This is a genomic window from Thioclava sp. IC9 (assembly GCF_002213225.1).
GTDB classification, from domain to species: Bacteria; Pseudomonadota; Alphaproteobacteria; order Rhodobacterales; family Rhodobacteraceae; genus Thioclava; species Thioclava nitratireducens.
Window position 1 is genome coordinate 1 of sequence record NZ_NBNX01000001.1, and the last position, 457,128, is coordinate 457,128.

420 protein-coding genes, 2 tRNA genes and 2 riboswitches (1 of these 424 only partly in view) are annotated in these 457,128 nt (G+C 63.9%); of the genes, 244 read left to right on the forward strand and 178 right to left on the reverse strand.

Annotation, left to right across the window (positions count from 1 at the left end):
- Together B6V76_RS00005 and B6V76_RS00010 are read right to left on the reverse strand one after the other, a co-directional pair.
- Positions 1–947: MFS transporter (locus B6V76_RS00005; protein WP_141104855.1), on the reverse strand; the 947-nt coding region annotated here is incomplete at its 3' end.
- Positions 948–1,278: 331 nt separating this feature from the next.
- Positions 1,279–1,707 (reverse strand): helix-turn-helix domain-containing protein, encoded by a 429-nt coding sequence (locus B6V76_RS00010; RefSeq protein WP_088724489.1) that lies wholly within the window; start codon positions 1,705–1,707, stop codon positions 1,279–1,281.
- 109 nt (positions 1,708–1,816) lie between these two features.
- On the opposite strand from B6V76_RS00010, the gene B6V76_RS00015 reads away from it, so the two are divergent.
- A complete protein-coding gene (locus B6V76_RS00015) occupies positions 1,817–4,030 on the forward strand; it encodes a heavy metal translocating P-type ATPase (protein ID WP_240497772.1) in 2,214 nt (737 codons plus the stop codon).
- An 8-nt stretch (positions 4,031–4,038) separates the two neighbouring features.
- Here the strand turns inward: B6V76_RS00015 and B6V76_RS00020 are convergent, their stop codons facing one another.
- Genes B6V76_RS00020 through B6V76_RS00055 form a run of 8 tightly spaced genes read right to left on the reverse strand, consistent with a single transcriptional unit; the run spans position 4,039 to position 10,835 of the window.
- Positions 4,039–4,701 carry an NnrU family protein gene (locus B6V76_RS00020; RefSeq protein WP_088726343.1) on the reverse strand — a complete coding sequence of 221 codons (663 nt, stop codon included), beginning with the start codon at positions 4,699–4,701 and terminating at the stop codon, positions 4,039–4,041.
- Positions 4,698–5,897, reverse strand: coding sequence for an NnrS family protein (locus tag B6V76_RS00025; protein WP_088726344.1), 1,200 nt, complete (start codon positions 5,895–5,897; stop codon positions 4,698–4,700). Before B6V76_RS00025 ends, B6V76_RS00020 begins: the two co-directional genes overlap by 4 nt.
- A 12-nt stretch (positions 5,898–5,909) precedes the next feature.
- Positions 5,910–6,134 (reverse strand): NnrT protein, encoded by a 225-nt coding sequence (locus B6V76_RS00030; protein ID WP_075777011.1) that lies wholly within the window; start codon positions 6,132–6,134, stop codon positions 5,910–5,912.
- On the reverse strand, positions 6,131–6,304 hold the full coding sequence (locus tag B6V76_RS00035; RefSeq protein WP_075777012.1) for a protein NnrT: 174 nt from the start codon (positions 6,302–6,304) through the stop codon (positions 6,131–6,133). The genes B6V76_RS00030 and B6V76_RS00035 overlap by 4 nt, the downstream gene beginning before the upstream one ends.
- A gap of 1 nt (position 6,305) precedes the next feature.
- The gene (locus B6V76_RS00040) at positions 6,306–8,210 is read right to left on the reverse strand and encodes a VWA domain-containing protein (RefSeq protein ID WP_088726345.1); all 1,905 of its coding nucleotides are present in this window, start codon (positions 8,208–8,210) and stop codon (positions 6,306–6,308) included.
- A 10-nt stretch (positions 8,211–8,220) separates the two neighbouring features.
- A complete protein-coding gene (locus B6V76_RS00045) occupies positions 8,221–9,018 on the reverse strand; it encodes a CbbQ/NirQ/NorQ/GpvN family protein (protein WP_075777014.1) in 798 nt (265 codons plus the stop codon).
- Positions 9,019–9,020: 2 nt separating this feature from the next.
- Positions 9,021–10,370 (reverse strand): cbb3-type cytochrome c oxidase subunit I, encoded by a 1,350-nt coding sequence (locus B6V76_RS00050; protein WP_075777015.1) that lies wholly within the window; start codon positions 10,368–10,370, stop codon positions 9,021–9,023.
- A gap of 12 nt (positions 10,371–10,382) precedes the next feature.
- Entirely contained in the window at positions 10,383–10,835 is a 453-nt protein-coding gene (locus tag B6V76_RS00055; RefSeq protein ID WP_075777016.1) for a cytochrome c, read from the reverse strand.
- 124 nt (positions 10,836–10,959) lie between these two features.
- Between B6V76_RS00055 and B6V76_RS00060 the strand changes: the two genes are divergently transcribed.
- Complete coding sequence (locus tag B6V76_RS00060) at positions 10,960–11,175, forward strand: DUF1858 domain-containing protein (protein ID WP_088718360.1); 216 nt, start codon at positions 10,960–10,962, stop codon at positions 11,173–11,175.
- 16 nt (positions 11,176–11,191) lie between these two features.
- On the opposite strand, the gene B6V76_RS00065 is transcribed toward B6V76_RS00060, so the two are convergent.
- The gene (locus tag B6V76_RS00065) at positions 11,192–11,899 is read right to left on the reverse strand and encodes a Crp/Fnr family transcriptional regulator (RefSeq protein ID WP_075777077.1); all 708 of its coding nucleotides are present in this window, start codon (positions 11,897–11,899) and stop codon (positions 11,192–11,194) included.
- 210 nt (positions 11,900–12,109) lie between these two features.
- Here B6V76_RS00065 and B6V76_RS00070 point away from each other — a divergent pair, with 210 nt between their 5' ends.
- The 3 genes from B6V76_RS00070 to B6V76_RS00080 are packed head-to-tail and all read left to right on the forward strand — an operon-like array spanning position 12,110 to position 14,587.
- On the forward strand, positions 12,110–12,538 hold the full coding sequence (locus tag B6V76_RS00070; protein WP_088726346.1) for a pseudoazurin: 429 nt from the start codon (positions 12,110–12,112) through the stop codon (positions 12,536–12,538).
- 59 nt (positions 12,539–12,597) lie between these two features.
- Positions 12,598–13,821 (forward strand): copper-containing nitrite reductase, encoded by a 1,224-nt coding sequence (gene nirK, locus B6V76_RS00075; RefSeq protein WP_088726347.1) that lies wholly within the window; start codon positions 12,598–12,600, stop codon positions 13,819–13,821.
- 16 nt (positions 13,822–13,837) lie between these two features.
- Entirely contained in the window at positions 13,838–14,587 is a 750-nt protein-coding gene (locus B6V76_RS00080; RefSeq protein ID WP_088726348.1) for an SUMF1/EgtB/PvdO family nonheme iron enzyme, read from the forward strand.
- A gap of 52 nt (positions 14,588–14,639) precedes the next feature.
- On the opposite strand, the gene B6V76_RS00085 is transcribed toward B6V76_RS00080, so the two are convergent.
- The 3 genes from B6V76_RS00085 to B6V76_RS00095 are packed head-to-tail and all read right to left on the reverse strand — an operon-like array spanning position 14,640 to position 19,021.
- The gene (locus B6V76_RS00085; protein ID WP_088726349.1) at positions 14,640–16,676 is read right to left on the reverse strand and encodes an NADH:flavin oxidoreductase; all 2,037 of its coding nucleotides are present in this window, start codon (positions 16,674–16,676) and stop codon (positions 14,640–14,642) included.
- Between the two features lie 40 nt (positions 16,677–16,716).
- Complete coding sequence (locus B6V76_RS00090; RefSeq protein ID WP_088718364.1) at positions 16,717–17,787, reverse strand: hybrid-cluster NAD(P)-dependent oxidoreductase; 1,071 nt, start codon at positions 17,785–17,787, stop codon at positions 16,717–16,719.
- 4 nt (positions 17,788–17,791) lie between these two features.
- Positions 17,792–19,021, reverse strand: a complete 1,230-nt coding sequence (locus tag B6V76_RS00095; RefSeq protein WP_088726350.1) for an aromatic ring-hydroxylating dioxygenase subunit alpha — start codon at positions 19,019–19,021, stop codon at positions 17,792–17,794.
- A gap of 120 nt (positions 19,022–19,141) precedes the next feature.
- On the opposite strand from B6V76_RS00095, the gene B6V76_RS00100 reads away from it, so the two are divergent.
- Complete coding sequence (locus B6V76_RS00100; RefSeq protein ID WP_240497773.1) at positions 19,142–20,098, forward strand: LysR family transcriptional regulator; 957 nt, start codon at positions 19,142–19,144, stop codon at positions 20,096–20,098.
- On the opposite strand, the gene B6V76_RS00105 is transcribed toward B6V76_RS00100, so the two are convergent.
- On the reverse strand, positions 20,070–20,309 hold the full coding sequence (locus B6V76_RS00105; protein WP_075777024.1) for a hypothetical protein: 240 nt from the start codon (positions 20,307–20,309) through the stop codon (positions 20,070–20,072). The genes B6V76_RS00100 and B6V76_RS00105 overlap by 29 nt on opposite strands.
- 194 nt (positions 20,310–20,503) lie before the next feature.
- On the opposite strand from B6V76_RS00105, the gene B6V76_RS00110 reads away from it, so the two are divergent.
- Complete coding sequence (locus B6V76_RS00110) at positions 20,504–20,962, forward strand: hypothetical protein (RefSeq protein ID WP_088726351.1); 459 nt, start codon at positions 20,504–20,506, stop codon at positions 20,960–20,962.
- A 161-nt stretch (positions 20,963–21,123) separates the two neighbouring features.
- Here the strand turns inward: B6V76_RS00110 and B6V76_RS00115 are convergent, their stop codons facing one another.
- From B6V76_RS00115 to B6V76_RS00130, 4 genes are all read right to left on the reverse strand, one after another.
- Complete coding sequence (locus tag B6V76_RS00115; RefSeq protein ID WP_088726352.1) at positions 21,124–22,518, reverse strand: MATE family efflux transporter; 1,395 nt, start codon at positions 22,516–22,518, stop codon at positions 21,124–21,126.
- Between the two features lie 278 nt (positions 22,519–22,796).
- Positions 22,797–23,642: a hypothetical protein gene (locus tag B6V76_RS00120; protein WP_088726353.1), complete on the reverse strand. Its 846-nt coding sequence runs from the start codon at positions 23,640–23,642 to the stop codon at positions 22,797–22,799.
- A gap of 36 nt (positions 23,643–23,678) precedes the next feature.
- Positions 23,679–24,623 (reverse strand): phosphoadenosine phosphosulfate reductase, encoded by a 945-nt coding sequence (locus B6V76_RS00125; protein ID WP_088726354.1) that lies wholly within the window; start codon positions 24,621–24,623, stop codon positions 23,679–23,681.
- Between the two features lie 171 nt (positions 24,624–24,794).
- Complete coding sequence (locus B6V76_RS00130; protein WP_075777028.1) at positions 24,795–25,715, reverse strand: LysR substrate-binding domain-containing protein; 921 nt, start codon at positions 25,713–25,715, stop codon at positions 24,795–24,797.
- A gap of 76 nt (positions 25,716–25,791) precedes the next feature.
- Here B6V76_RS00130 and pcaD point away from each other — a divergent pair, with 76 nt between their 5' ends.
- The 10 genes from pcaD to B6V76_RS00180 are packed head-to-tail and all read left to right on the forward strand — an operon-like array spanning position 25,792 to position 34,545.
- Positions 25,792–26,577 carry a 3-oxoadipate enol-lactonase gene (gene pcaD / locus B6V76_RS00135; RefSeq protein ID WP_088726355.1) on the forward strand — a complete coding sequence of 262 codons (786 nt, stop codon included), beginning with the start codon at positions 25,792–25,794 and terminating at the stop codon, positions 26,575–26,577.
- Entirely contained in the window at positions 26,570–26,944 is a 375-nt protein-coding gene (gene pcaC / locus B6V76_RS00140; protein ID WP_206184168.1) for a 4-carboxymuconolactone decarboxylase, read from the forward strand. The genes pcaD and pcaC overlap by 8 nt, the downstream gene beginning before the upstream one ends.
- Positions 26,941–27,663 carry a protocatechuate 3,4-dioxygenase subunit beta gene (gene pcaH, locus B6V76_RS00145; RefSeq protein WP_088726356.1) on the forward strand — a complete coding sequence of 241 codons (723 nt, stop codon included), beginning with the start codon at positions 26,941–26,943 and terminating at the stop codon, positions 27,661–27,663. Before pcaC ends, pcaH begins: the two co-directional genes overlap by 4 nt.
- A complete protein-coding gene (gene pcaG / locus B6V76_RS00150) occupies positions 27,663–28,262 on the forward strand; it encodes a protocatechuate 3,4-dioxygenase subunit alpha (RefSeq protein ID WP_088726357.1) in 600 nt (199 codons plus the stop codon). Before pcaH ends, pcaG begins: the two co-directional genes overlap by 1 nt.
- Before the next feature lie 3 nt (positions 28,263–28,265).
- Entirely contained in the window at positions 28,266–29,108 is an 843-nt protein-coding gene (locus tag B6V76_RS00155; RefSeq protein WP_088723270.1) for a 3-keto-5-aminohexanoate cleavage protein, read from the forward strand.
- Positions 29,105–30,424 carry a lyase family protein gene (locus B6V76_RS00160; protein WP_166504503.1) on the forward strand — a complete coding sequence of 440 codons (1,320 nt, stop codon included), beginning with the start codon at positions 29,105–29,107 and terminating at the stop codon, positions 30,422–30,424. Before B6V76_RS00155 ends, B6V76_RS00160 begins: the two co-directional genes overlap by 4 nt.
- Complete coding sequence (gene pobA, locus B6V76_RS00165; RefSeq protein ID WP_088718375.1) at positions 30,421–31,590, forward strand: 4-hydroxybenzoate 3-monooxygenase; 1,170 nt, start codon at positions 30,421–30,423, stop codon at positions 31,588–31,590. Before B6V76_RS00160 ends, pobA begins: the two co-directional genes overlap by 4 nt.
- A 47-nt stretch (positions 31,591–31,637) precedes the next feature.
- Positions 31,638–32,687: a TRAP transporter substrate-binding protein gene (locus tag B6V76_RS00170; RefSeq protein WP_075777035.1), complete on the forward strand. Its 1,050-nt coding sequence runs from the start codon at positions 31,638–31,640 to the stop codon at positions 32,685–32,687.
- Positions 32,688–32,707: 20 nt separating this feature from the next.
- Positions 32,708–33,190, forward strand: coding sequence for a TRAP transporter small permease subunit (locus B6V76_RS00175; protein WP_075777036.1), 483 nt, complete (start codon positions 32,708–32,710; stop codon positions 33,188–33,190).
- Entirely contained in the window at positions 33,190–34,545 is a 1,356-nt protein-coding gene (locus B6V76_RS00180; protein ID WP_240497774.1) for a TRAP transporter large permease subunit, read from the forward strand. The genes B6V76_RS00175 and B6V76_RS00180 overlap by 1 nt, the downstream gene beginning before the upstream one ends.
- Before the next feature lie 59 nt (positions 34,546–34,604).
- On the opposite strand, the gene B6V76_RS00185 is transcribed toward B6V76_RS00180, so the two are convergent.
- Positions 34,605–35,102, reverse strand: coding sequence for an isoprenylcysteine carboxylmethyltransferase family protein (locus B6V76_RS00185; protein WP_088726359.1), 498 nt, complete (start codon positions 35,100–35,102; stop codon positions 34,605–34,607).
- Positions 35,102–36,181, reverse strand: coding sequence for a type III polyketide synthase (locus tag B6V76_RS00190; protein WP_088718377.1), 1,080 nt, complete (start codon positions 36,179–36,181; stop codon positions 35,102–35,104). Before B6V76_RS00190 ends, B6V76_RS00185 begins: the two co-directional genes overlap by 1 nt.
- A 517-nt stretch (positions 36,182–36,698) precedes the next feature.
- Between B6V76_RS00190 and B6V76_RS00195 the strand changes: the two genes are divergently transcribed.
- The 9 genes from B6V76_RS00195 to B6V76_RS00235 all read left to right on the forward strand — a co-directional run bounded on the left by B6V76_RS00195 (position 36,699) and on the right by B6V76_RS00235 (position 47,655).
- Complete coding sequence (locus tag B6V76_RS00195) at positions 36,699–37,778, forward strand: LacI family DNA-binding transcriptional regulator (RefSeq protein ID WP_088726360.1); 1,080 nt, start codon at positions 36,699–36,701, stop codon at positions 37,776–37,778.
- 30 nt (positions 37,779–37,808) lie between these two features.
- The gene (locus tag B6V76_RS00200) at positions 37,809–39,170 is read left to right on the forward strand and encodes an extracellular solute-binding protein (protein ID WP_088723274.1); all 1,362 of its coding nucleotides are present in this window, start codon (positions 37,809–37,811) and stop codon (positions 39,168–39,170) included.
- Positions 39,171–39,251: 81 nt separating this feature from the next.
- Positions 39,252–40,487 carry a sugar ABC transporter permease gene (locus B6V76_RS00205; RefSeq protein ID WP_088726361.1) on the forward strand — a complete coding sequence of 412 codons (1,236 nt, stop codon included), beginning with the start codon at positions 39,252–39,254 and terminating at the stop codon, positions 40,485–40,487.
- Positions 40,484–41,698: a carbohydrate ABC transporter permease gene (locus tag B6V76_RS00210; RefSeq protein WP_088726362.1), complete on the forward strand. Its 1,215-nt coding sequence runs from the start codon at positions 40,484–40,486 to the stop codon at positions 41,696–41,698. The genes B6V76_RS00205 and B6V76_RS00210 overlap by 4 nt, the downstream gene beginning before the upstream one ends.
- A 3-nt stretch (positions 41,699–41,701) precedes the next feature.
- Positions 41,702–42,970, forward strand: a complete 1,269-nt coding sequence (locus tag B6V76_RS00215) for a hypothetical protein (RefSeq protein ID WP_233243052.1) — start codon at positions 41,702–41,704, stop codon at positions 42,968–42,970.
- Position 42,971: 1 nt separating this feature from the next.
- Entirely contained in the window at positions 42,972–44,015 is a 1,044-nt protein-coding gene (locus B6V76_RS00220; RefSeq protein WP_075777043.1) for an ABC transporter ATP-binding protein, read from the forward strand.
- 426 nt (positions 44,016–44,441) lie between these two features.
- The gene (locus B6V76_RS00225) at positions 44,442–45,437 is read left to right on the forward strand and encodes an ABC transporter substrate-binding protein (protein WP_088718383.1); all 996 of its coding nucleotides are present in this window, start codon (positions 44,442–44,444) and stop codon (positions 45,435–45,437) included.
- A 114-nt stretch (positions 45,438–45,551) separates the two neighbouring features.
- On the forward strand, positions 45,552–46,595 hold the full coding sequence (locus tag B6V76_RS00230; RefSeq protein WP_075777045.1) for an ABC transporter permease subunit: 1,044 nt from the start codon (positions 45,552–45,554) through the stop codon (positions 46,593–46,595).
- Between the two features lie 10 nt (positions 46,596–46,605).
- Positions 46,606–47,655: a betaine/proline/choline family ABC transporter ATP-binding protein gene (locus tag B6V76_RS00235; RefSeq protein ID WP_075777046.1), complete on the forward strand. Its 1,050-nt coding sequence runs from the start codon at positions 46,606–46,608 to the stop codon at positions 47,653–47,655.
- Positions 47,656–47,796: 141 nt separating this feature from the next.
- Here B6V76_RS00235 and B6V76_RS00240 read toward each other — a convergent pair whose 3' ends face one another.
- Positions 47,797–48,213: a universal stress protein gene (locus tag B6V76_RS00240; RefSeq protein WP_075777047.1), complete on the reverse strand. Its 417-nt coding sequence runs from the start codon at positions 48,211–48,213 to the stop codon at positions 47,797–47,799.
- A 595-nt stretch (positions 48,214–48,808) separates the two neighbouring features.
- Here B6V76_RS00240 and B6V76_RS00245 point away from each other — a divergent pair.
- The 14 genes from B6V76_RS00245 (at position 48,809) to B6V76_RS00310 (ending at position 65,927) form a co-directional block, all read left to right on the forward strand.
- On the forward strand, positions 48,809–49,468 hold the full coding sequence (locus B6V76_RS00245) for a response regulator transcription factor (protein WP_088723276.1): 660 nt from the start codon (positions 48,809–48,811) through the stop codon (positions 49,466–49,468).
- Between the two features lie 16 nt (positions 49,469–49,484).
- On the forward strand, positions 49,485–50,120 hold the full coding sequence (locus B6V76_RS00250) for a response regulator transcription factor (protein ID WP_088718385.1): 636 nt from the start codon (positions 49,485–49,487) through the stop codon (positions 50,118–50,120).
- 205 nt (positions 50,121–50,325) lie between these two features.
- Complete coding sequence (locus B6V76_RS00255; RefSeq protein ID WP_075777050.1) at positions 50,326–51,645, forward strand: nucleotide sugar dehydrogenase; 1,320 nt, start codon at positions 50,326–50,328, stop codon at positions 51,643–51,645.
- A gap of 6 nt (positions 51,646–51,651) precedes the next feature.
- Complete coding sequence (locus B6V76_RS00260) at positions 51,652–53,115, forward strand: glycosyltransferase (RefSeq protein ID WP_075777051.1); 1,464 nt, start codon at positions 51,652–51,654, stop codon at positions 53,113–53,115.
- Between the two features lie 19 nt (positions 53,116–53,134).
- Entirely contained in the window at positions 53,135–54,241 is a 1,107-nt protein-coding gene (locus tag B6V76_RS00265) for an HlyD family efflux transporter periplasmic adaptor subunit (RefSeq protein WP_088726363.1), read from the forward strand.
- Complete coding sequence (locus tag B6V76_RS00270) at positions 54,238–55,641, forward strand: sugar phosphate nucleotidyltransferase (protein WP_088726364.1); 1,404 nt, start codon at positions 54,238–54,240, stop codon at positions 55,639–55,641. Before B6V76_RS00265 ends, B6V76_RS00270 begins: the two co-directional genes overlap by 4 nt.
- Positions 55,628–57,010 (forward strand): right-handed parallel beta-helix repeat-containing protein, encoded by a 1,383-nt coding sequence (locus B6V76_RS00275; RefSeq protein ID WP_088726365.1) that lies wholly within the window; start codon positions 55,628–55,630, stop codon positions 57,008–57,010. The genes B6V76_RS00270 and B6V76_RS00275 overlap by 14 nt, the downstream gene beginning before the upstream one ends.
- Positions 57,010–58,431 carry an MBOAT family protein gene (locus B6V76_RS00280; RefSeq protein WP_088718388.1) on the forward strand — a complete coding sequence of 474 codons (1,422 nt, stop codon included), beginning with the start codon at positions 57,010–57,012 and terminating at the stop codon, positions 58,429–58,431. Before B6V76_RS00275 ends, B6V76_RS00280 begins: the two co-directional genes overlap by 1 nt.
- A gap of 12 nt (positions 58,432–58,443) precedes the next feature.
- On the forward strand, positions 58,444–59,511 hold the full coding sequence (locus B6V76_RS00285) for a hypothetical protein (RefSeq protein ID WP_075777056.1): 1,068 nt from the start codon (positions 58,444–58,446) through the stop codon (positions 59,509–59,511).
- Positions 59,504–60,226 carry a hypothetical protein gene (locus B6V76_RS00290; RefSeq protein ID WP_075777057.1) on the forward strand — a complete coding sequence of 241 codons (723 nt, stop codon included), beginning with the start codon at positions 59,504–59,506 and terminating at the stop codon, positions 60,224–60,226. The genes B6V76_RS00285 and B6V76_RS00290 overlap by 8 nt, the downstream gene beginning before the upstream one ends.
- On the forward strand, positions 60,223–61,542 hold the full coding sequence (locus B6V76_RS00295; protein WP_075777058.1) for a hypothetical protein: 1,320 nt from the start codon (positions 60,223–60,225) through the stop codon (positions 61,540–61,542). Before B6V76_RS00290 ends, B6V76_RS00295 begins: the two co-directional genes overlap by 4 nt.
- A complete protein-coding gene (locus B6V76_RS00300) occupies positions 61,539–62,156 on the forward strand; it encodes an alginate O-acetyltransferase AlgF (protein ID WP_075777059.1) in 618 nt (205 codons plus the stop codon). The genes B6V76_RS00295 and B6V76_RS00300 overlap by 4 nt, the downstream gene beginning before the upstream one ends.
- A 32-nt stretch (positions 62,157–62,188) precedes the next feature.
- The gene (locus tag B6V76_RS00305; protein WP_088726366.1) at positions 62,189–64,882 is read left to right on the forward strand and encodes an SEL1-like repeat protein; all 2,694 of its coding nucleotides are present in this window, start codon (positions 62,189–62,191) and stop codon (positions 64,880–64,882) included.
- A 22-nt stretch (positions 64,883–64,904) separates the two neighbouring features.
- Positions 64,905–65,927: an alginate lyase family protein gene (locus B6V76_RS00310; RefSeq protein ID WP_158275098.1), complete on the forward strand. Its 1,023-nt coding sequence runs from the start codon at positions 64,905–64,907 to the stop codon at positions 65,925–65,927.
- Between the two features lie 67 nt (positions 65,928–65,994).
- On the opposite strand, the gene B6V76_RS00315 is transcribed toward B6V76_RS00310, so the two are convergent.
- From B6V76_RS00315 to B6V76_RS00335, 5 genes are all read right to left on the reverse strand, one after another.
- Positions 65,995–68,040, reverse strand: a complete 2,046-nt coding sequence (locus B6V76_RS00315) for an ATP-dependent helicase (protein WP_088726368.1) — start codon at positions 68,038–68,040, stop codon at positions 65,995–65,997.
- 103 nt (positions 68,041–68,143) lie between these two features.
- Positions 68,144–69,643, reverse strand: coding sequence for a tripartite tricarboxylate transporter permease (locus B6V76_RS00320; RefSeq protein ID WP_088726369.1), 1,500 nt, complete (start codon positions 69,641–69,643; stop codon positions 68,144–68,146).
- A gap of 13 nt (positions 69,644–69,656) precedes the next feature.
- Positions 69,657–70,100, reverse strand: a complete 444-nt coding sequence (locus B6V76_RS00325; protein WP_088726370.1) for a tripartite tricarboxylate transporter TctB family protein — start codon at positions 70,098–70,100, stop codon at positions 69,657–69,659.
- A 3-nt stretch (positions 70,101–70,103) separates the two neighbouring features.
- Positions 70,104–71,084 (reverse strand): tripartite tricarboxylate transporter substrate binding protein, encoded by a 981-nt coding sequence (locus B6V76_RS00330; RefSeq protein ID WP_158275097.1) that lies wholly within the window; start codon positions 71,082–71,084, stop codon positions 70,104–70,106.
- Positions 71,085–71,199: 115 nt separating this feature from the next.
- A complete protein-coding gene (locus tag B6V76_RS00335) occupies positions 71,200–72,126 on the reverse strand; it encodes a LysR family transcriptional regulator (RefSeq protein ID WP_075777066.1) in 927 nt (308 codons plus the stop codon).
- Positions 72,127–72,260: 134 nt separating this feature from the next.
- Here B6V76_RS00335 and chvE point away from each other — a divergent pair, with 134 nt between their 5' ends.
- The 7 genes from chvE to B6V76_RS00370 all read left to right on the forward strand — a co-directional run bounded on the left by chvE (position 72,261) and on the right by B6V76_RS00370 (position 81,306).
- Positions 72,261–73,316, forward strand: a complete 1,056-nt coding sequence (chvE, locus tag B6V76_RS00340; protein WP_075777067.1) for a multiple monosaccharide ABC transporter substrate-binding protein — start codon at positions 72,261–72,263, stop codon at positions 73,314–73,316.
- Positions 73,317–73,395: 79 nt separating this feature from the next.
- Positions 73,396–74,916, forward strand: coding sequence for a multiple monosaccharide ABC transporter ATP-binding protein (gene mmsA / locus B6V76_RS00345; protein ID WP_088726371.1), 1,521 nt, complete (start codon positions 73,396–73,398; stop codon positions 74,914–74,916).
- A gap of 8 nt (positions 74,917–74,924) precedes the next feature.
- On the forward strand, positions 74,925–76,127 hold the full coding sequence (gene mmsB / locus B6V76_RS00350) for a multiple monosaccharide ABC transporter permease (RefSeq protein ID WP_075777069.1): 1,203 nt from the start codon (positions 74,925–74,927) through the stop codon (positions 76,125–76,127).
- Position 76,128: 1 nt separating this feature from the next.
- Entirely contained in the window at positions 76,129–77,115 is a 987-nt protein-coding gene (gene araD1 / locus B6V76_RS00355; protein ID WP_088726372.1) for an AraD1 family protein, read from the forward strand.
- Positions 77,116–77,123: 8 nt separating this feature from the next.
- Complete coding sequence (gene araD / locus B6V76_RS00360; RefSeq protein ID WP_088726373.1) at positions 77,124–78,866, forward strand: L-arabinonate dehydratase; 1,743 nt, start codon at positions 77,124–77,126, stop codon at positions 78,864–78,866.
- Entirely contained in the window at positions 78,866–79,777 is a 912-nt protein-coding gene (locus B6V76_RS00365; protein WP_088718400.1) for a Gfo/Idh/MocA family oxidoreductase, read from the forward strand. The genes araD and B6V76_RS00365 overlap by 1 nt, the downstream gene beginning before the upstream one ends.
- Positions 79,778–79,788: 11 nt before the next feature.
- A complete protein-coding gene (locus B6V76_RS00370; protein ID WP_088726374.1) occupies positions 79,789–81,306 on the forward strand; it encodes an aldehyde dehydrogenase (NADP(+)) in 1,518 nt (505 codons plus the stop codon).
- Positions 81,307–81,590: 284 nt separating this feature from the next.
- Here B6V76_RS00370 and B6V76_RS00375 read toward each other — a convergent pair.
- Positions 81,591–81,680 (reverse strand) — tRNA-Ser (locus B6V76_RS00375).
- Positions 81,681–82,024: 344 nt separating this feature from the next.
- Here B6V76_RS00375 and B6V76_RS00380 point away from each other — a divergent pair.
- Together B6V76_RS00380 and B6V76_RS19585 are read left to right on the forward strand one after the other, a co-directional pair.
- Positions 82,025–84,415, forward strand: coding sequence for a hypothetical protein (locus B6V76_RS00380; protein ID WP_088726375.1), 2,391 nt, complete (start codon positions 82,025–82,027; stop codon positions 84,413–84,415).
- A gap of 516 nt (positions 84,416–84,931) precedes the next feature.
- On the forward strand, positions 84,932–85,879 hold the full coding sequence (locus B6V76_RS19585) for a hypothetical protein (RefSeq protein WP_141104857.1): 948 nt from the start codon (positions 84,932–84,934) through the stop codon (positions 85,877–85,879).
- A 237-nt stretch (positions 85,880–86,116) separates the two neighbouring features.
- Here B6V76_RS19585 and B6V76_RS00385 read toward each other — a convergent pair whose 3' ends face one another.
- The 16 genes from B6V76_RS00385 to B6V76_RS00455 form a co-directional block, all read right to left on the reverse strand.
- Entirely contained in the window at positions 86,117–86,713 is a 597-nt protein-coding gene (locus B6V76_RS00385; protein ID WP_088726376.1) for an ANTAR domain-containing protein, read from the reverse strand.
- Complete coding sequence (locus B6V76_RS00390) at positions 86,710–87,846, reverse strand: transporter substrate-binding domain-containing protein (protein WP_088726377.1); 1,137 nt, start codon at positions 87,844–87,846, stop codon at positions 86,710–86,712. The genes B6V76_RS00385 and B6V76_RS00390 overlap by 4 nt, the downstream gene beginning before the upstream one ends.
- A gap of 6 nt (positions 87,847–87,852) precedes the next feature.
- Positions 87,853–89,202, reverse strand: coding sequence for an amidase (locus tag B6V76_RS00395; RefSeq protein ID WP_088726378.1), 1,350 nt, complete (start codon positions 89,200–89,202; stop codon positions 87,853–87,855).
- The gene (locus B6V76_RS19795; RefSeq protein WP_166504505.1) at positions 89,186–89,341 is read right to left on the reverse strand and encodes a hypothetical protein; all 156 of its coding nucleotides are present in this window, start codon (positions 89,339–89,341) and stop codon (positions 89,186–89,188) included. The genes B6V76_RS00395 and B6V76_RS19795 overlap by 17 nt, the downstream gene beginning before the upstream one ends.
- A 1-nt stretch (position 89,342) precedes the next feature.
- On the reverse strand, positions 89,343–90,041 hold the full coding sequence (locus B6V76_RS00400) for an ABC transporter ATP-binding protein (protein WP_088726379.1): 699 nt from the start codon (positions 90,039–90,041) through the stop codon (positions 89,343–89,345).
- Positions 90,034–91,851: an ATP-binding cassette domain-containing protein gene (locus tag B6V76_RS00405; RefSeq protein WP_088726380.1), complete on the reverse strand. Its 1,818-nt coding sequence runs from the start codon at positions 91,849–91,851 to the stop codon at positions 90,034–90,036. Before B6V76_RS00405 ends, B6V76_RS00400 begins: the two co-directional genes overlap by 8 nt.
- Positions 91,852–91,859: 8 nt before the next feature.
- Complete coding sequence (locus B6V76_RS00410) at positions 91,860–92,726, reverse strand: branched-chain amino acid ABC transporter permease (protein WP_088726381.1); 867 nt, start codon at positions 92,724–92,726, stop codon at positions 91,860–91,862.
- A 56-nt stretch (positions 92,727–92,782) separates the two neighbouring features.
- Positions 92,783–93,991, reverse strand: a complete 1,209-nt coding sequence (locus tag B6V76_RS00415; protein WP_088726382.1) for an ABC transporter substrate-binding protein — start codon at positions 93,989–93,991, stop codon at positions 92,783–92,785.
- 495 nt (positions 93,992–94,486) lie between these two features.
- On the reverse strand, positions 94,487–95,338 hold the full coding sequence (locus tag B6V76_RS00420; RefSeq protein ID WP_240497775.1) for an abortive infection family protein: 852 nt from the start codon (positions 95,336–95,338) through the stop codon (positions 94,487–94,489).
- Positions 95,339–95,372: 34 nt separating this feature from the next.
- On the reverse strand, positions 95,373–97,403 hold the full coding sequence (locus tag B6V76_RS00425; RefSeq protein WP_240497776.1) for an ATP-binding protein: 2,031 nt from the start codon (positions 97,401–97,403) through the stop codon (positions 95,373–95,375).
- Between the two features lie 1,545 nt (positions 97,404–98,948).
- The gene (locus tag B6V76_RS00430) at positions 98,949–99,575 is read right to left on the reverse strand and encodes a helix-turn-helix transcriptional regulator (protein ID WP_166504506.1); all 627 of its coding nucleotides are present in this window, start codon (positions 99,573–99,575) and stop codon (positions 98,949–98,951) included.
- A 120-nt stretch (positions 99,576–99,695) separates the two neighbouring features.
- Entirely contained in the window at positions 99,696–99,839 is a 144-nt protein-coding gene (locus tag B6V76_RS00435; protein WP_166504502.1) for a hypothetical protein, read from the reverse strand.
- Positions 99,840–100,062: 223 nt separating this feature from the next.
- Positions 100,063–100,428 (reverse strand): hypothetical protein, encoded by a 366-nt coding sequence (locus tag B6V76_RS00440; protein ID WP_141104859.1) that lies wholly within the window; start codon positions 100,426–100,428, stop codon positions 100,063–100,065.
- Positions 100,403–100,753, reverse strand: a complete 351-nt coding sequence (locus B6V76_RS00445; protein WP_088726386.1) for a hypothetical protein — start codon at positions 100,751–100,753, stop codon at positions 100,403–100,405. The genes B6V76_RS00440 and B6V76_RS00445 overlap by 26 nt, the downstream gene beginning before the upstream one ends.
- A 304-nt stretch (positions 100,754–101,057) precedes the next feature.
- Entirely contained in the window at positions 101,058–101,471 is a 414-nt protein-coding gene (locus B6V76_RS00450; RefSeq protein WP_088726387.1) for a hypothetical protein, read from the reverse strand.
- Between the two features lie 570 nt (positions 101,472–102,041).
- A complete protein-coding gene (locus tag B6V76_RS00455; protein ID WP_088726388.1) occupies positions 102,042–103,040 on the reverse strand; it encodes a tyrosine-type recombinase/integrase in 999 nt (332 codons plus the stop codon).
- Between the two features lie 664 nt (positions 103,041–103,704).
- Between B6V76_RS00455 and B6V76_RS00460 the strand changes: the two genes are divergently transcribed.
- The 4 genes from B6V76_RS00460 to B6V76_RS00475 are packed head-to-tail and all read left to right on the forward strand — an operon-like array spanning position 103,705 to position 112,636.
- A complete protein-coding gene (locus tag B6V76_RS00460; RefSeq protein ID WP_088726877.1) occupies positions 103,705–106,965 on the forward strand; it encodes an SNF2-related protein in 3,261 nt (1,086 codons plus the stop codon).
- Positions 106,962–107,633, forward strand: coding sequence for a DUF4391 domain-containing protein (locus B6V76_RS00465; protein ID WP_088726389.1), 672 nt, complete (start codon positions 106,962–106,964; stop codon positions 107,631–107,633). The genes B6V76_RS00460 and B6V76_RS00465 overlap by 4 nt, the downstream gene beginning before the upstream one ends.
- Positions 107,634–107,652: 19 nt before the next feature.
- Positions 107,653–109,548 (forward strand): site-specific DNA-methyltransferase, encoded by a 1,896-nt coding sequence (locus tag B6V76_RS00470; protein ID WP_206184169.1) that lies wholly within the window; start codon positions 107,653–107,655, stop codon positions 109,546–109,548.
- A 1-nt stretch (position 109,549) separates the two neighbouring features.
- A complete protein-coding gene (locus B6V76_RS00475) occupies positions 109,550–112,636 on the forward strand; it encodes a DEAD/DEAH box helicase family protein (protein WP_088726390.1) in 3,087 nt (1,028 codons plus the stop codon).
- 560 nt (positions 112,637–113,196) lie between these two features.
- On the opposite strand, the gene B6V76_RS00480 is transcribed toward B6V76_RS00475, so the two are convergent.
- The gene (locus tag B6V76_RS00480) at positions 113,197–114,195 is read right to left on the reverse strand and encodes a GntR family transcriptional regulator (protein WP_166504507.1); all 999 of its coding nucleotides are present in this window, start codon (positions 114,193–114,195) and stop codon (positions 113,197–113,199) included.
- Positions 114,196–114,492: 297 nt separating this feature from the next.
- On the opposite strand from B6V76_RS00480, the gene B6V76_RS00485 reads away from it, so the two are divergent.
- From B6V76_RS00485 to B6V76_RS00555, 15 genes are all read left to right on the forward strand, one after another.
- Complete coding sequence (locus B6V76_RS00485; protein ID WP_240497777.1) at positions 114,493–115,563, forward strand: ABC transporter ATP-binding protein; 1,071 nt, start codon at positions 114,493–114,495, stop codon at positions 115,561–115,563.
- Positions 115,563–116,495, forward strand: coding sequence for an ABC transporter permease (locus B6V76_RS00490; protein ID WP_176536030.1), 933 nt, complete (start codon positions 115,563–115,565; stop codon positions 116,493–116,495). The genes B6V76_RS00485 and B6V76_RS00490 overlap by 1 nt, the downstream gene beginning before the upstream one ends.
- Before the next feature lie 2 nt (positions 116,496–116,497).
- Positions 116,498–117,343, forward strand: coding sequence for an ABC transporter permease (locus B6V76_RS00495; RefSeq protein ID WP_075777462.1), 846 nt, complete (start codon positions 116,498–116,500; stop codon positions 117,341–117,343).
- Positions 117,340–118,068 (forward strand): SDR family NAD(P)-dependent oxidoreductase, encoded by a 729-nt coding sequence (locus B6V76_RS00500; RefSeq protein ID WP_088726392.1) that lies wholly within the window; start codon positions 117,340–117,342, stop codon positions 118,066–118,068. Before B6V76_RS00495 ends, B6V76_RS00500 begins: the two co-directional genes overlap by 4 nt.
- 8 nt (positions 118,069–118,076) lie before the next feature.
- On the forward strand, positions 118,077–118,829 hold the full coding sequence (locus B6V76_RS00505; RefSeq protein WP_088726393.1) for an SDR family NAD(P)-dependent oxidoreductase: 753 nt from the start codon (positions 118,077–118,079) through the stop codon (positions 118,827–118,829).
- A 32-nt stretch (positions 118,830–118,861) separates the two neighbouring features.
- Positions 118,862–120,079 carry an extracellular solute-binding protein gene (locus B6V76_RS00510; RefSeq protein WP_075777465.1) on the forward strand — a complete coding sequence of 406 codons (1,218 nt, stop codon included), beginning with the start codon at positions 118,862–118,864 and terminating at the stop codon, positions 120,077–120,079.
- Between the two features lie 74 nt (positions 120,080–120,153).
- A complete protein-coding gene (locus B6V76_RS00515; protein ID WP_088726394.1) occupies positions 120,154–121,221 on the forward strand; it encodes an ABC transporter ATP-binding protein in 1,068 nt (355 codons plus the stop codon).
- Positions 121,222–121,240: 19 nt separating this feature from the next.
- Positions 121,241–122,119: a polysaccharide deacetylase gene (locus B6V76_RS00520; protein WP_075777467.1), complete on the forward strand. Its 879-nt coding sequence runs from the start codon at positions 121,241–121,243 to the stop codon at positions 122,117–122,119.
- A 70-nt stretch (positions 122,120–122,189) separates the two neighbouring features.
- On the forward strand, positions 122,190–122,513 hold the full coding sequence (locus tag B6V76_RS00525; protein ID WP_075777468.1) for a hypothetical protein: 324 nt from the start codon (positions 122,190–122,192) through the stop codon (positions 122,511–122,513).
- Positions 122,510–123,499 (forward strand): GTP-binding protein, encoded by a 990-nt coding sequence (locus B6V76_RS00530; protein WP_088726395.1) that lies wholly within the window; start codon positions 122,510–122,512, stop codon positions 123,497–123,499. Before B6V76_RS00525 ends, B6V76_RS00530 begins: the two co-directional genes overlap by 4 nt.
- Before the next feature lie 92 nt (positions 123,500–123,591).
- On the forward strand, positions 123,592–124,719 hold the full coding sequence (locus tag B6V76_RS00535; RefSeq protein WP_240497778.1) for an extracellular solute-binding protein: 1,128 nt from the start codon (positions 123,592–123,594) through the stop codon (positions 124,717–124,719).
- Positions 124,720–124,729: 10 nt separating this feature from the next.
- Complete coding sequence (locus B6V76_RS00540) at positions 124,730–125,719, forward strand: asparaginase (protein WP_088726397.1); 990 nt, start codon at positions 124,730–124,732, stop codon at positions 125,717–125,719.
- A gap of 234 nt (positions 125,720–125,953) precedes the next feature.
- A complete protein-coding gene (locus tag B6V76_RS00545; protein ID WP_088726398.1) occupies positions 125,954–126,913 on the forward strand; it encodes a helix-turn-helix domain-containing protein in 960 nt (319 codons plus the stop codon).
- 139 nt (positions 126,914–127,052) lie between these two features.
- Complete coding sequence (locus tag B6V76_RS00550; RefSeq protein WP_088726399.1) at positions 127,053–129,080, forward strand: hydantoinase/oxoprolinase family protein; 2,028 nt, start codon at positions 127,053–127,055, stop codon at positions 129,078–129,080.
- A gap of 3 nt (positions 129,081–129,083) precedes the next feature.
- Positions 129,084–131,045 carry a hydantoinase B/oxoprolinase family protein gene (locus B6V76_RS00555; protein WP_088726400.1) on the forward strand — a complete coding sequence of 654 codons (1,962 nt, stop codon included), beginning with the start codon at positions 129,084–129,086 and terminating at the stop codon, positions 131,043–131,045.
- An 85-nt stretch (positions 131,046–131,130) separates the two neighbouring features.
- Here B6V76_RS00555 and B6V76_RS00560 read toward each other — a convergent pair whose 3' ends face one another.
- Positions 131,131–132,072, reverse strand: coding sequence for a LysR family transcriptional regulator (locus tag B6V76_RS00560; protein ID WP_240497779.1), 942 nt, complete (start codon positions 132,070–132,072; stop codon positions 131,131–131,133).
- Positions 132,073–132,474: 402 nt separating this feature from the next.
- Here B6V76_RS00560 and B6V76_RS00565 point away from each other — a divergent pair, with 402 nt between their 5' ends.
- The 8 genes from B6V76_RS00565 (at position 132,475) to B6V76_RS00600 (ending at position 140,823) form a co-directional block, all read left to right on the forward strand.
- Positions 132,475–133,203, forward strand: coding sequence for a LamB/YcsF family protein (locus B6V76_RS00565; protein WP_075777475.1), 729 nt, complete (start codon positions 132,475–132,477; stop codon positions 133,201–133,203).
- Between the two features lie 33 nt (positions 133,204–133,236).
- The gene (locus B6V76_RS00570; RefSeq protein ID WP_075777476.1) at positions 133,237–133,476 is read left to right on the forward strand and encodes an acetyl-CoA carboxylase; all 240 of its coding nucleotides are present in this window, start codon (positions 133,237–133,239) and stop codon (positions 133,474–133,476) included.
- 3 nt (positions 133,477–133,479) lie between these two features.
- A complete protein-coding gene (locus B6V76_RS00575; RefSeq protein ID WP_088726401.1) occupies positions 133,480–134,877 on the forward strand; it encodes an acetyl-CoA carboxylase biotin carboxylase subunit in 1,398 nt (465 codons plus the stop codon).
- Complete coding sequence (locus B6V76_RS00580) at positions 134,874–135,746, forward strand: allophanate hydrolase subunit 1 (protein ID WP_088726402.1); 873 nt, start codon at positions 134,874–134,876, stop codon at positions 135,744–135,746. Before B6V76_RS00575 ends, B6V76_RS00580 begins: the two co-directional genes overlap by 4 nt.
- Positions 135,736–136,710, forward strand: a complete 975-nt coding sequence (locus tag B6V76_RS00585) for a biotin-dependent carboxyltransferase family protein (protein WP_088726403.1) — start codon at positions 135,736–135,738, stop codon at positions 136,708–136,710. The genes B6V76_RS00580 and B6V76_RS00585 overlap by 11 nt, the downstream gene beginning before the upstream one ends.
- A gap of 105 nt (positions 136,711–136,815) precedes the next feature.
- On the forward strand, positions 136,816–137,136 hold the full coding sequence (locus tag B6V76_RS00590) for a cupin domain-containing protein (RefSeq protein WP_088726404.1): 321 nt from the start codon (positions 136,816–136,818) through the stop codon (positions 137,134–137,136).
- Between the two features lie 2,408 nt (positions 137,137–139,544).
- The gene (locus B6V76_RS00595; RefSeq protein WP_075775102.1) at positions 139,545–139,925 is read left to right on the forward strand and encodes a hypothetical protein; all 381 of its coding nucleotides are present in this window, start codon (positions 139,545–139,547) and stop codon (positions 139,923–139,925) included.
- Positions 139,918–140,823: a site-specific integrase gene (locus B6V76_RS00600; RefSeq protein ID WP_088726405.1), complete on the forward strand. Its 906-nt coding sequence runs from the start codon at positions 139,918–139,920 to the stop codon at positions 140,821–140,823. The genes B6V76_RS00595 and B6V76_RS00600 overlap by 8 nt, the downstream gene beginning before the upstream one ends.
- 297 nt (positions 140,824–141,120) lie before the next feature.
- Here B6V76_RS00600 and B6V76_RS00605 read toward each other — a convergent pair whose 3' ends face one another.
- Together B6V76_RS00605 and B6V76_RS00610 are read right to left on the reverse strand one after the other, a co-directional pair.
- Positions 141,121–143,226, reverse strand: a complete 2,106-nt coding sequence (locus B6V76_RS00605) for an ATP-binding cassette domain-containing protein (RefSeq protein WP_088718414.1) — start codon at positions 143,224–143,226, stop codon at positions 141,121–141,123.
- Between the two features lie 6 nt (positions 143,227–143,232).
- Positions 143,233–144,414: a substrate-binding domain-containing protein gene (locus B6V76_RS00610; protein ID WP_075775100.1), complete on the reverse strand. Its 1,182-nt coding sequence runs from the start codon at positions 144,412–144,414 to the stop codon at positions 143,233–143,235.
- A 496-nt stretch (positions 144,415–144,910) separates the two neighbouring features.
- Here B6V76_RS00610 and rpsD point away from each other — a divergent pair, with 496 nt between their 5' ends.
- The 3 genes from rpsD to B6V76_RS00625 all read left to right on the forward strand — a co-directional run bounded on the left by rpsD (position 144,911) and on the right by B6V76_RS00625 (position 147,940).
- Entirely contained in the window at positions 144,911–145,531 is a 621-nt protein-coding gene (gene rpsD / locus B6V76_RS00615; protein WP_088726406.1) for a 30S ribosomal protein S4, read from the forward strand.
- Positions 145,532–145,916: 385 nt separating this feature from the next.
- Positions 145,917–147,017 (forward strand): histidinol-phosphate transaminase, encoded by a 1,101-nt coding sequence (gene hisC, locus B6V76_RS00620; RefSeq protein ID WP_075775098.1) that lies wholly within the window; start codon positions 145,917–145,919, stop codon positions 147,015–147,017.
- Positions 147,014–147,940, forward strand: a complete 927-nt coding sequence (locus B6V76_RS00625; protein ID WP_088726407.1) for a prephenate/arogenate dehydrogenase family protein — start codon at positions 147,014–147,016, stop codon at positions 147,938–147,940. Before hisC ends, B6V76_RS00625 begins: the two co-directional genes overlap by 4 nt.
- Positions 147,941–147,986: 46 nt before the next feature.
- Here B6V76_RS00625 and B6V76_RS00630 read toward each other — a convergent pair whose 3' ends face one another.
- On the reverse strand, positions 147,987–149,042 hold the full coding sequence (locus tag B6V76_RS00630; protein ID WP_075775096.1) for a DUF2125 domain-containing protein: 1,056 nt from the start codon (positions 149,040–149,042) through the stop codon (positions 147,987–147,989).
- A gap of 47 nt (positions 149,043–149,089) precedes the next feature.
- Between B6V76_RS00630 and B6V76_RS00635 the strand changes: the two genes are divergently transcribed.
- Genes B6V76_RS00635 through B6V76_RS00645 form a run of 3 tightly spaced genes read left to right on the forward strand, consistent with a single transcriptional unit; the run spans position 149,090 to position 152,289 of the window.
- A complete protein-coding gene (locus B6V76_RS00635; protein ID WP_199224640.1) occupies positions 149,090–149,638 on the forward strand; it encodes a gamma-glutamylcyclotransferase in 549 nt (182 codons plus the stop codon).
- A 59-nt stretch (positions 149,639–149,697) separates the two neighbouring features.
- Positions 149,698–150,894 (forward strand): biopolymer transporter ExbB, encoded by a 1,197-nt coding sequence (locus B6V76_RS00640; protein ID WP_088719347.1) that lies wholly within the window; start codon positions 149,698–149,700, stop codon positions 150,892–150,894.
- A 3-nt stretch (positions 150,895–150,897) separates the two neighbouring features.
- The gene (locus tag B6V76_RS00645) at positions 150,898–152,289 is read left to right on the forward strand and encodes a peptidoglycan -binding protein (protein ID WP_088718418.1); all 1,392 of its coding nucleotides are present in this window, start codon (positions 150,898–150,900) and stop codon (positions 152,287–152,289) included.
- Positions 152,290–152,364: 75 nt separating this feature from the next.
- On the opposite strand, the gene B6V76_RS00650 is transcribed toward B6V76_RS00645, so the two are convergent.
- A complete protein-coding gene (locus B6V76_RS00650; protein ID WP_088726408.1) occupies positions 152,365–153,078 on the reverse strand; it encodes a hypothetical protein in 714 nt (237 codons plus the stop codon).
- Positions 153,079–153,125: 47 nt separating this feature from the next.
- The gene (locus B6V76_RS00655; RefSeq protein ID WP_088726409.1) at positions 153,126–155,579 is read right to left on the reverse strand and encodes a heavy metal translocating P-type ATPase; all 2,454 of its coding nucleotides are present in this window, start codon (positions 155,577–155,579) and stop codon (positions 153,126–153,128) included.
- A 186-nt stretch (positions 155,580–155,765) separates the two neighbouring features.
- On the opposite strand from B6V76_RS00655, the gene B6V76_RS00660 reads away from it, so the two are divergent.
- From B6V76_RS00660 to B6V76_RS00680, 5 genes are all read left to right on the forward strand, one after another.
- Positions 155,766–156,161 carry a MerR family transcriptional regulator gene (locus B6V76_RS00660; RefSeq protein ID WP_088726410.1) on the forward strand — a complete coding sequence of 132 codons (396 nt, stop codon included), beginning with the start codon at positions 155,766–155,768 and terminating at the stop codon, positions 156,159–156,161.
- A 51-nt stretch (positions 156,162–156,212) separates the two neighbouring features.
- The gene (locus B6V76_RS00665) at positions 156,213–156,554 is read left to right on the forward strand and encodes a hypothetical protein (protein ID WP_088726411.1); all 342 of its coding nucleotides are present in this window, start codon (positions 156,213–156,215) and stop codon (positions 156,552–156,554) included.
- 81 nt (positions 156,555–156,635) lie between these two features.
- Positions 156,636–157,067, forward strand: a complete 432-nt coding sequence (locus tag B6V76_RS00670; RefSeq protein ID WP_088723389.1) for a cytochrome c — start codon at positions 156,636–156,638, stop codon at positions 157,065–157,067.
- Between the two features lies 1 nt (position 157,068).
- Positions 157,069–158,439, forward strand: coding sequence for a multicopper oxidase family protein (locus B6V76_RS00675; protein ID WP_088726412.1), 1,371 nt, complete (start codon positions 157,069–157,071; stop codon positions 158,437–158,439).
- The gene (locus tag B6V76_RS00680; RefSeq protein ID WP_088726413.1) at positions 158,439–158,873 is read left to right on the forward strand and encodes a c-type cytochrome; all 435 of its coding nucleotides are present in this window, start codon (positions 158,439–158,441) and stop codon (positions 158,871–158,873) included. The genes B6V76_RS00675 and B6V76_RS00680 overlap by 1 nt, the downstream gene beginning before the upstream one ends.
- Positions 158,874–158,986: 113 nt before the next feature.
- Here B6V76_RS00680 and B6V76_RS00685 read toward each other — a convergent pair whose 3' ends face one another.
- The gene (locus B6V76_RS00685) at positions 158,987–160,363 is read right to left on the reverse strand and encodes a dipeptidase (RefSeq protein WP_088726414.1); all 1,377 of its coding nucleotides are present in this window, start codon (positions 160,361–160,363) and stop codon (positions 158,987–158,989) included.
- A gap of 222 nt (positions 160,364–160,585) precedes the next feature.
- Between B6V76_RS00685 and hemA the strand changes: the two genes are divergently transcribed.
- The 4 genes from hemA to B6V76_RS00705 all read left to right on the forward strand — a co-directional run bounded on the left by hemA (position 160,586) and on the right by B6V76_RS00705 (position 165,246).
- Complete coding sequence (gene hemA, locus B6V76_RS00690; RefSeq protein WP_075775087.1) at positions 160,586–161,815, forward strand: 5-aminolevulinate synthase; 1,230 nt, start codon at positions 160,586–160,588, stop codon at positions 161,813–161,815.
- A 108-nt stretch (positions 161,816–161,923) separates the two neighbouring features.
- Entirely contained in the window at positions 161,924–163,186 is a 1,263-nt protein-coding gene (locus tag B6V76_RS00695) for a helix-turn-helix domain-containing protein (protein ID WP_088726415.1), read from the forward strand.
- A gap of 84 nt (positions 163,187–163,270) precedes the next feature.
- Positions 163,271–164,392 (forward strand): flavodoxin-dependent (E)-4-hydroxy-3-methylbut-2-enyl-diphosphate synthase, encoded by a 1,122-nt coding sequence (ispG, locus tag B6V76_RS00700; protein WP_075775085.1) that lies wholly within the window; start codon positions 163,271–163,273, stop codon positions 164,390–164,392.
- Between the two features lie 155 nt (positions 164,393–164,547).
- Entirely contained in the window at positions 164,548–165,246 is a 699-nt protein-coding gene (locus B6V76_RS00705; RefSeq protein ID WP_088726416.1) for a DUF1236 domain-containing protein, read from the forward strand.
- Between the two features lie 259 nt (positions 165,247–165,505).
- Here the strand turns inward: B6V76_RS00705 and B6V76_RS00710 are convergent, their stop codons facing one another.
- Positions 165,506–166,276, reverse strand: a complete 771-nt coding sequence (locus B6V76_RS00710) for a DsbA family protein (RefSeq protein WP_088718428.1) — start codon at positions 166,274–166,276, stop codon at positions 165,506–165,508.
- 168 nt (positions 166,277–166,444) lie between these two features.
- Here B6V76_RS00710 and B6V76_RS00715 point away from each other — a divergent pair, with 168 nt between their 5' ends.
- The 3 genes from B6V76_RS00715 to B6V76_RS00725 all read left to right on the forward strand — a co-directional run bounded on the left by B6V76_RS00715 (position 166,445) and on the right by B6V76_RS00725 (position 171,785).
- Positions 166,445–167,584 (forward strand): aminotransferase class I/II-fold pyridoxal phosphate-dependent enzyme, encoded by a 1,140-nt coding sequence (locus B6V76_RS00715; RefSeq protein WP_088726417.1) that lies wholly within the window; start codon positions 166,445–166,447, stop codon positions 167,582–167,584.
- A gap of 251 nt (positions 167,585–167,835) precedes the next feature.
- Entirely contained in the window at positions 167,836–169,050 is a 1,215-nt protein-coding gene (locus B6V76_RS00720; protein WP_088726418.1) for an N-acetylmuramoyl-L-alanine amidase, read from the forward strand.
- 167 nt (positions 169,051–169,217) lie between these two features.
- On the forward strand, positions 169,218–171,785 hold the full coding sequence (locus B6V76_RS00725) for a PBP1A family penicillin-binding protein (protein ID WP_088726419.1): 2,568 nt from the start codon (positions 169,218–169,220) through the stop codon (positions 171,783–171,785).
- 163 nt (positions 171,786–171,948) lie between these two features.
- Here B6V76_RS00725 and B6V76_RS00730 read toward each other — a convergent pair whose 3' ends face one another.
- From B6V76_RS00730 to pyrC, 3 genes are all read right to left on the reverse strand, one after another.
- Positions 171,949–173,448: a replicative DNA helicase gene (locus B6V76_RS00730; protein ID WP_075775079.1), complete on the reverse strand. Its 1,500-nt coding sequence runs from the start codon at positions 173,446–173,448 to the stop codon at positions 171,949–171,951.
- A gap of 235 nt (positions 173,449–173,683) precedes the next feature.
- Positions 173,684–174,361, reverse strand: a complete 678-nt coding sequence (locus B6V76_RS00735; RefSeq protein ID WP_075775149.1) for an orotate phosphoribosyltransferase — start codon at positions 174,359–174,361, stop codon at positions 173,684–173,686.
- A 109-nt stretch (positions 174,362–174,470) separates the two neighbouring features.
- Positions 174,471–175,511, reverse strand: coding sequence for a dihydroorotase (gene pyrC, locus B6V76_RS00740; protein ID WP_088726420.1), 1,041 nt, complete (start codon positions 175,509–175,511; stop codon positions 174,471–174,473).
- A gap of 174 nt (positions 175,512–175,685) precedes the next feature.
- Here pyrC and B6V76_RS00745 point away from each other — a divergent pair, with 174 nt between their 5' ends.
- Positions 175,686–175,898: a DUF1127 domain-containing protein gene (locus B6V76_RS00745; RefSeq protein WP_075775077.1), complete on the forward strand. Its 213-nt coding sequence runs from the start codon at positions 175,686–175,688 to the stop codon at positions 175,896–175,898.
- Positions 175,899–175,993: 95 nt separating this feature from the next.
- Here B6V76_RS00745 and B6V76_RS00750 read toward each other — a convergent pair whose 3' ends face one another.
- The 5 genes from B6V76_RS00750 to infC all read right to left on the reverse strand — a co-directional run bounded on the left by B6V76_RS00750 (position 175,994) and on the right by infC (position 182,417).
- Positions 175,994–176,932: a phosphoadenosine phosphosulfate reductase gene (locus tag B6V76_RS00750; protein ID WP_240497662.1), complete on the reverse strand. Its 939-nt coding sequence runs from the start codon at positions 176,930–176,932 to the stop codon at positions 175,994–175,996.
- Between the two features lie 175 nt (positions 176,933–177,107).
- Complete coding sequence (locus B6V76_RS00755) at positions 177,108–178,151, reverse strand: glycosyltransferase family 2 protein (RefSeq protein ID WP_088726421.1); 1,044 nt, start codon at positions 178,149–178,151, stop codon at positions 177,108–177,110.
- Positions 178,152–178,195: 44 nt separating this feature from the next.
- On the reverse strand, positions 178,196–178,861 hold the full coding sequence (locus B6V76_RS00760) for an SDR family oxidoreductase (RefSeq protein WP_088726422.1): 666 nt from the start codon (positions 178,859–178,861) through the stop codon (positions 178,196–178,198).
- A 64-nt stretch (positions 178,862–178,925) separates the two neighbouring features.
- The gene (locus B6V76_RS00765) at positions 178,926–181,241 is read right to left on the reverse strand and encodes a glycosyltransferase family 2 protein (RefSeq protein WP_088726423.1); all 2,316 of its coding nucleotides are present in this window, start codon (positions 181,239–181,241) and stop codon (positions 178,926–178,928) included.
- A 633-nt stretch (positions 181,242–181,874) separates the two neighbouring features.
- Positions 181,875–182,417 carry a translation initiation factor IF-3 gene (gene infC, locus B6V76_RS00770; protein WP_075775147.1) on the reverse strand — a complete coding sequence of 181 codons (543 nt, stop codon included), beginning with the start codon at positions 182,415–182,417 and terminating at the stop codon, positions 181,875–181,877.
- Between the two features lie 234 nt (positions 182,418–182,651).
- Here infC and B6V76_RS00775 point away from each other — a divergent pair, with 234 nt between their 5' ends.
- The 4 genes from B6V76_RS00775 (at position 182,652) to B6V76_RS00790 (ending at position 187,248) form a co-directional block, all read left to right on the forward strand.
- The gene (locus tag B6V76_RS00775) at positions 182,652–183,668 is read left to right on the forward strand and encodes a hypothetical protein (RefSeq protein WP_088726424.1); all 1,017 of its coding nucleotides are present in this window, start codon (positions 182,652–182,654) and stop codon (positions 183,666–183,668) included.
- Between the two features lie 137 nt (positions 183,669–183,805).
- A complete protein-coding gene (locus tag B6V76_RS00780; protein ID WP_088726425.1) occupies positions 183,806–184,486 on the forward strand; it encodes an FAD-binding oxidoreductase in 681 nt (226 codons plus the stop codon).
- Between the two features lie 144 nt (positions 184,487–184,630).
- On the forward strand, positions 184,631–185,785 hold the full coding sequence (gene ctaA, locus B6V76_RS00785; protein WP_088726426.1) for a heme A synthase: 1,155 nt from the start codon (positions 184,631–184,633) through the stop codon (positions 185,783–185,785).
- Complete coding sequence (locus tag B6V76_RS00790) at positions 185,782–187,248, forward strand: carboxypeptidase M32 (protein ID WP_088726427.1); 1,467 nt, start codon at positions 185,782–185,784, stop codon at positions 187,246–187,248. The genes ctaA and B6V76_RS00790 overlap by 4 nt, the downstream gene beginning before the upstream one ends.
- Positions 187,249–187,332: 84 nt before the next feature.
- Here the strand turns inward: B6V76_RS00790 and B6V76_RS00795 are convergent, their stop codons facing one another.
- Entirely contained in the window at positions 187,333–189,186 is a 1,854-nt protein-coding gene (locus B6V76_RS00795) for an ABC-F family ATP-binding cassette domain-containing protein (RefSeq protein ID WP_088719350.1), read from the reverse strand.
- A 271-nt stretch (positions 189,187–189,457) separates the two neighbouring features.
- Between B6V76_RS00795 and ndk the strand changes: the two genes are divergently transcribed.
- Positions 189,458–189,880 (forward strand): nucleoside-diphosphate kinase, encoded by a 423-nt coding sequence (gene ndk / locus B6V76_RS00800; protein WP_075775069.1) that lies wholly within the window; start codon positions 189,458–189,460, stop codon positions 189,878–189,880.
- A 1-nt stretch (position 189,881) separates the two neighbouring features.
- Here the strand turns inward: ndk and B6V76_RS00805 are convergent, their stop codons facing one another.
- Together B6V76_RS00805 and B6V76_RS00810 are read right to left on the reverse strand one after the other, a co-directional pair.
- A complete protein-coding gene (locus B6V76_RS00805; protein ID WP_088718438.1) occupies positions 189,882–190,241 on the reverse strand; it encodes a TfoX/Sxy family DNA transformation protein in 360 nt (119 codons plus the stop codon).
- A 574-nt stretch (positions 190,242–190,815) separates the two neighbouring features.
- Positions 190,816–191,295: an Rrf2 family transcriptional regulator gene (locus B6V76_RS00810; protein WP_075775067.1), complete on the reverse strand. Its 480-nt coding sequence runs from the start codon at positions 191,293–191,295 to the stop codon at positions 190,816–190,818.
- A gap of 392 nt (positions 191,296–191,687) precedes the next feature.
- Here B6V76_RS00810 and speB point away from each other — a divergent pair, with 392 nt between their 5' ends.
- From speB to B6V76_RS00855, 9 genes are all read left to right on the forward strand, one after another.
- Positions 191,688–192,659, forward strand: coding sequence for an agmatinase (speB, locus tag B6V76_RS00815; protein ID WP_088726428.1), 972 nt, complete (start codon positions 191,688–191,690; stop codon positions 192,657–192,659).
- Complete coding sequence (locus B6V76_RS00820) at positions 192,656–193,081, forward strand: DUF1499 domain-containing protein (RefSeq protein WP_088726429.1); 426 nt, start codon at positions 192,656–192,658, stop codon at positions 193,079–193,081. Before speB ends, B6V76_RS00820 begins: the two co-directional genes overlap by 4 nt.
- 154 nt (positions 193,082–193,235) lie before the next feature.
- Positions 193,236–194,282, forward strand: coding sequence for a DUF475 domain-containing protein (locus B6V76_RS00825; protein ID WP_075775064.1), 1,047 nt, complete (start codon positions 193,236–193,238; stop codon positions 194,280–194,282).
- Positions 194,283–194,311: 29 nt separating this feature from the next.
- Positions 194,312–194,506, forward strand: a riboswitch (cobalamin riboswitch).
- 137 nt (positions 194,507–194,643) lie between these two features.
- Positions 194,644–196,458: a TonB-dependent receptor gene (locus B6V76_RS00830; RefSeq protein ID WP_088726430.1), complete on the forward strand. Its 1,815-nt coding sequence runs from the start codon at positions 194,644–194,646 to the stop codon at positions 196,456–196,458.
- Positions 196,459–196,561: 103 nt separating this feature from the next.
- The gene (locus B6V76_RS00835; RefSeq protein ID WP_157771587.1) at positions 196,562–197,311 is read left to right on the forward strand and encodes an ABC transporter substrate-binding protein; all 750 of its coding nucleotides are present in this window, start codon (positions 196,562–196,564) and stop codon (positions 197,309–197,311) included.
- On the forward strand, positions 197,308–198,291 hold the full coding sequence (locus B6V76_RS00840; protein WP_088726432.1) for an iron ABC transporter permease: 984 nt from the start codon (positions 197,308–197,310) through the stop codon (positions 198,289–198,291). Before B6V76_RS00835 ends, B6V76_RS00840 begins: the two co-directional genes overlap by 4 nt.
- On the forward strand, positions 198,291–199,037 hold the full coding sequence (locus B6V76_RS00845; RefSeq protein WP_088726433.1) for an ABC transporter ATP-binding protein: 747 nt from the start codon (positions 198,291–198,293) through the stop codon (positions 199,035–199,037). Before B6V76_RS00840 ends, B6V76_RS00845 begins: the two co-directional genes overlap by 1 nt.
- Positions 199,037–199,828 carry a cobalamin-binding protein gene (locus tag B6V76_RS00850; protein ID WP_206184170.1) on the forward strand — a complete coding sequence of 264 codons (792 nt, stop codon included), beginning with the start codon at positions 199,037–199,039 and terminating at the stop codon, positions 199,826–199,828. The genes B6V76_RS00845 and B6V76_RS00850 overlap by 1 nt, the downstream gene beginning before the upstream one ends.
- A gap of 81 nt (positions 199,829–199,909) precedes the next feature.
- The gene (locus tag B6V76_RS00855; protein WP_088726435.1) at positions 199,910–201,520 is read left to right on the forward strand and encodes an FMN-binding glutamate synthase family protein; all 1,611 of its coding nucleotides are present in this window, start codon (positions 199,910–199,912) and stop codon (positions 201,518–201,520) included.
- A gap of 260 nt (positions 201,521–201,780) precedes the next feature.
- Here the strand turns inward: B6V76_RS00855 and B6V76_RS00860 are convergent, their stop codons facing one another.
- The gene (locus B6V76_RS00860) at positions 201,781–202,659 is read right to left on the reverse strand and encodes a serine hydrolase domain-containing protein (RefSeq protein ID WP_240497780.1); all 879 of its coding nucleotides are present in this window, start codon (positions 202,657–202,659) and stop codon (positions 201,781–201,783) included.
- Between the two features lie 154 nt (positions 202,660–202,813).
- On the opposite strand from B6V76_RS00860, the gene B6V76_RS00865 reads away from it, so the two are divergent.
- The 4 genes from B6V76_RS00865 (at position 202,814) to B6V76_RS00885 (ending at position 205,625) form a co-directional block, all read left to right on the forward strand.
- Positions 202,814–203,329 (forward strand): YeeE/YedE thiosulfate transporter family protein, encoded by a 516-nt coding sequence (locus tag B6V76_RS00865; RefSeq protein WP_088718448.1) that lies wholly within the window; start codon positions 202,814–202,816, stop codon positions 203,327–203,329.
- Entirely contained in the window at positions 203,326–203,970 is a 645-nt protein-coding gene (locus B6V76_RS00870) for a DUF6691 family protein (protein ID WP_088726437.1), read from the forward strand. Before B6V76_RS00865 ends, B6V76_RS00870 begins: the two co-directional genes overlap by 4 nt.
- 41 nt (positions 203,971–204,011) lie before the next feature.
- Complete coding sequence (locus B6V76_RS19595) at positions 204,012–204,764, forward strand: protein tyrosine phosphatase family protein (protein ID WP_077701248.1); 753 nt, start codon at positions 204,012–204,014, stop codon at positions 204,762–204,764.
- 69 nt (positions 204,765–204,833) lie between these two features.
- Positions 204,834–205,625, forward strand: a complete 792-nt coding sequence (locus B6V76_RS00885; protein ID WP_141104860.1) for a hypothetical protein — start codon at positions 204,834–204,836, stop codon at positions 205,623–205,625.
- Between the two features lie 9 nt (positions 205,626–205,634).
- Here the strand turns inward: B6V76_RS00885 and B6V76_RS00890 are convergent, their stop codons facing one another.
- Both B6V76_RS00890 and B6V76_RS00895 read right to left on the reverse strand, forming a co-directional pair.
- Positions 205,635–206,219 (reverse strand): hypothetical protein, encoded by a 585-nt coding sequence (locus tag B6V76_RS00890; protein WP_075775055.1) that lies wholly within the window; start codon positions 206,217–206,219, stop codon positions 205,635–205,637.
- Between the two features lie 117 nt (positions 206,220–206,336).
- Positions 206,337–207,155 carry an alpha/beta hydrolase gene (locus tag B6V76_RS00895; RefSeq protein ID WP_075775054.1) on the reverse strand — a complete coding sequence of 273 codons (819 nt, stop codon included), beginning with the start codon at positions 207,153–207,155 and terminating at the stop codon, positions 206,337–206,339.
- Positions 207,156–207,482: 327 nt separating this feature from the next.
- On the opposite strand from B6V76_RS00895, the gene B6V76_RS00900 reads away from it, so the two are divergent.
- Positions 207,483–207,689 (forward strand): cold-shock protein, encoded by a 207-nt coding sequence (locus tag B6V76_RS00900; protein ID WP_075775053.1) that lies wholly within the window; start codon positions 207,483–207,485, stop codon positions 207,687–207,689.
- Positions 207,690–207,752: 63 nt separating this feature from the next.
- On the opposite strand, the gene B6V76_RS00905 is transcribed toward B6V76_RS00900, so the two are convergent.
- Positions 207,753–208,364, reverse strand: coding sequence for a thioredoxin family protein (locus B6V76_RS00905; RefSeq protein ID WP_088726438.1), 612 nt, complete (start codon positions 208,362–208,364; stop codon positions 207,753–207,755).
- Positions 208,365–208,659: 295 nt separating this feature from the next.
- Complete coding sequence (gene acnA / locus B6V76_RS00910; protein ID WP_075775052.1) at positions 208,660–211,410, reverse strand: aconitate hydratase AcnA; 2,751 nt, start codon at positions 211,408–211,410, stop codon at positions 208,660–208,662.
- A gap of 282 nt (positions 211,411–211,692) precedes the next feature.
- Here acnA and B6V76_RS00915 point away from each other — a divergent pair, with 282 nt between their 5' ends.
- The 6 genes from B6V76_RS00915 (at position 211,693) to B6V76_RS00940 (ending at position 215,722) form a co-directional block, all read left to right on the forward strand.
- On the forward strand, positions 211,693–212,559 hold the full coding sequence (locus B6V76_RS00915) for a DUF1223 domain-containing protein (RefSeq protein ID WP_240497781.1): 867 nt from the start codon (positions 211,693–211,695) through the stop codon (positions 212,557–212,559).
- 181 nt (positions 212,560–212,740) lie between these two features.
- Positions 212,741–213,094, forward strand: coding sequence for a 30S ribosomal protein S6 (gene rpsF / locus B6V76_RS00920; protein WP_075775050.1), 354 nt, complete (start codon positions 212,741–212,743; stop codon positions 213,092–213,094).
- A 22-nt stretch (positions 213,095–213,116) separates the two neighbouring features.
- Positions 213,117–213,341, forward strand: a complete 225-nt coding sequence (gene rpsR / locus B6V76_RS00925; RefSeq protein WP_038073027.1) for a 30S ribosomal protein S18 — start codon at positions 213,117–213,119, stop codon at positions 213,339–213,341.
- A 12-nt stretch (positions 213,342–213,353) separates the two neighbouring features.
- Positions 213,354–213,977, forward strand: coding sequence for a 50S ribosomal protein L9 (gene rplI / locus B6V76_RS00930; protein WP_075775049.1), 624 nt, complete (start codon positions 213,354–213,356; stop codon positions 213,975–213,977).
- 207 nt (positions 213,978–214,184) lie between these two features.
- The gene (locus B6V76_RS00935; protein ID WP_077701246.1) at positions 214,185–215,348 is read left to right on the forward strand and encodes a YihY/virulence factor BrkB family protein; all 1,164 of its coding nucleotides are present in this window, start codon (positions 214,185–214,187) and stop codon (positions 215,346–215,348) included.
- Between the two features lie 83 nt (positions 215,349–215,431).
- Positions 215,432–215,722, forward strand: a complete 291-nt coding sequence (locus tag B6V76_RS00940; protein WP_088723327.1) for a hypothetical protein — start codon at positions 215,432–215,434, stop codon at positions 215,720–215,722.
- 97 nt (positions 215,723–215,819) lie between these two features.
- Here B6V76_RS00940 and tig read toward each other — a convergent pair whose 3' ends face one another.
- From tig to B6V76_RS00955, 3 genes are all read right to left on the reverse strand, one after another.
- Positions 215,820–217,148: a trigger factor gene (tig, locus tag B6V76_RS00945; protein WP_075775047.1), complete on the reverse strand. Its 1,329-nt coding sequence runs from the start codon at positions 217,146–217,148 to the stop codon at positions 215,820–215,822.
- A 514-nt stretch (positions 217,149–217,662) separates the two neighbouring features.
- Positions 217,663–218,598: a hypothetical protein gene (locus B6V76_RS00950; RefSeq protein WP_141104861.1), complete on the reverse strand. Its 936-nt coding sequence runs from the start codon at positions 218,596–218,598 to the stop codon at positions 217,663–217,665.
- Positions 218,599–218,716: 118 nt separating this feature from the next.
- A tRNA-Leu gene (locus B6V76_RS00955) sits at positions 218,717–218,800 on the reverse strand.
- Positions 218,801–218,973: 173 nt separating this feature from the next.
- Between B6V76_RS00955 and B6V76_RS00960 the strand changes: the two genes are divergently transcribed.
- Positions 218,974–219,513, forward strand: coding sequence for a Hint domain-containing protein (locus B6V76_RS00960; protein ID WP_157771585.1), 540 nt, complete (start codon positions 218,974–218,976; stop codon positions 219,511–219,513).
- Positions 219,514–219,723: 210 nt separating this feature from the next.
- Complete coding sequence (locus B6V76_RS00965) at positions 219,724–220,455, forward strand: Crp/Fnr family transcriptional regulator (RefSeq protein WP_088718458.1); 732 nt, start codon at positions 219,724–219,726, stop codon at positions 220,453–220,455.
- A 6-nt stretch (positions 220,456–220,461) separates the two neighbouring features.
- On the opposite strand, the gene B6V76_RS00970 is transcribed toward B6V76_RS00965, so the two are convergent.
- Positions 220,462–221,217 (reverse strand): Crp/Fnr family transcriptional regulator, encoded by a 756-nt coding sequence (locus B6V76_RS00970; protein WP_166504509.1) that lies wholly within the window; start codon positions 221,215–221,217, stop codon positions 220,462–220,464.
- A 215-nt stretch (positions 221,218–221,432) separates the two neighbouring features.
- Here B6V76_RS00970 and B6V76_RS00975 point away from each other — a divergent pair, with 215 nt between their 5' ends.
- Positions 221,433–221,636, forward strand: a complete 204-nt coding sequence (locus B6V76_RS00975) for a hypothetical protein (RefSeq protein WP_088718460.1) — start codon at positions 221,433–221,435, stop codon at positions 221,634–221,636.
- A 75-nt stretch (positions 221,637–221,711) separates the two neighbouring features.
- Here B6V76_RS00975 and B6V76_RS00980 read toward each other — a convergent pair whose 3' ends face one another.
- A complete protein-coding gene (locus tag B6V76_RS00980; protein WP_088726441.1) occupies positions 221,712–223,289 on the reverse strand; it encodes an NAD(P)H-hydrate dehydratase in 1,578 nt (525 codons plus the stop codon).
- 187 nt (positions 223,290–223,476) lie between these two features.
- On the opposite strand from B6V76_RS00980, the gene B6V76_RS00985 reads away from it, so the two are divergent.
- The 13 genes from B6V76_RS00985 to cysE all read left to right on the forward strand — a co-directional run bounded on the left by B6V76_RS00985 (position 223,477) and on the right by cysE (position 237,876).
- On the forward strand, positions 223,477–223,815 hold the full coding sequence (locus B6V76_RS00985) for a P-II family nitrogen regulator (protein ID WP_075775041.1): 339 nt from the start codon (positions 223,477–223,479) through the stop codon (positions 223,813–223,815).
- A 71-nt stretch (positions 223,816–223,886) separates the two neighbouring features.
- A complete protein-coding gene (gene glnA / locus B6V76_RS00990) occupies positions 223,887–225,293 on the forward strand; it encodes a type I glutamate--ammonia ligase (protein ID WP_075775040.1) in 1,407 nt (468 codons plus the stop codon).
- Positions 225,294–225,574: 281 nt separating this feature from the next.
- On the forward strand, positions 225,575–226,006 hold the full coding sequence (locus B6V76_RS00995) for a glyoxalase superfamily protein (RefSeq protein ID WP_075775039.1): 432 nt from the start codon (positions 225,575–225,577) through the stop codon (positions 226,004–226,006).
- An 81-nt stretch (positions 226,007–226,087) separates the two neighbouring features.
- A complete protein-coding gene (locus B6V76_RS01000) occupies positions 226,088–226,642 on the forward strand; it encodes a sugar O-acetyltransferase (protein ID WP_088726442.1) in 555 nt (184 codons plus the stop codon).
- 91 nt (positions 226,643–226,733) lie between these two features.
- The gene (gene fabD / locus B6V76_RS01005) at positions 226,734–227,663 is read left to right on the forward strand and encodes an ACP S-malonyltransferase (protein WP_075775037.1); all 930 of its coding nucleotides are present in this window, start codon (positions 226,734–226,736) and stop codon (positions 227,661–227,663) included.
- Between the two features lie 222 nt (positions 227,664–227,885).
- Complete coding sequence (gene fabG / locus B6V76_RS01010; RefSeq protein ID WP_075775139.1) at positions 227,886–228,623, forward strand: 3-oxoacyl-[acyl-carrier-protein] reductase; 738 nt, start codon at positions 227,886–227,888, stop codon at positions 228,621–228,623.
- A gap of 215 nt (positions 228,624–228,838) precedes the next feature.
- On the forward strand, positions 228,839–229,072 hold the full coding sequence (locus B6V76_RS01015) for an acyl carrier protein (protein ID WP_075775036.1): 234 nt from the start codon (positions 228,839–228,841) through the stop codon (positions 229,070–229,072).
- Between the two features lie 102 nt (positions 229,073–229,174).
- Positions 229,175–229,723 (forward strand): RNA 2',3'-cyclic phosphodiesterase, encoded by a 549-nt coding sequence (gene thpR / locus B6V76_RS01020; protein WP_088726443.1) that lies wholly within the window; start codon positions 229,175–229,177, stop codon positions 229,721–229,723.
- A 231-nt stretch (positions 229,724–229,954) separates the two neighbouring features.
- Positions 229,955–231,313 carry a GGDEF domain-containing protein gene (locus B6V76_RS01025; RefSeq protein WP_166504510.1) on the forward strand — a complete coding sequence of 453 codons (1,359 nt, stop codon included), beginning with the start codon at positions 229,955–229,957 and terminating at the stop codon, positions 231,311–231,313.
- A gap of 89 nt (positions 231,314–231,402) precedes the next feature.
- Positions 231,403–232,665: a beta-ketoacyl-ACP synthase II gene (gene fabF, locus B6V76_RS01030; protein WP_075775033.1), complete on the forward strand. Its 1,263-nt coding sequence runs from the start codon at positions 231,403–231,405 to the stop codon at positions 232,663–232,665.
- Positions 232,665–233,831, forward strand: a complete 1,167-nt coding sequence (mltG, locus tag B6V76_RS01035) for an endolytic transglycosylase MltG (protein WP_075775032.1) — start codon at positions 232,665–232,667, stop codon at positions 233,829–233,831. Before fabF ends, mltG begins: the two co-directional genes overlap by 1 nt.
- Positions 233,832–234,030: 199 nt before the next feature.
- Positions 234,031–236,694 (forward strand): glycoside hydrolase TIM-barrel-like domain-containing protein, encoded by a 2,664-nt coding sequence (locus B6V76_RS01040; protein ID WP_166504511.1) that lies wholly within the window; start codon positions 234,031–234,033, stop codon positions 236,692–236,694.
- 375 nt (positions 236,695–237,069) lie between these two features.
- Positions 237,070–237,876 carry a serine O-acetyltransferase gene (cysE, locus tag B6V76_RS01045; protein WP_075775017.1) on the forward strand — a complete coding sequence of 269 codons (807 nt, stop codon included), beginning with the start codon at positions 237,070–237,072 and terminating at the stop codon, positions 237,874–237,876.
- Positions 237,877–238,059: 183 nt separating this feature from the next.
- On the opposite strand, the gene B6V76_RS01050 is transcribed toward cysE, so the two are convergent.
- The 4 genes from B6V76_RS01050 to B6V76_RS01065 form a co-directional block, all read right to left on the reverse strand.
- Complete coding sequence (locus tag B6V76_RS01050; RefSeq protein ID WP_075775016.1) at positions 238,060–239,433, reverse strand: pyruvate dehydrogenase complex dihydrolipoamide acetyltransferase; 1,374 nt, start codon at positions 239,431–239,433, stop codon at positions 238,060–238,062.
- Between the two features lie 12 nt (positions 239,434–239,445).
- Positions 239,446–240,840, reverse strand: a complete 1,395-nt coding sequence (locus tag B6V76_RS01055; protein ID WP_075775015.1) for a pyruvate dehydrogenase complex E1 component subunit beta — start codon at positions 240,838–240,840, stop codon at positions 239,446–239,448.
- A 14-nt stretch (positions 240,841–240,854) separates the two neighbouring features.
- Positions 240,855–241,880, reverse strand: a complete 1,026-nt coding sequence (pdhA, locus tag B6V76_RS01060) for a pyruvate dehydrogenase (acetyl-transferring) E1 component subunit alpha (RefSeq protein WP_075775014.1) — start codon at positions 241,878–241,880, stop codon at positions 240,855–240,857.
- 182 nt (positions 241,881–242,062) lie between these two features.
- Positions 242,063–242,359: a septum formation initiator family protein gene (locus B6V76_RS01065; protein WP_075775013.1), complete on the reverse strand. Its 297-nt coding sequence runs from the start codon at positions 242,357–242,359 to the stop codon at positions 242,063–242,065.
- Positions 242,360–242,719: 360 nt separating this feature from the next.
- Between B6V76_RS01065 and B6V76_RS19800 the strand changes: the two genes are divergently transcribed.
- Positions 242,720–242,875 carry a hypothetical protein gene (locus B6V76_RS19800; RefSeq protein ID WP_166504512.1) on the forward strand — a complete coding sequence of 52 codons (156 nt, stop codon included), beginning with the start codon at positions 242,720–242,722 and terminating at the stop codon, positions 242,873–242,875.
- 17 nt (positions 242,876–242,892) lie between these two features.
- Here B6V76_RS19800 and B6V76_RS01075 read toward each other — a convergent pair whose 3' ends face one another.
- From B6V76_RS01075 to B6V76_RS01120, 10 genes are all read right to left on the reverse strand, one after another.
- Positions 242,893–244,437 (reverse strand): hypothetical protein, encoded by a 1,545-nt coding sequence (locus B6V76_RS01075; RefSeq protein ID WP_166504513.1) that lies wholly within the window; start codon positions 244,435–244,437, stop codon positions 242,893–242,895.
- 62 nt (positions 244,438–244,499) lie between these two features.
- On the reverse strand, positions 244,500–245,615 hold the full coding sequence (locus B6V76_RS01080) for a chemotaxis response regulator protein-glutamate methylesterase (protein ID WP_088723394.1): 1,116 nt from the start codon (positions 245,613–245,615) through the stop codon (positions 244,500–244,502).
- Complete coding sequence (locus B6V76_RS01085) at positions 245,615–246,469, reverse strand: CheR family methyltransferase (RefSeq protein ID WP_088723354.1); 855 nt, start codon at positions 246,467–246,469, stop codon at positions 245,615–245,617. The genes B6V76_RS01080 and B6V76_RS01085 overlap by 1 nt, the downstream gene beginning before the upstream one ends.
- Before the next feature lie 2 nt (positions 246,470–246,471).
- Complete coding sequence (locus tag B6V76_RS01090; protein WP_088726448.1) at positions 246,472–246,954, reverse strand: chemotaxis protein CheW; 483 nt, start codon at positions 246,952–246,954, stop codon at positions 246,472–246,474.
- 34 nt (positions 246,955–246,988) lie between these two features.
- On the reverse strand, positions 246,989–248,650 hold the full coding sequence (locus tag B6V76_RS01095; protein ID WP_346426005.1) for a methyl-accepting chemotaxis protein: 1,662 nt from the start codon (positions 248,648–248,650) through the stop codon (positions 246,989–246,991).
- Positions 248,651–248,661: 11 nt separating this feature from the next.
- Entirely contained in the window at positions 248,662–249,198 is a 537-nt protein-coding gene (locus B6V76_RS01100; protein ID WP_075775006.1) for a chemotaxis protein CheW, read from the reverse strand.
- Positions 249,195–251,129: a chemotaxis protein CheA gene (locus B6V76_RS01105; protein ID WP_088726450.1), complete on the reverse strand. Its 1,935-nt coding sequence runs from the start codon at positions 251,127–251,129 to the stop codon at positions 249,195–249,197. Before B6V76_RS01105 ends, B6V76_RS01100 begins: the two co-directional genes overlap by 4 nt.
- Entirely contained in the window at positions 251,126–251,494 is a 369-nt protein-coding gene (locus B6V76_RS01110) for a response regulator (RefSeq protein WP_088718483.1), read from the reverse strand. The genes B6V76_RS01105 and B6V76_RS01110 overlap by 4 nt, the downstream gene beginning before the upstream one ends.
- A 645-nt stretch (positions 251,495–252,139) precedes the next feature.
- A complete protein-coding gene (locus B6V76_RS01115) occupies positions 252,140–253,033 on the reverse strand; it encodes a fructose bisphosphate aldolase (RefSeq protein ID WP_088718484.1) in 894 nt (297 codons plus the stop codon).
- A 235-nt stretch (positions 253,034–253,268) separates the two neighbouring features.
- On the reverse strand, positions 253,269–254,465 hold the full coding sequence (locus B6V76_RS01120; RefSeq protein WP_075775002.1) for a phosphoglycerate kinase: 1,197 nt from the start codon (positions 254,463–254,465) through the stop codon (positions 253,269–253,271).
- Positions 254,466–254,645: 180 nt separating this feature from the next.
- Here B6V76_RS01120 and B6V76_RS01125 point away from each other — a divergent pair, with 180 nt between their 5' ends.
- Positions 254,646–255,152, forward strand: coding sequence for a peptidylprolyl isomerase (locus B6V76_RS01125; protein ID WP_075775001.1), 507 nt, complete (start codon positions 254,646–254,648; stop codon positions 255,150–255,152).
- Positions 255,145–255,750: a peptidylprolyl isomerase gene (locus tag B6V76_RS01130; protein ID WP_088726451.1), complete on the forward strand. Its 606-nt coding sequence runs from the start codon at positions 255,145–255,147 to the stop codon at positions 255,748–255,750. The genes B6V76_RS01125 and B6V76_RS01130 overlap by 8 nt, the downstream gene beginning before the upstream one ends.
- A 176-nt stretch (positions 255,751–255,926) precedes the next feature.
- Here the strand turns inward: B6V76_RS01130 and B6V76_RS01135 are convergent, their stop codons facing one another.
- Positions 255,927–256,862, reverse strand: coding sequence for a nucleoside hydrolase (locus B6V76_RS01135; protein ID WP_088723359.1), 936 nt, complete (start codon positions 256,860–256,862; stop codon positions 255,927–255,929).
- Between the two features lie 195 nt (positions 256,863–257,057).
- On the opposite strand from B6V76_RS01135, the gene B6V76_RS01140 reads away from it, so the two are divergent.
- The gene (locus B6V76_RS01140) at positions 257,058–257,831 is read left to right on the forward strand and encodes a hypothetical protein (protein ID WP_088726452.1); all 774 of its coding nucleotides are present in this window, start codon (positions 257,058–257,060) and stop codon (positions 257,829–257,831) included.
- An 83-nt stretch (positions 257,832–257,914) separates the two neighbouring features.
- Here the strand turns inward: B6V76_RS01140 and B6V76_RS01145 are convergent, their stop codons facing one another.
- A complete protein-coding gene (locus B6V76_RS01145) occupies positions 257,915–258,916 on the reverse strand; it encodes a Fe(3+) ABC transporter substrate-binding protein (protein ID WP_240497782.1) in 1,002 nt (333 codons plus the stop codon).
- 234 nt (positions 258,917–259,150) lie between these two features.
- Here B6V76_RS01145 and B6V76_RS01150 point away from each other — a divergent pair, with 234 nt between their 5' ends.
- The 8 genes from B6V76_RS01150 (at position 259,151) to B6V76_RS01185 (ending at position 271,437) form a co-directional block, all read left to right on the forward strand.
- The gene (locus B6V76_RS01150; RefSeq protein ID WP_088726454.1) at positions 259,151–262,525 is read left to right on the forward strand and encodes a transglutaminase family protein; all 3,375 of its coding nucleotides are present in this window, start codon (positions 259,151–259,153) and stop codon (positions 262,523–262,525) included.
- A gap of 21 nt (positions 262,526–262,546) precedes the next feature.
- On the forward strand, positions 262,547–264,982 hold the full coding sequence (locus B6V76_RS01155) for a circularly permuted type 2 ATP-grasp protein (RefSeq protein ID WP_088726455.1): 2,436 nt from the start codon (positions 262,547–262,549) through the stop codon (positions 264,980–264,982).
- Between the two features lie 4 nt (positions 264,983–264,986).
- Positions 264,987–265,865: a transglutaminase family protein gene (locus B6V76_RS01160; protein ID WP_088724401.1), complete on the forward strand. Its 879-nt coding sequence runs from the start codon at positions 264,987–264,989 to the stop codon at positions 265,863–265,865.
- A 220-nt stretch (positions 265,866–266,085) separates the two neighbouring features.
- A complete protein-coding gene (locus B6V76_RS01165; protein ID WP_088726456.1) occupies positions 266,086–267,684 on the forward strand; it encodes an ABC transporter substrate-binding protein in 1,599 nt (532 codons plus the stop codon).
- Between the two features lie 160 nt (positions 267,685–267,844).
- Positions 267,845–268,852: an ABC transporter permease subunit gene (locus tag B6V76_RS01170; protein WP_075774992.1), complete on the forward strand. Its 1,008-nt coding sequence runs from the start codon at positions 267,845–267,847 to the stop codon at positions 268,850–268,852.
- Between the two features lie 5 nt (positions 268,853–268,857).
- A complete protein-coding gene (locus B6V76_RS01175; RefSeq protein ID WP_075774991.1) occupies positions 268,858–269,757 on the forward strand; it encodes an ABC transporter permease subunit in 900 nt (299 codons plus the stop codon).
- A gap of 4 nt (positions 269,758–269,761) precedes the next feature.
- On the forward strand, positions 269,762–270,595 hold the full coding sequence (locus B6V76_RS01180) for an ABC transporter ATP-binding protein (RefSeq protein ID WP_075774990.1): 834 nt from the start codon (positions 269,762–269,764) through the stop codon (positions 270,593–270,595).
- Positions 270,592–271,437, forward strand: coding sequence for a dipeptide ABC transporter ATP-binding protein (locus B6V76_RS01185; RefSeq protein ID WP_075774989.1), 846 nt, complete (start codon positions 270,592–270,594; stop codon positions 271,435–271,437). Before B6V76_RS01180 ends, B6V76_RS01185 begins: the two co-directional genes overlap by 4 nt.
- Before the next feature lie 368 nt (positions 271,438–271,805).
- On the opposite strand, the gene B6V76_RS01190 is transcribed toward B6V76_RS01185, so the two are convergent.
- The 5 genes from B6V76_RS01190 to B6V76_RS01210 form a co-directional block, all read right to left on the reverse strand.
- Positions 271,806–272,573, reverse strand: coding sequence for a crotonase/enoyl-CoA hydratase family protein (locus B6V76_RS01190; protein ID WP_088726457.1), 768 nt, complete (start codon positions 272,571–272,573; stop codon positions 271,806–271,808).
- Complete coding sequence (locus B6V76_RS01195; RefSeq protein WP_240497783.1) at positions 272,570–274,246, reverse strand: AMP-binding protein; 1,677 nt, start codon at positions 274,244–274,246, stop codon at positions 272,570–272,572. Before B6V76_RS01195 ends, B6V76_RS01190 begins: the two co-directional genes overlap by 4 nt.
- 97 nt (positions 274,247–274,343) lie before the next feature.
- A complete protein-coding gene (gene arsJ, locus B6V76_RS01200; RefSeq protein ID WP_088726459.1) occupies positions 274,344–275,612 on the reverse strand; it encodes an organoarsenical effux MFS transporter ArsJ in 1,269 nt (422 codons plus the stop codon).
- Positions 275,609–276,607, reverse strand: a complete 999-nt coding sequence (locus B6V76_RS01205; protein WP_088726460.1) for an ArsJ-associated glyceraldehyde-3-phosphate dehydrogenase — start codon at positions 276,605–276,607, stop codon at positions 275,609–275,611. The genes arsJ and B6V76_RS01205 overlap by 4 nt, the downstream gene beginning before the upstream one ends.
- A 10-nt stretch (positions 276,608–276,617) precedes the next feature.
- A complete protein-coding gene (locus tag B6V76_RS01210) occupies positions 276,618–277,457 on the reverse strand; it encodes a helix-turn-helix domain-containing protein (RefSeq protein ID WP_088726461.1) in 840 nt (279 codons plus the stop codon).
- 469 nt (positions 277,458–277,926) lie between these two features.
- On the opposite strand from B6V76_RS01210, the gene B6V76_RS01215 reads away from it, so the two are divergent.
- From B6V76_RS01215 to B6V76_RS01235, 5 genes are all read left to right on the forward strand, one after another.
- The gene (locus B6V76_RS01215) at positions 277,927–279,867 is read left to right on the forward strand and encodes a dynamin family protein (protein WP_166504514.1); all 1,941 of its coding nucleotides are present in this window, start codon (positions 277,927–277,929) and stop codon (positions 279,865–279,867) included.
- Positions 279,864–280,940 (forward strand): dynamin family protein, encoded by a 1,077-nt coding sequence (locus B6V76_RS01220; protein WP_088726462.1) that lies wholly within the window; start codon positions 279,864–279,866, stop codon positions 280,938–280,940. Before B6V76_RS01215 ends, B6V76_RS01220 begins: the two co-directional genes overlap by 4 nt.
- A complete protein-coding gene (locus tag B6V76_RS01225) occupies positions 280,937–283,078 on the forward strand; it encodes a dynamin family protein (protein ID WP_075774981.1) in 2,142 nt (713 codons plus the stop codon). Before B6V76_RS01220 ends, B6V76_RS01225 begins: the two co-directional genes overlap by 4 nt.
- Before the next feature lie 14 nt (positions 283,079–283,092).
- Positions 283,093–284,544, forward strand: a complete 1,452-nt coding sequence (locus B6V76_RS01230; RefSeq protein WP_075774980.1) for a GTPase — start codon at positions 283,093–283,095, stop codon at positions 284,542–284,544.
- A 184-nt stretch (positions 284,545–284,728) separates the two neighbouring features.
- A complete protein-coding gene (locus tag B6V76_RS01235; RefSeq protein ID WP_088726463.1) occupies positions 284,729–286,249 on the forward strand; it encodes a bifunctional UDP-sugar hydrolase/5'-nucleotidase in 1,521 nt (506 codons plus the stop codon).
- A 356-nt stretch (positions 286,250–286,605) separates the two neighbouring features.
- On the opposite strand, the gene B6V76_RS01240 is transcribed toward B6V76_RS01235, so the two are convergent.
- Positions 286,606–287,073 (reverse strand): Lrp/AsnC family transcriptional regulator, encoded by a 468-nt coding sequence (locus B6V76_RS01240; RefSeq protein ID WP_075774978.1) that lies wholly within the window; start codon positions 287,071–287,073, stop codon positions 286,606–286,608.
- Positions 287,074–287,187: 114 nt separating this feature from the next.
- On the opposite strand from B6V76_RS01240, the gene putA reads away from it, so the two are divergent.
- Positions 287,188–290,607, forward strand: coding sequence for a bifunctional proline dehydrogenase/L-glutamate gamma-semialdehyde dehydrogenase PutA (gene putA, locus B6V76_RS01245; protein WP_088726464.1), 3,420 nt, complete (start codon positions 287,188–287,190; stop codon positions 290,605–290,607).
- 14 nt (positions 290,608–290,621) lie between these two features.
- On the opposite strand, the gene modC is transcribed toward putA, so the two are convergent.
- The 7 genes from modC to B6V76_RS01280 form a co-directional block, all read right to left on the reverse strand.
- On the reverse strand, positions 290,622–291,698 hold the full coding sequence (gene modC, locus B6V76_RS01250) for a molybdenum ABC transporter ATP-binding protein (RefSeq protein WP_088726465.1): 1,077 nt from the start codon (positions 291,696–291,698) through the stop codon (positions 290,622–290,624).
- Positions 291,698–292,393 (reverse strand): molybdate ABC transporter permease subunit, encoded by a 696-nt coding sequence (gene modB / locus B6V76_RS01255; protein ID WP_088718504.1) that lies wholly within the window; start codon positions 292,391–292,393, stop codon positions 291,698–291,700. Before modB ends, modC begins: the two co-directional genes overlap by 1 nt.
- A complete protein-coding gene (gene modA, locus B6V76_RS01260; protein WP_088726466.1) occupies positions 292,390–293,139 on the reverse strand; it encodes a molybdate ABC transporter substrate-binding protein in 750 nt (249 codons plus the stop codon). Before modA ends, modB begins: the two co-directional genes overlap by 4 nt.
- Before the next feature lie 142 nt (positions 293,140–293,281).
- Positions 293,282–294,382 carry a c-type cytochrome gene (locus B6V76_RS01265; protein WP_088724387.1) on the reverse strand — a complete coding sequence of 367 codons (1,101 nt, stop codon included), beginning with the start codon at positions 294,380–294,382 and terminating at the stop codon, positions 293,282–293,284.
- A complete protein-coding gene (locus B6V76_RS01270; RefSeq protein WP_166504515.1) occupies positions 294,379–295,659 on the reverse strand; it encodes a c-type cytochrome in 1,281 nt (426 codons plus the stop codon). Before B6V76_RS01270 ends, B6V76_RS01265 begins: the two co-directional genes overlap by 4 nt.
- A 16-nt stretch (positions 295,660–295,675) precedes the next feature.
- Complete coding sequence (locus B6V76_RS01275; protein WP_088726468.1) at positions 295,676–296,329, reverse strand: cbb3-type cytochrome c oxidase subunit II; 654 nt, start codon at positions 296,327–296,329, stop codon at positions 295,676–295,678.
- Positions 296,326–297,900: a cbb3-type cytochrome c oxidase subunit I gene (locus B6V76_RS01280; RefSeq protein WP_240497784.1), complete on the reverse strand. Its 1,575-nt coding sequence runs from the start codon at positions 297,898–297,900 to the stop codon at positions 296,326–296,328. The genes B6V76_RS01275 and B6V76_RS01280 overlap by 4 nt, the downstream gene beginning before the upstream one ends.
- 633 nt (positions 297,901–298,533) lie before the next feature.
- Between B6V76_RS01280 and B6V76_RS01285 the strand changes: the two genes are divergently transcribed.
- Together B6V76_RS01285 and B6V76_RS01290 are read left to right on the forward strand one after the other, a co-directional pair.
- Entirely contained in the window at positions 298,534–298,863 is a 330-nt protein-coding gene (locus B6V76_RS01285; protein ID WP_240496886.1) for a DUF202 domain-containing protein, read from the forward strand.
- 59 nt (positions 298,864–298,922) lie between these two features.
- A complete protein-coding gene (locus tag B6V76_RS01290; protein WP_075774974.1) occupies positions 298,923–299,768 on the forward strand; it encodes a fumarylacetoacetate hydrolase family protein in 846 nt (281 codons plus the stop codon).
- A gap of 62 nt (positions 299,769–299,830) precedes the next feature.
- On the opposite strand, the gene kdsA is transcribed toward B6V76_RS01290, so the two are convergent.
- The 3 genes from kdsA to B6V76_RS01305 are packed head-to-tail and all read right to left on the reverse strand — an operon-like array spanning position 299,831 to position 303,142.
- The gene (kdsA, locus tag B6V76_RS01295) at positions 299,831–300,664 is read right to left on the reverse strand and encodes a 3-deoxy-8-phosphooctulonate synthase (RefSeq protein WP_088718509.1); all 834 of its coding nucleotides are present in this window, start codon (positions 300,662–300,664) and stop codon (positions 299,831–299,833) included.
- A 35-nt stretch (positions 300,665–300,699) separates the two neighbouring features.
- A complete protein-coding gene (locus B6V76_RS01300; protein WP_088726469.1) occupies positions 300,700–302,505 on the reverse strand; it encodes a capsule biosynthesis protein in 1,806 nt (601 codons plus the stop codon).
- Positions 302,489–303,142 (reverse strand): ATP-binding cassette domain-containing protein, encoded by a 654-nt coding sequence (locus B6V76_RS01305; protein ID WP_075774971.1) that lies wholly within the window; start codon positions 303,140–303,142, stop codon positions 302,489–302,491. The genes B6V76_RS01300 and B6V76_RS01305 overlap by 17 nt, the downstream gene beginning before the upstream one ends.
- A 155-nt stretch (positions 303,143–303,297) precedes the next feature.
- On the opposite strand from B6V76_RS01305, the gene B6V76_RS01310 reads away from it, so the two are divergent.
- Complete coding sequence (locus tag B6V76_RS01310) at positions 303,298–303,879, forward strand: uracil-DNA glycosylase family protein (RefSeq protein WP_088724384.1); 582 nt, start codon at positions 303,298–303,300, stop codon at positions 303,877–303,879.
- The gene (locus B6V76_RS01315) at positions 303,876–304,676 is read left to right on the forward strand and encodes an SseB family protein (RefSeq protein WP_075774969.1); all 801 of its coding nucleotides are present in this window, start codon (positions 303,876–303,878) and stop codon (positions 304,674–304,676) included. The genes B6V76_RS01310 and B6V76_RS01315 overlap by 4 nt, the downstream gene beginning before the upstream one ends.
- Positions 304,677–304,727: 51 nt before the next feature.
- Here the strand turns inward: B6V76_RS01315 and B6V76_RS01320 are convergent, their stop codons facing one another.
- The 5 genes from B6V76_RS01320 to B6V76_RS01340 all read right to left on the reverse strand — a co-directional run bounded on the left by B6V76_RS01320 (position 304,728) and on the right by B6V76_RS01340 (position 310,357).
- Positions 304,728–305,633 carry a formate/nitrite transporter family protein gene (locus B6V76_RS01320; RefSeq protein ID WP_141104863.1) on the reverse strand — a complete coding sequence of 302 codons (906 nt, stop codon included), beginning with the start codon at positions 305,631–305,633 and terminating at the stop codon, positions 304,728–304,730.
- 48 nt (positions 305,634–305,681) lie between these two features.
- Positions 305,682–306,659: a Gfo/Idh/MocA family oxidoreductase gene (locus B6V76_RS01325; protein WP_088726470.1), complete on the reverse strand. Its 978-nt coding sequence runs from the start codon at positions 306,657–306,659 to the stop codon at positions 305,682–305,684.
- Positions 306,660–306,787: 128 nt separating this feature from the next.
- A complete protein-coding gene (gene rpoH, locus B6V76_RS01330; protein WP_088726471.1) occupies positions 306,788–307,687 on the reverse strand; it encodes an RNA polymerase sigma factor RpoH in 900 nt (299 codons plus the stop codon).
- 178 nt (positions 307,688–307,865) lie between these two features.
- Entirely contained in the window at positions 307,866–309,308 is a 1,443-nt protein-coding gene (cls, locus tag B6V76_RS01335) for a cardiolipin synthase (RefSeq protein WP_075774966.1), read from the reverse strand.
- Positions 309,305–310,357 (reverse strand): RluA family pseudouridine synthase, encoded by a 1,053-nt coding sequence (locus tag B6V76_RS01340; RefSeq protein ID WP_075774965.1) that lies wholly within the window; start codon positions 310,355–310,357, stop codon positions 309,305–309,307. Before B6V76_RS01340 ends, cls begins: the two co-directional genes overlap by 4 nt.
- Here B6V76_RS01340 and B6V76_RS01345 point away from each other — a divergent pair.
- From B6V76_RS01345 to B6V76_RS01435, 19 genes are all read left to right on the forward strand, one after another.
- The gene (locus tag B6V76_RS01345) at positions 310,356–310,691 is read left to right on the forward strand and encodes a DUF6476 family protein (RefSeq protein ID WP_088723384.1); all 336 of its coding nucleotides are present in this window, start codon (positions 310,356–310,358) and stop codon (positions 310,689–310,691) included. The genes B6V76_RS01340 and B6V76_RS01345 overlap by 2 nt on opposite strands.
- Positions 310,681–311,178, forward strand: coding sequence for an rRNA maturation RNase YbeY (gene ybeY, locus B6V76_RS01350; RefSeq protein WP_088726472.1), 498 nt, complete (start codon positions 310,681–310,683; stop codon positions 311,176–311,178). The genes B6V76_RS01345 and ybeY overlap by 11 nt, the downstream gene beginning before the upstream one ends.
- Positions 311,179–311,366: 188 nt before the next feature.
- The gene (locus tag B6V76_RS01355) at positions 311,367–312,107 is read left to right on the forward strand and encodes a hemolysin family protein (protein ID WP_306461393.1); all 741 of its coding nucleotides are present in this window, start codon (positions 311,367–311,369) and stop codon (positions 312,105–312,107) included.
- An 18-nt stretch (positions 312,108–312,125) separates the two neighbouring features.
- Positions 312,126–313,691 (forward strand): apolipoprotein N-acyltransferase, encoded by a 1,566-nt coding sequence (gene lnt / locus B6V76_RS01360; protein ID WP_088726473.1) that lies wholly within the window; start codon positions 312,126–312,128, stop codon positions 313,689–313,691.
- Positions 313,692–313,701: 10 nt separating this feature from the next.
- Positions 313,702–313,751, forward strand: a riboswitch (SAM-SAH riboswitch).
- 7 nt (positions 313,752–313,758) lie between these two features.
- Entirely contained in the window at positions 313,759–314,925 is a 1,167-nt protein-coding gene (gene metK, locus B6V76_RS01365) for a methionine adenosyltransferase (protein ID WP_088726474.1), read from the forward strand.
- Between the two features lie 210 nt (positions 314,926–315,135).
- A complete protein-coding gene (locus B6V76_RS01370; RefSeq protein ID WP_088722852.1) occupies positions 315,136–315,582 on the forward strand; it encodes a DMT family transporter in 447 nt (148 codons plus the stop codon).
- 33 nt (positions 315,583–315,615) lie between these two features.
- Positions 315,616–316,362, forward strand: coding sequence for a tRNA (guanine(46)-N(7))-methyltransferase TrmB (locus B6V76_RS01375; RefSeq protein WP_088726475.1), 747 nt, complete (start codon positions 315,616–315,618; stop codon positions 316,360–316,362).
- A 59-nt stretch (positions 316,363–316,421) separates the two neighbouring features.
- Positions 316,422–317,768: a 3-phosphoshikimate 1-carboxyvinyltransferase gene (gene aroA / locus B6V76_RS01380; protein ID WP_088726476.1), complete on the forward strand. Its 1,347-nt coding sequence runs from the start codon at positions 316,422–316,424 to the stop codon at positions 317,766–317,768.
- Between the two features lie 48 nt (positions 317,769–317,816).
- The gene (locus tag B6V76_RS01385) at positions 317,817–318,425 is read left to right on the forward strand and encodes a d(CMP) kinase (RefSeq protein ID WP_075774956.1); all 609 of its coding nucleotides are present in this window, start codon (positions 317,817–317,819) and stop codon (positions 318,423–318,425) included.
- A gap of 9 nt (positions 318,426–318,434) precedes the next feature.
- Positions 318,435–319,001, forward strand: a complete 567-nt coding sequence (locus B6V76_RS01390) for a hypothetical protein (protein WP_088722849.1) — start codon at positions 318,435–318,437, stop codon at positions 318,999–319,001.
- Positions 319,002–319,097: 96 nt separating this feature from the next.
- Positions 319,098–319,697, forward strand: coding sequence for a glutathione peroxidase (locus B6V76_RS01395; RefSeq protein ID WP_088726477.1), 600 nt, complete (start codon positions 319,098–319,100; stop codon positions 319,695–319,697).
- Positions 319,698–319,894: 197 nt separating this feature from the next.
- Complete coding sequence (rpsA, locus tag B6V76_RS01400) at positions 319,895–321,574, forward strand: 30S ribosomal protein S1 (RefSeq protein WP_075774954.1); 1,680 nt, start codon at positions 319,895–319,897, stop codon at positions 321,572–321,574.
- A gap of 302 nt (positions 321,575–321,876) precedes the next feature.
- Positions 321,877–322,164: an integration host factor subunit beta gene (gene ihfB, locus B6V76_RS01405; RefSeq protein ID WP_075774953.1), complete on the forward strand. Its 288-nt coding sequence runs from the start codon at positions 321,877–321,879 to the stop codon at positions 322,162–322,164.
- A gap of 6 nt (positions 322,165–322,170) precedes the next feature.
- On the forward strand, positions 322,171–322,527 hold the full coding sequence (locus B6V76_RS01410) for a LapA family protein (protein WP_240497095.1): 357 nt from the start codon (positions 322,171–322,173) through the stop codon (positions 322,525–322,527).
- A 1-nt stretch (position 322,528) separates the two neighbouring features.
- Entirely contained in the window at positions 322,529–323,215 is a 687-nt protein-coding gene (locus B6V76_RS01415; protein WP_088722847.1) for a phosphoribosylanthranilate isomerase, read from the forward strand.
- Between the two features lie 105 nt (positions 323,216–323,320).
- On the forward strand, positions 323,321–324,553 hold the full coding sequence (gene trpB, locus B6V76_RS01420) for a tryptophan synthase subunit beta (RefSeq protein WP_088718523.1): 1,233 nt from the start codon (positions 323,321–323,323) through the stop codon (positions 324,551–324,553).
- A 138-nt stretch (positions 324,554–324,691) separates the two neighbouring features.
- Positions 324,692–325,201, forward strand: a complete 510-nt coding sequence (locus B6V76_RS01425) for a PepSY domain-containing protein (protein ID WP_075774950.1) — start codon at positions 324,692–324,694, stop codon at positions 325,199–325,201.
- A gap of 80 nt (positions 325,202–325,281) precedes the next feature.
- Complete coding sequence (locus tag B6V76_RS01430) at positions 325,282–325,785, forward strand: hypothetical protein (protein ID WP_088726478.1); 504 nt, start codon at positions 325,282–325,284, stop codon at positions 325,783–325,785.
- Between the two features lie 30 nt (positions 325,786–325,815).
- A complete protein-coding gene (locus B6V76_RS01435; RefSeq protein WP_141104864.1) occupies positions 325,816–326,373 on the forward strand; it encodes a hypothetical protein in 558 nt (185 codons plus the stop codon).
- 4 nt (positions 326,374–326,377) lie between these two features.
- Here B6V76_RS01435 and B6V76_RS01440 read toward each other — a convergent pair whose 3' ends face one another.
- Entirely contained in the window at positions 326,378–327,271 is an 894-nt protein-coding gene (locus B6V76_RS01440; protein ID WP_088726479.1) for a LysR family transcriptional regulator, read from the reverse strand.
- Positions 327,272–327,398: 127 nt separating this feature from the next.
- On the opposite strand from B6V76_RS01440, the gene B6V76_RS01445 reads away from it, so the two are divergent.
- Both B6V76_RS01445 and B6V76_RS01450 read left to right on the forward strand, forming a co-directional pair.
- Positions 327,399–327,803 (forward strand): DoxX family protein, encoded by a 405-nt coding sequence (locus tag B6V76_RS01445; protein ID WP_088726480.1) that lies wholly within the window; start codon positions 327,399–327,401, stop codon positions 327,801–327,803.
- Between the two features lie 12 nt (positions 327,804–327,815).
- A complete protein-coding gene (locus tag B6V76_RS01450; RefSeq protein ID WP_088726481.1) occupies positions 327,816–328,619 on the forward strand; it encodes a VOC family protein in 804 nt (267 codons plus the stop codon).
- A gap of 63 nt (positions 328,620–328,682) precedes the next feature.
- Here B6V76_RS01450 and B6V76_RS01455 read toward each other — a convergent pair whose 3' ends face one another.
- The 3 genes from B6V76_RS01455 to B6V76_RS01465 all read right to left on the reverse strand — a co-directional run bounded on the left by B6V76_RS01455 (position 328,683) and on the right by B6V76_RS01465 (position 330,546).
- Entirely contained in the window at positions 328,683–329,747 is a 1,065-nt protein-coding gene (locus B6V76_RS01455) for a 5-(carboxyamino)imidazole ribonucleotide synthase (RefSeq protein ID WP_088726482.1), read from the reverse strand.
- Positions 329,740–330,225 (reverse strand): 5-(carboxyamino)imidazole ribonucleotide mutase, encoded by a 486-nt coding sequence (gene purE, locus B6V76_RS01460; protein ID WP_088726483.1) that lies wholly within the window; start codon positions 330,223–330,225, stop codon positions 329,740–329,742. The genes B6V76_RS01455 and purE overlap by 8 nt, the downstream gene beginning before the upstream one ends.
- Before the next feature lie 102 nt (positions 330,226–330,327).
- Positions 330,328–330,546 (reverse strand): DUF465 domain-containing protein, encoded by a 219-nt coding sequence (locus tag B6V76_RS01465; protein ID WP_075774942.1) that lies wholly within the window; start codon positions 330,544–330,546, stop codon positions 330,328–330,330.
- A gap of 232 nt (positions 330,547–330,778) precedes the next feature.
- Here B6V76_RS01465 and B6V76_RS01470 point away from each other — a divergent pair, with 232 nt between their 5' ends.
- Together B6V76_RS01470 and B6V76_RS01475 are read left to right on the forward strand one after the other, a co-directional pair.
- Positions 330,779–331,189, forward strand: coding sequence for an Hsp20 family protein (locus tag B6V76_RS01470; RefSeq protein WP_088724368.1), 411 nt, complete (start codon positions 330,779–330,781; stop codon positions 331,187–331,189).
- 23 nt (positions 331,190–331,212) lie between these two features.
- Positions 331,213–331,440, forward strand: a complete 228-nt coding sequence (locus tag B6V76_RS01475) for a DUF1150 family protein (protein WP_075774940.1) — start codon at positions 331,213–331,215, stop codon at positions 331,438–331,440.
- Positions 331,441–331,473: 33 nt separating this feature from the next.
- Here the strand turns inward: B6V76_RS01475 and B6V76_RS01480 are convergent, their stop codons facing one another.
- From B6V76_RS01480 to B6V76_RS01510, 7 genes are all read right to left on the reverse strand, one after another.
- Positions 331,474–331,911: a paraquat-inducible protein A gene (locus B6V76_RS01480; protein WP_088726484.1), complete on the reverse strand. Its 438-nt coding sequence runs from the start codon at positions 331,909–331,911 to the stop codon at positions 331,474–331,476.
- 36 nt (positions 331,912–331,947) lie between these two features.
- A complete protein-coding gene (locus tag B6V76_RS01485) occupies positions 331,948–332,721 on the reverse strand; it encodes a DNA repair protein (RefSeq protein ID WP_233243040.1) in 774 nt (257 codons plus the stop codon).
- A gap of 125 nt (positions 332,722–332,846) precedes the next feature.
- Complete coding sequence (locus B6V76_RS01490) at positions 332,847–333,593, reverse strand: ATP-binding cassette domain-containing protein (protein WP_088726485.1); 747 nt, start codon at positions 333,591–333,593, stop codon at positions 332,847–332,849.
- Positions 333,590–334,381 carry an ABC transporter permease gene (locus B6V76_RS01495; RefSeq protein ID WP_075774936.1) on the reverse strand — a complete coding sequence of 264 codons (792 nt, stop codon included), beginning with the start codon at positions 334,379–334,381 and terminating at the stop codon, positions 333,590–333,592. The genes B6V76_RS01490 and B6V76_RS01495 overlap by 4 nt, the downstream gene beginning before the upstream one ends.
- A complete protein-coding gene (gene alr, locus B6V76_RS01500) occupies positions 334,378–335,427 on the reverse strand; it encodes an alanine racemase (protein WP_088726486.1) in 1,050 nt (349 codons plus the stop codon). Before alr ends, B6V76_RS01495 begins: the two co-directional genes overlap by 4 nt.
- A 69-nt stretch (positions 335,428–335,496) precedes the next feature.
- On the reverse strand, positions 335,497–336,225 hold the full coding sequence (locus tag B6V76_RS01505) for a hypothetical protein (RefSeq protein ID WP_141104865.1): 729 nt from the start codon (positions 336,223–336,225) through the stop codon (positions 335,497–335,499).
- A gap of 20 nt (positions 336,226–336,245) precedes the next feature.
- On the reverse strand, positions 336,246–337,001 hold the full coding sequence (locus tag B6V76_RS01510; protein ID WP_088718535.1) for an RNA methyltransferase: 756 nt from the start codon (positions 336,999–337,001) through the stop codon (positions 336,246–336,248).
- A gap of 100 nt (positions 337,002–337,101) precedes the next feature.
- On the opposite strand from B6V76_RS01510, the gene B6V76_RS01515 reads away from it, so the two are divergent.
- Complete coding sequence (locus tag B6V76_RS01515) at positions 337,102–337,719, forward strand: thiamine phosphate synthase (protein ID WP_088726488.1); 618 nt, start codon at positions 337,102–337,104, stop codon at positions 337,717–337,719.
- Positions 337,719–338,393 carry an AAA family ATPase gene (locus B6V76_RS01520; RefSeq protein ID WP_240496887.1) on the forward strand — a complete coding sequence of 225 codons (675 nt, stop codon included), beginning with the start codon at positions 337,719–337,721 and terminating at the stop codon, positions 338,391–338,393. Before B6V76_RS01515 ends, B6V76_RS01520 begins: the two co-directional genes overlap by 1 nt.
- Positions 338,394–338,403: 10 nt before the next feature.
- Here the strand turns inward: B6V76_RS01520 and B6V76_RS01525 are convergent, their stop codons facing one another.
- From B6V76_RS01525 to B6V76_RS01570, 12 genes are all read right to left on the reverse strand, one after another.
- Positions 338,404–339,777, reverse strand: coding sequence for a cytochrome P450 (locus B6V76_RS01525; protein ID WP_088726489.1), 1,374 nt, complete (start codon positions 339,775–339,777; stop codon positions 338,404–338,406).
- Positions 339,774–341,036 carry a hypothetical protein gene (locus B6V76_RS01530; RefSeq protein WP_088726490.1) on the reverse strand — a complete coding sequence of 421 codons (1,263 nt, stop codon included), beginning with the start codon at positions 341,034–341,036 and terminating at the stop codon, positions 339,774–339,776. The genes B6V76_RS01525 and B6V76_RS01530 overlap by 4 nt, the downstream gene beginning before the upstream one ends.
- Positions 341,037–341,092: 56 nt before the next feature.
- Positions 341,093–341,785, reverse strand: coding sequence for a M48 family metallopeptidase (locus B6V76_RS01535; protein ID WP_088726883.1), 693 nt, complete (start codon positions 341,783–341,785; stop codon positions 341,093–341,095).
- A gap of 34 nt (positions 341,786–341,819) precedes the next feature.
- Positions 341,820–342,452 carry a DedA family protein gene (locus B6V76_RS01540; RefSeq protein ID WP_166504516.1) on the reverse strand — a complete coding sequence of 211 codons (633 nt, stop codon included), beginning with the start codon at positions 342,450–342,452 and terminating at the stop codon, positions 341,820–341,822.
- On the reverse strand, positions 342,449–342,823 hold the full coding sequence (locus B6V76_RS19805) for a hypothetical protein (protein WP_166504517.1): 375 nt from the start codon (positions 342,821–342,823) through the stop codon (positions 342,449–342,451). Before B6V76_RS19805 ends, B6V76_RS01540 begins: the two co-directional genes overlap by 4 nt.
- Positions 342,820–344,001 (reverse strand): VWA domain-containing protein, encoded by a 1,182-nt coding sequence (locus tag B6V76_RS01545; RefSeq protein ID WP_075774927.1) that lies wholly within the window; start codon positions 343,999–344,001, stop codon positions 342,820–342,822. The genes B6V76_RS19805 and B6V76_RS01545 overlap by 4 nt, the downstream gene beginning before the upstream one ends.
- 13 nt (positions 344,002–344,014) lie before the next feature.
- Positions 344,015–344,182 (reverse strand): hypothetical protein, encoded by a 168-nt coding sequence (locus tag B6V76_RS19810; RefSeq protein ID WP_165756950.1) that lies wholly within the window; start codon positions 344,180–344,182, stop codon positions 344,015–344,017.
- 52 nt (positions 344,183–344,234) lie between these two features.
- A complete protein-coding gene (locus B6V76_RS01550; RefSeq protein WP_088726492.1) occupies positions 344,235–345,725 on the reverse strand; it encodes a DUF2927 domain-containing protein in 1,491 nt (496 codons plus the stop codon).
- A gap of 370 nt (positions 345,726–346,095) precedes the next feature.
- Positions 346,096–347,082, reverse strand: coding sequence for a methyltetrahydrofolate cobalamin methyltransferase (locus B6V76_RS01555; RefSeq protein WP_075774926.1), 987 nt, complete (start codon positions 347,080–347,082; stop codon positions 346,096–346,098).
- Positions 347,079–347,972 carry a 5,10-methylenetetrahydrofolate reductase gene (locus tag B6V76_RS01560; RefSeq protein ID WP_075774925.1) on the reverse strand — a complete coding sequence of 298 codons (894 nt, stop codon included), beginning with the start codon at positions 347,970–347,972 and terminating at the stop codon, positions 347,079–347,081. The genes B6V76_RS01555 and B6V76_RS01560 overlap by 4 nt, the downstream gene beginning before the upstream one ends.
- Positions 347,973–347,986: 14 nt before the next feature.
- Complete coding sequence (locus tag B6V76_RS01565) at positions 347,987–348,298, reverse strand: virulence factor (RefSeq protein WP_075774924.1); 312 nt, start codon at positions 348,296–348,298, stop codon at positions 347,987–347,989.
- A gap of 234 nt (positions 348,299–348,532) precedes the next feature.
- Complete coding sequence (locus B6V76_RS01570) at positions 348,533–349,447, reverse strand: LysR family transcriptional regulator (RefSeq protein WP_075774923.1); 915 nt, start codon at positions 349,445–349,447, stop codon at positions 348,533–348,535.
- A gap of 373 nt (positions 349,448–349,820) precedes the next feature.
- On the opposite strand from B6V76_RS01570, the gene B6V76_RS01575 reads away from it, so the two are divergent.
- From B6V76_RS01575 to B6V76_RS01595, 5 genes are all read left to right on the forward strand, one after another.
- Complete coding sequence (locus tag B6V76_RS01575) at positions 349,821–351,038, forward strand: ABC transporter substrate-binding protein (protein WP_075774922.1); 1,218 nt, start codon at positions 349,821–349,823, stop codon at positions 351,036–351,038.
- A gap of 72 nt (positions 351,039–351,110) precedes the next feature.
- Positions 351,111–351,884, forward strand: a complete 774-nt coding sequence (locus tag B6V76_RS01580) for an ABC transporter ATP-binding protein (RefSeq protein WP_075774921.1) — start codon at positions 351,111–351,113, stop codon at positions 351,882–351,884.
- 11 nt (positions 351,885–351,895) lie between these two features.
- Positions 351,896–352,603 (forward strand): ABC transporter ATP-binding protein, encoded by a 708-nt coding sequence (locus B6V76_RS01585; protein WP_206184180.1) that lies wholly within the window; start codon positions 351,896–351,898, stop codon positions 352,601–352,603.
- A 54-nt stretch (positions 352,604–352,657) separates the two neighbouring features.
- Positions 352,658–353,563: a branched-chain amino acid ABC transporter permease gene (locus B6V76_RS01590; RefSeq protein WP_075774919.1), complete on the forward strand. Its 906-nt coding sequence runs from the start codon at positions 352,658–352,660 to the stop codon at positions 353,561–353,563.
- A 94-nt stretch (positions 353,564–353,657) separates the two neighbouring features.
- A complete protein-coding gene (locus B6V76_RS01595; protein WP_088719361.1) occupies positions 353,658–354,578 on the forward strand; it encodes a branched-chain amino acid ABC transporter permease in 921 nt (306 codons plus the stop codon).
- Positions 354,579–354,723: 145 nt separating this feature from the next.
- Here the strand turns inward: B6V76_RS01595 and B6V76_RS19600 are convergent, their stop codons facing one another.
- Together B6V76_RS19600 and hpt are read right to left on the reverse strand one after the other, a co-directional pair.
- Positions 354,724–354,906, reverse strand: a complete 183-nt coding sequence (locus B6V76_RS19600) for a hypothetical protein (protein ID WP_098411081.1) — start codon at positions 354,904–354,906, stop codon at positions 354,724–354,726.
- Positions 354,903–355,451 carry a hypoxanthine phosphoribosyltransferase gene (gene hpt / locus B6V76_RS01600; RefSeq protein ID WP_088718542.1) on the reverse strand — a complete coding sequence of 183 codons (549 nt, stop codon included), beginning with the start codon at positions 355,449–355,451 and terminating at the stop codon, positions 354,903–354,905. The genes B6V76_RS19600 and hpt overlap by 4 nt, the downstream gene beginning before the upstream one ends.
- Positions 355,452–355,535: 84 nt before the next feature.
- Here hpt and B6V76_RS01605 point away from each other — a divergent pair, with 84 nt between their 5' ends.
- Positions 355,536–355,994: a type II toxin-antitoxin system RatA family toxin gene (locus B6V76_RS01605; protein WP_088718543.1), complete on the forward strand. Its 459-nt coding sequence runs from the start codon at positions 355,536–355,538 to the stop codon at positions 355,992–355,994.
- A gap of 81 nt (positions 355,995–356,075) precedes the next feature.
- On the opposite strand, the gene B6V76_RS01610 is transcribed toward B6V76_RS01605, so the two are convergent.
- The 4 genes from B6V76_RS01610 to B6V76_RS01625 form a co-directional block, all read right to left on the reverse strand.
- Positions 356,076–357,254, reverse strand: coding sequence for an ammonium transporter (locus B6V76_RS01610; RefSeq protein ID WP_088719362.1), 1,179 nt, complete (start codon positions 357,252–357,254; stop codon positions 356,076–356,078).
- A gap of 180 nt (positions 357,255–357,434) precedes the next feature.
- On the reverse strand, positions 357,435–357,908 hold the full coding sequence (locus B6V76_RS01615; protein ID WP_088718544.1) for a CinA family protein: 474 nt from the start codon (positions 357,906–357,908) through the stop codon (positions 357,435–357,437).
- On the reverse strand, positions 357,905–358,414 hold the full coding sequence (locus tag B6V76_RS01620) for a phosphatidylglycerophosphatase A (protein WP_088726493.1): 510 nt from the start codon (positions 358,412–358,414) through the stop codon (positions 357,905–357,907). Before B6V76_RS01620 ends, B6V76_RS01615 begins: the two co-directional genes overlap by 4 nt.
- 4 nt (positions 358,415–358,418) lie before the next feature.
- The gene (locus tag B6V76_RS01625) at positions 358,419–359,546 is read right to left on the reverse strand and encodes a bifunctional 2-C-methyl-D-erythritol 4-phosphate cytidylyltransferase/2-C-methyl-D-erythritol 2,4-cyclodiphosphate synthase (protein WP_088726494.1); all 1,128 of its coding nucleotides are present in this window, start codon (positions 359,544–359,546) and stop codon (positions 358,419–358,421) included.
- A 217-nt stretch (positions 359,547–359,763) separates the two neighbouring features.
- Between B6V76_RS01625 and dusB the strand changes: the two genes are divergently transcribed.
- The 5 genes from dusB to B6V76_RS01650 all read left to right on the forward strand — a co-directional run bounded on the left by dusB (position 359,764) and on the right by B6V76_RS01650 (position 366,934).
- Positions 359,764–360,744 (forward strand): tRNA dihydrouridine synthase DusB, encoded by a 981-nt coding sequence (dusB, locus tag B6V76_RS01630; protein ID WP_276206127.1) that lies wholly within the window; start codon positions 359,764–359,766, stop codon positions 360,742–360,744.
- Positions 360,741–361,808 (forward strand): ATP-binding protein, encoded by a 1,068-nt coding sequence (locus B6V76_RS01635; RefSeq protein ID WP_075774912.1) that lies wholly within the window; start codon positions 360,741–360,743, stop codon positions 361,806–361,808. Before dusB ends, B6V76_RS01635 begins: the two co-directional genes overlap by 4 nt.
- Before the next feature lie 3 nt (positions 361,809–361,811).
- Positions 361,812–363,182, forward strand: a complete 1,371-nt coding sequence (locus tag B6V76_RS01640) for a response regulator (RefSeq protein WP_075774911.1) — start codon at positions 361,812–361,814, stop codon at positions 363,180–363,182.
- 72 nt (positions 363,183–363,254) lie between these two features.
- Complete coding sequence (locus B6V76_RS01645) at positions 363,255–365,537, forward strand: PAS domain-containing sensor histidine kinase (RefSeq protein WP_088726885.1); 2,283 nt, start codon at positions 363,255–363,257, stop codon at positions 365,535–365,537.
- The gene (locus tag B6V76_RS01650; RefSeq protein WP_075774910.1) at positions 365,534–366,934 is read left to right on the forward strand and encodes a sigma-54 dependent transcriptional regulator; all 1,401 of its coding nucleotides are present in this window, start codon (positions 365,534–365,536) and stop codon (positions 366,932–366,934) included. The genes B6V76_RS01645 and B6V76_RS01650 overlap by 4 nt, the downstream gene beginning before the upstream one ends.
- 102 nt (positions 366,935–367,036) lie before the next feature.
- On the opposite strand, the gene B6V76_RS01655 is transcribed toward B6V76_RS01650, so the two are convergent.
- From B6V76_RS01655 to B6V76_RS01680, 6 genes are all read right to left on the reverse strand, one after another.
- Positions 367,037–368,365 carry a branched-chain amino acid ABC transporter permease gene (locus B6V76_RS01655; protein ID WP_088726495.1) on the reverse strand — a complete coding sequence of 443 codons (1,329 nt, stop codon included), beginning with the start codon at positions 368,363–368,365 and terminating at the stop codon, positions 367,037–367,039.
- Complete coding sequence (locus tag B6V76_RS01660) at positions 368,362–369,369, reverse strand: branched-chain amino acid ABC transporter permease (protein WP_075774908.1); 1,008 nt, start codon at positions 369,367–369,369, stop codon at positions 368,362–368,364. Before B6V76_RS01660 ends, B6V76_RS01655 begins: the two co-directional genes overlap by 4 nt.
- A gap of 3 nt (positions 369,370–369,372) precedes the next feature.
- Positions 369,373–370,077: an ABC transporter ATP-binding protein gene (locus tag B6V76_RS01665; protein WP_075774907.1), complete on the reverse strand. Its 705-nt coding sequence runs from the start codon at positions 370,075–370,077 to the stop codon at positions 369,373–369,375.
- The gene (locus tag B6V76_RS01670) at positions 370,074–370,934 is read right to left on the reverse strand and encodes an ABC transporter ATP-binding protein (protein ID WP_088726496.1); all 861 of its coding nucleotides are present in this window, start codon (positions 370,932–370,934) and stop codon (positions 370,074–370,076) included. The genes B6V76_RS01665 and B6V76_RS01670 overlap by 4 nt, the downstream gene beginning before the upstream one ends.
- A gap of 104 nt (positions 370,935–371,038) precedes the next feature.
- Entirely contained in the window at positions 371,039–372,223 is a 1,185-nt protein-coding gene (locus tag B6V76_RS01675; RefSeq protein ID WP_075774905.1) for an ABC transporter substrate-binding protein, read from the reverse strand.
- Between the two features lie 191 nt (positions 372,224–372,414).
- The gene (locus B6V76_RS01680) at positions 372,415–373,443 is read right to left on the reverse strand and encodes a GlxA family transcriptional regulator (RefSeq protein ID WP_088726497.1); all 1,029 of its coding nucleotides are present in this window, start codon (positions 373,441–373,443) and stop codon (positions 372,415–372,417) included.
- A gap of 220 nt (positions 373,444–373,663) precedes the next feature.
- Between B6V76_RS01680 and B6V76_RS01685 the strand changes: the two genes are divergently transcribed.
- Positions 373,664–375,034 (forward strand): 3-deoxy-7-phosphoheptulonate synthase class II, encoded by a 1,371-nt coding sequence (locus tag B6V76_RS01685; protein ID WP_075775120.1) that lies wholly within the window; start codon positions 373,664–373,666, stop codon positions 375,032–375,034.
- Positions 375,035–375,142: 108 nt separating this feature from the next.
- Here B6V76_RS01685 and B6V76_RS01690 read toward each other — a convergent pair whose 3' ends face one another.
- Positions 375,143–375,925, reverse strand: coding sequence for a PAS domain-containing protein (locus B6V76_RS01690; protein ID WP_088726498.1), 783 nt, complete (start codon positions 375,923–375,925; stop codon positions 375,143–375,145).
- Between the two features lie 175 nt (positions 375,926–376,100).
- On the opposite strand from B6V76_RS01690, the gene B6V76_RS01695 reads away from it, so the two are divergent.
- Genes B6V76_RS01695 through B6V76_RS01705 form a run of 3 tightly spaced genes read left to right on the forward strand, consistent with a single transcriptional unit; the run spans position 376,101 to position 378,204 of the window.
- Positions 376,101–377,036 carry a YicC/YloC family endoribonuclease gene (locus tag B6V76_RS01695; protein WP_240496888.1) on the forward strand — a complete coding sequence of 312 codons (936 nt, stop codon included), beginning with the start codon at positions 376,101–376,103 and terminating at the stop codon, positions 377,034–377,036.
- Positions 377,037–377,041: 5 nt separating this feature from the next.
- Complete coding sequence (gene gmk, locus B6V76_RS01700; RefSeq protein WP_075774902.1) at positions 377,042–377,686, forward strand: guanylate kinase; 645 nt, start codon at positions 377,042–377,044, stop codon at positions 377,684–377,686.
- A complete protein-coding gene (locus B6V76_RS01705) occupies positions 377,683–378,204 on the forward strand; it encodes a gamma carbonic anhydrase family protein (protein ID WP_075774901.1) in 522 nt (173 codons plus the stop codon). Before gmk ends, B6V76_RS01705 begins: the two co-directional genes overlap by 4 nt.
- Here the strand turns inward: B6V76_RS01705 and B6V76_RS01710 are convergent.
- Positions 378,201–378,503 carry a hypothetical protein gene (locus B6V76_RS01710; protein WP_088718550.1) on the reverse strand — a complete coding sequence of 101 codons (303 nt, stop codon included), beginning with the start codon at positions 378,501–378,503 and terminating at the stop codon, positions 378,201–378,203. The two genes, B6V76_RS01705 and B6V76_RS01710, sit on opposite strands and share 4 nt — an antisense overlap.
- 347 nt (positions 378,504–378,850) lie before the next feature.
- On the opposite strand from B6V76_RS01710, the gene B6V76_RS01715 reads away from it, so the two are divergent.
- From B6V76_RS01715 to B6V76_RS01765, 11 genes are all read left to right on the forward strand, one after another.
- Positions 378,851–379,909 (forward strand): ATP-binding protein, encoded by a 1,059-nt coding sequence (locus tag B6V76_RS01715; protein ID WP_088718551.1) that lies wholly within the window; start codon positions 378,851–378,853, stop codon positions 379,907–379,909.
- Positions 379,910–380,040: 131 nt separating this feature from the next.
- Entirely contained in the window at positions 380,041–381,186 is a 1,146-nt protein-coding gene (locus tag B6V76_RS01720; RefSeq protein WP_075775118.1) for a Ppx/GppA phosphatase family protein, read from the forward strand.
- Positions 381,186–381,920, forward strand: coding sequence for an RlmE family RNA methyltransferase (locus B6V76_RS01725; protein ID WP_088726886.1), 735 nt, complete (start codon positions 381,186–381,188; stop codon positions 381,918–381,920). Before B6V76_RS01720 ends, B6V76_RS01725 begins: the two co-directional genes overlap by 1 nt.
- Before the next feature lie 125 nt (positions 381,921–382,045).
- Entirely contained in the window at positions 382,046–383,017 is a 972-nt protein-coding gene (locus B6V76_RS01730; protein ID WP_075774898.1) for a GAF domain-containing protein, read from the forward strand.
- Between the two features lie 380 nt (positions 383,018–383,397).
- Entirely contained in the window at positions 383,398–383,859 is a 462-nt protein-coding gene (locus B6V76_RS01735; RefSeq protein WP_166504518.1) for a hypothetical protein, read from the forward strand.
- A 619-nt stretch (positions 383,860–384,478) separates the two neighbouring features.
- Positions 384,479–385,066 carry a hypothetical protein gene (locus tag B6V76_RS01740; protein WP_141104866.1) on the forward strand — a complete coding sequence of 196 codons (588 nt, stop codon included), beginning with the start codon at positions 384,479–384,481 and terminating at the stop codon, positions 385,064–385,066.
- 81 nt (positions 385,067–385,147) lie between these two features.
- The gene (locus tag B6V76_RS01745; RefSeq protein ID WP_088724350.1) at positions 385,148–385,759 is read left to right on the forward strand and encodes a hypothetical protein; all 612 of its coding nucleotides are present in this window, start codon (positions 385,148–385,150) and stop codon (positions 385,757–385,759) included.
- Positions 385,760–385,918: 159 nt separating this feature from the next.
- Positions 385,919–386,260 (forward strand): curli assembly protein CsgF, encoded by a 342-nt coding sequence (locus B6V76_RS01750; protein ID WP_088718555.1) that lies wholly within the window; start codon positions 385,919–385,921, stop codon positions 386,258–386,260.
- A 57-nt stretch (positions 386,261–386,317) separates the two neighbouring features.
- A complete protein-coding gene (locus tag B6V76_RS01755; RefSeq protein WP_088726501.1) occupies positions 386,318–387,214 on the forward strand; it encodes a CsgG/HfaB family protein in 897 nt (298 codons plus the stop codon).
- 351 nt (positions 387,215–387,565) lie between these two features.
- Positions 387,566–389,092 carry an aldehyde dehydrogenase gene (gene adh, locus B6V76_RS01760; protein ID WP_088718557.1) on the forward strand — a complete coding sequence of 509 codons (1,527 nt, stop codon included), beginning with the start codon at positions 387,566–387,568 and terminating at the stop codon, positions 389,090–389,092.
- A gap of 147 nt (positions 389,093–389,239) precedes the next feature.
- A complete protein-coding gene (locus B6V76_RS01765) occupies positions 389,240–391,432 on the forward strand; it encodes a methyl-accepting chemotaxis protein (RefSeq protein ID WP_088726502.1) in 2,193 nt (730 codons plus the stop codon).
- A gap of 242 nt (positions 391,433–391,674) precedes the next feature.
- Here B6V76_RS01765 and B6V76_RS01770 read toward each other — a convergent pair whose 3' ends face one another.
- Both B6V76_RS01770 and miaA read right to left on the reverse strand, forming a co-directional pair.
- The gene (locus tag B6V76_RS01770; protein WP_077701379.1) at positions 391,675–392,508 is read right to left on the reverse strand and encodes an AraC family transcriptional regulator; all 834 of its coding nucleotides are present in this window, start codon (positions 392,506–392,508) and stop codon (positions 391,675–391,677) included.
- Positions 392,509–392,688: 180 nt separating this feature from the next.
- The gene (miaA, locus tag B6V76_RS01775) at positions 392,689–393,573 is read right to left on the reverse strand and encodes a tRNA (adenosine(37)-N6)-dimethylallyltransferase MiaA (RefSeq protein WP_088726503.1); all 885 of its coding nucleotides are present in this window, start codon (positions 393,571–393,573) and stop codon (positions 392,689–392,691) included.
- Between the two features lie 118 nt (positions 393,574–393,691).
- Here miaA and pyrH point away from each other — a divergent pair, with 118 nt between their 5' ends.
- From pyrH to B6V76_RS01840, 14 genes are all read left to right on the forward strand, one after another.
- Complete coding sequence (pyrH, locus tag B6V76_RS01780; RefSeq protein ID WP_075774894.1) at positions 393,692–394,423, forward strand: UMP kinase; 732 nt, start codon at positions 393,692–393,694, stop codon at positions 394,421–394,423.
- 89 nt (positions 394,424–394,512) lie between these two features.
- Positions 394,513–395,076 carry a ribosome recycling factor gene (frr, locus tag B6V76_RS01785; RefSeq protein WP_075774893.1) on the forward strand — a complete coding sequence of 188 codons (564 nt, stop codon included), beginning with the start codon at positions 394,513–394,515 and terminating at the stop codon, positions 395,074–395,076.
- A gap of 53 nt (positions 395,077–395,129) precedes the next feature.
- On the forward strand, positions 395,130–395,888 hold the full coding sequence (uppS, locus tag B6V76_RS01790) for a polyprenyl diphosphate synthase (protein ID WP_088718561.1): 759 nt from the start codon (positions 395,130–395,132) through the stop codon (positions 395,886–395,888).
- On the forward strand, positions 395,885–396,682 hold the full coding sequence (locus tag B6V76_RS01795; protein ID WP_075774892.1) for a phosphatidate cytidylyltransferase: 798 nt from the start codon (positions 395,885–395,887) through the stop codon (positions 396,680–396,682). The genes uppS and B6V76_RS01795 overlap by 4 nt, the downstream gene beginning before the upstream one ends.
- A gap of 3 nt (positions 396,683–396,685) precedes the next feature.
- Positions 396,686–397,864, forward strand: coding sequence for a 1-deoxy-D-xylulose-5-phosphate reductoisomerase (gene dxr, locus B6V76_RS01800; RefSeq protein ID WP_240497785.1), 1,179 nt, complete (start codon positions 396,686–396,688; stop codon positions 397,862–397,864).
- Between the two features lie 3 nt (positions 397,865–397,867).
- The gene (gene rseP, locus B6V76_RS01805) at positions 397,868–399,208 is read left to right on the forward strand and encodes an RIP metalloprotease RseP (protein ID WP_233243035.1); all 1,341 of its coding nucleotides are present in this window, start codon (positions 397,868–397,870) and stop codon (positions 399,206–399,208) included.
- A 135-nt stretch (positions 399,209–399,343) separates the two neighbouring features.
- The gene (locus B6V76_RS19815) at positions 399,344–399,517 is read left to right on the forward strand and encodes a hypothetical protein (protein ID WP_166504519.1); all 174 of its coding nucleotides are present in this window, start codon (positions 399,344–399,346) and stop codon (positions 399,515–399,517) included.
- 287 nt (positions 399,518–399,804) lie between these two features.
- On the forward strand, positions 399,805–402,057 hold the full coding sequence (bamA, locus tag B6V76_RS01810) for an outer membrane protein assembly factor BamA (protein ID WP_088726504.1): 2,253 nt from the start codon (positions 399,805–399,807) through the stop codon (positions 402,055–402,057).
- A 9-nt stretch (positions 402,058–402,066) separates the two neighbouring features.
- Positions 402,067–402,945: an OmpH family outer membrane protein gene (locus B6V76_RS01815; RefSeq protein WP_088726505.1), complete on the forward strand. Its 879-nt coding sequence runs from the start codon at positions 402,067–402,069 to the stop codon at positions 402,943–402,945.
- A gap of 122 nt (positions 402,946–403,067) precedes the next feature.
- Positions 403,068–403,529 carry a 3-hydroxyacyl-ACP dehydratase FabZ gene (fabZ, locus tag B6V76_RS01820; RefSeq protein ID WP_075774887.1) on the forward strand — a complete coding sequence of 154 codons (462 nt, stop codon included), beginning with the start codon at positions 403,068–403,070 and terminating at the stop codon, positions 403,527–403,529.
- 4 nt (positions 403,530–403,533) lie between these two features.
- A complete protein-coding gene (gene lpxA, locus B6V76_RS01825) occupies positions 403,534–404,331 on the forward strand; it encodes an acyl-ACP--UDP-N-acetylglucosamine O-acyltransferase (protein ID WP_088726506.1) in 798 nt (265 codons plus the stop codon).
- Entirely contained in the window at positions 404,328–405,143 is an 816-nt protein-coding gene (gene lpxI / locus B6V76_RS01830) for a UDP-2,3-diacylglucosamine diphosphatase LpxI (protein ID WP_088726507.1), read from the forward strand. Before lpxA ends, lpxI begins: the two co-directional genes overlap by 4 nt.
- Complete coding sequence (lpxB, locus tag B6V76_RS01835) at positions 405,140–406,291, forward strand: lipid-A-disaccharide synthase (RefSeq protein WP_088726508.1); 1,152 nt, start codon at positions 405,140–405,142, stop codon at positions 406,289–406,291. The genes lpxI and lpxB overlap by 4 nt, the downstream gene beginning before the upstream one ends.
- Positions 406,291–406,554: a hypothetical protein gene (locus B6V76_RS01840; RefSeq protein ID WP_088726509.1), complete on the forward strand. Its 264-nt coding sequence runs from the start codon at positions 406,291–406,293 to the stop codon at positions 406,552–406,554. The genes lpxB and B6V76_RS01840 overlap by 1 nt, the downstream gene beginning before the upstream one ends.
- Positions 406,555–406,575: 21 nt before the next feature.
- Here the strand turns inward: B6V76_RS01840 and B6V76_RS01845 are convergent, their stop codons facing one another.
- The 4 genes from B6V76_RS01845 to B6V76_RS01860 form a co-directional block, all read right to left on the reverse strand.
- Complete coding sequence (locus B6V76_RS01845; protein WP_088726510.1) at positions 406,576–407,946, reverse strand: aspartate aminotransferase family protein; 1,371 nt, start codon at positions 407,944–407,946, stop codon at positions 406,576–406,578.
- A gap of 43 nt (positions 407,947–407,989) precedes the next feature.
- Positions 407,990–409,465, reverse strand: coding sequence for an NAD-dependent succinate-semialdehyde dehydrogenase (locus B6V76_RS01850; RefSeq protein WP_088726511.1), 1,476 nt, complete (start codon positions 409,463–409,465; stop codon positions 407,990–407,992).
- Positions 409,466–409,567: 102 nt separating this feature from the next.
- Positions 409,568–410,050 (reverse strand): Lrp/AsnC family transcriptional regulator, encoded by a 483-nt coding sequence (locus B6V76_RS01855; protein ID WP_075775114.1) that lies wholly within the window; start codon positions 410,048–410,050, stop codon positions 409,568–409,570.
- 67 nt (positions 410,051–410,117) lie between these two features.
- Positions 410,118–411,596, reverse strand: coding sequence for an MFS transporter (locus B6V76_RS01860; RefSeq protein WP_088726512.1), 1,479 nt, complete (start codon positions 411,594–411,596; stop codon positions 410,118–410,120).
- A gap of 501 nt (positions 411,597–412,097) precedes the next feature.
- Here B6V76_RS01860 and B6V76_RS01865 point away from each other — a divergent pair.
- Positions 412,098–413,969: an alpha/beta fold hydrolase gene (locus B6V76_RS01865; RefSeq protein WP_088726513.1), complete on the forward strand. Its 1,872-nt coding sequence runs from the start codon at positions 412,098–412,100 to the stop codon at positions 413,967–413,969.
- On the opposite strand, the gene B6V76_RS01870 is transcribed toward B6V76_RS01865, so the two are convergent.
- Together B6V76_RS01870 and B6V76_RS01875 are read right to left on the reverse strand one after the other, a co-directional pair.
- Positions 413,966–415,540: a cisplatin damage response ATP-dependent DNA ligase gene (locus B6V76_RS01870; protein WP_088726514.1), complete on the reverse strand. Its 1,575-nt coding sequence runs from the start codon at positions 415,538–415,540 to the stop codon at positions 413,966–413,968. The two genes, B6V76_RS01865 and B6V76_RS01870, sit on opposite strands and share 4 nt — an antisense overlap.
- Positions 415,537–416,538 (reverse strand): ligase-associated DNA damage response exonuclease, encoded by a 1,002-nt coding sequence (locus B6V76_RS01875; RefSeq protein ID WP_088726515.1) that lies wholly within the window; start codon positions 416,536–416,538, stop codon positions 415,537–415,539. Before B6V76_RS01875 ends, B6V76_RS01870 begins: the two co-directional genes overlap by 4 nt.
- Positions 416,539–416,709: 171 nt before the next feature.
- Between B6V76_RS01875 and B6V76_RS01880 the strand changes: the two genes are divergently transcribed.
- A complete protein-coding gene (locus tag B6V76_RS01880) occupies positions 416,710–417,081 on the forward strand; it encodes a phasin family protein (RefSeq protein WP_075774876.1) in 372 nt (123 codons plus the stop codon).
- 127 nt (positions 417,082–417,208) lie between these two features.
- Here the strand turns inward: B6V76_RS01880 and mnmA are convergent, their stop codons facing one another.
- Positions 417,209–418,345 carry a tRNA 2-thiouridine(34) synthase MnmA gene (mnmA, locus tag B6V76_RS01885; RefSeq protein WP_088726517.1) on the reverse strand — a complete coding sequence of 379 codons (1,137 nt, stop codon included), beginning with the start codon at positions 418,343–418,345 and terminating at the stop codon, positions 417,209–417,211.
- A 131-nt stretch (positions 418,346–418,476) separates the two neighbouring features.
- Between mnmA and B6V76_RS01890 the strand changes: the two genes are divergently transcribed.
- From B6V76_RS01890 to B6V76_RS20240, 5 genes are all read left to right on the forward strand, one after another.
- Entirely contained in the window at positions 418,477–418,755 is a 279-nt protein-coding gene (locus B6V76_RS01890) for a DUF1153 domain-containing protein (RefSeq protein WP_075774874.1), read from the forward strand.
- A gap of 94 nt (positions 418,756–418,849) precedes the next feature.
- Positions 418,850–419,563: a response regulator transcription factor gene (locus B6V76_RS01895; protein WP_075774873.1), complete on the forward strand. Its 714-nt coding sequence runs from the start codon at positions 418,850–418,852 to the stop codon at positions 419,561–419,563.
- Between the two features lie 88 nt (positions 419,564–419,651).
- Positions 419,652–421,775, forward strand: a complete 2,124-nt coding sequence (gene ligA, locus B6V76_RS01900; protein WP_075774872.1) for an NAD-dependent DNA ligase LigA — start codon at positions 419,652–419,654, stop codon at positions 421,773–421,775.
- The gene (recG, locus tag B6V76_RS01905) at positions 421,772–423,862 is read left to right on the forward strand and encodes an ATP-dependent DNA helicase RecG (RefSeq protein WP_088726887.1); all 2,091 of its coding nucleotides are present in this window, start codon (positions 421,772–421,774) and stop codon (positions 423,860–423,862) included. The genes ligA and recG overlap by 4 nt, the downstream gene beginning before the upstream one ends.
- A 112-nt stretch (positions 423,863–423,974) precedes the next feature.
- Entirely contained in the window at positions 423,975–424,097 is a 123-nt protein-coding gene (locus tag B6V76_RS20240; protein WP_255266459.1) for a hypothetical protein, read from the forward strand.
- 168 nt (positions 424,098–424,265) lie between these two features.
- On the opposite strand, the gene B6V76_RS01910 is transcribed toward B6V76_RS20240, so the two are convergent.
- Positions 424,266–424,694, reverse strand: a complete 429-nt coding sequence (locus B6V76_RS01910) for an iron-sulfur cluster assembly scaffold protein (RefSeq protein WP_075774871.1) — start codon at positions 424,692–424,694, stop codon at positions 424,266–424,268.
- A 61-nt stretch (positions 424,695–424,755) separates the two neighbouring features.
- On the opposite strand from B6V76_RS01910, the gene hisI reads away from it, so the two are divergent.
- Positions 424,756–425,118, forward strand: a complete 363-nt coding sequence (hisI, locus tag B6V76_RS01915) for a phosphoribosyl-AMP cyclohydrolase (protein ID WP_088718574.1) — start codon at positions 424,756–424,758, stop codon at positions 425,116–425,118.
- Between the two features lie 28 nt (positions 425,119–425,146).
- Here hisI and gluQRS read toward each other — a convergent pair whose 3' ends face one another.
- From gluQRS to B6V76_RS01960, 9 genes are all read right to left on the reverse strand, one after another.
- Positions 425,147–425,995, reverse strand: a complete 849-nt coding sequence (gluQRS, locus tag B6V76_RS01920) for a tRNA glutamyl-Q(34) synthetase GluQRS (RefSeq protein WP_088726518.1) — start codon at positions 425,993–425,995, stop codon at positions 425,147–425,149.
- A 21-nt stretch (positions 425,996–426,016) separates the two neighbouring features.
- Positions 426,017–426,211 (reverse strand): hypothetical protein, encoded by a 195-nt coding sequence (locus B6V76_RS01925; RefSeq protein WP_075774868.1) that lies wholly within the window; start codon positions 426,209–426,211, stop codon positions 426,017–426,019.
- Entirely contained in the window at positions 426,208–427,557 is a 1,350-nt protein-coding gene (gene trmFO, locus B6V76_RS01930) for a methylenetetrahydrofolate--tRNA-(uracil(54)-C(5))-methyltransferase (FADH(2)-oxidizing) TrmFO (RefSeq protein WP_088726519.1), read from the reverse strand. Before trmFO ends, B6V76_RS01925 begins: the two co-directional genes overlap by 4 nt.
- Before the next feature lie 97 nt (positions 427,558–427,654).
- The gene (locus B6V76_RS01935) at positions 427,655–429,265 is read right to left on the reverse strand and encodes a BCCT family transporter (RefSeq protein WP_088726520.1); all 1,611 of its coding nucleotides are present in this window, start codon (positions 429,263–429,265) and stop codon (positions 427,655–427,657) included.
- Between the two features lie 349 nt (positions 429,266–429,614).
- Positions 429,615–432,440 carry a DNA gyrase subunit A gene (gene gyrA / locus B6V76_RS01940; protein ID WP_088726521.1) on the reverse strand — a complete coding sequence of 942 codons (2,826 nt, stop codon included), beginning with the start codon at positions 432,438–432,440 and terminating at the stop codon, positions 429,615–429,617.
- A gap of 149 nt (positions 432,441–432,589) precedes the next feature.
- Positions 432,590–434,407 carry a translational GTPase TypA gene (gene typA, locus B6V76_RS01945; protein ID WP_075774865.1) on the reverse strand — a complete coding sequence of 606 codons (1,818 nt, stop codon included), beginning with the start codon at positions 434,405–434,407 and terminating at the stop codon, positions 432,590–432,592.
- 99 nt (positions 434,408–434,506) lie between these two features.
- A complete protein-coding gene (locus B6V76_RS01950) occupies positions 434,507–434,842 on the reverse strand; it encodes an SMR family transporter (protein WP_075774864.1) in 336 nt (111 codons plus the stop codon).
- Positions 434,843–434,860: 18 nt separating this feature from the next.
- Complete coding sequence (locus B6V76_RS01955) at positions 434,861–435,508, reverse strand: YitT family protein (protein WP_088726522.1); 648 nt, start codon at positions 435,506–435,508, stop codon at positions 434,861–434,863.
- Between the two features lie 118 nt (positions 435,509–435,626).
- On the reverse strand, positions 435,627–436,244 hold the full coding sequence (locus B6V76_RS01960; protein WP_088718578.1) for a YitT family protein: 618 nt from the start codon (positions 436,242–436,244) through the stop codon (positions 435,627–435,629).
- Between the two features lie 425 nt (positions 436,245–436,669).
- Here B6V76_RS01960 and B6V76_RS01965 point away from each other — a divergent pair, with 425 nt between their 5' ends.
- A complete protein-coding gene (locus B6V76_RS01965) occupies positions 436,670–436,891 on the forward strand; it encodes a hypothetical protein (RefSeq protein ID WP_088722802.1) in 222 nt (73 codons plus the stop codon).
- Between the two features lie 310 nt (positions 436,892–437,201).
- On the opposite strand, the gene B6V76_RS01970 is transcribed toward B6V76_RS01965, so the two are convergent.
- The 6 genes from B6V76_RS01970 to B6V76_RS01995 form a co-directional block, all read right to left on the reverse strand.
- Entirely contained in the window at positions 437,202–438,416 is a 1,215-nt protein-coding gene (locus tag B6V76_RS01970) for an NADP-dependent isocitrate dehydrogenase (protein WP_075774861.1), read from the reverse strand.
- 100 nt (positions 438,417–438,516) lie between these two features.
- Positions 438,517–440,721 (reverse strand): NADP-dependent isocitrate dehydrogenase, encoded by a 2,205-nt coding sequence (locus B6V76_RS01975; RefSeq protein WP_088726523.1) that lies wholly within the window; start codon positions 440,719–440,721, stop codon positions 438,517–438,519.
- A gap of 135 nt (positions 440,722–440,856) precedes the next feature.
- Positions 440,857–441,447: an HD domain-containing protein gene (locus B6V76_RS01980; RefSeq protein WP_088726524.1), complete on the reverse strand. Its 591-nt coding sequence runs from the start codon at positions 441,445–441,447 to the stop codon at positions 440,857–440,859.
- Complete coding sequence (locus B6V76_RS01985; RefSeq protein ID WP_088722800.1) at positions 441,444–441,881, reverse strand: hypothetical protein; 438 nt, start codon at positions 441,879–441,881, stop codon at positions 441,444–441,446. Before B6V76_RS01985 ends, B6V76_RS01980 begins: the two co-directional genes overlap by 4 nt.
- A complete protein-coding gene (locus B6V76_RS01990) occupies positions 441,878–442,141 on the reverse strand; it encodes a hypothetical protein (RefSeq protein ID WP_075774857.1) in 264 nt (87 codons plus the stop codon). The genes B6V76_RS01985 and B6V76_RS01990 overlap by 4 nt, the downstream gene beginning before the upstream one ends.
- Positions 442,141–442,818, reverse strand: a complete 678-nt coding sequence (locus tag B6V76_RS01995; protein WP_075774856.1) for an alpha/beta hydrolase — start codon at positions 442,816–442,818, stop codon at positions 442,141–442,143. Before B6V76_RS01995 ends, B6V76_RS01990 begins: the two co-directional genes overlap by 1 nt.
- 255 nt (positions 442,819–443,073) lie before the next feature.
- On the opposite strand from B6V76_RS01995, the gene B6V76_RS02000 reads away from it, so the two are divergent.
- From B6V76_RS02000 to B6V76_RS02050, 11 genes are all read left to right on the forward strand, one after another.
- Positions 443,074–443,532, forward strand: a complete 459-nt coding sequence (locus tag B6V76_RS02000; protein ID WP_075774855.1) for an Rrf2 family transcriptional regulator — start codon at positions 443,074–443,076, stop codon at positions 443,530–443,532.
- A gap of 144 nt (positions 443,533–443,676) precedes the next feature.
- Positions 443,677–444,720, forward strand: coding sequence for a cysteine desulfurase family protein (locus tag B6V76_RS02005; RefSeq protein WP_088718582.1), 1,044 nt, complete (start codon positions 443,677–443,679; stop codon positions 444,718–444,720).
- An 18-nt stretch (positions 444,721–444,738) separates the two neighbouring features.
- Positions 444,739–446,259: a Fe-S cluster assembly protein SufB gene (gene sufB / locus B6V76_RS02010; protein ID WP_088726525.1), complete on the forward strand. Its 1,521-nt coding sequence runs from the start codon at positions 444,739–444,741 to the stop codon at positions 446,257–446,259.
- Between the two features lie 99 nt (positions 446,260–446,358).
- Positions 446,359–446,892, forward strand: coding sequence for a hypothetical protein (locus tag B6V76_RS02015; protein ID WP_075774852.1), 534 nt, complete (start codon positions 446,359–446,361; stop codon positions 446,890–446,892).
- Between the two features lie 52 nt (positions 446,893–446,944).
- Complete coding sequence (locus B6V76_RS02020) at positions 446,945–447,259, forward strand: heavy metal-binding domain-containing protein (protein WP_088726526.1); 315 nt, start codon at positions 446,945–446,947, stop codon at positions 447,257–447,259.
- 9 nt (positions 447,260–447,268) lie between these two features.
- Complete coding sequence (gene sufC, locus B6V76_RS02025; protein WP_075774850.1) at positions 447,269–448,042, forward strand: Fe-S cluster assembly ATPase SufC; 774 nt, start codon at positions 447,269–447,271, stop codon at positions 448,040–448,042.
- Complete coding sequence (sufD, locus tag B6V76_RS02030) at positions 448,042–449,319, forward strand: Fe-S cluster assembly protein SufD (RefSeq protein ID WP_088726527.1); 1,278 nt, start codon at positions 448,042–448,044, stop codon at positions 449,317–449,319. The genes sufC and sufD overlap by 1 nt, the downstream gene beginning before the upstream one ends.
- Positions 449,320–449,328: 9 nt before the next feature.
- Positions 449,329–449,820, forward strand: a complete 492-nt coding sequence (locus B6V76_RS02035) for a Yip1 family protein (protein WP_075774848.1) — start codon at positions 449,329–449,331, stop codon at positions 449,818–449,820.
- On the forward strand, positions 449,820–450,413 hold the full coding sequence (locus tag B6V76_RS02040) for a YIP1 family protein (RefSeq protein ID WP_075774847.1): 594 nt from the start codon (positions 449,820–449,822) through the stop codon (positions 450,411–450,413). Before B6V76_RS02035 ends, B6V76_RS02040 begins: the two co-directional genes overlap by 1 nt.
- Positions 450,414–450,421: 8 nt before the next feature.
- Positions 450,422–451,642, forward strand: a complete 1,221-nt coding sequence (locus B6V76_RS02045; protein ID WP_075774846.1) for a cysteine desulfurase — start codon at positions 450,422–450,424, stop codon at positions 451,640–451,642.
- A gap of 86 nt (positions 451,643–451,728) precedes the next feature.
- Positions 451,729–452,766: a patatin-like phospholipase family protein gene (locus tag B6V76_RS02050; protein ID WP_088726528.1), complete on the forward strand. Its 1,038-nt coding sequence runs from the start codon at positions 451,729–451,731 to the stop codon at positions 452,764–452,766.
- Here the strand turns inward: B6V76_RS02050 and B6V76_RS02055 are convergent.
- The 5 genes from B6V76_RS02055 to B6V76_RS02075 form a co-directional block, all read right to left on the reverse strand.
- Complete coding sequence (locus tag B6V76_RS02055) at positions 452,748–453,449, reverse strand: DUF502 domain-containing protein (protein ID WP_075774844.1); 702 nt, start codon at positions 453,447–453,449, stop codon at positions 452,748–452,750. The genes B6V76_RS02050 and B6V76_RS02055 overlap by 19 nt on opposite strands.
- Positions 453,450–453,526: 77 nt before the next feature.
- A complete protein-coding gene (locus B6V76_RS02060) occupies positions 453,527–454,447 on the reverse strand; it encodes a pseudouridine-5'-phosphate glycosidase (RefSeq protein WP_088726529.1) in 921 nt (306 codons plus the stop codon).
- Positions 454,410–455,345: a PfkB family carbohydrate kinase gene (locus tag B6V76_RS02065; RefSeq protein WP_088726530.1), complete on the reverse strand. Its 936-nt coding sequence runs from the start codon at positions 455,343–455,345 to the stop codon at positions 454,410–454,412. The genes B6V76_RS02060 and B6V76_RS02065 overlap by 38 nt, the downstream gene beginning before the upstream one ends.
- A gap of 61 nt (positions 455,346–455,406) precedes the next feature.
- Entirely contained in the window at positions 455,407–455,901 is a 495-nt protein-coding gene (locus B6V76_RS02070; RefSeq protein WP_199224636.1) for a disulfide bond formation protein B, read from the reverse strand.
- Between the two features lie 8 nt (positions 455,902–455,909).
- Complete coding sequence (locus B6V76_RS02075) at positions 455,910–456,488, reverse strand: YqaA family protein (protein ID WP_075774840.1); 579 nt, start codon at positions 456,486–456,488, stop codon at positions 455,910–455,912.
- 135 nt (positions 456,489–456,623) lie between these two features.
- On the opposite strand from B6V76_RS02075, the gene B6V76_RS02080 reads away from it, so the two are divergent.
- Positions 456,624–457,128 carry the 5' portion of a neutral zinc metallopeptidase gene (locus tag B6V76_RS02080; protein ID WP_088726531.1) on the forward strand. Its footprint extends 359 nt past the window's final position, so 505 of the gene's 864 nt are visible here — the first part of the coding sequence; the start codon lies at positions 456,624–456,626; its stop codon lies off the right edge, out of view.

Sequence of the window (457,128 nt, forward strand, 5' to 3'; positions counted from 1 at the left end):
CCGGTGTTCTTCGAGGGCACGTCGAAGAAGTTCGACAGAACCAGCGCATAGGTGAAGAAGATCGCGTTGTAGAGAAATGCCTGCGAGCTCATCAGGATGAGGCCGAGCAGCGCCCGTTTGCGGTGCGTCGAGAACATCGCCTTGACGATCTTCATCAGAGAGAAGGATTTCTGCGGCCGGATCTTGATCTTGTCGTCGTCCGGAACCTCCGAAAGCTCCTCGCCGGTTTGCTCGCTCGTGCGCTTCTCGATGTCGCTCACGACCTCCTCGGCCTTGTCCAACCGGTCATGCGTGGCGAGCCAGCGCGGGCTCTCCGGCAGATGGCGGCGCATGTAGAGGATGATGCCGCCGAGAACCGCGCCGATACCGAAGCCCAGACGCCAGCCGATATCGATCGGGAGGTAGTCCGGGTTGAGCAGCACGATCGTCGACAGCGCGCCGAGGGCCGCGCCGAGCCAGTAGGAACCGTTCACGCCGAGCGCGACCTGGCCGCGCACCCTCGCCGGGATCATCTCGTCGATCGTGGAGTTGATCGCGGCATATTCGCCGCCGATGCCGAGGCCGGTGATGAACCGGAAGGCGACGAAGCTCCACAGGTTCCACGAAAAGGCGGTCAGCAGCGCACCGACGAGATAGACGGCGAGCGTGATGAAGAAGAACATCCTGCGCCCGAAACGGTCGGTGAGATAGCCGAACAGGAGCGCGCCAAGAACCGCGCCGGTGATGTAGAACGACGCGATCATCCCGATCTGCGAACTCGTGAAGCCTAGGCTTTCGGGTTCCTGAAGAACGCTGGAGACGGCCCCTTTCAGGGTGACTTCGAGGCCGTCGAGAATCCACGTGACGCCGAGCGCGACGATGATCGTCAGGTGAAATCGAGACCACGGCAAGCGGTCCATGCGGGCGGGAATGTCAGTTTGAACCGTTTTGCCGCTCTCGCCAGCCATGTCTGCCTCCTATTCCTATCGATCAAATCAGCTTCAAAACAACAAGATCTGATCCAGAATGTTCCTGCGAGCGTACGCGACCGGTGGCGCAAGCCGGGGCTCCGCTGCGGATATGGGAGGCTGCAGGGCGCCTCTCTCCTCGGGGGCGCGCATTGTGATACGTTTGAAATCGTTGACAAACCGTCGCGGGGCTGAGCGAGCGATCACGCCGCGCTCGTCGGGCTCAAGCTTTTTTCGTCTCGTCGCGGCGGGTCGTCACGCGCGCAGCGTTCGGGCTTTCCGGGCCAGCCTCTTCCCGAAGGCCCATAGATCGAACCGCGGCGCCGCGGCGTCAGCCGATCGTGTCGTGGTCGTCGGCGAGACATTCCGAATGGTCGCGCAGCACCTCGAGCACCCGGCACTCCGAGGTCGGCCCGCCCCGACATTCGCCGATCATCCGTTCCAGTTCGCGCTTGAGCGCCTCGAGCCGCGCGATCCGGGTCTCGACCTCGCGCAATTGCCGCCGCGCGATCGAATCTGCGGCCCCGCAATCGCGCGCAGGGTGGTCCGACAGGTCCAGCAATTCGCGGATCGCTTCGAGCGGGAAGCCCAGCTGGCGCGAGTGCCGGATGAAGGCGAGCCGGTCGAGATCGGAATCGCCGTAGCGCCGCTGGCCGCCCTCGGTCCGCCCGGGCTCGGGCATCAGGCCGATCTGCTCGTAATAGCGGATCGTCTGCACCTTGGTTCCGGTGCGGCGGGCCAATGTTCCGATCGTATGCATGCTGTACCTCCCTTCACGGTTGCGTGAGTGCGGATTTCCCCCTTGAACCTATAGTTGCTGTAGCTCCTATCTTCCCCTCTGTCGAGAAAACCACGCGAGAGGACAGCAGATGACCGAGACAGCAGACCTTCAGGAATGGCGCGTGACGGGCATGGATTGCGGCGCCTGCGCGGCGAAGGTGCGCGGCGCGGTCGAGGCTCTGCCCGGTGTCGACGGGGTCGAGGTGACGCTGATGAACGAGCGTCTGCGGCTACGGCTCGATACGGCGACCACCTCGCGCGAAAGCGTGGAGAAGGCGATCCGCCGCCTCGGCTACGGCGTCTCGGCCAAGGGGGCTGCGCCGGAAAAGCCCAAGGGCGGCTTCGTTCTTCCCGAGGGCGCCCTTCCGGCGGCGGGCGAGACGGATGAGACACCTGCGGTCGAGAGCGCGCCAACGCCGCCCGCCGATCCCGCGTGGTATGCGACCCCGAAGGGGCGCTACCTGATCGCGACCGGGCTTCTGCTGGCCGCGGCCTGGGTGGTGGAGCTGCTGGTCGGCGGCCCGATCGCGCATTGGGTCTTCGTGCTCGTCACCGTGATCGCCGTTGCCCCCGTGGCGCGGCGCGCCGCCCTGATGGCGCGGGCGCGGATGCCCTTCACCATCGAAATGCTGATGAGCATCGCCGCGATCGGCGCGCTCTTCGTCGGTGCTGCCGAGGAAGCCGCGCTCGTCGTCTTCCTGTTCGCGGTGGGCGAGATGCTCGAGGGGCTTGCGGCGTCGCGCGCCCGCGGCTCGATCCGGGCGCTGGCCGATCTTGTGCCGAAGACCGCGCGGCTGGTCACGGGTGAGCGCATCCGCGAAGTTCCGGCCGACAGCCTCGCCATCGGACAGATCGTGCAGGCCCGTCCGGGCGATCGCATCCCGGCGGATGGCACAATCGTCTCCGGCAGTTCGGGCGTCGATGAAAGCCCTGTGACCGGCGAGAGCGTGCCAGTCCTGAAAGAGCCCGGCGATGCTGTCTTCGCGGGCGCGATCAACACCGAAGGCGAGCTGCGCATCCGTGTCGAGAAAGCCGCCGAGGACAACACCATCTCGCGCATCCTGCACCTCGTCGAGGAGGCCGAGAGCGCGCGCGCCCCGGTGGAGCGGTTCATCGACCGGTTCAGCCGCGTCTACATGCCCGCGGTGGTGGGCGTGGCGCTTCTGGCCGCGATCGTGCCGCCGCTGGCTTTCGGCGCGCCCTGGGAGACGTGGATCTATCGCGGCCTCGCGCTCTTGTTGATCGGCTGCCCCTGCGCGCTGGTGATCTCGGTTCCCGCCGCGGTCGCCGCCGGGCTCTCGACCGGGGCGCGCCGCGGGCTGTTGATGAAGGGCGGCGCGGTAATGGAGACGGCGGCCAAAACCAGCCTCGTCGCCTTTGACAAGACCGGTACGCTGACCGAGGGCCGGCCGCAGATCACCGATCTTCTGCCGCTCGACGGGACCGAGGCTGAGCTTCTCGCCACCGCCGCGGCGGTCGAGACCGGCAGCAGTCACCCGCTCGCACAGGCGGTTCTCGCCCGGGCAGAGGCGCGCGGGATCGCGGTGCCGCAGGCCACCGCAGCCACAGCGATCCCGGGCCGTGGTGCGCGCGCCGAGATCGACGGCGCGGTCTGGAATGTCGGGGCGCCGCGGCTGGCGACCGAAACAGGCGTGCTCAGCGCCTCCGACAGCGCCACCGTCCACCGGCTGGAAAGCGCGGGCAAGACCGTCGTCGCCGTCTTCACGCCCGAGCGCCTTCTGGGCCTCATCGCGCTGCGCGACGAGCCGCGCGCCGATGCGGCCGAGGCGGTCTCCACCCTCAAGCGCATGGGGGTCTCCTCGGTCATGCTGACGGGCGACAATCCGGTGACGGCCCGCGCGATTGCCGACGGGTTGGGCATCGAAGCCCGTGCCGGGCTGCTGCCCGAGGACAAGGTGACGGCAGTGCGCGATCTGGCGCGGGATGCGCATGTGATGATGGTGGGCGATGGCATCAACGACGCCCCGGCGCTCGCCACCGCCCATATCGGCATCGCGATGGGATCGGGCACCCATGTCGCGCTCGAGACCGCGGACGGAGCGCTGCTGCGCGACCGGGTCACCGATGTCGTCGAGCAGATCCGTCTGGCGCGCGCGACGATGGCTAACATCCGTCAGAACGTCGCCATCGCGCTCGGGCTGAAGGGGGTGTTTCTGGTGACGACGCTCCTCGGTCTCACCGGTCTCTGGATCGCGGTGATGGCAGATACCGGGGCGACCGTGCTGGTCACGATGAACGCGCTGCGCCTGCTGCGGTTCAAGGCAGAGGCGAATGGCATCTGACGCTGGGCTTAAACTAAGGCCACGCCTGCGAAATATTCATGCAGGTGCAGCAGCGCCATATAGGCCACGAGGCCAAGCGCTGCACGCCCGAGATCGGCCAGCGTAAGCCCCGCGAAGGGGGGCGCCGCTTTCGTCCGGCGCAGCGTCTCCGCCCAGACCTCCGGACCCATCTCCCGGCGGCGTTTGCGGTCGATCAGGCGCATTCCGAGCAGGGCGAAGCCGCCGAGCGCACCGAACAGCAGGACATGCGCCAGATCGCCGTTCGGCAGCAGGTGCAGCCCGGCCCAGCTCGCGAGGCCCAGCAGCATCGGGTGGCGCGTGAGCCGCACGAGGCCGGGACGCTCGGGGGCGAAGCTTTTGCGGCGGCTGCCGCCGAAGGAGAACGGGTTGGCATGGCCAAGCGCGACGGCGAACCACATGCAGACCAGCGCCATCCCGATCTTTGTTGCCTCCATCGCCCAAAGGGTGGTGGGCCAAAGGTAAATCGGGTCCGGCCATGCGGCGGCGCGGATCAGGATCAGCAGCATTGCCGTCGACAGCAGCGAATAGCCCAGCCCGAAGCCTGCGTGTCCGAAGGCAGCCACCAGCCGCGCCCTCACCGTCGGGCGTGTCGGGATCGAATGGGTCGCGAGGAACGCCGCGAACACTCCGCCATAAGCCAGCCACATCATTGCTCCCTCCGTCTGGGTTGCCACAGCACCGGAGCATAGAGGATCGCGAAGCCGAGGAAAGCACCGCACCACGCCACGCCGGAGACCGAATAAAGCGCGCTCAGGGCGAGCCAGCCCGCGAGGAGCCGCGCGATCATCGCGACGAAGAGGGCTGCATAGACCGCGACGGTTCCGGTGCCGGCCTCCAGCGGGCGACCGGTATGGCCGAGCGAGGCACGGCTCATCACCGCCAGCGTCATCCCGCCAAGCGCGCCCGCCGTCCACAGGTGCATCGCGGTCGCGGGGGCGAGGGCGGCGGGAAACAGGATCGCGAACCCAAGCGCCAGCGCGCCGAGCGGCAGGCAGGCATAGGCCAGATGGAGAACGAAAAGGATCGGCGCGCGCAGCGTCAGCCCGCCTTTCCAGCGCCACAGCCGCGCGAGATGCAGCACGGCGGTCGCGAGCAGCAGCGCGGCGGTCAGCCGCGTCTCTGGCGAAATGACCCACGCGAGCAGTGCCGCGCCAGCGACCAGCATCGCGAGCTTGTCGAAGCGTTGCATCGGGGGGGCGGGTCGCGCCGGGTGGTTCTCCTTGACCAGCCAGTTGCGCGTGAAGGAGGGGATGATGCGCCCCCCGATCAGCGCGACCATCATCAGCACCGCGGCAAGACCCAGCCGCATCCCGATGCCGTCGGCGGCATAACCGCCACGCGCGGCTTCGATCAGGAACAGAAGGTCGGCGAGGGTGAAAACGCCGAGCAGCCCCAACACAGGAAGGTTGCGCCAGTTCTTCCCTGCCAGGATCTCACGCAGCACGACGCCGCCAAGCGCCAGCGGGAATGCGAGATCTATGCACGCGACCAGCGCGAAAGGCAGATGCGCCGAGGCCAGCAACCCCAGCCGCCCGAGCGCCCAGAGCGTGACGAGGCCAAGCAGCGGCCAGCCCACGACCGGCAGTCGTCCGGTCCAGTTCGGCACCGCCGTCAGCAGAAAGCCCGCGATCGCCGCGCCGAGATAGCCGAAGAGGAAGGCATGGGCGTGCCAACTGACCGGGTCGAGCCGCGTCGGCAACGCGATCAGCCCGGTGAGTGCCGGCACCCAGAGCGCCATCGCCAGAGCGGCCCAGACGGCGCCGAAGAAGAAGAACGGGCGAAAACCGCCCGACAGCAGCGCCGGGCCTTGCCAGCGGCGCATCTGCTCTGCGGAAGACATGGCCATGATCGGCTCCTTTCAGTTTTCGGCGGCGTCCATCAGCCGTCGGATGTGACATGCGAAGGCGTAGGTCGCAGGCACGGCAACTACCGCGCCCAGCCCCAGCGAGACGACCGGAGTCGCGACCGGCAGCCCGACCCACGACCCGATCAGCGAGGCGAAGAACACGTTGACCGCGAAGGCGCCCCAGCCGAACGGGTAGAGCAGCAGCGCGATCCGGGCAGGGGACCAGCGCGCACTCATCGCCGGGCGACCACCCGCGCCACCACCGCAAGCGCCGCGACGAGCGCGAGCGCCGCCAGCGCGAACCAGAACTCGGCGGTGGCCGATTGCGCCTGCGGGATAGGGCGATCGAAGCTTGCCGCCTGTGCGGTGAGTGGGGCGAGGGCGAGAAGAAGGGTCAGTTTACGCATGTCAGGTCTCCTGTGTGAGCGAGCGGTAAATGTCGGGCAGGGCGCGCAGCAGCCGTTCGGGCCGGGGCAGCAGGGTGAAGCCGCCGCGCCCGAAGATCCGTGCGAACCAGTCCTGCCCGTCCTCGTCGATGATGACGCCGTGCAGGCTCTGGCCCGCGCGGCGGGCCTCGCGCACGGCCATGTGGCTGTCCTCGATGCCGTGCTGGCCCTCGTAATGGTCGAGGTCGTTGGGCTTGCCGTCGGTCAGCACGATCAGCAGCTTGCGGCTCGCGCTTTCCTGCGCGAGCTGTGCCGAGACGTGACGGATCGCGGTCCCGAGGCGCGTGTAATGGCCCGGGCGCAGCGCCGCGATGTTGGCGTGGATCGGCGGGGCCATCTGGGCGTCGAAGCCTTTCACCCGCGTCAGGAACACCCGGTCGCGGCGGAGCGACGAGAAACCCCAGATCGCGAAACGGTCGCCCGCCGCGTCCAGCCCCTCGGCCAGCGCGGACATCGCCTCGCGCGCTATGTCGATCACGCAGCTTTCGCCGATCGCGGCTTCGGTGGAGCGCGAGGTGTCGATCAGGAAGGCCACGGCGAGGTCGCGCTCGACCTTGCGCAGGCTTTGCCAGATCCGGTCGCTGCCCCGCCCGGTCGCGGCGAGATCGGTGCGGCTCGCGATGACGGCGTCGAGGTCCAGCTCGGTCCCGTCGATCTGGCGCGGCCGCAGGATGCGGCGCGGTTGCAGCGCCTCGAACTGACGGCGCACGGCGCGGATATAGCGCGGATCGGCGCGGAAGGTTTGCGCGGCTTCGGGCCGCGCGGGCGCGTCGAGCACCCGGCAGTGGCCCTCCATGTAGGCGCGGCTGCGGTGGTTCCATTCGGGATAGACATGCTCGCCCGCCAGCGCCTCGTGCTCCGCCTCGGCGGGCGAGAGGTCGAGATGCAGCCGCAGCCGCGTCGCGGCCTTGCGATCATGCCGCGTCAGGGAGATCTGGTCCTGATCCTCGGCGGCCTTGGCGGCGTTCTCCTCGTCATCGTCGTCGACCGAGCGATTGACGTTGAGCGCCTCGACCCAGGACAGGATCGACTCGAAGCGGTGGATGATGAAGCTGTCGCGGCGGCGCGCCTGATCGAGATCGCGGCGCTCGCCATGCTTGCGCTGCGTGCTGGCCATCGCGGTCGGGGCAGAGGCGGGGGCATCGGCCTCTTCCGAGGCGGCGCTGCGGCCTGCGGTGTTGGGGGCAAATTGCAGCCAGATCGGCACCGGGGCAAGCGGCATGTAACCACGTGCGCCCTCCGCCGTCTCGGGCAGCGGGGCGGGGGTGCCATCGGCGGAAAGCTGGTCGCAGAGCGCGGCCTCCAGCGCGGCCTCGGCCGCCGGGCGCGACAATCTGCGGCGACGTGCGAGGGTGAGCGCCGCCATCTCGTGGTAGGGCGCGCGCAGCCCGATGCAGCGGCGATAGGCCAGATCGCAGGCTCGTGCATTGGCACGGATCTGCGCGCAATCCATCGCCGGGCCGTCGGTCTCGTCGGGCAGATCGGGCATCGCGTCGCGGCTGAGCGCAGCCAGTGCGGTCAGCCAGAAATAGGCCGCGCGGTTGAGATCAGATCGGGGGAAGACATCCATCACCGGCGGCAGGCGCAGCCGCGCGCCGTCGAAGCGGGCGACGCGCTCGGTCTCGCGCCCGGCGCCAAGGCGACGCCGGACGGGTTGGCGGTGACGGACCGGGGTGGCCGGGGCCTCGACGATTTCGACATCTGCACCGCCGCCAAGCGCGCGCAGCAGCAGCGCGAGCGAGGGGCGCAACGCAGCCAGCTCGACCGCGGCGTCGGGATGGCGATCGTCCCGACCGATATCCTTGGCCAGATCGTGCCAGATTTCGCCTACGGTTTCCTCTGGCTCCATCAGGTCCATCAGTTTCATGGCGTGCTCCTCAGCCGTAGATCGTGGCGATCAGGTCGCGCAGCGCCTGCTGCACGTCCGCCTCGTCGCTGAGCGCCTGGACCACGGCGGTCTCCAGCGCCTCCTCGATCGCGATGCCCGCGCCGATCAGCCGCGCGGCATAGACCAGAAGCCGGGTCGAGACGCCTTCCTCCAGATCCATGCCCGAGAGCTTGCGGATATGCCCAGCGAGGCGCACCAGCGGCACCACCTGCGCCACCGGCAGGCCGGTCTCGGCGGTGATCACGCGGGTTTCCGCATCGGGTTCGGGAAAGTCGAAGGCGATCGAGAGGAACCGCTGCCGGGTCGAGGGTTTGAGCCGCTTGAGTACGCTCTGATAGCCCGGGTTGTAGGAGGCCACGAGCATGAAGCCCTCCGGCGCGTCCAGCTCCTCGCCGGTGCGGTCGATGATCAGGCGACGCCGCGAGTCGGTGAGCGGGTGCAGCACCACGGTGACGTCCTTGCGCGCCTCCACCACCTCGTCGAGATAGCAGATCGCCCCTTCGCGTACCGCCCGGGTGAGCGGCCCGTCGACCCATTCGGTCTCGCCGCCCTTGAGCAGATAGCGCCCGATCAGGTCCGCCGCCGACAGGTCGTCATGGCAGGCGACGGTGTAGACCGGCTTGTTCAGCCGCGCCGCCATATGCTCCACGAAGCGGGTTTTGCCGCAGCCGGTCGGCCCCTTCAGAAGAAGGGGCAAACCGTTGTCATGCGCGCGCTCGAACAGGGCACATTCGCGGCCGGTGGGGTGGTAGTAGGGGATGCGGTCGTTGGTCATGTCGAGGGACATCATCATTCTCCTGCCACGGGGGTTGCGGGACCGGGGGCGATGACTTCACGCCGGCGCACCACGACGAGCGAGTAGATGAACAGAAGCGCCCCCAGCACGACCGCCGCTCCCGCGCCGAAGCGCATCAGGTAGAAGATCGACAGGCTGTCCTGCACATCCATGTAGTAGTCGCCCACGACCCGCTGCATGTGGGTCTGGATCGTGCCTGCGAAGGTCAGAACGAAGGTCATGAAGGCCATGCCGCCGGTCATCAGCCAGAACGCGCCCATGTTGAGGACCTGGTTGTAGGGATCGCGCCCGCGCAGCATCGGCATCGCGTAGGTGAAGACCGCGAGGTTGAGCGCGACATAAGCCCCGTAGAAGGCGAGGTGCCCGTGCGCCGCGGTGATCTGCGTGCCGTGGGAGTAGAAGTTCACCCCGTGCAGCGTGTGCAGGAAGCCCCAGACGCCCGCGCCGAAGAAGGCCACGGTGGACGAGCCCAGCGACCACAGGAGCGCTGCCTTGTTGGGGTGGTTCTTGCGGCCCTTCCAGACCATCACGAAGGCGAAGGACATCATCAGGAAGAACGGGATCACCTCGAAGGTCGAGAAGATCGAGCCCACCCATTGCCAGTAACCCGGCGTGCCGATCCAGTAGAAGTGGTGCCCGGTGCCGAGGATACCGGAGAACAGTGCCGTCGCGACGATGACATAAAGCCATTTCTCGACTACCTCGCGGTCCACGCCCGTCAGCTTGAGCATCAGGAAGCCGAGGATCGCGGCCATCACCAGTTCCCAGGTCGCCTCGACCCAGAGGTGCACGACCATCCACCAGTACATCTTGTCGAGCGACAGGTTGTCGGGGTTGATGAAGGCGAAGATCCACAGCAGCGACAGCAGCCAAAGGCCCATCAGCAGGACGTTGGTGATCGCGGTCTTGCGACCCGCCAGCACCGTCAGCGAGATGTTGATCAGGAAGATCACCGCGGCGACGAGGATGCCGAACTTCACCCAGAGGGGCTGTTCGAGGAACTCGCGCCCGCCATGGATACCGACGAGATAGGAGCCGACTGCGCCCAGCGTTCCGATCATCAGGATCGCGAGTTGCAGATAGGCGAGCTTGACCGAGAAGATCTCGCGCTCGCTTTCCTCGGGCACGAGGAAATAGGCCGCGCCGAAGAAGCCCAGCAGCAGCCAGACGATCAGCGCATTGGTGTGGATCATCCGGATCACGTTGAAGGGCAGGACTTCGGACAGCGTGTTGGGCGAAACGTAGATCCAGCCAGCCAGAAGTCCGCCCAGAACCTGTACGCCGAACAACAGCATCGCGCAGTAGAAATAGGCTTTCGCCACGGATTGGGATTGGTATTTCATCTGTTTGTCTCCTCAGCCCGCATCATTGGGCGGCCAGCCCTGCGTGTCGGTGTGATCGGCCCAGCGGAGGAATTCCGCGAGTGCGCGCATGTCCTCTTCGTTGATGTCGAAATGCGGCATCTGGCGGCGGCCCTCGATGCCGGAAGGCTGCGCCGCGATCCAGGCGTCGAGCGTCTCGTAGGCGCCCTGCGGATCGTCGGCGACGCCCCAGCGGGTCATCACGTTGCCGACCTCGGGCGCGAAATAGGCACCTTCGCCATGCAGGGTGTGGCAGTTGATGCAGGAATTGCGTTCCCAGACGGCCTTGCCGCGCGCGACCTGTTCGGTCAGCGGGGCGGAGGCGGTTGAGTTGTTCACGATGTAGAAGTGGCTCTGCGCGGTCAGTGCGATGAACACCAGCACGAAGAAAATGGATCCTCCGTAAAAGATGTTTCGCGCCCGCGACTTGGTCAGGATTTCAGCCATTGGGGCCTCCCTTGGGGTCAGTCGATGGCCCGAGGGATAGCGGCGTTCGCGACTGGGAAGTTTGCGCCAGCACAACGTTTGATGGGATTGCCGGGATTAGCGTGGTCGGTAGAGAGGTCCCGCCATGTCAAAACCCAGCTGGAAGAACCCGGATGTCACGCTTGACGCGCTGATGCGCGAATGGCCCGCGACGATAGAGGTGTTCATGCGTCACAAGATGCTCTGCGTCGGCTGTCTGGTGAACCCGTTCCACACGATCGACGATGCCTGCACCGAGTATCACCTCGATCTCGATGGGTTCATCGCCGAGCTGGGCGCGGCGATCGAGGCGGCTGCCTAGACGACTATCGGGGCAGCTACCGAGAGGGGGGCAGCTCCCCGCGGCAGATCAGCACCAGACGATGCGCATCGGTCACGGTGATCCGCTTGCGGCGGCTGGCGACCAGCCCCTGTTTTTCCCACGCGCTCATCAGCCGCGAGACCGTGTGCAGCGTCGTTCCGGTCATCTCCGAGAGATCCTGCCGGGTGATCGGGAAATCGATCTCGATTCCGGCCTCGACCTTGCGCCCGGTCTGATTGATCAGTCGTAGGAGCGAATTGGCGACCCGCTGCTCGACCTGTTGGGTGGCCATCTCGACGATGCGGTTGTTCATCTCGCCAAGACGCTGTCCGACGGTCTTGTAGGTCTCTGTCGCGAAGCCGTCATACTGCGCCACGAACTGATCCCAGAGCCGCATCGGCCAGCCCAGCACGATCGCCTCCGAAGCGGTGACCGAAGTGGCGGGGTAGGTGGTACGCCCGATCGCCTGCGCGATCCCGAACAGCTGCCCCGAGGGGATATGCAGCGCGATCACCTGCTCGCCCGTGGGGGTGATCCGCATCACCCGGATATAGCCGTCGAGCAGCATGTAGAACCGTTCGGCCGGGGCGCCTTCCTCGAAGACGGCCACGCCCTCGTCGAAGCGGCGTACGCTGGCGAGATCGAGAATCTCGCGAATTTGCCGTTTCTCCAGTCGGGAGAACGGGGGCATCGGCGTCAGCAGGCTCTCGTCGAGCCGCGGCATGGTCTTGCGGGGGGCAGGCGCGCTCATGCCTTCTCTAAACATACGGCCCCCGCCACGTCCAATACGAAAAGTCACGCGCGCGCGAGCGGCGGGTGAAAAAAATATCGCGATTTCGTGAAAAGCGCCGCGAAATTTGCGCCAGAGCAAAAAACGTCGGCGCGGAGATCGCTAAACCAAGGGCAATCCAAGGATGCAAGGAAAGGACAAGAGATGATCCGCACCCTGATTTCCGCCCTCGCGATGACCGCCCTTCTGGGCGGGGCGGCAAGCGCCGAGACCTATGAAGTCCACATGCTCAACAAGGACGAAAAGGGCGTGATGGTCTTCGAACCGGCCTTCGTGAAGGCCGCCCCCGGCGACACGATCCGCTTCGTTCCCACCGACAAGGGCCATAACGCCGAAACCATCGACGGCATGATCCCGGACGGGGCCGAGGGCTTCGCCGGCAAAGTCAACAAGGACGTCGAGGTCACGCTCGACACCGAAGGGCTCTACGCGGTGCGCTGCAAGCCGCACTACGCAATGGGCATGGTGATGCTGATCTCGGTGGGCGACGCCAAGGCACCCGAAGGGTTCCTCGATGGCCGTGTGCCGAAGAAAGCCAAGGAACGCTTCGAAGCGGAATTGGGCGCGCTGTGAGCGCCCGCGGCAGGAAACGCGCGACAACTTCCTGCTACTTTTAACCATCGGAGGCTAAAATGCCTAAATTTATCAATCCAGCTCTCGTGAAAACCAATCGGCGCAATGTGCCGCGCGGGTCGCTTCTGGCAGGTGCCGCGGCGATGACCGCAGGGGCCGGGATGGCCGGAACCCCGTCCAAGCGCATGGCGCCCCATGTCGCGCCGCGCCCTGCCGCGCCGAAATTCATCCTCGCCGAAGCCGAGGCGCAGGTCGCCGCTCCGAAGGTGGACCTGTCGGGCTATACCCGCGTCCGCCAGGAGCTGGTCGCGCCGCCTTTTGCTCCCGCACACGAACAGGTCGCGACCGGTGGCCCGAAAATCGTCGAGATCCGGATGGAGACCAAGGAGGTTCTGCTGACGGTGGACGAGGATACCGGCGCGAGCATCTGGGCGCTGACCTATAACGGCTCGGTTCCCGGCCCGCTAATCATCGTGCACCAGGACGACTATGTCGAACTGACCCTCGCCAACCCCGCCGACTCGCAGATGGAGCACAATATCGACTTCCACGCCTCCTCGGGCGCGCTGGGCGGCGGTGGCCTGACCCATGTCTATCCCGGCGAGGAAACGGTGCTGCGCTTCAAGGCGACGCGGCCGGGCGTGTTCACCTATCACTGCGCGCCGGGCGGGGCGATGATCCCCTACCACGTCACCCACGGCATGAACGGCACGCTGATGGTGCTGCCGCGTGACGGGCTCAAGGATGCCGAGGGCAACCCGCTGCGCTACGACACGATCGCCTATATCGGCGAGCAGGACTTCTATCTGCCGATGGACGAGAACGGCGATTACAAGACCTACGAGGTCGCCGGCGAGGACTTCTCCGACAGTGTCGAGGCGATGCGCACGCTCACGCCGACCCACTCCGTGTTCAACGGTTCGGTCGGGGCTCTGACGGGCGAGAACGCGTTCAAGGCCAAGGTCGGCGACACGGTTCTGATGATCCACAATCAGGCGAACCGCGACACCCGTCCGCACCTGATCGGCGGTCATGGCGACTATGTCTGGGAGAACGGCAAATTCGCCAATCCCCCGCAGAAGGATCAGGAGACCTGGTTCATCCGCGGCGGCAGCGCGGGGGCGGCGATGTACACCTTCCTGCAGCCGGGCGTCTATGCCTACGTCAACCACAACCTGATCGAGGCGGCCCTGCTGGGCGCGACGGCCCACTTCGTGGTGGACGGTGCCTGGGACAACGCCCTGATGGAGCAGGTGATGCCGCCCCACGTGGTGGAAACCTGATCGAAGGAGACCGGAGATGATCGCCAAGCTCAGTTCGCGCGCACCACGTCTTTCCCTTCGTCAGGTGCTTGCGGCGGGTGCGGCGATCCTCGCCCTCGGGGCCGCGTGGGGTTTCCTGCGCGGCCCCGATCTCGATTACGTGCCTCAGATGGCCGAGCGGGCGGTGACGCTGCCCGACGGCCACGCGCTCTACGTTCAGAAATACGAGGTGACCGTCGCGGAGTGGAACCGTTGCCACGCGGACGGCGCCTGCGAGCTTGCCTTGCGCGCGCCGCACGGCAGTGCGCCGGAGGCCACCCCGGCGACCGGGCTGAGCCATGTCGACGTCGAGCAGTATCTCGGCTGGATCAACCGCAAGGCGCGTCACGAATTTCGGCTGCCGACGATCGCCGAGTGGCAGTTCATGGCCAAGGACGTGCTGCCAGAGAAGGAAGACCCGATCTTCACCGATCCTGACCTGACCTGGGCCTCGACCTACCTGACGAGCGGTCTCGCGCCGCGCAAGCTGTCGCCGCGGGGCAGCTTCTCGACCAGCGCCGAGGGGATCGTCGATCTCGACGGGTCGGTCTGGGAATGGACGCAGGACTGCTATGGCGGGGAGGGCGGCGGCCCGGTCGATCCGAAGCGCTGCGCGGCCTTTTTCGCGGGCGGCGAGCATGTCGCAGCTATCCCGTTTCTGGTGCGAGATCCGGCGCGGGGCGGCTGTGCCGTCGGAAGCCCGCCCGCGCATCTGGGCCTGCGCCTCGTCAGCGAGACCCGGATTTGATGCGCAAGGGTCTGGGTTGTCGGCCCCGCGCCATCGAGCCGTCACGAGCGCATCAGACCGTCCGCACCAGCCGCAGCGCGTCGTAGATTGCGGCGTGAGTGTTGCGCGCCGCGACCGCGTCGCCGATCCGGAAAAGCTGATAGGTGCCGTCTGGGTTCCGCGCGACCCTCTGCGGTTCGCCCGCGATCAGAGCCTCGTAATCGACCTCGCCCTGATTGCTCGAGCCATCGCGCAGATCGAAATAGATATCGTCCAGCGGTCGGGTGCCGTGATTGACGACGACCTGATCGACATGCCGCTCGCGGGTGAAGTCGCCGTAATCGCTGCCGATGGTCGCGACCAGGCCGTTGCCGGCCTTCGCCACGCCCGTCAGCTTCCAGAGCACGGTGAAGGTCACGTCGCGGGCCTGCAATTCGCGCAAGGACGGGGTCAGGGACATCGCCATGACCTCGGAGGAGAAATTGCGGTCGCGCGTCATGACCTCGACCTTGGCACCGCTGGCGGCGAGGGTTTCGGCGGCCTGCAGGGCGGCGTAGTCGCCAGCGTCGTCATAGATCAGCACGTTGCTGCCGGGGCGGGCGTCACCCGACAGGATATCCCAAGACGAGAGGACAAGATCATCGCCTGCGGCCAGCACCTCGGTATGCGGCAGCCCGCCGGTCGCGATCACGACGACATCGGGCTGTTCTGCGCGGATGGTGTCCGCGTCGGCATAGCTGTTGAAGCGGAAACTCACGCCAAGACGCGCGCATTCCGCGAAACGCCACTGGATCAGCTGGATCATCTCGTGGCGGCGCTTGGATTGCGCCGTGAGGCGTACTTGTCCGCCGGGATCGTTGGCGGCCTCGTGCACGATGACCTCATGGCCGCGTTCGGCGGCCACGCGCGCGGCCTCCAGTCCGGCCGGACCGGCGCCGACGATGACCACCCGGCGCGACGCGTCGGCCTTGGTAATCTCATGCGGCATTTCCAGTTCGCGCCCGGTCGATGGGTTGTGCAGGCACAGCGCCATGCCGCCCTGATAGATCCGGTCGAGGCAGTAATTCGCGCCCACGCAGGGCCGGATACGCTCTTCCTCGCCGCGCATGATCTTGGCGACGATATGGGGGTCGGCCATGTGGGCGCGGGTCATGCCGACCATGTCGAGCTTGCCCTCCGCGATGGCGTGCCGCGCGGTGGCGACATCCTGAATCTTGGCGGCGTGGAAGGTCGGGAACTGGGTGGCGGCGCGGATCTCTCCGGCGAAGTCGAGATGCGGCGCGCTGCGCATGCCCTGCACCGGGATCACGTCGGTCAGACCCGCTTCGGTGTCGATATGGCCCTTCACCACGTTGAGGAAATCGACCATGCCGCTGTCTTTCAGCCGCCGCGAGATTTCCAACCCTTCTTCGCGGGTGATGCCGCCGGGCAGATCCTCGTCGCCGGTGTAGCGCACGCCGACGATGAACTCGTCGCCCACCCGCGCGCGGATCGCCTTGAGCGTGTCGAAGGTAAAGCGCAGCCGGTTCTCCAGGCTGCCGCCGTAAGGCCCGTCCAGTTCGTTCGTCAGAGGCGACCAGAACTGATCCATCAGGTGGCCATAGGCTTGCAGCTCGATCCCGTCGAGCCCTGCCGCTTTCATGCGTTCGGCGGCGTCGGCATAGTCCTCGATGATGCGCGAGATGTCCCAATCCTCGGCCTTCTTCGGAAAGGCCTTGTGCGAGGCTTCGCGTTCGTGGCTGGGCGAGACGACCGGAAGCCAGTCTGCCTTGTCCCAGCGGGTGCGGCGTCCGAGATGGGTCAGCTGGATCATCACGGCGCAGTCGTGCTCGTGGCAGGCATCCGTCAGCTCTTTCATCCAGCCGACGACCTCGTCTTTCCAGGCGAGGATGTTGTTGAAGACCGGCGGGCTGTCGCGGGCGACGGAGGCAGAGCCCGCCGTCATCGTGAGCGCCACGCCCGCGCGGGCCCGCTCGACGTGATAGGCACGGTAACGCTCCTTCGGCATCCCGTCCTCGGGATAGGCGGGCTCGTGGCTCGTGATCATCAGGCGGTTCTTCAGCGTCAGATGCTTGAGCTGATAGGGTTGCAGAAGCGGATCACTGGACATGGGCGGACTCCTTGAGGTCGGGTCTTGAGGGCAGGGGGCGTCAGGCGTCGATCGAGACATCCCCGATCGGGTTCGAGCAGCAGGCGAGGACGTAGCCGTCTTCGATCTCGTCATCGGTGATGCCGCCATTGTGGACCATGTGGACCTGACCGCCCTTGGTCTTGATCTTGCAGGTGCCGCAGACCCCGAAAGTGCAGCCGGACGGCAGCGGCACGCCCGCAGCTTTCGCGGCGGCGAGCAGGGTTTCGGTCTCCTTGATCTTCGCGGTCTTGCCGGATTTGGCGAAGGTGACCTCGACGGCGGCATCCTCGTCGGGGGTCACGTCGTCTTCGGGCTCGACGGGGCGGTCGGCGACCGGCGCGTTGAAGCTCTCCTGATGGTAGTGGTCCATGTCGAAACCCAACCCGGTCAGCGCCTCGCGCACCGCGCGCATGAAGGGCTCGGGGCCGCAGCAGAACACTTCGCGCTCGAGGTAATCGGGGGCTGCGAGGCCAAGGATGAGCTGGTTCAGCTGCCCCTTGATCCCGGTCCAGGGCGCGTAGGGATCCTGCTCTTCAACCACCCATGTCAGTGCGATGCCGGGCAGGCGCGAGGCCATATGCTCCAGCCGCTCGCGGAAGATGATCTCGGACGGACGACGCGCGCAGTTGATGAAGACGATGTCCGGGTCGCTGCCCGCATCATAGAGCTGCGTCGTCATCGACATCATCGGGGTGATGCCGGAGCCTGCCGAGATGAACAGGTATTTCGACGCCGGATGCACGACGTTCGAGAACATCCCCGCAGGCCCCAACGCCTTGATCCGCATGCCGGGGCGCAGATTGTCGAGCATCCAGCGCGTGCCGAGCGAGGTCGGCTGTGCCTTGACCGTGACTGTCAGGGAGGTGGGCCGCGACGGCGAGGAGGAGATCGTGAAGGTCCGGTGCAGCGGGCCGCCCGCCACCGGCAATTCCAGCGTCACGAACTGCCCGGCATTGAAGTGGAACAGCGCGCCCGAGGGCGGACGAAAGGTGAAGCTCGCCGTATTCGGGGCCTCGGGCAGGAAGTTGACGCATTCCAGCGGTTCGTCGTCGGTCCAGAACTGAAGGAGCGGTTGAGCATTTGCTGCCATGAGCCTACTCCGCTGCGAGGCTGCGCGGGGCAATCGCGCGGGTCATGGTGGCGGCATACCAGTCGACGAACTGGATCACGCCCGATTCCCATTCCGGGCTGTAGGGGCCCGGCGTATAGGCCGGCGAATTGATGCCGCGCTGGTTGTCCTCGACGATCTCGCGATCCTGATCGTTGGTGGCGATCCAGACTTCGGTCAGCCGTTGCAGATCGTAATCGACCCCCTCGACCGCATCGCGATCCACGATCCAGCATGTGGTGACCTCGGTCTGCGTGGGGCTGATCGGCATCACCCGGAAGGTCAGCGAAATGTCGGGCAGGAAATGGTTCCAGGTCGACGGGTAGTGGAATTTCAAAAGCGAGCCGGCATCGGGCAGGGCGACGCGGCCGAGGGGGCGGCGCACCGCCGCCCGGCCGTCCATTGTGTAGCTGACGGCGTTGTCCTGCAGCGGCATCCGCGCGAGGCGGTATTGGCCGTCGCTGCCCAGACGGAACTGCGCCGGGGCGCCGGATGCCTCACAGCGGTCGAAATGCCCCTGCAGCCGGCTCGAGATCGAGCCATCGGGGGAAACGCCCGCGACTTCCGGGTCGAGCGGGAAGGAGTTGCACAGCTCGGGGTGGTTGCTCGAGCAGTGATAACACTCGCGGTTGTTCTCCCAGACCAGCTTCCAGTTGCCTTCCTCGATGATTGAAGACGTGAAGGCGACCTTGCCCCGGTGCAGGTCGTGGACCTCCAGATAGGGGTGGGCCATCGCGGCGAAGGCCTCGAAATCGGGGGCGTCATCGGCAAGGCAGATATAGATCAGGCCGCAGAGGTCGCGGGTCTGAACCGGGCGCAGCCTGTGCGCTGCCGGGTCGAAATCCGGCCCCATGTCGCGCGCCCAGAGCAGGCTGCCATCGAGATCGTAGGTCCACTGGTGATAGGGGCAGACCAGCTTGGCCACGCGGCCCGTGGAGGCCTTGCACAGGATCGAGCCACGGTGACGACAGGTGTTGTGAAAGCCCCGGATCTCGCCGTCGCTGCCCTTGACCAGAACGACGTCATAGGCCCCGATCTTCAGGCGCGCATAGTCGCCGGTCTTGACCAGCTGGCAGGCGGGAATGGCGAAGAGCCACTGGCGATAGAAGATATGCTCGAGATCCGCCTCGAATATGCCCGGGTCGGTATAGAAGGCCCGGTCGAGCGAATATCCGGGTTTGCGATGTGCGAGCAGATCGGCAAGAGGAGGTGTCACGGGCGCGGCCTTTCCTATCCAAGCGTGATTTCACCTCATTTCAAATTTGCTTTTTTGTGCCTCTCAACGTCATAAATATTCATCCGGGGTGAGTTGAACTCACCCAAGACATATTTCGACATGGAATGGTTCGAAACCGACATCATGCAGCGCCCCTATGATCTTCCCTCGCTTAGCTCACTGAATTGTTTCGAGGCGGCTGCCCGAAAATTAAGCTTCAAGGCGGCGGCTTCAGAGCTGAACGTGACCCCGACGGCCGTCAGCCATCAGATTCGGGCGCTCGAGACGGAGCTTGGCCAGCAGCTTTTCCGCCGCCAGCATCGCGGCGTCGAACTGACCGAAGCCGGGGCCTATCTGTTCAACGCGGTGCAGCGCAGCTTCGAAGCCATTTCCGACGTGGTACGCGACATGCGCGGGCCCGTCGCGGAAGACGACGTGATGGTGCTGGCCTCGACCGCGGTGAGTTCGCTTTGGCTCACCCCGAGATTGACGGAATTCTGGCTGACCCACCCGGAAATTAACGTCTCGCAGATCGTGAGCGACGCGGTGGATTTGGAAGCGACCGTCGATCTGAGCCTGCATTACGGCGTGTTCCCCGAAGGGGACGAAAGCTGCACGCAGCTCTTTCAGGACCGTATCTGCGCGGTCGGCTCGGAGGCTTTTGCCGCGCGTTACGGCATCGCCTCCGCGCATGACCTGCACCGTGTCCCGCTGATCCACATCACCCGCGAGCGCCATCGCTGGACCGAATGGCCCGACTGGCTGTCCGAGCTTGGGTGCCCGCAGCCGACCGGCAAACGGATCACCGTCAACAATTACATGATCGGGTTGCAGATGGCGAAGGAAGGCATCGGCGCCTTGCTGGGCTGGGACGGCCTCGTGGGTCACCTGATCGAGGCCGGAGAGCTCGTCACGCTCGGGGCGGAAAGCGTCGTGTCACCGCAGTGCTTCTACATCAAGGTTCACCGGCGTGCCTCCGCAAAGGCGAAGAAATTCCGCGACTGGCTCGTCGCGCAGAGCGTCACGACGGACAGCGCCCGAGCGCGCATCACCGCGATGTCGGGCGATCAGGGTTGACGTCAATGACGCCGAAACTGCTGGAATCGCCTTGCTTGCCGGCCTCTCCGATATAGCCTTCGGCCCCGAGGCCGCGTCGGAGCAGTTCGCGAATGGCGGCAGCACGGCTCGGCATCCGCTGGGAAAAACGCCAGTCATCCAGTGCTTTGATTTCGTCGTCCGAAACCATGATCTGGAGTCTGGTCAGGCGCTTGCCGCGGTCGTTCGCCATGAAACCCTCCGGACCGACTAAACTTACTCAACTTAAATCAGCTTACCCAAGGTTAGTATCTTCGAGAAGTTTGTCAATTGAGGGCAGGGAGGTCGCGAACTGCTCGCAGTCAAAGTTGTCAAGTGGCCGAGGGTGTTAAGTTTATGTAATTGAAATGAATACCGAAAACGTCAGATTCATGCTAGACTTCACACATGGAACAGAAGAACGCAGAGACATATCAAGGCGATCTGGTTCGTTCTCGCCCTGTTGTGCTTTTTACGAGTGAAACAGTCCTCGCGCTCGACCTCGAGCAGGTGCTGGAGGAGGCCGGATTCCGCGTCGCGCATCGCGCCACGTGCGATGTGAGTGAGCTGAAGGCGTATGGCCCGGGCGGGATTCTGGCGGCGGTGATTGACGTCACGCTGCACGAAGCCGCCGCTGCCCAAGCGCTTCCCTGGCTGAAACGGCACGGGATTCCCGCGGTCATCGTCGGCAGCGGTGCGGAGGTCGTCAATTTCGAACGATCCAAGTTCCCGAACATCGTCGCGGAATTCGAAAAGCCGGTGATCGCCGACGAATTGGTCCGGCAGTTCCGGCGTTATCTCGAGACCGCGCCGCCCGACCTGAGGCCCGCGTCTTCCAGCGCCGTCTGGCACCGGTCCGACGGCTGATAACGCGATCTCGTCGCCGACTGGTGGGCCGAGAAGGCGAACCGGCCGATCGCATTTGGAAAGGTCGGGTCACATACAGACACGCGCCCCGGTTGGGGGCGCGCGTCCGTTCGCAGCCGCGTCATCCGGCCTCGGCCGACGCGATCTCGGGAGCGGCGATGTCAGGCCGCTTTCTCGGCAGACGGGGCCGCCGAGAGGGAGGCGATAGGACGGACCCGCCTGATCAGAAGCAGCGCGAGGCCAAGCAGAACTGCATCCGCAATCGGAAAGGCGAACCACAGGCCCTCGATACCGGCCAGCGCATTCATGAGGACCAGCAGGGCCGGCACCAACAACCAGGGCTTCACCAGTGTCAGCACCGCCGTCCGCAGCGGATGGCCCATCGCCTGAAAGTGCATGGCGAGAACGAGGATCGGCCCGGTAAAGACGTAGAGCGCCGTCATCGGTCGCAGGATCGCGGCGACTGCAGCCGTGACCTGCGGATCTTCCGAAAACATCGCACCAAGCGGTTCACCCGCGACGAGACACGTCAGCGCCACACCGGCACACCAGAGAGACACGACAGCAATTGCAAGGCGCAGGGCCGCACCGGCGCGCGCGATGCGGCCTGCGCCGACATTGTTTCCGGTAATGCTCTGCGTCGTCAGCGCGATCGCCATCTGCGGCAGGAAGGCCAGCCCGAGGATGCGCGTCACCACACCATAGGCCGCGACATAGCTCGCGTGATCCGCGGAGGTGGTGCCGATCAGAAGAAGAACGGTGCTGCTCACCAGCGCCATCCCGATGAAGGTCAGCGACAGCGGCAGGCCGAGCGCGAGAATCCGCCCCCATCCCGACAGCCAACTGGCCTGCACGAGCGCCCCGAGCGGCAGCAAATCCCGATCGCGCGCCCGCACGATCAGCACCAGCGCCAGCCCGAGTATCTGCGCGCTCACGGTGCCGAGGGCAGAGCCCGCGACGCCCAGCCCGAGGAGCACGATTGCGACATAGTTCGCCGCGATGTTCAGCAGGTTCACCAGCACCGAGAGCAGCGCGATCAGCCCCGCGCGTCCTTCGTTGCGAAGGGCATCGGCGTGCAGCCCCAAGGTGAGCTGGACCGGCGCGCCGAGGATCAGGATCAGCAGGTAGCTGCGCGTTTCCGCCGCGACCGCTTCGTTCCCGGCGGCGAGGGCGGAGACGACGGACGGGCCGAGAGTCAGCGCTGCGGCGATCAACCCCGCGCTGATCGCGAGCGCCAGGCCGTGCGCGCGGGCGAACACGGCGCCCGCCTTGCTTCGATCGCCGGCTCCGAGATGGCGGGCGAGCAGGCTCGACATGCCGCCGCCGCCCAGGGCGGTCAGCGCGGTGAGCAACATGACGACCGGAAAGCCCAGGCTGACGGCGGCCAAGGCTTCAGCGCCGATGAAACGACCGACGAAGATGCCGTCGATCACGTTCAACAGCCCCCCGGTGGACATGACAACCGCCATGGGGAGCGCATTCGAGAGGAACAATCGCCCAACGGGGCGGGTCAGGAAGCGGTTTTCAACAGTGTTCGAAGCGGGTCCAACAGACATCGCTCACTCCTCCGCAGAGGCATTTCGAATGGGGAGGGTGCCTGCATTGCCCACCTGCGAAATGCATCGAGGGTGAGATGTCATCTTGCTCCGGGCTTCACCGTGACGTTTGTCTGCAGGCGGCAGGTGCCCGGCACCTGTCCGTTCGATAGCCGCAAATCACCGCTCGGGCAATATGGCGCAGCTCGGCCGGATCCGTTTCTCGCAGCGCATGATGTCCCTCTGCCACGCCTTGGACGCGCGCGTTGCCGATGTCGACGCGGCGACGCGCCATTGCGTCAGGCGTCGACGGGCTTCACCTTCGGCGGGATCGGCGCTTCGGAGGGCGTGATGCCGTGTTTCAGCAGCGCCTTGTGCATGTAGCTTCCGCGGCGGGGGCGGTTGTTCTCGGCCTCTTCCAGACGCGGCTTCATCCGACGCGCCCACATATGCACTGCATAGGTGTCGTCGGTGAGGAAATCCGCCTCCACGTCGAAGCGCGACATGATCATCTTGTTCCGGTCCTTGAAGGAGATCGGATAGAAGGCCTGTTGCGAGAGCGCATGGTCCCACTCGCCGGTCTCGCGCAGGAAGTGGCTCAGCGCGGCCGGGCCGGTCAGTCCCCATTCCTGCTCGGAGAAATGCACCGGTTCGCCGCGATCGCGGGCTGCCCGCAATTCCTCTTGCTGCTCTTCCTTTAGCCATGGCCCGATCGCGTAAGGGTCGGCCACGAAATCCAGCAGCCCGCGCAGGGTCTGCGACTCCGCCGGCAGGCGCATCACCGCGTTGCAGATCAGGTGCGGTTTCTCGAGCCCGAATACGTAGTCATCCGTGAAATCGAAGGGTTTCACGCAAAGCACATCGGCATCGACCCAGATGTAATCGGTCTTCTCCATCAGGTGCAGCCGCCACAGATCGGCATGGATAGCCGGGCTTCCCGTGCGCTTGTGGCGGATGATCTCGTCGCCCGGAAATATGTCGCGCGCATCGCGCAGCGTCACGCCGGGCGGGGCGTTCGGGATCAGGTTGTAGCAATAGAGCAGGGTGTCATGGCCCGCATCGACGAAGGATTTCAGGCTCAGCTGTTCGAGCCAGGACAGGCGGTCACCGATCCACAGGGTTGCGATCGTCGGCAATTGGGACAAGGGTAGGCTCCTGTTCGGAAGGGTCTTTCGCGGCGCTCAGACGGCAGGCGGGGTGTAGCTGGGCCAGTCGAATTGCTTGGCGATCTCGTCCATCGCCTTGCGGTAATGCGGTCGCCGCGCGGGGTGGGAGGATCTCAGCACCGCATGGGCATAGTCATAGGTCAGGCGCGGCCGCTTCATCGCGAGAAGCTGTTTCAGCAGGGTTTTCTGATAGGCGGGCACGGTGCGGCGCGCACGCAGCAAAGCGTAGATCTCCGCCGGGGTCGCGTCGCCCGCGACCACCCGTTGCGTGATCGGTTTCAGAACGCCCATCGCGGTAAGCGATGACCCCAGTCGATGGCCGAAGCGTCGACAGCGGATCCGGGTCACGTTGGGCGCGCGGAACAAGGTCGCGTGCATCGAATCCTCGCGCACCGTCGGATCGTAGAGGAGCCACATCTGCGCCGCCTGTGCGGCCTCATCGGGCGCATAGCCGTAGCGATCGGTGAAATTGCGCCGCCAGACCGCGCGATAGCGCCCTTCCCAGCCGCCGGTCACGTCGCGGTCGAGCGTGGCTTGCGGCGAGAGTGCGAGCACCGTGGCGCCGGGAGCTGCCGAGGAAAACGCCGCTGCCGCGTAGCCCGCCATCGAGGTGCCGTAGAACACCACGCGGCGGAACCGCTCGAAAAATCCGGTCTCGCGCATCTCGTCGAAGAAATCATAGACCGCTTCGGCGCGGTACCATGTCCAGCCATGCGCCCCGATGCCAAGCGCCGACCAGCCCTGCGAGTTGATGAAATTCACGCCCCAGGGCAGGCGCTCTTCGACCTTCTGGCGCGCATCGTCGAGATTGTCGAAGGTCACGACCAGCGTGTCGTCGCCCTCGACGAATAGTGCCTTATGCTCGGCATCGAGGCGGCGGTAGAAACCATGATCCGCCCCGATCCGTTCGAGCTGCCCAGTCCAGGCGATCTGGCGGTCTTTCAAGGCGATATCAGGCATTGGTGTAACCTATCTCGGCGGTTTGGCGGGGCCCGAAATCGTGGCCATGTCGGGCGTCTCTCGGGGGCGAGAAATCATGAAAAATCGTTCACAATATGGCGGATAGCACAAATGGGGTCCAGCCTGCAGCACGCGGCTTGGCGTACTGGGGCAGGGCGGCTTGGCCAAGCCTCAGCCGGACGTGGCCGCGCGCAACCGGGCGGCCTCATGCATCATCGCGGTCAGCCGGGCGACCTCGGGGCGCTCGGTCATCTCGTGCTTCATCGTCAAGCCGACAGCGCCCGACATGAACTGCGCGCCCAGCGGCAGGCTCACCAGAAGCCCCGAGGCCAGTTCGCGAGCGACCACGCCGCGCGAGATGAACCACAGCATATCCGACCCTTCCAACAGCCCGAGTCCGGTCGCGAGCGACACGGTCTCGATCGGGCAGCGCGGCTCGGTGATGCCCTGCGCGCCCAGATAATCGTCGACGATGCGCCGGATGATCGCGCCGCGCGTAGGCAGGATCACGTCGCATTGGCGCAGCGCCTCGGGGGCGGGGCGGTGCGCGAATGGATGGCCCGCGCGCGCGGCCAGAATGACCTCTTCCTCGTAGAGAAAATCGAAACGCAGCCCCGGCATGTCGGCGGCGGCGGGCATCCGTCCGATCATCAGGTCGATCGCCCCCGAGCGCAGACGGTCGAGCAGATACAGGTTGGGCCCGGTGCTGATCGAGAGCCGCGTGCCCGGATGGGCGCGGCTGAACTCGAGAGCTACGCCCGGAAAGATCGAGCCCGCCACCGTCGGCAGCGCGCCCACATTGATCACGTCGCCGATCCCGTCGCCGCTGAGCGCAGCCGCGCCGGCCTCCAGTTCCTGCAACGCCTGAATCGCATGGCGGCGAAATGCCTCTCCCGCCGGCGTCACAGTCAACCGCCGCCCGCGTCGCTCCAGTAGCGCACCGCCCAGCATCGCCTCCATCTCGGAGAGGGTCTTCGACAAGGCAGGCTGTGAAATCCCCTGCTTACGCGCCGCAGCCGAGACCCCGCCTGCCTCGATCGTGTCGAGAAAGGCGCGGATGTGACGGAGCTTGAGACCTTTATGCATAGCCATGGGGTTATGGATTAACGTGCATTTTATATTTGGCTCAAGCGAAAACTTCAGAAAAGATTATGGCGGGAGGAAGAGGATGCACGCACTTAATTGCGACTGGGGGCATATCCATTACCGCGAAGACGGCGCGGCGCAGGGCGTCCCGGTTATATGTCTGAACTCGCTGGGCACCGATTTGCGGATGTGGGAAGGCCTTGTCGCCCCGCTCTCCGGCTATCGTCTTGTGCGCATGGACAAGCGCGGTCACGGGCTGAGCGCGACCTCTGACGCCGCCCCCACGATCACTGATCTGGCGCAGGATGCGCTGGCGGTCGTCGATCATCTGGGTATCGAGGCGGCAGTGTTCGTCGGCTGCTCCATCGGCGGCATGATCGCGCAGGAGATCGCGCGGATCGCCCCCGAGCGGGTGCGTGCGTTGGTGCTCAGCAACACGGCCGCCAAGATCGGCACCGAGGAAAGCTGGGCAGAGCGGATCGCCACGGTGGAAAGTCAAGGTCTGCCCGCGATGGCGGAAGGCGTGATCGAGCGCTGGTTCGGCCCCGCGTTCCGCGCCCATCCCGACTGCGCGCTCTGGGTGACGGAAGTCGCGCGCACGGATGCCAAGGGCTATGCGAATTGCTGCAAGGCGCTCGCCGGAGCTGATCTGCGCGACGCTCTGCCCGAGATTTCCGCCCCGACGCTGGTGATCGCGGGCAGCCATGACGGCGCGACCCCGCCCGAGCAGGTCATGGAAATGGCCGCCGCCATTCCCGGCGCGCGGGCCGAATTGATTGAAGGCGCGGGGCATATTCCCGCAATCGAGGCGCCCGATCACGTCGCGCGTCTCATCACTGAATTTCTGAAGGAGCACGAGCTTGTCTGAGCGATATGAAGCAGGGATGGAAACGCGCCGCCGTGTGTTGGGCGACGCCCATGTCGACCGCGCCGATGCGAGCAAGACCGAGTTCGACGCGCCTTTTCAGGAGTTCATCACCGAGGGCGCCTGGGGCTCGGTCTGGTCGCGGCCTGACCTGACGCCGCGCGAACGCTCCATCGTGACGATCGCGCTTCTGGCGGCGCAGGGCAATCACGAGGAAATCGCGATGCATACCCGCGCCACCGCCAATACCGGCGCCACGCCTTCGGATCTGCGAGAAGCGATGCTGCATGTCGCGGTCTATGCGGGCGTGCCCCGCGCCAATCACGCGATCAAGATCATCAAGGAAACGCTGAAGGAGATGGGCCAATGACCGGTCGTTTGATCCCCCGCGAGACCGGTATCCACCCGCCTCTCTTCACGCCGGCCTACAAGACCTCTGTGCTGCGCAGCCCGCAGCGCGCGCTGATCGCCTTCGACAGCTCGCCCAGCGAAGAGACCGGGCCGACCTTCGGCCATGTGAAGCTCGGCGCGCTCGATAACGACCTGCTGCTGAACTATGCCCGCCCCGGCACCAGCGCCATTGGCGAGCGGATCATCGTGCATGGCCGGCTTCTCGACGAGAACAACCGTCCGATCCCGAACGCGCTGATCGAGATCTGGCAAGCCAATGCGGGCGGGCGTTACCGCCACAAGAAAGACGGTTATCTGGCGGCGCTCGATCCCGATTTCGGCGGCTGCGGGCGCACGATCACGGGCGAGGACGGCTCCTACGCGTTCCGCACTGTGAAGCCCGGCGCCTATCCGTGGCCCAACGGTCCGAACGAATGGCGCCCGGCCCACATCCACTTCTCGATCTTTGGGCACAGCTTCGGCCAGCGTCTGATCTCGCAGATGTATTTCGAGGGCGATCCGCTGATCGCACGCTGCCCGATCGCGCAGACGATCCCCGACAAGGCCGCGCTCGACCGGCTCGTGGCGGCGCTCGACATGAGCGAGACGAAACCGATGGACGCGATCGCCTATCGCTTCGACATCGTGCTGCGCGGCCACCGCCAGACCCATTTCGAGAACCGTCCGGAGGGCATGTAATGGTGCAGAAATTCGACAAGCCGATCCTGACGCCCTCGCAGACGGCAGGGCCTTACGTCCATATCGGGCTCGCTCCCGAGGCGGGCGGCATCGAGGGGGCTCCTTTCGAGACGCTGGGCCGCGAGATCGCCGGGCCGGAGGCGAAGGGCGAGCGGATCAAGGTGACCTGCCGCGTCGTCGATGGCGGCGATCTGCCGCTGCGCGATTGTCTGGTGGAGACCTGGCAGGCCGATGCCGCCGGGATCTATCCCGGCCAGGAGGGGGCAGATCCGGCGGTCTCCGGCTTCGGTCGTATCCCCGCCGATTTCAGCACGGGCGAGATCATTTTCGAAACGATCAAGCCCGGCGCGATTGCGCTTTCGGGCGACCGCAAGACGCCGCCGCATATCTCGTTCTGGATCTTCGCGCGCGGCATCAATCACGGGCTGCACACCCGGATGTATTTCCCCGAGGACGATCTCTCGGGCGACCCGCTTCTCGCGCGGATCGAGCATCGCGACCGGATCGCCACGATGGTCGCCGAGGCGACCGGCCCGGGCGAATACCGCTTCGACATCCGCCTGCAAGGTGCGGGCGAAACCGTCTTCTTCGATATCTGAGCCATGACCCAGGACCCCTGCATCATATGTGTCGCGATCACCGGCTCCGTGCCGCAGCAATCCGACAATCCGGCGGTGCCGATCACGATCTCCGAGCAGATCGAGTCCACGCAGGCCGCGTTCGAGGCGGGAGCGACGATTGCGCATTGCCACGTCCGCAACGAGGACGGCTCGCCCAGTTCCGATCCCGACCGCTTCGCACGACTGATGGAGGGGTTGCATGAACATTGTCCCGGCATGATCGTGCAGCTTTCCACCGGTGGGCGCTCCGGCGCGGGCAAGACGCGCGGCGGGATGCTGCCCTTGCGGCCCGACATGGCCTCGCTCTCGGTCGGGTCGAACAACTTCCCGACGCGGGTCTATGAGAACCCTCCGGATCTGGTCGACTGGCTGGCCTCGGAGATGAAGACCTACGATGTGCGCCCCGAGATCGAGTGTTTCGATCTCAGCCACATCTTTCAGGCCGCGAAACTGGTCGGCGACGGGCGGCTGCCCGCGAATGTCCATGTGCAATTCGTGATGGGCGTGAAGAACGCGATGCCGGTCGACCGCGCGGCCTTCGATTTCATGCGCGAGACCCGTGCCCGCGTTCTGCCCGAGGCGACGTGGTGCGCGGCAGGCGTTGGGCCGGGGCAGGTGGTCGTCAACCAATGGTGCATCGAGACCGGCGGGCATTGCCGCACCGGTCTGGAGGACAACATTCGGCTGGATCGCGAAACGCTCGCACCTTCGAACGCGGCGCTTGTCCAGCGCACGGTCGATCTGTGTGAAAAAGCGGGCCGTCCGGTTGCCACATGGCAGCAGGCGCGCGAGATCCTCGCGCTGCCCATGAAGGGGGCCGCATGAGCCTCTCTCCCCTCGACAGCCCGCTCTGGTCCGGTCTCTACGGCGATGCGGAACTGGGTGCGATGCTCGACGATGCCGCATTGCTGGCGGCGATGGTGCGCGTCGAAGTGGCGCTGGCCGAGGCCTGCGCGGCCGAAGGCGTCGTGTCCGAGGCTGGGGCGTCCGAAATCGCCGAGAAGCTGACCGGTTACCAGCCCGATCCGGCGACACTGGCCGAGGGGGCCGCGCGCGACGGCGTGCCGGTTCCGGCGCTGCTGAGCGATCTGCGCGCCAAGCTGTCGGAAGAGGCCGGGCAGGCGATCCATTGGGGCGCGACCTCGCAGGACATCATCGACAGTGCGACGGCGCTTTTGATGACGCAGGCGCTCGCCGTGATCGCGGCGCGGCTGCGGCGCGTGATCCGCGTGACCGGTGAACTGGCCGGGCGCGAGGCCGAGACGGTGATGGCCGGGCGAACCCGCAGCCAGATCGGTTTGCCGGTGACTTTCGGCGCGCTGGTCGCGTCCTGGGGCCAGCCGCTGATCGACGCGGCGGCGCGCATGGCGGTGATGCAGGGCGCCGGGCGGGTCGCGCTACATGGCGCCGTCGGCACCGACGCGGCGCTGGGCGACAAGGCGCAGGCGGTACGTAACCGCATGGCGGAGGCGCTGGGGCTTCAGGCCGAGGATCAGCCGTGGCACAGCCGCCGCGACGCGATGGCCGGGCTGGGTGCGCAGGCGGTGTTGTTGACCGGGTCGCTGGGCAAGATCGGCACGGATGTCGTGACCCTCGCGCAATCGGGGATCAACGAGGTGCGGATCGCGGGGGGGGGCTCGTCCACCATGCCGCATAAATCGAATCCCGTGGCCGCCGAGGCGCTGGTGGCGCTTGCGCGTCACGCGGCGCATCTGCAGGGGAGCCTGTTTGAATCCGCGCTCCATGGTCAGTTCCGCGACGGCGCCGCCTGGGCGCTGGAATGGATGAGCCTGCGCCCGATCCTCGTGGCCTGTGGCGCGTCGCTGCGCCTTGCCGGAGAGATGCTGGAAGGGCTCGAGGCCGACGCCCCCCGGATGCGCGCCAATTTCGAGGCTGCGGGCTTCGGCCCCTATGCCGAGCGCGCGATCTTTACGCTCGCGAAGACGCTGCCGCGCAACGCGGCGAAGAAAGCGGTGCAAGAGGCGATGGCCGCACCCGATCCCGTGGCGGCGCTTCTGGCCGCCCATCCCGAACTCGACGGGAACATCCTGACCGATCCGCTTCTTGCGGCAGGGCAGGCCCCGGCGCAGGCGCGCGCTTTCGCGCAGCGCTGCAATGACCTTTGCGGAGGAAACGCATGAAGACTCAAGTCGCCATCATCGGCGGTGGCCCGGCCGGGCTGCTGCTTTCGCAATTGCTCGACCTGCACGGGATCGAGAGCGTCGTGCTGGAGCGCCGCTCGCGCGATTACGTGCTGTCGCGGATCCGGGCCGGGGTGCTCGAACAGGGCACCGTCGATCTGCTGCGCGCCGCCGAAGTGGGCGCGCGAATGGACCGTCAGGGCGAAATCCACGACGGTGTCGAGATCTCGTGGCACGACGAGCGGCTCAATATAGACATCAAGAGCCTGACGGGCCGAGGGGTAATGGTCTATGGCCAGACCGAGGTGACGCAGGACCTCTACACCGCCCGCGATGCGCGCGGCGGCACCGTGCTGCACGAGGCCGAGGTAACGGCAATCGAGGGGATCGAGGGCGACGGCGTCACAGTGCATTTCACCCATGAGGGCGAAGCGAAGACCCTGACCGCTGATTTCGTCGCGGGCTGCGACGGCTTCCACGGGCCGTCGCGCAAGGCGATCCCGGAAAGCCACCGTCAGGAATTCGAGCGTGCCTATCCGTTCGGCTGGCTTGGCCTTCTGTCCGAGACGCCGCCCGCCGCGCCCGAGCTGATCTACGCGGCCCATGATCGGGGCTTTGCGCTGTGTTCGATGCGCTCGCCCACGCTGAGCCGCTATTACGTGCAGGTGCCGCTGAGCGAAAAGCTGGAAGACTGGCCCGCAGAGCGGTTCTGGGACGAGCTGCGCACCCGCATCCCGGCCGATGTGGCCGAGACGCTGGTCACCGGCGAGCCGCTGGAGATGTCGATTGCGCCGCTGCGCAGCTTCGTCTCCGAGCCGATGCGCCACGGGCGTTTGTTCCTGGCTGGCGACAGCGCCCATATCGTGCCGCCGACCGGCGCGAAGGGCCTGAACCTCGCGGCCTCGGATGTCTATTATCTGCACCGCGCTTTCGATCGGTTCTACAACCACGGCACGTCCGAAGGGCTCGACGCCTATTCCGAGACGGCGTTGTCGCGGGTCTGGAAATGCGAGCGCTTTTCGTGGTGGATGACCTCGATGCTGCACGATTTCCCGGAAACGGGTGCGTTCGAGCGCCGGATGCAGCGCGCGGAGTTCGAATATCTCCAGATGTCGGAGACCGCACGCAAGAGCTTTGCCGAAAACTACGTGGGCCTGCCTTACTGACGGGCCGAACCGCCCCCGCGCAAGGGGCACAAAGGGAGGAAATAACTATGAAACTTACGAAACTGCTGGGCCTGAGCGCCGCAGCCATGCTCTGGGCAAGCGGGAGCTTCGCACAGGAGATCACCCTCAAGCTGCACCATTTCCTTGGCGCCAAGGCGCCGGTGCAGACGCAGATGCTGGAGCCCTGGGCCAAGCGCGTCGAAGAGCTGTCGAACGGCAAGGTCAAGATCGACATCTACCCGGCGATGACGCTGGGCGGTCGCCCGCCGGAACTCGTGCAGCAGGCGCGCGACGGTGTGGTCGATCTGATCTGGACGCTCAACGGCTACACGCCGGGTCTCTTCCCGCGCACCGAGGTGTTCGAGCTGCCGACGGTCTATAACAACGACCCGGCCGCGACCAACCTCGCGATGCGCGACATGTTCGACAAGGAACTGAAGCAGGAATACGAGGACAAGGGCCTCGAAGTGATGTTCCTGCACGCCCATGCGGGCAACGGCATCCACACCGTGGATACCCCGGTTCACAGCCCCGCCGACGTGAAGGGCCTGAAGCTGCGCACGCCGTCGCGCACGGGGGCCTGGGTGATCGAGGCGCTGAACGCGCAGCCGGTCGCGATGCCGGTGCCGGAACTGCCGCAGGCGCTGTCGAAGAAGGTCGTCGACGGGGCGCTGATCCCGTGGGAAATCATCCCCGCGCTTAAGCTGCAGCAGCAGACACAGTACCAGATCGAAGGGCAGGACCATTGGCGTCTGGGCACCTCGATCTTCCAGGTGTCGATGAACAAGGCGAAATGGGACAGCCTGCCCGATGACGTCAAGGCGGCGTTCCGCAAGGCCTCCGACGAGGAGTGGCTGAAGGAAGTCGGCCAGATCTGGCGCACCAGCGACAATAACGGGATCAAGGCCGCCGAAGCCGATGGCAACGAGCTGATCACGCTCTCGGCCGACGAGACCCAAGCCTTCAAGGATGCGATGCAGCCGGTCGTCACCCGTTGGGAAGACGAGGTGAAAGGCCAGGGCATCGACGGTCCGGCGCTGGTGAAAGAAGCCCGCGAGCTGACCGCTGAAGAAGAAAAGAACCTGGCGAGCCAGTAACCAACGGAGCGGCGACGATCATGCATTCTGCAACTGAGACTTTCTTGCGCAAGGCGATCTATGCCTGGGCCCTCGCCGGAGGCGGGGTGCTTGCAGCGATCGTCGCCGTAAACGTCTGGACAGTGTTGGGCGGCTTTATCGGGCTGCCCTTCGCGGGGGACTTCGAACTGACGGAGATGGGGGTCGCCATCGCGGCCTTCATGTTCCTGCCCTACTGCCAATTGGCCGATCAGAACGTGACGGCGGATATCTTCACCTCGAAACTTAGCGCCGCCGTGCAGCGTCGCTTCTCGGCCATCGGCTCGGTGCTGGCGCTGGGGTTTGCCGCGCTTCTGCTGTGGCGGATGTATTTCGGGATGCTTGATCAGAAATCCTATTCGCTCGCCACCACGATCCTGCAGATCCCGGTCTGGTGGGCTTACCTTCCCGCGCTTGCCTCGCTTGCGCTACTTTTCATCGCCGCAGCGCTGAGCCTGCGGGACAACTGGACGGGGCGTGCCTGATGGACCCGATTACTCTCGGCCTGCTTGGCCTCGCCATTCTCGTGGCGCTTATCGTCATGCGTGTGCCCATCGCTTACGCGATGATCCTCGTGGGCGCTGGGGGCACCGCGATCATCAACGGCCCTGCGATCTTGTTGAGCCAGCTCAAGACGCTCGCTTACGGTCAATTCTCGATCTATGACCTCTCGGTCGTGCCGATGTTCGTCCTGATGGGGGCGCTGACCACCAAGACGGGCCTGTCGCGCGACATGTTCCGCGCCGCCAATGCGTGGTTCGGCTGGATGCGCGGCGGCACCGCGATGGCCTCGATCGCCGCCTGTGCGGGCTTCGGCGCGGTCTGCGGCTCCTCGCTCGCAACCGCCTCGACGATGGGCAAGGTCGCCCTGCCGGAGCTGGAGCGCTACAACTACTCTCCCGCGCTCGCGACCGGTTCGGTCGCGGCAGGCGGCGTGCTGGGCATCCTGATCCCGCCTTCGGTGATCCTTGTGATCTACGCGGTGATCGTGGAGGCCAATATCGTCACCATGTTCATGGCCGCGCTGATCCCCGGTCTGATCGCCGTCGTGCTGTTCCTGATGACCATCGCGATCTATGTCCGCCTCGTGCCGAGCGCGGGCCCCGCGCAGGGCGTGTCGGACAAGGCCGAGTTCTGGGCGGCGACGCGCGGCGTGCTGCCGGTGCTGGGCATCTTCGGCGTCGTCATCGGCGGCATCTATGCGGGCTTCTACAACCCGACGCCCGCCGCTGCGATCGGCGTCTTCGCGGTCTTCGTCTACGGCCTCTTCCGCGGGCTGATGTCGCGCGAAGCCCTGCGCTCGTCCATCCTCGAGACGGCGGGCACCACTGGCATGATCTACCTGATCCTGCTGGGCGCGGAGCTTCTGAAGATCTTCATGTCGCGGGCAGGCGTGCCGCAAGCGGCTGCCGATATGGCGGTTAATTCCGGCTTGCCGCCCATGATGGTGATGGCGATCCTGCTGATCGCGCTGATCGTGCTGGGCTGCCTGATGGACTCGATGTCGATGATCCTGCTGGTGCTGCCCTTCTTCTGGCCGGTGCTGGTCGAGATCAATGGCGGTCTCTACCAGATGGCGGACGGCTCGGGCTTCGGCCTCTCGACCGACGAGCTGAAGGTCTGGTTCGGTATCCTTGCGCTTGTCGTGGTGGAGCTGGGGCTGATCACGCCGCCGGTGGGGATGAATGTCTTCGTGATCTCGGCGCTGGCGAAGAACGTTCCGATGGGCACCACCTTCCGCGGTGTCTTCCCGTTCTTCCTGTCCGAGCTCGTGCGCGTCGCGCTTCTGCTGGGCTTCCCGGCGCTGACGCTGTGGCTGCCTCGCGTGCTTGGTGGCTGATCCACTCAAGACAAGCGGATGAGACGGAACGGGGGGCGCAATCGCCCCCCGTTTCGCATTCACCCCGCGCGCATCGGGGCGAGGGCCTTGTTCTCGACCCCGATCCGCACCCAGAGCATCGCGGCGTTCAGTACGGTGAACAGAACTGCGACCCAGAGCAGGCCCAGTACCATCGGGGCGACGAAGATCTCGGCCACGACCAGCATGTAATTGGGGTGCGAGGCGTATTTGAACGGCCCGCGCGCGACCAGCGGCTCTTCGAGGATGATGATCCGTGTCGTCCAGCGTCCGCCGAGGCTGGTGAGGATCCAGATGCGCAGCACCTGCAGCACCGCAAAGAGAGCGAGCCAGCCGAGGTGTACGGGCTGGCCGAGGCCGAAGACGATCAGGCACAGAATCCACGCGCTGTGCATCGCGACCATCACCGGGTAATGCGCCGCGCCGACCTCATGGGCTCCACGCGCCAGAAGCCGGGCGGTGTTGCGCCTGGCGATGACAAGCTCGCTCAGCCGTTGGACGATGATGAAGGCCAGAAAGAGAACGCTCGGGAGGAACATCACGCGGCCTCCGCCTCGATTTGGGACGGGCCGACATGGAAGGGCAGGAACGAGGCGGTAAAGCCCGGCCCGAGCGCGCAGCCCATCATCTGCCCGGTCTTGCCCGCGTCCAACACCGCGCGCATCACGAACAGCATCGTGGGCGCCGACATATTGCCCGCCTCGCGCAGCACGTTGCGCTCGGCATCCAGCACGCCCTGTTCCAGATGCAACGCGGCCTCGATCGCCTCCACGACCTTCGCGCCGCCCGGATGGCAGACATAGCGGTCGATATCGGCGTGATCGAGGTTCGCGGCCCGCAGCGCGCCCTCCGCCGCCGTCGCGAATTCGGAATTGACGAAGCCCGGGATCGAGCGGTCGAAGATCACGCCGAAGCCGATCTCGTCCACGTCCCAGCCCATGATGTCGAGCGTGTCGGGCCATGTCTTCTGGTGCCCCTGACCGAGCGAGATCACCTGACCCGCGCCCGGCGCCTCGGTGCTGATACAGGCCGCAGCCGCGCCATCGGCGAAGAGGACGGCCGCCACGATATCGGCCTTCTGCATCCGGTCCGCGCGGAAGGAAAGCGAGCAGGTTTCGACCACGACGAGCAGCACCTTCGCCCCCGGACGCCCCGCCGCGATGGATTGCGCCGTCGACAGTCCCGAGACGCCGCCCGCACAGCCCAGACCGAAAATCGGCACCCGCATGATGTCGTCGCGAAAGCCCATCTCGCCCAGAACCTGCGCCTCCAGCGAGGGCGTCGCGAGGCCGGTCGAGCAGACGGTGACCACGCAATCGACCTCCGAACCCTGCCAGCCTGCGGCGTCGAGCGCCGCCTGCGCCGCGTCGATGAACAGCGCTTTCGCACCCTCCATGAACGCCGCGTTGCGATCCGCCCAGCCGTGGGCTTCCGAGAACCAGTCGATCGGCACGACCGAATAACGCCGGTCGATCCCCGCCGTGTCGAAGGTTTTCGAGAGCCGCTCGAATTGCGGGTAGGTCTCGCCGAAGATGATCTCGGCCCGCTCGCGCACCTCGGATTGCGCGAGGCAATGCGGCGGCAGGGCGGTGGAGAGACCGTGGAGGTAAACTGACATGGCAATTCCTTTTCGCTGAAGGCTGATGCTGGTCAGTCCTTGAGGAAACTGTTCGAAAATCTCGGGGGCGCGCTGGACTACCCTGTAAGACAACGGCCCGGAGCCGGGTTTGGTTCAGCCGCAAGGAGGAGAAAGCGGGGACACGCGACGTTGTCTTTTAGGTTTAAGGTCGCCTTGTAGGTGCCTGAAAGCGCTTGGTTTCGTGTTATTGGATCTGCACAGCTTTCCGACCTCAACACCAAGCTGTGATCGCTGGCTGGCGCACCGGTTCCACGGTCAGCTTTCGTCATCGACGAAAGGCAGGCACGTGAGCGGAACCTGCGGCGGCATACTCTCACTTTAAAGTCGCCTCCTAGGGTTTTGGTTTTGAATGATTTCTCGAAACCGGCGCGCCCCCAACCGAAATGATCCGCGACCGCGACGCCGCAGTGCGGCACACGGCGACTTGAGGCTGAAATCGCGTTTCGAAACCGGTTTCGGCTTTACGAAATCGGTTTCGGTAACCTAGTCTCTCGCCATGGAGGAGATTCGCGACACCGATAAGAAACCGTCCGAGCCGGCACCGCGCCGAGTTCGGATCTCTGACCTTGCGCAGGCGCTGGGGCTGACCAAGAGCACCGTGTCGCGCGCGCTCAACAACTATTCCGACATCTCGCCCGAAACCCGCGAACGCGTCGCGCGGGTGGCAGCCGAGATGGGCTACGCGCCGATGCCCTATGCGCAGGCGGTGCGTACGGGGCGGGTACGGGCGCTGGGGCTGGTGCTCGAACTGGACGCACCGGACCGCTACGGCCCGTTCCTTACGGATTTTCTGGGCGGGATCACGCAGGAAGCCTCGCTGGAAGGCTGGACCCTGACGATCGCCTCGTCGAATTCGCGCGAGGAGATGGAGGACACGGTCACGCGGCTTCTGCAGGAGCACAAGGTCGATGGTTTCATCCTGCCGCGAACGCAGGTCGTCGACCCGAGGGTGAAATTCCTGCAATCGAAACATGTGCCCTTCGTTCTGTTCGGCCGCACCGGTCACGGCAAGCCCGATCCGGGCCTGTCGTGGTTCGACGTCGATGGCGAGGGGGCGATGCGCGCCGCCGTCGCGCGTCTGGCGGGTTTCGGCCATCGCCGCATCGCCTTTGCCGGGTCGCATACGAGCTACAATTTCGCGCTGTTGCGCCGAGACGGCTACCGAAAGGGGCTGGAAGAGGCCGGATTGCCCTTCGATCCCGCGCTCGAGGTGATGGAGGTCTCGAACCGCGCGGAAGGGGCAGAGGCCGCGCGCCAGTTGCTCGATCTGGCCGAGCCCGCGACGGCGATCGTCTACTCCACCGACGCGACGGCGCTCGGCGCCTATGACGTGGCGCGCGAGCGGGGGCAGACGATCGGGCGCGATCTGTCGGTCATCTCCTATGACGGCATTCCCGAGGGCCGGATGATCGATCCGCCCCTCACGACATTCGCAGTCGACAGCCAGCATGCGGGCGCGCGTCTCGCGTCGCTGCTGATCGCGCAGCTCCGTGGTGCGCCGCCCGGTGAGCTGACGGAACTGGTGGCGGCGCAACTGGAACCGGGAGGCTCCGACGGGCCGCCCGTCGACCCATAAGAGTAACGCAATCTACCGGGAGGAAAGTAAATGAAATCGATACTTGGACATAAAACGGCGATGCTGATGGGCTCGACCGTGCTTGCGCTGATGGCGGGCGCCGTCGCGGTGCAGGCGCAGACGATCAAGTTCTGGACCACCGAGGAACAGCCCGAGCGTCTGGCCAAGCAGCAGCAGATGGCCGACGACTTCAAGGCCAAGACCGGCATCACCGTCGACGTGATCCCGGTCACCGAAAGCGACCTGAACCAGCGCGCGACCGCAGCCTTCGCGGCGGGGGACCTGCCCGACGTGATCTACACGCCGCTGCAGAACGTGCTGCCTTGGACCGATGCGGGCATTCTCGACACGCTGGCGAGCTCGGACGTGGTCGACAAGCTCGATCCGGCCACCTTCGCGCCCGGCGCGCTGAAGATGGTCGAGACCGATGGCGATTACGCCGCGGTGCCGGTCGATGGCTGGACGCAGATGATCCTCTACCGCAAGGATCTGTTCGACAAGGCGGGCCTCGCGCCGCCGACCGATTTCAAATCGATCGAGGCCGCGCTCGACAAGCTCAACGATCCGCCGAACATGTATGGTTTCGTCGCAGCGACCAAGGTCGACGACAACTACATGAGCCAGATTCTCGAGCAGATCTTCCTCGCCAACGGCGTCTCGCCGGTGGGGCCGGACGGCTTCAAGCCGCTCGACGAGAAGAAGACGGTCGAAGTGCTGAACTTCTACAAGAAGCTGGCCGATGCCTCCCCGCCCGGTGAGAACTACTGGAAGCAGTCGCGCGAGCTGTATTTCGCGGGCAAGGCGGCGATGATCATGTGGTCGCCCTTCATCCTCGACGAGCTGGCCGGCCTGCGTGACAGCGCCCCGCCGATGATCAACGACGATCCGACCTCGACCGAGCTGTCGAAGGATACCGGCGTCGTGACCAACCTCGCGGGCCCGTCGAACCCCGACGGTGCGAGCTGGGCGGACCTGCGTTATTTCACCATCACCGCCGACGCCGACACCGATGCGGCCGAGAAATTCGTCGATTACTCGATGAATGACGGCTACGAGCAGACGCTGTCGATCGCGCCCGAGGGCAAGTTCCCGACGCGTCGCGGCACCGACGCGGATCCGGAGAAGTTCACCAAGCTCTGGGCGACCCTGCCGGTGGGCGTGGATCGCAAGGCGCCGCTCAAGGATCTCTACGATCCGGCCGTGGTCGACGAGATCACCAAGGGTCTCGACACTGCACAGCGCTGGGGCGTGAAAGACGGGCAGCTCGCGCTGGCCTCGAAGATGCTCAACAGCCAGGTCATCAACCGGGTTGTGCGCGACTTCATCGACGGCAACATCTCGGCCGAGGATGCGGTCGCGAAGATGAACGACGAGCTGGGCAAGATCAACTGATCCGATCTCTGGCCGGGGCAGGGCGGTCACGCCTTGCCCCGGGGTCGAAGCCCGCTCTGACTGCATGGATTGGAGACTGTCATGACCGACATATCGCCGCCCAAGGGGCGCGGCGCGCTTGCCCGTCGCGAAGCGCGTCTCGCCTGGGGCCTGCTGTTCCCGACCATCGCGATCGTGGCGCTCGTCGTGATCGTGCCGCTGCTGGCGATCTTCTGGATCTCCGTGAAGCCGGTGACGTTGGGCGATCTGCGTCCGGCCGAGATCCGCACGCGGGTGGCGCTGCGCGAGCGGGGCGATCAGCCGCTTCTCGAGTTGCGCGTGATCAATCCGTCGGGCGAGCAGGAGATGACCAAGGCGGGGTTGAATGTGACCCTGCCCGAGGGCGTGACGCTGACCGGCGATCTGCCTCAGGGCTGCGCGATGGACGGGCAGGACCTGTCTTGCGATTTCGGCACGCTCGAACCCGGCGCGAACGAGCGGTTCCGCGTCGATGCGCAGGTGACCGGCGATACCCGCGCGGCAGAGCGCGCGATGCGTGACGCCGAGGTCACGGCGACCGGTCACGTCTCGAACGTTCTGACGAATTCCACCTTCACGCTCGACAACTTCCGCCGGCTCTTTTCGGGCAGCGAGTTCTGGAGCGTTCTGGGCATCACGCTGTTCTACACGGTCTTCGGCACGCTGGGTGCGCTGGTCGTGGGGCTGTTCGCGGCGCTGCTGCTCAACAAGAGCTTCCGCGGGCAGGGCATTCTGCGCGGGCTTTACCTGTTTCCCTATGTGGCCCCGGTGATCGCGGTGGCCTTCACCTGGATCACGCTCTTCGATCCCTATTCCGGCTCCGCCAACGCGCTGCTGGTGCAGATGGGCGTGAGCGAAGGCGCGATCAACTTCTTCGGGGCCAAGCCGCTCGCGCTCATCATGGTGACGGTGTTCGAGATCTGGCGCTATTTCCCGCTCTCGTTCCTTTTCATCCTCGCGCGGATGCAGAGCATCGACACGGATATGTACGAGGCGGCGGATATGGACGGGGCCTCGCCGTTCCAGAAATTCTGGTATCTCTCGATGCCGCAGCTGCTGGGGATCCTCTCGGTCCTGTTCCTGCTGCGCTTCATCTGGACCTTCAACAAGTTCGACGACATCTTCCTGCTCACCGGCGGCAATGCCGGCACGCGGGTCCTGACGGTCAATGTCTACGAACAGGCTTTCGCGGTGTCGAATATCGGTGCGGGTGCCGCGGTCGCCGTGGTGATCTTCGCCTGCCTTCTCGTCTTCTCGGGGCTGTTCTTCCGCACCATGAGCCGGGAGGAAGGGCTATGAAAATCCTGCACAAAGGCTATCTCACCGGGCCGATCATCGGAGCGCTCTGGGCGCTGGTCATGTCGGTCACGCTGGGGGTCGCGATTTCCTTCGCCACCGGGGCTGCGGCCAAGCCCGCTCTGATCGGCTCGCTGATCCTCGGGCTTGCGACCGGGTTTGCCCGCGTGCGCATCGCCAATCGATGGGCTGCGGATGCGGTGGCGGTGATCGTGGCGCTGGTGCTGATGGCGGTGGGCCTCGGCGCGCTGCAATTCGACGAAAGCTTCAACTTTGTCTGGCGCTTCGTCCTCAGCGTTGTGCTCGCGGGCACGGTGTCGGTCCCGCTCAACTCGATCCTGCGCGAGCTGCAATTCGGCGCGCTCACCCGCCACCAGTTCGAGGATGCGGTGATCCGCTTCCTGACCGGTTTCGGCTACATCTTCTTCACCGCGATCGTGGTCATCCCGTTCTACGTGATGGTCATGACCTCGATGAAGTCGCAGCAGCAGCTGATGCTCAACCCGCTCGATTTCTCGATCGACCTGAGCCGGGGCTGGCACCTGTTCGACAGCTATTACGAGCTGATGACGCGGTTCCATTTCGGCCGCTACCTCTGGACGAGCTTCTATGTCTCGGTGCTGACCGTGCTGCTGACGCTGCTGTTCTCGGTGCCCGGCGCCTATGCGGTGGCGCGGCTGCGCTTCCGTGGGCAGAAAGTGTTCTCGCGCGGTATCCTGCTGATCTACATGGTGCCGATGATCGTGCTCGCGCTGCCGATCTACATCGCCTACTCGATGGTGGGTCTGCGCAACTCGATCCTCGGGATCGTGATGATCTATCCGGTCACCACTATTCCCGTCGCGCTCTACATGCTGCAGGGCTATTTCCGCGGCCTCCCCGTCGAGGTCGAGGAGGCGGGGCTGATGGACGGGCTCTCGCGGCTCAAGGTGATCTGGAAGATCACACTGCCGCTGGCGCTGCCCGCGATGGCCTCGGTCGGGCTCTATGTCTTCATGATCGCGTGGAACGAGTTCCTGCTCGCCTTCATGCTGCTCGACGATCCCAGCAAATTCACCCTCACGCGAGGCATCGCCTCGCTCAACTCCTCCGAGATCCCGCGCCAGCACCTGATGGCGGGCGCCGTCATCGCGACGGTGCCGATCATGGCGCTGTTCCTCGGGCTCGAACGTTTCATGACCCGCGGCCTGACGGCCGGCGCGGTGAAAGGATAAGACATGATGACCGAAACTGTGGCCGCCACCGATTTCTCCGACCGGGACGCTGCGGCGCGCGAAATCCTCACGCAGAACGACCGGGGCGGCTATACCGTGCCGACCGATGGCCTCTATCCCTACCAGTGGAACTGGGACAGCGCCTTTGCGAGTCTCGGTTTCGCCGAATTCGACCTGGACCGCGCCTGGCAGGAAATCGAGACGCTGTTCACCGGGCAATGGGACAGCGGCATGGTCCCCCATATCATCTTCCACAAACCCGATCCGGGCTATTTCCCCGGTCCCGACGTCTGGGGTTGCAACGGGCCGATCGCGTCCTCGGGCATCACCCAGCCGCCCGTGGCACTCAGCTTCGCGACGCGGCTTCTGGCGGCCGATCCGGAGGCGGGGAAGGCGCGCTTCGCGGCCCTTTATCCGAAGATGCGCAAATGGGCAGAGTGGTTCCTGAAATGGCGCCGTGACGAGAAGGGCGCGATTTTCGTGATCCATCCATGGGAATCCGGCCGCGACAATGCGCCGGACTGGGACGACGCGATGAGCAAGATCGACCCGCAGGACGTGGGCTATTACGAGCGCCGCGACACCCAGCATGTCGACGCCTCGATGCGCCCGACGAAATACGATTACGACCGCTATATCTGGCTGGTGCAGCGCGCCAAGGCGCTGGATTGGGACGATGCCAAGGTCGCCGAGGACAACCCGTTCAAGGTGGCCGATCCGACCATGCATTTCATCCTGATGCGGGGCCTGCGCGACCTTCTGGCGGCAGGTGAGGCGCAGGATCTCGATACCGGCGACATGGCCGCGCAGCTGGCCGAACTGGAGGCCGGTGCTCAGGCGCTGTGGAACCCCGGCATGGGCTTCTACGACAGCTACAACTGCAACAACGGCATCTGGTCGAACGCGCTGAGCAACGCCTCCTTCCTGTGCTGGTTCGGCGGGCTCGACGCGCCGCAGATGGAGCAACACCTCGCCCGCGTGCTAGATGCCGCGCCCTATGGCGTGCCCTCGCTCGCGCCGTTCGATCCGCGCTTCGACGCGAAGCGCTACTGGCGCGGCCCGACCTGGGGGATGATGAACATGATGATCGGCGAGGGCGCCTCGGAACGGGGCGTCGCGCTTGGCGAAGAGGTCCGCAAGCGCACTCGCGAGGTGATCGGGCGCTACGGTTTCGTCGAGTATTTCGACCCGATGACGGGCGCGGCTGCGGGCGGCAAGGCATTCACCTGGACGGCGGCCGTCTGGCTCGCCTGGGCCGGCAAGGAGGGCTGACATGGGGTCGATCACGTTAAACGGTGTCGAGAAATGGTTCGGCGAGGTGCAGGTCATCAAGGGGATCGACCTCGAGATCAAGGATGGCGAATTCGTCGTCTTCGTGGGCCCGTCCGGCTGCGGCAAGTCCACGCTTCTGCGGATGATCGGCGGGCTCGAGGATACCTCGCGCGGGGCGATCGAGATCGACGGCGCGAATGTCACCGATCAGCCGCCCTCGAAGCGCGGCCTCGCGATGGTGTTCCAGTCCTACGCGCTCTACCCGCATATGTCGGTGGCCGAGAATATGGGCTTCTCGCTCAAGATGGCCGGGGCGCCGCAGGGCGAATGGCGCGCCAAGGTCGACGAGGCTGCGGACATCCTGAAACTGCAGAGCTTCCTCGACCGGCGGCCCAAGGACCTGTCTGGCGGCCAGCGTCAGCGCGTGGCGATCGGGCGCTCGATCGTGCGCGACCCGACCGCGTTCCTTTTCGACGAGCCGCTGTCGAACCTCGATGCGGCGCTGCGCGTGGAGATGCGGCTTGAGATCGCGCGGCTGCACCGCAATCTCAAGCGCACGATGATCTACGTCACCCATGACCAGGTCGAGGCGATGACGCTGGCGGACCGGATCGTGGTGCTGGAATATGGCAAGATCGCGCAGGTCGGCACCCCGCGCGAGCTTTACGAGAAGCCCGCGAACCTGTTCGTGGCGCAATTCATCGGCAGCCCGAAGATGAACGTGATGCCCTGCGCGGTCTCGGATGGCCGCTACAGCCTCGAAGGCGGGCGCAGCGGGGCCTGTCCCGCGCCGCAGACCACGCAGCTTGGTATCCGGCCCGAGCATATCTCGCTCGTGGCTGAGGGCGAGGGGCAATGCGACGGTCGCGTCGATGTGGTGGAATTCCTGGGCGCCGATACGTTCATCCTGTTCGATTGCGGACCGCTGGGCGCGATCAATGTGCGCGTCGCGGGCGATACCGACCTGCGCCCGGGCGATGTCTCTGGGTTGGCCTTCGAGGCCGACCGCACGGTGTTCTTCGACGCCGACGGCATGGCGGTCTGAAACCGCGCGCCCGGGCGCGCGTCCCGGGCCGCAGGGCAGGGCGCAGGCCTTAGCTCGCCGTTCAAAGGCACCGAAATCGGCAGTCCGATGCCTTTTGGCGATCGGGCTGTTGTACTGGCGGAAGGTCGGGCAAGCGGCGGCGTTTACATAATTTTTCTCAATAATCATTGGGTTCCGTGACGCTTTTCTCAAATTAATGTTACCGGCGGACGATTGCTGATCGGGGCCGTGGAGGCTAGGTTTTGCGGCAATCGTCGAGCGGGCGCATTCGCGTGCATTGCGCAACCTGATGGTCGACGATGGGCCGAGACGCTCCTCCGGGTGGGAAAACACGCCCGTGCGGGGAGGTCAGGCGGTCTCATCACGCGCAAAGCGAATGCGGTCCGACAACGATCGCAAACAATCCAACGGATGAGAGGAAAACACATGCGGAAGACGACACTTCTCGCGGTCGCCGGTGCGACTGCAATTGTGACCGGTTTTGCAGCTCAGACCGGGACTGCCCGCGCTGCCGAGCAGTGCGGCGACATCTCGATCGCCCAGATGAACTGGGCCGCTGCCGAGGTCACCACCAACATCGCGAAATTCATGCTGGACCAAGGCTACGGCTGTAACACCAGCCTGGTCAAATCCGACACCATCCCGGCCATCACCTCGATCGCCGAAAACGGCCGCCCCGACGTCGTCACCAACCTGTGGCTGAACTCGGCCGGCGACGCCTACAAGAAGCTCGAGAGCGAAGGCAAGATCAAGCGCGTCGCCAAGACGCTCCAGCCGGGCGGCGTCGAAGGCTGGTGGATCCCCACCTACCTCGCCAAGGAGCACCCCGAGCTGAAGACCATCGAGGGCGTGATGGCGCACCCCGACTGGGTCGGCGGCACGTTCAACAACTGCCCGGACGGCTGGGGTTGCCGCGTCGTGAGCGACAACCTGATCAAGGCGCTCGACCTCAAGAGCTCGGGCATCGAGGTGTTCAACCACGGCTCCGGCCAGACGCTCGCCTCGTCGATCGGTTCGGCCTTCGCCGACAAGAAGCCGTGGTTCGGCTACTACTGGGGCCCGACCGTGGTTATGGGCAACTATGACATGACCCGCGTCAAGCTTGGTGACTACGACAAGGCCAAGTTCGACAAGCTCCAGAACAAGGACACCAAGGATCCGCAGGTTTCCGACTTCCCGGCAGCGCCCGTGCTGACCTCGGTGACGAGCGACTTCGCGAAGACCCACCCGGCCGAGACCGAGTTCTTCTCGAAGATGAGCTTCAAGACCGACACCATGTCGAAACTGCTCGCGTGGCAGGACGAGAACAAGGCGTCGGGTGAAGAGACCGCGGTCTACTTCATCAAGAACTACCAGGACACCTGGAAGAACTGGCTCAACGCAGACGCCCAGAAGAAGCTTTCGAAGCTGATCGGCGGATGATCGTGACGCGCGCTTGATGCGCACACCTTGGACGGGGCCGAGGCAGGCCCCGTCCTTTTTCGATCCATCACGCAACAACATGGGGCGGGTCCTCCCCAATGACCCGGAAAACCAATGGCAGCTTACGAGAATTTCTTTAACGCCGTGGGGCTGAAGGACTGGTGCTCGGCTGGCGGTGACGGTGGCGGCGGCATGACGTCGATGGCCGACCTGATCGCACAGACCGACGGCACCACGACGCAAGGCCCCTCCCTGTGGAACTGGCCCTTTCCCTCGCTCGACGCCCTCAACAAGGCCTGCGCGGCGATCCCGCCCTCGCGCGACGTGACGCAGGGCCTCGAAGACGGATTTCTCGCGATCCGTGGCGGTCTGCGTGCCGTCGTCGACCCGCTGACACAGCCGCTGAGCTGGGCGCTGCGCGACATGCTCTGGATCATGACCAACACGCCGTGGTGGCTGATGGTGCCGATCCTGATGCTGATCACCTGGCTGGTGACGCGGTCCTGGAGACTTGTGGTCTTCGTGCTGGTCTCGATCGCCTTCCTCGCCTTCATCAACCATTACGACGCGGCGATGCAGACGCTGGCGATCATCTTCGTCTGTGCGTTCATATGCGTTCTCTTCGGCGTGCCCATAGGTATCGCGATGTCGCGGAGCGACAGGCTCCAGCGCACCGTGATCCCGATCCTCGACATGCTGCAGACGCTGCCGCCCTTCGTCTACCTGATCCCGCTGATCTTCCTGTTCTCGGTGACCGAGCCGAAGCTCTACGGTATCGCGATCATCCTCTACGCGATCGTGCCCGTGGTGCGCCTGACCGATCTCGGCATCCGACTGGTCGATCCCGACGTGATCGAGGCAGCCGACGCTTTCGGCATGACCAAGCGCCAGAAGCTGTTCGGCGTGCAGATCCCGCTCGCGCTGCCCAACATCATGGCCGGCGTGAACCAGACGATCATGATGAGCCTCGCAATGGTGGTGATCGCTTCGCTCGTCTCGGCCCCGGGTCTGGGCGTGCTCGTGCTGCGCGGTATCCGGTCGCTCGAACTGGGTGTTGGTCTCGTGGCGGGCTTCGGCATCGTGATCATCGCGATCCTGCTCGACCGCGTGACGAAAGCCTCGCTGGCGCGGATCGACACCAGCAAGAGCGGCAAGTGAGGAGACAGGCATGACCAAGGAAATCAAGGTCTCGATCCGACATCTCTACAAGATCTTCGGGTCGGATCCGCAAGCGGCGCTGGAAGACGTGAAGGCAGGCATGGGCAAGCCGGAACTGCTCGAGAAGCGCAACCACGTTCTCGGGCTCAGCGACATCAACGTGGACATGAAAGAGGGTGAGATCACCGTCATCATGGGGCTTTCGGGCTCGGGTAAATCCACGCTGATCCGGCACCTCAACCGGCTCATCGAGCCGACCGCGGGGGAGGTTCTCGTCAATGGCGAGAACATCCTCGACTATAACGAGGCGCAGCTGCGCAAGCTGCGGCGCGAGCGGATGTCGATGGTGTTCCAGAAATTCGCCCTTCTGCCCCACCGCACGGTGGCGGAGAATACGGCGATGGCGCTGGCCACCCGCGGCTTCCCGGCCTCGGACTATGTCGCGGAGGCCGAGAAATGGCTCGACCGTGTCGGGCTCGGGGGCTACGGGGACCACCACCCGCACCAGCTCTCGGGCGGGATGCAGCAGCGCGTGGGGATCGCCCGGGCGCTGGCGTCGAACTCGGACATCATGCTGATGGACGAAGCCTTCTCGGCGCTCGATCCGCTGATCCGGACCGACATGCAGGATCTGCTGCTCGAGCTTCAGGCCGAGCTGCACAAGACCATCATCTTCATCACCCACGATCTGGACGAGGCGCTCAAGCTCGCCGATCACCTGGTGATCCTGAATGACGGTCGGGTGGTCCAGCAGGGCGAACCGCAGGAGATCCTGCTCAACCCGGCAGATCCCTACATCGAGGACTTCGTGGCCGACATCAACCGCGCCCGCGTGCTGCGCGTGCGCTCGGTGATGGAGCGTGGCGCGCCGGAAGGCGAAATGTCGGGCGATATCGACGGCAACGACAACCTCGAGAGCGTCATCGCCAAGGCGGAAGGGGCGCTCGACCGCCGCTACCGCGTGATGATGGGGGGCGAGCCGGTGGGCAGCCTCACCATGCCCTCGATCATGCGCGCGCTGGTGCCCGCGCAATCCTCGGGCGAAACCGCCAAGAGGTAAGGAGAAAGGGATCCGCCCCTGTATTGGGGCGGATCCGACCCGCCGCGCGTCAGGCGCGGGCTTTTCCCAAATATAAGCGTGGGATGCCGCAGGAGCGGGGTGCGCGCTGCCCGGTGTGCTGTCGCATCCCGGCCCGTGTCCTTAGCTGCGCACGACGTAGACCGAGCACTCCGCATGGGTCACGACATGCGACGCCGTGGTGCCCAGCAGATAGTCCTTCACCTTCGGGTTGGCGGCTTCCATCACGATGAGGTCCACCTTGCGCTCGTCCGCCAGCTTGACGATCTGACGATGCACGGCGCCCTTGCGCACGACCATCTCGATCTCGGGCACCCCGCTGGCGGGATTGTCGTTGACGAACTTGCGCAGCTGCTGGCCCCAATAGGTATCGGAGTTGTAGATGTTGAGATTACGCTCGATCTCGGGCGCGATCGTCGCGACGATCAGCTTGGCTTGGCGCCGCCGCGCCATCTCGACGGCTTCCATGTAGGCATGATGTTCGACCTGGGCGTGGCGCAGGTTGATGGGGCAGAGGATGAGCTTTGTCTGGCGTGCCATGATGGCCTCCGGGAAGTTCGAGGCGGAAAATGAACCTCGTGGCGACCGGGCGCGTACCCGGATTGAAACAGCCTCGCCCCTACGACGAATTCCGGAGCTCGAAATGGGCATAAGCGTCACTCCGATGTCGCGCAGCGACATAGGCGCCCGCAAAGAGCGCCACAGTGCATTCAGGCCCCGTGCGTATCGCCGCGAAGGCCTCGCAACGACGCTGCCGCGCGAGCATGCGGGAAGGAGACTTTCACACGCGTCCGTGCACAGTCTCTTTTGGGCCTCGCTTTCGACGTGTGTTTTGACGCGATGGGGCTGGTTTCGGACGAGGCGCCTCAACGAGAAATCGCGACGATAGCAGGGGAACTCGGTTGAGTTTCGGGAATTAATACAACCATAACGGTAGTCACAAAATCTTCAGGCGATAACGCGCCGACAGCCATGAAACGAACTTTGCCAACAATATCCGAACCTTCGCGAAAGTCGGCGGCAGGTTCCCGCTGAGCGCTCGAAAAGACCGTCAGTCGTGATGGAACTAACCCGCAAAGCACCTGTTAACGGACCGTAAATTCGCTGTTAACCGAAGTGAGCGGGAGAACTCAACATGGCCAACTTCACGAACGCAACCGAAACCCCCCGTGTTCTGTTCATCGACGACAACGCCATTCTCGCAGATGCTGTGGAGCGGAGTTTCGCTGCGGATGGAAGCATCGCGGTTGTCAGCGAATGCAAAGATGTTCCCTCCGCATTGACCTCGAAGGACGTCCCGATGGAGACCTGCGACGTGGTCGTGTTCGACCCGAGCCAGACCTCTGCGGACCCTGCCGAGACCCTGAGCGCCGTCCGCGAGGCCGCCGGTCCGGTCGCCGCAATCGCCTACCTGCCGGAAACTGCACTCGAGATCGCGCGCCAGTGTCTCCAGTCGGATTACGACGGCGTCGTTTCCCGCAGCGGCAATATCGAAATGCTCATCGACGCGGTTTTCTCGGTCTCCATGGGAAGTCTGTATGTCGACGGGTGCTATGCCGAAGCGCGCAGCGATTCCAGCGCGCCCATTCTGGTCGGCACCGAAGCCCTCACCAGCCGGGAGCGGGAGGTCGTGCGCGGGCTCGTCGACGGCAAAAGCTGTCGCGCGATCGGAAACGACCTTCTGATCAGCGGCAAGACCGTCGAGACGCATAAGTACCGCGCCCTGTCAAAGATGGGTCTCACATGCGCGCGCGAACTCGAAACCTTTGCGCGCCGCAACGCCTGGGCGGTGTAACCGGGTCTAGTGGAAGATGCGAAGCGTTAGTCCGATCCGGATCGGCGTGGCCGACCAAAGTCCGATTTTCGCGTCAGCGGTGCTCGACCTCGCGGCGTCGACATTCGACGACACGGGGACGCATGGCGACGCGCTTTCTGCCACCGACATAGAACGCCTGCGCGATCCCGACTGGGATGTTCTCCTTATCGATCCGCAGTTTACACCGAACCTTGAAGATCTGGTCCCGCAGATGCTGGCCGCCTGTCCCTCGCTGGCGCTGATCGCCGTTGCGTCGCAGCCGACAAAGGAGCTTGTCAGCTTCTGCATGCGGATCGGCTTCAGCTCCGTCGTGGCGAAATCGATCTCGGGCCCCGCGCTGATGCGGGTGATCCGCGTCACCCTTGCGGGCGGAAGCCTGGTCGACCGCGGTCTTTCGCGCTCCGCCGAGGGCGAGATGCCGGGCCCCACCGAGGGCAAGGCGCTGACCGAGCGCGAGGAATATGTGCTGCGGCTCTGGGCCAAAGGCTATTCCAACAGCGATATCGCGGACCAGATCGGCCTCAGCCGAAAGACCGTCGACAGCCACCGCGCGCGTGGCATGAACAAGCTTGGCCTCGCGGACCGGCCCGCGCTGATCCGGATGGCGAGCGCGCGGGGCTGGCTCGTCTGAGCCCGTCCGACCTCCCGGGTGGGTTTTTGCCCTACACGGGGGGTCAGGAAGCTCCCGACCCCTTTCCGAAATTCCTCCGCTCTTCGCCCGTATTCCCGACTGAAAGGGCTGCGAATCTTCCTTTATCCCTTGGGTCGAACCGGGCGGTACCCCTGCCCATTACACGTTTCGATTCGCCCGTTTCGAGGGGAGAAGGAAAAGAATTATGGCAAAGATCAGTGTTTTCGGGATCGGCTACGTGGGCGTCGTGTCAGCGGCTTGCCTTGCTCGTGACGGCCACGAAGTGATTGCGGTCGATCTCGACGAGAGCAAGGTCGATGGACTGAATGCGGGCCGCGCGCCCATCGTTGAAAAAGGGCTCGACGAGCTGGTGGCCGAGATGGCTGCGAGCGGTCGGCTCAGGGCCACGACCGACGCGGCGGAGGCCGTCGCGAAGACCGACGCCTCCTTCGTCTGCGTGGGCACGCCTTCGGCGCCCGACGGCTCGGTCGGTCTGACCTTCGTGGTCTCCGTCTGTCAGGACATCGGCAAGGCGATCGCCAACAAGTCAGACCGCCACACGGTCATCATGCGCTCGACCATCGTCCCCGGCACCATGGAAGAGATCTGCATTCCCACGCTCGAACGCGCCTCCGGCAAGCTCGCAGCGCGCGATTTCGGCGTCGGCTACTTTCCGGAATTCCTGCGCGAAAGCACCGCGATCGAGGATTACGCCGATCCCGGCCTGATCGTGTTCGGCAGCCTCGACGCGCAGACCGAACAGGTCCTGACCGAGATCAACCAGGATCTTCCCTGCGAGATGAACAAGGTCGATATTCGCACCGCCGAGATGGTGAAATACACCTCGAACAGCTGGCGCGCGGCGAAGATCAGCTTCGCCAACGAGATCGGCAACATCGCCAAGGCCAACGACCTCGACGGTCAGAAGGTGATGGCGGTCCTGTGCAGCGACACCAAGGTCGCCATGTCGCCGGCCTTCCTGCGTCCCGGCTTCGCCTTCGGCGGCTCCTGCCTGCCCAAGGACGTGCGCGCACTCAAGGCGGTGGGCGAGACATCGGGCGTCGCGACGCCGCTTCTGAACGCCATTCTCGAGGCGAACGAGGCGCAGATAGAGCGCGCCGAGGCCATGGTGCGCTCCGCCTCGAAGAAGACCGTCGGTCTCGTCGGCGTCAGCTTCAAGTCGGGCACCGACGATCTGCGTGAAAGCCCGCTGGCCGATCTGGCCGCGCGGCTGATCGAAAGCGGTCAGGACGTGCGCATCTACGATCCCTATGTCGCCACAGCCTTCGCCAACGATCCCGGCGCCGCCGGCCGCGGCAACGCCGTCGTGCCCGACCTCTTCGAACGGATGGAAGACGATCTGGACCGTCTGATCGAAGACAGCGAGGTCATCGTCGTGGGCAACAAGTATCCCGAGGTGACCGCCCGCCTGAAGGAGACGCTGGGCAACCGCCGCGTGGTGGATCTCGGCCGCATCGACCCGAACCTCGTCAGCGACGCTGGCTATCAGGGCATCTGCTGGTAATCCGCAATGCTGGGTCATCTCATTTATATCGCGGCTTTCGTCGCATTGGGCCTTGCCGTGCGCGACACCAGCCTGGCTGCCGCCGATAGTGCCATCGTGGTGCTCGGGGTGATCGGCCTGTGGCGGTATGGATGGGCGGCACTGAACTTCCTGCGCGCGACCGCCTATGTCCGGGTGCTCTACCCCCGGCGCCGCGCGCGGGCCGAGGCCGCCTATGCGCGCCGCCCCGTTCCGGCGCACGCGTATTTCATGGTCACGACCTACAAGATCGAGCCGGGCGTCACGAGCCGCGTCTACAGCTCGATCTTCGAGGCGGCCCGCCGCTCGCCCGGCGGCGCGACCATCGTCGCCTCGGTGGTGGATGGCGCTGACCTCAGGGTGCTGCGCGATCTCTTCGAGGCGCGCAGGCACGACATGCCGCAGGTGCGCTTCATCATCGACCAGATCCCGGGAACCGGGAAGCGCGACGCCATCGCCCGCTCGCTGCGGCTGATGCAGCGCGAGGCCCCGCGACGCGACGACATCATGTTGTTCGTCGACGGCGACAGCGCCGTGCCAGCAGACATCGTCGAGCGCTCCGCGCCCTTCTTCACCGACGAACGGGTCGGGGCGCTGACCACCGACGAATCCGTCGAGATCCCGGATGACTGGCTGTTCCGGAACTGGTTCGATCTGCGCTTCATGCAGCGCCAGATGATGATGTCCTCGATGGCGTTCGGCGGCCGGGTGCTGACGCTGACGGGCCGGATGTCCGTCTTCCGCGCCGACCTGGCGGTGGACCCGAGCTTCATCCGACAGGTTCAATCGGACCATATCGATCACTGGCGGCTCGGTCGGATCAACTTCCTGACCGGCGACGACAAATCGACCTGGTTCTGGCTGCTGAGCCGCGGCTACCGGATGACCTATCTGCCCGACGTGCGCTGCGTCTCCTACGAGGAGCAGCCGATGCCGGGCTTCGTCGAAAGCGCCGTGGCGCTGATGAAGCGGTGGTTCGGCAACATGCTGCGCACCAATGGCCGCGCGGTGGCGCTGGGCCCGTCGCGGATCGGGTTCTTCACCTGGTGGTCAATCCTCGACCAGCGCGTGTCGATCTGGACGACGCTGTTCGGGCCGATCTCGATCGCGCTGACCGCGCTCTTCGCGACGCCCGCGGTGATCCCCGCCTACATCGCCTGGGTGATGTTCACCCGCTACGTCTTCTGCTGGATGCTCTCGACCTTCCGGGGCGGCGGCTTCCCGATCATCTACGCGCCGCTGCTCTACTTCGGCCAGATCCTCGGCGCCTCGGTCAAGAGCTCGGCCCTGTTCCGTCTCGACCGGCAGAAATGGACGCGCCAGGCCGCCAAGAAAGCCGCGGCGCGCATGCCTCTCGGAGCGCGGCTGCGCTCGGCCACTTCCACTTACATGCAGGTCCTTGCGCTGGGGTGGCTAACCCTCGCCGCGGCGCTCTCGACCGGACTTCTCTAAACGACCGACAGGACGCACCATGACACACGCCCCCGATACTTCACCGGCGCCGCTTTCGGCCGGAAACGAACACCCGTTGATCGATATCCCGTTTTCCGCGGTCATCGACGGACGGCGCTACGCAGGCGACGGTCTGTCGCTGACCGAGGCGCAGGTCTCGGGCCTGATAGACCGCCGGATCGACGGCTCGGAAAAGATCGTCCACCTGATCTTCGACTTTCCCGGCTTTCAGGTGGCGCTCGTGCCGACCGCGCGGGTCATGGTGGAAGGCGACAATTCCAGCGTACTGGTCTTCACCGAGCCGACGGGCGATCACTCGCCGCAGCTGCGGCAAATCCTGAATGACTATATCTCGGGTGACCTGACCAGCTCCGGCGGGCTGATCCGCAGCGGATCGCTCGCGCAACCCAAGGGCGGCACCGGAGCGGCGCCGAAACCCGGGTTCCGCAAGCGGCTGCGCAGCGCGTTCGGCACGCTCGTCGTGCTTGCCCTGAGCGTCGCGCTCATCGCGCTGGCCGTCAGCCTGATGCAGGCGCGTCTGTTCACGACCGATATCGCAGCCCCGGGCCGCGTGGTCGCGCAGGGCCAGACGATCCGGGCGACCGCCGACGGTCAGATCAGCTTCATCAACCCCGATGCCGGTCCGGGCGATGTGCTCTTCGCGCTCGACACGGTGGACGGGGAGACGCTTTCGATCGCCATGCCGACCAAAGGCACCGTCCATCCGATTTCCGTGGCCGAGGGCAGCACCGTTCTTGCCGGCGAGCCGCTCTTCGAGATCTCCGCTCCGGATGCCCCGCTGGTCATCGAGGCGCGCCTGCCGCAGGAGCTTTTGTTCGAAGTGCAGCAGACCGGCGGCGTCAACGTGACCCTGCCTGACGGGACCGAATTCCGTGCGACCCTCGGCGACGGGTTCCGCGCGCCGGGCGCTGTCGGCTCCGACGGGCTGGTGCGCGCCAATCTCGTCCCATCGATCGACCTTTCGCCCGACGAGGCGGGGCAGGTCGCCGCGCTCAGCGTCAGCCGCGATGCCTTCGGGGTCGATTGGGGCAGCCTTTCCCGCGACGCGCTCGGAGAAGCGCGCGCCTTTACCCGTAGTATCAAAGCAATTGGAGACCAGTCATGAATAGTGTCGTTAATCCCGTAGTTCTGTCTGGAGGGATGGGGACCCGCTTGTGGCCGATGTCCCGCGTCGCCCAGCCCAAGCAATTCCAGTCCATCGACGGCAATGGCGGTCCGACGTTCCTGCAAAGCACCGTGGCGCGCCATCTCGATGACGATTTCGCTGACCCGTTGCTGGTCGCCGCCGCCTCCGAGGAGGGTCTGGTGCGCGATCAGCTGGCCGAGATCGGCGTCACCGGGCGCTTTCTGGGGGAGCCGATGGGCCGCAATACCGGCCCCGCGGTTCTCGCCGCTGCCCTGACGCTGGCGGAAGAGGATCCCGAGGCGCTGCTTCTGGTCCTGCCGTCCGATCACAAGATCGAAGGCGACATGAATACGGTCGTAAAGCAGATGCGCGAGGGCGCGCAGCAGGGCCGGATCGTGCTGTTCGGCGTGGTGCCGAAATATGCCGAGACCGGGTTCGGCTATATCTCCGGCGGCGCGCTGGTCGATGGCCAGGAAGGCCTCCACGAGGTCACCAGTTTCATCGAGAAGCCCGAATTGGAGAAAGCCCAACGGCTCGTCGCATCGGGCGACACGTTCTGGGCGTCGGGCATCAGCCTGATGCGCGCTGACGTCCTGATCGAGGAATTCGAGAAATACGACCCGGCGACGCTGGCCGCCGTTCTGGCCGCGCTCGACGGCGCGAAAAAGACCGAAACCGGCCTGTGCCTCGACGGCGCGCATTTCGCCGAGGCCGCGAACGAGCCGACCGAACGGCTGATCTTCGAACGCTCCGACCGCGTCGCCGTCGCCCCCGTCGAGGTCGACTGGGACGACGTGGGGGCCTGGACCGCGATCCATTCGATCAGCCCCAAGGGCGAAGACGGCAACGTTTCGACCGGACAGGCCCTGACCCTCGACTGCCGCAACTCGCTGATCCGCGCGGGCGACAAGCTGGTCACCGTGATCGGCATGGAGGACGTGATCGTCGTCGACACGCCCGACGCGCTCCTCGTGACCAATCACAGCAACGCCCAGAAGGTGAAAGACGCCGTCGCCGAGCTCAAGGCCCAGAACCGCAGCGAAGTGGCGCGCCATCCCGAGGTCGCAACCGACGATATCGGGCAGGGCGGCGAGGCCTTCCCCGCCGTGTCGCGTCTCACCCTCGACGCGGGCGAGACCGCGACCTTCCGCGGGCCGACCCCGGGTGGAAAGCTGCTCGCTGTGTCGAGCGGTCGCGGCCACTGGAAGAACGGCGGGCCGACCCATGCCTGCAGCCAGGGTCATAGCATCAACGTAAGCCCCGGCTCGTCGGTCGAGGTCTGGAACACCGGCGACGGGGCGCTGAGCCTTTACGAAATCGACCTCTCGGAAGACGAGGCCGAAGAGACATCGAAGGGAACGCGCGATGCACGTGAGTGAACACCTGCGTTGCCTTGGCCTGTCCTGCGGGCTGGCGCTGGCGCTCACCGCGCCGGCGGCTGCTCAGCAGGCGGTCAGCGCGTCGGTGTCCAACGTGCGCCTGGCGCTGACCCAGCTTGCCGCCGGGGCCGGGGTCGAAATCGACACGGAGCTTCTGGGCGATACGCCGGGCGGCGGCTCGGCGATCTACCTCAACCAGGGCGATGTGACCTTGGCCATGCTCGACGACCTGCTGGCGGATTCCGGCCATCCCGATGCGCTGATCCGCAAGGATGACCGGTTTGTGGCCTCGATGCCCATCGTGGTGCTGAAAGGCGCGTCGCTTTCGCTGTCCGAGGGCGATCGGCTGGACCTATCGCGTCGCGAGGGCAGCTACCTGATCTCTTTCGGCGCGCTCGACGTCGATCACGCCACCATCGCCGCGGGCCCCGACGTGCATCCCGATATTGCGGGGTTCCGCCCCTTTGTCGCAGCGCTCGGACCGCAGAGCCTGTCGCTGAAAGATGCCACGCTGACCGGCCTCGGCTATGGCGACCGGGCCTATAGCGCCGGGCTGTTTCTCGGCGGGCGCGGGTTGCTCAGTTTCGGCAGCCCGGCCGCGATGACCGGGAACAGTTTCACTGATCTGCGCGGCGTCGTCCTGCAGGATCTCGACGGGGTGAACCTCACCGATACCGAGATCGCCGACGCGCGGGGCAGCGGCCTGATGCTGCGCGATATCGACGGGGGCACGATCACCGATCTGACCGTCCGCGATACCGGGGGCGAGCAGGCGTTGCACCTTTCGGGCGTCTCAGACATGCGGCTCGTCAATGTCGCGCTCGATGGCGGGCAGGGCAAGGGCATGCGCGTGGATGACAACAGCCGCGCGCTTCAGCTTCGCGATGTCGCCGTGCGGGGCTTCGACGGTTCCGGCGCGACGATGGCGCAAGGCGCGACCTGCGTTCTCTTCGACCGGATCGAGGTCTCGGGAAATAAAGGCGCCGGCTTCGCCGAGCGCGGTGCGGGCACGACGATCTTCAACGAGAGCCGGTTTGCCGACAATAGAGGCCCCGGACTGATGATCGACCGTCAGCGCCCCGAAACGCGGGTGCTTATCACCGAGAGCCGCTTTGCGGGCAACCGGATGGGCATCCGCGCGACCGGCCTTGCCGACCTGCGCCTGCATGACAACGATTTCACGGATCAGCGCCCCCGGCTTCTGTCGGGCGATCTCGACGCGCTGACGCCCGATTTCCTGCGCGCGAGCGCTGATGGCGGCGCGGGGGATCTCAGCGTCACCGGCGTGCGCGCGCTCGATCCCGCACCTCTGCGCCGCGATGCCGCGCGCGCAGCTTTTGACACCTGTTCCGGAGAGGGCGCTACCTGATGGTCTTTTCATCCGAAACCTTTTTGTTTCTCTTCCTGCCTCTGGCGCTCGCGCTCTATTATCTGACGCCGAGCCGCTGGAAGTCGCTGACGCTGCTCGCGGTCTCCTACGTGTTCTACGCGTGGTGGCGGGTGGATTTCCTGCTGCTGCTCGTCGGCACCACCGCCTGGACCTGGCTCACCGGCCGGGCGATCCGCCATGCCGCGAATGTGCGGATGGCGAAGATATGGACCGGCATCGGCGTCGCCGGCTGCCTCGCCGTTCTGGGTTTCTTCAAGTATTTCAATTTCTTCATCGACAGCCTGACCGCGCTGTTCGGGACCACGCCCGATGCCATCGGCGTGCATTGGCAGATCCTTCTGCCGATCGGCGTCTCGTTCTACGTGTTCCAGTCGGTGAGCTATATCGTCGATACCTATCGCGGCGATGCGCCCGATGACGTGCACCCGCTCGACTTTGCGGCCTTCATCGCGCTTTTCCCGCAGCTCATTGCCGGGCCGATCCTGCGCTACAAGGATCTCGCGCATCAGTTCCGGCACCGCACCCACTCGGTCGAGATGTTCTCGGACGGCATGATGCGCTTCTTCGTCGGTCTGGCGAAGAAGGTGCTGCTGGCCGATGCGGTGGCGCCGCTGGCCGATCTCGCCTTCTCTACGCCCGATCCGTCGCTGACGCTGTCATGGGGCGGGGCGATCGCCTACATGATGCAGCTCTACTTCGACTTCTCGGGCTATTCCGACATGGCGATCGGGCTGGGCATGATGCTGGGCTTCCGCTTCATCGAGAATTTCGACACGCCCTATATTTCGCGCTCGATCACCGAGTTCTGGCGGCGCTGGCACATCTCGCTGTCGGTCTGGCTGCGCGACTATCTCTACATTCCGCTCGGCGGCAACCGCATCGGCCCGGCACGCACTTACGTCAACCTGATGACGGTGATGGTGCTGGGCGGCTTGTGGCACGGCGCGGCCTGGACCTTCGTGATCTGGGGCACCTGGCACGGCGGCTGGCTGATGTGGGAACGCTATTCCGGCTGGGTCAAGTCGCGCTCCACCGCGGCGCTGCTGCGCACGCTTCTGGTCGTGCTCATCGGCTGGGTGATCTTCCGCGCCACCTCGATCGTCGAGGCGGGACAGGTCTTCGCCGGCATGCTGGGGGCCAACGGGATCGGGCTGTCGCCGGATGCCGCCTTCGAGATCACCGGCGAAAGTGTCGCGGTGCTCGTCATCGCGATCGGCGTCGCCATCCTCGAGCCCTGGCTGGCCCGTATGGTCGAGGGCCCGCTCTCGCCGCGCCCTGACGGCACGCTGACCGCCACGAGCGCCATCGTGCCGCCGATGGCCGTCACCGTGCTGGCGACGCTGACCATCCTGAAGCTGGCCGAGCAAAGCTTCTCGCCCTTCCTCTATTTCCAATTCTGAAGGACCGGACCCATGCAGATGATGCTGAAAGCCATACGCACCAGCGTGCCGATCCTGTTCCTCGGCTACGCGCTGTTCGTGAACGTGGATATCTTCGAGAAGGGGCTGCCCGGAACGGTCAAGGGCGACTTCGTGAGCGGCAAGGCTGCGACGTCGCTCGGCGCGCTCTACGGAAAGGCGCAGCCGCACCGCAAGACCGCGGTCGGCCTGATCGGGGCTGCGCGCTACGAGCTGATCGGCGAAGGCCGTGACGGCGTGACGGCGGGCGATGACGGTTGGCTCTTCACCGATGAGGAATTCGATCGCGCCACGCCGTCCGAGATCAAGACCGCCGCCGGGGTCGTCGCCGACGTCAAGGCGCAGCTCAACGCGCTGGGGACCAAGCTCGTCGTCGTGCCGGTGCCCGCGAAGATCGACATCTACCGCGACCACGGCGGCGAACAGGCGGGGCAGGCGATGGAGGACCAGTATCGCGCCTTCCGCGCGGCGCTGACCGATGAGGGCGTCACGACCGTCGATACCCGGCCCGCGCTGGCCGATGCCGGGCCCGATCCGGTCTTCCTGACGCGCGACACGCACTGGACCCCGCAGGGGGCTGCGAGGGTGGCCAAGGCCGTGGCGCAATCGGGCAAGATTTCCCATGGCGATACGGTGTTCAAGAAGGTCCCGGCGCGGCCCAAGGAATTCATGGGGGACCTGGTGTCCTTCGTCACCACCGACGATTTCGCGCCGAGCGTGGGGCTTGGCCCCGAGCGGGTGACGCCCTATGTCGCCGAAGAGAAAGGCGCGGAAAAGAAGGGCATCTTCGCCTCCGACGATGCGCCGATCGACACGGTTCTGGTCGGCACGAGCTACAGCGCCAACAAGTCCTGGAGCTTCGTGCCCGCCCTCAAGATCGCGCTGGGGCGCGACATCCTTAACCTCGCCGAGGAAGGCCGCGGCCCGATCGAACCGATGAACGCGTTCCTGTCCGAGCCGAAACTGGACGATGCGCCGCCCGCGCGGGTGATCTGGGAATTCCCGATCCGCTATCTCGGCGAGCCGAAATACATCGACGGAAAGGAGGCCGGAAATGCGTGATCCGCGTCTTGCGACGACCATGGCGGGCCTGCTCGCGGTCGTATTGGCCGGACCGGTGTTCGGGCAGGCGGTGATCGACGACCGCGTCACCGAGACCGCCGACCTGCCGACCTGGAAGCTGCAGCACGACCGCAAGCGGATGCTGCACGACCAGCATCTCAGCTTTGCCGAGATGCGCGCGCTCGCGGATGCGGGCGACGGGCTGGCCGCGTTCCGCTATGCCAACCGGCTGATGGCGCTCGACGATCCGAGCGTCGTCGGAGACGCGGCGCTCTATTACGCCTCTGCGGTGTTCACCGGGCGCGACTACGCGTTGGGGCCGCTGATCCGCATCCTCGAGCGGCCCGATCTCGACGTCTCGGACAAGCGACTCCACCATCTCGAGAACGCGATCCGGACGTTGGCGGTGCAGGGCTACACCAAGGCGCGCGAGGCGCTGACGGGCTTTTACGAGTCCGGCAAGCCCTTCGGCTACCATCCCGAGCGTGCCCGCGACCTGCTGCTAGAGCTGGCCGAGTCCGGCGACGGCGCCGCCGCGATCCAGATCGGCTCCAAGGCCCTGCAGAACCCGGACCTCGTCGCGCCCGAACGTCTGCATTCCATCCTCACCCATGCCGCTTCGGACGCGGATGAACTGGGCACGCGCACGGCCGCAAAGTCGATCCTCGCGCAGCTCGACGCCCGTTCCGACGATACCGAGAAGGAAACGCAATGATACTCCGTTCACTCGCACTTGCCGCCGGGCTGCTGGCCGCCGGGACCGGATCGGCCTTGGCACAGCAGAAGTCGGCCTATGACTGCCACGGGCTCGCCACGGCGGATAACCTGCCGGTTCTCGAAGGCAGCGACGGCTTTTTCTACCGCCTCAACCTCAACATGCGGACCTATCACCCGCTCTCTGCGGCGGCCGCGAAAACCGTGGGCACGCTGTCGCGGGTGCTGGCCGAGAGGGGCACCAAGCTGATCTACGTGCCGATTCCGACCAAGAGCCTCGCGATGCCGGAGCACCTGCCGCCCGAAGCGGCGGATTACGGCTATGACAAGGCGCTCGCCCAGGCTGGGTACAAGGCGTTCCTGTCGCGGCTGGCCGACGCGAATGTCACCGCCATCGACACCGTCGCGGCGATGAATACCTTGCCGGACGATCGCCAGCCTTTCATCGGCCTCGATTTCCACTGGTCGCCGGACGGCGCGCATTCCGTGGCGAAGGCGATCGCCGACACGATTCACCAGACGCCATCGCTCGACGACATGAAAACGACCAAGATCGAGCTGACCTCGACGGGCACCAAGCCGGTCGAATCCGCGCTGCGGCGCCATATTCAGAAATTTTGCCGCGACGGCTTGCCGGTGCCGCGGACCGAACGGTTCAAGGCCACCGAAAAAGGCGGCGGCAGCGGCGACGCGGGCGATATCTTCGCGGCCGACAGCGCCGGTCCGCCGATCGCGCTGGTCGGCACCTCGATGTCCGCCGAGAAGATGTTCAGCTTCGAAGATGCCCTGTCCTACGAGACCCAGGCACAGGTCGCGAACTACTCGGTGACCGGCGGCAACCAGTTCGGCGCGATCACCTCCTACCTGCTGTCGGAGGATTTCCGCGAGAACAAGCCGCGCGTGCTGATCTGGGAAAACCCGATCTACAACAATCTCGGCGGGTTCGGCGAACGCCCCCTGCGCGAGTTGATCGCGGCGGCCGGCGCCGACTGTACGCCTCTCAAGACCGCCAATCCCGACCCGAACGTGCTGACCGCGGACCTGCCCGCCAACAGCTGGACGCCCGAGAGCTATCTCGGTGTCGATACCGGCCGGGCGAACGGTGTGCGCGCCACGCTCAAGTTCTCGAATGACGATGGTCTCACCGGCTCCACGACGATCCAGCGCTCCGAGCGCGTGGGGCCGACCCGTTGGTTTTACGAGTATGCGCGCCCGCTTTGGCGCAAGGACTACACCCATGTGCGCGTCGAACTCGACCAGCCGGCCGAGAAGGACGCCACGCTCTCCACATGTACCTTGAAAGGATCCCAGACATGATGAACAAGCGAACGCTTCTGCTTTCCCTCCCTGTCGCGCTGCTGACCGCGCTGCCCGCGGCCGCGCAGGATGAAGGGCTCTACCCCGAGCCGTCCTCGCCGGATGCCTCCTTCCTGCGCGTGATCGCGCCCGATGCGGATTCGGTGTCGATCGACGGTACGCGGCTCGAAACCTCGGATGCGGGCCTGACCCCCTATGTCGAGGTTTCCCCCGGCGACGTGGACCTCACCGTCGGCGACGAGGAACGCTCCGTCGAGGTGGGCGCCAGCACCCATTACACCATCCTGTCTTCGGTCAAGGACGAACCGATGATCAAGGACGACATAACCGAAAGCCCCGCGCAGGCGGATCTGCTGCTCTACAACCTGAGCGACATGAAGACTTTCGATCTCTATGCAACCGAGGCGAAAACGGCGGCACTGTCCGATGTAGCGCCCGGCACTGAAGGGGCAGTCGGCCTGAAGGCGCCGCTGACCCTGACCTTCGAGCTGCGTCAGGACGGTGAGACGCTCTCGAGCCTCGATCCGCTGGAGCTGCGTCGCGGTACCGCGACCACGGTGATCGTCGGCGCCGACGGCGCGCTGACCGCCACCGACAGCACCTACGCGAACTGAAACTGACACGCCTCGTCCTGGAGAAGATCACCATGTCTCTGACACGCATCCTTTCCGCCATAGCATTGGGCCTGATTGCCCAGACCGGATCGGTCCATGCAAAACCGGTCTCGGTGCCGTTCGATCCTCCCCAGGTCGAGGCTGGCAGCGATACCTGCAGCCCCCGGCCTCCGCAGCACGTCCTGACCGAAAGGTGGAAGGACTATGACGGCGGGCCACTGGGCGACCGCGACGTTAGGCTCATCCGCCGCGACCTGCGGCTGCTGCGCCAGAACGACGCGAAACGCTGGTTCGACGTCATCGAGGCGGCGGACCAGCGCCTGCTCAAGTCCGGGGACGGCTACGACAAGACCAACCTTCTTCTGGACCGCATCGACCTTCTCGTCGCTGCGGGCCGGATGCAGGATCTCGCGGATGAAGGTCTGGTCAAGCGCCTGCTCGACATGGCGCCGGCCGGATCGGCTTCGGTCAAACGCACGGCGGCGGAACTGCTCTACAACGGCACCGGTGTCGCGCGCGATCGCAAGCGGGCCATCGCACTCTGGCGTCAGGCCGCCTATGCGGGCGACAGTAGCTCGCTGCTGCGCATGGTCGAGCTGTCCTACAAGCAGAAGATCGACGACTGGAACATCGCGCCCAACGTGGCCGTGACCATGGCGCTCGGGAACCTTCTGGGCGATCTCGATCCGCTTCTGTGCGACCGCGTGAACCGCATTGCCGCCATCTTCCGCGACGGCGAGGTCGTCGCACCAGATCCGAAGCTGGCCGAGGACTGGTACCGTTTCGCGGCCAGGCTGGGCGGGGCCAACGCCGCCTGGAACCTTGCCGAAATGAACCGCGAGGCGACCGAGGTCGACCGGGACAACGACCTGATGATGAAGAGCCTGCGTCAGGCGGCGGATTTCGATCTGCCCTACGCGATGCTGCGCCTCGGGGGCATCCTCGAACGCGGTGCCCTGACCGAGCGTGATCCCGAAGAAGCCCGCGCGCTTTACGAGGAGGCCGCCGGTTACGGCGACCCAACCGCGCGGATCCGTCTCGTGAACATCGCCCGCGCCCATAAGAACGAGCCCGGCGGGCGGGCGCGTCTTGCGGATGCGCTGGACCGGATGATCGACGCGCCGGGTACCCCCGCCTGGGCCTATGCACAGCGCGGCAATCTCGTCCTCGAACAGCAGGGGCGGTGGGCCGGCGAGGACCGTGCCGCCAAGCTCTATGCCGAGGCGCTGAAGATCGATCCGACGCTCTCGGCGGCCCGGATGCACCTTGCGGAGATCAAGATCCGCGATGCCGACGGCGAGCAGGACCTGCTCAACATCGTCTCGGAGCTGCGTGACGCGGTCTATATCGACGGCAAGACCGAACCGATGCAGGATCTCCAGGCCATTTTCCAGTGCCGGTCACGGGATGCCCCGATCCTCTCGGAGTCGAAATACTGGACGAAGATGGAAGAATTCGCCGGCGACTCGACGGTCGAACTCACTCCGAGCCAGCTCGACGCGGTGAACCCCCAAGACGATCCGCTGACGGTGGCCCGGCTGCAATCGCAGGCGATCAACATGCGCGCGCGGTCGCTGGCCAATTTCCATGACGTGAACCCCGAAGGCGCGGGCGACAAGATGCGCCGGATGACAGAGGCCTCGGGTGGCGCGCTCTACACGGCCGAAGCGAAACTCGCGCTCAATCGCGGCCATGTCGGCGCCGCCGAGGATTTTCTGGCGCAGGCCATCGACGCGGGAGAGACGGGGGCGAAGACGCTCTACCTCTCTGTGCTGGGAAGCCGCACCGAACTCGACAAGACCCAGCGTGAACGGATGATCTCGCTTGCCCGCGACCTTGCGAAGAACGGCAACGGCACCGCGATCGGGGTTCTGATCGATCACGGTATCATGGATTCCGACACGGCATGGCGAACCTATCGCGACGCCATCGCGCGAAACGGGGACGTGAAGGCCATGCTCTTCGCGCTGCCCTATCTCAAGAAGGCCGGCGATGTCGCGACCTACCGGGCCCGCATTCGCAGCACCATCGACTGCACGACGTCCATGGCGCTCGACTATGCACATGTCCTGCGCAAGATCGACGCCAAGGATGGGGCGCATCATTGGCTCAAGATCGCGAGCGCGGTTTCCGAAGGCGACGGGTGGGAAGACGTGGCCGTTGCCGACGCCCTGCGCGAAATGGGGTCGTCCGAGGACGACAAGGCCCGCGCGATGAAGCTTTATCGCGCTGCCGCAGACCGTGGCTATCCCCTTGCGCTGCGCCGGCTTCTGTCGCTGCGCCAGGACGGCAAGATCGAGATGAGCACCGAGAAGACGGCTGCGATGACGGTCCGCCTGCTGAAGATCGCGGCGCCCAAGGACATCGCCGATATCTTCAATTTCCTCGAATATTCGGACCCGAAAGTGCGTGAGATCGTTAACGCGAAGGTAGATCGCCGTGCCCTTTACGCCGAGGCCGCAAAGAAGGGGAATGCCGCGGCACAGCTCGAACTGGCCAGGATCGTGCGCGAAAGCGACGCACCCGACGACACGGCAGAGCGCTACGCCTCGCTGCTGCAAAGCGCGGCAGACGGGGGCAACGCCGACGCGATGTATCTGTTGTCGCAGGCCTATGCCTACGGGGTTGGCGTCGACCAATCCATGGAGCGGTCGCGGAAACTGCTTCTCGCCGCCGCCCGTGCGGGCAACGAAACGGCCGCCGCCACGGCGCGCCTCATTCAGTAACGCGAGACACGAAAGAAGAGTCATGAAACGATTTCTCATCATCGGGGCGCTCGTCGCTGCCTTGCCGGCGCCCGCCCTCTGGGCGCAGGACGCAAGCGACGTCACCTGCATGAACGTGCCAGAGCCCGTCGTCTCTCTCGACTACGGCAGCCGCTACACGGACGACAGCAAGGACCGTTCGGACATCGACAAAGCCTCGAACGCGGCGGTGAACGAGGCGCTGGGCCCGATCGACGATTTCATCGTGGATCTCACCGGCAAGGCCAACAAGGCCGCCAAGGGCGGGGACGGCGCCGAGGACGCCGCCGCCTGCGTGGTGGACGCGCTTAGCGTCTGGGCGAAAGCTGATGCGCTCAGCGATCTTCAGAGCATGAACGCCAATCTCTCCTCCCCGTCGCGCTTCGGCGCGATGGCGCTGGCCTATCTTCAGGCCGAATCCGCGACGGAGGTCGATCCCGACAAGGCGAAAACGATCGAGGACTGGCTGAAGGCGCGGGCGCGTCACACTGCCAAGTGGTTCGACACCGAGGCGCCGGACATGGCGAGTCAGAACAACCTGCGCGCCTGGGCAGGGCTCGCCGCGGCGGCCGTCGGCAATGCTGCGGGCGACGATTACCTCAAGGCCTGGGCCAATACGAGCTTCGCGCTCGTCGCCTGTCAGGCCGACGAGGACGGCGCGCTGAAATGGGAGATGGAGCGCGGTCCCCGCGCGCTGCACTATCAGCTTCACGCCGTCGCCCCGCTCGTAGTCGGCGCGGCGCTTCTGCAAGGTGATGGCTATCCGACCTTCGACATGTGCGACGGCGCGATCCATCGCGCGGTCAAATTCATCCCGGCCGCCTTCGACAACCTCGACATGGTCGCCGAGAAGGCCGGTGAGGAGCAGACCTTCGCCACCGGCGACGAAAAGCTGAAAAGCTTCGAACTGGCTTGGGCCGATGCGTATCTGTCGCTCTTTGACGCGCCGGAAATCGCTTCCTTCGTCGAGGAGTATCGCCCCCTCAGCAATTCCAAGCTCGGCGGTGAACAATCCGCCCTGTGGTAAGCGAGGCGAAGCCGAAGCGAAGGGTCCGCCCTGATGTCCGGACGGGCAGGGCGGACCTCACCGGAGCTTAGCTCCACATCTGTCGCATGGACGCTGCGACGTCGATGGGGGCGGGGGCAGGGCGTTGGGCCGTCCCGCCATGTTGCACCGGCGACCAGTGAACGGAATCGAAATGGTGCAGGATTTCCCGCGGGATGAACCGCGTCCGCATCGCATAGACATGCCGGTCGCCGTTGCGGGTCTGTTGCGTGACGTAGAACCGCAGCGGCAGCCCCAGGGTCAACTGATCCCTCGCCCGCGTCATCGCGACATAGAGCAGCCGCCGCTCCTCCTCCAATTCGTGGCTCGAACCGGTCCCGAGGTCTGACGGCATGCAGCCGTCGACGGCGTTCAGCAGATGGACCGATTTCCATTCCTGCCCCTTGGCCGAGTGGATGGTCGACAGGATCAGGTAATCCTCGTCCTTGAGTGGTACGCCCGCCTGATCGCTGGTGGCGTCGGGCGGATCGAGCGTGAGATCGGTCAGGAACGCCTCGGCTGAAGGGTAGCCGGTCGCGATCTGTTCGAGTTGCAGCAGATCGGCGCGCCGGGCCTCGGCATCCTCGTGCAGCCGGTCGAGATGCGGGTCGTACCATGCGCGGGCAAGGCCAAGTGCTGCGGGCCATGCCGCCTGCGTGCTCATGGCCTCGACAAAGCCTTCCCAGTCCGCTCCGGCGCGGGCTGGCGGCGCGACATCGGCAAGCGCTGCGCGGGGATCGGGGGCGAGGTCGAGCGCGTCCAGAATGCGCCCCGCCGCCTTGGGCCCGATGCCCGGCATCAGTTGCAGCACCCGGAACCCCGCCACACGGTCGCGCGGATTGCGTGCCAGCCGCAGGAACGACAGCAGGTCTTTCACATGCGCGCTGTTGAGGAACTTGAGCCCGCCGAATTTCACGTAAGGCACATTGCGCCGCGTGAGTTCGGCCTCGATCTGCACCGAGTGGCTGGAAGTGCGGAACAGCACCGCCTGCTCCTTGAGCTTCATGCCGGTCTCGCGGTTCTCGAGAATACGATCGACCATGAAACGCGCCTGCTCGGTCTCCGTCTGGACGGTCACCAGCTGAGGTTTCGGCCCCGAGGCGCGCTCGGTCCAGAGATCCTTGGTGAACCGCTCTTTCGCGAGGCCGATGACCGCGTTGGCTGCGGCGAGGATCGGCTGGGTCGAACGGTAGTTGCGGTCGAGCGTGATGACATCGGCGCGCTGGTCGAAACTGTCGGGAAAATCGAGGATGTTGCGCACGGTGGCGGCCCGGAAGGCATAGATCGACTGGGCGTCATCTCCGACCACGGTCAAGCCGCGCCCGTCCGGTTTCAGCGCCTTCAGGATACGCGCCTGCAGACGGTTGGTGTCCTGATACTCGTCGATCAGAACGTGGTCCCAGGCCCCGCCGATATGCGTGGCAAACCCCGGATCCGCCATGACCTGCGCCCAGGCCAGCAGCAGGTCGTCGTAATCGAGCACGTTCTGTGCCTGCTTGGCCTGCACGTAAGCGCCGAAGAGTTGCTTCAGCTCCTCCTGCCACTGCGCGCACCACGGAAAGCTGTCGCGCAGCACCTCGCCCAGCGGCGTTTCGGCATTCACCGTGCGGGAATAGATCGCAAGGCAGGTGCCCTTGGCTGGAAAGCGGCTTTCGGTTTTCGAAAAGCCCAGCCCGTGACGGCAGAGATTCATCAGATCGGCGCTGTCTTCGCGGTCATGGATCGAGAACTCCGGGTGAAGCCCGATCGACAGCGCATGCTCGCGCAGGATCCGCGCGCCGATGCCGTGGAACGTCCCGGCCCATGTCAGGGCCTCGGCGGCGACAGCTGTGCCCATGGCCTGCGCGGTGATCCGTTCCACCCGACGCGTCAGCTCGGTCGCGGCGCGGCGCGAGAAGGTCATCAGCAGGATGCGTCGCGGATCGGCGCCGTTGACCAGCAGATGCGCGACCCGGTGGGCGAGCGTATTGGTTTTGCCCGACCCGGCCCCCGCGATCACCAGAAGCGGCGGCGAGAGCGCCTCGCCGCCGACGCCGAATTCCACCGCGGCCCGCTGGTTGTCGTTCAGCTTGTCGAGATAGCCTGCCTCTGGCATTCCCTGTCCCCCGTTCCGGTCCGTGGAGGAAAGTTAACGGAATGGGAACGAAATGAGAACTTAAAATGTTCGCCTTTCGTACCGAGTCTGCGGCGGTCGGCCATCAGGCGCTATCGGAACGCGCGCGGCGCCGGATCACCTGCACCAGCGACATCACGATCAGCCCCGCAGCTGCGATCATGAAAGCCGCGGCGAGCGGGCGCTCGAGAAAGACCATCGGGTCGCCGCGGGCGATGAGCAGGGAGCGACGCAGGTTAGTCTCGATCAGCGGGCCCAGCACGAAGCCCAGCAGCAGAAGCGCCGGGTTGAACCGGGCCAGCGAGAGCGCGTAGCCCACCAACCCGATCGCGGCGACGGCAAACATGTCGAAGCTAGATCCCCGCACCGAATAGACGCCGAGGCAGACGAAAATCAGGATCGCCGGATAGAGCCAGCGGAACGGGATACGCAGCATCGACACCCAGATGCCGATCAGCGGCAGGTTCAGGATCAGGAGCAGCAGGTTACCGATCCCGAAGCTCGCGATCAGGCCCCAGAACATGTCGGGCCTCGCATCGAGCATCAGTGGGCCGGGCTGCACGCCGTGAATGACCAGCGCGCCCAGCATCAGCGCCATGATCGGATCGCCCGGGATGCCAAGTGCGAGCGTGGGGACGAAGGCGCTGATCGCGGCGGCGTTGTTGGCGGCCTCGGGCCCCGCGATGCCCTCGATCGCGCCGGTGCCGAACTGCTCGGGACGGCGTGAAATCCGACGTTCCGCAGCATAGGCGAGGAAGGAGGAGATCGTCGAACCGGTGCCGGGCAGCGCGCCGAAGAAGCTGCCGAGACTGGCGCCGCGCAGGGCGGGGAAGGGGATGCGGCGCAGCTCTGCCCGGCTGGGCAACAGCTCGCGCAGCGCGACGCGGGGCGGCACGCCGGTACGCTCGGCGACGTGGATATTGGCGATCACCTCGGCCACCCCGAACAGGCCCATTGCGAGCGCCACGAGGTTGACGCCGTCCATCAGCTCGGTCTGGCCGAAGGTGAAACGTTGAACGCCGGAATTCACATCGGTGCCGATGCAGCCGAGGATCAGCCCCAGCACCACCATCGCCAGCCCCTTGGCGGGGTATTTCGCCCCCACCGTCGAGGCGGCGACGAGGCCGAGGATCATCATCGCGGCATATTCCGCCGCACCGAACGCGATCGCTGCCCGCGCCAGCGCGCCCGACAGCAGGATCAACACGACGATCCCGATCATCGAGCCGGAGAAGCTGGAGATCATCGAGGTGAAAAGCGCCACGCCCGCGCGGCCGCTCTGGGCCAGCGGATAGCCGTCGAGCGTTGTCACCGCCGATTGTGGAGTCCCGGGCAGGCGTAGCAGGATCGAGGCTACCGCGCCGCCATATTGCGAGCCGTAATAGACCCCGGCCAGCATCACCAGCGCCGCCTCAGGCGACAGGTAATAGGTGATCGGCAGCAGCAGCGAGATCGTCGCCATCGCGCCGATCCCGGGCAGGACGCCCACGAAGGTGCCGAGGAGCACGCCGAACACGCAATAGATCAGCACGTCGGGTTGCGCCGCGACGCTCAGCCCGTGAAGGAACCCGTCCCAACCGCTCATAGCCAGATGCCTCTCATCGTCCCGGCCAGAGCGGGACGGTCATTTTCAATCCGAAGGAGAACACCGCGACCGACAGGAGCGTGACGATGAGCGCGAGCGCGATGCGCCAGCCGATCCGGCGGTCGGGAGCGGCCAGCGTCGCGATCAGTACGCTGGCCAACGTCACCGGCACCAGCCCCACGCGGTCGAGGCCCGCGGCAAAGACGAGGATCGCCGCCAGCACCGCGAGACATTCCTTCCACGCGATGCGGATCGCCTCACCACGCCGGGCGAGGGCGGGTAGGGCGATCATCACCCCCAAGACCGCCAGCACGCCGCCGAGAAGCGCCGGGAAGAACCCCGGCCCCATCCGGCGCAGCGAGCCGATCTCGTAGTGATCCACCGCGTAGAGGGTGACGAAGAGGCCGATGGCGGCCAGAAGGACGCCACCCGCCAAATCAGGAATGTCGCGCTTCATCGATCAGTTCTTCGCGTCGATCCGGTCGAGCACCGCGCCCCAGACCTTGGTGTCCTCGGCGATGCGCTGTTTCAGATCCTCGGGCGAGCCGCCAGCCGCCTGCCAGCCCATGTCCAGCAGCCGCTTCTGCACGGCGTCATCCGCGAGGATCGCGTTGATATCGGTGTTGAGCGTGTCGATGATCGCAGGATCCGTCCCAGCGGGGGCGATGAAGGCGTTCCACAGCTCGGCGCGGAAATCGTCGGGCAGACCGGCCTGACCCGCCATGACCGGGACGCCCGGGGCCTGCGCGAAGGGCTTCTCGGAGGTGATGCCGAGGATCTTCAGCTTGCCCGCCTCGACATATTGCATCGCAGCCGAGGGAGCCATGAAACCGCAATCGATCTCGTGCGCGATGATCGCGGTGGTGACCTCGGCATAGGAGGTGAAGGGGATATGCAGCATCTCGACGCCGGCGCGGTCGGAGAACAGCTCTGCCGTCAGATGCGCGCCCGAGCCCTTGCCGACCGAGCCGTAGGCCAGCGCCTCGGGCTCTTTCCCGGCGGCTTTCACGAAGCCCGCGAGATCGTCGGCGGGGAAATCGGCAGCCACGACAAGCACCAGCGGCGAGGTCGCGATCAGCGTGACCGGCGCGATATCCTTGGCGACGTCATAGCCGAGATTCGGCGTCAGGCGCGGTGCGGTGGTCAGCGGGCCGTTGATCGTGGTGGCGAAGGTGTTCTTCTGATCCTGCGCGTTCAGCATCTGCTGGATGCCGATCACGCCGCCCGCGCCGGGCTTGTTCTCGATCACGATGGGCTGGCCCAGCTTGTCGGCCAGTGGCTCGGTCACGATCCGTGCCAGCAGGTCGGGCGAAGAGCCCGCGGGGAAGCCCACGAATACGTGCTGCGGCTGGCTCGGCCAGTTGGCATTCTGCGCCAGAGCGGGCTTGCAAAGCGAAACAGCGGCAGCGCCCAAAAGGGCCGCGCGACGCGAAATGATCATGGTAGAGCCTCCCGGAGTCATATTTGGCAAAAATGCCCGTAATCGCGCGCAAGATTGCGGAATGTTCTGGGCTTGGCAAGGCGTTACCGGAAATTGGTCGGCATCGGCGCAGCTGCTACTCCGCCGCCAGCCGCAACAGTTCGTCGCGCAGTCTGAGCGCGAGCGGCGACAGCGGGCGCCGCTTGAGGCAGAGCAGGTAATAGGGCGACACGCTTAGCTGATGGTGCATCCGCAGGATCTTGAAGCTCGCATTCACCGGCGCGCGGATCAGCAGTTGCGCGACCTCTTCCGAGACCGAGGCGACCGCGTCGCTCTGCGCGAGATAGGCGATGGTGAACAGAAGCGAGGGGCTGTTCACGCAGTCGCGCGGCTCGGACAGGCCGAGCGCGGCGAAAGCCTCGAAGGTGGCCTCCCGGATCGGCGCGCCGCGCTGCTGCATGATCCATTCATACTCGCCCAGCTCGGTCATCGTCACGATGGGCGCGCGGGCCAGCGGGTGATCGGAGCGCACGAGGAAGACGACCTTCTCGTCGCGCATCGGCGTGATGTCGAACAGCGCGCTGTCGAATTCGGGCAGAACCCGGGCGAGGATGAAATCCATCTCCCCCGCCGCGAGATAGCCCAGAAGATCTCGCGAAGGCAGAACCTCCACGGAGATGTCGGTCTCGGGCGAGGCGCGCTTGATCGCGCGGATCGCGGGCACGAGATAGCCCACCGCCGGGCCGGTCACCGCGCCGATCCGCACCCGCCCGGCGTGGCCGTGGCGCAGCGCCTCGATGTCGGAGCTCATGCTCTCCAGTTCGCGAAGAACCGCGCGGGCGCGGCGCAGGACGGTGAGCCCGATCTCGGTCGGCTCCATCCCGGTGGGCAGACGGTTGAAGAGGGGGGCGCCGACGCGGCGCTCCACCTCGGCCAGCATCCGCGACGCGGCCGGCTGGGTCATCGCGCAGCTTTCGGCGGCGAGTTGCAACTGGCCGGATTCAGCGACGGCGCGGATCAGGCGCAGCTGCGCCGGTTTCAACATCAGGTGGGAAAGTGACATATCAATATTGGTATGCAGATCGCGTTGAATGTAATTTTATCATCATGCACCGACATTGCTAGTGTCTCTTCCACGCCCGGTATCGGGCTGCGCGAGGAGATCGACGGGCCGCGCACCGTCATAGGGAGGACACCATGAAAATCAAAACCGCCGCCGCAGCGCTGGCGATCGGCACCGCATTGCTCGGGACCGGAGCCTGGGCCGAAACTGTCGGCATCTCGATGCCCACCAAATCGTCGGCCCGCTGGATTTCCGACGGCAACTCGATGGTCGAGCAGTTCCAGGCCGCAGGCTACGACACCGATCTGCAATACGCCGAAGACGACATTCCGAACCAGCTCGCCCAGGTCGAGAACATGATCACCAAGGGCGTGGACGTTCTGGTGATCGCCGCGATCGACGGCACCACACTGTCGAACGCGCTGGCCAACGCGAAGGCCGCCGATATCAAGGTCATCGCGTACGACCGCCTGATCCGCGACACCCCGGATGTCGACTATTACGCGACCTTCGACAACTTCAAGGTCGGCGTCGAGCAGGCCAATTCGCTGGTGCAGGGCCTCGAAGAGCGTTTCCCCGATCAGAAGCCGTGGAATGTCGAGCTGTTCGGCGGCTCGCCGGACGACAACAACGCCTATTTCTTCTACAACGGCGCGATGTCGGTGCTGCAGCCGCTCATCGACTCGGGTGATATTGTCATCCCCTCGGGCCAGATGGGCATGGATACGGTCGGCACGCTGCGCTGGGACGGTGCGGTCGCACAGGCGCGCATGGATAACCTGCTCTCGGCCAATTACACCGACAAGAAAGTGCAAGGGGTTCTGTCGCCCTATGACGGGCTGTCGATCGGCATCCTGTCCTCGCTCAAGGGCGTGGGCTACGGGTCCGGCGACATGAAGATGCCGATCGTCACCGGTCAGGACGCCGAGATCCCTTCGGTGAAATCGATCCTCGCGGGCGAGCAGTATTCGACCATCTTCAAGGACACCCGCGAACTGGCGAAAGTCACCGTCGGTATGGTCAACGCGATGCTCAAGGGCGGCGAGCCCGAGATCAACGACACCGAGACCTATGACAATGGCGTCAAGGTGATCCCGTCCTTCCTGCTCCAGCCGGTGCCGGTGGATAAATCGAACTGGGAAAAGGTTCTGATCGACTCCGGTTACTACACCAAGGATCAGATCGAGTAAGCCGGGCCTGCCCCGACTTGCCACGCTGGCCGCCCTTCGGGGCGGCCAATTCCCCCCGATTTGACGCCGGAGAGGTCGGATGACCACCCTTCTTGAAATGCGCAACATCACCAAGACCTTTCCTGGTGTGAAAGCGCTCGACGACGTCTCGATCGCGGTCCGCGAGGGCGAAATCCACGCGATCTGCGGCGAGAACGGCGCGGGAAAATCGACCCTGATGAAAGTGCTCTCAGGCGTCTATCCCGCAGGCAGCTACGACGGCGAGATCGTCTATGGCGGCGCCGCTGCCGAATTCCGCGACATCCGCGACAGCGAGGATCGCGGCATCATCATCATTCACCAGGAGCTGGCGCTTGTGCCGCTTCTGTCGATTGCCGAGAACATCTACCTCGGCAATGAACGCGCCCAGAGCGGCGTGATCAACTGGCAGGAAACCTTCCAGCAGACCGAGGGCCTGCTGAAGAAGGTCGGGCTGCGAGAGGCGCCCGGAACGCTGGTCGACAGCCTCGGCGTGGGCAAGCAGCAGCTTGTCGAGATCGCGAAGGCGCTGTCGAAGAACGTGCGCCTGCTGATCCTCGACGAGCCGACTGCGGCCCTGTCGGAATCCGACAGCCAGGCGCTGCTGGATCTGTTGCTGGAGCTGAAGGCGCAGGGCGTGACTTCGATCATCATCAGCCACAAGCTGAACGAGGTGAAGCGCGTGGCCGACAGCGTGACCGTGATCCGCGATGGCGCCACGATCTCCACCATTGACGCGCGCGGCGGCGATCTGACCGAGGACCGCATCGTGCGCGACATGGTGGGCCGCGACATGGCGCATCGCTTCCCCGACCGGGAACGGCGCGCGGGCGAAGTGTTGTTCGAGCTGAAGAACTGGAACGTGCGCCACCCCGAACACCGCGACCGCCAGATGATCCGCGACCTGTCGATGCATGTCCGTGCCGGCGAGGTAGTGGGCATCGCGGGGCTGATGGGCTCGGGCCGCACGGAACTTGCCATGAGCGTCTTCGGGCGCAGCTACGGGCGCGACATCTCGGGCGAGGTGCTGATCCACGGCAAGCCCGCCGATGTCTCGACCGTCGACCGCGCCATCGCGGCTGGGCTCGCCTATGTCACAGAGGACCGCAAGAGCCTCGGGCTGATCCTCGAGGAGACCATTCAGCGCAACACCAGCCTCGCCAATCTCGGTGCGGTGGCGAAGAACGGCGTGGTCGAGGATTTCCGCGAAACCGAGGTGGCCGAGAAATACCGCCGCGACCTCAATATCCGCACGCCCTCGGTGTTCCAGAAGGTGATGAACCTCTCGGGCGGCAACCAGCAGAAGGTCGTGCTCGCGAAATGGCTCTTTACCGAGCCGGAGGTGTTGATCCTCGACGAGCCGACGCGCGGCATCGATGTCGGTGCGAAATACGAAATCTACGGGATCATCAACGAACTGAGCGCGGCCGGGAAGGCCGTCATCATGATCTCTTCGGAGATGCCGGAACTTCTGGGCATGTCCGACCGGATCTATGTGATGAACGAGGGCAGTTTCGTGGGCGAGTTGAACGCCGACGAGGCCAGCCAGGAGCGCATCATGTCCTTGATCGTTAGGGAATAGGAAAAGTCATGGACCAGATCGAACAAGCGAATTCCGAGCCCTCCGGTGGCCTTGGGATCGGCGCCTATATCGCGCGCCACATCCGCGAATACGGACTGCTGTTTGCGTTGATCGCGATCATGCTGTTCTTCCAGATCGTGACGGGCGGCACGCTGCTCAAACCGGTCAACATCACCAACCTGTTCCTGCAGAACAGCTACATCATCATCATGGCGCTGGGCATGCTGCTGGTGATCGTGGGGGGCAATATCGACCTCTCGGTCGGCTCTGTCATGGGCTTCATCGGGGCCTTCGCCGCCGTGCTGATCGTGTCTATGGACCTGCCGGTCGCGGTGGCGATCCCGGCATGCCTCGTCATGGGCATGGCGATCGGCGCGGTGCAGGGCTATTTCGTGGCCTATTGGAAGATCCCGTCCTTCATCGTGACGCTGGCGGGGATGCTGGTGTTCCGCGGGCTGTCGCTCTGGCTGCTCGAAGGACAGTCCATCGGTCCCTTCCCGAAATCGTTCCAGGCGCTTTCGACCGGGTTCATCGCAGATCCGTTCGGCGTGGGCCGCCCCAATTCGCTGGCGCTGGCGGTGGGTGTCGCCGCGGTGGTGCTGCTGGTGTGGCTGGGTGTCCGTGCGCGCTCCCGCGATGCGCGCTACGGGATCGAGGGTGAACCCCTTGGCCTCTTCGTGCTGCGCAACGCCATTGTCGCCGCAGCCCTTCTCTTCGTGACGTGGAAGCTCGCATGGTTCCGCGGCCTGCCGAACGTGCTGCTGTCGATGGTGATCCTGACGATCATCTATGTCTTCGTCACCGAACGCACCACGCTGGGCCGCCGGGTCTACGCGGTGGGCGGCAATGCGAAGGCGGCCAAGCTGTCGGGCATCCGCACCGAGCGGCTGACCTTCCTGACCTTCGTGAACATGGGCCTGCTGGCCGCGCTCGCCGGTCTCGTCTTCGCCGCGCGTCTGAACACCGCGACCCCGAAAGCGGGCTTTGCGGTGGAGCTCGACGTGATCGCGGCGGTCTTCATCGGGGGCGCTTCGATGTCGGGCGGTTCGGGCAAGATCATCGGCGCGGTCGTCGGCGCCTTCATCATGGGCGTGATGAATAACGGCATGTCGATCCTCGGGATCGGCATCGATTACCAACAGGTCATCAAGGGGCTCGTGCTGCTCGCCGCCGTCTTCTTCGATGTCTACAACAAGAACAAGGAAGCCTGAGATGTTGCTCTCGCAATTGACCCTTGCCGACGGATCGCGCGCCGTGGCCGTGCGTGAAGACGGCCCCGCGCATCTGGTGCCGGGTGTCTCCACCACGCGCGATCTGGCACTGGCCGCCATCGCCGCCGGACATGATCTGGCTGCCGAGATCGCCGCGCGCGGGCAGGGGGACGAGGTGGACCTGGAGGCCGCCTATGCCGAGGGGCGCATGCTGGTGCCGCTCGATCATCCCGATGCCGCGCATCTGCATCTGACGGGGACGGGGCTGACCCATCTGGGCTCCGCCTCCACCCGCGACGCGATGCACACCAAGGTCACCGAGGAGATGACCGACAGCATGAAGATGTTCCGCATGGGGCTGGAGGGCGGCAAGCCCGCCGCTGGCTCCGTGGGTGTGCAGCCCGAGTGGTTCTACAAGGGCAACGGTCTGGCCGCTGTCGCGCCGGGCGCTGCGCTGACCTCGCCGAACTTCGCGCTCGATGGTGGCGAGGAACCGGAGGTCGCGGGGCTCTACGTCATCGCGCCCGACGGGCAGCCGGTCCGCGTGGGCTTCGCGCTCAGCAACGAGTTCTCCGACCACGTCACTGAGCGCGGGAACTACCTGTGGCTCGCCCATTCCAAGCTGCGCCCGGCGAGCTTCGGTCCCGAGATGCTGGTGGGGGATCTGCCCGAAAGTGTCGAGGGCACCAGCCGCATCCTGCGCGGTGGAAAGACGGTCTGGGAAAAGCCATTCCTGTCGGGCGAGGCGAACATGTCCCACACGATCGCCAATCTCGAACATCACCACTTCAAATACGCGCCGTTCCGCGATCCGGGCGATGTGCATGTGCATTTCTTCGGCACCGCCACGCTCAGCTTCGCCGACGGGATCAGCGCCGAGCCGGGGGACGTCTTCGAGATCGAATGCCCACAGTTCGGTCTCGCGCTCCGCAATCCGCTTGCCCGCAATTCCGACGCGTCGGCCCCCGTGGCCGTCGCCAGCCTCTGAGGTCCGACATGGCTTTCACCCCCGCCCCCTGGCCCCGCAAACTGCGCTCGCAGGAATGGTATGGCGGCAATACGCGCGACACGATCTACCACCGCGGCTGGATGAAGAACCAAGGCTATCCGCATGACCTGTTCGACGGTCGCCCGATCGTCGGCATCCTGAACACATGGTCCGATCTGACGCCCTGTAACGGCCACCTGCGCGAGCTGGCCGAGAAGGTGAAGGCGGGCATCTGGGAGGCCGGTGGCTTCCCGGTCGAAGTGCCGGTCTTCTCGGCCTCCGAGAACACCTTCCGCCCGACCGCGATGATGTTTCGCAATCTCGCGGCCCTCGCGATCGAAGAGACCATCCGCGGCCAGCCGATGGACGGGGCGGTGCTGCTGGTGGGCTGCGACAAGACCACGCCATCGCTGATGATGGCGGCGGCGAGCTGCGATATCCCGTCCATCGTCGTCACTGGCGGTCCGATGCTGAACGGTTATTTCCGGGGCGAGCGCGTGGGCTCGGGCACGCATCTGTGGAAATTCTCCGAAGCCGTGAAGGCGGGCGAGATGACGCAGGAAGAGTTCCTCGAAGCCGAAGCCTCGATGTCGCGCTCCTCGGGCACCTGCAACACGATGGGCACGGCAAGCACGATGGCGAGCATGGCCGAAGCGCTCGGCATGGCGCTGTCGGGCAATGCCGCGATCCCGGCGGTGGATAGCCGCCGCCGCGTGATGGCGCAGCTTTCGGGGCGGCGCATCGTGCAGATGGTGAAGGACGATCTGAAGCCCTCTGACATCATGACCAAGCAGGCCTTCGAGAACGCGATCCGCACCAATGGCGCGATCGGCGGCTCGACCAATGCGGTTGTGCATCTGCTGGCGCTGGCGGGCCGGGTCGGCGTGGATGTCACGCTCGACGACTGGGACCGCTGCGGGCGCGATGTGAAGACCATCGTGAACCTGATGCCGTCGGGCAAATACCTGATGGAGGAATTCTTCTACGCGGGCGGTCTGCCGGTCGTACTGAAGCGTCTCGGCGAGGCGGGGCAGCTGCACAAGGACGCGCTGACCGTGTCGGGCGGGGCGATCTGGGACGAGGTCAAGGACGTCGTGAACTGGAACGAGGACGTGATCCTGCCCGCCGACAAGCCGCTGACCGATCAGGGCGGCATCGCGGTGCTGCGCGGCAATCTCGCGCCGAAAGGGGCGGTGCTCAAACCCTCCGCCGCGAGCCCGCATCTTCTGACCCACCGTGGGCGCGCCGTCGTCTTCGAGGATATCGATGACTACAAGGCGAAGATCAACGACGACGCGCTCGATATCGACGAGACCTGCGTGATGGTGCTGAAGAATTGCGGCCCCAAGGGCTATCCCGGCATGTCGGAGGTGGGCAATATGGGCCTGCCGCCGAAAGTGCTGAAGAAGGGCATCACCGACATGGTGCGAATCTCGGACGCACGGATGTCGGGGACGGCTTACGGCACGGTCGTGCTGCACACCTCGCCCGAGGCCGCCGCCGGTGGTCCGCTGGCGGTCGTGCAGAACGGCGACATGATCGCGCTCGACGTGCCGAACCGCAGCCTGACGCTCGAAATCTCGGACGCGGAACTGGCCGAGCGGCTTGCCAAGTGGCAGCCTAGCCATGAGCGGCCGGAAGGTGGCTATGCCTGGCTGCATCAGGCGCATGTGATGGGCGCGGATACCGGGGCGGACCTCGATTTCCTCGTCGGCTGCCGCGGCAACCCGGTCGGAAAGGACAGTCACTGATGAAACTCGCGCTCGTCGGCATCGGCAAGATCGCCTTGGATCAACACGTGCCCGCCATCTCCGCCAGCCCGGATTGGGAACTGGCAGCGACGGTTTCGCGGCATGGCACGGTCGAGGGGGTGCCAGCCTACACCCGGATCGAGGAGATGCTCTCCTCCCATCCCGAAATCGAAGTTGTGAGCCTCTGCCTGCCGCCCGTGCCGCGCTTCCTCGCGGCGCGTGCAGCTCTTGAGGCCGGGCGGCACGTCATGCTCGAAAAGCCGCCCGGCGCGACCCTGGCCGAGGTGCATACGCTCGAGGCGATGGCCGCCGCGCGGGGCCTCACGCTGTTCGCGACATGGCATTCGCGCATGGCGCATGCGGTGGCGGCCGCCAAATCATGGCTCGCGGATCGCAAGGTTCACTCGGGCCGGATCATCTGGCGCGAGGACGTGCGCAAATGGCATCCCGGGCAGGAATGGGTGTTCGAGCCCGGTGGCATGGGCGTCTTCGATCCGGGCATCAACGCACTCTCGATCCTGACCGAAATTCTTCCCGCGCCGGTTCACCTTACGGCGGCAGAGCTGGAATTTCCCGCCAACCGGCAGGCCCCCATCGCCGCGCGGCTGAGCTTCACCGGCTCCATCGAGGCGGATTTCGACTGGCGTCAGGAAGGCCCGCAGACCTGGGATATCGAGATCGACACCGATGCCGGGGCGATGGCGCTGCGTTTGGGCGGCAATGTGCTTGAGATCGGCGGTACGAAAGCCGAGGGTGCCGAGAGCATCATGGAAGAATACCCCGCGCTCTACGCCCGCATGGCAGGGCTGGTGCGGCAAGGCGCATCCGATGTGGATCTTGCGCCGATGGTGCATGTGGCTGACGCGTTCCTGCTGGGCCGCCGCACCGCTGTTGAAGACTTCGAATTCTGAAGGATACCGAAATGACCTATACCCCGCATGGCAAGCATCTGATCGCAGGCGACTGGATCGAGACCGAGCCGAAATTCACATCGGAGCCCGTCGAAGGGCCGTCGCATGAGTTCTGCATGGGTACGGTCGAGATGGTGAATGCTGCCTGCGAGGCGGCGGAGGAGGCGTTCTGGGACTATGGCTATTCGAGCCGCGAGACACGGGCGACATTCCTCGACACCATCGCCGACGAGATTGACGCCCGCGGCGAGGCGATCACCGAGATCGGGACGCAGGAAAGCGGTCTGCCCGAGGCGCGCCTGAACGGCGAGCGCGGCCGAACCGTTGGCCAGTTGCGCCTCTTTGCCGATCATATCCGAAAGGGCGATTACCTCGACAGGCGTCGCGATGAAGCACTCCCCGACCGCCAGCCGCTGCCGCGCCCCGATCTGCGGATGATCCAGCGTCCGATCGGCCCCGTCGCGGTCTTCGGCGCGTCGAACTTCCCGCTGGCCTTCTCGACCGCAGGCGGCGACACAGCCGCGGCGCTCGCGGCGGGCTGCCCGGTCGTCGTGAAGGGCCATCCGGCGCATCCCGGCACCGGCGAGATCGTGGCCGAAGCGATCAAGGCCGCGGCCGAGAAATGCAACATGCCCAAGGGCGTGTTCAGCCTCGTCCAGGGTGGCTCGCATGATGTGGGGCAGGCGCTGGTGCAGCACCCGCGGATCAAGGCCGTGGGCTTCACCGGATCGCTGGCGGGCGGCAAGGCGCTCTACGATCTGTGCGCCCAGCGTCCCGAGCCGATCCCGTTCTTCGGCGAGCTGGGCTCGGTCAACCCGATGTTCCTGCTGCCCGAAGCGACTTCGGCGCGCGGCGAGGATCTGGGCGTCGGCTGGGCAGCCTCGCTCACCATGGGCGCGGGCCAGTTCTGCACCAATCCCGGCATCGCGGTGGTGATGGAGGGCGACGCGGGTGAAGCCTTCGTCAAATCCGCGCTGGCCGCCCTCGAGGCGAGCGGCGCGCAGGTCATGCTGACCGACGGCATCGCCGAAGCCTATCGCAAGGGCGCGACGCGGATGCAGGAAGCCGGCGGCGTGCAGGAGCTGCTGACCCAGGTCTGCGACCGGCGCGAGGCGAAGCCCTACCTGTTCCGCGTCTCCGCCGCCGACTGGCTGGAGAACGCGGCTCTCTCCGAGGAGGTGTTCGGCCCGCTCGGCCTGATCGTGACCGTCAAGGATGCCGACGAAATGGTGAAAGTCGCACGCAGCTTCGAGGGCCAGCTGACCGCGACCTTGCAGATGGATGACGCCGACGCCGATCTCGCCCGCCGCCTGCTGCCGGTGCTCGAGCGCAAGGCGGGCCGGGTGCTGGCGAACGGCTTCCCCACCGGTGTCGAAGTCTGCGACGCGATGGTGCATGGCGGGCCGTATCCGGCATCGACCAATTTCGGCGCGACCAGCGTCGGCACGCTCTCGATCAGACGCTTCCTGCGCCCGGTCTGCTATCAGAACTTCCCCGAGGCGCTGTTGCCCGAAGACCTTCGGGGCTGAGGAGGCCCGCCGGTTCGGGCAGGGCTTCGCGAAATGGCATTCGGCCCGGCGAGCAGATCGCCGGGCCGAATGTCGTTCGGATGCGCAGGTAGTTTTTTGCTTGGGCTCGGGTCTTCAAGGCCGGCGTTCGTAAAGGACCGCGATCAGACGCGCCGGGGGAGCTATGCCATTGAAATGCAAAGGTGAGGGAGACGAAGCGGGACCGCGTGGCTCTGCCGCTCTCGCGGAATTTGGGCCGACCAATCGCCTGGCCGAAACCCGGCAGGCATAACTGGAATGTGTGATGGCGGAGACGAAGGGATTCGAACCCTCGAGACCCTTCCGGGCCTACTCCCTTAGCAGGGGAGCGCCTTCGACCACTCGGCCACGTCTCCGTCGACGCGTATAGCCAAGGAAACGTGGGGGTTACAAGGCGAAACTGCCCTTCATCGCAAAAAACTCTCCACCCCCTAAAATCGGCTCAAAGTGCATGGAAATGCACTGGGAAGCACCGAGTTTGGGCAAGATTTGGTCAATTTCCCCTACGGCGAAAGCGCCCTGAGAGCGTGGAAGCGACGCAGCTTGGTCTGCCTTGCAGGTCTCCCCAGCCCTCTCAGCGATCGAACGCGAGTGCCCACCTCATCGGCTGCACCTCAAAAGATTTCCGCGCGCCGAAGGTCGAACCAAGGTTCTTCGAATGTTGAACTCTCGTCACACATTAACGTCCGGCCACGCTACGATGTCCGAGATCGAATCTTTCTTCCGGGTGAAAGAGGACAAGCGTCGCGAACTGCTGAGATCATGGGGGCTCAATGATGGGCCGACGGTTGCCTGGAGCGAACTCTGGTCTGCAATCGGCCTCGACCCATATCAGGATAAAGACCTCTGGGCCGACCTGAAACTTCCACTCCTTCTCCCATCCGACGTGGCTCCGATGGTCAGAGTGTCGGTTGAAACCTTGAATGGGTGGTGTCGAACCAACACCCTTCCTGCCGGCTTTCCACCACCGATCTGCGTGGGCCCGAGGAAAAAGCTCTGGATCAACCTTGAGATACTGGCTCGCCGCCAACCTGAGATTTATGCTGATGCTGCAGGCAAGATCCGCAGATCGAGACTGGAGTGGCACCTTCCTGGGCGACCGAGCATAACTCTTGACCCTGACCTGTCGATCGCGGCGCTGCAAAAAAATACTTCTGTTCAAGCAGACTTGGCCAATGTCCAGAGCATCGAAACTGGCACGGATGGCTTTATGCTGGCAGACATTGAAGAACTAATCGCCAACAGCAACGCTGCTGACGACAAGTCCTCTTTCGCTGAGACACCAATGATGGACAGGGTCTTGGACATGCTCGATAGGGAGATGGCGGATGGCGCTGCCTCAAGCCCCCGAGCACTTGCCAAGACGGCCCTCCGCAGCCTGTTGGGCACACGAGGCAAGCGACCGGAAAATACCGAGCTTTCTCTTGATATTTTCGATGCTTGGTTCCCGTTAAACGGATGGAATCGGGTCACCATGCCACGCCTTAGTCGCGAGGTTTATAATTCATATAGAAAGCGCGCGCGTGCCGCGATCGCGCGCGCATTGGGCGTGACCGAGGAAAAGGAGAAGCTTCGCCGACAAGAGGACCGATGGACCGAGCTTGCCGAGTGGCTGTCAGGCCTTCCGCGATTCAAGGATAAACCCGCTTCACTCGTAGCCATAACTTCGACTCTGACGCTGCTTTGCCGCGAAGCACAGCTAAGCACAGAAGAGCTGAGTCAGGCGGTCATACTTCGCCTATTTCAAATGGCGACAACGAAGCAAAAGCGCTCCCTCCGCAATGCATTCAGAACAATCTACGATTTGCAAAACGATTCCGCGCACTCTCTTGCAATCCGGGAGTTCTTTCCGACGGCAATTGAGCCAGTGCGGACGGGACCGCGGAAATCGTATACAATTTCAAAGCGCCTTCTTGACGAAATTGACGAGCTCACACTGGTCTCATATCGAAAGGGCTACATCGAGATCGCGCAATCCTCCAAGACGCGTGCAAAAAAGACTCGCGATCAGCACAAGTATGCCCTCCGAACGGTTGTCGACGCACTCATCGCGACGGGTCACCTCATGCCGGATGCCGAAACGGCGACGTTTGCCCTTAGCAACCGCAACGCTATGGTCGCGGCCTGCCAGCACATTTACACGCGCGTCAAACAGGGGGAGCTTGCTGCGAGTACGGCGACGACCAAGATGTCATATCTGCCTGCGATCCTCGAACGCAACGGTATCGTGATTCCAGACCTTCGAGCAAAGCTCTTGGAAGTTCCTGAGTTTTGTTTGCACATCGACAAGAGCGAGATGCCAGACGAGACGCAGAGGATCTGCCGTCACCTCATCGATGACCTTGCTTTCAGGGCCGATTTCCTTCTCTCCCATGCGGCACCAAGGGCGGCAGCGGAAAATATCATTCGTGCGGCGCGGAGAGCTAAACGCGATCTTACACACATAGAGCGAACGCGAGTTCGTCAGCTCGGCACGGTTGCGCTGTTCTGCGCTCTCGAATGCGGGTGTGCACCGATCCGAGTGGGTAATTTCCTGGCAATTTCAATCGAAGGATCCGCACCATGGCTCATAAAGAATAAGTCAAAGGAGTACATGCTGCACATTCCCGCAACGCATACAAAAAACAAAAAGCCAATCAAAGCGCCGCTATGCGCGAGCGAAGAGAGATACTTGGAAACTGTTGAATGGTTCTTGCAGGATATTAGGTGGCTGTTCTTCTGGGATCAGGCTGCCAATGTGGTCAGTAGTTCCGAATGTCTCGTTCGGTTGGCAAAGCAGTTGGCGTCTAAGTCCGATTGGCTTGTTCCGGGTGTCAAAGATCCAAGTCGTTGCCTGACGGATACAACTTTCAGAAAATGGTTTGAAAACATAATGGTAAACATCGCTGGCATCACGATAGATCCAAGCAATTTCCGTCACGGCCAAGCAAGCCTTTTGTATTTCCTTTTCCCGGATCAGATCGAAACAATCGCCGCTCGTCTCGGCGATACCGTGGACACCGTGCTCCGGTATTATGCTTGGATCCATCAAGAAAAACTCATGCGCAAAGGGCAGAGCATGCTTGTTTCGACCATCCGACCAGGCTTTTAGCGTGCGCAGTTTAACGAGAGAATGGGCAAAGAAGGGTAGAAGATTATGGTGAAACGTGACCTTAGGTCCCGCGAACAGATCCTGCGCGGCCCTCTTTGGGACAAGCTTCGGGCCCACCCAAGTGCCGCTGACCTGTCGATCGGAGCAATCCGTGTCACCGACCAGTTCCTTGAATTCTGCGATGGTCGCGGTATCCGAGACCTTTCTGCGGAGCACGTCCTCGCATTCGATCCGTGCAAAAGTCCCAGTCGCGTTGCGCGGCTACTCACCGCTTTGCGCGCGCTCTACGGACTCGAACATCCGGCGACCCACGTTGTGGAACGCGTGAGACAAGCAAAGTGTCGTGCGCACCGCGCAAGTAAGCGGAGCAGTAGCTCGAAGACGAACAATTTCGTTCAAGCGAGCTGCTCCGTGTCGAGGCTCGAACTCCCAGCGTATTGGCTGCAGACGCTCGAACGACTTGCTGCAGGGCAGAAAGTGAGGGGGCGAAGCGCCGCTTTGTCGAGCGTTCGGAACATGCAGAACTACGCTCGTCAGCTTGTCTTCACTGCCCGCGAGAGCGGAACGCCAGAAGACTTTAATCTCCAATCTCTCCAAGCTTACCATGCAGCGCTTGAAGAGCGCGGCCTGCGTTCAAGCTCGATCGAAATTCAGTTCAGGTTCCTCGGACGACTTGCTTTCTTTGTCGGAGCGGACGCGGATATCTGTCGCAAGATATCGGCCGCCACTGCGTATCACCGGAGCAAGAGATTGCTCGCACGTAAGAAAAAGGAGGATCAGTTCCGGAGGCTGCCAGACATAGGTGAGATATTTATGTTGGCAGACTGCCTCAAATCTGAAGGATCGCGCGCGTCTCACGCAACAGTAAGAAATACGAAGCTGGTGGATGCGGCAGCTCTCACCTTTTTGTCGCTTGTTCCGCTTCGAAATAAAGACACAGTTCTTCTCTGGGGAAAGCACATTTCGCTCGTGGCCCAGCCAGAAGGCGAATGGGTTTACCGAATTGACACGCGGCTATCTAAAACACTTGTCAACTTTAACGGGTTTCTCCATCCGATCCTGAACTCCTTTTTGGAAGCAGTTTTGCTCCAGGGTCGCCATGAAGCCTTTCTGCCACGCCTTCGCGCTGAAGCAATAAGACGCCAAGCCCCTGTCTTTCCGAAAAGTACGGGCGAACCACGCAATGCTCAAAGTCTGTCACGGCGGTGGGCAGTCCATTTCGGAATGGGAAGCCACATTGCCCGGACCCATTTGCACACTGTTCTTGGTCAAATGGGTCCTGAAGGCGTCGAAGCAGCCCTCTCGCTTTGTGCACAACGTTCTTTCCAAACGCGGAAAGAATATCAAGCTGAGGCCTATTACGATGCGCTTATCCGCCAGAGCCAAGTTTCGCTGGCGTCGACGCTGCCTCGAGAAATGGTCCGGGCCCACCTACATGCAAGCCTGGACCGTGAACTTACATAAATGGCCGAGGCTGTGTGGAAACGCTGGTCCAGAGTATATTTCTGCAGGACAGCAGGAGACAACTGTGGCGGAGGTCGTCGATTATTTTCTTGCCTTAGCTCCGTTTGGTTCCCGGTATTTGTCTCATCTCCACTCTTTGGCGATTACGATGTGCCAGACACCCTCTCTTATCAAATCATCCTAAACCGTCCCATTGGCGCTAACGTAAGACAAGGCGCAATTTTCCGCGCTTATGCGTTACACGTCGTCGGAGGCAATTACAGCATCGGCAATATCTGCAATTGTTGCGTTGACCCGCATCGCCTTATCGCGAAGACGCTTATAGGCTTGTTCTTCGGTGATTTCGTGTCGTGTGGAAAGGATGACGACGGCCTTCTCGATACGTCTCCGGGCCTTCAGGGTGTCATCCAGTGACCGGACCCGTTGCTGGAGCCGGGCTTCGTGTTGAGAGAGGCTGATCGCAGTGGTTAAGGCGGCGAGAACACCGAAAATTCTGATGGGCTTCGACAGAACTGCATGAACGTGCAGACGTTCAAGGGCTGACAGGATTTCCGGCGTCTCATAGGAAATAATAGCAATTCGAGTGATATCCGAACCTTCGGCCATCCATTGGACGGAGTTGTCGGCTTGGTTGCGCAGAATCAGGAAAAGGACGACATCGACTTCGGAGGGAAGCGTGTCGGGCGGGGATGCGAGCTTTTCTGTTTGGCACCCGATCCTTCGGAGCTGCGCCAGCAGAGTCCGGCGATCCTCGTCATCCGGATGAATGACCAAAACTCGCTTCCGGCGTAGCCTCCTGAGAAGGTTCTGGTCGCTGGTGCCTGAAATGCTCATGTACGTTCCAACTCACCAATCGACCTGTCATAGGACACCAGATAGGGGTCGGGACGGATGCTTTGAGCGCTGCTCCACACGATGTCGAACTCTCCGGTTCGGGTCGATCTGCCGACCTGAGGACGCATCGTGAAGTGGTTCGTGTCCAGATCGACTGACAGATCGCCGCCCGGCGCCTTGAAGACGGCTCCGGAAAGGGCGGACAATAGACTGTCCGTGTCAAACTGACCGGCAACCCGTACGGCATCGGCGAAGAAATGAACCAGAGCGTAGGTGGTTTCGACATAGACGCTTGGCAAATGTTCTGTGCCAAACCGGTCCTGAAACGCGGTAACAAAGCGGCTGTTTGCCGCCCTATCGGTAGTGCTGAAGTAAGGCGATACTGTGATATGCCCCGCACGGGCGGCTTCAGGCATCTGCGCGAGTTCGGCTTCGGTCGTCGTCAGAGAGGCGATGGGAGCCTTCTTTTCCTGATCCCTCAACTCCGCATAGGCGGAATAAAGCGTGACGCTTCCTTCGCCAACGACCGTCGACAGGATGACGTCCGGCTTCTTGGACACTGTTTCCCGAAGTTTGGCCGCCGCAAGCTTAGCGTCGGTTCCGAAAGGGAGGTAGATTTCGCTGACGATTTCACCATCACTTTCCGCGACAAACTCGTCCACGATGCGGTTGATCTCCCGCGCATAGAGGGTATCCGTACCGATCAGGGCGATGCGTTTCCCATGTTCGGCGTAGATGTGCTGCATCAGCGGAAGGACGAGCTGATTGGGCACTGCACCCCCATAAATGACATTTGGGGAATACTCGAAACCTTCATAGACGGATGGATAGAAGAGCAGTCCGTTGAAGCGTTCGACAACCGGCAGAACCCGCTTTCGGCTGGCCGAGAGGCAGCAGCCGAAAATCACATTCGTGCCGTGATTGAGGATCAGTTCGGTAGCGAGCTGTGCGTAGCGCTGATCGTTGCCTTCCGGGTCCAGAATGATTGGCTCGATCTGGCGTCCCGCAATCCCACCACCTTCGTTGATTTCCTCGATGGCCAGCAGGGTTCCCTTCAGAAGGGCTTCTTCCGTCACTTTCATCGGGCCGGACTGTGAAAACAGAACGCCTACCTTGATTTTCTGTTCGACCATTTGCCGTTACCTGCCCCTGTCGAATTGGCGTGCGATATTAAGAAGACTCTCATCCTTTCCGGGGCGTCCCATGAGCATCATACTGATTGGCAGGCCATTTGTGGAGGTGTCCACCGGAAGGCTCACGCAGGGCAGGCCGGCAAGGTTTCCCGGCCAGCAGAACCAGGTCATGCTGTCCTGAGTGGTCACATCGCGCCCGCCGAAGCTTTGCCTGTCTTGCCCATGTCGCGGAGCAGGCACAGGGAGGGTTGGAAGCGCCAGAGCATCCCAGTCGCCCAGGTCTTTCAGCAGCAGCTCGATAAATCGCGCTCGCAGTTTCTGGGCGTGCATGGCTTCGGTCGCTGTGATCTGCCGGCCTGCTTCGAGATGGGCGCGGGTGACAGACGTGAACGCGGCGGGCTCATCCGCCAAAAGCTTTTCATGATACGAAGACGCTTCCACATGTAGGATCGCCTCCCATGCAGCGAAAAAGCTCCGCATAGCTGGTATTTCGGCATCCTCCACAGACGCCTCCGCGCCGTCCAGAGCCTTCCGCACTGCCAGTTCGACTTCGTCCGAGCGTTCCAGTCCTTTCCCCACCAGATTCAGGATTCGAGGGGCGGCAGGAGCCGGTTGGTCCTCGAACGGTTTGGCATGGGTCGTGGATGCGTCATTTGGATCAGATCCCAAAAAAAACGGTAGCAGAAGCGCGATGTCATCGAGACTGCGTGCAATCGGGCCGGGCGCATCCAGCGACCAGCTGAGCGGCAGCACGCCATGTCGTGATGCGCGGCCATAGGTCGGCTTGAAACCGTAAACTCCGCAGGCCCCTGAGGGAATGCGGACCGACCCGCCGGTGTCACTTCCCAAGGCGGCACTGACAATCCCAGCGGCGACGGCCGCTGCCGATCCGCCGCTGCTGCCGCCCGTGATATGATTTGCATCGTGAGGGTTGCGTGTCGGCCCGATGCTCGAGGTCGTATTCGTCGCCCCGAAAGCCCATTCGTGCATGTTTGTCTTGCCGAAGATGATCGCCCCCGCGGCGCGCAAGTTAGCTACAATAGTGGCATCGACGCCGCTTGCAGCACGCGGCAGAGCTCTGGAACAGGCAGTGGTCGGAAAATCCCGTGTGAGGTAATTGTCCTTGATCGCGATAGGGATGCCATCGATAGGGCTGAGGGCTTTTCCCGCAGACCGGCGTGCGTCCGATGACTTGGCCTGATCCAGCACAGTCTTAAGGTCCAGAGAAACGAAAGCGTTAAGGTCAGCCCTTTCCTGAGCCCGTTTCAAGGCCCTCTCGGTCAGATCGCTGGATGTCGTCGAGCCGCTTGCGAGCGCGTCGGCCTGCAATGTGGCGGTTTCAGGTTCTGGGCACATCGAAACTCTCCGGGTGAAAAATATGGGCGGGTTCAGTGGAGGGTGGTTGAGGCATCGCAGCCAATCCGCCGCGGATGCGCGCCAGTGTTGCCTTAATGCGTCTTTGTTGATCCTCGGTCAGTTGTTCGGGTTTGCCCATTTCAGACCCCCAGCAGCTCTTGCTGAAGTTCCTTGTTCGCCAGCAGAGCGTCCCGATCCGTCTCCATCCGGATTTCACCCTTTTCCATGACATAAGCGCGCTCAGCGATGGAAAGGCAAAAATCGAGGTTTTGTTCGGCGACGAGAATCGCGATGCCCCTGTCCCGGTTGATCCGCTTCAGAATGCCGGCCATTTCATCGATGATGGAGGGCTGAACACCTTCCGACGGTTCATCGAGCAGCAGGATGTGCGGCATGATCGCCAGCGCCCTGGCAAGGGCCAGAACCTGTTGCTGACCGCCCGACAATCCTCCGGCCAGATCATGTGCCTTGGGTAGCAGCATAGGGAAATCCGACAGAGCCTCGTCAACGGTCTGTTTCGGGTCGTGGCCGTTCGATGCAGCGGCGACGGCGATATTCTCGATCACCGTCATGCGGGGGAAGATGAAGCGACCCTGCGGCACGTAGCCGAGCCCCATTTTAGCCCGCTTCGCAGGGGAGTTCGGTGCGGGTTTGCCGTCGATCTCGACATGACCTTCTATCGGAGGAATGAGGTTCGTCGCAAACCTCATGAGCGTGGATTTTCCTACGCCGTTGCGGCCGAGAAGGGCAACGACCTCCCCGCTTTTCACTTCCAACGACACGTTGCGGATGATTGTGGTTTTGCCATAGCCGCCAGTGGCGTTCACAACCTTAAACATGCTCACTTCTCCCCAGGTAGATGTCGAGAACGCGGTCATCGGCGCGCAGCGTCTCGATGTCGCCTTCGGCAAAGACGTCGCCTTGGTGAAGGACCGTCACATGGCCCTCCAGCGTCCGGACGAATTCCATGTCGTGCTCGACCACGACAACCGTTGTGTGCTTCGCCAGCGTCCGGACGAGCGATGAAAGTTCGCGGGTTTCCTCGTTGGTCATGCCCGCAGCGGGCTCATCGAGAAGGACGACGCGGGGGGCGAGGCAAAGGACCATACCAATGTCCAGCCACTGTTGCTGTCCATGCGACAGAGCCGATGCCTGAACGCCTGACTGCCCTTGCAGTCCGAGCATGGAAAGAATTTTGGCTGCGACGTCCTCGGCCTTCTCCCTATCGTGCGTTCGGGCGAACGCGGCCGTCCAAAGGTTGTCGGCAACCGTCAGCTCTCCGAAGACCTGCGGTTTCTGGTTCTTGACACCCATCCCTTTGCGCACACGATGAAAAATCGGTGCCTTTGTGATGTCGTCATTGCCAAGCGTGACCGTTCCGCTTTCGGGCTTGTACATGCCCACGCAAGTTTTCAGGAACGAACTTTTACCCGCACCATTTGGCCCGATTAGAGAATATGGTTTGCCTGGCATGAAGGACTGCGTGACCTTGTTGACCGGGATAACACCGCCGAACTGCTTGAAAGCTTCGTCAGTGCCCATGGTCTTCGCCGGTCCCGCATCCTTGGCGGCATCTTCCAGAATCTCGCCCAAGACCGCGTCATCGATTTTGACCGCGCCCGCGTTCCGGGCGGCCTCATTGGGATCAGGAAGTGCCTTACGCCAAAGATTGCCCATTCCGCCAAGGATTCCGTTTTGTAGGAAAAGAACGAGCAAGATGAGCACAACACCCAGGATCAGAGTTGTCTGACCACCGACCGCTCCGCCGCCGAGAAAAAATGATAGCCCGCCGATTGCCAACGCACCAAGGAACGCGCCCGACAGCGTGCCGAGACCACCGACCAGAACGTAGATTGGAACCAGCAGAGCTTCCTGCACCGAGAAGATCGACGGGTTGAGGTAGTTGGCCCATAGGCCGAAAAGTGCTCCCGCGAGTCCGGCCAGAGCACCGGAATAGGCAAAGTTCAGAAGCTGGTATTTTCTGACGTCATAGCCCAGCAATTCTGTCTTTTCAGCATCGATCCGGATGCAATCCACGATTCGGCCGAAAGTGCCACGCATCAGCCAGCGGGTGAAGAAATAGAGAAGCGCCGCGATGACGACCGCAGCCGCGAAAGCCGCGTTCGGTCCGAGAGACTGCGCGCCTTCGCCAAACCCGAGGATGATCCCTGGAATGTTCGACAGACCATTATCGCCCCCGATGGAGGCCTCTCCAACATTGAGCTTGAACGTCTGGGTCACGGACCAGAGCAGAAGGGTGAATGTATAGGAGAGGATAGTGCTTTGCAGCGGTCCCATTCGCGCGAAGAAGATGATATAGCCGAGAGCCGCAGCAGCCAGCGCCCCAAACGCAGCCCCAGCGGGAAGCGCCCAGATCAGTGTGTTTCCGGTTGCCGGTGCGAGATTGATGGCAACGACACTGCCGAAATAGCCACCCAGTCCATAGAAGGCGGTCTGGCCGAGGCTCAGCAGTCCGCCGCGCCCCCAAACGACATCGAGACTTAGCCCCAAGAGACCGAAGATCACCCAGGATGTCGCTACGAAGGCCAGATAGGGGTCGATCTGTCCAGCAAAGACGAGAGTCAGCACAACCGCAACAGCCGGAAAGACGAGGCCCGCGTTTTTGTAGAGTTTTTCGGAGAATGACATGGCAGGCCTCACAGCTTACGACGCCACTTGGCCGAGATACCCATTGGGTAGAGCCAGAGCAGCAATGCGGTGATCAGGAAGAAGAAGACATCACCGACAACGGATGTCATGAAACTCGCGGTCACGGAGGCCCCGCCCCCGAGGCCAAGTGCGGTGATCGCAGTGCCCGTCAGGGTGACCGGACCAGCCACGACGACCGTGAGGAAAGCCTTGATGACGAAAGCAAAACCCATGGAGGGTGTTGCAGGCACGATCGGGAGAAGAACCGCGCCTGCAAACCCCGCCAGACCGCACCCGACTGAGAAAGTCAGCATGTTCGTGCGGGAGGCCTCAATCCCAATGGCCTGCGCCATTTGCGGTACCTGGATAGAGGCGCGCGCCTTCATGCCGTAGACCGTTTTCGTCATCAGGAGATAGACGAAAATCAGCATTGCGGCGGCCACGCCGATCATCAGAAGTGGATACCCAGCCAGGCCGTAATCACCGATCGAAATGCTGAACTGTGGCATGCCGATCCCTGGCGTTACTGTTCCAAAGATCAGGACCGCAAGCTGATAAAATACGATACTCAGCCCCCAGGTCGCCAGCATAGTGTCGAACAACCGACCATAGAGTCGGTTGATTATTAGACGCTCAACAACCGCTCCGATCGCCATCGTGACGGCTACCGCAATCGGGATTGAGAGTATGTATGGTACGCCGGACTGCGTCGCGGTCAGCGCAGTATAGGCGCCAATCATGAGGAATTCACCATGTGCAAGATTGATGACGCCCATGAGGCCGAACACGACCGCAAGGCCGATCGTCGCTATCAGCAGAATTGATGCGCTGGATAAAGACGACAGCAGCACTGTCGCCAGGAAATCGAGTTCCATTGTGTGCTCCATTGAAGTGTGCGCGCCCCAGCGGTCAGGCCGAAGCGCGCCTTAGGTCATTTCATCTCAGGCGTGAAATGTTCAGCGAGGCCGGGATTGGCGACCAGATCGCACACTTTGTTTTCGTAACTCGGAGCAACGTCCTCGAATGTTTTTACAATTTCAAAGCCGTGTTTATCGTCACCCCGGGCGATGTAGATATTCTGGCGCAGGTGATGCGAACCCGGTTCCATCTTGACGGTGCCGTTGGGAGCTTCGAAAGTGATACCGCTTTCCAGAGAAGCAATTACAGGGTCCGGTTCGGCGGATCCGGCTTTCTTCACGGCAGCAGCCCATACGTGTACCGCGTTCCAGACATCGACTGCCTCCGAAACAATGGGTGTGTCATCACCATATTTCGCAGTCCACTTCTTGACGAACTCGGCGTTAGCCGGATTGTCCACTTGCATAAAATAGCCTTGGCTGGCGATAAGGCCTTCGCCAGCTTTCGGAGAGACTACGACCTGCTGATTTCCCGAGCCGTAATTTGAAGAAACGAGCCCAATGCTATCCTTTAGACCAGCCGCAGCGAACTGCTCCAGAAAACCAGTCTGGTTTGCACCGACTGGCAGGGCGACTACGAAATCGGGCCGGGCCTGCTGAATTTTCTGGATCGTCGGAGCGTAGTCAGTGACAGTCAAGGCAAGAAAGTCTTCACCCACCACCTCGCCACCGCTCGCTTTGGCGTATTCGTTGATCCAGTGCGCCGAGATCGTGCCAAAATTGTAGTCGGGGGCCATGATGTAAATTTTCGGGCCGTATTCCTTGATGGCCCATTCGATCAGCGGCTGAAGTTGCTGGGATGCGGAAGAACCCGTCACGAAGGTTTGACGGTCACATGCGCCGCCTTCGTAGAGGGAGGAATAGAAATACGGAATGTTGGCCTTTCGGAAAATCGGGCGGATCGCCTCGCGCGATGAGCTGGTCAGGCCAGCGAACATAGCCGAGATACCGTCACGCAGTACCGAGGTGTTGGCGTATTGCGTATACTTGCTCAGCTCCGACTGGGAGTCGTAGCTAACCACCTCGATCTGTTCGCCCAGCACACCGCCACTGGCATTGATGCTCTCGACGGCGAGGTCGAGCGCGTTGTCCTGCTGAATGCCATAGATGTTCAGGCTGCCGGTTAGATCGAAGATCGCGCCGATTTTGATCTCGGCGAACGCTGCCTGCGCCGACAACGCGGCGGCTACTGCGATCATACTGGTCGTGAGTTGTTTTTTCATTTCGGATGGTCTCCCTGTTTTTTCTTACAGGCTGAACATCTGAAATGTGATGCGACACAAAAAAATCGCAACAGAACAAATGCTCAGCTGCGATGCTTAATGATGTCAGGTGCGTCGTTGCACATCAGTTGTATAGCAATCTGTAACACTTCGAGTCAAGCGAGACAGCGATTTTCTGGCAAAAATAGCCGCCTCTGCAAACCACCGTTCGATGATGGTATGCAAAGCGGCTGAATGATATCCAGAGCTTTACGCGACCTCTCACGAGCGATCAGGACACAGATGCCAGCTTCCAAGCAGCAAGGCGGCAATTGGTTCATGGCGCCGCATTAGCCAAAATTGGCTCGATCCAGACATGCAGTGGTGCGGCCAGCCTTTCTTGAGACCCGTCCGGCCGAATCGACGCGCGCGGCCCTGAGCGGCCGTTTATCATTCAGTCTGATTGCTGCAGTTGCACCCCGCAAAGCGGACATTGCCGACGGGGGCTAACCTCAGTCAATCCTCGAAAAAACGCCCGTCAATCGCCTTGGAGAACCGCAAGAACGCGGTAACGCTGTCGAAGACAAACCGAGCTTCCTCCATCTGCACGAGGTCAGGATTGTCATGCGCAAACGACTGATCGTTGCGGATTGGATTCAGCGCCTCGAAGACGCTGATGGAGCTTTTGACAATGCGCTCCGAGATGGGATTAAGGTTCTTTTGTTCGCGTAGGATTTTAACGTATTTTGCGACCCGCGCATGAAGAGCATCGTCCTTCCCGCAATCTTCGCCACCATGCTTGCGGACAAGAGAGGCAAAACGCTTCATGCAGTAGGTATGAAGGCGGTCAAGCGCCGCTTGGGGTTTGTTCGCATCCAGGTCGCGACGGATTGAAGCAACCAATTCCTCCAGTGTCTCGTTCGGCTCGAAAGTCACAATAGCAGAGGCATCAATTGCATCCGTACGCCCCTCGATCCGTGCGACCGTAGAAAAATACGATCCTTTAAGTTTGTCTTCATTTCCCGCATCTTGTGCAAACTCTATCGCCTCCCGATACTCCCAGAGTTCGCGCAGGATTTTTGCTACTAACGTCGGCTGAGCACGTTCAATAAACGCACGCAATCTCTTCGCTTTCGATGTTCCTCGCCCGCTAAAGAGCTGCGACTGATCTTCCGGATCGATGGCAATCGTCTCATAGAAGAAGTCGTTAAAGGTGCGGTCACTGAAATCCAGAACATATCCGGCTTCCATCCCCAATGCCTGCTCGAGCGCTTCGCGTTCAAGCCGCGGTATCAACTGCTCATATGTATTTCGGCCTATCATGCTTTGCAGATACCTTAGTGGCATAAGACAATCGAGAGCGGCCACCGGTGGTCGCCCTTTTTACAGTGCGATTGAACGGCTACTGCGCTGCCGATAGTGCGCCCTTCGACTTTCGGTCAAAGTTCGATCGTCCCTCAAGCATGCTGACGAACGCCTCATTGCGGTTGCTGGCTCGGTCAATCAGCCTATCGAACGCCAGCACTTCAATAATGAGATTCAACTCTCTGTAGTAACGATAAGCCATCTGCCCCCCGAAATTGGTGCGGATGAAGTCTTCCGTTTTCAAGTAGCGTTCAAGCTTATCGTTCCAATCCGCCAATATGTATCCACGCACCATGGATGTATCATCAATAGAGATTTCGCGCCCGCCTGAAGTTATGACCTTGCCCCGCTCACGGATGTCCAAGACTTGGTTCTTCAACTGGTCTACTGGGTTCTTAGTGTCGGCCTCTTTGGTGCCATCATAGTCCTTTTTCTGGGGACGCTTCATTTCTACAATCATAAGCTCATCGTCATTGTTTATGAGCAAGTCGTGCGCAAACTCTCCCTTGCGCCTCGCATTACCTTCCGGTGTTCGGTCACTTGAAATGTAGCGTGCGTAGGCCAAATCATCGTCAATCAGCCAAAGATTGTGAGACGCATAGTCGATTTGCTCACTGTCCCTGTATCGTGGATAAATCAGCTTGTGCACCTTATCTTCGGTCGCCAACCCGTCATCATCTTTGTTGAGCAACTGGCGAAACACTTGGATCACATTGTTCCGATATGCAACGTATACCGCCAACGCTTCTTTGGCATCTTCCGGTATCTTGTCTCGTACGAGCCGCACAAGATCCTCGACACTTGTTTCTTCACTCAGTTTGGTGAAATCGAATTTCTGTCGAAAGCGTTCGACGAACAAGTCTTGTGCCAATTGTTCGCGGGTTTCCGTGATGCCACGTTTCTTGACAAACTCTTCGCTTGTCTTTCCACCCAAGCCGCGCCTTAGAAGCGGATCAATCGCAATCAGGTGGTCAACGTGTTCCTTCATCTTTGAACGCCGATCGGACGTATACGTTTGCTCAAGGTCCAATATATGGGCTTTAGCTATCGCAATCAGGTGGTCCTTAATCGACTTCTTGGTTTTGTTGTGGTCAATCTTACCGTGCAGGTTTGTGATCCGATCACGCGACTGAGAAGACTTAAAGAAGTCGCTCGAAACAGCGACTAAGTAGTAATATCGGAATTCTTCTTCACCTTTCATTTCGGTGAATGGATTCGAATTCAGGCCAGACGAAATGCTTTCCAGATCACTTGCCGCACGGTTGTTCGCATAGAAATACAAACGGTGCTTCTTGGCGTGTTCTTCACCAACTTTGAAATAGTCGAAAGTGATTTCAACAGTCTCAGTTCCGATGACCATTTCCTCTTTGCGACTACCGCCGACCGCCAGAGACTCGTGGAAATACTTGTAAAGGTTGAACGTCGCGCCCTGGATTGTCAGAACGAAGTGCTTCGGCACTTTTTTCTGAATGAACTCGATAAGGAAGTGATCCAATACCGCAGAGACAATATCTTCTGCGGTGTGATTGTGCTTCCGGTCTTTACCTTCCAAAACGAAATAGTCTTCAAAATCCGCCTTTGGCGAGCGCATTGATACCGTTACCCCGCAGTCATGCGAGTGCGCCCCGGCACCGTCTGTCTCTTTTACCACAATTAGATTGTCATCGTTCGAGAACGGATCGTAACGATAACAGCCCTTCGTCAGCGTCCCGTCGGGTTGCTTTTGCCCTGATGAATAGAATACCCGGCTATAGACCTTGAATGCCATGAAGCGGCCAAAGCCCTTGCCGCCGCGCTCATACTTGTTTCCCGTAAGCGGCGTCAGGAATGCCGATAGGTTTGCTTCATCGAACCCACTGCCGTTGTCTTTGATCGTGACTTCGCGCGCTTCATCGTCAAAGGTCACGTCCAATCGGCCTTTGTCTTCCAAATCGTGTTCCCACCTGTCTTCTATTGAATGAAAGGCATTGGAAATTGCCTCATACATGGGGAATAGGAAGCCTTGCAGTCCGTCCGGTAATGTGGCGCGCTTAACTTCGGCAGTTAAATCAATCGTCTTATGTTTCAAATCGAGCGCCTTTCATGTATTGGTCGTGCGTCAGTGAAGAGCTTGGCCCAGTCCACCCTTGATACAACTAAGCTTGGGCTCGGCCAATGTCCGTTCCCCATAGCTATGAATGTTAATTTGGCCCCGCGGCGAAAGTCCAGTTCCCGCCCGAACCACCTGACTCGTCGGTTTCGGCCCGAAGTGACATTCGAAATAGGACGAATTGCCTTGCCCGTTGAACGCAGATTTTCCGTGTGCAGTCAATTTGTTCGCTCAGCGCATCACAAGTCAGCGTTGCGCCGTAGCGAAGCGGTGTGGCTCGTGCCGCAGCGGGGCAAGCGGATTGAACCTGCAAACCTACGCTATTCGGCTTCTGACACCATCGTGCCTAAGGTGTTGTCTTTGAACACCTCGTGCACGTTGGTGTCATCCCAGTGTTAATCGGGGCGGTATCTGACACCCGGGTTTAGATGCGCTCATAGCCGTGGGCACTTGAGAAGACCCGCCAAAACGAAGCACATATTTTGCTGATTAACCGGAAAAATGTTTCGCTGCCAGCGACTCCGGCCAATCTCGCTTGTGATAGGCGAAACGAGCGAGGTGTCCCACAGTCGTGACCATCCAATTTCTGACCAGTCACTGGTGTCAGGTGGCGCCAAGCGAGGGCTACGCATGGCGATCGGCAGCGAAACGGCTCTCCCTTCCTTCCCCCGGGACGTAGCCCGGACGAAACCATCACAAGGAGGCACCCATGCTTCATTTGGGAGTAACTGCCAGTGCAGAAGCCCGCGCCTTGTCTGCTGGAGATCCGGCATGGAGGGAGTTTTTTCCATCATGACGAATTTATTCGGCTTACCATTTAGCTGTTTGGAGATCCGTAATTTTCGGCCGGTACTCTTAGGCCTTTTCAAAGACTAACCTTGGTGCCGTAGATGGAGGTATGAGCAATGAACAGCCGGACAATAAATTTCGACAGCTACGGCGATTATTACCGCGCCGTAGCTGAGGAAATCTCGGATGCAGAGCTCCGCGAACGCGGGATGTCCGCACATGAGGTGCTGCGGGTGCGCAGACTAAGCGATTTTGAGCGCTCCGAAGCGATAACGGCATTTTTAGTCAGAGACTCGCTGAGCGGATTAAGCTCTCGGCATTGATTGCTGTATGCTTTCGAGACTGCACGCACTCTCGCCGTTTGATGGCACACATATCAGGACACAGAAGCAAAGAGGGGAGGGGGGAGCCGGCGCTTAGTTGCCGCGTGTGCCCGGTCATGTCAAATCGAAGAAAATGGCCTGCGGGGCGTCGAGGGCATGTGCCCCCGAGGTCCCGCAGGCTCCCACCCCATACCCCTTGGAGAGGAGGAAGTGCGCGACCTGTTAGATACGCGCCTTGCCCCTCCCGTTCGGTCCTTCGAGATCGCAGCGGCGCAGGAGCGTAACGGCCCGCCGCGCGGCGTTGCCTTTCAGCAGCGGCCCCTGACGCGTTCAACCCTCCGGGTGGACGCCATAAGTAGCCAATTCGGCGATCAGTGGTGTTCCGGATGGCTACTCGCGCCTCGTAGGAATCTCAAGCGGAATCGGCTCCGCTCACTTCGTCGGTCAGGGTTTGAAGCCCGTCGACCTTGTAACCATGCTTGAGCAAAGCGAGCGTTGTCAGGAGGCCGAGACGCTCAATTCCGAAAAAACTGTCCTGCCATTGTTGTGCAATACTCTCAGGTAGGCTGATGATCCAAGAGAGAAGCTCTTCCTGGTTTAGAAGAAACGCGTTTCCGGTTTCCGGCAGGTGCCAAGGCATATCCCTGCTGCGAAGATCGATCGCGCCGCTCTTTTCGCGCTTCTTCGGCATCGCGCCTGAGGCTCTTTCGAGGACAAGCGCAAAGCGCCCGCGTGAAACTTCCTGAACGGAAACGCGTATCGCTCGGTCTATTGAGCGTGGCTCTCGATCCTGTGTATTGTCATAGGCTTCTCGTAATAAGAGGCGGCCGTCCACCTTGAGGAACTGCGACACAGAGGTGCCCGAGTCGGGTGTATTGGTCCGCCGATATAGCTGGAAGGGTGGTCGCTCCATCCTTTCCCCAAAACGCTGGAGCAGGGGAGTAACCTGGTGCAGCCTGGCGCGGCGTTCATTCCTTTTCCACCTGCTAATCGTCGATTGGTCGACGCGGCATAGCTTCGCGATCTCGTCTTGAGTCATTCCCGACTTCATTGCGATGTTCACGAGCTTCTGTGTCTGCTCGTACTCTGGGCCCTTTGATGACATTCTGCTCTTCTTTCTACTATCGTTGGTGGGGTGCAGTGCACCCCACCAACGTTCTCATGCCTTTTTGGGATTGGATGGGCGCTGGTTTGGGTTCAATTGCTTGCCCCGATTGCCCTCATTCTTGGCATGGGTCTGGTTCTGTCCAGGCGTGCCTTTGTTTGCGTTCTTCATGTTGGCGGCGTGGTTCGGTTTTTTCATCGTGTGCTCCATCGGCATATGGTTGAAGATGGACACTTAATCGCTTGGCCTGGTCACTGATTGAACCCGCACGATCGTCATAATTACGCATACTTCTGCATACTGTGAATGTATTGCGATTTCGCGCATATCTGTGAAAAATCCTTTAGGCCTTGGGCCAAGGAACGAAGGTCGTAAAAAAGGGCGGCTATTGCCGCCCTTTTGCGAGGTTCATCTGATTTCTCTATGCCGATCGCCAGATGCGCAGCGCATTTTCGACGCGCGCATAGGCCTGAATGGCGTCGTGTTTCGAATGCGTGTCTCGGCTGGATTGATGGACGTAGATGTCCGCAGCCCAACTTTCGAAAACGTAGCCGAGCGCGAGAAATGCTTCGTGCGCCGCTTCAATCAGCCCTGGTGGAGGACTGGATAGGAGCATAACGGCGATGCCCGCGAGATCTCGGTCGATTTGCGTGAAGTGCCGTTCAGCCGAGACGTGGATACGAGCAACGCCGTACGTTTCAATGAGCCAGAGCGTTACGTCGCGTATATCCCGCTCCAGTGTGTCACAGGTCGCCTCGGCCTCAGCTCCCATGGCGAAACTGGGCAATTATCTCACTGACGCGTGCGCCATGCCAGCGCGTCATGTCGCTGGCGGGCAGTCCTCTTTCTCGAGTGATCCGTTCGAGCGAAGAAGGTGCCTGATCCGCAAGAGCTCGGTGGATGCCCTGTAGCGCCCTTTCGACAGCATCAGGATCAGCGACCGGCTGTCCGAATGCGCTGTGCAGGTCGCAAAGAGATTCGAACCCGCTCTTATCTTCGAGTGCGTCGAGCAGGTCGCAGAGACTCGCGCCGTGACGACGAAGGTGTTGCTCTGCGGTGTATGCGGCCCCGTGACGGGCCTCTGTAGTTTCGAGGTTGGTGATGTTGACCATGATCTTCTTCCTTTATGCGTAGCAGCAACGGTGGTGGGTGCCTATTCTTCGGCTTCACTGCGGGTGCATCAGGGGAAGTTGTTCAAACCGAATTGGTCCTTTCGTCTGTTTCGCGCCGGATTTCTTGCTCGTGGAAGGAATGGCGATCGTTCATTGGGGCGACGAGAAAGAAATTTTCAGGACGCTCCATCTTGGGTCTCGAGCCGTGCCGACAAAGCTGTAGTAAGCTTTCGGAGTGGATCTTTTGCTCATTCCTCGGCATATGGCGCCGGCCATGCAGCCTGCATATGGCCGGCGCACCGTGTCAGGCTGCGTCCTCTGCAGGGAGGGCGAGCGCGACTGCCTCGTGGTCTTCATCGAGCTCCCCAATTTCGACCAATAGCTCGAACAGCTGGTCGGTGAGGAGGCAAAGCTCTTCTACTTCAGGGCTTTCGGGGTCGAGAAGGACGCAATACGAAAAATCGGGCTCGCATGCGTCGATAAAGGGATCCAACGACAGGAGACGATGAAGATCTACGAGCTTACGCCGAGTCGTCCGGTCGAGACGCGATGCTTCGCGCAGGCTGGACATAATGCGTAGAACGCGAGCAGTTCCAGCATCGCCGTCGATAAGCTTCGCCGCGTTGCACAGGGCGGTGCCGTGCTCGGCGAAATGGGCGCGAACGGCGCTAAGTTGCGGTTCAGTGGACAGGGTCCGGTTGGGGAGCGTGCGCAGCATGGTGGTTCTCCTTTTGTTGCGCGACTGCCAGTCGTGGCAGCTTTCAAGCCTGTCCGGTCACTCGTGTCTGGATGCCTTTCTTGGTCTGGCCCTGAGCTGAAGGGCTGCTTTTCGTCTCTCAGTATGAAGATTGGCCAACAGGTCGCGGGACGAAGAAAAAAGTTTTCCTAATCGCCGCGACGAGGAGCAGCTCTGGCGCGGCCCTGTGGCGAGCTGGTAAAGACGCGTCACGCCCTGAAACCCGTGCGCGACCGGCCGAGGCCTTCACAAGGAAAAAAATTGTCAGCCGTCCGGCGCATCTTGAGGGTGATTTTGATAGCTGCATTGATGAGATGGTTCGCATTGGTCCTGGGGGAAAGGGTGAAGCCCAGGCGAAAAGGTCGTCCATCTCGCTCGTCGTTACCGGTGAGGTCGGGGAGCCGCTCCAGACGCAGACCGCGCACTCTGCTCAGAAAGCGATCCCCAGGCATGCTGCCCGCGACAACCCGGGCGGCCAAGGCGGGGAGCAATTATGTGCTTCGCTTCATGAAGAATTTGAGCCTAACGCGGTTGTAGAGGACAAAACGAAGATCAGTCCGGTTCTTCCGGGCGAAACCGAACCGATACCAGCTCTCCGAAACGAACAGGCTCACTTTCCTCGGGCCGAAAGTCCCAACCATAGGCAAGAAGCTGGTTCGCCAGGTCTTTTGGCGCGATCTTCCTGTAACGATTTGCGGTGTCTGAGCGCCCCCACCCACCATAATCGAGCAAAGCGGCCCAGTCCTTGGTTTGAGCGTAAAACCAGGTCGCCCAAGTATGGCGAAGCGTGTAGGGGACGACGTCTGTGCCTAAACCGGCCGCATCGCGCACCTTCCCGAAGGCGACCGCCATCTGCGCTCCCCGGTTTGCATGAAGTTTGTAGGGGTAGCCATTCGGAGCAGGGAAGGCCGGTCCGCTGGCCGGTATCTCGCCGACAAGCTCAAACGCGCGCTGCGGCAAGAAGACAAAGCGCGGTCTAAACGTCGTCTTAGTGCCCGGCAGCCACCACTCCCGTGTGGCGGGGTTCCAACCTTTTCCATCGAGCGCCATCGTCTCTCCGGGCCCCGCACCGGTGCCGAGCATGAAGGCGATCTTGCGCAGGGTCTCGCGTCGGGGATCACGCAGACCGATCGCGTGAGGGTCGCTGGCAACCTGGAGCATCCTTTCCGCCTCTTCCGGGCTTAGCCATCGAACTCTCCGCGTATCGGTGGACTTCTGTCGACGCTTCCCGGCGGCGAAATTCTGTATCGAACGAATAGGGACACGAACCTGACGTCGGATCGTATCGGGTCGCGCTTCGGGGTATAGAGCCGCTGCAGCTTCCATGATGCGAACTTCGTCGATGTCCTCGATGAAAGTGTCGTGGCCAAAAAAGCGCTTTAGCTTAGGCAGAAACCGGGCTTCCCCGCCGCCTGCTTCGTATAGCTCGGCTGCTTTGACGAAGGATGTCTTCCTCGGCCTTTTTTCCGCCTGTAGCTCGTTCTGCCAAGCCGATTGATAGATTTTCTCTGCCAGCTTATCGGCGATCTTGCGTTGGGACTTGTCGCGCACCGGGAGTCTTCGGCGGATGCGACGTGACCCGACGCGAAAGTCGATGGCCCAGCTTGCGTGTTTTTCGTGCCAGACTGGTGTCCACGGATTTGCCAAGCGTTCGTGCCCTCCATATCGTCCTTAGCGACCCTGGGCGTCGTGGTGACATGCCCAGCATTCTCGGTTCTGCTAAGAAGAGCTTGGCTACTTCGCTCGGGCACGAAGAAGAAAGTTGGGAGCGGGAATTCCAAATCACATTGAGCCCCTCGGAAGAGGTCGTCGTATCGATGGAACGATTGGTCGAACTTTCCCGGATTAACCCAGGCGGGTTTGAGGCCGACCTCGCTGTTCGTCGGCATATGCCGGCTTGGAGTGCGGCAGTCCGAGTGCCGAAGCTGGACTCATACTCAGACCCAGGAGCCTGACGGCCAGTTTCTGGAAACATCAAATGCTTGCAGGGAGAGCGCCGCCTTCTCTTGCGATATTTCAGCTTCCCGATCTCGAGTAGCAGATGGCAAAGTTCGACGGCGAGCAGGCAGGCTCCTTCGACTTCACGGCTGTCAGGGTTCAGAAGATGCGCCCTGCGACGCTGTTTAGAGCACCGCCCCCATAGAGACGTTGCGCTCGCCTGCATACACTATAGGCTATGAGCAACTGAAAAGACTTGGAAAACATGAGGTGTAGCGTGCGGATCGTGGATAACGTCACGACTTTGCTTGGCGACGATCTAAAATCGTCGCTCCAAGATGCCGATCGTCTATCGGTCGCCGCCGCTTACTTTTCAATTTATGCATACGAAGCTCTACGAGACCAACTCGAGGAAATTGAAGAATTTCGTTTCATCTTTACATCTCCTACGTTTGTCCCAAATGGCGCCGTGGACAAGATCAGAAAAGAGCGTCGCCAGTTTTTTATTCCGAGTGAGGTAAGGGAAGGGGCAGTGTCCGGTGGCGAGTTTGAAATAAAGCTCCGAAATAAAATGACACAGCGGGCGGTTGCTCGAGAATGTGCGAACTGGATTCGAAGGAAGGCCCAGTTCCGGTCTAACGCCACAAGTGCGCCAATGCAGCAGTTTGCCCATGTTGAAAAGGAGGCGAGCGACACAGCTTACACGCCTCTTTCCGGCTTCACCGCAGTGGATCTCGGTTACCAGACTGGGGATGCTCTTTCGAGCCTTTCGCAAGCTATCGATGAGCCCCAGTTCACAAAGACTTACCTCAGCCTATTTGATCAATTGTGGGCCGATGGCGATAAGCTAAGTGATGTGACTGCGCAAGTTTTAGACCATATCGAGTCAGTCTACCAGGAGAATAGTCCCGAAAGAATTTACTTTGTAATCCTCTACAACTTGTTTTCGGACTTTCTGTCGGAGGTGGACGAGGATGTCTTGCCAAATGACAAGACAGGGTATCAGGATAGCTTAGTTTGGAAAAAGCTCTTCAACTACCAGAAAGATGCCGCGATAGGCATCATTAACAAACTGGAAACCTATAATGGTTGCATTCTCGCTGACAGCGTTGGGCTTGGCAAAACGTTCACCGCTCTGGCGGTGGTGAAATATTACGAGCTTCGGAACCGAGATGTCCTGGTTCTGTGCCCTAAAAAGCTTGCGGACAATTGGCGGAACTATAACGCAAACCTCACTACAAACATATTTGCGAAGGACCGTTTCCGATACGACGTCCTCTGCCATACTGACTTATCGCGAACATCTGGTGAGTCTTTTGGCATGCGGCTCGACCGGATAAACTGGGGAAACTACGACCTTGTCGTGATCGATGAATCTCACAACTTTCGAAATAATGATGTCTACAAGGATCGTGAGACCCGATACCAGCGCTTGATGAACAAGGTGATCCGATCCGGGGTCAAGACTAAGGTCCTGATGTTGTCCGCCACGCCGGTCAACAACCGCTTTACCGACCTGCGCAACCAACTCGCTTTGGCCTACGAAGGGCAGTCGGACGACTTGAGCAAAAACCTTCGCACGAAGACAAGCGTCGAGGAAATCTTTCGCCGAGCCCAGACGGCATTCAATGCTTGGTCAGAGTTGCCCCCCGAGCAGCGGACAGCCGCCACCATCTTGCGAAAGTTAGACTTTGACTTCTTTGAGCTTCTGGATGCCGTAACGATTGCCCGATCTCGTAAACACATCGAGACCTTTTACGATACTGCAGATATCGGAAAGTTTCCGGCTCGCCTGCCGCCCTTGTCGCACCATCTCCCGATCACGACCCGCGAAGATATCATTGGCTTTAATGAAATTTATGGCCAACTGACGGATCTGAAAATGGCAGTGTACGCGCCTGTCAACTATATCTATCCGAGCCGGGTCAGGAAATACGAAGAGCTCTACGATACCAGGACTGAAGGTGGAAAGGGCACACTCAGACAAGCTGACCGTGAACGAAGCTTGCAAGCCCTCATGACAACCAATCTACTAAAGAGGCTTGAAAGCTCGGTTCATGCCTTTCGCATGACACTCGGATCCCTTTCGAACAACATCGAGAGCACCTTGAAGGCCATCGCTTGCTTTGAGGCTTCGGGTGGCTCCGAATCCATTGTAGATCTCGAAATCGACGACGATCTCGCCGAAGAGGATGATGATCTCTCAGGTCTTTCAGTCGGCAAAACGGTGAAGATCGCACTCGCCGACATGGACGTCAAAGCCTGGAAGCAAGAGCTTTCAGCTGACCAGGCCATAATCGATGGTTTGATCGCCGAAATGAACCGGGTCAAGCCGGAGGACGACGCGAAGCTGCAGCATTTGGTCAACGAGATCTCTGGAAAGATGGCCGAGCCGATCAACCCCGGGAACCGCAAGATCATAGTATTCACGGCTTTCGCCGATACGGCGAAGTATCTGTACGCTCAGCTGGCGCCCCATTTTGAAGAGTCGGCAGGCGTTCATACTGGGATCGTCACCGGGACAGGTAATCCCAAAACAACCCTCGGAAAACCATTCGACTTTCAGTCCGTTCTAACGCTGTTCTCACCGATCGCCAAAGAGAAGGACAAGATCCTCCCGGACGAGCCAGTTGAACTGGACATCCTGATCGCAACCGACTGCATTTCCGAAGGTCAAAACCTTCAGGATTGCGACTACCTGGTCAATTACGACATCCACTGGAACCCGGTTCGCATCGTTCAACGGTTCGGACGGATCGACCGCATCGGCTCCCCGAACGCATCGATCCAGCTGTCGAACTACTGGCCAGACATTTCGCTGGACGAGTATATCAACCTGAAGGAACGCGTTGAAAACCGGATGCACATTGTCGATGTGACGGGCACCGGGGAAGACAACGTACTGACGGCCAAGAGCTCTGAGACAGCATACCGCAAGGAGCAGCTTCAGCGCCTCCAGAACGAAGTAATCGAGCTGGAAGACGTGAAGACCGGGATCTCGATCACGGATCTCGGGCTCAATGATTTCCGGATGGACCTACTCAACTACATCAAAGAGAACGGCGACCTCGCAACAGTGCCGAACGGGTTGCATGCCGTGGTACCTTCCGACGCTAACCGCGGGCTCGTTCCCGGGGTCATCTTCGCCCTGCGCAACATCCACGACACGGTGAACGTCAACCAGCAGAACCGGCTCCACCCATATTATCTGGTCTATATCTCGGAAGATGGGGAGGTTGTGGTCGACCAGACCCAGGTGAAACGTCTGCTCGACCTCGTACGCACCAGCTGTAAATCACACCCCGTTCCTGTGAAGGACCTGTGCGAAGCCTTCAACGCCGAGACCAGGGATGGCCGGAGTATGGAGAAGTACTCCGCGCTCCTAAGCGACGCCATTCGCTCGATGATCGAGGTGAAGGAAGAGCGTGACATCGACAGCCTGTTCGCAGGTGGCCACACTTCGGCCCTGACGCACACCATCGCGGGCATCGATGACTTCGAGCTGATTGCCTTCATCGTCGTGAGAGACCGGCTTTGACTGCTCTATTCCGATATCCCGACCAGGCTCAGCTGAAGCGCGTGGTGCCGAAGTCCCGCATCTACGACGTCGTGGGCGCGAGCACGTCGCTGAAAGACCGCTTCGTCAAAGAGCTGGACCAGATCATCTGGGCCTACAAGCTGGCACCTGAGACGATCCGTTTGCCTGCAACCAAGCAGGTGCCGGAGATCCAGGTGATCCGCCTGACGCTCAAGACCACAGAGCTGCATCAAGACGTCCTCCGTGCGATAGATCGTGCGATCCCGTTCCCGCTGATCTTCGAACTCCGTCGGGATGGTCAGACACAGGTCGCCGCGGCTCGCAAACGCCCTTCGGAGGCAGACAGCACCAAGTGGGTGCTGGTTGGGGACTATCTGCGCAGCGCGTGGTTGCCGGAAGAGACGGAGCGCACGGCCCTGCCGGTGTCGCTGAACCTCGGCGGACTCTACGATCAGCTGCTGACAGCCCTGATGCCGATTGCTCCGGTCGCGGAAGAAGACATCGACGCGAGGCTGGAACGGCTCGAGGCGATCAAGGCCAAGGAGCGCGAGATCAGCCAGTTGAAATCCAGGCTGAAGCGCGAGACGCAATTTAACATCAAAATGACCTTGCACGGCCAGCTGCAAGAGGCGCAGAAGGCCTTTGACCATTTGAAAAAGCCCGAGTGAAAAGGGCGGAGGAACGAGCATGAGCGACGAGATCGAAAAGCTGAAAATGCACAGCCCTGATCTGATGCAAGACAACATCGCGAAGATTCAGGCGCTGTTCCCCGGGTGTGTGACCGAGGCGCGGGACGAAGATGGCAAGCTGGCGTTGAAGGTGGATTTCGATCAGCTGCGGCAGGAGCTGTCGGATAGCATCGTTGAGGGGCCGCAGGAGCGTTATCACCTGAACTGGCCCGGCAAACGCGAGGCGCTGATCACTGCAAACGCGCCGATTGCCAAGACGTTGCGGCCCAACCGTGAAGAGAGTGTGGGTTTCGACACCACGCAAAACTTGTTCATCGAGGGTGATAACCTCGAAGCCTTGAAGATCTTGCAGGAGACGTATCTTGGCAAAGTAAAGATGATCTATATCGACCCTCCATATAATACGGGAAATGATTTTGTTTATGACGATGATTTTGAGGAGAATATCAGTGATTATTTCGAACGATCGAACCAGCGCGACAGCTCAGGAACCAAGCTTGTAGCAAACACTCAATCCAACGGCCGGTTCCACTCTGATTGGCTTAGCATGATGTATGCGCGGCTAAAGCTCTCGAAAAATCTGCTCTCGGATGACGGCGTTATTTTTATTAGTATTGATGATGGGGAGCTGGCGAACCTAAGGTCTATCGCTGACGAGATATTTGGGAATGAAAAGTTCATAGCTTGCTTCGTGTGGAAAAGCCGCCAAAACAAAGACAACAGAAACGTTACGAATGCTTCGATCGATCATGAGTATGTTCTTTGTTACGGCGAAAAGATCCGTGGTGAGGCACGAAAAACGGAGCAGTATACTAACCCTGACAATGACCCGCGCGGCCCGTGGGCGAGCGCTAATATGGTTGGAATAGCAACAGCCGACAGACGACCAAACCTTCACTACGATTTGGTCAACCCGGAGACGGGGATAAATTATGGCTGTCCAATCATGGGATGGCGATATGACAAAAATACGATGAGTAAGCTGATATCGGAGGATAGAATTCTCTGGCCGGCAAGTGAGGATGGCAGGCCTCGACGAAAGTCCTTTTTGGATGACTTGAAATCTGATGTAACTGGGTTCCCGTCGATAATCGGAAAGGAAATCTATACGAGGGATGGAACCTCTGACATTGAGGCGCTCTTCGCGCGCAGGGTGTTCGATTTTCCCAAGCCAGTTCGGCTAATGCAGTACTTAGTGGAGCAAGGTGCGCCTGAGGGCGGCATCGTACTCGATTTCTTTTCAGGATCATCAACAACGGCCCACGCTGTCATGGCGCAAAACGCACGGGATGGGGCAAACCGCCAGATGATTAGCGTCCAAATTCAGGAGGCTCTTAGTCAAGACAATCCAAACCAAAAGACAGCTGCAGACTTTTGTAAGGAAAATGGATTCCCCGAAATGATCAGCGAGCTGTCCAAGGAGCGAATTCGCCGCGCCGGCCGTCGAATTGTTGAGTCTCAAGAGCTGGCTTCAAATTGGAACAAAGACGTAGGCTTTCGCGTCCTGAAAATCGATAGCTCCAACATGGCCGACGTCTTCTACACGCCGGACGCTACCTCACAGAAGGATCTCCTCGCCAGCGTCGACAACATCAAGCCCGACCGCACGCCCGAAGACTTGCTTTTCCAGGTGCTGGTCGATTGGGGCGTCGACCTGACCCTGCCGATCAGCAGTGAGACCATTGATGGCAAGGCCGTCTTCAGCGTCGCGGGCACCGCCCTCATGGCCTGTTTCGATGACGGCGTCGACGAAGCACTGGTCAAGAAACTCGCCGAGCGCGAGCCGATGCGCGTGGTGTTCAAGGACACCGGCTTCAAGGATGACGCGACCAAGATCAACGTGCGCCAGATCTTCAAATCCCTCTCGCCCGACACCGAAGTGAAGGCGATCTGAGATGAAGATCAAGTTCAAGTCCCAGCCTTATCAGCTCGACGCCGTGAACGCGGTGGTCGATTGCTTCAAGGGTCAGCCGCGCCAGGACAACCTGAAATACACCATCGACCCCGGCAACACCCGCCAGATCCGGTCGATCGAGGACGGCTTCGGCAATGCCGACATCAAGCTGTCCGACGACGTGCTGTTGGAGAACGTCGTGGCGGTGCAGCGTGGCGCTATGCTGCCTCAATCCCAGTCCCTGACGCACTACGTCGATGCAAGTGGCAGGGCCAAGCCGGCCACCTACAAGCCGGGCGCCAAGCTGAACCTCGATGTCGAGATGGAGACCGGGACCGGCAAGACCTATGTCTACATCCGCACGATGTTCGAGCTGCACAAGCGCTACGGCTGGTCCAAGTTCATCATCATGGTGCCCAGCGTGGCGATCCGAGAGGGGGTCGCCAAGTCCCTGCAGATGACGGCGGAACACTTCCAGCAGGAGTTCGGCAAGAAAATCCGGGCGTTCACATACAACTCCAAGCGCCTGCATGAGCTGGAAAGTTTCTCGTCCGACGCCGGGATCAATGTGATGGTCATCAACGTGCAGGCGTTCAACGCCACTGGCGCGGACAACCGGCGAATCTATGACGAGCTGGACGATTTCCAGTCGCGTCGTCCGATCGACGTGATCGCCAAGAACCGCCCGATCGTGATCATCGACGAGCCGCAAAAGATGGAGGGGCCAGCGACACAGAAAGCCCTGCCCAAATTCAGCCCGCTCTTCATCCTGCGCTACTCCGCCACGCACAAAACGGTGCACAATAAGGTTCATCGGCTGGATGCCGTGGACGCCTTCAACCAGAAGCTGGTTAAGAAGATCGAGGTCCGCGGGATCGAGACGAAGGGTCTGACCGGCACGAACGCATACCTTTATCTCGAAGGTATCGACATCTCGAGGTCGGCTCCCGTGGCGCGGGTCGAACTGGAGGTGAAGACCGGTAGCGGCATCAAGCGGGTCCTACGCAAGCTTGAGAAGGGACGCGACCTGTTCGGCGTTTCAAAAGGGCTCGAGCAATACCGCGGCTTCGTTGTCGCTGATATCGATGCCAGGGACGATACGCTCCACTTCACCAACGGCGATGTTCTGTCGGCCGGGCAAGCCTCCAACGACGTGACAGAGGATGATAAGCGCAGAATTCAGATCCGGGAAACCATTGCAGCTCACTTGCGGCGCGAACAGACGCTCTTCGCAAGGGGCGTGAAGGTTCTATCCCTCTTCTTCATCGACGAAGTCGTCAAGTATCGCGACTATGAGCGGGAGGACGAAAAGGGCGAATACGCGCGCATCTTTGAAGAGGAATATGCGAACGCCAGGGATGAGATCCTCGACGAACTGCCTTTGGAGAACGATGATTACCGGAAATATCTGGCGGACATTGACCACGCCAAGACACATCGCGGCTACTTCTCCATCGACAAGAAGGGGCGCATGACGGACCCCAAGGCCGCTGCAAGGGGCGAGCTGCAGGGGCAGTCGACGGAACCCAGCGACTACGACCTGATCCTGAAAGACAAGGAGCGCCTGCTGTCGTTCGACGAACCGACGCGCTTCATCTTCTCTCACTCCGCCTTGCGCGAGGGCTGGGACAACCCGAACGTCTTCGTCATGTGCATGCTAAAGCACAACGAGAGCCAGAACACGATTTCCCGCCGCCAGGAGGTCGGGCGCGGCCTCCGCATTTCGGTCAACAAGGTTGGCGAACGCATGGACTTGCCCGCGACCGTTCATGACATCAATGTGCTAACGGTGGTCGCGAGCGAGAGCTACAAGGGCTTTGTGTCAGGTCTCCAACAGGAGATCGTCGAGAACCTGTCGGAGCGCCCGAGAGCTGCGAATGCCGAGTATTTCGAAGGGAAATTGCTCAAGTCAGAAGACTCGGACCTGAAGGTCGACAAGGCGTTGGCAGGAAAGCTCGAATTTTACCTGATCGCAAACGGTTATGTCGACGAAGACCGAGCAATCACCGCGAAGTACCATGAAGCTCGGAAATCCGAGACACTGGCGCAGTTGCCGGAGGCGTTTGCAGGCCACGAGGAGGAGGCCTTCAAGCTCGTGGACACAGTGTTCAACGGGCGGAAGGTATCCGACATGTTCAATGATGGTCGTGCGCCGAAAAAGAACCCACTTAACGCTAACTTTCATAAGCAAGAGTTTCAGGAGCTCTGGAAGCGCATCAACCGAAAAGCGGTATATCAAGTTGAGTTCGAAACCGAAAAACTAATCCAAAGCTGTGTCACGAGCCTGAATAAGAATCTCAAGAACATACCTGCGCTTCAATATCTGGTCACCGAAGGCACTTTGAACGAAGGAGTGACCGACGAGGATCTCCGCAGCGGTCAGGCATTCGCGCAAGGAAGGGTCAGATCTCAAGCGGGACGAAGCGCTCATTCCCGGGTAAGTTATGACCTGATCGGGAGTATCTCCGAGGGCACGAACCTGACGAGAAAGACGATCGGAGCCGTCCTATACGGTATCGAGCCAGCAATTTTCGACCAGTTCAATCGGAACCCTGAACAGTTCATCGCCGAAACCGTGCATCGGATCAATCAACAGAAGGCGGGCGCTATCGTCGAGCAGCTGACGTATAGCGCGATTGAAGATGAGTATGACTCCACGATCTTCACAGCAGGTGAGACCGGGAACGACTTCAAGAAGGCAACTGACAAGCTGAACCACCATGTCTACGACTACGCGATCGTCGACTCTGATGTGGAGCGACGTTTCGTCAAGGACCTGGATACGAGCAGTGAGGTCGTGGTCTACTCCAAACTGCCAAGAGGTTTCCTTATTCCCACTCCGGTTGGTGACTACAATCCGGATTGGGCGATCGCCTTCAAGAAGGACGAGGTAAAGCACTTGTATTTTGTCGCGGAAACCAAGTCCGAACATCCCTCGATGAAAATGCGCGAACTCGAGCAGACTAAGATTGCGTGCGCCAGAAAGTTCTTTGCGGAGATCGGGGAGAGGATAAGGAATGACCAGGTGAAGTACGATGTCGCCACGAGCTACTCGGACCTCATGAACTTGGTCAAGGAAGCCTCATGAGCCCAGGGTTACTCCGCTTTAATGCACGCTTTTGCATGCTGCCCGTCTGACAAGAGAGTGAGATTGCCAGCACGGCCACAGCCAGCTAACGCCAAGCGCTCTTATCCAGCCTTGGGCCGCACGCAGCCGGCGCTGGTCTATTGGCAGCGACATGATATCAACCAACCAGATCAGCCGGTGAAAAGAGAAGCTTAAATTACGCCAGATCGTGTCCAAGAGACGGGGAGTAGCTCAGCTTCACTTAAAGCGGCGCCACTGAGAGCCCAGCAGTTTGGGGAGGAGCGCCGTATCCTCGCTCCTGCATCCTCGGTTGCTGAGGGGCGACATTGCGCACACCGACGCATCCGGTCGGGCATCCCGACAACATCGGGTCAGCTGTTCCGGATATCCGGTCGCTGCGAGATGTCGCCAATGAGCGTGCTTTCTTGGTGTCGCCTCTGTTTTATGCGGTCAAGCTTTTCGAGGCTTGCGATAGGGGAGCCGCGCGCGGCGCAGTGCGCGCCCTACGACTTTAGCGCGGCATCGCGCATGGCGGTGCCCTGTCGCGCGGGCGCAGTCCCTTAGGTCGGAACAAGATAGGGTGCGAAATCTTCAGGCGGGTTTATCACCGAGACGATCTTGAGCTGCGCAATGGTTCGGCGCAGAGCGTTTTCCAGATGCGTCGAAAGCATGCTGGCCGCCGCGGTGGTGGTCCCCGCGCGCAGTAGGTCGATTACCATGCACAACTCCATCAGCGATTGCCGGTCCGGCGGCAGACCGATAGAGAACAGCACGCTGCGCAGCGCCCAAAGGCCGCTGCGGTTTCTGTTAACGTAATGCGCCAGGTCGCGGTTCGGGGTGGACAGGATTGCCAGCTGGAAGAACCGATGATCCAGGTCGAACCACGTCCGCGGTTTGACCGGGTCGTCCTGCGGCAGTGTCCTGATCTCGTCCGCCAATTGCGCCAGCGCTTCGGCGTCCACCTCAGAGGATTGAAGAGCGGCGACCTCCAGGATCATGCAGAGTTCAAACTTGTTCTTGATCCGCTGGGCCGTCAGCGGCTCCACCACCCAGCGGGAACTTGCGCTTTTCTCGACCAAACCGCGTTCCTGGAGGCGGGAAAGGACATCTCGCACCACCGTTCGGCTCACATCGAACTCCTGTGCGAGAAGGGCCTCCACCACGCGGTAGCGGCCGAACACAAGACAGCGCGAAAGCTCCTTTTCCACGACGTCCTGAATGCGTTGCCAGTTCGGCTGGCCGACGGATTGGTCAAGTAATTCGAGGTCCAATTCGACAGTGCGCAAATCGAGTCGGCGGGGCGTTTCGTCCGACCCTGCGACAAGGTATCCACGGCCCGAGAAGCGCCTAATTAGTCCCTCCTCCGCCAAAAGCGCCAGGGAGCGCTTTACAGTTGCGCGCGACATCGACAGCCGTTCAGCCAATGCGCTTTCCTGAAGCACGACGCCGGGCGCGAGTTTGCCGTGGGAGATATTCGCGCGGATCAGGTCGGCGGCCGCTTCGAAAAGTGTTGACGGGTGCGGCTCGGACGCGCGCACGAGGGTCGCCTTCCGGGTCATCGAATCGTTCTCCCACTGCCGCTTCATAGAGTTCAGGGCGCCAGCATAGCGCGTTTTTCACCAGTCAAGGTTTGAATGTTGTATGCAAACGACGCTGCGATCAAGTGCCTCCCGTGTCTTTTGTGCCTGAAAAAAGCGGGGGTCATGCGTGTGTTGCCATTCGATTAAGCACCTTATGGCATGTTTCATCAGTTAATGCGCAAGATAAATGCATGCTGCATACACAAATCAAATTTTTCTTGCATGGGTGAAAAAATGGTGTTTGCATGCAAAAAGCGATTAACGCAGGAGGGGCAGTTGCTTGAGCTAAATGGCGTCACCAGGCTTTACGGGGATGTAGTGGCCCTGGACGGCCTTGATCTGAGCGTTCCGGACGACACCTATCTGTCGCTGCTGGGCGCGTCGGGAGCGGGCAAGACCACGTTGTTGCGCCTCATCGCTGGATTCGAGGAGCCCAATCGCGGTGAGTTGCTGCTCAATGGTGAGCGGCTCGACGGCAAGCCACCGCACCTTCGCGACATTGGGTTCGTTTTCCAAAACTTCGCACTGTTTTCCCATCTTTCCGTGGCGGAGAACGTCGCCTTCGGCTTGCGCTACCGCGAGGTCGGCCGGCTCGAGAACGAGGCCGAGATTCGGGAAAGAACCCAGCATGCGCTGGAGCTGGTCGGGCTCGAGGATTTTGGCCATCGCGGCGTCGGTGAAATTTCGGGTGGCCAGCGTCAGCGCGTCGCCTTAGCCCGCACACTTGTGACAGAGCCGCAGATCGTACTGCTCGACGAGCCGCTCGGCGCGCTGGATGCCAATCTCCGAGCGCGCATGTGCGATGAACTGCGAGCCATCCGGGAGCGGCTGAAGGTCAGTTTTCTTCACGTCACCGGTTCCGAGACCGAAGCGTTGACCATGGGGGACACGGTTGCAGTTCTGGCCGAGGGCCGGATCGCACAGGTCGATAATTCCCGCTCGCTTTTCACGCAGCCGAAAAATCCGGCCTCGGCACGCCACCTCAATGCTTGGAACCTACTGTCGGGCGTGGTGGAAAACGGCGCCCTGCGCACCTCGGTCGGGCTACTGCCGATCGGCGAGAAGGTGGCCGACGACACGCCGGTTCAACTGGCCGTCCGGTTCGACGATATAGGTGTTTGCGCGCCGTCAGACGTTCCGCCGGGACATGATCACTTCGAAGCGACCTATGTGACCGGTGAGTTCAACGGTCCCACGGCGCTTTCGTTCTTCCGCACACCCGACGGGGAGCTGATCCAGGTGGTGGACCACCTGAGCGATCCGCGCCTGCCGCAGCTCGAGGAGGGCAAGACCTACGCGCTGTTCTTCTCGCCGGACTCTGCGGTGCTGTTCAAGGGAGCCGCTTGATGAAAACGACCAGCAAAGAAACGCTTCGCACGCCAGTCTCCGGCACTGATGCGTCAGCCGTCAGCCCCGCCGTCATGCGAGAGACCAAGGATCGGCGCCGGGCCTTCCTGCTTTTGACCCCCGGCGTGCTTTGGATGCTGCTTTTCATGCTGCTGCCGCTGGGGATGGTGATCTACGTGTCCTTCTGGACGCAGACCACCTTCGCCGTGAAGCCCGAGCTGACCACCGCAAGCTGGGAACGTTTCCTGAGTTCTTCCACCTATCTGACAGCAATCGGCACTACGCTCAGGGTCTGGGTCATCGTGCTTCTCGCGACGCTGATCGTGGGCTACCCGGTCGCGCTTTTCATCGGTCTCTTCGTCAAGAACAGGACGCTTCAGACAGCCCTTCTGGTGGCTTGCGTGATCCCCTTCTGGACATCGTTTCTGATCCGCGTGATCGCGTGGCGCCCTATGCTCGGCACAGAAGGGGCGATCAACATCATTCTGATGAAGCTCGGCATCATATCCGAGCCTTTGAGCTTCCTGCTCTTCTCGGAGTTCTCGGTCATCGTGGGCATGACGCAGATCTACTGCGTGTTCATGGTCGGTCCGATCACGTTCATGATAGCCCGCATAGACGAGTCGGTGATTGAGGCCGCGCGCGATCTTGGCGCGTCATTCGGGACGATCTTCCGGCGCATCGTTCTGCCCCTGTCCCTTCCAGGCGTGATCGTGGGCACGATCTTCGTTTCGGTCATGGTCTTGGGTGAGTTCGCTACCGCAGCATCCCTGTCGGGTCGGAAGGTCAATCTTCTGGGCAACATCATCGTCAGCCAAGTCGGATCGCTCAAATGGGCCTTCGCCGCCGTCGCAGGCGTGGTGCTGACAATCATCATTACTGCGGTCATTGCGCTCGCCTTGCGCGTCGTTGACCTCCGGAAGGAGATGTAATCGTGGAAGTCCGTCTGCTCCGCCCCGTGCTGGTGCTCTACACCGCTCTGTTCCTGCTGTTCCTTTACGGGCCGATGATCATCCTTGCCATTCTTAGTTTCCAGGGAGAGGGCGGGGGCCCCCAGTTCCCGATCCAAGAGTGGTCGATCTACTGGTACAAGCATCTTCTCGGCCTGGCCGAAACCTCACGTGTGTCGCAACTTCCGGTGGGCGCGAGCCTGGTGCGGTCGCTGGTGCTGGCTTTCATGACTACGGTCGTGTCGGTCACTTTGGGTACGATGAGCGCAGAAGCCTTCCGCACCCGTTTCAAGGGGGCCGGGCCGATCTTCTACCTTATCATCTTGGGCATGATGGTCCCGGGTGTTTTGGTTGGGCTTGGAGTGGCGCTACTGTCGAACTTCCTGGACATCGGCAGAGCTTGGTGGAGCACCTCTTTCGTGCTGCATGTTGTCTATACCTTTCCCTTCGCATTCCTCGTGATGCTCGCCATCTTCAACCGCTTCGACCGATCGGTCGAGGAAGCTTCGCTCTCGCTCGGCGTCAGCCCGGCGCAGACTTTCCGGCGCGTGACATTCCCGCTGATCTTTCCTGGGGTGCTCTCGGCCATGCTGTTTAGCTTCACGCTAAGCTATGACGAGTTTTCTCGCACGCTGTTTACCGCCGGTGCCGATCTGACGCTGCCGCTTTCGATCTATGGCACCTTCTCCGTCGAGATTTACCCCAATGTGTTCGCGTTCGGCGTGCTAACTACGCTGTTCAGTTTCACTCTGCTGGTGATCTACGGTCTGCTGATGAAACGCTTTACTGCGCGTTCGAAAAGCCGCTTTGCCGGCCAGGAGGAAGCATGATTGCCTTGGTGACAGGCGCCGGCTCCGGCATCGGCGCGGCGATTGCTGAACGGCTGGCGCGCGACGGCTACCGCGTCGCCGTTAACGACCTTCACCTTGAGGCCGCCGAAAAGGTAACCGCCGGAATCCTGGCCGCAGGCGGCCAAGCGAATGCCTTTGCAGCCGATGTCAGCGACGAGGCCGCGGTCGATGCGATGATGCACCGCGTGAGGAAGGAAATGGGAGCGCCGGGCATCGTAGTGAACAATGCGGGGTTCGGGCATCAGGCGCCGTTCGTCGATATTCGGCCAGCTGAGTTCGACCGCATGTTCGCGGTGCATGTCCGCGGAACCTATCTGGTGACCCGTGCCGCCCTGCCTGCAATGCTCAAGGCTGGCGAGGGGATCATCGTCAACGTGGCGTCCCAGCTCGGCCAGATCGGCGGTGTGGAGCTGGCCCATTATTCGGGCGCTAAGGCCGCGATCATCGGAATGACGAAATCTCTGGCGCGCGAAGTGTCGGCGCGGGGGGTGCGGGTTAATGCTATCGCGCCTGGTCCAATTAATACGCCACTTGTCGAGGGGCTGTCGGAAGACTGGAAAAGCGCCAAGCGGGCCGAGCTCCCACTGGGACGGTTCGGCGAACCCGCAGAGATCGGTGGCGTGGTGTCCTTTCTTTGTTCGGATGATGCCGCACTATTCGTGGGTCAGACGCTGGGGCCGAATTCTGGGGACGTGATGCTGTGAGGGACGATATGGACAGAAGAGTTGTAATTTTGACGGGCGCTGGGATCGGGATCGGCCGAGCCTCCGCCAAGAAATTTGCCGCGCAGGGCGATCACGTCGTCGTCACCGACGTGCTGACCGACGAGGGCGCGGCTACCGCCGCGGAAATCGTCAACGCTGGCGGTAGCGCCGAATTCATGCCGCTTGACGTGCGCGATACCGCGGCCGCGGATGCTCTCGTGGCGGATGTTGCCGAGCGCCATGGTCGCATCGACGTGATCGTGGCGAATGCGGGGATCGCCCACCGCGTCCCAATCGCCGAGATGACTGACGAGAAGTGGGATATGACCTTCGACATTGATCTGAAGGGCATGTTGCGGGTCATCCGCCCTTCATTGCCGGTAATGAAGGAGGGAGGCGCCATCATCTGTCTCAGCTCCATTATGGGCGTGGCGTATGGCTGGGACGAGCATGTCCACTACTCCTCCGCGAAGGCCGGGGTCGTAGGGCTTGTGCGGGGCCTGGCAGTGGAGATCGCCAAGCGTGGTATCCGGGTGAACGGCGTTGCGCCTGGCTATACGCGCACCGCTCAGCTTCTGAGCGAAAAGAACAGTCTCGGGCCGAACGCGGATGAGATCGCGTCGCCCTACATTCCGATGGGCAGATTGGGCGAACCAGAAGAAATCGCGAGCGTCATCGGTTTTCTTGCATCTTCCGAAGCCTCCTACCTGACAGGGCAGGTGATTGCGGTTGATGGCGGCTTATTGCCAGGCCGCTACTGAATACTAACCAACTAAATCAGGGAGTTTTAATCATGACGTCAACGAACCGTCGGACCTTCATGAAAGGCACCGCCGCGCTCGGCGCGGCAGCGCTGGGGTCGGGTATGCACCCATGGACCCGCTGGGCTCAGGCACAGGATTTGTCTAATCAGGCACTTCGAACGACCGGCCTTTCGACCACGGTGCAGGATCGCATCCTCGAGAAATTCCAGAAAGCAAGCGGCGTCGGCTCGGTCTCCGGCACACCGGCGACCTTCCCGGATTCGCAGACCAAGATTCTTTCGGGCGCGTCGGACTTCGACACCTGGGAAATCATCGCCGAGCGTCTGCCCGCGCTGATCGCTACCGACAATGTCGAGACCATTCCAGTTTCGGCGGTTCCGAACTGGGCCAACATCCGCGACACCTTCACTAAGGTGAACCCCAAATGGGAACGGCGGTCCCAGATCGTCGGGCAGATTTGGGCGGATGATGCGCAGACCGAACTTTACATGGTTCCAGCGGTCTACAACTACGACTCCATCGGCTATAACCCCGATGTTCTGACGGACGAGGAAGCCAATACTTGGACCGCTATCTTCGACGACAAGTGGCGGGGTAAATCGGGCCTCAACGTCGACCCGCTGATCGCATTTGGGCAAGCCATCCTTGCTATGAATTCCTTGGGCATGCTGGAGGTTGAAAACCCGGGCAATCCCAGCGTCTCGGACATCGACGAAGCGACCAAATTTTTGATCTCAAAGAAGAAAGGCGGTCAATTCCGTGCGCTTTGGGGTGATTTCGGTGAGCTGGTGAACCTCATGGCCTCGGGCGAGATGGTTGTGTGTGACGCTTGGCAGCCCGCAGTCATGGCCGTCAAGGCGCAGGGCAAGCCCGCGAAATATGCGCGTCCGAAAGAGGGCTATCGCGCCTGGGCTATCGGTCCGTCGATGCTCAAGGGCACGCCGAACCGCGAAGCGGTGATCGCCTATGCGAATTTCTGGCTGTCGGGTGAACCAGGCATCACCGTGACTGAGCAGGGCTACTATTCGCCTTCGACCAACATCAAAAAGGTGATGGATCCGAAGAAATACGCCTTCTGGTACGAGGGACAGCCGTGGGAAGGTGAACCGGAGCGCGGCATCAACCCTGGCGACCTGCGTGATGGCGGATCGCTTGAGGAGCGTGCTGCGAACGTCGCCTACTGGCATCAGTGGCCCGATGAGTATGACCACCTGATCCAGCGCTGGGACGAGTTCCTTAACGCCTGATCCAAGGCCCGGGCGTGCAGCGGATCCGCTGTGCGCCCGGCGCACTATGAACCAATTCCCGAGGCAAGGTGGAAATGCTCTACGATCTTGAACTTAAATCGGTCGGCAAGACCTACCCCGACGGCACGGTCGCCGTGTCGGATTTCGACCTCAAAGTCGAGAAGGGTGAATTCGTGGCCTTCCTTGGGCCATCGGGCTGCGGAAAGTCTACCACTTTGCGGATGATTGCCGGCTTCGAGGAGATCACGAACGGCGAAATCTTTATCATGGGGCAGAACATCTCGCACACGCCGCCGGAAAAGCGCCCGACATCCATGATTTTCCAAAACTACGCGCTGTTCCCGCACATGACGGTTCGCCAGAACATCGCCTTCGGGCTGGACATCAAGGGCATGCCGAAGTCCGAGAAGGATCGCAAGGTTGATCGAATCCTCGACATGTTCGATCTGACCGAATTCGCGGACCGCAAGGCCGACAAGCTTTCCGGCGGGCAGCGCCAGCGAATTGCGCTGGCCCGCGGCCTTGTGGTCGAACCAGAGATCCTGCTGCTCGACGAACCGTTAGGGGCGCTGGACGCCAACCTGCGGCGCATCATCCAGAACGAGCTGAAATTGCTTCAGCGCGATCTGGGGATCACCTTCGTCTTTGTAACCCACGCGCAATCGGAGGCACTGGGCCTGTCGGACCGCGTCGTGGTCATGTCGAACGGCGTGGTCGAGCAAATCTCGGCGCCGAAAGAGCTTTACACGCGCCCGGCGACGCCCTTCGTGGCCGAATTCATCGGCTCGAACACGATCATCGAAGGCAAGCCCGCGCAGGGCGGCGACCAAGGATTGCGGCTGATTGAAACGCCATATGGCCCTATTTCGGGAGTCGGCGCAGCCGGCGCCAACCTTGCGGTGATCCCCGCTGAAGCCTTCAACCTCGGCCTGCGTAATACGCCCGGCGAGATCAGGCTTGAAGGCACCGTGACCGCCAAGCAGCTCGTCGGCTCCATCGGGTATCTCAGGGTCAAGCTCAGCGACGGTCGCGAGATTGACGCGGAAACCCATGTCGGCGCGCTTGAGGCGCACAGCTATTCGCCCGGCTCACCCGTGACCTTGGGGATCGACCCCACGTCGGTCACGCTGATCCATAACTGATCCAACAAGGAGACTAAACATGGCAAAGGATATTCTGGTCGGCTTCGGCATCGACGTGGACGCGGTTGCGGGCTGGCTTGGCTCGTATGGCGGGGAGGACAGCCCCGACGACATCTCGCGCGGTCTTTTCGCAGGCGAGGTCGGCTCACCGCGGCTTCTCGACCTCTTCGACAAAACGGGACTGAAAACCACTTGGTTCATTCCGGGCCACTCCGCCGAAACCTTCCCCGAGCAGATGCACGATGTCGCAAAGCGTGGCCACGAAATCGGGATTCATGGCTATAGTCATGAAAACCCGATCGCGATGACGCGGGAGCAGGAAGAGGCGGTGCTCGATAAGGGGATTGAGCTGGTCACCAAAATCTCGGGTAAGCGCCCCACCGGCTATGTCGCCCCGTGGTGGGAGTTCTCCAACGTCACGAACGAGCTGCTACTCAAAAAGGGTATTAAGTACGACCACTCGCTGATGCACAACGACTTCACTCCCTACCGGGTGCGCGTTGGCGACAAGTGGACGAAAATTGACTATTCCGCGAAGCCCGAGGACTGGATGAAGCCGCTGGTACGCGGCGAGGAGACGGACCTCATTGAGATCCCGGCGAACTGGTATCTCGACGATCTGCCGCCGATGATGTTCATCAAGAAGTCGCCCAACAGCCATGGTTTCGTGAACCCGCGCGACATTGAGCAGATGTGGCGCGACCAGTTCGATTGGGTTTACCGAAATATGGATTACGCGGTCTTCCCGATCACTATCCACCCCGACGTGTCGGGCCGTCCGCAGGTGCTGATGATGCTCGAGCGCTTGATTGCGCACATTAAGTCGCATGAAGGCGTGCGCTTCGTTACGATGAATGAAATGGCGGACGACTACGACAAGCGCTTCCCGCGAGGCTGATCACGCGGATCAATCATCGGGTCGCCCTCGATCGGGCGGCCCCTCACAAACAACAAAGGCAGAACCGATCATGTGCTCGCTGTGCGGAATACTGGGGTGCGACGACCACTGGACCCACGCGGTGGACCGTCCAGGCGTCTTCACCCGCAACACCGACCGCCGCTCGCGGCGGGTCGAAAGCGCGCGGCGGGTCGCGGCGGCCAATCGCGTGTTGTCCTACCGGAGGGTAAAGCTGGCTGAGTGGCAAGGCACGTCATACGTCGTTTCGAACGCCACCGGAGCATCCTCGGTCTTCGAATCCTTCTCTCACCTCTGGCCCGAGGCCGAGGCTCTCGCGGGGCGCGAGATCGATCCGCTTGATGATGCGCTCATCGATTGGGTGGGCGGACAATGATTCCGGTTACGCTGCTCACCGGCTTCCTGGGATCCGGGAAAACCACGCTCCTGCAGCGTCTCTTGACCGATCCGGGAATGGCCCGCGCTGCGGTGCTGATAAACGAATTCGGCGAGGTGGGGCTGGATCACCATTTGCTGGACCGTATCGACGACAATGTCGTGCTTATGAAATCCGGCTGCATCTGCTGCACCGTGCGCGGTGAGGTAGCCGACGCATTGATGAACCTTCACAGTCTACTGACGCGGGGCGAGATCGACTTCGACCGTGTCGTGATCGAGACGACCGGGCTGGCTGATCCCTACCCGGTGCTTCAGACCCTGCGCGCACATCCCGTGCTGCGTAGCCACTTCGATAACGGAGGCGTTCTGACTACGGTCGATGCCGTCAATGCGACACGCCAGGTCGAGCATCGAGCCGAGGCCGTGCGCCAGATCGCGGCAGCTGACCGGATTGTTCTGACTAAGACGGATCTGGCAGAGGATGGAGAGATCGCTGCGCTGCGGGCAACGCTCTCGCGGTTGAATCCCTCGGCGCAGGTGCTAACCAACATGGACGCCGCGGATGCGATAGTCCGCGATCTCGATCCCGGCGTGCCGCCGCTGCCGGAGGCGGAGAAAATCGACGGGCATCATCACCACCATGATCACGACCTAAATGAAGACCTGGGTGTCGTGACGTTTTCCCTGACCGTCGAAGAAAACGTGGACTGGACCGATTTTGGCATCTGGCTCACGCTTTTGTTGCACCGCTATGGTGACCGCATATTCCGGTTTAAGGGGATTCTGGCCATCGCCGGCGAGGAGCGACCGGTGGCAGTTCACGGGGTGCAGCACCTGGTTCATGCGCCGGTCCATATGGAACACTGGCCGGAGGGTGCGCGGGTTTCGCGGATGGTTTTTATCCTCGAGGGGCTTGATCCCGAACGCATCCGTCGTTCATTTGCGGCTTTCATGCGTTTGAAGAGTGTGAAAGCCGTAGCCTGATGGAACCGTTACGAATTCTGTGCACTGAGATTCTGCCTTGGCGGCTTCTGAAGGAACGTGCTGAGGCCGACCTCGGCTTTCCGATAGAATTCATGGAACAGGACTTCGTGACCGCCCAGCGAACGGCGGCGATGCGATCAGATTCCTATGATGTGTATGACCAGTGCTTTCACAACCTCGATATCGTCTGGCACTGGCGCGCGATTCAACCGATCGAGATTTCCCGGATCGACGCTTGGGAGGAGATGAGCGATCTTGCTCGTTGTGTTGGCGCCAACGGGACGGGCGGCGGTTTAGGCGACACACCCGCCAGCCGTCTATATGTGCAACCCGACGCCACCTTGTCGGCGAACCCGACGGGGCGGATCTCGATGCTACCTACGGTCTACAACTTCGACAGTTTCGCCATCAATCAGGGTGAGGCGGCGCTCGACGTGGATCGCGACGTCGTCAGCTGGTCCGAATTGCTCAACCCGCGTTGGCAAGGGCGCGTCGCCTTGGTGGATGAACCCGCGATCGGGGCGTTCGACCTGACTATGGCGCTTGTTGCAGCTGGCCGCATGGAGGTGCGCGACCTGGGCAACATGACGGTAGAAGAAATTGATGAGATGTATGGCCACGCAGTGGAGCTGGTCAATTCTGGGCATTTCGCCCCGTTCTGGCGGCGAGCGTCGGAACCGGTTGACCGGTTCTCGGATGGTGACCTGTGCATCTCGTCAATCTGGTCGCCCTCTGTGGTGGCAATGAAAGCGCGCGGCATGAAGGTGCGCCAGGCGTCCCCGACCGAGGGTTACCGCGCTTGGCATGGCGGGCTTTGTCTGGCGCAGCATTTGCAGGGGAAACGGCTGGACATGGCCTATGCTTGGTTCAACTGGTTCCTCGACGGCTGGGCGGGGGCATGCATGGCGCGGCAGGGCTATTACATGTCTGTCCCTGAACGCGTGCGCGCGGTACTGGATTCGGACGAGTGGGATTACTGGTACGAGGGCAAGCCCGCCGCGCGCAATCTGCCCGATCCTCACGGGCGGGAGGCGATCCGCGCGGGCGATGTCCGCTCGGGCGGTTCCTACCGGGCGCGCGCTAAGCATATCGCGGTCTGGAATAGTGCCATGGACGAGCACAACTTTCTGGTGCGCCGCTGGAACAAAATAATCGAACTGGCGGAGGCGCGCCGCGCGCGCCGGCGGGCGGACTGTCCGCGTAGCGTTTCCGCGAATTGAGGATGTTGCCATGAAGAACGTCACACTTATCGCGACCGGGGGCACAATCGCTTCAACTGCCGAGCGCGCAGGCGGGCCGGTGAATGCCAACGTCGCCGCACATCGGCTGCTGGATAGCCTGCATGAACGGCCCGATGGGATCACTGTGCAGGTCGAGGATTTCGAGGCAGTCGGCAGCTATGCGTTGGACCTGGAAACTGTGCATCGTCTGTGCACCCGGATTGGCGAGGTGCTTGCCGAGGATGCCGTGGACGGGGTCGTGGTCACGCACGGTACTGACACCATGGAAGAAAGCGCGTTTCTCGCCGATCTCCTGGTCCGTTCGGACAAGCCCGTGGTCTTTACCGGCGCTCAGCGCCATGCGGGCGCGCCCGATACTGATGGGCCGCGTAACATTGCGGATGCCATCCGCTGTGCAGCCTCGGAGGGGCTGCGAGGGCAGGGTGCGGTTATCCTTTTCGAGGGGGAGCTTCACGCCGCCCGCGAGGTGACGAAGGCGCACAGCTCGCGTGTCGATACTTTCCGCTCGCCCGGCTTGGGCAAGCTGGGCGAGGTTGATGACGGTGCCGTATATCTTTATCGCCGTTCGCTGGCCCGGTCCCATGTCGAGGCGCCGATGCTTGATCCAGGGGTCGAGCTAATTCTTTTGGGACTCGGCAGCACGCCGGATTACCTCGATTACTGCGCGTCGGCGGGCAAGTCTGGCGTTGTTCTGTCCGCTTTCGGCAGGGGGAATGCCCCGAGCGGTTTCGCTGAACGTATCGCGCGTCTGACGGAGGCCGGTGTGCCCGTTGTTGTCGCCTCGCGCTGCGCCGAAGGCCGGACACTGCCCGTTTACGGTAAAGATTCGGGCGGGCGGACATTGCAGGAAGCCGGAGTAATCTTTGCAGGAAGTCTCTCGCCCATCAAGGCGCGTTTACTGTTGAGCGCATTGCTCGGGGGCGGTGCCGGTGATGCCGAGATCCGCGCGGCTTTCGAAGCGGCGGGTGGTCTCGTCTGAACGGCGGTGCTGCCAACTGGGACCAGCTTGGAGCGTCGGGCGTTCGGTCGGGCGCCGCTTGACCAGCGCGCAAATGCGTGGCCCGGGCGCTGGCTAAAGGGAGCGCTGTGATGACGTGCCGCAGGATTGCAAGAATTTATGCGCAAATCGGCAAGAACGCCTGCGCGCCCTGTCACTATCCTGTCTTTAAGGGACGTGTCGGGCCCTTCAATCCAGAGGCACGAGAGACAGAAAATGATCATCAGTAGTGGAGGGTCCGCCATGCCGGGCGGACGCGATAAATGGCAGAAGATGGTGTCCGAGGCCTATTTTCCCCTCGACACGGAATGCCTTGATCGCCAAGCGTTCCGTGGCGAGATGCAGCAATGGTCGCTGGGCGTGATCGGGCTGTCCCGGATAGATTGTGACGGGGTTCTCTACCAGCGCAAGCGTCATCACTTCCTGAACGAGACCGAAAGCTCGCTCCTGATTGCGATCCCGGAAAACGATGAAGTGCAGTATTCGCAGAACCAAAGGCGGACCTGCTGCAAGCCGGGCAGCTTCATCGTCGAGCGCAGTGACGCGCCGTATGAATACTGGCATGCGCGCCGCAATATCCAGTGGGTGCTGAAGGTGCCTTCCGCCAACGTGCGCGCGCGGATCGGCCCCTCCGAGCGGCTGGGCGGGCTTATCTTCGACGGGCGGCATGGCGTGGCCGGCTATTTCCTTAGCAGCATGCGAGCCGCCATTTCCCATATTGAGCAACTCGACTATTCGGCGCGCGAGACGGCCGGAAGCCATCTGCTGGAAATGCTTTGTCTTGCGATACGCAGTGACGAGCGCGTACTCGACAGCACTACATCGACGGTGCGGGCAGCGCATCTTTACCGAGCCGAGCAGTTCATCCGCGCAAACCTGAAGGATCCGAACCTGTCCCCGCAAAGCGTTGCGCGGGCCTGTGGAATCTCTTTGCGCTACCTGCAACAACTCTTTTCTGACGCGGGCCCATCCGTCAACGGCTATATCCGCGACCGCCGCCTGACCCGTTGCTCGGAAGAGCTGCGCGCCCAGGGAGCGGGCGCAACCGTCGCCGAGATCGCATATCGCTGGGGCTTTGCCGACCAGGCCCAGTTTTCAAGGCATTACAAGGCGAAGTTCGGATGCACGCCGACGGAAACGCGTAAGGAGGCGGGACGCCTCCGCAGGGCAATGTAATGGCCGCGCGAGCCGTGCCGGCTTGAGCCGGCCCGCTCTCCCGTCGACCAAGACGTCCAGTCAATGAAGCAAGAAGCTGCCGAGGACTCCTCTTCGGCAGACGGGCCCATCGTGTCCGCTCAAACCTGGAGGAACCAGAATGGCTAACACCCGAGTCGCCGTCGACGTTGGCGGCACCTTTACTGACATCTGTATCATGGACGAGGCGACAGGCCGGATTCGTATTGAGAAGACCGCCTCCACCCCCGATGATCCGATGCGAGCGATCATTAACGGGATCGAGCAGGGTCGCATTGACCTCTCGGATGTCTCGATGTTCTCGCATGGCACTACTGTTGCGACGAATGCGCTGATAACTCGCAATCTTCCGCGGGCTGCGATGGTCTGCACCGAGGGTTTCAGAGATGTCGTCGAAATACGGCGCGCCAACAAGGAAGACTTGTGGGACACCTACAAAGACGTGGCCAAGCCGTATATCCCGCGCCGCGACCGACTGACCGTGCGCGAACGGGTCAGCGCCGAGGGCGAGATCCTGAGCGCGTTGAACGAGGAGGACGCCTATCTCGTGGCCGAGGTGTTGAAAAAGCGCGGCGTGGCGGCGATCGCGGTCTGCTTTATGAACTCCTACGTCAACGGAACCAACGAACAGCGCATGCACGACATCCTCAAGGAGGTGATGCCGGATGTGCCCGTCTCGATCTCTTCGCAGATCATGCCCGAGATTTTCGAGCATGAGCGGTTCTCGACTACGATGGCCAATGCGGTGGTGTCGCCAGTGGTCGTCGACTACGTCTCGCGGCTCGCGGATAAATTGGCAGATGGCGGTTACGCGCGCGAGCTGTTGTTGCTGCACACGGGCGGCGGTGTGATGACGACGCGCGCGGTGCGCGACTTCGCGGCGCGGCTTGCCGGTTCGGGCATCGCGGCGGGCGCGATCGCCAGCCGTTTCATTGGCAATCTCTGCGGGTTCCCAAACACCATCGGCTTCGACATGGGGGGCACGTCTACCGATGTTTCGGTCTCCTACCAGGGCGAGTCTCGGATCACCAAGGATTGGTATATCGAATACGGCTTCCCGATCCGCTTTCCTTCCATCGAGGTACTCACAATTGGGGCTGGTGGCGGGTCTCTTGCCTGGAAGGACGAGGGCGGGTCGCTGCGCAACGGGCCGCAATCGGCTGGAGCTGATCCGGGGCCTGCCTGCTACAAGAACGGCAATACCACTGCGACTAACACGGATGCGAACGTGGTGCTTGGACGGCTCGGCAGTTCGCTTGCGGGTGGCAAGATCACTCTTGATTTTGCGCTCGCTGAAGCGGCGGTGCGCAGCACTGTGGGCGCACCTTTCGAGATGGAGCTTCACGAGGCGGCCGAGGCGATCGTGCGTGTGGCCAACGCTAACATGGCGAACGCGGTCCGGCTGCTGTCTATCTCGCGCGGTTACGACCCGCGAGACTTCGCCCTGTGCGCTTTCGGGGGGGCCGGGGCATTGCATGGTGCAGCGGTGGCCCGCGAATTGTCGATTCCGACGGTGATCGTGCCCCCAAATCCGGGTGTGACATCCGCGCTCGGCTGTTTGCTTGTCGACATCCAACACGATTTCTCGGACAGTTTCATGGGGGCCGCGGCCGAGACCGAGCCGGCGGACCTGGAGACCGCTTTCCAGCGCATCGAGGACGAGGCGCGCGTCCAGCTCAAGCGCGAGGGTGTGGCCGAAAAGGACATGATGCTGCAGCGTTCTGTCGAGATGATGTATCAAGGGCAGTGGCGCTCGCTCGAGGTGTCGGCGCCGCCCCGGATCACCGATATAGAGGCGCTGATCGCGGCGTTCCACGAGGCGCATGAGCGCGAATACAACTATGCTCTGAAAACGTCGCCCGTCTCGTTGTTTCGCGTCGCCGTCAAGGCGGTTGGGATCGTTCCCAAGGCGGAGCCGGCGAAGAACGAGGTGCGCCCTGGTACGCCGGAGCCCATTGGCCATCGCAAGGTGTGGTTCGATGGCAAGGCGCATGACGCAGCCATCTACGACCGTGATCGCCTGAGCGCAGGGGCGGCCTTCTCGGGGCCGGCAATCGTCGAGCAGTTCGACTCGACTATCGTAGTGCCGCCAAGCATGAGCGCCGAGGTGGACGCCTACATGAACATTCTCATTCACACGAAGGCCTGACCCATGGACCAAATGCTCAATGAACAACTTGACCCAGTGACCTTCGAGGTTCTGAAAAACTCCTTCATCACGTCGGTCGATCAAATGGCCGAGCAGATGCTGCGCACATGTTATTCCTTTGTGATCTATAACCGGGACTTTTCGAACGGACTCCATGACGCCGAGGGAAATTCCGTCGCGCAGGGCAACCAGGACATCGCTGTGCATGTTGGCACCCTGCATTTCACCTGCAAAGACGTGATCCGTGCCTTCGATGGTGAAATGATGCCCGGTGATGTCTATGCAATCAACGATCCCTATGCCGGCGGTACGCATTTCAGCGATGTGCGCCTCGTGCGCCCCATCTTCGATGATGACACCTTGATCGGTTTTTCGCAGTCCAACGGGCATTGGTCGGATCTTGGCGGTTCAGTGCCTGGATCCTTCGATGTCACTGCTCGCGACATGTTTCGCGAAGCGGTCCGGATCACGCCCGTGCGCCTTTTCCGCGGCGGCGAATTCTGCAAAGATGTGGCCGGGCTGATCGCCGCAAACTCGCGTGACCCAAACTCGATTATCGGCGATATTCACTCGCAGGCACAAGCCACCCAAGTGGCTGAGCGCGAAGTCCTGCGGCTGGTGCAAAAATACGGGCGCCGTCAGGTTCTCCAAGGCATGAACGAGGTTCAGGATTACGTCGAGCGCGCCGTCCGTCAACGGATCGCGGCCCTGCCCGACGGCACGTGGGAAACGGTTGATTTCATCGACCGCGATCCCGGCCAAGGCGAAGGCATGATACCAATCCATATCAAGATGACGATCAAGGGAGATCGTATCCACTATGACTTCGCCGGCAGTCACGCCACCATCGCGTCGATCTACAACTCTGCCCCCGGCGCAACGTTCTCTGCCGTGGTGGCAGGGATGAAGACTTTTTTTCCTGACCTGCCGCTGAACAGTGGGTTCTACCGGATGATCGACATCTCGGCGCCCGAAAACAGTGTCGTAAGTGCTCAATGGCCTGTCGCGGTGACCGGCTTTCTCATGCCGTTCGAGAAGATCATGAACGCCATCTTTGAAATGTGGTCCCAAATCATGCCCGAACGCGCTATCGCCTGTGCGTTCAACTTGGAATATCTGCTGGCGGGGGGGCGTGATCTTCGCTCCCCGGAAAAGCCGATGTTCATGTTCTATGAATGGCTGCCCGGCGGCTGGGGAGGGCGCAATGGCAAAGACGGCTCGGACGTGACGACGGCGTGTTTCGGAACTGGGCTGATGTCGCAGCCCAACGAGGGGAACGAGCGGGTCAATCCTACGCGCACGACAGAATTCCAGATCCTGCGGGACAGTGCGGGCCCGGGAAAGTGGCGTGGAGGGGCAGGGGTGCAGAAAACTTCGATCCTTCTCGATAGCGAGGATGCGGTGATGTCCTATATCTGCGACCGTGAGCGCGCTGTCGTCTGGGGGGTCGAAGGCGGTCTACCGTCGATGCCTCATGGCCTGACCATCAGGCGCAACGGCGAAAGCGAACGGAAATGGCTCGGTTCGGTCTTTTCGGATTACCCGGTTCATCCGGGCGACGAATTCGCACGCCCCACGGCCGGCGGCGGCGGCTTCGGCGATCCGCTGGAGCGCGCACCCGAAAAGGTGCGTGACGACGTGATCGACGACTATGTTTCGATCGAGAGGGCGGCACGGGACTACGGCGTCGTTCTCAAACAGATCGATGCCGACCTCGGCGAGTATGAGGTCGACGAGAGGGCCACCGACCGGCTTCGCGCCGAAATCCGAGCCGAACGTGTGCAATGGGCGCGGATGGACCCAGAAAAGGTCGCCGCGCTCTACAATGCGGGCGAGATCGACATGCTCGACGCGGTGCGCCGCTATGCCGTGATCCTGGAATGGGAAACGGGGGAGTTGCTGCCTAAGACGACGGCACAGTTCCGCGAGACATTCGAACGACGCACCGTTGCGCATTGGGAGTGATGCTCTGGCTCACGGAGCAGACGCCCCCCCCCCCCCCCCGGCGCCGCCAGCCCGTCGATGCCGGTGGCGCTGGAGGTGGCGCGGGTCACGAGGCTTCGTCGCCAAGATGCATGAATTCGCGGAACGCCGACGCGGCGCTGCCCAGCGGCACGTTGGCGGGCCACGCCAGGCCCACATCCATCGTCGGCACCTTGTCGGCCAAGGAGATAACCTCGACCCTGCGGCCGTCGAGGGACCACGGGCGATAGACCATGTCTGACAGGATCGTCACGCCCATGCCGCCGGCGACGAATGAGCGAACAGCCTCGACCGATGAGGTTCTGAAGACAGTGTTCGGCCGATAGGCGGTCTGGTTCCAGTATCGCTGTGCAGTATTGCTGGCCTCGTCCACCGTCAGCATGATGTAGGGTTCGCGTGCTACATCGGCCAGCGTGACGTTATTCTGCGACAGCAGAGGGTGGCGCGACGCCAGCCATAGGCGGCGGCGCGACTGCATGAGGGTTTCGAATTCGAGCCCTTCCTGGTCGATGATGTTCGAGGTCAGCATCACCGCAAGGTCGAAGCTGCCCGAGGCGAGGCCGTCCTCGATTCTGTCACGAGGCGCTTCGGTCAGTTCGAGCTGTACACCGGGGAAGGCGCGCTGGAAGCGCTCGATATGCGGCGGGATGTAATAGCCCGCGACGGTATAGGTCATGGCAAGGCGCAGGCGCCCGTTGACATCGTCGCGCTTGCGGCTGGGCGAACGCACGGCCTCGTCTACCACCGCCAGGACCCGTAGTGCATGATCGAGGAAAATGTTGCCTTCGTATGTCAGTGTGACACCTCCGCCATGACGCTTGAAAAGAGAAACGCCCACAATGTCCTCGAGCTGTTTCACCGCGTTGGTAAGGGCTGATTGCGAGACATTGAGCTCTTTGGCCGCGCGCGAAACCTGCCCGGCATTGGCCACGGCCGTGAAGTAGCGGATCTGGCGAAGCGACGGCTCTTTCATTTTTTGAATATCTTCTTTTTTGTTTTCGAATTTCAACTCCTCAAAGTAACCACTGCGCTGGCGCGCTGCAAGCAATGCTTCGGAGCGGGGCTGCAAGGCAAGACAAAGAATATATTGAATAAAATTAGCTAAGTGGCCAGTAATGTACCGCCATGGTCTGGACCGGCGCGCGCCAGGCGATGGGTGTTGTGGTATCAAATAAACTAATAAATTGGCGTTGATATTCGTATTTTACAACTTCTATTCTTGGCCTCTAAACTTTCCAGCGAGGCGCCGCAAGGTTCGAGCGGAATACTTGGTGACATGCCGCTGCGACCGAGGAGGGGCGCTATCATCGGCGGGCATCGGCGGGAGCGCGGGGATGTATGCCGGTCCAGGCCGGTAGACGCCTTACGCCACTTCGGCTGGTACGATTGCAGGAATGAAGGAGGAGAGCCCATGCGGGCGGAGATCAACTGTGACATGGGCGAGAGTTTCGGCCTTTACCGGATGGGCAATGACGCAGAGATCATGCCCCATATCACGCAGGCGAACGTGGCCTGCGGGTTTCATGCCTCCGACCCAGGCCATATGCACCAGACGGTGGCATTGGCCAAGACCCACGGGGTAAAGGTGGGCGCCCATGTCTCATTGCCCGATCTGCCCGGTTTTGGCCGGCGCGAGATGAAAATCGAGCGCGAGGAAATGGCGAACATAATCCTTTACCAAATCGGGGCGCTCAGTGCGTTCCTAAAGCAGGCGGATGTCGCGCTTAGCCATATCAAGCCCCATGGCGCGCTTTACGGAATGGCGGCGCGCGAGCCGCATATCGCCGAAGCGGTGGCCGACGCGGCGCTCGTCTACGGGGTTCCGGTTACGGGACTTTCCGGCACTCTGCATGAAAAGGTCTATACCGAGCGCGGCGTTACCTTCCTGCCGGAGTTCTTTGCCGATCTCGATTATGATGACGAGGGGCGGCTCATCATCACCCGTGAGCACGAAGCGGTGTCTCCCGACCTTGCTGCCAGCCGAGTTGTAGCGGCGGTGCGCGACCGCACTCTGACGACCGTGGGTGGCAAGACGCTGCCGGTGAAAGCCGAGACTATTTGCATTCATTCGGACACGCCGAATTCGGTCGAGATCGCCCGCGCGGTGCACGAAGCGCTGGGGCAACTCAAAACGGCCTGATCGGTCGCAACCAACAAGAACAGGAGAGACGACATGGCGAAACACGAAATCAAGAGCCCGATCCCGGGAACCTTCTATCGCAAGCCCTCGCCGAACGAGCCGCCCTTCAAGGAGCCGGGCGACAAGGTCACAAAGGGCGACACCATCGCGCTGGTCGAGGTGATGAAGACCTTTCACGAGATCAAGGCCGATGCCGAGGGGACGATCACATCTTTCCCTGTCGATGATGGCGAGCCCATCACCGCAGGCCTGACCATCGCCGAACTGGATTGACGCATGGCAGAAGATCTTCCGATTAAGACGATCCTGATTGCCAACCGGGGCGAGATTGCCTGCCGGGTGAACCGCGCGGCGAAGGAGCTGGGTCTGCAGGTCGTGCAGGTCGTCAGCGAAGCCGACATTGACAGCCTTGCGGCCCGACTCGCTGACGAGGTCAAGGTAATCGGCCCGCCAGCGGCAGCGAAATCCTATCTGGATACTGACGCGATCCTGGCCGCCGCGAAGGAAAGCGGCGCTGACGCCATCCATCCCGGCTATGGCTTTCTGTCGGAAAGCGCCGACTTTGCAGATGCGGTTGAGGCCGCGGGCCTGATATTCGTGGGTCCGTCCGGGGACACAATCCGGCTGATGGGCGACAAGGCTGCGGCTCGGGAACAGGCGCGCAAGGTCGGTGTGTCCACCGTTCCCGGTAGCGACGGCGTGATTGCCGACATGGATGCGGCGCTGGAGCTGGCCGAGGCAGTTGGGTTCCCGGTAATGATCAAGGCGACGGCTGGCGGCGGCGGCCGAGGCATTCGTATCGCCGACGACGCCGAGACCTTCCGCAAACTCGCGCCTCAAGCCGCGAACGAAGCAAAATCGGCCTTCGGCGACGGCGGTATCTACGTCGAGAAGGTCATCGAACGCGCCCGGCACATAGAGGTTCAAGTGCTGGGCGACGGCCACGATGTCGTGCATTTCTACGACCGCGAATGTTCACTTCAGCGCCGGCGGCAGAAGGTATGGGAAGAGGCGCCCTCGGCCGCGCTGGATGACGATACGCGCAAGCGCTTGTGCGACGCGGCCGTCGCGCTGGCCCGTTCGGTGCGATATCGCGGCGCAGGGACGGTGGAATTCCTTTTCGATGATTTGACGGGTGCGTTTCATTTCATCGAGATGAATACGCGCATCCAGGTCGAGCATCCGGTGACCGAGATGATCTGCGACACCGACCTCGTGGCCGCTATGATCCGGGTCTGCGCAGGTGCCCCGCTGGAACTGACGCAGGCCGATATCGCCCGGGAGGGGCACGCCATCGAAGTGCGCCTGAACGCCGAAGACCCGGCCAATGCTTTCATGCCGTTTCCAGGGGTGGTGAGCCGGCTGAAGCTGCCCAAGGGCGAGGGTATCCGCTTCGACCACATGCTCTATGAGGGCTATGCGATTCCGCCCTTCTACGACTCGCTCTTAGGCAAGTTAATAGTCTGGGCCCCGGACCGTGCGGGGGCGATCGCTCGCCTCGAGGGGGCTCTCGGCAATCTGGAGATCGACGGGCTGCCCACCACCGCCCCACTCTTCGCGGCGCTTGCGCAGGATCGGGATGTGCAATCCAACGCGGTGCACACCCGTTGGCTGGAGCTCTGGCTGGAACATGCCGCCGATACACTCACCAAGCAGGGAGAGACAACGACATGAGCCGATACACATTCGGAGGCGATGAGCATGTCTTCGTCGAGGTTGACGAGGAAATGTCGCTCGAGGCGTTCTTCACGTCATTGGCGATGACCAACGCCGTGCGAGAGGCTAATATCGACGGCGTGATCGAGATCTGCCCGGCTAACGCCTCGTTTCAAATCAAGTTCGACCCCGACAAGATCCATCCACAGAAAATGATGGATATGCTCAAAGAGATGGAGCAGACCGCCGAGAAAAAGGAGGCCAAGCTCGACACCCGCATCGTCGAAGTTCCCGTCTATTACCAGGATCCCTGGACACACGAGACTCTGATGCGGTTCCGAGAGCGTCACCAGGACCCCAACGGGACGGATCTTGACTACGCCGCGCGCATCAACGGTTTCGACAGCGTAGAAGCGTTCATCAAGGCGCATCACAGTGCGCCGTGGTTTGTCTCGATGGTGGGTTTCGTCTCGGGGCTTCCTTTTCTGTACCAGATGGTCGATCGCTCGCGGCAGATTCAGGTGCCGAAATATCTGCGGCCCCGCACCGATACGCCGAAACAGACGGTTGGATATGGCGGCTCGTTTTCCTGCATCTACTCCGTGCGCGGCGCTGGCGGTTACCAGATGTTCGGCATCACGCCGATGACCATTTTCGACCCCAAGCAGGAAGCACCTTACCTGCGGGACTTCATGGTGTTCTTCAAACCTGGCGACATCGTAAAATGGCGGCCCATCAATCGCGAAGAGTACGACTCGATTAACGCAGATGTCCAGGCTGGGCGGTTCGAGCCGCGAACGAAGGACGTGGTCTTTTCGCTCGACGATTTCAATGCCGACATGGACGGCACCAACGCCAAGCTGATGGAGGCCCTCTATGCCGATTAACGTCATCTCCTCCGGCATCATGACCACGATTCAAGATTTGGGCCGGCCCGGTTATTACCATCTCGGCATTCCGATGGGCGGGGCGATGGATCGCTTGGCAATGCGTACGGCAAACCTACTGGTGGGCAACCCCGAGGACGCCGCCGGGCTCGAATCCGTATTCGTCGGGCCGGAGTTGGAATTCACCGAGGACGCGACCGTCGCCGTTTGTGGCGCTGAGCTGCCGCCCCGTATCGACGGCGAGCAACAGCCGACCTGGACCGCGCTTTCCGTGAAGAAAGGGCAGGTGCTGTCTTTCGATTTTCTTAAGGCGGGGGCGCGGGCCTATATCGCCATCTCAGGCGGGATCGACACGCCGCCACATCTGGGTAGCCGCGCCACCTATCCCATCGGGGCGCTTGGCGGTGTGGATGGTCGCGCGGTTCAGCCGGGCGACTCGCTCCCGCTGGGGAAGGCCAGCGGCAAGGCCCGCCCCGGTACTTCGGTTCCCGAAGATTACCGGCGCCTGCCCGGCGCAACGGCGAAGCTTCGGGTGCTCCCCGGTCTCTACTGGCACCGGATCACTGAAGAGTCGCAACGCCGTTTCTTCGAAGACATTTGGAAAGTGGCGAATGAGGCAGACCGGATGGGATATCGCTTCCAGGGCGGGCGACCGCTGGACTTCGTGCCTCGCGAACAGCCGTTCAGCGCAGGGTCGGACCCGTCCAACATAACCGATGCCTGCTATCCCTACGGCTCGGTCCAGGTGCCCAGCGGGCAGGAGCCCATCGTATTGCACCGCGATGCGGTGTCGGGCGGGGGCTATTTCATGTTGGGCACGGTGATCTCGGCCGACATGGACTTGATTGGACAACTGCAGCCGAACACGACGACGCAATTCGTGAAGGTGGACATGGAGGCCGCGCTTGCCGCGCGGAAGGAACGCAAGGAGCTCATTGCCGCCATCCGCGAGGCAGTCGGCTGACCCGGAACAACGCAAGGGAAAAAAGGATGACCAACATGGCAAGTAGAAGGCCTATGCCGGCCGAGAGTATCCTGCCGGTCGCGGACACGGCGCTGAGAGGTCGTCATGTGTGAAGCTGACAAAAGCGCGGGCAGCGCCGTGGGAAGCGTCTTGATCGAGAACGCCCGCACCCGCGTTACAGAATGGCGCTTCCCTGCCAAGGGGGACAATACTGGCTGGCATCTGCACGAGCATGACTATGTTGTGGTACCGCTTGCCGACGGGCAGCTCGAATTACGCGAACCGGGCGGGCAAACCCGGTTCGCAGAGTTGCGCAAGGGTGTTCCCTATTTTCGCGAGAAGGGTGCGCGGCATGACGTGGTGAATTACAATGCGTTCGAGTTCGCCTTCATCGAGATTGAATTCTTGGACGGCGGTGGCAGCTGACCCCTGCCGCTCAGCGCGCTATAGACCTGTGCGGCGCCCCCGCCGGTGCCGCGCTTTTTTTTGACTGAGCTAACGGGATGAGCTGCTCTGCGCGATGGCATTTCGCTGAAGCTATCGCTGAGCTTGGTGCTGCCTATCATAGCCTCCTTGCCTCAAAATTAGCAAAGAAGGCGTCCATGAAATCCGGGGCTATTCAACTTGAATGCGAGCATTTGCCAAGCTGCCCGCCTCAAGAGAGTGAAATGGCCGATCGTGACCACTACAGGCCAATGTCAGGCACCCTCATGCCGCCTGCATCGATCAAACACACTCGGCAAGGTATAAGTGCAGTTTACCATTGCTCGGCGCAATGGAACATACCAGCCAACAGAGTGCTCAGCCGGGAGAAGCCATCTTGCTTGATGCTGCCAATGGCGGGTGAAGACTGGAGCGCGGAGCCCGTTCTGCAACTCCGCGATTCTAAGTCAGAGACTTCTTCGCCGCATTCAGACCCGTCTCGCGCATGATGGCGGCTTCATATTTCTCTTGACGTATTGCAATTGTGCAACAATTTGCGCGCCCCCAAATCATCCCGGCCGACTTTGGCGCTCGCCAAAAGAGGGTAAATAGGGGAAGTCGCTTCCGCTCAACGAGTGCCCATGCAAGTGCACCGGAGTGCAAATCTGTCGGTCGCATAGAGGAAAGGATTTTTCGAGAAAATCTCCACTTTTTTGAAGATTTTCTGGGTCGACGATCCACGGATCGCCCCTCCGGAAAAATTCGCGCAAACTGGACCTCTCACTGGGAAACGCGCTCAGCGCGGAACCACATTTAACCGTAACACACACGGAAAAAGCGAAGGGGTATCCTCGGACCAGGATCTCACTTCCTGCGTTTGCTACGGGCGTGACGCCGAAGAAACTGGCGGCCACTGAAAAAACACTTGACGTCGAGGAGGCTACCCTCCGGCTTTTTCTCGAAGATGCAACGGCTGATGAAAAATGCGCGTTGCATCATGCGGACCAATCGGCCGCCGACAGCAGGGGTAAGTGGCTGGTGCTTTCGGCGTCTTGGAGGGCCTTCGGCGTGGTCTGTTCAGGATCGCTTTTTTCCGTCGGCTGCGCTCGCAATGATCTCTTCGAGACGGGCGATTGTGGTAGTCGAAGTACGGCAACTTTCACCCGAGTGGGCAATTCGCAAGGAGTAACCGCCCAGCCTTGGCCGTCCGTGTCTCGTGCGGGTCTTTTCTCCGGGGGAGGAGGCCACAGACATGGCGAAGATCACGGATTTTCTTTTCTCTCTGGCGCCAACTCTCCGGACGGGCTTTGCAACATCCTCGACCGTCGGCCAGCGAGTCCAGAAGCTGCGTCATAGAGGACAAGAACACCCCTACAGCGTTCGTAGGAAAAGTGCGCCTGACGTATCGGAAAATCACTGCTGCACATTTGAATGAATTTCGAGAGTTGCAAGGGAGAAAGCCCGCCCAAAGGGGCTACCGCACGGCTGTTTCACTCAGTCCCCGCGTTGAGGCATTGGAAACGCAGCCAAACGTTTAATCCTCCGAAGGTTGGCTGCATGGCGTCCCTGCATGCGCTCGAATTAATAGGATGTTTTTTCCGCACCCGCACGGAATTTTGTTGGAGCGTGGGATCATTTTCTTAGAGACTGGACACGAGGGTGTAGATTTCCAATTCCTGCTGGCGCTCTTTTCGAAGATCATCAAAAAAGGATCGCGGTATCGTGTGTTTGCATCGTGCAGAACGCCCTCCGTCAGCGCAGACGCTGAGATTGCGAGCTGTCATTGGCAGATCATCGACCATCGATCATCAAACCGGCTTGTTCGGAGCTGTATGAGGGCGAGACGGCTTGCGGTCGGAAATTTCCACATTGTTGATAGACTCAGCATAAAGCCCAAAGTCGGAAAAATCTTCATCAAACCACCGTCATGTGTCATATACTCCATGCAGCACATCAGCATTTCTAAATACAATCCATCATAGATTTTATGGAGGGGTTTTCGGTGGATGTCGGGCAGAAAATCGGCGCCCGTGATGCCCTGAGAATATGCCCCTCGCCGGCGGCTTACCAATATTGCGTCTCGCTACCATCGGTTCCTCAAGCACTCCAAGGATGGTCTCTCTTCGAGGGCGGGCCTGCAGACCGAATTACCTGGTCGTTTTTTCCGTCCCGGCGTCACGAACAACGGGTTCTTGGTGGCGCCGTCCGAAGGCCCTAAAAGCACCGTTGGAGCGACAGATTGCGCATGCGCTTCTGCTTGAACGCTGAAGCCCCTTCAAAAGGTCGGTGCTCGAACTTTGTGTTCATCAATGGTGATCTTGGTCGTTCAAAAATCGTTATCGTGCCGCCTTTACAGGGACGAGTGGTAGGGGCTCCTTTTGTCACGCCAATCGCAACAAAGGGACTTTTCCATGGTATACGACCACCTCGAACTCATTGCCGGGGCTTCGTCCGGCAACTTCTATCCACCCGGACAACGAAATGCTCTAACCCAGGAGCCCCCCAAGTATCCGTTGACGACCACGGGAGCCGCAGATGAGCTGGGCATCTCTCGCCGTGAGCTGTTCAAAACTCTTGCGCGATACGCACACGCAAAAGGCATCGTCGAGAAACATGGCCGAAAGAACCTATTCTATCGCGAAAACATCGCGATGATCAGGGCTCTACGTCGCCAGAGCGCGGCGAACAGTTCCCGTCAGCGGAAGAACTCGCCGAACAGCGCCGTTACTGCGGAATACGAACGTTTCGTGGCCGAGTTGCGAAAGAAGCGGAAGGGAGGTCGGGATGTTTGATTTTTCTCACGGATTCTTTGGCGACGACCGTAGGGACGAGCCGTTCTTCTGCGTGGGGACCGAATTCAAAGAGATCACTGAGGATCCGCGCCCTTGGGACAGGTTGCTCGAATACGCCGGGCCCTCGATCACGTTTCGTCAGACTCTCGACCCAGCGTGGCGTGCCCGAGCAATTGCAGAGCTCCATCCTGGCTGCGTGGAGAGCACGATCCAGCGCAATTTCCTCGGACCCTTGCGGTCTCTTGACAAGTACCTGACGAAAACGCGGCGCGAGAAGGGTTGTGACACGCGTCGGATGTTCTGGCTTACCCCGGAGCAGGCAGAAGATCTTCTGCGTGTTGCCAGCACACCTGAACGCTATGGCGTTGACGATCCACAGAGGCGAATCCGCACTGCCATCGCGTTTCTGCTCGGCACTGGCTGCCGGACAGGCGAGAGCTTCGTTCTGGCTGCTGAAGACATCAACTGGAACACGCGTGAATGCTTGGTCCGTGGCGAGGTGGAGGGTGCCGGAAAGACTCAGGCAAGCACGCGCCTCGTCTATCTCCCCTCGAAGGCAATCGACCACATGGAAGCGTTGCCGGATAAAGGGCCGATCATCCTCAATCGCGAGGGTAAACCTTTTACGCTCCGCTACAAGGGTGGCGGTCAGATCCGACGCGAGTTCAAGAAACTGCGAGAGGCAGCCGGCCTCCCGGAGGCATGCACACCCCATTCTTTGCGACATTCGTTCGCCACATGGACGTATGCCGCTACGAAAGACATGAAGCTTCTGATGAGCCGCGGAGGTTGGGCAAAGCATGACACGGCACTCCGCTACACCAAGCTGGCGCCTTCGGATCTACCGATGCGACTGAAATCCTACGGCTGGGACTTTGGGAATGATTTGGACAACTGAAAGGGGGAAAGGTTCTATGGCTCTGATTATAGAGCCTTTTCCCGTATGTGTCGCTCCCTTAGCAGGGGAGCGCCTTCGACCACTCGGCCACGTCTCCGCGGACCCGTATAGGGATCGTCTCGGGGGGAGACAAGCGGTTTTTCGACGGAATTTCTGGTGGTTTGCGATTTCCCTCGCGTGGGGCGAAGATGGCGCAGGCGGGGGCGCGGGTCGGCGCAGGGCAGGAGCGTCGGTCGCCATGAAAAACGCGCGCGAGATGTCTCGCGCGCGTTTCGTTTTCAAGGGGTTTCGCTTGGCTTAGCGGGTCGTCTCGCCGCGCCGGCGCACCACTACGTCGACCGTGATCGACGCGAGCAGCACCGCCGCCGTCGCCATCAGCTGCACCGCCGCCGGCAGACCCAGAAGCGCCATGCCGTTGACGATCGCCGCGATCACGACGCCACCAAGGATCGCGTGGATCGGATGGCCGCGCCCGCCGAACAGCGAGGTGCCCCCGATCACCGCGGTAGCGACGACATAGAGCACGATCGTGCCGCCGTCGAAGCTGGTGGAGATCGAGCGCAGGCGCGAGGCGTAGATGATGCCGCCCAGACCCGCCGTCGTCGCCGCCAGCGTAAAGGCTGCGGTCCGGATCAGGCGCAGGTTGATGCCCGCCCGGCGCGCAGCCTCGGCATTGCCGCCGATTGCGAGGACATAGCGGCCGAATTTCAGCCGTCCCAGCAGGAAGGACCATGCCAGCAGCACCGCGAAGACGATCGGGATCACCCACGGCATCCCCGAGAGCGGGAAGCGCGCGACGCCGCGGTTCATGTTCGAGATCGTCACCAGCACGATACCCGCGATCACGGCCGCGGCGATCTTCGCGATGGTGAGGCCCATTGGCGGAGCGACGAGGCCGCTCTTGCGACGTTTCGCATCCTTGCTGAAGGTGAGGATCGCGAAGACGAGAACCACGACGCCGGTCATCAGCCAGCCCATCAGCGGGCTCAGCGTGCCATTGGCGAAGTTGTTGATCGTGTCACTCGCCACAGGGATCGTCCCCCCGGCGCCCAGCAGTTGGATCATCAGACCGTTGAAGCCCAGAAGGCCCGCCAGCGTGACGACGAAAGAGGGCAGTTTCAGGCGCGTGATCAGCGAGCCCTGGAAGATGCCCAGAACCGCCGGCACGGCCAGACCTGCCAGAACCGCCGCCCACCAGGGCCAGTCGGAGCCCGGTGCCACCAGCAGTGTCGCCACTGTCGCCCCGATCCCGGCCACGAAGCCGAGCGACAGGTCGATCTCGCCCAGCAAGAGGACAAAAACCTGTCCCATCCCGATCATCATGAAGACCGAGCCCTGAACGAGCAGGTTCACGATGTTCCCCGGCGAGAGGAATTTCGGGTTCTGCAGCTGGAAGATCAGAGAGATCAGCACGAAGCCCAGAAGAACCGGGAGCACGCCGCTTTCGCCTGCCTTGATCTTCGCCCAGGTGCGCGAGAGGTAGCTCGAGAAGCTCTGATCCTCGGTCGTGGCGCCCACCACGGCAGAGGGGCCGCTTTCGCCTGATGCCTCGCGTTGCGCCGCGACGTCCTTGGCGTTCTCTGCCGCGATCGAGGCGGCGGCGCGCATCGCGCCCGGCTCGACCACATGGTCGGATTTGCCCGTGGTCATCAGCTCGACCACGCGCTGGGTGTCGTATTCCTCGATCGGGCCCTGGCTGACCATCTCGCCCAGACGGAGGATCGCGATCCGGTCGGAAACTGCGAAGACGTCGTTGAGGTTGTGCGAGATCATCACCACCGCGAGGCCCTGATCGGCGAGGCGACGCACGAGTTGCAGCACCTGACCGGTCTGGGCCACGCCGAGCGCCGCCGTGGGCTCGTCGAGGATCACCAGTTTGGAATTCCACATCACGGCCTTGGCGACCGCGATCGATTGCCGCTGACCGCCCGAGAGCGCCGAGACCGGCGCGCGGATCGAGCGCAGCGTGGTCACGCGCAAGCCTTGCAGCGTCTCTGCTGCGGCGCGCTCCATCGCGTCCTCGTCGAGCATCCCGTTGGTCAGGATCTCGCGACCCAAGAACATGTTCTGCACGACGTCGAGATTGTCGCACAGCGCGAGGTCCTGATAGACGACCTCGATGCCCAGCTCCGCACTGTCGCGCGGCGAGCGGACGCGGACCTCGTTGCCTTCCCACTCGATCACGCCGCCATCGGCTTCATGGATGCCGGCGATGGTTTTCGTCAGCACGGATTTGCCCGCGCCATTGTCACCGACCAGTGCCGTCACCTCGCCGGGGCGCACGTCGAAATCGACCCCGCTGAGCGCCTGCACTGCGCCGAAACTCTTTTCCAGACCCCGAATGCGGAGGATCGCGTCGCGATCCTCCGCTTGGGACCCGGTGCCGTTGCCCGTGTCCATCATCAGCTATCAGTTCCCGATGCCAGCGGATTTGCACGCGTCAGCCGCGTCGCCCGCACAGAGCTTGGAGGTGTCGACGAAGCCGTCTTTCACGACGGTGTCGGCCATGTTCTCCGGGGTGACCCAGATCGGCTTGAGCAGGATCGAGGGCACGTCCATGCCGCCCTGGCTGTCATTGACCTTGCCGTTGACGAGGCCGTCGGGCGGGTTTTCACCGGCACGCATATAGAGCGCGAGTGCCGCTGCCGCCTGGGCTTCGAGATAGATCGGCTTGTAGACGGTGCCGCACTGGTAGCCGGTGAGCACGTTCTGCAGGCCGGTGACGGTCGCGTCCTGACCGGTGGTCGGGAAGGCTTTCGCCGGCACGTTCAGCGTCTTGAGATAGGAGATGACCGCGTTGGCGTTGTCGTCATTCGGGGTGACGACGGCGTTCATGTCCTGATGCGCGGTGAACTGCTGCTCGAAGGTGGTCCGTGCGACAGACGGGTCCCAGGTGCCCGCGGGCTCGCCCGCATTGGTGTAGCTGCCGTCGTCGAATTTCGGCTGAAGCACCTTCATGTAGCCCTGCTTGAACAGCGTGGCGTTGTTGTCATCGGGGGAGCCCGCCATCACGAGGATATTCGGCTTCTCGATGTTCCAATCGCTCAGGCACTGTTCCATGCCCTTGCCGATCAGCTCGCCGACATATTCGTTGTCGAAGCTGATATAGTAGTCGCGCGAACCGCCAAGCGTGATCCGGTCATAGTCGATGACCGCGACGCCGTGCTCTTTCGCGTATTTCTCGACAGCGGCACCGCCGCCCGAGGAGATCGGGTCGATCAGCAGAACCGTCGCGCCCTGGCTGATATCGGTCTGCGCCTGCGTGAGCTGGTCGGCTTCCGAGCCTTGCGCGTTGGTGATGATCAGGTCGTCCGAGGACAGGCCCGCCGCTTCGAAGGCTTTCTTCAGGTAGGGCTCGTCGAAAGAGGTGTAGCGGGCGGAGCTGGCGGTGTCGGGCAGCAGCACGCCGACCTTGCCTTTGCCCTTGGACGCGATGTCCTTGAGTTGGCTCATGGCCGAGAAGTCGGCGCCGAAGCTGTCGGCGGTGATGTTCTGGGCCTGCGCGGCACCTGCAATCAGGCCGAGCGCGAGAACGCTGGTTCCGGCGAGACGCGCGGCGGTTCCGCACGTCGAGCGACGAATGTTTTTCATTGTAATCCTCCTAAGGCCGGATGGGGTTCCTCCCGGTGGAGCGGGCAACGCCTCACTCCCGCGCGCCGCCCGTGCCGACCTCCGGCAGGACAACGCCGGGACGCGCATCCGGCACGCGCCCCGTTAGCGCCATCATGGAGCGAATTGTTGCTCTGAACAGGGGGCGAAAGCCAAAATTTACTCACGAAACCGTGACGGAACGCAGCGTCGGGAGCCTGATGGAAAATTTGCTGGGGCGGGCAGGCGGCCGCCTCGTGGGCGGAGAGGTGAGCAGAGAGGCAGTCTGGCGGGCCGGATCGTTCGCGTTCCCCGGACGTCTCGCCCGGAGTGGTTGACACCCGCGCGCGCCGATGTATAAGCCCGCCATCCCGGTAACGCGAGTTGCCGGGGTTATTCATTGGTGTTGGTGGACCTCGCAAGAGGAAACCTGTCGCCGGTCGCCGCAAGGCCCGGAGGAGGACAACGCCCTTCGAAACGCTAAAGAAGGAGATCAGCCGTGACCAAACGCACGTCTGCCAAGTACAAAATCGACCGCCGCATGGGCGAGAACATCTGGGGCCGCGCCAAGTCGCCCGTCAATCGTCGTGAATACGGCCCCGGCCAGCACGGTCAGCGCCGCAAGGGCAAACTGTCCGACTTCGGTATCCAGCTCCGCGCCAAGCAGAAGCTCAAGGGCCATTACGGCGACCTGACCGAGAAGCAGTTCCGCCGCATCTACGCCGAAGCCGAGCGTGTGAAGGGCGACACCGGTGAAAACCTGATCGGTCTGCTCGAGCGCCGCCTCGACGCGCTGGTCTACCGCGCCAAGTTCGTCCCGACCGTCTTCGCAGCGCGCCAGTTCGTGAACCACGGCCATGTGCTCGTGAACGGCAAGAAAGTGAACATCCCCTCCTATCGCCTGAAAGAAGGCGACGTGGTGGAAGTCCGCGAGAAGTCCAAGCAGATGGCTCTGGTTCTCGAAGCCGTTCAGTCGCCCGAGCGTGACGTTCCGGATTACATCGAAGTCGACCACAACAAACTGACCGCGAAATTCGTGCGCACCCCGGCCCTGTCCGACGTGCCCTTCGCGGTTCAGATGGAGCCGAATCTCGTGGTCGAATTCTACGCGAAGAACTGATCTCTCAGTCTTCGCCGATCATTTGGAAAGGCCGTGCCCCCGGGGCGCGGCCTTTTTCTTTTGGGCGATGGGCGGGGGGCTTTTGTCCGGAACAGCCGCGCAGCGGCCCGGGCAGCGCCCGGCCGCCCCCTCGGGCGGGCGCTCTTCGGCCTCATCGCGCGTGGCGAGGTCGTGCGAATGTGGTGAGATAAAGGGGCAACCGCTGAATGAAGCGCGCCCACCCGGCGGTCGGGCGCTGCCCTCCGGCACCCGTGGGCAATACATCTCTCATCGACGTGCTATGACATCCGTTGCATCCCTGCCGCGTCTGCTATGCGGGTGATCTTCTCACTAGCCCTGTCGCGCCATGGCGGATAGAACTCGGGCCACGATTCAGGAGTGCACAATGACCACGCATATTCGCCCCCAGCCCGGTATTATGGACATCGAGCTCTATCAGGGCGGCGCCTCCCATGTGGCGGGGCGCACCGATGCCGTGAAGCTCAGCTCGAACGAGAACCCGTTCGGCCCCTCGGACAAGGCCAAGGACGCTTTCGCGAAATGCGCCCATTCGATGCATCGTTACCCCTCGACCGACCACGGCAAGCTGCGCACGGCCATCGGTGACGTGCACAAGCTCGATCCCGACCGGATCATCTGCGGGGTGGGCTCGGACGAGATCATCCACTTCCTGTGCCAGGCCTATGTCGGCGCGCGCGACGAGGTGATTTTCACCGAGCACGGCTTCCTGATGTATCGCATCTCGACCATGGCCGCGGGCGGCACGCCGATCGAGGTGAAAGAGCGCGACCGCACGACCGATGTCGATGCGATCCTGAGCGCCTGCACCAAGAAGACCAAGCTCGTCTTCCTCGCCAATCCGAACAACCCGACCGGCACGATGATCCAGCTGGCAGAGTTGGAGCGGCTGGCCGCGGGCCTGCCGAAAGGCGCGCTGCTGGTGATCGACGGCGCTTATGCAGAATATGTCGAAGGCTATGACGGCGGGGCGGAGCTGGCGACACGCCTGCCCAACGTCTTCATGACGCGGACCTTCTCGAAGATTTACGGCCTAGGCGGGCTGCGCGTCGGCTGGGGCTACGGGTCGCGCGAAGTGATCGACGTGCTCAACCGTATCCGTGGTCCGTTCAACCTCTCGACCGCGCAGCAGGAGACGGCAGAGGCCGCCGTGCGCGATCAGGACTGGGTCACGAAATGCCGCGATGACAACACGCGCCTGCGCGCGTGGCTCGCAGAAGCGTTGGCGGAAAAAGGCGTTCCGTCAGATACTTCCACGGCGAACTTCATCCTCGCGCGTCTGGCTTCCGAGCAGGAAGCGGCCGATTGTGATACCTACCTGAAATCCGAAGGCATCATCGTGCGCCGGGTCGCCGGCTATAACCTGCCCAACTGCCTGCGCATCACCGTGGGTGACGAACCCTCGTGCCGCCGCGTCGCGCATCTGATCGGCGTCTTCAAGGCAGGCGGGATCGAGGTGCCCAGATGAGCCAACTCTACCAGCGGGTCGCGCTGATCGGGCTCGGCCTGATCGCCTCGTCGATGGCGCATGCGATGCGCGAAAAGGGTCTGGCGGGCGAGATCGTCGGTCACGCGCGCTCTGCCGAGACGCGTGACACCGCGCTGGAGATCGGGCTGGTCGATGCCGTCTACGAGACCGCCGCCGAGGCGGTCGCGGGCGCCGATCTGGTTGTGCTCTGCGTGCCGGTCGGTGCGATGGACAAGATCGCCGAAGAGATCGCCGCGCATCTCGCCCCCGGCGCGACCGTCACCGATGTGGGCTCGGTCAAGCGCGCGGTGATCGACGCGGTCGGCCCGCATATGCCCGACGGTGTGCATTTCATCCCCGGCCACCCGCTGGCGGGGACCGAGCAATCCGGCCCGCGCTCGGGCTTTGCCACGCTGTTCGCCAATCGCTGGTGGCTGTTCACGCCGATCGAAGACACCGACTCCGAGGCGCTGACCCGGTTGAAAACGCTGGTCGAGGCGATGGGTGCCAATACCGACGAGATGGCGCCCGATCACCATGATCTCGTGCTCTCGGTCGTGTCGCACACGCCGCACCTGATCGCCTACACGATGGTGGGCGTGGCGGATCATCTTCGTCGTGTAACCCACGAGGAAGTCATCAAATATTCCGCCACGGGTTTTCGCGATTTCACCCGGATCGCGGCCTCGGACCCTACGATGTGGCGCGACGTCTTCCTGACCAACAAGGAAGCGACGCTCGACATCCTCGGCCGCTTCACCGAGGAGCTGTTCATGCTGCAACGCGCGATCCGCATGGGCGATGGCGACATGCTGCACGACTATTTCACGCGCACGCGCGCGATCCGTCGCGGCATCATCGAGGCGGGTCAGGATACGGATGCGCCCGATTTCGGCCGCGGCGCGCCGAAGAAAGACGCGTAAGGCGCACGCGGGCAGGCGGTCCGCGCCCTGCTGCCCGCCCCGTGTTTCACTGCCGTTGCGCGACCAGTTGCGGTGCGGGGCCCAGCGGCACCGGACCGAGGCTCATCTGCCCGTCCTTGAAAATCAGCGGCACTTCCAGCGCGCCGTCGGGGTTCTTCGCGGCCAGCATTGCGCCTATCCCGGTGACGAGTTTCACCTCGTCCTTTCCGATCAGCCCCATGCCCTGCGCGATGCCGACCCAGTTGCGCCACGAGGCAGAGCGGATCGTCAGCGTGCCGTCTGGATAGCCAGAGGGATCGACGGTCAGGTTGCCCTCGACCGAGACGTCGTTATCGCCCCAGCTCAGCGACAGGTCCGAGATCGCGAAGGTCATCAGACCCGGCAGTCCTGCCTCCAGCGCGCTTTGGTCGATCGGCTCCCGCGTGCCCATGAGCGCGTCGAAATGGAGGCGCGTGATCGTGTCGGGCAGCGTGCCCTTCGGGTCGATCCGCTCGAGCAGATCGGCCGGCAGTTTCAGTTTCTTGGCTTCCGCGCCCAGACGATAGGCGGCGGCGGGCATCACCAGATCGGCGGCTTGGGCCGAGGCGCCGATCGCGCCCTGCGCCTTGTCCTTGCGCGCGATGGCGAGGCGCAGCTGATCGGCCGAAAGCTCCGGCTTGGCGGCCCCCTGGGGCGTCAGCGCGGGGGACGCGACCACGGCGACCGCGTTTTCCAGCGGCAGCGCGGTCGAATAGCCCACCGTCATCGAGGCGCGCATGTCGTCTTGCGTCAGGCGGTAGGTCTTGTCGCCCAGATGCAGCATCTGGCCCGACGGCAGGTAGGCGATCACCTTGTTGGGCTCATATCCCAGCGCGAAGATTTGCGCGAAGGGGGCGCTCCAGCGCCACAGGCCGCCCCGATCCTTCAGTTCCGGCTTGTCGAAGGTCAGATCGAAGCGCGAGGGGAAGCCCGCCAGCGAGACCGATTGCGCATCGCCCCAGCCTTCCTGCCGGGCCTGTGCGAGCATGTCGCGCGCGCCGTTCTCGATCTTGTGCGCCCCGTAGAACCAGTAGCCGCAATAGGCCAGCGTCGCGACCAGCACCAGAATGATCAGTTTGCGCATCGTAGCCTCTTTGCAAATCGGGTGAACCCCATGTAAGCCCTGAGCCCATGCAGGACCAGAGCGACGACAACAGGATCTGGGTCTTCGGCTACGGCTCGCTGATCTGGAACCCCGGCTTCGATTTCGACGAACGGATGCTTGCCCGCGCGCCGGGGTGGGAGCGCAGCTTCTGCATGCGCTCGCTGGTGCATCGCGGCACGCCCGAGGCGCCGGGACTGGTGCTGGCGCTCGACGAGGGGCAGGGCGCCTGCGCGGGGCTCGCCTTCGCGGTGAAGCCCGGACAGGAAGACGAGGTCATGACCTACCTGCGCGAGCGCGAGCTGGTGACCGCGGCCTATCTGGAACGAGAAATTGATGTCGATCTGGATGACGGGCGGCGCGTGCGCGCCGTGACCTACGTGATCGACCGCCATCACGACCAATATTGCGGAGGCCTCAGCGATGACGAGCAGGCCCGGATCATCGCCTCTGCCACCGGCGGGCGCGGTCCGAACCGTGATTATCTGTTCAATACTGCCCAGCATCTTCACGAATTGGGCATTCCCGACCCCCATCTTGATGCATTGGTGGCACGGCTGCGTGTCTTGTCGCGATAGGCCTTGGCGAAGGGCTGCGCCGTCGCTAGGCTCTGCGCAAACAGGCAAGAGGGGCAATGATGCAAGAGCCGATCCGGCTGGAGCCGCAATTCTCACAACCCGTGCGTCAGGTGATCCTGATGCTTCTGGTGCTCGGCTTGGTCGCTGCGGGAGGCTACTTCGCCTATTCGCGCATCTTCCCGATTTTCCTCGCCAATCCCTGGCTGAACGGGGTGATCCTCGCGGTCTTCGTCTTCGGCATCCTCGCCTGCTTCTGGCAGGTGGTGCAGTTGGTCAAGGCGGTGAACTGGATCGAGAGCTTCGCCGCCGATCGTCCGGGCCGTCCGCAGGTGCGCGCGCCGTCGATGCTGGCGCCGCTCGCAGCCCTTCTGGGCTCGCGCGAGGCGCGCCGCGCGGTGTCGTCCTCCTCCGGCCGCTCGATCCTCGAATCCGTCGCGACCCGGATCGACGAGGCACGCGACATCACCCGTTATATCGCAGGCCTGCTGATTTTCCTCGGCCTTCTGGGGACGTTCTACGGCCTCGCCACCACCGTCCCTGCCGTGGTGGAGACGATCCGCGCGCTCGCACCGAAGGAAGGCGAGAGCGCGATCGGCGTGTTCGACAATCTGATGACGGGGCTCGAAGCGCAGCTGGGCGGCATGGGCACGGCGTTCTCCTCGTCGCTTCTGGGTCTTGCGGGCTCGCTGGTGATCGGCTTGCTGGAACTGTTCGCGAGCCACGGTCAGAATCGCTTCTACCGCGAGCTGGAGGAATGGATTTCTTCGATCACGCGGCTGTCCTTCACCGCGCTTGAAGGGGGCGATGGCGAAAGCTCTATGGTGGCGGGCGTCCTCGATCACATGTCCGAGCAGATGGACCAGATTCAGACGCTGTTCGTGCGCTCCGATGCCGGACGCGTGCAGACCGAGGCGCGCATCGCGCATCTGTCGAACGCGATCCACGACCTGTCGGAACGGCTCTCGGCGGAGATGGATGCGCGCAACCGCCAGCAAGGCGCGCTGCAGCAGATGGCGGAGGGGCAGGAGCGGCTGATCGGCGCGCTCGATCATCTCGCGCAGCGCACGGCCGAAGGGGCCCCCGAGGCAGAGGCGCTGATGGAGACCCGGATGCGGCTGCGCTCGATCGATCAGCAGATGATGCGGATGCTCGAGGAAGTCAGCGCCGGGCGGCAGGAAAGCATGGCCGAGCTGCGCCATGATTTCGCAGGTCTCACCCGGGCGATCCTCGGCTACAAACCGCATCGCGAGGAGTAATTTATGGCTCTGGCACGGCGCGGCGGCAATCGGTTCTCGACCAACATCTGGCCGGGTTTCGTCGATGCGATGACGGCGCTTCTTCTGGTCCTGATGTTCGTGCTGTCGATCTTCATGATCGTGCAATCGGTTCTGCGCGACACGCTGAGCACCAAGGAAGGCGAGCTGATCCAGCTCAACGAGCAGGTCTCGAACCTCGCCAAGGCGCTGTCGCTGCAACAGACGAAGACGCAGCAACTGACGGGCGAGCTGGAGAACGCGAAGGACAAGGCCGATCAGCAGGATTCGCTGATCGCCACGCTGACCTCGCAGCTCGATGACCGGAAGGCCGCGCTGGCGGATGCGAAACAGAAGATTACAGAATTCGAGGCCCGCGTCGCGCAACTCGTGGGCGAGCGCAACGCCGCCCAGCAGGATGCGAGCGCCAAGGCCGACGAGATCCGGCTGAGCAAGGAAACCATCGCCGATCTGCGCGACAAGCTGACGAAATCGGGCGACGAGGTCGCGGCGATGACGCTGCAACTCGAAGAGGCACGCAAGAAGGCCGAGGACACGTTGACCAAGCTCGCCGCCGCGCAGACCGCGAAGGCCGATCTGGAAAAGCAGCTGGGCAAGCAGCTCTCGGAGGCCGAGAAGCAAGCCGCGCTGAAGGCCACTGCGCAGAAGGCGCTGGCCGATCAGCAGGCGATCTCGGAGGGCGCGCAGAAGAAGGTGGCGCTGCTCAATCAGCAGGTCGCGGCTTTGCGCAGCCAGCTTGCGCAGCTTCAGAATGTGCTCGACGAGGCGCAGCAGAAGGATGCCGAGGCCAAGGTGCAGCTCGACAACCTCGGACAACAGCTGAACGCGGCGCTCGCCCGCGCGGCGTCGGAGGAAAAGAAACGTGCCGATCTGCAGGAGAAACTGCGCAAGGAAGCAGAGGCCAAGGCGAAGGATTTGCAGAACTACCGCTCGGAATTCTTCGGCAAGCTGTCGCAGCTTCTGAAGGGCAAGCAGGGCGTGAAGGTGGAAGGCGACCGCTTCGTCTTCTCCTCCGAAGTGCTGTTCGCGCCGGCTTCGGCCACGCTCTCGGATGCGGGCCGCGCGCAGATCAAGCAGGTCACAGCGCTGCTCGATCAGCTGCGCGGGGAAATCCCGAGCGATATCCCGTGGATCATCCGCGTCGACGGCCATACCGACGACACGCCGCTGTCTGGGCAGGGCGAGTTCAAGGATAACTGGGAACTGAGTCAGGCACGCGCGCTTTCGGTGGTGAAATACATGGTGGACAGCCTCGGCTTCCCGCCGGATCGGCTCGCCGCCGCCGGGTTCGCGCAGTTCGACCCGGTGAACACCGCCGACACGCCCGAGGCGCGCGCCCAGAACCGCCGGATCGAGTTGAAGCTGACCGAGCGCTGAGGCGCGAGGGACAAAAGAAAAGGCTGCCGGGCGATGCCTCGGCAGCCTTTCGCGTTCCGTGTCACCTGAGAGGGCTCAATGCCCCTGCGTCATCTCGCCCTTCGCCATCGCCAGATGGTGCGGCTGATGATGCGCGCCGACCGTCAGGATGCCGATGAAGCCGAGCGCGCGGATTTTCTGCGCATCCGCCCCGGTCACGGTGAGCGCGCTGCCGCCGGGGATTTCCTCGGCTCTCATTTCCCAGCCCCGAATACCGTTCATCGTCGCGACATGGGCGGGCACCATTGCGCGGATGGAGGCGGTAACCGCAGGATCGTCCGAGGTTGCCTCGAAGCGCGCACCACCCTCGATGTCGCTCTCGCTGACCTTGGCGTGCAGGGTGACATTGTTCATGTCGATCAGATGCTGGCGCAGCGCCTCGATATCGACGCGGTTCCAATCCGTGTCGGGATCGGCGAGCAGATGGGCCACGATCTCCTGGATCGCCGCGAAAGCGGATTGACCCGGCTCGGTAATCGCGCCCGCTGCCTGCATCCCGGGCATCTGCTCGGGCGCGGTCATGGGCATCTGCCCGTCGGCATGGGCCTCGTCCGGCATCATGTGATCGTCATGGGCGGGCATGTCCTCGTCGGCGCCCATATGCGCGTGGTCGCCCATCTCCGCATCGTCCATCATCATGTGATCGCCCGACATCATGTCATGCGTGTCCCCATCCGCGCTGCCATCCCCGTGCGCGTAGCTGACGGTGGGCAGCGCCACGAGGGCGAGAATGCTTAGAAAGCGTGTCATGAGTCCTCCGGAGTTTTGCGTTACCCTGTCATCTTTCTTCGGGAATGTCACAGCTTCAGCCTCCGCAGCCGCAACGCGTTACCGATCACCGAGACCGACGAGAAGCTCATCGCGAGCGCCGCGATCACCGGCGAGAGCAGCAGGCCGAAGACCGGGTAGAGCACGCCCGCCGCGATCGGCACACCCGCGGTGTTGTAGGCGAAGGCGAAGAACAGGTTCTGGCGGATGTTGCGCATCACGCCCTCGGCCAGACGGCGTGCCCGGACGATGCCGGTCAGGTCGCCCTTGACCAGCGTCAGCCCGGCGCTCTCCACCGCGACATCCGCGCCGGTGCCCATGGCGATGCCGACATCGGCGGCCGCCAGCGCAGGCGCGTCGTTTACCCCGTCACCGGCCATCGCGATGGAGGCGCCGTCCTTGCGCAGCTTGTCGACCAGCGCGGCCTTGTCCTCGGGCGAGACCCCGGCATGGACCTCGTCGATGCCCAGCTCGCGTGCGACGGCCCGCGCGGTGCCCTCGCTGTCGCCGGTGGCCATGACGATTCGCAGCCCCTCGTCGTGGAGCGCGCGAATGGCGTCCGCGGTGGTCTCCTTGATCCGGTCGGCCACCGCGATCACGCCGATCACTGCACCGTCGCGGGCGAGATACATCGCCGTCTTGCCGTCCGATTGCAGACGCTCGACCGTGTCGGACTGGGCGGAGGTATCCGCGCCGATCTGCTTCATCAGGGCCGCATTGCCGAGCGCGATCTGCGCGCCGTCGACGCGGCCCGTGACGCCCTTGCCGGTCACCGCCTCGAAGCCTTCGGCCTCGAGTTTGGGCGCACCTTCCGCGCCTTGCACGATGGCCTCGGCAAGCGGGTGCTCCGATCCGCGTTCCAGCGCGGCGGCGAGCGATTTGACCTCTTCCTCCGAGGCCCCGTCCGCGATTACATCGGTCAGCGCGGGCTTGCCCTCGGTCAGCGTGCCGGTCTTGTCCACGATGAGCGTGTTGACCTTGGCGAAGCGTTCCAGCGCCTCGGCATCGCGGATCAGCACGCCTGCACTCGCGCCGCGCCCGGTGCCCACCATCACCGACATCGGCGTGGCGAGACCCAGCGCGCAGGGGCAGGCGATGATCAGCACCGACACCGCAGCCACGGTCGCATAGCCCAAGGCCGGGGTCGGCCCGAAGGCGAGCCATGCGATGAAGGCGAGGATGGCGCAGGCCACGACGGCGGGCACGAAGTAAAGCGCCACGCGATCGGCCAAGCCTTGGATCGGGGCGCGCGAGCGTTGCGCCTTGCCGACCATCTCGACGATCCGTGAGAGCGTGGTTTCCGAGCCCACGGCCTGCGCCTCCATCACGAAGCTGCCCTGCTTGTTCAGCGTGCCGCCGGTGACCGCATCGCCCTGGGCTTTCTCGACCGGGACCGGCTCGCCCGTGATCATGCTCTCGTCGATGGCGGAGGAGCCCTCCGTGACCACGCCATCGACCGGCACGGTCTCGCCCGGGCGCACGCGAAGCTTGTCGCCCGTCTGTACCTGATCGAGTGGCACGTCCTCGTCACCGTTTTCGCCCACGCGACGCGCGGTTTTCGGCGCGAGGTCCATCAGCGCGCGGATCGCATCTCCGGTCTTCTCACGCGCGGAAAGCTCCATGATCTGGCCGATCAGCACCAGCACGAGGATCACCGCCGAGGCTTCGAAATAGACCGGGGGAAGCCCGTGTTCGTTGAGCATCTCTGCCGGGAAGATACCCGGCAGCAGAAGGCCCGCGAGCGAAAACAGGTAGGCCGCGAGCGTACCCAGCGCGATCAGCGTCCACATGTTTGGCGAGACGTTCACCACCGATTTCCAGCCACGCACGAAGAAGGGACGCGCGAACCACAGAACCGGCGTCGCCAGCGCGAATTGCAGCCAGAGGAAGGCTTTCGGCCCGATCCAGTCCGCGACGGGCAGCCCGATATGCGCGCCCATCTCCAGCACGAAGACCGCCGCCGCCAGCGGCCCCATGATCCAGAGCCTGCGGCGGAAATCGACAAGCTCGGGGTTCGGGCCGCTATCGGCGGTGGGGCTCATCGGCTCCAGCGCCATGCCGCATTTCGGGCAATCTCCGGGATGATCCTGCACGATCTCGGGATGCATCGGGCAGGTATATTGCGTGCCCTCGGGCATCGGCTTCGCCGCCGGGCGCGCGCCCAGATAATCCTCGGGCCGGGCCTCGAACTTGTGCTGACAGCCTTCGGAGCAGAAATAAAATCGCTCGCCATCGAGCTTGGCCATGTGCTTCGCCGTCGCGCGCTCGACCGACATGCCGCAGACAGGGTCGGTCGCCTTGATGTAGTCATTCGGTTTGGCCACGAACTTGTCGTGACAGCCCTGCGAGCAGAAATGGTACAGGTGCCCGTCATGCTCGGCGCTGGGTTTGTCGGCATTCGGGTCGACCGTCATGCCGCAAACCGGATCGCGCGTGATTGCGTCGGTGGTTTCCTTGGTATGATGGGCGTGCTGCGGTGTCATCCGTTCATCCTTTCGGCAACTTCGCCCCATCAGATAGGGCTTCCAGTAGCTGGAGGGTCAAGAGCCTGATTGATCTTTCCACGCCAACCTTCGATCGCGTGGCGCCGTTCCCGTATTTCTCACGCGAGCGTGACTTTTGCCTCCAGCCGCTGGAAGGTTTATATGTGTCGCAGGAGGCACGCGCTCATGAATATCGGAACCGCCGCGACGCAGGCCGGGCTGCCGGTCAAAACAATCCGCTATTACGAGGATATCGGCCTGATTTCGCCGGATCGGCGGGCCAATGGCTACCGGGATTTCTCGGAAAGCTGCGTGGAGCAGCTGCGGCTTCTGGCGCAGGCGCGTCACCTTGGGTTCTCGCTCGAGGAATGTCGCCGCCTTCTTGCGCTGAGCGCCGATGCGGGACGGGCCAGCCGCGATGTGCGCGCGCTGGCGCAGGAAAACCTCGAAGCGGTGCGCGAGAAGATCGCGTCGCTCGCTGCGTTGGAGTCCCGGCTCGAACATTTGATCGCGCAATGCCACGGCGACGATGCGCCCGATTGCGCGATCCTCGACGACCTGATGGGACTGCGCGGGAATTGACAGCCGCGTCAGAGCCCATCAGATAGAGGGCAGGGAGAAGCCGGGAGAGCCATGCGCAAAGCGCTGCATATCGTGATGATCGCACTGGTCTGCTTGATCGGTCTGTCGCAGTTGGGCGCGCCCGCTGCCGCGATGACACATGCACGCGCGATGGACGCGGTGGACACGGTCGCCATGAGCGACTGTTCGGCCTGTCCCGACACCCATCACGATGCGGGACCGATGCAGGACCAGTCCTGTCCCCATGCCCAGATGATGGTCTCTGCCGGGCTCGATCATGCGCCGGAATTCTCTCTGAGCCGCGCCGACCTGTCGATGACGCTCCGTCCTGCGGAGACGCCCGCACCCTTGGCGCATGAGCCGCAACTCGATCTTCCTCCGCCCCGTATCTGATCGATCACACCGTCGCTGGCCCCCGAGGGGGCTCGTCTGTCGCGTCCGTGCAAAGGACGCATGATCGAACAGGATACCCTGATGAAACGCTACATACTTTCTGCCGTTGTCGTCGCGGCCCTCGCTGCGGGCGGCTGGCTCGTTCTGCAGCCCGACACCGCGACCGAGGCGGAGGCTGCGCCCGCACGGGGCGAACCGCTTGTCTCTGTCTCCCTGCCGAACACGCTCTCCGAGCAGGCCCAGATGGGCAAGCGCGCATTTGATGCGACATGCGCCGCCTGTCATGGCGCGAATGCCACGGGCAAGATGGGCTTCGGCCCGCCCCTCGTGCACAAGATCTACGAACCCTCCCATCACGGCGACATGGCCTTTCAGGCCGCCGTTCAGACCGGGGTACGGGCGCATCATTGGCGCTTCGGCAACATGCCCCCGCAAGAGGGCCTGACCCGCGGCGATGTCGCGAATATCGTCGCTTACGTACGCGAATTGCAGCGCGCGAACGGGATCGAGTGAGATGCGGAACTTCCAACTGACCCGCCGTGCCGTACTCGCCGGGATGGGTGCGTCTGCGCTGACCGCGCGTGCAGGAGGGGCGGCCACCGCCCCGACGCTGCTCACCGCACAGGTGGCCAAGGCCCAGATCGCCCCCGAGGGCTATCCGCAGACCGAGGTCTGGTCCTATGACGGCACGCTGCCGGGGCCGGAGCTTCGGGTGGCCCAAGGCGTGCGGCTGCAACGCCGCTTCGTCAACAAGCTCGCCGTGCCAAGCTCGGTGCATTGGCACGGCATCCGCATAGACAACGCGATGGATGGCGTGGCCGGGCTTACGCAGGACGCGGTGCCGCCCGGCCAGACCTTCGACTATGATTTCCGTGTGCCGGACGCGGGCACCTATTGGTATCACGCGCATACCAAGTCGATGGAGCAGGTCGCGCGGGGTCTCTCCGGTGCGCTGATCGTCGAGGAGCCGGAGGCGCCGGATGTCGATCGCGACGAGGTGCTGTTGCTCGACGATTGGCTGCTCGACCCCGATACTGCGCAGCTGGAGCCGGATTTCACCCATCCGATGGACCTCAGCCACGGCGGGCGTTTCGGCAATCTCGTGGGCACCAACGGGCATTACGCCCTGACCCTGACGGCGAAGCGCCATGAACGGCTACGCCTGCGGCTGATCAATGCCGCCAATGCGCGGATTTTCGTGCTGCGCCTGACCGGGCTTTCGGGCTGGCAGGTGGCGCTCGACGGGATGCCGCTGCCCGCGCCGGAGGCTATTCCCGAGGAACTGGTGCTCGCGCCTGCGCAGCGCGTGGACCTGATCGTAGACGTGACCAGCGATGGCGCCGAGGCCGCGATCGAGCGGCTCGGCAATGATCAGCAATGGCAGCGTCAGGTCGGCTTCGCGATCTCGGGCGAGGCCAGCCGAACGCGGCGCGATCCGCCTGCGGCCCTGCCGCCCAATCCGAACATGGACCCGCCCGATCTGACACAGGCCCGTCCGCTGGAGATGAAGATCGAGGGCGGCGCGATGGGCCGAATGTCACGCAACCGGATGCAGGCCCTGATGCAAAGCGGCAATTTCTGGACGCTGGCCGGTCAGGCCGGAATCGGCGATACGCCATTCGCGAAGCTGTCGCAGGGCGAACCGGTGCGGCTGCGCTTCGTCAACGATACCGCTTTCCCGCATGCGATGCACCTGCACGGAATGCATTTCCGCGAGCTGCGCGAGGATGGAAGCCTCGGCCCGATGCGCGACACGGTGCTGACGATCCCGGGGCGCAGCCACGAGATCGCCTTCACCGCCGACAACCCCGGCAAGTGGCTTTTGCACTGTCACATGCTGGCCCATGCGGCGGCGGGGATGACATCCTGGATCGAGGTGGCGTGATGGGGCGGATATTCCTTCTCAGCCTCGCGATCACAGGGGGCGTTGCCCTGTCTCCGGCGGGCGCCAGCTCGCTTGAAGGGCGCGATATCGCACGGGGCAAGCAGCTTTACGCGACCCATTGCGCGAGCTGTCATGGCGCCGATCTTGAGGGGCAGCCGGACTGGAGCGAGGCGGGGCCCGATGGGGTTCTGCCGGCGCCGCCGCATGATGCCACCGGCCACACTTGGCACCACGAGACCGCCTTGCTGTTCGATTACGTCAAGCAGGGTGGGGCGGTAGCTTTGGCCGCGCGTGGGGTCGCCGATTTCCCGAGTGGGATGCCGGGTTTCGGCGGAACGCTGAGCGATGCGGAAATCCTCGACATCCTCGGCTTCATCCGCTCGACATGGCCCGAGCGGATGCAGGCGGTGCAGGCGGCGCGGGACGGGCAGTAGAGGCCGCCTCCGGCGCGATCCGGGAGTTGAAACGGTTCCGGCCATTCGCGAGAGGCGAATGGCCGGTGACTGAAGCGCGGCTGTGCGAGGGCCGCGAAGCCCTCGCCGCAGGCTTATTTCGCAATCCGGTCGAGAATCCGCGCCCAGGAGCGGATCCCCTTGTGGAAGCTTTTGACGTCGTATTTCTCGTTCGGCGAGTGGATCGCGTCGTCGTCATTGGCGAACCCGACGAGCATCGCATCCATGCCGAGGATCGACTTGAAGTAATAGCCGATCGGGATCGAGCCGCCCATGCCGACGATCACCGCCTCGCGGTTCCATTCGTCGCTCAGTGCCTGGCGCGCGGCTTCGAATTCCGGGCGCGAGGTGTCCATGACGGAGGCCGGCGCGCCATCGAGATCGTTGTCCCAGGTGATGCGCGCATCGACGGGCAGGCGGTCCTCGACATGTTTACGCAGAACCTTGCGCACATGGGCGGGGTCCATGTCGCCCACCAGGCGGCAGGTGATCTTGCAATGCGCCTCGGCCGGAATCACGGTCTTCGAGCCCGCGCCCTGATAACCGCCCCAGAGACCGTTGATCTCCAGCGTCGGACGTGCCCATTGCTGCTCCAGCGTCGTGTAACCCTCTTCGCCGTGCGGCACCGTCATCCCGGCGTGGTGAAGGTATTCCTCCTCGTCGAAGCCGCAGGTCTTCCAGGCCTCGAGCTGCTCCTGAGGCACTTCATGAACGCCTTCGTAGAAGCCCTCGACGGCTACGCGGCCCTTGTCGTCATGGAAGCTCGCGATCAGCTTGGAAATCTCGCGCAGCGGGTTCAGCGCGGGGCCGCCGTAATGGCCCGAATGCAGGTCGATGCGCGGACCGTGCAGGGTGAATTCGTCCTTCAGCATCCCGCGCAGGCTGCCCGCAATCGAGGGCACGCCGGGGGAGACCATCGAGGTGTCGCAGATCAGCGCCAGATCGCAGGTCAGTTCCTCGCGGTTGTTCTCGAGGAAGGGCACCAGCGAGGGAGAGCCCGATTCTTCCTCGCCTTCAAGAAAGATCACGAGATTGCCAGGCAATTCGCCGTTCACGGCCTTGTAGGCGCGGCAGGTCTCGATGAAGGTCATCAGCTGACCCTTGTCGTCGGAGGCCCCGCGGCCACGGATGACGCGGCCGTTCTCGGTGTCCTCGATGCGCGGCTCGAAGGGGGGCGTGTCCCACAGCTCCAGCGGGTCCACCGGCTGCACGTCGTAGTGGCCATAGAACAGCAGGCGCGGGCCGTCGCCCTTGGAATGCGCGACCACCATCGGATGGCCCGTGGTCGGGCGCAGCTCCGCGTCGAAGCCAAGCGATTTCAACTCCTTGACGAGCCATTCCGCGGCTTCGTGGGTCTCTTCGCGATAGGCCGGATCGGTCGAGATCGAGCGGATTTTCAGCAACTCGAACAGCCGCTCCATCGCGGCGTCCAGACCATTGTCGATTTCGGTGAGAACCTCGTTCAGTGCCATGCAGGCCTCCTTTATTTTTGCCACAGCCTAGGGCCGCGCGCGAGACTGTCCAGAGGGGGTGACGCAAGGGTGCGACAAATTGCGAAAAGTGAATGTTTGCTTTTCATGACTATCTGCGACATTTTTACGCTTCAGGGAGAGGAATTTGACATTTATCAATGTCGCGCTTTGTGGAGCCCTCTAGGGCAGACCCAGCGAACAGTCATGCAAGGGAAGCATAAGATGGATTACGACCGCGCACTCGATCAGGCGATTGACAAGCTGCACGAGGAAGGCCGCTATCGCGTCTTCATCGACATCGAGCGCGAGAAGGGCAATTTCCCCCATGCCGTCTGGACCAAGCCGGACGGATCGAAGCAGGACATCACCATCTGGTGCGGCAACGACTACCTGGGCATGGGCCAGCATCCGGCTGTGCTGGCGGCGATGCACGAGGCGCTGGACGCCACCGGCGCAGGCTCGGGCGGGACGCGCAACATTTCCGGCACCACGGTCTATCACAAGCGGCTGGAGCATGAGATCGCCGATCTGCACGGCAAGGAGGCCGCGCTGGTCTTCTCCTCGGCCTATATCGCTAATGACGCGACGCTGAGCACGCTGCCCAAGCTGTTCCCCGGCCTGATCATTTATTCGGACGAGCTGAACCACGCCTCGATGATCGAAGGCATCCGCCGCAACGGTGGCGCCAAGCGTATCTTCCGCCACAATGACGTCGCCCATCTGCGCGAACTGATGGCCGCCGACGATCCCGCCGCGCCGAAGCTGATCGCTTTCGAGTCGGTCTATTCGATGGATGGCGATTTCGGCCCGATCTCGGACATCTGCGACCTCGCCGAGGAATTCGGCGCGCTGACCTATCTCGACGAGGTGCACGCGGTCGGCATGTATGGCCCGCGCGGGGCCGGTATCGCCGAGAAGCTGGGCGAGATGGACCGGATCGACATCTTCAACGGCACGCTGGGTAAAGCTTTCGGTGTGTTCGGCGGCTATATCGCGGCGTCGGCCAAGATGGTGGACGCGGTGCGCTCCTATGCGCCGGGCTTCATCTTCACCACTTCGATCCCGCCGGCGGTCGCGGCTGGTGCTGCCGCGTCGATCGCTTTCCTGAAAGGCGAGGGCGGTCAGGAGCTGCGCGACAAGCAGCAGCTGCACGCGAAGATTCTCAAGATGCGCCTGAAGGGCATGGGGATGCCGATCATCGACCACGGCTCGCATATCGTGCCCGTGATCATCGGAGATCCCAAGCATACCAAGGCCTTGTCGGACATGCTGCTCGACGAGTTCGGCGTCTATGTCCAGCCGATCAACTTCCCGACCGTCCCGCGCGGGACCGAACGTCTGCGCTTCACGCCCTCGCCGGTGCACGACACCGGTATGATTGACGCTCTGGTCAAGGGCATGGATGCGCTTTGGGCGCGCTGTGAGCTAAATCGCGCCGAAGCGAGCGCCTGAGCGACATAGGCGCGTGCGCGGCTCGCTTGCTTGTGATAAGCCTTTGTTAATCGAAGGGGCTATTGGCTCCGAATCGACGCAGGCGGGAAAACGGCAGGGACAGGCAGCATGATCGGGCGAAGGGCTAAACCTTCGACGGAGGACGAAGTCAAACCCAAAGGGTTTGACGATTTCGAACTTCGTCTTGGCGATGTGATGCGCGGCGAACGGGCGACGCTCGCCAAATCTCTTCTTGATGTTCAGCGCGAACTCCGGATCAAGGCAGCCTATATCGCGGCCATTGAAGCCTGCGATGTGGAAGCTTTCGACACGCCCTCCTTCATCGCGGGCTATGTGCGCTCCTATGCACGTTACCTCGGTCTCGACCCGGAATGGTCGTTCCAGCGCTTCTGCAACGAGGCTGGCTATTCGCCCGCCCACGGCATGTCGGAGGCCGCCTCCGGCCCCAAGCCGCAGCGCGACCCGAAGGACATGGCCGAGGCGCTCGCCAATCCCGCTTTCATTCCCCGCAAGGAATCGATCTGGAGCAAGATCGAACCGCGCGCGGTCGGTGCGCTTTTCGTGCTGGCGCTGATCGGTGGCGGGATCGGCTATGGCGGCTGGACCGTGCTGCAGGAAGTGCAGCGCGTGCAGCTGACCCCGGTGGATCAGGCGCCCGGCGTGATGGCCGATCTCGACCCGCTCGACTCGGTCAAGGACGGGCCGGAGATGGCGCAGGCCGATGACACGCTGCCCGAGGTCAACCAGCCCGAGCGCTCCGCACGCATCTACCGCCCGGCCGCGCTCGACGCGCCGGTGCTGGTCTCGCGTGACGGGCCGATCGCCTCGATCGACCCCAATGCGACCGGCGCGCTGGCCGGGCAGGGGGTGGGCGCAGCCGCTCCGGGCCTGACGCCCAATCTGATCGGTCTGGCGCAGAACAACGATGCGCCCAAAGGCACGCAGCTCGCCTCCGCGGCGGGCCCCGAGAACAACATCCAATCCGCCGTCGCCAAGGCGCTCGAAGCCGATCAGCCCGACGTCGTCGTGCTGGCCGTGCGCCCCTCCTGGGTGCGGATCAAATCCGCCGATGGCGCGACGCTGTTCGAGAAGGTCATGGATGCGGGCGAACGCTACGTGCTGCCCAAGCTCGAAGAGCCGCCGACGATGCGCACGGGTGAATCCGGCGCGATCTATTTCGCGGTCAACGGCGTGACGCATGGCCCGGTCGGCAAGCGCGGCCAGGTCACCAAGAACATCAAGCTGTCTTCGGCCGCGCTCGACGAGACCTATCCGGTCGCCAATCTCTCGCAGGACAAGGACCTCGCGAAGATGATCGCCGTGGCCGATGCGGGCGATGCCGCGAAGCAGGCCGCAACCGACCAGCAATAATCCGCAGATCACGATCCGCCCCGGCCCGTTGCACCGCAGCGGGCCTTGGCGTATCAGGAGCCGAGGTCTCGAAGGAGCGTTTGCATGTCTCTCAACCCGGTCCGCCCGTGGCGCAATATCTATCGCCGCAAGTCCCGTCAGATCATGGTCGGCAATGTCCCAGTCGGGGGCGATGCGCCGATCTCGGTGCAGACGATGACCAATACCGACAGCTCGGACGTGCGCGCGACGCTCGATCAGGTGATCCGCGCGGCCGATGTCGGCGCGGATATCGTGCGTGTCTCGACCCCGGATGAATCGAGCACCCGCGCCCTGCGCGAGATTTGCCGCGAGAGCCCGGTGCCGATCGTTGCCGACATCCATTTCCACTACAAACGCGCGATCGAAGCGGCGGAGGCGGGGGCGGCCTGCCTGCGCATCAATCCCGGCAATATCGGTGATGAGAAGCGCGTGGCCGAGGTCGTGCGCGCCGCCAAGGATCACGGCTGTTCGATCCGGATCGGCGTGAATGCGGGCTCTCTCGAGAGGCACCTGCTGGAGAAATACGGCGAGCCGTGCCCCGAGGCGATGGTCGAGAGCGCTATGGACCATATCCGCATTCTCGAGGATCACGATTTCCGCGAATACAAGATTTCGGTGAAGGCGTCGGACGTGTTCCTCGCCGCCGCAGCCTACCAGGGCATCGCCGAGGCCACCGACGCGCCGATCCACCTTGGCATCACCGAGGCGGGCGGCCTGACCTCCGGCACGGTGAAATCCGCGATCGGGCTGGGCAACCTGCTGTGGATGGGCATTGGCGACACGCTGCGCGTCTCGCTCTCGGCCGATCCGGTCGAAGAGGTGAAGGTCGGTTTCGAGATCCTGAAATCGCTCGGGCTTCGCACCCGCGGCGTGCAGATCATCTCCTGCCCGTCCTGCGCGCGGCAAGGGTTCGACGTGATCGCGACCGTCGCAGAGCTCGAGCAACGGCTCGAACACATCAAGACGCCGATCTCGCTGTCGATCATCGGCTGCGTCGTGAATGGTCCCGGCGAAGCGCTGATGACCGATATCGGCTTTACCGGCGGCGGGGCCGGATCGGGCATGGTTTACATGGCCGGCAAGCAGGATCACAAGCAGTCCAACGCGGACATGATCGACCATATCGTTGAATTGGTTGAGAAAAAATCGGCAGAGATCGAAGCCGAGAAAGCTGCCGCCGAGTAAGCGGAAAAGCGCCTCCGGCCTCCTGAATTCGCCCCACCTCACGCTGGCGTGATGAGGTGGGCGCGGAACGATTTGGCCCCCTCCACATTTCCCTCTCCACAAACGGAGAGAGGCCGTCGCTGATGACGGTCAGGGTAATAACGGAGGTAAGTCCAATGACCCGCAAACTCGCTACTATTCTCGCTGCTGCTGCCAGCACCACGATGATCGCCGGCACCGCTTTTGCTGAAACCAGCCCGCCGCTTATGGCGACGGCGCAGGGCGACGTGACGATCCATGCCGGGGTCGAAGCCTCGTCGAAAACCGTTGCGACCGTGATGGCCGGCTCGACCATTCCGGTCGAAGGCTGCCTGCCCGACGGCACGATCTGCCAGGTTACCTATGACGGCATGAACGGCTATGCCCCTGCCAGCCAGCTGGGTGTGATGGTCGACGGCCAGATGGCGCTTCTGTCGACGAACCCGCAATCGGTGACGGTGAACCAGATTCAGGTCCCGGGCGATAACGCCAACAAGGACGCTCAGGGTGCCGCGGCGCTGACCGGTGCTGCCGCGGGTGGTGCAGCCGGCGCGGCCGTGGGCGGTCCCGTGGGGGCCGTGGTCGGCGCGCTCGTCGGTGCCGCAGGTGTCGGCGCTGCCGCCAAGCCCGAACCCACCACGATCACCTGGGTCGAGAAGCACCCTGTCGCACCGGTCTATCTGAAAGGCGAGGTTGCGACCGGCAAGGTCGTCCCGGACGTGGTGACGCTGACGCCGGTGCCCGACAGCACCTATGCCTACGGCAACATCAACGACCGCACGGTCTTCGTGAATCCCGACAATCGCGCGATCGTCTACGTCGTCCCGGCCTCGTAAGGCCCCGAGACGGAATGCGACATGAGAGCCGGCGCGTCATCGCGCCGGTTCTTTTATGGGGGGGGCATTTTTACCTTGCTGGCGCTGGTGCGCCGCCGCGATGCGCGATCCACCGAGGACCGTCTAACGCGAAAAAGCTTTGGAGAGTCACGGTAAACGACAGGAAAACGCCGCCCGGATCGTGATCGAATCGGGCGGCGCTGACAATCTCGAAAAATTAACCTGAAGAAGGCTTTGCACGGCGTTCTTCAGGTGCGGATCACTCGGATTGGCGCTCTTCGGCGACCATTTTCGCCATCGCGGCTTCGGGGGCATAGCCGCGCAGCATTTGGCCGCCGATCACGAAAGCCGGGGTGCCCGAAATCGCCATGCGCTGTGCCAGCTGGTAGTTCTGGCGCAGAACCTCGGTGACCGAGTCGTCGTTCATCTGCTTCAGGATCGGCTGCGGATCGAGACCCTGATCCTTCGCGATCTGGCTCAGGCTCTCGACGGTCAGGTCGCCCCGCGCGGTCATCAGCGTGTCGTGCATCTTCGCATAGGCGTCGTCGCCGTTGATCTGCTTCGTCGCCACCGCGAAGCGCGCCGCCAGTTCGGATTGCTGGCCGAGGATCGGGAATTCCTTGACGATGAAGCGGATATTGCCGTCCTTCGAGATCAGGTCCGAGACCTCGCTATAGGCTTTCTTGCAGTAGGTGCATTTGTAATCCATGAACTCGACCATGGTAATGTCACCGTCGGGATTGCCGCCGACCCAGCTGTGACCGTCCTCGAAGATGTCCTTCGCATTGGTCTGGATGAGCTTCTTGTCATTGTCGGCCTGCTGGGCCTGTTGCTTGGCCTCCAGCTCGTTGATCGCCTCGACCAGAACCTGCGGGTTCGCCATCAGATATTCGCGCACGGCGTCGCCGAATGCGGATTTCTGGCTGTCGGACATATTGGCGAAGTCGAAATCCTGGGCGGCTGCCGGGGTGAGCGGGGCGGCCGTGGCGAGCGCGGCGAAGGCGGTCGCGGCCAGAAGCGTGCGGAGCATGGGCATTTCCTTTGGATCGGGTCCTGTTGGTTCGCAAGCAAACTGACCGCTCGGACGCGCGGGATCAAGTGGGCGTTATCGCGCAGGGCGAAATGCGGGCGCATTGACGCTCGGGCGGCTTCGGCCTAACCCCTTGGGCGAAATCTCAAGCGGCAAGGAGTTGGCAGGATGCGGCAGTCGAAACGCGGGCAGGTGGAACCGTTCATCGCGATGGATGTGCTGCGCATGGCAGCCGAGGCGGAGGCTGCGGGCCGCGACATCGTGCACATGGAAGTGGGCCAGCCGGGCACCTCCGCACCCAAAGCCGCCAAGCGCCGTCTGGCCGAGGCGCTGGAGAGCCAGCCGATGGGCTACACCGTTGCGCTGGGGCTGCCCTATCTGCGCGAGGGGATCGCGAAGCTCTACAAGCGTTGGTACGACATCGATCTGGATCCCGCGCGCGTGGTCATCACTTCGGGATCTTCCGGGGCGTTCCAGCTGGCTTTCACGGCGCTGTTCGACGTCGGCGACAAGGTGGGTCTGGGCGAGCCGGGCTATCCGAGCTACCGCCAGATCCTCAAGGCGCTCTCGATCGAGCCGGTGGGCATTCCGACCGAGGCGCAAAACCGCTACCAGCCGACGCCCGAGGAAATCCCGGACGATCTGGCCGGGCTGATCGTGGCCTCGCCGGGCAACCCGTCAGGCACGATGCTGGGCAAGCCGGAGCTGCAGGCGCTGATCGAGCATTGTCAGGCCCGCGACATCGCTTTCATCTCGGACGAGATCTATCACGGGCTGCATTATGAGGGCCGTGCGGTCTCGGCGCTGGAGATCAGCGACGACGTCTTCGTGATCAATTCCTTCTCGAAATATTTCTCGATGACGGGCTGGCGCGTGGGCTGGATGGTGGTGCCGGAAAGCCATCTGCGCACCGTGGAGCGTCTCGCGCAGCACATGTTCATCTGCGCCCCTCATGCGAGTCAGGTTGCAGCCTTGGGCGCGCTCGAGAGCCTCGACGAGATGGCCGAGAATGTCGCGCGCTACGGGCAGAGCCGGCAGATGCTGCTCGAAGAGCTGCCGAAGATGGGCTTCACCCGGATCGCGCCGCCCGACGGGGCGTTCTACCTCTATGCCGATGTGTCGGAGCTGACCGAGGATAGCGCCGCTTTCGCCGCGGAAATCCTCGAGAGCGTCGGGGTGGCGGTCACGCCGGGGATGGATTTCGACCCCCATCGCGGCGCCCAGACCATCCGCTTCTCCTACGCGCAAAGCCCCGAGCGGGTGGCGGAGGGGATCAAACGGCTGCGGAGCTTCATGGAGAACCGCTGAGGTTGCGATGAGGGGTGCGCCCGACCCTTGGGTGGGCGCGTCGTATCGTGGGTGGCCGGGCGCTTTATCCCGCAGGCCCGCAAGTTGGTCGTGCTCGAGGTGACATCGCCATTGCGCCCTGCCATTGGGGAGGGTCGGGCGCGGCCCGGGCTGGTCGCCCCTGCCAAGGGCGGCCCCATTCGCCCTTTGCTCCGCGCGAACCCGATCGCTATAGTGCCCGCAAAACGAAAGCGCATAAAAACGGGGCGCGTATGATCGGGCGGTTCATTCTTCTTCTCGCGATGTCTCTCGCGCTGGTTCTGCCTGCGCGGGCTCAGGATCTGTCGGCCTTGGCGCAATACGCACCCGCGCGCAGCCAGATCGCGCAAAGCGGCGACAAGCTCGCGATCACGCTCGGGATCAGCCAGCCGGTGCCGTATCGCGCCTTTCTGCTGGCCGATCCCTACCGGCTGGTCATCGACTTCCGCGAGTTGAATTTCGGGGCCAACCCACCTGAAAATCTGCTGAAAGGCAGCGATGCGATCAAAGGTCTGCGCTGGGGCAAGTTCCGGCCCGGCTGGTCGCGGATGGTGGCCGAGCTGGCCCATCCGATGCGCCTCGTGAGCTCCGAAGAGCGCACCAAGGGCGACCCGCAAATCGCGCTGACTCTAAAGAAAGTGCCCGCTGCCAAGTTCACCCCGCGCAAGGGGGCAGCCGATTCCGCGCTCTGGGACTTGCCGCAGCCCGCGCCGACACCCGCGCCGCACCGCCGTCAGGATGGGACGCGGCCGCTGAAGGTCGTGCTCGATCCCGGCCATGGTGGCATCGATCCGGGTGCGGAGGATGGCGGCGCGCATGAGGCCGATATCGTGCTCGGCTTCGCGCGTCAGCTGCGCGACGCGATGCGCCGCGCGGGGATGCAGGTGGTCATGACGCGCGATCAGGACGTGTTCGTGCCGCTCGAGACCCGCGTGACGGTCGCGCGTGCGGCGGGGGCGGATATCTTCATCTCGCTCCATGCCGATTCCATCGCCGAGGGGCGGGCGACGGGCTCCACGATCTACCGGCTCGACGATCACGCCGAAACCGAGGCCACGCGCAAGCTGGTCCAGCGCCACGACCGCGACGATATCCTTGCAGGTGTCGATCTGAACGGGCAGGGCGATGCGATCACCCATATCCTCGTAGATCTGGCGCGGCGTGACACGCAGCCGCGCTCGGTCCGGCTGTCGCAGGTGCTGGCGGGCGCGATCAAGGGAGCGGGGCTGCATATGCACAAACGCCCGGTGCAGGGCGCGAATTTCTCGGTGCTGAAATCGCCCGATATTCCGTCCGTCCTCGTGGAGCTGGGTTTCCTGTCGTCGCCTGCCGATCGGGCGCGGCTCAAAGACCCCGACTGGCGCGCCCGGATGGCTGCGGCGATCACCAAGGGTGTCGAGACCTGGGCGCAGGCCGATGCCGCCGAGGCGAAGCTTTTGCGCCAGTAATCGCGTGTTTTTCCAGGTCTGACGCGCGGTCATCCGCCCATTCGGCGAGATTATGACCACGCGGCGTCTTCTCGGAAGCGTGAGCGCACATTACTTTGACCGTCACGAAGGCGCGATGTATAGGCTGGCGCGATGGGGTAAACTGCCCCGAGGCAAGGGGTGTATCTGTGATCCGTTTCATTCTCGGCTCGATCGGCGGCGTGTTTTCCTGGGTTGTGACCGGGCTGTTCTTTGCGGCGCTCACCATCGGGGCGATCTTCTGGATCTATTCGCGCGATCTGCCGAGCTACGACCAGCTTGCGCAATACCGCCCCAAGACCATCTCGCGCATCTATAACGGCGACGGCCGCCTGATTGACGAATTCGCCGAGCAGCGCCGCCTCTTCGTGCCGATCCGCGACATTCCCGACCGGGTGAAGGGCGCGTTCGTCTCGGCGGAGGACAAGAATTTCTACATCCACCCCGGTTTCGACCCGCGCGGGATCGCCGCGGCGATGTTCACCGCCGTGAAATCGGGCGGGCGCGACGTGCGCGGGGCCTCGACGATCACCCAACAGGTGACGAAGAACCTGCTTCTGTCCTCGGACCGCTCGGTGGAGCGCAAGATCAAGGAACTGATCCTGTCCTCGCGCATCGAACATGTGCTGAGCAAGGACCGTATCCTCGAGCTCTATCTCAACGAGATTTATCTCGGCCAAAACTCCTACGGGGTCGCTGCCGCGGCGCAGACCTATTTCAACAAGCCGCTCGCCGATCTGACGGTGAGCGAGGCCGCCTATCTCGCGGCGCTGCCGAAGAAGCCCGCCGATCTGCATCCCGTGCGCGACTACAAAACCGCCGTGGATCGCCGCAACTATGTGCTGCGCCGGATGTACGAGGATGGCCGCATCGACAAGGCGACGATGGAAGCGGAGCAGAACAAGCCGCTGAAATCCGTGCAGAACGGCGATTACGCCCCGTTCCGCGCGCAGCTTCCGCCGCGCGACTATTTCACCGACGAAATCCGCCGCCAGCTGTCGAAAAGCTTTGGCGAAGAGGAATTCTTCGGCGGTGGCCTGACCATCCGCGCGACCGTGAACCCCGATCTTCAGTCCCATGCGACGAAGGCGCTGCAGCACGCGCTGGAGAAATATGACCGCGAGCAGGGCGTCTGGCGCGGCACCGGCGCGAAGATCGCCGAGGACAAGCTGAAGAAAGAAGCCGATTGGCGCGCCGCGCTCGACGATGTCTCGACCGCGAAGGCGCCGCGCGACATCGAGGGATGGCACCCGGCCGTGGTGCTGGGCTTCGAGGGCGGCTCGGCCCGGATCGGCATCGAGGGTATCGAGGAAGACAAAGACGGCCACTGGATTCCGCCGGAAGACGTGACCTGGGCGCGCAAGCTGAAAGAGGACGGCAAGCTCGGCCCGCGCGCGAAGCAGGCGCAGGACCTTTTGGAGACCGGCGACGTGGTCGAGGTCCGTGCGATGACGAGCGATAGCGACGGCTCCTTCATCCGCTGGACGCTGCGCCAGGTGCCGAAGGTCGAAGGCGCCTTCATGGCGATGGACGTGAATACCGGCCGCGTGTTGGCGATGCAGGGCGGCTTCTCCTATCAGGCTTCGGTCTATAACCGCGCGACGCAGGCGATGCGCCAGCCGGGCTCGAACTTCAAACCCTTCGTCTACGCGGCGGCGCTTGATTCCGGCTTCTCGCCCGAGACGATCGTGGTCGACGCGCCGATCGAGGTGAACACGCCGCAGGGCATGTGGCGCCCGAAGAACGCCTCGAACAAGTATTACGGCCCGACGCCGATGCGCACCGGTCTCGAGCATTCGCGCAACCTGATGACGATCCGGATCGCGCAGGAAATCGGCATGGACACGGTCGCCGCCTATGCGGAGAAATTCGGCGTCTACGACCATATGCGCCGCTTCCTCGCCAACGCGCTCGGCGCGCAGGAAACCACGATGTTCCGCCTGATCTCGGCCTACGCGATGTTCGCCAATGGCGGCGAGCGGGTGGAGCCGACGCTGGTCGACCGCGTGCAGGACCGCTACGGCCGCACGATCTACCGTCACGACCAGCGCAGCTGCGACAATTGCGACGATCCGAACCTGCCCGAGGGGCAGGGCCCGAAGATCGTCAGCCACCGCGACCAGATCATCGACCCGATCACCGCCTACCAGATGATCTCCTTGATGGAGGGCGTGGTGAAGCGCGGCTCCGGCTACGGCGTCGACCTGCCGGTTCCGATCGCGGGCAAGACCGGCACCACGAATGACGCGAAAGACGTCTGGTTCACCGGCTTCAGCTCGAACATCGTGGCTTCGTGCTACATGGGCTACGACAACCCGCGCTCGCTGGGCCGTCACGCTTATGGCGGTACACTCTGCGTCCCGGTCTTCAACGAGTTCATGCGCGAGGCGATCAAGGAATTCGGCGGCTCGAAGTTCAAGGTTCCGCCGGGTGGCACCTGGGCCAAGTTCAACCGCTATACCGGCGAGCGTCTGTCCGACTCCGCCACCGGCGAATTCGTCCAAGCCGAATATCTGCGCCCCGGTCAGGACATGTCGGGCCTCGGCTCGCTGGTCGTCGATGGCGGCTTCGCGATGGGCTCCAACCTGCCTCTGTTCGCGCAGGGCGAGCGTGACGACGCGGGCTCCACCACGGTCACCACCTCGACGGGTCAGCAGAAGGTCATTCCGAAGAAGAAGGCCGATTTCGGCTCGCTCTCGGCAGGCGGCCTCTACTGAGCGCACCACGCGTCAAAATCCGACCGACAGTAAAAGGGGGGCGCTCGCCCCCCTTTCTCGTTTCTGCTCGATTATTCCTATCTCGGAGGTCGTCCTTCGGGCTTGCGCAAATATCCCGGGGGAGGCCCGCAAGGGACGGGGGCAGAGCCCCCCGCTACCCCGATCAGAACCCTTCGCTGCCGTCGCCCTGCCAAGGCTTGGCGAGATCCGAGAAGCGCGTGAACTGGCTCTCGAAGGCCAATTCCACCGTGCCGATCGGCCCGTGACGTTGCTTGCCGAGGATCACCTCGGCCTTGCCGTGTACGCGCTCGGCCTTCTGCATCCATTCGGCGAATTTCGGGTCGTCTTCCGGTGGCTTGAGGCGTTCGTGATAATATTCGTCGCGATAGACGAACATCACCACGTCGGCATCCTGTTCGATCGAGCCGGATTCCCGAAGGTCGGAAAGCTGCGGGCGCTTGTCCTCGCGGCTTTCCACCGTCCGCGACAGCTGCGACAGCGCGACCACGGGGATGTTCAATTCCTTTGCGATGGCCTTCAGACCCATCGAGATCTCGCCGATCTCCTGCACACGGTTATCGCCCCGGCCCGAGCCGCGCAGCAGCTGCAGGTAGTCGACGATCACCACGTCGAGCCCGTGCGTCCGCTTCAGCCGGCGGCAGCGCGCGGCGACCTGACCGATCGGCAGGGCGGGCGTGTCGTCGATATAGAGCGGGCATTTCTCCAGCGCTTTCGCGGCCTCGACGAAGCGGCGGAATTCGCTCTCCGTCATGTCGCCGCGCCGGATGCGCTCGGAGGGCACTTCGGAGGCTTCGGACAAGATACGCGCGGCCAGCTGTTCCGCGCTCATCTCGAGCGAGAAGAACCCGACAACGCCGCCTTCGATTGCGCCCTCGACCCCGTCGTGGCGCATGCCCTTCTTGTAGGCCTTGGCGATGTTGAAGGCGATGTTGGTCGCAAGCGAGGTTTTCCCCATCGAGGGACGCCCCGCGAGGATCAGCAAATCCGAAGGGTGGAAGCCACCGAGCTTCTTGTCGAGATCGCGTAGCCCCGTCGAGACGCCCGCCAGACCGCCATCGCGCTGATAGGCGGCATTGGCCGATTGCACGGCCTCGGTCACAGCCGACAGGAACGAGGTCCAGCCCTTCTGCGCCTGACCCTCTTCGGCCAAGGTGTAGAGCCGCTGTTCGGCCGCCGCGATCTGCTCTTTCGGATCGTCGTCGATCTGCGGTTTGCCCGCGCGCGACGAGATGTCCTGACCCAGTTCGATCAGCCCGCGCCGCACCGCCATCTCGTAGATCATCAGCGCGTAGTCGCGCGCCGCATAGGCCGAGATTGCCGCCCCCGCCAGACGCGCCAGATAGGCTGGCCCGCCCAGTTCCTGAAGGCCCGCATCGTCCTCGAGATAGGCTTTCAGCGTCACCGGCGAGGCGAGCGCGTTCTTCTGGATCTTCGCCGCCGCCACCTCGTAGATTCGCTGGTGGACCGGCTCGTAGAAATGCTCCGGTTTGATGACGGAGGCGATCCGGTCGAAGATGTCGTTATTCGTGAGGATCGCACCCAGAAGCTGCTGTTCGGCTTCGATATTATGGGGCAGCGCGGTGCCCTCTGCGGGCAAATTTCCGGGCTGCCCCTCATCGGGGCGTTGTGCCTGATCGTTCATGTTCCTGCCTCGGTGTCCCCGTCCCTCAGGCGGTCTTTTAACCGCAGTCGGGGGGAATAGGAATCTGGATAAGATTGGGGAAAACCCCGCTGTTTCAGCGGAGTCTCCGGAATTTATAGTGTGCGGTCGCGACCGAACCTACCACATTTCGCGAGAGGGCGCGATTAGCGAGAGTCGCGGGCGAAAATGCTCCCCAGAGCATCCACAGCTTCATCCACAGAAATCTCGGGCCGTTTCAGCCCTTGCGCGCGTCCTGCCACGGGCGCGGATCGCTCAGGAAGGCTTCGACCTCGTCGAGCGTCTCTTTCGAGAAGCTGCCCTGTTCGCGCGCCTCGGCCAGAACGTCCCACCAGGTACACAGGTGATGCAGCTCGACGCCATGCTCGCGCAGGTTCGGGACCGTCTCGGGGAAGATTCCGTAATAGAAGATCACCGCGGTATGGCCGCAGGTCGCGCCGGTGTCGCGGATCGCATCGACGAAGCTCAACTTCGAGCCGCCATCGGTCGTCAGATCCTCGACCAAGAGCACGCGCTGGCCCTCGGTCATCGCGCCTTCGATGCGCGCGTTGCGCCCGTAGCCCTTCGGCTTCTTGCGCACATAGGTCATCGGCAGCGCCAGACGCTCCGCCACCATCGCGGCGAAGGGGATGCCCGCCGTCTCGCCGCCCGCGATATTGTCGAACGCCTCGAAGCCGGCTTCGCGCATCACCGTCACGGCGAGGAAATCCATCAGCGTCGAGCGGATACGCGGGAAGGAGATCAGCTTGCGGCAATCGATATAGGTCGGCGAGGGCAGGCCGGAGGCGAGCGTGAAGGGCTCGTCGGCGTTGAAATGCACCGCTTCGATTTCCAGAAGCATCCGCGCGGTCAGGCGGGCGATTTCTTCTTTGCTGGGGAAGGAGCTGGGGATCATCATCTCGTCCTTATCAAGACTGGCTTCGGCTTGGTCTAAATATCCCCCGCGGAGCGTCCGCCGGCGGGCCTGGGAGCCTCCGGCGGGGATATTTGCGCCAAGGCGAAGATCAGCGTTTTACATGCCAATGGACCGGGAAACCCGGATCGAAGAGGGTGACGGGGCCCGCGCCGGTCTCGATCTTGGCGGGCCAGTTGTTGGGCTGGTCGGTCTTCTCGAGCGTGAGCGTCGCCTCGTTGACCGGAAGCCGGTAGAAGGCGGGGCCGTTGCGCGAGGCGAAGGCCTCCAGTTTATCGAGAGCGCCCTCGGCCTCGAACACATGCGCCAGAAGCGGCATCGTGTTGGTCGCGGTGAAACAGCCCGCGCAGCCGCAGCCGCTTTCCTTGGCCGCGTCGACATGCGGCGCAGAGTCGGTGCCGAGGAAGAAATGCGGATTGCCCGAGGTCGCGGCGGCGACAAGCGCCAGCCGATGCGTCTCGCGCTTGGCGACCGGCAGGCAGTAGTAATGCGGCTTGATCCCGCCCACGAGGATATGGTTGCGGTTGATGATCAGGTGATGCGTGGTGATCGTTCCGCCCATGTCCTCGCTCTGCGAGGAGACGTAATCGACGCCGTCCTTGGTGGTGATATGCTCCATCACCACGCGCAAACCGGGCGTCGCGCGCCGGATCGGGTCGAGCACGGTTTCGATGAACACGGCTTCGCGGTCGAAGATGTCGACTTCGGGGCGGGTCACTTCGCCATGGACGCAAAGCGGCAGGCCAATCTCGGCCATCTTCTCCAGCACGCCGCGCACCTTGTCGAAATCGCGCACACCGGAATCGGAGTTCGTCGTGGCGCCCGCCGGATAAAGCTTCACCGCCTTGACCAGTCCGGAGGCTGCGGCTCTGGCCACGTCTTCCGCGTCGGTCTTCTCGGTCAGGTAGAGCGTCATCAGCGGCTCGAAATCGCTCCCTTCCGGCAGCGCCTTCAGGATGCGCTCGCGATAGGCGGCGGCATCGTCCCCGCGCACCACCGGCGGCACGAGGTTCGGCATGATGATCGCGCGGGCGAAATCGCGGGCGGTTTCGGGGGCGACACCTTCCAGCATCGCGCCATCGCGCAGATGCAGGTGCCAGTCATCGGGGCGGGGCAGGGTGATCGAGTTCATGGGAAAAGTCCTTAGCCCGAGGTCGCGCGCGAATCCAGAGGGTGCGCGCATGCCGCGCTGCAGCATATGCATGGCGGGGATGCGCAGATGGCGGTAGTAGAGGCAGCGAGGCTGACCTAAGTTCATCGCCAAGGGAGGAAACGAACCTGTACGCTAAACCCTCAGGAGGTTTCCATGGCATTCGTTACCACCGCCCATGGCGGACAATCGATCTTCGCTCGTATGGGCCAAGCAATCGCACAAGGCCTCGTCGCCTACATGGAGCGCCAGTCGCGCCAAGACCAAATCCGCGCGCTCGACGCGAAAAGCGACGCTGAGCTTGCCGATATGGGTCTGACCCGTGACGGCATCGTGCGCCACGTGTTCCGCGACCGTTTCTACATCTGAACCCGGTCCGGGGCGCCGAAGCGCCACGTATTGAAAAAGGGCGTGCCCCCGTCGGGGCGCGCCCTTTTTACATGTCTGCAATACTGTTCGGGGTTTCAGGCGGCGCCCGCGCGTTGCAACGGCTCGGGCAACTCGATCCCTTCTTCGGCGAGCTTCTGTGCGAGCGCTTCGTAGCGATTGCGGAATTTCGGGCGGTTCTGGCTCGTCCCGACCGCGCGGCACATGATCGCCTCCAGTACCGGACGGCGCGCCCTCCGCAGGTGGTCGAGCAGGCGGAAGACATAGCGTCTCGACAGCCGCCGCGCGCGGAAGAAAGTCCAGAACAGCGACGGGGTCAGCTTGCCAGCGCCAGCGGCGATCAGTACCTCGTCGAGAATATCCATGTCGAGCAGCGCCGTCGCCGGGTCCGGGCCGATATGCCGGCAGGGCATCAAGGATACGCAAGGCCGCGCGAACAGTGCTGCGTGCATCGCGTCGAGTCGCTCGAACGGGTCATAGAATATGAACGCCTGCGCTACGCCGTCGAGCATCTCGGGCGCGAAGCCGTAGCGATCGGTGAAGGACATGCGGCGGGTCTGCGGGAAACGGTCGTCCCAGCCCGCGAGCGTCGGATCGAGCGTCGCCTGCGGGGCGAGCGCGACCACCGTGGCGCCGGGCGCCGCGACCGAGAAAGCCGCCGCCGCGTAGCCGCCGGGGCCCGCACCGTAGAAGACCACCCGGTCGAAATCTTCGAAGAAGGCCTCGTCGACGAGTCGGTCGAAATAGGCATAGACCGCCGAATCCCGGAACCAGCTTTCGTCCGAAGCGATCACGCTGAGCGCGGACCAGCCTTCGTCGCGGGCGATCTTGTAGCCGAAGGGCAGGGCCTCGTCGGCATCGGCCTCGATCTGGGCTCGGGTCTCGAAGCTGACGATCAGGACGGGCGAGTCGTCATGGAACAGCACCTCGTGATCGGCGCCGAGCGGCTCGTAATAGCCGGTCTCGTCCGCGATCTCTTCCAGCCGTGCGCGCCACTCCGTGTCTGCCTTGCTCACCTTCGCCTCTTTCAGCTTTCGTGCGCATCTCGCGGGTTGCGGATGCGGGCGGGACACCGCCAATTCTGCTCTCCCAACGTATCACCGCAAGAAAGGGGCACAAATAGGAGCCAAGCGAGGAATCTGCCGCCACATTTCTTAACAGGCGACAATTGGCCCATTTTCGGATGTTTGTTTACGGGTTTTCGGTCGCGGCCGCTTTTGCAAGGCGCACCATGAGCTTAGCGGCTTGAGGCGAGAGCGGGCGGCTCGGCGGGCACAGGAGAAGCCGGCCGAAAAGCCCGCGGTAGGCTTCTTCGCGCAAAAGCGTGCGGGCCCGCTCCTTGCGCCACAGAACTGCCGCATTGTGCAGGCGGGTCAGCTCGGGATCGGCGCTCAGCTCTGTAAGAGCGTCCTGCGTGCCCGCATCGTGGCGACGAATCGAATCGTCCTCCACCTCCGAGAAATTGCGCTCCACCCAGTAGGACATGTCGAAGTCGCCGGCCCGCCGGTTCGACCGGCCCCGGTCGCATTTCACGAGGTAGCCTTCCATCGACCCCAGCGGGTAATGGTTGAGCTGCACGAGGTCGTAGGGCGCGCTGCCGGGCGGGGTGAACAGCTTCTGGCGCTGATAGTGCGGCGGCAGTTTGCGGCCCGATCCGTCGACCCAGAGCGTGCCTGCCAGCTTGTCGTCCTGTGGCGCACGGGGGCGGTGGACGCCGAGCTTGGCATAGGCGCCGGTATTGGCGAACAGCGTCTTGAACATCGAGGCGCGCCACGGCCAGAGCATGTCCGGCGGCGCGCAGCGGGGGAATTGCTGCGTGACGGGGCGATCCTCGAAGCCGACCACGCCGCAATTGCCGAAGAGTCGCCATGTCATCGCGAAAGCGGTCGCCTGCGGGACGGCCTCGATCAGCGCGTCCAGCGTGCCTTCGCCGGTCTTTATGGTGACGAATTCGTCAACGTCGATCACCGCGATCCAGTCGGCCTGCGCCACCAGCGGATGGGCATCGGCCTGTTTGAGCGCGGCCCATTGGGGGCCTTCCTTCCACGGGCCGGGATTGGGCACATGGGTCAGCCAGCCGATCTCCTGCAGCCGATCCAGCATCGCATCGGTGCCGTCGTCGCAATCGTTGGAAAAGACAAGGAAATCCGTGAAGCCGATGGCGCGGTGATGGGCCAGCCATTCCAGCAGAAACGGGCCTTCATTCTTGACGGATGTGATCGCGAGCGCACGCATTGCGCCACTCTAGAGGGGCCGCGCGCGCTCGCAAGTGGTTGGGATCACACGGTGACGCGGCGCGGCAGGGCTGCCACGCTTGCAGCGATCTCTTCGTTGCCGTCGGTCAGCTCGAGGATTTCACGGCTCACCTCGGGGGTGTCGATCAGGGCCGCGAGCACCGCCGCGACATGGCCGCGCGCGACCGAGCCGTAATTCAGCGCATGGGCCAGCGCCACGCGCCCGTCGCCATCCTCATCCATCAAGGTGCCGGGGCGCAGGATGACATAGTCGACCCCGCTCGCCACCACGGCGGCATCGGCGGTTTTCTTCGCCAGCATGTAATGCTCGAAGCCCGGCTTGATCTCCTTGCCGCGCCCGGCATCGGGGAAGACCGAGACGAGGTAGAGCCGCGGCACGCTCATCCGGTTCATCGCGGCGATCACGTCGAGCGGCGCGTCGCCGTCGATCCGGGTGGTGCGTTCGAGCCCGGAGCCTGCAGCCCCCGCCGAGAAGACGACCGCGTCTTGTCCCTCGAACATCGGTTCGAAATCGCCCGCGGTGAGTTCCATCAGATCGCCTTGGACGGGCGTCGCGCCCATCGCGCGCAGGCTGTCGGCCTGCTCGGGTTTGCGGTGCAGCGCCGTAACCTCGTGGCCTGCGTCGATCAGAAGCGGGACCAGCCGATGCCCGACGCCGCCTGTCGCGCCGATGACGAAAATGCGTGCCATGTTTGGTATCCTTTCCTTTGACCGGAAAGCTAGGTCAGGGCGCGCTTGGGTAAAGGCGGCGCGCCTAGTGCGCGGCCTCGTCCGGAGCTTCGACGGTAAAGAAGAAATCCGCGGGCAGGTTTCGGGCATGCAGGTCGTCGGGGATTACGTGCGGGCCGGTGTTGAACACGGCAGAGCCGAAGACATGCAGCATCCGCGAGAGCGCCTCGAACCGCTCCGATGTCAGCGTCTCGTAGAACTCCCGCTGGTCGGGGCGCGCCATCAGCTCCGCGATCTTCGCACGGTGGCTGGCGACAGCGTGGTGATGCGCCGCCGCGATCTCGGGATCGGCCATCATCCGGTCGAACTCGGCGCGGGCCGCAGGCAGCATCCGCTGGATCGAGCGATCCTCGACCGCGTTATGGTTCATCCGGAACCAGTAGTTCAGCCCCTGATCGCGATCGACATGGTTCACCCGGCCGCGGTCGCGCTTCACGAGGAAGCTCCCGGCCGAGCGCACCGCGTAATGGTTCAGCTGCACCCAGTCATAGCCGTAGGTGTCGAGCGTCGAGCGCCAGCCATTGCGGAACATCTCGCGCGGCATCGGCTGGCCCGAGCCGTTGAGCCAGTTCACCTGATCCCAGAGGTCCGGGTTCAGCCCCTTGGGGCGGTGAACGCCCAGCTTCTTGTAGAGCGCGATATTGCGAAACAGCGTCTTGAAGCCCCAGGCCTGATGCGGTTTGCGCACGATCTCGGGGGCGCAGCGGGTGAATTGCCCGGTGATGAAGCTGTCCTCGTATGCGTGGACGTCGTTATTGCCGAACAGCCGCCAGGTGAGCGAGATCATGTTCGCCTCGCCCATCGCCTTATACAGCGATTTCAGCGTGCCGTCGCCGATCTTCACATTGATGAACTCGTCCACATCCATGCAGATCGACCAGCCCGCCTTGGTGATCACCGGCTCGGTCTCCGCCGCCGCCAGCGCCGCGTGCTGGGGCTTCATATCGACCATCGTGCGGAACGGGTTCTCGCGGTGCTGGACGTAGCCCTTGGCCTGCAGCAGATCGAGCATCGTATCGGTGCCGTCGGTGCAGTCGTTCGTATAGACGAGGAAATCGTCCACCCCGATCGCGCGGTGATAGGCGATCCATTCGAGGATGAAGGGGCCTTCGTTCTTCATCGTGGTGACGATGGCGGTGCGGCCCGCCTCGATCGCCTGCGCGGGCGCGTCCTTCACCTTGGAGACCGGTGGGCGCACCGGCTTGAACCCCCAGACATCGCGCGACATCTGCAGCAGGCGCGGGTCTTCCACCAGCGAGGTCTTGGGGGCGAGTTCCGCGGGCGAGGTGCCCGGCACCCGCAGCGCCATCGCGCGCCAGAAGCCATAGGTCAGCCCCGGATCGGGGCGGCAATAGCTGACGCGCAGCAGCCGCCACGTATTGTCCAGTCCGGCCTTGGTCGGCGCGCAGCCCCAGCGCGCGATGCCGCGCCGGGCGTCGAACTGACGGCAGATATGGTCGGGAAAGCGCGCGGGCTGATCGTTGCGCACGCGCCAAGGGTAGATTCGGCGGCCCACCAGAAGGATCACGCCGTTCTCGGCCTGTTGCGTGGCCTCGAAAGCCGAGGGCTGGCCCGGCTCGCGCGTCGCCAGAAGATCGGTCACGTCGAGCACCAGCACCGAGGCCGCCTTCGCGAAGAACCGCCATTTCGCGATCTCGAAGATCAGCGCCTGACCCAGCGGGCTCAGCTGCGGATCGGGGGCGGGCGGCTCCATCCGGTCCTTGCCGGGCGCGTCCGGGGCGAGGAAGACATGGTTCTCCGGTCCCATCCCCGGTTTGCCGAGCGGCAGCGGGCTTTCAAGGATCGCGACCGGCAGGTCCAGCTCGCGCAGCGCCATGCCCGCCTCCAGCGCGTCGGCGAAAGCTTCGCCGCTACCTGCCGGACTGCCCTCGGGCGCGCGGTTCACGATCACCGCGCCCGTTGCGCCGTGATGGTCGTGATGCCAGCAGAGCCAATCGAGCACCGTCTCGACGCTTTCCTCCAGCCGAAGCCCGAACAGACAGTTGCGGCCCTCGAACATGTCCCAATCTGGCGCGGCGGGGGTGATCTCACGCAATACCGGACCATCGGGCCCGGCCATCGCGGCCTGGATCGGTCCCGGCGCGGTCGGTTCATAGATCCCCATCGCCGCGCCCGCGACATTGCGCGCCTCGGCCAGATGCGCGGCGCCCGGCACCGGGTCGAGGTTCAGATCCTCGGCCTGCGAAGGGGCGGCGAAGAAGGCGCGCAGATGGTGACGGGGGCCGAGATCGGTCTCGTCGGTCCAGCCCACCGCGTCGAGCAGCGCGGGCTTGCCCGTTTGCGCCTCCATCCGGCGCCGGATCACTCGTTGCTTGCCCATGTCGATCTCGAAACTGCCTTTCGTTGCAACTAGCATGCAGGGGGCGACGCGATAAAGGCCACGCGAACCCGCGCGTCCGGGAATCGATGTCGCCTCCGAACGGGGCGATTTCGCGCGATGGGAATGGCGAAACCGGGGCAATCGCGGCGGAGCGCGCGCGACAGCGGATTAGACCGCAAAAAATGCCCCCTAATGACGGCGCGGGGCGAGGCGCTTGCGTGAGCGCGTCGTGTGCTCTCAGAGCCCGAAAATACAGCCTTGCAGGAGGGTGGATCGGCGACGGGTGTGGTTCTCCTCACGCCCGCCTCACCGAGCCTGCCAGAAACGTGACCATTGGAACAGTTTGTCGCAGTTCAAACGCGATGAGTTTTGACCTAAGTCAAGTTCAGCACACGGATACTCCCATATCACAAGTGCATCGGGTTCTTGATCTCCCTGACGCGGTCGACGCCGCACAGAACCCGACCAGAGGAACAGACGTTCTCCCTCGTCTTTCCCCAAACGCGCCGCGGGTCTCCCTCCCGCGGCGCTTTAATCTTCAACCTCTGGAAAATCGCCCGCCGCCCGCCACGGGCCATGAAAAAACCCTCCCGGTGAGGGGAGGGTTCAAACCGTCTCGGAAGGCTCGGCCGCTTATTTAGCCGGGGCGATCATCATCACCATCTGGCGGCCTTCGAGCTTGGGCATGTTCTCGACCTTGCCCAACTCGCCCACGTCGCTCCGGACGCGGTTGAGCAACTCGAGACCCAGATCCTGGTGCGCCATCTCGCGGCCGCGGAAGCGCAGGGTGACCTTCACCTTGTCGCCGTTCTCGAGGAACTTCACCACGTTGCGCATCTTGACGTCATAGTCGTGCACATCGGTGCCCGGGCGGAATTTGACTTCCTTGATCTCGATCGTCTTCTGCTTCTTGCGGGCTTCGGCTTCGCGCTTCTGCTGTTCGTATTTGAACTTGCCGAAATCCATGATCTTGCAGACGGGCGGGTTGGCGTTGGGCGAAATCTCCACGAGATCGAGCCCGGCCTCTTCGGCCATGGCCATCGCTTCGCGCGGGGAAACCACGCCGACATTCTCACCCTCTGCACCGATCAGGCGAATCTCGGGCGCGCGAATGCGTCCGTTCACTCGGGGGCCGGTATCACGGGTCGGCGGGGCGTTGTGGGGTCTGCGGGCTATGGTGGGAATCCTTCTGTAGCCATTGAGTAATTTCGGGCGGAAAAGATAGTCCCGAGTGCCGCCGTATTCAACCGCAAAGGCACGGGAACCGGGCAGGGAGGATCTGCGTTGTGTCCCGCCGGGCAGGGCCAAGGCGTTTGCCGCGCGATCGCGGGCCTCGCGGGCCGCTGCGTTCGAAGATCGTGGTCGGGCGAAGAGGGCCCGCAGAGCAAGACAATCAAGGGAAATAGCGTGATGAACAAGCTTGTGGCAGCAGTGATCGTGGTGCTGGGGGTGGCCGCCGGACTGATCATCCTGAATACCGATATCTCGGACGGAACCGAAGCGACCGATGCGACGCCGAAGGCCGCTACGAGCGCCGAGAGCGCCGGAAAGACCATGGCCGACAAGGCCAGCGATGCGGTGAAATCCGCAAGCGAGTCGGTGAAGGCCGCCGCGGACAAGGCGACCCAAGCCGCTTCCGACGCGGCCGACAAGGCGACGCAGGCCGCCTCGGATGCCGCGGAAAGCATGAAGGACACGGCGGCAGGCGCGACGGATGCCGCCTCGAACGCGGCGTCGGATGCGGCGGATGCCGCGAAAGAGGCCGCGAAGAAGGGGGCCGATCAGGCGCAAACTGCTGCCTCCGATGCCGCCCAGAGCGCTGCCGATACCGTCTCGAAAGCCACCGATACAGCCAAGCAGGCGGCGAGCGACGCGACCAGCGCCGCCAAGGACGCCGCTTCGGCTGCGAACGAGGCTGCAAAAGCCACGATGAATTCCGCCAGCGATGCGGCCAGTGCCGCCGCCACCGATGCCGCGAAGGCCGCGACGGCGGCAGCGGAAGCTGCCGCGAAGGCTGCGAACGCGGCGGCGTCCGCCGCCAGCGGCGCGCAGGCCGATGCGAGCGAGACCGCGATCGAGGGGGCGAGTTCTGCGGCGCAAGCAGCCGCCGAGGCCGCCAGCCAAGCCGCGAATGCCGCCGCCGACGCCGCAGCCGCCGCCACCAATGCGACGCAGGCGGCAGCCCCCGCAGGCGCCGCGAGCGGTGGCGATACCCAGACGCCGGTGCAGGGCCAGGGCGTGATGAGCGCCGCGAAGGCGCTGACCGTGGAAGGGTTCGACGCCGACAGGGTGATCGACATCGTCGATACGTCCGAGCTGCCCGAGGCCACGAAGGCGCAGTTGCGCACGGCGGTGCAAAGCGCCCGCGACAATCCGCAACTCGTGGAAGGGGTGGTCGATCAGATCCGCGCGGCGCTCGGCTTCTGATCGCGCCGCTACCCCTCGAAATCCCCAAGGGTCGCGCGACATCCAATCGCGCGGCCCTTTTCTTTGCGCATTCCGCGGATCGGATGGGAACGCCTGCGCAAAGCCTCGCGTTCGATCTTCAACGAAAGGAGCCGTTCATGAGCACCCGTCTCGAATTGCAAAGTATCAGCCCCGTCACCCATGACACGCATCACCTCGTCTTCCCGCGCCCCGACGGGTTCGACTTCGACCCCGGTCAGGCGGTCGAGCTGAACCTGACCCGGGAGGGCTGGACCGACGAGAAGCGTCCCTTCACCTTCACAAATCCGGTGGACGGCGACACGCTGGAATTCGTCATAAAGTCCTATCCGGACCATGACGGCGTGACAGAGCAGATCGCGACGCTCAAGCCCGGCGAGGCGGTGGAAGTCTCCGACCCGTGGGGCGCTATCAAGGACAAGGGCCCCGGCACCTTCATCGCGGGCGGGGCGGGGGTGACGCCCTTCATCTCGATCCTGCGCGCCCGACTGGCCCGCGAAGGTACGCTGGAGGGTTGCCGCTTGATCTTCTCCAACAAGACGGAGGACGACATCATCCTGCGCGACGAATTCGAGTCGATGTCGGGGCTGGAGACCGTCTGGACCGTGACCAAGCAGGACGATCCCGGCGCGGGCGTGCAAACCGCCAAGATCGATCGCGGCTTCCTCGCGCCCTATGTCGAGAAGGAGAGCGGCAAGTTCTATGTCTGCGGCCCCCACGAAATGGTGGACGAGCTCGAGGCCACGCTGAAAGAGCTCGGCGTCTCGCAAGATCGCATCGTCCGCGAAGATCTCGACTGACGCATCGCGATCACGCCTAAGTGGCCTCGGCCCGCGCATCCCGCGCTCTCCCGCCCCCTTGCCCCCGGTAAGGGGGCGGCCTAGTTTGCCCTCGCGCAAATTCTTGCCGAGTAAAGCCGACAGACAAGCCGGGGGTCCGCACGCATGGCCGAAAAACGCAGCATCTTCGAGGAAGTCGGAGCCGAGGGCAGTGCCAAACGGGCCGAGCCCAAGGGAGGCATGATCGACGCCAAGCCGCGCGGCGCGCGCCGCGCGATCCGGATGTGGCTGTTCGTGCTGTTCACGCTGGTCGTGGCGATGATCGCGGTAGGCGGGGCCACGCGCCTCACAGATAGCGGTCTGTCGATCACGCGCTGGGACCCGATCTCGGGGGCGATCCCGCCGATGAGCGATGCGGACTGGCAGGCGGAATTCACTCATTACAAAGAGAGCCCGCAGTTCAAATACATGAACCCGAACATGACCGTGTCCGAGTTCAAGGGCATCTTCTGGTGGGAATGGGGGCACCGGCAGCTGGGCCGCCTGATCGGCATGGTCTGGTTCATCGGCTTCATCGGCTTCTGGCTGACCAAGAAAATCCCGACCGGCTGGACGGGTCGACTGTTCAGTCTCGGGATACTGGGCGGTTTGCAGGGCGCGATCGGCTGGTGGATGGTGTCTTCGGGCCTCGTGGGGCGGATGACGTCGGTCGCCTCTTATCGTCTGGCCACGCATCTCGGCCTCGCTTTCATCATCCTTGGTCTGATCTCCTGGTTCGCGCTGCAACTCTCGCGCCCGGAATCGGCGCTGTTGCAGGCACGTAGACTGGCCGAACCGCGCCTGACCCGGATCGGCTCGGTGCTGATCGGGCTGGTTTTCGTGCAGATCATCCTCGGCGCGCTGACCGCGGGGATCGACGCAGGGCTCGCCTTCCCGACATGGCCCTCGATGAACGGGCAGTTCCTGCCGTCGGAGAGCTTCGATTACACGCCGCTGTGGCGCAACTTCTTCGAGAACCCGGCGCTGGTGCAATTCCTGCACCGCATGGTCGGCTATCTCGTCTTCGCCTCCGGCCTTTACGCCGCATGGCGCGCGCGCAGCTCGGCCCATCCGCGCACCAAGGAAGCCTTCGCGCTGATGGCCGCGATGATCTTCTTCCAGATGGTGCTGGGCATCACCACCGCGCTTGAGCTGGTGAATTACTGGTGGCTGGGTCTCATCCATCAGTTCGGCGCCGTTATTACATGGGTCCTCGTGATCCGCGCGCGTCACATGGCGCGCTTCCCCCTTGTTCGTTCCATTCGGGAGGGCCGTGTATGAGCGCCTATCAGGACCTGCTCGCGCATCAGCGCGAAACCGAAGCGCTGGGCAATATCGCCGGGCTGCTGAGCTGGGATCAGGAAGTGATGATGCCGCGCGGCGCCGCCGATCAGCGCGCCGAGGAATCCGCGGCGCTGGAATCGGTGCTGCATGCGCGCCGCACCGATCCGCGTATCGAAGACTGGCTGGCCCGCGCCGAGGCCGACGACGCGGTGAGCGCGCGCATTCTCGATCTGGTCGGGCGCAGCTACAACCGCGCGACCCGTATCCCGGCGCGCCTCGCGACCGAGATGGCGCGGCTGACTTCTCTGTCCCAGGGCATCTGGGCCGAGGCCCGCGCCAACGAGGACGCGTCCGCCTTCCTGCCGACGCTGGAAGAGGTTGTGCGCCTGAAGCGCGAAGAGGCGGAATGCCTGTCCGAGGGCAATCTCTACGACGCACTGCTCGACGACTATGAGCCGGGTGCGACGTCGAAGGAAATCGCCACCGTCTTCGACCGGATGCGCGGCCCGCTGGTGGAGTTGCGCGACCGGGTGCTGGGCTCGGAGGTCTCGCCGCAGCCTTTCGACAAGGTCTTCCCCGAGAACGCCCAGCTGCGGCTCGCGCGTAAATGCGCCTCCGCCTTCGGCTATGACTGGACGCGCGGGCGGCTGGATATGTCGGTCCACCCGTTCTCCTCGGGCGGCGGCGACGATGCGCGCATCACCACCCGCATCTCCGAAAGCGACCCGTTCGGCAATATCTACTCGACGATCCACGAGGTCGGCCACGCCACCTACGAGCAGGCGATTGACCCGGCCTATCGCTTCACGCCGCTGGGCCATGGCGTCTCGATGGGCGTGCATGAGAGCCAGAGCCGGATCTACGAGAACCAGCTTGGCCGCTCGGCCCCGTTCACCGGCTGGCTGCACCAGCGCATGACCGATGCGTTCGGCGATCTCGGCATGGACAGGGAGGCCTTCCACGCGCTGGTCAACCGCGTCGAAATGGGCTTCATCCGCACGGAATCGGACGAGTTGAACTACAACCTCCACATCATGCTGCGCTTCGATCTGGAGCGCGATCTGATCTCGGGCAAGCTGGAGGTCGCCGATCTCGAAGAGGCGTGGAATGCCCGCTTCGAGCAGGATTTCGGCGTGAAGGTCACCAAGCCCAGCCAGGGTTTCCTGCAGGATGTACATTGGTCGGTGGGGCTGTTCGGCTATTTCCCGACCTATGCGCTCGGCAATGTCTATGCCGGTTGTCTGGACGAGGCGATGCGCGCGGTTACGCCCGGGATCGACGCAGCCCTCGCCGAGGGCGATGCGACGCCCGCGAAACAATGGCTCGACGAAAATCTGCGCGTCCACGGCGGGTTGCGCACGCCGCGCGAGACGATCCGGCATGCCTGCGGGGCCGAGCCGACCGAGACGCCGCTGCTGGCTTATCTCACGCGGAAATTCGAAGGCATCTACAAGCTGTGAGCCGAAGCGCTTGCCGAAAGGGCAGGCGCCTCCGGCGGGGATATTTGGGTCAAGAGGAAGGGGCGGGCGGCCCCTTCATCGATCTCAGTTCTGCTCAGCGGTTTCCAGCTTTTCCAAGGCCGCCATCCAGAGTGCTTCGGCCTTCTCCATCGCCTGCGTCGCCTCGGTGTGCTTCGCTTGCCAGACCGCGAGGTCCTTTGCCTTTTCCGGCTCGTAAAGCGCGGGATCGGCGAGTTTCGCGTCGAGCTTCTCCAGCATGCCGCTAAGCTTCTCGACCCGGGCCTCGCAGTCGCGCACCTCGCGCTTCATTGCCGTCATCGCATCGCGGGAGGGCTTGGCCGTTTTCGGTGCTGCGGGCTTCGCGGGCTTGTCTTCGGGCGGCGGCGCCAGCAGCTCGGCGCGGTAGCTTTCCAGATCGCCCTGATAGGGCGCGACCGCGCCGCCTTTCACCAGCCAGAGCCGGTCCGCGACCAGACCCAGCAGGTGCATGTCGTGGCTGACGAGGATCACCGCGCCGGAATATTCGGTGAGCGCAGTCACCAGCGCCTCGCGGCTCTCGATATCGAGGTGGTTGGTCGGCTCGTCGAGGATCAAGAGATGCGGCGCGTCGAGCGTCGCCAGCAGGAGCGACAGCCGCGCCTTCTGTCCACCCGAGAGCTTGCCCACCGCCGTCTCCGCCTGATCCGCGCCGAGGCCGAAGCCCGCGAGCCGCGCGCGCAGCTTGGCGGGATGCTCGTCGGGACGCTCGCGCTTGAGATGGGTCAGCGGCGTTTCCTTAAGGTCAAGCTCATCCACCTGATGCTGGGCGAAATAGCCGATCCGAAGCTTGGAGGACCGCGTGATCTTGCCCTCCATCACCTGAAGTTTGTCCGCCAAGAGCTTGGAAAGCGTGGATTTCCCCTCACCATTTCGACCCAGAAGCGCGATCCGGTCGTCCTGATCGATACGCAGGTTGAGACGCTTCAGGATCGCCGGGCCGCCATAGCCGACAGCGGCGCTTTCCATCGCGATGATCGGCGGCGAGAGCTGTTCCGGCTCGGGGAAGGTGAAGACCTGCTTGGCCGCTTCTTCCGGCGCGGTGATCGGCTCCATCTTCTCGAGCATCTTGACCCGCGCCTGCGCCTGCTTGGCCTTGGTGGCCTTCGCGCGGAACCGATCGACGAAGCTTTGCAGATGGGCCCGGCGCGCGTCCTGCTTCTTGGCCTGCGCGGCCTGCGCTTCGCGGCGCAGCCTGCGGGTGCGCGCGAAGGTGTCGTAGCCGCCCTGATAGAGGGTCAGTTGCTTGTCCTCGAGATGCAGGATCGAGCCCACCGCGCGATTCAGCAGATCGCGGTCGTGCGAGATCACGATCACCGTATGCGGGTAGCGCATCAGGTAGCTTTCCAGCCAGAGCGCGCCTTCGAGATCGAGATAGTTCGTCGGTTCGTCCAGAAGCAGCAGATCGGGTTGCGCGAAGAGCACGCCCGCCAGCGCCACGCGCATCCGCCAGCCGCCCGAGAAATCCGAACAGGGGCGCTTCTGCGCCTCCATGTCGAAGCCGAGCCCCTTCAGGATGGCGGAGGCCCGCGCCTCGCCCGACCATGCGTCGGTATCAGCGAGCCGCGCATGCACTTCGGCGATGCGATGCGGATCGGTCGCCGTCTCGGCCTCGGCTAGAAGACTGGCACGTTCCTCATCGGCGGCCAGCACGGTGTCGAGCAGCGAGGTCGAAGAAGACGGCACCTCCTGCGCGACGCCGCCGACGCGGGCGCGCGAGGGCAGGGCGATCTCGCCGCCATCCAGCGTCAGCTCGCCCCGGATCAGCCTAAACAGCGTGGTCTTGCCCGCGCCGTTGGGGCCGACGAGGCCGACCTTGTGGCCTTCGGGGATCGTAGCGGAGGCGTTCGCAAAGAGCGGACGGCCTTCGATCGAAAAAGAGATATCGGAGATGCGCAACATGGGGCCTGACTTGGCGCAGGGGCGCGCGACAGTCAATCGCTGCTGCGCGCCGCGCCCCTTCGGCTTGGCAAAAAATATCCCCGCCGGAGGCGTCCTTCGGCGCGTGACGCCCGGCGGCCCGCCGGTCTGCCTTGACCAAACGGTCACGAAACCGCGCTAGACTCGCCCCGGGCCCGCCCATGAGGGCTTTTCAAGCCAGCCCCTGCATGATAGCAGGCGCGGGATATTTCGGACCGGCTTTCCGGCCGCGAACACAAGGAAAGGGTCACACATGGCCATCGAACGCACGCTGAGCATCATCAAACCCGACGCGACCAAGCGCAACCTCACTGGCAAGATCAATGCCAAGTTCGAGGAAGCGGGTCTGCGCATCGTCGCGCAAAAGCGCATCCAGCTGACCATGGAACAGGCCGGCAAGTTCTATGAAGTGCACAAAGAGCGCCCCTTCTACGGCGAACTGTGCGAATTCATGGCGTCCGAGCCGGTCGTCGTTCAGGTCCTCGAAGGGGAAGGCGCGATCGCCAAGAACCGCGAAGTGATGGGCGCGACCAACCCGGCGGAAGCCGACGAGGGCACCATCCGCAAGGAATACGCGCTCTCCGTGGGTGAGAACTCGGTGCACGGCTCCGACGCTCCGGAAACCGCTGCGGAAGAAATCTCGTTCTTCTTCTCGGGTCTCGAGATCGTCGGCTGATCTAGCGTTTCGCGATCAGACCAATTTCCGAGAGGGCCGCGTCCAGCCGGGCGCGGCCCTTTTCTTTTGCGGAAGGCGCGGAGCTGTCCTCCGCTGCGATCCGCGCCTTGAGCGCGTCGAATTTCTTGCGGAATGCGGCCTTCTCCGCCCCGCGGCAGTCGTTCCACGGCCGACCCTGCAGCGCCATGTGCAGTGCGTAGTAACCGATGAAATGGGCGGGGTTCCCGGCCTCGATCCAGGCGGCATAGGCGGCGTCCGCTCCGATCTCGCGCAGGTCTTCCGCCGAGGTGATCCCGGCGCGCATGAAACCTTCGGCGGTGGCGGGGCCGATCCCCTTGATGGAGGTGAGAGAGGTGCTCATCGTGCCGGACGGTCCTTCGGGCCGCGCGGCAAGGGCAGCGCGACGGTTTGGCGGATCATCGCAGTCTGAAGCTGGACTTCGCGCCACGCAAGAGCAGCGCGAAGGAGAGATCGAATGGCGGGCGGCGCAAAAACCGGCGATGGATGAAGATGCCGGTTGCGGGGCCTGCCTGCGCCGCTATCATCGCGGCGCGAGAGAGGGCGTCAGATGGACGCCCAATCGTCGAATACGGTGCCGTTCTGTTGGGTCGTATTGCCCGTTTGGCCTTGTTGCTGGCCAGGACGGTTCGTGCCGCCTTGCTGTTGCTGGCCTGATTGATTGCCCGATTGCTGTTGCATGACCTAAGCCTTGTGATGAGTCGCGTTCTAGCGGGGTCTTCCCGTTGCTGCGACAAGTAGCCACAGGCTCTCGCCGAGAAAAGGGTCGGTCAAGCGAAACTGATTTTTGGTCGCATTGGCGTGAGCGACCGTCATGAAACTGTGACGTCGCCGACACGAAAGCGCGGATTTTGGCGCGAGTGCGTCAAGAATTCGGACCTATCGTGGCCGCCTGCGCGGAGCCTTGTTTCAAAGGGCTATCGCGCAGCTCGCGCCGCCGTGCAGATCGGGATGGGTTGCAGGCCGGGCAGGCTGAGCATCGCCTCCAGCGCGGTGTTGTTCTCGACCAGATCGGCGATGGTCTTGCGGTCGAGCGTTCCGTAAAACGCCTCGAGCGCCTCGCTCAGCGCATCGCGGAACAGGCAGGCGTCGCGCAGCGGGCAGGTGTTGGTCTCGGTGTCGAAACATTCCGCGAAAGGCAGGCGGGCCTCGAAGGCGCGCAGCACGTTGCCGACGCCGATCTGTTCGGGTGGGCGCGCAAGTTTCATGCCACCGGCGCGGCCGCGCAGGGTGGTGATGAAATCCTCATGCGCAAGGGTGTTGATCACCTGCGCCAGATGGTTCTCGGACGCATTGCAGGCTTCCGCGATCTCGTGCTTGCGCACGGTGCGGTCCGGATTGACCGCACAGAACATCAGCACACGCATCGCGAGATTGGTTCGAGTGGTCAAACGCATCGTAACTCCTCCAGCTCACGCGGCGGTGATATAGATAAGTTTGCCTCGCAAGTTTGACCTATGTCACATTCATTGGAAATTTTCGCGCCGAGGCGAGATTTTGCCGCGCCGTTGTCACGCGGGCCAATATCGGTTGGGTGAAGCGGGGCTGCCGGGCCGGCGCGGCGGGCGCGCCCATTCGATGAAGTCGCGGCACACGGTGGCGTGAGCGAATGAGAGCTTCGGTCGTCTGCGCCCAGTTCGCGCGGTTGCGGGCGCTGCCCGGCCCGGATCGCCCCAGGCGGGCCCTTGTCGGAGTGCGCGGGTTCGGACACGTCCCTCGTCGCCTTGCGGGGCAACTTGACCTCCTGCGAGGGCTGGCGCAGATTTCGCGGGCGAAAGGGAGGGCGACCATGGCTCTGGAAGATGCGAAAACCCAAGTGGATCAGGCCTTTACGCGCGCAGATGCGCGCGGTCTGAGCTTCGAGAATACCTTCGGTGGCGCGACCAGCTTCCTGCGGCGGCGCTACACGAAAGACCTCGCAGGCGCGCAGATCGCCGTGAACGGCATCCCCTTCGATCAGGCGGTGACCAACCGCCCCGGCACGCGGTTCGGGCCGCGCGCGATCCGCGAAGCCTCGACGCTGCAGGCTTTCGATGCGCCCTATGGCTGGGGCTATGACCCGCTCTCCGAGCTGGCGATCGTCGATTACGGTGACATGCCCTTCGACTATGCCAATGTGCCCGAGGTACCGGGCCGGATCGAGGCGCATCTCGGCGCGATCTTCGGGGCGGGTGTGGTGCCGATCACGCTCGGCGGCGATCACTTCATCACGCTTCCGATCCTGCGCGCGGCAGTCGCCGCGCAAGGCGAGATCGCGCTGATCCAGATCGACGCCCATTCCGACACATGGGCCGATGACGACATGGACCGGATCGACCATGGCACTTTCCTCTACAAGGCGATCAAGTCGGGCGTCGTGCGGGCGGAGAATGTGGTCTCGGTCGGCATCCGCACCGACAATCCCGATACGCTGGGCGTGAACATCGTGGATGCGCCGAGCGTGCATCGCGAAGGGATCGGTCCCACGCTCGAACGCATCCGCGCGGTTGTGGGTGATAGACCCTGCTACCTCACCTTCGACATCGACGGTCTGGACCCGGCCTTCGCGCCCGGCACCGGTACGCCTGTCTGGGGCGGTCTGGCGAGCTGGCAGGCGGCAGAGCTGTTGCGCGGGCTGAAGGGCATCAACCTGATCGGCGGCGACGTGGTCGAGGTCTCTCCGCCCTACGATCCGACCGGGGTGACGGCGATCGCCGGGGCCCATGTCGCGACCGAGCTGATCGCCCTTGCGGGCTGGGCGATGCGGGAGAGGGCGGCATGAAACGGGCCGTGACGATCCTCGCGCTCGGGCTCGCCGTCGTGGTGGCGGCCGACGGGTGGGTGCGCCTCGCCCCGATTGATCCGGCGCGCTTCGATGTCGACGGGCTGGCGAAAGCGCCCGGTGACCACCCGGAGACAGGCGGGTTTCAGGCCGTGCGCGACGTCTCCGATCCGCCGGCGCAGATGGCCGCGCTCGACAAGATCATCCGGGGCACCGCGCGCACCAAGCGCGTCGCGGGCAGCGCCGACGAGGGCTACGCGGCCTATGTGACGCGTTCGGCCGTCTGGGGCTTTCCCGATGTCACCACGCTCTGGGTCGAAGGCGATACGCTGCAGATCCGCGGGCACCTCGTCTACGGGAAATCCGATCTCGGGGTGAATGAGGCGCGGATCAAGGGCTGGCTCGACGAGGTCGGGCTCTAGCGGGCGCGACCCGCCGTGCGCAGGGTATCTTGCGCCGCGTTTTTCCGCCCACCCGCCCCACGCCGTAGGGGCACACAGACCAACTCTGACAGTGCGCTCCCTTGCGAAGACAGGGGGCGAAGCCTAAGTGAGGCCTCATGCAGCCGGAGCCAGCATGACCATCATGTATCGTTATTTTTCCTGGGCCATCGCCGTCACGGTGGCAGGGCTGGTCGGGTCCTTCGCGCTGGGGTTCGCCCAGACCGGAGGGCTTGGCGGCGCGGTCTCTTTCCTGATGATCACTGCCGTGCTGGCCGTGCTGGAAATCTCGCTGAGCTTCGACAACGCCATCGTCAACGCCAACAAGCTGCACCAGATGACGCCGAAATGGCAGCGTCGTTTCCTGACATGGGGCATCCTGATCGCGGTGTTCGGGATGCGTATCCTCTTCCCGCTTCTGATCGTCGTGATCGCCGCCGGCATCGGACCGTGGGATGCGGTTCTTCTGGCTGCGAAACACCCGGCCGAATATGCCGAGATCATCGAGGACGCGCATCTGTCGATCGCGGGCTTCGGTGGCGCCTTCCTGATGATGGTCGCGCTCACCTATTTCATCGACGAGGGCAAGGAGGTCGACTGGATCCGCGCGCTGGAGCGCCGGTTGCGCGCGCTCGCGTCGATCCGAGGTCTGGAGATCGGCTTCGTGCTGGTCGTCGTTCTGCTTTTCACCTGGATTCTGCCGGAGGGGCGCGAGGACGAGTTCCTCTTCGCCTCCATCTGCGGCCTTGCGACCTTTCTCGGCGTCGAGGTGCTCAGCCACGTGCTCGACCGGACGAATATCGCCGCCGAGACGGCCAAGGCGGGCCTCGGCGCGTTTCTCTATCTCGAAGTGCTCGATGCGTCCTTCAGTTTCGACGGGGTGATCGGGGCCTTCGCGCTGACCCAGAACCTGTTCCTGATCGCGATCGGTCTGGGGATCGGTGCGATGTATGTGCGCTCGATGACCCTGATGCTGGTGGAGCGCAACACGCTCAGCGAATTCCGCTATCTCGAGAACGGCGCCTTCTGGTCGATCCTGATCCTCTCCGTCGTCATGTTCGCGCAGACGCTGGTGGAAGTGCCCGAGGTGATCACCGGCCTGATCGGGGCCGGGCTCATCGGTCTCGCGCTGCTATCCTCGATCCGGTTCAACCGGCGCTGCCGGCGCGCCGTGGAAAGCTGAAATATTCTTGACTCAGTGCGGCGCGCGCGGCACAGCAGGGGCACTTCGGTTCCGCGAAAGCGGATGAAAAGGGAACCCGGTGCGATGCGTGCATTCATTCCGGGGCTGCCCCCGCAACTGTGAGCGGCGAGTGACGGCTGACTGAGCCACTGGGGAGACCCGGGAAGGCCAGCCGGAACCAGGACCCGCGAGCCAGGAGACCTGCCGAGGCGCTCATCCTTTCTGCCTGTGCGGGGCGCGCAGCGGAGGCGGTCTTCCGTCAGTGGTGACATTTTTCACCGTCGGCGGAAATTCCAAATTTCCAAAGACTTGCAATGCGAAGTTCACGCGACCGCAGAGTCGCGGCACGAGGGAATTGGATATGATCCGCACCCGTTTGACCGTGGGCCTGATGCTCACCACAGCGCTGGCAGGCCCCGCGCTCGCGCAAGATGCGCAACCTTACCAACTCGATGAGATCGTGATCTATCACGGCGCGCTCGAGCCGCAATCGTCGGACAAGACCGCGCAGGCGGTCACCGTGCTGTCGCGCAAGGAGCTGGAGCGTTCGGGCCAGACCCGTCTCGCCAACCTGATCGCGCAGTCGCCGGGCGTCGGCATCCTGTCGCGCGGGCCGATGGGCGCGCAGACCGGCTTCACCATTCGCGGCGTGTCGCAGAATTACGTGAAGGTCATGGTGGACGGGATCGACGTCTCCGATCCGTCGGCGACGCAGGTGCTGCCCGACCTGGGCCGGTTCAACACGTTCAACTACGACCGGGTCGAGATCATGCGCGGCTCGCAATCGGCGGTCTATGGCGGGCAGGCGGTCGCCGGGGTCATCAACCTCGACACGCCGCGCCCGACCGAGGATGGCGTGAGCCAAAGCGTCAAGCTCGAGCTCGGCTCCTACCACACCGCGAATGCGGCCTATAATTTCGGCTGGAAGAAGGGCGATGACGAACTCGCGATTCAGCTGTCGAAAATTTACACTGCAGGCTTCTCGGCCGCCGACAAGAAGAACGGCAATACCGAGAAGGACGGCTACCGCGCCGACCGTGTCAGCCTGCGCGCGCAGAAGCGCATCTCCGACAATCTGCTGATCGGCTTCAACGGGTTCGCGCAGAACGATCGGGGCGAGTTCGATAACGGCTTCGGCCCGCTGCCCACGGACAGTAACGATTATACCATCCATAAGGAACGTGGCGGGCGGCTCTTCGCGAAATTCGCGACCGGCCCGCTCGATCACGAGCTCGGTCTGACCTATTACACGACCTCGCGCTGGTATCCGGTCTATGACTATGGCTACGAGGGCAAGCGCCGCAAACTCGACTGGAAAGCCTCGACCGATCTCGGGCCGGGGCGGCTGACCTTCGGGGCGGATCGCACGCTGGAAACCTATACAGGCACCTATGTCTCGGGCCACGTCCTCACGGCGGATACGGGTATCTTCGGTGAATATGCTTTCTCGCCGATGGACGGGGTGAACGTGACCGCCTCCGCGCGCCACGACGATCACTCGGATTTCGGCGGCAACACCACGGGTCGTCTGGGCGTGACGTGGCAGGCCGACGCCGCGACGCTCTACCGGGCGTCGATCGGCAATGGCTTCCGCGCGCCGTCGGGTTATGAACTCTATGACGGCTACGTGGGCAATCCCGACCTCAAGCCCGAGAAATCGCTGAGCTACGATCTCGGCGTCGAGCGTGACTTCGGTGCGCATAAGCTGACCGCGACGCTGTTCCATATCGATGTGAAGGACCTGATCGACTACGACGGCACCTACTACCAGACCTCGGGCACCGCGAAGCGGCAGGGGTTGGAGCTGGGGCTGAAAGGGCCGATCACCAGCAAGATCAACTACAGCCTCGGCTACACCTATCTCGACTGGAAGAACCCCGACGGGCTGTCGTCGGGATCGACGTGGAACTCGGCCTTCGGGCGTCATACGTTGACCGCGGGCATCGACGCGCAGGTGACCGACAAGATCACGCTCGCCGCCGATATGCGTGTGGTCACCGATCGTCAGAGCCAGCCCGATTACGGCCTGCTGAACGCGCAGATGACCTACGATCTGGGCAACGAGAAGGAGGCCTATCTGCGCATCGAGAACCTGACCGACACCGATTACCAGCTCTGGCCGGGCTACGGCACCTCGGGTCGCGCCGCCTATGTGGGGCTGCGTGCGCGGTTCTGATCTGAAAGGGGCGGTTTGCGCCGCCCTTTTCGCCGCCTTGGCGGCGACCTCCTCCGCATGGGCGGAAGAGCCTGCGGGAGATGTGCCGCGGCGGGTCGTCTCCATGAACCTCTGCACCGATCAGCTGGCGCTGGCGCTGGCCGATCCGTCGCAGATCGTCTCGGTCAGCCATTTCGCGACCGACCCGTCGATGTCGGTGCACTGGAAACAGGCTGAAGACCTTCCCGTAAACTTCGGGCGCGCCGAGGAAATCTCGATTCTCCATCCCGATCTCGTGCTGGCCGATACCTGGTCGAACCCCGACACGATCCGCATGTTGCGCACACTCGGGATCCGGGTCGAGCAACTGCCGCCCGGCACCTCGCTGCCCGAGATCCGCGGCCGGATCGAGACGATGGGCAAGCTTCTTGGCCATCCCGGTCGCGCGGCGAAGATGCTCGCGGATTTCGATGCGCGGCTGGCGGCGATCCAGACACCCGCGCCGGGGCTGAAAGCTGCGATCATCGGGCCCTCGGGCTATGGCTACGGGCCGCGGACCCTTGAAGGGCAAATCCTTGAAATGGCAGGGTTTCAGAACGTCGTCAGCGGGCCGGGGCTCGACTGGGGCGGACGGTTGCCGTTGGAAGATCTGGTGATGGATCGCCCCGATCTGGTGGTCGTGGGGGGCTCGCAAGGCGGCACCGGCACGAGCCGCGCGCAGGAGGTACTGGCGCACCCGGTGCTGCGCGATCTTCCGGTCGTGCGGGGCCTGCGCGATGCGAGCTGGACCTGCGGCGCACCGGCGATGCTGAATGCGGTAGGGCAACTGGCGACGCTTGGGCGCAAGATCGAGAAAGAGAAGTTAACGCAATGAGTTATCGCGCGATCCTCATTTTCCTCTCAGCCTTCTGCGCGGTGCTTTTCGCAGCGTCGCTGCTGATCGGACCGTCGGGGATTTCGCCGCTCGACGGGATATCCGCGCTCATTTCCGGCGATGGCGCGGCGGGCTTGGTGATGCGCGAGCTGCGCCTGCCGCGCGCGATCCTCGGTATCGGCGTTGGCGCCGCGCTGGGGCTGTCGGGCGCCGCGATGCAGGGCTTCCTGCGCAATCCGCTGGCCGAGCCTGGGCTGATCGGCACCTCTGCCGGAGCGGCGCTTGGCGCGGTCATCGCGATCCAGACCGGGCTCTACGCGCTCTTCGCCCTGGCCCTGCCGCTCGCCGCGCTGGCGGGCGCGGGCGTGGCCGTCGCGCTGATCTTGGTCCTTGCCGGGCGCGAGGGCCGGGCGCTGGTGCTGATCCTTGCAGGCATCGCCGTCTCCGCGCTGGCGGCGGCGGCGACCGCGCTGGTGCTGAACCTCGCTCCGTCGCCCTATGCCGCGGCCGAGATCGTGTTCTGGATGATGGGCTCGCTTGCCGATCGGTCGATGACCCATGTCGCCCTGGCACTGCCGTTCCTGATCGTGGGCGCTTTGATCCTGCTGCGCGCAGGGGCCGGGCTGGATGCGCTGAGCCTTGGGGAGGATGCTGCAGCTTCGCTTGGTATCTCTTTGAAAAAACTGAGGCTTCAGGTCGTCTTCGGGACCGCGCTCATGGTCGGTGCGGCCACGGCGGTCGCAGGTGCGATCGGCTTCGTCGGCCTCGTCGTGCCGCATCTGCTGCGCAAATCCGTGGGCGCGCGGCCCTCACGGCTGCTTCCGGCTTCGGCGCTTGGCGGGGCGGCGATGCTGACGCTGGCCGATATCGCGACGCGGGTGATCGCGCCTGAGCGCGACCTGAAACTGGGGGTGCTGACCGCGCTGGTCGGCGCGCCGTTCTTCCTGTCGATGATCCGCAAGATGGGGCGCGAGGGCTGATGCTGGAGCTGGAAAACCTGACCGTTCTGCGGGGCGAATGCCCGGTCGTCGATCACGTCTCGGCGCAGGTCGCGCCGGGCGAGCTGATCGGGCTGATCGGGCCCAACGGCGCGGGCAAGACCTCGCTGCTGCGCGGTGCGATGGGGCTCTTGTCGCATCGCGGGGACAGCTCGCTGTCGGCGCTCGATCCGATGGCGCGGGCGCGGGCGGCGGCGTGGCTGCCGCAGGCGCGCGAAATCGCCTGGGGGCTGTCGGTTGCCGATCTCGTCGCGCTGGGGCGGTTGCCGCATGGCCGCGATCAGGCGACGCGCGGGGCGGCGGCGGTGGAAGAAGCGCTGCGCCGGATGGGGCTCGACACTTACCGAGACCGCGCCGCCACGCAGCTCTCGGGCGGCGAGCAGGCGCGGGTGCTGATCGCCCGGGCGCTCGCGCAGGAAAGCCCGCTGATCCTCGCAGACGAGCCCATTGCCGGGCTCGATCCGGCGGCGCAGATCGCGACGATGCAGGTCTTCAGCGCCCACGTGCAGGCGGGCGGCGCGGTCGTCACCTCGCTGCATGATCTGGGGCTGGCCGCGCGCCATTGCACCCGGCTTTGGGTGATGGATCGCGGGCGGCTTGTGGCGGATGGACCGGCCGGCGAGGTCCTGACCGAGACGCTTCTGGCGCAGGTGTTTCACATCCGCGCGCACTTTAAAATCACGTCGGAAGGCCCTGTTTTTCAACCACTTTCCACATTGGGGATCTGATGGCATTTCCTCCTGAACGCATCGTCTGTCTGACCGAGGAAACGGTCGAGACGCTCTACCTTCTGGGCGAGGACGCGCGCATCGTCGGCGTCTCGGGCTACGCGGTGCGGCCCAAACGGGTACGGCAGGAAAAACCGCGCGTCTCCGCCTTCATCTCCGCCGATCTACCGAAGATCCTTGCGCTGGAGCCGGACCTCGTCCTGACGTTCTCCGACCTTCAGGCCGACATCGTCGCGGGGCTGGTGCGCGAGGGCGTGGCCGTGCACGCGTTCAACCAGCGCTCGGTCGCGGGAATCCTCGACATGATCTGCACGTTGGGCGCGCTGGTGGGCTGCACCGAGCGGGCGGAACTGCTGGCCGCGGGCTACGAGACGCGTCTGGCGGAGGTCGCCGCAAAGCCGCGCCCGAGCCGTCCGCGCGTCTGGTTCGAGGAATGGAACGAGCCGCTGATCTCCGCCGTCGGCTGGGTGTCGGAGCTGATCGAGATCGCGGGTGGGCGCGATGTCTTCGCCGAGCTGGCGAAAGAGGGCAAAGCCAAGGATCGCATCGTCGCTCCCGAACAAGTGATCGCAGCCGCGCCCGAGGTCATCGTGGGCTCCTGGTGCGGCAAGAAATTCCGCCCCGAGAAAGTTTCCGCAAGGCCAGGCTGGCAGGACGTTCCGGCTGTTGCGCGAAACCGGCTGCACGAGGTCAAATCGACCCTCATTCTGCAACCGGGCCCCGCCGCGCTGACCGACGGGCTCGATGCGCTCGAGGCGGCTATCTGGTCCGATCCGGGGTTGCGGGCGTAATTGTTCTTCGACATAGAACCCGCGCACGCTAGAGTGGGCGGGCAAAGCGAACACAAGACAAAAAACCCCGCGGGAGGGGGCATGTTCACGCGTTTCATACGGTTTTCTCCGCTCGTCCTGTCAGCCCTGCTGACGCTCTTCGCGCTTTCCGGCTTGATCCTGACAGATTGGTTCCTGGTCGCCGCGATCCTTTTCGGTTTCCTGACGCTGGTCGGCATCTACGACCTGATCCAGGGCCGCCACGCCATCACCCGGAACTATCCGATCCTCGGCCATCTGCGCTTCTTCTTCGAGGAGATCCGCCCCGAGATCCGGCAATACCTGATCGAAGGCGACGACGAGGAGGTGCCGTTCTCGCGTGCCACCCGCACGATCGTCTACCAGCGGGCCAAGGATATCGAGGACGCCAAGCCCTTCGGCACGCGGATGCGTGTGTCGGAATCTGGCTATCAGTGGATCACCCATTCGGTGAAGCCGCGCCACATCGAGGATAGCGATTTCCGCGTCGAGATCGGCGGCGAGACCTGCAAACAGCCCTACAAGGCGTCGATCTACAATATTTCGGCGATGTCCTTCGGAGCGCTCTCGGCGAACGCGATCATGGCGCTCAACAGGGGTGCGAAGATGGGCGGCTTCGCGCATGACACCGGTGAGGGCGGTATCTCGCGCTATCACCGCGAGGGCGGCGATCTGATCTTCGAGGTGGGCTCGGGCTATTTCGGCTGCCGCAATCACGATGGCAGCTTCAACCCCGAGAAATTCGCCAAGCGCGCGCAGGACCCGCAGGTCAAGATGATCGAGCTGAAGCTGAGCCAGGGTGCGAAGCCGGGCCACGGCGGCATGCTCCCGGCCGCAAAGATCACCCCCGAGATCGCCGAGGCACGCGACATCCCGATGGATCGCGACTGCATCTCGCCCGCCTCGCATTCGGCCTTCTCGACGCCGATCGAGATGATGGAATTCATTGGCGAACTGCGCGAACTGTCGGGCGGCAAGTCAGTGGGTTTCAAGCTCTGCGTCGGGCATCGCCGCGAGTTCATGTGCATCGTCAAGGCGATGCTCGAGACCGGTATCACGCCCGATTTCATCGTGGTCGACGGCAAGGAAGGCGGCACCGGTGCCGCGCCCCTGGAATTCGCGAACCACATGGGCTTCCCGCTCGTGGAAGGGCTCAGCTTCGTGCACAACACGCTGCGCGGTGCGGGGCTGCGCGATCAGGTGAAGATCGGCGCCTCGGGCAAGGTCGTCACCGCGTTCCACATCGCCAAGGTTCTCGCGATCGGCGCGGATTGGGCGAATTCGGCGCGCGGCTTCATGTTCTCGATCGGCTGCATTCAGGCGCAGTCGTGCCACACCAACCGCTGCCCGACCGGCGTCACCACGCAGGATCCGATCCGTCAGCGCGCGCTGGTGGTGCCGGACAAGGCGACCCGCGTGGCCAATTTCCACCGCAACACGATGAAGGCGCTGGCCGAAATGACGGGGGCTGCGGGCCTCACCCATCCGGGCCAGTTCCTGCCGCATCACCTGCTGGTGCGCGACCGCGAGCGGGATTTCAAAGTGGGCGACGAGATCTATCACTACATGCCCGAAGGGTTCCTTCTGCGCGAGGATGACGACCGCTTCGGCTATCTCAAGCGCTGGAAGCGTGCCCGCGCCGAGGCGTTCGAGCCCTTCGACAGCGGCGTGTGAGATCGGATTTCCCGGTATCTTGGGAGAGGCGGCGACGGAGGTTGCCGCCTTTCTTTTTGGCGACGAGGTATGCGCCGGAGGCTTCGGACGCGTCTGAAACCGTGCCTTCGCCCGGGCGGTCAGCCCGGGCCGCGCCCAACCTGCCTTCGGGAGGGCGCATCTGCACCGGAGCCGCGCGAACGCAGGTTAGGGAGAGGTGGAGCGATAAACGGAAATCCACCTAGGGAGCGCATGCGCCCACCCAGGGTCGGGCGCAGCCCTCACCGCCCCACCACGAGCTTTGCCACTGCGATCTCCGCCGGCCCCTCGAAGGGGCCATGCGTGAAGGCGGCGACGGTGCGGCCCGTCTCGGGGCAGTGATAGACCGCGTTGGCGCTGAACGGCCCCGCGCCGGAATGGCCGAAAACGCGCGTCTCGCCCCAGTCGCCGCACATCAGCCCCAGCCCGTAGCCATGCCGCGTCCAAGGTCGCTCCGGCAGCGCGCCGCCCAGCTCGCGACAGGCGGTCATGCGGGCGAATGCGTCTTGCGAGAGCAGATCGCTCAGCCCGCGCAACAGCCGCGCCGCATCGCCCGCCGTGCCGATCAGCGAGCGGTGATAGACCCAGCCGGGATGGTAGTCGCGCGCCTCGGGCCAGTGAAGTTCTGCGAAATCGGCAGGCGCCTCCGCGAGCCGCACGCTTTCAAGCCCCAACGGTCCAGCGATCCGGTCTCGTACCAGCTCCGCGAGGCTCCGGCACGCTGCCCGTTCGATCGCCTCGCGGGCGAGCATGTAACCGAGGTTGGAATAGCGCCACTCGTCGCGCGAGTGCTGCGCCAAAACCCGTGCCACCAGCAGATCGCGCGGCCACGGTGCGCGTCCGGCGGCGACATCGGCGTGATAGTCGGGCAGGGTGCCGTAATCGGGCAGGCCCGCGCTGTGGTCGAGCAGACGGGCGAGGGTGATGCCACCGGGCAGCTCCGGCAGGTCGAGCGGCGCGCGCAGGTCGAGCCACCCCTCGGCCTCGAGCATCAGCGCCAGAGCCGCAATCACCGGTTTGGTAAAGCTCCAATAGGGAAAAAGCCGCGCCCCCGACCGCGCCAATTCGCAGCGACCGTCGCGATCAATCGTCGCGGTGAAGGAGGCGGGGGATTGGGGCAAGGCTTTGGCTTTCGGTGGTTTTCTCTGGCGGGCGGGTAGGGTGCTTTCCGACAATATGTCATTTGCCGCATTGCAGCGGTTAAAAATGTTGAAACGGTTCGGGTGTGTTGTATCATCATCTTTGAATATGATTATGGGAGGATCGGAGGTTTTCATGAGAGACGCTCCAAAACCATTCTGGTCACCGCTCGCCGCCGGCACTGCGCTCGGCCTCGCGTTGCTGTTGACCTTCATCGTGACCGGGCACGGGCTCGGCGCATCCGGCTTCGTGACCCGCTTCGCGGCGCAGGCCAATGACTGGATCGCCCCGCAGGCGACCGCCAGCAATTCCTATTTCGGTCCTTTCATGGCGGCAGGCAGCCCGCTTCTGAGCTGGATCACCTGGGAAGTGGTGGGCGTCCTGATCGGGGCGTGGCTCGGCGCGAAAGGCGCGGGCCGGATCTCGGTCAAGGTGGAGCGCGGGCCGCGCACCAGTTCCGGCAATCGCCTCGTCTATGCGCTGCTGGGCGGCGCGCTGGTCGGCTTCGGCGCGCGTCTGGCGCGCGGCTGCACCTCGGGTCTGGGTCTGTCGGGCAGCGCGACGCTCGCCGTGGCGGGCTTCGTCTTCCTGATCGGCTTCTTCGCGGCGGGCTTCGCCGTCTCGATGATGATGCGGAGGATCTGGCAATGAGTATCCCTCTTTACGATAGCGGCATAGCCTCGGGCCTCCTGTCGGGCATCCTGTTCGGCTATGCCCTGGAAGCGGCGGGCTTCGGCTCTCCGCGCAAGCTGACGGGGCAGTTCACGCTGCGCGACTTCTCGGTCTTCAAGGTGATGTTCACCGCGGTGATCGTCTGCGCCGTGGGGCTCTACGTGCTGCGGACGATGGGCTGGATGGGCCCGGCCGCGGTCTTCATCCCGACGCTCTTCTTCTGGGCGATCCTGCTGGGCGGCGTCTTCATCGGCGCGGGATTTGCTGTGGGCGGCTACTGCCCGGGCACCTCCGTGGTCGGTGTGGCTTCGGGCCGGATCGATGCGGTGGTCTTCGCGATCGGTATGGTGCTCGGCACCACGGTCTTCGCCTGGGTGTTCGATCCGATCAAGGATTTCTACCTCGCAGGTCAGGGGCCGACGGCGCAGACCCTGCCGCAGCTCTTCGGGCTGCCGGAATGGGTGATCCTGCTGGCGCTGATCATCATCGCCGCTGTGGGCTTCCGCCTCGGCACGATCCTCGAGCGGTCGCGTGGCGGTCCGTTCACCGCCGAAGAGGTCTGCGCCCCGGATGACGAGGCCGACGAGTTCGCCCTGACATCAGCAAACGCGCGTGGGTAACCAGTATTAACACGGACGATAGCCTAGGGAGGACAAAGTCCATGAAACTGCACAAGAAACGCAAGAGCCTGTTGCGCGCCGCGATGGTGCCGGTGACGGCGGTCGCGATGAGCGCCGCGGTTCCCGCCACCTCCAGCGCGCAGGCGACCAACCCCTGTGCGCCGGCGGTCGCGAACCCCTGCGCTCCGGCCAACCCTTGCGCTCCGGCGGCGGCCAACCCCTGCGCGCCCGCCGCGGCGAACCCCTGCGCCCCCTCGGCGGCAAAGGCTGCGGATGCGGGCAACGACGCGGCACCGATGGCCAGCGGGCCCTATGACACTACCGTCAAGGCCACGCAGGCGCCCTATGGCGACAAGATGCCCCCGATCGTCGACAACTACCTGCGCGCGACGCCCTATGTCGGCACCGGTGGCTTCATCGACCCGACGGGCATCCCGATGCTTAAGATGCTCGGCTTCAAGACCGTCGTGAGTCTGCTCAAGCCTGACGAGGGCGCGCCGAACGAAGGCGATCTCGTGCAGAAGGCCGGGATGAACTATATCCAGATCTCCGTGCCGACCAAGGCGCCGACCGAGGAACAGGTCGCCGAATTCGCGAAGATCGTCGAAGACCCGGCGAACTACCCGATCCTGCTGCATTGCGAGAGCGCGAACCGCGTGGGCGCGATGTGGGCGCTCTACCGTGCCTCGAAAGGCGTTCCGAACGAGATCGCCGTGCAGGAAGGCCGCCAGATTGGTCTGAAGACCTCGCGTGAACCGGCTGTGCGTGAGATGCTCGGCATGGAGCCGCTCTGAGCGCAGATGCCGCGATGACAAGGACGGGGTCAGCGCCTAGGCTGGCCCCGTTCGCATGAGGAGAGACCGATGACTCGACCCGAAACATCCTCCGAGATGTCACCAGACAGTGCCAACCCGGCGACGCCAGCGCCCACGCTGCGCATCGCCGATCCGGGGATCGAGGGGCTGCCTCGTGCCCGACTGGAAGAGATGCATGACGCGGCCGAGACCGTGCTCGAATGCGAGACGGTGCTGGCGAAATCGGGAATGAGCGTCGTCTCGGAAGTGCTGCGCGGGCAGGGGGATTTCCTTGTCTGGTCGCGCTACCCGCAGGGCGATGTCTTCGATACCGAGACGCATTGCCACTATTTCTACCATGCCCATGACGCGCGCGAGATGGCCGAGGGAGAGAACGGGCATTTCCACCTGTTCATGCGCCCCGAAGGGATCATTCCGGGGTTGGAGCCGTGGGATCTGCCCGGTGCGAAAATCCCCGAGGACAGGTCCGCGCGCTTCGTCCATATCGGCGCGATCAGCGTGGATGCGAAGGGCCGGGCGATCCGCATTTTCACCACCAATCGCTGGGTCACGGATGAATGCCTCTACCGCGCCGAGGACATGATCCGGCTGCTCGATCATTTCGCGATCGAACTGGCGCATCCGAACTGGGCGGTGAACCTGTGGCTGAGCGCGATGGTCACGCTCTACCGACCGCAATTCGCCGCACTCCTGCGCGCCCGCGATGCGCAGATCGAGGCGTGGCTGGCGGATCATCCGGGCAGCGCGGTGCTGGAAGATCGCGGCTTGCAGAATATCAGCCAATGGCCCGTCGATCCGGTCGCCCAGATCGGCGCGATCGAGGACAAGCTCGACCTCTGAGGCATAGGGCTACACCGGCACGCTCGACGGTGCGCAGTCATTGACCGACAGGATCTCGGGCGTGCGGGTCTTCGCGTTCCACTCCACCTCCCAGGCGCGGCAGGGGCCGGATTTGTTCTTCAGCTGCCGCCAGCGCAGACGCGGCGAGTCCACGCCCTCGCGCAGCAGCTTGTCGTAAATCGGCATCGCGTGCCAGCGCGTCTCCGCCGCGTTCGAGCCGCCATCGGGCAGGATCAGGCACAGCCCCGTCGCGCGGCCCTCCTTGGCGGCCAGTTGCAGCCGCCGCCCCGCCGTCAGCCCGATCTCGCGCGGCAATTCCCCGATCACAAGCGGCACCGAGCCGTCGCGCAGCGCCTCTTCCATCACCGCGAGCGTGTCGGTCTGGTCCTTGCCGCGCGCCAGCAGCAACCGCCCGGGGTCGAAGAAGCTCACCAGCCCGCGCGGATTGAGCCCTTCGCGGCGATGGCGTTCGTTCACCCAGAGGATCGGTCCCGTGGTGCTGGCGCAGACCGCGCAGGCGAAGCTCGTGGTGCCCATGCCGCAAACCTCATGGGTGCGGCCTTCGCGCAGGGGGAAAGGGTGGGGCGTGGTCATCGGGTCGCAGCGACAGAGAGGGGTGGTGAAAACAAAACATGAACATTTTAGACAATAGAAACCCGGCCCGCAAGGGATCGCGGGCCGGACTGATAGAAGGCCGAAGCCCGGGGGGCGTTACTTCAGGAACTCCATCAGCGCGATGTTGAACTCTTCCGAATGGGTGACGTTGCAGCCATGCGGCGCGCCCTTGATCGTGAAGAACTGGCTGTCGGGGATCGCCTTGTAGGTCCGCGCGGCCGAGCCTTCGAGCGGAACGATTTCGTCGCTGTCGCCGTGAATCACCAGAACCGGCACCCGCACGGCCTCCAGGTCGGCGCGGAAATCGGTCGTGCCGAACGCTTCCATGCAGCCGAGCGCCGCGCTCTGGTCGGACTGGTTGCACAGCGTTACCGCCTTTTCGCAATCCTCGTCCGAGGCCTTGAGCTCTCCGCCGGCGCTGTAGAAAGTCTCGACGAATTGCGGGAAGAAGGTCTCGCGCCCATCACGCAGGCCCTGCTCCATCTCCTCGGCGGCCTCCTTGGTCAGCGGGCCGTCGGGGTTGTCGTCACTCTGCATCAGATAGGGGGTCACGGCGGAGGCGAACACAGCGGCGCGCAGCCTGCCTTCGCCGTGATTGCGGATGTAGCGCGCGACCTCGCCGCCGCCCATCGAGAAGCCCACCAGTGTCACGTCATGCAGATCCATCGCCGTGATGAGGGCATCGAGATCGGCGGCGAGCGTGTCGTAATCGAAGCCCTCAGTGGGTTTTTCCGCCAGACCGAAGCCTCGGCGGTCATAGGTGATGACGCGGTGGCCGGCGTCGAGCAGGGCCGGGACCTGCCGTTCCCACGCCTTGCCCGAGAGCGGCCAGCCGTGGATCAGGACCACGGGCCGACCCGAGCCGCCATGGTCGATTGCGTTGAGTTGGCCGGGGCCAAGCGGAGCTGCTGTCATGGGGGTCCTCCTGGGTCTTCATCGACTGAAGATCTCTGTGTTCGCTAGGGAGTAACGCGGGCGCCTTGGCAAAGGTCCAAAATCTCTTCGATTTCTCGCCCGGACCGGCGTCGGCGGGAAGCCGCGCGTCGCCGTCGAAGATATTGGGTGCGCAAGGAGGCGCGCCCGCTTTGACGATTGCAATTTTCGCTCGTTCGCCTTATGTCTTCTCTCGCTACGTTTGATTCCCAGATGCACTGTCTCCTTACGGCTTCAGTTTGCTTTCAAGAACTGACTACGCCGAGCTGACGCATTTCGCAGGCAGCATAATTTAATAGGAGACTCACGATGGCCGAAGGCACCGTGAAATGGTTCAATAGCACCAAGGGTTATGGCTTCATCGCACCGAACGATGGCGGCAAGGACATCTTCCTTCACATCTCCGCCGTTGAGCGCGCTGGCATCCAGCGTCTCGATGACGGTCAGAAAGTGACCTACGATCTGGAAACCGGCCGTGACGGCCGCCAGTCGGCAGGTAACCTCGCGCTCGCGTAAGCTGAGCCCGTGTGACGGTTTGAGACGGTCCGTGCAATCGCGCGGGCCGTTTTCATTTGGCTCTTACCAAACATCCGGGTCGATGCCCTTAGCGCTGAGTTCAGAGAACTTGTCCTGCAAGAAGCGCTGGAACGGCTGGTCGGCATAGGCGCCGCTGGCCACGTATTCGAGTCCCGCCAGATGATGGAAGGGCTTGAAATAGCCCGGCATTCTGAAGGCCTCGGCCTCGCGCAGGCTCTGCGCGCCCGCATTCGCGGCGGGGATCAGCACCTGCGTCGGCGTGAAGTTCACCGCCCATTTCTGCGCCAGCGCGCGCTCCTCCAAGGCCTCGCCGTCGAAATCGGTGACCTCGCGCGCGCCCCAGAGATCGAGCTGCACCACCAGATAGCTCTTCTCGATCAGCCCGGTAATCTCTGGCTTGGCGAAATTCACCAGATGCATCTCGCGGCAATAGGGGCAGCCGCGCTGCTCGAAGAGCACCATCAGCCCCTTGCCCTGATCCGCAGCCTCCTGAAGATCCTCTCCCAGATCGAGGAACCCTTCGTGGAAGAAGGGCTGCCGGTAGAGCCCGCCATCGCCCATCACCGCCTCCGCCCTCGCGGGCCGCGCGCCTCCCAACGCGCCTCCCGCCGTCATCGCTCCGACTGTCAGGGCCAACATCTCGCGTCTGTTCATCGCGTCGTCCTCCCTTCGTGAGAGGCCGAGTATAGCACAGACCGGGCGAATGGCGGGAATCGCGCGCTGAGGGCCGCGCCCGACCTCGGGTGGGCGCTCGTGAGATGTGGGCGAGGGCACTTTATTTCTCCATCGCCCCGACGGCCTAGTCTCAGTGGTGCAGTGCAGTCGCGCCCTCCCGGGGGGAGGTCGGGCGCGGCCCGGACTGGCCGCCCGGGCGAAAGTCGGATCGCTCCTCCCGAACGAAAAAGGCCCCGCGCTCGCGGGGCCTTCTCCAATCTCGTGACCGTCAGCCTCAGGCTTTGGCGAGGTTGCGCAGCACGTAGTGCAGCACGCCGCCGTTCTTGAGGTATTCGATCTCCACCGCGGTATCGATCCGGCTCTTGAGCTTGATCTCCTTGGTGGTGCCGTCCTTGTAGGTGATGGTGCAGGGCACGATCGACTGCGGCTTGATTTCGCCTTCCAGACCTTCGATCGAGACCTCTTCTTCACCGGTCAGGTTCAGATCCTTGCGGGTCTGGCCTTCGGTGAACTCGAAGGGGATCACGCCGAAGCCGACGAGGTTCGAGCGGTGGATACGCTCGAAGCTCTCCGCGATTACGGCCTTGACGCCGAGCAGGTTGGTGCCCTTCGCCGCCCAGTCGCGCGAGGAGCCCGCGCCATATTGCTCGCCACCGAAGATCACCAGCGGCTTGCCGGCTTTCTCATAGGCCATCGCCGCGTCGAAGATCGTGGTCTGCTCGCCGTCGGGGCCCTTGGTGAAGCCGCCCTCGACGCCGTCCAGCATCTCGTTCTTGATGCGGATGTTGGCGAAGGTGCCGCGCATCATGACTTCGTGGTTGCCACGGCGCGAACCGTAGCTGTTGAAGTCCTTCGGCGCGACCTGACGCTCGACCAGGTATTTCCCGGCCGGGGTGTCGGGCTTGAACGAACCCGCCGGCGAGATGTGGTCGGTGGTCACGAAATCGCCCAGCACGGCGAGGATGCCCGCGCCCTTGATGTTCGAGATCGTGCCTGCTTCCGGCGACATGCCTTTGAAGTAGGGCGGGTTCTGGATGTAGGTCGAGCTGGCGGGCCAGTCATAGGTTTCGCCGCCTTCGACTTCCACAGCCTGCCACTTCTCGTCGCCCTTGAAGACGTCGGCGTATTTCGACTGGAACTTCTCGCGGGTGACGACCTTCTCGACGAGATCGGCGATCTCCTTGTCGGTCGGCCAGATGTCTTTCAGGTAGACGTCCTTGCCATCCGGCGTCTGGGCGATCGGCTCGCTCGACAGGTCGATGTTCATGTCGCCAGCCAGCGCGTAGGCCACCACGAGGGGCGGGGAGGCGAGGTAGTTGGCGCGCACGTCGGGCGAAATCCGGCCTTCGAAGTTCCGGTTGCCCGAGAGCACCGAGGTCGCGATCAGGTCGTTGTCGTTGATCGCCTTCGAGATTTCCGGCTGGAGCGGACCCGAGTTACCGATACAGGTGGTGCAGCCGTAACCCACGAGGTTGAAGCCAACCGCGTCGAGGTCTTCCTGAAGGCCAGCGGCTTCGAGGTATTCCGACACGACCTGCGAGCCAGGTGCCAGCGAGGTCTTCACCCAGGGCTTGCGGTTGAGGCCCAGTTCACGCGCTTTCCGCGCCACGAGGCCCGCGCCGATCAGCACGTAGGGGTTCGAGGTGTTGGTGCAGGACGTGATCGAGGCGATCACCACCGAGCCGTCGCGCAGCTCGTAATCCTCGCCTTCGACCTTGGCGGTCTTGCCGATCGAGACCGACTTGGTCGCGGCCGGGCCTTCGTCGGCCATGTCCTTGGCGTCTTCCGAGATGTCGATGCCGCGATAGTCGGCCACGACGTTCTCGAAGGCGTCGGCCGCCTTGGTCAGCGCGACATAGTCCTGCGGACGCTTCGGGCCCGAGATCGCCGGAACGATGGTGTTCATGTCCAGCTCGAGCGTCGAGGAGTAGATCGGCGCGTAATCCGCGTCGCGCCACATGCCGTTTTCCTTGGCATAGGCTTCGACCAGCGCGATGCGGTCCTTGTCGCGGCCCGTCTGCTCGAGATAGCGCAGGGTTTCGTCATCGACCGGGAAGAAGCCGCAGGTCGCGCCGTATTCGGGGGCCATGTTGGCGATGGTCGCGCGCTGCGCCAGCGGCAGGTGGTCGAGGCCGTCGCCGTAGAATTCGACGAACTTGCCGACCACGCCATGGGCGCGAAGCATCTCGACGACTTTCAGCACGAGGTCGGTGCCGGTGGTGCCTTCGACCATCGCGCCGGTCAGCTTGAAGCCCACGACTTCCGGGATCAGCATCGAGATCGGCTGGCCGAGCATGCCGGCTTCAGCTTCGATACCGCCCACGCCCCAGCCGAGAACGGCCGCGCCGTTGACCATGGTGGTGTGGCTGTCGGTGCCCACGAGCGTGTCGGGATAGGCGACTTCGGTGCCGTCCTGATCCTTGTCGGTCCAGACGGTCTGGGCGAGGTATTCGAGGTTCACCTGGTGGCAGATGCCGGTGCCCGGCGGAACCACGCGGAAGTTCTCGAACGCGGTCTGGCCCCACTTGAGGAACTTGTAGCGCTCGATATTGCGCTCGTATTCGCGATCGACGTTCATCTGGAACGCGCGCGGGTTGCCGAATTCGTCGATCATGACCGAGTGGTCGATCACGAGGTCGACGGGCACGAGCGGGTTGATCTTCTGCGCGTCGCCACCCAGACCCTTGATGCCATCACGCATCGCGGCGAGGTCGACCACGGCGGGAACGCCGGTGAAGTCCTGCATCAGCACGCGGGCGGGGCGGTAGGCGATCTCGCGCGGGTTTTTGCCGCCCTTCTCGGCCCATTCGCCGAAGGCCTTGATGTCGTCGGTCGAGATCGTGAAGCCGTTATCCTCGAACCGCAGAAGGTTCTCCAGAACCACCTTCAGCGAGGCGGGCAGCTTCGAGAAATCACCCAGGCCAGCCTCGGTGGCGGCGGGGATCGAGTAATAAGCATAGGTCTTCGAGCCGACGCTGAGTTCGCGGCGGGTCTTCGCGGTATCCTTACCGGTAACGATGGGCATGAGAATGGCCTCCCTTCAAGGGTCCTAAGGGTGTCGCTGGCGTGTGTTTGCCCCAAGCGCGCGATCCGTTCAAGAGGGTCGGACCATTTTTTGTATACCGTTGCACACAAAAGCGGCCTCTCAGGCGACCTCGCGTCACTTTGATCCAATCCCGAGCCGGATACGTTTGATTTATATCGTTTTGCGCGTTCGGACAGAAAGAAAACTCTCAAAACATTGATTAGGCATGGCCAGAGCAGAAACGCTAAGTATAAAGACGGCGAATTGAGGAGAATTTTTCGAGTGCGCGCAGGACGTTTGACCGCGATCGGAGCTGCATGTGCCGTGGGGCTGGTCAGCTCCGCGGTAATCGCTTGTGCGCAAGGGGCGGCAGATGCGCCGCCTGGGATGCGTCTCGATGCGTCCGGGGCGCTGCTCGATCAGATGGCGCCTGCCAAATCCGAGCCCTCCGCCAAGGCTGCGCCCGCGAATCCCGACCCGAATGACGACGAGGAGAAAAACCCCGTCGTGGTCGAGCTTTATACCTCGCAGGGGTGTTCGTCCTGCCCGCCGGCGGACGCGCTTCTCAAGGAGCTTGCCGACCGCGACGACGTGATCGCGCTGGCGTTGCATGTCGACTACTGGGACTACCTCGGCTGGAAGGATCCCTTCGGAAAGCCGGAATTCTCCGCGCGCCAGAAATCCTATGCGATCGCCGCCGGTGAGCGCACGGTCTACACGCCGCAGATGATCATCGCCGGCCGCGAGACGCTGGTCGGACCGCAGAAAGCGGCGCTCAACAATGCGATCCTGCGCGAGACCGATGTCCATCCCGAGGTCGATCTGAAGATCACCGGTGAGGGCGATCATTACGAGATCGAGCTGACCCCGGTCGACGCGCTGGAGACGCCCGCAATGGTGCAGCTCGTGCGCTACAAGCCTTCCGCCACGGTCGACATCCTGCGCGGCGAGAATGCCGGGCGCACGGTGACCTACAAGAACATCGTCACCAGCCTGACCGAAATCGCCGAATGGGACGGGCGCAAGCCGGTTACGCTCTCGGTCGATGTCGACGGGGACGCGCCCGCCGTGGTGATCGTTCAGGAATCCCTGGCGAGCGAACATGGCCCGCTGCCCGGTCCCATCCTCGCCGCGGGTGAGCTGGACTGAGCCGGGCAGGGCAGGGCGCAAATGCGCCCCGCAGGCCCCCGGATTTTTCCTTGCATCCCTGCGCCCATCCCGTATAAGGCCGCATCTTCCGCGTTTGCTATGAACCGGCGGAGCCTCTCGTGTTGGGATGCGGAAGTATCATCGCCCAACGTTGAAGCCGCCTCGAAATACAGGAGTTCGCATGCCGCTTTACGAGCATGTCCTCATCGCGCGTCAGGATCTGTCCAACGCGCAGGCCGAAGGCCTTGTCGAACATTTCTCCACGGTCCTGTCGGACAACGGCGGCAAAGTCGTCGATTCCGAGTACTGGGGCGTGAAGACCATGGCCTACAAGATCAACAAGAACCGCAAGGGTCACTACGCCTACCTGCGCACCGACGCCCCGTCGGCCGCCGTGCAGGAAATGGAGCGTCTGGCCCGTCTGCACGACGACGTGATGCGCGTCATGACCATCAAGGTTGACGAGCACGAAGAGGGCCCCTCGGTCCAGATGCAGAAACGCGACGAGCGCGACAACCGTCGCGAGCGCCGTTGATCGGTAGACAGGAGTAGACACCATGGCAAAACCGTTTTTCCGCCGTCGCAAGGTCTGCCCGTTCTCGGGTGAGAACGCGCCGAAGATCGACTACAAGGACACCCGTCTTCTGCAGCGCTACATCTCTGAGCGCGGCAAGATCGTCCCCGCCCGCATCACCGCCGTCTCGGCGAAGAAGCAGCGTGAACTGGCCCGCGCAATCAAGCGCGCCCGTTTCCTCGCCCTGCTCCCCTACGCCGTGAAATAAGGAGACCGACCGATGGAAGTGATCCTTCTCGAACGCGTGGCCAAGCTCGGCCAGATGGGTGACGTCGTCACCGTCAAGGACGGCTTCGGCCGCAACTACCTGCTGCCGCAGGGCAAGGCGCTGCGCGCCAACGAAGGCAACATCAAAGCTTTCGAAGAGCGCAAGGCCCAGCTCGAGGCACGCAACCTCGAAACCAAGAAAGAAGCCGAAGCTCTGGCGTCGAAGCTCGATGGCGAGACCTTCGTCGTGATCCGTTCGGCCTCGGACGGCGGCAACCTCTACGGTTCGGTCACCACCCGTGACGCGGCGAACATCGCCTCCGAGCAGGGCTTCTCGGTCGACCGCAAGCAGGTCATCATCCGCCAGCCGATCAAGGTTCTCGGCCTGCATGACGTCGAAGTGCACCTGCACCCCGAAGTCGTCGCCGAGATCAAGCTCAACGTCGCACGTTCGCCCGAAGAGGCCGAACTGCAGGCGTCGGGCAAGTCGATCCAGGACGTGGCGGCCGAGGAAGAGGCTGCGGCCGAATTCGAGATCGCCGAACTGTTCGACGATATCGGCGGTGCGACCTCCGACGACGACGAGGGCGGCCCCGTTGCCACCCCGGAGTCGGCCGAAGACGACAACAACGCCTGATCGGTCGCTTAGACCCTTCAGTCGAAAGACAGAGAACCGCGCCTTCCGGGGCGCGGTTTTTTCATGCTTGCCTGTGCAGATGGTTCAGCGAATTATGTCTAAAGACATATTCGGGCCGAGACGCGCGGCGCAGATCCCGGAACCGCGTACCGCAATCCGGCGTTGGCCCCTAAATAGCCTCCAGAGCTTTGAAAACAGGGGACGCACATGACGAAACGACCGGGGCGAAGCCCACGCGACGCGACATCCAGCACACGCGACAGGCTCGTTCAGGCGGGGCTTCTGGGCTTCGGCGCCTACCTCATGTGGCGGCGTTATCAGGAGGATCGGCAGGCCGCGATCCACGGCCCGACCGAAGGCCGCAGTGCGCGGCATATTCCCGCCACCCGCACCGACCGCTACGACCGGCCCGCCGATCGCGCGCTAGGACGTCAGGCAGAAAGCCCCTTCGCAATCCCCCGCGCAGGCTGGAAGGCCATCGCCGCGCGCGCCTATGGCCAGATCGACGAGGATCGCGTGCTGGCCGTGGCGGCGGGCGTGACCTTCTACGCGCTGCTCGCGCTGTTCCCGGCCTTGACCGCAACCGTCTCGATCTACGGCATTTTCGCGGACCGCCAGACCATGCTGCAGGATCTTGACGCGCTGAAGAACGTCGTACCGCCCGAGGCGCTGAGCCTGATCCGCACCCAACTCGAGCAGTTGATCGGGTCGAGTTCCAACGCACTCGGTCTCGCTTCGATCTTCGGCATTCTGCTGGCACTCTGGTCGGCCAATGGCGGTGTGAAGGCGATCATCGGGGCGCTCAACGTGGCTTATGGCGAGAGGGAGCGGCGGAGCTTCGTGCAGCTCAATCTCTTCGGGCTGGGCATGACGATTACCGGGGTCGTGATGGTCTGTGCGCTGATCCTCGTGGCGGCGGTGCTGCCGGTCGCGCTGGATTTCATCCCGCTGGGCGGCGCCTTCGACGCGGTGCTGCGCTGGGGACGTTGGCCGGTGATGGCACTGGTGCTGATGGGGATGCTGATGCTTCTCTATCGCTACGCACCCGCGCGCAACGCGCCGCGCTGGATCTGGGTCGTCCCGGGGGCGATCGTTGCCTCGCTGCTCCTGCTGATCGTCTCGGCGGCGTTCTCCTTCTACACCTCGAACTTCGCGAATTACTCGAGCACCTATGGCTCGATCGGCGCGGTGGTGGTGCTGATGATGTGGATCTGGCTTTCGACGACGGCGGTGTTGGTGGGCGCGGAGATCAACTCCGAGGCAGAGCATCAGACGGCGAAGGACAGCACCATTGGCGCGCCGCTTCCCTTGGGCGCGCGCAACGCGGCAGTGGCCGATGCCGTGGCGCCCGCGCCCTCGCGCAAACGCTGAGCGCGGCTGGCCTGAAGCAGGCCCAAAATTCGCCGCTTTTGCAGGGAATCCTCGGAGGGCAAGCAACCTGAAGAGGCCCCGAGATGCGGCTGTTTTCGATCCTGCACTTCGCGCTGACCCACACGATCCTCGTGACCGGCGGGCTTTTGTACCTGCACGATCCCGAGGGCGCGCGCGACCGGCTTGCCTCGGTGGGCGAGGTACTGCGCAGCGCGATCCATGACCGGATCGAACCCGGCAACCCGGCGGCGGAACGCACGGCGTCCCTGCAGGTCGACCGGGCCGCGCAGACCCTGCGCGACGTGGCGACCGCGACCGGGCTGCCCTCGCTGATTCCGAACGCCAAATTCCTGAAGGTGCCGGGCGCAGAGTGACGCGGCGCGACCGCGCTCCGCGCCGGTCCACGCCCGGAAACGCAAAAGGCCGCCCCGAAAGGCGGCCTTCGCTAATTTTGGGCTGAGCGCCCGGAGATCACAGCTCGTCGAGCTTCTCGATCTCTTTCTGCAGCTCTTCCTTGGTGACTTCCTTGTCGTCCACCTTGGCTTCACCGGCAATGTAATCGACGACCTTGTCTTCGAAGATCGGCGCGCGCAGCTGCTGCTGCATCTGCGGGTTCTGCTGCACGAATTCGAAGAAGGCGCGCTCCTGACCCGGGTACTGACGTGCCTGGTTCATGATCGCCTGCGTCATCTCGGCGTCGGAGACCTCGATCTCCTGCTTGCGACCGATTTCGGCGAGCAGCAGGCCAAGACGCACGCGGCGCTCGGCGAGGGTGGTGTGCTCCTCGGTGGTCTCGATCTCGCCGTGGTCATGGCCGTGATCGTCCGGGTTCTCTTCGTGATAGAGCTGGTGCGCGATCTGCTTGGCCTCGGCTTCCACGAGCGAGGGGGGCAGGTCGAACTTCACCTGATCGTCGAGCTGGTCGAGCAGGCCGCGCTTCATCACCTGACGTGCGGCGCCCTGGTACTCGGCTTCGAGACGCTCGGCGACTTGCGCTTTCAGCGCGGCGAGGTCTTCGGCACCGAACTGCTTGGCCATCTCGTCGTCGATCTCGGCAGCCTTCGGCGCCTTCACTTCGTGGACCTTGCACTTGAACAGCGCTTCCTTGCCCGCGAGATGCTCCGCACCGTATTCCTCGGGGAATTTCACGGTCACTTCGACGTCGTCACCGGCTTTCGCGCCAACGAGTTGCTCCTCGAAGCCGGGGATGAACGAGCCCGAGCCGAGCTCCAGCGGGTAGCCTTCGCCCTTGCCGCCTTCGAACGCTTCACCGTCGACGAAGCCTTCGAAGTCGATCACGACCTGATCGCCGTTCTCGGCCTTGCCGTCCTTGGCTTCGAAGTTCTTCGCGGTTGCCGCGAGGCTTTCCAGCGCTTCGTTCACTTCACCTTCGTTGGCCTTCACGACCAGACGCTCGAGCTTGACGCCCGAAAGATCGACGTCCGGGATGTCGGGCAGCGCTTCGTACTCGACGGTCACGACCACGTCGTCACCCTCTTTCCAGTTCTCGCCGTCTTTCATCTCGATCTTCGGCTGCATCGCGGGGCGGTCGCCGGTCTTGTCGAAATGCTCGCTCATCGCGCCGTCGACCGATTCCTGCATCGCTTCGCCGAGGATGCGCGGGCCGAATTGCTTGCGCAGCATCGCCATCGGCACCTTACCCTTGCGGAAGCCCTTCATCTCGATCTCGGGCTGCGCTTCGGAAAGCTTCGCGGTGACCTTCTCGTCGAGTTCCTTGGCGGTGATGGTGATCTCGTAGCCGCGCTTGAGGCCGTCGTTCTGGGTCTCGGTGACCTGCATGGTTTGTCCTTTGTCTCTGGGCGCCGCGCGGATCGCGGCCGGTTCTCGAATTTCAGGCGTCCTTCTATTGAGCCTCAGCCATGGTGGCAAGGCGAAAAGGGGCCGCAGAGCGGCCTGCGAGCGGTGAAATGACGCCCGGGCAGGGTGTACGCGTGGGCGAGGGCGGGAACCCGGGATAGGGAGCGGGCAGGGGGGCGCTGACGCGACGGAGGAAGGTGCAGCGGTTGGCGCGGCGGGCGATGCGATGAACGTCTGGTGCGCGCGGGCTCGGAAAGCTGCGGCCGGGGCGCACCACCCCACGAAGTCGCTCCGGCCGCGAAACCGGGATTGCGCCAAACCGGCGCGCCGTCGTGATCTTCCGCCGCTTCGGAGGATCCGCCCCCTTGTTCGCGGATCCGAAGCGAGAATGCCACGATCTTCCCGAGAGGTAAGCCTAACCGAGAAGTGTTTGAAATTCAGCGGTCATTTTCGGACAGATCGCCCGTCACCCGCCCGCGCAACCCGCCTGTGACTTTCACGCGACAGCGCGATAGGCGCGCTCGACCGCTTCGAACTTCACCGCCTGCCGGCGGAAGTGGGCGCGGATGAAATCGGGCGAGAGCCAGAGCCTGCCGCGTCGGCGCGGCTCTTCCCATCCCAGGTTGCCCGCCTCTTCGGCTTTCTGGACCATGCGCTTGATCTTCGAGACCGAGATCAGGAACTGCGCGGCGAAATCGGCGATGCTGACCCGTTCGAGATAGATGCGTCCATCCGTTTCGCGCAGATCGCGCAGCATCCGCGTGAGCGCATGCAGCATCATCCCGCCCGTGTCGGAGCCGAGGAAATGCGCCATCGCCGCGGGCGGGGCGTGCCATTCGGGATCGACCCGGATGATCTCGACCATCTGCCGCTGCATCGCGAAGGCGAGGTCGGGGTCGCGCCGGGCCGCGTCCAGCCGCGCGCCGCCATCGAGGATATCGAGACAATGCAGGTGGCCCTCGCACCAACGCCGCATCCCTTGCTCTGCCAGGGGCGTGGTGGTCACCGGGCGCAGCCGCCCGTCGCCTTTGTACTCGCCGGGCGGGGCGAGCAGCCCATGCGCCTCCATCTCGCCCAGATACTGGCTCAGCGTCTTGCGGTTGATCTCGACATGAGGCGTCAGCGCCGCGAGAAGCCGTCCCGGCGTCAGTTCCGGCGCGCCGGGCTCCATCTTCGCCCTCATCGCCAGCGCGAAACTGGTCTGGCTCACGAGCCAGCGCCGATGCGAAGCCATGTGGCGCGCGATCCGCGGTGTCTGAGCCTGCACGTCGAGCAGCATTGCCGCCACCGCCTGCTGCGCGGCGAAGAAATTCGGATCGGTGGCGATCGTGTCGCGGGTGAGCCAGCGGATGGGAAGGGATGTCTGCGAACCCGAGCCCGGCGACGTGTCTTCGACTGGCCGCCGAGGCGGTGTTTGCGGGCTTTCGACCATCACCTCTCCCACGCATTCGGTCATCCAAGCGGGGGCAATTCGGCCCGCGCAGCCATCTTAAACTAGCGTACACGCGGGAGAAGGCGAGGGTATGGTAGGAAATTCCGGAGGTTGGGAGTGGTGCGGGTGAAGGGACTCGAACCCCCACGCCAAAGGCGCCAGAACCTAAATCTGGTGCGTCTACCAGTTCCGCCACACCCGCATCAGGGGCGTAATAGCAACAGCTTGCGGGTACGGAAAGAGGAAGATGCGATTTTGCTCGTCTTAACGCGTTGGTGAGAGTTAGGCTTTACGCAACGGCACGCCAGAGGCCGAGGTTACGAGTGGGCAAGAGCAGGTATCGCCATGGGACAGGCACCACGGCGGGGGAATGGCATGGCCATGCTCCGCCAGATCATCGAATCCAATCCGCGTCACGCTCTGCCGGGCCCGGCCGGTCCGGAGGTGGCAGCGCGCACCTCGCCTTTGGAGATGCGCAAACCGAAGCCGGATCTCAGCGCCGGGATCGCCGCCGGGGCACGGGTCTACACGCTGGACGGAGCGATTCCCGTGGAGTTTCTCGAGCCCGGCGACCGGATCGTGACCCGTAGCGGGACCTGCAGGCTCAAGGCGCTGCGGGCCGGCGATTACGTGGGCGCGCTGATCCGCATCTCGCCCGGCGCGCTTGGCCATGATCGCCCCGGCGCGCCGCTCATCATCGCACAGGGCGCGCAGTTGATGATGCGCGACTGGCGGGTGCAGGTGATCTACGGCAAGCGCGAGGCGCTTCTGCCTGCGCAATCGGTCGTCGACGGGCATTATGTCACGCTGGGGCAAGGTCGCGCGCGGCTCTTTGTGCTGGAATTCGAGACGCCCGAGGTGATCTATGTCGATGGCGTGGAAATGGCCGCCGCGGTCGCAGGCGTCGAGGCCTGATCCGCACGCGATTTCGACCGATATCCGCCGGTATCAAGGGGGGTGATGCGCTTCGCCGTCACATTCGTGGTAGCATTTCGATGCTACCGCTCACGATCAAGCGCGTGTGTTGACAGGGGCGTATGTCATTTGCTTAGCTCGATCGTGCACCAGAGGACGAGTGCGCAGCGTGGCTGCGAAGAGTGTGGGTAAACCCTTTTGGAGATTGCGATGACGGCACCTTTGCGAAATGCAGAGGCGATCTTGCATTGCGCGGGTTGCACCGCTCGCAACCAAGGCGTCTGCGGATCCCTATCGGATCGTGCTCTGGCGAGGGTCGCCGAACGGGCGCGCAAGATTTCCTGCGCGGCCAATGAGCGGCTCTGCGAAGAAGACGTCAGCTGCGAGCACATCGCGCTGGTGCAGCGCGGCATGCTGCGGATGCAGAGTCATTCGCTCGCCGGGCGGCGCAAGATCACCGGTCTGGTCAGCCCGGGCGATAGCATCGGCCAGCTTCTCAACGGCCATCGGGACACCGCGATCGAAGCGGTGATCGATACGGATCTGTGTCTCTTCGAAGCCGCGACTTTCGCGCAGCTCATCGATCAGGAGCCCGAACTGCGCCGGGCGCTGTGCCGTCAGGCGGAAAGCTGGGTCGAGAAGGCGCGGCGGTTGAGTTGGCTTCTCGGCGCCTTCGCGCCGGCGGCGCGGCTGCGCGCGCTGCTTCTGCTGTCGCGCCATATCATGCCTTGGCAGGCCTTGCCCGATGGCGGCGGCGTCTTGACCATGCTGCTGCCGCGTCAGGACATCGCCGATCTGCTCGCCACGACGCAGGAGACCGTCAGCCGGTCTCTGCACCAGTTCCAGAAGGACGGGCTGATCGACATCCTGAACACCCGCCAGTTCCGGCTCAACGATCTCGACGCGCTGGCCGCGGGGCTGGAGGAGCTTCTGGCGAGCTGAGTGCGCTCAGGCGTCGCGCATCTCCAGCGAATTGCCGGAAATATCGACGAGCGTTCCGAGATTCGAGATCTCGATATCGTAGGGTGTAACGATCCGGATCGCGCCCTCGCGTTCGAGCTGATGAAACGCCCGGCTCAGCGATTCCGGCGAGGTGCCCAGCAAATGGGCGATATCGACCCGCTTGATATGGATATGCAGGCCGAGCCTGATGTTGTCCTGCGCGCAGCTTTCGAGAGTGCGGTATTTGTGGCGGCTCAGGATGATCAGGAGCGAGGCGAGACGCTCGACGACTTTCGAACTGCCGAGCACCATCACCCATTCGCGCGCCGCGTCGAGCTCGTCGAGGATGCTCAGCAGGAACAGCCGCTCCGCCGCGTGCGAACGCGCGAGGATCGCTTCGAATTTCTGCCGGTCGCAGGTCAGGACCGCGCCATCGCTGAGCGCCTCGATCCGGTAGCCCGACGGGCCGTTGAAGGCGCGTCCGAACATGTCGGACGGCGTGATCAGCCCGATGATGTGGCGATGCCGATCCTGGAGCGTTTTCGACATCGCGAGAAACCCGTCCGCGACGAAGCCGATCCGGTCTGCGACTTCGCCATCCTCGATCAGCACGTCGCCCGGCGCGAAACGGATACTCTGCCAGAGCGGTATCATCTCGGTGCGCAGCTCCGGCGGCAGCGCGTCCAGCAGGCGCTGCAATTTGCCCTGCGCCACTACGCCCTCTATCTCGATCCGCTTTCCGGACTTCGAGTGTTCGTTCATCGCGTCTCGTCTCCCTGTCGCAGGGGAGAGCTTAGTCGGGGTGAGGTTCGGATGCGAGGGCCGCGGGGGCGAAAAACCGTGTTGCGCCAGCCTTTTCAGCGTCTTTCCACACGAAGTTGCAGGAAATTCGCGCTTTGCGCCTAGCACGTTGATCAACATCAAGGAATCGCGCCGCGGATTGGAGCTTAGATGAACTGCAACAAAAGGAGAGACGGATGAAGAACTGGCTTATCATTCTGGGCGCGACCGCCGCTCTGGCCGGGTGCGATATGATGACGGGGCCCGCTGGGACCGACGCAGTCGACACTCCCGAAGCCGCCATGGCGGCCCCGGCCACCGCTCCGGCGGATGCGACGGACACGGCACCGGGCGCGCGCAACGGCAACCAGAACCAATCGCGCGAGCAGATGGCGCAATAAGCTGCAACGGGCGGCGAGGGGTCTCTGCCTTTCGCCGCCCGAAACTTTCGCGCCGCGTGCCCCCGACGGCGCGGCTCAGTCGCGGTCAGCGTCCCGCGCCATCAGGGCGCGCAACACTTTCGGGAGTTCTTCGGGCAGGTCTTCGGCGATCAGACCCGGACCGAAGCTGCGTGCCGCCTCGACATGAAGCCATGCCGCAGTGGTCGCGGCGTCGAACGGTTGGAACCCGCGCGCAAGCAGCCCCGCGATCAGCCCCGCCAGCACATCGCCCGCGCCCGCCGTCGCGAGCCACGGGGCCGCACGGTCCTGCGTCGCCGAATGCAGCGCCACGCGCCCGTCCGGTGCCGCGATCGCGGTGTCCGCCCCTTTGAGCAGCACCGTGCAGCCCGCGCGCGCAGCCGCCTCGCGGGTGGCGTCCAGTTTGGAATAGGTCGGATCGTCGCCTGACAGCTTTTCGGCCAGATCTGGAAAGAGCCGTTTGAACTCGCCCGGATGCGGGGTCAGCACGCAGGCCTGGTGGAGCTGGCCGAAGAGCAGGCTCGGGTCGTCGGAAAAGGCGCTGAGCGCATCGGCATCGAGCACCGTCGCGCGTTTGCCCCAAAGCGCCGCCGGCACCATCTCCTGTGCGCGGGATATGCCCAGACCGGGCCCGAGGCAGAGCGCGTTGAGGCGCTCATCGCCCAGAATCCCGCGCAGGCTAAAGGCGTCGGGCAGGGCGCTCAGCATGATCGCGTCGAGATGGGCGGCGTTCTCGGCCAGCGCCTTGGGCGGGCAGGCCAGCGTTACCAGCCCCGCGCCGATCCGCAGAGCCGCGCGCGCAGCCATCCGCGCAGCGCCGCCTTTGCCTGCGCCACCCGACAGGACCAGCGCGTGGCCGTGGCTGAACTTGTGGCCCGTCCGCTTCATCAGGAAATTCGAGGGGCGGTCGATCAGCCGCGCAGCCGCGGGGATCGCATCCTGCGGCAGGCCGATATCGGCGACCACCAGCGCACCGCGCATCGAGGCGCCACCGCCGGGGCGGTCGGGCCCGTCGGACGGATCGAGGTAATGGCCGCATTTCGCGCGGTGGAAACTGACCGTCAGGTCGGCAGGGAATGCCCCCCCGAGATTGCGCCCGCTATCCGAGGAAATGCCGCTGGGGATATCGACGGCGATGAAATGCGGACGCGGTCCCGAGGGATTGGAAAAGCGCCGCGGATAGATCCCGCGCCATGTCTTCGCCGTGTCCTCGGGCATCTGACGGGTCAGGCCGGTGCCGAACAGCGCGTCGATCACCAGCCCGCTCTCCATATCGTCGATGCGGCCTTCGATCGCAGCATCGTCCCATGGCAGCACGTCCCCGATCTGCGCCCAGCGGTCGTGATTGGCTTTCGCATCGGGGGGCAGACGAGCCGGATCGCCATAGGCGTAACAGGCGATACCCCAGCCGCGCGCGGCCAGTAGGCGCGCGATCACGTAGCCGTCGCCGCCATTATTGCCCGGCCCGCACAGCACCACAGCCTGAGCAGGCCCCGGATCGGACCAACGCGAGAAAATCGCCGTGACGACGCTTTCCCCGGCACGCTCCATCAGCTCGAGCCCCGTGACCGCGCCGCGCGCGATCTCGGTCTGTTCGTGTTCGCGCATTTGGCTGGCGGTCAGGATTTCAGGCATGGTCCCCGGGGTTTTCGAAGGAATCGTTTTCAAACTGCTGCATTTTTGTGCTACTTGCACGAATTGCGGGCGCGCTTTTCGGATATCCGACCTCAAAACCGCGCTCCGCCAGCCTAGCCGATTGCGGGGGCTTTGGGAAAGTGGTCTGAGGGGGTCGGAACGAAGACCTGACGGAGGAGTCGGCGGCATGAAAAAGGTGGAGGCGATCATCAAGCCCTTCAAACTCGATGAAGTGAAGGAAGCGCTTCAGGAAGTTGGGATTCAGGGCCTTTCGGTGATCGAGGTGAAAGGGTTCGGACGCCAGAAGGGCCATACCGAGCTTTATCGCGGCGCCGAATATGTCGTGGATTTCCTGCCCAAGGTGAAGATCGAGATGGTGCTGCCCGACGATCTCGTCGACGCCGCCATCGAGGCGATCACGAACGCCGCGCGCACCGAGAAGATCGGCGACGGCAAGATCTTCGTCTCTCCGATGGAGCAGGCGATCCGTATCCGCACCGGCGAGTCGGGCGACGACGCGCTGTAACCTCCGGCATTCCCGGCGGACCCCGTTGCGGGTCCAGGGACAACCCAAGCTCAACGAAAGGGTAATGTGACATGAGCATCAAGGACGCTCTCAAACTGATGAAGGACGAAGACGTCGAATACGTCGACGTGCGCTTCACCGATCCGCGCGGCAAGCTGCAGCACGTGACGCTGATGCATACCGAAGTGGACGAAGATTTCTTCGAAGAAGGCTTCATGTTCGACGGCTCCTCGATCGCCGGCTGGAAGTCGATCGATCAGTCCGACATGAAACTGATCCCGGACGCGTCCTCGGTCTATATCGACCCCTTCTACGCCGAGAAGACCATGTGCGTGCACTGCACCGTGGTCGAGCCCGACACCGGCGAGCCCTATGCCCGCGACCCGCGCGGCACGGCTGAGAAGGCCGAAGCCTATCTCGTTGCCTCGGGCATCGGTGATACGGCCTTCTTCGGTCCGGAAGCGGAATTCTTCCTGTTCGACGACGTGAAGTTCTCGGTCTCGATGAACAAGGTCTCCTACGAGGTCGACGCGATCGACGCGGCGTGGAACACCGACACCGATTACGAGATGGGCAACATGGGCCATCGTCCGGGCGTCAAGGGCGGCTACTTCCCGGTCAACCCGGTGGATGACGCGCAGGACCTGCGTTCGGAAATGCTCTCGACCATGAAGCGCATGGGCATGAAGGTCGACAAGCACCACCACGAAGTGGCCTCGTGCCAGCACGAGCTGGGCCTGATCTTCGGGACGCTGACCAAGCAGGCCGACGACATCCAGAAGTACAAGTACGTCATCCACAACGTGGCGCACGCCTATGGCAAATCGGCGACCTTCATGCCGAAGCCGATCACCGGCGACAACGGCACCGGCATGCACGTGAACATGTCGATCTGGAAAGACGGCAAGCCGCTGTTTGCAGGCGACAAATACGCTGACCTGTCGCAGGAAGCCCTGTGGTTCATCGGCGGTATCCTGAAGCACGCGAAGTCGCTCAACGCCTTCACCAACCCGTCGACCAACTCCTACAAGCGTCTGATCCCGGGCTTCGAGGCTCCGGTTCTGCGCGCCTACTCGGCCCGCAACCGCTCGGGTTGTGTCCGTATTCCGTGGGCGGAATCCCCCAAGGCAAAGCGCGTCGAAGCCCGTTTCCCCGATCCGTCGGCGAACCCCTATCTGTGCTTCTCGGCTCTGCTGATGGCCGGCCTCGACGGCATCAAGAACAAGATCGATCCGGGCCCGTCCTCGGACAAGGATCTCTACGATCTGCCGCCGGAAGAACTGGCCTCGATCCCGACCGTTTGCGCCTCGCTGCGTGAAGCGCTCGAGACGCTCGAGAAGGATCACGAGTTCCTGCTGGCCGGTGACGTGTTCACCAAGGACCAGATCGAGGGCTACATCGCACTGAAGTGGGAAGAAGTGTACGCGTTCGAGCACACCCCCCACCCGGTGGAATACAAGTACTACTACTCCTGCTGAACGGGAGAGGGACAGTGATGGGAAGGGGCGTCCGGTCGGGCGCCCCTTTCGCATTCGGGGCGTCTGCTATGGCGCTTTCGCATCGCCGGACGCCGGGTAAGGCTGCATCCCTTGACAGATGCGCCCCCGCCGCCCATCTCTCGGCCTTGGCTGCCGGATGCCTGCCGCCCGCGGGGCGTTTCCCTTGGTGAAATCCGGTTCACGATCGCTCTCCTTACTTTCGGGGGCTCTTCGGCAATGCGGGCCCCGAAGCGGTGGATCATCCCCGTGGAGACGAAACGATGACTGTAAATGCAGTGAAAGACGTAAAGGCGCAGGCGCGCCGTCTGGCCGAGGCGATGGCGCAGGCGGGCAATCCGGTTGCGCTGTCGAAGGCGTATGAGTTGACCGCGCAGGCGGCGGGTCATGCCGACTGGAACACGATGGTGGCGGCGCTGCGACGTGCCGAACCGGCTGCACACGCGAAGGGCTATGCCTTGGGCGATGCGGTGCGCGGGCGCTATCTGGGCCATCCGGTGAGCGGCCGCGTCCATGCGCTGCGGCGCAAGGGCGAGACCCATTACGACATCGAAATTGCGCTGGACGAGCCGGTGGATGTCGTTGAAAGCGCTGCGTTTTCCTCGATGCGGCGGCGCGTGCGCGCGACCATCGGCGCGGATGGGCGCTCGATCGGGCGGCGCTCCGACGGGGTCGCGCATCTCGAACTGGACTGAGGAGAAGGGGCGCATCGAGCGCCCCTTTTTCTTTGCGCGTAGCTGGGGCAGGATCGTCCGGCGAGATGGCGGGGAGGGATCATGCGCTCGGAAAAGGACAAGATGCTGGCGGGCGAATTGTATCGCGCCGAAGGGCCGGAGATCGAAGCCGATATGGCGCGGGCAGCGGCGTGGATGGACCGGTTCAACGCGACCGTCGCGCATAGTGCCGCGGACTGCCACGCGCTGCTGTTGGAGCTGTTCGCGGAAGTGGGGCAGGGGACGCGCATCCGCCCACCGTTCCATTGCGATTACGGCAGCAATATCCGGCTTGGAGCCGGAGTCTTTCTGAATTTCGGATGTGTCATCCTCGATGTGGTCGCGGTCACGATCGGCGACCGGACGCAGGTCGGTCCGAAGGTGCAGATCCTGACCGCCGATCATCCCCGCGATCCGGAGACGCGCCGGACCGGGTTGGAATTCGGGCGGCCCGTGCGGATCGGCGCGGATGTCTGGATCGGCGGTGGGGCGATCATCCTGCCGGGGATCACGGTGGGCGATGGCGCGCTGGTCGGCGCGGGGGCCGTCGTGACGCGCGACGTGCCGGCGGGTGCGACGGTCGCGGGCAATCCGGCGCGGATCATCGTTAAAGCGTGAGAGGCGGTGCAGGGTTGGCCAAGGGCAGCGAACTTGCCCCGCCGCGCCCTTCTCGCTAAGGGAAACCAAAGATCAATCAGGAGGATCAGGCATGAGCCGCGCATTCGTATTTCCCGGTCAGGGCGCACAGGTCATCGGCATGGGCAAGGCATTGGCCGACGCCTATCCCGCCTCGAAAGCGGTCTTCGAAGAGGTCGATGAGGCGCTCGGGCAGAAGCTGAGCGCGCTCATCTGGGAAGGCGAGCAGGACGAGTTGACGCTGACCGCCAACGCGCAGCCCGCGCTGATGGCGACGTCTATCGCGGCGCTGCGGGCGCTGGAAGCCGAGGGCTTTGCGGTCACAGATGCGGCCTATGTCGCGGGTCACTCGCTGGGCGAATATTCCGCGCTTTGTGCGGCGGGGTCGCTGAGCCTGCCCGACACCGCACGCCTGCTGCGCGTGCGCGGCGACGCGATGCAATCGGCGGTGCCGGTGGGCGTCGGCGCGATGGCCGCGATCCTCGGGCTCGATTTCGAGGCGGCGTCGAAAGTCGCTGCCGAGGCGGCGCAGGGCGAGGTCTGTCAGGCTGCAAACGACAACGATCCGAGCCAGGTGGTGATCTCGGGCAACAAGGCGGCGGTCGAGCGGGCCACGGTGCTCGCCAAGGAAGCGGGCGCGAAGCGGGCCGTGATGCTTCCGGTCTCTGCCCCGTTCCATTGCGCGCTGATGCAGCCTGCCGCCGATGCGATGGACGCCGCGCTGTCGCAGGTCGAGATCAAGGCGCCGGTGGTGCCGCTGGTCGCCAATGTCCGTGCAGAGGCGGTGAGTGATCCGGCCCTGATCCGCGAACTTCTGGTCGAGCAGGTCACGGGTTCGGTGCGCTGGCGCGAGAGCGTCGCGTGGATGGCCGCTCAGGGCGTCGACGAAATCTGGGAGATCGGCGCGGGCAAGGCGCTCGCAGGGATGGTCCGGCGGATCGCCAAGGACATCACCTGCCGCGCGATCGGCACGCCGGAAGAGGTCGCCGCGCTGAAGGACTGAGGGCTGAGCCGGGGGATCCTCCCCCGGACCCCCTGGGATATTTCCGCCAAGAGGAAGGCGAGGCCGTCCGGGGTCGCCATCGAACCGGACGGCCTTTCCATGTGGCGTCGCACGCGGTGGAGCGCCTATTCCGGCGGGCGCAACCTTGGCGTGTGGCACTTGGAGTTCCCTAACGACACATTCGCTGATATGAGAGCGTCGACTTAGAAACGAGGTAGCATGATGTTCGATTTGAAAGGCAAGCGCGCGCTGGTGACCGGAGCTTCCGGCGGGATCGGGGCCGAGATCGCGCGAGCGCTCCATGCGGGCGGCGCGGCCGTGGCGCTGTCGGGCACGCGGGTCGAGCCGCTCGAAGCGCTGGCCGCCGAGCTGGGCGAGGGTGCCTATGTCTGCCCGGCCAACCTGAGCGATCCCGAAAGCGTCGAGGCGCTGCCGAAAGCGGCGATCGATGCGATGGGCGGTCTGGACATCCTCGTGAACAATGCCGGAATCACGCGCGACCAGCTGGTAATGCGGATGTCGGACGAGGATTGGCAGTCGGTGATCGACGTGAACCTGACGGCGGCGTTCCGCCTGATGCGCGCGGTTCTTCGCCCGATGATGAAGGCGCGCTGGGGCCGGATCATCAACATCACCTCGGTGGTCGGCCAGACCGGCAATCCCGGCCAGGTGAACTATGCCGCAGCCAAGGCGGGTCTCGTCGGCGCGTCGAAATCGCTCGCGCAGGAAGTCGCGACTCGCGGCGTGACGGTGAACTGCGTGGCGCCGGGCTTCATCGAGACGCCGATGACGGACAAGCTCACCGATGCTCAGAAAGACGCGATCCTGTCGGGCATCCCGGCCGGGCGCATGGGCACGCCCGAAGAAATCGCTGCCGCCGTGCGCTATCTCGCGAGCCCCGAGGCGGGCTACGTCACCGGCGCGGTGCTTCATGTCAACGGCGGCGGGACGATGGCCTGACGTCTTTGTGACCCAACGGCATGGCCGCCTTTGTTAGGGTGGAGAAACGTCTTGCCATGGGCCACGGCAATCGCTAAGAGCGCTGCAGACGAGCCGGGCGTAACAGCCACGGCTCTGAATTGCGGTCTTCGGGTTGACCCGGGGCGCGCGGGTTGAGACGCTCGTAAACGAGCAAGCATGAACGGGCTAGGCCCTATAAACTTTGAGGAATTGACATGAGCGACATCGCTGATCGCGTGAAGAAGATCGTCGTGGAGCATCTCGGCGTGGAAGAGGACAAGGTCACTGAGAGCGCCTCGTTCATCGACGACCTCGGTGCGGACAGCCTCGATACGGTCGAGCTGGTCATGGCCTTCGAAGAAGAGTTCGGCATCGAGATCCCCGATGACGCCGCCGAGAACATTCAGACCGTCGGCGATGCGGTTAAATTCATCTCGGAAGCGCAGTAAGCCTTAACGGCGGACGCTGAGAGAGAGTTAAGGGCGGCGCTTCGGGAAACCGGAGCGCCGCTTTTCTTTTGCGCCAGATGCGCGGGTGTCGGGGAGGATTGCATGCGGAGTTTCGTCGCGATCGAGTTGCCCGAGGAGCATATCGAGGCGATCGAGGGGTTGCAGGCCGATCTGGCCGCGGGGCGGATCGTGCAACCGGAGAACCTCCACCTGACGCTGGCCTTTCTCGACGAGATCGACATCGGACAGCTGGAGGCTCTGGACGACAGGTTGCGCGAAATCGACTGGGCGCCGGGGCCGGAGGTGGTGTTGGCAGGGCTGGAGACCTTCGGCAGCCCGGCGCGGCCCGAGGCGCTAGTACTGGGTGTACAGGCCGATCCCGAGCTGCTCCGCTGGCACCGTGCGGTGATGGCGGCGGCGCGAGCGGCGGGGATCGACCTGCCGCGGCGACGGTTCCGCCCGCATGTGACGCTGGCACGGTTCGGCAAGCGGGCAGGAGCAGGGGATTTGGCCCGGCTGGGGCGATTCATGGCCCGCGAGGGGGCAGTGCGCTTGCCGGGATTCGGCCCCGATCACGTGGCGCTGATCCGCTCGACTCTTGGGCATGGGCCGCCGCGCCACGAGATGCTTGCCAGTTATTTTATGTCATAAGACATATATTAAGGAAGATGTGAGCGAAAACGCGGCTCTTGAGAGTGGCTGTTAATCGTTTGTTAACGAATTGGGCCGTCTCCTGATCCTATCGCGGGCGCTTTACGACAAACGCTCAATGCCCGTGCAGATCTTGGTAGTCACATGTCAGTCTTTCGCCGGGCGCAGGTTGCGGTCCGCCCCCTTTTGTCTTTCGCGGCGACGCTTGCCGCTTTGGGTCTGATCTCCCGATTGGCCGTTCAGTCGGGCGTCGGCCCGGAGCCGTTGCGCGCGCTGAACGGGTGGATCGGGATGGGAACCGGGACGGCGGGCGCGGTGCTGGCTCTGGCGGGGGCGCTCTCCTGTGGCCGGGAGGTACGGATCGGGGCGCGTGGGCTGGCCGCGGCGAGCCTGCTGCTTTGCCTCGGGCGGGGCGTGCCCGCGCTCGCGCCGCTGTACCTGTGGGACGGCGTACCCGTGATCGAGCCGAGCGCCGCGACGCTTCTCGCGATGACGGCGGCGGCGTTTTTTGCGGTCGAGGCGCGGGCCTACCTGATCGGCACCGTTGCCCATATGACGGTTTTCGGTGGCGCGTTGATGTATCTGTTCTCGCATGTTTTCGTCCACGATCATCTGTCGGGGGAGATGTCGCTCGGCGCCTCGGTGGCGATCCTCTGTCTGGCCTATGCCGGGGTGATCTGCCGCGGCGACCGCGGGGTGATGCGGGTGCTGCTCAACGAACACGCGTCTGGCCGGCAAGCGCGGGCGCAGATGCTGCTGGGCGTGGTCGCACCGATCCTTCTGGGAACCTTCTGCCTGCTCGCCGATCCCGAATTGGCCACGCGCGCGGAAATGCTGCTGCTGCTCGCGACGATCGTGGGAGTGAATGTCGGCCTGATCATCCTGATGGCGGTCTCGCTGGAGCGGACGGATCATGCGCGGCGTGCCGTGGAGCGGAAACTTCTCAACCGCGCGATGCGGGACGGGCTGACCGGGCTTTTCAATCGCGAGATGCTGTCGCGGCGGTTTCAGCAAGCCTTTAGTCAGGGGATGGGCGAGGGGGTCCCGTTCACCGCGCTGATGATCGATATCGACCATTTCAGGCAGGTCAACGATCGCGGCGGACATGCGCTCGGCGATCTGGTGCTGCGCCGCGCGGGGCGCAAGATGCGCGCGCAATTGCGGCTGGAGGACACGCTGGCGCGGATCGGTGGCGATGAATTCGCGGTGATCCTGCCCGGCGCGCGGCTGACCGAGGGCCTCGAGGCGGCGGAGCGGCTTCGCGCCGCCGTGGCCGCGCTGGGTTTCGAGGGGCAGCAGGCGCCTGGTCTGCGGGTCACCGTCTCCATCGGGGTCGCCGAATGGGAGTGCGGCGAGGAACTGCGGAGCCTTTATGCGCGGGCGGACGGGGCGCTCTACGCGGCGAAGAACCGCGGGCGCAACCGGGTTCTGCTGGCGCAGCCCTCCTTCGATCTCCGCGCCTCGGCGCCGCCCTTTGTCGCGCCGGACACGCGGGTCGAGGCGCTCAAGCTGAAGTCTGCGTGCCAGCCTGAACCGGTCGCGCGACGCGGCGCAAACCCGTCCGAACTGCAGCCATTCGCCGGACGGTAACCCGCCTGCCGCTTTGGGTTGTGATTGCGCCTTTGCGCGCCCGCGTGTATCAGGTCTGGCAAGATATTTTGCTGAGAAAGAGGTCACGCATGCGCCGGGTAGTTGTCACGGGTCTGGGGATGGTCACGCCGCTGGCTTGCGGGGTCGAGGAGACCTGGTCGCGGCTCATCGCGGGTCAGTCGGGGGCGGGGACGATCTCGCGCTTCGATGCGTCCAACGTGACCACTAAATACGCCTGCGAAATTCCGCTGGGCGACGGCTCCGACGGCACGTTCAATCCCGACGACTGGATGGAGCCGAAAGAGCGCCGCAAGGTCGACGATTTCATCCTCTACGGGATGGCGGCCGCGACGCAGGCCGTAAAGGATTCCGGCTGGGAGCCCGAGGATGAAGAGGGTCGCCTGCGCACCGGCGTGATGATCGGTTCGGGGATCGGGGGGCTCAGCTCGATCGCCGATACCGCCGTTCTCATCAAGGAAAAGGGTGTCCGCCGTGTCAGCCCGTTCTTCATCCCGGGCGCGCTGATCAACCTCGTCTCGGGGCAGGTCTCGATCCGGTTTGGCTTCAAGGGGCCGAACCATGCGGTCGTCACCGCCTGCTCGACCGGCGCGCATGCCATTGGCGATGCCGCGCGTCTGATCATGCTGGGCGATGCCGATGTGATGGTCGCCGGCGGTGCGGAAAGCCCGATCTCGGAGATCGGTATCGCGGGCTTCAACGCCTGCAAGGCGCTCTCGACCAAGCGCGGCAACGAGCCGGAGGCCGCGAGCCGTCCATGGGATGCCGATCGCGACGGGTTCGTGATGGGCGAGGGCGCGGGCTGCGTCGTGCTGGAGGAATACGAGCACGCCAAGGCGCGCGGCGCGAAGATCTATGCCGAGGTGCTGGGCTATGGCCTGTCGGGCGACGCCTATCACATCACCGCGCCGTCCGAGGATGGCGATGGGGGCTTCCGCGCGATGAAAGCGGCGCTGGAGCGGGCCGATCTGAACCCCGATCAGGTGGATTACATCAACGCGCATGGCACCTCGACCATGGCCGACGTGATTGAGCTGGGGGCGGTGCAGCGCCTGCTGGGCGATGCGGCGTCGAAAGCCACGATGAGCTCGACCAAGTCCTCGGTCGGCCACCTTCTGGGTGCGGCTGGCGCAGTGGAGGCGATCTTCTCGATCCTCGCTATCCGCGATCAGATCGCACCGCCGACGCTGAACCTCGACAATCCGCCGGAAGAGGCCGTGATCGACCTCGCGCCGAAGACCGCGGTCAAGCGCAAGATCGACGTGGCTCTGTCCAACAGCTTCGGCTTCGGCGGCACCAATGCGAGCCTCGTGATGGGCAAGGTGGATAGCTGATGTGGCGTAACATCGTCTCGAATTTCCTGACGCTGCTGATCGTCATTCTCGTCGCGCTTGGCGGCTTGGTCGCCTGGGCGAAGAACCAATATGTCGAGCCCGGCCCGCTGGCCGAGGCGATGTGCCTGCGCGTCGCGCCGGGCGAAAGCCTGCAGGGCGTGTCGTCGAAGCTGAAGGAGAAGGGGGCTATCTCCTCTTCCTATCTCTTCCGCACCGGTGCGCAGTATGAGGAGAAGGCCGACAAGCTGAAATTCGGCTCCTACCTGATCGAGCCGAACACCTCGATGCAATCCATCGTGGGGCAGATCACATCTGGCGGGCCTTCGACCTGCGGCTCGGAGCTGGTGTTCCGGATCGGCGTGAACGGCAACGAGGTGCTGCTGCGCGAGCTGGACCCGACCACGGGCGATTACCAGAAGGTCGCGGAATACAATCCCGAGAGCGAAAAGCCGCCCGAAGGCTTCGAGGAAAAGGCCGACCGCGTCGATGTGCGCACCCGCGTGACCGTCGTCGATGGTGTGACCAGCTGGCAGATCGTGCAGGGGCTGAAGGAAGCGAGCTTCCTGTCGGGCAAGATCGACGGGGTGCCGGGGGAAGGCACGCTCGCGCCCGACAGCTACGAGGTGACGCGCGGGGCCGACCGGCAGGCGCTGATCGATCTGATGTCCGAGCGGCAGTCGAAGATCCTCGCCGATGCCTGGGACGGACGTGCCGAGGGGCTGCCCTATGACGACCCGCAGCAGGCGCTGACCATGGCCTCGATCGTCGAGAAGGAAACCGGCGTGCCCGCTGAGCGCCCCGAAGTGGCAAGCGTCTTCATCAACCGTCTCGAAAAGGGCATGAAGCTGCAGACCGACCCGACGGTGATCTACGGCGTGACCGAAGGCAAGGGTGTGCTGGGCCGCGGGCTGAGGCAGTCCGAGCTGCGCAAGGCGACGCCCTACAACACCTATGTCATCGACGGGCTGCCTCCCGGACCGATCGCGAACCCGGGCAAGGCGGCGATCGAGGCGGCGTTGCATCCCGATTCGACCGACTACCTGTTCTTCGTGGCAGATGGGTCTGGCGGGCATGCCTTCTCGAGCACGATCGAAGAGCATAACAAGAACGTGGCGAAGTGGCGCGAGATCGAGAAGCAGCGTCAGGAAGACGCATCAAGTAACTGATATCACGTAAAGAACCCCGGTTTTCGCCGGGGTTCTTTTTTGCCCACGCCGCACAACCCGGAATTTAGAGCTTGACTCTGCGAACGCTCTCGGGTAGAAGTTTGGCGTGCTAGGAGAAGTGGGCAAACGCCGCGGGGCAACCCGACGGCGTTTTTTCATGTCTCTCGAACGGACCAACTTGGAACGGGTGGGTTCGTACGTGACGCAAGACAACATGATGAACGAGGCGGGGGGGCCGGTCGATCTTCTGGATCAGACCGAAGCGCTCTATCGCGACGTGGCCGAGGAACTGGCGCAGGCGCTGCAGGGGGTGCGGCGCGGCGAGATATCCGAGGCGAAAGCGGCGGTGCAGGCGGTCAAGGACCTCCGCACCGCTTTTCATTTGGTGATGGAGGAACGAACGCGTGTCGAGAAACTCCGCAGACAGTTGGCAGGCGTCGCCGCCTGGCTCGCCTCCGCGACGCCTGAGAGTGTCGAGGCGTTTCTCGACGGGCTTGATGACAATGCATTGCTCGCGCTGCCCTGGATCTTCGAGTTCTGGGCGCTCGATCATCAGCTTCCGCCCGAAGGGGATTGGAAAAGCTGGGTGATCATGGGTGGGCGCGGCGCGGGCAAGACGCGGGCCGGGGCCGAGTGGGTGCGTGCGCAGGTGGAAGGCGCACGCCCGCTCGACCCCGGGAGGGCGCGACGTGTGGCGCTGGTCGGCGAGACCTTCGATCAGGTGCGCGACGTGATGGTGATGGGGGAGAGCGGGATACTCGCCTGCTCTCCGCCCGACCGCAGACCGGTCTGGGAAGCGACCCGGCGCCGGCTCGTCTGGCCGAACGGGGCCACGGCGCAGGCGTTTTCCGCGCATGAGCCCGAGGCGCTGCGGGGGCCGCAATTCGACGCGGCCTGGGTCGACGAGATGGGCTGCGCCGCGATCGACAAGGGCACCAACGAGCCCAACAAGTTCCTCGATCCGAAAAGCTCGGAAAGTGCGCTGCCGCATTACTCGGACGGGCGGCGGGACGACTACATGCAGATGCAATATCTGCGGGCGATGACATCTTATTGGGGGGATGACGCGCGCAACCCGGTCTCGGAGTTCTATGGCGGCCCGATGGTGGATATGTCGCACGCTCATGTCTGGGCTTGGGACGTGCGACCTTATCCGCAATTTCCCGGGTTGCCGGACCTCTGGGAAGATGCTGCGAATTACGCGCGCGGACATTGGATTTCGGGGCGGGCGACGGCCCAGCCTCTGGCGCAAGTGGTGGGAGAGATATGTGCGCTTGCGGGCGTTTCCGTATTCGACGTGAGCGCGCTGCACGGTGTGGTGCGCGGATATGCGATGCCCGGTGGGATCACGCCGCGCGGGGCATTGCAGTCGTTGAGCTTGATCTACGGCTTCGATGCGTTGGAGCGCGACGGGGTGCTGGTGTTCCGGATGCGCGATGCGTCGGTGGATGCGGAGCTTTTGCCTCCGCTGCTGGCGTTGGATGGTGAGGATCAGAGCCTCGAGACGCGGCGCGTCCCGGAGGCAGAGATCGCGGGACGGGTCCGGCTCGCCTATGTCGAGGCCGATGGCAGTTTCGAGACCCGCGCGGTGGAGGCGATCTTTCCTGATGAGGTGGATGGCCCGGCCTCCGCGAGCGAGGCGCCCCTGGCATTGACCCGGGCCGAGGGAATGCGTGTCGTCCATCGCTGGCTCGCCGAGGCGCGCGTGGCGCGCGATACGGTGCAGTTCACGCTCCCGCCTTCGATGGGATGGCTCGGGCCGGGGGATGTCGTGGTGCTGCAGACCGAGGAGGGCGCGCTGCGCTACCGGATCGACCGGATGGAACGCGCTGAAGCGATCCGTGTGGAGGCCGTGCGAGTGGAGTCGGGAATTTACGACCCCTCGGAAGAGACCGACGAGGTGGCGCGGATCGAGAGCTTCACGCCCCCGGTGCCGGTGACGCCGGTGTTTCTCGATCTGCCGCTTTTGACCGGGGCGGAAGATCCTTACGCGCCGCATCTTGCGGTCACTGCAAGCCCTTGGCCGGGGGCGGCCGCGCTCTATTCGGCGCTGGAGGATGCGGGCTATGCGCTCAACACGAAGGTCGAGACGCAGGCGGCGGTCGGGGTGACGCAGGCGATCCTGCCGCGCGCGCAGAGCGGTCTGTGGGACCGTGGTCCGGGCTTGCGGGTGAAGATGCTCTCAGGGGAATTGCACAGCGCCAGCGAGGCCAGTGTGCTCGCCGGGCTCAACGCGATGGCGATCGGCGATGGGTCGTCGGATCGGTGGGAGATCTTCCAGTTCGTCACCGCCGAGCCGGTAGATCCGGGGGTATGGGATATCTCGACCCGGCTGCGCGGGCAGGCGGGCAGCGACGCGGTGATGCCCGATGTCTGGCCGGAGGGTTCGGTCGTCGTGATGCTCGACGGGGCACCGCGCCAGATCGAGGTCGCGCCCTCGGCACGTAATCTGGCGCGCCACTACCGCGTGGGGCCGGCGGGGCGGGGCTATGACGACCCTTCCTATATTCACACGGTTCAGGCCTTCGCGGGGATCGGGTTGCGGCCACTGTCGCCTTGTCATTTGCACGCAGGGGCGCAGGGCGGCGATCTGCGGCTGAGTTGGGTGCGCCGGACGCGGATCGGGGGCGACGACTGGGAGGCGCTGGACGTGCCTTTGGGGGAGGCGTCCGAGCGCTACCGCGTGCGGGTTCTAGAAGGGCAGACGATCCGGCGCGAAGTGATCGTGAGCACGCCGGAATGGACATATGGCGCTGCGGAGCGCGCGGAGGACGGGATGATCGCGGCGCCGACCTTCGAGGTGGCGCAGATCTCGGATGTGTTCGGGCCGGGACTACCGGCGCGGCTGATCTGGACGGGATAAGATGCGCGCGGTGCTCGACGGCGATCTGATAACGCTTGCACGGGCGGTGATGCTATGGCCGGAGGAGCGCCGCGTGGAGCGACTCCACCGGCTTTTCGATCAAGTCCATGCGGCCGATCGGTACTGCAAGAGGTTGCGTCGTGTGCACCCCTGCTGGGGCAACGGCGCGATCCTGAGCATGGCGCTGAGGATGCCGCGGGCGCGGGCAGGGCCGGGCGATCCGCGCTATCTGTCCGCGCTAGGCTGCGTCTGCGCGGGGCTCGCCACGTGGCAATCCATGCGGCAGCCCGTAAACCGAAATGATCGAACGCCCCTTCCTCTATCCGCCGAAAAACCTATGTGTTAGGTTCTTGCGCGCGAAGAGGGAGTAATCCGATGAACAAGCAGATGGCAAAGGTTGCAACCGTCGATCCGGTCTGGACGCAGATTTGCGACGAGGCGCGGGCAGCGGTGCGTGACGAGCCACTTCTGGGCGCGCTGATCCATGCGGGGCTGTTGCATCACCCGACGCTGGAACGCGCGCTGGCCTACCGTTTCTCGATGAAGCTGGCCTCGGCGGAGATGAGCGAGCAGATCCTGCGCGAGATCGCCGAGGAAGCTTTCGCGGCCGATCCCGATCTGGGGCAGGCGGCCCGCGCCGATCTCGTCGCCGTGCATGAGCGCGACCCGGCCTGCCACCGCCTGATCCAGCCGTTGTTGTTCTTCAAGGGGTTCCAGGCGCTGCAAAGCTACCGGATTGCGCATTGGCTGTTCACGAACGGGCGTCGCGACATGGCCTATTTCGTGCAGATGCGCGCTTCGGAGCTTTTCGGCGTCGACATCCATCCCGGCGCGAAGATCGGCCGCGGCATCATGATGGACCACGCCCATTCGATCGTGATCGGCGAAACGGCCGTGGTGGGAGACAATGTCTCGATGCTGCATTCGGTGACGCTGGGCGGCACCGGCAAGGAAGACGAGGACCGTCACCCGAAGATCGGCAATGGCGTGCTGATCGGCGCCGGTGCGAAGGTGCTTGGCAATATCCATGTCGGCGACAACAGCCGGATCGCGGCGGGGTCGGTCGTCCTCTCGGACGTGCCTTGCTGCAAGACCGTGGCCGGCGTTCCCGCGAAGATCGTCGGCGAGGCGGGCTGCGAGCGTCCGGCAAGCGAGATGGACCAGCTGCTGCACGGCAGTTGAGCAAAGCTCAGATGGAATAGAGAGGCGGGGCTTCGGCCCCGCTTTTTTGTTGCCTCGCGAAAAGCCTCCAGGCCTCTCGAATGACTGCGCATCGTTTCCTTGGTGAAAATCTCCCCGGGGTGAGTTCGCGAATGCGAAGAGGGGGGCAGCGCCCCCCTCAAAGTCTCGAAACGTGCGGACCGATCAGGCCAGCATCAGCATCGGGTTCTCGAGGTTCTCGCAGATCGCCTTGAGAAGTTCCGCGCCGAGCGCGCCGTCGATCACGCGGTGATCGACCGAAAGCGTCATCGACATGACGGTCGCCACCTCGATCTCGCCCTCGTCATTCACCACCGGCTGCTTGATGCCTGCACCGACGGCGAGGATCGCACCATGCGGCGGGTTGATGACCGCGTCGAAATTCTCGATCCCGAACATGCCGAGATTGGAGATCGCGAAGCTGCCGCCCTGATATTCATGCGGCGCGAGCTTGCGGTCGCGGGCCCGGGTCGCGAGGTCTTTCATCTCCGCCGAAAGCGTCGAGAGCGATTTCGCCTCGGCATCTTTCAGCACCGGCGTGAACAGCCCGCCTTCGATCGCGACCGCGACGGCCACGTCCGAGGGCTTCAGCTTGAACACCTTGTCGCCGGCCCAGACCGCATTCGCATCCGGCACCGATTGCAGCGCCAGCGCGCAGGCCTTGATGATGAAGTCGTTGACCGACAGCTTCACGCCACGACCCTCGAGCTGCTTGTTGAGCTGCGAGCGGAATTTCATCAGCGCGTCGAGCTTGACCGAACGACGCAGGTAGAAATGCGGGATCGTCTGCTTGGCCTCGGTGAGGCGCGCGGCAATGGTCTTGCGCATCCCGTTGAGCTCGATCTCCTCGTACTCGCGACCCTCGTACATCTTGGCGATGGCAGAGGAGGATACCGTCGGCGCGGGCGCCGAAACGGGGCTCGCATCCGCGGATTTCGGCGCGTCCGACTTGGCCGGGGCTGCCTTGCCACCTTCGGCGGCTTCGACATCGGCCTTCACGATACGACCTTTCGGGCCCGAGCCCTTGAGCGAGGCCAGATCGACGCCCTTGTCGGCGGCGATGCGGCGCGCGAGCGGCGAGGCGAAGACGCGCTTGCCATCCGCATCCTGCGGCGCGGCAGGCGCTTTCTCGGTCTTCGGCGCGGCGCCCGCACCTTTCGAGCCACCGGCTTTCGCGCCGCTTTTCTCGGCGGGGGCGTTGTCGGCTTCCTTGGTCTCTTCCGCGTCCTCGGCCGCTTCGGCCTGAGCCGCGGCCGGGGCAGGGCTTTCGGCCTCGTCCACGGCGGAAGCGTCTTCGCCTTCTTCCAGCAGAACCGCGATCGGGTCGTTGACCTTCACGCCGGAGGTGCCTTCGGCGACGAGGATCTTGCCGATCGTGCCTTCATCCACAGCCTCGAATTCCATCGTGGCCTTGTCGGTCTCGATCTCCGCGATGATGTCGCCCGAGGAGACTTCGTCACCCTCTTTCACGAGCCATTTCGCGAGCGTGCCTTCCTCCATCGTGGGCGACAGGGCGGGCATCAAAATCTGGGTTGCCATTGCGCTATCCCCTTACCGGTAGGTGACTTTTTTGACCGCATCGACGACCTCGTCCGAGGTCACGAGCGCCAGTTTCTCGAGGTTTGCCGCGTAGGGCATCGGCACGTCCTTGCCGGTGCAGTTGATCACCGGGGCGTCGAGCCAGTCGAAGGCGCGCTCCATGATCACGGCCGACAGGTGGTTGCCGAAGCTCGCGACGGGGAAGCCTTCCTCGACGGTCACGCAGCGGTTGGTCTTGCGCACCGAGGCGAGCACAGTGTCGTAATCCACCGGGCGCAGGGTGCGCAGGTCGATCACTTCGGCGTCGATGCCCTCTTTCTCGAGCTTGTCCGCGGCTTCGAGCGCGTGGCTCATACCGATGCCCCAGCTGACGATGGTGACATCCGCGCCTTCGCGCCAGATCTTCGCCTTGCCGAAGGGGATCGTGAAGTCCTCCAGATCCGGTACCTCGAAGCTTCGCCCGTAGAGGATCTCGTTTTCGAGGAAGATCACCGGGTTCGGATCGCGGATCGCGGTTTTCAGCAGGCCCTTCGCATCGGCCGCCGAGTAGGGCTGCACGACTTTCAGGCCCGGAACATGGGCATACCATGCGCCGTAATCCTGGCTGTGCTGTGCCGCCACGCGGGCCGCAGCACCGTTCGGACCGCGGAACACCATCGGTGCGCCCATCTGGCCGCCCGACATGTAGAGCGTCTTCGCGGCCGAGTTGATGATCTGGTCCATCGCCTGCATGGCGAAGTTGAAGGTCATGAATTCGACGATCGGGCGCAGGCCACCGAAGGCCGCACCGACGCCGAGACCGGCGAAACCATGCTCGGTGATGGGCGTATCGATCACGCGGCGGTCGCCGAATTCGTCGAGCAGGCCCTGCGTGACCTTGTAGGCGCCCTGGTATTCGGCGACTTCCTCGCCCATCACGAAGACGGTGTCGTCGGCGCGCATTTCTTCGGCCATCGCATCACGCAGCGCCTCGCGGACGGTCTGCGTCTTCATCGGCGTGCCTTCGGGCCAATCCGGCGTGGTGTCGGGCTTGGGCATGTCGTCGCCGTCGTCCGAGGACTTCGCCTTGGCCGGAGTTTTCGCGGGTTCGTCGCTGTCGTCGCTCTCGGCGGCGTCCGACCCGGTGTCGGGCGCTTCGGCCTCTTCCGCGGCGGAAGCGTCTTCGCCTTCTTCCAGCAGTACCGCGATCGGGTCGTTGACCTTCACGCCGGAGGTGCCTTCGGCGACGAGGATCTTGCCCAGCGTGCCTTCGTCGACCGCTTCGAATTCCATCGTGGCCTTGTCGGTCTCGATCTCGGCGATGATGTCACCGGCCGAAATCTCGTCGCCCTCTTTCTTGAGCCATTTCGCCAGCGTGCCCTCTTCCATCGTGGGCGAGAGCGCGGGCATCAGAATCTTGGTTGCCATCTGTCTTTCCCCCCTCAGGCGTTCTGCGGCGCGACATCGGTGTAGATGTCGGTGTAAAGTTCATCCACGGAGGGCTCCGGGCTCTCCTTGGCGAAATCGGCGGCGCCGTTGACGATCGCCTTGATATCCTTGTCGACCTGCTTGAGCTCGTCCTCGGTCGCGTGCTTGCCGGTCAACAGAAGCTGACGGACCTGCTCGATCGCGTCACGCTCTTCGCGCATCTTCTGCACTTCTTCGCGGGTCCGGTATTTCGCCGGGTCCGACATCGAGTGGCCGCGATAGCGATAGGTCTTGATCTCGAGGATGTAGGGGCCCTTGCCCGCGCGGCAGTGCGCGACCGCCTTCTCGCCGGCCTGCTTCACCGCCAGCACGTCCATCCCGTCGACTTCCTCGCCGGAGATGCCGTAGGCAATGCCGCGCTCGTAGAAGTCGGGCGACTTGGTCGCGCGCTTCACGCTGGTGCCCATCGCGTACTGGTTGTTCTCGATCACGAAAACGACCGGAAGATCCCAGAGCTGCGCCATGTTGTAGGTCTCTGCGACCTGACCCTGGTTCGCCGCACCGTCGCCGAAATAGGTGAAGGTGACGTTGTCGTTGCCCTTGTACTTATCCGCGAAGGCGAGGCCCGCACCGATCGGCACCTGCGCCGCGACGATGCCGTGGCCGCCATAGAAATGCTTCTCTTTCGAGAACATGTGCATCGAGCCGCCCTTGCCCTTCGAGTAACCGCCGTCGCGGCCCGTGAGCTCGGCCATGACGCCTTTCGGGTCCATCCCGCAGGCGAGCATGTGCCCGTGGTCGCGATAGGAGGTGACGCGCTTGTCGCCTTCCTTCGCCGCAGCCTCGAGGCCGACGACCACCGCTTCCTGCCCGATATAGAGGTGGCAGAAGCCGCCGATCAGACCCATGCCGTAGAGCTGACCGGCCTTCTCTTCGAAGCGCCGGATCAGCAGCATGTCGTGGTAATATTGCTTGAGTTCCTCGGCCGAGACATTCGCGCCCGCTTTGGCGCCGCTCGCCGAGCCTTTCCGTGCTGCCATTGGTCAGACCTCCCTTGGCCGGAATAGTTTAGCGTTAAACCATTCCTTACAGCAATGCCGGGCCGAAGGCAATGACCCCGCGGCATCGCGGGGCGGGAATGGCGCTCACGTTTCAACTAGGGCCGGTGAGGCAGTTTTCGAGCGATGTTTGTGCCGCAAAAACGGGCAGGCCGAGTAGCCTCTCAGCGGATCACGATCTCGTCGGAGCGCATCGCGCCCAGCACTTCGCGCGCCTGGCTGTCGAGAAGATCCAGATCGAGGTAATCGTCGGAGAGGCGATGGGTCAGGTTGGCCATCCGGTCGACCTTGGCGCGCAGCGCATCGCGCTCGGCGCGCTTGGCGTCGATCTCCGCTTCGATCTGCACGCGGCTGAGAATGCCGTAGCGTCCCTGTACGGCGGCAAAGGCGAAATAGGCGCCGAGCACCACCGCCACGGTCACGAAAATCAGAGGCCCGATCGTGGGGCGTCTCATAACCATTGTCCTGCCTCTCTTCCGTATCGGCCGCGCTCCGTCCCCCGGAGCCGCGTCCTGACCTCTGCCGGGCCCTGTATCTCGAATCATGTCACATGTGATTCGTCATTGGAATCCCCCCTGCGATCAATTCTGCAAAGATTCCGCGCAGAGTTGCGCGTCGGCGAATTGTCTCGCATGCACCGCCCTTGGTTGCGCACAAACTTGTTCCCACCCGCGCATCTGGCTAAGCAGGCGCTAATGGAAACGCGCGCATGTGAGCATCTCCGGATTCATCGAGGCGATCGGATCGAAGAAGATTCGGCTCTTCGGCATCACCGCGCCCCCCCGCCGCCGACGCGCGACGGTCCGGCCCTCGTCGCTATCGTGAAGACTATCGGTGATTACATCCTCGAATGGCTGGAAACGCACACGGTGACCGGCGCGTGCCACGTCTGTCTCTACGACACTGGCTGCACCGACGACACGCTGGCGAAGATCGGCACACGATACGCTTCAGCGCCCGGGCGCTGGAACCGGTGACTGAATATGCGGATACCTCAGAAGAAGATGTCCTCGGCCTCCTGTGCCACGGATACGAAATCCGCCGAGGATGACGGGAAGACCCCGGCATGCACCTCGCGCTCTGCGGGCATGGTGTAACTCGCCTCGACCGCGTCCAAAAAGCTGGCGATTTCGTTCGAAATCTCGCCCTGGAAGGCATTGTTCGTGTTCGGAGGAAGCGCCGATCGTGCTTCGCTCAGCAAGCGCACCAACGCGGCCCGGCTATCCCGCAGGGGACCATCGCGGTCGGCGCGGACCATATCTGTCATGCCGTCCAACGCGGCGCCGAGTTCTGCCGCGAGGCTCTCCATGGCCCTGACCGCAGAGATATCCGCGCCGCTCTGCTCGTCCGGGGAAAGGAAGACCGCGGCGCTCGACTCCTGCAACAGGGCCAGGCGGACGATCCCGGCGATCCCGGCCGCGATCTCGAGTGTGCAGTCGCGCAGCTGCTCCGACACTTCGAGCGTCGCTCCGCCGTCCGGCCCCAGACGGCCGGAGACCAGGGTCGCGTTTATCCCGAGCAGCTGGATGCGTTCGTCGAGACGGGATATTTCCGCGGCGGACGCGGCACTGCGGGCGTAAAGGGCCGAGAGAGCGGCCATGTCCGGCGCGATCCGATCACGCTGCGCTGCAAGTTGCTCTGCCCCGGTCGCCAGCCGGCGGGCGCGTTCGGCCACGCCGGCCAGTGATCTTGCCAAGGGAGCCTCGGCGATGCCGGCGAGTTCGACGCGCGCGTTTTCGACCTGCACTCCCATCCGATCGAACTCCGGCAGGGCGGCCTCGATGCCCATCCCCAAGTCGTCGATCGCCGCGTGCAGCTGTCGCTGCGCGAGCGCCCGGGCGGCAGGTCTTACGCCCGCCGGACCGGCCTCGCCGCGCGCCGCTATCGCCTCGACATGTTCCAGCCTCTGCCGCGCCGCGTCACCGCATTGAAGATGGGTCACCGCGCTTTGGAGGGCGGATCCGAGACGCTGCCGCGCTTCTCCGACCTGTTCCACGGCCCGGAGCGGCAAGGAATTGCCACGCAGCGCACGGAGCAGAGCAGAGATTTCCCTTCGAACATCCCCGATGTCTTGCGCGGTCCGTTTCATGCCGCGGATCTCAGGGGCGAGGTGGGCCAGCTGCCGGTCGCCCTGCGCCAGTTCCTCCCCCAGCTCTGCCACCGCGCGATCGATCCTGTCGAGGATTGTCCGGGCCTCCGTGGCGAAGCGCGCCAACGACCCCTCGTTCATGGCGCGGCTGACGACGAGGGCATTGGTCGCGATCATTCGCGCAAGCCGAATTCTGCGGACCTGAGCGGGGATCAGAGCACGGATCTCTGCGGCATTGCCGAGCAGCATTTCGGCCGCCTCGTCGAGCATGCCGAACTGGGCTTCGACCTGTTCGAGGAGCGCCCCGACGTCGCGCGCCGCCTCGTCGAGCCGTTTCAATCCCTCCTGGCCGGACGCCTCGGAGACGCGTCCCAGCAGGGTCTGCATCGTACCGAGATCGTCGAGCCGTGCGAATAGCGCGGTCGATGCATTCAGGAAGACGGTTTCCAACTCGCCCGCCAGCTGCGCCGAAACTGTTCGGAGAGCGGCAAGCGACCGCGTGATATCATCGGTCATGCCGCACCGACCCGCATCTCGTACCGCGCGATCTCCGTCGCCAGCCCCTGCAGCGGAACCGCCCGTTCAGCGGCGCCGATGCGCATCGCCTCACCGGGCATCCCCCACACGACCGAGGTCGGCTTGTCCTGAGCGATGGTCTGGGCGCCGACCGCCCGCATCTCGGCCAGCCCGCGCGCGCCGTCATCGCCCATGCCCGTCATCAGGATCCCCAGCGCCGCCGGCCCGGCGGCGATCGCCGCCGAGCGGAACAGAACATCCACTGAAGGTCGATGCCGTGCGACATAGGGCCCATCGAGAATCCCCACGCGATAGCCCGCGCCTTGCCGCCGCAGAATGAGGTGGCGATCGCCCGGTGCGATCAGCACGCTGCCCGGGACGGGGCGGTCGCCATCGACCGCCTCGCTGACACTGACCGAACAGAGACCATCGAGCCGCCGGGCGAAGGCCGCTGTGAATTTCTCCGGCATGTGCTGGACGATCACGACCGGTGGCGTCGTCGGGGCAAGCCGCGGAAGCAGCGTCGCCAGCGCCTCCGTCCCCCCGGTCGAAGCGCCGATCACCACGAGCGGCCCGACGCCGGAGGGGATCGGCGCGCCGGGACGTGGCGGAGGCAGGATGACGTCGGCCGTAAGTTTCGGCCCAGGCGAGAGCTGGGTCGGCTCTGCCTTCAGTCGGGCGGACGCGCGATCGCCGAAGCCGCGAAGTCCGCCTGCCTTCGCGGCGGCGCGTACGGCATCGGAGAGCCGGATCTGTGCTTCCTGCCGGGCCTCGGGCGTGGTCAGGCGCGGCTTGCCCACGACCTCGCGGGCCCCAATTTCCAGCGCGCGCATCGCGGCATGCGAGCCGGCATCGGTATGGCTCGAACAGACGACGACGGGCAGCGGGTGCTGTGCCATTATCTTGGCCAGAAAAGTCAACCCATTCATACGCGGCAATTCCAGATCCAGCAGCATCACATCGGGCAGCGCATCGCGCATTTTCTCGGCCGCGTCGAAAGCATCGCGGGCGGTCGCGGTCACCCGAATGGCCGGATCCGCGCCCAGAAGTTCGCACAGCGCCTTTCGCGCGGAGGCGCTGTCATCGACGATCAGAACCTTGATCTGCGCCATCATGTTGCTCCTTCGTTGCGGAACACGCCGGGGGCCATCTGAACGAGCGAAGGCACCTGCACGATCATGGACTCGGAATGGCCGACGATCAGGTAGCCGCCGCGACGCAGGTGTCGGGCCAGCGCGGCGAGCACCCGGTGCTGCGTCGGCGGGTCGAAATAGATCAGGACGTTGCGCAGCATGACAACGTCCAGACCGGTTTCGATCGGATAGGGTATCTCCATCAGGTTCATCGGTGCGAACCGGACCCGCGCACGGAGTTCCGGCACAATTCGTGCCTGCCGAACCGGGCCTTTCCGGCCCTGCATGAGATAGGCGTCGCGCAATGCCGGGGGGACCGGCTCCAGATCCGATAGCGGAAAGACGGCGTTTTGCGCGATCTGCAGCACCCGGTGAGAGATGTCGGTGCCGAGTATGGCCCAATCCAGCCGGCGATCAGCCTGTGCCGCGCGGGCCAGCAGCATTGCCGCCGACCAGGCTTCGGCCCCGGTCGAGGCTGCCGCGCTCCAGAGCCGGAACCGGACCGTCCGTCCAGCGGGCGCAGGCGCGAGGCATTCGGGAATGATACGCTCCTCCAGAAAGCGGTAATGTGCCGGCTCCCGGAAGAAGTCGGTCTTGTTGGTGGTTATCAGATCGATGATCCGGGGCAATTCTTCGCGCATTGCTCCATCGTCGAACAGGTGACCGAGATATGCGTCCAGCGTGGGGAGGCCGAGCGCGACCATACGTTTGCGCAGGCGCGACTCGATCATCACGTTTTTAGACTCCCGCAACCGGATGCCGCTGACCTCGTGAACGAGGTCGCGGAACCGATCGAGCCTGGCGTGGCTGGTGCTGGTTGCCGCATCTACCATTGTCAGGCGGCGAGCGCGGCTGACGCGAGAACAGCGACGTCGTCCGCGAAGAGCCCTTCGACATCCAGCACTGTCACGAAGGCGCCGTCACGCCGACCGATGCCGGCCACCATAGATTCGTGCCATTTCAGCAAACCCGCCTCGGCCAGCGGCCGGGTGACAGCCTCGTCGAGCTCTGTCACCTCGATTACCTGGTCGACCCGGAGCCCGACACTGTGATCGGCGTCACCATCGCCGCGCAGCCCCAAGACAATGATCCGCGTATCTGGCGCGTCATCGCAGTCGGGGCGTCCCAGAAGACGGCGCAGATCGATCACCGGTACCGAAGCGCCGCGCCGGTCGATCAGCCCCAGCAGATGTGCTGGCGTTCGGGGCAGTGGAGTGATTGGCCGCACGTCCAGAATTTCGACCACGGGCGCAACGGGCAGAGCGAAAAGCGTGTCCGCCAGTCCGAAGGTGACGACGGTACGGTGGTTCTGTGTCATGTCTTCACATCCTTGCTGTGGGACTTGTGTCTGATCATGCAGCGTTGCGGCCGGCCCGGGTGAACTGAGCATCCAGCTCGTCCTCGCTGACGGTCATGTCGAAATCGAAGCCACCGGACTTGGGTGGCGATTTGGGCTGCGCGGTCGATGCCCGTCGTTGCGGTTTGCGGCCGGTGGACGTGGACGACGCCGCGTGCCCGGCGGGAGCGGCCATCCCGTCAGCCAGCCGGAACAGCGACATCGTCGCGCGCAGCGTCTCGGCCTGAGCCGACAGCTCTTCGGCGGTCGACGACAACTGCTCGGACGCCGAAGTATTTTCCTGCGTGACCTTGTCCAGCTGCTGGATCGCCAGATTCACCTGTGTGGCGCCGGTGGCCAGTTCCTGACTGGCGCCGCTGATCTGGCTGACCAGTTCGGCGGTGCGTTCAATGTCGGGGACCAGACCGTCGAGCATCCGGCCGGCATCCTCGGCAGCCTTGACCGTGTCCGAAGACAGTCCGCTGATCTCCCCGGCCGCGGTTTGGCTGCGCTCCGCCAGCTTACGCACCTCGGAAGCGACCACGGCGAAGCCTCGGCCATGTTCACCTGCGCGCGCGGCTTCGACCGCCGCGTTGAGAGCCAGGAGGTCGGTCTGGCGCGCAATTTCCTGCACCACCATGATGCGCTCGGCAATGGTCTGCATCGCAGTTACGGCGCGCGACACCGCCAAGCCCGAAGCCCGGGCGTCCTCGGCCGATTTCTTGGCCATGCCCTCGGTTTCGGACGCGTTCTCGGCCGTCTGCTTGATGCTGGCGGTCATCTGCTCCATCGAGCTCGACGCTTCCTCGGTCGAAGAGGCCTGCTCGGTCGCGCCCTGGCTGAGTTGTTCTGACGTGCTCGCCATCTCGCCGGCGCCCGAGGCGACGTTGCTGGCACCGCCGGTAACTTCGCCGACGATGTCGCGCAGCTTCTCGACCATGATGTTCTGCGCGCGCAGCAGATCGGTCACCTCGTCGTTGCCGCGCAACGTGGCCGTTTGCGTCAGATCGCCCTCCGAGACGCGGCGCGCCAGTTCGATCGAGCGATTCAGCCCGCGCGAGATCGTCATCACGATCCACGTGGCTGTCAGGGCGCCAAGCACCACGGCGGCGATCATCAACCCGATCACGGTCTGTCGCGCTTTGGCGTAGAGCGCATCGGTGTTCCGGATCGCCTCGGCCATGATGGCATGGTTGGAAGCCAGAATTGCGTCGAGGCTTGTCTGCATTTCGGTCCACTGGGCTTGTCCATCGCTCGACACGAGCCGGTAGCCCGACAAAGCCCCGTCGTTGTCGGCCATGACCATCGCGCGATTGTTGATGTCGCGCAGCTTGGCGTTGATGTCGGTATAGGTGGCGATTTCCGCCTTGCCCTCGGGTGTCGCCAGGGCAAGCAGGTCGGTGACCAAAGCGTCATGGGCCTTTCGCCCGGCCGCGAGTTCGCTGCGCAATTCGGTCCGCATGGAAGCGCGTTCGCTCAGCAGATATTCCCGCACGTTGCGCTGGATGCGCAACTGCTCGGCATTCAGTTGCTGGGACAATTCGATCCTGCGCGCGGAGTTGTTGACCAATTCGCCCAAACGATCGTTGAGGCGTCCGAGATCGCGGATCGCGAATGCGAGGCCAGTGCCAGCGAGGGCAATCAGAAGAATGAATGTGGCGGCCAGTTTGAGTTTCAAGGTAAATCGCATCAGGCATGCTCCGGTTGCGGTGTGGACCCCGCGGACGTTGCGCCGGGCCTTTCTGGTTGGGCGGTTCGCCCGATGAGAAAATCGCCGAAGATCGTCGACAGGTCGGGTATCGTGACGAAGCGGCCGGACCAGCGTCCGACGGCGGCGACGTAGCGGGGCGGCCAGCGGCTGCCGACCGGAGGTATGCGTTCGATGGATTCGGGCGGGATGCGCGTGACCTCATGCACGCTGTCGGCGAGGATGCCGACAATGCTGCGCTGGTCTTCGAGATCGAGATCGAGGACCAGAACACGGGCCGCGATCCCCCCGGTGGCGCGCGGCATTCTCAGCGGAACCCGCAGGTCGGCGAGCGGCACCACGGCGCCGCGAACGTTGATCAACCCGGCGACGAAATCGGGCGCACCGGGCACGCGGGTCATGGCGCCCGGTTCGAGTACCTCGCGTAGCTGCGCTGTCGGGACCGCCAGTGTTTCACCGGCGAGGTGAAAGGTGACGAGATCACCGTCAAGCGCGCGGGGGTCGCTGTTCAGGGTCATGCCGCCTCCTGACCGGTTTCGGCCTCGCTATGGCCGCGCGCGACCAGTTGCGGGACGTCGAGGATCAGCGCCACCGCGCCGTCGCCCAGGATCGTCGCGCCGGAGAATGCCTTGAGCCCGGCATGCAGCGGCGAGAGCTGCTTGATGACGGTCTGATTGGTGCCGATGATGCGGTCCACCACCAGTCCGACGCGGCCATCGCTGCTGGTCACGACGATCACCTTCTGATGCGGGCCGGGGGCGCCCGGACTGTCCAGCAGATGGCGCAGGCGCAGGAAGGGCACCAGGCTGTCGCGAATGTCGAGAAATGCGTTGCCGCTGTCGGGCATCGCCATCTCGGCGGGAAGCTCGACGATCTCATCGACTGCGGCCAGCGGGATCACGAAACGTTCGTCCGCCACCTCGATCAGCAGACCGTCGACGATGGCGAGGGTCAGCGGCAGGCGCAGGGTAACCGTCGTGCCGTGGCCGGGTTCGCTCGTGACCTCGAGCGTCCCGCGCAGCGCCTCGATCGTGCGGCGCACCACGTCCATGCCGACTCCGCGCCCCGACAGTTCGGTTACCGTGGCGGCGGTCGAGAAGCCCGGGACGAAGATGAGTTGGAAGAGCGCGTCGTCGCTCAGCTCGGCGGTTTCGGCGATCAGCCCGCGCACCACGGCCCGGTCGCGGATCGCGGCACGGTCGAGACCGCGTCCGTCGTCGCCAAGCGAGATCAGCACCTCGGCCCCGGAGTAGCGGGCCTTCAACCGGATTTCTCCGGTCTCGGGCTTACCCATCGCGCGCCGGGTCGCCGCATCCTCCAGGCCGTGGTCGGCGGCGTTGCGGATGATATGCATGAGCGGGTCCGTCAACCGCTCGACAACGGTCTTGTCCAGCTCGGTCTCCTCGCCCTCGACCGTGAAAGTGAGCGACTTTCCCAGACTGCCGGTCAGATCATGGACCAGCCGGCGGAAGCGTCCCGTGATCGCGCCGATCGGGGTCATGCGGATCGACATCGTCGTGTCGCGCATCGCCGTGGTCAGGCGCTGAATGTCTTCGGCCACCGCGATCAGCCCGGGGTCGCCGGACTGTGAGGCCAGTTCGATCAGCCGGGCCTCTGCGATCACCAGTTCCCCGACACGGTCCATCATGTCGTTGAGGCGCTCGGCCGGCACCCGCATGAGCGCACCGGAGCCGCGGCTTGCCCCCTCCGCGGGCCGGGCCGGCGCCGGATCGGTTGCGGGTTCCTGTTCCGGAGCCGCAGATTCCTGGCTCGCGCGTTGCGGGGGCAGGGGGTCCGCCGGCTCCGACGACTCGAGTTCGAGGCGGAGGCCGTTCTCGTGGAACAGGAAGACGCCGCGGATATCGTCCTCGGTCGCGGTTGAGTCGATCCACGCCTCCCATCCGAGGTAGAGCTGCAGCGGGTCCAGCGCATCGAGGGGCGGAATCTCGTCCGTCAAGGCAAGGATCTGCGCCGCGCCAAGGTGTTGCAATTCCTCCAGTACCAGTTCTGGTCGGCCGCCCAGCGTTGGCGTGTCCGGTGGCAGGAAAAAACGCAGGTGCCTGCCGGGCGCGGCCGGCGGAGCGTCGGAGGTGAGATGGTCGGCGAGCCGCTTGAGGATGGCGTTGCCGTCATCGCGCGCAGCCCCGGATAGCAGGCCAGCGACGTGATCACGCGCCGCGAGGCTGATCGTGATCAGGTCTTCGTCCACCGGCACCGTCCCCTCACGTACGGCAACGAATGCCGTCTCGAAGTCATGCAGGAAACCGGCGATGTCGGTGCGCCCGAACATCGCGCCGGATCCCTTGAGGGTATGCAGATCGCGGAAAACCCCGTCGATCAGCCCACGGTCCCCCGGGGCGTCCTGCAAGGCCAGCAACTGCTGCTCCAGGCTTTCCACGAGGCTCTCGGCCTCCGCGCGGAAGGTGTCGAGAGAGTCTTCGTCCATCATGTCCCCACCACCTTGCCGATTACCGAAAGGAGTTTCTGCTGGTCGAACGGCTTCACCATCCAGCCGATGGCTCCCGCCGCGCGGGCCTTGTCCTTGATCGCGGCTGCGGTTTCGGTCGACAGGAAGACGATCGGCACGCCGAGGTTGGCGGGGCGTGCCCGGAATGCCTGGCAGAACCCCAGCCCGTCGAGCCGTGGCATGTTCTGGTCCGTGATGACCGCATCGAAGCTACGGGTCCGGCTGATGTCCAGCGCGTCCTGCCCGTCCACCGCAGTGGCCACGTCGTAGCCAGCGCTCTTCAAGGTCGTGGCGATCATTTGTCGGACCGACAGGGAGTCGTCGACCACCAGAATACTGCGTGTCATCTATTGAAACCTCAGTCGGAATTCGAAGGCGTCTCGGAAAGCGCGCGCGGAAAGAGATGACCGGAGCCTCGCGCCCGAGATCGCGGCGCAATCGGGGAAGTTGCGGAGGCGCCAGCCCCGTAACGTCGAGCCGGAGGCATCGGGAGTCGGTTGCATGAACGAGACCTCGTGTTTCTTGGGCCGGGAACAAAGCGGTCACACGAGGCATAGCAACGCCGCCTTAAGGCTTCCCTAAAGACGCCGCTGAATTTGCCGCCGTCTCGATCGGAGAAACGAAACCGCGCGGAATCGCGGTGCAAGGGGAGTGGATATGCATGGCGGCGGCGACCACGCCAGCGCTCTGCGCTGTTTCACCGGTGCGAACCCCAAGGCGAACGCGCCGCAAGAGACACGACAGACCCGCTTTGCGCGGGCTCCGCGTGGAGGCTCGCCGAGCATGAAAAGGGGCTGCCGCGCCTTAGGTCTGGCAACAAGAAAAAGAGGGCGCGGTAGGTTCCGCGCCCTCTCAGCGTTCATCGTCTGCCCACCGATCCCATCGGCGCGGCAGCGGCTATGCGCATGCCGTTGCCTCCATTCCGACACGGCGTCGGAGGTGTCCAACCGGCAGCTATGAATCGGGCAGAGCCCCTTGATCGGTAACCGATCTTACCCGGCCACAGACGCCGCATGGATCGAGGTGATCGCATCTTCCAGCATCGCGTTGAATTCCTCGTCCGACTGCTGGGCCGAGAGGCCCTCGGTCAGCGCGCGCGAGAAGGACGCGATCATGCCGGTGTTCTTGGCCAGCTTCTCGTTCGCCTCGTCGCGCGAATAGCCGCCCGAGAGCGCCACGACCTTCAGCACCTTCGGGTGGTCGACCAGCGGCTTGTAGCGGTTCGGCTCGGTCGGCAGCGAGAGCTTCAGCATCACCTGCTTGCCCTCGGGCACTGCGTCGAGATGGCTCAGGATCTCGGCCAGCAGCATCTGCTCGGCCTCGTCCTTGTCGGAGATCGAGATCGTCACTTCCGGCTCGAGGATCGGCACGAGGCCGTGGCTGAGCACCTGCATGCCCAGCTCGAACTGCTGATCGACGATCGCCTTGATGCCACCGACATTGGCCGCCGAGATCACCGAGCGCTCCTTGGTGCCGAAGATGCCCGCCTTCACGGCACGCTCCAGCAGAGCGTCGAGGTTCGGGATCGGCTTCATCAGCTGCACGCCGTGCTCCTCGGCCTCGAGGCCCTTGTCGATCTTCAGGAAGGGCACCACGCCGCGCTTTTCCCAAAGATAGGTGGCGGTGGGGGTGCCGTCGATGTCACGATCCATCGTCTGCTCGAACAGGATCGCGCCCACCACTTTCTCGCCGGTGAAGGCGGGGGATTTGATGATCCGCGAGCGCATCTGGTGGATCAGGTCGAACATCTCGTCTTCGCTGTTATAGGCATCTTCCTCGATGCCGTAGAGCCGCAGCGCCTTGGGGGTGGAGCCGCCCGACTGGTCGAGGGCCGCGATGAAGCCGTTGCCCTCGCGCATCTGCTCGGTCTGCTTGGCGTTGGACATGGGAATTCCTCCTGCGGGATATAGGGTCGTCTGAAGGGATAGTTTCCGCGCCGGGGCGATGCAACGCTGGTGACGCTAACATATCGAAACGGCGCGCATTTTGGCGTGTCCTCGCCGGCCCCGCCCTCGCGCGCCTTGAAACGCTGCGCGAAAAGACAAGGCCGGGGCGCTTTCGCAGCCCCGGCCCGATCCGTTTGCTCTTTCCTGTCTCCCGCCCGTTTTCAGGGCGCGCGGCTCAGCTTTGCTGGTCGAGCGCCGCCACGCCGGGCAGGACCTTGCCTTCCATCCATTCGAGAAAGGCACCGCCAGCGGTAGAGATATAGGAGAAATCCTTCGCCGCACCGGCCTTGTTGAGCGCGGCCACCGTGTCGCCGCCGCCCGCGACCGAGATCAGCTTCTCCTCGCGCGTCAGCTCGGCCGCTTTCGCCGCCGCCGCATTGGTCGCCGCATCGAAGGGTGCGATCTCGAAGGCGCCGAGCGGGCCGTTCCAGATCAGCGTGCGCGAGTTCTCGAAGACCTTACTGATTTCCTCGACCGATTTCGGTCCGGCATCGAGGATCATCGCATCCGCGGGGCAGGCGTCATTGGCCACGGTCTCGTTCTCGGCCCCCGCCTTGAACTCGCGCGCCACGACCACGTCGACGGGCAGGTGGATCTTGCAGCCCGCAGCCTTGGCCTTCTCCATGATCTCCTTCGCCGTGTCGGCCATGTCGCGCTCGGCCAGCGATTTGCCGACGTCGATGCCTTGCGCCACGAGGAAGGTGTTCGCCATGCCGCCGCCGATGATCAGGTGATCGACCTTCGCCACCAGATTGCCGAGCAGGTCGAGCTTGGTCGAGACCTTCGCCCCGCCCACGACTGCCGTCACCGGACGCTCGGGATCGCCAAGCGCCGCCTCGAGGGCTTTCAGCTCGGCCTCCATCAGGCGACCGGCCGCGGCGGGCAGGATCTTCGCGATGCCTTCGGTCGATGCGTGCGCCCGGTGCGCGGCCGAGAAGGCGTCGTTGACATAGACCTCGCCAAGCGCGCCCATCTCGGCGGCCAGCATGGGGTCGTTCTTCTCTTCGCCGGCGTGGAAACGGGTGTTCTCCAGCAGCAGAACCTCGCCCTTCTGCAGCGCGCCCACGGCTTCCTTCGCAGGGCCGCCGATGCAGTCCTTGGCGAATTTCACCGGGAAGCCGAACGCCTTCTCCAGCGCGGGCACCAGCGGCTCGAGGCTCATCTCCGGCACGACCTGCCCCTTGGGGCGCCCGAAATGCGCCAGCAGCACCGGCTTGCCGCCCTTCGACATGATGTCCTGCACGGTCGGCACGATCTTCTCGATCCGCGTCGCGTCGGTCACTTTTCCGTTCTCCACGGGCACGTTGATATCCACGCGCACCAGCACGACCTTGCCGTCCAGATCGACCTCGTCGAGGGTTTTCCAAGCCATGATATCACTCTCCCAATCTGCGCAGGGGGCCATCGCGAATGTGGCCCGCTCCCGCGGCTTGCGTTCTTCTTGCCTGCGGCGATGGGTCGCGTCAACACGGCGGACCGAACTGCGGCGCTTTGTCCTTGCCGCGCAAGGGCCTCGCTCCTATGGTCGGCCCAAATTTCAACGGAGGACCCAATGGCCGATATCAAGGATCCCGAGAACACGATCATCATCGAGCTCAAGGACGGGCCGGTCGTGATCGAGCTGCTCAGCGACGTCGCCCCGAAACATGCCGAGCGCATGAAGCAACTCGCCCGTGACGGCGCCTATGACAACGTGGCCTTCCACCGCGTGATCGAGGGCTTCATGGCCCAGACCGGCGATGTCGCGAACGCCAATATGGAAAAGGACTACAATCCGGGCCGTGCGGGCACGGGCGGGTCGCAATATCCCGACCTTCCGGCGGAATTCTCGAAGCTGCCGCATGATCGCGGGACGCTGGGCGCTGCGCGCTCGCAGAACCCGAACTCGGCCAATTCGCAGTTCTTCATCAACTTCAAGGACAACCACTTCCTGAACGGTCAATACACGGTCTATGGCCGCGTGATTTCGGGGATGGAGCATGTCGACAAGATCGCGCGCGGCGAGCCGCCGGCGAACCCCGACCGGATGATCTCGGTGAAGGTGGCCGCCGATGCGTAATATCCTGCGCCGCACCGTCCTCGCCGTCGCCGCGAGCCTCGTCGTCTCGGCGCCCGCCGCCTTCGCGCAAGACAGCTCTGGCGTGCCGGATACCGGCGGGCCGAAGCTCGTGCTGCAGATCGGCGGTCAGGCCGAAGGCAAGGTCGTGATCGACCTGCTCACCGACAAGGCCCCGAAAGCCGCCGAACGCCTGATGAAGCTCGCCAAGGAAGGCAAATACGACGATGTCGTCTTCCACCGCGTGATCGACGGCTTCATGGCCCAGACGGGCGATGTGCAATTCGGCAAGAAGGGCGGAGATACCTCCATGGCCGGGATGGGCGGCTCCGATCTGCCCGACCTTCCGGCGGAATTCTCGAACATCTCCTTTCAGCGCGGCATCGTGGGCATGGCCCGCTCCGCCGATCCGAACTCGGCGAATTCGCAGTTCTTCATCATGTTCGCCCCCGCGCCCCATCTCGACGGTCAATATACCGTCGTGGGTCATGTCGTGAGCGGCATGGACGTGGTCGACAAGATCAAGAAGGGCGACGCGGCGCGCAACGGCGTGGTCGAGGATCCCGATTACATCGTCAAGGCGACGGTGGAAGACAAGTAAGACGGGCAAGGGGGCTTCGGCCCCCTTTCTCATGCGCAGGCAGTCACTTTCGGCTTGGCCCAAATATCCCGGGGGTGAGGCGGGATCAGCGGCCTTCCAGTGGAAGGACGCCCCGGCGAACGCCCGAAGCGCAAGCGAAGGGCCGTCAGCGCGGGGGCAGCACCCCCCCCCAGCTGTCACAGCCGCGCGATGCGCTCGGTCAGGAGCGTGTAGAACCCTTCCGCGTCCAGATCGCCCATGAACATCGCATTCGGCGCCCGGTCGGTCACGCGCCACCAGTCGGCGACCGTCATGCCCATGGTCAGCTCCGACGTGGTTTCGATCTCGACATTGATATGCCGCCCTGTGAACAGGTCGGGCTTGAGCAGATAGGCGATCACGCATGGGTCGTGCAGCGGCGCGCCCTCGGAGCCGTATTTCGCCATGTCGAAGCGCTCGAAGAAATCGGTCCAGCTGGCGACCGCATGACCGACGCGGGTGCCGAGATTGCGGAACGCTTCGACTCGGGCGCGGGTGGTGAGCGCCTTATGCGTCACGTCGAGCGGCATCACCACCAGAGGCACGCCGGATGTGAAAACGATCTCGGCGGCCTGCGGGTCGACATGAATGTTGAATTCGGCGGCGGGGGTGGTGTTGCCCACCTCGAAATAGGCGCCGCCCATCAGCACGATCTCGGCGATCTTCTCGGCGATATCGGGGGCGCGGCGCAAGGCGGTCGCGATATTGGTGAGCGGGCCCAGCGGGCAGAGCGTGACGCTGCCGGCGGGATGGTCGCGCAGCGTCTCGATCAGGAAATCGACCGCATGCTGGTCCTGCAGCGGCATCTGAGGCGCGGGTAACTCGATCCCGTCGAGCCCGGTCTTGCCGTGGACATATTCCGCCGTGACCAGTTCGCGCGCGAGCGGCCGGTCGCAGCCCGCATAGACCGGCACATCCGTGCGTCCGGCAAGTTCGCACACCACGCGCGCGTTCTTCGAGGTCAGCGGCAGCGGCACGTTTCCGGCGACGCAGGTGATGCCCAGGACTTCCAGCTCGGGGCTGGCCAGAGCCAGCAGGATCGCCACCGCGTCATCCTGTCCGGGATCGGTGTCGATGATGATCTTGCGCGCCATGTTCGCCTCCTTCGTGGGTTCCGCGCGACCTTGGCGCGGAGGCGCGGCGATGTCCAGATATGGGGGCGGATGACGGTGAGGCGCACCAAATCAACAATACCTATGCGTGTGTTCGCCCCGAAGCTTTCCAGCCACCGGCCACATTTGGCCACATTCGGTCTTTAGACAAATTGCTGCAGGGAAGGACACCCAGACATGAACCAGCATCACGTTTTCATTGCAGCGCCCGCTTCGGGGGGGATGAGTGGCCGGATGGCCCGCACGCTTGGCTGCGGACAGGACGCTCTGGCCCGCGCAGGCTATGGGCAGGCCGTGATCGGTGCAGCAGCCAGTGGCCGTGTCCATCTTGATTCGCAATTGATCGGCGATGCGGCGGCGGGGCTCTATCACCTCTTCGCCCGAGCCCAGGAACGGGCCGAGCGGTTTCGCGCAGCGCTGGCCGGGACGGTCGGTCGCGTGGTGCTCTACGCGCCGAGCTATGAAGACTATTACCCGGCGCTCTGGCGTGACCTCGCCGCCCGCCGCCCGCTCAAGCCCTTCGCCGAGCTGACGCCGCGCCTGATGGCGCGCCCGCGTCGCTGGGTCGACGTGGTGCGTGATCTGAAGGCGGGGCTCGATCCCCGCGAGATCATCGTCTTGCCGCATGGCTCGCAGATCGGCGAGACGCTGGCGGCGCTGGTGCCGGGCGCGTCGCTCGAGCCCGCGCCCGATGCCGAACCCAACCATTCCGATACGGTGATTGCGATGATGCAGCGTCTGCATCATTCGGGCGTCGTGATCGGACCGAAGCAGAAACGCCGTCTGGCGCGGTTCCACGAGCATCAGCCGCAGGGCACGCCGATTGCGGAGTTCGACGCGCTCGACCGGGTCTCGCTGCAGCGCCGCTACGAGCAGGATCTGGAGCAGATGGCTGCCATCGACGGCGTGCGCATCGGCCCCGACGAAGCGTTGCAGATCGCCGCCCAGTAAACGGTTCGGTTCGCTCCTTTGCGAGAATGAAAAAAGCGGCGCCTTCTGGACGCCGCTTTCTCTTTTCGGAGGCACGCCTGCGATCAGCCGTCGAGATCGACCTCGTCGATCAGCTTCAGCGCGGTCGGGCGCAGTTCTGCCAGCTTCGCGAGGTCCAGCGTGTCGGGCGTGAACTCGCCCCAGCTTTGCACCAGCTCGGACCGCGCAACGCCCGGCTTGATCGGGAATTCGTGGTTGGTCTGAGCGTAGATTTCCTGCGCTTCATCGGAGACGAGGAATTCCATCAGCTTGAGCGCGTCGTCGCGGTTTGGCGCGGATTTGGTCATCGCCATGCCCGAGACGTTCATATGCGTGCCGCCTTCCTCGAAGACCGGGAAGGTGATGCGCACGGAATTGGCCCATTGCGCCTGCTCGGGATCGGCGAGCATCTGGCCCATGTAATAGGTATTGCCCAGCGAAATGTCGCATTCGCCCGCCCAGATCGATTTCACCTGGCTGCGGTCATTGCCTTCGGGCGTCTTGGCGAGGTTCGCTTTCAGCCCTTCGAGCCATTCCTTGGTCGCCTCTTCGCCGTGATGGGCGAGATAGGCGGAGGTCAGCGCGACGTTGTAATCCGAGGTGAAGGAGCGGGTGCAGATGCGGCCCTTCCATTTCTCGGAGGCGAGGTCTTCATAGGTCGTCACCTCGCCATCGGCCACGCGCTCTTTCGAGGCATAGACGATGCGCGCCCGCGAGGTCAGGCCGAACCAGTGGTTCTCCGGATCGCGGAATTCGGCGGGGATCGCGTCTTGCAGCGCCGGGTTCTCGACCGCCTGCGTCACATCCGCATTCACCACTTCGCTCAGCCGCGCGATATCGACGGTCAGAACCAGGTCGGCGGGGGAGCGGTCGCCCTCGGCTTTGAGACGCTCGACCATGCCTTTCTCGACATAGGCGATGTTCACCGCGATCCCGGTCTCTTCGGTGAAGGCGTCGAGCACGGGCTGGATCAGTTCGGGCTGGCGGTGGGAGTAGATGTTCACATCCGCAAGCGTCGGCGTGGCGAGGGCCGTGCCCATCAGGGCGAGGGCGAGGGTCCGGGTCATTGAAGTCTCCATTCGCGTTTTCGTGAGCGAAGAGGTAACGGCGGTTCACGAAGGCGTCAATGCCTGAGTGAAATAATCGGAAATAATTTGCCGGCGCGCTTCCTGCCTCATTATTGGGCGTTCGATTTCGCAATAAGCAGGGGCAGGGCGTATTTTTCGAAATTGTTCCTTTCACCGATGCCCTCGCTCCGTCATCGTGAAGAAACGCGACATCCTATTGCGGGAGCGAGACTTATGGCGATCCATGCCAGCATCTATCACTTGACCCATTACCAATATGACCGCCCGGTGACGCTCGGCCCGCAGATCATCCGCCTGCGGCCTGCGCCGCATTCGCGCACCCGGGTGATCTCGCATTCGCTCAAGGTCTCGCCCGGCGGGCATTTCGTGAATCACCAGCAGGACCCCTATGGCAACTGGCTTGCGCGCTTCGTCTTTCCCGAGCCGGTGACCGAGCTGAAGATCGAAGTGGACCTCACGGCGGATATGACCGTCTACAACCCGTTCGACTTCTTCACCGAGGAATATGCCGAGGAATGGCCCTTCGACTATCCCGAGGAGCTGCGCGACGATCTGTCGATCTACCGCACGCCCGAGCCGGAGGGCCCGCGTCTGGCGCAGTTCATCGGCGAGATCGACTACACGATCAAAGGGACGGTCAATTTTCTTGTCGCGCTCAATGCGCATATCTCGAAGGTCGTCGATTACACGATCCGCATGGATCCCGGCGTGCAGACGCCAGAGGAGACCTTGGAGAAATGCTCGGGCTCGTGCCGGGACAGCTCGTGGCTACTGGTTCAGGTACTGCGGCATCTGGGGTTCGCGGCGCGGTTCGTCTCAGGCTACCTGATCCAGCTGAAGCCCGATCTGGAGGCGCTCGACGGGCCGTCTGGCACCGATCACGACTTCACCGACCTGCACGCGTGGTGCGAAGTGTTCATTCCCGGCGCGGGCTGGATCGGTCTGGACCCGACGTCCGGATTGCTGACCGGGGAGAGCCATATCCCGCTGGCCGCCACTCCGCATTTCCGCAACGCCGCCCCGATCTCGGGGGGCTTTTCCTCGGTCGGCAGCCCGGAGGTGAGTTTCGCCTTCGACATGACGGTGGACCGGGTGGCCGAACATCCTCGCATCACCAAGCCGTTCTCCGACGAGGCATGGGGCCGGCTCAATGCGCTGGGACGCAAGGTGGATGAAAGCCTGAAGGCGGGCGATGTGCGCCTGACGATGGGGGGAGAGCCGACCTTCGTCTCCATCGACGATTTCGAGAGCGACGAGTGGAACACCGCCGCCGTGGGCCCGCAAAAGCGCGCGCTGGCCGATGAGCTGATCCGGCGGCTGCGCGACCGCTTCGCGCCGGGGGGCTTTCTGCATTACGGGCAGGGCAAATGGTATCCGGGCGAAAGCTTGCCGCGCTGGACCTTCTCGCTCTACTGGCGGCGCGACGGCAAGCCGATCTGGCGCGACGAAGATCTGATCGCCAAGGAGGGCGACAAGACCGGCGCGGGGCCGGAGGAGGCCGGCACGCTGATGCGCGGCATCGCGGAGCATCTGGGGATCGAGCCCGATCACGCGCAGCCCGCCTATGAAGACCCGGCTGAATGGATGCTCAAGGAAGGCAACCTGCCAGAGAACGTCACGCCCGAAGACAGCAAGCTGAAGAACCCCGAGGATCGCGCCCGTTTCGCTCGGGTCTTCAATCGCGGGCTGGAGACGCCCACGGGCTACATCCTGCCGGTGCAGCGCTGGCAGGCCAAGGCGCAGCCCGGCCATCGCTGGCGCTCGGAGAAGTGGAAGACCCGGCGCGGCAAGCTGTTCCTGATCCCCGGGGACAGCCCTGCCGGGTTCCGTCTGCCGCTGGGCGCGCTGCCCTATGTGCCGCCCGCGCAATATCCCTATCACTACGTCACCGATACCTCGCTGCCCAAAGGCGATTTGCCCGATTTCCATGCCGAGATGGAGAAGGCCGTCGCGAAGGGGTTGGTCGACAAGCCCACCGAGGAACACAGCCAGCCCGTCTCCGAGGCGCAATCGGCCGAGCCGGGCCAGACCATCGTGGAGCAGGATCTGGATACGATCGACGGCGTCGTGCGCACCGCGATCTCGGTCGAGCCGCGCGACGGGCGGCTGTGCGTCTTCATGCCGCCGACCGAGGATCTGGAGGACTATCTCGAACTGATCGCCGCCGCCGAGGAAAGCGCCAAGGCGATGGGGCTGCCGATCCATATCGAAGGCTACGCCCCGCCGCATGACCCGCGCCTCAACGTGATCCGGGTCGCGCCCGATCCCGGGGTGATCGAGGTGAATATCCATCCCGCTCATAGCTGGGAGGACTGCGTCGCCACCACCGAGGCGATCTATGAGGAGGCCCGCCAGTCCCGGCTGGGGGCCGACAAGTTCATGATCGACGGGCGCCATACCGGCACGGGGGGCGGCAACCATGTGGTTGTCGGCGGAGAGACGCTGCTCGACAGCCCCTTCCTGCGTCGTCCCGATCTGCTGAAATCGCTGATCCTGATCTGGCAGCGGCACCCGTCGCTGTCCTACCTGTTCTCAGGGTTGTTCATCGGTCCGACCAGCCAAGCCCCGCGGATCGACGAGGCGCGGCACGATACGCTCTACGAGCTGGAAATCGCGCTGAGCCAGATCCATCCGCCCGAGGCAGGCAACGTCCCGCCGCCGTGGCTGGTGGACCGGCTGCTGCGCAACATGCTGACCGACGTCACCGGGAACACGCACCGCGCCGAGATCTGCATCGACAAGATGTTCTCGCCCGACGGGCCCACGGGGCGACTTGGCCTCGTCGAATTTCGCGGCTTCGAGATGCCGCCGGACCCGCGCATGTCGCTGGCCCAGCAGCTTCTGTTGCGGGCCATCATCGCGCGGTGCTGGAATGCACCGGTAGAGCGGCGTCCGGTGCGCTGGGGTACGGTGCTGCATGACCGCTTCATGCTGCCGCATTACCTGTGGGAGGATTTCACCGATCTGCTCGCCGATCTGCGCCGCCACGGTTTCGATCTCGATCCGCAATGGTTCGAGGCGCAATCGGAGTTCCGTTTCCCCTTCTGCGGTCAGATCGAGGCGGAAGGCGTGCACATGGAGATCCGTCAGGCGCTGGAGCCGTGGCATGTGTTGGGGGAGACCGGCGCCATTGGCGGTACGGTTCGCTATACCGACAGCTCGGTGGAGCGTCTGCAGGTGAAGATGACTTCGCTCCATCAGGACCGCTACAAGGTGATGTGCAACCGTCGCCCCGTGCCGCTGGCGCGGACGCAGGAGAGCGGGGTCTCGGTCGCGGGAGTACGGTTCAAGGCATGGCAACCTGCAGAGGCGCTGCATCCGACGCTGCCGGTCAATGCGCCGCTGACCTTCGACATCTATGACGACTGGACGGGCAGGGCGATCGGGGGCTGCGTCTACCACGTGGCCCATCCGGGGGGGCGCAACTACGATACCTTCCCGGTGAACGGCAACGAGGCGGAAGCCCGCCGACTGGCGCGCTTCGAGGGGCACGGTCACACGCCGGGGGCCTATCGTCCGGAACCGGAGACCCCGCATCCGGAGTTTCCCCTGACGCTTGACCTGCGACGTCCTGTCGGGCTGAGTTGATCCGAGCCTAACGGAGACCCTATGCAAAGCCCCGATACGCCCGACGCTGCGAGCCCGCTCGAACAGCACCCACTTCTGGCGGGCTATGCGCCTGTGCCCGGCGTGGCCGACGAGCTGTTCGAACGCTCTGGCGCGATGCGGCGGGTCTGGCGGCCCTTCGTGGAGAAGTTCCTGCAGCTCGAACCGGGGGAAATCCCCCAGCGGTTCGAGCGCGGCAATCAATACCTGCGCGACGCGGGCGTCTATTACCGGCAATATTCCAACGACGTTCTGGCCGAACGCGAATGGCCGCTTAGCCATATTCCCGTCGTGCTGCATGAAAGCGAATGGTCGAGTATCTGCGAGGGGCTAGCACAGCGCGCCGATCTGCTCGAGGCGGTGATGGCCGATCTCTACGGGCCTGGCATGCTGGTCTCCAACGGACACCTGCCGCCGGAACTCATCGCGGGCAATAAGCACTGGATGCGCCCGATGGTGGGGGTGCCGCCCAAGGGGGGGAACTACCTGCATTTCCTCGCCTTCGAGATCGGGCGCTCGCCGGACGGGTCGTGGTTCGTGCTGGGGGATCGGACGCAGGCGCCGTCGGGGGCAGGCTTCGCGCTGGAGAACCGGATGGCCACGGGGCGCATCTTCCCCGAGAGCTTCCCGCGCGATCATATCCACAAGCTCGCCACCTTCTTCGGTGATTTCCGCGCCGCGCTGGAGACGCTGGCGGGGCGGGCCGATGGCGATATGCGCCGCGCCGCGATCCTGACGCCGGGCCCGGCCAATGACAGCTACTATGAGCACACCTATATCGCGCGCTACCTCGGTCTTTCGCTTCTCGAAGGCGAGGATCTCTTGGTCCAGAACGGCGAGGCGATGGTCCGCACGATCGAGGGGCCACAGCCGCTGGGTGCCCTCTGGCGGCGGATGGATGCGAGCTTCGTCGATCCGCTGGAGTTCGATCCCGCCACGCAGATCGGCACGCCCGGTTTGATGGAGGCGGTGCGCGAAGGCAATCTGGCGATGGTCAATGCGCTGGGCGCAGGGGTGCTGGAAACCCGCGCGCTGATGGCTTTCCTGCCGAAGATCTCGCGGGTGCTGACCGGTCAGCCGCTCGCCATGCCCAATATCGCGACATGGTGGTGCGGCGGCGCGTCCGAGCGTGCCCATGTGCGCGCCAATGCGGCCAACATGATGATCGGCCCCGCGATGGCGGTGGATCTCCCGTTCGATCTGGATGCCGCGACCGCGCTGGGCGGGCAGTTCCGTTCGGGGGCGGAGGCGCCGATCGCGGACTGGCTGGAGGCCGAGGGCGGCAAGCTCGTGGGGCAGGAGGCGGTGACTCTGTCGACGACGCCCGCATGGCATGACGACGGGGAGGGCGGCGGCGCGATCCGGCCCTGTCCGATGACGGTCCGCGTATTTGCGGCGCGCACGCCGCAGGGCTGGCAGTTCATGAAGGGCGGCTATGCCCGGATCGGGCCAGAAGGCGATGCGACCGCGCTCTCGATGCAGCAAGGCGGCGCGGTGGCCGATGTCTGGATCGTCTCGGACAAGCCGGTGCCCTCGGCGAGCATCGCGCCGCGCCAGACTGGCACCTTCCGGCGCAAGATCCCCGGCACGCTGCCTGCGCGCGCCGCCGACAACCTGTACTGGCTCGGCCGCTATATCGAGCGCTGCGAAGACTCGATCCGGGTGATCCGCGCCTATCACCTGCGCCTCGCCGCGACAGGCAGCCCGGAAGACCCGCGGCTGGCACGGCTTGCGCAATTTCTCGGAGCGCATGGCTTCGACATTTCCCAGCCCGTGCCTGACGCACTGTTGCAGCGACTCGATGCGGCGCAGGCCTGCGCGTCGAAAGTGCGCGACCGGTTCTCGACCGATGGCTGGCTCGCGCTGAAGGATCTGTCGAAGACCGCCCGGGAGATGGTAAATACCGCGCGCCCCGGCGACGATGCGGCCCGCGCGATGGGGGTGCTTTTGCGCAAGATCACGGGGTTCTCCGGGCTCGTGCACGAGAACATGTATCGCTTCGAGGGCTGGCGCTTCCTGTCGATCGGGCGGGCGCTGGAGCGCGCCGACGGGCTGGCCGCGCTGCTGATCCGTTTCACCGCCGAGGACGCACCGGAAGGAGCGCTCGATCTGGCGGTGGAGGTGGCCGACAGCGTCATCACCCACCAGCGCCGCTACCGGGTGCGCACCAACTTGGAGACGGTGCTGGACCTGCTGGTGCTCGACGCCGCCAATCCGCGCGCAATTCTTTTCCATATCAACGGTTTGAAAGCGCTTCTTGATGAACTTCCCGGTGCGGAGGTCGCCGGGCGTCCGGGCGATCTGCTGCGCGCGCTCATGCCGCTGCGCACCCAGCTCTCGGTGATCGAGCCCGAGGAGGTGACGCCGCAGATGTTGCGGCAGATCCGGTCGGACCTGTTCCGGCTCTCCGATCTCGTGTCGCAGAAATATCTGAGGTAATCCGATGCGTTACGAGGTGAAGCTGAAGTTGACCTACAGGTATAACGCGCCATCGGATCATGCGCGGACCCTGCTACGGGTGCTACCCTCGGACATCGCGGGGCTGCAAACCGTCACATCGCGGGTGCTCAGCTTCGATCCTCCGCCCGACGAGCGTCACGAGTCGCGCGATTTCTTCGGCAATGGCATGACCTCGGCGGTCTGGCACGCGCCGGTCGCCGAGATCGGAGTGACGCTGAACGCCAAGATTGAGCGCGGGCTGGCGGAGCCGGGGCTGGACCTGTCGTCGCCGCGCGAGGAACTGGCGCAGGAGATCGCGCAATTTCGCAGCCTCGCGCCCGACGCGCCGCATCACTTCCTCGCGTCCTCGCGCCGCGCCTCGCCGACCAAGGCGATGACCGAGTTCGCCCGGGCGCAGTTGCAGCCGGGCCAGACCGCGCGCGGCGCGATCGAGGCATTGGGGCGTGCGCTGCACCGGGAGATGCGCTTCGATGCGGGCGCGACCGATGTGAACACGCCCGCGGCGGAGGCATTCGCGAACCGCCACGGCGTCTGCCAGGATTTCAGCCATATCATGATCTCCTGCCTGCGCGGGGTGGGCATCCCTGCGGGCTACGTCTCGGGCTTCCTGCGAACCTATCCGCCGCCCGGCCAACCGCGTCTGGAAGGCGCGGATGCGATGCATGCCTGGGTGCGCGCATGGGCGGGGGCGGAGACCGGTTGGATCGAATTCGACCCCACGAACGATCAATATGCGGGCGAGGATTACATCACCGTCGGCTATGGCCGCGACTATGACGACGTGCCGCCTTTGCGCGGCGCGATGCGCGGGGCGGGCGGTCAGCAAAGCGCGCAGGCGGTGGACGTGATCCCGCTCGATTGAGGCGGTGAACGGCGCGCTGCGGCGTGACCCCGTGCCTCGGACGCACGAAAGCTTCACCCGCTCGTGACCCGCGACGTCACGGCATTCATTGACCACGTGATCAAAGCACGATTTACTCCTCACCAGTTTGTGTTTGAACCGTCCCACGACGTCGCGTCCGCGCGACCGTTGAGGGGGCGGCGGCACACACGAGAAGACCAACCAACAGGAAGGACAGACCATGACCATTCGCTCGATGCTTTTGGCGGGGGCTGCCGCGGTGATGATGACCGCAGGCGGGGCCGGCGCCAAGACGCTCGTTTACTGCTCGGAAGCGTCGCCGGAAGGCTTTGATCCCGCGCCCTATACCTCGGGGACGACGTTCGACGCCTCTTCGCACCCGGTCTATGACCAGCTGGTCGAATTCAAGCCGGGCACGACCGAGATCGAACCGGGCCTCGCGGAAAGCTGGGACGTCTCGGATGACGGCCTCACCTACACGTTCAACCTGCGCAAGGGCGTGAAATTCCACTCGGTCGAGGGCTTCACCCCGAGCCGCGATTTCAACGCCGATGACGTGATTTTCTCGTTCGACCGTCAGGGCAACAAGGACAACCCCTATTACGCTTACGCGCCGGGCGTTTCCTATGAATACTATGCCGGCATGGATATGCCGACGATCATCAAATCGATCGAGAAAGTCGACGATTACACGGTGAAGTTCACCCTGTCCGAGCCGAACGCGCCGTTCCTCGCCGACCTCGCGATGGACTTCGCGTCGATCCTGTCGAAGGAATATGCCGACAAGCTCGCCGGCGAAGACCGCAAGGCCGACATCAACAACGTGCCCGTCGGCACCGGTCCGTTCTCCTTCGTGGCTTACCAGAAGGACGCCGTGATCCGCTACAAGGCGAATCCGGACTACTTCAAGGGCAAGACCCCGGTCGGCGACCTGATCTTCGCGATCACCCCCGATCCGGCGGTGCGCATGCAGAAGCTGCAGGCGGGCGAGTGCCAGATCATGCCGTACCCGGCGCCGGCCGACATCCAGGCGCTCAAGGACGACTCGAACATCAAGGTCGACGAGCAGCCCGGTCTGAACGTGGCCTACCTCGCCTACAACACCACGCAGGCTCCGTTCGACAAGGTCGAAGTCCGCAAGGCGCTGAACATGGCGATCAACAAGGATGCGATCATCGACGCGGTCTTCCAGGGCGCGGGTCAGGTTGCCAAGAACCCGATCCCGCCGACCATGTGGTCCTATAACAAGGACATCAAGGACGACGCCTACGATCCTGAGCAGGCTAAGAAAATGCTCGAGGATGCCGGCGTGAAGGACCTCGAGATGAACATCTGGGCGATGCCCGTGCAGCGGCCCTACATGCCGAACGCGCGCCGCACCGCGGAGCTGATGCAGTCGGATCTCGCCAAGGTCGGCGTGAAGGCGAACATCGTCTCCTACGAGTGGGGCGAGTACCTGAAGAAGTCGAAAGACCCGAGCCGTGACGGCGCGGTGATTCTCGGCTGGACCGGCGACAACGGCGACCCGGACAACTTCCTCGCGGTTCTGCTGGGCTGCTCGGCGGCCGAAAGCGGTGCGAACCGTGCCTTCTGGTGCAATCAGAAATTCGACGATCTGATCACCAAGGCACGTCAGAGCAACGATCAGGCCGAGCGCACCAAGCTCTACAAAGAGGCTCAGGAAGTCTTCAAGGAACAGGCGCCGTGGGACACCATCGCCCACTCGACCGTGTTCATGCCGATGTCCAAGAAGGTCACCGGCTACGTGATGAGCCCGCTGGGCGGTCACGACTTCTATGGGGTGGACATCTCGGAGTGATCCTGAGAATACCCGTCTGATTGAGGCGTCCGGGAGACCGGGCGCCTCGCAATACTTTCAGGGGCCAAACATCGGAGACCGATGACCGCGGGCGCGACAGGGTGCGGCGGGCAGGGGCTCCACGAAGGTTCCGCAGAGAACCGCAAACAGGACCGGTGACATGTTACGTTTCATAATCGGCAAGATCCTCTGGCTGATCCCTACGCTGATCGGCATCACGATCGTGGCTTTCGGCTTCGTTCGGGTGCTGCCCGGGGATCCCGTGCTGCTGATGGCAGGCGAGCGCGGGCTGAGCCCCGAACGCCATGCCGAGCTGGCGCATCAGCTGGGCTTCGATCGCCCGCTCTGGCAGCAATATCTCGAGTTCATCTGGCAACTCGCCCATGGCAATCTCGGCGACAGCCTCGTGACCCACAAACCCGTGCTCGGTGAGTTCTTCGCACTCTTCCCGGCCACGCTGGAGCTGGGCGTCTGCGCGATGTTCCTCGCCGTGGTGATCGGCGTTCCGATCGGCGTGATGGCCGCGATCAAGCGCGGCTCGTGGTTCGATCAGGCGACGATGGGCACGGCGCTGGTGGGCTATTCGATGCCGATCTTCTGGTGGGGCCTGCTGCTCATCATCCTCTTCTCCGGCATTCTGCAATGGACGCCGGTCTCGGGGCGCATCTCGCTGATGTATTACTTCCCCAACGGCACCGGCTTCATGATCTGGGATGCGCTGATGTCGGGGCAGTCCGGCGCGCTCACCTCGGCGCTGAGCCACCTGATCCTGCCCGCGATCGTGCTGGCGACGATCCCGCTCGCGGTGATCGCGCGCCAGACCCGCTCGGCCATGCTTGAAGTGCTGGGCGAGGATTACGTGCGCACCGCACGCGCCAAGGGGATGCCGCCGCGCCGCGTCGTGGGCGTCCACGCGCTGCGCAATGCGATGATCCCGGTCATCACCACGATCGGCCTTCAGGTCGGCATGCTGATGGCGGGCGCGATCCTGACCGAGACGATCTTCTCCTGGCCGGGCATCGGCAAATGGATGGTCGACTCGATTTCGCGGCGCGACTACCCCTCCGTGCAGGGCGGGCTGTTGATGATCGCGCTGATCGTGATGTTCGTGAACCTGATCGTGGATCTGCTCTACGGTCTGATCAATCCGCGTATCCGGCATAGGTGAGTGACATGTCCGAAGTGATCGAAACCGATATCCCGGCCGGCACGCGCCGCGCGCAATTCGCCGAGTTCTGGTTCTATTTCAAGGAAAACCGTGGGGCCGTTCTGGGTCTGGTGGTGTTCGTGCTGATCGCGCTGGCCGCGATCGCGGCGCCGCTGGTCGCGCCCTTCGATCCCGATACGCAGTTCCGTGACGCGCTTCTGGCGGGTCCGCTGACCCATGACGCGAACGGGACGTTCCTGATGGGCACCGACGCGGTCGGGCGCGACATCCTTTCGCGCCTGCTGTTCGGCGCGCGCTTCTCGCTGTTCATCGGCGTGATGGTCGTGCTGCTCGCGCTCTCCGTGGGCGTGCTCCTCGGCCTGCTCGCCGGCTGGTTCGGCGGCTGGGTCGATACCGTGATCATGCGGGTGATGGATATCATCCTCGCCTTCCCGTCGCTGCTGCTCGCGCTCGTCTTCGTGGCGGTGCTCGGCCCGGGCCTGATCAATGCGATGATCGCCATCGCCATCGTCTACCAGCCGCATTTCGCACGCCTGACGCGGGCCGCGGTGCTGTCCGAGAAGAACCGTGATTACGTCATGGCCGCACAGGTCGCGGGCGCAGGCCATATGCGCCTGATGTTCCGCACGGTGCTGCCGAACTGTCTCGCGCCGCTGATCGTGCAGGGCACGCTGAGCTTCTCGAACGCGATCCTCGACGTGGCGGCGCTCGGCTTCCTCGGCATGGGGGCGCAGCCGCCGACGCCGGAATGGGGCACGATGCTGTCGGAAGCGCGCGAGTTCATCCTGCGCGCATGGTGGGTCGTGACCTTCCCGGGTATCGCGATCCTCGTGACGGTGCTGGCGATCAACCTGATGGGCGACGGCCTTCGTGACGCGCTCGATCCGAAACTGAAGCGGAGCTGAGCCAATGTCCTTGCTGAAAATCCGCAATCTCACCGTCGAATTCGACACCGCTCAGGGCGCGTTTCGCGCCGTGGACGGGATCGATGTCGAGGTCTCCGGCCGCGAAGTACTCGCCATCGTGGGCGAATCCGGCTCGGGCAAATCGGTCTCTATGCTCGCCGTGATGGGACTTCTGCCGCCCACCGCGACGATCACCGCCGACGAGATCACCTATGACGGGCGCGACATGCTGAAAATGTCTGGCCGCGAACGTCGCCAGATCATCGGGAAGGAAATCTCGATGATCTTCCAGGAGCCGATCTCCTCGCTCAACCCCTCCTTCACCTGCGGTTTCCAGGTCGAGGAAGTGCTGACGCGTCATCTTGGCCTGAAGGGCAAGGATGCCCGCAAACGCGCGCTGGAGCTGTTCGAACAGGTCGGCATCCCCGACCCCGAGCGGCGGCTGAACAGCTATCCGCACCAGCTCTCGGGCGGGCAGTGCCAGCGCGTGATGATCGCGATGGCCATCGCCTGCAAGCCGCGCCTGCTGATCGCCGACGAGCCGACGACCGCGCTCGACGTGACGATCCAGAAGCAGATCCTCGATCTGCTGATGAGCCTGCAGGAGGAATACGGCATGGGGCTGATCATGATCACCCATGACATGGGCGTCGTGGCCGAGACCGCCGACCGCGTCTCGGTCCAGTTCAAGGGCCGCAAACTGGAGGAGGCCGACGTGCTCTCACTCTTCGAGAACCCGCAGCATCCCTATACGCGCGCGCTTCTGGCCGCGCTGCCGGAAAACGCGACCGGGGACCGTCTGCTGACCGTCGCCGATGGCTGGGAGGGCGTGCAATGAGTGTGATCCTCGAAGGGCGCGACATCACGCGCGACTACATCGTCTCGGGCGGGTTCCTGCGCGGGGCGAAGACGATCCGGGCGCTGCACGGCATCTCCTTCTCGCTCGAGCAGGGCAAGACGCTGGCCATCGTCGGCGAATCCGGCTGCGGCAAGTCCACGCTGGCGCGCATCCTGACGCTGATCGACCCGGCCAATTCGGGCGATCTGTATATCCAGGGCGAGAAGATCGACATCAAGGAAACCAAGGTGACGTCCGAACTGCGCGCCAAGGTTCAGATCGTCTTCCAGAACCCCTATTCGTCGCTCAACCCGCGCCAGAAGGTGGGCGAGGTTCTGACCGAGCCGCTGATCATTAATACCGACATCCCCGCCAAGGAGCGCCGCAAGCGCGCCGAGGAGATGCTGGAGAAGGTCGGGCTCGAGCGGCAGCACTACAACCGCTACCCGCATATGTTCTCGGGCGGCCAGCGCCAGCGGATCGCGATTGCGCGCGCGCTGATGCTGAACCCGCAGATCCTCGTGCTGGACGAACCGGTCTCGGCGCTCGATCTGTCGGTGCAGGCGCAGGTGCTGAACCTGCTCAAAGACCTGCAGGACGAGTTCGATCTGTCCTATATTTTCGTGAGCCACGATCTCTCTGTCGTGCGCTATTTCGCGGATGAGGTGATGGTGATGAATGCGGGCGAGGTGGTGGAATACGCCTCGCGCGATCAGATCTTCGCCAATCCGCAGCACGAATATACCAAGACGCTGCTGGCCGCGACGCCGATCGCTGATGTCGAAAAGATCCGCGAGCGGGTCGAACGCCGAAAGGCGTTCTTGGCCGCGGCGGAGACATAAGGGCCGGGCGCCTCAGGGGCCGTTCGGAGTTAAGAAAAGGGGCCCGGGGCGATGCGCCTCGGGCCTTTTCATTTTGCGAAACGCTCTCAGGTCTGATTTTGGCGCGGGGCGACCAGCCCCGGGCCGTGCCCGATCCTCCCCCCGGGAGGGCGCATTGGCGATGTCATCGCGGGCATTACCGTCGTCCGGGCTTGCGAGATAAAGTGCCGAGCGTCGACGGGAACGAAGCGCCCGCCCGAGGCTCGGGCGCGACCCTTTCCGCGAAACACAGGCGCCCCCTGCGCCGCGCCGCGCGGCGCGTTCGCCGCTGAAGCCTTCCACTGGAAGCCTTCCGAGACGCGGCTCACCCCAAGGCTCGGGTGCGGCCCTTATCTCCCGGACCACTCCGGCGCGCGTTTCTCGAGGAAGGCTCGCGCGCCTTCGGACGCGTCCTCGCTCTCCATCACGGCCTTCAGGGTCCGCGCGTTCTCCTCCCAGAGAGGGTCGACCGCGCGGCGCTCGATCTCGCGCGACAGGCGCAGGGTCTCGCGCAGGGCCAAGGGCGCGTTCTTCGCGACCTCCTCGGCCAGCGCCAGCGCCGCGTCGAACGCTTGCCCGGCCTCGGCGCGGCGGGCGATCAGGCCCAGCTCCCACGCCTCCGCCGTGTCGAAAAGCCGCCCCGTCAGCAGCAATTCGCGCGCCCGGGCCGGGGGGATGAGGCTCGCCAGCCGCAACGCGCCGCCCGCGCCCGCAACCAGACCGCGCAGCACTTCTGGCAGGCCGAAGCGGCAGCCCTCTTCCGCCACGATCATATCGCAGCCCAAAGTGAGTTCGAACCCGCCTGCGAGCGCCGCGCCGTGACAGGCGGCGATGATCGGCTTGCTGCGGTGGGATTGGGTCAGGCCGCCGAAACCGCCTTCAGCAAATAGTAACTCCTCGACCTTACCTTCGGTGAAAGCGGCGAGGTCCATGCCCGCGCAGAACACCGCGCCTTCGCCGCGCAGGATGCCGATCTGCAGTGCGTCATCCGCTTCCAGACGGGCTACCGCCTCGGCCAAGGCGTGGCCAGCTTCGGCATTGATCGCGTTGCGCCGTTCGGGGCGGTTGAGGGTGATGATCGCGATCTTGCCGCGGGTCTCGAATAGGACGGGGCTCATTGGGCGGGCTCCTTGGGTAGGCGGGCGCGTAGCGCGTTGCGGATGATCTTGCCGGTGGTGGTCACGGGCATGTCGTCGATCACGTAGATCGCGCGGGGGTATTCGTATTTCGCGAGCCGTGCGCGGACATGGGCGGCAAGGTCGTCGCGCAGCGCCTCGGTATCGGCATGGCCGGGGCAGAGCGTGACGAAGGCCGCGACGATCTCGCCGCGCAGCGGATCGGGCTGCCCCACGACGCCCGCCATCTGCACCGCCGGATGCGAGATCAGGCAATCCTCGATTTCGGCGGGGCCGACACGGTAGCCGCCGGTCGAGATGATGTCGTCGTCGCGCCCGATGAAGCGCAGCCTGCCGTCTGCGCCGCTGACGCCCCGGTCGCCGGTCAGCAGCCAGCGCCCGTCGAGGCCGGTCACGAATTTCGCCTCTGTCGCCTCGGGCTGATTGAAATAGCCGAGAAACATCACCGGGTCGGGCGCGCGCACCGCGATCGCGCCTTCCTCGCCATCGGGCAGGATCTGACCCGTCTGGCTGTCGACGATCGCGACCTCGTGGCCCGGCACCGGCCAGCCCATAGCACCCGGTTCTGGCGCATCGAGGCTCGCGGCGGACGAGACCACCATGTTGCACTCCGTCTGGCCGTAGAATTCGTTGATCGTGACGCCAAGCGCCTTGCGCCCCCAGTCGAGGAGCTGCGCGCCCAGCGGCTCGCCCCCCGAGGCGACTGAGCGCATATTGAGGCTCCAAGACAGGCTCTCCGGGTCGGCTTTCATCATCTTCAGCGCGGTGGGCGGCAGGAAAGCGTTGCGCACGCCCAGACGCCGGATCAGATCGGCCGCCGCCTGCGCCGAGAACTTGCGGAAGCGGCAAGCCACGACCGGCACACCGTGATGCAGCGCCGGGAGCAGCACGTCCAAGAGCCCGCCGATCCACGCCCAATCGGCGGGCGTCCAGATGCGGTCGCCCGCCTGCGGCAGGAAATCATGGCTCATCTCGACGCCGGGCAGGTGGCCCAGCAGCACCCGATGGGCATGGAGCGCGCCTTTCGGATTGCCCGTCGTGCCCGAGGTGTAGATCAGCACGCCGGGGGTCTCGGCGCCGGTATCGACGGGGGTGAACTTGGGCGAAGCCTCGGCGAGAGCGGCGTCGAAATCCGCGGCGCCTTCCGGTTGCGTCCCGCCGCCATCGGTGACGAAGACGGTCTCAAGATCGGGCAGCTCGGAGCGGATTGCGGCGATCACCTCGTAACTCGCCGGGTCGGTCACCAGCACCCGCGCGCCGCTGTCGCGCAGCCGGTGCAGCAGCGCCTCGGGGCCGAACAAGGTGAACAGCGGCAGCGAGACGCAGCCCGCCTTGAAGGCCGCGATATGGGCGATGGCGGTCTCGCGGCGTTGCGGCAGCAGGATCGCCACCCGGTCGCCGGTCTCGCGCCCATCGCCGCCTACGCCCATCGCCGCCAGCACATTGGCGAAGCGGTTCGAGGCCTCGCGCAACGCGCCAAAGGTGGTCTCGCGGACTGCGCCGTAGCCGTCTTCCTCGACCTCGATCAGCGCGACGCGGTCAGGCTCGCGCGCGGCCCATTTGTCGCACGTGTCGACGCCGATATTGTAGCGTTCGGGTATGTCCCATCGAAACGCAGCCCGCGTGGCCGCGTAATCCTTGCCGCGTGACAGCACCGGCTCTCCTCCCATTTTGCGAGCGGCGCGGGGGCCGCTTTCCTCTGCCGCTCAGAAAAGCGCGGAGAGCCGGGAATGTCCATCTCCGCTCACGGGCTTATGCGGGGCTTTGCGCTGAGAGCCGCCCCGCCGCCAGCGCGCTGAAGGCCACCATCACGGTCGCGGTGATCATCACGGCGGGGAGCCCACCCATCTGGTAGCTCAGCCCCGACAGCAGCGTGCCGATCAGCCGCCCGCCCGCATTGGCCATGTAGTAGAAGCCCACATCCATCGTCACCCGCTCGGCCTGTGTGAAGGCGAGGATGAGATAGGAGTGGAGCGAGGAATTCACCGCGAAGATCGCGCCGAAGACCAGCAGACCCACGACCAGCACGGTGCTGAGCCACAGCGATGGCGTCGGGTCGATCAGCACGGCGGCGCTGAGGAGCGCAGGCACGGCAAGCAGCGCCAGCGCCCAGTGCCGCGCGGCCCCGATCAGTGCGCTTTCGGGGCGGGATTTGGCCTTCAGGATGCGCGGGGCGGCAGCCTGCACCGCGCCGTAGAGGATGATCCAGAGCGCCATGAAGGTGCCGACGAGGAAGAAGGCCGCGCGGTCGCCCGCATGCGTTCCGTCCGACAGGACCGCATAGAAATAGATCGGGATGCCGACGACGAACCAGACGTCGCGCGCGCCGAACAGGAAAACCCGCGCCGCGGAGAGCCAGTTCACATTGGCCGATTTCGAGAAAACCTCGGAGAATTTCGCGCCCTTGCGCCCGCGCGGCAGGCCCGGCGGCATCGCCACGACGATTGCGGCGAGGATCAGCGCCAGCACCACCGCCATCGCGACCACCGCGTAATCGAAGCCGAGCGCCGCCAGCAGCGCCGCGCCCAGCAGGAAGCCCACGCCCTTCACTGCGTTCTTCGACCCGGTCAGCACCGCGACCCATTTGAAGAGCCCGCCATTGTCGGTGGGCGCCAGCAGCTTCACCGCCGATTTCGAGGACATCTTGGCAAGGTCCTTCGCGACCCCGCTGAGGCCCTGCACGATCATCACATACGTGACGGACGCGCCAATCGCCCAACTCGGGTTCAGCTGCGCCAGTGCGATCAGCGCCACGACCTGCAGCGACAGCCCCGCATAGAGCGTCGAGACCAGCCCGAACCGCGCCGCGATCCAGCCCGCCGAGAGGTTCGTGACCATCCCCGCCACTTCATACAGGATGAACAGGTAAGCCAGCTGCACCGGCGAGAAGCCGAGCGTGTGGAAATGCAGCAGCACCAGCATCCGGAGCGCGCCATCGGTGAGCATGAAGGCCCAATAGGCCGCCGTCACCGCGATATAGGCGGAGAAGCCTTCGGGGCGGCTGGCGGGGTGGTCGGTCACAGCGAGGCTCCCACCATCAGTGCGACATCGGCGAGCCGGTAGGCATAGCCCATCTCGTTGTCATACCACGCATAGACCTTCACCTGCGTGCCGTTCACGACCATCGTCGAGGGCGCGTCGATAATCGAGGAGCGGATGTCGTTGGTGTAATCAGACGACACCAGCGGGCGCGTCTCGTAGCCGAGGATGCCGTGCAGATCGCCCTCAGCGGCGGCTTTGAACAGCGCGTTGACCTCTTCGGCAGTCGTTTCGCGCTCGACCTCGAAGACGCAATCGGTGAGCGAGGCGTTCAGAAGCGGGACGCGCACCGCATGGCCGTTCAGGCGGCCCTTCAGCTCGGGGTAGATCAGCGTGATCGCGGTGGCCGAGCCGGTCGTGGTCGGGATCAGCGAATTGAGCGCCGAACGCGCGCGACGCAGGTCCTTCGCGGGGCGATCAACGATGGTCTGGGTGTTGGTCACGTCATGGATCGTGGTGATCGACCCGTGCTTGATCCTCAGGTTCTCGTGGATCACCTTCACCACCGGGGCGAGGCAATTGGTGGTGCAGCTGGCCGCCGTCACGATGCTATGCGCAGCCGGATCGTAGGCGTCATTGTTCACGCCATAGACGATATTCGCGGTCGGGCCGTCCTTCACCGGGGCCGAGACGACGACCTTCTTCACGCCGGCTGCGAAATAGGGGGCGAGTGCGGCCTCGGATTTGAAGACGCCGGTGCAGTCGATCACCACGTCGACCCCGTCGAGTGGCAGGTCTTCGATGTTGCGCGTGCCGATGAAGGGCAGGCGGGTGCCGTCGATGGTGACGCTGTTCGCGTCGCTCGAAAACTCCGCGTCCCAGCGGCCATGAACGGAGTCGAATTCCAGCAGATGCGCTTGCATCGCCGCATCGCCCACCGCGTCGTTGACCCATGCGATCTTCGCACCGCACTCCAGCAGCGGCTTCAAGGCGAGTTTTCCGATGCGGCCGAGGCCATTGAGGGCGTAGGTGGTCATGGTCAGTCCTTCAGTTACGGCCAATGTCATCGACGGCGGATTGCAGCGCGATGCGGTCGAGCGTGGAAAGCGGCAGGGCGGCGAAGGCCTCGATCCGGCGGTGAAGCGCGCCATAGGCCTGCTGGAACGCCAGCGCGCGTTCGGCCTCGGTGCCGGTCGCCTTTACCGGGTCGGGCATCCCCCAATGGCCGCTGATCGGCTGGCCGGGCCAGGGCGGGCATTCCTCGTTGGCGGCGAGATCGCAGACAGTGAAGACGAAATCGAGTACCGGCGCGTCCTCTCCGTGAAACTCGGAGATGTTCTTCGCGCGCAGCGGCTCCACGTCATGGCCCTTGTCGCGCAGCACCTGCACCGCGAAAGGGTTCAGCTCTGAATAGGGTTTCGTGCCCGCTGAATAGGCTTTGAACCGGTCGCCCGCCCGGTCTCGCAGGATCGTCTCGGCAAGGATGGAGCGCGCCGAATTGCCGGTGCAAATGAAAAGCACGTTGAATTTTCGGCCCGTTGCAGATTGCGTCATGCCGCTGTCTCCGCTGGGATCGGGTTGCGTGAGGGGAGAGCAGATATCGGGGCGTCCCTGACAGCAGTCGATCAGAAGCGCGTCGAAGAGGTTGCGCACGGTCTCCATCTCGATTCCGTAGCGCAACGAAGTGCCGGCCCGCGTCTGACCGATCAGCCCGACTTCGGCGAGGGCTGCGAGATAGGCCGAGAGCGTGGAGGGTTTCAGCCCCAGCGCCGCGCCGATTTCGCCTGCGGGCAGCCGGTCGGGATACCGGCGCATCAGCAGCCGGAAGATCGCTAGGCGTTGCGCGTGGCCCAGCACGGTGAGCCGTTGGGGTGTCATCTCATCCATATTTCGAGGTTTTACGAAATAAGAGAGTCGGATCAAGTGAAGCTTTGATGACGGTGCGCGATAGACGGATTACGTGTAAACAATCCACGGAAAACCTGCGGTAACTCGCGATAACCGGAAACGCTCACAAATTCGTGAATACGCAGGGAAATAGGGCCGAAACGAGACTTCCCCTGCGTCACATATTTCGCATCGACCCAGCAAAGCAAAGAAAACAGGCGAAAAATCGTGATCGGGGAAATGCGCTGCGCGCTGCCCCGAACGGCAATTATGGTCGCTCTGCCATAATCTCTGCCGCATTTCGGACAAGAGTGCACAACAGAACTTAAGCACGAACCGACCCAGCCGGTGCGTCGCCAAGAAGGGGGCGCGCGCCGTCCCTGTAACGTTGGCGGTCTCGGGCGGCATGGGGTGTGCCGAACCGTTTCCGCCCAAGACCGCATCGCCCCTGCGGAAAGGAGTGCCCCTCGTGTATGAAGCGAATTCCATCTTTGATTGGCATCGCCGCGGTTTCGAGGCGCTCAATTCTTACTGGGAGACGCTCGACCAGCTCGAACAGGCGGTAAAGGATGTCTCGGACGCCGATCTCGGCTTCGTCGAGGACCAGCTCGACAGCGTGCTCGAGATGATCGACGCGTTCGAGCCGACCGTCAGCGTCATCGGCCAGGTCAAAGCGGGAAAGAGCACACTTCTCAACGCATTGATCGGCAAGCCGGGGATGCTGCCCTCGGATGTGAACCCTTGGACCTCGGTGATCACGGCGCTGCATCTGAACGCGCGCCACCGCCCGATGGACACGCGCGCGCTGTTTCGTTTCTTCGACCGTCACGAATGGGATCGGCTTGTGGCGACCGGCGGGCGTCTGGGCGAGATGGCCAACCGCGCGGGCTTCGAGACCGAGGCCGAGAGCGTGCGCAAACAGGTCACCGCGATGCGCAACGCGACCGAGGCGAGGCTTGGCGAGCAGTTCGAGGAACTTCTCGGCACCAGCCGCGCCTTCCCGACGCTCGATAAGGCGGTGCTGGATCAATATATCTGCTACGGCGATCCCGACGATCTGGCAGAGGGCGCGAGCGAAGGCACCTATGCCGATTTGACGAAATCCGCCGATCTCTATCTCGATCTGCCGCATCTGCCGCGCGGCTTGTGTCTGCGCGACACGCCGGGTGTGAACGACACCTTCATGATGCGCGAGCAGATAACGCTCAATGCCATCGGCGACAGCCGCGCCTGTATCGTCGTGCTCTCCGCCCATCAGGCTCTGACCACGATGGATCTCGCGCTGCTGCGCATCATCTGCGCGATCGATGCGCGCGAGGTGGTGATCTTCGTCAACCGCATCGACGAGTTGGAAGACCCGCGCGGGGCGCAGGCCGCGATCCGCGGCTCGATCCGCAAGACGCTGGGGCGCATGGGGCTGGGCGAGGAGATCGAGATCCTGTTCGGCTCGGGCTACTGGGCCAATTGCGCGATGGGCGATGTGAACGAGATGGCGCCCGCCAGCCGCGCGGCGCTGGAGAAGATGACCGGCCTCACGCCCACCAGCGAGACCGAGTTGCGCCAGCGCGCGATGGAAGCGTCCGGGATCGGTGCGTTGATGCAGGCGGTGGTCAAGCGGATCGTCGACGGGCCGGGGCAGGCGGTGCTTGGCGATGTGCAGGACGAGCTGGAGCGCATCATCGAGCGCGCCGAGACCGTGGATAGCGTCGCCCGGGTGGCTGATCCCTCCACCATCCTCAGCGAGTCCAAACTGATGATGCGCCTTGCCGAGATCGAGGAAGAGGCCGTCTCCGCCTTCAACCGTGATGCCGCGGACCTGCGCGCGGAGCTGCGCGAGCGGCTCGACCGGGCGCAGGAGCAATTCGTGGCCTCGGCGCTAGAGGCGCTGCAGTCGCATATCGACACCTATGGCGAGATCGGCGCGTGGACCCATGATCCGACTTCGCTGCGCATGGCGATGAAGACCGCCTTCGCGTCCAATTGCGCGCGGCTGCGGCGCAAGGGCGAGGCGGCGCTCGACATGGTCAGCGACGGGATCGACAGCTTCCTCGCTGCCGAGTTCGGCGTGATCCGCGAGGCCGATGTGAGCCGCTTCCCCGAACAGCCGCAACATCGCGCGCCGACGGTGCTCGCGCGAATGATCACGCTGGATATGCAGGGCGCGTGGTGGCGTCGCTATTGGCGGTTCAATCGCAAGGGCGCGGCACAGGCGCGCTACCGCGATGTGATAATCGCGGAAACCACGCCGCTGATCGAAGACCTGATGACCGAGTATTTCGACCCCGCCATCGCGCGCAGCCGCGAGATCGTGGAGCGCTTCGTCTTCGATCAGGGTCAGTTCTGCAAGGCGGTGCGCGAGCGCTGCCTCTCGGGCGCGGCGGGACACGACAAGGAAAGGCTCTCGGCATGAACTCGATGCGCAAACGCGAACGCCCTGCCTTGCCGGACCTCACGAGTGCCCAGAGCCCGCAAGCCGCCGCGAAACCGCGCAAGCTGCGGGTGCTGGTGGCGGGCGAATTCTCGGCTGGCAAAACCAGTCTCATCAACGGGTTGCTGGGTGAGAAGGTGCTGCCCTCGCATGTCACCGCGACCGCCCTGCCGCCGATCTGGCTGGTGCACGGCAGGGACCGGGGGCAGATCTGGATCGACAAGGAGGAGGTCGCGCGCCCGCTTTGCGATCTGGCGCAGCTCAATCTGGAAAAGGCGCGCTACTGCGTGATCGCCCATGGTGCGCCGATCCTCGAGCGGATCGACATCATCGACACGCCCGGTTCGTCGGACCCGAACATGCCGATGGAAAGCTGGCAGCGGATGCTGCGCTATGCCGATCTCGTGATCTGGTGCACCAACGCGACGCAGGCGTGGCGGCAAAGCGAGAAGGCGGTCTGGGACGCGATGCCCCAGGCGCTTCTCGAGCAGCCCATGCTCGTCGTGACCCATGGCGACCGTCTGCCCGACGAACGCACCCGCGCGCGCCTGATGCGCCGGGTTCAGCGCGAGGCGGGGGAGGTTTTCCCGACGATCCGTCTGGCGGCACTGACCGACGCGCAGGACGTCGCGCAGATCGGGCGCGAGATCGAGCGGCTGATCGGCCAGATCGGCCAACCATCGGGAGAGACCAACGAGACGGTCGCCAAATTCGTGCGCGAGCGCGACGTGATCGCTTTCCCGAAGCCGCGCATGCCGGTCAAGCCGCGCCGTCTGCGCTCGGCGCGCCTGATAAAGGCGGAGGGCGCGGAGCTGCCCGACGTGACCGATGCCGATCCGCTGATCCTCGACTCACCGCTGCCCGACTACCCGCCCGCAGAGCCCGCCTCGATGCCGGGCCCGGCCCGCGCGCTGTGGGAGGAACTCACGGCGGGTCACGCCTTTACCGATGCCGCAGATGTCCTCGCCCATGTCGAACATCTGCTTGACCGGCTCGATGCCAGAGCCGCGGACGAACCCGAGCCGGCCTACGCGACGAGGAGGAGCACGCCATGAAGATCGCCCCGCAACTGCGTAAGGAACTCGACTTTCTCGACGGCACGCTCGACCAGATAGAAACCGCCGTCGAACGCAGCGCCCGTCCACGCATCCGCGATCTGCGCTTGCGGCTGCATGACTGGGCGGCGCGCGTGGCGGTGATCGGGCAGGTGAAGGCGGGCAAGTCGACCTTCCTCAACGCCTTCCTGCACCAGCATGACTTCCTGCCCTCGGACGTGAACCCGTGGACCTCGGTCGTGACGAACATGCGCATCAACCTGCCGGAAGATCCGGTGACGGGGGCCCGGTTCGAGTTCTTCTCGGAAGCCGATTGGGACGAGATCATCAATGGTGGCACGCGCATCCGGCAACTGACCGAAGAGCTGCTGCCGGGATTCGATACCGACATCCTGCGCGAGCAGTCCGAGCAGATGCGCCGGCGCGCGCAACGGCGGCTCGGCAAGCATTACCACACGCTTCTGGGGCAGCAGCACGACTACGACTTCCTCGCCCCCGACCTGTTGCAGCGCTATGTCTGTGCCGGGCCGGGCGCGGATGACGGGCTGGATCGCGAGGCGCTCGGCCGGTTCGCGGCGCTGACGAAAAGCGCCCATATCTACATGCGCTTGCCCGAGTTTCAGGTGCCGACGATCATCACCGACACGCCCGGCGTGAACGACCCGTTCCTCGTGCGCGACGAGTTCACCTGCCGCTCGCTTGACCGCTCGGACGTGTTCATCATGGTGCTCTCGGCGCATCAGCCTCTGACCGATGTGGACCTCGCCCTGATCCGTATCCTCGCGCGGCAGGACGACAAGGACGTGCTGATCTTCCTCAACCGGATCGACGAGTTGGACGATTACGCGGTCGAAGTGCCCCGCGTGATTGCCGATGTGTCGCGCCGCCTGCGCGCGGCGATCCCCGACATCGACTTCAAGATCGTCGCGGGCAGTGCCTATCTCGCCGATCTCACCCAGCGCTCCGACGAGGAAGCCGCCTGGGCGCGCGCCGAGATGGATTCGATGGAGCTGGCGCAATATCTGTATTCGCGTTTCGGCCGTGTGCCCGAAGATCCGATCGATCGGCTGCTGCTGGCCTCGGGCGTCGAAGAGGTCAAACACGTGCTCTCTGCCGTGATCGATGGCGGGGTGGGGCGTCAGCAGCTCGCCCAGCTGCGTGGCGATCTGCGCGCGGAGCTGTCGGGGATGCAATTCGTCGCCCGCCGCGAACGCGATACGCTGCAGATGCAGATCGAGAGCATTCGCTCGGACGTGGCGGAGGCCGCGATCGAGGAGATGACCGGCGAGATCGAGGCGACGGAGGCGCTGCGCGGCGCGCTCGAAAACCATGTCGAGAGCGCCGAACACCAGATCGAATCCGTGCTGAACCGAGGCTGGTCGGCGTTGGAGACGCGGCTCAACAAGAGCATCGAGGATTTCGTCAACAGTCAGCGTGCCCGGTTCGAGGAGGTTCTGCGCACCAATCGGATTCGCGACGGCCGTCCGCCGCGCAGCTTCGAGACCGATACGACCGCGTTGCAGATCGCGCTCGAACGCGAAGTGACGAAAAGCTACGCCCGCTCGCGGGCCGCCATCGACGTGCTGCTCGACAATGCGATCCATGCCTGCCGCACAACCATCGTGGACCGGTTCGACGATCCCAGCGAAGAGATCGACCTCGCGGATATGCCGCATGACACGTTCACCTCGACCTTGACGCTGACCCGGCGCGCGCTGCGCATCAATTTCGCGTTGGAGCGCGGCTGGGCTTTCTGGCGTGGACCGACCGTGAATATCGAGAAGACGCTCGAGGGTCTGCGCATCGTCGCGGCGGAAGAGTTGCGCCCTGCGGTGGAGAAGATCCTGCAAGCCTATGGCGAGACGCTGGTGGAGCGCGCGACCGCGGGCGGGTCGCGACTGCGGGTCATGGTTCGGATGATGGAGATGGTCGTGCGCGAGCGGACCCTGCAGCTCAAGCAGGAGCGGGCCGAGTTGGAACGGCTGGCGCGTGATCCCGCCCAGCAAAGCCGGATGGCGTCGCGCATCCAGAGCAAGCTGGAAGTTCTGGAACGGCGCCTGATCAACCTCGGCGCGATCGAAAGCGCCGTCAGCAGCACGATGATGCCGCGGCGCAAGCCCGCATCCCGCGCGGCGTGAGGACAAGGAAGCAAATGATCTTCAAACAAGACCTCCGCCACGATCAGGCACCGCCCGATCCGGTCCGCGCACCGTTGCGGGTCGCGATCTGCGGCGAGGTCAATTCCGGCAAGTCCACGGTGCTCAACGCGATTTTGCGCGCGCGCAGCATCGGCGACAATCTGGGCCGGACCGAGCGACCCACGGTCGTCGCGCGCTACCGTGCGACGCCGGGCGTGGTGATGCGCGACGCGACGGGGCGGGAGATCGACGCGGCGGAGGTCGAAGAGGGCGGCGCCGTGCCCTCCGAGATTTACGTCTATTCCGCGCAGCCGCATCTGCAGGGGTTCGAATTCGTCGAGGTGCCGCTGACCTGCGCCGAGGATCTCAACGAAGGACAGGTCGGCCTGATCGCCACCTGCGACGTGATGATTTGGGTCACGATCGCCTCGCAGGCATGGCGGCTGACCGAAAAGACTCTGATCGAATGTCTGGGGTCTGCGCGCCCGTCCGATTGCCTGCTCGCGATTTCGCGTGGCGACAAGCTGCGCAACGACAGGGACCGGGCGAAGCTGAAGGCACGGGTTCAGCGCGAGTCGGCGGCGTATTTCTCGCGGATCGCATTTCTGCACGGATCGCGCGACCTGTTGCGTGCCGCCGAGACTTCGGATGAAGCGTTCCAGCGTAGCGGCGGCGCGGCGCTGATCGCGGCGCTCGGGGCGATGACAGGGCGCGCGGTGGCCGGGCTCGACGCGCTCGATCCCGAGACCGAGGCGGATCTGGCGATCGGGGCCCATGACGCGCCGTCCCCGCTGCTCTCGGAACATGGCGGGGCGATCTTGCCGTTCCGCGCGCCCGGGGAGCGTAAACGCAGCTCCGAGCCCGCAAATTCGGGCGCGCCGGTCGCGCCGGTTGCGCCCCCCGGGGCCGAGCCCGAGTATCGGCCGGACCCGAACCCCGTCGACCGCACGCCCGAGGTGTCGCCACGTCGTGTCACGCGGGCGTCGAAACCCCTTCGCGATCCTGCGCGCGAGCCCGTTCGAGAGCCCGCGCTCAAGCCGGGGCCGAATGTCACCGGCGGCGTCGTGCCTGAAACCGAGGCCGAGAGGGAGGCCCCGGTGGAGCAGGAAAGCCCGCTGCTTCTCGCCACCACGCGGCTCCGGCTGGGTATCGAGTTGCCCGAGGGGCTGCAGCTTGCCGGGCGGATCGGCCCCAGCGACCGGATCTTGCGGCCCGTCAAAGGGTCGTCGGACGAGATCGTGGCCTGCGCCAAGGCTTTGGAGGCCATGATGTCCGGATTCGCGGGAAGCTACACGACCGTCTTCGGCGGGCAGCTCGACATGATCACCGAGTCGGGCGAGGACGTTCGCGTCATGTTCTCCAGCGCGCCGGAGACCGGCCTGACCTTCGCGCAATTCACCGTCGACCTGATCGACGAGGCGGCGGCGCATGCGTTGTTCGCGCGCTTGGCGGGCGTGTTGGTCTGAAAGCGTACCCAGCGCGTTGATCTGCGCGGGGTGACGCGAAAAGAGGCGCGCGCCCGATCGTGAACGCGAGGTCATCTGACTTGAGGTTTGCGCGATGACAGAGTGCGGCTAAGCTTTCTCCCACGCCCCGGGCCATGCGGCCGTTCGGGGTCTATGAATAAATTCATTCCGCAGGGAGACCGAAATGTCCGATTTCAAGCGCCGTCTGGCTGCCCTCATGCTGGGCGCCGCCTCGACCGGGCTTCTCGCCGCCGGGCCCATTCAGGCCGAGACGGTGAAGCTCACGATCCTCGGGGTTGGCGATATCTACAATTTCGACGGTGATGGCGAGCGCGGCGGGTTCGCCCGGCTCAACGCGGTCGCCAAGAAGGAGCGCGCGGACAATCCCAACACGCTCTATGTGTTCGATGGCGACATGCTCTCGCCCTCGCTTCTGTCGGGGATCGACGAAGGTCAGAACACGATCGACCTGACCAATATCGTGCCCTTCGATATCGCGGTGCCGGGCAACCATGAATTCGATTTCGGCCCGCAGAATTTCGAGAAGAAGATGGAAGCCTCGAAATACCCGTGGGCCGCGATCAACATCACCCAGAAAGACGGCTCGCCGGTTCAGGGTCTGGGCGGCGTGATGACGAAAGAGATCGCCGGTCTCAAGGTCGCGCTCGTTCCGGTCGCGCAGGACACGACGCCCGAGGTCGCCAATTCGGGCGATCTGAAATTCGGGCCGACCGTGGACAGCGCGATCGCAGCAGCCAAGAAGGCGCGCGAGGATGGCGCGGATCTGGTGATCGGCGTCGTGCAGACCGATCAGTCGAACGACCGCGACCTGATCGCGAGCAAGGATTTCGACGTCATCATCTCGGGCGACGACCACCTCAATGCGATGTTCTATGACGGGATCACGGCCTATGTGGAGACCTCGATCGACGCGCGCTACCTGATGCCGGTCGATCTGACCGTCGACATCTCCGAGAAGGACGGCAAGCGCAAGATCAGCTGGACCCCGGATTTCCGCTGGATCGACACCGCGAATGTGACGCCGGATCCGGAATCGATGAAGCTGGTCAACGGCTTCAAGCAGCAACTCGACGACAATCTCGGCCAGCAGATCGGCACGTCGGAGACCGAACTGGACTCGCGGCGCAACGTGGTGCGCTCGCAGGAGAGCACGATGGGCGATCTGATCGCCGATGCGCTGCGCGACGCGACCAAGGCCGATGTGACGCTGATCAATGGCGGCGGCATCCGGGGCGACACGACCTATGATGCGGGCCACAAGATCACCCGCAAGGACGTGCTGACCGAGCTGCCCTTCGGCAACAAGACGGTGGTGACCGAGATCCCCGGCTCGCAGCTCCTGAGCGCGCTGGAGAACGGCTTCAGCCAGGTCGAGAACGGTGCGGGCCGTTTCCCGCAGATCTCGGGCATGAGCGTGGTCTACGATCCCTCCGCACCGGCCGGGTCGCGCGTGGTCTCGGTCGAGGTGGGCGGTCAGCCGCTCGACAAGGACAAGGTCTACAAGGTCGCGACCAACGATTACATGCTGGGCGGCGGCGACGGCTACACGTCGCTCGGCGGCGGCAAGGTCATCGTGAATGCCGGGAACGGCAACCTGATGGCCAATGACGTGATGACCTATATCGAGGGCAAGGGGACGGTCGCGCCCAAGCTCGACGGGCGGATCAAGAAACAGGGCGAGTGAGTTCGACCTGATCGGATCGAGAGGCGGCGGGGGGACCTGCCGCCTTTTCTATTGCGCCTAATGTGGTGAGGGTCGGGCGCGGCCCGGGGCTGGTCGCCCTGTGCCAAGTGGACAACTATTGCCAATATGCGCGTGCAGGGACAGGGAAGCGTAGAGAGGGCCTCGATCTGAACGAACGCAATCTGCTTGCCCGGAACAGCCGCGAAGCGGCCCGGGCAGCGCCCGACCGCCCCCTCGGGCGGGCGCTTGGGTGACGTCAGCGCGCGGATCGAGGTCATCCGGATTTGGCCGCGATTAAGTACGGACCACATGACGAGGGACGCCCGCCCGGCGATCGGGCGCTGCCCTCTGTAACCTCACTCCAAGGGCGGCGCGCTGGCCTCCACCACGGTCTCCATCGCGACATAGCTCGACGAGGAATGGACATGGGGCAGGGTGGACAGCTCTTCCGACATGATCCGCCGGTAATCGGCCATGTCGCGGGCGCGGATCTTCACTAGATAATCGAAGCCCCCGGCGATCATGTAGCACTCTTCGACCTCGGGGATCGCGCGCACCGCGGCGTTGAACGCCTTCAGCGCGGTCTCGCGCGTATCGCTCAATTTCAGCTCGATATAGGTCACATGGGTCAGCCCCAGCTTGATCGGTGAGATCATCGCCCGGTAGCCCTTGATGAGCCCGGTTTCCTCCATTTGGCGGATGCGCGCGGCCACCGGCGTCTTCGACAAGCCGACCCTGCGCGCTATCTCAGCCACGGGAAGGCGTGCATCGGCGATAAGCTCGTTGAGGATTCGCCTGTCGATCGCATCGATCTCTTCACTCATGGGCTACAGAGTCTCCAAAAATAAGTTCCAGAGACCATCGCTTAGCAAATCTTTGCGCCAATCGCCTAGGGGAAATCGAATAGCATCGGACAATCAGACTCAAGGGAGGATCGCATGGGCGACACGTTCGATCAGTTCACGACACAGGCGAAATTCGCCGAAGAAGCCGCGCTTCTGGAGCGGCTAAAGGGCCAGGCCGAACTGAGCGAGAGTGATCGCAAGCAGATCTCCGCCCGCGCGGCTAAGCTCGTGCGCCGTATCCGGACCGAAGCCAAACCGACGCTGATGGAGCATTTCCTCGCGGAATATGGCCTCTCCACGCAGGAAGGCGTGGCGCTGATGTGCCTCGCCGAGGCGATGCTGCGCGTGCCCGATGCCGAGACGATCGACGCGCTGATCGAAGACAAGATCGCACCGTCGGACTGGGGCAAGCACATGGGCACCGCGTCGTCCTCGATGGTCAACGCCTCGACCTGGGCGCTGATGCTGACGGGCCGCGTGCTCGAAGACGAAAAGCCCGGCATGGCAGGCGTGCTGCGCGGTGCCGTGCGCCGTCTGGGCGAGCCGGTGATCCGGGCCGCCGTCAGCCGCGCGATGAAGGAGATGGGCCGCCAGTTCGTCCTCGGCGAGACGATCAAGGACGCGCTGAGCCGCGCGAAGAAGCTCGAAGATCGCGGCTATACCTACAGCTACGACATGCTGGGCGAGGCCGCTCGCACCGCGCGCGACGCCAAGCGCTACGCGAAGGATTACGCCGACGCCATCGCCGCCATCACGAAGGTCTGCAAGGACCGCCCTGTGGCCGAAAATCCCGGCATCTCGGTGAAACTCTCGGCGCTGCATCCGCGCTACGAGGTCGCCAAGGAAGAGCGCGCGATGGCCGAGATCGTGCCGGTGCTCAAGGATCTGGCGAAGGCCGCGAAGGCCGGGAATATGGGCCTCAACATCGACGCCGAGGAGCAGGACCGTCTGGTGATCTCGCTCAAGATCATCAAGGAGGTTCTGTCCGACCCCGAGCTTGCCGGCTGGGACGGGTTCGGCGTGGTCGTGCAAGCTTACGGCAAACGCGCGAGCCTCGTGATCGACTGGCTGGGCGCGCTGGCGGAAAAGCTCGACCGCAAGATCATGGTGCGTCTGGTGAAAGGCGCCTATTGGGACACCGAGATGAAGCTCGCGCAGGTCGAAGGCCTGCCGGACTTCCCGCTGTTCACCACGAAGGCTGCGACCGATGTCAGCTACCTTGCCAATGCGCGCAAGCTGTTCAGCTACACCGACCGCATCTATCCGCAATTCGCGACCCACAATGCCCATTCGGTCGCGGCGATCCTCGAGATGGCCGAGGGCCGTCCCTACGAGTTCCAGCGTCTTCATGGCATGGGCGAGCGTCTGCACGAGATCGTCCACCGCGAAGAGGGCACCCGCTGCCGCATCTACGCTCCCGTCGGCGCGCATCGCGACCTGTTGGCCTATCTGGTGCGTCGCCTGCTGGAGAACGGCGCGAACTCTTCCTTCGTGCACCAGATCGTCGATGAGGACGTGGCGCCCGAAACCATCGCGGAAGACCCGTTCGTGCAACTCGAGACGGCCGAGCGTTCGGCGATGCTCAAGCTTCCCTCGGAGGTGTTCGCCGAGTCCCGCGAGAATTCCATGGGCTTCGATCTGACCGACGAGGGCACGCTGGCGCGCATCGATGCGGCCCGCAATGTGGCGATCCCGGATGCGGGCCCGCTGGTGGCGGGCGAGGCGACGGGCGAGCCCGTGGCCGTCATCAACCCCTCGACCGGCGAAGAGGTGGCCAAGGTCACCGAGGCCGACGAGGCCTGTGTCGCGGCCGCCATCGACGCTGCGCGTCCGTGGGCTGCCCCGGTCGCTGAGCGTGCCGCCGTTCTGCGTCGCGTGGCGGAGCTTTACGAGGAAAACTTCGGCCCCTTCTTCGCGGTGCTTGCGAAAGAGGCGGGCAAGAGCCAGCTCGACGCCGTGGGCGAATTGCGCGAGGCGGTCGACTTCCTGCATTATTATTCGGCGCAGGCCGAAGAGAGCGACCCGACGGCGCGCGGCATCTTCGCGGCGATCAGCCCGTGGAACTTCCCGCTGGCGATTTTCACCGGGCAGATTTCGGCGGCGCTGGCTGCCGGTAATGGCGTGATCGCGAAACCGGCCGAGCAGACGCCGCTCGTCGCCGCCATCGCCGTGCGCCTGATGCATGAGGCGGGCGTGCCGCGCGACGTGCTGCAACTGCTGCCGGGTCAGGGCGAGACGGTGGGCGCAGCCCTGTCGTCCAACCCGAAGATCGCGGGCATCGCCTTCACCGGCTCGACCGAGACGGCGAAGATGATCCGCCGGTCGATGGCCGACAATCTCGACCCGACCGCGCCGCTGATCGCGGAAACCGGTGGTCTGAACGCGATGATCGTGGATTCGACCGCGCTGCCCGAACAGGCGACGCGCGACATCATCGCCTCGGCCTTCCAGTCGGCGGGTCAGCGCTGCTCGGCGCTGCGTTGCCTCTATGTGCAGGAAGACGTGGCCGAGAACCTGATTTCGATGATCAAGGGCGCGATGGACGAGCTGTCGCTGGGCGATCCGTGGTATCTGTCGACGGATGTCGGCCCGGTGATCGACGGCGAAGCTCAGGAGGATATCGCGGGCTATATTGCGAATGCCGAGAAAGAGGGCCGCGTGCTGCACAAGCTCGACGCGCCGTCGAAGGGCCATTTCATCGCGCCGACGCTGGTGAAAATCTCCGGCATCGAGGCGCTGGAGCGTGAGGTCTTCGGCCCGGTTCTGCATATCGCGACCTATCGCGCAGAGGATATCGAGAAGGTGTTCGACGCGATCAACGCCACCGGCTACGGGCTGACCGCCGGTCTGCACAGCCGGATCGACAACCGCGTGCAGGAGGTCTCGGACGCGCTGCATGTCGGCAACCTTTACGTCAACCGCAACCAGATCGGCGCGGTCGTGGGCTCGCAGCCCTTCGGCGGCGAGGGGCTGTCGGGCACGGGGCCGAAAGCGGGTGGACCGCTTTACCTGACCCGCTTCGCGATGGCGCCTGAGGCGTCGTCGAAAAACGGCGAATGGGGCCACAAGGCCGATCTCGACACGCTGCGCAAAAAGCTTGCGAAAGCGGCGGCGAAGGCCGAGGCGGCGGGGCCGCTCGAGGCGCTGGAACTGCCGGGCCCGACGGGCGAGGCTAACACGCTGCGCCGCTATCCGCGCGGGCCGATCCTGTGCCTCGGGCCGGGTGAAGCTGCGCAGGTGGCGCAGATCAAGGAAGTCGAGAAGCTGGGCGGTGTGGCCGTCGGGGCCGATGGCAAGATCGCCCCGGACGTGCTTGAAACGCTTGAGGATATCGCGGGCGCCATCTGGTGGGGCCACGATACGCGCGCCCTTGTGAAAGCGCTGGCGAAACGCGAGGGCCCGATCCTGACGTTGACCACCGGCGCTGTGCAGAAGGCCGATGTCCTCCACGAGCGGCATCTGTGCGTCGACACCACGGCGGCGGGCGGTAACGCGGCGCTGCTGGCGGGGTAAGCCCCGCTAGCCTGCTAGCCCACATCCTCGGAGGCCACCGACATCGCCTTGATGATCGCGTGGCACCTCTTCCCCTCGGTCAGGCCAAGCGCCGCGACCGAGCGGGTGGTGAGCCGGGCCAGCAGATGCTCGTCGCCCATCTTCAGGCGGGCATAGACGCTGGGGGGAGCCGCAGGACGCAGCTCCGTGACCGTCACCGGCAGGATGTTGAGCGCAGAGAGGCCTTCGGGGCGCGCAACCGCAAGAGTCACGTCCCCCGCATGGATGCGCAGCCGCAGCGATTGGCCGGGCTGACCTTCCCGATATGGCAGCAGCACCGGCCCGCCTGCGGTTTCGATCCGGGTCAGGCCATCGGCTTCCTGCGCCATGACACGTCCCGAAATCACCGCCCCCGCTTCGCGCTGCCCGAGCGCGGGGGCGAGTGTCGGATCGGACAGAATCTTGCGCGCGGGGCCGAAGCCGCGCAGGCGGCCGGCCTCGATCAGCGCGATGGATGTGGCGAGACGCGCGACCTCGGCCGGTGCGTGGCTGACATACAGGACAGGAAGTTTAACTTCGTCCCGTAACCTCTCGATATAGGGAAGGATTTCCGATTTTCGCGCAGCGTCCAGCGCGGCGAGTGGCTCGTCCATCAGCAGCATCCGCGGGTTCGACAGGATCGCGCGACCAAGCGCGACGCGGCTTTTCTCACCGCCCGAGAGCGCGGCGGGACGGCGCTCCAGCAGCGCGCCGAGGCCGAGCATATCGATGATGCGGTCGAACTCCGGCGCGGTCTTGGTTTTGTTGAAACGCTGCCCGTAGAGTAGGTTTGATCTGACGCTCAGATGCGGGAACAACCGGGCGTCCTGGAAGACATAACCGATGCGGCGCTTGTGGGGCGGCAGGCAGATCCCGGCCTCGGTCTCGAGCAGCACCTCTCCATTGATGACGATCCGCCCCCGGTCGGGCCGCAGCAGCCCCGCGACCGCGTTCACCACGGTCGTCTTGCCCGCGCCGGACGGGCCGAACAGCGCGGTCACGCCCTCAGGCGCGGTGAAGTCTACGTCGAGATCGAGCGCCGGCAGGCGATGGCTGAGCGAGATTTCCAGCATCAGTTCTGTCCCGCGATCCGCGCCGCGATCCGACGCGCCAGCCACTCCGAGACCAACAGCGCGCCAAGCGCCAGCGTGACCGAGATCACCACCAGCCGCGCGGCCTCGACCTCGCCGCCCGGCACCTGCAATTGCGAATAGATCGCGAGCGGCAGGGTCTGGGTCTGGCCGGGGATGTTCGAGACGAAGGTAATCGTCGCGCCGAATTCGCCCATCGCCTTGGCGAAGGCGGTGATCGCGCCCGCAAGGATGCCGGGCAGGATCAGGGGCAGGGTGATCGTTGCGAAACTGGCGATGCGCGAGGCCCCGAGGGTGGAGGCCGCCTGTTCCAGCTTCGGGTCCACCGCCTCGATCGCGAGCCGGATCGCGCGCACCATCAGCGGAAAGGCCATGATCCCGGCGGCCAGTGCCGCGCCGCGCCACGAGAAGGCGACCGTGATCCCGACCCGCGCCAGCGCCGCCCCGATCACCCCGTTCGGCGCGAAACCGATCAGCAAGAGGTAGCCAGTGACGACCGGCGGCAGGATCAGCGGCAGATGCACCAGCCCGTTGACGAGGCTGCGCCCCGGAAAGCGCCAGCGGGCCAGCGCATAGGCGACGAACAGCCCTGGCGGCAATGACAGCAGCGTCGCCCAGCCTGCCACTTTCAGCGAGAGAAAGACTGCTTGCCAGTCGGAGGACGACAGCCAGCTCATTTCAGTGTCTCGAAGCCTTGCTCGTGGAAGATCTTCGCGGCGGCGTCGGATTTCAGCTCGGCATAGAAGCTTTTCGCCGCGTCGCTATCGGTGAGGCGGGCGGCGGGGTAGCGGATCGGTGGGTGGCTGTCTTCGGGGAAGGTCGCCACGACATGCACGCGCGGCTCGGCCACGGCGTCGGTCGCATAGGTGATCCCGTAGGGTGCCGCGCCAAGTGCCACCATCGCAAGTGTCGCGCGCACGTTATCGGCCTGCGCGACTTCGGGCTCGACCTTGGACCAGAGCCCGTAATGCTCCAGCGCCGCCTTGCCGTATTGGCCTGCGGGCACCGCGTTCACCAGCGACATGGCCAGCTTGCCGCCATTCAGAAGCGCGTCGAAATCGAGCTCGCGAGAAATCGTCACCGGTTTCGCTTTCGGATCATGGGCGATCAGCACAAGGTGGTTGGCCAGCAGGTCCTCCTGCACCTTGATGCGGCCCGTCTTCGCGACCGTCTCCATCCAGCCCGGATTTGCGGAGATGTAGATATCGGCCGGTGCTCCGGCGGCGATCTGGCGGGCCAGCGCACCGGACCCGGCGAAGGAAATATGCGCCACGTCGCCGGTCTTCGTCTCCCACGCTTTGGCCACCTGATCGAGCGCGGTCTTCATCGACGCGGCGGCGAAGATCGTGACCTCCTCTGCGCGGGCGGGTAGCGCGAGGCTCGCCGTCGTAAGCGCAAGGGCGAGGATGCGGGGCAGGGACATGGGGCCTCCTTCGATATGTTTCATCAGACATATTGCAGCGCAGATCGCCAAAGGCAAGCGCGGGCCGCCGCGGGAAGGGCTCAAAAGGAAAAGACCGGCGCATTGCTGCGCCGGCCCGTTCTAGGAGGTCTAATGGAAAGGCTTAGCCTCCCGAACTTTCGTTTTGCGCAGGCGCCGAGGCCTGATCGCTGGAGGGATATCCCGGACCCATCAGCTTGCCGTCGACCTCTTTGCCGTAGAAGCCCTGATGGTTGTGGTGCCATTTGTCGACGGCGTCCTTCACCGTCACGTCGCCGATCTGCCGCGGGTCGTTCGGGCGCGGATGGCTGTCGACGAAGGCGGCCACGTCCCAGGCTTCCTGCACGGTCAGTTTGTTCGGCTCCGACAGCGGCATGTTATGCTTGATGAAGGCGGCGGCGGCGTTGATCTTGTGCATGCCCGCGCCCCAGTTGAAGCTGTTCGGCCCCCAGAGCGGCGGGAAGACGACCTTGCCGTTGATGTCCTTCTGACCCTGCCCGTCGGCGCCGTGGCAAACCGCGCAGTTCTGGGCGAAGACCGCTTCGCCGCGCTGGCGCGAGGGCTCTTTCGCGGGCTTGTCGATCTTGCCGAAGCCTGCGCCTTCCGGTTTCTCGCCCGTGGGCAGACCCTTGGACATCCAGAAGAAATAGGCCTGCAGATCGCGATAGACATCCGAGCCATAGGGCGGCGGTCCCCCCGAGGGCGAACCTTGCGCGTTCATCGAATAGGTGAAGCAGCCCTTGATGCGGTCCTCCATGGTGTTCACCATTTTGTTCTTGCCGCGATATTTCGGATAGACCGGGTAGGCGGCCCACATCGGCGCGGAGAAGGCCTGACGGCCCGCGTCGAGGTGGCAGTTCGAGCAGGACAGGTCGTTTCCGACGAAGTCATGCGCGTTGGTGCCGGTATCGTTGAAAATCGCCATGCCTCGGCGGACCGACTTGCCGAAATCGTCGTCGGGAATGGTGCTCTCCGCAGGCGGGGTGAAAAGCTTCGCCTGCTGCGTGTCGCCGCCGCTTTGCTGCGCGGCGGCCTCGGCTTCGCTCTGGTCACGCGTGGCGCCGGTCAACCAGCTGGGTGCGAGGCCGAAATTTACCAGCAGCGAGCCCAGCACGACCAGTGCGAGGCCACCGCCTACCGCGAGGATCGCGCGCAGGGCCGTCTTGCCGCGGGAGGGGGCGGTCTCTCCGCGCGGAGGGATGTCGGACGGGTGCTTGTTACTCATTGATCCACTCCTTCACGCACCGGGATGTTGCTTTCCATCGCGGCCAGTTCGGTTTTGTCCATCGCCGGCATCGGGGCGAGCGAGGCGAGGTAATCGGCCACCGCGCGCCGATCCGCATCGTTCAGCGCCTTGCCGATCCCCGCCATCAGGCCGAGCGGCGAGTTATGGCGCGCGCCGCCTGCCCACATCGCGAGTTGATGCGCGACATAGGCCGGCTGCTGCGCGGCGATCCCGGGAAAATTCGGCGCGACGCCGACGCCCGAGGGCCCGTGACAGGTGAAGCAAGCCGGAACGCCGATCGACCAGTCGCCTTCCTTGGCAAGCTGTGCGCCGCGCTTGAGATCGCCTTCCAGAGAAGGCTTCGCGCCCGAGGGGCTGGTCATCGTGGCGTAGTAGTTCGCCAGTTCGACGATTTCCTGATCGCTCAGACCCTGGGCCACATAGGCCATCGAGTCGTTGGGCCGGGTGCCTTTCTGGAAGTCGTGCAACTGCTTGGCCAGATAGGGCGCCGGGAGGCCCGCCAGCCGCGGCACGGTCTCGGTGCCTTCGCCCTTGTCGCCGTGACAGCTTGCGCAGGCCCAGACCGTGTCCGAGCCCTGACTGACGAGCTGCGCGACGCGCTCGGACCCGGGGCCTTTCTCGGCAGCTGCGGTTTCCGGCTGCGCGGGCAGGTTGTTTATCAGCCCTGCGAGGCCGGCGCCGCCATCGAGCGGGTCCATGTCGCCCGCCACCTTGCGGATATCGGCGACCTCCGGGGCACTGATGGTCTTGGCGTCGTCATTGAGCCCGGTGGCCACATAGGATACGACTTCGGAGATTTCTGTGTCGCTGAGAACAGAGCCGAAGGCGGGCATCTCGCCCTCGTAGCTCTCGCCATTGACGTTGAGTTTGCCACCGATGCCGCGCATCACGATCTGGGTCACCGCCTTGGCGCCGCCCAGCTTCACGATGTCAGAGCCGTGCAGCGGGGGGAAGGCGCCGGTGACGCCTTCACCGGCATCGCCATGGCAGGTCGCGCAATTGTCCGCGAACAGCGTCTTGCCCGCGTCGAGATCGGGCGCGGCGGCCTGCGCGAGTTTCGTGGGCTCTTGCTTGGCCGCTTCGGTTTGCGCCTTGTCCGCGACCTGGACGGCGGTGCTGGTCTGGACCAGCATGATCACCCCCCAGATCGCGAGCGCGATCGCGATCGAATAGACGGGCCACGGGATGCGGCGGGTTGCCTCGAACGGCTCGAAAGTCTCGTCGGGACGCCGGGGATCGGGTTTCTTTTCGGTCATTCTTGTCTCCGTCGTCTCAGTTCGAGGCCTTGGTGGCATCGGTCGCTTCGCGTTGCTTCTCGGCGATCAGCGCGTAGCCGTTGTCGCGCAGACCGTCCTTCGGCGGAGCGTATTGGCGTGTCATGCCTTGCAGATACTTCACGAGGTCGAGCGCATCCTGCTTGGCCACGATCACACCGGATTTGGGCGCGTATTTCGCCGGCAGCTTGACCACCACATCGTCAGGCCCGGCTTTGTCCTTATGCGTGAAGAGGTAGGGATAGGCGGGCATGATCGACCAGCTGGAGATCGCGCGGGGCTGATAGAGATGGGTCAGCTGCCATGCCTGAGAGGGCATGCGGTCGCCGATATCCATCAGGTCCGGCCCGGTGCGCATCGTGCCCAGCTGGTGAGGGGCGTCATAGGCGTAGTCGCCCGCGACCGAGGCCCGGCCCCAGCCGCGTTCGGCATCGGGGGCCTGTGCCAGCGAACGCGGCTGCTGCGAATGGCAGTAGAGGCAGCCCAGCGAGACATAGACCTCACGGCCGCGCGCCTCGGCCTCGGTGTAAGGCTTGAGCCCCGTCGTCGGTCCCTGTGCGCTGATCTGCATGCCCGGCGCGATCACCAGGAACAGGGTCGCGAGCGCGAGGATCGCCAGCGCCGTGATTGCGAGAGGAAGATAGCGGTTCATTCTGCAGCCACCATGTTGTCGGTTTCGGTCTCACGGGTCTTCTTGGAAAAGCCGAGCGCAATGAGGTTGATCGCCAGCAGCACATGGCCCAGCGTCATCAGCCCGCCGCCGAGCGAACGGCCTTCAAGATAGGGCTTGAGCAGGGTCACGCTGTCGGCGAAGGGCTTCGTCGCATCGAGCTGGGCAAGGCCCTGCAGCACGCCGCCGATGGTCAGCGAGAAGAAGTAGATCGCGAAGCCGATCACGTTCAGCCAGAAATGCCATGCGATCATCCGCGGGAAGGGCCAGTATTTCCCGATCGCGCGCGGCACGACCTGATAGATCACGCCCATCAGCACCAGCGACACGAAGGCATAGGCGCCCAGATGCGCGTGCGCCACCGTGTAATGGGTGAAGTGGGTGATCGTGTTGACCGAGCGCAGCGCCTCGATCGAGCCCTGGAACGAGGCCAGCGTGTACATCACCGCCCCGAAGGAGATGAAGCGCAGCGGGATCGACTCCTTGAGCGCCCAGAGATTGGCCGCCACCGTGACGTGCTGGTTGATCGCCACCGCGATCACGGGAACGAACATCATCACCGAATGGACGACCGAGAGCGTCACCAGCCAGGTCGGGACCGGGCCGCCGATCAGGTGGTGGATGCCGACCTGGCTGTAGAACAGCGCCAGCGCCCAGAAGCCAACCAGCGAGAGCGCGTAGGAATAGACCGGTTTGCCGATGATCTTCGGGATGAAGTAATAGGCCGCGCCCACGCCCAGCGGCGTCAACCAGAGGCCCAGCACGTTATGGGCGTACCACCAGTTCATCGTGGCCTGCTCGACCCCGTGATGGACGCCGGGAATGTTGGCGATGACGAACAGCACCGGGAACCAGAGCACCGCGGCGAGGAAATACCAGCCGGAGACGTAGATGTGATGGACGTTGCGGTGCTTCGCGGTCGCGATCAGAGGGGCCACGAAACAGGCTGCGCCGGCTGCGAGGACGATGTCGATCTGCCACGGGATCTCGAGCCATTCGAGCCCGTCGGTCCAGCCGTTCGCGATGGCGAACACGCCTGCGGCGAGGCCGATATTCCAAAGCACGATCCCGGTCTTCAGAAGGCCCGTCATGCGCAGTTCGGTGCGGAAGATACGCGGGAGGATCCAGCAGACGGCGGCGAGGCCGCCCTGGCTCGCCCAGCCATAGGCGACCGAGTTCAGGTGCACCGTGCGCATCCGCCCGAAGGTCATCTGCGCAGTTCCCGACATCAGATCGGGCAGGTGCAGTTCCAGCGAGGCGGCCAGCCCGTGCAGCGAGCCGTAGATCAGCCAGAACACCGCCGCCGCGATGAGCCACATCACGACGCTGGAGGAACTCGCGTCGATACCGGCGCGCGCCGCGTTGAAGTGGTGAGGGTCGTTGGGCGCGTCGGTATCCGCGCCCTCGCCGGGCTCGAAGATGGTCCGCGCATCGTCGGCGTCTGGCGTGTGGACCTGCTTGTTCGCGATCGCCCAGATCAGGATCGTCAACGCCAGTAGCGAGATGACGAAGCTGAGGGCGAGCAGCAGGCCGAGCGTTTCGGTGATTTGCATTGGCTGGCTCCGGTGTCAGGTTTGACCCGGGCCGAGCCGGTGCGACGCGTGGATGCTCGTCACTGTTCCATTCTCCCTTTAGCCCGGTCGGTCGGTTCTTGTTCACGTCGTTTTCACGAACAATGCATGGCGGAGTGATCTGTTCCAAACATTCAGATGTATGCAGATGTCGGGCGCACCGACGCCCGCCGAGGGACGATCACGACCATGTGGCGCGGGCGCCGGATGTTCGCGAGCGCCCAGAATGATGCAGTCACGGGGGCGCGACCACCTCTCCTCACGCGATGATGATCTTGGTTGAACGAGCCGCTCGGAGAGCCTTCCTCTGCGGAAAGCGCACGCGCCAGCCGGGCCTTGTTTTTCGGGCGGAAATCCGCTGGCGGGACGCTCGCGAGGCGCTCCCGCAGCGCTGATCGGGGCAACGATCTCGTGATCCGCGGCTCACGATTGCCGTGAGATGAGTTGAAAGCGGGGCGGGGTTCCCCAAGGGGCAGGGCGGCAGACCGCTTCCGGGGATAGGGGAACCGATCGGGCCGCAGATGCGATTCCGATACAGGAGCGCGCGGTGCGCGCCGCCTTGCGTGGCGTGTCGCAGCGGATCGCGCGAGATGCGATGGAAAGGCAGGCTCGAGAGTGGCCGTGAACGAGAACTTCAAGGATCACGCCGCCAACGAGCGGACCTTCCTCGCGTGGCTCCGCACGGCCGTCGCGATCGTCGGGGTCGGGCTCACCGCGGCGAAGTTGACCCGGACGGATCTTCCGCAATGGTCCGATCTGGCGATGGTGCTGAGCGGCGGGGTCGTGGTGATCCTCGCCTTCGTGCGCATGCGGATGCTGCGCGCCGCGATCGAAAGCGGCAAGGCCCCGGACAGCCAAGGAACCAACTGGCCCGAGCTGGTGCTGTTTGCGCTGGTGATCGCGCTTCTGGTTCTGCTCGGGATTTTCATCCTGCATGTCACCTGACACTCTTGCATCTTCGTCGCCGCACAGGCTTGATGCCGCCAAATTATGGAGGACATTACATGAAACTTCTGCGTCACGGGCTTATCGGAGCCGAAAAACCGGGGCTGATGGACGGTCAGGGTGTGATCCGCGACCTGTCGGGCCAGGTCGCCGATATCGGGGGTGCGGTGCTCTCGGATGACGGGCTGGCGGCGATCGGCTCGCTGGACGTATCCGAGCTGCCCGCCGTGCCCGAAGGCACGCGTCTGGGCGCGCCGATCGCGGGCATCGGGAAGATGATCTGCATCGGGCTGAACTATGCCGACCACGCTGCGGAATCGGGCGCGACGGTGCCGCCGGAGCCGCTGATCTTCATGAAGGCCACTTCCGCGATCCAGGGCCCGAACGATCCGATCGTGATTCCGCGCGGCGCCGAGCAGACCGACTGGGAAGTCGAGCTGGGCATCGTCATCGGCAAACCTGCGAAATACGTCTCGGAAGAGGATGCGATGGATTACGTCGCGGGCTACGTGCTCGCCAACGACGTGTCCGAGCGCAGCTACCAGAAGGACCGCTCGGGCCAGTGGACCAAGGGCAAGAGCTGCGACAGCTTCGGCCCGCTCGGACCGTATCTGGTGACGCGCGACGCGGTGGCCGATCCGCAGAAGCTGGCGATGAAGCTGAGCGTGAACGGCGAAGTGATGCAGAACGGCTCGACCGAGACGATGGTCTTCGGCGTGAAGAAGCTGGTCAGCTACCTCTCGCAATTCATGACGCTGCATCCGGGCGACGTGATCTCGACCGGCACCCCTCCGGGCGTCGCGATGGGGATGGAGACCCCGCGCTTCCTGCGTCCGGGCGATGTGGTGGAGCTGGAGATCGAAGGACTGGGCCAGCAGCGCGCCGAGGTCGTGGCCGACGCCTGAGGCAGGTCTTTGCGAACAGGGCAGGGCGCGCGGAACACTCGCGCGCCCTTTCTCATACGCGATTACAGCCGGATCGGGTCGTCCTTGGCGATCCGGTCGAACTCCATCAGCGTCTGCACCAGCTTCGGCATCTGGTTGAGCGGAATCATGTTCGGCCCGTCCGAGGGCGCGCTATCGGGCGCCTCATGGGTTTCGATGAACACGCCCGCAATGCCCAGCGACACCGCCGCGCGCGCCATCACCGGCGCGAATTCGCGCTGACCGCCAGAGGAGCCGCCCTGACCGCCGGGCTGCTGCACCGAATGGGTCGCGTCCATGATCACCGGGTAGCCGGTCTTCGCCATCTCGGGCAGGCCGCGCATATCGGCGACCAGCGTGTTGTAGCCGAAGGAGGTGCCGCGCTCTGTCAGCAGGATCTTCTCGTTGCCGGTGGAGGCGACCTTCTCGGCCACGTTGGGCATGTCCCACGGCGCGAGGAACTGGCCCTTCTTGATGTTCACCACGCAGCCGGTCTCGCCCGCGGCCAGCAAAAGATCGGTCTGGCGGCACAGGAAGGCCGGGATCTGGATCACGTCGACCACCGCGCCCGCGATGCGGGCCTGTTCCGCGTCGTGGATGTCGGTCAGCACCGGGCAGCCGATCTCTGCGCGCACCTCTTCGAGGATCTTCAGTCCCGCGTCGATGCCGAGGCCGCGCTTGCCTTTGAGGCTGGTGCGGTTGGCTTTGTCGTAGCTCGCCTTGAAGATGAACTGCGCGCCCGCCTGGTCGCAGGCGCGGGCCATTTCCTTCGCGATCATCATCGCATGGTCGCGGCTTTCGAGCTGGCACGGACCCGCGATCACCGTCAGCGGGCGATCGTTCGAGACGGTCAGCCCGCCGATTTTCACGTCTTTCATTTCTCTCTCCGCAGCCTGTGACGGGCCGCTCTAGCTCAGCTCGAGACCTGCTCACGCAGGACCGACGCTGTGAGCGACAGCATCAGATAGATGCCCGAGAAGATCAGGAAAGCCAACAGCGTGTTCTCGAAAGCGCGCGGATAGGTGGGCTCGTCCGGGGCGACGGGGCGTACGCCCATCTCCAGATAGCGCACCTGCTTGTTGGCCTCGATCCGGGCGGTTTCCATCTGCTGCGCAGCGGCAGAGAGCAGCATCTGGCGGGTCTGCAATTCGCCTTGGGCGATCTGCAACTGGCCGGTGACGGCGGCGAGCGACTCGCCCCCGGTGGCCTGGCGCCCCGCCGTGAGTTGGCCACGCGTCTTTTCGAGAAGCGCCTGAATGCGCCTGATGTCGCCCTGCACACCCGAGACCCGCGCCTGGTTGGGACGCGCATTGTCGAGCAGTTGGCCCAGCTCGAGCCGTTTCTGCTGCAACTGGTTTTCCAGATTGGCGACCTGGCCCATCACCACCGAGTTCTCGCTGACGGGATCGAGGACGCCGACCTTCTCCTGTAGCTGCTGCACCTTGGATTGCGCAGCGAACACCTTCGCCTCGGCATCCTGATAGCTTTCGCGCGCGCCCTTCATCTGGTCGTCGCGCAGCCGCGAAGTCAGCTGGTCCACCTGCTGTTCGGCATAGGAGATGAGTGACTCGGAGAATTGCTGCGATTTCTGCGGATCGGGGGCGATGACCTCCATCTTCACGATGCCCTCGGAAGGGTCGTAGCCGATCTCGACCATTTTCGAGTAAAGCCGGTAGGCCTGCTCGTCGGTGGCATCCTTCGGCAGGCGCTGAAGCGGGTCGATGCTCGGATCCTCGAAGATTTTCTTGAAACCCTGATCGCGGTCGAGCCGTTTCATGGCATCGCGCGACTGCAGATAGGATTGCACTGTCACCGAGTCCTGGTTGGTGGCGAGCTGCGTGCCCGAGAAGAGCGACCCCAGCCCGGAATTGCCCAGCCCTTCGGCCTTCTGGATCACGAAAGCCGATTTCGTCGCATACATCGGCGTGGCCATCGCGAAATAGTAATAGGCGGCCATCAGCGTCGGCAGCACGACGAAGAAGCCCAGCCGCGCGCCCAGCAGCATCAGCTTGCGGCGGCGCCGTTTGGCGATGTCGCGCTGGATGCGCAGGATCTCGGCGGCGCGACGATCCTCGGTCATCACCTCGGTCGAGGGGAGCTGACCTTTCTTGATCGTCTGCGGCAGGTTCACGCGGGTATCCGCGCCCGGCCCGTCGGTCCGCGCCAGCGCCCGCGAAGTCGCTTCCGCCTCGCCGGGTTTCACCATCGCCACGATATTCGAGCGGTCGAACGGATCGATCCCGCGGCGGCGCAGGAGCAGCACGGCCTCGAAATCGGAACTGGCCTGGACGCCGTGTTTCTGCGCCATCCGGCGGGCGAGGCGCAACTGGCGGCCGGTCAACCCCTCGGCGCGGATCGCGTCGATTTCTTCCTCGGGGGTGCGCTGGCCCGCATCGATCACCTCGGCGCCGTTGCGCTCCGCCGTCGGGAATTTCTGATCGCCGAACCCGTCATCCTGCGGCTCGAACATGCTGGAGGGATCGCTGTCTCTGTGCCGCCGTTGCCGTTGCCGTTGCGGTTCTGGCGTGTCGGAAGAGGGTGCGGCTTGCGCGGCGGAGGCCGCAGAGGCGTTGGAGGCGCGCGGCGTGGTCGGCTCTCCCGTCGTCCCGGCGCTCGATTTCAGCGGCATCGCCCCCAGCTGCAGCGAGCCGTCGCTCCCCGTGATCACCGGCCCATCGCGGCGGATACGGAATTTCGGGGCCTTAGGACTGGTAGTCATACAACCGCTTCGCTTCTTCAAGAGTGTCGAACTGGTAAAGTTGCCCGTCGCGCAGCACCGCCGCACGATTGCAGAATTTCTCGATCGTGGAGGGTTGGTGCGAGACCACGACCACGGTGGAATTGCGCAGCCGGTCGCGCAGGATCGAGCCGGCCTTGCGGTTGAACTCCACATCGGTGGTCGAGGGCATCCCCTCGTCGATCAGGTATATGTCGAATTCCAGCGCGAGCAGCAGGGAAAAGGTGAACCGCGCGCGCATCCCCGAACTGTAGGTGCCCACGGGCTGGTCGAAATATTCCGCGATCCCGGTCAGCCAGCGCGAGAAGGCCTCGACATAATCGGGATCGAGCCCGTAGAGCCGCGCGATGAAGCGGGCGTTTTCGCGCGCCGAATGTTTCGAGACGACGCCGCCCATGAAGCCCAGCGGGAACGAGACCCGGCTGGTGCGGCGAATCTCGCCCTCGTCGGGCTTTTCCAGCCCTGCCATCATGTTGATGATCGTGGTCTTGCCGGTGCCGTTGGGCGCGAGAATGCCGAGGCTCTGGCCCAGCTCCACGCGGAAGCTGGCGCGTTCGAGGATCACCTTGCGCTGCTTGCCGGTCCAGAAGGATTTGGAGACGTTCTCGAATACGATCATTACTTTTTGGCCCGGGTCTCCATCTGTGCGCGCCTCGCCACTAAATCACGGGGGCAGCAGTGTGAGAACCCGCCTAACCTTGGATTTGGGCAGCATTATGTTCAGTTGTGGGAGGGTTATGCAATGACGAACACATTGACACTAGAGGAGAAACGATGACCCGCCCCGTGCAAGACGAGATCCGCGACTGCCGCCTTTGCGCGGCGCGGTTTCGCGCGACCGCGACCGGGCATTCGCCGCGTCCCGTCGCGTGGTTCGCCGCCGGCGCACGCGTGCTGATCGTGGGGCAGGCGCCAGGAATCCGGGTGCACGAGACCGGCGTGCCGTTCAACGATCGCTCGGGCGACCGGCTGCGCGACTGGATGGGCGTTGATCGCGAGACCTTCTACGACGTCTCGCGCATCGCGATCGCGCCGATGGCGTTCTGCTTTCCGGGCTATGACGCGAAGGGGTCCGACCTGCCGCCGCCCGCAATCTGCGCCCAGACGTGGCGCGACCGGGTGATGGAGGAAATCGGCCCGGTCGATCTGACGCTTCTTGTGGGCGGCGCCGCGCAGCGCTGGCATCTGGGCACACGCAACGTGACGCAGGCCGTGCTGGGCTGGCGAGACCACGCGCCGCGCCTCTTCCCCTTGCCTCATCCGTCTTGGCGCAATACGGGATGGCTGAAGAAAAACCCGTGGTTCGAGGCCGACCTGCTGCCGGTCCTGCGCGCCCGGGTGAAGGAGCTGACATGACCCCCTATGACCGCGCCCATGCGGCGATGGAAGCCGAGCCGGAGAACGAGGCCAAGCGCCTTGCCGTGTTCGACCGTCTCGCCGATGCCGAGTTGTTCCTGCTGCTCGAAGAAGAGCCCGAGGACGAAAACATCAAGCCGCAGGTGTTCTCCACCGAAGAGGGCGAGTTCGTTCTCGTCTTCGATACCGAAGACCGTCTCGGCGAATTCGCGGACGGGCCGCAGCCCTACGCGGCGCTGCCGGGCCGGGTGATCGCGCAGCATCTGGTGGGCGAGAATATCGGGCTGGGCGTCAATCTCGGCGTTGCGGACTCGGCGATGCTGTTGCCGCCCGAGGCGCTGGACTGGCTGACCGAGACGCTCGCGCATACGCCGTTGGAGGCGCAGGGCCGTCCGGTGGAATTCACCGCTCCGGGCCTGTCGCCCGCAGTGATCGCGTTGCTGCTGCCCGCCTTCGAGGCCAAGCTGGACCAGCTTGCCGGGATCGCGCAGGCTGCCGTGCTGGGCGGCGTCACCTACGAGGACGGCCACCGGGGCCATGTGCTCGCGGTGATCGGCGCGCATGAGCATTTCCGCGCGGGTATCGCCAAGGCAATGGGCGAGGCGCTGACCTTCTCGGGGCTGGATGCGGGCGAGTTGGACGTGACCTTCCTCGAGCCCGAGGACAAGGCCGCGCAGCTTCTGCTGGACAAGGGGCTCGTGCTGCATGTCCCCGAGCCGGTCGAGGAAGAGGTGCAGGAACTCCGCCCCGGTTCCGCCCCCGGCATGGATCCGAGCAAGCCGCCGAAGCTGCGCTGAGGCGCGCCCGGCGGTTTTCGCTTATGGTTTGAAAAACTCGGTCGGGGCGGCTCAGGACTCGCCGTTTGCCTCGTCGTGCTCGCCGATCACCTCGTTCTTCACCTGACCCCATGTCAGCAGCGTGAAGACCGCCGTGCCGCCCGCGACATTGCCTGCGAGAACCGGGAAGAAAAACCGGCTGATCGCCTCGGTCAGGCTCATATGGCCGCTCCAGACAAGCAGCCCCGCCTCGACCGAGCCCGCGACGACGTGCGCCGAGCCCGAGGCCGCGAGCAGCCATGTCATCGCGAGGATCACGAGGAACGAACTGCCCTGCGCCGCGGGCATGATCCACACCACGGCGGCGATGATGATGCCCGCCGGCATCGCGCGGTAGAAGTTCTGTCCCATGTCGCCGTCGGTCGCGTGGCGCGCCACGGCCAGCAGGCTGTCGGTCATCTCGTTGGGGATGACATGGGGAATGCTCAGGAACCCCGAGGCGATCGCGCAGCCAAGAATGTTCGACGCAAGCACGATCGCCCAGAGCCGCAGCATTTTCAGCAGGCATGTCAGCGATCGTTCTGCCACCACCGGCAGGACGGTGGTGATCGTGTTCTCGGTGAACAGCTGCATCCGCCCGAAGATCACCACCATGAACCCGGCCGAATAGCCGAGGGACTCGACCAGAATCCGCCAGCTTTCGTCGGGCAGACGCGCATGCAAGCTCGCCTGCGCGATGACCGAGAGGCTGATCAGGATGCCCGCCGCGAGCCCCGACCACACGAGAGAGGTGAGCGGGCGGTTCAGCTCTTCGTCGCCGTCATGCCGGATCACGGCGTAGATCAACCGCGCGGAGAGGCGCGAGGCTTGCTTCACCGAGCGCTCCTCGTGCCGTTCGCGCACGGCGTTGTTCTGGGCTTTTCCGCTGCCGTTGTCGGACCCGCCCTGCGCGTCACTTTGGGAACTGTCTGATTTCATTCGTGCTGAACCCCGTCCCGCGTGCTTTGTTCCCTGTGCGAGCCTGCGCTATCCCTGTTCGCTGGCGAACACCTTGTCGATCATCGCCTGTGTGCCGCGCGCATCTTCAAGTGTCCACGCATAGGGCGCGCCCTCGGTGACATGACGCACGAAGGCCTCCACCTGGATCACATATTGATTCACGCCCGGGTAGCGGATCATTTCGTCCGGCTTGCCCTTGCGGATCAGCGTGACCTCCGCCTGATCGAAGACATTCGCGTTGAACGGGCAGGTGAGGCGGATCAAACCTTCGGAGCCCTGGAAGACCGCTTCCTGGCGCGGATGCAGCCGGGTCGAGGTCAGCGCGCCATAGGTGAAGCGGCCCTTGTCGCTGACCATCTCGCCCGTGACCTGCGTGAACGTGTCGACATCGTTCTCGCGATGGATGACGGCGCGCAGATCGCCCGGTTCGGCCCGGGCTGCGAAGCGCACGCAGGAATAGGCATAGACGCCGATATCGGGGATCGAGCCGCCACCCATCTCCGGCTTGTTGCGGATATTGGTGGGGTCGGGGTTGTTGAAGGTGAAGGCCACATCGGCGTGGCGCAGCTCTCCGATTGCACCCGCATCGAGCCAGTCGCGCACCTGCCGCCATTGCGGGTGATGCACGATCATGTAGGCCTCGGTCGCGAACTTGCCGGCGGCGTCGCGCGCTTCGATCAGCCCGTCGATCTCCTCGGCCTTCATCGCAATGGGCTTTTCCGTCAGCACATGCTTGCCTGCCGCCAGCGCCTTCTTCGTCCACTCGACATGGAGCGTGTTGGGCAGCGGGATATAGACTACGTCGATCTCGGGGTCGGCCAGCAGCGCGTCATAGCTGTCATGGACCTTGAGATCGGGCGCGAAGGCCTTGAAGGGATCGGCTTTTTCCGGGCTCGACGTCGCGAGCGCCGCCAGCCGCGCGCCCTCGGCCGCGTGGATCGCCCGGCCCATATGTTCGCGCGCAAATTTCGCGGCGCCGAGGATTCCCCAGTTCAACACCTGCATCGTCTCTCTCCCTCTTTTCGTGCTCGTATCCGGGGCGAAGGTAATGCTTATGCGGCGCGGCGCAAAGAAAATCGCCGCCCCCGGGAAGGGAGCGGCGACACACTTTCGCACTCGTTACTGTTCGCGGGTTACGCGGGCACGTTCATGCCTTTTTCCCGTGCCAGTTCGGTCATGCGCTTCTGCAGCTTCTCGAAGGCGCGCACCTCGATCTGGCGGATACGCTCGCGCGAGACGTCATAGACGCCCGAGAGTTCCTCCAGCGTGACGGGATCGTCGCGCAGGCGGCGCTGCATCAGGATGTCCTTCTCGCGGTCGTTGAGAACGTCCATCGCGTCCATCAACATCTCGCGGCGGGCTTCCATCTCCTCGGCCTCGGCATAGGCCTCGGCCTGATCGGCATCCTCGTCTTCGAGCCAGTCCTGCCACTGTGCGGCCCCGCCTTCGTCACCCGCGCCGATCTGTGCGTTCAGCGAGGCGTCCGAGCCCGACATCCGCCGGTTCATCGAGATCACTTCTTCCTCGGTCACGTTCAGATCGGACGCGATCTGTTTGACGTTCTCGGGGCGCATATCGCCGTCTTCATAGGCGCCGATCTTGGACTTCGCCTTGCGCAGGTTGAAGAACAGCTTCTTCTGCGCGGAGGTGGTGCCCAGCTTCACGAGGCTCCACGAGCGCAGGATGTATTCCTGGATCGCGGCGCGGATCCACCACATAGCGTAGGTCGCAAGGCGGAAGCCCTTCTCGGGATCGAAGCGCTTCACTGCCTGCATCAGACCGACATTCGCCTCCGAGATCACCTCGGCCTGCGGCAAGCCGTAACCGCGATAGCCCATCGCGATCTTCGCGGCGAGACGCAGGTGCGACGTCACCAACTGGTGCGCGGCATCGGTGTCCTGGTGGTCGGCCCAGCTCTTGGCCAGCATATATTCCTGTTCCGGCTCCAGAAGCGGGAACTTCCGGATCTCCTGAAGGTAGCGGTTCAGCCCCTGCTCAGGACTCGGGGCCGGAAGGTTCGTGTAGCTCGTCATCGTCTCCCATGTCTCCCTTTTGGCGGCTGCTCAATATGGGGATCGCCCCCCGTTCTTTCAAGAAACGCAAGGCAGTGCGGATTGGTTCACCGAAAGCCGCCCTGACGCAGTCGCATAGAAAGATCAACGTATCGTAACGGGATTTCCGTCGCGGATGTGTAAAAAAACATCTGACGCTTCACAAGATCGGCGCGAGCACCGACATCAGGTTGTTGATGATTTTCCAGTGCAGGGGCCATTCCGCGATCCGCTCCGGTCCGACGCGGCGGGCCTGCGCGATCCAGTGGCGCTGGCGTTCGCCCAGCTCGAGACCGAGTTCGTGATCCTCGATCAGCACGCAATTTTCGTAATTCAGCTCGAAGCTGCGGCGGTCGAGATTGGCCGAGCCGAGGATCGCGACGCGGCCATCGGCCAGCAGTGTCTTGGCGTGCAGCAGGCCCGGCCCGTGCTCCCAGATCTCGACGCCCGCCTCGGCCAGCACCGGGTAGAAGCTGCGCGCGGCATGGGCGACGAAGCGCGAGTCGTTGCGTCTCGGCACGATCACCTGCACCCGCACCCCCCGGCGCTTGGCGGCGCGCAGGGCGGAGGCGATTTCCTCGCCCGGCACGAAATAGGGGGTGGAGAGGGTCAGCGTCTCGCGCGCGGCCCCGATCACCGCAAGGAACACATCCGGCACCCCGCGCGTGTCCAGCATCGGCCCCGTGGCGAAGGCGACCGCCGTTCCGGGCCGCGCGGTCGGCGCGGCGGGAGTGGGGATCACGAGGTCCGAGATTTCCTCCCGGCTATGCGTCACCCAGTCGGTCGCGAAGATGTGCTGGTGCTGGGCGGCGAGCGGCCCCTCGATCCGCAGCATGACATCCTTCCACGGCGCGAAGCGCGCCTTGATGCGGAACTCCGGGTCGGCGATGTTGCGCGAACCGGTATAGGCCACATGCCCGTCGATCACGGCGAGCTTGCGGTGGTTGCGCAGGTCGATCCGCATCGTCGCGAGCTTGAACAGCGGCCAGCGGAAGGAAAAGGCGATCGCGGTCTTCACTCCGGCCTTCTTCATCGCCTTCCAGTGGCGCGACTTGATGAAGCCGCGCGCGCCCAGCCCGTCGACGAGGACGCGCACGGTCACACCGCGTTCGGCCGCGCGGGTCAGCGCCTCGGCCATCGCGATGCCGGTCAGGTCTGTCAGCCAGATATAGGTGATGAGGTGCACGCTTCGGCTGGCGGCGTCGATATCGGCGATCAGCGGTTCGAGCTGATCGGCAGGGTCGGGCAGGAAGGCGATGGCATCGCCGCTACTCGGCGCGTAGCCGTTGATCGCGGCGGCCCGGGCGAAGGCTGCGCGATAGGCCGGGGAGATGGCTTCGAGGTCTGCGGGCTCGACCGGATCGGGGGCGGGCAGGGCGGCGACCGTCGCCTGCAGCTTGCGCGCGACGCGCTGGTTGAGCCGCGTCTCCCCGATCAGGATATAGAGGATGACGCCGAGGAACGGCACCGACAGGATCAGCACCGTCCAGCTTGCGCGCACCGCGGGTGGCTTGTCGGGACGGGTGAACACGCGCAGCAGCGCGAGCGCCTGACTGCCGAAGTGAAACAGCAGCGTCAGAAGCTCCGCCCACCAGACGTTCACGGGGCGGTGCCGCCTGCAGGGGGCATGGAGGCGGCGCGCAGCGCGTCGATCAGGTCGGTCATGTCGTCGGGCAGGGGCGCCTCGAAGGACAGTTCCTCTCCGGTGACGGGATGAACGAAGCCAAGCGTCGCCGCGTGGAGCGCCTGCCGCGGGAAGGCGCGCACGGCCTCTGCCGCAGCCGCGCCCACCGCTTTTTCCGAGATCTTGCGCTTGCCGCCATAGGTCTGATCGCCGATCAGCCCGTGACCCGCATAGGCCATATGGACGCGGATCTGATGGGTGCGCCCGGTCTCGAGCCAGCAGTCGATCAGCGCCGCCGTTCCGTTGAAATCCTCGATCGTGCGAGCCCGGGTGACGGCATGCCGCCCGCCATGGGCCACCACCGCCTGTTTCTGCCGGTCGGTCTTGTGGCGGGCGAGTTGCGTGACGATCTTCAGCACGCCGCCTTGCTCGAAGCTGACGCCGTTCAGTCCGCGCAGCCGCGGATCGGAAGCCTGCGGGACGCCATGGCAAAGCGCGCGGTAATGGCGATGAACCGTATGCGCCTCGAATTGCGCGGCGAGCCCGTGATGCGCCCGGTCCGATTTCGCGACGACGAGCAGCCCCGACGTGTCCTTGTCGATGCGGTGGACGATGCCGGGGCGCGCCTCGCCGCCGATCCCTGAGAGATTCCCGCCGAAATGGTGCAGCAGCGCGTTGACCAGCGTGCCTTCGGGCGTGCCCGGCGCGGGGTGCGTGACCATGCCCGCGGGCTTGTTCACGACGATCAGGTCGTCATCTTCCCACAGCACTTCCAGCGGAATGTCCTGCGCGACGGTCTCGACCTCTTTCGGAGGCTCCAGCGCGATCTGATAGACCTCGCCCTCGGCGACCTTGGTCTTCTGATCGGTCACGGCCACGCCCTCGCGGCTGACCGAGCCCTCCGCGATCAGTTTCGCCAAGCGCGAGCGCGAGAGCGCCGCTTCCTCTGGCACAGCCGCCGCCAAGGCCTTATCAAGGCGGGGACCCATGCCGGGTCCGATCTCGATGCTGAGGATTTCCTTATTCATGTCCGACCTGCCTGACGAAGAGCCTGCCACCACGCTGCCACCCGATCTTCGCTTTCTCAAGATACTGGTGACCACGCTTGCGGCGGTGATGATCGTCGGGCTTGTAGCGATCGTGGCGCTGCTTGTCATCCGCTTGCAGCAACCCAATCCGCTGCCGCAACTGCCCGCCGCGATCACGCTGCCCGAGGGCGCACAGGCCAAGGCCGTGACCTTCGCGCGCAACTATACTGTGGTGGTGACCGATGGGGGGCAGGTGTTGGTCTATGACAAGGCCGGGCAGAAGGTGGGCGATCTGACGCTTGGCACGGAAGGCGGGAATTCCGATGGAAATTGACCTCGAGCTCGAAGACCCCCGCTGGGAGACGGTCGGGCTCGAAGACCTGATGACCCGCGCCGCGTCACTGGTGCTGGAGGATCGCGGAATCGAGACGGAGCTCTGCCGCCTCTCGGTGCTCGCCTGCGACGATGCGCGCATCGCCGAGCTGAACGGCGAATATCGCGACAAGGCGAAGCCCACCAATGTGCTCAGCTGGCCCGCCGAAGAACGCGGCGCGGAAGAGCCCGGCGCGCATCCCGAACCGCCCGCGCCCGATGTCTTCGGTGAGATCGAGCTCGGCGACCTCGCGATCGCCTATGAAACCTGCGCCCGGGAGGCCGAAGAACAAGGCAAATCCGTCGAAGATCACACGCTGCATCTGCTCATCCATGCGGTGCTGCACCTGTTGGGCTATGACCATATTCGCGACGAAGATGCGCAAGTTATGGAACAAATCGAAATCCGGCTTCTTGAAAGCGTAGGAATTCGTAACCCATATGTGTAAGACTAGGCGCATTCCGCGTCATCTTTCGGAAAGGAACAATGGGACAGGTCGCCGACGGAGTTACCTCCGCCAATACCGGTAGTTCGGAAAACGCAGAACCCGGTCAGTCTTCGGAGCCCGCTTCGCGCGGGTTGCTCAGCCGCTTTTTCGGGCAACGCCCAATGGAAGAAGAGGCCCCACAGGTAGAAATGCCGCCCAAACCCGCGCCAGCGCCGCTGGGGCTGGGGAACCTGCGCAAGATGCGGGTGGGCGATGTCGCCATTCCCAAAGTCGAGATCGAGGCCGTTCCGGTCTCCATCACCCGCGACGAGCTGGTGGAGAAGTTCCGCCAGCACGGCTATTCGCGCCTGCCGGTCTTCAAGGAAACGCTGGATACGCCTCTGGGCCTCGTCCACCTGAAAGACCTGGCGCTGGAATACGGCTTCGGATCGGGCAATGGCCGGTTCTCGCTGCGCAAGCTGATCCGTCCGCTCCTTTACGTGCCGCCGTCGATGCCGATCGGCGTGCTCTTGCAGAAGATGCAGGTGCAGCGCACCCATATGGCGCTGGTGATCGACGAATATGGCGGGGTCGACGGTCTGCTCACGCTCGAAGACCTGATCGAACAGGTGATCGGCGAGATCGAGGACGAGCATGACGAGGCCGACGACGCTTATTGGCGCGAGGAAAAGCCCGGCCAATGGGTCGTGCAGGCCCGCGCGCCGGTCAACGAGTTCGAAGCTCAGATCGGGATGCGGCTCTCCGACGAGGAGGCCGATGACGAGATCGATTCGATGGGCGGTCTGGTCTTCATGCAGCTTGGCCGGGTGCCCGCGCGCGGCGAGGTCGTGGTGACCGAGAACGGCGTCGAATACGAGGTGGTCGATGCCGATCCGCGCCGGATCAAACGTCTGCGCGTACGTCTGCCGGGAGTGGCGCCCGCCGAGTAAGCGGGCTATGACGCGCCCATGATCGCGACCATCCGAGAGGGCTTTCGCGCACCGTTGCGCCCGCGCTGGCAGAGCTTGGCTCTGGCAGCGCTTTTCGGTGTTCTGTTCGCCGCCGGGCAGGCGCCGCTCGGTCTGTGGTGGATCGCGCTGCCCGCGCTGGCGGCTTCAGTCTGGTTCGCCTCCGCCGAACGCTGGCGCGCCTCCACGATCTGGATCGGGTTCGCCACCGGCTTCGGCTATGCGCTGGCCGCGATGTTCTGGATCGTCGAGCCCTTCATGGTCGAGGCCGATGTCTATGGCTGGATGGCGCCTTTCGCGCTGGTCCTGATGGCCGCAGGGATGGGCGCATTCTGGGCGATCGGATACGGGCTCGGGGCCTATGCGGGGCAGGGGCCGCGCTCGCGTGCGCTCGGGATCGCGCTTGGCATGGCGGCCTCGGATGCGCTGCGCTCTTACGTCTTCACCGGGTTTCCGTGGGTGCTGGTCGGCCATATCTGGATCGGCTCGCCCGTCGCGCAGGCGGCGGCCTTTGTCGGGCCGCTGGGGCTGAGCCTGATCACCCTGCTGATCGCGAGCGCACCCGCGATGACGCGCGGAATGCGGATGCCTGCCGCCCTCGGGATCGTGGGCGCGGCGCTGGTCGTGCTGGTCGGGCTTTGGCTCGGCGGGGTGGCGCGGCTCAACGCGCCGGTGGCGCCGAGGCCCGAGCCGATCACCCTGCGTCTGGTACAGCCCAATGCGCCGCAGAACCTGAAATGGCTGCCGCAATACCGGATGAAATTCTTCCAGCGCCTGCTGGACCTGACGAAGGCCGACCCCGCGCCCGGTCAGCCCAAGCCCGACCTGATCGTCTGGCCCGAGACGGCGGTGCCTTTCCTGCTCGACCATCCGCAGGGCGGGCTGGAGATGTCGACCGAGGCGGCGAATGGCATCCCGCTCGCGATGGGGGTGCAGCGCAGTGAAGGCAGCCGCTATTTCAACTCGCTCGCCGTCATCACCCCCGATGACCGGATCGAGGCGCTTTACGACAAATCCCATCTCGTGCCCTTCGGCGAATACATGCCCTTCGGCGATGCGCTGGCGAAAATCGGGATCACCGCCTTCGCCGCACAGGTCGGCAATGGCTATTCGTCCGGGGCGGGGGAGAAACTGCTCGATCTGGGCAAGCTCGGCCATGTCGCGCCGCTCATTTGCTACGAGGCGATCTTCCCGCAGGACCTGCGCGGCTTCCCGCAGCGGCCCGACTGGATCTTGCAGGTCACCAACGACGCGTGGTTCGGCACGCTCAGCGGGCCCTATCAGCATTTCGCGCAGGCGCGGCTCCGCGCGATCGAACAGGGCCTGCCGCTTGCGCGCGACGCCAATACCGGGGTCACTGCGATGATCGACGCCAAGGGGCGGATCACGGCGAGCCTCGGACTCGACCGGATGGGCAAGCTCGACGTGGCGCTGCCGCCAAGCCTGCCGCCGACGCTCTATTCCAAGCTGGGCGACGCACCGTTCATCTCGCTGATTGTTGCAGCGTTAGCGCTTCTTTCAATCTTTGCGCGTATTTCGATTGACCCGACCGGCAGGCGCTCCTAGCTAGAAAGCCGAACCACCCCAACGGCTTCCTGACGGGGTGGGGATATCAACAACGGAGCACCCTTTCATGGCACGCGCGAATTACGTCTTCACCTCCGAATCCGTTTCGGAGGGGCATCCCGATAAGGTCTGTGACCGGATTTCGGATGCCGTTCTCGATACTTTCCTGGCTGCAGAGCCCAACGCGCGGGTCGCCTGCGAAACATTCGCGACGACCAATCAGGTCGTGGTCGGTGGCGAGGTCGGTCTGGCCGATAAAACCAAGCTCGCCGAATATCTCGAAGGCATCGACAAGATCGTGCGCGATTGCGTCAAGGATATCGGCTACGAGCAGGACGAGTTCCACTGGGCGACGCTGAAAGTCGCGAACTTCCTGCACCCGCAATCCGCCCATATCTCTCAGGGCGTCGACAAGGACGGGGCCGGCGATCAGGGGATCATGTTCGGCTTCGCCGCCGACGAGACGCCCGAATTGATGCCCGCGCCGATCCATTATTCGCATGCGATCCTGCGCCGTCTGGCCGAAGCGCGCAAATCCGGCGCCGAGCCCGAGCTGCGCCCCGACGCGAAATCGCAGCTGTCTGTGCGCTACGAGAATGGCCGCCCCGTCGGCGTGAGCCAGATCGTGCTCTCGACCCAGCACGCCCACGAGCATCAGACCTCGGATGATATCCGCGCCATCGTCGAACCCTATATCCGCGAAACGCTGCCCGAAGGCTGGATCACCGACGAGACCGAATGGTGGGTGAACCCGACCGGCACTTTCGTGATCGGTGGGCCGGATGGCGATGCGGGCCTCACCGGGCGCAAGATCATCGTGGACACCTATGGCGGCTCGGCCCCGCATGGCGGCGGCGCGTTCTCGGGCAAGGACCCGACCAAGGTGGACCGTTCGGCGGCCTATGCGGCGCGCTATCTGGCGAAGAACGTGGTGGCGGCAGGCATGGCGCGCAAATGCGTGATTCAGGTGTCCTACGCGATCGGCGTGGCGAAACCGCTGTCGATCTATGTCGACACGTTCGGCACCGGCGAAGTGCCCGATGAGGTGATCGAAAATGCCGTGGCGCAGGTGATGGACCTGACGCCGAAAGGCATCCGCGAGACGCTCGATCTTTGCAAGCCGATCTACGAGCGCACCGCGGCCTATGGCCATTTCGGTCGCGCCCCGGAGGCCGATGGCGGCTTCTCCTGGGAGAAGACCGATCTGGTCGAGGCGCTGAAGAAAGCGGTCTGAGGCGAGAGCTTTCAGGAATTTGCGACGGGCAGGGGGAACCTCTGCCCGTTTGCTTTTGCGGGGATGGTGCTGAGCGGCGGGTGCGGCCTTGGGGCTGGTCGTCCAACGCGGTTCGTGCGCGCAGACGAGCAGACCGAACGCTTCGCGATCCAGCTTGCGCCTTCCGACCTTCCGCGTCACTCTCCGCCGCAAAACAACAGGAGACAGACCATGCCCGACGCCCTGCGCTATGCCGCCATCATGCTTGCCGCCGGGATCGGGATTCCGGTGCTGGCCGCGCTCAACGCCCAGCTTGGCGCGCGGATCGCATCGCCTGCGGTCGCGGCGGTCGTCCTGTTCTGCGTGGCGCTGTCGGGTGCGGTGATCGTGATGTTCTTCACCGTCGGTCCCGCGCCGCTCGCACGTCTGCCGGGGCAGCCTTGGTATCTGTTTCTCGCGGGGCTCCTCGTTGCCTTCTACGTGATCTCGATCACCTTCATCGCGCCGAAATTCGGGGTCGGCAATGCGGTGTTCTTCGTGCTGCTGGGCCAGATGATCGCCGCCGCCGCGATCGACCAGTTCGGACTGTTTGGCGCGTTGGTCCGGCCGATCACTCTGATGCGCGGGGCGGGGATCGGTTTCATGTGCTTGGGGCTGTTCCTCATTCAGAAGGCTTGAACCTTTGGAGAGACGCCGCTAGAGGCCCCTCTCATGAGCGAGAATGACACCCCCGAACAGCCCTGGCGCAACTTCTATGGTCGCCGTCACGGCAAGACGCTGAACAAGGCGCAGAAGGAATATCTGCGCGAGGACCTGCCGGGCCGTCTGCCCGGTCCCGTCGGTTGGGAGGAGAACCCCGACCGCGAGCCGCTCGACATGGAGATGCGGTTCAAGGGCAAGCCGGTCTGGCTCGAAGTGGGCTTCGGAGGGGGCGAACATCTCGCCCACATGGCGCAGACCTATCCGGACGTGGAATTCATCGGCTGCGAGCCTTTCGTCAATGGCGTGGCGATGCTTCTAGGTAAGCTGCGGCGCGAGAAAATACCGAATGTCTCGGTCCATCCCGGCGATGCGCGCGACCTGATGGATGTGCTGCCCGAGGGCTCGATCTCGAAGGCGTTTCTCCTCTATCCAGACCCGTGGCCGAAATCGAAGCACCATCGTCGGCGCTTCGTGACGCAGGAGCATCTCGAACCGCTGCACCGCGCGCTGAAACCGGGATCGGAATTCCGCGTGGCGACCGACATCCCCGACTATGTCCGCCAGACGGTCGAAGAAGTCCCGCAGGCCGGATTCGAGCCGCTGTTCGAGGTGCCCGCCGCCTTCGATTTCGACGATCCGCAGCCGGTTTCCGGCGATTGGGATACACCGTGGGCGGACTGGCTCTCGACGCGCTACGAACAGAAAGCGCTGCGTGAGGGCCGCAAGCCGCATTACCTGACCTATCGGCGGATCTGAGCCCTTCCGCCTCCCGCCAGATCGCGCTAACAGGGGCGCGTTGAAATTAGGGAGGCATCATGTCCGGCCACGGCACACCGATCAAAATGACCTCGCACGCCTGCGGTCCCCTCAAGGGCACGGCGGAGGTTCCCGGCGACAAGTCGATCAGCCATCGCGCGCTGATCCTCGGCGCGCTCTCGGTGGGCGAGACGAAGATCACCGGCCTGCTCGAAGGCGAAGACGTGCTCGACACGGCCAAGGCGATGCGCGCCTTCGGCGCCGAGGTCACGCAGCACGGTCCCGGCAGCTGGTCGGTGCATGGCGTTGGCGTGGGCGGCTTCGCCGAGCCTGAGGATGTCATCGATTGCGGCAATTCCGGCACCGGCGTGCGCCTGATCATGGGCGCGATGGCGACCTCGCCGATCGTGGCGACCTTCACCGGCGACGGGTCTTTGCGCAAACGCCCGATGGGCCGCGTCACCGATCCGATCCGTCTGTTCGGCGCGCAAGCTTTCGGGCGTCATGGCGGTCGTCTGCCGATGACCATACTCGGCGCGCCGAGCCCGGCGCCCGTGCGCTATGCGACGCCGATGGCCTCTGCGCAGGTGAAATCGGCGGTGCTGCTGGCGGGGCTGAACGCGCCGGGTCAGACCGTCGTGATCGAGAAGACCCCGACCCGCGATCATACCGAGCGGATGCTGCGCGGCTTCGGCGCCGAGATCACCACCGAAGTGACCGATCAGGGCCATGTGATCACGTTGCAGGGCCAGCCTGAGTTGAAGGCTCAGGAGGTCGCCGTGCCGCGCGATCCGTCTTCGGCGGCCTTCCCGGTCTGCGCTGCGCTGATCGTGCCGGGCTCGGAGATCGTGGTGCCGGGCGTCAGCCAGAACCCAACCCGCAACGGGATCTTCATCACGTTGCGCGAGATGGGCGCGGACCTGACCTTCGAGAACGAGCGCGAAGAGGGCGGCGAGCCGGTGGCCGATCTGCGCGTGCGCTATTCCAAGCTGCACGGGATCGACGTGCCCGCCGAGCGCGCCTCCTCCCAGATCGACGAATATCCCGTTCTTTCGGTCGTCGCAGCCTTTGCCGAAGGCGTGACGCGCATGCCCGGCGTGCATGAGCTGCGCGTGAAGGAAAGCGACCGGATCGACGCGATGGCGCGCGGGCTGGAAGCCAACGGCGTCAAGATCGAGGAAGACGAGGATACGCTGATCGTGCATGGCTGCGGCCCCGAAGGCGTTCCGGGCGGCGGCACCGCGGTGACCCATCTCGACCACCGGATCGCAATGAGCTTCATGGTACTGGGCATGGCTGCGCAGAAGCCGGTCTCGGTCGATGACGGCTCGCCCATTGCAACCTCCTTCCCGATCTTCGAAGATTTGATGGCGCAGCTGGGTGCGGAGATCGTCCGCGAAAGCTGAGCCGGGCAGGGCGGCTGTCCGCGTCGCTGTGAGAAGAAAGGACCGTTCATGCGCTTTACCGTCGCCATCGATGGCCCCGCCGCGGCTGGCAAGGGCACGATCAGCCGCGCCGTGGCCGAGCAGTTTGGGCTGGCGCATCTCGATACCGGTGCACTCTATCGCGCGGTCGGCATGAAATCCGAGACCGAGGGGCTGGAGCCCATCGCCGCGGCCAAGGCGCTCCGCCCCGAGGATCTGGAGCGCGACGATCTGCGCACGATGGAAGCGGGGCAGGCGGCCTCGATCGTCGCCGCGATCCCCGAGGTGCGCGCGGCTCTGGTGGCGTTTCAGCGCGATTTCGCGGCGCGAGAGGGCGGTGCGGTGCTCGACGGGCGCGACATCGGCACGGTGATCTGCCCGCAGGCCGAGGTGAAACTGTTCGTCACCGCCTCGCCGGAGGTGCGCGCGCATCGGCGCTGGCTCGAGCTCGGCGGCGATGAGGCCGACGTGCTCGAACAGGTGCGCGAGCGCGACGCTCGCGACATGGGCCGCGCCGACAGCCCGCTGCGCCCGGCCGTGGATGCGCTCGTGATCGACACGTCGGACCTCAGCATCGAAGAGGCGGTCGCCCGCGCCGCCGATCAGATCGAGGCCCGCCGCGCGGGCGATCTGGACTAGGGGGCGGCGATGCTGCGCTGGGGGCTCCTCTTGCTGGTTCTAGCCTCTCAGGCGACCGCCGAGGAGCGCCCGCAGGGCCTGTTATGGAGCGAGACGGACCTGCCGCGCACCATGCCGTTGCAGATCAAATCCGCCCCGGATCGCGATCTCTACATCGTGCTGCGCGATGCCATGACCGGGCAGGACGTGATGGGGGCCTATGCGCAGGGTGGGGAGTTCTTTCGCCTTTTGGTGCCGCCGGGCCGGTTCGAGCTGCAGGTGGCGCTTGGGCCTGCCGGGGATTGGAAAGGCGGTGCGACGCTCTTCGGTCCCGACACCGAGCGCTTGCGCCTCGATCCGCCGCTCGATTTCGGCGTCACGGGCTTCGCGCGAAAGGGCGGGCATCTGGTCGATCTGAGCGATCTGGGGGCGATAGCGCAGAAAAGCCTCGGAATTTGCCAGCGCCTCGCGCTCGATTTCGACAGCGTGACCACCGCACCGGAAGCGGTGCGCCCTGGCGTAAAGCCCCGTGATCCCATGGAAATACCGGAATTCCCGGTGCCGAAATATCGCCGCGTCGATCGCATTTGCGATTGAGGAAAAGAAACATCCGAAATATATAATCACGAAATGGTGAACCTTTTCCCGCCTCGCTGCGTTAGCGGTACGTGGAAACTACATGAGGAAGGTCCGATGCGCTTGCCCCTGGCTTTGGCCTGCATCTGTCTTGGCGCCGCGTCCCTGACCGCTCCGGCGTGGGCCGACAGTCCGCTTCCCGAACCGCTCCGGGTCAAGGCGCACTCCGCGACGCCGGTGCCGGGCGATCTGTCCTTCGATCTGGTCGAAGGCGGAAAAGTGTCGCTCTCCGATTTTCGTGGCAAGGTCGTGCTCGTGGTCAATACCGCATCCAAATGCGGCTTCGCGCCCCAGTTCACCGAGTTGCAGAAACTGTCCGAGACCTACGGACGCGACGGGCTGGTCGTTCTGACCGTGCCGTCGAACGATTTCCATCAGGAACTCTCCACCGCGCAGGAGGCCAAGCGCTATTGCGCGTTGACCTTCGGGGCCGAGTTGCCGATGGCGCAGCTGGCCAAGGTGAAGGGGCCGCAGGCGCATCCGTTCTACCGCTACATGCATGACACCGAGGGGTTCGAGCCGAGCTGGAACTTCAACAAGGTGCTGCTGGGCCGCGACGGATCGGTGATCGCGACCTATCCCGCCAGCGCGGCCCCGCTTTCGTCGTGGATGCTGGGCGACGTCAAGGCCGCTCTCGCCAGTGCGAGCCACGGTTGAGCGAGAGGCCGCCACGGCCTGCTCAGGACGCAATAAATGCTTGCGATAATGGTTGATCGCGCCTATATCGGCGCGGTCTGAGGCAGGTCGGGACTCACCCGGCCTGTGCGCTATTGCAGCACGGACATTCCAACGAAAGACCGGCGGAGCCAACCGCAAGGCCAGAAAACCGAAGATGAAAAGGAAAATCTGAACGCATGTCGCAAAATGCAACCATGGACGAATTCGAAGCCCTTCTGAACGAGAGCCTCGAAATCGACACCCCGAACGAAGGTTCGGTTGTTAAAGGCAAGGTCATCGCCATCGAGGCGGGCCAGGCCATCATCGATGTCGGCTACAAAATGGAAGGCCGCGTCGAACTGAAAGAATTCGCCAACCCCGGCGAGGCTCCGCAGATCGAAGTCGGCGACGAAGTCGAAGTGTATCTCGACCGTGTCGAGAACGCCCGCGGCGAAGCCGTGATCTCGCGTGAGAAAGCCCGCCGCGAAGAGGCATGGGATCGTCTCGAAGCGGCTTACGCCAAGGAAGAGCGCGTCGAAGGCGCCATCTTCGGTCGCGTCAAAGGCGGCTTCACCGTCGATCTGGGCGGCGCTGTCGCGTTCCTGCCCGGCTCGCAAGTTGACGTGCGCCCGGTGCGTGACGCTGGCCCGCTCATGGGTCTCAAGCAGCCGTTCCAAATCCTCAAGATGGACCGTCGTCGTGGCAACATCGTTGTCTCGCGTCGTGCGATCCTCGAAGAGAGCCGCGCCGAACAGCGCGCCGAAGTCATCGCCAACCTCTCCGAAGGTCAGGTCGTCGATGGTGTGGTCAAGAACATCACCGAATACGGTGCGTTCGTTGATCTGGGCGGCGTCGACGGTCTGCTGCACGTCACCGACATGGCATGGCGCCGCGTGAACCACCCGTCCGAGATCCTGTCGATCGGCGAGACCGTCAAGGTCCAGGTCGTCAAGATCAACAAGGAAACCCACCGCATCTCGCTCGGCATGAAGCAGCTGCAGTCGGATCCGTGGGACTCGGTGGAATCGAAGTACGCTCTGGGTTCGGTGCATACCGGCCGCGTGACCAACATTACCGACTACGGCGCGTTCGTCGAGCTGGAGCCGGGTGTCGAAGGTCTCGTGCACGTGTCCGAGATGTCCTGGACCAAGAAGAACGTCCACCCCGGCAAGATCGTCTCGACGAGCCAGGAAGTCGACGTCATGGTCCTCGAGATCGACACCGCGAAGCGCCGCGTCTCGCTGGGTCTCAAGCAGACCATGCGCAACCCGTGGGAAGTCTTCGCAGAGACCCACCCGGTCGGCACCGTCATCGAAGGCGAAGTCAAGAACATCACCGAGTTCGGTCTGTTCGTTGGCCTCGAGAACGACATCGACGGTATGGTTCACCTCTCGGACCTCAGCTGGGAACAGCGTGGCGAGGATGCGATCCAGGACTACCGCAAAGGCGACATGGTCAAGGCCGCTGTCACCGAAGTGGACACCGACAAGGAGCGTATCTCGCTCTCGATCAAGGCGCTCGACGCCGACACGTTCTCGGATGCCGTTGACGGCGTGAAGCGTGGTTCGATCGTGACCGTGACCGTGACCGCGATCGAAGACGGTGGCGTCGAGGTGGAATACAACGGCATGAAGTCGTTCATCCGCCGTTCGGACCTCGCCCGCGATCGCGCCGACCAGCGCCCCGAGCGCTTCCAGGTTGGCGATCACGTCGATGTCCGCGTGACCAACGTCGACTCCAAGACCCGCAAGCTGGGTGTGTCGATCAAGGCGCGCGAGATCGCTGAAGAGAAAGAAGCCGTGGAACAGTACGGCTCGTCGGACTCGGGTGCGTCGCTGGGCGACATCCTGGGCGCCGCGCTCAAGGGCGACAAGTAAGAGATCGGACCGCTCGGTCCATCCGGAGGCCCCGCCGTTTGGCGGGGCCTTTTTCGTTCCTGCAAAGGCTTGGCGATGTGCAACAGCGATTCGCGCACAGGGTGACGCGTGGGCGGGCGATCGGCCGATTTTCTGCGATTGCGAAGGCGGTTCTATCGGCGGCAGACCGCTAGGGGCTCGATTTTACGTGGATTTTCCGGGTCTTTGCTGTTCCGCGCTGACCCGATTGGTCCTATAATTGCACTCTGACGCATGTGAGAGCCGGGAGCTCACCCGGCCAAGCCCGTGGGGGAGATAACAAGATGATCCGCTCTGAGTTGATCACGAAGATTGCCGAGGAGAATCCGCATCTTTACCAGCGGGATGTCGAGAAGATCGTGAATACGATCTTCGACGAGATCACCGAGGCGCTCGCCTCGGGCGACCGCGTCGAGCTGCGCGGCTTCGGGGCTTTTTCCGTCAAGAAGCGCGACGCGCGCACCGGTCGGAACCCGCGCACCGGCGAAGCGGTTGAGGTCGAGGAAAAACATGTACCCTTCTTCAAGACCGGTAAGCTGCTGCGCGACCGGCTGAACGGGAAAGAGGAATAAGAGCTAATGATTCGAGCGCTTCGGCTGCTGTTTCTCGGCCTGCTCGCCGTGGTCCTGATCGGACTGGCGCTGGCCAATCGTCAAATCGTCACGCTGCGGGTGCTGCCGCTCGAGGCGGGCAGCTTCCTTGGCTGGGACTGGGCTGTTCAGGTGCCGCTGTTCCTCGTGATCCTCGCGGGCGTTCTGATCGGCCTGCTGATCGGTTTCGTCTGGGAATGGGCGCGCGAGGCGCGTCTGCGCCGCGATGCCCGCCAGTCGAACCGCAAGGCCCGCAAGCTCGAGGCGGAGGTTCAAACCCTGCGCCACGACAAGACCGGCCCGAAGGACGACGTGCTGGCGCTGCTCGACCAGCCCTCGCGCTGAGATGCCGACCGTCGCCATAGACCGCAACGCGCAGGGTCTCGCCCGGGTCAAGATCTGCGGGCTGCGCAAGGCCGAGGATATCGCCGCCGCCGTCGAGGCGGGTGCGCGCTATGTTGGGTTCGTTTTCTTCCCGAAATCCCCGCGTCATCTGGAGATCGCCGAGGCGCGCGAGTTGGCGCAGGAGGTGGAACCCGGCATCGCCAAGGTTGGCCTGGTTGTGAACCCGAGCGACGAGCTTCTCACCGAGATCACGGAGGCCGTGCCGCTTGACATGATCCAGCTTCACGGCTCCGAGACGCCTGAGCGGGTATCTGAGATCCGCGCCAAGTTCGGTCTGCCCGTAATGAAGGCGGTGGGCGTCGCGGATGCGGCCGATCTGCCGAAGATCGCGGACTATGAGGCGGTGGCCGACCAGATCCTGCTCGATGCCAAGCCGCCGAAAGAGGCGGAGCTTCCGGGCGGTAACGGGCTTTCCTTCGACTGGCGGCTGATCGCCGGGCGCAAATGGGAAAAACCGTGGATGCTGGCCGGAGGGCTGACGCCCGAAAACGTGGCCGAAGCGATCCTGCTGACCGGCGCGCGGCAGGTCGATGTCTCTTCCGGCGTGGAAAGCGCGCCGGGCGTGAAAGACCCCGAGAAAATCCGCGCCTTCGTCCACGCCGCGCGTCAGGGGGCCGACGGGGCGTAGCCGGGCCCGGCGCAATCGAGTATTTTTGGTCTGAGGCCGGGGCAGGGATTTATCTTGCCCCGCTTTGACGCTAGACCCGTCGTCACGAAAAGCGCGAGGTGAGCCATGGCTGACGATCTGATCAATTCCTTCATGAATGTGCCCGACGAGAATGGGCGGTTCGGCATTTTCGGTGGCCGCTTCGTGTCCGAGACGCTGATGCCGCTGATCCTCGCGCTCGAAGAGGAATACGAGAAGGCCAAGACCGATCCCGATTTCTGGGCGGAAATGGACGATCTGTGGAAGCACTATGTCGGCCGTCCGTCGCCGCTGTATTTCGCGCCCCGCATCACCGAAGAGCTGGGCGGCGCGAAGGTCTATCTCAAGCGCGACGAGCTGAATCACACCGGCGCGCATAAGATCAACAACGTGCTGGGGCAGATCCTGCTGGCACGGCGCATGGGCAAAACCCGGATCATCGCCGAGACCGGCGCGGGCCAGCATGGCGTGGCGACCGCGACGGTCTGCGCGAAATTCGGCCTCAAATGCGTGGTTTATATGGGGGCGACCGATGTCGAGCGTCAGGCGCCCAACGTCTTCCGGATGCGCCTGCTGGGCGCCGAGGTCGTGCCCGTCAAATCGGGCCGCGGCACGCTGAAAGACGCGATGAACGATGCGCTGCGCGACTGGGTGACCAATGTGCGCGACACGTTCTACTGCATCGGCACGGTGGCCGGTCCGCACCCCTATCCGGCGATGGTCCGCGATTTTCAGTCGATCATCGGCAAGGAAGTGCGCTGGCAGCTTGAAGAGCAGGAAGGCGAGGGCCGTCTGCCCGACACCGTGATCGCGGCGATCGGCGGTGGCTCGAACGCGATGGGCCTGTTCTACCCGTTCCTCGACGACAAATCCGTGCGCATCATCGGCGTCGAAGCCGGCGGTCACGGCGTCGACGAGAAGATGGAGCATTGCGCCTCGCTCACCGGCGGGCGTCCGGGCGTGTTGCATGGCAACCGGACCTATCTGCTGCAGGACGAGGACGGGCAGATCCTCGAAGGGCATTCGATCTCGGCCGGGCTCGACTATCCGGGAATCGGGCCGGAGCATAGCTGGCTGCACGACACCGGGCGCGCCGAATACGTGAACATCACCGACAAGGAGGCGCTGGAGGCGTTCCAGTTCTCCTGCCGTCTCGAAGGGATCATCCCCGCGCTCGAGCCCTCGCACGCGCTGGCCCATGTGATGAAGATCGCTCCCGATCTGCCCAAGGACCATATCATCGTGATGAACATGTGCGGGCGCGGCGATAAGGACATTTTCGCCGTCGCGAAGCATCTCGGCTTCGATATGCAGGCATAAACTCAGGTTTATGTCCTGCAACGGCAGGCCGAATGTGCTGACATAACCCAATTGTCAATGGACCGGCGGGCCCTGTCCGCCGACCCTCTCCCCCGACGTCGCAGCCCGCGGCGCAATTCCCATCGGAGGAGAGAGACGATGAAGATGAAATCTACCCTCGCCGTACTCGCGGCATTCGCGGTCTCAGCGCATATGGCGCAGGCTGAAGTGTCCACGGACGGCATCGCCGCCGATCTTCAGGCCAATGGCTTCACCAGCATCGAGATCAAGGTCGGTCCGACCCAGGTCAAGGCCGAGGGCTACAACCCCGACGGCACCAAGATCGAAGTGGTCTATGACCGCGAGACCGGCAAGATCCAGAAACAGGAAACCTACCGGACGCGCGCGGGCGAGGACATGACGCAGGGCGTCAGCGTCCGTCAGCAGTCGGAAGATTTCTACGACGGCAGCGAAGACGACCATAACGGTAGCGACGATCAGGGCATGGATGACAGCAGCGACGGCGATCACACCATGTCGGATTCCGATCACGGTTCGGACGACCACGGCTCGGACGATGGCGGCTCGGATGACAGCGGTTCCGACGACGGCGGCTCGCATGACAGCGGGTCGGATGACGGCGGCTCGCATGACAGCAACGACGATTGATCCGAACGGACTTGCCCGGCGCTCCCTGCGCCGGGCATAATCCCCGCAAGAGCCGCGTATCCGCGCGGGAGGAGGAGCCGATGAGATTGCGCAGAGACTTGGCGATAGCCGCGTTGATCGGCGCGTTGAGCGTGCCTTTCGCGCCCGGCCTCGCCCGTGCCGAGAGCGCCAGTGAGGCGGTCACCCGACAGCTCGAAGATTACGGCTATCATGGCATCGACGTACAGCGGACCCTGTTGGGCCGCGTGCGCATCACCGGCACCCGGGCAGGTGTCGAGCGCGAGATCGTCCTCGATCCGCGCAGCGGCGAGATCCTGCGCGATCTGTCACGCTCCAGCCGCAGGCCGATCCTGAACGACACGCCATTGGGCGGGAACGGATCGAGCTCCTATGCCGGACAGGGCGCCACATCCGGACGAGACGGCTCCGACGACGGGTCGGACGATGGCGGCAGCGACTCGGATAGCGGATCCGACAGCGGGTCCAGCGCCGGCAGCGACGATGGCGGAAGCCACGACAGCGGCAGCGACGATGGCGGGGGCAGCGATAGCAGCGATAGCGGCGGAGACAGTGCGGATGATTGACGCCCCGCAGCGGTCGACGGGAGCGGCGCTATGACGTCGCGGCTGCGCCGGGCGGTGCTTGTGGGGGCGATCCTGCTCTTTCAGGCTGTCTGCGCGCTGTTCTTCATCTCCGACATCCTGCTGTCGATCTTCGGTCTCTACCCGGCGCCGATCAGTTGGCAGAACCGCGAATTCCTCGAAATCGGCGCCGCGCTCGGCCTCGTTCTGGGCCTCGCGCTCGGGGCGTTCGCTCTGGCGGGGGCACTACGCGAGGGGGCGCGGGCGCAGGCGCGCCTGGACCGGGCGACCTCGGCCTTCGAAGACCTTCTGGAAGAACGCTTCTCGGACTGGGGCCTCACGGCGGCAGAGCGCGACGTCGCGCTGTTCGCGATCAAGGGGCTCAGCACGGCGGAAATCGCGGCCCTTCGCGGGACCTCCGAAGGCACCGCCAAGGCGCAGAGCGCGGCAATCTACCGCAAAGCCGGGGTGAACGGACGCGGCGCGCTTCTGAGCCTTTTCGTCGAGGACATAATGGACCAGCGCGCCCAAGGCGCACAGCGGTCCGAGACGTCGGCCACGCGCGGCGTGACGGCGACGGTCAAGGGCTGAGCGCTCAGGCCCGGAAGGGGCGCGTATCCTCGTAGGCGAACTCGATCAACGCGCGCAGCTTGCGCGGCAGCCGCGGCCCGTCGAGATAGACCGCGTGAATCGGGATGCGCAGCAGCATCTCCTCCGGAAAGAGCGAGACCAGCCGCCCCGCTGCGATTTCGGGGCCCAGCACGAAGTCCGGCCCATAGGCGATGCCGTGGCCCGCCAGCGCCAGCTCGCAGGCCGCGCGGGCGCTGTTGACGCGGATTTGCGCGGGAACGGGCAGGGTGGTGATCTCGCCGCTCTCACGATGCCGCCAATGCGGGATCGCGCTGTGATTGCTGTCATGGATGCAGCGGTAATCGGTCAGATCGGCGATCTTCGCAGGACGGCCCACCCGTTCGAGATAGGCCGGAGAGGCCACGACGCGCATCCCGATCTCGCCCAGCTTGCGCGCCCGCAGAGCCTGATCGCGCAGCTGCCCGATCCGGAAAGCGAGGTCGATCCCCTCGGCGGCCAGATCGGTCGGTGCATCCGAGAGCGTCAGATCGATCACCAGATCGGGGTGCGGTGCGGCGAAGCGCGCGAGCATCTCGGCCAGATAGACCTCCCCGAAAGTGACCGGCGCGGAGATCCGCAGCGCGCCGGAAAAACCCCGCGACTGTTCGGACACCGCGCCCAAGAGATCGTCGAGCCCGTCGAGCACGCCCGGCGCATCGGCCAGCAGCCGTTCGCCCGCAGGGGTCAGCCCGATCCGCCGCGTCGTGCGCTGCAACAGCCGCGTGCCAAGGCGGTCCTCCAGCTCGGCCACGTATTTCGAGGCGAGCCGATTGGAGATGCCCAGTTGCTCCGCCCCCGCGGTGAAAGAGCCGGCGCGGGCGGTCGCGACGAAGGCGCGGAGCTGTTCGGTGATATCCATCGCTATTCAGAACAAAATGGTAAAAGTCATTCCAGATAATATCCATTTTATTCACTAACGGAACGACTAATTTCCTCGCTGTAACGCGAACACACCGCGCACAGAGTGCGGTTGCAGGAGATAGACCATGATCGACACCAAACTCGCCCCCTACGGCATCCTCGTTTTGCGCCTTCTGACCGGGGCGCTGTTTCTCACCCACGGCCTGACGAAGCTTTTCGTTTTCACTCCGGCCGGCACGATGGGTTTCTTTGAATCGCTGGGTTTGCCCGGCTGGCTCGGCATCGTGACGATGACGGCGGAAATCCTCGGCGGTATCGCCTTGCTCACCGGCATCTATGCGCGGATCGTCTCTTTCGGGCTCGGGTTCATCCTGCTCGGCGCGGCCTTCACGGCGCACTGGGGCAACGGCTTCGGATTCTCGAACCAAGGCGGCGGCTGGGAATATCCGGTGATGTGGGCCATCGTGCAATTCACGCTCGCTGCTCTGGGTGACGGCGCCTATGCGCTGCGCCCTTTGAGCCGGAAATGACAGGAGGAGACGATGGCGACCAGTGATGCAAATGTCGAAATCGGCCATGTGACCCTCGTGGTCCGTGACCTCCCGGCGGTGGGCGCGTTCTACGAGAGCGTGCTCGGACTGGAGCGGATCGGGGGCGACACTGCCGAGGCGCGTTACGGCGTCGATGGCAAGGTGCTCGTGATCCTGAAAGCCGACCCGGAGGCGCGCAAATCGAGCCGGGCAGAGGCGGGACTGTTTCACACCGCCTTTCTGCTGCCCGACCGCGCCGATCTGGGCGCGTGGCTGAACCACGCCGCCGAGAAAGGCATCCGGCTCGACGGGGCGTCCGATCACCTCGTGAGCGAGGCGGTCTATCTGCACGACCCCGAAGGCAACGGGATCGAGATCTACCGTGACCGTGCCCGCGAAGACTGGCCGCGCAAGGACGGGATGATCGCGATGGTGACCGACCCGCTCGATCTGGCTGACGTGATGGCGCAGGCCCGCGGCCCGTGGCGCGGCGCGCCGAAGGGTTCGGTGATCGGGCACGTTCACCTGCAGGTCGGTGCGCTCGATCCGGCGGAGCCGTTCTATGCCGAGACGCTCGGTGCGGATGTGATGGCCCGCTATCCGGGAGCGAATTTCCACGGCTGGGGCGGCTATCATCACCACCTCGCGACCAATATCTGGAACAGCCGCGGCGCCAAGGAACGTCACCAGCCCGTGACCGGTCTGGCCGAGGTGGGGCTGAAGGCCGATGCCGAGCCGCTTGCCGCCTTCCGCGAGGCCTATGGCGACAGCGTGGCAGACCCGTGGGGCACGCGCTTCACATGGTCTGCGAAGTGATCGTGCGACATAAGTGATCGTGCGATATAAGAGAAAGGCGCCCGCGATGGGCGCCTTTTTCACTTACAGGATGTGGTTCACATGGCCCATCTTGCGGCCCGGCTTCACCTCGGCCTTGCCATAGAGATGGATCTGATACCGCGCGAGCTTCGCCAGCCGCGGCACGCGGTCCATGTCGTCGCCGATCAGGTTCTCCATCTCGACGTCGCAATGGCGCCCGCCATCGCCCAGCGGCCAGCCGGTCACGGCCCGGATATGTTGCTCGAACTGGTCGACCGCGCAGCCCGCCTGCGTCCAGTGGCCGGAATTATGCACGCGCGGGGCGATCTCGTTCACGATCAGCGCGTCGCGGGTGACGAACAGCTCGACCCCCATCACGCCGACATAATCGAGCTTGTTGAGGATCTTCGCCGCCAGCAGTACCGCATCGGTGCGCTGGCTGTCAGTGATCGCGGCGGGCACCAGCGTGGTGCGCAGGATGCCGCCCTCATGCTTGTTCTGGCCCGGATCGTAGCAGGAGATCGCGCCATCCTCGGCGCGCGCGCCGATCACGGAGATTTCCTTGAAGAACTCCACGAAGCCTTCGAGGATCGCAGGCGCGCCCTTCATGTCCTCCAGCGCGGCGGCAGCCTCTTCGGGCGCGTTGATCACCACCTGTCCCTTGCCGTCATAGCCGAAACGTCGGGTCTTCAGGATCGCGGGGCAGCCGATCTCGGCGATCGCTTCCGTGAGGTCCTCGATATCGTCCACGGCGGCGAAAGGTGCTGTGGCGAGGCCCAGGTCGTTGAGGAAGGCTTTCTCCACCAGACGGTCCTGGCTGACGGCGAGCGCCTTGCGGTTGGGGCGGATCGGTTTGAGGCTTTCCAGCAGATCGAGCGCCGAAGTCGGGACATTCTCGAACTCGTAGGTGATGACGTCCACGGCTTGGGCGAAAGCGCGTAGCGCGGCCTCGTCCTCATAGGGCGCAGTCGTCACCGCATGGGCCACGTCACCTGCGGGCGGGCTCGCGCCCGGCTCGAAGATGTGGGTCTTGTAGCCCAGACGCGAGGCCGCGACCGAGAGCATCCGTCCCAGCTGACCGCCGCCCAGGATGCCGATCACCGATCCATAGGGCAGGGGCTCACTCATCTTCCGGCTCCTCCTTGATCGAGGCCGAGAGCTTCTCGCGCCAGCCATCGAGCCGCTTCGCCAGATCCTTGTCCGACACCGCAAGGATGGCAGCGGCCATCAGGCCCGCATTGGCGGCGCCCGCCGCGCCGATCGCCATCGTCGCGACGGGGAAGCCCTTGGGCATCTGCACGATGGAATAGAGGCTGTCGACGCCCGAGAGCGCCCGGGTCTGCACCGGCACGCCGATCACCGGCACGCGGGTTTTCGAGGCCATCATGCCGGGCAGGTGCGCGGCACCGCCCGCGCCTGCGATGATGACGTGCAGACCACGCTCCACGGCGGTCTTGCCGTAGGACCAGAGCCTGTCGGGGGTGCGATGGGCCGAGACGATCTTCGCCTCGTATTCCACACCGAGTTCGTCGAGGATTTCCGCCGCCTCTTTCATCGTGGTCCAGTCGGACTGACTGCCCATGATGATTCCCACTTTCACGCTCATGACGCCCCCTTTTCAGATGGAGCGCGCACTATAGGAATCTGTGCCGTCGCGGCAAGCCCCGGCAGGGCTGCAGCGCCGATCGGATCGGGATCAATTCGGGGATCAGGCGATGATGTCGGGCGTGAGCTGGTCTTCGATCCGCGCGATCTCGTCTTTCAGGGCCAGCTTCTGCTTTTTCAGTCGCACGAGGCGCAGCTGATCGGAATGCACCGCCTGCGTGAGGGCGGAGATCGCCTCGTCCAGATCGCGGTGTTCACGCCGCAGCACTTCCAGCTTCACCCGCAGCACTTCTTCATGATCCATCTCGAGATGGGCGTTCATATCCGTATCATCCGGTTCTGGTTGCGCGATTTACCCTCCGCCCGACTCGGCTGGGCCCGTCAGGGGGGAGGGTCAATATAACAGGTTTCGAACGACTTAGGAGAAAATTTGCCCTTAGCGTAAATGGACGGCGGGGTCTTGCAGGGGGCTTCCACGCCGCCCATATTTGACTAGTGGGCTGCCGAAGATCGGGGCCCGAACTTGCAACGTCGCTTGATCAAGGGCTTGCCGAATGACGAAACTGAGTTTTGGCGCACATCCCTACCTGCTGGGCTTCGACCAGCTGGAACGGCTGGTGGAACGCACCGCCAAGGGATCGGATGCCTATCCGCCGTATAACATAGAACAACGCGGCGAGGATGCGTTCCGCATCACGCTCGCAGTGGCAGGCTTCCGAGAGGAAGACCTCGCGATCACCCTCGAAGACCGGGCCCTCGTGATCCGCGGCCGTCAAAGCGAGGAGGAGGGCGACCGCCTGTTCCTTCATCGCGGGATCGCCGCACGGGCCTTTCAGCGCAGCTTCGTGCTCGCCGAAGGGGTCGAGGTCGCAGCCGCCACGATCGAGAACGGTCTACTGCATGTCGATCTGAACAGGGCGCCGCCCGAAACGATCGTGCAGACCATCCCGATCGAGCGGAAATAATCAGGCAGGAAAGGAAAAGCGCAATGAATACGGAATACGATTTCGGCGATAAGGCCGAACATCCCATCGTCTATGTCCGCGAAGTGGCGGTCGTCGATCTGCCCGAGGAAATCCGGGCCGAACTGGACGATGTCGATCACCTCTATGCCGTCCATGACAGCGATGGCGAACGGCTCGCGCTGGTGAAGGACCGCAAGCTGGCCTTCTCGCTGGCCCGGCAGAACGATCTGGACCCGGTCTCGGTCCATTGATCGGTTGAACGGACGCGAAAGGCGCCCGGGGGATCACCCTCGCGGCGCCTTTTTCATTTCCAGGTGCGAGATCGCGAAAGAGGCCGCGACGCATCCGGTAAACAGGTACAGCCCCCAAGCCGTCTCGAGCCGCCCGACGCCCACGCCTTTCGCCACCACGATATAGATCGCGATCAGGAAGATGTCGGCCATCGCCAGTTTGCCCAAGACGTTCAGCGTCGGCAGCAGGCGCGGCGAGGCCAGATCGAACTGGATCAGCGCGACGCCGATCACCTTCAGATAGGGGGCAAACAGGGCCAGAAAACTGACGAGCAGGGCGAGAAACACATCCGTCCGCCACAGCGTCTGCAGCCCGCTGAGCACCGAGATTTCCTCCAGCCCGAAGAAGGGCAAGAGCCCCGCGCGCAGAAGCGGCGCGGCCCATGCGAGGGGAAAGAGCAGCAAGAGCGCCAGATTGGCGAGTTTCAGCATCGACCGGCGCTCTTCCCGAGGGACGCTTCGGCCCCGTTACGACTTGGATTCTTTCTTCGCGATCGGCACCACGTTGGGCTGCGGGCCGTCTTCGATTTCGTAGCCCAGCAGCGGCAGGATGTCACGCAGGTCGCGCTCCAGCAGGCGAAACTCGGCGTTCACCTCGCGCTCCTCGGTCTCGACATCGGTCAGCCATTCGCGCAGCTGCGTGCAGGTTCCACGGGCGACCGCGATCTGATCGCTCAGCGTCTCCGCCTCCTGTTGGCGCTGTTCGAGGAAGGCGCGGGCGCGTTTGACCTTTTCCTCGGAATAGACCTTCGCGAGGTCGCGCGATTGCAGGCTCATCTGTGCGGCCAGTTCCAGCAGTTCCGGCTCGAGGCCTCCCAGGTCGGGATGCTGGCGCAGATAGCTGATGCGTTCGCGCATGGCGTCGAACTCGCCCGACAGCGCAAAAACGCCTGCGCGGTCCGCATCATGCGCGCTGCGATAGGCGCGGGTCACGTCATCCATGTCGACGTGGAACCGCCGATGACTGCCTTCGAGCTTCGACACGCGCGAGCAGGAGGGTAGATAGAGCAACAGGATCAGCGCCAGAAGCGCTGCGCCAACCTGTAGCCAGGCGCCGAAATCAGGCAGGACAGTGTCGCCGAATTGCGCCTCGAGACTGAGCCACGGCATCAGGCCGAGCGACGCCGCAGCGACCGCGCCGATCGCGGCGAGTGCGGTGATTGCGACGGTGACGGTAAGTGCTTGGCCAATCGCCGCGTTGATACGGTCTAGATTGGCGCTCCCAACGTGTTCGGTTTGCATTGTCTGAACCCCCCGGTCCCCTTGTTGAAGATGTTGGCCGGAACCGGTCCGAGTTTAAGTCTCGTTGGCGGATCAAGCACTTGGGGAGAATGCGCGGAAATTCGCTTGGTTCCGCAGCCTGTATGTTAACGAAGCGTTTCGATCGGTCCGTCCGCACGTCCGTGGATGAACTGCTGGACGTAAGGGTCTGAAGTCGCGTCCATTTCCGAGATCGGGCCTTCCCATCGAATTTTGCCCGCGTGGAGCATTGCAACGCGGTCGGCAATCGCGCGGACAGAGGTCATGTCATGGGTGATCGTCATCGCGGTCGCGCCCATCTCGGTGACGATCTCGCGGATCAGCTCGTTGATGACACCCGCCATGATCGGGTCGAGCCCGGTGGTGGGTTCGTCGAAGAAGATGATCTCGGGCTCTGCGGCGATCGCGCGGGCAAGGCCGACGCGTTTCTGCATCCCGCCCGACAGTTCCGCCGGATATAGGTCGGCGACATCCGGCGATAGGCCCACCCGGCGCAGCTTCTCCACCGCGATCTCGCGCGCTTCCGCCTTGGGGCGCTTCAGCGCGCCGCGCAGCAGGCGGAAAGCGACGTTCTCCCAGACGGAAAAGCTGTCGAACAGCGCGCCGCCTTGAAACAGCATCCCGAAGCGGGCGAGGAAGGCGTCGCGCTCCCCGGTGCGGACATCGACCCCGTCGAGTGTGATCGTCCCGCTATCGGGTTTGACCAGCCCGAGGATACACTTCAGCAGTACCGATTTGCCGGTGCCCGAGCCACCGATGATGACCGTCGATTGCCCCGTCGGCACCACCAGATCGACGCCGCGCAGGACGTGTTTCGATCCGAAGCTCTTGGTTATGGCCTCAAGCGTGATCATGCCGAGAAGAACGCCTCCGTCAGCACGTAATTCGCGGCGAGGATCGCGACCGAGGCGGCGACCACCGCCGATTTCGTCGCCCGGCCCACGCCCTGCGCGCCGCGGCCCGAATTCATTCCGTGATAGCAGCCCATCGTCGCCACGATGAAGCCGAAGGCCGCGCCTTTCACGAGGCCCGATCCCACGTCCCAGAACTCGAGGAAATCCCACGTATTCTTGAGGTAGGTGGCGGAGTTGAAGCCGAGACGGTTCACGCCGACCACCCAGCCGCCCATGATCCCGATCACGTCGCCCACGCCGACCAGCATCGGCACGCAAAGCGTCGCGGCCAGCACGCGCGGCACGGTGAGATATTTCATCGGGTTGGTCGAGAGCGTGGTGAGCGCGTCGATCTGCTCGGTCACTTTCATCGTGCCGATTTCGGCCGCGATGGATGAGGCCACACGCGCCGCCACCATCAAGCCGCCCAGGACGGGGCCAAGTTCACGCACCATTCCGATCGCGGTGATCGAGGGCACGACCTGCTCTGCCGAGAAGCGCGCGCCGCCCGCGTAGATCTGCAGCGCCAGCGCCGCGCCGGTGAACAGGGCGGTCATCCCCACGACCGGCAGCGACAGCCAGCCGATATTGAGACAAGCGAGCCAGAATTCGCGCAGGTAGAAGGGCGGGCGGAGCAGGTGGCTCAGCGTCTCGCCCACGAAGCGCGACAGCCGCCCCGTCTCCGCCAGAAGCGCGAGCGTGGCCCGCCCGAGCGTGGCCAGCGGTCGGCTGAGCGCCGTTGCAGTCATGCGGCGGGCTCCGCGTAGCGGCGGGCATAGCGGGGGCCGAGCGAGGTCAGGATCTCGTAGCCGATCGTGCCCGCGAGATCCGCCAGCGTGTCGACACCCTGATGCGGCCCGAGCAGATCTAGCGTGTCGGGCACCGTATCGAGATCGGTCACATCCACCGTCAGCAGGTCCATCGAGACGCGGCCCCGCAGCGGGCAGGGCGTGTCGCCCGCGTAAAGGTTCGTGATGTTCGACAGCACGCGGTGAATTCCGTCGGCATAGCCCGCCGAGAGCGTCGCGATCTTCGTCTCGCGCTCGGCGGTCCAGGTGTTGCCGTAGCCCACGGTTTCGCCAGGCTCGACGATCCGGGTCTGGATCACCGGCAGCGAGAGGGTCACGACGTGGCGCGCCTCTTCGAAGGGGCGCCCGCCGTAAAGGCCGATGCCGGGGCGTGTCACGTCGAAATGATAGTCCGGGCCCAAGAGGATGCCGCCCGTCGCCGAAAGCGAGCGTTTCAACCCCATACCGTCGGTCATGCGTTTGAACTCGGCCAGCTGCTTGGCGTTCATCTCGTGGTCGGGTTCGTCGGAACAGGCGAGATGGCTCATCACCAATTCGATCCCGCGCTCCATCAGCTGCGGGGCGATGGCCTGCCAGTCGGTAGCCTCCATCCCGAGCCGGTTCATCCCGGTGTCGAGCTGTACGCCCACGGGGCTTTCGGGGATCGCCTGCAGATGCCGCTGCGCCTGTTCGCCAGAGTTCAGCATCGGGATCAGCCGCGCGTCGCGCAGGAAACCCGCATCGCCCGCCATATGACCGCCAAGAACGAAGATCCGCGCGTCTTCGCCCAGATGTGGACGCAGCTTCGCGCCTTCCTCGGCCAGCGCGACGAAGAAGTCCCGCGCACCCGCCCGGTAAAGCGCCGGGGCGATACGCTCTGCGCCCAAGCCGTAGCTGTCGGCTTTCACGACCGCCGCCGTGCGCGTCGCCTCACCCGATTGCGCGTCGAGCGCGCGCCAATTGCTGACCACTGCGTCGAGGTCGATATGAAGATGTGCCTGTGCCATGGCCCCTTTTTCTGCGCACACGCCTTCAGGTCAAGCGCAATCCGCGCACGCCTCGCGCATGGCTGCGTTTCAGGGAAAGCTGCGCCCGTCGTCCAGCCGCGCAAGGATGGCCTCCGGCCCGCCCTGATGCGTCTCCCAGATCAGCACGGCGCAGGCGGCTTCGGCATAAAGTCGGTTGTCGCGCCCGGCCTGCGGTGCCCAGTCGAAAGGCGAGCTGGGCAGGTCGGCGCGCGGCAGCGCCTGACAGCGCCCGATGCCCGAGCCTGGCCCGAGATAGCGCGGATCGTTCGAGACCAGCACCGCTAACCCCTCGTCGAACCACGCAGGCATGCGTCCGCGTACCTGACCCAGCACCCCCAGCCGGGCATGGGTCTCTGTATGGGTCAGCTCATGCGCGAGGATCGTCTCGGTCAGCCCGCGCGGGGCCACGCGCACCACCGCCCAGGCCCCGAACGAATAGGTCACTGCCGCCGCACCCCGCCCACCAAGGCGGCGGTCGCAGGCGTCGCTCGTGCAGGCGAGAATGCGGGTATGGGCCTCGCGCGTCGGATAGAACCGTCCCACCGTGTCGCGCGCCGCATCGACCGTCTCGACCAGATCGCGGCGCTCTGCGCGGCTCATCTCATGCTCGACGAAAATGCCCGGCGCGGCCCGGTCCAGCCCGAAGCAGCGCGGGCATAGCCCCGCCGCCAGTACCGGATAGAACCACAACAGCGCGATCAGGCCCAGAAGCCCGCCCGCCAGAAGCGCCAATAGAGAGACCCGGATCACTCGCCACATGCCGCCAAGATGGCGCAAGCCACGGTTTTCACCAAGCGTCAGTCGCGCCCGCGGAGGATTTGTCGCAGCGCGCCGTGCAGTGTCTGCACCTCCGAGCGCGTCATCGCGAAGCGCGTCCACATGTTGCGCAGGTTGCGCTTCATCATCGGGGCCTTCGCGGGCGGGTGGAAGAAGCCCGCCTCTTCGAGCCGCTGCTCGAAGTGATCGCCCAGCTTCTCGACCTCGACCGCGCTTGCAGGATCATGGCCCGCAAGCCCCGGATCGATCGGGACGGACTCCAGCGTGTGGCGCGAATACTCATAGGCCGACAGCAGCACCGCTTGCGCGAGGTTGAGCGAAAAGAACTCCGGGTTCACCGGCACGGTGATGATCGCATTGGCGCGCAAGATGTCGTCATTCTCCAGCCCCGTGCGTTCGGGCCCGAAAAGCACGCCGACCTTCTGGCCCGCGACGATGCGTTTGCGCGCCTCGTCCATCGCCGCCTCGGGCGTGTAGATGGGTTTGGGCAACTCACGGCCCCGCGCGGTGGTGGCAAAGACGTAATCGCAATCGGCGACCGCGTCCGCCACGCTGTCATAGACGCCCGCGAAGTCGAGCACCTGCCCCGCCGCCCCCGAGGCCATCGCCACCGCTTTCGGGTTGGGCCAGCCGTCGCGCGGCTCCACCAGCCGCATCTTGCGCAGCGAGAAGTTCAGCATCGCGCGCGCCGCCGCCCCGATATTCTCGCCCATCTGCGGACGCACGAGGATGAAGGCGGGCTGGGCGGGATCGGGAATTTCAGGCGTATGGGGCATGGGCGGTCCTTTCGCGCCTCTCCTAGTCGCGCAAGCTGGCACTGGCAAGGCCGCGCCGCTTGCGTTAATAGGCGCCCAAGACCCGCAAAGGAGCCTGCCCATGGCCGAAGACCGCCCGCAGATTTACCTGATCACGCCGCCCGCTTTCGACGCCGAGGAATTCGCGCCGAAACTGGCCTCGGTGCTCGATGCGCATGAGATCGCCTGCATCCGCCTGTCGCTCGCCAGCCGCGACGAATACGAGATCGGTCGGATCGCCGACGCGATGCGCGAAGTGGCCCATGCCCGCGACGTGGCGCTGGTCATCGAATCCCATGTCGCCCTCGTTGAACGCCACGGGCTCGACGGGGTGCATTTCATCGATGGCGCGAAGCAGATTCGCTATGGCCGCAAGGAGCTGGGTGACGACGCGATCGTCGGCAGTTTCTGCGGCAATTCCCGCCATGAGGGGATGAACGCGGGCGAGGCGGGGGCCGACTATGTCTGCTTCGGCCCGATCGGCGAGACCAATCTGGGGACGGCCGAACCCGCCGAGCACGAGCTGTTCGCCTGGTGGTCGGAAGTGATCGAAGTCCCGGTGGTGGCCGAAGGCGCGCTGACCGAGGAATTGGTCACGAAATTCGCCCCCGTCACCGACTGGTTCGCTTTCGGCGACGAGGTCTGGCGCGAAGACGACCCGGCCGCAGCTTTGGAACGGTTCATCAAGGCGATGTCGTGATGCCGGATTGGCTCGGCGATAGCGACGGCCCGATGGGCGATTACGGGGCCTTCATGGAGAGCGAGCTGCAGGTGCCGCGCGCCGATCTGGCCGCGCATATCCGCCAGCTTCCGGGCGAGCGGCTGCTGATCGGGCTGGTCGGCGGTCCCGGTGCGGGCAAGTCGCATCTCGCGCATGAACTCGCCGAGGCGCTCGGAGAGCAATCGGCGATTGTCGCGATGGACGGGTTTCACCGCGACAATGACTGGCTCGACGCACGCGGCCTGCGTAACGTGAAGGGCGCACCGGAAACATTTGATACGGAGGGGTTTTCACAACTTCTTGCACGGCTGAAATCGAGCCGTCAGGACGAGGCGGTGCCGACCTTCGACCGTGATCTGGACGCCACCGTTCCGGGCGGTGCAAACGTGCCGGGCTCGGCGAAATACCTGATCGTCGAGGGCAATTACCTGCTGCTGACGCGACCCGGTTGGAGCGATCTCTATCCGCTTTTCGATCTTACGATCCGCATTGATCTGCCTGAAGAGGTGCTGCGCGAGCGGCTGACTCAACGCTGGCGCGATCAGGGCTGCGATCTGGCCGAGACGCGCCGCCGCGTCGAGGAAAACGACTTGCCCAATGGCCGCACCATCACGCGCGAGAGCCGCGCCGCCGATCTCGTCGTGCGGGACTGAGTTTCGCGTCTCAACGCATGGAAATCCTGAGATAAATCCCGTCCTTGCCGCGCACCGTCAGATGCGCGACAGGGACAGGCTCGCGGCCCTCGACAGCCTCGAACCGAAACACCCGCAGCAGCATCGCGAGCAGAAGCGGCCCCTCCGCCATCGCGAATCCTGCACCGGGGCAGACCCGCGCGCCCGAGGAGAACGGGATATAGGCGCGGCGCTGGCAGGACTTGCCGTTCTCGGTCTCCCAGCGGCTCGGGTCGAACCCGTCGGGATTGTCCCATAGCCGTTCGTGGCGATGCAGGTGCCACGGTGAGATGACCACCTGACTGCCCGGTTTGACGTCGCGCTTGCGGAAGGTTTCCGGGCAGGTCGCCTCGCGCACGAACATCGGCACCGGCGGGTAAAGCCGCATCGTCTCACGGAAGGTTGCGCGGTTTAGCTTCAGCTTGGAAAGCACGGAAAAGTTGTGACTTTCCGCCAGTGCAGTCGTTGCCTCTTCGGCCACTCGATCCTGCCATTCCGGATGCGTCGCCAGCAGATAGAGCGCCCATGCCAGCGCCGAAGCCGAAGTCTCGTGGCCCGCAAGAAAGAAGATCGCGACCTGATCGACCATCTCGGCGGTGTCGAAGGTCTCGCCGGTTTCGGGATCGGCGGTGGTCATGATCTTGGTCGCCAGATCGTCGGGCGCGGTGCCGGTGGCGATCCTGGCGGCGCGCTCTGTCGTCAGCCGCTTGATCAGCGCGCGGATATGGGCGGCCGTGCGCTTCGTCTCGCGCGCATGAAAGCGCGGAAACCAGCGCGGCAGCGGCAGCAGCGCGCCAAGATTGACCACCGGAGAGGCGCGCTGATGGCGCTTGAAGGCTGCGAAGACGGCGCTGGCGGTCTCATCCTCGATCGGGATCGAGAATAGGGTGCGAAAGATGATATCGGCCGCGACGTGGGAGGTTTCCGTTTCAATATCAATCGGTTCGGCGTCGGTCTTCATCTTCAGCCGTTCGACGCAAGCCTCGCCCGCTGCCCACATCGCCGGGAATGTCTCGCGCAGTTTGCCGCCCTCGAACGCCGGGTCGATGATCCGGCGCTGGCGCTGCCATTGTTCGCCATTGGTGATGAAGACGCTCTCGCGGAGAAGCGGTTTCAGCCCCTCGCGCACTCGGTCGGATTTCGGGAAATCCATCGGGCGTTTGTTGAGCACCAGATCGACCAGATCGGGGTCGTTGCACATGTAGGAGCGGAAGAACGGCGTGCGGAACTCCGCCATCCACGCGCGATAGAGGCGCGCGGGCTGGGCGGAGAGGATGTCGGATTTGAACAGCCGGAAATAGCGCCAGAGCGAGACGCGATCCGGGCGCGGGGTCGGTTTCGGGGGTAGGCGGGAGGGCCGGCTCATGTGACGCTCGAGAACCGGTTCGCGGGCGTCGTGATCCGGCTTTTCGATGGCGGGCGACCGTGGAAGCGTTCGGCCAGGGTCAGCGGTCCGGCGGTCAGGCGGAAATAGTCGTAATCCCTTGGCCGGTCGAAGGCGCAGAGGTATTGGAAATGCAGCCGGAAGAAGCGCCAGCGGAGCTCTTTCCAACGTGCAGGGCTGAGAGTCTGGGTGAAGGCGGCGGAGATCACCAGCGGTTGGATCTGGCCCTCCGGGGCCACGCCCGAGACCGCAACCGGATCGCAGAGCGCGAAGGCGCAGCCATCGCCCGGCGCGGTGACGTCGAGCCAGAACAGCTCGGGCCGCGTGGCGAGGAACTGCAGATCTGCGCGCAGGCGGGTGGCGCGGGGGAGGTAGCTGACCATCGGGATGACCTGACCGAGCGAGAGGAAGGCGAGCGCCGGGGGCGCTGCCCCCGGACCCCCGGGATATTTCGACAAGCCCGAACTGGGGAGGCGGTTCTCGCGGATCAGGTCGGCGAGGATCGAGACGGCGAGATGGGCGCCCGAGGAATGGCCGACGATCAGGACTTCATCCCAATCCTCTCGCATGGCGTCTTCGATGCGGGTGGCGAACTCGGCCATGCGCGCTTCCAGCTCTGGCGGGTTCGCGCCGCCCCAGCGTGCGGTGAAGGCGTAGTCATGCATCAGGTAATAGGCGAAGAGCTTGCCGTCTTTGCCTCGGAACCAGCGCAGGGTGAGGGTAAGGATCGCGGCGCCGAGAATGAGGCCTGCGAGCCAGTCGAGCGGGAAGCCGGGAAGGCGCGTCAATGCGAGTGCTGCCGTAGCCCAGCCAAGGCCGAACCCGATCAGCGCCTGCACGATCAGTGCCACGATCGGGTAGAGCGCGGCGATCACCGGGCCTTTGCGCAGCCTCATCAGCCGGAACAGCGCGCCGGAGGCGATATAGGCCCATGCGGTGCGGATCAGTTGCGCGTAGGTCGCGGGGATCGATTTGCCCATCGATGAGCGCACGATATCGGACCAGACGAGCACTTCGACATCGGCCTCGACCTCTGCGCCGTCCTGGGTGGAGGTGACGTGCCAGCCATAGGGGCCGCCTGCGCGCTTGGGCGCCAGCGCGATCTCGTAGCCCGAGATGCGGGCCTGGTCTGCGCCTTCCTTGCGGTAGAGCTCGCGGTAGCGGCGGGGGTGAATCGGGTCGTAGCCCGGAATGTAGAACACCCGGCGCCTGTGCACCCGCCCTTTAGACCCGCTTGTCATTCGCTGCCCTTCCTCGCGGGCAGATTAGCGGCCCTGCGCGGCGAAAGTAAGGAAAATCAGCGCTCTGCGCGTGACCAGCGCAACTGGTTCGCCTCGATCGCGGCGATGCGCTTTTCAGTCTTGGGGTGGGTGAGCAACCAGGCGGGCGTGGTCTGGCCCGCGTTCTTGGTCAGCGCATCGAGCTTGTGGAAAAGCGAGACCTGCGGCTCGGTGCCGAAGCCCGCCTTGATCATCAGTGCGGAGGCGAATTCATCGGCCTCGAACTCGTCTCGCTGGCTGAGGCGGGCGGCGAGTGCGGCGGTGATCAGATTGGCGATCCACGGACCGATGAACGGGATGAAGCGGCCAAGCACTGTCATCAGCACGGCGCGCAGGGCGTTCTGACCCGAGAAGTCGATCATGCGGCGGCGCGAATGGCCCAAGGCGACATGGCCCAACTCATGCGCGATCACCGAGGTCAGCTCCTCCGCCGAGACCTCGCGGTTGCGATATTTGCGCATGAAGCCTTCGGTGATGAAGACGCGGCCATCGGGGGCGGCGAGGCCGTTGACCGGTTCGATCTGGTAGACATGGACGGGGATTTCCGAGACTTCGAGCGCGGCGGCGAGCCGGTCGAGATAGGGCTCCAGCTTGCTGTCGCGCAACCGGCGCGAATTCCCGTTCAGCTGGCGTTTGAGTTGCCAGGTCGAGAAATGCCACATGGCGAAGCCGTAGAGGACCAGCAGCAGGATCGGGAGAAGGCGGAACAACATGGGATGGATATGGCGGCTCGCGGGCCCGTGATCAAGCGTCGTGATCAGGCGTCGGATGGGGGGCTTTGGGCGCGCGCTTGGCCGCGTGCCAGAGCCACCAGCCGAAGGCGAAGGCGGCCGCACCCGCGCCCAACAGCCCCAGCGCGTTGCCCGCAAGTTCGGCGGCCGCGTCCAGATTGGCCCCGAAAGTGATGCCGAGGCCCACATAGGCGGTGACCCAGACCGCTTCGCCCGCCAGATCGGCCAGCGTGAAACGCCGATGCGCGAAGCCCGAGGCGCCGGCTGCGAGGTTCACCCAAGGGCCGAGCGCGGAGAACATCCAGCGGGTGAAGAACACCGTGACCGCGCCGCGCCTGCGCAGGGCCGCCATCGCCTTGTCCACCAGCGCGCCGCGTCTGGTGCCGGGCTGCGGCAGGAACCGCTCGGCCCGGCGGCCGAGCTGAAAGCCCAGCTGATCGCCGAGGATCGCGCCGGTGAAGGCTGCGCCCGCCACCGTCGCGAGGTCCAGATCGCCCGAGGCCACGAAGGCTCCGCTCGCGATCATTATCAGCGAGGAGGGGACCGGGATCGCGAGGCAGCTCAGGAAGGTCGTCAGACCTAACAGCCAAGGCCCGTAGAGCGGCACCTGCGCGAGCAGCCAGTCTGAAAGGTCGGAGAAACTCATTGCGGCGGTCGCGCTTCTTTGTCGGCGATCGTCTTCGGCAGGCCGAGAGAGAGTTTGCGCATCAGGTCCTGCAGCGGCTCGCCCTTGGCCTTCGCGATACGTTCCAGCGTCGGGCGTCCGTCGCCGACCAGCGCGTGGCCGTCCTCGATGCCGAGGATCGCGTCGACTTCCTCGATCTTCAGATGCCAGCTTCGCGCTATATAGCCCGGCGTCATCCATTCCTCTGGGCTTTGATGCAGATGGGCGGGGTCCGACCAGTAGATCGCGCGCGAGACGAACCTTGCGCCGAAGAACAGCGACAGCGCGACCGCGAGGATAAAGCCCAGCGAGGCGATCTTGTGATGCCCCCAGAGGTAGCGCAGCCGGTTCATCCGAGTTCTTTCATCGCCGCGGTGATCCCTTCGAGGGTCAGCGGATGCATTCGGTTCTCGAAAATCTCGCGGATGATCTCGATCGACGGCGTATAACCCCAGCCGCGTTCCGGGATCGGGTTGAGCCATGTGTGATCGGGCCATTGCTCGCGCGCGCGGGTCAGCCAGACGTGGCCCGCTTCGTCGTTCCAATGCTCGTTTGCGCCGCCGCGATGGGTGATCTCATAGGGCGACATCGAGGCGTCGCCCACGAAGATGCATTTGTAATCGGGCCCGTAGCGATGGAGCACGTCCCAGGTCGGCGTCGCCTCGTTCCAGCGGCGCTTGTTCGATTTCCAGACGCCCTCATAGAGGCAATTGTGGAAATACCAGTGCTCGAGATGCTTGAACTCGGATTTGGCGGCGGAGAACAGTTCCTCTACCAGCTGCACATGGGCGTCCATCGAGCCGCCCACATCGAGAAACAGCACGACCTTCACCGCGTTATGCCGCTCGGGCCGGGTTTTCACGTCGATATAGCCGGCTTCGGCCGAGGCGCGGATCGTGCCGGGCAGGTCCAATTCCTCATTCGCGCCGTGCCGCGCCCATTGGCGCAGGCGCTTGAGCGCCACCTTGATGTTGCGGGTGCCCAGCTCCACCGTGTCGTCGAAATCGCGAAACTCGCGCTTGTCCCAGACTTTCACGGCGCGCTGGTGACGGCTTTCCTTCTGGCCGATGCGGACGCCTTCCGGATTGTAGCCATAAGCACCGAAGGGCGAGGTGCCCCCCGTACCGATCCATTTGCTGCCGCCCTGATGGCGGCCTTTCTGCTCCTCGAGCCGCTTTTTCAGCGTTTCCATCAGGTTGTCGAACCCGCCGAGCGCCTCGATCTGCGCTTTTTCTTCGTCTGTTAGGTGTTTCTCAAGCTGCTTGCGCAGCCATTCCTCGGGTAGATCGACGGCGTTGAGCACATCGTCCGGCGTGATCGTCTCCAGCCCCGAGAAGGCCTCGGAGAACGCGCGGTCGAACCGGTCGAGGAAGCGTTCGTCCTTCACCATCGCGGCGCGGGCGAAATAGTAGAACCCGTCGATGTCGTAGGTGCAAAGCCCCGCGGCCAGCCCTTCGAGAAAGCTCAGATATTCGCGCAGAGAGACGGGGACACCGCCGCGCCGCAGAGCATCGAAGAATGGCAGGAACATCTCCGCCCTCCGATTATGCCCAGATGCGGTTGATGATCACGGTGACGAAGAGGCCCACCAGCGCCAGCCCGATCGCGTGAACGGCGGCATATTGCGCCCGGTCGAGCTTGTTGCCGCCGCGTTTGCGGGCCTTCCAGTCGCCCCAGATCAGCCCGATCACCACCCCTGCCAGAACATACATGCTGCGCCCCCTTGCGGTCTTGGTCCGGGCGCGCCCGGACCGCCTTTTGCGGTCAGTTCACGCGAGCGCCCGCATTGGCGAGGGCCGCCACCTCGTTCGCGCGGCGTGTAACCGCCGCGTCCGAGCCAAATCCATAGCGCGCCCATTGCTGCATGTCGAGACGAGCCTGATGTTCCTGCGTAGCGTCACCAAGCTGGCCATAGGCTTCGGCGCGGATCATGTAGAGCGTGGCCATCAGCGAGGCGTTCTCGGTCGAGACATCGGAGGCCAGCGCGCGGTTCACCAGCGTCACCGCCTCCTGCGCGCGGCCCGTGCCAAGTGCGTAGGCCGCAAGCTGCATATCGATATGGGCGGCCTGAATTTCCGCGCCCGGCGTTGCGCGGTAGATCCGGCCAGCCTTCTTGTAGGCCGCGACGGCTATCTCGGGATCGGTCTTCATCGTCAGCCGCCCGACCGCGAACCACGCAAACGCCGCGCGGCTGTCATGCCAGCCCCGGCTGGTGGCGATCTTCGTGGCGCGTTCGGCGGCGGCACGACGGCGCTTGTCGCTCGCGCCTTGACCGAGCGCTGTGGTGATCGCCTTCACATAGGTGCGCGGTGTCGGATCGGCGGGCAGGGTGCGCATCTGGCCGCCCGACGGGTGGATCTTCGACAGGATCGCGGGCAGGGCCGCGCGCACTTCGTCGGGGCTCATGCCGGTATGCAGCGCCGGGTCGTAATAGGCCCGCAGGATCGTCATGTCGAACTTGGTCAGCACGGTGTGGAAATTGTCGTCGTTCCAGACCGTATCGGGCAGGCGGTAGAGATCGTTCACCGGCCCGAGCGCCTGGCTGACCTCCTCATGCAGGCAATCGCGGATCTCCTGCGGGGTCGAGGCGGCGGGGATGAACACGGTGGCGGAATGGCGCTGCGTCAGCTTGGCCCAATCGCTGGCCTCATCGCCATGCGAGTTGCGGTAATCCGTCCAGCTTTCGACATTGGGCACCACGAAACAGGCGACATTCGGAACCTCGCGCCGCATCTGCCGTTGGGGAACGAATTGCACAGAGATCGTGTTGGCATTGCCCGGTTCGGTCGACACGTTCAGCCCCGCCTCGGTCTGCAGCCGGTGGACCAGATGACCCAGTTCGGTCTGCGCGACGGGCGGGGCGTTGCCGGCGAGCGTGATCGAGACGGGACCTTCGAACCGGGTGAAGCGCGGCAGCGCGCGCCCGGATTCGAGGAAAAAGCTGAGCTCCATGAAGTCGGCGCCCAGATGGCTGTTATCGGGCAGCCGCTCAGACGAGGGAGCGGTCTCGAGCCCTGGCGCCAGATCGGGCGCGGAGAGGTCGAGAAGTTGGGCCGTGCCGCGGGTCGTCGTCACCTCGGGGCTGTTGGTCGAGCAGGCGGCGAGACCGCCCGCGACGATCAGCGCAGCGAGCGTGCCCGCCCGCGCCGCAGCGCGTCCGGGGGACGAGGCTTTCAACAAGCCGGTGCGCGATGCCGTCTCAAGGTGCGCAGGCGCCAGAGAGGCCGCGCTGAGCAGTTTGAATGCTAAGCGCATGGCAGCGTGTTCCCAGTTCGATGCCGCAAGGTACACATACGGGTTTAAGCCCTGCCAGTAAATCTTTGCCTTACAACCGGAATTTTCGAGCCCCGGGGCGCGAAGCGGCGATATCCCGCCGGTCCGCAGCGCGGCTGAGGCTGCAATATGCTGAATGAGACGGCTTCTGTGCGTGGGAGCTCTGATTGATTACGACTCCGCGAATCGCGCCGTGATAACCGCCATTGTCGTGGAACTGCGGACGATTTGTGCCGGTTTGCGCAACAATAGTCCCTGGAAAGGCCTCAAATCCGGAGTGGAAGAAACGCGATGCGCAAAATGCGAAACGCCCGGAGCAAGCCCGGGCGTTCGACTGTCTTGGTGGGGCGGATCAGGCGCGGCGACGGCGCCCGCCACGACGCCCACCGGCGGAGGAGGTGGCCGCGGCTGCCGAGGCTTCGGCGAAGCTGATGCCGCCCTCTTTCATCGCGTCGAGCGTCTTCGACAGGCGGATCCACTCCATCCCGTTCGGGTCGTGGTTCATCAGCAGGTTGGCGGCGCGGATCGCCTCCATCTCCTGATTGCGCACCGGGTTCATGATCGCCGAGGTCATGCCGGCGCCGATCGCCATCGGCAGATAGGCCCCGTTGATCCCGTGGCGGTTCGGAAGGCCGAAGGAGATGTTCGATGCGCCGCAGGTGGTGTTCACGCCCAGCTCGTCGCGCAGGCGGTTGACCAGCGTGAAGACCTGACGGCCCGCGGAGGCCATCGCGCCTACCGGCATCACCAGCGGATCGACGACGATGTCATGCGCGGGGATGCCGAAATCGGCGGCGCGCTCGACGATCTTCTTGGCCACGGCGAAACGCACGTCGGGATCTTCGGAAATCCCGGTGTCGTCGTTCGAGATCGCGACGACCGGCACGTTGTATTTCTTCACAAGCGGCAGAACCAGTTCCAGACGCTCTTCCTCGCCCGTCACCGAGTTCAGCAGCGGACGGCCTTCGGCGGCTTCCAGACCCGCCTCGAGCGCGGCGGGAACCGAGCTGTCGATGCACAGCGGCACGTCGATCACGCCCTGCACGCAGTTGATCAGATCGCGCATCAGCGAGGGTTCGACGAAGTTGTTATCCGCATAGCGCGGGTCTTCGGCCATCTTGTTCGAGAACACCGCGCCCGAATTGATGTCCAGAACCGTGGCGCCGCAGGCGACCTGCTCGAGCGCGTCTTTCTCGACCGTCGAGAAATCGCCTTGCTCCAGCTCGGCGGCCAGCTTCTTGCGGCCGGTGGGGTTGATCCGCTCACCGATGACGCAGAAGGGCTCGTCAAAGCCGATCACGACGGTTTTGGTTTTGGACTCAAGGACGGTGCGGGTCATTCATGGCCTCTCTGTTCGGCGATCCAATTGGCTGTCGCGGTGATACCGCCCAGCGGGAAGAAATGCACGGCTTCGATATTCGACGGGCGATCGGCGGCCAGATCGGTCAGCAATTCGGTCGGCTCGAAGGGCAGCAGCAGCTTCGTCACGTCGCGGGCGCGCTTTTGCAGCACTTTCAGCGAGGGGCCGACGCCGCAGGCGATGGCGAACTTCAGCAGCGTCTGCAGTTTCGCGGGGCCCGCGATGCCCAGATGGACCGGCATTTCGATGCCGTTGGCCTCCAGACGCTTGGCCCAGTCGCGGATCGGACCGGCCTCGAAGGCGAATTGCGTGGCGATCGCCATATCCGCATCGGTGCGGTTCGCGAAATCCTGCTTGAGCTTCAGCGCGGCCATCACCTCTGCCTCGCCGCCATTGGGATCGATGTCGCGGTTGCCCTCGGGGTGGCCGGCGACATGAAGACGGGCGAAGCCGTCGAAGGCGCCGGTTTCGATCATCTGCATGGCGCAGTGGAAGTCGCCCTTCGGCTCGGCCACGCCGCCGCCCAGCAGCAGCGCCTGCTCGACACCTGCTTCGCCACGGTAGCGTGAGACCCAGTCATTGAGCTGCGCTTCGTCGCGGATGATGCGCGCCGGGAAGTGCGGCATCGGCTCGAAACCCTCTTCGCGCAGCCGCTTGGCCGTGGCGAGCATTTCCTCGAAGGGCGTGCCGTCGATATGGGCGATATAGACGCGGGAGCCCTTCGCGAACAAAGGCGCGAAGCTTTCCACCTTCGCGGCGGTGCGCGGCATGACCTCGACCGAGGCGCCGTCCAGCAGGGCCACCATATTGGCGTTCACCGGCGGGCGGACCGGTTTCGCAGCCTCGCGGCGGAAATTCACAAGAGCCATGCGCCTATTCTCCCTTACGCGTCGGGCTGGGGGTTCCAGCCGTCATTGGCAATCAACGCGCGCAACCGCGCGTCGTCGTAGTCAGAGAGGATACGCGCCAGCACGGCCTCGGCCGCCTCGGCATCGTCGCCGGGCTCCTCGCCCTCGGGCACCTTGCGCCACTCGGCCAGATAGGCGTCGCTGTCGCGAGCGCCGATCTTCATGGCCGCGCGGTCGATCGCCTGCTCGAACCGTTCGGGCAGTGGTTTCTTGACGCCACGGCGTCCCTTGCCCGCGATGATCTGGGCCGGGATGTCGCGCCAATAGACCAAGGTGATCTGTGCCATGCGAATCTCTCTCCTCGTGGGGCCAGAATTGCCCGAAAGCGACGCCGGGCGCGGTGGATTTTCGACATTCCGTCGCGGGTGAGCGACGTGCCGGTGACTGTGGGGCAGGTGATAGCAGGCGGGCAGGGGCCTGGGCCAGCGCTGCGCATCGGAATAATCCGCGCCAAGATCATGAGCGCGGCTCAATCGACCGCGCTCCATCGCCGACCCAATCGGCCCGCCGCGTCGCCCCGTTCAATCCGACAGGGCGGTGATCCGGGGCAGGAACTCGGCGCGGCTCTTGGAAACCTCTTCGGCGATGAAGCGCATCGCGGCGCGGACGCGGGCGATCTCGTGCAGGTCTTCATGAGTGACCAGCCAGAAGGTGCGGCGAATCTCGATCTCGTCGGGCAGGATCGGCACCAGCTTCGTCGAGTGGCGGGCGAGGAAATCGGGCAGCACCGCGATCCCGCGTCCGGCCTCGGCCACCTGCTTGTGCGCGAAGAGATTGGTCGAGGACAGGCGCGGCGTGTGATCGCCCAGCATGACCGACAGGTAATCCAGCTCCGGCGTGTAGATCAGTTCCGGGATATAGCCGACCAGCGGGTGCTTCAGCAGGTCCTCCTTGCGGTTGATCGCCGAATTGCGGGCGAGGTAGTCGGGGGAGGCGTAGAAATGCAGCGTGTATTCGGTGAGCTTGCGCGACACGAGCCGGCCCTTTTCGGGGCGTGACAGGGTGATCGCGATATCCGCCTCGCGCTTCGAGAGCGAGAACAGGCGCGGCGTGGCGACCAGCTGCGCCTCCAGCTCGGGATTGGCCTTGATGAAATCCGCCAGCCGCGGCGCGAGAAAGAACGCCCCGAACGCATCGGGCGCGCCGATCCGCACCGTGCCGGACAGCGCATAGAGCGTGCCCGACAATTCGTCCTGCACGCGTGCCGCGACATTCTCGATCTGCTCGGCCTTCGCCAGAAGCCGCTCGCCATGTTCCGACAGCGCATAGCCGCGCGGGCTGCGCTCGAACAATTGCGCGCCAAGCTGGGTCTCCAGAGATTTGACCCGGCGTGATACCGTTGCATGATCGGTGCCCATCGCGCGGGCCGCGACGGTCAGGCGCCCGGCCCGGGCCACAGAGAGAAAGAATCGCAGATCGTCCCAATCGAAGCTCATTGCCGGTCCTTTTTGCAGTCGTGTGTCGTAAAAACGGGCTATATGGGTATTCTTGCACATGCGTTTGGCGATACGTGGCATGGCCGCGCGTATTTTCCCACCTAGCCTTTTGCACATGGCCGGTTTCTGCCTATGATGGGAGCGCTGACAATGAATTTATCGGCTTGAAGGGAACTGCGGTGGCGCAAGCACTTGAATGTCCCCTCGTTTCCAAGCTGAATTCGCGAGCGGTCGCGTCGAGGAGCAGGGACGGCCGTGTGAGGAGAAAAACAGGATCGTAATCCGGCAGGGACCAGAGAAGCGTCCCGTCGGCGTGTTCTCATGGCGCGATGCGCAAGAGAGCCAAATCTATCAACCAATGGGAGGAATGTTGATGAAATCAGCTATTTACGCAGGTGTAAGTGCCGCGGCGCTTAGCATTGCCGCAGGCGGCGCGATGGCGCAGGACGCGATTTCGAACGGCTCGGTGAAAATCGGTGTGCTCGGCGATATGTCCGGCGTCTACTCGACCGGTTTCTCGGGTAAGGGCGCGGTCGACGCGGTGAAAATGGCCGTACGCGACTTCGGCGGCGAAGTTCTCGGCAAGCCGATCGAAGTGATCTCGGCTGACCACCAGAACAAGGCGGATGTCGGTTCGGCCACCGCACGCGAGTGGATCGACCAAGAGCATGTCGACATGATCGCCGACCTGACCAACTCGGCCGTGGCGCTTGCCGTGCAGCAACTCGCTTCCGAGAAGAAGACCATCACCTTCGCAACCGGCGCTGCCACCGCGGCGCTGACCGGCGAGAACTGCTCGAAATATGGTATCCACTACGGCTACGACACCCACGCGCTGCCGGTCGGCACCGCGACGGCGGTCGTGAAGAACGGCGGCGACAGCTGGTACTTCATCACCGCTGACTACGCCTTCGGCCATGCCCTGCAGGACAACACGTCGGAAGTCGTGAAGAACCTCGGCGGTTCGGTTGTGGGCAGCTCGGACGTGCCGCTGGCATCGACCGACTTCTCCTCGTACCTGCTGCAGGCGCAAAGCTCGGGCGCGAAAGTGATCGGTCTGGCCAATGCCGGTCAGGACACCGTGAACTCGATCAAGCAGGCGCATGAATTCGGCATCGTCGCCGGTGGCCAGCAGCTCGCTGGTATGCTGGTGCTGATCTCGGACGTGAAGTCGCTCGGCACCGACGTCGCCAAGGGCCTCCAGTTCACCACCGGTTGGTACTGGAACATGGACGACGAGAGCCGCAAGTGGAAGGAAGAGTACGAGAAGTTCTCGGGCGGCGAAGCGCCGACCTTCGTGCACGCTGCGGACTACTCGCTGACCATGGCCTATCTCGAGGCGATCAAGGCGGCTGGCACCGACGATTCCGACAAGGTGCGTGAGCAGCTCGGCAAGATGAAGATCGACGACTTCTTCGCCAAGGGCGGCACCATCCGTCCCGACGGCCTGCTGGAGCACGACATGTATCTGCTGAAGGTCAAGGAAGGCGGCGAAGATCCGTGGGATGTGGCCGACGTGGCGCGCACCATTCCGGGCAAAGAGGCCTATGCCTCGCTCGAAGCGGGCGGCTGCAAGCTGGTCAACAAGTGATCTGAACAAATCCTTGGCGCAGGGCGGCATCGCGACCGCCCTGCGCCTTCGTATCAGTCCGAAAGCGAGACCATGAGCGACGATATCATTCTCGAGGCCAAGAACCTGACCAAGAGTTTCGGCGGCTTCGTGGCCGTCAATGACGTGAACCTGCGCATCAAGCGCGGCGCCATTCACGCGATCATCGGCCCGAACGGCGCGGGCAAGACCACGATGTTCAACCTGCTGACGAAATTCATCACGCCCACGTCGGGCAAGATCCTCTTCAACGACCGCGATATCACCAATCGCAAACCCGCCGAGATCGCCAATATGGGCATCGTTCGGTCGTTCCAGATTTCCGCGGTCTTTCCGCACCTGACGGCGCTGGAAAACGTGCGCCTCGCGCTGCAACGCTCGCTGGGCGTGAGCTATCAGTTTTGGCGCTCCAAATCGGTGCTGCACGACCTCGACGCGAAAGCCGTCGCTGCACTCGATCAGGTGGGGCTGAAGGACTTCGCCCATCTCAAAGCGGTGGAGCTGCCCTACGGCCGCAAACGCGCGCTCGAGATCGCGACGACGCTGGGGCTGGAGCCCGAGCTGATGCTGCTCGACGAGCCGACCCAGGGCATGGGCACCGAGGACGTGGGCGCCGTGACCGAGCTGATCGGTCGTGTCCGCGAGGGGCGTACCATCGTGATGGTGGAGCATAACCTCGGCGTCGTGGCGGAACTGGCCGACACGATCACCGTGCTGGCGCGCGGCGAAGTGCTGGCCGAAGGGCCCTATTCCGAAGTGTCGAAGAACCCGCAAGTCATGGAGGCCTACATGGGCGTCTCCGCCGACGAGCAGGAGGAGGTCGCATGAGCACCGCAACCATGACCAAACCGATGCTCAAGATCGAGAATCTGCACGCATGGTATGGCGAGAGCCACGTCCTGCACGGGATCAATCTCGAACTGGGCGAGGGGCAGCTGATCACCCTTCTGGGCCGCAACGGCGCGGGCCGTTCGACCACGCTGCGTTCGATCATGGGTATGGTCGATCGCCGCGAAGGCTCGATCAAGATCAATGGCGAGGAGTTTCTGACGAAGCCCACGCACAAGATCTCGCCCGATGCACGGATCGGCTATTGCCCCGAAGAGCGCGGCATCTTCGCCTCGCTCAATGTCGAGGAAAACCTGATGCTGCCGCCGAATGTCGGCGAGGGCGGCATGTCGGTGGAGGAACTCTTCGAGATGTTCCCGAACCTCGCCAATGTCCGCAAGCGGATGGGCACGCGGCTTTCGGGCGGCGAACAGCAGATGCTGGCCATCGCGCGTATCCTGCGCACCGGTTCGCGGCTGCTGCTGCTCGATGAGATCACCGAAGGGCTTGCGCCCGTGATCGTGAAAACGCTGGGTCGCGTGATCCGCGATCTGAAATCGCGCGGCTACACGATCGTTCTGGTGGAGCAGAACTTCCGCTTCGCAGCCCCGCTCGCCGACCGCCATTACGTCATCGAACATGGCGAGGTGATCGACGTGATCGAAGCCGATCAGGTCGAAGCCTCGATGGACCGGCTGAACCATTACCTGAGCGTGTAACGAGAAACCGGGCCGGGCTCAGGCGCCCGAGACCCGACAGGGAGGACAACCCCGATGGATCCGATGATCCGACTTATTCTTGCCCAGGGGATGCTGGGCCTAAACAACGGCGTGTTCTACGCGATGCTGAGCCTCGGGCTCGCGGTGATCTTCGGCCTCTTGAACGTGGTCAATTTCGCGCATGGCGCGCTCTACATGCTGGGCGCGTTCCTCGCGCTGATCCTGTATTCCTATGTCGGTCAGTGGATCGGCATGGCGGACCTGCATATCGGCTTCTGGCCGGCGCTGATCCTCGCGCCGCTCCTGGTGGCCTGCTTCGGGATGCTGATCGAACGCTTCCTGCTGCGCAGGCTCTACAAGCTCGACCCGATCTACTCGCTGCTGCTGACCTTCGGGATCACGCTGGTGCTGCAGGGCCTGTTCATCAATTACTTCAACGCCTCCGGCACGCCCTATCCGGGGATGCCCGAGAGCATGAAGGGCGTGACCAATCTCGGCTTCATGATGTTCCCGAAATACCGCCTCTTCGTGATCATCTTCTCGATCGTGGTCTGCTTCGTGACCTGGTACGTGATCGAACGGACCCGGATCGGCGCACGGCTGCGCGCGGGCACCGAGAACCCCGAGCTGGTGAAAGCCTTCGGGATCAACGTGCCGCTGATGGTGATGCTGACTTTCGGCTTCGGCACCGGCCTCGCGGGGCTCGCAGGCGTGCTGGCCGCGCCGATCTACTCGGTCAGCCCGCTGATGGGCGCGAACCTGATCATCGTGATCTTCGCGGTCGTCGTGATCGGCGGCATGGGCTCGATTGCGGGGGCGGTGATCACCGGCTTCTCTCTGGGGCTGATCGAGGGCGTGACCAAGGTCTTCTACGCGCCCGCCGCGAACACGGTGATCTTCCTGCTGATGGTGATCGTGCTTCTGGTGCGCCCGTCGGGCCTCTTCGGACGTCAAGGGTGAGGGTGAAGACATGAGCAATACGACAAGCACGACGAGCGAAATCGGCGAATTCGAACAGGAAGACGTCAGCCCCCAGACCCACAAGCGCGGCCGCATGGTGCAGGCTGTGTTCTGGGTGGTGTTGCTGGGCTTCCTCGCGATCGCACCCTTCTTCCTCTACCCGGTCTTCGTGATGCAGCTGCTGTGCTTCGCGCTGTTCGCGGCCGCCTTCAACCTGCTGATCGGCTTCACCGGCCTTCTGAGCTTCGGCCATGCCGCCTTCTTCGGCGGTGCGGCCTATGTCGCGGGCCATGTGCTGAAGGTCTGGGGCTTCCCGCCGATCCTGGGCATCATCGCTGGCACGCTCGCAGCGGCTGCGATGGGCTGGGTCGTGGGCTCGCTCGCCATTCGCCGGCAGGGCATCTACTTCGCGATGATCACGCTCGCGCTCGCGCAGATCGTGTATTTCTTCGCGCTGCAAATGCCCTTCACCGGCGGCGAGGACGGTCTGCAAGGCATCCCGCGCGGCAACCTGCTGGGGATCTTCAATCTCAGCGATCCGATCACGATGTACTATTTCGTGGCCGTGATCTTCTTGGTCGGCTTCCTCGCGATCTACCGCATCGTGCATTCGCCCTTCGGGCAGGTGCTGCAGGCGATCCGCGAGAACGAGCCGCGCGCGCTGTCGCTGGGCTACAACGTCGACCGGTTCAAGCTGCTGGCCTTCGTGCTGTCTGCGGGTCTGGCAGGGCTTGCGGGCTCGACCAAGGCGCTGGTGTTCCAGTTTGCCTCGCTGACCGACGCGCATTGGCAGATGTCGGGCGAGGTGATCCTGATGACGCTTCTGGGCGGCATGGGCACGATCTTCGGCCCGGTCGTGGGCGCGTTCATCGTGGTCACGCTGCAGCACTTCCTGTCGGGCATCGGCTCGTGGGTGCAGGTGGTGATCGGCGCGACCTTCATCGCCTGCGTGCTGCTGTTCCGCCGCGGCATCGTCGGCGAGATCGCGCGCCTGCTGCGCATTTCGTCGCTGTAAAACTGGCGTGGCGGGGGCTCTGCCCCCGCTCGTCACGGCCCGTCGCTTGCGCGTCGGGCGTTCGGCGGGCGTTCTTCCACTGGAAGGCCGCCTTTCCCGCCCCACCCCCCGGGATATTTCACAAGCCCGAAGAGGGACCGCGGCCTCAGGGTCTGGGAGCGCGCAAGGCGCGCGGGTTCACCGTCGCCCAGTCCGGCCAATATCCAAGCTTTTCAATGACAACGATCGCGATCACGGCGAGCGCCACGATCGCCACGATCTTCACCTGCGTCATCGACGGAGGGCGCCGTGCCCACCGCGCCATGCGTAGCAGCCACGTGTAATTCACGAAGCATCCCCGGTGAAGCGCACCTTGCCGATATAGGGCAGGTTGCGGTTGCGCTGCGCGAAGTCGATCCCGTAGCCCACGACGAATTCATCGGGGATCTCGAACCCGGTCCAGGTGGCGCGCACATCGACCTCGCGCCGCGACGGCTTGTCGAGCAGCGCGCAGGATTCGATCCGCCCCGGTTCGCGCGCCCGCAGCATTCCCATCACGTGGTGCAGAGTGAAGCCAGTGTCGACGATATCCTCGACCACCAGCACGTCGCGGCCTTCGATGCCCGCGCGCAGATCTTTCAGGATGCGGACCTCGCGCGAACTGGTCATCGCGTCGCCGTAGCTCGAAGCCTCGAGGAAGTCGACTTCGACGGGCAGGTCGATCTCGCGCACCAGATCGGCGATGAACACGAAGGAACCGCGCAGCAGCCCCACCACGACCAGCTTGTCGGTGCCCTTGAAGGTCCGGGTGATCTCGGCCGCCAATTCCTCGACTCGGGCCGCGATCTGCTTGGCCGAAATCATCTGGTCGATCACATAGGGGCGCTGCGTCATGATGTCGGGCCTCGAAACGGGTTGTAGGGCTTGAACTCGGGCTTAGCTTTAGCGCATCAAGAGGCGCAAGAAAACGGGAGAGACATGCCTAAGCATCACGAGAACAGGGTCATGCCCTATAGCGCGCAGCAGATCTACGATCTTGTGGCCGATGTGGAGAGCTATCCGAAATTCCTGCCGTGGAATTCCGCCGCCCGCGTGCGCTCGCGCGAGGAGCGTCCGGACGGCTCGATCCTGATGCTGGCCGATCTGGTGATCTCGTTCAAAGTGTTCCGCGAGAAGTTCGGCTCGCGCGTGGTGCTTCATCCCGAGGAGCATCATATCGAGACCGAATATATCGACGGTCCGTTCAAATACATGCACAGCCACTGGCGGATGACCGATCGCGAGGACGGCTCCTGCGAGGTGGATTTCCACGTCGATTTCGAGTTCAAGAACGCGATCCTGCAGGGCGTGATCGGGGTCGTCTTCAACGAGGCGATGCAGCGGATCGTGCGTGCCTTCGAGAAGCGCGCAGAGGAGTTGTACGGGCCGAAGGGCTGAGCGCCGCGCCGTTCGTTCCGCGCCACGAAAAAGGCCGCCTCTCGGGGCGGCCTTTTTGCGTTCCCGTTCAAAGCCCCGCGATCAGGAATTCATGTCGTAGGCGCGTTCGCCATGGGTGGAAAGGTCCAGCCCGTTGGTCTCGTGCTCCTCGCTCACGCGCAGCGGGAAGACGAGCCGCACCAGCATCGCCAGCGCCCAGCTGCCTGCGACGGTGAAGACGCCCACCACCGCCAGCGCGCCAAGCTGGGCAACAAAGCTGCCATGGCCGAAGACCGCGATCATGATCGTGCCGAAGATGCCGCCCACGCCATGGACCGCGAAGACGTCGAGACTGTCATCGACATGAAGCCTCTCGCGGATCAGCACGACGAATTCCTGACAGATGATCCCGGCGGCGAAGCCGATCACCAGCGCCTCGATCGGACCCACGAAGCCCGAGGCTGGGGTGATCGAGGCGAGCCCCGCGATCGTGCCGGTCACGAGGCCCACCATCGAGGCGCGGCCGAACTTGATGCGCTCCCACAGCGCCCAGCTGAGCGAGGCGGCGGCAGCGGAGATATGAGTGACGGTGATCGCCATGCCGGCAACGCCATCGGCCGCCAGCTCCGAGCCGCCGTTGAAGCCGAACCAGCCGACCCACAGGAGCCCTGCGCCCATCGCGACCATGCCGGGGTTGTGCGGCGGGGTGGTGCGCTTGGCGCGCGGCCCGATCATCAGCGCCAGCACGAGGGCTGCAAGACCCGCGGTTTCATGCACCACGATGCCGCCCGCGAAATCCCGGGTGCCGACCGCGCCCCAGATGCCGCCATCCGACATCATGCCGCCCCCCCAGATCCAATGCGTGACCGGGGCGTAGATCAGCAGCATCCAGAGCCCGGTGAAGGCCATCACGAAGGCATAGTTGATGCGCTCCACGAAGGCGCCGACGATCAGGGCGGGCGTGATGATCGCGAAGGTCATCTGGAAAGCGAAGAAGACGATCTCGGGGATCGAGCCGGAGAGGCTTTCGGGCGTCACGCCCAGCAGCGCAAATTTGCCCAGACCGCCCCAGTAGCCATTGGCGTCCCCGAAGGCGATCGAATAGCCGAACAGCAGCCACAGCACGCTCATCAGCGCGGCGATCGAGAAACACTGCATGAAGATCGACAGCACGTTGCGCGCCCGCACCAGCCCGCCGTAGAACAGCGCCAGCCCCGGCAGCGTCATCAGCAAGACCAGCGCCGTCGCCACCATGATCCACGCGGTATCGGCCGCGTTCATCCCCGCTTCCATTTGCTCACATCCTCCTCGGAAATCCCTCTGGAGGGGCAGGGGCCATAAGCGCCGCGCGCAATAAAGGGACAATTTCCGCGCAGGCCGCTCAAATGCGCGTCACTTTGGAAACTGCGCGCAAATTGGGCAGATTTTTCTCGGTATGCGCGATTGATGGGCGGAAGTGAGTCAGCTTTCGGCGGCTTGCAGCAGCAGGCTCAGCGCATGATCGCGGGCCGCTTCGCGCACGGTGTCGCGGCCGAGCGCGCCGAATTCGACTGTCTCGACCTGCGTTTCGGCGCCGTTTCGGGCGAGGCCGAAGCAGACGCGGCCCTCGGGTTTGAACTCCGACCCGCCGGGGCCTGCGATCCCGGTGATCGCGACCGCGAGCTGGGCGTGGGAGTGGCGCAGCGCGCCCTCGGCCATCTCGCGCGCGACCTCCTCGGAGACCGCGCCATGGGCGTCGAGGCTTTCCGCGCTGACGCCAAGCATCTCGCGTTTGGCGTCATTGGTGTAGGTGACGAAGCCGCGCTCCACCACCGCCGACGATCCCGGAATATCGGTAAGGGCTGCGGCGACCATGCCGCCGGTGCAGCTCTCGGCGGTGGCGACCATAAGACCGCGCGCCTTGCAGGCGTCGAGAACGTCGGAGGCGCGGCTCATCCCATCATGCCCAGAAAGACGACGTGATAGAGCCCTGCGAGGATGATCGACACGATCCCGGCAAAGACCCCCGCCCAGATATCGTCTAGCATCACGCCCGTCGCGTCATGGCGGCGATCGGCGCGGCCCACGAGCCACGGCTTCCAGATGTCGAACAGCCGGAACAGCAGGAAGGCCGCGACCGGGCCGGGCCAGACCATATGCAGATCGACGCCGGTGGAGAGGCCGCGCTGCCAGAAGCCGAAGGCCGGGAACAGGAGCGCCACCCATTGGCCCGCCACCTCGTCGATGACGATCTCGGAGGGGTCGTCGCTGCTGTCGCCCAGTTGCGCGCGCACCGACCAGAAGCCGAGTGCGGTGACCGCGACCGTGGCGATCACCAGCGGGATAAAGCCCAGCCAATGTTCGATCGCCCAACCGACCAGCACCGCCACCAGCGAGCCCCAGGTGCCCGGCGCTGGTTTCAGCAAGCCGACAAATCCGACCGTGTTGATGGCGCGCAGCATGGCGTTACTCCTTGATCAGCGTGGCAGTGGCGATGGCGGCGATGCCTTCCTCGCGCCCGGTGAAGCCCAGACGTTCGGAGGTGGTGGCCTTGACCGAGATCCGGCCCGGCTCGATCCCGATGATGCGCGCCAGAACCTGTGCCATTTCAGTGGCATGCGGGCCGATCTTGGGACGCTCGCAGATCAGCGTGACATCGGCATTGCCCAGACGAAAGCCTCGTGCTTCGGCCAGTTTCACCGCGTGGTCGAGGAAAATCTCGGACGCCGCGCCCTTCCATTGCGGGTCCGATGGCGGGAAATGCCGCCCGATATCGCCCTCGGCCAGCGCGCCATAGATCGCATCGGTCAGCGCGTGCATGCCCACATCGGCATCGGAATGGCCCTTGAGCTTCTTGTCATGCGGCACCGCGACCCCGCAGAGCGTCACGTGATCGCCCGGCTCGAACGCGTGCACGTCGTAACCATGACCCAAACGGATATCCATCTTGTCTCCCAACAGTCTCTCGGCCCGGACGAAATCCTCCGGGTAGGTGATCTTCAGATTGTCCTCCGAGCCGCGCGTGATCGCAACCGAAAGACCCGCCGCGCGGGCCACTTCCACGTCATCGGCGGACCCGCCGGGATGGGCGCGGTGCGCGCTGAGGATCGCGTCGAAATCGAAGCCCTGCGGGGTCTGCGCGCGGTAGAGCCCGCTGCGGTCCTGCGTGCCCGTGACCTGACCGTTCTCGCCGGTCCAGAGTGCATCCGACACGGGCAGGGCGGGAGCTGCCGCCTGTGCGCTGTCCAGCGCCTCGAGCACGCCGTCGATCACTGCGCGGCTCACCAGCGGGCGTGCCCCGTCATGGATCAGCACCTTCTCGACGCCCGAGCCCTCGAGCATCTCCAGCGCATTGCGCACCGAGGCGTCGCGGCTGGCACCGCCCGCACACAGCGCGACCTCGCCTTGAAACTGCGCGACGCCGCGCGTCATGTCCTCGGGATGCAGAACGACCACGATCCGCCCGATGCCCTCGAAAGCGGCAACGGTATGGGCCAGCACCGGCTGCCCCGCGAGGCTCTGCCATTGCTTCGGGGTTTCTCCGCCGGCGCGGGTGCCGCGCCCGGCGGCGACAATGATGATGGCGATGCTCATGGCGCCTCCCTGATCGCCCAAGGGCTTAGGCGAAGACGCGACTTTGCGCAATCGGTGCCGCTGGACGCGAGACGCTGCGGGATGTGACAACTGGCCACGGCCCGGTGATTAAAAAATAGGCGGATGCTGATTTTCCCACCTAAAAAAGGCTGGACGCAATTGTGATTCTTTGGTCAAACGCCTAATTCGAAGGAAGACGCGTAACAGGACAGTCTCCGTGCCGCAGAATTTGGTTCTCGACGATATCACATTGACCCCTCCGGTTTTCCTCGCGCCGATGGCGGGGATCACCGACCTTCCGTTCCGGCGGATGGTGGCGCGCTTCGGCGCGGGTCTCGTCGTGTCCGAGATGGTGGCCTCGGGTGAGATGCTGACGGCGAAGCCCTCCGTGCGCGCGAAGGCGCGGGTCGAGATGGGGCTGGAGCTGCCGACCTCGGTGCAATTGGCGGGCCGTGAGCCCGAGCCGATGGCCGAAGCCGCGAAAATGGTCGCCGGCATGGGGGCGCGGATCATCGACATCAATATGGGCTGCCCGGCCAAGAAGGTGACGGGCGGGGCCTCGGGCTCGGCGCTGATGCGCGATCCAGATCACGCGCTGCGTCTGATCGAGGCGACGGTGGGCGCGGTCGATCTGCCGGTGACACTGAAGATGCGGCTGGGCTGGTGTGACGATACGCATAACGCGGCCGAGATCGCGCGCCGGGCAAAGGCTGCGGGCGTGAAGATGATCGTCGTGCATGGGCGCACCCGGATGCAGTTCTACAAAGGCAGCGCCGACTGGGAGGCGATTGCCGAGACGGTCGAGGCGGTCTCGATCCCGGTGATCGCCAATGGCGACGTGGTCGATGCGAGTTCCGCTCGCGTTGCGCTTGAACAATCCGGCGCGGCGGGCGTGATGGTCGGGCGTGGGGCGCAGGGCGCACCGTGGCGCTTGGCTGAAATCGGTCATGAAATCTTCGGATCGCCGAAGCCGCAGGTTCCGTACGGAAACGCCCTTTGCGATTATATTTCAGAACATTACGAGGCGATCTTGAGCTTCTACGGCCGTGATCTCGGGTTGCGTCTCGCGCGCAAGCATCTGGGGTGGTATTGCGAGGCGGCGAACGCGCCGCTGCGCGCCGAGATGATGGTCAGCGAAACGCCGGAGGCGACCTTGGCGCTAATCGAGCGAGCTTTCGGCGAAAGGTGCGCCGCATGAACCTTCCGGCCCCCGGCATAATCTGGACTTCGCTGCCGACCCCGGCTTTGCTGATCGACGGCGATGATCTTGTCGACGAGGTGAACCCGGCCGCCGAGCTGTTCCTTAACCTGTCTGCCAAGGCGCTGCGGGGTAAGGCGATCGGCGAAAGGCTCGCGATTTCCGCGCCTTTGGAGGAGATCTTCTACCGGGTTCGGAAGAACCGCGCCTCTCTCTTCGTTAACGATGTCGAGCTGACGACGGGTGAGAAAGCCCCGGTGCAATGCAACCTTCAGGCTGCGCCGGTGGGCGAAGACCCCGACCGGGTGTTGCTGCTGATCGAGCCGCGCGAGCTGGCTGACCGGCTGGGCCGCGCGAGTCTCGTGAAATCGGCGGCGCGCTCGGCCATCGGTATGGCGGAGATGTTGGCCCATGAGATCAAGAACCCGCTCGCCGGGATCGCCGGGGCGGCCCAGCTTCTGAGCATGAACTTGTCCGGAGAAGACCTTGAATTAACGGACCTGATCGTCGACGAGACGCGCCGGATCGTGAAGCTTCTCGAGCAGGTCGAACAGTTCGGCAATGTCCGTGCGCCCGAGAAGAAGCCGGTCAATATCCATGACGTGCTCGACCGCGCACGCAAATCCGCAGGTGTGGGTTTCGGCGCGCATATGGCGATTACGGAAGATTACGATCCCTCGCTGCCGCCGACGCTGGGCGATGCGGATCAGTTGACTCAAGTCTTCCTGAACCTGTTGAAAAACGCCGCAGAAGCCTCTGAAGGAGCTGGGAATATCAAGATCCGTACCTTCTACGAACACAGCCTGCGTCTGCGTCGCGCCGATGGATCGGGGCAGCCCTTGCCGCTGCAGATCGAGATCATCGACGACGGCCCCGGTATTCCGCCGGAAATCTCCAACGAGATCTTCGAGCCCTTCGTCTCGGGTCGCGAGAACGGGACCGGGCTCGGTCTCGCCCTTGTCTCGAAGATCATCAATGATCACGACGGCTGGGTCACGCTCGACTCGGTCCCGGGCAAGACCCGGTTTCGCATTTCACTTCCCGTTGCGCCGAAGGAGGCCTGATCCATGGACGGCACCGTACTTGTCGCGGATGACGATCGCACAATCCGCACCGTTCTGACCCAGGCGCTGACCCGTGCGGGCTGCAAGGTTCACGCTACGGCCTCGCTCGTGACGCTGATGCGGTGGGTCGAAGAGGGCAAGGGTGATCTGGTGATTTCGGACGTCATGATGCCCGACGGGAACGGGCTGGAGGCGTTGCCGAAGATATCCGAGGAGCGTCCCGGCCTGCCGGTCATCGTTATCTCGGCGCAGAACACGATAATGACCGCGATTCAGGCGGCCGAGGCCGAGGCTTACGACTACCTGCCCAAACCGTTCGATCTGCCCGACCTGATGAAGCGCGCGCAAAAGGCGCTGGAGCAGAAGCGCCGCAGTCCGACCGCGCCCCGCGAGATCGACGGACGCGCCGATGCGGGCGATCTGCCGTTGGTCGGGCGCACGCCTGCGATGCAGGAGCTTTACCGGCTCGTTGCGCGGGTGATGAATGCCGATCTCGCGGTGCTGATCGCGGGTGAGAGCGGCACCGGCAAGTCCCTCATCGCGAAGGCTATTCACGACTTTTCCGACCGCCGCACGCTTCCCTTCGTGGTGGCGCAGGCAGGTGATCTGCAGGGCGCGGACGGCCCCGCGGCACTGGTGGCGAAGGCCAAAGGTGGCTCGCTCGTTTTCGACGAGGTCGGCGATTACGACGACGAGACGCAGGCGCGGATCGTGCGTATGCTCGACGCCCTGCCCGATCCCGCACCGCGTATCATGGCGACGACGCAGATCGACCTCGCGGGGCTGATGGAGGCGGGAAAGTTCCGCCAGGACCTGTTCTATCGCCTCGGCGGCGTGACGCTGAACGTGCCGAGCCTGCGCGAGCGGGTTGAGGATATCCCGCTTCTGGCCGAGCATTTCCTTGCCCGCGCCGAGCGCGACGGGCTGGGGCTGCGCCGTTTCACGCCCGAGGCGCTGCAACTCGTGCGCGCCTATTCCTGGCCCGGCAACGTGCGCCAGCTGGAGAACACGATCCGCCGGCTTGCCGTGACCTCGCCCGAAGAGGAAATCACCCGGGCCGAGGCGGAATTCGTGCTGGGCAACCAACCCGCGATCGAGCCGCTACGTCAGGGCGGCGAGGGCGAGAAGTTGTCCTCCTCCATCGCACGCCACCTGCGGCGCTATTTCGACCTTCACGGCGGCACGCTGCCACCGCCGGGCCTCTACGACCGGATTTTGAAGGAAATGGAGGCGCCGCTGATCGAAATCGCCTTGGATGCAACCGGCGGCAATCAAGCCAGATGTGCCGATTTGCTCGGCATCAACCGCAATACGTTGCGGAAAAAGATCACTGATCTGGATATTCAGGTGACACGGCGCCGCAAACTGATGTAAACCCGCAACAGGGGCCTGTGGCTTTTCCGTCTAACGGATTCGCGAGCTTCAGCCCGGAATGAGGGGGCATTGGTGCAGGGCAGCACGGCATATCGCTCAGGCTGGGACCGTTTGGCGCGCTTTCGCCGCCAGAAGCGGGTCCGCAACCTGTTCACCTTCGGCCTGGTGGTGCTTGGCCCGGCGCTCGCGATTGCGACCTTTATCGTCCTCGGCCCCCTGGGCCAGGGGGCGGACAGCACCGCGCTGCGCCTGATCCTGCTCGCCGATTTCGTCTATTTTCTGCTGCTCGCCGGTCTGATTTTGATGCGGCTGGTGCAGATCATCGCAGCCCGGCGCGCCCATTCCGCCGGCTCGCGGCTCACCCTGCGCCTGACGGGCGTTTTCGCGGGCATTGCGCTGGTGCCGACGATCCTCGTCGCAGTCTTCGCGTTCCTTACCGTGAATATCGGCCTCGAGGGGTGGTTTTCCGACCGCGTGCGCTCGGTCGTCGGCACCTCGCTTCAGGCCGCCGAGGCCTATCAGTCCGAGCACAAGCGCGATCTGGTGCAGGACAGCCGGGCGCTCGCGAATTTCCTCGACCTGCGGCGGCAGGCGTCGACCTTCATGTCGGATGGCGAGCTGCGCGAATTGCTCATTACCGGGCAGGCGGGCATCCAGCGCGGCGTGAAAGAGGCCTATGTGATCGACGGTACGGGGCGCATCATCGCGCGCGGCGATCGCTCTTATCTCTTTGATTACGAAGAACCTTCTCCGCGTGACATCGTCGAGGCGCAGAAGGGCGAGACGGTGCTGATCGAGGATTGGCCGAACTCGGAACTGCGCGCGCTGATCCGGCTCGACGCTTTCGTGGATCGGTATCTGTATATCTCGCGCAAGGTGGATGGGCAGATTCTCGCGCTGCTGGACAAGACGCGCGAGACGGTGACGCTCTATCAGCAATTGGAGAGCGCCCGCGGTCGCGTCATCTTCGAATTCGGGCTGGTCTATTTCGGCTTCGCGCTGATCCTGATCCTCGCCGCGCTCTGGATGGGGCTGTGGTTCGCGGAGCGCCTGTCTCGGCCGATCGGGCGGCTCGCCGCCGCGGCGGAGCGGGTCGGCGCGGGTGATTTGGACGCGCGGGTGATCGAGGCCGAGGGCGACGACGAGATCGCGACGCTTGGCGAGGCGTTCAACCGCATGACCGGGCAACTGAAGGGCCAGCGCATGGCCCTGATGGAGAACCACCGCGAGACGGAAGAACGCCGGCGTCTGTTCGATTCCGTGCTGTCTTCGGTGACTTCGGGGGTGATCGGACTCGATGCCGACGGGCGGATCGATTTCATGAACCGGGCAGCTATGCAGTTGCTGGCGCTCAATAGCGTGAGCGATCATTCCCGCGACCTTGCAAACGCCGTTCCAGAGTTTCTGTCGATTTACAACAAGTTGCAGGACGGTCTTAATGAAGTCGCGCAGGAGGAAATCCGGATTTCGCGCGGCGGGCGGCTGGAGAGCCTGCTGGTGCGCATGGCCGTTCGACGCAACGATCTGGGCACGCCCGAAGGCTATGTGGTCGCGTTCGAGGATGTGACCGATCTGGTCTCTGCGCAGCGGATGGCGGCCTGGGGCGACGTGGCGCGGCGCATCGCACATGAGATCAAGAACCCGCTCACGCCGATCCAGCTCTCGGCCGAACGGATCAAGCGTAAGTTCGGCAAGATGACCGAGGGCGAAGACCTAGAAACGCTCAACCAGTTGACCGGTGTTATTGTGCGCCAGACCAATGACTTGCGGCGCATCGTGGACGAGTTCTCGCGCTTTGCCCGGATGCCCGAGCCCGACCGTGCCGATCACGATCTCGCGCAGCTCGTGCGCGATGCGGCGACCTTGCAGCAAGACAGCCTGCATGGCGCGAAACTGGTGACGGATGTCCCGACCGAGCCGGTGATCGTCGAACTGGACGCGACGATGATTTCGCAAGCGGTGACTAACCTCGTAAAGAACGCGGGCGAAGCGATTGAATCCTATACGGAAAAAGGGAACGTGGAGGAAGGCTACGCGCCCGAGGTGCGCCTCGATATGGAAGTCGCCTCCGATCACGTGACGATCCATATCGCGGATAACGGGATCGGCCTGCCGCCGGACCGTTCGCGCCTGTTCGAGCCTTACGTGACGACGCGCGAGAAAGGCACCGGGCTGGGTCTTCCCATCGTCAAGAAGATCATCGAGGAACATGGTGGAACGTTGACGCTGAGCGACGCGCCCGCCTTCGTAGAGGGCGCCCATCGCGGGGCGCTCGCCGAAATCAGGCTCCCACGCGCGCGAGCAGCGCTCAGAGCCATCAAGGAGAGGGGCGAAGCCCCCGGGGAAGTGACATGAGCGACATTCTGATCGTCGACGACGAGAAAGACATCCGCGAGCTGATCGCCGACATCCTGCGCGACGAAGGCTTCAAGACACGCCTCGCGGCGAATTCCAACGAGTGCATGGACGAGATCAACGCGCAGGAACCGGCGCTGATGATCCTCGATATCTGGCTGAAGGACAGCAAGATGGACGGGATCGACATCCTCAAGACGGTCAAGCGCGACAATCCGGACGTGCCGGTGATCATCATCTCGGGCCACGGCAATATCGAGATCGCTGTGGCGGCTATCAAGCAGGGCGCTTACGACTTCATCGAGAAGCCGTTCAACATCGACCAGCTGATGGTGGTGATCTCCCGCGCGATGGAGACGGCGCGGCTGCGGCGCGAGAACTCGACGCTCAAGCGCCGCGACATGTCCTCGGGCGAGATGATCGGCGACTCGGCGGCGTTCCGGCGGCTGAAGGATCAGCTCGACAAGGTGACCAAGTCCAACGGCCGGGTGATGCTGACGGGCGAGCCGGGCTCGGGCAAGGAGATGGCCGCGCGCTACATCCACCAGTTCTCGACCCGTGCGGCGGGGCCCTTCGTCACGGTCAATTCCGCCTCGATCGAGCCCGACCGGATGGAAGAGGTCCTCTTCGGGCGCGAGACGCCCGAGCGCGGCGTCGAGAAGGGCTTGCTGGAGCAGGCCCATGGCGGCGTGATCTATTTCGACGAGGTGGCGGAGATGCCGCTCGGCACGCAGTCGAAGATCCTGCGCGTCTTGACCGAGCAGCAATTTCTGCGTGTGGGCGGGGCCGACAAGGTCCGCGTCGACCTGCGGGTTATCTCGTCGACGACCCGCGATCTGACGGCACAGATCCGCGAGGGGCATTTCCGGCAGGAGCTCTACGACCGGCTCAACGTGGTGCCGATCGAGGTGCCGCCGCTCTCCGAGCGCCGCGAGGACGTGCCGCTTCTGGCCGACCATTTCCTGCGCGGCTTCAACGAGACCCAAGGCCTGCCGCTGCGAGAAATCTCGGAAGAGGCGGCGGCGCTGATGCAGACGATGGAATGGCCCGGCAACGTCCGCCAGCTGCGCAACGTGATCGAGCGGGTGCTGATCCTCGGGGAAGGGACGGGCGTGATCGAGGCGCGCGAATTGCCCGGCCAGGAAGGCCCGGCGGATGAGGGGCGCATCGTTCTGGGCGGCGCGCTTGCAACGCTTCCACTGCGCGAGGCGCGCGAGCTGTTCGAGCGCGAATATCTGCTCACCCAGATCAACCGTTTCGGGGGCAACATCTCGCGCACCGCGAATTTCGTCGGCATGGAGCGCTCGGCGCTGCACCGCAAGCTCAAATCGCTCGGCGTCGTCACCACGAACAAGGCCGGCGCCCGCGTCGCCCAGTTTGACGGCGGCGAGGAGTAACCAAAAAACGCGCGCTCCTTGCGGGGCGCGCGTCTTGTCTTCGGCTTGGAAGAAATATCCCGGGGTGAGCCCGGAACGGGCGAGGGGCAGAGCCCCTCTTTTTTATTTCTCCGGCAAGAGCCCGCGCGGGCTGAAGCGCAGCACCATCAGCAGGATGATACCCATCACCAGCATCCGCATATGCGGGGCCGACTGGATCAGGTGATCCTTGAACCCGCCATCGGGGAAGGGAGCCGCCAGCGCGCCCATGATATCCGGGCCCCAGTCGCCTGCCTTGACCCAGACATACCAGATCAGCACGCCACCGAGGATCGAACCCCAGTTGTTCCCCGAGCCGCCCACGATCACCATCACGAGGATCAGGAAGGTGTAGCGCAGCGGGTTGTAGGAGGTCGGCGTCATCTGCCCGTCGAGCGAGATCATCATCGCGCCCGCAAGCCCGATCACCGCCGAGCCCAGCACGAAGATCTGCAGATGGCGGCGCGTGACGTTCTTGCCCATTGCCGCCGCCGAGATCTCGTTGTCGCGGATCGCGCGCATCATCCGGCCCCAGGGCGATTTCAGCGACATCTCGGTCAGCCAGATCAGCGCGAGGATGACGATCACGAACAGCACGAGGAAGGCCAGCTTCACCACGATGGTCGAGCCAAGCTGCGGATCGAGGCCCCAGCTCTGCATTTGCGCGACGAAGTCGGGCGAGTTCTGCAGGTCGATCTCGTAGGGCACCGGCCAGGGGCGCGGGATGCCATTGACGTTCAGCACGCCGCGGTCGAGCCACTGCTCGTTCTTCAGGATCGCAACGATGATCTCCGCGATGCCCAGCGTGGCGATCGCGAGGTAATCCGAGCGCAGGCCGAGGGCGGTCTTGCCGACCAGCCAAGCCGCGCCTGCGGCGAGAACCGCGCCCACGGGCCAGGAGATCAGCGTCGGAAGGCCAAGTCCGCCGAGGTTGCCCTGCGCCGAGGGGTTGATCGCCTCGATCACTTCGACCGCCGGATCGAAGAGCCAGCGATAGGTGAAGAAGCCGACGATCAGCACGGCCGTCACGGCGCGGCCGCGCGTCTTTCCGCGCAGATTGCGCCAGATCCAGACCGCCGCCAGCACGGCGACGATGGCCACGAAGAAGGCCGCCATGATGCCCGGACCGCCGCCCGAGAAAGCGCCGGGAGTGGGCGGCATGGAGATCAGCACCGGGGCGAGGCCGCCAAGCGCGAGGAAGCCCATCGCGCCTGCGTTGAACAGGCCCGCATAGCCCCATTGCATGTTCACGCCGAGCGCCATGATCGCCGACAGCAGTCCCATGTTGAGAATGCCGAGCGCCGAGTTCCAGCCCGAGGTGAAACCTTCGAGCAGGATGAGCGCGGCCATGATGGCGAAGAAGAGGGGCGCACGGAGACGGCTGGTCTCACCAGCCTGACGATTGCTGCTCATACGATTTTCCCCTTGAAGAGGCCGGTCGGCTTGAAGATCAGGACAAGGATCAGGATCGTGAAGCTGACTGCGTATTTGTAGTCGGTGGAGAGAAGCTGAACGAGCCCGTCCGGCTCCCAGTTCGGGATCAGATAGGTCGCCACCTTCTTCCAAGCGTAGGTGAGGCCCACCTCCGAGAAGGAGATCACGAAGCCGCCCGCGATCGCGCCCACCGGGTTGCCGATGCCGCCGACGATGGCCGAGGCGAAGATCGGTAGCAGAAGCTGGAAATAGGTGAAGGCTTTGAACGACTTGTCGAGCCCGTAGAGCGTGCCTGCGATGGTCGCGAGCGCGCCGGTGATGATCCAGGTCACGGCCACGACCTTGTTCGGGTCGATGCCGGACAGCAGCGCCAGATCCTCGTTATCGGAAAACGCGCGCATGGATTTGCCGGTGCGCGTCTTGCCGAGGAACCAGAACAGCGCGGCCACGGTGATGATCGCGGTGACGACGGTGATCACCTGCGTCGAGCGCAGCGTCAGCGGCTCGGAGAGGCCCGTCATGTCGCGCCATTGCCGGGCGTTGATGACGAAGCGGGTGCCGTCGTCGAAATTGATCTGGTCGACTCCGATCAGGAAGCGCGTGAGCGCGTTCATCACGAACATCACGCCGACCGAGACCATGACCATGACCACGGGCGCAGCCCTGACTTTTCGGTAATACTGGTAAACGACCTTGTCGGTCCCGAGCATCAGCGCCGAGGTGATGACGATGCCGAATGGCAGGGCGAGCAGGGCGGTCGGCAGAGGCCCGAAGCTGATTCCCATCGCCTGGAAACCCCAGGTGATCAGGATCACGACCCCGGTGCCGAAGGCCATCGTATCGCCATGCGCGAAGTTGGAAAATCGCAGGATCGAGTAGATCAGTGTGACCCCGAGCGCGCCGAGCGCAAGCTGCGCGCCATAGGCGGTGGCGGGGATGATGACGTAATTGGTAACCGCGACGAGCGCGTTGATGAGTTCCATTCCTCAGCCCCCCAGGAAGGTGCGGCGGACTTCCGGGTCGGCCAGAAGGGCCTCGCCAGTGTCGGTGTACTTGTTCGCGCCCTGCACGAGGACATAGCCTTTATCCGCGATCTCAAGCGCTTGGCGGGCGTTCTGTTCGACCATCAGGATCGAGATGCCGGTGCGCGCGACCTCGATGATGCGGTCGAACAGCTCGTCCATCACGATGGGCGAGACGCCTGCGGTCGGCTCGTCGAGCATCAGGAGCTTCGGCTGGGTCATCAGCGCGCGGCCCACGGCCACCTGCTGACGCTGCCCGCCTGACAGTTCGCCCGCATTCTGGCGACGCTTTTCCTTCAGGATCGGGAACAGGTCGAAGACCTGATCCATCGTGCCCCGGAAATCGTCGTCGCGGATGAAGGCGCCCATCTCGAGGTTTTCCTCGACCGTCATGGTCGGGAAGACGTTGTTCACCTGCGGCACGAAGCCCATGCCTTTCTTGACGCGGTCCTGCGGCGAGAGGCCGGTGATGTCCTGCCCGTCGAGCGTGACCTTGCCTTCGCGCAGGCCGAGCATCCCGAAGACCGCCTTCATCGCGGTGGATTTGCCTGCGCCGTTGGGGCCGACGATCACCGCGATCTCGCCTTTTTCGACGGTCAGGGTGCAGTCGTGCAGGATGTCGGCCTTGCCGTAGCCGCCGGTCATGTGTGAGGCGTCGAGGTAGCTCATTGGTCGCCTCCATGGCCTGCTTCGTCGCCCAGACCGGGCTGCGCGCCGTGGTCTTCATGCGCGGCGGTCTCGGCGGTTTCCTCGGCCTTGACCTTGTTCTTCAGGCCGGTCCCCAGATAGGCCTCGATCACGGCCTCGTTTTCCATGATGTGATCGGCGGACCCTTGGGCCAGCACCTTGCCCTCGGCCATCACGATGACCGGGTCGCAGAGGCGGCCGATGAAATCCATGTCATGTTCGATCACGCAGAAGGTGTAGCCGCGCTCCTTGTTGAGGCGCACGATGGCATCGCCGATCGTATTCAGAAGCGTCCGGTTCACGCCCGCGCCGACCTCGTCGAGGAAGACGATCTTGGCTTCGACCATCATCGTGCGGCCCAGTTCCAGAAGCTTCTTCTGACCCCCCGAGAGGTTCCCTGCCTTCTCATCCTTGAGATGCGAAATCGTCAGGAAATCAAGCACTTCATCGGCTTTCTTCAGAAGCGCCGCTTCTTCCTCGCGGATGTGTTTTCGCCCGAACCACGTGTTCCAGAGCGTCTCGCCGGCTTGCCCGGTGGGCACCATCATCAGGTTCTCGCGCACGGTGAGCGAAGGAAACTCATGCGCAATCTGGAAGGTGCGCAGCAGACCCTTGTGGAACAGCTCGTGCGGGGCAAGCCCGGTGATGTCCTCGCCATCCATCGTTACACGGCCCGCGGTGGGTTCGTGCACGCCTGCGATGACGTTGAAGAGCGTGGATTTGCCGGCGCCGTTCGGTCCGATCAGCCCGGTGATAGAGCCGGTTTCAATCTCGAGGCTTGCGCCATCGACCGCCCGGAATCCGCCGAAGGATTTGACTAGGTTTTTAACCCGGATCATAGGGTCCCCTGAGTTGTAGGCATGTTAACTTCACGCCGCATCTTGTTGTTTTATAATTGAAAACAGCCCGGATCGCTCCGGGCTGTCTCGCGTCTGATGATCGCTTAGCGGTACTTCACCGTTTCGATCTTGTCGTCCTTGATCTCGATTTCGCGGAAGGTGCCCGCGGCTTCGCCATTGCCGATCAGGTTGACGGCGGTCGCGCCTTCGTAATCGACCGGCTTGCCTTCCTTGATCAGGTCGAGCGCCTTGCCCAGCTCGCCGGGATAGATCTTCTCGCCGGGGCCGTTCGCGACTTCCATGACCTTGTCCTTGTAGACTTTCGGGTCGGTGGAATCCGCCGCCTGCATCGCCAGCAGCATCAGGGCCGCCGCGTCATAAGCGCCGCCCGAATAGGCCGACGAGCCGTCGAAGCCGGCTTTCTCGGCCATGCCGAGATAGGTCTTCATGCCGTCGCCCGCGGAGTCGGGAAGCTGACCGAAGGAGCCGTTGATTTCCGAGCCGAAATTGTCTTCGAGCGTCTGGCTGACCATGCCGTCGGGGAAGACGAAGGTCTCGAAGGCGCCGGTGTCGAGCGCGCCGCGCAGGATGCCCGAGCCGCCCTGGTCGATATAGCCGACGATGACGAGCGCGTCGCCACCCGCGGAGGCGAGCGATGCGACTTCTGCGGAGTAGTCGCCCTTGCCGTCTTCATGTGCGGCCGAGATCGTGACGTTGCCGCCCTTGGCCTTGTAGGCTTTCTCGAAGCTGTCCGCGAGCCCCTTGCCGTAGTCGTTGTTGGTGTAGGTGACGGCGGCGTTCTTGATGCCTTTCTCGATCAGCTCATCGGCCATGACTTCGCCCTGACGCGCATCCGACGGAGCGGTGCGGAAGAACAGGCCATCGTCTTCGAGATCCGAGAGCGCCGGCGAGGTCGCCGAGGGCGAGATCATCACGACGCCGTTCGGCATGGCGACGTTCTGCAGGACAGCGGTCGTCGCGCCCGAGCACATCGCGCCCATGATGCCAGCGACCTTGTCGGTGGTGACGAGCGTTTCGCCAGCCGCGGTTGCGGCTGCTGCGTCGACGCAGGTCGAGTCGCCGCGGACTGCGGTCACGGTGTCGCCACCCAGCAGCTTGCCGGAGTCGGAGACTTCCTTGATCGCCATCTCGGCACCCTGCGCCATCGGCGGGGCGAGCGATTCAAGCGGGCCGGTAAAGCCCAGCAGGACGCCCATCTTCACGTCATCGGCATATGCGCCGGTCGCGCCAAGCGCGATCGCAGCCGAAGCCAGAAGCAGTTTTTTCATGTGTTCACTCCCGTGTTGGAACTCGCGTTCTTGCGCGAGGTTAGTGCGCGGTGCGTCAAATGTGAAGAACCGCGAGTGGCGCGATGACGCGAAAAACCGACCCGAAGGTCAAGCATCGCGCAATGCGACGTAACGGCAATTTGGGCCGTTGTGCAAATTCGTGAAAGGCGAGGGGGCGGATTGCGCAATTTTCAGTCGAGCCAGTCTTCCGGTCCAACCTCGGAGGCGGCGTCCGGGATCTCCTTCTCGCCCGCGGCGCTCGCGCCGCGTTCACGGTAGGGTGTGGTCTGGTAATGCGCGCGGTAGCATTTCGAGAAATGCGAGGGGCTGGCGAAGCCGCAGGCCATGGCAACGTTGATCACACTCATTTCGGTCTGCATCAGCAGGTTACGCGCCTTCTGCAGCCGCAATTCCATGTAATAGCGCTTGGGCGAGCGGTTGAGGTAGCGGCGGAACAGCCGCTCCAGCTGGCGCGCCGACATGCCGACCTCGGTGGCGAGCGTCGCGGGGCTGATCGGGTCTTCGATATTGCGCTCCATCCGGCCGATCACCTGCGCGAGCTTCGGGTGGCGCACGCCGATCCGGGTGGGAATCGATAGCCGCTGGGTGTCGCGGTCCGAGCGGATCGAGGAATGGATCAGCTGATCGGCGACGGTATTGGCCAGTTCTTCGCCGTGATCGCGGGCGATCAGCCGCAGCATCAGGTCGATCGAGGCGGTGCCGCCCGCCGTCGTCACCCGGTTGCCGTCGATCACGAACACGCCCTTGGTCAGTTCGATATCGGGAAAATCCTCGGCGAAGGCGTCGATATTCTCCCAGTGGATCGTCGCGCGCTTGCCGTCGAGCAGTCCCGCGCGGGCCAGCGCATAAGAGCCGGTGCACAAGCCGCCCATCACCGCGCCGCGCCGCGCCTCGCGCCGCAGCCAGTTCAACAGCGGCTTGCTGACCGCCTCGGCCACGTCGATGCCGCCGCAGACCAGCACCATCGTGTCGCGTCCCAGCTCCTCCAGACCGATATCGGTGCGGAAGGTCGTCCCGTTCGAGCAGGTGACATCCGCGCCGGACTCTGAGGCGAGTTTCCACGTGTAGAGCGTGCGACCGGACACCTGGTTGGCGAGGCGCAGCGGTTCGATCGCGCTTGCGAAGGCCATCATCGTGAATCGCTCTAGAAGCAGGAAGACGACCGAACGCTGGCGTGCGTCCGGGCCAATCCGGATCATTCCTTGCGAAGGGGCTGGCCGACGGGTGGGGCGGGGATCAGGCATGTCGTCAATCCGTCATCTGTGGTGAATCACCGAAACAGGAAATTGGCGCGCGCCGCAAGAGGGGGGCAAGGTGGGCGCTGCAGACTTGTCGAAATGCAAATTCGGGTTTGTTTCCCAGACCCGCGCCGTCTATAAGCGGCGCCGAATGAACACGACCACGCTTTTGGAGGATCAGATGGGCAAGGGTTGGAGCAAATCGGACTGGCGCGCGAAACCGCGGGTTCAGATGCCCGACTATCCCGATCAGGGGGCGCTGAACGCTGTCGAGGCACAGCTGTCGCGGATGCCGCCGCTGGTCTTCGCGGGCGAGGCGCGCACTCTGAAGGCGGAGCTTGCGAAAGCTGCGCGTGGCGAGGCGTTCCTGCTTCAGGGCGGCGACTGCGCCGAGTCCTTCGGGGAATTTTCCGCCGACAATATCCGTGACACGTTCAAGGTGATGCTGCAGATGGCGGTCGTGCTCACCTGGGGCGCGAAGGTTCCGGTCATCAAGGTCGGCCGCATGGCGGGCCAGTTCGCCAAGCCGCGTTCGGCGCCGACCGAGACCATCGACGGCACCGAGCTGCCGAGTTACCGCGGCGACATCATCAACGGTTTCGAGTTCACCTCGGAGGCGCGTCTGCCCGATCCGAACCGGATGCTGCAGGCCTACACGCAGGCGGCGGCGTCGCTGAACCTGCTGCGCGCCTTCTCGACGGGCGGTTTCGCCGACATCCACCGCGTCCAGAGCTGGATCGCCGGCTTCACCGATGCCGACGAGGCCGAGAAATACCGCGAAGTCGCCAACCATATCAGCGAGGCGATGGACTTCATGCGGGCCGCGGGCGTGACCTCGGAAACCGCGAATGAGCTGGCTTCGGTCGATTTCTACACGTCGCACGAAGCGCTGCTGCTGGAATACGAAGAGGCGCTCTGCCGCATCGATTCCACCTCCGGCCTGCCGATTGCGGGCACCGGTCACATGCTCTGGATCGGCGACCGAACCCGTCAGCCCGACGGTGCACATGTCGAATTCGCACGCGGCGTGCAGAACCCGATCGGTCTGAAATGCGGCCCCACCACCACCGAGGACGACCTCAAGGTGCTGATGGAGAAGCTGAACCCGGAGAACGAGGCGGGCCGTTTGACGCTGATCGCGCGCTTCGGCGCGGGCAAGGTCGGCGATCACCTGCCGCGCCTGATCCGCACGGTCGAGGCCGAGGGCGCGAATGTCGTCTGGTCCTGCGATCCGATGCATGGCAACACGATCAAGTCCGCGTCGGGCTTCAAAACCCGCCCGTTCGACTCCGTGCTGCGCGAGGTGAAGGAATTCTTCGCGATTCACAAAGCCGAGGGCACGATCCCCGGCGGCGTGCATTTCGAGATGACCGGCAAGGACGTGACCGAATGCACCGGCGGCGTGCGCGCGGTAACCGACGGCGATCTTTCCTCGCGCTACCACACCGCCTGCGACCCGCGCCTGAACGCCTCGCAATCTCTGGAACTGGCCTTCCTCGTGGCCGAGGAGCTGCAGGACCGCCGCAAGCTCGCGAAAGCGGCCTCGCAATAAGGCGCGGCCGTCGCGACGCGGCACAGTTTCCGAAATGGATCGGCCCGGACCTTTGCGTCCGGGCCTATTTATTGCTGTCGCCGGTGCAGAGGTCATCCATCACGGGTCTTAACCCTCCTGACGCACCACCCGGAACATCGCGCGGCGCTCTTCCGGGGTCATTTCCGCCAGATGAGCGGCGCGGGATTTCGGCCGCGGGGTGTAAGGCGTCTGGCTTTCGGCGAAGCCGGAGGTGGCGGCGGTCGGCACGGGCTGCTCGAAGGAGTGCGCCGGAGGAGACCTGCGCCCAGTCGGTCGGGGCGAAGGCTGCGGCTCGCGCAGGGGCGGCTTCTCCAAAGGCTTGATCCGCGCGGCTGACACGGTAAAGCGGCGCGGGGCGCGTCCAGCGTCGAGGTTACCGTCCGCCGCGTCCGTATTCCGCAGAGGCTCCGCTACGAAACATCCAAGCGCGCGCGTCACCGCCTCGAAATCGTCCGTCAGCGGCAGCATCAGCAGATGGCCCGTCAGTTCCGGTTTTCCGAGCCCTGCGGCCGAGGCCAGCTGCGCCTCGGCGATGGCGGGACGCGCGAAGACGGCCTCGGTCAGATCGGCGATCTGTTTGCGGGCTTCGGTCGCGAAGAGCGAGGTCAGGGGCATGCCGCGCACCTCCATTCCCATCAGGCCGCAGATATGCTGGCCGGCAAGGCGAAACCGCGCCATGCCCGGCGCGACGCGCTCGAGGATGAAGGCGAATTGCAGTGCCCGGTCGATGCCGCGCGGATCGATATCGGCGCGCGCGGGCATCGGGCGACCGTCGAGCAGCGCCTCCCAATAGGCGTGCAGCTCGTTGCCGACCCGGCGACCTTTGGCCGAGGCGGGGGATGCAGCGTTGCTGTCGGTCTCGCGATCCATTTCTATCATCCTTGTTTCGTCCCGCGCGGCACGGGCGCGGGGTCGCTTTCTCTCGCCCGGCGCGCCGGTGGCGCGGGGCGCCTTGCGGTTGACCGTCGGGACGAAATCGTTACTGAACTCTTACCGGGCCCCAAGTTAGGCCATTTTTTCGTCACATGGAGAAAGAAACTCTTAAATGGTTAAGCCCGCCCCAGAGCCGCGCCCGGAGGGGGCGCCCGCCGCCGCCACCGTCTCGATGACCGGATTTGCCGCCGGACAGGGGAGCGGCGCGGGGCATGACTGGAGCTGGGATCTGCGCTCGGTCAATGGCAAGGGCTTCGACCTGCGGTTGCGGCTGCCCGATATCGAGGGGCTGGAGCCCGCGCTGCGCAAGGCGGTCGGCGAACGGGTCGCGCGGGGTAACGTCACGCTGAACCTGAAGCTCACGCAGGCCGTAGGCAGTGCCGCGATGCGGATCGAGCCGGAGGTGCTGAACGCCGCCCTTGCTGCCGTCGACAAGGTCGAGCGCGCCGCCGAACGCAAGGGCGTGGCGCTGGCGCCGCTCAAGCCGAGCGACCTGATGGCGATGCGCGGGGTGATCGACCACTCGGGCAGCACGATCGAGGATCCCGCCGCACTGCTGGCCGCCTTGATGGAGAGTTTTGCGCCCGTTCTGGAAAGCTTCGTCGCGATGCGCCGCGAGGAAGGCGCGCGGACGGGCGCGTTGCTGGCCGCCCGCATCGACGAGATCGCGGCGTTGACCGATGAAGCGGAAATCGCCGCCGCAGCGCGCGCTCCGAAAGCTGCAGAGACGCTGCGCGCGGCGCTCGCGCGGGTGATGGAAGCGACCGAGGCCGATCCCGACCGGGTCGCGCAGGAACTGGCGCTGATCGCGATCAAGGCGGATGTCACCGAAGAGATCGAACGGCTCCGCGTCCATGTCGAGGCCGCGCGCGCGCTTCTCGCCGAGACCGGGCCCGTGGGCCGCAAATTCGAATTTCTGGCGCAGGAATTCGTGCGCGAGGCCAATACGCTGTGCTCGAAATCGGGCGATGCGGAGTTGACGCGGATCGGTCTGGCGTTGAAATACGCGATCGACCAGCTGCGCGAGCAGATCCAGAACGTAGAGTGATACCAATGCCCGACACTGCCCGCCGCGGCCTTCTGATCATCCTGTCCTCGCCCTCGGGCGCTGGAAAATCCACGCTCGCCAAACGGCTGATGAGCTGGGATCCGACGCTGCGCTTCTCGGTCTCGGCCACGACGCGCGATCCGCGCACGGGCGAGACCGATGGTGTCGAGTATTTCTTCAAGACCCGCGCAGAGTTCGAAGCGATGGTGGTGCAGGGCGACATGCTGGAACATGCCGAGGTGTTCGGCAATTTCTACGGCACCCCGAAAGGCCCGGTGGAGGCGGCGATGGGCGAGGGGCGCGATACGCTCTTCGACGTCGACTGGCAGGGCGGTCAGCAGATCCGCAACTCCACGCTTGGCAAGGACGTGGTCTCGATCTTCATTCTGCCGCCTTCGATCGCGGCGCTGGAAGACCGTCTGCGCAGCCGCGCGCAGGACAGCGACGACGTGATCCGCAGCCGGATGGAGAAATCGCTCGCCGAGATCAGCCATTGGTCGGAATATGACTATGTTCTGGTCAATGACGACCTCGACCGCGCCGAGGAGATGCTGCGCACCATTCTGACTGCGGAGCGTAACCGCCGCGACCGTCAGGTCGGGCTCAGCGAATTCGTGCGAAAACTGAACAGGGAGTTTGACGCAAGATGATTTACGAACTGGACGGGATCGCCCCGAAAATCGCCGAAGACGCATGGGTCGCCGCCGACGCCAACGTGATCGGCAAGGTCGTGTTGGAGGCCGAAACCTCGGTTTGGTTCTGCGCGACCCTGCGCGGCGATAACGAGGAAATCCGGGTCGGACGCGGCTCGAACCTGCAGGAAAACGTGGTCTGCCATACCGATATGGGTTTTCCGCTGACCATCGGCGAAAATTGCACGATCGGCCACAAGGCGATGCTGCATGGATGCACGATCGGGGACGGCTCGCTGATCGGGATGGGGGCGACGGTTCTGAATGGGGCGAAGATCGGCAAGGGCTGCCTGATCGGCGCCGGTGCGCTGATCACCGAGGGCAAGGAAATTCCCGACGGCAGCCTCGTGATGGGCGCGCCGGGCAAGATCGTTCGCGAACTCGACGAGGGCGCGCGCAAGGCGCTTCTGGGCTCGGCCGCGCATTACCGCGAGAATGCGGCGCGTTTCGCCAAGGGGTTGAAAGCGATCGGCTAATTGTCGCGACGCTTGTCGACCGGCAAGGTGAATATATCGAAATCGAGCTGGGGATGCGCGGCGCGCACCTCCTGCCGGATGAAGTCGATATTCGGAAGCGGAGTGGAATAGGCTCGCAGCTTGCCGGTAAACCCGAACCGTTCGAGACGCTTTGCCAGATCGAGAATGTCGAACCGCGTGGTCAGCAGCGGCGCCAGCACCAGTTCGGGGCGCAGAGCCGCCATCTTTTTCGCGGTGATCTGGTCGTATTGCAGTACCTGAATCGCCTGGCCCGAAATCTCGTTGAGCGACGGGGGCAACTTTCCGCCCGGGTCTACAAGCAGAAGGTTGCTGCTCTCGGACGTTTTCACGCATTGAAAGAGAACAGCTTGTAGCGCAAGGCGGGAACTCGGGGTTCTTGGCATAATTCGTAATAACCTCATCGCCCCCGATGATGTATTCGACGGAACCCGACCGGGCTCCGCTAAATACACGCCTAGGTTTAACGTCTCGGTAGCCATTCTACAACCCATTGATTGCGAACCGCGAAGCGTGAGTTGCAATGCCGATGCGGGGTTGGATTTCATGTCTATGACAAGCCTTTACAGCTCGCCTCGCATCGCTCAAACCTTGCTCCGAACGAGATGGCAGGCGGGGAGGCGCGGCAATGAGCCAAGGGGCGATCGGACAGGTTCTCGACGCGCTGCCGAGCGCGGTTTTGCTGATCGGGCGCGACGAGCGGATCGCGCAGGGCAATCTCGCAGCCAATCGGCTGTTCGGCACGCAGTTTCTCGGGCGCCCCTATGTGACGGTGTTGCGCCAGCCCGGCTTCGGGGCGGCGGTGAGCGCGGCGCTGCGCGGGGCGAGGCCCGATCCGGTTCGCCTGCGGCTGCATCCCACCGGTCAGGCCGAGACGATCACGCTGGTGCATTTCTCTCCGCTGCCGCCCGCGCCCGAAGGGCCGCTTGCGACGAATTCGGTTCTGGCAAGCTTCGAAGACATCACGGCTCTCGAATCTGCCGAAGCCATGCGGCGCGATTTCGTTGCAAATGTGAGCCACGAGTTGCGCACGCCGCTGACCGCTCTGATGGGCTTCATCGAGACGCTCCGCTCGAGCGCGCGCGACGATGCGGCGGCGCGCGACCGGTTCCTGTCGATCATGGAGCGCGAGGCGGCGCGGATGAACCGTCTGGTGGGCGATCTTCTCTCGCTCAGCCGTGTCGAGGGCGAAGAGCGGATGCGTCCCACTGGCAAGGTCGATCTGGCGCTGGTGCTCAAAGGGATCACGCAGACGCTCGAACCCGTGGCAGAAGCGGCGTCCGTCAAGCTGATCTGCGAGGGCGAAACCGGGGCCTTGCCCGTCCAGGGCGATCCCGATCAGCTGACGCAGGTCTTCTCGAACCTCGTGGAGAACGCGATCAAATATGGCGGGCAGGGCGGCGAGGTGCGGCTGCGGGTCTCACTGATCCCGCATGAGCCGGTGTTGCGCGGCAAAGCCTATCGCGTCGATGTGATCGATCGCGGCGAGGGCATCGACGAACAGCATCTGCCGCGCCTGACCGAGCGCTTCTACCGCGTCGATACCCACCGCTCGCGCGAGAAGGGCGGAACGGGGCTGGGTCTCGCCATCGTCAAGCATATCGTGGCGCGCCACCGTGGCCGGTTCCGCGTCGACAGCAAGAAGGGCGAGGGCAGCTGCTTCACGGTGATCCTGCCTGCGGCCTGAGAGCGCGCCGGTACGGTTCGGTTTCGGCAGACGAGATGCGCTGACGTTCTGTCACTTCCGCGTCGCGCTCCCTTGAACCGGGACGCGCAAACCGATAGCTTTATCGCAACTTCAAATCGGAGGGCGTAATGATGACGCCCAAGCGTCCCCGGTCGGCGGGCGCGCTCCCGACAGCTGCATCGCCCGCGCGGGCGGTGAAACCGGCTCAGGTCGAGTCCCCCGCGACCAAATCCGCCAAGTCCGGCGAGGGGCTATATGCCGCTCTCGACCTTGGCACCAACAGTTGCCGGATGCTGATTGCCCGTCCCAAGGGTTCTCAGTTTCAGGTCGTGGACAGCTTCTCGAAAGCGGTCCAGCTGGGTCAGGGTCTCGAAACCTATGGCCGGTTGTCGCGCAGCTCGATGTCGCGCACCGTTCAGGCTTTGCAAATCTGTCGCCGCAAGATCGAAACGCACGGGGTCACCCGGATGCGTCTGGTGGCGACCGAAGCCTGCCGGCGCGCCAAGAATGCGCGCGACTTCATCCGTTATGTACGCCGCGAGACCGGCCTGCCGCTGGAGATTATCGCGCCCGAGGAAGAGGCGCGGCTGGCCGTGATCTCCTGCGCTTCGCTGGTGTCGCCCAATTCCGAGCAGGTTCTGGTGGTCGATATCGGCGGCGGCTCGACAGAGCTCGTCTGGATCGACCTCGAAGACGTGCCGCCCGGCGACAGGGCCCGCGCGATCATGCGCCTCTCGCAAGGGTTCAACCAGCCCGACGGGCCCGATCCGGCGGCACGCGTTGTCGATTGGATTTCGGTGCCGCTCGGGGTCGCGACGCTCAAGGATCAATTCGCCGATGTCGAAGACGATGCCGCACGCTTTGCGCTTATGAGCTGGTTCTTCGAGGAGAAGCTCGCGGACTTCACGCCCTACGCGGCGGGCAGCCCGCAGGACGGATTCCAGATTATCGGCACCTCCGGCACCGTCACGACGGTCGCGGCCTGCCACCTCAACCTGAAGCGCTATGACCGCAACCGGGTGGACGGGCTGACCATGACATCGGGCGAGATCGACGCTGTGATCCGCTCCTTCCTGCAACTCGGGCCCGCCGGACGGCGCTCCGACCCGCGGATCGGGCGCGACCGACACACCTTGATCATGTCCGGCGCCGCAATTCTCCAGGCCCTTATGCGGGTCTGGCCCACCGACCAGATGTCCATTGCCGACCGTGGCCTGCGCGAGGGGCTCCTCTATGCGCAAATGGCCGGAGACGGCGTGTTAGAAGAGATTAAATGATGGCGAAGACACCGAGCGGCAAGAACACTTCGGGACGCGGGCAGCGCGACCTGCGCGTGCGCGTGAAGACGGCGAAGGGGCGCAAGCTGTCCTCGACCCTCTGGCTGGAGCGGCAGCTGAACGACCCTTACGTTCAGCGTGCCAAGAAAGAGGGCTATCGAGGCCGTGCCGCCTACAAAATCCTCGAGCTGGACGACAAGTATCGCTTCCTCGTGCCCGGCGCGCGCGTGGTCGATCTGGGTTGTGCGCCTGGCGGCTGGTGTCAGGTGGCGGTCAAGCGTGTGAACGCCTTGGGCGAGAAATCCGGCAAGAAGGTCGGCACCGTTCTGGGTGTCGATCTGCAGGAGGTCACACCGATCGCCGGGGCCGAAATCCACTTGCTCGATTTCCTCGAAGAAGGCGCCGACGACAAGGTCAAGGAATGGCTTGGCGGCTCTGCGGATGTGGTGATGTCGGATATGGCGGCCGCGTCCTCCGGGCACCAGAACACCGATCACCTGCGCATCATCACGCTGTGTGAAGCGGCGGCAGAGTTCGCCTTCGACGTGCTCGAAGAGGGCGGCACCTTTGTCGCCAAGGTTCTCGCAGGCGGCGCAGAGCAGGGATTGATGACGATCCTGAAGAAAAACTTCACCAAGGTCGCCAACGTGAAACCGCCAGCCTCGCGCTCGGACAGCTCGGAGAAATTCGTGGTGGCGCAAGGTTTTCGCGGGCGGCGGCACGAGGAGCCGTGAGCCTAGACTGTCTCAACCCCGAGACAGGTGCCTGCCCGCTCAGCGGGAATTTACGTTGTGAACGGTTCGAATCGGCCTAACCTGCGTGGACTTTCATAGGCTGCGCAAGAGAGGGAGGCTTTCGCATGCCGTCACTGCATACGGGCGTTCCGCGCCAACATGCCGATATCGTGCGCGAAGTCGTCTCTTCGCCGAAATCCGCCACGCGGGCGGGGTTCGCGGCGAGTTGGCGCCGCTCGATGATCCATCACCGCATCGACCCCGAAACCGGTGGGCGCAACGAGCGCCTGACCCAAGCCGAGATGCGCGAGCGGCGCGAGCGGGCGGAACTGATGATGCGGATCGCCTCGCCGGTGCTCGACCGTCTGTCGCGGGCGGCAGGCGATGCGGGCTGCACGGTCCTTCTGTCCGACGCGGGCGGGCTCGTGCTGGACGAGCGTTTGCGCGACGCGGATAAGGATGATTTCCATTCCTCCAACCTCGCGCCCGGCTCGGACTGGTCCGAAGGGGTCGAGGGCACGAACGGCATCGGTACCTGCGTCGCCGAGGCGCGCCCCGTCACCGTCTGGCGCGATCAGCATTTCCGCACCCGCAACACGGTGCTGACCTGCATGGGCTCGCCCATTTTCGGCGCGCAGGGCGATCTGGCCGGCGTGATCGACGTCAGCTCCGCGCGCTCCGACATGACCGAGGGCTATGCGCGCCTCGTGGCGCTGACCGTGCAGGACGCGGCGCACCGGATCGAGGCGGACCTGTTCCGCGCCTCCTATGACGGCGCGCGCATCCTCTCGACCGGCTCGGGCGAGACCGGGGCGCAGGGCGTGATGCTGCTGGCGCTCGACCGCGACGATCTCGTCGTCGGCGCCACCCGCGCCGCCCGGCGGCACCTCGGCATCGAGGCCGGGCAGATCGGCCAGCTTCCGGCATCCGACCTGCTGGAGCATGGCATCCGCAACGGTCTCGAAGAAGCGCAACGCGCCGAAATGGCCCGCGCACTGGCCCGCAACGGCGGCAACGTCTCGGCTGCCGCCCGCGATCTCGGCATCGGTCGGGCGACCTTCTACCGCAAGGCCAAGGCGCTCAACCTCGGCGTTTGAGTGGCGGTGAGGCGGGCAGGGGGGCTGGCCGACCGATCACGCCGCTATTCTATCGCGTTTCTGGATCTCCGTTTCTTGCCTGGCACCCCGTGGGGCGCCTGCCTTGTCGTAACAGCTGCAAGGCGTCGTGCGCCCAATTAGCTGTGCAAAGTGCTTCACTCACATTTTCGCAACGGTTTCCCACATAGATCGTGTCCGGTGTCGATCGGCACGATCTGCGCCCCAGAGTTGTAAAGTTCATACGAAAATCGCCGCCCGAACGTCCAAAACACGCCACAGTTCGATGATTCCTTGACGCATGAAGACTTCGGAATCCTCCGACACGTATCGCTCCGATACCCGCGGCGTGCCTGAGGCAAAGCATAGGGCAGAGGCGAATGATGAGCAGAATGGTAATTGCAAGTGCGGTGCTAGCTCTTAGCATCCCGGTGCAGGGTGTGGCGGGCGAGGCTTACTTGGCGCAAGTGTCTGCGGGTCCGATGACCCTGACTGTGCCACAGCCGAAAATTGTACAGGCCCTTCCCGATGTGCAGCTGCAGATCGCAAATCTCCATTTGGAGCCAAGCATAACGAGTGTGGACCTGAGCGGCTTTCCGGTGGCGACTCCCCCGGCATCCGGTGCGCTCGCGGACGTGCAGAGCACGGGGACGTCCAATACCAGCATGCTCTATCAGGTAGGCGTCCAGGCGGGCTCGATTAAGCAGACCGGCAACTTCAACATGGCGTCGCTTGTGCAAAGCGGCACGAGGAACGGCGCATCCATTTATCAAACCGGTAACCGAGCCATGGCATCCGTCAGCCAGACCGGTAGCTATAATCGGGCTTTGGTTGTTCAACGCTAGGCGACGATCCGGCTGCCTGTGAGACGTCGCGCGGGCTGCCGCGCTAACGATGCGGCGGGGTGATGTGCAAGGCACGAGCACGCCTCGACCTCCAATTTGGTTTCTTATCAATTGACGGGCGTCCGGCAAGGTCGGCGCCTGGAGGCGTCTCACGCTCGCAGTCGGAGATCCTACTGACAGGTGGCGCTGCCTTCAGATTTCGGTTTCAAGTAATCTTCGAGCAAAGCTGCGCGCTCTCGAACTTTCCGGGCCGAACTTATTTCGAACACGTTGGTTGTGGGTGTTTGCGAAGCATGCGAAGCCTCAGTCGACTCGAATATTCTTATATGCGCGAAAAAGCATAGATTCGAAATTCAATTTTTGGTTGAAAACATATATTCTAATTAAATCTGAAATTGAAATATAGCTGGGGCGCTATTCGATAATTGACGACAATTCAATTGATTTGATGATTTTGTTTAGAATGTGGCGAGAAAATGGCACATTCTTTAACCATTGCTCTTGCGAGACTGAGATGCGGCGCGTTTACTACCTGACGTCGCGGTACGTTGTGGTTGGCGACATTGTTCTGATCACGATTTGACCAGTGGCAAATTTTAACTGAGTGGGGAAGATGATCATGAAACTTTTTGCAGTAACAGCAGCCGCGCTGCTCATCGCGGGTGGTGCGCATGCGCAAGACGCATACATCACGCAGCTTGGCGACAATCTGACCGGTCTTAACTATTCCGAATATAGCAACGGATCGAATGTGAGGCAGGTCATTGCGCAACAGGGTGTTGGCTTCCGCGCAGCGAACCTGAGCCGTGGTAATGACAACACCGCGATGACGTATCAGGTCGACACGACTTTCGACAATTCGACCCAAGGCGCCAATCGCGACACGGGTTCGGGCGCTCAAATGAACTCGCTGGTCATTCAAAGCGCGCGGGGCTTTCCCAATGGCAACAACAAGGCTGTAACGGTTCAGTTGGCTAACCAGGGTCCGGGCGTGGAGCACGTTAACTTCAGGGCGCAGACGATCCAGGAAGGTAACAACAACGTCGGTGTGAACTGGCAGCAGAACGACGGCGCCGGTGCCATGTATCAGCAGACCTACGGTTCGATCTCGACGCCGACCTTCGGTATGTCGGTTGGTACGGCTCCGCTGCCGTCGCCGATTGCCCATGCGAGCTTCCCGTACGGCTCGCACGCGACCATCAACTAAGTTGAGTTGAAACTCTTTCCTACGCCCGCCCGAGTGTGTGCGGGCGTAGGGCTGCTGTCTTGAAAAAGAGAGGTGGGGATCATGCCGCCGCGCTCGTCGCAGTGGCTGATGACGGCTGCATTCGTGATAGTCTGCAGTTCGTCCGCGGTCGCTCAAGAAGCTTACTTGCAGCAAATTGGCTCTCACAATGGCGCTGCGAACGTCGCCTTTGGCGCAAAACACATGCAGAGTGTTTTCCAAGCCGGTCAACGTAATGTCGGCGCGCAAATCTCATCTGGCAGCCGAAACAGTTCCGCACTTATTCAGGCGGGTGTCCAAAATTCGGCACTCACGGTGAACCAGGGAAGCCTGAACGCGGCGCTGGCGGTGCAGGTCGGCGGTCTGAATTCATCCTTTATCGGGATCAACGGCCACAGAAATACGGTCGGTCTTTACCAGCAAGGGGTCTGGAACCAGTCTTCGGTCACCGTCACCGGGAACGACACCGACGTATCCGTGTCACAATTCGGTGTCGGAAAACGTCTAGCCCTTAACGTTTCTGACCAGATGGTTCGCTCTTCATCGTCGCCGACGACGAATTCCCGGTCGCCGACCGGACGCTTCAAGGTCGGTGTGATCCAGGGACGCTCATCCGCTCCGGCGAGTTACTCGATTGCGCGAGCGCCAGATGGCTCGATCGTCATAAATCCATGATCGAGTTTCATCTTGAGGTGTTTTTCGATCGTGACGCGAAAACAACACGACCCGCCAAGCTGCCGGTTCAAGCGATCGGCAATGGAATTCTTTGCGAAAATATGTCATTGCTGAAACAATTGGTTTTGACGTGACGCAAAATTTTGCTGTGAGGCACGCATGAATAAACTTTCGACAGCATTGGGACTTTTCGCTCTCTCGATCACTCTCGCGGCTGGATCTGCGTCTGCGCAGGAACTCATCTTCAAGTTCAAGAACCCCGATTTCGGTGGGAATCCGAATTACGGCAGCTTTCTCTTCGGACTTGCCGATACCCAGAAGACCGCGACCATCACCGATTTGAACCAGAGCAGCGGAGGCGGCACGACGACCCCTGGGATCGGTGGAGGAGGTTCCACCGGTGGCAGTATCGGCGGTCCTACGATCATCATCCCCATCAATACGGGGACGCCGACGGCTCCGACCGCAGGAATTGGCTCTGGGACGACGACGAACCAATAAAAGCAAACTCCAGTGCGGCAGGCCCCCAACAGGGCGAGCAACTAAAAAGTGGAAGTTATGAAATCAGTATTACGTTTGGCGTTCGCCGTTGTCGCTGGCTTCACTTTGTCAGGCTGTGGGGCTAATTTTCCGCATCAAAGCGATATGATGTTCGCGGAAAAGCCAGTGCTCCAAGAAAACTCGAGCACGAAGATCAGCCTCGATTATCTTCCGCCCCCTGCGCGGCCGATCGATGTCGCTGTCTATGATTTCCCCGATCTCACTGGTCAGAACAAACCCAACAGTGATTTTGCCGATTTCTCTCGGGCCGTGACCCAAGGCGGCGCGGACATCCTCACCGATGTTCTCACTTCAGTAGGTAACGGAAAGTGGTTCAACGTCGTCGAACGCAACAATGTCGACGATCTTCTCAAGGAAAGAAGCATAATCGAGCAGACGCAGAAGGCTTATGGCGGCAAGGCTGCGCTGCCTCCTCTGCGCTTCGCCGGGATCATCATGGAAGGCTCGATCGTCGGTTACGATAGCAGCGTGCAGACCGGTGGATTTGGCGCTCGTTTCCTCGGGATCGGCGGAACCCACGAATATCGCAAGAACGTCGTTACGGTCGCGCTTCGGGCCGTCAGCGTCTCCACTGGGCGGGTCTTGACCTCGGTTACAACGACCAAGACGATATATTCCGTTCAATTGCAGGGCGATGTCTTCCGTTTCGTCGCGACAGACAAGATTCTCGAACTCGAGACCGGCGTCACGCGGAACGAGCCCAAGACCTTCGCGGTGCGGCGTGCCATGGAGCTCGCTGTGTATTCCCTGATCGTGAAGGGCGCCGAGACCGGGCAATGGAGCTTCGCGAGCCAAAGCGCAGGCAAGAAGGTCATTCAAGACTATAACGCGCAATATAAACTCGTGAAAACGGTCCCCGTAGCGACGGTAAAAGTCGCCTCGTCGCAACCGTGAAATTCGGGTCGTAGCGCCGGTATCTGACACGGTCGGTCGGCGAGCGCCGACAGGGCTTCTGGTGCGCTGTCTGCTCTTCGCATGCACAAGATTCACCGCCACAACCTGTCGAAAACGTGGAGACGGAGCTAGCGACGCTCCCCTTCGGTCCTGAAAGTATTCCGGCGGTTCCGCGGGTGCGGGGCGGCGCCCCTCCTTCCTCTGAATGCTGCGCCTGCACCTGTCTCAGGTCTGATACAGATGACGTATTCCCCCAGCGCAGGCCGGCTATGCGTAGCGTGCGCGATTAGGCAAGCTGAGCCCCATGCTGCGCGGCCCTGTCGGTTGCGCTCTAAACTGGGAGGAAGACCAATGGCCAATGATATGACGCCCGAGTTCAAAGGCGTTTCCGTGTCGCCGTTCCGCGACCGCTACGACAACTTCATCGGCGGCAAGTTCGTGCCCCCGAAAAGCGGCAAGTATTTCGACAACATCACACCGATCACTGGCGGCAAGGTCTGCGAAGTCGCCCATTCGAACGAGGCGGATATCGAAGCCGCGCTTGATGCCGCCCATGCCGCGAAAGACGCATGGGGTAAGACCTCGGCTGCCGAACGCTCGAACGTCCTTCTCAAGATCGCCGACCGGATCGAGGAAAATCTCGACTTGATCGCCGCGGCCGAAACCTGGGACAACGGCAAGCCGATCCGCGAGACCACGGCCGCCGACATCCCGCTCGCCGTCGACCATTTCCGCTATTTCGCGGGCGTTCTGCGCAGCCAGGAAGGCACGATGTCGGAAATCGACGCCGATACCGTCGCCTATCACTTCCACGAGCCGCTGGGCGTCGTCGGGCAGATCATCCCGTGGAACTTCTCGGTGCTGATGGCGGCATGGAAGCTGGCGCCGGCGCTGGCGGCAGGCAACTGCGTGGTGCTGAAACCGGCCGAGCAGACTCCGGCAGCGATCATGGTCGTGGCTGAAGTCATCGCCGACCTGCTGCCCGATGGCGTTCTCAACATCGTCAACGGCTACGGCGCGGAAGTCGGCGCGGCGCTGGCGCGCTCCTCGCGCATCGCCAAGATCGCCTTCACCGGCTCCACCGCGACGGGCCGCAAGATCATGCAGGCCGCGACGGAGAACCTGATCCCGGTCACCTTGGAACTTGGCGGCAAGTCGCCCAACATCTTCTTCTCCGACGTGATGGCCGAGGATGATGCATTCCTCGACAAGGCGGTCGAAGGCTTCGTGCTGTTTGCCTTCAATCAGGGTGAAGTCTGCACCTGTCCGAGCCGCGCGCTCATTCAGGAGGACATTTACGAGAAGTTCATGGAGCGTTGCATTGCCCGCGTCGAAGCCATCAAGCAGGGCGACCCTCGCGTGATGGAGACGATGGTCGGCGCGCAAGCGAGCCAGGAGCAGCATGACAAGATCATGTCCTATCTGAGCATCGGTCGCGAAGAAGGGGCCGAGGTGCTCACCGGCGGTGACGCCGCGCGCTTCAACGGCGATCTGGCGAACGGCTTCTACATCCAGCCGACGATCCTGAAAGGCCACAACAAGATGCGGGTCTTCCAGGAGGAAATCTTCGGCCCCGTGGTGTCGGTCACGACCTTCAAGGACGAGGCAGAGGCGCTCGAGATCGCCAATGACACGATGTACGGCCTTGGCGCCGGTGTCTGGACCCGTGACGGCTCGCGTGCCTATCGCTTCGGTCGCGGGATCGAGGCGGGCCGCGTCTGGGTTAACAACTACCACGCCTATCCGGCCCACGCGGCCTTCGGCGGGTACAAGCAGTCGGGCATCGGTCGCGAGACCCACAAGATGATGCTCGATCACTACCAGCAGACCAAGAACATGCTGGTCAGCTACAACCCGAACAAGCTCGGCTTCTTCTGATAGGGTTTACCTCCCCGAAACCCGGGCCGCGCCTGAAAGGGCGCGGCCCATTTCTATGCGGCGCGGCGGGCCGCCGATATCGCGTGAACGAGATGTTAGGAGAATCGTTCTAGTCCGGATCCGACTGACTTTGAGAAAGGGTCCGACATGTCCATTCGCCGGCAAATCCTGTTGTTGCCAATCGTGATCTCGCTCATCGCCTGCGCGCTGATGGCAGCGGGGATGTTCTGGGTCGGTGGCAAGCTCGAGGATGTCTCGCGCGTGCGCAATCTGAATGCGGCCGAGGAACGGATGCGTAGCGCGATCGAGGCCGCGAGTGTCGGTGCGCGCGACCGGGCGCTGCTGATCGCAGGATTGCCGCAGGTACAGGCAGCAATGGCTGCGCGCGACGATGCTGCGCTGGAAGCGATCTTCGCGCCGAACTGGCCGGTCTTGCGCGACGAGACCGGCGTGGCGCAGTTTCAGTTCCATCTGGCGCCTGCAACGTCGCTGATCCGTATCCACAAGCTGGAAAAACGCGGCGACGATCTGTCGGGGTTTCGCAAGACCGTGGTCACGGTGAACGAGACCGGCAAGCCGGTCGCGGCGCTGGAATCGGGCAAGGCGGGGATCGGCGCGCGGGGCGTCGCCCCGGTCTTCCACGAGGGCAAGCAGGTCGGTTCGGTCGAGATCGGCCTCAATATCGGACAAACCTTCTTCGACGCGCTCAAGGCCCAGACCGGCTCCGAGTATGAATATTTCGGTCTCCTCGGGGACGGGAAGCCAGAACGGCTCGCCTTCACCGTGGATGAGCGGAACCCGCTGAACGACGCGGATTTCGCGGCATTGCGCGCAGGCGAAACGGTCGACAAGTGGATCTCCCATGACGGGGCGGACTACGTGCTGCGCGCGACACCGGTGCGGGATTTCTCCGGCGACGTCGTCGGTGCCGCGACTGTGGAACTGAGCGCCGATGAGCTGGCGGCTCTGCGGCGAATGATCTGGCAGATTTCGCTCGGCTTGATTGCTGCGGCCTTCGTCGTCTCCGGGTTGATCGCCTGGATCGCGGGTGGACGGATCACGCGCCCGATCGGCGCATTGGCGCGGGCGACCGATGCGATTGCAAAAGGGGATACGCAGGTCAAGGTTTCGGGCGCCAAGCGGCGCGATGAGCTGGGCGAGATGGCACGGGCGCTTCAGGTCTTCGCCGAGAATATCGAGCGGAACGCCGAAATGCAGGAGAGCCTGCGTCTCGAAGAGGAAAATGCCCGAAAGGCGGATCGCGCGCGTCAGGAAGAGGTCGCGCAGGCCGAGGAGGCTCGCCGCGCTGAGGCAGAGGCCGCGCAACGCGCGGAGCGCGAAGCCGAAGCCGTGGAACAGGCAGCCCTGCGCCAGCGCGAGGAAGAGTCGCGGCAAGCTCTCGCGGATCAGAAGACCATCGTGAATACGCTCGCTGCGGGGCTCGATGCGCTCGCGCGCGGCGATCTCGGTGCTTCGCTCGATCACGAACTGCCCGGCGAGTATGAAAAACTCCGCCACGACTTCAACGCGGCCGTGGCCCAGCTTGCCGCTTCGCTGAGTCAGATCGACAGCGGGGCACGGCATATCGACGGCGAGGCCCGCGCAATCGCAAACTCCGCCGATGAACTCAGCGCCCAGACAGAGCGCAATGCCGCAACGCTCGAACAAACTGCGGCGGCCCTCAACGAACTTACGGTCTCGGTCCAATCGGCAGCGGAAGGGGCGCAGTCGGCGCGCGATCTTGCCAGCGACGCGCGCGGACATGCCGAGAGCGGCTCCAACGTAGTGGATAGCGCGGTGGCCGCGATGGCGGAGATCGAGACCTCTGCAAAGGCGATTTCGCGGATCACTTCGGTGATCGACGATATTGCCTTCCAGACCAACCTGCTCGCGCTCAACGCCGGGGTCGAGGCCGCACGGGCGGGCGAGGCGGGCCGGGGCTTCGCGGTCGTCGCTTCGGAAGTGCGCGCGCTGGCGCAGCGCTCCTCCGAAGCCGCTAAGGAAATCTCAGAGCTGATCTCTTCCTCGGACCGGCAGGTGCAATCCGGCGTGAGTCTGGTCGGCCAGACCGGTGCGGCTCTAGCGCGGATCGTGGGCTCGGTGCGCGAAATCCATGACCGGGTCTCGGAAATCGCGGCTTCTTCGGGGGAACAGGCGAATGGTATCGCCGAAATCAACACTGCGGTGCACCAACTGGATCAGGCAACGCAGCGTGGGGCCGCGATGTTCGACCGCAGCGCCGCTGCCAGCCGCGCGATGCTGTCCGAGAGCGCGCAGCTGATCGCCGCCGTTTCGAGTTTCACCCTACCGCAACGCGATGGCACCGCGAGCGCTGCATGATGCGTCTGATCCATGGGCTCGTTCCAAAGACGCACATCGCTGTGACAAACGCGCGAGGGCGATTTCCCCGCCGCCTCGGCGCACGGATCGAGGCTGCGAGGTATCGTCGCCCTTGGCGTGATGGGACGAATTCGCCCAGACGCGACCCACGCGTCGGCCGGTCGCAGTCCCCCGGGGCGATCGGCCCGGGGCCCGCTCGGAAGGCAAGCCCGCCGGCCCTTCCTCGCGGCGCGAGACGCCGCTCAGGTGGCGCGGCGGAAGGCGATCGGGGTACTGCCGGTGCCGGCCTGAAAGGCGCGGGAGAAATATCCGGCGCTGCGATATCCCAGAAGCTGCGCGATCTCCTTGATCGGAACGGGGGTATCGCGCAGCAGGCGGCGGGCTTCGTAAAGGCGCCGCTCCTGCATCAGTTCCAGAGCCGATTTCCCGCAGGCGTCGCGACAGGCGCGCGACAGATGGGTCGGTGTTACGCCCAGTTCGCGCGCGATATCCGCGACCGGCGTTCCCGCGCGATACTCGCGCTCGACCAGAACGGCGTAGCGCGTAACCAGACGGCGCGCCGCGCTCGGGCGGATCGCCTCGCTCGCATTGCTCGCGATCTGTCGCTCGAGCCAAACGCTGAGCAGGCCCAGATGGCTGCGCAGTGCCCGGTCGGCGGCGGGACGCGTGCTCTCGTTCTCGCGCTGGATCGCCTCCAAGATCGAGCCGATTTCGCCCTGTGCGATCGCCTCCCGGATTCGCAGGTGATGGGCGGCGGGCGGCAAGACGATGTCGCTGTCGCGCCCGAAGAACAGCGCCTGACCGTGGGTCTGGTTGGAAATCTCGAAGCCGTGCATCACGCCCGGCGGGATGAAAATCGCGTTATTTGGCCCATAGCCGCGCGTCACGCCCGCCAGCGTGATCCGGCCCTGCCCTCGAGAGAACCACAGAAGGCAAGGTTCGGAATGGGCGCGCATTGCCTCGACCCGCCAACGCCCGCCCTTGGCCAGATGGGCGATCTGCACCAGCCGTGGCTCCCGCGGAACGGTGGGCAGTTCCGAAGGCTGGCCGACGTCGCCGCGCGTCGGGCCGGACATGGACTGCGACCCGGGCCTTACGGTCTTGGCCTGCGACAGCTGCGACAGGGGCGGAGTGGAAAAGAGCTTCACGATGCGTTGATCCCAAGCGATGACGGCGGGAGGATAGCCCGCAACCCGCTTAGCGACCAAGGAATTTTCCACAGAAGCCCGGACGCGCAGTTGCCGTTGGGTCACAGTCTACGTGATCTTGTGCCACGCCTTCATACGGCTACGAAACCATGTGCGTTGCCGCTTGGCATATTGGCGACTTGCCGCCTGCGCGCGTTTGCGCGCCTCACTCAGATCGAGTTGGCCATGCAAATGCGCGATCAATTCCGGCGCTCCGATCGCCTTCGCCCAAAGCGCATCCGGATCCCAGATCGGCTCCACCCTGCGAACCTCGTCGAGCGCGCCTTGTTCAAGCATCAGATCGAACCGGCGATCGATGCGTTCGGCCAGCCAGTCGCGCTCCGGATCGAGGTGGAGGGGCGCCGCAGTCTCGAGCGGCAGAAGCGGCGGCGGGGTGCGGGCCTGCCACACGGCGAGGCCTTCGCCGGTGGCGCGCAACACCTCCCACGCGCGCTGGACGCGCATCGGGTTCTGCGGATCGATCTTCGCGCGGGTCGTCGCGTCGAGCTCGCCCAGCATCCCCGCATGACCTTCCGAGAGCCGCCGCTGATCGGCCTCGGCGCGAATTTCCGCTGGCGTTTCAGGGATCTCCGCCAATCCCTGCGTCAGCGCCGTGAAATAGAGCCCGGTGCCGCCAACGACGATCGGGCGCGGCCCGCCTGCGTGAAATGCCTCCAGATGCGGCGTGACATCGCGCAGCCAATGGCCGACGGAATAGTCCGCGCCGGGATCGAGATGCCCGTAGAGGGCATGCGGCGCGCGGGCCTCTTCCTCGGGCGAGGGTCGCGCGCTCAGCACCCGCCAGCAGGACCAGACCTGAAGCGCGTCGGCATTGATCACGACGCCGCCCGCGGCTTCGGCGATCGACAGTGCCAGCGCCGATTTTCCGCTCGCCGTGGCGCCCGCGATCAGCACGGGCGTTCGCGGCGATATATCGGGCAGGGCAGGCGGCATCGGCGGCTCTTGCAGGCTTTCTGTCGGGCTCGGGGAACAACGCTTCTGCAAGAGGTTGAACCCCGGCTCTATTTGGATCATTTTGCGCGCCAATGACAACAGCCCATCGGAGGATCAGATGAGCGCCGAGACGCATCCCGCGGCCAAATACAATCGCGTGCTACTGAAAATCTCGGGCGAGGCGCTGATGGGGGACCAGGGCTACGGCCTGCATCCGCCGACCGTGTCGCGTATAGCGCATGAAGTGAAGTCGGTGCGCGATCTCGGTGTCGAAATCTGCATGGTAATCGGCGGCGGCAACATTTTCCGCGGGCTTGCGGGCTCTGCTCAGGGGATGGAGCGCACGACGGCCGATTACATGGGGATGCTCGCGACCGTGATGAACGCGCTGGCGATGCAATCGGCGCTGGAAGGTCTGGGCGTCTTCACCCGCGTAATCTCGGCCATCCCGATGGATCAGGTCTGCGAGCCCTATATCCGCCGCCGCGCCGTACGCCACCTCGAGAAGAAGCGGGTCTGCATCTTCGCCGCCGGCACCGGCAACCCCTATTTCACCACCGACACGGCCGCGACGCTGCGCGCCAACGAGATGTCCTGCGAAGCGATCTTCAAGGGCACCAAGGTCGACGGGGTCTATGACAAGGACCCGAAGAAATTCGACGATGCGAAGCGGTACGATACCGTCAGCTATGACGAGGTTCTTCAGAAGAATCTCGGAGTGATGGATGCCTCGGCGATCGCGCTCGCACGCGACAACAACAAGCCGATCATCGTGTTCTCGCTTGACGAGCCGGGTGGCTTCCGCGGCATTCTGGCAGGCGAAGGCACCTACACCAAAGTGCAGGGCTGAGCGCCGCGCGACGATCACAAATGCTAGTTTTCGCCTGCGAGCTGCGCTAAAGCTCGGCCCGAGGCTCAACAAGAACGGGGAAATACCCAATGTCCGACGATTTCGAGATCGATACCGATGACCTGGCACGCCGTATGGATGGCGCTATGAGCTCGCTCAAGCATGAATTCGCGTCGCTGCGCACGGGCCGCGCCTCGGCTTCGATGGTGGAGCCGGTTCAGGTCGAAGCCTATGGCCAGATGACCCCGATCAACCAGGTCGGGACCGTCAACGTGCCCGAGCCGCGGATGGTCACGATCAACGTCTGGGACAAGGGCCTCGTCGGCAAGGTCGAGAAGGCGATCCGTGAATCGGGTCTGGGCATCAACCCGCAGACCAACGGGACGATCATCATGCTGCCGATCCCCGAGCTCAACGAGGAACGCCGCCGCGAACTGACCAAGGTCGCCGCCCAATATGCAGAGCACGCCCGCGTCGCGATCCGCAACGTGCGCCGCGATGGCATGGACCAGATCAAGAAGGCCAAGGCCGACGGCATGTCCGAAGATGACGTGAAGCTCTGGGAGAGCGAAGTCCAGGAAATGACCGACGCGCATATCGCGAAGGTCGACAAGGCGCTGGAAGACAAGCAAGCCGAAATCATGCAGGTCTGAGGCCTCCGCCTCAGCCCCGCATTGCGTCCTGCGCGAGAAGGATCACATCGCCGATGGCCCCTAGCATTCCCGATATCGCCCAAACCCCGCAGGGGCATGACGGCGGCGCGCCTGCGCCGCTGCATGTCGCGATCATCATGGATGGCAATGGGCGGTGGGCCACCCAGCGGGGCTGGCCGCGTCTCGCCGGTCACCGCAAGGGGGCGGAGCAGATCAAGAAGGTCGTGCAGGCCGCGCCCGACCTCGGCATCCGCTACATGACGATCTACGCCTTCTCGACCGAGAACTGGAAGCGTTCGACGCAGGAAGTTCTTGGTCTGATGAAGATGTTCCGGCTGATGATCAAACGCGAGGCGGCGGAGCTGTCGCGTCAGGGCGTCGAGCTGCGCTTCATTGGGGACCGGACGCCGCTCGACCCGCTTCTGCGCGAGACGATGGACGCGATCGAGACCCGCACCAAGGGCAATTCGAAGCTGACGCTGGCGGTTGCGATCAATTACGGCGGGCGCGACGAGCTGAAGCGCGCCGCGCAATCCATCGCGCGTGACGTGGCCGCGGGCAAGATCGATGTCGATGCGGTCGACGAGGCCCTGATCTCGGCCCGGCTAGACAGCGCGGGGATGCCCGATCCCGATCTGGTGATCCGCAGCTCGGGCGAGACGCGGACCTCGAATTTCCTGCCGTGGCAGGCGGCCTATTCCGAATATGAATTCACGCCCACGCTCTGGCCCGATTTCACCCCGGCCGAGCTTGCGGACATCCTCGAGCGGTTCGCCGGGCGCGAGCGGCGCTTCGGCGGGGTCGCCTCGTGACCCGTCAGCCGCGGACCGGCAAATGGGGCGATCTCGTCCCGCGGCTCGCCTCCGGGCTTGCAATGGTCGCGATCGGGCTTGCCGCGATCTGGTGGGGCGGGCCGGTCTTCGCGGCGCTCTCGGTGCTCGTCACCGGGCTGATGGTCTGGGAGCTGACCGAGATGCTGCGCCCCGAACGCCCCGGCAAAGCCGTGGGTCTGGGGCTCGTGGCGGCGGCGACCCTGACCTTCGTCTTCGTGATCCACGAACCTTACGGGCTGATTTACCTGCTGATCGTACCGATCATGGCGGCGGTGATCTGCACCGGGCGGCGCCGGATCGGCGCGGCCTATGCGCTGGCGATCATGCTGACGGGATACGGGCTGGTCGCGCTGCGAGAGGGCGCGGGGCTGGGTGCGATCACATGGATCGTCGCGGTGGTCGTTGTCTCTGATATCATGGGATATTTCGTCGGCCGGACGGTCGGCGGACCGAAATTCTGGCCCAAGGTCAGCCCGAAGAAGACATGGTCGGGCACGATCGGCGGCTGGGTCGGCGCGGCGCTCGTGGGCTTCGTCTTTGCCCAGATGGGCGGCGGTCTCGCGATGATCTGGATCTCGCCGCTTCTGGCCTTCGCGGGCCAGCTGGGCGACATCGCCGAAAGCGCGATCAAGCGCGCGACCGGGGTGAAGGACAGCTCCTCTCTGATCCCGGGCCATGGCGGTGTGCTCGACCGGTTCGACGCGCTGACCGGGGCCGTCGTGTTCCTGATGCTGATCTCGCAGGTGACGACCCTGCCGCTGACGGAAGGCTGAACGATGCGGAAGGTTTCGGTCTTCGGGGCGACCGGCTCGATCGGCGAAAGCTGCTTTGATCTGCTGATGGCACAGGGCGGGGCGGAAGCCTACGACGTCGTGGCGCTGAGTGCGGGCCGCAATGTTGCGCGACTGGCCGAGCAGGCCGTGGCGCTGAAAGCCGATCTGGCCGTAACCGCATTCGACGATTGCCTGCCCGCCTTGCGCGATGCACTCGCCGGGACCGGGATCGAGGTGGCCGCCGGGCCGCAGGCTTTGATCGAGGCGGCCTATCGCCCCGCGGATTGGGTTCTGTCGGGGATCGTCGGCGCGGCGGGGCTCGCACCCGGCTTCGCGGCGCTCTCGCAAGGGGCGACGTTGGCGCTGGCGAACAAGGAGTCGCTGGTCACCGCCGGGCCGCTCCTGATGGCCGAGGCGCGCACCCATGGCGCGACGATCCTGCCGGTGGACAGTGAGCATTCGGCGATTTTCCAAGGGCTCGTGGGCGAGGATATCGCTGCGGTCGAAAGGGTTATCATCACCGCTTCGGGTGGCGCATTCCGCGACTGGCCGATGGAAAAGCTGGCCCATGCGACCGTGGCAGAGGCCTCGGCGCATCCGAATTGGGACATGGGGCAGCGGATCACGATCGACTCCGCGTCCATGTTTAACAAAGCCTTGGAAATTATTGAGGCGAAAGAGTTCTTCGGTTTCGCACCAGAGCAGATTGAAGTCCTCGTGCATCCTCAGAGCATCGTCCATTCGTTGGTCGGGTTCCACGATGGCGGGCTGATGGCGCATATGGGTGTGCCCGACATGCGCCATGCGATCGGCTATGCTCTCAACTGGCCCGCGCGAAAGCCGCTTCCGGTCGAGAAGCTCGATCTGGCGAAGATCGGACAACTCGATTTCCGCACCCCCGACCTGCAACGGTTCCCCGCGCTGCGATTGGCGCGTGAGGTGATGGAAGCGGGCGGTCTAACGGGCACCGTGTTCAACGCCGCCAAGGAAGTCGCACTCGATCTGTTCATCGCGGGACGTATCGGATTTCTCGACATGGCGGCGCTGGTCGAGACCACCTTGGGCGAGATGTTGCGGGATCAGGGGCTTGGAATCGCGGCGAAAGACCTCGATATGGTTCTGAGCTGCGACGCCGAGGCGCGCGCGCGCGCAATGGCGATCTGTGAACACGGAAGGATCTGAGTTTTGGACCTGCTGCCCCAATTCGGAAATCTGCTCTATACCGTGGTGGCCTTCGTCGTCGCGCTCTCGATCATCGTCGCGGTGCATGAATACGGCCATTACATCATCGGACGGATTTCCGGCATCAAGGCAGAGGTTTTCTCGCTGGGCTTCGGGCCCAAGCTGATCAGCCGCGTCGACAAGCATGGCACGCGCTGGCAGATCGCGGCGGTGCCATTGGGCGGTTACGTCAAGTTTCTGGGCGATGCGAACGCGGCCTCGGCCGGGGTCGATGTCGAGGAGATGCAGCACCTGAGCCCCGAGGAACGCCGCCACACCATGCATGGCGCGCCTCTTTGGGCACGGGCTGCGACCGTGGCGGCAGGGCCCGTCTTCAACTTCATTCTGTCTATCCTCGTGATCGCGGGATTGAGCCTCTGGGCCGGAAAGGCGACCGAGACGCCCGCGATCCAGACTGTCGTGGCGCTGCCCGGTGGGTCAGGCGATCTGCAGCAGGGCGACGTGATCGACGCGGTGGCGGGCAAGCCGACGCCGGATTATCAAGCGCTCTCCGACGTGGTCGATCAACTGCCCGCAGGGCCGACGCTCGATTACACCGTAACCCGCGATGGCAGCAAAACCGACGCCACGGGACCGCAGCTTTTCCCGGCGCGATTTGCGGGCGTTCAACCCGGCTCGGCCGCCTATGATGCCGGGCTGCGGGCCGGCGACGTGATCACGGCGATCGACGGCAAGCCGGTCTATCGTTTTATCGATCTGCAGGATGCGGTGAAAGCGGGCGCGGGCAAGCCGGTCGCGCTCGATATCTGGCGGCCCGAGGGGGATGCGGGCAAGACGTTCTCCGTGACGCTCGAGCCGCGCCGCACCGATCTACCGGTGGGCGACGGGCAATTCGAGACCCGGTTCCTGATCGGCGCCACGGGCTCGTTCATGTTCGAGCCGGTAACCCAATCGGTCGGCCCTGTCGATGCGCTGGTGGGTGGCGTGACCCAGACCTGGGGCATCATAACGCAATCGGTCTCGGGCATTCAGGCGATGATCGCGCAGCGGATTTCGAGCTGTAATCTCACCGGCGCGCTGCGCATTGCCGAGACTTCGGCTGCGGCGGCGAAATCGGGGATGCTCGACTTCATCTGGTTCATCGCGGTGCTGTCGACGGCTGTGGGTTTCCTGAACCTCTTTCCGATCCCGGTGCTCGATGGCGGCCACCTGATGTTCCACCTCTACGAAGCGATCACGGGCAAGCCGCCCTCCGATCAGTTGATGAACGTCTTCATGTCGATCGGGCTGGCGCTGGTGCTGACGCTGATGGTCTTCGGGCTGTGGAACGATCTGACCTGCTGAGCGGGGCCTGACTGAGCGGGGCCTGATGGGCGCGCGAGCGGGCGGTGCCGCGGTTTCGCCACATTTGCCTCGCAATGCCGACATCAAGGCCGGGTAGGGAACCTTTAGGCGCAACTCGCGCGAAGGAGACCACCCATGTCCGAGATCATCGCGCATCACTATCGCGAACTCCGCCCCTTGGTGGATATTGTCGGGGACCGGCTGCTGTTCATCGCGGCGGTTCTGGTCGCGCTTCTCGGTGCGGCTCTGATCGGTGTTCAACTGATCGACATTCTCGGCGCCGCCGCTTCGAGTTTCCAGCGCATCTGAGCCGGAGCCGACAGGGGCGCGACGCCCGCAAAATCCGTTCTTCCTTGATCCCGGGGCCGCCTTCGCGGCCCTTTCCTTCGTGGCAAGATGATCGCGGTCCACAAAATCTCGGGGCCGAGGGGCCATCCCAGCTTTGACATCGGTTACGCCCTTCGCTACCACCCTAACCAAAGGGAAAAGTGAACTTCCGGCGGGAGAGGGCGATGTCGATGAGCGTGCAAACTATGCTGAGACTCTGTGCGACGCGAAAGGCACTGCGGGCCAGCGTAGTATTTCCAGCAGTTGCAATGAGTTGCCTCGCGGTTCCCGTGATCGCTCAGGCGCAGCAATACAGCTTCTCGCAGGTGGTCATCACCGGTAACGAGCGCGTCGACGCGGCGACGATTCTGTCCTTCGCCAGAATCGCCCGCAATCAGCCCGTCACCGCCGCCGATCTGAACGCGGCTTACCAGCGCCTGACGAATTCCGGCCTGTTTGAAAACGTTGCGATCACGCCGCAGGGCAACACGCTCAAGATCGCCGTGACGGAATATCCGACGATCAGCGTGATCAATTTCGAAGGCAACAAGATCATCAAGGATGCGCAGCTCGCCGCGATCATTCAGGCGAAGCCGAACCGTGTCTACAATCCCGCCCAGATCGAAGCCGACGCCCAGCGTCTGGCGCGTGCCTATTCCGAGGATGGCCGCATGGCCGCGCGTGTCGTGCCGAAGGTCATTCGCCGCGACAACAATCGCGTCGACGTGGCCTTCGAGATCAAGGAAGGCAAAGTCACCTCGATCGAACGTGTGACTTTCACCGGCAACCGCTCCTTCTCGGATCGTCGTCTGCGTCAGGTTCTCGAGACGAAGCAGGCGGGGATTTTCCGCACCTTCGTGAAGAACGACACGTTCAACGCAAGCCGCATTCCGGTCGACCGTCAGAAACTGATCGAGTTCTACCAGGCGCGCGGCTACAAGAACGTGCAGGTCACCGGCGTGTCCTCGCAGATGTCGCGTCAGCGCGATGCGTTCTTCATGACCTTCAACATCATCGAAGGGCAGAAATACCACTTCAACGCGATCAACACGAGCTCCGAGATCGACGGGCTTGCGCCTGACGAGTTCGCGCCGCTCACCAAGATCCGCCAAGGTCAGACCTTCTCGCCAAAGGCGATCGAATTGGCCGTGACCCGGATGGAACAGCTTGCGATCAAGAAGGGCGTGCAATTTGTCCGCGTCGATCCCCGCATCACCGAAGACCCGCGCACGCAGTCGGTCAATGTCGATTTCGTTCTGGTCCGTGGCCCGCGCGTCTTCGTGCAGCGCATCGACATCGAAGGCAACACGGCGACGCTCGACCGGGTGATCCGGCGCGAATTCCGCACCGTCGAAGGCGACCCCTACAACCCGCGCGAGATCTCGAACGCGGCTGACCGGATCCGTGGCACCGGCTATTTCAAGTCGGTCGACGTGAACACCAAGCCGGGCAGCAACTCCGATCAGGTCGTGGTCGACGTGAACGTCGAGGAGCAGCCCACCGGCTCGCTCGGTTTCGGCGCGTCCTATTCCAAGACCGACGGGATCGGCTTCAACGCCTCGCTGGAAGAGAAGAACTTCCTCGGCCGCGGGCAATATCTCGGCCTGTCGCTCGGAACGACCAAGGACAACAACAGCTCGAGCATCCGCTTCGTCGAGCCGGCTTTCCTCGGCCGTGACGTGGCGCTGAAATTCTCGGCGATCTATGCGACGTCCAGCTCGGCCACGAACACCAATTACGACACGCGCCGTATCAGCATCGAACCGGCGCTGGAATTCCCGGTCTCCGAGCGCGGTCGGCTGCAGGTAAGCTACAAGATCGGCGAAGACACGCTGAACAACGTGCCGGCCGACTCCTCGGAAATCCTGCAGCGTGAAGAAACCGACAAGGGCTCGCAGCGGTACAGCGGCCCGGGCCTTCGCTACAGCTACGACACCGCGCGCGAACAGATCGACCCGCGTTTCACCTGGCGCTTCAACGTCGACCAGCAGTTCTGGGGCCTGGGCGGTGACGTGAAAGGTGGCCAGACCACCGCGAAGATCGTCGGCGAGCGCAAGATCTTCAACGAGGAAGCGACGCTGCGCGCCTCGCTCGAAGGCGGCGCGGTCGATGCCACGGATGGTTCGACGATCCTGCAACGCTTCTCGGGTAGCCAGATCCGCGGCTTCGAGAGCTACGGTATCGGTCCGCGTGATCTCAATGCAGCGAACAGAGACGCGCTCGGCGGCAACTACTACTGGGTCGGCAAGGTCGAAGCGGAGTTCCCGATCGGTCTGCCCGAGGAATACGGCATCACCGGCGGCGTGTTCTGGGATGTTGGCTCCGTCTGGGGTCTGGATGACACCAACGGCACTGGCGGTAACGAGGTCGACGACTCGATGCATGTCCGTTCCGCGGTCGGCGTATCGCTGTTCTGGAAATCGGCGATCGGCCCGCTGCGTCTGAACTTCTCGCGCGCGATCAAGAAAGAAAGCTACGACAAGACGCAGAACTTCGATCTGTCTCTTTCCACGCAGTTCTAAGGGCGCGCGATGCGTCTGAGCCGTATCTCCGTCACCCTTATCGCAGCCGCGCTGGCCTTCGGGCCCGGCGCGGCTGTCGCGCAATCGGCAGGTCAGACTCCCGACGCGCAGGCCTTGGGGCCGCGCGCACAACAGAGCGCGGTTCTGACCCTCGATTGGGAGAAGCTTTACGACAACTCGCTGTGGGGCAAGCGGGTGCAATCCGAGATTCAGGCCGCCTCGAGCGCGCTGCGCAAGGAAAACGACCGGATCGCGAGTCAGCTCGAGGCGGAGGAGCGAAAGCTCACCGAGGAGCGGCTGACGATGCCTTCGGACGCGTTCCAGAAAGCCGCCGATGCGTTCGATAAGCGGGCAACCGATATTCGTCAGGCCCAGAAGGCCAAGGCCGATGCGATCCAGCGCCAGCTCAATCAGGAGCACCAGACCTTCGTGCAAACGGTGGTGCCGTTGCTCGACGAGGTACTGCGGGCGCGCGGTGCGGTCGTGGTGCTCGATTCCCGCGCGATCATCCGCGGGCTCGCGCAGGCCGACGTGACGCAGGAACTCGGCGCGCGGGTCGATAAGGAAATCGGCGACGGGGCCGGGCGCGTGACGCCGCTGGTCCCGCCCGCCTCCAATGACAGCGCGGGTGCGGCGACCGATACGCCCGCGCCTTCGGATCAGGCGGCGCCGTCTCAGCCCGCTCCGGATCAACCTGCGAATGGCGCGACGACGGATTCGAGTGGCGAGGCAGGCGTTTTCGTGGATACGACGCCGAACACGAAGCCCAAGGGCAACGGCAATTCCACGCTGGACGGGGCGACCCGCGATGCGCCCGGATTGCCGCTCGGTCTGCCGGTGGTAGATGGTACTCAGGCCACTCCGACGGACACCAAGCCGGGGCAATAGCAGGCGCGCGCTGCTTGCCAAGCGAGGCCGCGATTGCTAGCAACAAGCCAAAAGCGACGATTGCGTGATGCGGCGCCCTAATGCGGCCGCAGGCGCAATTTGCCCGAGAACGAGGACAGCTCATGACCGAACCCGCCCCCTATACCGAAGCCGATCTGTCGCTCATCAAGCGCATCATTCCGCATCGTTATCCGTTCCTGCTGATCGACAAGGTGCGTGACATCGTTCCGAACAAGGGCGCGGTCGGAATCAAGAACGTCACCGCGAACGAGCCGCATTTCCAGGGCCACTTCCCGGAAGAGCCGATCATGCCCGGTGTCACCATCGTCGAGGCGATGGCGCAGACCTCGGCGGTCGTCGTGGGGATTTCGCTCGACGTGATCGACAAGCCGCTGCTGACCTATTTCATGGGTATCGACAAGTGCAAGTTCCGTCGCAAGGTGGTTCCGGGCGACGTGCTGGAGCTGCATGTCTCCGTGAAGCGTGGCGGCGGCAAGATTTGGAAATTCGAGGGCCGGGGTACGGTGAATGGCGAACTGGCCGCCGAAGCCGAGTTCACCGCGATGATGGACCTTCAGGGCTGAATGCATGAGCATTGACCCAAGCGCGCAGATTCACGCCTCCGCGGTGGTCGAGCCCGGGGCGGTGATCGGTCCGGACTGCCGGATCGGTCCGTTCTGCGTGGTCGGCCCCGAGGTCGTGCTCGGCCGCGGCGTGTCGTTGCAAAGCCATGTCGTCGTGCAAGGCGCGACCGAGATCGGCGACGAGACGGAGGTGTTTCCTTTCGCCTCGCTCGGGCAGATCCCGCAGGATCTGAAATTCAACGGCGAGAAGACGCGGCTGAAGATCGGCAAGCGCAACCGCATCCGCGAATACGTGACGATGAACACCGGCACGGAGGGCGGCGGCGGGCTGACCGAGATCGGCGATGACGGGCTCTTCATGTCGTCGTGCCACGTCGCGCATGACTGCAAGCTGGGCGATCGGGTCATTCTGGTGAATTCGGTCGCGGTGGCGGGGCATTGCGTGCTGGGCGATGACGTGATCGTCGGGGGCCTCTCGGGCGTGCACCAGTTCGTCCGCATCGGGCGCGGCGCAATCATCGGCGCGCTGTCGATGGTGACGGCGGATGTTATCCCGCACGCGCTGGTCGCAGGACCGCGCGCCGGGCTCGAAGGGCTGAACCTCGTGGGCCTGAAGCGTCGTGGAACCCCGCGCGAGGAAATCTCGGCATTGCGCAAGACCGTCGAGGCGCTCGGTCAGGGCAGCTTCCGCGAAAGCGCGCGAACCCTCTCCGATCAGGGCGTCGAGGGCGAATTGGCACGCGAAGTGCTCGACTTCATCCTCGGCCCGTCCGAGCGCAGCTTCCTGACGCCCGGCAAATGAGCGGGGGCAAGCATACCGCGCTGATCGCCGGCTCTGGCCGTCTGCCCGCGATCGTGCAAGAAGCCGTGCCGGACATCCTCGTTTGCGAGATGATCGGCGCGCCCTGCGATCTGGATGGCGATCACCTGCGATTCCGGATCGAGCGGCTGGTGCCGTTTCTCGACGAACTGGCCGATCGCGGGATCGAGCGAGTGGTGTTCGCCGGCGCGATGCAGCGACCGGCGATCGACCCCGAGCAGTTCGATCCGCGCTCGGCGCAACTGGTGCCGCGTCTCGCCATGGCGATGCAGGCGGGCGACGATGCAACGTTGCGGGCGGTGATCGAGGTCTTCGAGGAGTTCGATCTGGAGGTCGTCGGCGCGCATGAAATAGTGCCAGCATTGCTGCCCGAGGCGGGTGTGCTGTGCGGCAAACCGTCCGCCGTGGACGAAGACGACGCCGAGCGTGGCGCCGAAATCGTGGCCGCGCTTGGGGCCTCGGATGTCGGTCAGGGGGCGGTCGTTGGGCGCGGGCTTTGCCTTGCCGTCGAGACACTGCCGGGCACCGACGCAATGCTCGATTTCGTGCGTCACCACAAAGGCTTGCGCGGCGATCTTAAAGCGGTGAAAGGGGTCTTCTACAAGGCACCGAAACCCGATCAGGACCGTCGCGCCGATCTGCCCGCCATTGGCGTTGAGACGGTGAAGAACGCCGCCGCTGCTGGCCTGTCCGGCATCGCCTTCGAGGCGGGCGGCGTGATGCTTCTCGACCGCGACGCGGTCATCGAGGCCGCCGAGGAAGCGGGCCTCTTTCTCTGGGCGCGGGCGTCATGAGGCTCTACGTCATCGCGGGCGAGGCTTCGGGCGACAAGCTCGGCGGCGCCCTGATGGCGGGGATTAACGAGCTTGCGCCGCAGGTCGAATGGTCCGGCATTGGCGGCGAGGAAATGGGCGCGCAGGGCCTGACCAGCCTCTTCCCGATGGAAGAGCTTTCGGTCATGGGGCTGATGGAAGTCCTGCCGAAATACCGCCATCTGAAACGTCGCATCGCCGAGACCGCGGATCATGTGATCGATAGCGGCGCCGAAGCGCTGATCACCATCGACAGTCCCGATTTCTGCCTTCGCGTCGCGCGGCTGGTGAAGGAAAAACGCCCTGATCTCAAGGTGGTCCACTATGTCGCGCCTTCGGTCTGGGCGTGGCGTCCGGGGCGTGCGCAGAAGATGGCGCGGGTGGTCGATCACGTGCTCGCGCTGCTGCCTTTCGAGCCGCCCTATATGGAAGCCGCCGGGATGAGTTGCGATTTCGTGGGCCATCCCGTCGTCGCCGAACCGCGTGCGACCGGTGCGGACGCGGCGGCCTTCCGCGAGACCCATATGATCGGCGAGGATCAACCGCTGGCGCTGTGTCTGCCGGGCTCGCGGCGCGGCGAGGTAAAGCGGCTCGGGGCACGGTTCGACGAGGCGCTGATGCAGCTGCGCGACCGCGAGCCGGGGCTGCGCGTCGTGCTGCCGACGGTGCGGGGCGTGGCGCCAATGGTGCGCGAGATGACCGCGCGCTGGCCGGTCGCGCCGATCGTGGTCGAGAATGCCGATGACAAGCGCGCGGCCTTCGCCGCCGCCGATATCGCTCTGGCGGCCTCGGGGACTGTCAGCCTGGAGCTGGCGGCGAACCGGGTGCCGATGGTCATCGCCTATGACGCGAATTTCCTGACTTGGCATATTATCTCGCGGATGCTCAAGATCGACACGGTGACGCTGGTCAATCTGGTCTCGGACACGCGGGTGATCCCGGAATTCCTCGGCCCAGAATGCAAGCCGCGCGAGATTTCGGCGAAGATGCTGGAGTTGCTGGAAGAAGACGCGGCGCGTGACGAGCAGATGGCCGCGATGGAAGAGGTGATGCGCCGTTTGGGCGAGGGCGGCGAACCGCCCGGCCTTCGTGCGGCGCGTTCGGTTCTGGAGTTTCTCGGGAGGGCGTGATGCGCGTCTTTTTGGTGATGACGCTGACATTTTGGGCGGGAAGCGCTTTGGCCGAACCCGATCCGGCGCAGCTTTTCACGCAATCCTGTGGGCGCTGTCATCGCGATGCGGAGCGATTGATGGCAAGGCTCGGCTGGGCGCTCGGTTCGAAGACGCCGGAGGAGCGGCGCGAATGGCTCGACGATTTCATCGTCTCGCATCATTCGCCCGATCCCGACAGCCGCGCGGCGATTGCCGCATGGCTGGCAGAGCTCGCCTCGTAAGACGACCCCTGCCGAGGGGCCTTAGCCCAGCACCGATTTCACGGCATCGGCGGTGACTTCGATGATCTTGTCGGCCTCTGCCTCGGTCAGGCACAGCGGCGGGGCGAGGCCAAGGATGTCGCCCTGCGGCATCGCACGCCCGATTACGCCACGCTCGACCATCGCGCCTGCGATCTTCGCGCCGATCTTGTCGGAGGCGTCGAAGAAGGTGCGGTTGTCGCGATCCGAGACGAATTCCACCGCGCAGAGCATCCCTTCGCCGCGGATATCGCCGACATTCGCGTGCTCGCCGATGGCGGCGCGCATTTGGTCATTGAGGTATTTGCCGACTTTACCCGCATTCTCGACCAGACCCAGCTTGTCGATCAGTTCGAGGTTCGCGACACCGGCCGCCGCCCCGATCGGGTGTGCCGAATAGGTCCAGCCGTGGCCGATCGGGCCGTTCTCGTCGGTGCCTTGCTCGAGCACTTTCCAGACCTTGTCGCTCACGATCGTGCCGGAGAGCGGCGCATAGGCCGAGGTCAGGCCCTTGGCGATGGTGATCAGGTCGGGCTTCATGCCGTAGTGATCCGAGCCGAACATGCTCCCCAGACGTCCGAAGCCGGTCACGACCTCGTCTGCGATCAGCAGGATGTCATATTTGTTCAGAACCTTCTGGATCGCCTCCCAGTAGCCTTTCGGCGGGGGCACGATGCCGCCCGTGCCCAGAACCGGTTCACCGATGAAGGCGGCGATGGTGTCGGGGCCTTCGCGTTCGATCAGCTGCTCCAGCTCCGTGGCGCAATAGGCGGTGAAGGCCTCTTCCGACATCGCCTCATCGGGGCGGCGGAAGTAATAGGGCGCCTCGGTGTGGACCACCTGGCTCAGCGGCAGGTCGAACTTCTTGTGGAACAGCTCCAGCCCCGTGAGCGAGCCGGTCATCAGCCCCGAGCCGTGATAGCCGCGCCAGCGCGAGATGATCTTCTTCTTCTTGGGGCGGTTCAGGATGTTGTTGTAATACCAGACCAGCTTGATGTTGGTCTCGTTCGCATCCGAGCCCGACAGGCCGAAATAGACCTTCGACATGTGATCGGGCGCACGGTCGAGGACCATATGCGCCAGCGTGATCGAGGCTTCCGTGCCGTGGCCAACATAGGCGTGGTAATAGGCCAGTTCCTTCGCCTGCTCGGCGATGGCCTCGGAGATTTCGGTGCGCCCGTAGCCCGCGTTCACGCAGTAGAGGCCTGCGAAGGCGTCGAGCAGCTTGTTGCCGTCGCGATCCTCGATGAAGACGCCCTTGCCGCCGGTGACGATGCGGTTGGGGGACTCGCCGCGCGCGTGCTGGGCGAGATGGGTCGAGGGGTGGAAGAAGCTTTCGCGATCCCACTTGTCGAGTTGGTCATTGGTCAGCAATTTTCTCTCCTTCTTCTTGTCTTGGGGCGTCCGGGCGGGGCGATCAGCCCCAGTCGCGGCAGACGTATTTGATTTCCATGAACTCCTCCATTCCGCGGCGCGAGCCTTCGCGGCCGAGGCCGGACTGCTTCATGCCGCCGAACGGGATCGGCGCGCCGGTGACCTTGGTGCGGTTGACCGCGACCATGCCGAATTGCAGCGCGCGGGTGGCGCGGTAGATGCGTTTCGGGTTCTGGCTATGGACGTAAGCCACGAGCCCGTATTCGTTAGCGTTGGCGCGATCGAATACCTCTTCCTCGCTGTCGAAGACGGTGATCGGAGCGACCGGGCCGAAGGTTTCCTCCTGCATGATCTTCGCGCTGTCGGGCACATCCGTGAGAACGGTCGGCGCGAAGAACAGCGGGCCGCGGTCGAGCCGCTTGCCACCGCAGGCCAGTTTCGCGCCCTTGGACAGCGCGTCGGCGACATGCTCTTCCTGCTTGGCGACGGCCTTTTCGTTCATCAGCGGTCCGATATCGGGGTCGTCCATGCCGATGCCCACGCTCAGCGCCTGTGTGGCCTCGGTGAACCGACGGCAGAACTCTTCATAGACGGGGCGCTCGACATAGATGCGGTTCGCGCCGAGGCAGTCCTGACCGGAGGTTGCGAATTTCGCCTTGATGACCTCTTCCACCGCCCGGTCAAGATCGGCACCCTTGAAGACGATGACCGGGGCGTGGCCGCCCAGTTCGAGGACCAGTCGCTTCACCGTCTGAGCCGATTGGCGATAGAGCAGGCGGCCTACTTCGGTCGAGCCGGTGAAGGACAGCGCGCGAACACGGGTGTCTTCTCCCCAAGGCTCGACGATCTCGGCGGCGTGGCCGGTAAGCACGTTGAACACGCCTGCGGGAAGGCCCGCGCGTTCGGCCAGCTCCGCCAGCGCCAGCGCGGAATAGGGCGTCTCGTGAGAGGGATGCGTGACCACGGTGCAGCCGGCGGCGATGGCGGCGGCAGCCTTGCGGGTGAGCATCGCGGCGGGGAAGTTCCAAGGCGTGACGAGGCCCACGACGCCCACCGGTTCGAGCCACAGCTCCACCTCTGCGTCATGCAGATGCGAGGTGACGCCCTCGATATTCGGGCGCTTGGCCTCTTCGGCGTAATATTCGATGAAGCTCGCCGCGTAGTCGATCTCGCCCAGAGCTTCGCTCAGCGGTTTGCCCTGTTCGAGCACCATGATCCGCGCGAGGTCATCCTTGGCCTCGATGATCAGATCGAACCAGCGGCGCATAATCGCGGAGCGCTCCTGCGGGAGCGTCGTCGACCAATCGAGAAACGCGCGCTGTGCGGCATCGACGGCTTCTAGCGACTGGCTGCGGCTGAGTGCGGTGATGTCGCCCAGCCGTTCCGAGTTGGCGGGGTTGGTGACGGGGATCACCTCGCCCGTCTCGCCGGCGACCCAGCGACCGTTCACATAGGCAAAGCTGCGCAGCAGGCGCTTGTCGGCGATATCGGGGCGGGCGGAAATGGCGGTATCGAGCATGAGAGACCTCCTTGGTTGAGATCACTCTGCGCCCGTTTTGACAGGGTAATAGTCCGAATGGGCTGCGCGGGCCCCGCATTTGGGCTGAAATACTGCCGACCGTCAGTCCATTTGGTCTGCGAAGAGGTCGAAGGGCGGCATGGCGGCGTTCTTCACCTCCTTCGTGACGATATAGGTGAAGTAGCGAGCGATCCCGATCCGCGCGTCCAGCATCGAGTCGATCAGCCGCTGATAGGCGTCGATGTCGCGGGTCACGATCTGCATCAGGTAGTCGAAGCCGCCGCCCAGAGCCCAGCATCCCACGACCTCGGGGTGCTGATCGAGCGACCGCTCGAAGGTCTGGAAACTGGCGGCGGTGTGATCGGCCAGTTCGGCGGCCACGAACAGCGTCACATGCGGCCCGAGCTTCTTGAGGTTGAAGGTCGCGCGATAGCCAGCGATGAGGCCCGCCTTCTCCAGCTTTTTCAGCCGGTCCCATGCGGGCGTCGGCGAGAGGTTGATCTTCTCGGCCAGCGCCGCCTTGGTGATGCGGCCCTCGCGTGCCAGCACGCGCAGAATTTCGATATCGCGGGGGTCGAGCTTGATCATGGCGCCACGCTACACCGGCTCAACGCCTTGTGCATCCCCGATTTTCCGGCTGCTCTCCTGGGGCTCACTCGGCCGGTTCGCGCGCCTCCTTGGACTGCGGAGCGTGGAAGCGTTCGCGCGAGGAGCCGTAGGGCTCGACCGTCCGGCGCTTGCGGCGCAGCCCGTCGGCGTCGCCCCGGCGCAAGCGCAAGAAATAAAGCGCCGAGAGCGGCCCCGTCGCACCTGCGATGGCAAATCCCCAGAGGAAAGCGTGGATCGGGATCATCTCGGCCCCGGTGGTGGTTGCGGCCGCCCCGGCGGTCAGTTCCAGCACCACGCCCGCCAGCGCGATGCCAAGCGCGAGCGAGACCTGACGGCTCATCGCGGTGAAGGCGGTGGCGGGGCTCATCTCGCGCAGGTCGAGATCGGCAAACCCGATTGAGTTGATCGCGGTGAAGACCACCGATTGCGCGGCGCCGCCGATCAGCAGAAGCGGGATCAACTGCCAGTCATGGATGCTGGTCACGGTGAGGAAGCCGAAGATCGTGGCGCCCCGTATGACGGCGGCCCAGATCATCACCCATTTGAAGCCGAACCGGTCGAGGATGCGCGGCACGAATGTCCGCAGGCTGACCGCGCCCACCGCGTTCAGACCCGTCAGTGCGCCGGAGACCATCACGGAAGCGCCGAGCCCCAGCTGGAAGAACAGCGGCAGCAGAAGTGAGATCGCCCCGTTCGACAGCCGGAAGATCAGCCCGCCGGTGATCGAAACGTCGAACGTCCTGTGCCGGAACAGCCGCAGATCGAGAAGCGGCTCGGACGTATTGCGCGCGCGCAGCCAGTAGAGGACCAGCAGGGCCACGCCCGCGACGCTGAGGGCGACTGCGGCCTGCCACGGCAGGATATGCTCGCCCAACGCGGAAAACCCGGTCATCACGGAGGCCAGACCTACGGCAGAGAGCACGAAGCCCGGAAAATCGAATGGTTTCGGCTCGGGCGGTCCGTCGGCGGGCATGTGGCGCAGCGTCAGCCAGATCGCCAGCGCGCCCAGTGGCAGGTTCATCAGGAAGATCGAGCGCCAGCCAAGGAAGGTTGTCACCGTCGCGCCGACGAAGGGGCCCAGCGCCGGGCCGATCAGCGCGGGCAGGGTGACATAGACCATCGCGCGGGTCATCTCCTCCTTGGAGGTGTGGCGCAGCACGATGAGCCGGCCCACCGGGCTCATCATTGCGGCCCCGATGCCCTGCAGCGCGCGGGCCAGCACGAGCCCCGTCACGCTCGTCTGGATCGCGCAGAGGAGCGAGGCCACGAGAAACACACCCATCGCGGCCAGAAACGTTCGTCGTGCGCCGATCCGATCCGCGATCCAGCCGGAAATCGGCACGAAGGCCGCGAGCGCGATCAGGTAGGTCGCCATCGCCATCTTGAGCGACAGCACCGGCACCGAGAGGTCCCGCGCGATCACCGGGATCGCAGTGGCCAGCACGGTCGCGTCGATCAGCTCCATCAGGAGCGACAGCGCCACCGTCAGCGGAATGATATTTTCGCGAAGCCTGCTCAGCATGACCGGGCATAGCTAGCACTTTGCCGCGCGGTGTCACCCCGCCGGGCGCGCGCAGAGCGCCGTGCTTTATCGCGCAGGTGAGATCGGCAAAGAAAAACCCCGCCCGAGAACGGGCGGGGAGTTGGGAGTGATGGGGCCTGCTTCCGGGCAGGAGAGACGAGAGAACCCGGAAGCAGGTCGTCGCGGAAACCCGGGCAGGGAGGGGGAGAGAGAGAAACCCGGCCTTTCCGAATGTCGCGAGGCATCTGCGCTCGACGGCGATGTCCGGGGGTGGCGTATCCCGGCCTGCCATCTCGCCTATGCCCTTGCGTCTCGAGATGTGCAGGGAGAACCGATGCAGCAATGCCGCAGTTCCGATATTTCATTCGCCTCCCGTTCATGTGAGATCGCGCCGGTTTTCCGGAGGTGCCGCGGGCGCGTCCTCCCTTGCGTCAGGTCAAACCAATGTCATGCTTTCTGCGCTAGGCTTGGCGTGGAATCGCACAGGCAGGAGACAGCGGGATGAAGGATCTGGCCGGGGACAAGGTGCCGCCGCGCAAGGGGACGTCACGCAAGGTGTCGCCGCGCAAGGGCGCGACGGCGGGCGCGGGATCGGCCAATGTGGTGAGCAAGCTCGCGGGCGCCGATCAGCCCCGTACCGAGGAACACAGCGCGGCGCTGGCCTCCTTCGAGGCGCTCGACCGTCTCTCTCACGCGTTGATGGGCCGGGCCGAGGGCGGGCTGTCTCCGATCTCGCTGAGCCTTGCCTGGGCCGATTGGGCGACGCATCTGGCCCTCAGCCCCGGCAAACAGGCCGAGCTTGGCTGGAAGGCCGGGCGCAAATGGATGCACCTGTTGCGCGCAATGGCGCCGCACAGCAGCGACGATGTCGAGGCGCAGCCGCTCGAACCGCTGCCGCAGGACCGCCGTTTCTCCGCGCCCGACTGGCAGCAGTTTCCGTACTCCCTCTACGCGCAGAGTTTCCTGCATGCCCAGCAATGGTGGCACAACGCCACGACGGACGTGCGCGGGGTCGAGGCCCGGCACGAACAGATGATGCAGTTCTACGCGCGCCAATGGCTCGACATGGTGGCGCCCACGAATTTCATCGCGACCAATCCGCGAGTGATCGAGCGGACGTTGAAGGAGGGTGGGGTGAACCTCCTGCGCGGGGCGCGCTATTGGGGCGAGGATGCGGTCAAGGCGCTCACCGGCGATACCAAGCCGGAACCCACGCTGATCCCGGGAACCGATCTCGCGCTGACGCCGGGCAAGGTGGTGGTGCGCAACGATCTGATCGAGCTGCTGCAATACGAACCGCGCAGCGAGAAGGTCCATTCGGTGCCGCTGCTGATCGTGCCGGCCTGGATCATGAAATATTACATCCTCGATCTGGAGGAGACGAATTCGCTGATCCGCTGGCTCGTGGGGCAAGGCTTCACCGTTTTCGCGATCTCTTGGAAAAATCCCGATGAGGGCGACCGCGATCTGGGCTTCGACGACTACCGCGAGAAGGGCGTTATGACGGCGCTCGATGCGGTCTGCGCGATCACCGGTGCGGAGAAGGTTCACGGGCTGGGCTATTGCCTCGGCGGGACGCTCCTGTCGGTCGCGGCGGCGGCGATGGCGCGCGATGGCGACGAACGGCTGGCCTCGCTGACGATGTTGGCTGCACAGGTCGATTTTACCGAGGCCGGGGAGCTGAGCCTGTTCACCAACGAAGACCAGCTGAGCCTGATCGAAGATATGATGTGGGAGGAGGGCTATCTCGACAAGACCGCGATGGCGGGTACTTTCACGATGCTCAAGTCGAAGGATCTGATCTGGTCGCAGGCGGTTCATACCTACCTGATGGGCGAGCGCGAGACGGACAGCGCGCTGGCCTCGTGGAGCCACGACGCGACGCGGATGCCCTACCGGATGCATTCGCAATATCTGCGCCGGCTGTTTCTCGACAACGATCTGGCAGAGGGACGCATGGATACGCGCGGCGTGCCGGTCTTCCTGCAGGATATCGAGACGCCGGTCTTCGCCGTCGCGACCGAGGCCGATCACATCGCGCCGTGGCACTCGGTCTTCAAGCTGACATGGTCGCTGCCGGGAGCGGTGAATTTCGCGCTGGTCTCGGGCGGGCACAATACCGGGATCGTGCGTCCGCCGGGTGCGCCGCGGGCGCATTACCGCCTGATGGAGCATCGCCCCGGCATGCCGCATCCCTCCGCCGTGGACTGGGCCTCGGAATGTGCGCCTCGCGACGGGTCGTGGTGGGAGCCTTGGGCGAAATGGCTGCGCAAGACCGGGGACGGGTCCGAGATCGCGCCGCCCCCGATGGGCAAGGGGCGCAAATACCGCGCGCTCTGCGATGCGCCGGGAGCTTACGTGCTGACCCGCTAGGGCTGCTCGACCTCGGGCAGCATCGCGCGCAGCGTCTCGATCCGGTCGGCCTCACCTGGGGGTTTGTCCCAGCGGATTCGCGAGATGCGCGGGAAGCGCATCGCGACGCCGGATTTATGTCGGGTGGAGCGGTTGAGCCCCTCGAAGGCGACCTCCACCACCAGATCGGGCGACAGGGATCGCACCGGGCCAAAGCGTTCCACCGTGTGATTGCGCACGAAACGGTCGAGCTTGCGCAGTTCCTCATCGGTAAAGCCGGAATAGGCCTTGCCCACGGGCACGAGATGCTCTCCCTCCCAGACGCCGAAGGTGAAATCGGAATAGAAGCCCGAGCGTTTGCCATGCCCGCGTTGCGCATAGAGGATCACTGCGTCGATGATCCGCGGGTCGCGCTTCCACTTGAACCACGGCCCCTTGGGGCGGCCCGCCATGTAGGGCGTATCGCGACGTTTCAGCATCACGCCCTCGATCACCACCTCGGGCGGCGCTTCGCGTAACTCGGCGAGATCCTCCCAAGTGTCGAAGGGCAGCAGTTCCGAGACGTCGAAGCGCTCGGGGTTGAGGTCAGCAACAAACGCCTCCAGCCGGGTGCGGCGCGCCTCGAAGGGCAGGGGGCGCAGGTCCTCCTCGCCCGCGATCAGGATATCGTAGAGCCGCAGCGCCGCCGGGTGGGAGGCGAGCATCGCCTTGCCCGGAGATTTCCGCCCCAGCCGCTTCTGCAGATCGCCGAATGGCGCCACCTGATCGCCGCGCCGTACGATCAACTCGCCATCGAGCGCGCCGTCGAATGCCATATGCGCGACTACATCAGGAAACGCCCCCGAAATATCCTCGCCGGTGCGCGAATAAAGCCGCCTCTCGCCGCCCTCGGCCACGGCCTGCACGCGGATGCCGTCCCATTTCCACTCGGCGGCGAAGTCGTCGGGCGTCAGCTCGGTGAGCGCGTCGAGATCGGTGGGAGTCGACAGCATCACCGGACGGAACGGCGCAAAACCTGCGCGCTCGGGCTTTTCGCCGCCCTCGATCCAGTCGAAAAGCGGCTGATAGGGCGGCGATAGCCCATGCCAGATTTCCTCGATCTCCTCAAGTTCGGGCGTGCCGAGCGAGGCCAGAGCCACCCGGGCAAGCCGCGCCGAGACGCCCACGCGCAGCCCCCCGGTCGCGAGTTTCAAGAGCGCATAGCGTTCCGAGGGCTCGAGCCGGTCAAGCCACCCGGCGATCAGCGGCCCGACGCGGGTCTTGGGCGTGTCCTGCAGGGTCTCGACGATCTCCACCAGATCGAGGTCCTGGGGCGTATTTTCCTGCGGCCAGATGAGTGCGATCGTCTCGGCCAGATCGCCTACGTAGTCATAGGACAGCGCGAACAGCTCGGGATCGACCCGTTCTCCCACCATCGCGCGCAGGACCGCAGGTTGCGCGCGGCCCAGTTCCAGTTCTCCGGTGAGCGCCGCAAGCGCATAGCCGCGCTCGGGGTCGGGCGCGTGGCGCAGGTAATCGGCCAGCGCGTCGATCTTGGCGTTGCGCCCCGGTGTGAAGGCGAGACGTTCGAGAAGGACCGCGAAGGCTTTCATTCCGGCTCCTCCTCGTAGCCCACAAGATGGAGCGGACGGGCCACGCGCCCCTCCAGTTCCGCCCAGCGCATCAGCGCCTCCTCGCGGCCATGGGTGATCCACAGCTCGGACGGGTCGATCTCGCGCACCGTGCGCGTGAGGTCCACCCAGTCGATATGGTCCGAGATCACCAGCGGCAGCTCGACGCCGCGCTGGCGGGCGCGGGCGCGGATTTGCATCCACCCCGAGGCGAAAGAGATCACCGGGTCGGCGAAGCGCTGTATCCAAGGTGAGGAAAAGGCCGAGGGCGGCGCGATCACCAGCGCCTCGCGCAGCTCCCGCGCCTCTGCCTTGTCCATCGTGGCGGGGCGCAGATCGCCCAAGGGGATGCCCTGCTCCAGGTGGTAGTCGCAGAGCCGCTGCAGCGCGCCGTGGATGTAGATCGGCGCGTCATAGCCCGCCTCGCGCGCGAGCATGATGACGCGCTGCGCCTTGCCCAGCGCATAGGCGCCCACCAGATGCGGTCGCTCGGGGGCTGCGCGCATCGAGGCCATCAGCTTCGCCATCTCTTCGGCAGGATCGGGATGCTTGAAGACCGGCAGCGCGAAGGTGGCCTCGGTGATGAACGTGTCGCAGGGCACCGGCTCGAAAGGCGCGCAGGACGGGTTCGCGACGCGCGCGTAATCGCCCGAGGCCACGATGCGCTGCCCCTTATGCGTGATCGCGATCTGCGCCGAGCCCAGCACATGCCCCGCCGGATGAAAGCTGACATCCACGCCCCCCACCGAGAGCGGCCCCTCGTAAGCCTGCCGCTGTCCTGCGAAATCCTCGCCATAGCGGATCGCCATGATCTCCAGCGTCTGGCGCGTGGCCAGTACATGCCCGTGGCCTGCGCGCGCGTGATCGGCGTGGCCATGCGTGATCAGCGCACGCGCCACGGGACGACTCGGGTCGATGTAGAAATTGCCGCTCGGGCAATAGAGCCCCTCGGGGCGCGGGATCAGAAGCGGCTCGGCCATCGGTCTTTCACTTACGGTAACGCTCGAAATGCATACGCGAGGGCGCGCGCCCGGCCCAAATTTTCGGCAATCGCCCTGGGGCAAGCTTTTCGCGCGACGATTGTTCCAAATCAAACGATCTTCGGCGCGCCCATGTTAGGGTTGTGCTATCCAGTCACAAGGGAGGCTTACATGGCAGAGAAGAAATCCCCACCCGGCATGAACATGGCCGGCTGCATGCCGGTGCCGGATATGGGTTCGGTAAGCTCGGTGATGGCACCGCAGCTCAAAATGATGGAATCGATGATCGCGCAGAACATCGAACTGCTCGAATTCCTGAAAGCCCGGTTCGAGCGTGATCAGGAGATGGTCAACCAGCTGTCGGAAACTGCCGATCCGATGCGCGCGATGACGCTCTGGGGTGAGTTCTGGCAGCGTACGGCCAGCGATTACACCGCCGAGATGACGAAGCTCGCCACCTCGATGACGGGGATCGCGGAACGCGCGGTGCGCTCTGCCACCGAAGAGGGCGAAGCGCTCGCCAAGGCGGTCGGAAAAAAGTGACGCCTCGGGTCGGCAAGCACGGGGTGAGCCTCGGCGACGTGCCGGTCTGAGCGATCCGAAAACGCGTTGGCGCGGCAAGCCGGAGGGGCTCGCCGCGCGCAGTGCCGCTTGCGGGCAGTCTGCGGGCTTACTTCTTGTAGATCCAGCCGCCGCCGAAGATGCGGCTGTCCTCGGGCGCGTAGAACACGCAGGCCTGTCCGGGGCTGACGCCTTCCTCTGGCACGACCAGTTCGACCTCGGCCTCGGTCTCCGAGACGGGGCGGATGATCGCCTCGCGCGGCGGGCGGGTCGAGCGGACCTTGACCTTCAGATGCCATTCCTTGCGCGAGGTGAAGGGCTCGTCGCCTAGCCAGTTGATCTCGCGCACGGGGATGGTGCGGGTCGACAGCGCCTCTTTCGGGCCGACGACGACATGGCGCGTCTCGGGGTCGAGCTTCACAACGTAAAGCGGATCTTCCAGTCCGCCGATGCCAAGCCCGCGCCGCTGACCGATCGTGTAATGGATCACGCCGCGATGCTGGCCGAGCACGTTGCCCTCCATGTCGACGATATCGCCGGGATCGGCGGCGCCGGGGCGCAGCTTCTCGATGACGCTTGCGTAGTTCCCGTTCGGCACGAAGCAGATATCCTGACTGTCGGGTTTGTCGGCCACCGCCAGCCCGTATTTCGCCGCCAGTTCCCGCGTCGCATCCTTCGAGGGCAGGTGGCCCAGCGGGAAGCGCAGGTAATCGAGCTGCTCCGGCGTGGTCGAGAAAAGGAAATAGCTCTGATCGCGGTTCGGATCGGCTGCGCAATGCAACTCGGGCCCGGCCGCGCCGTCCTTGCGCTGGATGTAATGGCCCGTCGCCATGCAATCGGCATCGAGATCCTTCGCCGTCTCCAGCAGATCCTTGAACTTCACGCGCTCGTTGCAGCGGATGCAGGGAACCGGCGTCGCGCCACCCAGGTAGGCGTCGGCGAATTCGTCAATCACCGCCTCGCGGAACGTGTTCTCGTAATCGAGCACGTAATGCGGGAAGCCCATCTCCTCGGCGACGCGGCGGGCATCGTGGATATCCTGCCCCGCGCAGCACGCGCCTTTCTTGGCCAGCGCCGCGCCGTGGTCGTAAAGCTGCAGCGTCACGCCCACCACGTCATAGCCTTCCTCGGCGAGTTTCGCGGCCACGACCGAGCTATCGACGCCGCCCGACATGGCGACGACGACGCGGGTGTCCGCGGGCGGTTTGGCGAAACCGAGCGAATTGAGCGGCAGATCCTTGGGCATGATGAAGCGTCCTTTAACGAGACGTGCAGCAATATAGGAAAATGCGACCCACTCTCAACCCCGCGTTTCACGCAGTGTTAACGGCGTGCGCACCAATGTGGCCGGCGTGAAGAGCTTGAAGGGGTGAGCCCATGTATCTCAAGAAAGTCGACGGCCCGCGCGCGGTGACCCTCGCCGACGGCACGATCCTGACCCGTGCCGATCTGCCTTCTCCGAAAACCCGAAGATGGGTGGCAAGCCGAAAAGCCGTAATCGTGCAGGCGGTCGCGCATGATCTGATCTCGCGCGATGAGGTGCTGGAGCGCTACGGGCTCTCCGACGAGGAGCTCGACCTCTGGATCGAAGCGATCGAAAGGCACGGGATTCAAGGGCTTAAGGTGACCGCGATCCAGAAGCTCAAACAGCTTTAGGTTGCACCCTCGCGGAAACGTGAGAAGGTAACCCGGTGTTAACCATTTGATGTAAGTCTCGACCTGATCGAGGGATTAATGCGGAGAACCCAGAATGCGTATTTTATTGGTGGAAGACGACCCGACGACCTCGCGCAGTATCGAATTGATGCTGACCCATGCGAATCTCAACGTCTATTGCACCGATCTGGGTGAAGAAGGCATCGATCTCGCGAAACTCTACGATTACGACCTGATCCTGCTTGACCTCAATCTGCCCGACATGAACGGGCACGAGGTGTTGCGTCAGCTGCGCCTGTCGAAGATCGACACGCCGATTCTGATCCTCACCGGGGCCGACGATACCGAAAACAAGATCAAGGGATTCGGCTTCGGCGCCGATGACTACATGACGAAGCCCTTTCACCGCGAGGAACTGGTGGCGCGCATTCACGCGATCATCCGCCGGTCCAAGGGCCATGCGCAATCGATCATCCGCACCGGCAAGATCTCGGTCAATCTCGATGCGAAGACGGTCGAGGTCGATGGCAAGCCGGTGCATCTGACTGGCAAGGAATACCAGATGCTCGAACTCCTGAGCCTGCGCAAAGGCACGACCCTGACCAAGGAAATGTTTCTGAACCATCTCTACGGCGGCATGGACGAGCCCGAATTGAAGATCATCGACGTTTTCATCTGCAAGCTGCGCAAGAAACTCGCCGATGCCACCGAGGGCGAGAATTACATCGAAACCGTCTGGGGCCGTGGCTACGTGCTGCGCGATCCCGACCCTTCGGAGTTGGAGCGGCGCATCGCCATGGGCGCCTGACTTCACAAAGCCGGCGATCTCCGTCGTCACGGCTCTTTACGCCCCCTCGGCGCTTGCCTAAACCAAGGTCAGCACGAGGGGGTTTTCCATGTCCGAGCCAAGCCGCACCGAGATCGACGCGCTGAGCGAGGCCGAGGCCCGCGCAGAAATGCCCAGCCTGATCGCCAAGATCGAGGCGGCTAATACCGCCTATCATACTCATGATGCGCCCGAGATTTCGGATGCGGAATATGACGCGCTCAAGCAACGCCTCGCAGCGATCGAGGCGAAATTTCCCGCGTTGAAATCCGAGCAATCGCCCACCGAACAGGTTGGCGGCCAACTCGCGGAAGGCTTCGGCAAGATCACACATGCGATCCGCATGATGAGCCTCGCCAATGCCTTTTCTGACGAGGAGGTGACCGAGTTCGACGAAAGCGTCCGCAGCTTCCTCGGTCTGAAATCCGACGCAAAGCTGAACTACACGGCTGAGCCGAAGATCGACGGGCTGTCGCTTTCGATCCGCTACGAGAAGGGTAAGCTGATCCATGCCGCCACGCGCGGCGACGGTGCGGTCGGCGAGAACGTGACCGAGAACGCACGCACCATCGACGACATTCCGACCTCGATCGCGGATGCGCCGGACGTGCTGGAAGTGCGCGGCGAAGTCTATATGAGCCATGCCGATTTCGAGGCGCTCAACAGCCGCAACGAGGCCGCAGGCGAAAAGCGTTTCGCCAATCCGCGCAACGCCGCTGCTGGATCCTTGCGCCAACTCGACCCGAAAGTGACCGCGTCGCGCCCTCTGAAGTTCTTTGCCTATGCCTGGGGGGAGCTTTCCGCGCCGCTGGCCGAGACCCAGATCGAGGCCATCGCGCGGCTGCAATCCCTCGGCTTCCAGACCAACCCGCTGACCGAGCTTTGCGACGGACCTGCTGACATGCTCGCCCATTACCGCGAGATCGAGGCAAAGCGCGCCACGCTCGGCTACGATATCGACGGCGTCGTCTACAAGGTAAACGACCTCGCGCTGCAGCGCCGCCTCGGCTTCCGCTCGACCACGCCGCGTTGGGCGATCGCGCATAAATTCCCCGCCGAGCTTGCCTGGACGCAGCTCGAAGGGATCGACATTCAGGTCGGTCGCACCGGCGCGCTCTCGCCGGTCGCGCGGCTGACGCCGGTGACGGTGGGCGGCGTGGTCGTCTCGAACGCGACGCTGCATAACGAGGATTACATCGCCGGGCGCGATTCCAAGGGCGCGGAAATTCGCGGCGGCAAGGATATCCGCGTCGGCGACTGGGTACAGGTCTATCGCGCGGGGGACGTGATCCCGAAGATCGCCGATGTCGATCTCGCGCGCCGCCCCGAAGATGCGGTGCCCTACGACTTTCCGACCCATTGCCCCCGCTGCGGATCCGAGGCGATCCGCGAAGAGGGCGATGCGGTGCGCCGCTGCACCGGCGGGCTGATATGCCCCGCGCAAGCCGTGGAAAAGCTGAAACATTTCGTCTCTCGCGCGGCTTTCGACATCGAAGGTCTCGGCGCGAAACAGGTCGAGCAATTCTACGAGGATGGCTGGATCAAGGAACCTGCCGACATCTTCACGCTGGAAGAGCGCTACGGGCAGGGCATCCAGCAGCTCAAGAACCGCGAGGGCTGGGGAGAGAAATCGGCGCGCAACCTCTTTGCCGCCATCGCAGAGAAACGCAGGATTCCGCTGCAACGCCTGATCTTCGCGCTCGGCATCCGTCATGTCGGTGAGACGAGCGCAGGGATGCTTGCCACACATTACGGCACGTGGGACGCGTTCGAGACCGCGATGACGCAGGCAGACTGCGGGCAGGGCCCGGAATGGGACGATCTGATCTCGATCGACGGCGTCGGCGAGACGCTCGCGACCTCGGTCGTGACGACGTTCCAGCAAGAGGCCGAGCGCGCCTCGATCGACCGTCTTACCGCACATTTGAGTGTCGAGGAGGCCGAGAAGCCGAAATCCGACAGTCCGGTTTCGGGCCTCACCGTCGTTTTCACCGGCACGCTGGAGAAAATGACCCGGGCCGAGGCGAAGGCGCGGGCCGAGGCGCTTGGCGCGAAGGTCTCGGGGTCCGTCAGCGCCAAGACCGACCTGCTCGTCGCGGGGCCGGGCGCTGGATCGAAAGCCAAGAAAGCGGCCGAGTTGAACATTCGCGTCATCGACGAGGATGAATGGATCGCGCTCGCGGGGGGCGCATGAGCACCCGGCCCTCCGAACTGTTCGAGCTCTTCGCCGAGCTCGACAGTCTCGCGGGCGTTGGTCCGAAAACGGCCAAGCATTTCGAAGGGTTGGACATCACGCGCCCGCGCGACGTGTTGTTCACCTTGCCCTATTCGGTGATCGACCGCCGTCCTGTCGCGACCGTGCAAGGCGTGCCCGCGGGCACCACAGTCACCGTCGAAGTGACGATCGGAGCCCATAGCCCTGCGCGCAAGCAGGGCGCGCCAGACCGGGTTCTGTGCCATGACGCGCAGGGCGACATCACGCTGGTCTTCTTCCGCGCGCGGGGCGACTGGCTCGCGAAACAGATGCCCAACGGGGCGCGGCGGATCATTTCGGGCAAGCTCGAGATTTATGACGGGCAGGCGCAGATCGTGCATCCCGATTACATCCTGCCGCCCGAAAATGCGGGCGAGATGCCCCGGTTCGAGCCGGTCTATCCGCTCACCGCGGGCATCACGCAAAAGCTGATGGCGAAGGCGGCCGAGGGGGCCTTGGCGCGTGCGCCGGACCTGCCCGAATGGATCGACGCTGCGCTCAAACGCCGCGAGGGCTGGCCGGATTGGCGCGACGCGGTGCAAACGGCGCATCACCCTGAAAAGATTGACGATCTCGCGGCCACAGCGCCGGCGCGCGCGCGCCTCGCCTATGACGAGCTTTTCGCGCATCAGATGACACTCGCGCTCGCCCGGCGCCAGTCGCGGCGCAAGAAGGGTCGGGTGACGCGCGGCACGGGCAAGCTCTCGGCGCAGGTTCTGACCAGCCTGCCGTACAAGCCGACCGGTGCGCAGACCCGCGCGATCGCCGAAATCTCGGGCGATATGGGCTCCGAGCGGCGAATGAACCGGCTGCTGCAGGGCGATGTCGGCGCGGGCAAGACGCTGGTCGCCTTCATGGCGCTGCTGACGGCGGTCGAGGCTGGCGGGCAGGGCGTGATGATGGCGCCCACGGAAATTCTCGCGCGCCAGCATCTCGAAGGTCTGGCGCCGCTGGCCGAGGCGGCGGGCGTCCGGCTGGAGATTCTGACCGGGCGCGACAAGGGGGCGGAGCGGGCGCGCAAGCTCGCCGATCTGGCCTCGGGCGCGATTGGTATCCTCGTGGGCACCCATGCGGTTTTTCAGAAAGACGTGGAATTTCAGGATTTGCGGCTTTCCGTGATCGACGAACAGCATCGCTTCGGTGTGGCGCAACGGATGGAGCTGGGTGCCAAGGGGCAGGCGGTCGACGTGCTGGTCATGACCGCGACGCCGATCCCGCGCTCGCTCGCGCTGGCGCAATATGGTGACATGGATGTGAGCCTTCTCGACGAGAAGCCACCGGGTCGGACGCCGGTCAAGACCGCGCTCGTCGCGATGGAGCGGATGGGAGAGGTGGTCGAGCATCTGCGCAAGGCGGTGTCTGAGGGGCGGCAGGCCTATTGGGTCTGCCCGCTGGTCGAAGAGAGCGAGCGGGTCGATCTGAGCTCCGCCACCGACCGCTTTCTGGCGCTGCGCGCGGCGCTTGGCGACGATGTCGTGGGACTGGTTCACGGCCAGATGCCCTCCGCCGAGAAAGACACCGCGATGGCGGCCTTCGTGAAGGGGCAGACACGCGTGCTGGTCGCGACGACGGTGATCGAAGTGGGCGTGAACGTGCCCAACGCCTCGATCATGGTGATCGAGCGGGCCGAGAGTTTCGGTCTCGCGCAGCTCCATCAGCTGCGCGGGCGGGTCGGGCGCGGCGCTGCGGCCTCGACCTGCCTGATGATCTACCAGAGCCCGTTGAGCGAGACGGCAGAACGCCGCCTGTCGATCCTGCGCGAAAGCGAGGACGGGTTCCGCATCGCCGAGGAAGACCTCGCCATGCGGGGCGCGGGCGATGTGATCGGCACGGCGCAGTCGGGCCTGCCGCGTTTCCGCGTGGCTGACCTTGAACGTCAGGCCGGTCTGATGGCGGTGGCGCAGTCGGATGCGCGCAAGCTCCTGTCCGACGATCCCGAGCTGAGCGGCCCGCGCGGACAGGCGGCGCGGGTGCTGCTGTGGCTGATGGAACAGGACCGCGCGATCCGCCTGATCGGCATCGGCTGAGCCCGGTTCGACTCACGTTCTCCTCCAGTGTTCTCAAATGTTCCTAAAAAGTTCTTTACACGCAACGTCAATTATGAGAACAAAGTAGCAACAGAGGGAATGGAGGTGCCAGATGGCCAAGGAAATCAAGGAGCTTCTCGACCGCAATCACAGCACGCTGCTGGCCGACGCCGTAGGGGGCATCGCGCTTTGCGCAAGCTTCATCATGGCGCTTTGGCTGCCGGGGCTCCTCTAAGCCCGACCTGTCTCATCGTTACTGCCTCGCGCTTTTTGGCTGCCGCACCTGTCCCAAACCCGCGGCTTTGCCTGTCCCCCAGGCCCCGCCTGTCCGTAAAGCGCAACCTTCAGCCGCCGCTCTTTCGAGTGGCGGCTTTTTTTATCGCGTAGAAGAGAGTTTAGCGGCTCAGCACTGCTCGAGCGCTTCGAGCGTCGCCTCGGGGGCGAGCAGGATCGAGCCATGCCGGTTGGGGTAGTCACGCGCGGCTTGCAGCACTTCATAATCGCCGAAGGGCGCATCGGGGACAGGGCCGCCCTTGAGCATCTCGGCCAGCTGATCGCGCAGCTTCGCGATCTCATCGCGCGTGCGGCCCACGACCTGAGCCCCGAAGATCGCAGCCGAGGCCTGACCCAGCGCGCAGGCATGTACGGTCTGGCTATAGCCGGTCACGCGGCCGTCTGCGCAGGTCAGCGCGACTTCGACTGTGGAGCCGCAAAGCGGCGCGCGCTTGCGCATGGTCACGTCGGGCTCGGGCAGCGGATCGGTGCCCGGCATATCGGCGGCCAGCGCCAGAATACGCTGCGAATAGAGCTTGATCAGATCGGTGTCGCTCATCTCTTTCCCCTTCGGCCCGTCCGGCGTAGATAGGACCTGAGCCACAGGAAGGAAAGAGCAGATGCCATTCGATCCCGCCAGCTTGACCTATGACGCCAACGGTTTGATCCCCGCCATCGCGCAGGATGCGCTGTCGGGCGATATCCTGATGATGGCATGGATGAACGCTGAGAGCGTTACGAGAACACTCGAAACAGGGCGCGTAACCTATTGGTCGCGCTCGCGACAATCGTTCTGGGTAAAGGGCGAGACCTCGGGCCATGTGCAGCGCCTGCGCGAGATGCGGGTGGATTGCGACCGCGACACGCTTCTGGTGCTGGTGGAGCAGGAAGGCCCGGCCTGCCACACCAATCGCCGGTCGTGCTTCTATACCGCGATCCGTGATGGCGAGGAGGTCGAGATCCTCACGCCGATGGAAGATTGAGAGCGACCCTTCGGGGAGGATATTTCCGTCAAGAGGAAGCGGGTAGCCCGACCATGCGGCGAATCTCGTCCGGGGTGATCCCATCCTCGCGGTATTTCGCAATCGCGCGGGCGTCGTCGCGCTTGGCGAGGCGCTTGCCGTTCTCATCGCGGATAAGCTCGTGATGGCAATAAGTTGTCGTCGGAAGTTCAAGTATCTCTTGAAGCAGAACATGGATCTGCGTGGCGTCGAACAGGTCCGCGCCGCGGGTGACATGGGTGATGCCTTGCGCGGCGTCGTCGAGCACAACGGCGAGGTGATAGGACGTGCCCATCTCGCGGCGTGCAAGCACGACATCGCCCACCTTGTCGATCAGATCGGCGCGAGAGATGTGATGCGTGCCTTTGTCCAGCGCGCAGATTTCCTCGAAGCGGATATCGCGGGCGGCGCGGGTCATATTCAGCCGCAAGGCGCTTTCAGGCAGCGGAACCCCGGGGCGGCGCGTGCCGCTGTCGCGACAAGTGCCGGGATAGATCAGGCCGTCGGGCCCGTATTGCGCGCCTTCCTGCGGTGCGGAGGCGGCTGCCTCAATGTCGCGGCGGGTGCAGGAGCATGCAAAGAGAAGATCGCTTTCCCAAAGTATTTCAAGGGCTTCGCGATAGAAGTTCAAGCGATCCGATTGGCGCAGAACCGGCCCGTCCCAAGACAGCCCGAGCCAGTGTAGATCGTCGTAGATCTGCTGTTCCCAGTGCGGGCGCGCGCGGCTCTGGTCGATGTCTTCGATGCGCAGCAAGAACTGCCCGCCGGCCTTGCGCGCCATGTCATGCGCTAGGATCGCGCTATAGGCATGGCCCAGATGCAGCGGGCCCGTTGGCGAGGGGGCGAAGCGTGTGATCATCGACGCGCGCACCCTGCCAAATCAGCCGCCCGCGCGGCGATCCGCATGCGCCTGATAGATAAGGATCCAGGCGAGCGCGATGAACATCGGATGCGTCAGGCCGCCCGAGAAGATGATGGCCGGAACCCAGATCACGAAGACGAGGATCGCAAGGAAGATGCGCCCGATCAGCAGGATCGAAAGCGGTGGCAGAAACAGGGCCAGAACGTAGTTCATACGGTCTCTCCTTGATGTGCCAGCCAGTCGCCGAAGACCGTCTTGGCGCGTTCGGTATAGGCCTTGTAGCGGTCTTTGCGGCCACGCCGCCCGCCCTTGGCGTCGATCGGCGGGAAGAGCCCGAAATTGACATTCATCGGTTGGAACGTCTTCGCCTCGGCCCCGCCTGTGATGTGGGTGATCAACGCCCCCATCGCGGTTTCGGGTCCCGGCGGCGGCAACTCGCGGCCCTGAAGCTCCGCAGCGGCCATGCGACCCGCCAGAAGGCCCATCGCGGCGCTTTCGACATAGCCTTCAACGCCGGTGATCTGGCCCGCGAAGCGCAGGTTCGGGTGCGACTTGAGCCGCATCTGAGCATCGAGGAGCGTCGGCGAATTGATGAAGGTGTTGCGGTGAATCCCGCCGAGACGCGCAAACTTGGCATCCTGAAGCCCCGGAATCATCCGGAAAACAGAAGCTTGCGCGCCGTACTTCATCTTGGTCTGGAAGCCCACGATATTGTAGAGCGTGCCGAGTGCGTTGTCGCGGCGCAGCTGCACCACCGCCCAAGCCTTGGTCTGCGGATCGTGCTCGTTGGTCAGGCCGACCGGTTTCATCGGCCCGTGGCGCAGGGTCTCGCGACCGCGTTCAGCCATCACCTCGATCGGCAGGCAGCCGTCGAAATAGCCCGCGGTCTCGCCCTCGTGGAACTCGGTCTTGTCGGCCTCGAGCAGCGCGTCGATGAAGGCCTCGTATTGGTCCTTCGTCATCGGGCAGTTGATATAGGCCGTGCGCTCTTCCTCGGTCTCGCCCTTGTCGTAGCGCGACTGGCGCCATGCGACGGACATGTCGATCGTGTCGGCATAGACGATGGGCGCGATCGCATCGAAGAAGGCCAGTCGCTCTTCGCCGGTGGCTTGCAGGATAGCTTTGCCGAGGCTCTCGGACGTCAGAGGCCCGGTCGCAAAGATCCATTTTCCCTCTGAAGGAAGCTCCGTAACTTCTTCCTCCGTAAAGGAAATGTTCTCGTGGGCGCGAAGCGCCTCGGTCACCGATTGCGAAAACGCCTCGCGGTCCACGGCCAGCGCGCCGCCTGCGGGCAGACGGTGCTTACGCGCGGTCTCCATGATCAGCCCGTTCGCGGCGCCCATCTCCCAATGGAGCTGACCCACGGCGTTGCGTTCGTGATCGTCCGAGCGGAACGAGTTCGAGCAGACCATCTCGGCATAGTTGCCGGTCTGGTGCGCGAAGGTTTCGACCTTGGGCCGCATCTCGTGCAGCACCACGCGGATGCCGGCATTCGCCGCCTGCCAGGCCGCTTCCGAGCCCGCCATGCCACCGCCGACGATATGGAGTTCTTCTGTCATGGCCGCTCATGTAGTGGTCAAAGCGGCAAAAGGGAAGGCCGATCCGCGGAGGGAAAACGGGAAACGGCCCGGAGCATCCCCGGGCCGTTTCTTGCGATCAGAAATCGTCGAGCTTGGGTCTCTTGCCGATCGAGACATGGTCGATGTCTTCAAGCGCAAATCCCTTGATGATCGAAGGGATCATCATCGACACCAGTATGAAGATCGGCAGGCCCACGACGGTGATCACCTGTTGCAGCGCGGTCAACCCGGCATCGCCTGCGAGTATGATCAGCATCGCCGCGACCAGACCTTCGGCCGCGCCCCAGAAAACGCGCTGATGGACGGGGCCGGGCGTCGGCGTGCCGGTGCAGAGCATGTCGACCACCAGCGAGGCCGAGTCCGACGACGTCGCGAAGAAGATCGCCACCACGACGACGGCGATGCCCTGAACGATATGGACGAAGGGGAAATGCTCGAAGAAGGCGAACATCGCGAGCGGAACGCTATCGGAGACCGCTTTCGACAATTGCCCCGCCTGATCGCCCATCGCGGCGCGCGCCGCCTGTCCGATGCCGTCGAACTCCATCGCCTGCCAGCCGAAGATCGCGAACCAGATCAGGGTGAAGAGCGAGGGCGCCAGCAGCACGCCGAAGACGAATTCGCGCACCGTGCGACCGCGCGAGATGCGCGCGACGAAAAGCCCGATGAAGGGCGACCAGGTCACCGTCCAGGCCCAGTAAAACACCGTCCACGAGCCCTGCCAGCCCCAGCCGGGCGTGTCGGGGTTCTCGTTGGCCAGCATGTCGTTCCAGAAGGCCAGATGCGGCAGGTTGGAGAAATAGAGCCCGAAGGTCTGGACGATCCCGCGGAGCAGGAACAGGGTCGAGCCGAAGATGAGCACGAAGACCATCAGACCGACCGCCATGCCGATATTGATATTCGACAGCAGCTTCACGCCCTTGTCGAGCCCAGCGGAGATGGAGGTGATCGCAACGGCGGTCAGCGCGGTGAGGATCGCGATCTTGACGAAGGTGCCGTCGCCCGTACCGAGAAGCGCATCGAGGCCGGCGGCGATCTGGCTGGAGCCGAGGCCGAGCGAGACGGCGACGCCAAACAGCGTGCCGAGGATCGAAGCGATGTCGATCGCCTTTCCGATCGGCCCGTTGATGCCCTCTTTCAGGAGCGGGTAGAACACCGAAGAGACCCGCACCGGCAGGTCGTAGCGGTTGATGAAATAGGCAAACCCCAGCCCCGGCAGCGTGAAGATCGTCCAGGTGTGCAGGCCGAGGTGATAGATCGCGATGGAGATCGCGTCTTTCGCGGCCTCGTCGGAAAAAGGCTCGACGCCCGGCAGCGGTGGTTCGGAGAAATGGCTGATCGGTTCGGCCACGCCCCAGAACATCAGCACCGTGCCGATACCGCCCGCGAACAGCATCGTGAACCATGACAGATTGCCATATTCCGGGCGGCTGTCCTTCGGCCCGAGCCGGATATGGCCATGGCGCGACAGCGCAGCCCAGATCAGGAAGCCCAGCCAGATATTGACGCCGAGAATGAAGAACCAGCCGAGATTGGCGACGATCCAGGAACGGCCCGCGGCGAACGCGTCGCCAATCGGGCCGGGAAAGATCACAAGGGCGAGCACGAAGACGATCGTGAAGCCTGCCGATACGAAGAAGATCGTCGGGTCGGTTCTTAGGCCGAGCCTATCTGCCAAGGCTTTCATGAAACTCTCCCTTTTTTGAATAGTGCAACCGCAACGGGTGGCTTCAGGGGTGGTTCCGGGCAAATGGCGAATTGAGAGCAACAAAGAGTCGAAACGGCGCGGCACGTGGCTGAGCCGCAACATCGAAAGTCCGTGCGATCAGAAGGCGAGGTTGTGGCGGAAGAGGTTCGTGGTCGAACCTTTTCCAAGGGTGACGCCGAGGCCGACGTTCCAGAGATCGAACTCGCCATCGCGACTATTCTTCTAGCGTGGAAGCCATAATGGGAAAGCCCCCGGTCCTTGCGGAACGGGGGCTTGATCTCATTGCTTTTTGCGAAGCCGTTGCGAATTGCGAGCAGTCTGCGCTGGATCAGCTTTCGCTATCCTCCGCACCGCCGTTCCCGGAGGCGTCCGGCGCGGAAGGTGCATCCGGTGCATCGGTCGCCCCATCGGAATCCGGATCCAGATCGTCGTCGTCGCCCTGATCGGCGATCCGCGCGACCGAGACCACGACTTCGCCCTTGGCGGTGTTGAACACACGCACGCCACCGGCAGAGCGCGAGCGGAAGGAGATGTCTTCCACCGGGCAGCGGATCGACTGACCCGTCGAGGTGGCGAGCATGATCTGATCGCTCATCTCGACCGGGAAGGAGGCCACCAGCGGGCCGCCCCGCATCGCCTTGTCGATCGCCGTCACGCCCTGACCGCCGCGACCGCGGGTCGGATAGTCATGGCTAGACGAGATCTTGCCCGAACCCTTTGAGGTGATCGTCAGGATCAGGTCCTCGGCGGCGGACATCTCGGCATAACGTTCCATCGAGAGCGGCCCCTCGGCCACGGTTTCCTCGTCCTCGTCGGGCTCGACCTCGTCCTCGGTCACGCCCGCCATCAGGCGACGCTGCTTGAGATAGGCCGCGCGCTCTTCCGAGCTGGCTTCGAAGTGGCGGATCACCGACATCGAGACGACCTCGTCATCGCCCTTCAGCTTGATGCCGCGAACGCCGACCGAGTTGCGCGAGTTGAACACGCGCACTTCCGGCACCGGGAAGCGGATCGCGCGACCGCTGGCGGTGACCAGCATCACGTCGTCGTCCTCGGAACAGATGCGCGCATTGATCAGGCGCATTCCGGCGTTCTCGTCCTCGAACTTCATCGCGATCTTGCCGTTTCGCATGACGTTGGTGAAATCCGACAGGCGGTTGCGGCGCACGGTGCCCTTGGAGGTCGCGAAGACCATCTGCAGGTCGTCCCATTCCGCCTCGTCGCGATCGACCGGGGTGATCGCGGCGATCGACACGCCTGTGGGGATCGGCAGGATGTTGACGATCGCCTTGCCCTTCGACTGGCGAGAGCCGAGCGGCAGCTGCCAGCACTTCATCTTGTAGACCATGCCTTCGGTCGTGAAGAACAGAAGCTGCGTATGGGTGTTGGCGACGAACAGCGTGGTGACCGTGTCGTCATCCTTCAGCGCGCCGCCCGACAGCCCCTTGCCGCCGCGCTTCTGCGAGCGGAAATCGGCCAGAGGCGTGCGCTTGATGTAGCCGCCCTGAGTGACGGTCACGACCATGTCTTCGCGCTCGATCAGGTCTTCGTCGGCCATGTCGCCGGCCCAGTCGATGATCTCGGTGCGGCGCGGCACGGCAAACAGCTCGCGCACTTCGCGCAGCTCGTCGGCGATGATGCCCATGATCCGCTCGCGCGAGGCGAGGATGGCGAGGTATTCGCGGATCTTCTCGGCCAGCTGGGCGAGCTCGTCCGTGACTTCCTTCACGCCGATCTGGGTCAGACGCTGAAGGCGCAGATCGAGGATCGCGCGGGCCTGCGTTTCCGACAGGTTATAGGTGCCGTCATCGTTGACCGGATGCAGCGGATCGTCGATCAGCTTGAGATATTCGACGATGTCATGCGCGGGCCAGCGCCGCTCCATCAGGCGGGTGCGGGCCTCTGCCGCGTCGGCCGAGGAGCGGATGGTCGCCACGACCTCGTCCACGTTCGACACCGCCACGGCCAGACCGCAGAGGATGTGGCTGCGCTCGCGCGCCTTGCGCAGTTCGAACGCGGTGCGGCGTGCGACGACTTCCTCGCGGAAGCTGATGAAATAGGTGAGGAACTGGCGCAGCGTCAGTTGCTCGGGGCGGCCGCCGTTCAGCGCCAGCATGTTGCAGCCGAAGGAGGTCTGCATTTGCGTGAAGCGGAAAAGCTGGTTCAGCACCACATCGGGGGTCGCGTCGCGCTTGAGCTCGATCACGACACGCACGCCAACGCGGTCGGATTCGTCGGCGATGTTCGAGATTCCTTCGAGTTTCTTCTCGCGCACGAGATCGGCGATCTTCTCGATCATCGCCGCCTTGTTCACTTGATAGGGAATTTCGTCGAGGATGATCGCGAAGCGGTCCTTGCGGATCTCTTCCACGCGGGTCTTCGCCCGGATGATGACCGAGCCACGGCCCTCGAGGTAAGCCTTGCGCGCACCGCCGCGCCCCATGATCTGGCCGCCGGTCGGAAAGTCGGGGGCGGGGACGATCTCCATGATCGCCTCGTCCGACATGTCGGGGTTCTCGATCAACGCCAGCGTCGCGTCGCAGACCTCGCCGAGGTTGTGCGGCGGAATGTTGGTCGCCATGCCGACGGCGATACCGCCCGCGCCGTTGACCAGCATGTTCGGGAAGCGTGCGGGCAGAACCGTCGGCTCTTCCTGCTTGCCGTCGTAGTTGTCCTGGAAATCGACCGTGTCTTTCTCGATATCGGCGAGAATGTAATTGGCCGGTTTCGCCATGCGCACTTCGGTGTAGCGCATCGCCGCCGCGTTGTCGCCGTCCATCGAGCCGAAGTTGCCCTGACCGTCGAGCAGCGGCAGCGACATCGAGAAGGGCTGCGCCATCCGCACCAATGCGTCGTAGATCGCGGCGTCGCCATGCGGGTGATACTGACCCATGACGTCGCCGACCGGACGCGCCGACTTGCGATAGGGCTTGTCGAAAGTGTTCCCGGTCTCGTGCATCGCATAGAGGATGCGCCGGTGAACAGGTTTCAGACCGTCGCGCAGATCGGGGATCGCGCGGCTCACGATCACGCTCATCGCGTAATCGAGATAGGCGGTTTTCATCTCGTCCGCGATGGAAACGGTGGGGCCGAGATAAGCGGGCCGCCCGGGGCCTTCTTCTTCGGTTTCCGGCGGTTCAGGAGTGTCGGTCACGCGCGCCTCGATATTCTAGATATTGTTGTGGAACCTTATAAAGGCCGCAAGCGGCGGGTGCAATCATGGAGAAGGCCCCGGCGGGTGCGCGGGGCCTTCTTCGTGACGTCAGGTTAGGGCGATCGGGGCGCGGCCCGTGCCGCAGCCGATCAGCCTTCGCGGGCTGCGCGCTTCCGCTCGTGCGGATCGAGGTGCAGTTTGCGCAGGCGGATCGCCTTGGGCGTGACTTCGACCAGTTCGTCGTCGTTGATATAGGCAATGGCCTCCTCGAGCGACAGACGCACCGGCGGGGTCAGGCGGACCGCTTCATCCGTGCCCGAGGCGCGGACGTTGGTCAGCTTCTTGCCTTTGAGCGGGTTCACTTCGAGATCGTTGTCGCGCGAATGCTCGCCGATGATCATCCCGGTATAGACCTGCTCCTGCGAGCCGATGAACAGCTTGCCGCGCTCCTCGAGGTTCCACAGCGCGTAGGCGACAGAGACGCCATTCTCCATCGAGATCAGCACGCCCTGACGACGCCCGTCGATCTGGCCCTTGTAGGGCGCCCAGCTATGGAACAGGCGGTTCAGCACGCCCGAGCCGCGCGTGTCGGTCAGGAACTCGCCCTGATAGCCGATCATGCCGCGCGAGGGGACATGGGCCACGATGCGGGTCTTGCCACCCTCGGCCGGGCGCATCTCGGCCAGTTCGCCCTTGCGGTAGCCGGTCAGCTTCTCGATCACGACGCCGGAATACTCGTCATCCACGTCGACGATGACTTCCTCGATCGGCTCCATTCGCTGGCCGTCTTCCTCGCGGAAGATCACCTTCGGGCGCGAGATCGACAGTTCGAACCCTTCACGGCGCATGTTCTCGATCAGAACGCCCATCTGGAGTTCGCCACGGCCCGAGACCACGAAAGCCTCGCCGCCGGGGGTGTCCTCGACGCGGATCGCGACGTTGGTTTCGGCCTCTTTCATCAGGCGGTCGCGAATGACGCGCGACTGCACCTTCGAGCCGTCCTTGCCGGCGAGCGGCGAGTCGTTGATGCCGAAGGTCACGGAGATCGTCGGCGGGTCGATCGGCTGGGCGTCGATCGGGGTATCGACTTCCGGCGCGCAGAGCGTGTCGGCGACGGTGGCCTTGGTCATGCCTGCGACGGTGACGATGTCGCCAGCGACGGCCTCGTCGATCGGCTGCTGTGACAGGCCACGGAAGGCGAGGATCTTGGTGCAGCGGAAGGCTTCGATGCGCTCGCCCTTGCGCGAGAGCGCCTTGAGCTGATCGCCGACCTTGAGCGTGCCCGCCTCGATACGGCCGGTCAGGATGCGCCCGATGAACGGGTCGGCCGAGAGCGTGGTGGCCAGCATCTGGAACGGCTCGTCGGCGCGGAATTCCTGCTTCGGCGGCTCGACATGCTTCAGGATCAGCTCGAACAGCGCGTCGAGGTTCTCGCGCGGGCCGTCCAGCTCGGTATCCGCCCAGCCACCGATGCCCGAGGCATAGAGATGCGGGAAGTCGAGCTGCTCGTCATCGGCGCCGAGATTCGCGAAGAGGTCGAACACCTCGTCCAGCGCGCGGTCGGGCTCGGCCGCGGGCTTGTCGACCTTGTTGAGCACGACGATCGGCTTCAGGCCAAGCGCAAGCGCCTTCGAGGTCACGAACTTGGTCTGCGGCATCGGGCCTTCGGCTGCGTCCACCAGCAGCACGACACCGTCCACCATCGAGAGGATACGCTCGACCTCGCCGCCGAAATCGGCGTGGCCGGGGGTGTCGACGATGTTGATGCGGGTGCCGCCCCATTCCACCGAGGTGGCCTTGGCGAGAATGGTGATGCCGCGCTCGCGCTCGATGTCGTTGCTGTCCATCGCGCGTTCCGCGACGGCCTGGTTTTCACGGAAAGCGCCCGATTGGCGCAGAAGCTGGTCCACGAGCGTCGTCTTGCCGTGGTCCACGTGAGCGATGATCGCAATGTTGCGAAGGTCCATGGGAGGTCGTCCTGTTCTTGAGTTGCCCCGCCCATAAAGGAAAGATCGCCTCTCGGCTAGCCCCCCAGCATGGCGATCTCGCCGCGATGCGGCATCGTGTCAGTGGAAATGCGATTTCGAGAACAGGTTGATCACGAGGATGCCTGTCAGAATCAGCGCGATCCCGATCAGGGCGGGCAAATCCAGCCGCTGATTGAACATCAGCCAGCCCACGCCCGCGATCAGGACCATGCCGATCCCGGACCACAGCGCATAGGTGATCCCGAGCGGCAGCACCTTCAGCACCAGCGTGAAGAAATAGAGCCCGCCGATGAAGCCCACCGCCACGCCCACCGTCGGCCAGAGCCGCGTGAATTGCTGGCTGGCCTGCAGGCAGGCCGAGCCGAAGGTCTCGAAAGCGACCGCGATGAGCAGGATGACATAGGTCTTGAGCATGGCCGGCACTCTGCCGGATCACTCGGCGATATACCAGTCCCGGCGGTGGTTCATCGCGATGACGAAATTCAGCACGATTGCACCCAGAAGCGAGTAGAGCACCAAAGGCGGTGCGAGGATGAAGCTCGCGATGACGAAGAGGCAAAGGTCGTGGATCAGCTGCGTCCAGCCGGCGCGAAAGCCGAACTTGTCCTGCAAGATCAAGGCGACGATGGAGACGCCACCGAGCGAGCCCTTGTGACGGAAGAGGCCGAGAAGGCCGACGCCTGCGGAGATCCCGAACAGGACGGCGGCCACGGCAGGGTGGATATCCGCGACATGCAGAACGGGTTTGAGCGCCTCGGCCATCAGCGACACGAGCGTCACGGTCACGAGGCTTTTCAGCGCAAAGCCTGCGCCGCGCGCGTAATAGGCGAAGGCGTAGAAGGGGATGTTGATCACGAAGAACACGACCCCGAAGCTGACCCCCGTGATATAGGACAGGATCAGCGCGGCGCCTGCGGTGCCCCCGGTCACGAGGCCCGCGGCGCGCAGCAGGTGAATTCCCAGCGCGGCTTGAGCGGCGGCCACGACAAGGCCCTGCAGATCCTCGAGCTTCGAGTAATGCGGACGGGTCGCGTCTTTGGCTGCGATCTGGTCGGCGGCGATATGTGCGTCAGTGGTCATGACCTAATAATAGGGCATAATCGCTGACCTACCAACTCGCTGGGCGCAGGTCCGCCTTGCAGTGCTCGAAAGGGTCGGGCAGGGCGCGCGGGCCCGTGGCCGGCCGATCGCGTCCGGATCAGGTGGCGATATAGCGGTCGCGGCGGTGGTTGATCAGGATGATCACGTTCAAAACCATCGCGCCCAGAAGCGACCACAGCACCTTGTCGAGCGGCAGCACGAACAGCGCGAACAGGAACACGCCGCAATCGAACAGGATCTGCGTGCGGCCCGCTTTGAACCCGGTCTTGTCCTGCAGATAGAGAGCGACGATCCCCACGCCGCCAAGGCTTGCCCCGTGGCGGAACAGCGCCAGTAGCCCTGCGCCCGAGACGACCCCCGCCAAGACAGCCGCCGCACCGGGGTGAAGGGTGGCGAAGCTGAGAAGATGCGGCAAGATCTCGGTAAAGACAGACAGGATGGCCACTGCGATCACCGTCTTCACCGTGAAACGCTTCCCCATCCGGCGCAAGGCAAGCCAATAGAAGGGCAGGTTGAGCGTGAAGAAGATCGCACCGAAGCTCCATCCGGTGACGTAGGAGAGCACCAGCGACAGCCCCGCGATCTGCCCGGTAAACAAGCCCGCGCCGTGCAGCAGGGCTACGGCGAGCGCCATCATCAGCGTGCCGGAGAGAAGCCCTTGGGTGTCCTCGGGCAGGGTATGGCGATGCGGGTCTTGGATGCGGGTCTGGCTCATGGCGCTCAGATGCCATGAGGCAACGCCAAGCGCAAGAACTGAGGCGCATCGGCAACAGAGGTGCCTCAATACCTCCCAAACACCGTCGCGTGAGTTGCCGTGCTGTCGGAGATCGGGCCAAGTGGCGGCATTCGCAACGCCCAAGTCAAGAGGAGGGCCGCCATGATGTCATATCACCAAGCCCTCGCAGCGTATTGCGAAACCCGTATCGGTTTTTCGGTCTCCGCCCGCGTCGCACGACGCCTCGCCTGACCGTACCGATCCGACCCGGGGCCTAGGCCCCACTCCCGCAAACTGACCCGATTTCCGCGTCCCGATCCTGTCGCGACGCATCCTGGCCGCGCTCTCGCGGTTCCCGTCGGGTCTTCTTTCACATCAATCGAAGAAAGGCCGGTTGCGGGATTGGACCCGCGCCGGGACATCACATGATCCAGACTCTCGAGCGTCCGAACGACGCCTTCACCATCGAAGCCACGATCGCCAAGTTCGGCGCAGGTAAAGTGCTGCGCGCGGCACTGCTCGCGCTTATTTCCCGCGGAAACAAGCCGCGTCCGCTCGATGCCGGGCAGCTGAGCGACCACTTGCGCAGAGATATCGGGCTCGGGCCCGCTGAGCCTCCGCCAGAGCCGTGGAGCATGATGCGGTAAACGAAAGGGTCGGGCGTGTGATGCGCCCGGCCCATGCAAGGACATGAGGGGCGCGCCCGACCTCGGGTGGGCGCTTTGATCCGCCTGTGTGAGGGTGTCTTATCTCGCAAGCCCGAATGACTGCGTGCTTGCGGAGACACCGCCGATGCGCCCTCCCGGGGGGAATGAGGAGGGACCGTCGCGCCTGTGGCGCGGCGTAAGCCTGACGAATGGGCGCGGCCCGGGGCTGGTCGTCCCGTGCCAGTCGGGCGTCGCTCGCCAAATGAAAAAGGCGGAGAGAACCCCGCCTTCCTCAACCCTTTCGCGCGCTTTAGAGCGACAGCGACTTGTTCAGGTATTCGTCGATCTTCTCGAGGAAGCCCATCGTGGTCAGCCATTTCTGATCGGGGCCCACGAGCAGCGCGAGGTCCTTGGTCATGTGACCGTCTTCGACCGCCTGCACGCAGACCTTCTCGAGCGTTTCCGCGAAGGTCTGAAGCTGCGCGTTGCCGTCCAGCTTGGCGCGGTGCTTCAGGCCACCGGTCCAGGCGAAGATCGAGGCGATGGAATTCGTCGAGGTCTCCTTGCCCTGCTGGTGCTGGCGATAGTGCCGTGTGACCGTACCGTGGGCGGCCTCGGCTTCGACCGTCTTGCCATCGGGCGTCATCAGGATCGAGGTCATCAGACCCAGCGAACCGAAGCCCTGCGCGACCGTATCCGACTGCACGTCGCCGTCGTAGTTCTTGCAGGCCCAGACATAGCCGCCCGACCATTTCAGCGAGCTCGCCACCATGTCGTCGATCAGGCGATGCTCGTACCAGATGCCGGCTTCCTTGAACTTCTCGGCGAATTCTTCCTCGAAGACCTGCTGGAACAGATCCTTGAAGCGGCCGTCATAGGCCTTGAGGATCGTGTTCTTGGTCGACAGATAGACCGGCCAGCCCTTCATCAGGCCGTAGTTCAGCGAAGCGCGCGCGAAGTCGATGATCGACTTGTCGAGGTTGTACATGCCCATCACGACGCCTGCGTCAGGCGCCTGGAACACTTCCTTCTCGATCACTTCACCATCGTCGCCCACGAATTTCAGCGTGATCGTGCCCTTGCCGGGGAAGCGGAAATCGGTGGCCTTGTACTGGTCGCCATAGGCGTGACGGCCCACGACGATCGGCTTGGTCCAGCCGGGCACGAGGCGCGGGACGTTCTTGCAGATGATCGGCTCGCGGAAGATGACGCCGCCGAGGATGTTTCGGATCGTGCCGTTGGGCGAGCGATACATGCGCTTGAGGTTGAATTCCTCCATGCGCGCCTCGTCGGGGGTGATCGTCGCACATTTGACGCCGACGCCGTATTGCTTGATCGCCTCGGCCGCATCGACGGTGATCTGGTCGTCGGTCGCGTCGCGGCTCTCGATGCCGAGGTCGTAATATTTCAGGTCGATATCGAGATAGGGCAGGATCAGTTTCTGCTTGATGAAGTCCCAGATGATGCGGGTCATCTCGTCGCCGTCGAGTTCGACGACGGGGTTCTCTACCTTGATCTTGGTCATGCGCGTTCCTTTTCAGATCGGGCTTAATTCACGGGTTCGTGTGCCGGGGAGGCCGGGAATTGAAAGGGGCGGCCCGCGCCGCCCCCTGGTCTCAGTGCTCTCAGCCGATGATGGCGTTGAGCGTCTCGCTCGGGCGCATCACCGCGGCGAGCTTTTTCGGATCGGCGTGGTAGTAGCCGCCGATATCGGCGGGCTTGCCCTGAACCTCTGCCAGTTCGGCCACGATCTTCGCCTCGCCTTCGGCCAGCGCCTTGGCGATCGGGGCGAATTCGGCGGCCAGTTCGGTATCGTCGCCTTGCGCGGCGAGAGCCTCGGCCCAGTAGCGGGCGAACCAGTAGTGGCTGGCGCGGTTGTCGGGCTCGCCGACCTTGCGCGAGGGCGACCGGTCGTTGTCGAGAATGCCCTGCGTCGCGGTCTCGACCGTCTCGCCCAGCACGCGCGCTTTCGGGTTGTCGGTCTGGTCCGCGAAGAACTTGAAGCTCTCGCCGAGGGCGCAGAATTCGCCGAGGCTGTCCCAACGCAGGTGATTTTCCTCCACCAGCTGCTGAACGTGCTTGGGGGCCGAGCCGCCAGCGCCGGTCTCGAACAGACCGCCGCCCTGCATCAGCTTCACGATCGAGAGCATCTTGGCCGAGGTGGCCAGCTCCAGGATCGGGAACAGGTCCGTCAGGTAGTCGCGCAGCACGTTGCCGGTGATCGCGATGGTGTTCTCGCCCTTGGTGATGGTCTCGAGCGAGGCGATGGTCGCCTCACGCGGGGCCATGATCTCGAACTTGTCGGCCACGCCCTTGGCTTCCAAGATCGGCTTCACGTAGGAGATCAGCTCCGCATCGTGAGCGCGGGTCTCGTCGAGCCAGAAGATCGCGCGGTAGCCGGTCGCCTTCTGACGGTCGATGGCGAGGTTCACCCAGTCTTCGATCGGCGCCTTGCGGGCCGAGGCCGAACGCCAGATGTCGCCCTTCTTTACGTCATGCGAATGCAGGACCGTGCCGTCGTCCAGAACCATCTTCACGGTGCCGTCGTTCGGAATCTCGAAGGTGGTCGGGTGCGAGCCGTATTCCTCGGCTTTCTGCGCCATCAGGCCGATGTTCTGAACGGTGCCCGCGGTGGCGGGGTTCAGTTTGCCGTTGGCTTTGAAATACTCGATCGTCGCGTCATAGACCGGCGCGTAGGAGCTATCCGGGATCACGCAGACGCAGTCGTGTTCCTTGTTGTCCGGGCCCCAGCCCTTGCCGCCGGCGCGGATCAGCGCGGGCATCGAGGCGTCGATGATGACATCGGAGGGCACGTGCAGGTTGGTGATGCCCTTGTCCGAGTTCACCATATACATCGGCGGACGCTGGTCGCGGACTTCCTCGATCGCAGCCAGGATTTCCGGCTCGCCCTTCACGCGCTCCAGCAGGTCGCCCATGCCCGAGGCCGGATCGACGCCGAGCGACTTCATCTTGTCACCGTATTTCTCGAAGACCGGCTTGAGCCATTCCTTCACCGCATGACCGAAGATGATCGGGTCGGAGACCTTCATCATCGTCGCCTTCATATGCAGCGAGAACAGGACGCCTTCGTCCTTGGTCTTCTTGATTTCCTCGGCGAGGAAAGCGTCGAGCTTGTCAGCCGACATGTAGGTCGCGTCGACCACGGTGCCTTCGGGATAGCTCACGCCGTCCTTGAGAACGGTCTCGCCATCGGCGCCTTCCAGCACGATCTTGGCGGTGGCCGCCTTCGGCAGGGTGGCCGATACTTCGTTCGAGAAGAAATCGCCTTCTGACATCGAGGCGACGCGGGTCTTGCTGTCGGCGGTCCACTCGCCCATGCGGTGCGGGTTGTTCTGCGCGAATTTCTTCACGGCAGCGGCGGCGCGGCGATCCGAGTTGCCCTCGCGCAGCACCGGGTTCACGGCCGAGCCCTTGATCGAGTCGTATTTCGCGCGGACGGCTTTTTCCTCATCGGTCTTCGGCTCTTCCGGGTAATCGGGCAGGGCGTAGCCTTGGCCTTGCAATTCACGGACGGCAGCGACCAGCTGCGGCACCGAGGCCGAGATGTTCGGCAGCTTGATGACGTTGGCCTGCGGCGTTTTCACGTAATCGCCGAGCCAGGCCAGATCGTCCGACTGGCGTTGCTCTTCGGTAAGCGCTTCGGGGAAGGTGGCGAGGATGCGGCCCGCGAGCGAGATATCCTTGGTGCCCACCGAAATCCCGGCTGCTTGCGCGAATTTGCGCACGATCGGCAGCAGCGATGCGCTTGCCAGTTCCGGGGCCTCGTCGACCTTGGTGTAAATGATGTCAGGAGTGTTCTTGTCGCTCATGGCACAGCCCTCTTCGGTTGAAGCCTCGGTTTGCTGCCTCTTACCCGATTCAGATGCGCTTGGCTAGACGGTATGCGATTGTATACGGAGGTTGCCCGAAATCCCCATGCAGCGGGCGCTGAGGGGCCGCACGCGTCAGCTGCGCGCCGCGAACCAGCCTTCGACCCGATCGCGCACCCAGTCCCACACCGCGGGCGCGCCACGGGCGATCTTGGTGCCGATGCGCTCTTCGAGTTGGGTGAAGCTGACATCGTAATCGATCCACGATCCGCCGCCTGACTGGTGGTTCAGCAGGACCGGCTGCACCCGGTCGAGCGATTTCGCGAAGATCGCGTCGGGGGTCTCGTTGGCCTCGAATTCCTGCCACAGCGCCAGCATCGCTGCCCCCTGGTCCTCTGGCAGCAGTCCGAAGATGCGCTCGGCGGCGGCGGCTTCGGCCTTCTGGATGTCGTCCGCGCCATGCGCCGTGCCGCCTTGGCTGTGGATCGGCACGTCGCCCACGTCGATCTCGACCAGATCGTGCAGCAGGAGCATGCGGATCACCCGGTCGATCGAAACACCTTCGGGCGCCTGCTCGGCCAGTGTCAGCGCATAAAGCGCGAGCGACCAGCTATGCTCGCCGGAATTCTCCGGGCGCGAGGCATCGTGGATCGGCGTCGCACGGGTCACCGATTTAAGTTTCTCGGCTTCGGCGAGGAAGGTGAATTGCTGATCGAGCCGGGTCATGAACGTCTCCAGAGCCGGGGCAGAAGCAGAAGAAGCGCCACGAAGGCGAACAGACCGCCCGCGCGCCAGCTCATCGCGCGATCGGTATAGGCAGCACAGTCGAGGTTCGGCGCCGCGAAAGCGTAGAACAGAACCGTGCCGAAGATCGAGAAAACGACGATTCCCATGCCCAGAACCGGCGGTATCGCGCGGTTCGCGGCGGCGAGCAGGAGCCCGGTCCAGCCAAGCCAGAGCGGTACCGCCACGACGATCAGGTGCAGCGGACGCGCGAGCAGGTCTGCAAGCCCGAGGCGCAACGCCTCGCCACGCGAATGCGATCCGGCCCAGTCGCCGTCGCAGAGCATCTGGCCTGCATGAAAGGCCGTCGCGATGATCAGCGACAGGGCAAGGGAGAGGGCTGCCGCGAAGAGGACGCGCGCGGCCCCCGGGCTCATGCCCCGGTCCCGGAATCCGGTGTTTTCGCCGCCGCCTGTGCGCGTTTTTCCAACTCCACCAGCTTGCGCTCGAAGAATTCGCGGCCGCGTTGCTCGGCCATGTGCAGGCGACAGGCGGTCATGTAGGCCTCCTGCAGGGAGGGCGACGACGTGCCGATATAGTTGCTCACCTCCATGAAGAGGCGATCGTCGTCGTATTTGCGCATCGCCTCCATCGTGTCGGTGGCGAGCTTTTCGGCCAGTTCGTCGATCAGCGCCATCAGCGCGTGCCCTCCGTCAGCCGGCGGCGCACATAGGTCTGGACGGTCTCGATCATCGGCTGCATATGGGCTTCTTCGTTCTTGAAGAAGTGGTCCGCGCCCTCGATGACCTCATGGGTGATCGTGATGCCCTTCTGCTCCTGCAGCTTGGAGACCAGCTGCTCGGTCTCTTTCGGCTGCGCGATCCGGTCGTTCGTGCCGTTGATGATCAGACCCGAGGACGGGCAGGGTGCAAGGAAGGAATAATCGTAATTGCCGGGGCCGGGCGAAGACGGGCCGGGCGGTGCAACGGAGATGAAGCCGGTGATCTCGGGGCGGCGCATCAGCAGTTGCATGCCGATCCACGCGCCGAAGGAATGGCCCGCGACCCAGCAATGCTTCGAGTTCGGGTTCATCGCCTGCAGGTAGTCCAGCGCCGAGGCGGCATCGGACAATTCGCCCACGCCTTGATCGTATTCACCTTGGCTGCGGCCCACGCCCCGGAAGTTGAAGCGCAGAACCGTGAAGCCCATTTTGAAAAAGGCGTAGTGCAGGTTGTAGACGACGCGGTTGTTCATCGTGCCGCCGAACTGCGGATCGGGATGCAGGATGATCGCGATCGGCGCGTCGGGTGCGGGCTGCGGGTGGTAGCGCCCCTCGAGGCGACCTTCGGGACCGGGAAAAATGACTTCGGGCATCGTCTCTCGTTTTTATTGCGCCAGCTCTGGGTTCCGGGGCCGCCAGCGCATCCGCCTTTCTTGACGGGTCGGCGCGGCTGGCCTAGGAGAAAGCCACCCCCGGCGCCATGCCGGGAGATCGGGCATTGGTGGAGGTAATCGGCCCTCGCGCTTGCGTCAATGCTTTAGCAATGATTCACTCCTGCGCGGGCAGAGTTTTCGGGCCGATTTGCGGTCAAATACGGGTTCGGATGGGTCTCGGACCGGGGAGGGTGCATGAAACTGTCGACGAAAGGCCGTTACGCGATGGTCGCGCTGGTCGATCTGGCGCTGGCGGGCGAAGGCAGCCGGACCTCGCTGGCGGCGCTGTCCGAGCGTCAGGATATCTCGCTGCCTTATCTGGAGCAGCTCTTCGTACGGCTGCGCCGTGCGGGGCTGGTGAATTCGGTCCGCGGCCCCGGCGGGGGCTACCGCCTTGCGCGCACGCCCGCGGAAATCCGCATCTCGGAGATCTTCGAGGCCGTGGACGAGACCGTCTCGGCGATGCATGTCGGCGCCGGCGCCTCGGGCGCGATCTCGGGTTCACGGGCGCAGTCGATGGCGAACCGGCTGTGGGAGAGCCTCTCGGCGCAGGTCTTCGTCTTCCTGCATCAGACGACGCTCGAAGACGTGGTGAAGAACCAGCTCAAACCCTGTCCGGCGGTGCCGAGCCTGTTTTCGGTCGTCGACGAGTGATCCCGTCCGTCCGGGCATGATGGTCGCTCGCGGGCGCTTCGCGGGGGATATTTTTGCCGAGGCGAAGGCACGCCCTTTCTTCTTCGGCTTGGGTCAAATATCCCCGCCGGAGGCATCCGACATTTCATTCACGCGGAGCGTATCATGGCGCGCAGCTATCTCGACTGGAACGCGACAACGCCGCTGAGGCCCGAGGCCCGTGCGGCGATGATCGAGGCGATGGACGTGGTCGGCAACCCATCCTCCGTGCATTCCGAGGGGCGTGCCGCAAAGGCACTGATGGAGCGGGCGCGCAATCAGGTGGCGGCCGCCTTGGGCGCAGAGGGACAGGACGTGATCTTCACCTCCGGCGCCACGGAAGCCGCCGCCTTGGCGCTGGCCGGGCGCGAAGTCCATTGTGCGGGCGTCGAACATGACGCGGTGCGCAGCTGGTGCGTGGAGGATCTGCCTGTGGACCGGGCAGGGCGGATCACCGTCACCGATCCCGCAAATTCGGCGCTGCAGCTGGCCAATTCCGAGACCGGCGTGGTGCAGGAGTTGCCCGAAGGCCTGTATCTGAGCGATCTCACCCAAGGGTTTGGCAAGATCCCGTTTGCGTTCAACTGGCTCGGCACCACCTGCGGCATCGTTTCGGCGCATAAGCTGGGCGGGCCGAAAGGCGTCGGCGCGCTGATCGTGAAGCGCGGCACGGATATCGCGGCGCAGCTCAAGGGCGGCGGTCAGGAGATGGGGCGCCGTGCCGGCACCGAGAACCTGATCGGTATCGCGGGCTTCGGTGCGGCAGCCGAGGCCGCCTCGCGTGATCTTGAGGGCGGAATCTGGCGCGAGATCGAAAAACTTAGAAACATTCTAGAAAACGCCATTGCGGATCGGGCAAGCGAGACTATTTTTGTCGGGAATGAATCGCGTAGGCTTCCGAACACGTCCTGCTTCATCACGCCCGGCTGGAAGGGCGAGACGCAGGTGATGCAGATGGACCTGGGCGGGTTCGCGGTCTCCGCAGGCTCCGCGTGTTCGAGCGGAAAGGTCAAAAGCTCCGCCGCGCTGGTCGCGATGGGCTTTTCGGAAACCGAGGCGGGATCGGCATTGCGGGTCTCGCTGGGGCCGCAGAGCCGCGAAGAAGATGTCATGCGTTTCGCCGAACACTGGCTGAAATGCGAAGCGAAACACCGCGCACGGCGCGGGTAAGATATGGGAGAGCCGGATATGGCGGGCGTTGATCAGGTGGAAGTACGTGAAGGCGTCGATCGCGAGACGGTCGAGACCGTCCAGAATATGGGCACCTACAAATACGGCTGGAACACCGATATCGAGATGGAATACGCGCCGAAAGGCGTGAACACGGATATCGTCCGCCTGATCTCGGACAAGAACAAAGAGCCCGAGTGGATGACCGAATGGCGTCTGCAGGCTTTCTCGCGCTGGGAAGATATGCCCAAGCCGAACTGGGCGCTGCTGAAGGTTCCGGAGATCGACTTCCAGGACCAGTATTACTACGCGCGCCCGAAAAGCATGGTCGAGAAGCCAAAGTCGCTCGACGAGGTCGACCCCAAGCTGCTCGCGACCTATGAAAAGCTCGGCATTCCGCTGAAGGAACAGATGATCCTCGCGGGCGTCGAAGGGGCGGAGGACATCAACCTCGAAGATCGCCAGATCGCGGTCGATGCGGTGTTCGACAGCGTCTCCGTCGGCACGACCTTCAAGGACAAGCTGGCCGAAGCGGGCGTGATCTTCTGCTCGATCTCGGAAGCGATCCAGGAACACCCGGAGCTGGTGAAGAAATATCTCGGCTCTGTCGTGCCGCAGGGTGACAACTTCTACGCAGCGCTGAACTCCGCCGTGTTCTCGGACGGCTCCTTCGTCTACGTGCCGCCGGGCGTGCGCTGCCCGATGGAACTGTCGACCTATTTCCGCATCAACGCGGAGAATACAGGGCAGTTCGAGCGCACCCTGATCATCGCAGACAAGGGCTCCTACGTGTCCTATCTCGAAGGCTGCACCGCGCCCAAGCGCGACACCGCGCAGCTGCACGCGGCCGTGGTCGAGATCATCGTCGAGGAAGACGCCGAGGTGAAATATTCCACGGTGCAGAACTGGTTCCCGGGCGATGAAGACGGCAAGGGCGGCATCTACAACTTCGTCACCAAGCGCGCCGATTGCCGCGGCGACCGCGCCAAGGTGATGTGGACGCAGGTCGAGACCGGCTCCGCGATCACATGGAAATACCCGTCCTGCATTCTGCGCGGCAACGAAAGCCAGGGCGAGTTCTACTCTATCGCCATCGCGAATAACTGGCAGCAGGCCGATACCGGCACCAAGATGATCCATCTCGGCAAGGACACCCGCTCGCGGATCGTGTCCAAGGGCATCTCGGCCGGTCAGGCGCAGAACACCTATCGCGGTCTCGTCTCGATGCACCCGAAAGCGACCGACTCGCGCAACTACACGCAATGTGACTCGCTGCTGATCGGCGACAGATGCGGCGCGCACACGGTTCCCTATATCGAGGTGAAGAACAACTCGAGCCGGGTCGAGCACGAGGCCACCACCTCGAAGGTCGATGACGATCAGCTGTTCTACTGCCGCGCCCGCGGGATGGACGAGGAAGAGGCCGTGGCGCTCGTCGTCAACGGGTTCTGCCGCGAAGTCCTTCAGGCGCTGCCGATGGAATTCGCGATGGAAGCTCAAAGCCTTGTGGCGATCTCGCTGGAGGGGAGCGTCGGGTGATCTTCACGCGCGCAAATATCGAAATTGCCGAGGATCTGCCCCATTTCGGGCATAATCCTTATGCATGTCTTAACCTGTCCAAATGGATAGGTGAGGACCATGACGATATCGAGCGCCAGCTTCAACGATCGCCTCGCGCGGATCGAGAAAACGCGGAAATCGGCGAAGGGCCGGATTCAGCTGCATATCGGCGATCAGGAAGCCTGGGTGACCAACGATTCCGCGATGCTGCGTCGGGTCATCGCCAAGCCGCGTCACTCGCGGCTGGCCGTGTTCAAGGTCCTGCCCGCGCTGATGGTCGGCGCGATCGGGATGATGATCGTGACGGCGCTCAAGATGCGCTTTCTGACGCCGGAACTCGCCGAGAAGGTCGGCTCCAATCCGGATCTGGTCCTCGTGGTCGCGGCAGTGCTGACGGCCTTCGGGCTGGGCATGGTGCTGCGGCTCGCCTCGGTGAAACTGATGGCGGTGCAGCTGCTGGGCGTCGCGCTGGCCTTCGTGGGGCTGCACAATATCGCGTTCTGGGAACCGGATATGGCGGCGCTCGCCTTCACGCCCGACTGGGTGGAGCAGCAGACCGCGCAATTCGAGCCGCGCACACTGCGCTACGCCGAGACAACCATCCGCTTCTGACCCCATGCGCGCCCGCCGCGGCCCGTAAGGGTCGCCAAGGGGGAGAGCGCGCATGATCGTCACCACCACACCCACCATCGAGGGTCGCCCGATCGCGACCTATCATGGCATCGTCGTGGGCGAGGCCATCATGGGCGCCAATGTCGTCCGCGATATCTTCGCGCAGGTCACCGACATCATCGGTGGCCGCTCCGGCGCTTACGAATCCAAATTGCAAGACGCGCGCGCCACGGCGCTCGGCGAGCTTGAAGACCGCGCCCGCGACCTGGGCGCGAATGCCGTTGTCGGCGTCGATCTCGACTACGAGGTCGTCGGCCAATCCATGCTAATGGTGTCGGCCTCCGGCACCGCTGTAACCGTATCCTGAGGAAGAACCATGCTTGATATCAAGAACCTGCACGTCAAACTGGAAGAAGAGGACAAGCAGATCCTCAAGGGCGTCAACCTGAGCGTCGAGTCCGGCAAGGTCCATGCGATCATGGGTCCGAACGGGTCCGGGAAATCCACGCTGTCCTACGTGCTCTCGGGCCGCGATGGCTACGAGGTCACCGAAGGCGAGGCGCATCTCAACGACACCGACCTGCTCGATTCCGAGCCCGAAGAGCGCGCGGCGGCAGGCCTGTTCCTCGCGTTCCAATATCCGGTGGAAATCCCCGGCGTCGGCAACATGACCTTCCTGCGTACCGCGCTCAACGCACAGCGCAAGGCGCGCGGCGAGGAGGAAATCTCCGCTGGCGACTTCCTGAAACTGGTGCGCGGCAAGGCGAAATCGCTCAAGATCGACGCCGATATGCTGAAGCGCCCGGTCAATGTCGGCTTCTCGGGCGGTGAGAAGAAGCGTAACGAAATCCTTCAGATGGCGATCCTCGAGCCGAAGATGTGCATCCTCGACGAGACCGACTCCGGCCTCGACGTCGACGCGATGCGTCTGGTGGCCGAAGGCGTGAACGCGCTGCGCGACGAGGGCCGTTCCTTCCTCGTCATCACGCACTACCAGCGCCTGCTCGACCATATCAAACCCGATGTCGTCCACATCATGGCGGATGGCCGCATCATCGAGACCGGCGGGCCGGAACTGGCTCTCGAGGTCGAGAAGAACGGCTATGCCGACCTGCTCGCGAAACACGGGATCTCGGAGGTGATGGCGTAATGTCGGCAGTCGAGAAAATGACCCCCGCCGAGACGCGGCTGGCGCGCGTTTCTCTGCCCGAGGGCTTCGGGCCGCAACGTCGCGCCGCGCTGGACCGTCTGAACGCGATGGGCCTGCCGGGCCGTCGCGACGAATACTGGCGCTGGACCAACCCGACCGATTTCATCGCGCCCGATCCGGTGCCCGCCGCGCCCTTCGCGGATGACGAGCCCGAAATCTTCGGGGAAATCGATCGGCTGAAGATCGTATTCCGCGACGGTGTTTTCGATGCCGAGGCCTCCGACGATCTGGAGATGTCCGGTGTCGAAATCCTGCGTCTGGCCGATGCGCCCGACGTGAACTGGGCCAGCAGCCTTTACGGCACGCTGGAAGCCAACGGTCAGGATCCGGTGAAACGCCCCTTCGCGGCGCTGAACACCGCGTCGGCGACCGATGGCGTGCTGATCCGCGTGACCGGTGCCGCCGAGAAGCCCGTGAGCCTGATTTATACCCATGAGTCAGAGAGTTCCGACCCGATCCTTCATCACCTCGTGAAGCTGGAAGAGGGCGCGGAGATCACGGTTCTGGAGAACGGCCCGGCCGGGGCGCGCTTCAACCAGCTGATGGAAGTGGATGTCGCGAAACACGCGAAATTCCACCACATCCGCGTGCAGGGCCGCGACCATGAGCGTCGTGCGATCACCTCGATCTTCACCCGCGTCGCGGAAGAGGGCCTGTTCAAGAGCTTCACGCTGACCTCGAACGGGGTGCTGACGCGCAATGAATGCGTGATCGACATCGTGGGCGACGACGCGAACGCCCATGTCGCGGGCGCGGCTCTTGGCGATGGCAAGACCGGCAAGTTCCACCACGACGACACCGTCTTTATCACCCACGGGGCCGAGCGCGGCGAGAGCCGTCAGGTCTTCAAGAAAGTTCTGAAGAACGGCGCCGAGGGCATCTTCCAGGGCAAGATCCTCGTGAAGCCGGGCGCGCAGAAGACCGATGGCTACCAGATCAGCCAGTCGCTCCTGCTCGACGAGAACAGCCAGTTCCTCGCGAAGCCGGAACTCGAGATCTACGCCGATGACGTGCAGTGTTCGCACGGCTCGACCACCGGCGCGATCGACGAGACGGCGCTTTTCTACCTGCGCTCGCGCGGCGTGCCGGAAGAGGAAGCCACCGCGCTTCTGGTTCTGAGCTTCGTGGCCGATGCCATTGAAGAGATTGAGGAAGAGCGGTTCCGCGATGCGATCCTCACCCGGTTGGAAGGGTGGCTTTCGCGCCATCGCGGCTGAGGCGCCGCGATGTCCGCGACCGACGATATCCGGCGCAGCTACCGGCGTCCGCGCGTGGTGATGCGCGAGCATCTCGCGCGTCCGGCCTCCGAGCCGCGCGCGCTGGTCTTCCTGCTTGCGGCGCTGACCGTGATTTTCATCGCGCAATGGCCGCGGCTGTCGCGGATCGCCCATGAGATGCCCGACCAGCCGATGGTCGGGCTGATGATGGGCACGGTGTTGGCGCTGCTGGCCACCGTGCCCGTTTTCTACGCGATTGCGGCATTGAGCCACCTTGTGCTGCGCCTCCTTGGCGGGCAGGGAAGCTGGTATGGTGCGCGCGTCGCGCTGTTCTGGTCGCTTCTGGTGGTCTCGCCGCTGATGCTGCTGCAAGGGCTGGTCGCGGGGTTCATCGGACGCGGCGCGGAACTTTCGCTCGTCTCCGCGCTTGTGACCGTAGCCTTCGTCCTGCTATGGGGCGCAGCGTTGCGGGTGGTGGAATTCGAAGGAAAAACAAACTGATGCAGCCCGACCTTAAAGAATGGCTTATCCGCAGCTTCACCGATCCCAAATCGGTTGCGCGCGATTTGATCGGGCTGAATCTGAGCGGCAATGCTCGGTTCATGGCGATGGTGCTGGTTGTCGTGATGACGGCGATCCTCGGCACGCTCGCGCAGCTGGTGTTCTCGTTCATCACCAAGGTCGATATCGGCACGGTGACGCCGCCGCTGACCGTCGTGGGGCTGCAGGCAGCCCTTCTGGTCTATGGCGCCTTCGCTATGTCTTTCGTCGGCCAACGCTTTGGCGGGAATGGGAAATTCTCGGATGCGCTGCTGCTTCTGACCTGGATTGAATTCGTTCTGATGATTGGTCAGATGATCCAGGTCGTGCTTATGGTGTTCTTCCCGATCTCGGCCACTCTGATGTCGGTGCTGCTGGTGGCGCTGATGTTCTACTTGCTGGTGCAGTTCACGATGGTTCTGCACGGGTTCGAAAACCCCTTGGCGACCGGCTTCGGGGTTATCTTGACCTTTCTGGGCTCGGCGATGATCGCGGGGATCGTGCTGGTCTCGACCGGCCTCGTGCAAATGCCCGCAGACCCCGCGTCACTCTGAGGTGCTCCATGTATGATATCGAAAAAATCCGCGCGGATTTCCCGATCCTGACGCGAGAAGTGAACGGCAAGCCGTTGGTTTACCTCGATAACGGGGCCTCGGCGCAGAAGCCGCGCGTCGTGATCGACGCGATGACGCAGATGTACGAGCACGACTATTCCAACGTGCATCGCGGGCTGCATACGCTGTCCAATATCGCGACCGAGAAATACGAGAGCGTGCGCGGGATCGTCGCGCGCTTCCTGCATGTCGCAGATGAAGAGCAGATCGTGTTCACCACCGGCTCGACCGAGGGGATCAACCTAGTGAGCTACGCCTGGGGGGCGCCGAACCTCGAGCCGGGCGACGAGATCATCCTGTCGGTGATGGAGCACCACGCCAATATTGTGCCGTGGCATTTCCTGCGCGAGCGGCAGGGCGTGAAGCTGGTCTGGGTGGAGCCCGAGGCCGATGGCTCGCTGCCGCCCGAAAAGGTGCTGGAGGCGATCACGCCGCGCACCAAGCTGATCGCGATCACCCATATGTCGAACGTTCTGGGCACCCGGGTCGATGTGAAACCGATCGCGCAGGCAGCGCGCGCCCGCGGGATCGCTACGCTGGTCGATGGCTCGCAGGCGGCAGTGCATGGCCCCGTCGACATCGACGATCTGGGCTGCGATTTCTACGTCATCACCGGACATAAGCTATACGGGCCAAGCGGTTCCGGGGCGCTCTTCATTCACCGCGACCGGATGCTCGAGATGCGCCCATTCCTTGGCGGCGGCGACATGATCGACACCGTTACCCGCGATACGGTGATCTACAACACGCCGCCGATGAAATTCGAGGCTGGCACTCCCGGCATCGTGCAGCAGATCGGCATGGGCGTCGCCCTCGATTACCTGATGGGGATCGGGATGGAGAACATCGCCGAGCATGAGCGCGATCTGCGCGACTATACGGCCGAGAAACTGAGCGGGCTGAACTGGCTCAACCAGCAGGGCACCGCGCCCGACAAGGGTGCGATCTTCTCGCTCACGCTGAACGGGCCGGCGCATCCGCATGACATCTCGACCATCCTCGACAAGCGGGGCGTCGCGGTGCGCGCGGGGCAACATTGCACCGGGCCGCTGATGGAATGGCTGGGCGTTTCTGCCACGGCGCGCGCGTCTTTCGGGATGTATAACACCCGCGAAGAGGCCGATGCGCTGATTTCCGCGCTGGAACTCTGCCACGATCTGCTAGGCTGAGGCGACCGCCCGGGCGAGAGACTTGCTTTTGCTGCGACGCAGCATAACTCTGCGGCAGGGAGGCGGGCAGCGAAAGGGCCGAGCCGATGAACCGCAAGAGCATCAATCTCGCATTGCAGGGCGGGGGCGCACATGGCGCGTTCACCTGGGGCGTTCTCGACCGATTTCTGGATGAAGAGTGGCTGGACTACGCGGCGATCTCCGGCACCTCTGCCGGGGCGCTGAACGGGGCCGCGTTCAAGGCGGGCTATGCGCGCGCTGGCCGTCAGGGCGCGCGCGAGTCGCTCGACGAACTTTGGAGCCAGGTGGCAGAAAGCGCCGATCTGCGGCTCGAGCGGTTGATGCCCGCGCAAGTGCCCGGCTCCGAGGCGTTGAAACGCTGGTTCGACGCTTTCACCCCTGCGGCCTTCATCGACGGCATGTCGCGCGTCTTTTCGCCCTATGATGCAGGGCCGTTCTACGTCAATCCGCTGAGCTCGGTGGTCGAACGGTTCCGATATCGCGATGTCTGCGCGGAAGAGGGGCCACGGCTGCATGTCTCGGCGACCAATGTGCGCACCGGCAAGGTCCGTGTCTTCACCGGCGAAGAAATTACAGCGGATGCCATCCTCGCCTCGGCCTGCCTGCCCGAGATTTTCCAGGCGGTCGAAATCGACGACCCGAAGACGGGCCGCACAGAGGCGTATTGGGATGGCGGCTATACCGGAAATCCGCCGCTTTTCCCGCTGTTCGAACCCGCTTATCCGCGCGACGTCGTGGTGATTTCGATCAACCCCCTCTGGCGCGACGAGATCCCCCGAACGCCCGCGCAGATCGACGAGCGGATCAACGAAATCAGCTTCAACACCTCGCTGCTGCGGGAATTGCGCGCGATCAATTTCGTACATCGGCTGATCCGCGAAGACCGGCTGCCGGAGGGGTCGATGAAGGATGTGCTGATCCACATGATCGCCGATGACGATGTCATGACCGAGCTGGGTGCGAAGTCCAAGATCCTTCCCGAATGGGGGATGCTGGCAAAGCTGAAACTGGCAGGCCGGGCGGCGGCGGATCGCTGGCTCGAAGCTCACGCCGACAAGATCGGCAAAGAGGCGTCGACCGACCTTCAGGCGTTGTTCGACTGAATCTTCGCCTTCGACTTGCGCGGCTCCTTCACCGGTTTGGGCTGCGGATAGACGAGACCCGCCGAGATGATCAGCTTCGCCGCATCCTCGACCGACATCTGGAGATAGGTGACCTTCGATTCCGGCACGAAGAGCAGGAAGCCCGAGGTCGGGTTCGGCGTCGTCGGCAGGAACACCGAGATCAGCGGGTCGCCGTCCTCGGCCTGTGCCGCGATCTCGCCCTTCGCGGTCGACGACACGAAGGCGATCGCCTTCAGGCCCTCGCTCGGATACTCGATGATGCAGGCGCGGTCGAACTTGCCCTCGGACTGGCTGAGCACCGTTTCCGCGATCTGCTTGAGACCGTTATAGACCGTGCGCACGAAGGGCAGCCGGTCGACGATGCTTTCGCCGAAGCGGATCATCGTGCGGCCGAAAAAGCCCTTCGCGAGCCAGCCGACGATGACCGTGAATACCAGGAAGATGATGACGCCGAGCCCGCGTACATTGATGCCGATATAGCGTTCGGGGCGCAGCTCGGGCGGCACCAGCGGCAGCACCCAGCCGTCGACCCAACCGGCCATCGTCCACATCAGCCAGATCGTCAGGCCGATCGGCGCGACGACGATCAACCCGGTAAAGAAGGAGGCGCGCAGCGCGCCGAAACGCGAGCGGCGGCGCGGATGGGAATCGTCTTTGGTCATGTCAGGATGCGCCCTCTCGTGGCGATGCGTTGCCTGCTATCTAGGCAGCGCCGCCACGATGAGCAATGGTCCGCGTATCAGGCGCCGCGAGCTGTGATGATTTCGCCCGCGATTGCGGCAGCCAGACGGGCATTGTTCAGAACGAGGGCGATATTGGCCTCGAGCGAGCGGCCTTCGGTCAGTTCGAAGATGCGCGACAGCAGGAAGGGCGTGACGGCCTTCGCCGCGATGCCCTGCGCCTCGGCCTCGCTCAGCGCCTGTTCGATCACCGGCACGATCTCTTCGCGGGCAATCTCGGCTTCTTCGGGGATCGGGTTCGCGATCAGCTGGCCGCCCGGCAGACCGAGCGACGCGCGCGCGAGTTGTGACTTGGCGATCTCGGCGGCGCTATCGGCGCGCAGCGGCGCGGGAAGGCCGGAATTGCGCGACCAGAAAGCGGGGAAGGCGTCTTGCCCGTAGGCGATGACCGGCACGCCGTGGGTCTCCAGCACTTCGAGCGTCTTCGGCAGATCGAGGATCGCCTTCGCACCGGCCGCGACCACGCTGACCGGAGTCTGTGCCAGTTCCAGAAGGTCCGAGGAGATGTCGAAGCTGTCTTCGGCACCGCGATGGACGCCGCCGATCCCGCCGGTGGCAAAGACGTCGATGTCCGCGAGGTTCGCGCAGATCATCGTCGCGGCGACGGTGGTGGCCCCGGTCGCGCCCTTCGCGAGGCACACCGCCAGATCGGCGCGGCTCACCTTCATCGCGTCCTTGGTCTGCGCGAGCTGCTCCAGTTCCTCCGGCTCCAGCCCGATATGGATCTTGCCGCCCATCACCGCGATCGTAGCCGGTACCGCGCCCGCCTTGCGGATCTCGGCCTCGACCGCCTGCGCGGTTTCAAGATTCTGCGGATAGGGCATCCCGTGGGTAATGATCGTCGACTCGAGCGCGACGATGGGACGGTTTAGTGCTTTCGCATCAGCGACTTCGGCGGCGAAGGTGAGGGGGGCGGTCATGTGGCCAGTTCTCCGGAACGTAGCGCGCGGCAGCGGTCAGAGCGCGCTCCAGCGCCTCCTCACGACCCGCGCCGCGCTGTTCGGCCACGAGATGCGCGGCCATGAAAGTATCGCCCGCGCCGGTCACGCGGGTCACGAGGACGGGGGGCGGCGCCGAGGCGATCACGTTGCCCGCGACAGCACTTCCGTCGGCGGCCGCCTTGCCGCCATCCGTCACGAGCACGCGCTGCGCCCCGCGCTCCAGTAGCGTTTCGGCGGCGTGCTGGGCGCTGTCGAAGCGGCCCTGGCACAGGATGCCCGCCTCTTCGAGATTGACGTAAAGCGTCGCCGCCGGATGCGTCAGAAGCGGCATCAACCTTTCCGCCTTGCCGGGGCTGGCAGGCGCCACGCGCAGGTCGGCCTTGGCGAACAGAGGCGAATGCGCGATCTGGCTGAGCAGAGCCTCGGTCAGGTTGCCGTCGAGTGCGATGGCGCCGGTCCACGGCTCGTTTTCGGTGCCGAGCCGTCCGTCGGAAAGCGGTGCGAGGATCTTCTCGCCCGCAGCCTCGAGCGAATGCGCATCCGCGATGGCCGCGATCAGTCCGTTCGCCCCTTCGATCGCCATGTAGCGGTCGGTCGGAAGATCGTCGGAGCGGTAGAGATAGCTGCAATCGACGCCCAGCACCTCGGCGGTCCGGATCAGGTCGTTGCCCTGGCTGTCGCGCCCGAGCGCGGTCAGCACGGCCGGTTTGAGCCCAAACCGATGGAGCGTCATCGCGATGTTCATCGCAACGCCGCCGGGCAGCCGCTCGATCCGCCCCGGCACGTCGGAGCCCTCGTGCATATGCACCGAGGCGCGGCCGATGATGTCCCACAGGACCGAACCGATGCACAGAATATCAGGTCTGGATTCGCTCATGCGCGGTTCTTGGCGCGGTTTCGGGAGCGGGGCAAGGGGGCTTGGCCCCCGCTCGGGTGGCTCAGGCGCGGCGCGACTTGAGGAACGCCCAGAGCCAGATGCCCGCAAGAACGAGCGAGCCGATTGCGTTGAGGTTCGCCATGGTGATGCCGAAGATGTCCCACGGAATCTCGTCGCAGCGCACCAGGGGGGCTTCGTTGATCTGTTTGAGCAGGTCGGCGGCGGAGACGGTGGTGTCGACGCCATTCGAGGTGCAATCGGTCGGACCTTGGAAGATCTTCCGCTCGACGCCCGAATGATAGAAGCCCAGCACCGAGGTCGTCAGCGCCGCCAGCATGCCCAGAAGCGCAGTCCAGCCGGGCAGACGGAAGGCGAGGATCGCAAGCCCGATCAGGATCGCGACCAGATGCGGCCAGCGTTGCAGCAGGCACAGGTGGCAGGGCGCATAGCCCAAGGCCTGAAACACGAAGGCCCCGGCCAGCACGACGGCGGAGCCTGCGGCGGCGAGGCCGACGAGGCCGCGGAAAGAGGTCAGGGTTTGCAGGCGATCTTGCATCGGAGGCCTCAGAGATATTTCAGAAGATAGAACCCGCCGATCAGCAGGATGACGAAGATAGTGAAGAGCGGGCCGAGCCAACGTTCGATGAAGGTCTTGATCGGCTCGCCGAATTTCCAAAGGAGGCCAGCGACCACGAAGAAGCGCAGCGCGCGGGCGATGAAGGAGACGCCAAGGAAGAGAACCGGGCTCAGGTTCGTGGCGCCCGCGAAGATCGTGATCACCTTGTAGGGGAAAGGCGTGACACCTGCGATCAGCACGGCCCAGCCGCCCATCTGGTTGAACCGGGCGGCGAGTGTGTTGAAATCGTCCGCCTTGCCGTAGAAATCCAGCACCGGCCTGCCGATCGCATCCATGAAACCATAACCGATCAGGTAGCCCAGACAGCCGCCCGCGACCGACGACAGCGTCGCCACCAGCGCGATGCGCCAAGCCGCCCAGGGCCGGGCGAGGATCATCGGGATCATCAGCACATCCGGAGGGATCGGGAAGACCGAGGCCTCGATGAAGGCGACGGCGGCGAGATACCACATCGCATGCGGGTGGCTCGCGCGGGCCATCGTCCAGTCGTAGATGCGGCGGATCATGGCGGCATCCTTTTCCTTGCTGCTCGGATCGCTTCATCTCCCGCGCGGGCCGCAAGGTCAAGTCGCGCGCGTCGCACCTTTGCTTTTGCGGGCCTCGCGCTAGACTTCACGAAAAAGCGAGGGAGGCATTCGCAAATGCAATGGCGTGGACGGCGCGGCAGCCGCAATATCGAGGACCGGCGCGGCCAGCGCAGGGCAGGGGGCGGCGCAATCCGTCTGGGCGGCGGCGGCCTTGGCGTGGTCGCGATCATCGTGGTGGCCTATTTCCTCGGGATCGATCTGACGCCGCTGCTCGATGGCGGGTCGGGCTCGGGGCCGGCGATCACCCAATCGGGCGAGCTGAGCGAACGCGAGAAGGCGATGGGCGATTTCGTCTCGGTGACGCTGGCCGATACCGAGGAGGTCTGGCAGGGCGTGTTCCAATCCGACCTGGGACGGCAATACGATCCGGCGGTGCTGGTACTCTTTAGCGGGGTCACTCAATCGCGCTGCGGCAATGCGAGCGGCGCGACGGGGCCATTCTACTGTCCGGGCGATCAGAAAATCTATCTCGATACGGCGTTTTTCGACACGCTGAGCCAGCAGCTCGGCGCGCGGGGCGATTTCGCCGCCGCCTATGTCGTGGCGCATGAGGTGGCCC

Bases quoted from the DNA above. Each gene is read 5' to 3' on its own strand.
- B6V76_RS01585 (WP_206184180.1), top strand. From the start codon at position 351,896: ATGACCAAACCGATGCTCAAGATCGAGAATCTGCACGCATGGTATGGC.
- B6V76_RS00015 (WP_240497772.1), top strand. From the start codon at position 1,817: ATGACCGAGACAGCAGACCTTCAGGAATGGCGCGTGACGGGCATGGAT.
- B6V76_RS00570 (WP_075777476.1), top strand. From the start codon at position 133,237: ATGGCGAAACACGAAATCAAGAGCCCGATCCCGGGAACCTTCTATCGC.
- B6V76_RS01625 (WP_088726494.1), bottom strand. From the start codon at position 359,546: ATGAGCATCGCCATCATCATTGTCGCCGCCGGGCGCGGCACCCGCGCC.
- B6V76_RS19815 (WP_166504519.1), top strand. From the start codon at position 399,344: ATGTCCGAGATCATCGCGCATCACTATCGCGAACTCCGCCCCTTGGTG.
- pdhA (WP_075775014.1), bottom strand. From the start codon at position 241,880: ATGGCAGCACGGAAAGGCTCGGCGAGCGGCGCCAAAGCGGGCGCGAAT.
- B6V76_RS00530 (WP_088726395.1), top strand. From the start codon at position 122,510: ATGATTCCGGTTACGCTGCTCACCGGCTTCCTGGGATCCGGGAAAACC.
- B6V76_RS00365 (WP_088718400.1), top strand. From the start codon at position 78,866: ATGAAACTCGCGCTCGTCGGCATCGGCAAGATCGCCTTGGATCAACAC.
- B6V76_RS01415 (WP_088722847.1), top strand. From the start codon at position 322,529: ATGCCGACCGTCGCCATAGACCGCAACGCGCAGGGTCTCGCCCGGGTC.
- B6V76_RS00710 (WP_088718428.1), bottom strand. From the start codon at position 166,276: ATGCTCCGCACGCTTCTGGCCGCGACCGCCTTCGCCGCGCTCGCCACG.
- B6V76_RS01385 (WP_075774956.1), top strand. From the start codon at position 317,817: ATGCGCTTTACCGTCGCCATCGATGGCCCCGCCGCGGCTGGCAAGGGC.
- ligA (WP_075774872.1), top strand. From the start codon at position 419,652: ATGTCCGAGCCAAGCCGCACCGAGATCGACGCGCTGAGCGAGGCCGAG.
- pcaD (WP_088726355.1), top strand. From the start codon at position 25,792: ATGCACGCACTTAATTGCGACTGGGGGCATATCCATTACCGCGAAGAC.
- B6V76_RS01425 (WP_075774950.1), top strand. From the start codon at position 324,692: ATGAAGATGAAATCTACCCTCGCCGTACTCGCGGCATTCGCGGTCTCA.
- B6V76_RS01450 (WP_088726481.1), top strand. From the start codon at position 327,816: ATGGCGACCAGTGATGCAAATGTCGAAATCGGCCATGTGACCCTCGTG.
- B6V76_RS01375 (WP_088726475.1), top strand. From the start codon at position 315,616: ATGAGCGAGAATGACACCCCCGAACAGCCCTGGCGCAACTTCTATGGT.
- B6V76_RS01480 (WP_088726484.1), bottom strand. From the start codon at position 331,911: ATGCTGAAACTCGCCAATCTGGCGCTCTTGCTGCTCTTTCCCCTCGCA.
- B6V76_RS01755 (WP_088726501.1), top strand. From the start codon at position 386,318: ATGAAATCAGTATTACGTTTGGCGTTCGCCGTTGTCGCTGGCTTCACT.
- B6V76_RS01715 (WP_088718551.1), top strand. From the start codon at position 378,851: ATGAGCCAAGGGGCGATCGGACAGGTTCTCGACGCGCTGCCGAGCGCG.
- pobA (WP_088718375.1), top strand. From the start codon at position 30,421: ATGAAGACTCAAGTCGCCATCATCGGCGGTGGCCCGGCCGGGCTGCTG.
- B6V76_RS00795 (WP_088719350.1), bottom strand. From the start codon at position 189,186: ATGTTGCGCATCTCCGATATCTCTTTTTCGATCGAAGGCCGTCCGCTC.
- B6V76_RS01290 (WP_075774974.1), top strand. From the start codon at position 298,923: ATGAAACTTCTGCGTCACGGGCTTATCGGAGCCGAAAAACCGGGGCTG.
- B6V76_RS00240 (WP_075777047.1), bottom strand. From the start codon at position 48,213: ATGGCACGCCAGACAAAGCTCATCCTCTGCCCCATCAACCTGCGCCAC.
- araD (WP_088726373.1), top strand. From the start codon at position 77,124: ATGGCTTTCACCCCCGCCCCCTGGCCCCGCAAACTGCGCTCGCAGGAA.
- B6V76_RS00080 (WP_088726348.1), top strand. From the start codon at position 13,838: ATGATCGCCAAGCTCAGTTCGCGCGCACCACGTCTTTCCCTTCGTCAG.
- B6V76_RS00335 (WP_075777066.1), bottom strand. From the start codon at position 72,126: ATGTCACTTTCCCACCTGATGTTGAAACCGGCGCAGCTGCGCCTGATC.
- B6V76_RS00370 (WP_088726374.1), top strand. From the start codon at position 79,789: ATGACCTATACCCCGCATGGCAAGCATCTGATCGCAGGCGACTGGATC.
- B6V76_RS02055 (WP_075774844.1), bottom strand. From the start codon at position 453,449: ATGACCAAAGACGATTCCCATCCGCGCCGCCGCTCGCGTTTCGGCGCG.
- B6V76_RS01125 (WP_075775001.1), top strand. From the start codon at position 254,646: ATGGCCGATATCAAGGATCCCGAGAACACGATCATCATCGAGCTCAAG.
- B6V76_RS01705 (WP_075774901.1), top strand. From the start codon at position 377,683: ATGATTTACGAACTGGACGGGATCGCCCCGAAAATCGCCGAAGACGCA.
- B6V76_RS01210 (WP_088726461.1), bottom strand. From the start codon at position 277,457: ATGGATGAGATGACACCCCAACGGCTCACCGTGCTGGGCCACGCGCAA.
- B6V76_RS01680 (WP_088726497.1), bottom strand. From the start codon at position 373,443: ATGATCCGGATTGGCCCGGACGCACGCCAGCGTTCGGTCGTCTTCCTG.
- modB (WP_088718504.1), bottom strand. From the start codon at position 292,393: ATGAGCTGGCTGTCGTCCTCCGACTGGCAAGCAGTCTTTCTCTCGCTG.
- B6V76_RS01540 (WP_166504516.1), bottom strand. From the start codon at position 342,452: ATGAGTTTCTCCGACCTTTCAGACTGGCTGCTCGCGCAGGTGCCGCTC.
- B6V76_RS01735 (WP_166504518.1), top strand. From the start codon at position 383,398: ATGAGCAGAATGGTAATTGCAAGTGCGGTGCTAGCTCTTAGCATCCCG.
- B6V76_RS01105 (WP_088726450.1), bottom strand. From the start codon at position 251,129: ATGATGGACGAAGACTCTCTCGACACCTTCCGCGCGGAGGCCGAGAGC.
- B6V76_RS01370 (WP_088722852.1), top strand. From the start codon at position 315,136: ATGCCCGACGCCCTGCGCTATGCCGCCATCATGCTTGCCGCCGGGATC.
- B6V76_RS01575 (WP_075774922.1), top strand. From the start codon at position 349,821: ATGAAATCAGCTATTTACGCAGGTGTAAGTGCCGCGGCGCTTAGCATT.
- B6V76_RS01265 (WP_088724387.1), bottom strand. From the start codon at position 294,382: ATGAGTAACAAGCACCCGTCCGACATCCCTCCGCGCGGAGAGACCGCC.
- sufD (WP_088726527.1), top strand. From the start codon at position 448,042: ATGTCGGCAGTCGAGAAAATGACCCCCGCCGAGACGCGGCTGGCGCGC.
- B6V76_RS00500 (WP_088726392.1), top strand. From the start codon at position 117,340: ATGATTGCCTTGGTGACAGGCGCCGGCTCCGGCATCGGCGCGGCGATT.
- B6V76_RS00995 (WP_075775039.1), top strand. From the start codon at position 225,575: ATGACTGTAAATGCAGTGAAAGACGTAAAGGCGCAGGCGCGCCGTCTG.
- B6V76_RS01840 (WP_088726509.1), top strand. From the start codon at position 406,291: ATGCGCGTCTTTTTGGTGATGACGCTGACATTTTGGGCGGGAAGCGCT.
- B6V76_RS00325 (WP_088726370.1), bottom strand. From the start codon at position 70,100: ATGAAGCGCGACATTCCTGATTTGGCGGGTGGCGTCCTTCTGGCCGCC.
- B6V76_RS00490 (WP_176536030.1), top strand. From the start codon at position 115,563: ATGAAAACGACCAGCAAAGAAACGCTTCGCACGCCAGTCTCCGGCACT.
- B6V76_RS00275 (WP_088726365.1), top strand. From the start codon at position 55,628: ATGCACGTGAGTGAACACCTGCGTTGCCTTGGCCTGTCCTGCGGGCTG.
- B6V76_RS00265 (WP_088726363.1), top strand. From the start codon at position 53,135: ATGACACACGCCCCCGATACTTCACCGGCGCCGCTTTCGGCCGGAAAC.
- B6V76_RS01580 (WP_075774921.1), top strand. From the start codon at position 351,111: ATGAGCGACGATATCATTCTCGAGGCCAAGAACCTGACCAAGAGTTTC.
- mmsB (WP_075777069.1), top strand. From the start codon at position 74,925: ATGGACCAGATCGAACAAGCGAATTCCGAGCCCTCCGGTGGCCTTGGG.
- B6V76_RS01615 (WP_088718544.1), bottom strand. From the start codon at position 357,908: ATGAGCCGCGCCTCCGACGTTCTCGACGCCTGCAAGGCGCGCGGTCTT.
- tig (WP_075775047.1), bottom strand. From the start codon at position 217,148: ATGCAGGTCACCGAGACCCAGAACGACGGCCTCAAGCGCGGCTACGAG.
- B6V76_RS01145 (WP_240497782.1), bottom strand. From the start codon at position 258,916: ATGACCCGGACCCTCGCCCTCGCCCTGATGGGCACGGCCCTCGCCACG.
- ihfB (WP_075774953.1), top strand. From the start codon at position 321,877: ATGATCCGCTCTGAGTTGATCACGAAGATTGCCGAGGAGAATCCGCAT.
- pcaG (WP_088726357.1), top strand. From the start codon at position 27,663: ATGGTGCAGAAATTCGACAAGCCGATCCTGACGCCCTCGCAGACGGCA.
- B6V76_RS00020 (WP_088726343.1), bottom strand. From the start codon at position 4,701: ATGATGTGGCTGGCTTATGGCGGAGTGTTCGCGGCGTTCCTCGCGACC.
- ybeY (WP_088726472.1), top strand. From the start codon at position 310,681: ATGGAAATTGACCTCGAGCTCGAAGACCCCCGCTGGGAGACGGTCGGG.
- B6V76_RS00330 (WP_158275097.1), bottom strand. From the start codon at position 71,084: ATGATCATTTCGCGTCGCGCGGCCCTTTTGGGCGCTGCCGCTGTTTCG.
- B6V76_RS00765 (WP_088726423.1), bottom strand. From the start codon at position 181,241: ATGGGCAAGCAACGAGTGATCCGGCGCCGGATGGAGGCGCAAACGGGC.
- B6V76_RS00190 (WP_088718377.1), bottom strand. From the start codon at position 36,181: ATGTCAGTTTACCTCCACGGTCTCTCCACCGCCCTGCCGCCGCATTGC.
- B6V76_RS00305 (WP_088726366.1), top strand. From the start codon at position 62,189: ATGTCTCTGACACGCATCCTTTCCGCCATAGCATTGGGCCTGATTGCC.
- B6V76_RS00960 (WP_157771585.1), top strand. From the start codon at position 218,974: ATGGCCATGCTCCGCCAGATCATCGAATCCAATCCGCGTCACGCTCTG.
- B6V76_RS00970 (WP_166504509.1), bottom strand. From the start codon at position 221,217: ATGAACGAACACTCGAAGTCCGGAAAGCGGATCGAGATAGAGGGCGTA.
- lpxI (WP_088726507.1), top strand. From the start codon at position 404,328: ATGAGCGGGGGCAAGCATACCGCGCTGATCGCCGGCTCTGGCCGTCTG.
- B6V76_RS01050 (WP_075775016.1), bottom strand. From the start codon at position 239,433: ATGGCAACCCAGATTTTGATGCCCGCCCTGTCGCCCACGATGGAGGAA.
- B6V76_RS01980 (WP_088726524.1), bottom strand. From the start codon at position 441,447: ATGACCCGGCTCGATCAGCAATTCACCTTCCTCGCCGAAGCCGAGAAA.
- B6V76_RS01990 (WP_075774857.1), bottom strand. From the start codon at position 442,141: ATGGCGCTGATCGACGAACTGGCCGAAAAGCTCGCCACCGACACGATG.
- B6V76_RS01495 (WP_075774936.1), bottom strand. From the start codon at position 334,381: ATGACTGCAACGGCGCTCAGCCGACCGCTGGCCACGCTCGGGCGGGCC.
- B6V76_RS00675 (WP_088726412.1), top strand. From the start codon at position 157,069: ATGCGGAACTTCCAACTGACCCGCCGTGCCGTACTCGCCGGGATGGGT.
- B6V76_RS01155 (WP_088726455.1), top strand. From the start codon at position 262,547: ATGCAAAGCCCCGATACGCCCGACGCTGCGAGCCCGCTCGAACAGCAC.
- modC (WP_088726465.1), bottom strand. From the start codon at position 291,698: ATGCTGGAAATCTCGCTCAGCCATCGCCTGCCGGCGCTCGATCTCGAC.
- B6V76_RS00540 (WP_088726397.1), top strand. From the start codon at position 124,730: ATGAAGAACGTCACACTTATCGCGACCGGGGGCACAATCGCTTCAACT.
- hisI (WP_088718574.1), top strand. From the start codon at position 424,756: ATGCCATTCGATCCCGCCAGCTTGACCTATGACGCCAACGGTTTGATC.
- B6V76_RS01015 (WP_075775036.1), top strand. From the start codon at position 228,839: ATGAGCGACATCGCTGATCGCGTGAAGAAGATCGTCGTGGAGCATCTC.
- B6V76_RS01935 (WP_088726520.1), bottom strand. From the start codon at position 429,265: ATGAAAGCCTTGGCAGATAGGCTCGGCCTAAGAACCGACCCGACGATC.
- B6V76_RS00060 (WP_088718360.1), top strand. From the start codon at position 10,960: ATGTCAAAACCCAGCTGGAAGAACCCGGATGTCACGCTTGACGCGCTG.
- B6V76_RS01305 (WP_075774971.1), bottom strand. From the start codon at position 303,142: ATGATCGTATTCGAGAACGTCTCCAAATCCTTCTGGACCGGCAAGCAG.
- B6V76_RS00320 (WP_088726369.1), bottom strand. From the start codon at position 69,643: ATGAGCGGTTGGGACGGGTTCCTTCACGGGCTGAGCGTCGCGGCGCAA.
- fabD (WP_075775037.1), top strand. From the start codon at position 226,734: ATGAGCCGCGCATTCGTATTTCCCGGTCAGGGCGCACAGGTCATCGGC.
- B6V76_RS00890 (WP_075775055.1), bottom strand. From the start codon at position 206,219: ATGACCACGCCCCACCCTTTCCCCCTGCGCGAAGGCCGCACCCATGAG.
- B6V76_RS00180 (WP_240497774.1), top strand. From the start codon at position 33,190: ATGGACCCGATTACTCTCGGCCTGCTTGGCCTCGCCATTCTCGTGGCG.
- trmFO (WP_088726519.1), bottom strand. From the start codon at position 427,557: ATGACAGAAGAACTCCATATCGTCGGCGGTGGCATGGCGGGCTCGGAA.
- B6V76_RS00415 (WP_088726382.1), bottom strand. From the start codon at position 93,991: ATGAAAAAACAACTCACGACCAGTATGATCGCAGTAGCCGCCGCGTTG.
- B6V76_RS01955 (WP_088726522.1), bottom strand. From the start codon at position 435,508: ATGACCACTGACGCACATATCGCCGCCGACCAGATCGCAGCCAAAGAC.
- B6V76_RS00315 (WP_088726368.1), bottom strand. From the start codon at position 68,040: ATGCCAGAGGCAGGCTATCTCGACAAGCTGAACGACAACCAGCGGGCC.
- B6V76_RS00840 (WP_088726432.1), top strand. From the start codon at position 197,308: ATGAGTTATCGCGCGATCCTCATTTTCCTCTCAGCCTTCTGCGCGGTG.
- B6V76_RS01890 (WP_075774874.1), top strand. From the start codon at position 418,477: ATGTATCTCAAGAAAGTCGACGGCCCGCGCGCGGTGACCCTCGCCGAC.
- B6V76_RS00210 (WP_088726362.1), top strand. From the start codon at position 40,484: ATGAAAATCCTGCACAAAGGCTATCTCACCGGGCCGATCATCGGAGCG.
- B6V76_RS00235 (WP_075777046.1), top strand. From the start codon at position 46,606: ATGACCAAGGAAATCAAGGTCTCGATCCGACATCTCTACAAGATCTTC.
- modA (WP_088726466.1), bottom strand. From the start codon at position 293,139: ATGTCCCTGCCCCGCATCCTCGCCCTTGCGCTTACGACGGCGAGCCTC.
- B6V76_RS00295 (WP_075777058.1), top strand. From the start codon at position 60,223: ATGATACTCCGTTCACTCGCACTTGCCGCCGGGCTGCTGGCCGCCGGG.
- rpoH (WP_088726471.1), bottom strand. From the start codon at position 307,687: ATGACGAGCTACACGAACCTTCCGGCCCCGAGTCCTGAGCAGGGGCTG.
- B6V76_RS00160 (WP_166504503.1), top strand. From the start codon at position 29,105: ATGAGCCTCTCTCCCCTCGACAGCCCGCTCTGGTCCGGTCTCTACGGC.
- B6V76_RS00050 (WP_075777015.1), bottom strand. From the start codon at position 10,370: ATGAAATACCAATCCCAATCCGTGGCGAAAGCCTATTTCTACTGCGCG.
- B6V76_RS00585 (WP_088726403.1), top strand. From the start codon at position 135,736: ATGCCGATTAACGTCATCTCCTCCGGCATCATGACCACGATTCAAGAT.
- B6V76_RS00845 (WP_088726433.1), top strand. From the start codon at position 198,291: ATGCTGGAGCTGGAAAACCTGACCGTTCTGCGGGGCGAATGCCCGGTC.
- B6V76_RS01730 (WP_075774898.1), top strand. From the start codon at position 382,046: ATGCCGTCACTGCATACGGGCGTTCCGCGCCAACATGCCGATATCGTG.
- B6V76_RS00665 (WP_088726411.1), top strand. From the start codon at position 156,213: ATGCGCAAAGCGCTGCATATCGTGATGATCGCACTGGTCTGCTTGATC.
- B6V76_RS01720 (WP_075775118.1), top strand. From the start codon at position 380,041: ATGACGCCCAAGCGTCCCCGGTCGGCGGGCGCGCTCCCGACAGCTGCA.
- B6V76_RS01085 (WP_088723354.1), bottom strand. From the start codon at position 246,469: ATGGTAGATGCGGCAACCAGCACCAGCCACGCCAGGCTCGATCGGTTC.
- B6V76_RS00940 (WP_088723327.1), top strand. From the start codon at position 215,432: ATGCGGCTGTTTTCGATCCTGCACTTCGCGCTGACCCACACGATCCTC.
- B6V76_RS00870 (WP_088726437.1), top strand. From the start codon at position 203,326: ATGAGTATCCCTCTTTACGATAGCGGCATAGCCTCGGGCCTCCTGTCG.
- B6V76_RS00835 (WP_157771587.1), top strand. From the start codon at position 196,562: ATGAACCTCTGCACCGATCAGCTGGCGCTGGCGCTGGCCGATCCGTCG.
- B6V76_RS00895 (WP_075775054.1), bottom strand. From the start codon at position 207,155: ATGACAGCAGCTCCGCTTGGCCCCGGCCAACTCAACGCAATCGACCAT.
- B6V76_RS00980 (WP_088726441.1), bottom strand. From the start codon at position 223,289: ATGCCTGAAATCCTGACCGCCAGCCAAATGCGCGAACACGAACAGACC.
- B6V76_RS00825 (WP_075775064.1), top strand. From the start codon at position 193,236: ATGACCATCATGTATCGTTATTTTTCCTGGGCCATCGCCGTCACGGTG.
- B6V76_RS01685 (WP_075775120.1), top strand. From the start codon at position 373,664: ATGGGCAAGGGTTGGAGCAAATCGGACTGGCGCGCGAAACCGCGGGTT.
- B6V76_RS00650 (WP_088726408.1), bottom strand. From the start codon at position 153,078: ATGACACGCTTTCTAAGCATTCTCGCCCTCGTGGCGCTGCCCACCGTC.
- B6V76_RS01675 (WP_075774905.1), bottom strand. From the start codon at position 372,223: ATGAAAAAACTGCTTCTGGCTTCGGCTGCGATCGCGCTTGGCGCGACC.
- B6V76_RS00660 (WP_088726410.1), top strand. From the start codon at position 155,766: ATGAATATCGGAACCGCCGCGACGCAGGCCGGGCTGCCGGTCAAAACA.
- B6V76_RS19805 (WP_166504517.1), bottom strand. From the start codon at position 342,823: ATGAACCGGCTGCGCTACCTCTGGGGGCATCACAAGATCGCCTCGCTG.
- B6V76_RS00565 (WP_075777475.1), top strand. From the start codon at position 132,475: ATGCGGGCGGAGATCAACTGTGACATGGGCGAGAGTTTCGGCCTTTAC.
- B6V76_RS00885 (WP_141104860.1), top strand. From the start codon at position 204,834: ATGACTCGACCCGAAACATCCTCCGAGATGTCACCAGACAGTGCCAAC.
- B6V76_RS01975 (WP_088726523.1), bottom strand. From the start codon at position 440,721: ATGAGCGACAAGAACACTCCTGACATCATTTACACCAAGGTCGACGAG.
- B6V76_RS00230 (WP_075777045.1), top strand. From the start codon at position 45,552: ATGGCAGCTTACGAGAATTTCTTTAACGCCGTGGGGCTGAAGGACTGG.
- B6V76_RS00290 (WP_075777057.1), top strand. From the start codon at position 59,504: ATGCGTGATCCGCGTCTTGCGACGACCATGGCGGGCCTGCTCGCGGTC.
- fabG (WP_075775139.1), top strand. From the start codon at position 227,886: ATGTTCGATTTGAAAGGCAAGCGCGCGCTGGTGACCGGAGCTTCCGGC.
- B6V76_RS00030 (WP_075777011.1), bottom strand. From the start codon at position 6,134: ATGAGTGCGCGCTGGTCCCCTGCCCGGATCGCGCTGCTGCTCTACCCG.
- B6V76_RS01650 (WP_075774910.1), top strand. From the start codon at position 365,534: ATGAGCGACATTCTGATCGTCGACGACGAGAAAGACATCCGCGAGCTG.
- mmsA (WP_088726371.1), top strand. From the start codon at position 73,396: ATGACCACCCTTCTTGAAATGCGCAACATCACCAAGACCTTTCCTGGT.
- nirK (WP_088726347.1), top strand. From the start codon at position 12,598: ATGCCTAAATTTATCAATCCAGCTCTCGTGAAAACCAATCGGCGCAAT.
- B6V76_RS00760 (WP_088726422.1), bottom strand. From the start codon at position 178,861: ATGGCACGCATTTTCGTCATCGGCGCGACAGGCGGCGTCGGGCATCGG.
- pyrC (WP_088726420.1), bottom strand. From the start codon at position 175,511: ATGAACTCGATCACCCTGCCCCGCCCCGATGACTGGCACCTGCATCTG.
- B6V76_RS00430 (WP_166504506.1), bottom strand. From the start codon at position 99,575: ATGACTCAAGACGAGATCGCGAAGCTATGCCGCGTCGACCAATCGACG.
- B6V76_RS01465 (WP_075774942.1), bottom strand. From the start codon at position 330,546: ATGAACGCCCATCTCGAGATGGATCATGAAGAAGTGCTGCGGGTGAAG.
- B6V76_RS00775 (WP_088726424.1), top strand. From the start codon at position 182,652: ATGAACAAGCTTGTGGCAGCAGTGATCGTGGTGCTGGGGGTGGCCGCC.
- B6V76_RS00630 (WP_075775096.1), bottom strand. From the start codon at position 149,042: ATGCGCAAACTGATCATTCTGGTGCTGGTCGCGACGCTGGCCTATTGC.
- B6V76_RS00380 (WP_088726375.1), top strand. From the start codon at position 82,025: ATGTCCGAGATCGAATCTTTCTTCCGGGTGAAAGAGGACAAGCGTCGC.
- B6V76_RS00520 (WP_075777467.1), top strand. From the start codon at position 121,241: ATGGCAAAGGATATTCTGGTCGGCTTCGGCATCGACGTGGACGCGGTT.
- B6V76_RS02060 (WP_088726529.1), bottom strand. From the start codon at position 454,447: ATGACCGCCCCCCTCACCTTCGCCGCCGAAGTCGCTGATGCGAAAGCA.
- B6V76_RS01985 (WP_088722800.1), bottom strand. From the start codon at position 441,881: ATGAGCCCGGGGGCCGCGCGCGTCCTCTTCGCGGCAGCCCTCTCCCTT.
- B6V76_RS01320 (WP_141104863.1), bottom strand. From the start codon at position 305,633: ATGAAATCAGACAGTTCCCAAAGTGACGCGCAGGGCGGGTCCGACAAC.
- hpt (WP_088718542.1), bottom strand. From the start codon at position 355,451: ATGACGCAGCGCCCCTATGTGATCGACCAGATGATTTCGGCCAAGCAG.
- gluQRS (WP_088726518.1), bottom strand. From the start codon at position 425,995: ATGATCACACGCTTCGCCCCCTCGCCAACGGGCCCGCTGCATCTGGGC.
- B6V76_RS02070 (WP_199224636.1), bottom strand. From the start codon at position 455,901: ATGCAAGATCGCCTGCAAACCCTGACCTCTTTCCGCGGCCTCGTCGGC.
- B6V76_RS01235 (WP_088726463.1), top strand. From the start codon at position 284,729: ATGTCCGATTTCAAGCGCCGTCTGGCTGCCCTCATGCTGGGCGCCGCC.
- B6V76_RS01175 (WP_075774991.1), top strand. From the start codon at position 268,858: ATGTCCGAAGTGATCGAAACCGATATCCCGGCCGGCACGCGCCGCGCG.
- B6V76_RS00950 (WP_141104861.1), bottom strand. From the start codon at position 218,598: ATGGTCGAAAGCCCGCAAACACCGCCTCGGCGGCCAGTCGAAGACACG.
- B6V76_RS01115 (WP_088718484.1), bottom strand. From the start codon at position 253,033: ATGTCCAACGCCAAGCAGACCGAGCAGATGCGCGAGGGCAACGGCTTC.
- B6V76_RS00730 (WP_075775079.1), bottom strand. From the start codon at position 173,448: ATGAACGATCAGGCACAACGCCCCGATGAGGGGCAGCCCGGAAATTTG.
- B6V76_RS01960 (WP_088718578.1), bottom strand. From the start codon at position 436,244: ATGAGCCAGACCCGCATCCAAGACCCGCATCGCCATACCCTGCCCGAG.
- B6V76_RS00260 (WP_075777051.1), top strand. From the start codon at position 51,652: ATGCTGGGTCATCTCATTTATATCGCGGCTTTCGTCGCATTGGGCCTT.
- lpxA (WP_088726506.1), top strand. From the start codon at position 403,534: ATGAGCATTGACCCAAGCGCGCAGATTCACGCCTCCGCGGTGGTCGAG.
- B6V76_RS00535 (WP_240497778.1), top strand. From the start codon at position 123,592: ATGGAACAGGACTTCGTGACCGCCCAGCGAACGGCGGCGATGCGATCA.
- B6V76_RS00705 (WP_088726416.1), top strand. From the start codon at position 164,548: ATGACCCGCAAACTCGCTACTATTCTCGCTGCTGCTGCCAGCACCACG.
- B6V76_RS01315 (WP_075774969.1), top strand. From the start codon at position 303,876: ATGACCCCCTATGACCGCGCCCATGCGGCGATGGAAGCCGAGCCGGAG.
- B6V76_RS00200 (WP_088723274.1), top strand. From the start codon at position 37,809: ATGAAATCGATACTTGGACATAAAACGGCGATGCTGATGGGCTCGACC.
- B6V76_RS00195 (WP_088726360.1), top strand. From the start codon at position 36,699: ATGGAGGAGATTCGCGACACCGATAAGAAACCGTCCGAGCCGGCACCG.
- B6V76_RS01725 (WP_088726886.1), top strand. From the start codon at position 381,186: ATGGCGAAGACACCGAGCGGCAAGAACACTTCGGGACGCGGGCAGCGC.
- B6V76_RS00645 (WP_088718418.1), top strand. From the start codon at position 150,898: ATGGCTCTGGCACGGCGCGGCGGCAATCGGTTCTCGACCAACATCTGG.
- B6V76_RS01815 (WP_088726505.1), top strand. From the start codon at position 402,067: ATGCGTCTGAGCCGTATCTCCGTCACCCTTATCGCAGCCGCGCTGGCC.
- B6V76_RS00810 (WP_075775067.1), bottom strand. From the start codon at position 191,295: ATGCGTTTGACCACTCGAACCAATCTCGCGATGCGTGTGCTGATGTTC.
- B6V76_RS01970 (WP_075774861.1), bottom strand. From the start codon at position 438,416: ATGACCAAGATCAAGGTAGAGAACCCCGTCGTCGAACTCGACGGCGAC.
- B6V76_RS00250 (WP_088718385.1), top strand. From the start codon at position 49,485: ATGCGAAGCGTTAGTCCGATCCGGATCGGCGTGGCCGACCAAAGTCCG.
- B6V76_RS00525 (WP_075777468.1), top strand. From the start codon at position 122,190: ATGTGCTCGCTGTGCGGAATACTGGGGTGCGACGACCACTGGACCCAC.
- adh (WP_088718557.1), top strand. From the start codon at position 387,566: ATGGCCAATGATATGACGCCCGAGTTCAAAGGCGTTTCCGTGTCGCCG.
- B6V76_RS01925 (WP_075774868.1), bottom strand. From the start codon at position 426,211: ATGAACTACGTTCTGGCCCTGTTTCTGCCACCGCTTTCGATCCTGCTG.
- B6V76_RS01160 (WP_088724401.1), top strand. From the start codon at position 264,987: ATGCGTTACGAGGTGAAGCTGAAGTTGACCTACAGGTATAACGCGCCA.
- B6V76_RS00850 (WP_206184170.1), top strand. From the start codon at position 199,037: ATGGCATTTCCTCCTGAACGCATCGTCTGTCTGACCGAGGAAACGGTC.
- B6V76_RS00215 (WP_233243052.1), top strand. From the start codon at position 41,702: ATGATGACCGAAACTGTGGCCGCCACCGATTTCTCCGACCGGGACGCT.
- B6V76_RS00830 (WP_088726430.1), top strand. From the start codon at position 194,644: ATGATCCGCACCCGTTTGACCGTGGGCCTGATGCTCACCACAGCGCTG.
- B6V76_RS01550 (WP_088726492.1), bottom strand. From the start codon at position 345,725: ATGCGCTTAGCATTCAAACTGCTCAGCGCGGCCTCTCTGGCGCCTGCG.
- B6V76_RS01170 (WP_075774992.1), top strand. From the start codon at position 267,845: ATGTTACGTTTCATAATCGGCAAGATCCTCTGGCTGATCCCTACGCTG.
- B6V76_RS01165 (WP_088726456.1), top strand. From the start codon at position 266,086: ATGACCATTCGCTCGATGCTTTTGGCGGGGGCTGCCGCGGTGATGATG.
- B6V76_RS00045 (WP_075777014.1), bottom strand. From the start codon at position 9,018: ATGTCCCTCGACATGACCAACGACCGCATCCCCTACTACCACCCCACC.
- metK (WP_088726474.1), top strand. From the start codon at position 313,759: ATGGCACGCGCGAATTACGTCTTCACCTCCGAATCCGTTTCGGAGGGG.
- B6V76_RS02050 (WP_088726528.1), top strand. From the start codon at position 451,729: ATGAACCGCAAGAGCATCAATCTCGCATTGCAGGGCGGGGGCGCACAT.
- B6V76_RS01875 (WP_088726515.1), bottom strand. From the start codon at position 416,538: ATGGCCGAGCCGCTTCTGATCCCGCGCCCCGAGGGGCTCTATTGCCCG.
- B6V76_RS01310 (WP_088724384.1), top strand. From the start codon at position 303,298: ATGACCCGCCCCGTGCAAGACGAGATCCGCGACTGCCGCCTTTGCGCG.
- B6V76_RS00985 (WP_075775041.1), top strand. From the start codon at position 223,477: ATGAAAAAGGTGGAGGCGATCATCAAGCCCTTCAAACTCGATGAAGTG.
- B6V76_RS01595 (WP_088719361.1), top strand. From the start codon at position 353,658: ATGGTGCAGGCTGTGTTCTGGGTGGTGTTGCTGGGCTTCCTCGCGATC.
- B6V76_RS00090 (WP_088718364.1), bottom strand. From the start codon at position 17,787: ATGGCAGCAAATGCTCAACCGCTCCTTCAGTTCTGGACCGACGACGAA.
- mltG (WP_075775032.1), top strand. From the start codon at position 232,665: ATGTGGCGTAACATCGTCTCGAATTTCCTGACGCTGCTGATCGTCATT.
- B6V76_RS00640 (WP_088719347.1), top strand. From the start codon at position 149,698: ATGCAAGAGCCGATCCGGCTGGAGCCGCAATTCTCACAACCCGTGCGT.
- B6V76_RS00935 (WP_077701246.1), top strand. From the start codon at position 214,185: ATGACGAAACGACCGGGGCGAAGCCCACGCGACGCGACATCCAGCACA.
- B6V76_RS01695 (WP_240496888.1), top strand. From the start codon at position 376,101: ATGGTTAAGCCCGCCCCAGAGCCGCGCCCGGAGGGGGCGCCCGCCGCC.
- B6V76_RS00280 (WP_088718388.1), top strand. From the start codon at position 57,010: ATGGTCTTTTCATCCGAAACCTTTTTGTTTCTCTTCCTGCCTCTGGCG.
- B6V76_RS01635 (WP_075774912.1), top strand. From the start codon at position 360,741: ATGAACCTTCCGGCCCCCGGCATAATCTGGACTTCGCTGCCGACCCCG.
- B6V76_RS01120 (WP_075775002.1), bottom strand. From the start codon at position 254,465: ATGGCTTGGAAAACCCTCGACGAGGTCGATCTGGACGGCAAGGTCGTG.
- B6V76_RS01620 (WP_088726493.1), bottom strand. From the start codon at position 358,414: ATGCTGCGCGCCATCAACACGGTCGGATTTGTCGGCTTGCTGAAACCA.
- B6V76_RS02020 (WP_088726526.1), top strand. From the start codon at position 446,945: ATGATCGTCACCACCACACCCACCATCGAGGGTCGCCCGATCGCGACC.
- B6V76_RS01205 (WP_088726460.1), bottom strand. From the start codon at position 276,607: ATGACCACCTACGCCCTCAATGGCCTCGGCCGCATCGGAAAACTCGCC.
- B6V76_RS00600 (WP_088726405.1), top strand. From the start codon at position 139,918: ATGTTTGATTTTTCTCACGGATTCTTTGGCGACGACCGTAGGGACGAG.
- hisC (WP_075775098.1), top strand. From the start codon at position 145,917: ATGACCACGCATATTCGCCCCCAGCCCGGTATTATGGACATCGAGCTC.
- B6V76_RS00605 (WP_088718414.1), bottom strand. From the start codon at position 143,226: ATGATGGACACGGGCAACGGCACCGGGTCCCAAGCGGAGGATCGCGAC.
- B6V76_RS01455 (WP_088726482.1), bottom strand. From the start codon at position 329,747: ATGAGTGAGCCCCTGCCCTATGGATCGGTGATCGGCATCCTGGGCGGC.
- B6V76_RS01185 (WP_075774989.1), top strand. From the start codon at position 270,592: ATGAGTGTGATCCTCGAAGGGCGCGACATCACGCGCGACTACATCGTC.
- sufB (WP_088726525.1), top strand. From the start codon at position 444,739: ATGGCGGGCGTTGATCAGGTGGAAGTACGTGAAGGCGTCGATCGCGAG.
- uppS (WP_088718561.1), top strand. From the start codon at position 395,130: ATGGCCCCTAGCATTCCCGATATCGCCCAAACCCCGCAGGGGCATGAC.
- B6V76_RS01470 (WP_088724368.1), top strand. From the start codon at position 330,779: ATGACGAAACTGAGTTTTGGCGCACATCCCTACCTGCTGGGCTTCGAC.
- cysE (WP_075775017.1), top strand. From the start codon at position 237,070: ATGAACAAGCAGATGGCAAAGGTTGCAACCGTCGATCCGGTCTGGACG.
- B6V76_RS00695 (WP_088726415.1), top strand. From the start codon at position 161,924: ATGATCGGGCGAAGGGCTAAACCTTCGACGGAGGACGAAGTCAAACCC.
- sufC (WP_075774850.1), top strand. From the start codon at position 447,269: ATGCTTGATATCAAGAACCTGCACGTCAAACTGGAAGAAGAGGACAAG.
- alr (WP_088726486.1), bottom strand. From the start codon at position 335,427: ATGGCACAGGCACATCTTCATATCGACCTCGACGCAGTGGTCAGCAAT.
- B6V76_RS00715 (WP_088726417.1), top strand. From the start codon at position 166,445: ATGCGGCAGTCGAAACGCGGGCAGGTGGAACCGTTCATCGCGATGGAT.
- B6V76_RS01530 (WP_088726490.1), bottom strand. From the start codon at position 341,036: ATGACAAGCGGGTCTAAAGGGCGGGTGCACAGGCGCCGGGTGTTCTAC.
- B6V76_RS00300 (WP_075777059.1), top strand. From the start codon at position 61,539: ATGATGAACAAGCGAACGCTTCTGCTTTCCCTCCCTGTCGCGCTGCTG.
- B6V76_RS00055 (WP_075777016.1), bottom strand. From the start codon at position 10,835: ATGGCTGAAATCCTGACCAAGTCGCGGGCGCGAAACATCTTTTACGGA.
- B6V76_RS02045 (WP_075774846.1), top strand. From the start codon at position 450,422: ATGTATGATATCGAAAAAATCCGCGCGGATTTCCCGATCCTGACGCGA.
- B6V76_RS00225 (WP_088718383.1), top strand. From the start codon at position 44,442: ATGCGGAAGACGACACTTCTCGCGGTCGCCGGTGCGACTGCAATTGTG.
- B6V76_RS01525 (WP_088726489.1), bottom strand. From the start codon at position 339,777: ATGAGCCGGCCCTCCCGCCTACCCCCGAAACCGACCCCGCGCCCGGAT.
- B6V76_RS01555 (WP_075774926.1), bottom strand. From the start codon at position 347,082: ATGACCCGCACCGTCCTTGAGTCCAAAACCAAAACCGTCGTGATCGGC.
- B6V76_RS00505 (WP_088726393.1), top strand. From the start codon at position 118,077: ATGGACAGAAGAGTTGTAATTTTGACGGGCGCTGGGATCGGGATCGGC.
- B6V76_RS00595 (WP_075775102.1), top strand. From the start codon at position 139,545: ATGGTATACGACCACCTCGAACTCATTGCCGGGGCTTCGTCCGGCAAC.
- B6V76_RS00470 (WP_206184169.1), top strand. From the start codon at position 107,653: ATGAGCGACGAGATCGAAAAGCTGAAAATGCACAGCCCTGATCTGATG.
- B6V76_RS01950 (WP_075774864.1), bottom strand. From the start codon at position 434,842: ATGCTCAAGACCTATGTCATCCTGCTCATCGCGGTCGCTTTCGAGACC.
- B6V76_RS00790 (WP_088726427.1), top strand. From the start codon at position 185,782: ATGAGCGCCTATCAGGACCTGCTCGCGCATCAGCGCGAAACCGAAGCG.
- B6V76_RS00685 (WP_088726414.1), bottom strand. From the start codon at position 160,363: ATGGCACTGAACGAGGTTCTCACCGAAATCGACAATGGTCTGGACGCC.
- miaA (WP_088726503.1), bottom strand. From the start codon at position 393,573: ATGCCGCCTGCCCTGCCCGATATATCGCCGCGAACGCCCGTGCTGATC.
- B6V76_RS01865 (WP_088726513.1), top strand. From the start codon at position 412,098: ATGAAGGATCTGGCCGGGGACAAGGTGCCGCCGCGCAAGGGGACGTCA.
- B6V76_RS00065 (WP_075777077.1), bottom strand. From the start codon at position 11,899: ATGCCGCGGCTCGACGAGAGCCTGCTGACGCCGATGCCCCCGTTCTCC.
- B6V76_RS00390 (WP_088726377.1), bottom strand. From the start codon at position 87,846: ATGGTCGAACAGAAAATCAAGGTAGGCGTTCTGTTTTCACAGTCCGGC.
- rplI (WP_075775049.1), top strand. From the start codon at position 213,354: ATGGAAGTGATCCTTCTCGAACGCGTGGCCAAGCTCGGCCAGATGGGT.
- B6V76_RS01750 (WP_088718555.1), top strand. From the start codon at position 385,919: ATGAATAAACTTTCGACAGCATTGGGACTTTTCGCTCTCTCGATCACT.
- B6V76_RS00625 (WP_088726407.1), top strand. From the start codon at position 147,014: ATGAGCCAACTCTACCAGCGGGTCGCGCTGATCGGGCTCGGCCTGATC.
- B6V76_RS02065 (WP_088726530.1), bottom strand. From the start codon at position 455,345: ATGAGCGAATCCAGACCTGATATTCTGTGCATCGGTTCGGTCCTGTGG.
- pyrH (WP_075774894.1), top strand. From the start codon at position 393,692: ATGAGCGCCGAGACGCATCCCGCGGCCAAATACAATCGCGTGCTACTG.
- B6V76_RS00285 (WP_075777056.1), top strand. From the start codon at position 58,444: ATGCAGATGATGCTGAAAGCCATACGCACCAGCGTGCCGATCCTGTTC.
- B6V76_RS01490 (WP_088726485.1), bottom strand. From the start codon at position 333,593: ATGATCACGCTTGAGGCCATAACCAAGAGCTTCGGATCGAAACACGTC.
- B6V76_RS00220 (WP_075777043.1), top strand. From the start codon at position 42,972: ATGGGGTCGATCACGTTAAACGGTGTCGAGAAATGGTTCGGCGAGGTG.
- B6V76_RS01225 (WP_075774981.1), top strand. From the start codon at position 280,937: ATGAAGATCGCCCCGCAACTGCGTAAGGAACTCGACTTTCTCGACGGC.
- B6V76_RS00085 (WP_088726349.1), bottom strand. From the start codon at position 16,676: ATGTCCAGTGATCCGCTTCTGCAACCCTATCAGCTCAAGCATCTGACG.
- pcaH (WP_088726356.1), top strand. From the start codon at position 26,941: ATGACCGGTCGTTTGATCCCCCGCGAGACCGGTATCCACCCGCCTCTC.
- B6V76_RS00680 (WP_088726413.1), top strand. From the start codon at position 158,439: ATGGGGCGGATATTCCTTCTCAGCCTCGCGATCACAGGGGGCGTTGCC.
- B6V76_RS00655 (WP_088726409.1), bottom strand. From the start codon at position 155,579: ATGACACCGCAGCACGCCCATCATACCAAGGAAACCACCGACGCAATC.
- B6V76_RS01065 (WP_075775013.1), bottom strand. From the start codon at position 242,359: ATGGTTATGAGACGCCCCACGATCGGGCCTCTGATTTTCGTGACCGTG.
- B6V76_RS00975 (WP_088718460.1), top strand. From the start codon at position 221,433: ATGAAGAACTGGCTTATCATTCTGGGCGCGACCGCCGCTCTGGCCGGG.
- B6V76_RS01605 (WP_088718543.1), top strand. From the start codon at position 355,536: ATGCCTAAGCATCACGAGAACAGGGTCATGCCCTATAGCGCGCAGCAG.
- aroA (WP_088726476.1), top strand. From the start codon at position 316,422: ATGTCCGGCCACGGCACACCGATCAAAATGACCTCGCACGCCTGCGGT.
- B6V76_RS01230 (WP_075774980.1), top strand. From the start codon at position 283,093: ATGATCTTCAAACAAGACCTCCGCCACGATCAGGCACCGCCCGATCCG.
- ndk (WP_075775069.1), top strand. From the start codon at position 189,458: ATGGCCATCGAACGCACGCTGAGCATCATCAAACCCGACGCGACCAAG.
- B6V76_RS00745 (WP_075775077.1), top strand. From the start codon at position 175,686: ATGGCATTCGTTACCACCGCCCATGGCGGACAATCGATCTTCGCTCGT.
- B6V76_RS01410 (WP_240497095.1), top strand. From the start codon at position 322,171: ATGATTCGAGCGCTTCGGCTGCTGTTTCTCGGCCTGCTCGCCGTGGTC.
- B6V76_RS00580 (WP_088726402.1), top strand. From the start codon at position 134,874: ATGAGCCGATACACATTCGGAGGCGATGAGCATGTCTTCGTCGAGGTT.
- B6V76_RS01765 (WP_088726502.1), top strand. From the start codon at position 389,240: ATGTCCATTCGCCGGCAAATCCTGTTGTTGCCAATCGTGATCTCGCTC.
- B6V76_RS01475 (WP_075774940.1), top strand. From the start codon at position 331,213: ATGAATACGGAATACGATTTCGGCGATAAGGCCGAACATCCCATCGTC.
- B6V76_RS01850 (WP_088726511.1), bottom strand. From the start codon at position 409,465: ATGCTCGATACCGCCATTTCCGCCCGCCCCGATATCGCCGACAAGCGC.
- B6V76_RS00105 (WP_075777024.1), bottom strand. From the start codon at position 20,309: ATGGCGAACGACCGCGGCAAGCGCCTGACCAGACTCCAGATCATGGTT.
- B6V76_RS01240 (WP_075774978.1), bottom strand. From the start codon at position 287,073: ATGAGTGAAGAGATCGATGCGATCGACAGGCGAATCCTCAACGAGCTT.
- B6V76_RS01510 (WP_088718535.1), bottom strand. From the start codon at position 337,001: ATGCCCCATACGCCTGAAATTCCCGATCCCGCCCAGCCCGCCTTCATC.
- B6V76_RS00450 (WP_088726387.1), bottom strand. From the start codon at position 101,471: ATGCTGCGCACGCTCCCCAACCGGACCCTGTCCACTGAACCGCAACTT.
- B6V76_RS01995 (WP_075774856.1), bottom strand. From the start codon at position 442,818: ATGCCCGAAGTCATTTTTCCCGGTCCCGAAGGTCGCCTCGAGGGGCGC.
- B6V76_RS20240 (WP_255266459.1), top strand. From the start codon at position 423,975: ATGGCCAAGGAAATCAAGGAGCTTCTCGACCGCAATCACAGCACGCTG.
- B6V76_RS02000 (WP_075774855.1), top strand. From the start codon at position 443,074: ATGAAACTGTCGACGAAAGGCCGTTACGCGATGGTCGCGCTGGTCGAT.
- putA (WP_088726464.1), top strand. From the start codon at position 287,188: ATGGGCGACACGTTCGATCAGTTCACGACACAGGCGAAATTCGCCGAA.
- B6V76_RS01880 (WP_075774876.1), top strand. From the start codon at position 416,710: ATGGCAGAGAAGAAATCCCCACCCGGCATGAACATGGCCGGCTGCATG.
- B6V76_RS00025 (WP_088726344.1), bottom strand. From the start codon at position 5,897: ATGGCCATGTCTTCCGCAGAGCAGATGCGCCGCTGGCAAGGCCCGGCG.
- B6V76_RS00510 (WP_075777465.1), top strand. From the start codon at position 118,862: ATGACGTCAACGAACCGTCGGACCTTCATGAAAGGCACCGCCGCGCTC.
- frr (WP_075774893.1), top strand. From the start codon at position 394,513: ATGTCCGACGATTTCGAGATCGATACCGATGACCTGGCACGCCGTATG.
- B6V76_RS00805 (WP_088718438.1), bottom strand. From the start codon at position 190,241: ATGAGCACCTCTCTCACCTCCATCAAGGGGATCGGCCCCGCCACCGCC.
- B6V76_RS00545 (WP_088726398.1), top strand. From the start codon at position 125,954: ATGATCATCAGTAGTGGAGGGTCCGCCATGCCGGGCGGACGCGATAAA.
- B6V76_RS00400 (WP_088726379.1), bottom strand. From the start codon at position 90,041: ATGTTTAAGGTTGTGAACGCCACTGGCGGCTATGGCAAAACCACAATC.
- kdsA (WP_088718509.1), bottom strand. From the start codon at position 300,664: ATGAAAGACGTGAAAATCGGCGGGCTGACCGTCTCGAACGATCGCCCG.
- B6V76_RS00155 (WP_088723270.1), top strand. From the start codon at position 28,266: ATGACCCAGGACCCCTGCATCATATGTGTCGCGATCACCGGCTCCGTG.
- B6V76_RS01515 (WP_088726488.1), top strand. From the start codon at position 337,102: ATGGCCGAAGACCGCCCGCAGATTTACCTGATCACGCCGCCCGCTTTC.
- B6V76_RS00755 (WP_088726421.1), bottom strand. From the start codon at position 178,151: ATGCGTGCGCTCGCGATCACATCCGTCAAGAATGAAGGCCCGTTTCTG.
- B6V76_RS01770 (WP_077701379.1), bottom strand. From the start codon at position 392,508: ATGTCCGGCCCGACGCGCGGCGACGTCGGCCAGCCTTCGGAACTGCCC.
- B6V76_RS01590 (WP_075774919.1), top strand. From the start codon at position 352,658: ATGGATCCGATGATCCGACTTATTCTTGCCCAGGGGATGCTGGGCCTA.
- B6V76_RS01570 (WP_075774923.1), bottom strand. From the start codon at position 349,447: ATGAGCTTCGATTGGGACGATCTGCGATTCTTTCTCTCTGTGGCCCGG.
- B6V76_RS00515 (WP_088726394.1), top strand. From the start codon at position 120,154: ATGCTCTACGATCTTGAACTTAAATCGGTCGGCAAGACCTACCCCGAC.
- dxr (WP_240497785.1), top strand. From the start codon at position 396,686: ATGCGGAAGGTTTCGGTCTTCGGGGCGACCGGCTCGATCGGCGAAAGC.
- B6V76_RS00125 (WP_088726354.1), bottom strand. From the start codon at position 24,623: ATGCCTGATATCGCCTTGAAAGACCGCCAGATCGCCTGGACTGGGCAG.
- B6V76_RS01545 (WP_075774927.1), bottom strand. From the start codon at position 344,001: ATGTTCCTGCCATTCTTCGATGCTCTGCGGCGCGGCGGTGTCCCCGTC.
- B6V76_RS01395 (WP_088726477.1), top strand. From the start codon at position 319,098: ATGCGCTTGCCCCTGGCTTTGGCCTGCATCTGTCTTGGCGCCGCGTCC.
- B6V76_RS00475 (WP_088726390.1), top strand. From the start codon at position 109,550: ATGAAGATCAAGTTCAAGTCCCAGCCTTATCAGCTCGACGCCGTGAAC.
- B6V76_RS00035 (WP_075777012.1), bottom strand. From the start codon at position 6,304: ATGCGTAAACTGACCCTTCTTCTCGCCCTCGCCCCACTCACCGCACAG.
- glnA (WP_075775040.1), top strand. From the start codon at position 223,887: ATGAGCATCAAGGACGCTCTCAAACTGATGAAGGACGAAGACGTCGAA.
- B6V76_RS01000 (WP_088726442.1), top strand. From the start codon at position 226,088: ATGCGCTCGGAAAAGGACAAGATGCTGGCGGGCGAATTGTATCGCGCC.
- B6V76_RS01345 (WP_088723384.1), top strand. From the start codon at position 310,356: ATGTCCGACCTGCCTGACGAAGAGCCTGCCACCACGCTGCCACCCGAT.
- B6V76_RS00175 (WP_075777036.1), top strand. From the start codon at position 32,708: ATGCATTCTGCAACTGAGACTTTCTTGCGCAAGGCGATCTATGCCTGG.
- B6V76_RS00445 (WP_088726386.1), bottom strand. From the start codon at position 100,753: ATGGTCAACATCACCAACCTCGAAACTACAGAGGCCCGTCACGGGGCC.
- speB (WP_088726428.1), top strand. From the start codon at position 191,688: ATGGCTCTGGAAGATGCGAAAACCCAAGTGGATCAGGCCTTTACGCGC.
- ispG (WP_075775085.1), top strand. From the start codon at position 163,271: ATGTCTCTCAACCCGGTCCGCCCGTGGCGCAATATCTATCGCCGCAAG.
- B6V76_RS00410 (WP_088726381.1), bottom strand. From the start codon at position 92,726: ATGGAACTCGATTTCCTGGCGACAGTGCTGCTGTCGTCTTTATCCAGC.
- B6V76_RS00575 (WP_088726401.1), top strand. From the start codon at position 133,480: ATGGCAGAAGATCTTCCGATTAAGACGATCCTGATTGCCAACCGGGGC.
- B6V76_RS01270 (WP_166504515.1), bottom strand. From the start codon at position 295,659: ATGACCGAAAAGAAACCCGATCCCCGGCGTCCCGACGAGACTTTCGAG.
- B6V76_RS01895 (WP_075774873.1), top strand. From the start codon at position 418,850: ATGCGTATTTTATTGGTGGAAGACGACCCGACGACCTCGCGCAGTATC.
- fabF (WP_075775033.1), top strand. From the start codon at position 231,403: ATGCGCCGGGTAGTTGTCACGGGTCTGGGGATGGTCACGCCGCTGGCT.
- B6V76_RS01430 (WP_088726478.1), top strand. From the start codon at position 325,282: ATGAGATTGCGCAGAGACTTGGCGATAGCCGCGTTGATCGGCGCGTTG.
- B6V76_RS00735 (WP_075775149.1), bottom strand. From the start codon at position 174,361: ATGATCCCCAGCTCCTTCCCCAGCAAAGAAGAAATCGCCCGCCTGACC.
- B6V76_RS01965 (WP_088722802.1), top strand. From the start codon at position 436,670: ATGATCCAGACTCTCGAGCGTCCGAACGACGCCTTCACCATCGAAGCC.
- B6V76_RS00900 (WP_075775053.1), top strand. From the start codon at position 207,483: ATGGCCGAAGGCACCGTGAAATGGTTCAATAGCACCAAGGGTTATGGC.
- B6V76_RS02075 (WP_075774840.1), bottom strand. From the start codon at position 456,488: ATGATCCGCCGCATCTACGACTGGACGATGGCCCGCGCGAGCCACCCG.
- recG (WP_088726887.1), top strand. From the start codon at position 421,772: ATGAGCACCCGGCCCTCCGAACTGTTCGAGCTCTTCGCCGAGCTCGAC.
- B6V76_RS01610 (WP_088719362.1), bottom strand. From the start codon at position 357,254: ATGAACGCGGCCGATACCGCGTGGATCATGGTGGCGACGGCGCTGGTC.
- B6V76_RS01220 (WP_088726462.1), top strand. From the start codon at position 279,864: ATGAACTCGATGCGCAAACGCGAACGCCCTGCCTTGCCGGACCTCACG.
- B6V76_RS00555 (WP_088726400.1), top strand. From the start codon at position 129,084: ATGGACCAAATGCTCAATGAACAACTTGACCCAGTGACCTTCGAGGTT.
- B6V76_RS00865 (WP_088718448.1), top strand. From the start codon at position 202,814: ATGAGAGACGCTCCAAAACCATTCTGGTCACCGCTCGCCGCCGGCACT.
- B6V76_RS00670 (WP_088723389.1), top strand. From the start codon at position 156,636: ATGAAACGCTACATACTTTCTGCCGTTGTCGTCGCGGCCCTCGCTGCG.
- purE (WP_088726483.1), bottom strand. From the start codon at position 330,225: ATGAGCGTGAAAGTGGGAATCATCATGGGCAGTCAGTCCGACTGGACC.
- lnt (WP_088726473.1), top strand. From the start codon at position 312,126: ATGATCGCGACCATCCGAGAGGGCTTTCGCGCACCGTTGCGCCCGCGC.
- B6V76_RS00205 (WP_088726361.1), top strand. From the start codon at position 39,252: ATGACCGACATATCGCCGCCCAAGGGGCGCGGCGCGCTTGCCCGTCGC.
- B6V76_RS02015 (WP_075774852.1), top strand. From the start codon at position 446,359: ATGACGATATCGAGCGCCAGCTTCAACGATCGCCTCGCGCGGATCGAG.
- B6V76_RS01560 (WP_075774925.1), bottom strand. From the start codon at position 347,972: ATGGCTCTTGTGAATTTCCGCCGCGAGGCTGCGAAACCGGTCCGCCCG.
- B6V76_RS02040 (WP_075774847.1), top strand. From the start codon at position 449,820: ATGCAGCCCGACCTTAAAGAATGGCTTATCCGCAGCTTCACCGATCCC.
- B6V76_RS01445 (WP_088726480.1), top strand. From the start codon at position 327,399: ATGATCGACACCAAACTCGCCCCCTACGGCATCCTCGTTTTGCGCCTT.
- B6V76_RS01660 (WP_075774908.1), bottom strand. From the start codon at position 369,369: ATGGAACTCATCAACGCGCTCGTCGCGGTTACCAATTACGTCATCATC.
- B6V76_RS01100 (WP_075775006.1), bottom strand. From the start codon at position 249,198: ATGACCCTGAACAGCGACCCCCGCGCGCTTGACGGTGATCTCGTCACC.
- typA (WP_075774865.1), bottom strand. From the start codon at position 434,407: ATGGACCTTCGCAACATTGCGATCATCGCTCACGTGGACCACGGCAAG.
- bamA (WP_088726504.1), top strand. From the start codon at position 399,805: ATGAGTTGCCTCGCGGTTCCCGTGATCGCTCAGGCGCAGCAATACAGC.
- B6V76_RS00170 (WP_075777035.1), top strand. From the start codon at position 31,638: ATGAAACTTACGAAACTGCTGGGCCTGAGCGCCGCAGCCATGCTCTGG.
- B6V76_RS01870 (WP_088726514.1), bottom strand. From the start codon at position 415,540: ATGAAAGCCTTCGCGGTCCTTCTCGAACGTCTCGCCTTCACACCGGGG.
- thpR (WP_088726443.1), top strand. From the start codon at position 229,175: ATGCGGAGTTTCGTCGCGATCGAGTTGCCCGAGGAGCATATCGAGGCG.
- B6V76_RS01655 (WP_088726495.1), bottom strand. From the start codon at position 368,365: ATGAGCAGCAATCGTCAGGCTGGTGAGACCAGCCGTCTCCGTGCGCCC.
- B6V76_RS01135 (WP_088723359.1), bottom strand. From the start codon at position 256,862: ATGGCGCGCAAGATCATCATCGACACCGATCCCGGACAGGATGACGCG.
- rpsR (WP_038073027.1), top strand. From the start codon at position 213,117: ATGGCAAAACCGTTTTTCCGCCGTCGCAAGGTCTGCCCGTTCTCGGGT.
- B6V76_RS00070 (WP_088726346.1), top strand. From the start codon at position 12,110: ATGATCCGCACCCTGATTTCCGCCCTCGCGATGACCGCCCTTCTGGGC.
- B6V76_RS00395 (WP_088726378.1), bottom strand. From the start codon at position 89,202: ATGTGCCCAGAACCTGAAACCGCCACATTGCAGGCCGACGCGCTCGCA.
- lpxB (WP_088726508.1), top strand. From the start codon at position 405,140: ATGAGGCTCTACGTCATCGCGGGCGAGGCTTCGGGCGACAAGCTCGGC.
- B6V76_RS00255 (WP_075777050.1), top strand. From the start codon at position 50,326: ATGGCAAAGATCAGTGTTTTCGGGATCGGCTACGTGGGCGTCGTGTCA.
- B6V76_RS00635 (WP_199224640.1), top strand. From the start codon at position 149,090: ATGCAGGACCAGAGCGACGACAACAGGATCTGGGTCTTCGGCTACGGC.
- ctaA (WP_088726426.1), top strand. From the start codon at position 184,631: ATGGCCGAAAAACGCAGCATCTTCGAGGAAGTCGGAGCCGAGGGCAGT.
- B6V76_RS19585 (WP_141104857.1), top strand. From the start codon at position 84,932: ATGCAGAACTACGCTCGTCAGCTTGTCTTCACTGCCCGCGAGAGCGGA.
- fabZ (WP_075774887.1), top strand. From the start codon at position 403,068: ATGACCGAACCCGCCCCCTATACCGAAGCCGATCTGTCGCTCATCAAG.
- chvE (WP_075777067.1), top strand. From the start codon at position 72,261: ATGAAAATCAAAACCGCCGCCGCAGCGCTGGCGATCGGCACCGCATTG.
- B6V76_RS00720 (WP_088726418.1), top strand. From the start codon at position 167,836: ATGATCGGGCGGTTCATTCTTCTTCTCGCGATGTCTCTCGCGCTGGTT.
- B6V76_RS01275 (WP_088726468.1), bottom strand. From the start codon at position 296,329: ATGAACCGCTATCTTCCTCTCGCAATCACGGCGCTGGCGATCCTCGCG.
- B6V76_RS01140 (WP_088726452.1), top strand. From the start codon at position 257,058: ATGAACCAGCATCACGTTTTCATTGCAGCGCCCGCTTCGGGGGGGATG.
- B6V76_RS02035 (WP_075774848.1), top strand. From the start codon at position 449,329: ATGTCCGCGACCGACGATATCCGGCGCAGCTACCGGCGTCCGCGCGTG.
- B6V76_RS00435 (WP_166504502.1), bottom strand. From the start codon at position 99,839: ATGAAAAAACCGAACCACGCCGCCAACATGAAGAACGCAAACAAAGGC.
- B6V76_RS01910 (WP_075774871.1), bottom strand. From the start codon at position 424,694: ATGAGCGACACCGATCTGATCAAGCTCTATTCGCAGCGTATTCTGGCG.
- B6V76_RS01355 (WP_306461393.1), top strand. From the start codon at position 311,367: ATGCCGCCCAAACCCGCGCCAGCGCCGCTGGGGCTGGGGAACCTGCGC.
- B6V76_RS00185 (WP_088726359.1), bottom strand. From the start codon at position 35,102: ATGTTCCTCCCGAGCGTTCTCTTTCTGGCCTTCATCATCGTCCAACGG.
- B6V76_RS00480 (WP_166504507.1), bottom strand. From the start codon at position 114,195: ATGACCCGGAAGGCGACCCTCGTGCGCGCGTCCGAGCCGCACCCGTCA.
- B6V76_RS01565 (WP_075774924.1), bottom strand. From the start codon at position 348,298: ATGGCACAGATCACCTTGGTCTATTGGCGCGACATCCCGGCCCAGATC.
- B6V76_RS00115 (WP_088726352.1), bottom strand. From the start codon at position 22,518: ATGTCTGTTGGACCCGCTTCGAACACTGTTGAAAACCGCTTCCTGACC.
- B6V76_RS00905 (WP_088726438.1), bottom strand. From the start codon at position 208,364: ATGAACAGACGCGAGATGTTGGCCCTGACAGTCGGAGCGATGACGGCG.
- B6V76_RS00855 (WP_088726435.1), top strand. From the start codon at position 199,910: ATGTTCACGCGTTTCATACGGTTTTCTCCGCTCGTCCTGTCAGCCCTG.
- araD1 (WP_088726372.1), top strand. From the start codon at position 76,129: ATGTTGCTCTCGCAATTGACCCTTGCCGACGGATCGCGCGCCGTGGCC.
- B6V76_RS01055 (WP_075775015.1), bottom strand. From the start codon at position 240,840: ATGGCAACCAAGATTCTGATGCCCGCGCTCTCGCCCACGATGGAAGAG.
- B6V76_RS00310 (WP_158275098.1), top strand. From the start codon at position 64,905: ATGAAACGATTTCTCATCATCGGGGCGCTCGTCGCTGCCTTGCCGGCG.
- B6V76_RS01520 (WP_240496887.1), top strand. From the start codon at position 337,719: ATGCCGGATTGGCTCGGCGATAGCGACGGCCCGATGGGCGATTACGGG.
- B6V76_RS01860 (WP_088726512.1), bottom strand. From the start codon at position 411,596: ATGCTGAGCAGGCTTCGCGAAAATATCATTCCGCTGACGGTGGCGCTG.
- B6V76_RS01090 (WP_088726448.1), bottom strand. From the start codon at position 246,954: ATGACACAGAACCACCGTACCGTCGTCACCTTCGGACTGGCGGACACG.
- B6V76_RS00040 (WP_088726345.1), bottom strand. From the start codon at position 8,210: ATGAAACTGATGGACCTGATGGAGCCAGAGGAAACCGTAGGCGAAATC.
- B6V76_RS00130 (WP_075777028.1), bottom strand. From the start codon at position 25,715: ATGGCTATGCATAAAGGTCTCAAGCTCCGTCACATCCGCGCCTTTCTC.
- B6V76_RS01640 (WP_075774911.1), top strand. From the start codon at position 361,812: ATGGACGGCACCGTACTTGTCGCGGATGACGATCGCACAATCCGCACC.
- B6V76_RS00405 (WP_088726380.1), bottom strand. From the start codon at position 91,851: ATGTCATTCTCCGAAAAACTCTACAAAAACGCGGGCCTCGTCTTTCCG.
- hemA (WP_075775087.1), top strand. From the start codon at position 160,586: ATGGATTACGACCGCGCACTCGATCAGGCGATTGACAAGCTGCACGAG.
- B6V76_RS01190 (WP_088726457.1), bottom strand. From the start codon at position 272,573: ATGAGCCCCGTCCTATTCGAGACCCGCGGCAAGATCGCGATCATCACC.
- B6V76_RS00820 (WP_088726429.1), top strand. From the start codon at position 192,656: ATGAAACGGGCCGTGACGATCCTCGCGCTCGGGCTCGCCGTCGTGGTG.
- B6V76_RS01740 (WP_141104866.1), top strand. From the start codon at position 384,479: ATGAAACTTTTTGCAGTAACAGCAGCCGCGCTGCTCATCGCGGGTGGT.
- rpsF (WP_075775050.1), top strand. From the start codon at position 212,741: ATGCCGCTTTACGAGCATGTCCTCATCGCGCGTCAGGATCTGTCCAAC.
- B6V76_RS00270 (WP_088726364.1), top strand. From the start codon at position 54,238: ATGAATAGTGTCGTTAATCCCGTAGTTCTGTCTGGAGGGATGGGGACC.
- B6V76_RS00550 (WP_088726399.1), top strand. From the start codon at position 127,053: ATGGCTAACACCCGAGTCGCCGTCGACGTTGGCGGCACCTTTACTGAC.
- B6V76_RS01300 (WP_088726469.1), bottom strand. From the start codon at position 302,505: ATGACTACCAGTCCTAAGGCCCCGAAATTCCGTATCCGCCGCGATGGG.
- B6V76_RS00385 (WP_088726376.1), bottom strand. From the start codon at position 86,713: ATGAGCATTTCAGGCACCAGCGACCAGAACCTTCTCAGGAGGCTACGC.
- B6V76_RS19795 (WP_166504505.1), bottom strand. From the start codon at position 89,341: ATGGGCAAACCCGAACAACTGACCGAGGATCAACAAAGACGCATTAAG.
- B6V76_RS00010 (WP_088724489.1), bottom strand. From the start codon at position 1,707: ATGCATACGATCGGAACATTGGCCCGCCGCACCGGAACCAAGGTGCAG.
- B6V76_RS01340 (WP_075774965.1), bottom strand. From the start codon at position 310,357: ATGAATAAGGAAATCCTCAGCATCGAGATCGGACCCGGCATGGGTCCC.
- B6V76_RS01485 (WP_233243040.1), bottom strand. From the start codon at position 332,721: ATGCAAACCGAACACGTTGGGAGCGCCAATCTAGACCGTATCAACGCG.
- B6V76_RS01130 (WP_088726451.1), top strand. From the start codon at position 255,145: ATGCGTAATATCCTGCGCCGCACCGTCCTCGCCGTCGCCGCGAGCCTC.
- B6V76_RS19810 (WP_165756950.1), bottom strand. From the start codon at position 344,182: ATGTATGTTCTGGCAGGGGTGGTGATCGGGCTGATCTGGGGCGACTGG.
- B6V76_RS01080 (WP_088723394.1), bottom strand. From the start codon at position 245,615: ATGGCGCAGATCAAGGTTCTGATCGTCGATGACAGCGCCTCCGCGCGA.
- B6V76_RS01110 (WP_088718483.1), bottom strand. From the start codon at position 251,494: ATGACACGCAGTATTCTGGTGGTCGACGACTCCCTGTCGGTCCGACAA.
- B6V76_RS00780 (WP_088726425.1), top strand. From the start codon at position 183,806: ATGAGCACCCGTCTCGAATTGCAAAGTATCAGCCCCGTCACCCATGAC.
- B6V76_RS01440 (WP_088726479.1), bottom strand. From the start codon at position 327,271: ATGGATATCACCGAACAGCTCCGCGCCTTCGTCGCGACCGCCCGCGCC.
- B6V76_RS01435 (WP_141104864.1), top strand. From the start codon at position 325,816: ATGACGTCGCGGCTGCGCCGGGCGGTGCTTGTGGGGGCGATCCTGCTC.
- B6V76_RS00965 (WP_088718458.1), top strand. From the start codon at position 219,724: ATGACGGCACCTTTGCGAAATGCAGAGGCGATCTTGCATTGCGCGGGT.
- B6V76_RS00245 (WP_088723276.1), top strand. From the start codon at position 48,809: ATGGCCAACTTCACGAACGCAACCGAAACCCCCCGTGTTCTGTTCATC.
- B6V76_RS19595 (WP_077701248.1), top strand. From the start codon at position 204,012: ATGAAACTGCACAAGAAACGCAAGAGCCTGTTGCGCGCCGCGATGGTG.
- B6V76_RS01280 (WP_240497784.1), bottom strand. From the start codon at position 297,900: ATGCAAATCACCGAAACGCTCGGCCTGCTGCTCGCCCTCAGCTTCGTC.
- gmk (WP_075774902.1), top strand. From the start codon at position 377,042: ATGCCCGACACTGCCCGCCGCGGCCTTCTGATCATCCTGTCCTCGCCC.
- B6V76_RS01670 (WP_088726496.1), bottom strand. From the start codon at position 370,934: ATGATCCGGGTTAAAAACCTAGTCAAATCCTTCGGCGGATTCCGGGCG.
- B6V76_RS00590 (WP_088726404.1), top strand. From the start codon at position 136,816: ATGTGTGAAGCTGACAAAAGCGCGGGCAGCGCCGTGGGAAGCGTCTTG.
- B6V76_RS01325 (WP_088726470.1), bottom strand. From the start codon at position 306,659: ATGCAGGTGTTGAACTGGGGAATCCTCGGCGCCGCGAAATTTGCGCGC.
- B6V76_RS01180 (WP_075774990.1), top strand. From the start codon at position 269,762: ATGTCCTTGCTGAAAATCCGCAATCTCACCGTCGAATTCGACACCGCT.
- B6V76_RS01665 (WP_075774907.1), bottom strand. From the start codon at position 370,077: ATGAGCTACCTCGACGCCTCACACATGACCGGCGGCTACGGCAAGGCC.
- B6V76_RS01745 (WP_088724350.1), top strand. From the start codon at position 385,148: ATGCCGCCGCGCTCGTCGCAGTGGCTGATGACGGCTGCATTCGTGATA.
- mnmA (WP_088726517.1), bottom strand. From the start codon at position 418,345: ATGCCCAAGGATCTGCCGCTCAATTCGCTCGGTTTCGCCAAACCGCCC.
- B6V76_RS00100 (WP_240497773.1), top strand. From the start codon at position 19,142: ATGGAATGGTTCGAAACCGACATCATGCAGCGCCCCTATGATCTTCCC.
- B6V76_RS01690 (WP_088726498.1), bottom strand. From the start codon at position 375,925: ATGGATCGCGAGACCGACAGCAACGCTGCATCCCCCGCCTCGGCCAAA.
- B6V76_RS01150 (WP_088726454.1), top strand. From the start codon at position 259,151: ATGGCGATCCATGCCAGCATCTATCACTTGACCCATTACCAATATGAC.
- acnA (WP_075775052.1), bottom strand. From the start codon at position 211,410: ATGCCCATCGTTACCGGTAAGGATACCGCGAAGACCCGCCGCGAACTC.
- B6V76_RS01390 (WP_088722849.1), top strand. From the start codon at position 318,435: ATGCTGCGCTGGGGGCTCCTCTTGCTGGTTCTAGCCTCTCAGGCGACC.
- B6V76_RS02005 (WP_088718582.1), top strand. From the start codon at position 443,677: ATGGCGCGCAGCTATCTCGACTGGAACGCGACAACGCCGCTGAGGCCC.
- rpsA (WP_075774954.1), top strand. From the start codon at position 319,895: ATGTCGCAAAATGCAACCATGGACGAATTCGAAGCCCTTCTGAACGAG.
- B6V76_RS00610 (WP_075775100.1), bottom strand. From the start codon at position 144,414: ATGAAAAACATTCGTCGCTCGACGTGCGGAACCGCCGCGCGTCTCGCC.
- B6V76_RS00110 (WP_088726351.1), top strand. From the start codon at position 20,504: ATGGAACAGAAGAACGCAGAGACATATCAAGGCGATCTGGTTCGTTCT.
- trpB (WP_088718523.1), top strand. From the start codon at position 323,321: ATGGCTGACGATCTGATCAATTCCTTCATGAATGTGCCCGACGAGAAT.